Below are 436,278 nucleotides of genomic sequence, written 5' to 3'. Positions count from 1 at the left end.
TTTTTCTGCGCCCCCCCCGCGGGCCCGGGGGGGGGGGGGCCCGGGGGGCACCGTGTTTTTGTGGGGGGGGGGCCGGGGCCCGTTCCCTTACTCCCACCCCCCCCACACCCCGCCCTTTCCTCGCGCGCCGCACCGGAATCACAATTCCCGAAAACACCACCGCACCGCGCCGGGGTGAAACGCCCTTTATCGGGCAGGGATTCAGGAAGCCGGGGCAGCCGTGAAATCCGCAGGGAATCATCTGCACCTCCACACGGCCGCCCCGGCGCCCCGGTGGGACTTCGCGCGCAGCCCGCCGCCTCGCAACAGCCGCCCGAGCGGGCACGGCCGGCGGACTTTCCGAACAGGACGGGCGTGCGGTGTGATTCGACTTCCGGCCTCGGATAACATCGCTGTCCGAGGCCGGAAACGACTCCGGGCGATCATCGTTTCGGTCCCGAAGGGAACTCCGATGCCCACCTCGCGTCACGAGGACCTGCGCGCGGCGATCACGTGCGCCCGCGACGCATTGGCCGCGCATCCCGACGCCGCGACGTCCCCGGCCCTGGCCGCCCTGATCTCGGCCGCCGAACCCTTCGCCAACTTCTCCCCCGCGGTGCCGCCCCCGGCCAAACGCTCGTAATCGCGACGACCGAGCCCGGCGGCGGCGGACGGGGCGGCGGTCCCACAAGGGTTTCTACGGGATCTGCGGCGGCTGAACGGACTGTTCGTGCCGGAAGACGTCGTGCGGGTCCCAGCACTGCTTCACCTGCTGGAGTCGCCGGTATCCGTCCTTGTAGTAGAGCTGGTGCCAGGGCTCGCCCGACGTGTTGAAGTCCGGGTCCGAGATGTCGACGTCCGGGTAGTTGATGTAACAGCCGTCCGTGTTCGCCGTCAGGGTCGCGGGCAGCGCCGGGTCGGGTACCACCGGCACTCCCCCGGTGTCCCGGTAGACCGCCTGATAGAAGTCCCGGATCCAGCGCAGATGCGGCCCGGCGATCTCCGGATCCAACTCCGCGTCCTGGTAGTCGAATACGCCATCCTTGTTGGCGTCGGTGCCCCAGGTCCAATACACCTGGTACTGGAGCTTGAGGATCGAGGAGCGTTGTGGCACCGCCGTCGCCGCAGCGGCCACGTCGTTGATCGCCCCGCCGTAGGAGTCGACCTGCACCAGGGCGTCGGGGTTGTCGTAGTCGGGGTCCGTGAGGTGGAACAGGATCGCGTCGATCTGATCCTCGGTGAACCCCCTCGTCATGTACGCCGACTTGTACTTGCCGCAACGATTGGGGCCGGAGTCGTTCAGGCTCTGGGTGGCGGTCAGCCAGGGAAGCCGCGTCGGGATGAACAGGGCGCTCTGGGCCGGGTGTTCGCCGATCTGGAGGTCGAGTGGGGTTTCCTCCACAAGGTAGCCGTCGGGTGTCTCGAACCCTTCGGTGATCCAGTCCAGGAACGCCTGGAGCCGCTCCGCGGAGTCGTCCCGCGTGCCGTCGAGCTGAATCGTCAAACCGACCTTGCCGCTGCTCATGTGCGTGAGCTTCAGCAGCGTGAACATGTCGCGGTAGGTGTATTCACCGAAGGAATCCGGAAGTCTGCCGGCGGCCTCGTACTCGAAGAACTGCCCGTAACGCCGGACCAGCGACTTGAAGAGTTCGGGGTGCTCGACGAGGTCCGACCACTTCCACGCGAGGGACCGCAGCAGCACACGCGCGGGTGGTTGCGGCAGGCCGCGGAACCAATACCTGGTGATCACCCCGAAGTTGCCCCCGCCGCCACCGGTGTGCGCCCACCACAGGTCGCGCAGCGCCTCGTCCGGCGAATCCTTGCGCGCCACCGTCTTCTCGGGTGTCCTGCCGTCCGCGACGGTGACCACCTCCACCGCGTACAGATAGTCCACCGTCAGGCCGAACATCCGGGAGAGCAGCCCGTATCCGCCGCCGGACACGTGGCCACCGAGGCCGACCGAATAGCAGGAGCCCCCGGGCAGCGCCAGCCCCGTCGCCCGGTAGAGCTGGGTGGTGCTGTGCCAGTTCGTCGCCCCCGCCTCGATGCAGTAGGCGTCCTCGTCGGGGTCGAAATAGACGCGGTTCATTTGGCCGACGTCGATGATGACGCCGACGTCCGGGGAGGAGACGAAGTTTTCGTAGCAGTGACCACCGGAACGCACGGTGATCCGGCCAGGCGCACCGGGCGGATCGGCGAGGTACCCGGTGAGCGCCGCCACCACGTCGTCCGCCGTCGTGGCCACCACCACGTAGTCCGGACTGGCGATCCAGCGCTGGTTGAACCCGCGGCGCAGCGCGTCGTACCGCGGGTCGCCGGAACCCACCTCGATGTCGTGTGTCGACATGACAAACCCCCAAAGCTCACCCGTCTGGCAACCACTCAGTCGAAGTTACGACGAATCCACGTCGGGCTACTCCGCCGTTCGGGTGAGCATGGTGCCGTGCACGTGCGGCCGTGCCGATGCGACGAGTTCGATCGACGGCGTCGCACCGGCTCGGGATCTCACCGGAGCGTCACCGTGGTCGTCAGGTAGCCCTCACCCGGTCCCGGTGGTCGCGTCCACGAGGCGGTGGTGAGGGTGTGCAGGCGTCCGCGGGTGAGGGCGAAGCGCGGCAGTGCGACGCCGAACTCGGCGGTGACCGCCGCGAGTGCTCGACGGTGACCCGACGCTGAGAAGAGTTCGCCGGCGCGGGGCGGGAACAACCGGTCCGGATCCAGCGCCGGCGGTATGTCGCCGCTGCGTCGTACGGTCGCGCCCTGGACCGTGAACACATGGCACTCGGCTCCGCCCTCGGCGACCGACAGGTGGAACAGCCCTCCCGGCGAGCCCGGGCGGTCGGGAGCACACCACACCACGACGGCCCGGCCCGCCTGCGGGGCGGCACCGACCGGGCTGACGAATCGACCCTCGTGGAACGGCCGGGGTCGGGCGTCGAACGCGAAGGCCCAGTCGGGTCCGGCTCGCCCGATCGCGACCAGGGCCTTGTCGTCGTACGAGGACGAAGTACCGGTCCACGCCGCCCGTTCCGCCTCCCGTCGGGTCCTCGGCGGGGACGGTTCGGCCTGCTCGTCCGCGCCGATGAGCGAAGCGAGTTCGGCCGGTTCGGCCCCCTGGACCAGGATGAATCGGTACGCCTGGCAGGTCCCGTTGTGGTCCGGCTCGGCGAGCCACGTCAGGTCGTCGGGGTCGAGTACGGACTCGTCCTCGGGCCCCGGCTCGGCTCCGCGTGCGGCGGCACCGCCCCGTTGCCCGCCGCGCGGGACGGCCGGCAGCAGGCGACCACGTTCCGGGGTGATCAGCGGCCCCAGGACCGGGTCCGCGAACAGCCCCACCGGGGCGATGTGGTCCGTTCCCAGGGATTCCCACAGACCGAATCCCGCCCGCAGCATGCGCCATGCCCGGTCGGTGGCTCCCCAGCGGGCCTGCTCCCGCGCGGCGTCGACGACTCGGCCGAACGCACCCGGCGCCGTATGGCGGAACGTCGACTCACGGACCTGCCACAACACTTCATCCGCCGCCGCCATCGCCTCGTCCGAGGTCCATCCCACCCGGGTGAACCCGAGGGAGTCACCGTGCCCGTTGCGCACCCGCGTATCCGCCAACGCGGGCCGGAACTCCGAGGCGTACACGGGGTCGAACGCGATGATGCCGAACTCGACGAGATAGGTGTACCCCTGGAAGCGGCGCAGTTGGTCCCCCAGCACGCGCGCGCCGGGACGGCCGTATTCCCCGATCCGCGCGAACTCCGCCTCGGCCCGCTCCCAATCCCCGGCCAGGGCCCATTCCCGCGCACGTTCCAGGTCGGCGTCCAGCTCTCGCGTGGTCGCGTTGACGAACGCCCGCTCGTCGTGCCGACCCGCGCTCAGGCAGTGGAACTCGCGGTACATCGCGAGCATGAACTCCCGGAACGAAGCGTACCGTTGCGGTATCTCCCCCGCCCCAGGCCCGATAGCAGTAGAGAGCCCACTCGCCATGCGCGTCGACATCGCCCGGGTCGAGCAGCACGTACGTGGCGTCCGATTCCACCTCCAGTTGCAGCGCACGCGTCCACATCCCCGCCATCGACACCATCTCCGGTGTGGGGTACTCCCTCGCCTCCTCCGCGTACAACTCGGCGAACCCGACGTCGTCCACGAACCATCGGGCCCCGTCGGTGCCACCGAGCAAGGACACGAAGCCCCCCGCGTTCCGCCGGCCGTCGGTGACCGCGAGGAACTCCCGGTACGACGGCGGCATTCGCATCCCCAGCCGCTCCTCCATGGCCTCGATCCGCGCCGGTGACGCGGGTTCGAACCCGAGTCGACGCGTGCGACGCGCCGCTTCCTCACCCGCGCCGAGAACGTCCTCCGGACGGCAGGTGTCCGCCCACTCCTCGCTCCAACGCTCCAGAAAGCAACGCCAGTCGAACGCAGTATCGGTCATGACGCCATCCTCACGGCCGGCACCGACACGAACCCGGACACGAACGTGCGTCCGCCGCCCGCGCCGGGAGGCCCGGGGTGCGCAGACGGCGGATGGTTCGCGGGGTGGACGCGGGTGGCTACCGGGTCACCATCGTGAACACCGGGTAGACCTTCGGCTGCACGTCCGCAAGGCCGAGGCCGCGCAGGATCGGGATGATGATCTCGCCGAACCGCTCGAAGGCTTCCTCGGATTCCCACACGTCGGCGACGAACCAGCCCTCGGGCGTGGCGGCGGCGGTGTGCGAGAGCAGCCCCGGCACCGGCCAGTCGGAGGGGGATTTCACCGCGCCGCGACCGCCGGTCACCTGGTCTGCGCTCGACTCGTACATGGCCTGGGTCATGCCGGGCATTTCGAGAATCACGAGGATCGCCATATCGGCCTCCGATGCGGGGTGGTTTGCCGTGTCGGCTCAGTCGACCAGTGCCGTCACCCCTCGCGCACGCCGGACTACGCCGAATGGACCGCGCCGAGCATCGGCCGGTGCTGGGCGGTCGGCGGTCCGGCGGGGCGTCCGACGCGCGCCCTCATCGATCCGTCGGCGACTCGCCGGACGCCGACGGGCCGCTCGCGTGCTCCAGGAAGCGCAGCAGTTCCACCGGGAAGGGCAGCACGACCGTCGAATTCTTCTCGGCCGCGACCTCGACGATGGTCTGCAACAGCCGCAGTTGCAGCGCCGCGGGGCTGCGCGCCATCACATCCGCCGCGGAGGCGAGCTTGCGCGACGCCTGGAACTCGCCGTCGGCGGTGATGATCCGCGATCGCCGTTCGCGCTCGGCCTCGGCCTGCCTGGACATCGACCGTTTCATCGACTCCGGCAGCGCCACGTCCTTGATCTCCACTCGGTCGATCTCCACGCCCCAGCCCACCGCGGGCGAGTCGATCATCAGCGCCAGGCCCTGGTTGAGCGCCTCCCGGTTCGACAGCAGGTCGTCCAGGTCGCTCTTGCCGATGATCGACCGCAACGACGTCTGGGCGACCTGGGACACCGCGAACTCGTAGTCCTGCACCTCGATCGTCGCCTTGACCGGGTCGTTCACCCGGAAATACACGACGGCGTCGACGCGGACGGTGACGTTGTCCCGGGTGATGCCGTCCTGGGCGGGGACCGGCATCGTCACGATCTGCGTGTTGACCTTGCGCAGGCGGTCCACGATCGGCACGATCCGGGTCAGACCGGCCTCTCGGATCGGTTCCTGCACCCGGCCCAGGCGGAACACCACACCACGCTCGTACTGACGGACCACCCGCAGTCCGACCCCGGCGAGCAGTGCGACCACGGCGGCGACGCCGCCGACGACGAGCAGAACGACGAGCAGCAGGGTCATGACCCACTCCGGTGCCGAGTGACTGCCCCGAGCAGGTGGGCGTCCCCGAGCGCCCCCACATTGCAACTGTAGCTCCGACCGGCCTCGATCGAGGGCGCCCCGAGCCGGTCGGGAGCCGGGACGGCACGGGGCACGAACGGCAGCCGCCCGCTCGCGTCTCAGCCCCCGACCCGCGGCGCGGGCGAGGCCGCCGGTGCACACAGCAGGCCCACTGCGGCCTGCCGCAGATCCGCAGTCAACTCGTCGAACGGCAACGGGAGTTCGCTTGCCTCGTCGAGTCGCCCCTCCACGTCGGCGAGGGTGGCGGTGATCAACAGTTGCATCAGGCGCAGCCGGCTGGCCCGGGTGCCGGCGGGCAGCGCCGGCTCGCCGGCCGCGAGGGCGGCGTCGATGCGCGCGGTGACCTCGCGGATGCCGCCGACGACGTCCTCGCCCAGCGGCGGGGAGAACGGTGCGCCTTCGAGGGTGTAGCGGTGCACGAAGCGCGCGTAGTGGCCGGCGCGGTCGCCGTCGCGCATGGCCTCGGCCAGGGGGCGCAGATAGGCGTCCACCAGTGCGCCGAGGTCGCCGACGCCCTCGGCGTCCAGGGTCGCGAGCAGCTCCAGGCGGCGTGCGTTGAGCGGCGCCAGGCGGTCCTCGTACAGGGCTCTGACCAGCACGTCGCGGGTGCCGAAGTGGTACTGCACGGCCGAGTTGTTGCGCTGGCCGGCCGCGGCGCCGATCTCGCGGAGCGACACCTGTGCGGTGTCGCGCTCGGCGAACAGGCGTTCGGCCGCGTCCAGGATGCGCGCTCGGGTTCGGGTCTTGACATCCATGCGAGCAGTGTAAGACATTCCATCTCACTCGATTAAGTCACGTTGTCTCAATCCTCGTGAGGTCCGCCGTGTTCGACATCCGTCCGCTCACCCCCACCATCGGCGCCGAGGTCCTCGACCTCGACCTGAACCGGGACGACCTCGACGCGTCGGTGTTTGCCGCGCTCACCGACGCGTTGCACGAACGCCAGGTGCTCTTCTTCCGCGACCAGCGCATCACCGCGCATCGCCAGCGCGAGGTGGCGGCCCGCTTCGGGACGTTGCAACACTTCCCGTTCGGCGATCCCGCCGCTCCCGACCTGCCGGAAGTGATGGTGCTGGCCACCGGCGGAGACGGGCCCAAGGTCTCCAACGCGGACATCTGGCACAGCGACGCAACCTTCATGGCCCGTCCGCCGCTGGGCACGATGTTGCGCGCGGTGTCCCTGCCGGCCCTGGGGGGCGACACCGTGTGGGCCGACATGGAAAGCGCGTACAGCGGCCTGTCCGCACCCATCCGCGCGCTGCTCGACGGGCTCACCGCGGAGCACGACTTCGCCAAGTCGCGATCGCACCGCGGCGGCGACCGCGCGGCGCTGCCGCCGGTGGTGCACCCGGTCGTGCGCACCCACCCGGTCACCGGTCGGCGCTGCCTCTACGTCAACCGGATCTTCACCACCCGCATCGTCGAGCTCGACGAACGGGAGAACGAGCTGTTGCTGCCGTTCCTGTTCGACCGGACCGCCCGCCCGGAATTCCAGGTGCGGCTGACCTGGCGCCCCGGGGACATCGCCCTGTGGGACAACCGCAGCACCCAGCACTACGCCGCCTACGACTATCAGGGCCCACGCGTCATGCACCGCATCGTCATCGAGGGCGACGAACCACGCTGATATCGGGAAGGACGACCGGTCGGCCCGCCCCGTCGACACCGTGCGCGGTCGGCGGGGCGGGTCACTGCGGGGCGCCGCCCCGGTCAGGCTCGGCCGACGGCCATGTCCATCAGGCGGGACAACACCGCGTCGCCGGACGCGGCGACGCCGTCGTGTTCCCACTCGTTGGTGACCCAGGTCCGGACCGCGCCGACTTCGCGGGCGGTTCGCAGGGACAGGGGCGCGTCGACGTACATGTCGTCGTGGTAGACGGCCGCGGTCACCGGGACCCGGTTCGCGGCCAACCGCTCCCGGTCGTACAGCCGAGGCCAGTCGGTGCGCTCGGCGAGGATGCGGGCCGCGTCGGCGAACGGCCGCAGTCCGGCGATCTCCTCGAACATCCAGGGGTGCATCGTCTCGCCGGTGAGCAGCAGCGGATCCGCGTCCTCGGCGAACTCGGGGAGGGTGGCCATGGTGCGTTCGGCGGCCCAGTCGGTGGCGCCCTCGCCCTGGGCGTAGATGGATTCGTGCAGGACCGCGAACAGCGGATTGTCCACGAAGCCGGTCAGGTTCATCACCTGGGCCAGGAAGGTGGGCGACAACTCGCCGGACCGCGCGTCGAGCGCCTCGTCGAGCAGCCAGTGCACCCGCTCGAAGCCGTCCCCCATGCCGAACACCAGGCCGAGCGTGCGCAATCGGCGCACCGTGAGCAGGTCCCCGTCGGGCAGCCGCACTCCGCCGCCGGCGACCGTGTCGGCGATCCGGCGCAGCCGGGCGACGTCGTCCGGATAACGATCTCGGTATTCGGCGTTCTTGTCCCGGATCCGCGGGTAGGTCCGCGCGTACACCTCGTCCGCGTCGGTGGACAGGCCGGGCAGGCCGCCGGTGATGTAGCACCGCCGCAACCCCTGCGGGGCCCGGGACAGATAGCTGAGCGTGATGAAGCCGCCGTAGCTCTGGCCGAGCGTCTCCCACGGCTCGTCGCCGCACAGGTTCCGCCGGATCGCCTCGGCGTCCGCGACGATCGCGTCGGCCCGGAAGTGCGCCAGGTGGTCCGCCAGATCCTCGGCCGACCCGAATCGTTCGGCGGCGCGGGTGGTCATCGGCGTGCTGCGCCCGGTGCCCCGCTGGTCCAGCAGCAGCACCCGGTGGGTCTTGGTCGCGTGCCGCAGCCAGCCGGGCGTACTCCCGGTCGGCCGTGGGGACTTGCTCCCAGGGCCGCCCTGGAGGTAGAGCAGCCAGGGCAACCGCTCGTGGGCCCGGGCCGGGTCGGCGACCTCCCGGGCGAAGACGTCGATGCGCGGGCCGCCCGGGTCGTGGTGGTCCAGGGGGAGGTCGAAGACGTGGTCGACGACCGCGTATCGGTAGCTCATGAAGGGCCTTCCTGGGATCGCCGGTGCTGTCGGCGAAGCGGGTCGGTGCGGAATCGGGGCATGCCGAGGGGCCGCGTCGTCCGGGCGCGGCGGTCGGTCCCCCGTCGTGGGTTCGGGAGTGGCACCGGGGCCGGGAGTGGAACCGGGGCCGGGAGCGGCGCGCGGTGCCGTGCCGTGCGGGCGGGGCCGCCGCCGGGGCCGGGGATCGGTGCGCGTTCCCGGCCGCGGCGACGCGGTCTCACTCCGGCGCGGACTCGCGCGCCGGGTCGCTCTCGCCCGTCGGGTCGGACCACAACGAGCGGATGTGGCCGAGGTGTTCGTCCATCGCCCGACGCACCCCCGCCCCGTCGCCGGCGAGCAACAGGTCGAGGATCTCCTCGTGTTCGCGCGCCGAGGCCACCAACGCGCCGCGTTCGGCGAGTCGGGTGAGTCCGTACAGCCGCGAGCGCTTGCGCAGGTCGCCGACCACCTCGACCAGGCGCTGGTTGCCGCCCAGTTCGAGGAGTCCGAGGTGGAACTGCCGGTCGGACTCCAGGTAGCCGATCAGGTCGCGCCGTTCGGCGGCGGCCACGATCGCCGCGGCCACCGGGCGCAGCGCCTGGAGCGCGGCGGGGTCGGCGGTCTCGGCCAGGCGCACGATGACGGGGATCTCGATCATCGATCGAATCTCGGTGTATTCGTCGAGGTCCCGGGCGGACAGCGCGGTCACCCGGAAGCCCTTGTTGCGAACAACCTCGACCAGCCCTTCCTTGACCAGATCCAGCATTGCCTCGCGTACGGGGGTGGCCGAAACGCGGAACTGGGCGGCCAGGCTGGGCGCGGAGTAGATGACGTCGGGACGCAGTTCGCCGGCGATGAGGGCGGCTCGCAGCGCGTGCGTCACCTGATCGCGCAGACTGCGGCGCTCCTGCACGAACGGCAGGTCCAGCGGCCGCTCCGACAGGTTCGTCGCGGCGGCGGTCTCGCCGGTCCGACCGGTCGGCACTTCGGCGTGCGCTCTCATCGGGTGCATCCTCCCTCGGGGCCGGCATGACCTCGAATAGCCATACAATGTGCAATGTTACAGTCTATCGGTCACCGCGCCCCGTCCCTCCCATCGTTTCCGACTCTCCGGTGCCTCGGTGCCTCGACGATCTCACGCGCCGCCGGTCGGATTCGCCGGCAACAGGCTCACCGTGCACGTGGCGGTGTAGAAGTCCGCCGCGGCGCGGCCCTGTTCGCGCGGCCCGTGACTGGATGCCTTGGTACCGCCGAAGGGCAGGTGGAAGTCGACGCCGGTGGTGGGCGCGTTGACCTTCACCAGGCCGGTGTCGATCCGGTCCACGACCGCGAGCGCGGCGTCCAGGTCGCGGGTGTGCACCGAGGTCACCAGGCCGTGCGGGACATCGCGGGCCAGCGCGATGGCGTGCGTCAGGTCGTCCGCGCGTTGCAGCACCGCGACGGGCCCGAACACCTCCTCGCGCAGGGTGGCGTGCCCGGCCGGCACCTGTTCCAGGATGGTCGGCGTGGCGTACCACCCCGCGCCGTCGTACGCCCCGCCCGTGGTGAGCACCCGGCTGCCGGCCGCCGTCGCGGAGTCGAGCGCGGCCCGCACCCGGGCCCGGGCCGCCTCGCCGACCACCGGCCCGCACACGGTCGCGGGATCGGCCGGATCGCCCACCGGCATCGCCCGGGCGGCGGCGTCCAGCGCCTCGCGCAGCGGGTCGGCGTCGCCCACCACGACGATCCGCCGCGTCGCGGTGCACTTCTGACCGGCATAGCCGAACGCGGCGCCGATCAACTGGGCCGCGGTGGCGCGCACGTCGGCGTCCGGCAGGACCAACGCGGCGTTGCAGCCGCCCATCTCGGCCTGGACCGGGATGCCCCGAGCGGTGCCGGCGCGGACCACGTCCAGGCCCACCGCGGTGGAGCCGGTGAACGAGACCACGTCGCTCGCCTCGACCACGGCCGCGCCGGTGGCGGCCTCTCCCGGCAACACGGTGAACAGGTCGACGGGCAGGACCGCGTCGAGGAGTTCGGCCAGCCGCCGCGCGCAGCCGAGCGCCTGCGGCGCGGGCTTGAGCAGGACCGCGTTGCCCGTGGCCAACGCGGGCGCGGCCTTCCACAGCGGAATGGCCAGCGGGAAGTTCCACGGGGTGATCAGCCCGGCCACGCCGTGCGGACGACGGCGGGTCAGCAGCAGGCCGGGGCCCGCGGCGGGCTCGTGCACCGAGCCGATCGGGTCGTACACCTGCTGCGCGTTGTAGCGCAGGATGGCGACCGCGCGGGCGACCTCGCCGCGTGCCTCGGTGATCGGTTTCCCGACCTCGCGCACGATCAGGTCGACGAAGGTGCCGGCGTCGGCGGCGAGCCGGTCGGCCGCGGCGCCGAGCGCGGCGCAGCGGGCCGAGGCCCCGGCCGCCACCCACTCCCGCTGGGCGGTGCGGGCCCGTTCGGCGGCGCGGTGCACGTCGGCGGGCGACACCGCCGGGGCCTCGGCGACGAGTTCGGCGGGGGCGGCGGGGTTGTGGCTGCGCACCAGGGGTGCGGTGGACGTGGTGGTCACGAAAGCAAGCCCTTCGGGAGGGAACACGGGTGGGGCGTATGCACGTCGGCGGCGCGTCGGGCCGCCGGTCGGGTCCCGGTCAGCTCAGCCCGGCCGCCACGGCGCGTTCGGTCGCCAGCCGGATGCTCTGCTGCATCTCGGCGTTCAGCGGCCGGCGCGGCGGTCGGCAGGGGCCGCCGGGCTTGCCGACCACGTCCATCGACAGCTTGATCGCCTGGACGAACTCGCTGCGGGTGTCCCAGCGCAGCAGCGGCTGCAGGATGTCGTACAGCTCCCGCGCCCGGGTCAGGTCGCCGGCGACGGCGGTGCGGTAGAGCTCGACGCAGGCGTTCGGCAGGACGTTGAGGAAGCCGCCGATCCAGCCCTTGGCGCCGGCCACGGCCAGCTCCAGGAGCACATCGTCGGCGCCTGCCAACAGGTCGAGTTCGGGGGCGAGTTCGGCGATCCGATAGGCGCGTCGGGTGTCGCCGCTGAACTCCTTGACGCCGACGACGAGGCCGTCCGCGTGCAGCTTGGCCAGCAGTTCGGGGGTCAGGTCCACCCGGGTGTCGAACGGGTTGTTGTAGGCGACGATCGGCAGGCCGACCGAGGCCACGTCCGCGTAGTGCGCGTGCACCTCGGCGTCGTCGGCGCGGTAGCCGTTCGGCGGCAGCAACATGACCGCCCCGGCGCCGGCCTCGGCGGCCTGCTCGGTCCACCGGCGGGCCTCGGCCGAGCCGTAGGCGGCGACGCCGGGCATCACCCGGTCGCCGCCCACCGCCTCGACCGCGACGCGGACCACGCGGGCCCGTTCCTCGGCGGTCAGGACCTGGTATTCGCCCAGGGAGCCGTTGGGCACCACGCCGTCGCAGCCGGCCTCGACGAGACCGCGCACATGCTCGGCGAAGCCGTCGTAGTCGATGCTCAGGTCCGCGTGCAGCGGCAGCGGGGTGGCGACCATCAGGCCGCGCCAGGGACGAGCGGTGCGGTCGGTGGCGATGGCTTCGGACATGGGGGCTCCTTGGATTTCGGCGTCGCCGTCGAGGGCGCACCGGCTGGGATTAGTACAATGTCACATTGCTCCTGCGTTGCGCCAGACCCGAGGCGAATCACCGTAGACGGTGGGCCCGGAAGCAAAACCGCAGGTGAACGGTAAAGGAATTGCAAATACAATGTCGCACCTTAAATGTGACACCGCTCAAAGCTTGAACATTGACCCGCGGGTGGGCAGAGTTCCCCACCATTACCCACCCCGCCGCCTCCCGAGAGGCCCGCCGTCATGACCACGCTCGCGCCCCCCACGGATCCGCCGGTGGCCGCGGATCCACCCGCCGCCGACACCGCCCCCATGGGGCTGCGCCCCTCGCAACTCGCCTGGCGTCGCTTCCGCCGCGACCGCACCGGGATCGTCGCCGCGTGCGTCGTCGCCGTGTTCGTCGTCGCGGGCCTGGGCGCACCGCTGTTCGCCAAGTGGTACGGGCACGACCCCTACACCACGTACGGCCAGAACCGACCCGGACTGCTCAACGAGTTCGGCTTTCCCGTCGCGCCCAACGGCGGCATGTCCGGCGAGTTCTGGCTCGGCCTCGAACCCGGCCTCGGCCGGGACGTGCTGACCCAACTGCTCTACGGCATCCGCACTTCGCTGCTCATCTCGCTGGCCGTGGTCGCCATCGTCACCGTGCTCGGCGTGCTGGTCGGGGTGACCGCCGGCTATCTCGGCGGCAGCGCCGACTACATCGTGGGCCGATTCATCGATGTGATGCTCAGCTTCCCCTCGACGCTCTTCTTCATCGCCTTCACCCCGGTGGTGACCTCGCTGCTGACCAACCCGGGCGAGCAGATGTCCCCGCTGTTGCGCGGGGCGGTCATCGTCGCGGTGCTCTCCGCGTTCGGCTGGGCCTCGGTGGCCCGCCTGTTGCGCGGGCAGGTGCTCTCGCTGCGCAGCCGCGAATACGTCGAGGCGGCCCGCGTGATCGGCGCCTCGCCGGGCCGGGTGGTGCTGCGCGAACTGCTGCCCAACCTGGTCACCCCGATCCTGGTCAGCGCCTCGATGGCGGTACCGACCTACGTGACCACCGAGGCGGCCCTGTCCTACCTGGGCGTGGGCATGGTCGAGCCCACCCCCGACTGGGGGCGGATGTTGCTCAAGGGCGCCGAGGTCTACCGGACCGACATCACCTACATGTTCGTCCCCGGCCTCTCGATGCTCGTCTTCGTGGTCGCCTTCAACCTCTTCGGCGACTCGGTCCGCGACGCGCTCGACCCCAAGAGCGACCGCTGAGCCGCCACGCCCCTCGCCACACCGCACTCGCACGGCAACCCTCGGAAGGAACCATGAACGCTCGCCGCAGATGCACCCGCCCCACCCGAGTCGCGCTGGCCGCGCTCGCCCTCACCCTCGGCGCGACCGCCTGTTCCGGCGGTGGCGGCGGCTCCGCCGACAAGGGGCCCACCAAGGGCGCCCCCAAGGCCCAGGTCCGCGCCGTGCAGATCGGCGCCGCCGCCGAGTCGAAGGGTCCGGCCAAGGAACTGCCCGGGGCCAAGCCCGGTGGCACCGCCACCGTCCTGGAGCGCGCCGACTTCAACCACCTGGACCCGGCGCGCGTCTACGTCTCGCACGAGCAGACCGCCGAGCTGCTGATCTCCCGCCAGCTCACCACGTACAAGCAGGAGGGCGACCAGACCACCCTGGTCGGCGACCTGGCCACCGACACCGGGACCAGCCCCGACGGCGGCAAGACCTGGACCTTCACCCTCAAGGAGGGGCTCAAGTACGAGGACGGGTCGCCGATCACCGCGCAGGACGTCAAGTACGGCGTCGAGCGCTCGTTCGCCAAGGAGATCACCGGCGGCCCGACCTGGATCCAGGAGTGGCTGGTCGGCAACACCGACTTCCGGTCGGTGTACGACGGCCCCTACGGCGGCCGTGAACTGGACGCGATCAAGACCCCCGACGCGCGCACCATCACCTTCGTACTGCCCGCGCCGCGCGGCGACTTCCCGTTCGCGGTGGCGATGCACACCAGCAGCCCGGTGCCCCGCGCCAAGGACACCAAACTGGAGTTCGACAAGCACCCGTTCTCCAGCGGTCCGTACAAGATCTCCGCCCGCGAGATCGACAAGTCCATGACGATGGTCCGCAACGAGCACTGGGACCCGAACACCGACGCGGTCCGGCACGCCTACCCAGACCAGTGGAAGTTCGAGTTCGGCGCGTCCAACCAGCAGATCAACGAGCGGCTGATCGCGGCCAACGGCGGTGACCGCACGGCGATGACCTTCCGCGTCGCGGTCGGCCGCGAGGTCGCCCAACAGGTGCTCACCACCCCGGACCTGAAGGCCCGCACCGCGGACGCGGCCACCCCGTACACCGAGTACTTCGAGATCAACAACCGGCGCCAGACCAACCCGAAGATACGTCAGGCGCTGATCGCGGCGTTCCCCAAGGAGCAGGTGCGACAGATCCTGGGCGGCCCGGCGTACGGCGAGTTCGCCACCACGCTGATGGGCCCGACGGTGCTCGGCTTCGAGCCGTTCGACCTGGCCGGCGTGCCGAACACCGGTGACGTGAACAAGGCCAAGCAGTTGCTCGCCGAGTCCGGCACACCCAACCCCACCATCACCTACGCCTACAGCCAGACCCCGCTGTGGGAGCAGGTCTCGGTGACCATCGTGCAGGCCCTCCAGCAGGCCGGCTTCAAGGTGGTCCCGCAGCCGATCAACGACAAGAGCTACTACACCGAGATCGGCCGCGTGGACAACAAGTACGACCTGTACTGGTCCGGTTGGGGCGCCGACTGGCCGAGCGCCGCGACCGTGCTGCCGGCCAAGTTCGACGGCCGCAAGATCATCGACGACGGCACCGTCTACAGCCTCTACAACAACCCGGCGATGAGCACCGAGATGGACCGCATCACCGCGATGTCGGACGTCGTCGCCGCCGGCAGGGAGTGGTCCGCGCTGGAGAAGAAGATCATGGCCGACGCCCCGGTGGTGCCGTTCGTCTACCGGCGCCAACTGACCCTGTACGGCCCCGGTCTGGGCGGCGTCCGGGTCGGCTTCATCGGCTCGACCTATCCGATCGACGTCTGGGTCAAGTAGCCCCGGGCGGGGCGGCCCCGGCTGCGGCCGCCGGCGCGGGCGGGAAGGTCTCCCCTTCCCGCCCGCGGCGCCCGCTCGTGCCGAGCCGCCCGCCACCCCCCGGTCCGACCTCCAGTGAGGGCCCCATGTTCCGATTCCTGGTGCAGCGACTGCTCGGCGCGGCGCTGATCCTGTTCGTCGTCTTCACCGTCACCTTCTTCCTGTTCTTCGCGATGCCGGACGATCCGGCCCGCCTGTCCTGCGGCAAGACCTGCACGCCGGAGACGCTCGCCCTGATCCGACACGATCTGGGGCTGAACGAATCGGTGCCGATGCAGTACTGGCACTACCTCGTCGGCGTCTTCGCCGGCCGCGACTTCGGCGCGTCGCATTGTTCCGCGCCGTGCCTGGGCTATTCGTTCGTCAACCACGAGCCGGTCCTGGACACCCTGCTCGACCGTTTCCCCGCCACCCTGTCGCTGGCCCTGGGCGCCTCGGTGATCTTCCTCGGCGTCGGCATCCTGATCGGCATGCTCGCGGCGCTGCGGCGCGGTACCTGGCTGGACAAGTCCACCATGGCGTTCTCGCTGATCGGCGCCTCGGTGACGATCCAGTTCCTCGGCGTGATCGCCCGCTACGTCCTGGTCGACGAACTGCGGTGGTTGCCCAAACCCGAGTACCTCCCGTTCACCGGTGATCCCGGCGGATGGATGGGCGGGTTGTTGTTGCCGTGGTTGACGCTGGCCTGTGTCCAGGCCGCGGTGTACGCGCGCCTGACCCGGGCATCGATGATCGACGCGCTCGGCGAGGACCACATCCGCACCGTGCGCGCCAAGGGATTGACGTCCCGTCAGGTCTACCTCCGACACGCGTGGCGCGGCGCGATCACCCCGGTGGTGACCGTCTACGGCATCGAACTGGGCGTGCTGCTCGGCGGCGCGGTGGTCACCGAGACCACCTTCAACATCCCCGGCATCGGCAAACTCGCGGTCAACGCGGTCGCCAACTCCGACCTGCCGATGATCACCGGCGTGGTGCTGATCGCGGCCACCGCGATGGTGCTCGCCAACGTCGCGGTGGACGCCGTGTACGCCGTCATCGACCCCCGGGTGCGTGTGTGATGACCCCTCCCCTGCTCGCGGTCCGCGACCTGCGGGTCCGCTTCGCCACCGAGGGCGGCGTGGTCAAGGCCGTCGACGGCGTCTCCTTCGACGTCGAACGCGGTCGTACGCTCGGCATCGTCGGCGAGTCCGGTTCCGGCAAGAGCGTCACCAACCTCACCCTGCTCGGTCTGCACAATCCCGCCCGCACCACCATCGAGGGCAGCGCGATCCTGGACGGCACGGAGCTGGTCGGCGCCCCCGAACGCACCCTGCGGGACCTGCGCGGGCAGCGGGTGTCGATGGTGTTCCAGGACCCGCTGACCGCCCTGTCGCCCTACTTCACCATCGGCGCGCAGATCGTCGAGACCTACCGCCGGCACACCGGCGTCGGCCGGCACGAGGCCAAGGCACGCGCGATCGAGATGTTGGACCGGGTCGGCATCCCGCAACCCGCGCGCCGGGCCGACGAGTATCCGCACCAGTTCTCCGGCGGCATGCGCCAGCGGGCGATGATCGCGATGGCCCTGGTGTGCGATCCCGACCTGCTGATCGCCGACGAGCCCACCACCGCGCTGGACGTCACCGTGCAGGCCCAGATCCTGGACCTGCTCGCGGAGTTGCAGGAGCAGTTGGGCACCGCGATCATCCTGGTCACCCACGACCTCGGGGTGGTCGCGGACGTCGCCGACGACGTGCTCGTGATGTACGCGGGCCGCGCGGTCGAGTTCGGCTCGGTCACCGAGGTCCTGGACGCCCCCCGGCACCCGTACACCCGGGGCCTGCTCGCCTCGGTCCCGCGCCTGTCCGATGCCCTGGACCGGCCGCTGCGACCGGTGCCCGGCAGCCCGCCCAGCCTGGTCGCACCGCCGCCCGGCTGCGCCTTCCACCCGCGCTGCGCGGAACTGATCGAAGGCCCCGAAGCGCCGTGCCGCACGGTGCTCCCGCTGTTGACACGAGCACAGGCGGACTCGGCCGGCAGCGCGCACGCCGCCGCCTGCCACCTGGAGGCGGCGCCGGACACCGCGGCGTCGACGGATCTGCAAGGAGCCACCCCGTGAACGCCAAGTCGCCGGACGCGTCCGAGCCGCCGCTGCTTCGGGTGAGCGGACTGACCAAACACTTCCCCACCGGCCGAAGCCTGCTGCGCCGCCGGGCCGGGGCGGTGCGCGCGGTCGACGGGATCGACCTCACCGTCGGGGCCGGACAGAGCATCGGCCTGGTCGGCGAGTCCGGCTGCGGCAAGTCGACGACCGGGCGGCTGATCACCCGACTGCTCGAACCCAGCGCGGGCACCATCGAGTATCGCGGACGCGACATCACGCACGCCTCGCGTCGCGAACTGGCGCCGATCCGCGCCCAGATCCAGATGATCTTCCAGGATCCGTACTCGTCGCTGAACCCGCGGCAGACCATCGGCACCATCCTGCGGGCCCCGCTGGACGTCAACAACATCGACCCGCCCGGCGGACGCGACCGCCGGATCGGCGAACTGCTGGAGACCGTCGGCCTCAACCCCGAGCACCGCAACCGTTTCCCGCACGAGTTCTCCGGCGGGCAGCGGCAGCGCGTCGGCATCGCCCGGGCGCTCGCCGCCGCTCCCGACCTGATCGTCGCCGACGAGCCGGTGTCCGCGCTGGATGTGTCCATCCAGGCCCAGGTGATCAACCTGCTGGAGGAACTGCGTCGCGACCTGGGCATCGCCTTCGTGTTCATCGCGCACGACCTGGCCGTGGTCCGGCACTTCTGCGACCGGGTGGTGGTGATGTACCTCGGGCGCGTGGTGGAGAGCGCGGATCGCCGGTCGTTGTACGAACGGGCCCATCACCCGTACACGCAGGCGCTGTTGTCCGCCGTGCCGGGCGCGACCGGCCCGGACGGCACCCGGCTGGAGCGCATCCGACTCGGCGGGGACGTACCCAGTCCGATCGATCCGCCCTCGGGCTGCCGCTTCCGCACCCGCTGCCACAAGGCACAGGACGTGTGCGCGGTGGCCGAACCCCCGCTCACCGCGCTCGACGGCCGGCCCGGCCACGAAGTGGCCTGCCACTTCCCCGAGCCGCTCGGGACCCGGCCCGCCGAGCACCCGGCGGCGTCCGCGCAGCCGAGCCGGACGGCCTGAGACCCGGTCCGGCACACCCCCGAACCCAACGAAGGAGAGGGCACCCATGACCCGCCAAGACCCCACCGCGGCACCGCACACCGGCACCCACGACCTGCCGGTGTCCCCCGCGCTCGACGCCTTCATGGCCACCGCCTGGGCGCCCGCCCCGCTGCCCGACCTCGGCGCCGAGCCGGTCGCCCCCTGGGCGGCGAAGCGCCGCGAGCGACTGTCCGCGCGCTACCCCGGCGAGCGGCTGGTCGTCCCCGCCGGCACCCTCAAGGTGCGCAGCAACAGCGTCGACTACCGGTTCCGGCCGCACACCGCGTACGCCTACCTGACCGGCGACCACACGCCCGACGGCGTCCTGGTGCTGGAGCCGGTCGGCGACGAGCACGAGGCCGTGCTCTACCTGCGCCCGCGGTCGCCGCGCGACACCGGCGAGTTCTACCGCGACCGGCGCCACGGCGAGTTCTGGACCGGGCGGCGGCCGACTCTGGACGAGTCCAGGACCCTGCTCGGCGTCGAATGCGCGCACCTGGACACCCTGCCCGCCCGGCTCACCGGCCCCGTCGTGCCCACCCGCCTGCTCGCCGGCGTCGACCCGGAGGTGGACCGACTGGCCGCCCCCGCCGACCCCGGCCGAGGCGCCGAACTCGCCGCGTATCTCTCCGAGATGCGGTTGGTCAAGGACCCGTGGGAGGTCGAGCAGTTGCAACTGGCCGTCGACCACACCACCACCGGCTTCGCCGACGTGGTCCGTGCCCTGCCGCAGGCGCTGCGGCACCCGCGCGGCGAGCGCTGGATCGAGGGCGTGTTCGACATGCGGGCCCGGATCGAGGGCAACGGCACCGGCTACGACACGATCGCCGCGGCCGGCGCGCACGCCTGCGTGCTGCACTGGACCCGCAACGACGGTGCGCTGGACCCGAGGCAACTGCTGTTGCTGGACGCCGGTGTCGAAATGGACAGCCTGTACACCGCCGACATCACCCGCACCCTGCCGCTGTCCGGCCGATTCACCCCCGCCCAGCGCGAGGCGTACGAACTCGTGCTGGCCGCGCAGCAGGCCGGCATCGACGCGCTGCGCCCCGGCGCGCGCTTTCGCGACTTCCACAACGCGGCGGTGCGGGTGATCGCCGAGGGCCTGCACGAGTGGGGCGTGTTGCGGATCACCCCCGAGGAGGCACTGCGCCCGGACAGCGGTTTGTACCGGCGCTACACGCTGTGCAGCAGCGGCCACATGCTCGGCATGGACCTGCACGACTGCGCGAAGGCGCGGGCGGAGACCTACCTGGACGGTGTCCTGGAGGCCGGCCACGTGCTCACCGTCGAGCCGGGGCTCTACCTCCAGCCCGACGACGAGACGTTGCCGGTGGAACTGCGCGGCATCGGCATCCGGGTCGAGGACGACCTGGTGATCACCGAGGACGGCGCCCGCCTCATGTCGTCGGCGCTGCCGCGCGGCGCGGACGCCATCGAGGAGTGGATGGCCACGCTGACCGGCTGAGGCCCGCGCCGCTGCCGAGGCGGCGCACGACGCACGCCCTGCGGATCCCGGTTCGGGGCGGGACCCGCAGGGCGCCGCGTCGGCCGCCCGGCTACTCGGTCGTGTCACGGACCGGGTCGAGCAGGGTCCAGCGGTGTTCGCGCCTGGGGTGCAGGTAGGCGTAGTAGTAGAGATAGCCCGCCGCGACCATCGCCACGGCGATGCCGACCGGGCGCCAGTCGGCGTCGATCGACTCGTACAGGACGTACGTCATCACGCCGATCACGCCCAGCGGGACCCACGGCCAGGCGGGCATCCGGTAGGTCGCGTGCGCGGTGGCCCCGGAGATGCGGCCGTACAGCGCGGAGACCGCGACGAAGATGTACAGCACCACCAGGTTCGCTCCGGTGGCCAGGATCAGTGTGTCCAGCGGGACGAGCCAGGCGACCACGATCGAGGCCGCGCCCATGATCAGGGTGGCCTGGACCGGGGTGCGCAGGCGCGGGTGCACGGCGGCCAGCGGCCGGCCGATCACGTCGGGCCAGGCCCGGTCCCGGGCGGAGGAGTACAGCAGTCGGCCGATCTGCAGCATGATCGCGATCACCGCGTTGACGATGGCGATCGCGATGCCGAGGCTGACGACGGTGTTCACCGTGTCGCCGCCGCGTTCGAGCAGGAAGTAGTTCATCGGGGACGGTGCGGCCACAAGTGCGCTCATGCTCGGCGTGCCCAGGAGCACGGCCACCAGCGGGAGGCATTCCGCGACCACGGTGATGCCGAGCGACCACATCACCACCTTGCCGATCGAGGAGACCTGCCGGGTCTCCTCGGCGAAGTACACGGCGGTGCCGTAGCCGTTGTAGGCGAACAGCGCGGTGGCGGCGAACGACGCGACGAGTCCGGCCGAGGCGCCGACCGGCACGTCGCCCTGGCCGAGTTCGTGCGGCGTCCACAACGTGGATATCGGTTGCTCGACGTGGACCAGGCCGAGCCAGGCCAGGACGGCGATCGCCGCGAGTTCGACCGCGAGGAAGATCCCGGTGACCCAGGCGTTGGTGCGAATCCCCAACACCGAGACGAGCGAGGCCGGCGCGATGACGGCCAAGCCGGCCTCCTTGCCGCCCAGCGAACCCCACACCACGCCCAGGTAGTCGCCGGTGCCCAGGGCGATCACCGCCACGGTCAGGACCCCGGCGAGCAGACCGAGCGCGAACAGCGCGAAGCCGGTGGATCGGCCCAGGGTGCGCGCGGCGAAGGCGTACTCGCCGCCGGTGATCGGGAACGCGCTGGACAACTCGGCGTAGCAGAAGGCCATCAGCATGCCCGCGACGGCCGCGAGGGCGAAGGCCAGGGCCGCGGCGCCGCCGAGTCCGCTGATCACCGACGGCATGATGATGAAGACACTCGATGCGGGTGTGACCGAGGACAGCGTGATGAACATGTTCTCGCGCAGGCCCAGCGAGCGGGACAGGTCCTGGGCATAGGCCGTCGGCTGCGGCGGCGGGGTGCCGGCGGGCGTCTGACTGCCATGGGTATCGGCCATGAGGCTCCCTTGTCAGTTCTTTGACGCCGGAGTCAACGATATGGAAGACTCCCACGTCAATAGCCTTTGATAATTTGGCACAGAGGACAGGAAACGAGGCATGGCGCGACCGAGGAATCAGACGGCGAGACGTGAGCAACTGGTCCACGCGGCCACCGCCGCGGTCGGCCGGCACGGTCTGGCCCAGTTGCGGGTGGCCGACATCGCCGAGGCGGCGGGCGTCGCCCGGGGGTCGGTCAGCTATTACTTCAGCGATCTGGGCGACCTGTTGCGGCAGGTCTACCGGCAGGCGGCGGACCGCTTCTACACGTCCCGCACCGACACCGCCTCCGGGCTGCCCGACGCCCGGGACAAGCTGGTGGCCTGCGCGCGGCGCGGTCTGCCCACCGGGCCGCAGGACGAACTCGCGGTGGTGCTCTACGAGTTCAGCGCGGCTGCCCGGGACGAGAGCGAATACGCCACGCTGGCGCAGAGTTTGTACGACCGACAGGTGGCGATGTACGGCTCGATCCTGGAAATCGGGCAGGCCCAGGGCCACTTCCGGTTCACCGAGCCGATCCGGGACGTGGCCGCGAACCTGGTCACCCTGGAGGACGGCTACGGCCTGCACATCGTGAGCCGCAACTCCTCGCTGCCGCCGGAGCGGGCCCTGGCGCTGATCCTGGCGCACGCCCGACAGGCCACCGGCTGCCCGGAGTTGCGCCCGGACCGGGTGATCCCGGACCCGGACGCGCCCGCCCAGGGCAGCGCCGGCCCCGGCACGACCGGCGACGACGTCGCCACACCCGTCAACCCCCGGAAGGGCATCGCGTGAACACCCCCACCGCATCCCCGCTCGCCGTCACGCCGTCGGGTCGGCCCCGCGCTCGGGCCCTGGGCATCCGTCTCGACGGCACGCCCGGGCCCGCCAACGCGCTCACCGACGTCCCCGGGGTGCAGATCGGCTACACCACCCTGGTCGAGGGGTCGTCGGTCCGCACCGGCGTCACCGCCGTGTTGCCGCGCGGTCGGGCCGGGGTGGGCCTGCCGTGCGCCGCGGGTCGCTACTCGCTCAACGGCAACGGCGAGATGACCGGGGGCAGTTGGCTGGACGAGACGGGCAGCCTGGCCGGCCCGGTGATGATCACCAACACGCACGCGGTGGGGCCCGTGCATCGGGGCGTGGTGGACTGGACGGTGGCCAACCGGCCCGAACTGGCGCGGCAGTGGTTGTTGCCGGTGGTGGCCGAGACCTGGGACGGCTACCTCAACGACATCAACGGCCCGCACGTGCGCGCCGAACACGCCGTCGCCGCGATCGACTCGGCCGCTCCGGGCCCGGTCGAGGAGGGTTGCGTGGGCGGCGGGACCGGCATGAACTGCTATGGCTTCAAGGGCGGTTCGGGGACATCCAGCCGGGTCGTCGAGTACGGATCGGCCCGCTACACGGTGGGCGCCTTCGTCCAGGCCAACTTCGGCGAACGACGCGAACTGGTCGTCGCCGGCGTACCCGTCGGGGAGCGGTTGATCCAGGACAACCCGATGGAGGACAGCGACTGGTTCGCCCCCGGCGGGGCCGGCTCGGTCATCGTGCTCGTCGGCACGGACGCCCCGCTGCTGCCCGGCCAGTGCCAGGCACTCGCCCGCCGGGTCCCGATGGGCCTGGCCCGGACCGGCACGACCGGCAGCCACTTCTCCGGCGACATCTTCCTGGCCTTCTCCACCGCCAACGCCGGGGCCCTGACCAGCGTCTTCCCGCAATCACCGGCCACCGACGAGGACTACGACACGCTGCGGCACATCCCGTGGGGCCGGATCGACCCGTTCTACCGGGCCACCGTCCAGGCCGTCGAGGAAGCCGTCCTCAACGCCCTGGTCACCGCCCACGAGACCGGCGGCCGCGACGGCCACCGAACCCCGGCCATCCCCCACGACCGCCTCCGCGCTCTCCTGGCGGGCAAAACCCTCACCCGCGACGCATGAGGTCGAGGCGCGGGAAGGGCCCGGGGGTCAGGCGGCGTCCGGGTCCGTGCCGCTGAGATCGGGGAAGGAGTGGTGTTCGTGCGTGACGATCCAGCGGCCCGCCTCCTTGCGCAGGCCCAGGGTCAACCGCAGCCGAAGACCGGGCCGGGCGTCGAGTTCCGCGGGCGTACCGCAGCGCAGGAGGGCGTGGGCGAAGGCGACGTCCGCGCCCGCCGTGACGTCGAGTTCCTCGATCTCGAAGGACGCCCCCTGGGCCTGCCATTGGAAGAACGGCGGCCACACCTCCCGGTAGGCGGCCAGGCCACGCACCCCTTCATCGGGCGGCGGCACGTCGAACATCACGATGTCGTCGGCATGATCGGCCACCACGGCGTCGAGGTCCCCGCGGTGCACCGCCCGCGCCCACCGCTCGACCAGAGCACGAACCTGCTCGGCGTCACCGGACATCGACGAACCCCAACCCTTCCTGCGCACGCTTGCGAACATATCGGCTGGAACGGACGATCCGTCGACGCCGCGCAGGCCGCGCTTTCTCACCGAAAGCTGTGCGGAAACCGGTGCCGGGCGTGGTCGTGGAGCGTGCGCAGCCAGGGCTCGCGGACGGCGGGGAGGCGGGCGAGGGTACCGAAGAAGATCCGCGCATCGGGCCGAAACGGCGCCGCCGGGTGCAGCGGTGGCGGGTCGTCGCGCAGGACGCCGTCGGGGAGCCCGCCGGTCGCGGGAACAAGCAACCGGTCGCGGGGGAACGCCAGATGCAGCCATACCTCGGCCGACAACGGCACGACGGCCGCGGTACCGGAGGGCGGCTGCCACGCCTTGCCCGTCTGCGGGTGGGTCGGCACCAGGACGATGTCCGCGGCGGGGCCGGGGTCCGGCAGGCCCGGTCCGGCCAAGGCCAACTTCCTCGCCGGCAGTCCGGCCGTCCCCGGTGTCCCCGACGGGAGCAGCATCTCCCACGTGCGGGCGAACGTGTCCGCGACGAGGCCGTCGGGGAACTCCACGGACCACCCCGCCGAAGCCGGGTGCGCCAACGCAGCCCCACCCACCGCCTCCCGCTGTGGTGCCGCAGGTGTCTCCCGCGCGACGGCGATCGCGCCAGGTGCCCGGAAGGATACGGCGTAGATCGGGGCGAACACGCCCCGGTGGTCCGCAACGGCCCCGGTGGATCCCGGAGTTCGGGTCCGCCGGGGCCACCGCGTCCCGGGGGTTCAGTCGGTCAGGGGGTGGTGGTCCAGGTCGTAGCCGAAGTAGCGGGGGCCGGTGAGGGTCAGGCCGGCCGGGGTCAGCCAGCGGGGGTCGCAGGGGGCGGCGAGCACGGTGACGCGTAGGCCGTAGCGCAGGGATTCGGTGGTGACCGGCTCGCCGGTCTCGGTGTCCAGGACGCAGATCAGGTCCGGGGTCGTGGCGACCACCCGGCCGTCGCGGCGGGCGAGCAGGTGTTCGTTCTGGAAGTCGAGTTCGAGGATCGCGCCCTCGCCCTCCAGGCGGGCCCGGCCGCGGGCGAAGCCGCCCTCGGTGCGGCGTTCGACGTCGACCACCTTGCCCGCCGAAAGGTGTACGCCGCCCAGCAGTTCGCGGGCCGCCGCGACCGGGTCGCGGTGTTCGGCGCGGGCCGTGCGGGCCACGCGGCCCAGGTTCTCGGCCAGGGTCAGGGTGGCCGGGACCAGGCCGTCGCGGAGTTGGTCGCCGCGCAGCACCGTGTCCGCGCACGAGATCTGGCAACCACGCTCGACGCACACCGCGCGGGCGATCCGCTCCGCCTCGACGTTGTCCACCGCCTGGACGACGATCGTATTGCCCTTGTCGTCGGCCAGTGCCATCGGCGAGTTGCGCACCCCGATCAGACCGGGCAGCACCATCTGCGCTTCGGGGAAGGCCCGGCCCATCGCGTCGCCGTCCACGATCGGCAACCCGGTGCACGCCGCCGCGGCCAGCGGGATCATCGAGTTCACGCCGCCGATCTCGATCGGCACCAGGTGGGTGGCCCGGCGGCCGAGCACCGCCTCCAGCGCGCGCAGCGCGTTGATCTCCTCCCGCCCGGAGGGGAGTTTCTCCAGCAACACCGTGGGCGCGCCCATGGACGAGATCGGTACCACCGTCGCGTCGGCCGGCACCTCGTCGATGTCGACCACGGTGACCGGGCCGTGTCGCCGGATCGCCTCGCGGGCCAGCAGCATGCCGACGTACGGGTCGCCGCCGCCGCCGGTGCCCAGGATGCCCGCGCCACGCGCGATGTCCGCCAGCTCTTCGATGCCGATCTCACGCATGGGTGGGGATTCCGTTCTTCGCGTCGTACACGGGGGTCGGCGAGCCGAGTCGGTCCAGGTCGAGATCGCCGACGGCCTTGATCCGGATGCGGGTGGCGCCGCCCGGCAGGTAGGCCAGTGGCACCTCCTCGATGTCGACGATGCGGACCGTGCCCACCCGGGCGCCGGCTTCCTCGGCGCGCCGGATCGCCTCGGCACGGGCCGTGTCGAGCACCTGGTCGCGCTTGCCCTCGGGGACCTTGAAGACCCGGTCGACCTCGCCGCCGACCTGCGCGATGGCCGCGCCGACCGCGTTGGCCACGTCGAAGTGGGCCGGCCGGCGCACGTCGGGGAAGCCCGGCAGACCGCCCGGGATCAGCACGCTGCCGCCGCCGACGGCGACCACGGGCAGCGGCGCGGCCGAGGTGCGCATGCGGTCCACCGTCTCGGCCAGTCGTTCGGCGATCCGGGCCAGGGCCCGCTCGGCGAAGGCACGGTCCACGCCGGCCACCGCGCCCGGGTCGCCGATCTCGGCCGCGCCGGCGGCCACGGCCAGGTCGGTGGCGGTCAACGTGTCGCCGCCGAAGACCAGGGCCTGTTCGGTGAGCCGGTAGCCCACGCTGCGCGGCCCGACCTCGCCGTCCGCCGCGACCAGCGAGCCGCCGCCGATGCCGAGGGAGAGCACGTCCGGGATGCGGAAGTTGGTGCGTACGCCGGCCGCCTCCGACTCGCCCGCGGCCTCGCGCGGGAAACCGCCGATCAGGATGCCCACGTCGGCCGTGGTCCCGCCCACGTCCACCACCGCGCAGTCGGTGAGCCCGGACAGGAAGGCCGCGCCGCGCATCGAGTTGGTCGGCCCGGACGCGAACGTGGCGACCGGATAGCGGCGCGCGTGGGCGACGTCCATCAGCGTGCCGTCGTTTTGCGATATGAAGAACGGCGCGCCGATCCCGGCACCGGCCAGCGCCGCGCCGAACGCGTCCACGATGTGCTCGGCCAGGTCCCGCAGCGACGCGTTGACGATGGTGGCGTTCTCGCGCGCCAACAGGCCGACCCGGCCGATCTCGTGCGAGAGCGACACGTGCACGTCGCCCAGTTCGGCGGTCAGGATCTGCGCCGCGCGCACCTCGTCCTCGGCGGCGGCCGGCGAGAACACCGAGCTGATCGCGATCGAACGCAGGCCCCGGGCCGAGATGTCGGCCGCGACCCGGCGCAGTTCCGCGGGATCCAGCGGCGAGATCATCCGACCGTCGAACTCGCGCCCGCCGTGACACAGGTAGGTGCCGCCGCCGACCACCGCGCGCAGCCGCTCGGGCCAGTCGACCATCGGCGGCAGCGCCTCGGTCGCGGGCAGGCCCAGGCGCACCGCCGCGACCCGGGCGAGCCGTTCGCCCTCGATCAGCGCGTTCAGGAAGTGGGTGGTGCCGATCATCACCGCGTCCACGGCGGCCGGGTCGGTGGGCCGGCCGTCGGCGCCGGGTGCCGCGAGCAGCGCGGCGACGGCCGCGGCGACTCCCGACGTGACGTCGGCGGTGGTGGGTGACTTGGTGCCGGCGAGGACACGATTGTCGTCGCCGAGCAGGGCGGCGTCGGTGTTGGTGCCCCCGACGTCGATTCCGATGCGCATGTGGTGGTTCCTCTTGCCGAATGCCGAACGGCGAAGGCCGAAGCGGCAGGGTGGGGTGGGGTGTTCAGGCCGAGCTGCCGGCGGCCTTCGCGGCCTCGGCGATCTCGCGGGCCGCCGCCGGGTGGGCCGGCTGTTCGACCGGCAGTTCGCGGTGCCCGTGTACCAGGTTCAGTCGACCGGCCAGGATGTATCCGAGTCCGGCCAGGAGCAGCGAGTTGAGCGCCGGCACACCGGCCCACTGGTAGTGGTCGCACAACCAGCCGAACACCGAGGCCGCGCTCCACAACACGATCGTGGCGGGCACCCACGAGGGTTCGGTTTCCGGGAGTCGGCCGATCGCGCGGGACGCGTCCAGTTGCGGGCGCCAGCGCTTGGTCACGAAGTACTCGGCGACCATGATTCCGGCGATCGGTGGGGTCACCACGCCGAGCACGGTGAGGAAGTCGGTGAACCGGTCCAGGATGCCGGCGGCGGCGGCCAGGCTGCCGAGCACGCCGATCACGATCGTCACGGCGGTGCGGTTCAGGCGTACGCCGACGGTCGACTCGACGGCGCCGATCAGGCCGAGCGCGGCCGAGTACAGGTTCCAGTTGTTGATCTTCACGGTGGCCGACACCAGGATCAGCACGCCCGCCACGCCGGAGGAGGCGGTGATGATGGCGATCACGTCGGACGACTTGACCGCGTAGGCCAACAACACACCGGCCAGCCCCAGCACGTACTCGCCCAGCGAGATGCCGACCAGGGTCTGCTTGACCACGTCCCCCGTGGAGCGGTTGAACCGGGTCATGTCGGGCGTGGTGACCGCGCCGACGATGTACGAACCGGCCACGATCGTCGCACCGGTCGCGATCGATATGTGCTCGCCGAAGGGCGGCGAGGCGACCAGGTCGCCCATGCTGTGCCGGGAGATCTCCACGGTCATCGCCCAGCCGGCCAGGCCCAGGAACGCGGGCACGGTGACGAAGGCGGTCCAGCCCATCGCCCGAAACCCGCGCAGTACCAGGGCGGTGACGCCCAGGCCGGTGATCAGACACCAGCCCCACAGCGGCACGCTCGGCGTCAACGAGTGCAGGCCGGCGGCGAACACCGCGGTCTGCACGCCGAACCAGCCGAACAGGCTGACCGCGATCACCAGGCCGATCAGGGTGGATCCGTAGCGGCCGAACCCGGTCCAGCGGGCCAACACCGAGGTGGTCAGCCCCTCGCGCATCCCGGCGATGCCGACGAAGATGCACACCACCTCCAGGATCACCGAGCCGAGCGTGAACGCCCAGAACGCGCCCCAGAAGCTCAGTCCGGCGCCCAGGGTCGCGCCGAGCAGGAACTGGGTCAGGTCGGAGAGTTGGCCGAAGCGCTGGATGGCGACGTTGAACCACGAGTAGCGCGCGGACCGCGGCACCCGTTCCAGCGGGTAGTCCTCGTCGACACCCGACGCCCCGGGGACGGAGGACGTGCGTGCCGCCGGGTCCGCGGCCGACTCGGGGGCCGGTGCGCCGGCGGGCGTTCTGCTGTCTGTGGTCATGCGCTTTCCTCGGATTCCTGGGGCCGGCTCGAATTCCGGGACGGAAGGGGACGTCGGGCAGGGCGAAGCACGGTGCGGTCGGGAGGGAGCCGCGGTTCACCGACAGGGGTGGTGCGCCGCGGATACGTTTCGGGGAGCGGTCACAGGGGCGAGGGTGGGCCCACCGCTCGGGCGCGCAGGCTGAACGTGGGACCGGGCAGGTACGGGACGGGCACCCGCTCGACCGGGAGGACCACGACCCGACGCGGATCGGCCCCGGCGCGCACCGCGCTGCGTCGGGCGCCCTCGCGTACCTCCTCCACCGCGTCCGCCTCGGCCGCCTCGCCGGCCCGCACCAGTTGCTCGTGCGCGCCGCCGACCGGGCTGAGGGCGGCACCGAACGCCCCGGCCACCAGGCCGTGTTCGGGCAGCAGCACGTGGGCAGCCGGCGCCGATGTCGCGGCGAGCGCGGCCGAACCGCCGCCGACCACGACCAGCGGCAGCCGGTCCGCGCCGGGCTGCATCCGGTCCACCGCCTCCTCGAACGCGTCCGGGTCGTCGGCCGGGACCCGGATCAGGTCGGGCATCGGGAAGCTCACCGGCACGCCGCCGATGACCAGTCCGGGCCGGCACTCCTGCGGGAAGCCGCCCGCCAGCAGACCCACCCTGATCCGCCGGGCGCCCACGTCGGCCACCACCGCGTCGCTCAGGCCGGTCAGCAGTCCGGCGCCGCGCAGCGTGCCGGCCGGGCCGCTGCCCAGGGCCAGGCCCGGATGCAGCCGCAGGTACTCCAGCGAGGTCAGCGTGCCGTCGCCGCGGGCGACCAGGATCGTCGCACCCGACAGACCCAGTGCGCCGAGCGCGGCGGTCAACGCGTCGGCCAGGGCCCGGGTGTGTCGCGACAGCGCCGCGTCCAGGACGGTGCTGTTCTCCCGTTCGATCAGGCCCAGCCCGCCCGAACCCGCGGACAGGCCCACGAACACGTCGGTGCCCGCCTCGCGGCGGATGATCTCGGCGGCCCGGTGCTCCTGCGTGTCGTCGATCGGTGAGAACACCCCGGTGACGGCGAACGCGTCGCACCGACCGGCCAGGCCGGCCGCGAAGCGGGCCACCGCGTCCCGGTCGAGCGCGGTGGCATCGGCGGGGGTCAGGCCGGCGCCGCCCTCGACCATCGCGCTGCCGGCGTGCACGGCCAGGCGCAGGTCGGCGGGCCAGTGGGCGAGCGGCGGCACCGCGTCCGAGACCGGCCCGCCGATCCGCAACACGCCGACCCGGGTCAGGCCCTCGCGCCGGGTGACCGCGTGCGCGGCGCCGCGCAGCCCGATCGCCACGTGGGCCACCCGCGGGGTGCGCGGTGCGTCGCGCAACAGGGCGGCGACGGCGGTGCGCACGCTGTCCACGGGATGCTCGGCCGAGGGCACCTTTACCGTGGCCGCCGGCAGCTCGCCCACCAGCAGGGCGCCGTCGGTGTTGGTGGGGCCCACGTCCACCCCGATCGTGCGCGCGTCGGTCATCGGCCGACCTCCGCCCGGTCGGGCAGGTCCAGTCCGAAGGCCGCCGGGCCGCCGAGTCGAAGGCCCGCCTCGGTGTGCCAGACCGGCGCGCAGTCCAGCGCGAGGAGCGTCACCCGAAGCCCGTAGCGCAGCACCTCGACCGGCAGGGCCTCGCCGGTCCTGGTCTCCACCAGCGCGATGATGTCCGGCGTCAGCACGACGGGCCGGCCGTGCTCCAGGACGGCCAGATACTCCGACTGCGCCTCCACCCGCAACAGCCGACCGGCGTCTCGGCCCAGGCCCTCGACCAGGATCGCGGTGGTCGGATCGGCGACTCGTTCGATCGCGGCGATCTTGCCGGTGACCACCCGGCGGGCCACCGGCGAGGGGTCCTCGGGCACACCGGCGGCCAGCGCCGAACCCACGGCCAGGGCCCGGCGGACCGACCCGGGCACCGCGTGCCGGGCGACCTGGTCGGCCGTCACCGGGTAGTCCGAGCACGCGGCCTGCCCGCCGAAGGCGTCCAGCGCGGCCCGGACCACCCGCTCCAGCCAGGGCCCGTCGGCGTGGTCGACCACCACGGTGCGACCCCGTTCGTCGGCAAGGACGGCGGGAGTGGCCCGGATGCCGGCGAGTTCGAGCACGTTCTGATCCATCCGGGGGAAGGCCCGGCCCATGCTGTCCGCGTCCAACAGCGGCAGCCCCAGGCGGGCCGCCCAGGTGACCGCGACGCAGCCGTTGGATCCGCCGATCTCGCTGGACAACAGGGCGACCGGCGGTCGGCCCCGGACCTGCTCGACCCGATCCCGCATCCGGCGCGCCTCGGCGACGCCGCCCACCCGCTCGCCCATCACCGGGGAGGAACCGACGGTGCCGACCGTCATCACGGTCGCGTCCGCGGGCAGGTCCCCGGGGTGCAGGACCCGCACCGGCCCGTGTTCGAGGATCGCCTGTCGGGCGCCCGCGAGGGTGACCGACGTGGCGCCGCCGCCGCCCGAACCCAGGACGGCGCAGCCCCGCGCGAAGTCCGGAAGCAGTCCGGTGTCGAGTTCCATGGGTCAAAGGTACGAACACGCGGCGTATCGGACGTGTGCCACGCGCACCCGATCGAGTCCAACATGTGCGGCCGGCACACTTGGCGGCGTGATGGTACTCGCCGAGTTGCTCGGCGGTCCGGGCCTCGACGATCTCGTCGTGGTGGCCGGGCCGACCGACGCCGTGCCGTTGACCGGCGTACGACTGGAGACGCGCGCGGATCGGCTGGCCCACGCGCCGGCCGGGTGTCTGGTGGTGTTGGCCACCCCGCTGAGCGGCTACCGGCTCGACGTGGCGGTGCGCGATCTCGCGGCGGCCGGCGCGGCGGGCCTGGTGCTGACCGCGATCCCGCCGGATGCGCCCGTCCCGGCCACCGTGCTCGAACTGGCCGATCGGGGCCGGGTGGCGATCCTGCACACCGACGGCGACCTGGCCGCGCTGATCCTGGCCGTCGACCGCACGGTCCGCGGCGGCGCCGCCGACGCCCTGGCCCGGGTGGAGGCCGCCGCCCGCGAGGTGCCGCCCGTCGCGGGCGACCCGGAGCGGGTGGCGCTGGCCGCGTCCCGGGCGCTGGGCGTCCCGGTCGAGTTGCGCGCGCCGGAGCCTGGCGAGGCGGGCGCGTCCGCGCGCGGGCCGGACGGCGAGACCTGGCTCAGCGCGCCCGACCGGCCGGGGCCGAGCGGGCGGGCCGTCCGGGCGGTGCTCGCCCTGGGCGCCCTGGCCGCGGCGGCCGGTCCGGCCGACGACGTCCCGGTGCGCTCGCGCGGCCAGTTGTTGGCCGAACTGCTGGCCGTGCCCGAGGCGCAGGCGCTGCGTCTGGGCAGCCGCGGCCGGGCCCTGGGGCTCCCGGTCGACAACTGGCATCTGGTCCTGCGGGTGGAGCCGGTCGCGCTGACCGGCACCGACCGCTACCGCCTGCTGGAGAGCGCCGGACCGCTCGCGCTGCGCCTGCTGCGCTCGGCCGGTGTGGTCGCCTGGAACGCCGCGCGCGTCGACGAGGCACTGATCCTGACCCGCTCGCAACCCACCGACCCGGGTCGCGACGGCATGCGCGCCACGCTGGCCGACGCCGGTCGGCTCCTGGCCGCGCTGCGCGAGCGCGGCCCCGACGCGGACCTGCGCTGCGGCGTCGGCGCGGCCCATCGCGGTGTGCTGGGTCTGCGCACCTCCGCCCGCGAGGCGCACACCGCCCTGTCCCGCTCGGCCGGCGGGTTCGGTCCGGTCGCCGCACACGACGCGGCGGGCCTGGACCGCATGCTCCTGGACTGGTACTCCTCCGACGCGGCCCGCGAGGCGGTGCGCGAACTCCTGGCCCCGGTACTGGCGTTGGGCCCACAGCGCGCGGTTCCGCTGCTGCGCACCCTGCAGGCGTACCTCGATCACCAGGGCTCCCCGGCCCGGGCGGCCGACGAACTGCACCTGCACCGCAACGCGGTCACCAAGCGCGTCCGCAAGGTGGGCGAGCTGATCGGCGCGGACCTGGAGGACCCCCAACAACGCCTCGCGGTACAACTGGCCTGCCGAGCGCACCTGATGTGACCACCGGCCGGTCACGCGCCCGGGAGGTCGGCGGGCTCGGGCAAGTCGCTTGCCCCGCCCGGTGGTTGGCCTGCTTCGATGCCTTGCACGGGCCTCGTGGTCACCGGATACTGACGAGAGGTTGCAGTCCGTGTTCCGTGGGGGCACGTGCTCCCATGCCCGACCGGCGTCGGAGGGGAGAGCACTCGATGGCCAGGGGCGATCTGCGTCGGTTCCACCGCGATCCGTTGGGATTTCTGGAAGACCTGTCCCGCCGTCGATCCACCGACGTCTTCCCCCTCCCGTGGGGCGGTTGGTGCGCGGGCGACACGGATGCGGCGCTGACGGTGTTGCGCGCCCCGGAGTTCAACGCGGGCCTGTCCACCTTCTACGGCAGCCTGCTGCCCTCGCGAGCGGCACAGATCGAGGTCGGTCACGGCGTGCGGAACCTCATCCGGGCACGATTACCCGAGTATCGGGACAACCTCGCCGAAGCGGTGCCCCGACTGCCCGCCGCCGGGCGTTGGCCGGAAACCGGCACCGCGCTGGTGTACGAGTGCACGGCCGACCTGCTGCTGCATCCGGCCGCGGCGCCGGAGCTGCGACGTCTGCTGGCCCGATCCGTGCGCGCCGGCCTGCTGATCCGCTCGCCGCTGATCCGGGAGCGGGCCCGAGCGGAGATCCTGCGCGTCCGGCTCCTGGCCGCGCTGATCCGGCACATCGGGCAGCGCCGCAACGAAGGCGTCGACCCGAGCGGGCCGTACGACCTGCTCGACGCCATCCTCGACGCGTGCCCGCCGGAGACGACCGACGACGCCGTGGCCGAACTGTACGTGCTGCTCTTCCGGTCGATCGTGGGAAACGTCGGCTACGCCGTGGCCTGGACCGTACTGCTGGCCGGTCTGCACCACGCGCCGAGTACACCGGGGGCGCCGTGGCCGTGGCCCACCGACTGGATCGTGCGCGAGGCCGCCCGCCATCGTCCGTTCGTCTGGATGGTCGGCCGCCCCGTTCCGCACCCGATGCAATTCGGCGGGGTGGCACTGCGTCCCGGCGAGATCGTGTCGGTCAGTCCCTACCTCCTGCACCACGACGAACGGCACTGGCGCCGGCCCGATGCCTTCGATCCCGAACGCTGGGCGGATCCGGGCGCACGCGGCCCGTATCTGCCCTTCAGCGCCGGCCCGTTCATCTGCGCCGGCGCGGCCGTCGCGCAGACCATGGCCACCGACGCGGTAGCCGCCCTCGCCGCCGACACCCGGCTGACCGTCCTGGGCGGGCACACCCGTCCGATGGTGACCAACGCCGTCGCCCCGCGGCCGTTCACCCTGAGCCGTACCACCGAGCTCCTCACCCGATCGCACGCACCCGAAAGGAGGTGAACAACATGATGGCCGTCATCCGGCGCATTCTCTCGAACGCCCCGCCCGTGATCTGGAACCCGAAGGATTCCTGGGCGTGATCCGGCCCCGACCCGAACGCCCGCACGGCCGAAGGAGACACGCCGTGCGGGCCGTTCGCCGCTCCGCGCCGGCCGGCACCGCGACGGGCCTGCTCCCCGGCCCGGCGGGACGACGAGGACCCCCCTTCACTCCCCGGAGTTCAATGATTACTCTGGGGTAGCACTTCCCTCGGTTCCCGCCATCGATCACGCAATCCCTCCGGCAGCGGAGTAGTCCGCTGCCGCCACGAGGAGGTACCCGTGAAACGTAAACGCCTGTCCGTCCTGACCGCCGCCTTCACCGTCGCCCTCGCGATGGTCGCGGTCAACCCCGACTCCGCCGTCGGGGAGAAGGCACCGTCCTCCGCGGATGCCACCACGTCGGCCCAATACAGCGTCGTCGGCGTGCGAACGACCCAACAGCGCACCGCCATCGCCGCGACCGGCGCGGCCGTCGACGGTGTCGAGGACGGCCGCCTGTTGATCACCGCGACGCCGGAGGAGGTCCGGCGGATCAGAGCGCTGGGCTTCACCGTGAACGCGGAGGCCCCGCCCACACCGGGGGGCCTGATCAACCGGGACTTCCCGCCGTCGGACTCCGGCTACCACAACTACGCGGAGATGGTCACCGAGATCGACAAGGCCGTCGCCAACCACCCGACGCTGATCAGCAAGCAGGTGATCGGGCGCTCGTACGAGGGCCGGGACCTGTACGTGCTGAAGATCTCGGACAACGTCGCGGTCGACGAGGACGAACCGGAGGTGTTGTTCAGCCACCACCAACACGCCCGCGAGCACCTCACCGTCGAAATGGCTCTCTACCTGGTCAAGTTGCTCGGCGACGGCTACACCACCGATCCCAGGATCAAGGCTTTGGTGGACAGTCGCGAGATCTGGATCATGCCCGATGTCAACCCGGACGGCGGCGAGTTCGACATCGCCACCGGTTCGTATCGAAGCTGGCGCAAGAACCGACAGCCCAACTCCGGTTCGAGCAACGTCGGTACCGACCTGAACCGCAACTGGGACTACAAGTGGGGCTGCTGCGGCGGCTCCTCGGGCAGCACCGGCAGCGAGACGTATCGCGGCCCCAGTGCCGGCTCCGCGCCCGAGGTCAAGGCCGTGACCGACTGGGTGCGCGGCCGGATCGTCGGCGGCAAGCAGCAGTTGACCGCGGCGATCGACTTCCACACCTACAGCGAACTGGTGTTGTGGCCGTTCGGTTGGACGTACAACGACGTCGTGCCCGGCATGACCGCGGACGAGTACAACACGTTCTCCACCATCGGCCGGGCCATGGCGGCGACCAACGGCTATACCCCCGAGCAGTCGTCCGACCTCTACATCACGGACGGCTCGATCGACGACTGGTTGTGGGGCGACCAGCGGATCTACGCCTACACGTTCGAGATGTATCCCGCGTCGGGCAACGGTGGCTTCTATCCGCCCGACGAGGTCATCGATCGGGAAACGTCGCGGAACAAGGCCGCCGTGCTGCACCTGCTCGACTACGCGGACTGTCCCCCGCGTGCGATCGGCAAGACCTGCGGCGGGGATCCGGGCGGCAAGACATTCGAGAACACCAACGATGTCGCCATCCCCGACAACGGCCCGGCCGTCTTCAGCGACATCGCCGTCACCGGCGTACCCGGCAACGCGCCGGCCGCCCTCAAGGTCGGCGTCGACATCAAGCACACCTGGCGCGGCGACGTGACCGTCGACCTCGTGGCCCCGGACAACTCCGTCTACCGACTCAAGAACGCGAGCGGCAACGACTCCGCCGACAACGTCATCACCACCTACACCGTCGACGTCTCCGGCGAAGTCGCCAACGGCACCTGGCGATTGAAGGTGCAGGACGTCGCCGCCGCCGACACCGGGAAGATCGACTCCTGGAAGGTCACCTTCTGAGCGAAGGCCGCGAAGGCCGCGACGGGTACCCGGTTCCCCGGCTCCCGGTCGCGGCACCCGGGCCCGACCCGAGTCCATATCGGGTCGGGCCCGGGCGACGCCGGGTGGGCGTCGAGGCCGTGCCCCGTTTGCCGCGGTCCTCCAAGAGGTGAACCATGGAATGAGGATCGCCGCAACCGCACGGACCGGGAGCCGGACGATGTCTGGTCCTTTTCAGCAGTTTCCGCTCGACGGGGGCGCCACCGCGGATTTGTATCTGCTCCGCTACGACCAGGACGGCGGGCTGCGCAGCCCGCTCGCCGAGCAGGAGATCAAGGACCGGCTCGGCGGAGTCGGTGACGTCTTCCTGTTCTCGCACGGCTGGAACAACATCTTCGCGCAGGCCCTCGATCGGTATCGCAACTTCATCGGCGGGTTCATCGCTCAGCGGCAACAGTTCGCCGTTCCGGTGCCGGCGGACTACAAACCCCTGCTGATCGGCGTCGTCTGGCCCTCGACGAGTTTCGTCATGCCGTGGGAGGCGGGTCCGAAGATCGCCGCCGATCCGGATCCGGACGGGTCACAGGCCCGCCAGGTGGAGGAGATGCTCGGCCTGGTCACCGCGTCGCTGGGGGCAGAGGCGGACGCGGAGTTCGTCGAATTGGTGGACGGCCGCTCGGTGATCGACGCCGACGCGGCGCTGCGTGCGGCGCGGATCGTGCTCGGCGCGCTGCGGACCGGGCCCGACCCGGACGACCATTCGGCGCCGCCCGGCGCCGAGGAATTCCTCACCCTCTGGGCGGCCTTGGACGCCGGCGGGGGCGCGGTCGCACCCGCCGATCCGGACGACTTCGGGGTCGCGGGCGGCCCGTCGCCGGGTCTGGCCGTCGCGGGCGGCGGCGGGTTCGATCCGCGCGACCTGTTGCGCGCGGCCACGGTGTGGAAGATGAAGGCTCGTGCGGGTGAGGTGGGCAGCAAGGGAGTGGGTCCGCTCGTGACGCACATCCTGCGCGAAAGCGGGGTCCGGCTGCATCTGGTCGGCCATTCCTTCGGCGCGAAGGTGGTGTTGTCCGCGCTGGCGTCCGCCGCCCCGAGCCGGCCCGCCCGGTCGATGTTGCTGTTGCAGGCCGCCGTCAACCGCTGGTGCTTCGCGGCGGATGTGGCCGGCACCGGACACCCCGGTGGCTACCACTCCGTGCTCGACCTGCTGGAGCGGCCGTTGCTGACCACGTTCTCCGCGTTCGACGATCCGCTGACCAAGTTCTTCCATCTCGCGATGCGCGGAAGCCAACTGGGCGAACCGGGCATCGCCGCGATCGGCGATCCCGAACTGTACGGTGCGCTGGGCGGGTTCGGCCCCGCCGGGGTGGAGGGCAGCTCCGCCCGTCGACCCGTGGCCGTGCCCGGCAGCGAACGCTACGACCTGGGCGGCGGGTTGCGGGTGATCGCCGTGGACGGCGGCATCGCGATCGACGGCAAGCCGGCCGTCGGCGGACACGGCGACGTGAGCAATCCGGCGACCTGGTGGGCCCTGCAGGCCCTGGTGCGGCCCGACTGAGCCGCGGTCCGCGCACGCTGCCCCCGGTGACGGCGGCCCCGGCGCGCGGCCCGACGGCACGGCCCGAGTGCGAGGAGCAGTGATGGCCGAGGCCCCCATCGAGAGATGGCACCTGGCGGTGCTCCGGGTGCGGCTCGACCCGGCCCGGTCGTCGCCGATCGTGGCGGCCGAACTGGTCGGGTATCCGCCCCGGGGCGCCACGACCCACTGGCGGGGCGAATTCGACGCCGGCGGGTTCGGGCTCGCCGAGGGCACCGAGCCGCCGACCCGCCTCGACGTGCCCGGCGACCTGGTCGAGGCCGTCACACGTTGCCTGGACGCGGACTTCGGGGCGGATACCGCCCTGTGGTTGCGGCTGGTTCCCCCGTACGGCCACCTGGGCGCGGTGCCGTGGGAGCGCGCCCTGGTCCCGGCCACCGGTCGTCCGCTCGTGCGGGTCCCGGATCGGCTGCCGCCGGGCTCCGACCCGGGACGGGTGTGGACCGTGGCCATCGCCGTTTCCGTGGCGCCGAACGCGCCCTGGGTCGCGGGATACCTCTCGTCGTTCGTCTCCGCCCTGCGTACGTGCGTCCCGGGCGAGGTGGATGTGCACGTGTTCATCGATCGCGGCGGCGAACAGGCGTTGCGCACGCTCCTGCACGAGGGGCCGGACGAGGCGCGGGTACATCTGCACGACCCGCGCGACGCCGTGGCGCTCGACCCGTCCGGGTCGCACCGGCCGGATGGCGACGGCGCCCACCCCGCGCCGGGGCGGGTGTTGTGGGGGGATTGGATCGCCGCCGGGCTCGCCGGGCGGGCGGTGCGGGCGCTGCACCTCATCGCGGACGGCGCGTTCGACGGGGACCGCCCGGTGTTGTCGGTGAGCCCCGATCCGGTGACGCCCACCCCGCGATCCGATCGTGCGTTCGTGAGCGCGGACCGGGTGCGGCGCCTGGCCGACCGGGTCGGCGCGTCCGTGTTGTCCTTCGGCTCGTCTCCGGACAATCCGCACGACGCGGCCACCCGGATCATCGCCGACCACGTCGGATTTCGCCGGGCGGGGCCGACGTTCCACAGCGCGTTGCCGCTGGATCCCGCCGGAGTCGCCCTGGCCCGGGCGCACGCGTTCGTCGCCGGTGCCCCGGGAGCGGTACCGATACCGCGCGACCCGTCGCTGTTCGCCTACCTCCAGCCGGAGTTCGTGCGCGCCGCGCTGCGCGACCCGTGGCCCGATCCGGACCGGCCCGGCCAGGTCTGGCTCAGCGGGCGGGCGCCGATCGGGGATTCGAAGACCAGCGACGCGATCCTGCCGATGGCGCTCGGCGTGGCCGGCGGCGACGCGATCACCGCGCGCTACGCGGACGCCGATTCGGTGCCGATGTGGGTGGCCTCGTCCACGCGATACATCGAGAATCAGGTGGCCGCGCTGGTCCGCACGGCGGGTGTGCCGGGCGAGACTCCGGCCGCGAAGCAGGCGTACGACCTCGGGGTCGGGCAGGCCATCGCCGAACTGCGCGCCTTGGTCGACCGGCGCATCCGGGAGTCGTGATGCGCACCGTGCTGGGCTTCGAACCGTTCGGCGGCGACCGCACCGTGCTCAAACTGCGGGAGGCGCCCGACACCATCCCGGGGCTGGGCAACAACGAACTCACCGACGTCACCGACCCCGGCGGCCCGATCGCCGCCCGCGGCGAGGCGCTGTTGGAGCGGTTGTGCCGGCATCCGGTGGTGAGCAGGGGGCTGGACCACGTCCTGGCCCAGTCGCCGGCCGGCGGACCCAAGCCGCTGTACCTGCACCTGATCTCGAACCAGGCCGATCAACTGCCCTGGGAGCAACTCCGCTCCGCCTCACAGGGGTTCATCGCCCTCGACGCGCGCTGGCCGATCGCCCGCATCGCCGCCGTGCGCAGCCCCGTCGATCGCCGCACGTTCGGCCCGCCGTTGACCATCGTCGCCGTGCTGTCCGCGGCGCTGCGCAGTGGCCTGCCCCAACTCCGGGCTTTGCTGGCCGCGATCGCGCTGCCCGACGCCCGGGCACTGGGCACGCACCTGCATGTGATCAGCGCCGAACAGGCCGTCCTGGACGCCGTCGCGGCCGACCCGGCGGCCGACGTCACCGCCGAGCCGATGCCCGCGACGGCCCCGGAACTGGCCAGGCGGATCACCGCGGCCCGACCGCAGATCGTGCATCTGTTGTGCCACGGCGGGGCCGCCGGTGGTGTCCGCACCCTGGCCTTCGCGCACACCGCCGACTTCGACGCCGGCGAGCCGGTCGGCTCGGTGCAGCTCAAGCTGCCGGACCTGGTGGTCGCGCTGTTGCCGTGCGCACCGTGGCTGGTGGTGCTCGGCGCCTGCCAGACGGCACAGACCTCGGACACGCTCTCGCTCGCCCACGAACTGGTCTCGCAGGGCCTGCCCGCCGTCGCCGGCATGCGCAGGCTGATCGACCTCAACGACACGGACCGGTTCTGCGCCGCGCTGTATCCGGAGGTGCTCACCGCCGTCCGCATCGCCGTCAAGGACGCCGGCGAGCACGAACTCGACTGGGCCTCGGCCTTCACCGCGCCGCGCCAGGCGATGGCGCAGGCCGATCCGACGTCGACCGACGCGTGGTCGGATCCCGTGCTCTACGTGCAGGACGATCCGCTGCGGATCCTTTCGAGTTCCGCGCTCGGGGTCTCCGACACGGCGAACCTCCAGGGGCAACTGGACACCTTCGAACGGTTCCGGGCGACGCTCGATCCGAGCACCGCCGATCCGACCCTGGTGCAGCGGGTCGACGCGCTGATCGCCGAGTTGCGGGCCCGATTGGCGGGTGGCCCTCCATGACCCTGCCCGCGGAGATACAGCTCAACGCCTGGACCGGGGACGAGGTGGCGCGGGCCACCACGGACGACGACGCGGCCCGCTGGGGTGCCGGTCGGGGCGGCATGCCGCGTTCCCAGGCCGTGTTGCCGTTCGGTCCGCCGGTCGATCCGCGCGACTGGCGTTCGGCCGACGTCGGTTACGGGATCCTGCTCCCGGACGATCGGGAGGCGAATCTGTCCGATGCCGCGAAGGCGGCCGGCGAGGACGCCCCCGCACCGATCCGCGAACTGCTGGCGGCCCGGCCGGACACCGCGGTGCTGCGCTGGAGCCCGGACCTGCCCGACCACCTGCTGCGCCGATACTTCGCGCAGGGCGCACCCCAGGAACCGGCCATCGGGTTGTCCGAGTTCGGCACCGGCCGCGGCCGGCTGCCGAAGTACGTGGCGATCGTCGGCGGCCCCGAGGTGATCCCGTGGTCCGTGCAGTACACCCTGGGCACCCGGCATCTGGTCGGCCGCATCCCGCTGTCCGGGGAGCCGCTCGCCCACTACGTGCATGCCCTGCTGGCCGATTGGAGCGACGCGCCGGCCCACCCGGACCGGGCGCTGAGCTGGACGGTCGACCACGGACCCACCGACATCACCGCGTTGATGCGCGCGGTGATCGCCGCACCGCTGGCGGCTCGGCTCACCCCGCCTCCACTCGCGCAGTTTCGCGACATCACGGCGGCCGAGGCCACCGGCGCCGCGCTGCCGGCCGCCCTGGCCGAGATCCGCCCCGGACTGCTCGCGACCTCCAGCCACGGTCGGACCGGACCGTCGGCCGACCCCGCCGAGATGCGCGCCACGCTCGGACTTCCGGTCGACGGCACACACGTCACCGTGCCACTGACCACGCTGTGCGACGCCATCCCCGGTGGCTGCGTGTGGTACGCCCAGGCGTGCTGCTCAGCCGGCGCCGCCGGGGAGAGCTTCTACGCCGGGCTGCTACCGGTCGGCAGTTCGGCCCTCGCCACGATCGAGGCCGTCGCCGGTCTGGGGACGATGGTGGCCCCCGCGGCGCTGGCACTGCTCGGTCGGGAGGACCCGGTGCGGGCCGTACTCGGGCACGTCGAACCCACTTTCAGTTGGACCCTGCAGGTCGAGGACACCGGCCAGGGACTCGGCGGGCGCCTGGTCTCGGCCCTGTCCACCCACCTGTTCGCGGGCGAGCCGTTGGGCCTGACCCTGGCCGAATACCGGGCCGACGTGGGCGAGTTGCACACCCGCTGGGCGCGGCTGCGGGAACTGCTGGCGGGCGGCGACACCTCGGTCCGCGAGACGTTGACCAGACTGCGGGTGTCGGCGCTCGACCGACAGAGCCTGGTGCTGCTGGGCGACCCCACCGTGGCCCTGCCCGCGCCGGCGCCCGACCACCCGTGACGGCTCAGCTCGGTGGGGTCGGTGCACTGCGGGTCGGTCGGGCGGGGTTGGCCGTCGGACCGCCGACGGCGTTGAGCACCAACTGGGCCTGGTTGTCCACGAAGCGGGTGAACAACTGTTGCGCGTAGCCGAAGATGACGGCCCAGGCGATGATCTGCGCGGACGAGTCGAGCGCGCTCAGCCCGGGAATGAAGTCGCCGCGCATCAGCAACAGGCCCAGCAGGGCGGTGAGCGCGCCGGTGGGGAGCTTCAGCAGGGCCAGCGCCACCGGCACGTTGTACGGCGTCGAGGTGCCGTGGATCCGGCGCAGCGACGCGGCGGCGGCCACCGCGGCGGCGACCAGTCCGACCAGTTCGACCACCGGGTAGTCCCATTTGGAGGCGACGTCGGCGTACATGCGATCCAGGCTTTGCCCGGCGACCTGTCCGCGGCCCACCTCGGCACCGGCGGTGTCGGTGGCGGTGGCACAGACGATGCCGACGCCGGTCGGGTTGAAGCACAACGGCACCGTCCCGGGCGAGGCGGCGCCGGCGAGCGCGATCAGCGTGGCGATGATCGCGAGCGCGGCGGTGACGCCGAAGACGATCTGCGCGAAACTGCGAACCCTGAGCTTCTCCTTCAGGTGCACCTGGTGGGCCACGGTCGACGCGTCGACCAGGACCTCGCGCTGGTTCTCGGTCAGCGTGTCGCCCGCGCGCACGGACAGCGCGATCTCGTCCACGTGGGCGCGGCGTTCGTCGCCGAGTGGCAGGTGTTCCTTGATGAAGGCCACGATGCCGGGCAGGTGTGCGGTGATGTCCGCCAACGTCAGGAGCCGCAGCAGGATGACGTAGGCGAGGTCCAGTTGCGTCTGGGCGACCGCGATGTGCGCGGCCGGTCGGCCGTGTTCGTGCGCCAGCGCCTCCTTCGCCTCGTCGAGCGAGGCGAGGGCCCGATCCGCCAGGACCCGATCGCTCGGGGCGAGCGGGCCGGGCACGGTCTTGCTCTTGAGGAGTGCCTCCAACTCGATGACGCGCGAACGCAGTCCTTCCCGCAGCTCCCATTGCCCGCGTTCGTGTCGTCGCCGGGCCCGGGCCCGGGTGCGCCCGCTTCGACGGGAACCGCCAAAGGAGGGTTGCGGCGGTGGCTGCTCCGCGGGTGTCGGGTTCGGCTCCATACAGCGACTATGAACGACGGATTGCCCGATTTCGCGCGCGATCGGCGGCTTCGGGTCCGGCATCACCCCGATGGACGTGCCCGGAGCACCGGCCGCGCCGGGTGCGGCCGGCAATCGGGGGCGGATCGCCGCCGCCGGTGTGTCGCGGGCGATTTCGGGGTGTTCGTCCGCCACGATGGTCGGGGCCGCCCGGCGCGGAACCGGGCCCGGCGCAAAGGGGATGCCCATGCCGCTCAGGGACTACGGAGTGCTGGCCGCGCGGGCGGTGGCGCGGGTACGAGAAGGCGCCGCCGGTACGCCGCACTACCAGATCCATCTGGCCGACGACGCGGGCACCGCGTACCGTGCGGCGATCAACGTGCTGTCCAAGGAGGCTCCGTCCGAGCTGCTGTTCGTGGTGGTGGAGGACTTCCGCCACCCGCTGACCGACGCGCTGCCGGCCGCGGGCAGCGGGTGGACCGCGCTCGCCTCGCAGCCCGGCGGCGCCGCGCTCGACTACATCCGCGGCAACCTCTTCGACCCGACCACCGCCCGGCCGCTGCCCCCGGACGTGCCCGGCGCGGACAACGACCTGGCCGATCTGCTCGACCACTACGTGCAGCGCGCGATCGGGGACGCGGGGGCCGCGGTCTACGTGTTCGGCCAGCGCTTCGGCCCCGAACCGACCAAGCCGGACAAGGTGTTCGGCTTCCTGCCGGGCAACGGTGTGCACGACGTGCACATGAATCAGGGCAACAGCGCGGAGTTCCGCGGCGACGACGGGGTCTGGCAGGACGGCGGCCTGCTCGTCCACCTGCCGGACGGCCGCTGGGTGGCGGTCTTCCTGGCCTTCCAGTCCCAGGCGTGGCACACCGACGACAACACCGGCCACGCGCTGGACACCGCGCCGCCCCTGCCCGGTTCCGGCGAGGAGCCGATCCGGATCGTCGGGGCGCTGGTCAACGCGCCCGGGCCGGCACCCGAGGCGGAGAGCGTCACCCTGATCAACGCCTCCCCCGCCGCGATCTCCCTGGACGGGTGGCGGCTGCTGGACCGCAACAAGGTCGCGCTGCCGCTTCCGGCGACGACGCTGGCCCCCGGCGCCGTCCTGACCGTGCCCGGCAACGCGTCCTTCCAACTCGGCAACCGGGGTGGGGCGATCACCCTGCTCGACTCGGCCGGGCTCAAGGTGCACGGCGTCACGTACACCGCGGACCAGGCACGTCGCGAGGGTTGGACGATCGTCTTCTGACCGGGAGGGCGGCGCGACCGTGCAGCTCGGGCATCCCCCGGGCGGGGGAGATGATTCCCCCGTTTCGGGGGTCCGCTCGTATCGGGCCTCCGGCTTTGCTTGAGGCATGACAAAAGCAGCCGGTGATCAGACTCGAAGCAGTCCCCGGGGAGCGCCGTCGATCCGGCGCAACCGTGCAATGCGGCGCGGCGGGCGCAGACTCGCCGTCTACTCCGTGTGCTCGGTCGTGCTCGGGCTCGGGCTCGTCGGTGGCGGCGCGGCGGTCCCGGCCCAGGCGCAGTCGGCGGCCACCGCCCGGGCGGCCGAGGCCGAGGAGACCGACATCCGGGCCCGGATCGAGGCGATACCGGGCATGCGGGTGCTGGACGAGAAGCCGGTCGCGCCGGGCATCCGATACTTCGACCTGACCTACCGTCAACCCACCGACCATGAACACCCCGAACGGGGTTCCTTCGAACAGCGACTCAGCCTTCGGCACGTCTCCACGCAACGGCCGATGGTTTTGTACACCAGTGGTTACGACCTCGGCGCCGGTCCGAGCTTCCGCTCCGAGCCGACCGTCATGCTCGACGGCAACCAGATCTACACCGAGCAGCGCTTCTTCGGCACCTCCCGCCCCGACCCCGCCGACCTGTCCCACCTGAACATCCGTCAGGCGGCGGCCGACCACCACCGGCTGATCCAGGCCCTCAAGCCGATCTACCGGGGTTCGTGGATCTCCACCGGCGGCAGCAAGGGCGGCATGACCACCGTCTACCACCGGCGTTTCTATCCGAACGACGTGGACGGCAGCGTGGTCTACTCCGCGCCCAACAACACCGACGATCGCGACGACACCGCCTACGACGCGTTCCTGGCCGGAGTGGGCACGCCCGAGTGCCGTACGGCGCTGCAGGCGGCGCAGCGCGAAGCGCTGGTGCGACGGGAGGAGATGGTGGCCCGCTACGGGCAATGGGCGCAGGCGAACGGGCAGACCTTCGAGACGCTGGGCAGCGTCGACAAGGCGTTCGAGCTCGCGGTGCTCCGCCTGCCGATGATGTTCTGGATGTACGCGGGCGAGACGAAGTGCGCCGGCGTGCCCACGCCCGCCGCGTCCTCCGACGAGTTGTACCGGTGGATCGACGGGGTCAGCCGGTTCGCGGTCTACACGGACAGCAGCGTCGAGTTCTTCCAGCCCTACTTCTACCAACTGGGCACCCAGCTCGGCTACATGCAGGTCGCGGCTCCGCACCTGACGGGTCTGCTGCGCTACCCGGGCATCCAGGAGGTGCGCAGCTACGTGCCTCGGGACATACCGCTGCGGTTCGAGCCGGGGGCGATGCGCGACATCGACCGCTGGGTGCGGTCGCGGAGCAGCAGGATTCTGTTCGTCTACGGCGAGAACGACCCGGTCCGCGCCGAGCCGTTCCGACTGGGCCCGGGCAGCCGTGACACGCAGATCCAGGTGGTCCCGCATGCGGGCCACGGCGTCACGATAGCCGCCCTCGCCCCGGCGGACGCCGCTCGGGCGAGCGCCGCGCTGCGCAGGTGGGCCGGGGTCTGACCCGGGTCGGGCCGGGCACCGGACCCACCTGACGGGGCCGCGGTGACGTCAGGTCGCGTCGCGGAAGGGGCCCGTCACCTCGAAGGTCACGCCGGCTGCCGGGGAGTTGGAGGTGCCGCGTTGCGAGGAGAAGTACAGTCGCCGCCCGTCGGGGGAGAATGCCGGGCCGGTGATCTCGGAGCCGTCGTGGCCGGTGACCTGGAGGAAGGGCGCGACGGTCTCGTCCGGTGTGATCAGGCAGATCTGCATGTCGCCGCCGTCCTCGGCCACGAACAGGTCGCCGTTGGGCCGTCCGGTGATGTTGTCCACGCCGGTCAGGGGCGCGGACCCGGCGGGCACCAGGTCGTCGTCGTAGGCGATGTCCAGGATGCCCGCCGCCGCGTCGTACACCCATACGCGGTTGTCGCCCTTGGTGGTGAACCACACCCGCCCGTCCCGGTAGTGCGCGCCCTCGCCGCCCTTGAACCGGCGCGCCTCCGCGACCTGGTTGCGCGTACCGGTCAGCCAGTCGCCGGGCCGGGGCACGGTGCGCCACGTCACCGGCCCGGTCACCGGCGCGGCCGGGGCGCACAGCACGTCGAGGCGTCCGCGCGCGAGGTCGCCCCACGTGTCGGGGGTGAATCGGTAGAAGCAGCCGTCGGATTCGTCCTCGGTCAGGTAGATCACCCGCCGGTCCGGGTCGGCCGCGGCGGCCTCGTGCTTGAAGCGCCCCATGGCGTCGCGCTTGACCGCCCCGGTCCGGCCGTACGGATCGGTTTCCCACACCCGCCCGAACGCGATCTCCTCGCACGAGAGCCAGGTGCCCCAGGGCGTGGCCCCGCCCGCGCAGTTCACGTTCGAGCCGCCGAGGATGGAATAGGCGCCGCCGATGCTCCCGTCCGCGGCGAAGCGCAGTGCGGATACCCCGCCGACCAGCGGGAGTTCGGAGTTGGAGACGTAGATCCATCCGTCCCCGTCGCGGAAACACGCACCGCCGTCGGGGGCGCCGTGCCACAGGTGCGTGGTGCCCGTGACCACCCGCCCGCTCTTCGCCACCACGCGCGAGGCGAACCCGGCGGGCAACCGCACCCCGTTGGCGTCCGGCGCCGACAGCGCGCCGTAGGGCCCGGTGCCCGGCTGTGCCGGCCCCGCGTGCGCGGCGGAGGCCCACAGTGAGCCGCCGAGCACCAGTCCGCCCGTGCCGACGGCGCTGCCCCGCAGGAATGTACGCCGATCCATGTCGTACTCCCTTCCCAGCGGCGGCCCGAACCGCCGCAAGCGACCCCCGTGTTACCAATGGGTACGCTAGGACCGAAGCACCGTCGGAGGAATGCGCGCACGAGTGAAATCCCGGTGACGATCGGGCATGCGGGCCGTTCCGCGTCGGATCAGACCGGCTTGCGACAGAGGATCTCGCCGTGCGGGACGGAGAACCACCCGTCCTCCTGCCGCCCCCACTCCCGCCAGGCCAGCGACACCGCGTGCAATTGCTCGGTCGTCGCGTGGCCGCCCTCGGTGGCGCGGTCGGCGTACGACGAGGCGAGCGTGCGATCCGCCCACAGGCCGCTCCACCAGGCGCGTTCCTCCGCGTCGGCGTAGCACCAGGTGCTCGACGACGCGGTGATGTCGGAGCAACCCGCCTGCAGGGCCCAGGACTTGAGCCGCCGCCCGGCATCCGGCGCGCCGCCGTTGGCGCGGGCCACCCGCAGATACAGATCCAGCCAGTCGTCCATCCCGGGCGTCGCCGGGAACCAGGCCATCGTGGGGTAGTCCGAGTCACGGGCGGCGATGATCCCGCCCGGCTTGGTGACCCGGTACATCTCGCGCAGCGCCTGTACCGGGTCGCCCACGTGCTGGAGCACCTGGTGCGCGTGCACGACGCAGAAGCTGTCGTCCGGATAGTCCAGCGCGTGCACGTCCGCGACGGCGAACTCGACGTTTTCCACGCCCCGTTCGGCCGCCGTGGCCCGCGCCTGTACCAGGATCCCCGGCGCGTGGTCGACGCCGGTGACCCGGCCGTCGGGGACCAGCGACGCCAGGTCGGCGGTGATCGTGCCCGGCCCGCAGCCGATGTCCAGGATCTGCATGTGCGGTTTGAGCGAATCGAGCAGATAGGCCGCCGAGTTGGCCGCGGTCCGCCAGGTGTGCGAACGCAGCACGGACTCGTGGTGCCCATGCGTATAGACGGCGCTTTCCTTCGACATGACATCCCCTTCGCGTCCTGGAGCATGGCCCGACACCGCGACACGACGCCGCGAACCGGTACCGACACCGTACGCCCGTATGTCGAATAATGAGACTCCTATCTCATATCATGGACGTCGAGCCTCCTCACCTCGGGTGTTGGCGACGAACAGAGCGACCACCGCCGCGCCGGCCAGCAGGAACGCGCCGACCAGGAGCGCTTTCCGGAAGCCTTCGGTGTAGGCGTCCGCCGCCGCGTCGCCGCCCGCCAGTCGCCGGCCGGTCTCCGACGTCGCGACGGCGGACAGGATCGCCAGGCCGAATGCGCCGCCGAGTTGTTGCGCCGTGTTCATCAGAGCCGCCGCCAGGCCCGCCTGATCGGCGGGGACCCCCGCATTGGCGGCGGTGGCGACGCCGACGAAGACGAAGCCGAGCCCGAAGGACATCACGACCAGGCCGGGCAGCAGGTCGGTGAGGTACGAGCCGTGCACCGGGATCCGGGAGAGCAACCCGATCCCGAGCGACGCGATGAGCGCGCCGACCACGATCAGCGGCCGGGTACCGACCCGGGCGAGCAGCGGCTGCGCCAGTCCGGCGGCGATCCCCACGCCGACGGTGACCGGCAGGAAGGCGGATCCGGCCTTGATCTCGGAGTAGCCCAGCACCTCCTGGGTGTACAGGGTGAGGAAGAAGAACATCCCGATGAAGCCGGACATGGCCACCAGTTGCGTCACGTTCGCCGCCGCGAGGCCCTTCACCCGGAAGATGCCCAACGGCATCAGCGGGTTGCGGCCGACCGCCTCGTTGGCCACGAAGGCCAGCAACAGGCCGCCCGCGACCCCCAGTTCGACGATCGTGCGGGAGGACCCCCAGCCCTGATCGGGCGCCTGCACCAGGCCGTGGACCAGCAACACCAGTCCGCCGGTGGCCAATACGGTGCCGAGGAAGTCGAAGCCGCGCGTCGAGACCCGATGCCGGTCGTCCGGGAGCAGTCGCGGGATGGCGGGCAGGACCAGGGCGCAGACCGGCAGATTGACGAACATGACCCAGCGCCAACCGGGCCCCTCGGTGAGCACCCCGCCCAGGAACACACCGACGGCGGAGGCGAATGCCCCGGTGCCCGCCCAGGCGGCGAGCGCCTTGTTGCGATCCGGGCCTGCGCCGAACGAGGTGGTCAGGATCGACAACGCGGCGGGCAACATCATCGACGCGCCCACGCCCTGGGCGAGCCGGGCACCGATCAACACCGCCGAGCTCTGGGCCAGTCCGCCGATCAGGGAGGCGGCGGCGAACACGACGGTGCCGGCGATCAACACCCGGCGGCGCCCGATCAGGTCGGCGGCGCGCCCGCCGAGGAGCATCAGACCGCCGTAGGTGATCAGGTAGCCGGACGGCACCCATTGCAGACCCTGGTTGCTCAGGCCGAGGTCGCGCTGGATGCTGGGCAGCGCGATGTTGACGATGGACGCGTCGACGAAGTCGAGGAAGGCCACCGCACACAGCAGGACGAGGGTGAGCCTGCCCCGTGGGGTGGCCAGGAACGAGGCATCGGCGGCCGGATGCTCCGGCGAGTCGGTCGGATCGGTCGGATCGGTCGGATCGGTCGGATCGGTCGAGGTGAAGGTGCCGGTGGACATGGTCGCTCCCGAAGAGATGCGGGCGTGCGGGCATGGGGCGGCGCCGGCCGGCGCGGCCCGAGGCGGGGTCGGATGGTGCTGGGTGCGGTCGTCCGCACGTGGGCGTATTCGGTGGGTCAGCCCTCGGTGTCCCCGGGGCGCCCGTGGGTGTCGTCGTCGGCCGACGCGCCGTGCGGGATCCGGGTGAAGTCGGGGTAGTCGACGGAATCGGCGTCGTCCACGACGTCGAGCGCGGCGCCCCGGAGCTTCTCGGGGTCGGCGATCACGTCGATCCGCACGATCCGGCCGCCCGCCACGGTGAAGCCCGCGATGCCGCTGGGCTGCCGGGGATTGCCCACCAGGCGTCCCGGGCCGCCGTTGACCACGACCGGGCGCGAATAGGGCAGGAAGAACGGGGCCGACGCGAGCATGTGCCGCGCCACCTTTTCGGCGCCCACCAGGGCGGACGAGGCGGAGTGCCGGCTCGCGCCCAGGTCGATCCGGAAGGAGACGTCCGGATCCAGGGCGGTCATCAGCGCGTCGAAGTCACCCTGCTGCGCGGCGGCCAGGAACGCGTCCACGATCCGGCGTTGCCGCTTGAGGTCGCCCTCCGGCTGCGGCGCGGACTGCACGCGCCGGCGCGCCCGGCTGGCCAACTGCCGGGCCGCCGCCGGGCTGCGGTCGACGATCGGGCCGACCTCGTCGAAGGGCATGCCGAACACGTCGTGCAGCACGAAGGCCAGGCGCTCGGCCGGGTTGAGCGTCTCCAGCACGATCAGCAGCGCGAGACCGATCGCTTCGGCCTCGATGCTCTTGCCTTCGGGGTCGTCCGCGTGCGCATCGGCCGCGCGCACGATCGGCTCCGGCAACCACGTGCCCGGATACTCCTCGCGGCGCAGCCGTCGGGCGCGCAACATGTCGAGGCAGATCCGCCCGACGACCGTGGTCAGCCAGGCCCGCAGGTCGCGGATGTCCGCGTGCTCGTTGCGCGATACCCGCAACCAGGTCTCCTGGATCGCGTCGTCGGCGTCGGTGCGCGAACCGAGGATGCCGTACGCGACGGACCGCAGGTGCGGGCGCAGCTCCTCGAACTGATCGGCCGGCCACGATACGCGCGGCGTGGGCACCGGCCCGGGTTCGTTGTCCATGCGATGTAGACGAACGCCGACCCGAATGTGTGACGCGGCCGGGGCGATCCGTCGGCGGGAAATCGAAAACCGCACCCACCACACGATCCGACCCACTCGGCAAATGCCCAAGCCGCTAGGTCTTTCCGGGCTCTTCCACCCACTCGCCGCGAGTCCGCGAGTCCGCGCGCTCACGTGCTCACGCGCTCACGCGCCGCCGCCCCCGGACGGTGCGCCGTCACCGGGCCCGGCGGCACGCCGGCGGTCACTGCCTGCTCTCGCCGGCCCGACGGCCGAGGCGATCGACCACTCGGGACGCCCTCGGCTCACCGAGGCCGTCACCGCGTCGATCCTGCCCCACCGCCGGGCCGACGGCTCGTACTCGCCGGCCGGCGCCTGCCCCTACCTCGTCGCGAGCCCCCGGGCAGGCGCGGCCGGCGGTGTCACTTGCGGTTGAGACGCAGGGACATCGGGTCGATGCCGGCGCCGTCGATCGTGAAGCCGGCGTCATGGGTGACGAAGTACGGAGACAGCGAGTCGGCGAACGTCACCACGTCGACGCGCTTGACCAACTCGGCCTCGGCCGCCGTCCATTCGGCACAACCGGCGACATCCGGCTTGGCCATCGCAAGGGCCACCTGGCGCTTGTACTCCGGGTTGTCGATGGAGCCGAAGTTGATCCCGTCGGGTGCCGCCGGACCGCTGAAGAAGGGGACGAGCTGGTCGGGCTGGGTGAGCGTGAGCGGCGTCCAGGAGATGTCCCACTGGCCGGAGGCCAGCACCTCGCCCGTCGTGCCGTTGGTGAGCGGCTTGCGGGTGACCTTCACTCCGAAGGACTTCCACTGTTCGATCGCCAACTCGATGGCGGACAGGAGTTGCGAACCCGCGGTGGTGGGGTGGGGCAGCACGATCGACAGTTGTTTGCCGTCCTTGCTCCAGTGGCCACCCGACTTCTTCCAGCCGGCGGCCCGCAGCGCCTCCGCCGCGCGCGCCGGGTCGTGCGGTGGGGTGTTCGCGCTGACGGCGTCGGCCTGACAGGGCGGCAACATGGTGGTGGCGACCCTGGTCGGCGCCGCTCCCTTGCCGCCGGTGGCCACCGCCCCCAACTGCTTGAGGTCGAGCGCGGCGATCAGTGCCCACCGCACCTGCGGATCGGCGGTGACGTGTCCGGACGCCTCGTTCATCAAGAGCATGCCGAACGGGTCGCGCTGGATCTCGTGCTTGAGGCCGGCCGCCGTCAACCGGATGCGATCGGCACCGTTCACGGGGGCGATGTCGAGTTGCTTGGCCAGGAGCAGATTGGCCCTGGTGGACTCGCTGGCGATGACCTTGAAGACCAGCCGCTCGGGCAGGTCGGTGGAGCGGGAGTTGTCCGGGCCCCAGACGTAGTCGGGTCGTTTGGTGTAGGTGAAATGGTCGCCCGTCGCGGCCTCGGTGAGTCGGTAGGGCCCGGTGCCGTCGGTGGCGTGGGTGAGCGAATCGGGTGTCGCCAGGCCCGAGGGGCAGACCAGCGGCAACCCCGTGGTGCCACGCAGCAGGAACGGGGTGGCCTCGGGGGTGCGCAGCGTCAGGGTGTTGGTGGCATCGTCGGCGGTGGCGACGGTTCCGGGGGCCACCGTCAGGCCGTACTGCGGCGAGGTGTTCTTCGGGTCGACGATGAAGTTGTACTGGGCCGCGACGGCGGACGCGGTGAGCGGTTTGCCGTCGGCGCAGGTCACGTCGCGCCTGAGGGTGAAGGTCGCGGAGAGGGTGTCGGCCGTCCACTTCTCGGCGACGCCGGAGACGATCCTGCCGTCGGGTGCGACGTTCACCAGCGAGTCGTAGGAGAACCGGGACAGCAGCGACGTGATCTTGGAGAGCGAGGTGAGCGGCGACAGGTTGCCGGGATCGTCGGTGATCCCGATGGTGAGCGTGTCGCTTCCGCCCGCACTCGAACTGCCGGTACCGCCGCACCCGGTGGCGAGCAGCCCCAGCGCGACCGCAGCCGCAGCCGCACGCGCGCCGCCGACCCTCGACGTGGTGCGGGGCAGCGTACGGGTGTCCCGACCCGCCGTCCGGACAGCGGACCCGACCGCAGCGGATCGTCCCATGCTGGATACCTCCTCGGAGAACGGCGCAGGTGCCGCAGAGGACGCTCACGGTAGGCAGCGCCCGAACCCCTCGTATCGTCCACCCGCACGAATAACGACCCTCGATTCCGTCCGAACCACCAACCCCAACCCCACCCCCCTCGGGGCACCCTTCTCGACATCCCTCACCACCGCGCATCCACCTGCCGGCACACGCCCCCGTGCGCGGTGTTCGACCCCGCGGCCGGGGCCGCGTCGCGGGACGGCCCTGATCCGCCCAACACGGAGTCTTGCGGTAACCGATGGCTGAGCACACTCGGAGTGTCACACTTTCCTCCGAGGGCACGGAGGCCCGTCATGGGTGAGCACAACAAACCCCCGGCACCGCAACCCGATCCGCCGCAACCCGATCCCAGGCAGAAGCAGGACGGTGTATTGCCGGGCATCGGACAACCGGGGCCGGGCCGGCGCAAGAAGGACAAGCCGTAGTGCGCGACAACGCCGCGATCGTGGGCGTCCTCGATGCCGAGGGCGCCTTCCCCGTCGCGTGGGTGCGCGAGGCCATGCTCGCCGTGCCCCGGGAGGCGTTTGCGCCCGATCTGGTGTGGAGTGCCGACGCGGGGTCGGGGCGGTATGCGCCGGTGGATCGCCAAACGGACCCGACGGGTTGGGCAGCGGTGGTGCGGCGGGCGGGACCGGTGGTGACCCAGGTCGACGACGGCGCGGGCGTGGGGGTTCTGGCGAGCAGCTCGCTGAGCGACTACCGCGCGGTGGCCTCCTTCCTCACCGAGCTCGATGTGCGGCCCGGCGACCGGGTGTTGGAGATCGGCACCGGACCGGGCTGGACCGCCGCGCTGCTCGCCTGGCGGGTGGGCGGCGAGCGGGTCGTCTCGGTCGAGATCGACCCGGCGATGGCCCGAGCCGCGCGCGCCGCCCACGCGCGCATGGGGCTGTCGCCGACGATCCTGACCCGCGACGGCGCCCTGGGCGTACCCGAGGCGGGCACCTTCGACCGGGTGCACGCCACCGCCGCGTTCACCCGCAGGCTGCCCTACCCCTGGATCGCCCAGGCCCGCCCCGGCGCGGTGGTCGTCGCCCCGTGGTCGCCCGGCTTCGGCGCGGGCGCGCTCCTGCGCCTGGTCGTCGACGGCGACGGATGTAGGGCCGGGTGGTGGTTTGCTCAGGCCCGGGCCGGGTCGTTCGGGGGCGTTGCCTCGGCTGCTCGGCGCAGCAGGAGTTCGGTTACCAGGGCCAGTGGGGGCCAGTTGAGGCGGCCGTGCCGGGTGACCGCGTAGGCGCGCAGATCGACCTGGGGAAAGGTGAGCGGGAGCAGCCGCACGCCGGGTAGGACGGCGATGCCCTCGGGCAGCAGACCCACGCCGAGGCCGGCGACGATCATGCCCTGGACCAGGTCGAGGCTGTCCGCCTGGTGCGTGACGTGCGGGGTGAAGCCGACGAGCGAGGCGAGGGTACGGATCACCGTCTCGTCGGCGGTGTTGCGCGAGTTGACGATCCAGTCGTGGGTGGCGAAACGGGCGAACACCTCCGCCGTACGAGCCGCGTTCACCCCCGGCGCGCCCTCGCCGTCGGCGACGTGCGCGGCCACGCCCAGGCCCCATCGCGCGGTCCACAACGGTATGGCGCGCACCGTCGGGTCCTCGGGCGCCGGCGCCAGGTTGAAGTCGTAGGTCAGGGCCAGGTCGGTGCCGTCCTCGGCCAGGAGTTGCAACGCCTCGGCGGGTTCGTGCTCGCGGATCAGCACCCGGATGCGCGGATGGTCGGCGGCGAGGTCGGTGACCACGGGCAGCAGGTGGGCGCGGATGGCGGTGGCGAATCCGGCGATGCGCACGGTGCCGCTGGGCTCCGCGCCGGGCGCGAGGTCGTGATGCGCCTCCTCGACGGCGGCGAGGATGGTCACCGCGTGCTCCGCCAGTCGGCGGCCGGCCGGGGTGAGCCGCACCCGACGCCCGTGCGGCTCGATCAGGGTGGCTCCCATGTCGCGGCCCAGCGCGGCGATCTGCTGCGAGACGGTCGAGGTGCTGGTGCCCAGCACGTCCGCGACCGCGTGCATCGAGCCCAGTCGGGCCAGTTCCACCAGCACCTGTAAACGTCGGGTCTCCATGGTGCGATTGTCCACGATCCACGAACGATATGTTTCGGATCGGCACGTGGACACGAACGATGGCGAGGTCATGTACTGGAACACATGAGCACGCCGTCGGCACCACCCACCAGCCGCGAAATCCCGGGCCCGCGCCTGCCGGCAGCCGGCCTCCCGGACGCCGCGACCGGCGCCCTGATGGCGGTCGCGGCGATGTCCACCGTCCAGCTCGGCCTGGCGCTGTCGGTGCCGCTGATCGACCGACTCGGCGCACTGGGCACGGCCGGCCTGCGACTGGCCTGGGCGGGCCTGATCCTGCTGCTGCTGGTCCGACCGCGCCGCCGCGACTTCACCGGTCGGGACCTGTGGGCGTGCACGCTGTTGGGCGCGGTGAGCGGGGGGCTGATGTTGTTCTTCATGCTCGCCGTGGCACGCCTGCCGCTGGGCACCGCGAGTGCGCTGGAGTTCCTCGGCCCGCTGGCGGTGTCGCTGTACGGATCCGGCTCCGGACGCCGGCGCTGGACGGCCCTGGCCGCCCTCGGCGTCGTCCTGCTGACCGAACCGTGGCATGCCGGCACCGACCCCGTCGGCCTGGCCTTCGCGCTGGCGGCCGCGGTCTGCTGGGCCGCGTACATCCTGCTGACCCAACACGTCGGCGACCGGGTCACCGGCCTGAACGGGCTGGCCGTGTCGATGCCCGTGGCCGGGCTGGTCGCCATGCTCGTCGCCGCTCCCACCGGGCTGGGCGACGTGACCTGGTCGCTGTCGCTGATCATGCTGGGGCTGGCGGTGCTGAGCGCCGTGTTGCCGTTCAGCCTGGAATTCCTCGCGCTGCGCCGACTCAGCGCCTCCGCCTTCGGGACGCTGATGAGCCTGGAACCGGCCATCGCGCTGCTGATGGGCCTGGTGGTGCTCGACCAGGTCCCCGGTCCGATGCCCGCGGCCGGCGTCGTCTTCGTGGTGATCGCCGGCATCGCCGTCACCCGCACCGACACCCGCGCCGCCCCCGCGCCCACCCCGCCGCCGACCGCCGACCCGAACGAACTCGGCCCCGCCCAGGTCCGCTGACCAGGCCACCCGGCCCTGCCGCGGCCCGACCCCGGTCGCGGGGGCCGAGCGCCTGAACGGACCGCGGACGCGGCACGGCGGATCGCGGCGACCGGCGTGGAGTCGTACCCGGAGTCGGCGCTCGTGCCGACCGTCGCCGACCGCCGACTCAGCGGCGGGGGCGCCCTCGGGTCGCCTCGGCGTGGGCCTGTTCGAAGAAGGTCCGGCCGCCGGGGTAGGTCCAGGGAAGGTGGAAGCCCCGGTGGTCGGTCGCCTCGAACCGCGCCGCGAGTTCGGACCAGCGCTGGGACCTGGCCAACGCGTAGCCCAGCGCGCTGTGATCGGACAGGGCGCTGGGGTGTCGCGGCACGGCGTCGACGGGATAGCGGTCCAGGGCGGTGTCCAGGTCCGTCTGCCGGGCGGCGGCCCGCCAGAAGTCGGTGTCGTCGGTTTCCCCGTCCCAGTTCATCCGCAGCGCGTACTCGATGTGCGCCTCGACCAGCAGGATCACCAGCGGCGAGCCGTCCGGCGCGTCGGCCGCGGCCCGGCGCGCGAACGTGTACATGTCGGCGTGCGATCCGCGCCACTTCTCGCACAGATACTGCAACGCCGCGTCGTGACCGGCACGATGCGCCGGGTCGCGTTCGCACAGCGCGTCCCACCGGGCGTCGAACACGGCGCGCGAGACGCCGAGTCCGCGGCATACCCGCAACCACGAGACCCACGGGGTGGGATCGTCCGCGGCGGCCTCGGTCGCGAGCAGGCACGCGCGGTCCGCTTCGACCAACAGCTCGTGGAAATCCGCGAATTCGCGCCCGCTGGTGAGACTCGCCTGCTTCGCGCCGCGGGCGTTCCAGGCCGCGCGCACCGTCGCCGCGGCCATCACCACCAGCGGGTCCGGCGATTCGGGCCGCTCGACGCGCCAGGTCCACAACCACTCCGGGTGCAGCGCCGCGACCTCGCCCAGCGCGGTCACCGCGACCACCCGGCGGGCCCAGTCCCGCCCCACCCGCTCCAACAACGCGGCGGCGGGCGCGAATTCCCCGTCGCGCGGCAGCCCTTGCGCGATCGTGCGGACCTCGTCGTCGTCGAGCGCGGCGTCCCACACGAGCACCGGTGCCGACGCGGCCGAACGCGCCGAGGTGAATCGTCCCCAGAGTGACATGGGCATGGATCCTATGCGCCTTCCTGACCCATCGTCAGGGGGAAAAGCGGAAGCCCCGACCGACCCGCCGGCACGCCCTACCGGCTCTCGGCCTCGGCGCCCGCGGCCGCCCGCCACTCCGGCGACTCGTCCGACTGCGCCGGTCGTCGATCCCGGCCGAGCAGCCGGGCCGCGCAGTAGACCATCGCCGCGAACGCCGCGTCGGACAACAACATCAGGCCGATCGCGTAGGAGCCGGTGCCGCTGTAGACCGAACCCATGATCAGCGGCGGGACGAAGCCGCCCAGACCGCCCGCCGCGCCGACCAGTCCGGTGACCGTGCCGACCTTGTCCTTGGGCGTGAGGTTGGCGACCAGCGCGAACACCGCGCCGCTGCCCGCGCCGAGCATGCCCGCCATCACCAGGAAGGCGATCGTGCCCTGCGGCATCAACTCCGGGGCGAACGCCTGCCACACGGCCGCCACGCCGAGCACCGCGTAGCTCGCGATCAGCACCTTCGCCGGACCGATCCGGTCGGACACCGCGCCGCCGATCGGCCGACACAACACCGCGACCACGGTGAACCCGGCCGCGCGGGTGGACGCCGAGTCCTGGCTCAGCGCGTAGACCTCGCGCAGGTACGTCGGCAGGTACACGCCGAACGCGACGAACCCGCCGAAGGACACCGCGTACAACAGCGCCATCGGCAGCGTCGAGGGCTGCTTGAGCGCGGCGGTGAAGCGTGGCCCGAACAGCCGATCGGGCACGGTGCGCCCGGGCGCGTCGCGCACCACCGCGGCGGCGATCAGGCCGTAGCCGACCAACACGCAGGCGACCAGGTAGAACTGGAAGTTCGGGTCGTCCACCCAGCGCAACAACCGCGGCGTGAAGAACGCGGCGACCGCCGTACCGCCGGTGCCGATGCCGAAGATGCCGATCGCGGTGCCGCGTCGTTCCGGCGGGAACCAGGCGTTGACGTAGGGCACGCCGACCGCGAAGAAGCTGCCGCCGACACCGAGCACGAATCCGACCACCAACAACATCGCGAACGAGTCGAACACGCTCAGCGCCAGCACCGGCAACACGGTCAGGAAGCTGATCGTCGGCACCATCAGCCGCGCGCCGTAGCGGTCGGTCAGCGCGCCGGCCGGGATCCGCCCGAGCGCGCCGACCAGGACCGGCACGGCCACCAGGAACGACTGCTGGAACGAACTCAGCCCGAGGTCCTCCTTGTAGGAGGGACCCAGCGGGCTGATCAGGCCCCAGGCCCAGAAGTTGATCAGGATCCCGAAGGTGGCGACCGCGAGGTTGACCCACGCGGCACGGGGCACCCGGGCACCGGTCGTGCGAGTCGCCGGCCGAGTCTGCTCCACGTGTGATGGTCCCTTCGCGTGTTCTGCGCCCGGGTGGACGGACACGATGAGCTATGCACCCAAATCCCACCATCGAACCTTTACATATAGGACATTGACTCGTATTCAGGACATGGAGTCGTCGCCTCGAAGGGTCACCATGGACACCGGTTCGCCCCTGCCCGCAGACCCGCCGGCCGGCCCACCGCCCGCGGAGCCGGCGGTTGCCGGGCCGCCACCCGTCGATCCGCCGCCGGCTCCCGGTCTGGACGGCCCCGCGAGCGATCTGCTACTGCGCACCGGCCGCTTCTTCCGACGCAACGCGGTGGTCTCGCCGGACCTGCGCAGCCAATACCTCCGGGGCGGCCGACAGGGCGACGTCTTCTACCGCGAGCGCTGGAGCCACGACAAGGTCGTCGACTCCACCCACGGCGTCAACTGCACCGGCTCCTGCCGTTGGAAGGTCTACGTCAAGGACGGCGTGATCACCTGGGAGACCCAGGCCACCGACTACCCCTCGGTCGGACCCGATCGCCCCGAATACGAACCCCGCGGCTGCCCGCGCGGAGCCGCGTTCTCCTGGTACACCTACTCCCCCACCCGGGTGCGCTACCCGTATGTGCGCGGGGTGCTCCTGGAGATGTACCGCGAGGCCAAGGCACGCCTGCACGACCCGGTCCTGGCCTGGGCCGACGTGGTCGACGATCCCGAGCGCCGGCGCCGCTACCAGCGCGCCCGGGGCCGGGGCGGGCTGGTCCGGGCGACCTGGGAGGAGGCGGTCGAACTGGTCGCCGCCGCGCACGTGCACACGATCGGGCGGTACGGACCCGACCGGGTCGCCGGGTTCTCCCCGATCCCGGCCATGTCGATGGTCTCGCACGCCGCCGGCGCCCGGTTCATGAGCCTGATCGGCGCGCCGATGTTGTCCTTCTACGACTGGTACGCCGACCTGCCGGTGGCCTCGCCGCAGGTGTTCGGCGACCAGACCGACGTACCCGAATCGGGCGACTGGTGGGACGCGGCGTACCTGTTCATGTGGGGCTCCAACGTGCCCGTCACCCGCACCCCCGACGCGCACTGGATGGCCGAGGCGCGCTATCGCGGGCAGAAGGTGGTGGTGGTCGCGCCGGACTACGCGGACAACGCGAAGTTCGCCGACGAGTGGCTGCACCCGCACCCGGGTACCGACGCCGCGCTGGCCATGGCGATGGGCCACGTGATCCTCAAGGAGTGTTTCGTCGACCGCACGGTCGAGTTCTTCGACGGCTACGTCAAGCAGTTCACCGACCTGCCGTTCCTGGTCACCCTGACCGAACGCGCCGACGAACCGGGCGCGTACACCCCCGCCAAGTTCCTGCGCGCCGCCGATCTCGCCGAGACCGCGGCGGGGACGGGTGCCGAGGCGGGGACGGCGGGCACGGACCACGACGGCGCCGACTGGAAGACCGTGCTCCTCGACGACGACACCGATCGACCGGTCGTCCCCGGCGGCTCGATCGGCTTCCGCTGGACCGAATCCGGCCGGGGCCGCTGGAACCTGGACCTGGCCGGCGTCCGCCCCCGCCTCACCCTGCACCACGACCCGGCCGCGCACGGCGTCGAGGTGCTCCTGCCCCGCTTCGACACCGACGGGGGCAAGCACGGCCAGGGCCGCGGCGAGGTGCTGCGCCGGGGCGTGCCGGCTCGCCGACTGACCCCGGACGGGCCCCTGGTCACCACCGTGTTCGACCTGCTCCTGGCCCAGTACGGCGTGCCCAGGCCGGGGCTGCCGGGCAGTTGGCCGGCCGACTACCACGACGCGACCCAGCCGGGCACCCCCGCGTGGCAGGAGACACTCACCTCGGTGCCGGCCGCGCGCACCGTCCGGATCGCCCGCGAGTTCGCCGACACCGCCGAGCGCTCCAAGGGCCGCTGCATGATCCTGATGGGCGCGGGCACCAACCACTGGTTCCACTCCGAGACGATCTACCGCACCTTCCTGGCGCTGCTGCAACTCACCGGCTGCCAGGGCCGCAACGGCGGCGGCTGGGCGCACTACGTGGGTCAGGAGAAGTGTCGGCCGTCCACCGGCTGGGCCACGCTGGCGAGCGCCAACGACTGGTCCCGGCCGCCGCGGCAGATGATCGGCACGGCGTACTGGTACCTCAACACCGACCAGTGGCGCTACGACGGCTTCACCACCGACGTGCTGGCCTCGCCGCTGGGCGCGGGCGACCTGTCCGGGATGACCGCCGCGGACTGCCTGGCGACGTCGGCCCGGCTGGGCTGGATGCCCTCGTACCCCACCTTCGACCGCAACCCGCTGGACCTGGTCGACGAGGCCGACCGGGCCGGCGTCGACCCGGTCGAGCACACCGTCGAGGCCCTGCGCAGCGGCGAGTTGGGCTTCGCGTGCGAGGACCCCGACGCACCGCGCAACTGGCCGCGGGTGCTCACCGTGTGGCGCTCCAACCTGCTCGGCTCGTCCGCAAAGGGCGCCGAATACTTCACCAAACACCTGTTGGGCACCGACAGTTCGCTGCGCGCCGAGCAGGCGCCCGCCGGCTCCCGGCCGCGCGGCGTGCGCTGGCGCGAGCAGGCCCCCGAGGGCAAGCTCGACCTGCTGCTCTCGCTGGACTTCCGGATGACGTCCACGACGCTGCTGTCGGACGTGGTGCTGCCGGCCGCGACCTGGTACGAGAAGCACGACCTGTCCTCGACCGACATGCACCCGTTCGTGCACGCGTTCTCACCCGCGATCGACCCGCCCTGGCAGGCCCGTACCGACTTCGAGACGTTCCACGCGATCGCGGCGCGTTTCGGCGAGCTGGCCCGCGAACACCTGGGCACCCGGCGCGATCTGGTGGCCACCGCGCTCCAGCACGACACGCCGGGCGAGATCGCCCAGCCCGGCGGGGTCGCCCTGGACTGGCGGGCCGGCCAGTGTCCGCCGGTGCCGGGCCGGACCATGCCGAACCTGACCGTGGTCGAACGCGACTACCCGGCGGTCGCGGCCAGGATGGCCACGCTCGGGCCGCTCGCCGACACCCTGGGACTGCCGGTCAAGGGCATCACCTTCGACGTCGCCCGCGAGGTCGAGGACCTGGGCCGGCTCAACGGCACCGCCCGAGGTGGCGTCGCCGACGGTCGCCCGCTCCTGGACACCGCGGTGCGGGCCTGCGACGCGATCCTCGCGTTGTCCGGAACGACCAACGGCAGGCTGGCCGTCCAGGGATTTCGCACCCTGGAGAAGCGGACCGGACAGGCGATGGCGCACCTGGCCGCCGAACACGAGGGCAAGCGCATCGGCTACGCGGACACCCAGGCCCGGCCCGAGCCGGTGATCACCTCGCCGGAGTGGTCCGGCAGCGAGGCCGGCGGCCGGCGCTACACCGCGTTCACCCTCAACACCGAGCAGCTCAAGCCCTGGCACACCCTCACCGGCCGCCAACACTTCTTCCTCGACCACGACTGGATGCACGAACTGGGCGAGGCGTTGCCGGTCTACCGGCCGCCGCTGGACATGCACCGGCTGTTCGGCGAACCCCGCCCGGGCCCGGACGGCAACCACGAGGTGACCGTGCGCTACCTCACCCCGCACAACAAGTGGTCGATCCACTCCGAGTACCAGGACAACCTGTTCATGCTCTCGCTGTCCCGCGGCGGCCAGAGCATCTGGCTGAGCACCGCCGACGCGCAGGCGATCGGGGTCCGCGACAACGACTGGATCGAGGCGGTCAACCGCAACGGTGTGGTCACCGCCCGCGCGGTGGTCTCGCACCGGATGCCCACCGGCACCGTCTACATGCACCACGCCCAGGACCGCACCGTGGGTGTACCCAAGGCGCAGAGCACCGGCAGACGCGGCGGCATCCACAACACGCTCACCCGGGTACTGCTCAAACCCACCCATCTGATCGGCGGCTACGCGCAATTGAGCTGGGCCTTCAACTACCTGGGCCCGACCGGCAATCAACGCGACGAGGTCACCGTGATCCGCCGCCGCTCGCAGGACGTGGAGTACTGAGATGCGCGTGATGGCCCAGATCGCGATGGTGATGAACCTCGACAAGTGCATCGGCTGCCATACCTGTTCGGTCACCTGCAAACAGACCTGGACCAACCGCGGCGGCGTCGAGTACGTGTGGTTCAACAACGTCGAGACCCGCCCCGGCCAGGGCTACCCGCGCCGGTGGCAGGACCAGAAGGCGTGGCAGGGCGGCTGGCGGCTCAACCGGCGCGGCCGGCTGCAACTCGTCTCCGGCGGACGGCTGCACCGACTGTCCCGGATCTTCGCCAACCCCAGGCTGCCGACCATCGCGGACTACTACGAGCCGTGGACCTACGACTACCGCAACCTCACCGATGCCCCGCTCGGCGACGACATCCCGGTGGCCCGCCCCCGCTCGCTGCTCAGCGGCAAGCCGATGGAGATCACCTGGAGTTCCAACTGGGACGACAACCTGGGCGGCACCGCCGAACTCGGCCACCTGGACCCGATGGTGGTCAAGACCCGGGAGAAGGTCGCCGACAAGGTGCGCTTCGAGTTCGAGCAGACCTTCATGTTCTATCTGCCCCGGATCTGCGAACACTGCCTCAACCCCTCGTGTGTGTCCGCGTGTCCCTCGGGCGCGATGTACAAACGCGCCGAGGACGGCATCGTGCTGGTCGACCAGGACGACTGCCGCGGCTGGCGCATGTGTGTCACGGCCTGCCCGTACAAGAAGGTCTACTTCAACCACAAGACCGGCAAGGCCGAGAAGTGCACGATGTGTTACCCGCGGATCGAGGTGGGTCTGCCGACGGTGTGCTCGGAGACGTGCGTGGGCCGGTTGCGCTACCTCGGCGTGCTGCTCTACGACGCGGACGCCGTGCTCGCGGCCGCCTCCGTCGCGGACGAAAAGGACCTGTACCGGGCCCAGTTGGGTGTCTTCCTGGACCCCGCGGAGCCGGCCGTGCGGCGGGCGGCCGAGGAGGCCGGCATCAGCCACGAGTGGATCGAGGCGGCCCGCCGCTCGCCGGTGCACGCGCTGATCGCCAAGTATCGGGTCGCGCTGCCCCTGCACCCGGAGTTCCGCACCATGCCGATGGTCTGGTACATCCCACCGCTGTCCCCGGTGGTCGACGCGCTGACCTCGACCGGCTTCGACGGCGAGGAGGCCGGCAACCTGTTCGGTGCGATCGACACCCTGCGGGTCCCGCTCGAATACCTCGCCGAACTGTTCACCGCCGGCGACACCGCACCGGTACGCGCCGCGCTGGAGCGACTCGCGGCCATGCGCTCCTACATGCGGGCGATCAACCTCGACGAGGAACCGGACGAGGCGGTGGCCGCCCTGGCCGGCCTGACCGGGACGCAGATCCGGGAGCTGTACCGGCTGTTGGCGATCGCCAAGTACGACGAGCGGTACGTGATCCCCAGCGCGGCGATCGGCGACGCGCGACGGCTGGAGGAATCCGCGCTGCCCGAGGGGTGCAGCCTGGACTTCGAGGGCGGGCCGGGCATGGGCGGCTCCGGCCCGTTCGGCGAGGCGTCCGGCGCACCGGTGCCGGTGAGCGTGGAGAATTTCCACGCCCTGCGCGACCGGGGCACCGCCGACCGACCCGCCGACACCTCCGGCCGCGGCGGGCGCGTCAACCTGCTCAACTGGGACGGCAACGGGCGGCCGGCGGGGCTGTTTCCCGAACGCGACCGCCCGCACGACGACCCGGGGGGCCGCGAGCCGGGGGACGGCGCGCGATGAGGGCGCTCGGCGACCGCATTCGGACTCGGGGCCAGGCCCGGGTCGAGGCCCGGATTCGGGCCCGAACCGACGACCTGCACACCACGGCGGTGATCCGTCAGGCCGCCGCGTTGTGTCTGCACTATCCCGACGAGGGCTTTCACGCCCGGGTACCGCTGCTGCGGGCCGCGTTGGCCCGGGTTCCGGGTCCGGCGGCCGACCGGCTGACGGCCTTTCTGGACGACGTGTGCGCTCGGCCGCCGGCCGAGTTGGCCGCGCACTACGTGACCGTCTTCGACCTACGCAACCGGCGCAGCCTGTACCTGAGTTGGTGGCGCGAGGGGGACACCCGGCGGCGCGGTGCGGCGCTGGTGAACTTCAAGCAGGTCTATCGCGAGCACGGTCTGGAGTTCATCGGCGCGGAACTTCCGGATTTCCTGCCCGCGGTGCTGGAGTTCGCCGCCACCGGCGGTCCCTCGGCCGCCGCGGCGGGCACCGCGCTGCTGTGCGAACACCGGCCCGGCATCGAGTTGTTGCGCTTCGCCCTGCTCGACGCGGACACGCCGTACGCGGGCGTGCTCGAAGCGGTGTGCGCGACGCTGCCCGGTGCCTCGCCCGGGGACCGCGCCCAGGCCCGCGCCCTGGCCCGGGCCGGACCGCCGCGCGAGGACGTGGGACTGGACAGCTATCGAGCCCCGGGAGTCGGCCGATGAACACCATGTTGTGGGCGGTACTGCCGTATCTGGCCCTGGTGGTCCTGGTCGGCGGGACCGTCTGGCGCCATCGCTACGACAAGTTCGGCTGGACCACCCGCTCGTCCCAGCTCTACGAGTCGCGCCTGCTGCGGATCGGCAGTCCGCTGTTCCACTACGGCCTGCTGTTCGTGGTCGCCGGTCACGTGGTGGGTCTGTTGATCCCGCAGTCGTGGACGAACGCCGTCGGCATCGGCGAACACACCTATCACGTCGCGGCCACCGCGCTGGGCCTGGCCGCCGCCCTGGCGACCATCGCCGGCATCGCGCTGCTGATCCGGCGCCGGCGCAGCACCGGGCCGGTCTTCCTGGCCACCACCCGCAACGACAAGCTGATGTACCTCTTCCTGGCCGGCACCATCCTCGCGGGCACCGCCGCCACCGTGTGGAACACGGTGGGCCCGCACGAACACAACTACCGCGAGACGATCGCCCCGTGGTTCCGCAGCCTGTCCTACCTTCGGCCGAAGACCGAGCTGATGGCCGCGGCACCGACCACCTACCAGGTCCACGTGGTGCTGGCGATGGTGTTGTTCGCGCTCTTCCCGTTCACCCGCCTCGTGCACGCCTTCAGCGCGCCGGTGGGCTACCTCTTCCGCCCCTACGTCGTCTACCGCACCCGCGACCCCCGGCCGGCGGGCACGACCCGCCCGCGCCGCGGCTGGGAGCGGGTGGACCAGTGACGACCGGGCCCCGGCCGGTCGGGGTGGGCCATCGGCGGCGGGATCAGAACGAGCCGCCGGCGTCCCCGCCCCAGCCGCCTCCGGCGTCTCCGCCCCATCCACCGAAGCCGCCGCCGCCGGTGTCGTTGCCGAACCCGCCGAAGCCGCCGTCGCCCATTTCCGACGCGCCCGCGTCGGCGGGGTAGCCCATGTTCATCGATGCGCCGAGCGTGGTCCCCAGCAGCAGGCCCGGCAACAACATGCCGCCGTACCAACCGGCGGCCCACGGACCGTAGGCGGGACCGGCCTCCCAGTAGGGGCGACGACCGCCGGGGCCCGGCACCTCGCGAATCTCCGGATCGAGACCGTCGTCCAGGCGCGCCGCGTCGGCGGCGCAGACCGGTACGTCGCGTTCGGCGCCGTCGGCCGGGGCCCAGCGCACGTCCCGCACCGAGGGCCCGTGCCGCGGGTCGAAGAAGCACGGCGGTCGGCGCTGCGGGAGCGGGGCACCCTCGCGTCGGGCCGCCAGGGTCGCGAGGGCGAATCGTCCGTCGTCCAGGGCCTCGCCGACCGCACGCACGTCCCCCGCTTCGCGGGCCGTCGCCAGCGCCGACTTCGCCCGCTCGTAGGCGTCCAGGGCGCTCGTCCAGTCCGCCCGCATCGCGTCGTCGGAGTCGGCCGCGCCCGGATCGAAGGCGGCCCGCTCCAGGGTCTCGCCGTAGGCGGTGATGTCCTCGTCGACCACGGGCCGCACCTGCTCCAGCTCCCGCCGCGCCCGCTCCGCCCGACGGGCGTTCGCCCGCCTGCGCACCAGCAGGATCGTGCCGGCCCCGGCGGCGATCACCACCGCGACCACCGCGAGGCCCGACCACGCCGAGGCACGCCCCTCGCGTGCGGGCGCCGAGCCCTGCCCCGCTTCGGCCACGGCTGCGTCGACGAAGGCGGTGAACAGACCCGGCCCGTCGCCCTGGTGCGCGGCCTGCGCGTCGCTCTTGAGCGTGGCGAGCCGCGCCCGGGACAGGACCGACGCGTCGGCCGCGGCGTCGAAGGTACGGCCCACGGCGATCGCGTACACACCCGGTCGCCCCACCTGCTCACGCAGACCCGACAACACCGCCGCCCGCGAACCGGCCGCCGCGAGCGGCGAATCGGCCGGCACCGCGACCACGAACACCGGCTTCCCGGAGGCCCGAATCCTGGCCCGCAACGCGTCGGCGGTGTCACCGGGCAGCACCTGCGCGGCCGCCGGAACGGTGTACACGGGGTCACTCCGCAGCGCGTCCGCGATCGCCCCGATCCCGCCGCCCGACGCCGCCTGCGCCGACACCGGCGCCGACAGGACCGTCAGCAGGGCAGCCAGAAGCGTCGCCACGACGCCGCCCGCCGCCCACCCCGACCGGCGCCTGCGACGACATACACCTTTTGCCATGATTCAAGGCTACTGCCGTCGGCCGAGGCACCCGGAAGCCCCGAGGCCGCCCCGTGTCACCCCCGGGCGCGGAGCGTGCCCACGGGAAGGTCCAGGAGGCGCTCGGCCGTGGTGATGGTCATGTCGCGCAGGGCGGGGTGGTCGAACGGCACGTCGTCGTTGGTGTAGGCACCCAGGCCGTCGATGTTGACGAGGATGTGCAGGGCCACGCCGAGTGGGTCCTCGGTGGTCAACTCGCCCCGGCGCACCCCCTCGTCGATCAGGGTGGCGAGGGCGTCGCGGGTGAGTTCCTCCTGGGCCCGGACGGCCGCCCGCAGGCCGGTCTTGAACCGGCTGACGTGGCGTGCGTTGAGCCAGAGGCGGCTGAGGTCGGCGTAGTCGCCGTCGGTCAGGCGGGTGAGGAAGCGGGCGAGTCGGTCGATCGGGGCGAGCCCGGCCTCCTCGCCCGGCAGCAGCGACCCACGCTCCTTGGTCGCGGCGTGCGTGAACGACTCGCTCACCAGGTCGTCGGCGGCCGGGAAGTAGTGGCCGATGAGCCCGGGGCGCACGCCCAGCTCGTCGGCGACGCGGCGCAGGGTGATGCGTTCGAGTCCCTCTTCGAGAGCGATGCGCGCGGCGATCCGCACGATCTCGGCGCGCCGCTCCTCGGGAGGCTTGCGAATCCGCGTCGGCGGGGGGCTTGACGTCATACCGACCACCCTATTGGATGTGTGGCCAATACCCCATTGGCCACGCGACCAATAGCAGTGGCTGCCAGAGGTGTGCCCCCCGAGAGGTCTCGACGTATGAACCACGCACTCCCAGCGCCGCCGCCCGACGCATCCGCCACCGATCAGGTCGGCCGCCCCGAGACCCGAGGCATCGCTCAGGTCCCCGAGGCCGAGCGCCACGGGCGACCGCGCGAACTCTTCGCCGTCTGGGCCGCCCCGAACGTCAGCTACCTGAGCTTCGTCGTCGGCGCGACGCTGATCCTGATGGGGCTCTCGCTGCCCCAGGCCATCGGCGTCACGCTGGTCGCCAACCTGCTGTGGATCTGTACGGGCGTGCTCGCGGTGAGCGGCCCGGCGGCCGGTACCAGCGGATCGGTCGTCTCGCGCGCCGTGTACGGCGTAGTGGGCAACCGCGTCGTCCTGGTCCTCACCGGATGGCTGATCGCCTCCGCGTATCTGGCCCTGAACTGGTCGGCCGCGTCCGTCGCCGGCATCGGCCTCGCCAAGCGAGTCGGCCTCCCCGACAACTCGACCGTCGAGGCGGTGATCGTCTGCACGATCGCCGCCGGCACCCTGCTCATCGCGATCTTCGGCCACGCCACGATCGTGCGCCTGTACGCCGCCCTCAGCGCGTTCCTCACCGTCGTCTTCGTCGTGGTGACCGGCTACGTCCTGGCCCACACCGACTGGTCCTACACCCCCGCCGAACCGCTGCACGGCGTCGCCCTGTTCGGCACCCTCACCGCGGCCTTCACCATCGTGGCCTCCACGCCCCTGTCCTACAGCAACAGCCCGGACCTGGCCCGCTACCTCCCGCGCGATGCCAACCCCGTCGCCATCGCCGGCTGGACCGCCCTGGGCGCATACCTGCCCAGCGTCGTCTTCACGAGCGTCGGCGCCCTCGCCGCCACCGCCCTGGACATGAGCGACCCCCAGCGCGCGCTGGAGAGCATCCTCCCGGGCTGGTTCATCCCCCTGTTCGTCATCGCCGTCGTCGCCAACACCATGGCCAACAACGGGATGACCGCGTACAGCGCCGGCCTGGCCATCCAGTCCGTGGGCGTGCGCCTGGCCCGGATCCCGGCCGTCCTGATCATCGGCGTCCTGGGCACCACCATGACGCTCTTCGCGACCCTGGTCTTCGACTTCCTCACCAGCGTCAACACGATGCTCGAACTCGTGGTGGTGGTCACCGGTCCGGCCATGGCGGTGGCCGTGACCGACCTGCTGCTGCGCCGCAACCGCTACGACGGCGCCGCCCTGCTCGCCGAACGACGCGACGGCCCGTTCTGGTACACCGGCGGCGTGCACCCCGCCGGCGTCCTGGCCATCGTCGGCGGCGGCCTCATCGCCGCGACGAGCGTGACCACGACCTTCTGGACCGGCCCCCTCGCCGCCGCCGCGGGCGATCTCGACCTGGCCATTCCGGGCGGGATGCTCGGCGCCGCGGCCATCTACTGGGGCGTGGCCCGCGCCCAGGGATCGATCCCGCGCGGATGAACCGCACCCCGGGCAACCGGGCCGGCTCCGCAACCGACCGAACCGCGAACACCCCGACCAAGAAAGGGAACCGACCCGTGCACGCCGACGTCATTGTGCTCGCCCGACACGTCGAACACCTCCGCACCGACGCCGATCCGAAGGCGGACGCCGACCCGGACCCGCGCGCGAACGCCGTGGCGATCCGGGCCGGCCGCATCCTCGCCGTCGGCGACACCGGCACCGTCGCCGCACTGCGCGGCCCCGCCACCGTCGTGCACGAGTTCCCGAACGCCACCATCCTGCCCGGCCTGGTCGACGTGCACGCCCACCCCGTGTGGGGATCCATCTCGATCGGCGGCGGTGTCGACCTGTCCGGCGCCCACACCCTCGACCGGGTCTGCGAACTCCTCGCCGCGGCCGTCGCCACGCATCCGCACGACGCGTGGATCACCGGATACGACCTCGACGTCAACGCCTTCCCCGGCGAGCCGAACGGCGCGGTGCTCGGGGAACGCCTCCCCGGCCGCGCCGTCTCGCTGATGACCCGCGACGCGCACGCGCTCGTGGTGAGCCCGCGCGTCGTGGAACTCGTCGGCCTCACCGGCCACGAGACGTTCACCGACGCCTCCTCGATCGAGGTCGGCCCCGACGGCCGCCCCACCGGATACGTGGTCGAACTCCAGGCGATGGACCTGGTGTTCGCGCACTACCCCGACGTGCCCGTGGACACCGCCGCCGAGTACGTCGGCCGCGAACTCGAACGCCTGGCCCGGGGCGGCCTCACCGGCCTGCACGCCCTGGACTTCGCCGACCCCTCGGAAGCCGTCTATCGACACCTGGAAGAACACGGCGACCTGCCGGTACGCATCCGCTGCTCCCCCCTGGTGGCCGCCGACTCCGGCCCGGACGCCTGGCAACATGTGGTCGGGCTGCAGGGCCTGCACGGCCGGCGCTGGCATGTCGAGGGAGTGAAGTTCATGCTCGACGGAACCGCGGACAACGGCACGGCCTGGTTCGAACACCCGGACACCCACGGCGAGAACTGCGAACCGCTGTGGCGCGACGTGGACGCCTACCGGGCCGCGATGCGGTTCTTCGTCGAGCACGGCATCCCCACCGCCACCCACGCGATCGGCGACCGGGCGGTGCGCTTCGCGCTGGACGTCATCGAGGAGATCGGACCGGTCCCCCGAGCCCCGCACCGCATCGAACACGTCGAGTCCATCCCCGACGACCTGCTCGGCCGGTTCGTCGAACTCGACGTGGTGGCAAGCCTGCAACCCGCGCACGGCACCCGACACACCCGCGGCGACGGCACCGACAACTGGTCGCGGCGGATCGGCCCGGACCGCGCCGCGCACGGCTGGCGCACCCGCGACCTGGTGGACCACCGCGCCGTCGTGGCACTGGGCTCCGACTGGCCGATCGGCCCGGGCGACCCGCGGGTGGGCCTGGCCGACTGCCAACTGCGCCGCCCGGTCGAGGAACCGGAGACCAGGCCCGTACAGCCGGAGCAGGCGCTCACCGCTCGTGAGGCGTACACCGGCATGACGCTCGCCGCCGCCCACGCCAGCGGCGCTCGCGATCGACTCGGCCGGATCGCCCCGGGTTACCTCGCCGACCTCACCGTGCTGGCCGCGAACCCGCTCGACCTCACTCCCGAGGCCCAGGCCGACAATCCCGTACTCGCCACCGTCGTCGACGGCGACGTACTCCTGCACACCGACCTCGCCGAGGAGCGCCCGTGACCGTCGCAACCGACCCCCGCCCCGGACCGCGCCCGCATGTCACGGTCGCCGACACCGACCCGCGCAACCGCGGCATCGCCCGCGGGCAGGCCCTGCGCGCGGGCATCCACGGCGCGATCGAGATCTACGACCGGCTGTTCGCCCTCGGCGGCATCGGTGCCACCCGGGTGCGCGACGACGCCGAGCGTGCCCTCGACGCGATCGACGCATTCCGCCCCGGCGTTCGCGCCGAGATCGAGGGCGTCGCGCACGGCGCACACGTGCCGCCGTGGCGCGTCGCGGCCCTGAACGCACGCACCGAGATCCTCGCCCGCAGCACGACGGTGCCCCCGGGCGAATGCACCACGCTGGTGCGCCGGTTGGGCTCCGCCGACTCCCCCGCCGCCCGCACCTTCGGCATCCAGACCTGGGACTGGCACGTCGAACTCGCCGACCACTGGCACACGTTCGCCTCGCGCGGCGGCAGGCACCACGTGGTCGGCCTGACCGAACACGGCATCCTCGCCAAGATCGGCATCAACAGCGCCGGCCTGGCCCTGCACTTCAACATCCTCGGGCACGTCCGCGACGGCGTCGGCGGCATCCCCATGCACGTACTCGCGGCGATCGTCCTCGAAGAGGCCGCCGACGTCGCCGAGGCACGCGAGATCGTCCGCAGCGCGCCGATCGCCTCCTCGGGATCGTTCGCGCTCTTCGACCCGGACCGGGCGGTGCTCCTGGACCTGAGTCCCGCCGGCGTCTTCCCGATCGAACCGGACGACGGCGTGCTGTTGCGCACCAACCACTTCCTCACCCCGATCCCCGCGGCGAACGAGAAGACCTGGCTCTACCAACCCGACTCGATCGAACGCCACGACTTCGTCCGCGCCCGGCTCACCCGGCAGGGCGCGCCGAACACGCCCGACGAACTGGTGGGCCACCTGATCACCGGTGCCGGCGAACCGCCCGTGACCTGCGTCCCCGACCCGGACATGCCGCTCGGCCAACGCTGGGCCACGCTGGCCACCGTCGTCCTCGAACCCGCCGGCCGCACCGCGCGCGTCCTCGACGGCACACCCGCCGACGCCGCTTCCCGGACCTGGCGCACGCTCACGGCGTGACGTCCCCTCGCCCGGGGCGCCCGCGGGCGTCCCGGGTCAGCGGGGGCGCATGCGGGCGGCGAGCATCGCGATGTCGTCCTCGCCCGTCTGGGGAGCCAAGCCGAGCAGGACCGCGTCGAGGAGGTCCTCCAGGGCGCCGGCCGTGGGTGGGCGCAGGGCCGCGAGACCGGCGAGCGAATCGTCGATGTCCCGGTCCCGGCGCTCGACCAGGCCATCGGTGTACAGCAGCAGGGTCTCGTCGGGCAGCAGCGCACGGGTGGCCTGTTCGTAGCCGCCGACACCGGTGCCCAGGGGCGGGCCGGTGGGGATCTCGACGAGTTCGACGGGCCGGCCGGCGGCGATCAGCGCCGGGGGCAGGTGGCCGGCACTGGAGAACGTCCAGCGCCGGCGCCCGGGGTCGGCCAGCGCGAGCAGGCACGTGGCGGGGCGGGCCGACTTCTTCTCGTCGATCAGTGCGTCGAGTCGGCGCAGGATCCGGTGCGGGGGCAGGTCCATCGCCGCGACCTGGCGCAGCGTGGAGCGGTAGTTGCTCATGTCGACGGCGGCCTCGATGCCGTGTCCCATCACGTCGCCCATCACCAGGAGGGTGCGGCCGAAGGACAGCCGTACCACCTCGTACCAGTCGCCGCCGACCACCGAGGTGCTTCCGGACGGCAGATAGCAAAAGGCCACGTCGAGGTTGGGGTGGGGTGCACCGGGTTCGGTCAGGAGTGCCCGCTGCAGCTCCACCGCGATGCCCTGGGCCTGCGTGTAGCGGCGCGCGTTGTCGATGGCGACCGCGGCGCGGGCGGCCAGGTCCTGCACGAGGCGGATCACCTCGTCGGTGAAGTCGTGGGCGGATTCCGGGGCTCGGGCGAGCAGCAGGACGCCGACGATGCGGCCGTGCGCCATCAGCGGGACGGCGAGGGTGGTGTCGATGCCGGCGGCGCGCAGCGCGGTCGCGGTATCGGCAGGGTCGTTCGACGCGGGGCCGGCGGGCCCGGGCGTCGTCACCGGCACGCGGGTGTGCAGGCTTTGTCCGACCGCGGACTCCGCCCCGTGTCGTACGGACGCGCCGGGCGGGGCGAGCGAGGGGAGCCGGGTACGCAGGCCCGGGACGCAGGCCAGGGCGGCTCGACGCAGCCGTGCCCGGCCGGGCGGGAGCACGTCGGCGGGCCCGGCGGCATCGGGCGGGACGAGGTCGACGATGGCCAGGTCGGCCATCGCGGATACCACGAACTCGGCCAGTTCGGCGCAGGTGGTGTCGATGTCCAGGGTGCTGCCGATCCGCGTCGTGGCGGCGTCCAACAGGGCCAGACGGCGGTGGGCCGGGTCGGCTTCGGTCACGACGGCGACGATACCGCCGGCACGGCCTCGGATGTCGACCAGCCATCGACGCAAGCGGACAAAATGGGGCATGCGACCCATCGTATGCCGACCCGTTCCGGCCGATCGGCCACCGCCGATCCAGCGGGCCCGGTCGACACACCCGGCCCGATGAAGGCGGCGGCAGGGCATCGCGACCCCGGCAACGGCAACGGTCGGCTCGGACCGGGAAGATCGTCGCGCGCCGGGGCCGAACCTCTGCGTCGGCAGTGCGGTGACGCTCCCGGTCGGAGCCGAGGCACCGCACCACCGTTGCCTCACGCCCCTTCCCGACGCACCGCGCGAACTACCGCCCGGAGCTGCCGCCTTCCCCGATCGCGAGGGCGAACTCGCACACGCCGAGCGCCCTTTCACTCCCCCGCCGCCCCACGACTCACCCACGGGCGGCGGTGTCGGTGGCCGCGCTCAGGTCGTGGCGCGACGGGCCTGCCGCACCTCGTGGTGGACCGCCCAGGCGTCGCCGAGCGGGCCGAGGTGGCCGAGTTTGTCGGGGTTGCTCACCCCGCGGATGGTCCGGATCCGCCCGTCGACCACCTCGACGACCATCGTCTGCAGGATCCCGCCGTCCCGGTCCCGGATGATCACGCCCGGTTCGCCGTTGAGCTCCGCCGGCTCGAACCGTACGTCGACCCGAAGCAGCCACGGACCGAACAGCCCCAGCAGCCGGGCCACCTTCTCCGCGCCCACCACGATCCTGGCCAGTTGCGGGGCCTTGCCGCCGCCGTCCCCGACCAGTTGCACATCCGCGGCCAGCAGATTCTGCAGCCCGCCCACGTCGCCGTCCTTCAGCGCGTCGAAGAACCGCGTCGCCAGCTCCCGCCGTTCCCCGCGGTCCGCCTCGAACCGCGGCCGCCCGGCCTGCATGTGCCGCCGGGCCCGCACCAACAGTTGCCGACAGGCCGCCTCGGAACGCCCCACCGCCGCGGCGACGTCCTCGAACCCGAAGGCGAAGACCTCCCGCAGGACGAACACCGCCCGCTCCAGCGGACTGAGCCGTTCCAGCAACACCAACGCCGCCATCGACACCGAGTCGGCCAGCTCCAGCGAGCGCGCCGGGTCCTGGTACGGATCGTTCAGCAGCGGCTCGGGAAACCACGGACCGACGTACTCCTCCCGCCGCACCCGCGCGGAGCGCAACACGTCGATCGAGATCCGGGTCACCACCGCCGACAGGAAAGCCTTGGTCGACGTGGGCCGGGTCGCCGAACCGTCGAAGCGCAGCCAGGTCTCCTGCACCGCGTCCTCGGCCTCACCCACGCTGCCCAGGATCCGGTAGGCGATCGAGAACAGCAGCGGACGCAGTTCCTCGAAGTCCTCGACCTTGCTCACGCCGACTCCTCTTCTTCCCCACCGCCGTGCGACCCGTCGTACCTGCCGACGCGGGCGGTTTCCATGATCGACCGCGCCGTCGGCAGGTCACGGTAGCGCCCCCGACCCGGGGCCGAGGCATCGCTCCCGGCCCCGGGACTCGTGCTCCGCCCCGCGCTTTCAGTGCATCTGTCCGGGCTGGTAGTCGCCGGCCGGCTGCCGGGTGATGATGTTCATCCGGTTCGCCAGGTTCATGAACGAGATCAGCAACACCAGCGCGACGAGCTGCTCCTCGTCGTAGTGCTTGGCGGCGCTCGCCCACACGTCGTCGCCGACACCGCCGGCCGCGTCCGCGACCCGGGTCCCCTCTTCGGCCAGCTCCAGTGCGGCCCGCTCGGCCTCGGTGAACACCGTCGCCTCCCGCCACGCCGCCACCAGGTTCAGCCGCAGCGCGGTTTCCCCGGCCGCGGTGGCGTCCTTGGTGTGCATGTCGATGCAGACGGCGCAGCCGTTGATCTGGCTCACCCGCAGCGACACCAACTCCAGTGTCGCGGCCGGCAGCGCCGAGTCCTTCATCGCCTTGCCCGCCGTCATCAGGTGCTTGAAGACCTTGCTGTCGGTCGCCCCGGCGAAGAAGTTCAGTCGCGCGTCCATGGTGTGCTCCCTCGTGGTCGTTCGCTGCCTACACACCCTGAGACGAGGCGACCCGTTCCCCTGTGACACGGCCGAATGTGACCTGCGTCTCCCACCGACGGCGCACCCGAGGTCGGCGTGTTCACCCGTCTCCCCGGTGGGGATGCGGGCGGGGACGGGTCGGGCCATCATGAAGACCGCCCGAGGAGAAGGCGGCATATATCCATGATTGTTGCGGAAAACCTCACCAAGAAATACGGCACGAAGACGGCTGTGGACGACATCAGCTTCGAGGTTCACCCCGGACGGGTCACCGGGTTCCTCGGCCCCAACGGTGCGGGAAAGTCCACCACCATGCGGATGATCCTGGGCCTGGACCGGCCCACCGCCGGCCGGGTGACGGTGGACGGTCGGGCCTACCGGCACCTGGTCGCGCCGATGCTGGAGGTCGGGGCGCTGATCGACGCCAAGGCCCTGCACGGCGGCCGAACCGCCCGGGACCACCTGGTGGTACTGGCCAAGTCGAACGGCATTCCGCTGTCCCGCGTGAACGAGGTGCTGGACACGGTCGGCCTCGCCTCCGTCGCCCGGAAACGCTCCGGCGGCTTTTCCCTGGGCATGGGTCAGCGCCTGGGCATCGCCGGCGCGCTGCTCGGCGACCCCCGGGTGCTGCTCTTCGACGAGCCCGTGAACGGGCTCGACCCCGAGGGGATCCTGTGGATCCGGAACCTGATGAAGCGCCTGGCGAGCGAGGGCCGCACGGTCTTCGTCTCCTCGCACCTGATGAACGAGATGGCCGTCACCGCCGACCATCTCCTGGTCATCGGGCGCGGCCGGATCCTGGCCGACACGGGCGTGGCGCAGTTCATCACGGAGAACTCGATCAGCCACGTGAAGGTGCGCTCGCCGCAGGCGGACCGGCTCGCCGAGCTCGCGAGGGCCGCGGGCTGGGAGGTGACCCGGGACCCGGCGGGTGCGCTGCTGGTCCAGGACGTGAGCACCGACCAGGTCGGTGACCTGGCCGGGCACAACGGGCTGTTCCTGCACGAGTTGGCGAAGGTCGAGGCTTCGCTGGAGGAGGCGTTCATGCGGCTCACCGCCGACAGCGTCGAGTACCACACCGGCGGCGCGCCCCGGGAGGCCGACCCGGCCGTCCCGGGTTGGGGTCCGCCGACCACCGCCGACCGGATCGGATGAGGCTGCCATGACGACGACCGTGCCCACCGCGCCCACCGCGGCCAAGCACCCACCGCGGCTGACCTTCGGCCGGATCCTGGACTCCGAGTGGGCCAAGATCACGACCGTGCGCTCGACCCTGTGGACGCTGCTCGCCCTGTTCGCGGTGAGCGTCCTGATCAGTTGGGGCATCGCCGCCCTGGCGGCGGGCGAGGTGGCCAAGGACGTGGCCGCGGGAAAGAAGAACGACGCCCCCGATCTGCTCACCGTGGGCGTCGCGTTCGGCCAGATCGCCGCGCTGGTGCTCGGGGTGATGTCGATGACGGCCGAGTACTCGACCGGCATGATCCGCACCAGTCTGACCGCGGTGCCCTGGCGTGCCTCGATGCTCGCCGCCAAGGCGTTGGTCCTGGCCCTGGTCCTGTTCGTGGTCGGGGCGGTCACCGGGTTCTGCTGCTACTTCCTGGCCAACCTGATGCTGGAGGCCAAGGACATCGGGGTCGACATCGGCGATCCCGGCGTGGTTCGGGCGCTGATCGGCACGGGTCTGTATCTGGCCGTGCTGGGCCTGTTCGGGATGGCGCTGGGCGTGCTGCTGCGGCATACCGCCGGCGCGATCACCCTGGGCATCGCGCTGATCTTCGTGGTCGGCGGCGTGGTGGGCCTGATCCCCGGCAAGACCGGCGACTGGATCGCCAAGCTGATGCCCGCCAACGCCGGCAGTCAGGTGATGTCGGTCCGGGCCGGGGACAAGATGTTGCAACCGTGGCCGGGCTTCGCGGTCTTCGTGGCCGAGACCCTGCTCCTGCTGCTCCTGGGCACGCTGTTGTTGGAGAAGCGCGACGCGTGATCGCCGCGACCGCGACCGGTCCGCCGACCGCGCGTTCCGCTCAGGACACGTCGGCCAGGAAGCCGGTCACGGTCGCGACGTACTGTTCGGGGTGCGTCGAGTGCGGGACGTGCCCGGCTCCGGTGAGCGTGGCGACCCGCGCGTGGGCGATCGCGTCGGCGAGCCTGTCGATGATCCCGGGAAACCACGGCGGACTCGCGGTGCCGTGACTCAGCAGCACCGGGGCGGTGAGGTCGGAGATCGCGGCGAGGTCGATCGACGCCCAGCGCGGATCGTTCTGCTCGTCCAGGAACGTGGCGGCGTTGCCGATGAAGGTCTCGCGTACCGGATCGGGCAACCGTTCCCACATCCCGGGTCCGAGCGCGACCTCCTCGACGAACCGGTACGCCGCGCCTCGGTCGTCGCCCGCGCGCAGGCTCTCCACCACCGCGTCGATCCGACCCTGCGTCTCGCGGATCAGCGGTGCGAGTTGCGGATCGCCCGCCACGATGTCGAGCAGCGGCGGCTCGTGCGCGACGAGACTGCGGAACAACTCGGGCCGGCGGGCGGCCGACCCCAGCGCCGTGGAGGCGCCGAAGGAGTTCCCGACCACGTGCGCGGGCGCCGGGTCGAGCCACTCCAGCAGCGCCGCCAGGTCGTCCTCGTCCTGGACGCGCGAGCCCGGACCGGCCGGGCCGGTGCTGCGGCCGTGGCCCCGGCGGTCGTAGGTCACCACGCGGTAGGACTCGGCCAGCGCGGGAACGACCGGGCGCCACCCGTTGTGGTCGGTCCAGGAGCCGTGCACCAGCACGAGCGGCACACCGTCGCCCTCGACTTCGTAGTACAGGTCGGCGCCATTCACCCGGGCGTGCGGCATGCCGATTCTCCTCGCTCGATGCACCGATTTCACGTACCACCATCGACGAACCTCCGGCGGGGACACGGCATTCCCGTGCACCGACACCTTCCGCCGGGTTGCCCGCCTCCGTCGACGGGGCCGAGCGGGACCGGTGGTCCGGCCCGGCGCCGGCCGGCTCCGGCGGAGGTGGCGAGCCCGGGAGTCACACCACCCGGGTGGCTCGTAGCAGGCGCCATACCGCTGCCGGCCGGACCCGGTCCTGGAAGGCCAGGTACTCGGGTTCGCTCACGTGTGGGGCCCACTTGAGCTTGAACGCCTCCTGCGTGCGCGCCGGGTAGAGCCCACGCTTGGTCCCCTGTCGGATCGCCCACCCGAGCAGCGCGGACGCACCGGGCACCTCGTGCTCGTCGGCCAGCCCGACGAACGGCGCCAGGCCGAGATGCAGCCAGCCCGCGCCCTCCTCGGTGAAGCGGTTCAACGCCGTGAGGGTGATCAGTTCGTGGGTGCCGACGGGGGCCTGCGGGCGGCGGCGGGACAGGTCGCACAACCACCCGGGGCGACTTCCCCAGGCCGGCGCGTAGGTGATGTAGGCGACGATCTCGTCGCGGTGTCGGGCCAGGAACGTGCGGCGCAGCGGCCCGCCGATGCCGCCGTGTTCGCCGACCATGAAGGACAGTTGCCGTACCAGGCGCCCCTTGTCCCGGAGCCACTCGCGGTCGATCTGCTCCAGGGTGCGTCGATCGGGCAGCGCCTCGGCGCCCACCTCCGTGACGGTGACGCCCTCGCGTCGGGCCCGGGAGACGTTCTGCCGGACCTTGGCGAGGGGTTTGCCGCGCAGTGTGAAACGGGACAGGTCGACGCCGTAGGAGACCCCGAGCTGGTTGACCGCGAAGCCGCGATCGGCGTAGAGCGCGATGTCGTGCGACCGAAGCTGGACCGCCGTCAGTGCCTTGCGTCGGCCGGGGCCGCTGCCGAGCATGTGCAGGTACTCGTCCAGCAGGGCGCCTCGTTGCCCGGGCGCCGCGAAGGGGCCGCCGAACTGGATGTGCTGCCGCCGTCCCGGCAGATGGGCGACCAGGCCCGGGACGCCGCTCCCGTAGTAGTGCCGCGTCCGGGTGTTGACCGCCAGGAAGGCGCTCGGATGGTCGGCGTGGGCGCGCAGCACCTCGATCGGGTTCCGCTCGCTCGACTCCGCCGCGGCGGCCCGCCTCGCCTCCTCCGGGCGACCGTCGGTCCGGGGTCGATGCTCGCCGGTCGCGCCGCCCTGCTCCGGCAGCACACCGCTGCGGCCGTCGCTGTCCGTACCGTTTTCCCGGCGCCGGTCGATCCGGACGGAAGACGGCTCTTCTGTGCCGAAGGTCATGGCTTTCCTAAGCTGAGGCGGTCATTTCGCAAGGACAAACGAGCCGTTCGGACGTGCTGACACGCCCTCGCTCCGAAATCGCCGGGAGTTTCACTCGATTCGGAGTTCGTCGAGGTCGCACCGGTCACGGCGGATCGTGGTGGGTGGCCGAGGACGGGGCGATCGGGCGAACACGCGTCGAGCCCGACGCCGGTGGGCGGGATCCCTGGGGAATCCCGCCCACCGCCGTCGATCGTGCCCGGGTACCGCTACGGGCGATTCTCGACCGTGATCGCGTCGCCGTCCGAGTGCACCACGAGTTGGTGCCGGGTGTCCGGACGGTCGGACAACCAGGCGACCCGGTTCGCCACGTCCACCACGACCCGGGCCGGGTGTTCGCCGTGGGCTCGGGCCACGTGCTCACGCATCGCGACCTCCTCCGCGTGCAGCCGGGCCGGGGCCCCGGCCGGCAGGCCGTAGACGTAGGCCAGCCCGCCGGTCGGCCAGTCGGCCTGTTCCAGGACGGCCCGGTCCAGCCGGCTGGCCTCGCCGACCACCTGGGACAGGCTCATCTTCGGTGCGGCTCGGCGCTCCAGGAGGAACGCCCGCCGATCCGCGCCGGATTGCAGTTCCAGCACGCTCGGCGGCGAGACCATGCTGACGTTGCGGAACGCGGCACACAGCCGGTCCCCCGCCAGGACCTGGAAGTCGACGAACAACAGATCGCCCTCGGCTCCGGCCGGACGCGCCTCCACCCGCAGTTGCCCCTCGGTGGGGAACGGGGCGAAGAGGTCCATCCGGACCAGGCCGTGTGGATAGGGCACCACGTTGGGCCCGACCTGGGGGTAGGGCAGCCAGAACACCCGGTCGGCGATGATGTGCGTCGCCGCGTCGAGCAACCCCGGATGGGTGAAGGTACCGGGCACGGAGCCCCGTCGCGCGTCCAGGATTCCGACCGCACCGGCGCTGCCGTAGCCGACCTCGGTGAGGTAGCGGAAGGCCGGGCCGTGCGGCAGGCGGTTGGTCAGGTACGGCAGTTCGGCCTGCCGGGCGTCCGTGAGCGGCGGCAACGGAGCGGGCGTGTCGGGTCGGTCGAACGTGATCGTCGCCTCGGCGACGAGTTCGAACCGGGACAACGCCTCGTTCCGGGCCGGCCGCCACATCAGCAGGCTGACGTGCACGTCCCGACCACGATCGGGCAACGGCTCGACCCGGGTGAGCAGTTTGGTCGGACTGACCACCGGGATCCAGCGCTGGAGGCGCAACTCCCGCAGGCCGGTGGCCTGTAGACCGGTGTAGGTACTGGCCGCCCGGAACAGGTGGTCCACCGTGCACATCATCGGCAACACCGGCAACGTCCAGGTGGGACAGTGGTCCAGCACCCACGGATCGCCGTCCGGGCTGACCACGAACTCGTGCTCGGCCGGGCCGGGTTGCGGCGTCGGGATCGGCGCGACGACCTCGGTGACCGGTGCGGCCGGTGCGGCCGGTTCGACCGGTGCCGCCGGCAGGATCGGGCCGCCCGGCCCGCCTTGCCCGACCTGCGGGCTCGGCACCGGCGCGGTGTCGGCCGGACCCGCCGGCTCCGCCACGAGTGTGTGCGTCTCGGCCCGCTGCGGCTGTTGGAACAGGCCGGCGACGTCGAGCAACGCCCGGGTCGCCTGCCGCTGCACCTCCAGGAACAGCAGGTGGTTCTCATGCCGGGTGTTCAGGAACTGTAGGTGCGATCTGCCCACGACTCGCTGGTGGGCGCTGAGCGCGGTCGGTACGAGGGTGTCCTCGACCGGTACCGGCACGTCGATCGGGGCCGGCGCCGCCACCGGAGCCGGAGCCGGGACCGGCGCCCGGGTCGCCACCGGCGCGGGCACCGCGATCTCGGCCGCCGGCACCGCGCGGGCCGCGGGCAGCGCCACGAGTTCCCGCGTCGGTCGCGCGTCCTGGAGCCGAAGCACCGTCCGGAGATCGAAGAAGGCGATGCTGGACAACCGCCGCGCGGGCGTCTGTCCGGCGGCCCGGCGGCCCAGGGTCGCCGAGCCCGTCGCGGCCGGAGCCGTATCCCCCGCGGTCAACAGGAGTTCGGCCGCCGACGCCCCGAGCGGGGAGACGGTCACCTTCGCCGTGGCCAACTCCGGCCGCGGCAGTGCCCGGGCGCCCACGACCGGCACGCTGCGGTGGTACAGCGCCACGGTCGCACACGCGACGCCGAGCAGGCCGGCGGCGCAGTGCGGGCGACCGAACAGACCGGCCGGATCCAGTTCGGCCGGCGCGTTCGACGACGACGGTTCGAGGTCGCCGACCACCAGGTCGACGGCGGTCGGCGCCGGGCCGGCGGCCCGGTCCTCGGCCTGCGGGTCGATCAGGGCGAGGATGGGATCGCCGTCCCGGCGGGCGTGGTCGAGGCGCTTCAGCGCCAGCACCACGGCCGCGTTGCCCTCGGCTCCGGGGAGTCCGAGGTCGCGTACCACCGCTCGGTGCACCACGGTGGAGGCGAGGTCGACCGCGCCCACCAGCGCCGCGTCGCTCGCCCCGCTGCCGATCGCGTCGACCGCCAGGTCGAGCGCGCGGATGCCGGAAGCCTCCTCCGCACAGACCGCGACGCTGGCGTCGGTCAGCCGCAGTTGCGCACTGATCCGGTTGGCGGCGATGTTGCCCAGGCCCCCGAGGGACCACGGCGGGCAGTTCAACGGGTCGGCGACGCGGTCCTCGGAGGACGCCTCCGCCGCCGCCGACCGGCGGGCCTCCAGCGTGGTGCGGTTGTGCCAGACGGAGAACTCGGCGTGCACGGTCGCGCTGCCGACGCCGACGAGCACCATGGTGCGCTCGTCGGGCAGTGTCACCGCGCGGGCGGCATCGCGGGCGGCCTCCAGGACCAACAGGTGTTCGCCGGAGGTCTGCAGCATGTCGTTGGGCGGCATCCGCAGGCCGTCCACCCGCAGTTCGACCGTACGCGGTGGCCGCAACCTGGGCTCACCGCCCAGCAGGGCCTCGACGAAGTCGCCGGTGGTGTCGCCGTCGCCGACGCGGGCGCCGAGGCCGACGATCGCCACCTGGTGCCGCCGCCGTCCGGCGGGGCCGGGCACGGCCACACCGGGGAAGGAGGTGGCCGCCCGGTCGGCGGTGTTCCAGGCGTCCACGACCAGGTGGGCGTTGACCCCGCCGAAGCCGAAGCCGCTGACCGCGGCGCGCCGCAGCCCCCGCCACTCCTCCGGCCGGGCCAGCGGCCGCAGCGGTGTGCCGCGCATCGCCTCGTTGGCCTCGTCGGCACCCACCGTCGGCGGCAGCGTGCCGTGTTCCATCGCGCCCAGCACCTTGAGCAGGGCGGCGCCGGACGCGGCGGTGAGCGGATGGCCCAGGTTGCCCTTGACCGAACCGATCGGCAGATCCGTGCGTTCGCCGAAGATCCGGGCCGCGCAGCCCAGTTCCACGGTGTCCCCGACGGCGGTGCCGGTGGCGTGGCATTCCAGCAAGGACACCGTCTTGGGGTCGATCCCCGCGGCCTGGTAGGCCAGGCTCATCGCGCGTTGTTGCTGACCTCCGTCCGGGACGAGCATGCCGCCCCGGCCGCCGTCGTTGGTCGCGCCGATGCCGCGGATCACGCCCAGTACGGGCACGTCCGCGCTCAACGCGTCCTCCAACCGCATCAGCGCGACCATCGCGGTCCCCTCGGCGGGGACCAGGCCGTCGGCCTCCCGGTGGAAGGGCCGCGAGCGGGCGCTGGGGCTCAATGCCCCCAGCCGGCCCATGCCGTGGCTGATGATCTCGGGCGCGCCGCCGTTGAGCGCCCCGGCGACCATCAGGTCCGCCTGCCGGAAATGCAGCTTCCGGCAGGCGAGTTCGATCGCGTACAACACCGAGGCGCAGGCCGCTTCCAGGACCACCGCGCCCGCGCCCAGGGCGAAGGCGCGGGCCACGAGCTGTGCCGGGAGCCCGAAGCAGAACCGGCTCATCGGGATCGGCGCGTGCCGGCCGTGCCGGGGCCAACCGGCCCCGACCTCGGCAGGCTGGGAGCGCAGCCAGACGTCCTCGGCGTAGGCGACCATCGACGTGGTCGGACAGGAGATGTTGCCCAGCACCAGGCCGGTGCGTCGGTGCAGGCCGAGCCGATCGACCTCGGCGAGCGCCTGCCGGGTCGCGTGCACGACCCAGCGCACGGTCGGGTCGAGGCCGTTGAGCTGCTCGGCGTCGATGGCCAGGCCGGACGGGTCGAAGCGCTCCTCGAACCCGGTGACGTGGCCGAATACGGTGCTCGCGGGGTCGGCCCCGCTCCACTGCGGCCCGGCGGTCGGGCGGTCGATGGAGAACGGGGTCAGCCGGACCGCGCCGGAGACCACGGTGTCCCACAGTTCGGCGGGATTGTGTGCCCCGGGCAGGACGCAGCCGCGTCCCACGATGGCGATGGCGGGGAATTCCATGCCCCTCACGCGTCCGTCGAGATCAGCGCGGCGGCTCGGTTGGAGGTGGACAGGTCCGGCCGGTAGACCATCTCGACGCCGCGGAGTACGGCCAGGACCCGCTCCGCGCCGTCCTGTTCGACGGTGAGCCAGATGTCGCACATCGCGTTGTCGGTGCCCTGCACGACGCTGTGCACGGTGCACTTCACCGGCCCCTCCACGGCACCGGTCGACAACACGAGCACCTCACGGATGCCCATCGGCAGCGACTGCACGCTGGCCGAGGACAGCACCCACAGGCAGGCCATCTGGAGCGCGCCGTCCATCACCGCGGGGTCGGTCTGCCAGGTGTCCTGCGGCCAGTCGAGCTTTCGTACTCCGACCAGGTCCGAGGCCGCTCCGGTGGAACTCAGCCCGGTGATCGTGTGGATGGCGTGAAAGCGCGGGCCGTGGAAGAGCATCGCCCCGTCGTAGACGGCGCTGCCCGGGTGTACCTCGAAGCTCTCGTCGGCGGGTTCCGCGGTCGGGGCGGTCGGCACCGCTCCCTCGCCCGGACCCGCGAGGGCCGCGTAGTGCAGGGCGCCGTCGAGGCTCTTGAGTTCCAGGCGCAGCGGCGCGTCGGCGTGGCCGCCGTCGGGGCGCACATGCACCCGGAGGCGGGTCTCCTCCGTCCCGAATCTGTCCAGCGCGATGGTGCGCAGCACGCGCAGGTCGCGCACCAGGACCGAACCGTGGTCGGGCAGCGCGGTCCGGGCCGCTCGGGCGAACCACTCCAGGACCAGTGCCACCGGCACCACGGGGCGTCCGGCGATGGTGTGGTCGACCAGGTAGGGGTGGGTGTCGGCGCCGACGACGATGTCCGTGACGTTCGTGGCGTCGCCCGCGTCGCCGGCGGGGCCGGCCGTGCCGGCGGCGATCGAGACGCAGGCCGGGCCCGGCTGTTCGAGTTCGGTCATGAACGCCTTGACGCCGGCGGTCTCTTCGAGGAGCGGTACGCCGAGTCGGCGGAAGTGTTCGGCGTGGGCGGGGGAAACCATGCCGGCGGCCCAGGGGCCCCAGGCCACGGCCTTGACCATGGATCCGGGACGGTGTGCCGCCTCGGTCGCGGTGATCTGCTCCATCGCCTGGTTGGCCGCCGCGTAGTCGCATTGCCCTGCGGTGCCCAGTCGCGCGCTGACCGAGGAGAAGGCGCACACCAGGCGCACCGGGTCGGCGGCGGTCAGTTCGAGCAGGGTGCGGAATCCGCGCACCTTCGTGTCGTAGACGGCGGTGAACTGGGCCTGGGTCTTGGCCGAGATGTTGCTGTCGGCGATCACCCCGGCGGCGTGGATGATGCCGGTGATCGGGCCCCAGTCGCGGCGTACCTCGGCCAGCGCGTCGAAGACCCGCTCACGGTCGGTCGCGTCGGCGGTGACGTATCGGGTCTCCGCGCCGGCCACGGCCAACTGCTCCAGGGTGCCGCGGATCTCGCGGGAGGCGAGTACTCGGCCGGAGGCGTGCGCGAGTTCGGCCAGGGTCGGGGTCGCGCCGGTGCGCTCGTCGCGACGGCTGCCCAGGATCTGCCGGATGGCGCTCTCGTCCGCGGCGCCGCGCAGCTCGTCGTCCTCGTCCACGGGGCGGGTGCGGCCCAGGAGCAGGAACTTGGGCCGGTGGGTGCGGGCCAGGGCCAGCAGGCAGGACGCGGTGATGCCGCGGGCCCCGCCGGTGACCACGACCACGGGGTCGGCCCCGAGGTCGAGCGCTCGCGGTGCCGCGACCGGTTCGGTGGTGCCGCGCAGGAGTGCGCGCGAGCCGTCCGCCGCGAGCGCGACGTCGGTGGTGTCGTCGCCGTGCAGGAGCTCGGTGGCGATGGCCTGGGCGATGTCCTGCGGGGCGCGCGCGGCCCGGTCGATGTCGATCGTCTTGATCGAGGCGTGCGCCCACTCGTTCGCGGCGGTGCGGGCGAGCGCGGCGATGCCCGCGCAGCCTTCCCGGCCGCGGTTGCCGGAGGTGCCGAACGCGCCGCCGGTGTCCTGGACGACGACCAGGACGCCGCCTCGGCGGTCCATCGCCTCGGCGATGGTGTGCAGGGTCGTGAAGACCTCGCGGGTGGGGGCGTCCGGGTCCTGCTCCGGGTCGATCTCGCGCAGGCCGGCGAGGGCGATCACGGCGGTGGAGTCGGCGGTGACCCGGTCCGCGACGGTGGCCTTGATGCCTTCGCGGCGCAGGGTCTCCGCGAGGCATTCGGCGACGCCGGTGCCGTCGTCGGTGATCAGCAGCGGTTGTTCGCGCAGGCCCTTGAGCGGGGCGCCGGTGGCGGGCTCGACGGGTACCAGGGCGGTGCCGGTGCGCAGCACCGTGAACTGCGGTGCCACGTGCTTGGCCTGCGCGGGGATCTGCTCCTGCGTCCGGACCACCGGCGCGGCGGGGGCGACGGCCGGGGCCGGCGCGGGGGCGCCCTGGGGGGTGCGCATCGAGGTGATCTTGTCCGCGATGGCGGCGATGGTGCGCAACCGGGCCAGATCGGCCGGGTCCACATTGGCCTCACCCGGGAAGTGATCGCGCAGACGGGTCAGGATCTGCACCCGCTTGATCGAGTCGACCCCCAGGTCCACCTCCAGGTCCATCTCCGGCGTGAGCATCTCCACCGGATAACCCGTCAACTCCGCCACGATCGCCAACGCCACCTCGGCGCCGCTCTCCTGAGCCGCAGCGGGAGCCGGAGCCGGGACGAGGGCCTGCGTGGGGGCCGGCACGGCGGCGCCGTCGGGGGTGCGCATCGAGGTGATCTTCTCGGCGATGGCGGCGATGGTGCGCAACCGGGCCAGATCGGCCGGGTCCACATTGGCCTCACCCGGGAAGTGGTCCCGCAGACGGGTCAGGATCTGCACCCGCTTGATCGAGTCGACCCCCAGGTCCACCTCCAGGTCCATCTCCGGCGTGAGCATCTCCACCGGATAACCCGTCAACTCCGCCACGATCGCCAACGCCACCTCGGCGCCGCTCTCCTGAGCCGGAACGGGAGCCGGAGCGGGAGCCGGAACCGGAACGGGAGCCGGCGCGGCGGCGAGGGCGGGGGCCACGGCCGGTGCCGGGATCTGCGCGAGCGTCGGCGACGCCTGGAGGCTGTGCGGCGCCGCGGGCATGGGCGGGCGGGCCTGGGCGACCGGGGTCGCCTGGTACTGCGTGACCGGGGCCGGCTGGTACTCGGTGACCGGGGTCGGCTGATACTGCGTCACCGGGGCCGGTTGGTATTGCGTCACCGCGGGCGGCGCGGGGCTGATCTCCCGGGTGGTTCGCGGCTGGCCCTCCAACACGCGTGGGCTCGGCGCGAGTTGCGCGGTCGGCTCGACGGCGACCGGCATCTCGACGGGAGCGGGCGCGGCCGCGGCTCGGGGCTCGGCTCCGGGCCGCCAGGCCATCAGCGCGTCGAGCGAGGTCTTGGCCAGGTCCAGATAGGACGCGTGGCCGGCCGAGGTGGTGGTCTGGTACGCGTTGTGTGCGTCGCCCGCCTGTCGCTGCACCTCCAGGAAGGCGTGCAACCAGGCGCCGGACGCGGTCACCGGCGTCCAGGTGGACCCGGAGGAGGTGACGTCGTGCGCCGGCGACTGCGCGAGCGGTGCCTCGTGGGTCCGCATCGGCACGGCGGGGGCCGCCTGTACCGGAACGGGCGCCGGCACGGGCGCGGCCATCGGCGCGGGAGCGGGCGCGGGTGCCGGTGCGGGCTGGGCGAACTGTGCCACCGCGGCGGCCGGGGCCGGCGCGGGCGGAGCGGCTTGGACGCGGGCGGGCGGCGCCGCCTGGGTCACGGCGAGCGCCGGTGCCGGCGGGAGCGCCGCGGCGACCGGCGGGGCCGGGGTCGGGGCGGCCGGCACGAACCCGGTGCCCGGCTCGCGCATGGCGGGGGCGGCGGGGGTGCTCTCGCGGTGGCCCACGTCGGGGTTCGGACCGGAGATGGGGATGGTCATACCCGTCCTTGTCGATGATGGCGAAGGAGTGCTCGAGGTGAACGAGGCCCACAGCGGGGCGAAGTCCAGGGGGCGTCCGGCGACGGCCAGCGCGCCCAGGACGCGGTGCAGTGCGGTGAGTCCGGAGCCCCGGGTGTGGTCGGCGCTCAGCGCGACGTGGGGCCGGTCCGCGAGGATCCTGCCGACCAGGCCGGTGAGTACCGTGCCCGGTCCGGCCTCGACGAACGTGCGGACGCCGTCCTGGTACATGGCCAGGATCATTTCGGCGAACCGCACGGAGGAGGTGACGTGATCGTGCAGCACGGTGCGGATCTCGGGCGCCGTGCCGGGGTACGGCTTGGCATCCGCGTTGCCGTACACGGGCAGCTTCGGCGCCGCGAACTCGTGCTGTTCCAGCGTGGGGCGCCATCCGGTGGTCGCGGACTGCAACAGCGGGCTGTGGAAGGCGCAGGAGACGGCGAGCCGTTGCGTGGTGAGCTGTTGCTCGGCCGCGCGCTTCTCCACCTTGACGATCGCGGATTCCGCGCCCGAGACGACGTGTTGCGTCGGGGAGTTGTAGTTGGCGACCCAGGCTCGGCGGATGCCGCGGACCAGGTCGTCGGCTTCCTTGGCGGTGGCGGTGACGGCGAGCATCGCACCGGACACCTTGCTCGCGTCGCGCAGGAGTTCGCCGCGCGCGCGGGCCAGGGCCATCAGGGTGTCGTCGTCGTAGACGCCGGCCGCGTGCAGCGCGGCGAGTTCGCCGAAGCTGTGGCCCGCCACGCAGTCGGGCTCGAAGCCGACCGCTCCCAGGATCGAACCGATCATCAACGCGTGGGCGGCGAGCGCCGGTTGCGCGCACTCGGTGGCCTTGAGCCGTTCGGTCTGCGCGCGTTCCTGCGCCTGGTCCACGACCGGCGGCGGGAAGACGGTGCGGTACAGGGGGTATCCGTCGACCTCGAAGCCGGCCAGCCGGTCCCACGCGGCGAGCGCGTGCGGCTGGTGCAGCACGACGTCCGACCCCATGTCGGGGTATTGGCTGCCCTGTCCCGGGAACAGCAGCGCGATCTTGTCGGCCGCGGCGGGGCCGCAGGCGTAGCGCACGCCGGTGGGCGTGTGGAACGCGGTCTGCGGTTCGGCCGAGATCCGCTCCCGGGCGTCGGCCGCCTGGGTCCGCAGGTCGTCCTCGTCGCGCACGACCAGGCACAACCGGTGGGCCGCCGCCGCGTCGAAGGCGAGTTGGGTCCGGCGCGCCAGGTCGGCCGGCGGCGCGGTGTCGGCGCTCAGCGCGTCCAGTGCGGTGACCAGTGCGGGGCCGGACTCGGCGCTCAACAGCACCAGTTCGCTCGGCGCGCTGCGGGTGTACTCCCGGCCCGCCGCGGCGGGTTCGGCCGTGCGGTGCTCCTCCAGCGTGACGTGGAAGTTGGTACCGCCGAACCCGAAGCTGGATACCGAGGCCCGGCGCGGGTGGTCGGTGTCGCGGATCCAGGGCCGGGTCCGGGTGCTCAGGTAGAAGGGACCCTTTTCCAGTTCCAGGGCGGGGTCGGTCCGGTCCGCCTTGAGGGTGGGCGGCAGGATCTTGTGGTGCAGGGCGAGGGCGGCCTTGGCCAGGCCGACGGCGCCCGCGGCGGTGCGGGTGTGGCCGATCTGCGACTTCACCGAACCGAGCGCGCAGCGGGCGATGTCGGCGGGGTCGCCCGAGCCGAACACCTCTTGCAGGGCCGTCACTTCGGCGGTGTCGCCGGCCTTGGTGCCGGTGCCGTGCGCCTCGATCAGTTCCACCGTGGCGTGGCTGTAGCCCGCGCTGGCGTAGGCCCGGCGCAACGCGCGGACCTGGCCGGCGACGGCGGGGGCGTAGATCGAGGAGCCGCGTCCGTCGGAGGAGGTGCCGACACCGCGAATGACCGCGTAGATGCGGTCGCCGTCCCGCTCGGCGTCGGCCAGGCGCTTGAGCATCACCATGGCCACCGCCTCACCCAGGAGGGTGCCGTCGGCGTCGGCGGAGAAGGGGCGGCACTCGCCCGACGGGGACAGCGCCGGGGTCTTGCTGAAGCAGGTGAAGCCGAACGCGTCGCACAGCGGGTCCACGCCACCGGTGATCATCATGTCGGCGCGGCCGAGCGTGAGTTCGTCGATGGCCGCGCTCATCGCGGACAACGAGCTGGCGCAGGCCGCGTCGGTGGTGTAGTTGCTGCCGTGCAGGTCGAAGTGCCTTGCCACGCGGCCGGCGATGACGTTGGTGAGCATGCCCGGGAAGGAGCTTTCCTTCCACACCGGATACGAGGCGGCGATGGCGTCGCACAGCTCGTCGGCCTTGGGCTCGGCCACTCCGCGCGCGAGCATGACCCGGCGCCAGGTGGGCCGTTGGGACCGGAACGACATGCGAAAGGCCAGCTCGGTGGGGCTGGCTCCCAGGATGATGCCGGTGCGTTCGCGCAGCGTCTCGGACGGGCCCTGGTCGCCGCAGGCGTCCCGGAGCACGTGTTCGGCCGCGATCAGGCTCAGCAGTTGCGCCGTGTCGGTGGCGTCGATGGTGGACGGCGGGGTGCCGAAGGCCAGCGGGTCGAAGGCCACCGGCGACATGAACGCGCCGCGCTTGCCGTAGGTCTTGTCGGGGGCGGTGGGGTCGCTCGAATAGTGATCGCTCACGAGCCAGTGGGTTTCCGGCACGTCTCGGATGAGGTCACGGGCGTTGACCACGTCGCGCCAGAACCCGCCGACGTCCGAGGAACCGGGCAGCAGGGTGCTCAGACCGACGACGGCGATGGGCGGTTGGGAGGGACGGGAGCTCTCGGGCACGGGACTCCTTGCGATGTGCGATTCAGAGCAGTTCGTGGGCGGGGAAGGTGAACGCCTGGGCGGGCAGGTCGACACCGTGGCTGCGCAGTTGTTGGGCGCGGGTCAGGACCGTCGCGCCCTCCATGAGGTTGCGGGCGATCTGCACGACGGACAGGTTCGCCGGATCGGCGAGGAAGCCGTCCCTGCGCCAGTCGTTGAACGCGCCCACCGCGGGGCCGCACCAGATCTGGTAGTCCACACTGCGGTCGGCGGCTCCGGTGGTCGCCCAGGTGCTGGACATGCCCAGGTACCAGCGGAACACCAGCGCCATCCGGTGCTTGCCGTCCACCGCCGCCCGGTCGGCCTGCGCCGGCTCCCTGGTGCGCCAGAACTCCTCGGTCTGTGCCCACACTTGGTCGACCGACTGGCGGAACATCTCGCGTTCCAGTCGGGCGATCTGGGCCGGCGGGATGTCCTCCAGCGACTCGTGGTCGCGGTAGAGCTGGAAGAGCTTGGAGGCCCGGGCGGCGAACATCGTGCCGCGACTGAGGACTTGTACCTTCGAGCCCATCTCGAACATGTCCGCGGACGGCGCCATGGCCACGTCCATGGTGTCCGCGGCCTGGAGCATCGTGCGGGCCCGGTCCGAGGTGTCGGCCTCCAGGCTGAGCTGGTTGACCGATCCGGTCACCACGTACGCGGCGCCCATCGCGAACGCGGCGGCGACCGCGTGCGGGGTGCCCAGGCCGCCGGCCGCACCGATCCTGGTACGCGGTGCGATGCCGTGCCGGTGGGCGACCGCGTCCCGCAGGGCCAGGATCTGCGGGAGGGCGGTGGACAACGGCCTGCCGTCGGTGTGCCCGCCGCTGTCGGACTCCACGGTGAGGTCGTCGACCATCGGCACACCGGCCGCCAGCGCCGCCTCGTCGGCGGTCAGCAGCCCCTCGGCGACCAGTTCGCGCAGCAGCTCGGGGGGTGCAGGTGCGAGGAACTGTTCGGCGACCTCGGGGCGCGAGACCTTGGCCATCATCATCCGCGGGCGGACCACCCGACCGTCCGCGCGCACCTGCAGCCCGGCGGCGCAACAGTGCACGAGCGCGCGGGTGACGTTGCTGAAGGCCGACACCGACACGCAGCGCACGCCGTGGGCGATGGCCAGGGCGGCCACCTCGTTCTCCCAGGCGGGCGAGTGCGGGTTGTGGATGATGTTCACCCCCCACGGGGCGTGTTCGGGCAGTTCGCGGCGCAGTTCCTCGATGGCGCGGCGAACCGCCTCGATCGGCAGTCCGGCCGCGCCGAAGATGCCCAGCAGGTCGGCCCGGGCCATCGCCTTGACCATCGCCACGCCCGCGATTCCCTGCGCCATCTCACCTGCCACGTACGGGAATCGCACGCCGTGGTCGGTGGTGAAGGAACGATCGCCGAGCCATTCGGGATACAACGGAGAGAGGGTGCCGACGACTTCGCAGCCGTCGACGGGCGCGTCACCCAGGACGGCGCCGGTCACGGAGTCGGACAGGCGCCGAACGATCGTGGCCATGCTTCGCGGTTGGCGAAGCACGGCCAGGAGACCGTCGGCGGTGGGATCCGACACGTCACGACGGGGTGCTGCCTGCAGTCCGATGGTCATGAACGGTTTCTCCTGTGGCCTTTCGGAAAGGTTGTCGGACTTCGCCGACCGTCAAAGAATCCTGTGTCGACCCGTCAAAGAATCCCGTGCGTCCCGGCCAGGAGATAGGCCATGTCGACGGTCGTCCGCGAACAGGACCCACCCAGGACACGGCGCGCGTTGCGGTCGTCGAAGACCCTGGTGTGCCGGAAATACGCGGCGAACCCGGCGTAGCTGTGAAAGCGCTGCTCGGCCGGGGAGAGATTCTCGGGCAGTTCGGGCTTGAGCACGATGCGGATGGGTGCAAATTTCTCGAAAAGATCGATGAGCGTCGCGGCGGACACGTCGTCCGGGTGCACGATGTGGTAGGTCTCCGGATCCTTGGACCGGCGTTCCGCGGCGATGCTCACGATGGCCCGCGCGGCGTCCTCGACGGGGAGGCAGTTCAGCCGCGCGTCGGCCCGTCCCTGCATGTGAATGACCGGGCGCAGGCCGCGCGGAATGGAGAGTCCGGCGATCCCTCTTTCGATCGTCGACGCGCGCAACAGGGCGCTGATGGTCTGAAAGGGGTGGGCCGGGAGTCCCGGGGCCGGCGCGCGGTCGGTCAGCAGAATGCTCGGCCTCATGATCAACGCCGGCATTCCGTTTTCCCGGGACCACTGGCGCACCAGGGATTCGGCGTCGCACTTGGACCGCTCGTATTCGTTCTCGAAGCCGTACGTGTCGATCAGGTCGGCCTCGGTGACGGTGCCCGACCGGCGGGCGCCCGCCACGAACGCGGTGCTGACATGGCAGAACGGCGCGCCGTGCGAGCTGCGCGCGGCGATGTCGAGGAAATTTTGCGTTCCGTTGACGTTCACCGGTCGGATCGCCCGGGCGCCCGTATTGAGGTCGATGTTTCCGGCGCTGTGGAGGAACATGTCGGTCCGCCGGACGAGCTTTTCCACCCGGTCGTCCGGGAGGCCGAACAGGGGGCGCTCGATATCGATGTCCACCTCGTCGGCGCGGCGGCGAAATTTCTGAATGAAATCCGGCGTCTCGCCCAGGCGCCCGAGGGCCTGGGAGATTCGGTCGATCGCACTCGTACTGCCGCGGCGCGAGAGCAGCGAGACTGAGCAATTCCGATTCACGAGTTCACGAACGAGCCGCAGACCCAGGAAACCGGTGCCGCCAGTCAATGTAACCTGCACGGTCTCATTCCTCTTCTCCGGGGGAACCGATGGCCGGTATTGCGCGTCGATCCTATCCATGGCGGGACGGTGCAATAGTCCAGGCCACGGCCCGGGAAGTCAGATTCACCGGTATGGCCTAGTTCCGTGCATGCCGACCGGTGGGCATAATTCATCATTGTCCAGACCGGCATAACGGTCAAATATCCACATCCCCATCCCGCCGATCGGACGCGTATATCCGATTCTTATACATACGATTTATTCGTATCGGGCAGCCGGGGCGGGCAATCACGAGTTGCGGTCCGCGCGGGCGGTACCCTCGTTTGCGGCACGAACAATTCCTCCGAATATCCGTGGACCCGGCGGATCATCGGCACCAGGATTCGCCCCTCGCCGGCCGCCCCGATGCGATGGCGGCCGGGGGTTCGCCACGTCCGCACCCGATCCCGGTTCACGGACGTCCTCAGCCCATCGCACAGACGACGTCGTCCTGGGAGGACACGCAATGCTCGACACCATCCCGGCACCACCTCCCGAGCACGAGACACCGGACCCGGCCGGCGACCCGCTGAGCCGCCTCGCCGGGCTGTGCGTGCGACATCGCCGGCTGATCCTGGTCGGCGCGATGATCGTGCTGGTACTGGCCGCCACGGTGGTCGCCGGCGCCCGGGACCGCTGGTCCAACGGCGGATTCACCGCGACCGGGACCCGGGCCGCCGAGGCCGAACGGGTCGCCGCCCGCTACGGGGCGAAAGCCGCGGACCTGGTCTTCTACGTCCGCGCCGGCACGTCCGTGGACGACGTCGAGGTCGCCGAGACGGGCCGCCGGCTCACCGCACTGGTCGGGGGACGACCGGGCGTGACCCGGGCGCAGTCCTACTGGAGCACCGGCTCCCCCCTGTTGCGCTCCCGGGACGGCAAGGGCGCACTGATCCGGGTCGACCTGGCGGGCACCGAACGCGACTCGGCCGTCGCCTCGCGCGCCCTGGTCCCCGCCGTGCGCAAGGCCGCCGGCGGGCTGCGGGTCGATGCCACCGGGCCCGCGTGGCTGAACGCGCAGGCCACCGACGAATCCGAACGCGACCTCAAGCGCGGGGAATTGCTGGCGGCACCGCTGACCATGATCATCCTGCTGCTGGCCTTCGGATCACTGACGGCGGCGGCGATCCCGCTCGCCGTCGGCGCCGTCTCGGTGGCCGGCGCCCTGGCGGTCCTGGCCACCTTGACACTGACCATGCCGATCACCGTGTTCGCGATCAACATCTGCGCGGCACTGGGCTTCGCACTCTCCGTCGACTACGCCCTGTTCATCGTGACCCGCTATCGCGAGGAACTCTCCCAGGGCGTCGCATCGAGCCGGGCCATCGCACGCAGCATGGCCACCGCCGGTCGTGCCGTGCTGTTCTCCGCCGCGACCGTGGCCCTGTGTCTGTCCGCGCTGTTCGTCTTCCCGCTGGAACTGCTGCGCTCGTTGGCGTGGGCGTCGATCCTGGTGGTGATCATCTCGGCGCTGACCTCGCTGCTCGTACTGCCCGCGCTGCTGGCCGTATTGGGGCCACGCCTGGATCGGCTGGACCCGTTCCGCCGCTTTCGCGGCAAGACCGCCCGCGTGGGTGGCGGCAGTCCCCTCTGGCGTCGGATCGCCACCCTGGCCACCGGCCGGGCGGTGCTGTGCGGGGGCGCCGCCGCCGCGCTCCTGCTGCTCCTGGCCGTGCCCTTCCTGCACGCGCGATTCACCACCATCGACGAGAAGATCCTGCCGACCGCCTCCGAACCACACCGCACCGCAAACCTGTTGCGCGACGACTTCGCCGACCCGCCCGAGCGGATCATCCCGGTGATCCTGCCCCGGGCGAACGCGGTGACCGACGCAGCCGAGATCGACGCGTACGCCCGACGATTGTCGGCTTTGCCCCATGTCGCGCACGTGGTCGCCGACACCGGCGACTATCGCGCCGGACTGCCGGTGCCCAGCCCGGAGTTGCCGGACACGACGACGAACGAGCCCACCCCCGACGACAGCACCCGAGTGGCCGTGCGTCCGGTGGTACCACCGGACCCGGCCCGCCCCGCCGTGCCGGGCAGCGTGTTGCGCGTGGTCGGCACCGCCGACAGCCAGGCACCGGAAACGGTCGCACTGGTGCACCGGTTGCGCACCCTGCCCGCTCCCGGGCCACGCCTGGTCGCGGGCAAGGCGGCGGAGCTGACCGACACCAAACACACGCTGCGCGAGGCACTCCCCTACGGCGCGGCGATCATGCTGGTCGGCACCCTGGTGATGCTCTTCCTGTTCACCCGCAGCGTCCTGGTGCCGATCAAGGCGGTCGTGATGGGCCTGCTCAGCATGACCGCGAGCCTGGGGGCCATCGTCTACGTCTTCCAGGACGGTCATCTGCGCCGACTGGTGGGCGACTTCGTCACCGGCGGCTCCTTGGAGACGACGATGCCGCTGCTCACCCTGGCGGTCGCCTTCGGCATCTCGGTGGACTACGAGGTCTTCCTGCTCGCCCGGATCAAGGAGGAGTTCGTGCGCACCGGGGACAACACCCGGTCGATCGTCTTCGGGATCGAGCACACCGGCCGGTTGTTCACCGCCGCGGCCCTGATCGTCGCCGCCTCCATGGTCGCGCTGACCATGTCGCACGTCACGCTGCTCAAGACGGTCGGGGTCGGCCTCGCGGTCGCGGTGGTCGTGGACGCCACCGTCGTACGCGGCGTCCTGGTCCCGGCCCTGATGCAACTCACCGGCCGGGCCAACTGGTGGGCGCCGTCCTGGTCGTTGCCCCGACGGCGCCCCCGCGAAGCCGGCCCGAAACTGCCCGACGCGCGCACCGAGGCCCAGCCCGAACTCGTCGGTCGGGCGGCGGACGCCGGCCACGACACGGCGGACCGACCGCAGTCCTGAGCGGCCGGTCGCATTCTCCGGCACGAATGGCAAATCACCGGATTCGCAAGGCTGTTCCGGTAATTCGACTTCACGCCCGCGGCATTGCCCCGTTCGGGGGATTGTTTCCGACTCGACTCCCACAAGGGCATAGAGTCTGCGCGATCGGCGGGATTTCGCCGAACACGCCAGATCCCCAAGCCTTTTCCCGTACGACGAATCGAGAATCGAGAATCGCCTGTGGAATCCATCTGCCGCCCCCTCGGAACTCGCTCTCCACGTCCGGACCTTGTCACTTTCACCACCCGGCCGCTCGCCCCGATGCGGATGTTCACCATCCCCTATGCGGGCGCGGACGCCATGATGTTCGCGCCGTGGGTCGATTACCTGCCGGATTCGGTCGAACTGACGGCCGTACGACTTCCCGGTCGTGGGGCCCGGACGGGCGAGGTCTCCCTCACCGATCCCGCGCAACTCAGCGCGATGGTGGCGGAACTCGTCCTGGAAGCGGACGACGGCCGCCCCTACGTCTTCTTCGGCCACAGCATCGGCGCGATGATCGCCTTCGACACCGTGCGCGAGCTGCGCCGTTGCGGCCACCCGATGCCGTCGTTGCTGGCCGTGTCCGCCGTTCCGCCGCCGCAGGGAGGCGCGTTCGCGCGGGCCTGCCGACCGATCCTGGTGTCCGACCAGCCCTGGCGGCAATTGGGACTCACCGACCTGCTGCCGCCCGAGGTGTTTCGGGACCAGGGCGCGATGACGGCCTTCGGGCCGCCGATGATGGCCGATCTGCTGTTGGCCCTTCAGCACCGATACGTCCACGAGGCGCCGTTGGATTGTGCGTTGAGTGTCTTCGGTGCCCGCGACGACACCCTGGTCGCCGTGGAATCCCTGTCGAATTGGCAGGAGCAGACCACCCGGCCCATCCGACTGCGCACCTACCCCGGCGGCCACCTGTACGTCCACGAGGCGTTGCCGAGTCTGCTGACGGACCTCTCCACCGATCTGCGCACCACCGTCGGCGCCTTCTCCTGAGTTTCGGGGCCGGGCCCGTCGTTCGAAGTTGTCGAGTGTGTCGAGTGTTTGGAGTGAATCCGTGATTCGAGACTACGCAGGACGCGTGTGCACGGTGACGGGAGCCGCTTCCGGAATCGGCCGGGCACTCGCGTTGGCCCTGGCCGAACACGGCGCGCGGTTGGCCCTGTCCGACGTCGACGCGGAGGGGCTGACCGCGACCGCGGAGCAGGCCCGGCAGGCGGGTGCGGAACAGGTGCACGCCGACGTGGTCGACGTCGCGCAGCGCACCATGGTGCAGGACTGGGCGGACACCACCGCGGCGCGCTTCGGCCAGGTCAACCTGGTGATCAACAACGCCGGAGTGGCGTTGACCGCGAGCGTGGACGAGATGGAGTGGGCCGACTTCGAATGGATCATGGGCGTCAACTTCTGGGGCGTGGCACACGGCACCAAGGCTTTCCTGCCGCACCTGCGCCGGGCCGATCCGGCCCACGGGGCGCACGTCGTCAACGTCTCCTCCTCGTTCGGCCTGTTCGGCATGCCCATGCGCAGCGCCTATTCGGCGACGAAGTACGCCGTCCGGGGCTTCTCCGAGTCGCTGCGCAACGAACTGCGCCGTGAGGGCAGCCCGATCGGGGTGACCACCGCGTATCCCGGCGGGATCAAGACCTCGATCGTGCACAACTCGCGGGCGGCGGAGGGAACCGACCGCGCCGAGGTCGCCGCGGTGCACGACTCGTTGTCCAAGACCACGGCCCAGGACGCGGCGCGGGTGATCCTCACCGGCGTGCGCAAGGGTCGCACCCGCCTGTGCATCGGCCTCGACGCGAAGGTCATGGACCTGGGCACCAGGTTGCTGGGGCCCGCGTTCGAACCGGTCGTGCACGCCTCGATCGAACGCGCGCGGACGAAGGTCGTGCGCGCGGGTGCGGGCGCCGGGCGGTAGCCGATTCGGCCCCGCACACAGACGACCGCGGCCTGCTCGATCCGATCGGATCGAGCAGGCCGCGGTCGTGTCCGTGGTGGTGCGACGCCTACCGGAGGCCGCCCCAACCGCCGCCGCCACCTTCGCCGCCACCACCGCCACCGCCCCACGGGCCCCAGCCGCCGCCCCCGCCGCCGCCGTGGGCGTCACCGCCGCCGTAGCCCCAACCGCCGGCGCCACCACCACCGCCACCGCCCCAGCCACCCGACTTCGGAGCCGACGACTCCGTGGACGGGTCGCCGTCGGCCCCCAGCGAGAACGCCGGCGCGACCGAGGCGGCGCCCGCCATCAACAGCGCCGCGACAACGGTGACCGAGGCGCGCGTGATCCTGCGCATGAAATCCCCTTACCTTCGAACCCGACCACCCCGGGCGGGGTGGTCGGGTTCATCCTGAACACAGATCGGCGGCGGATTTTCCGGGAGCAGGCCGGCAAACGGCCCACCGCTATCGGGATTTCGGGCATCGTCGCTGCTCATCGCCCCGGTCGACGAATTTCCGAACCACCCCTACGGACGCACGCCGCATTGCTGCATTCGGGCGACCGGCCGCGGGTGGGCCGGGCGCTGCGGCGGACTCAACCGGGTGTGTGCTCGGGTACCGGCGTGCGAAGTGCGAGCGACTCGGCCCGCGTTGCCTCGACCCGGGGGCCGGAAGCCGGGTACAGGCGGGACTCGATGGCCTCGATGATCCGCGGACGCAGTTCCTCGGCCCGGATCACCACATCGACGGAGCCGACCTCGACCGCCCGCCGGATGTCGTGCACGCGGTCGAACTCCGCGGCCACCTCGCCGAGTTTCTCCGCCCGGACCGACGCGCGCAGTTCGTCGAGCTCGGCCTTCGCGGTGGACCGCGCCGCGCCGAAGGTGGTCGCGACGCGGGCCTCCTGCTCCCGCACCCTGGGGTCGGCGGCGGTCCGGGCGTGCACGTCGCCGGCGAACACCACCGCGGCGGCGGGGGCGCCGCCCAGGACCGAGGCGTACGAGCCCTCCAACGCGAGTACGGTCATGTTCGGGTTGAGCGCCTTGGAGAAGACCACGAACGCGCCGCCGTGGTAGCGGGAGATGACGCAGAAGACGATCGGGCCGTCGAAGTTGACGACGGCTCGGCCGATTTCGGCGCCGTACTCCAGTTGCAGCTTGCGCATCGACTCGGGCGAGCCGTCGAACCCGGACAGGTTCGCCAGCACCACCAGCGGCCGGTTGCCCGAGGCCGCGTTGATCGCCCGTGCGACCTTCTTCGACGACTGCGGGAACAGGGTGCCGGCGGTGTAGGTGTCCGGGCCGTCGGTGGGCGGGAAGCCGAGGCGCGGCACCGACCGCGACTCGATCCCGATCAGGCACACCGGCACGCCGCCCAGACGCACGTCCTGCACCGCCGCGGTGTCCGCGTCGGCCATCCCCGCCCAGCGCTCCGATACCGGGTGGTCCTGGTCGGACAGCGCCCGCATCACGGTACGGATGTCGAACGGCTTCTTGCGATCCGGGTTGTGCTCCGCCGAGAAGATCTCGCCGACGGCGGCGAAGTCGCTGCCCGCCAGCACGTGCGGGAAGTCGCGGATGTCCCGGTCGATCGGATCGATCGTGCCCGCCCGCCGCGGCATCCGCTCGCCGGGTGCGACGTAGGTGTGGTCGTAGTGCTCCATCAGCACGTCGCGCGCGGCGCTCAGGTTCGGCGCCCAGTACTGCGCCTGGCCGTTGGGCCCCATCACCCGGTCGTAGCCGCCGATACCGAAGTTGTCCTCGGCCGAGACACCCCCGGAGAAGTCCAACGACTGCTTGCCGGTGAGCACCATCGCCGAGTCCGGCGTCATCACCAGGATGCCCTTGGTGTGCATCAGCATGGTCGCCTCGGCGTTCCAGTACGGCTGGGCGCCCACGGTGATCCCGGCGACCACGATGTTGATCTCGCCGCCGTCCTGGGTGAACGTGACGATGCGCTTGAGCGCCGCCGCCACCCAGTCCATGTTCTCGGTGCCCGAGGTCATCGAGATCCGCGCACCCGCCGACAACGCGAACCACTCCACCGGCACCCGCAGGCGCTCGGCCAGGTCGAGCGCGGCGATCACCCGGCGGCACTCCGGCTCGGACAACGCGCCGAGCGACTTGGTCGGGTCGCCGAGCAAGACGACCCTGGTGACGCCCTGGGGATGCAGCGCGGTCGGCGTGTCGACCACACCGACGACGATCGCCGCGGTGTTGTTGCCCCGCGGCCGGTCGACCGGCACCAGCAGGTTCGCGTCGTCCAGGTCGTACTCGACGAACTCGCCCAACAAGCGTGTGAGTTCATACGGATACACGGTCTTGCGAGCGGCCGCGCGCAGCACCTTGCTGCGGTAGTCGTCGACCGGCTCGACCGGCTCGACCGAGCGCTCGCCGACGGTGAGTTCGGTGCCGCCGGAGGCGTCGAAGGCGATCCGCACCGCGATCTTGCCCAGTTCGCCGCTGCTCCGGTCGCGCCGGCGGGCGATGAACACGATCTCCTCCAACCCGGCGCCCTCGATCGTGGGCACCACGCGCTCGGCGATCGTCTCCAGCTCCGCGCGGGTGATCTCGCTCGGCGGCCAGACGTAGATCACGATCCGGTTGGTGTCGGCGTACTTCCCCGCCGGTCGGCGCGACTGGGCGCGGCGGATCGAGTCGAGGCAGGTGGCGACGACGTTCTCGGCCGTCGGCAGCGCGACCAGCCTGCCGTCGTGATCGCGCAGCTCGGTCAGGTCCCGGACCTGGGCGAAGGCGACCAGGCGGTCGTCGCTGGGGTTCGCCCGCGCGACGCACCGGAACAGGTAGACCTCCTCGTCCGAGGACGGCAATCGGGTGAGGTCGAACTCGCTCAGCCGCTCCAACTGCATGCGCCGCGCGATGTACGGGTGCAGACCCCGGATCAGCCGCTCCTCGGCCATCCCGGTGCCGGTCGGGCGGAAGGTGAAGTGGTGGTGCATCACCGCGCCGCCGCGGCCCGCGACGGTGGCGGTGATCCTGCGGACCGGGTTCGACAGCGGGTTCGCGTCCAGCACCTCGCGAAGCGCCGCCGCCATCGCGTCGGGGTCCGCCGGCTGCTTCTCCCAGGCGAGATAGACGTCGGCCTCGACCGCCTCCTCGCCGGCCGCCGTTTCGGCGAGCCCGCGCAGCACGTCGCCCAGTTCGTCGAACCGCACCGCGGCGGAGACCAGGCGCGAGCCCGCGCGCTCGGCGACCACGAACGTGCACCCCGCGGCCCGGCTCGAACGCACGCCGGTGAGGCCCTTGTTGCCGTAGTAGCGCCGGGTCAGCACCTCCAGCATGACGGTGTTGTCCAGGTCGTCGCGGACGAGTCGGCGGCCCAGCAGCCGCACCAGCGGTTCGGTGCTGCGCACCATCGCGGCGATCCGCTCGGCGCGGTCCGGGGTGTCCGGGTGCGCGTCCAAATGCCGCAGGTGCCTGCGGACCGCGGTGTAGACGCGGGCGCGGTTGCGTCGCAGCAGCGGCTGCGCCAACCAGGCGAACACCAGGCCCCGGGCGAGGTCGGCGACCGCGGGGAAACGGACCTGGGTCGCGGCCACCAGCCGCTCCAGGGCGTGCCCGACGGCCTCGCTCAGCGTCGCGTCCGGCGGCCCCTCCCGCAGCCACACCCGCAACAGCGTGGTGACGACGGTGACGTCGGCGGCCGCGCGTTGGCGACCGAGGAAGATCCGGAACACCGCGGCTTCCAACTCGGCCGAGGGCTCCGACTCGGTGACGCCGTAGTGCCCCAGGGCCTTGGCGAGTTTGGCCCGGAACGCCTCGGGCAGTCCGGCCCGTTCGACGTCGAGGCTTTGCAGGTAGGTGTGGAAGTGTTCGCGGGCGCTGTGCACATGGCCCTCGCCGCCGCCGTCCTCGCCCGCCGGGCGGTTGCGGCTCAACTCGGCGAGGTCGGCGAACAGGTCGAGGAGTTCGAGTTCCTGGGCCAGTGGTCGTTCGTGGCCGTCCGCGATGGCCGCCCGGCGCGCGGCGAGGTAGTCGTCCAGGACCCGGCGTTCGTCGTGCGGATCGACGTCGAAGCCCAGCAGCAGGCCGCGCAGGTCCTCCCGGCCGCGCGCGGCGCGCTCCGCCGTCGGGACCGCCTCGGAAGCGACCGGCAGATCCAGTTCCACGGACGCGGTGTCCTCGACCTCGGCGTCGTCGTCGCCGAGCGGCTCCAGGCGCATCAGCGGTGCCCCGGTGTCCACCTGACTGCCCACGGACACGGCGCATTCCTTGAGTCGCGCCCGGAACGGCGCGCGCAGCACCGTCTCCATCTTCATGCTCTCCAGCACGAGCACCGGGGCGCCCGCCTCGACCTCGGCGCCGACCTCCAGCGGCGTCGCGACCACCAGCGCGGGAGCGGGCGAGCGCACCACGCCGCCCTCGTCGCGGCCGACCCGGTGCGTGACGCCGTCGACCTCGACCAGGTGGATCGGCCCGTGGGTGGCGGTGAGCAGGTGGTACGCGGTGCCGTTGACCAGGATCTGCCCGGTGTGGCAATCGAAGCGGTCGAGTTCGACGTCGGCGGTGCGCACCACGTCACCCGCCTGGATACCGACCCGGAACCGATGCGGGCCCACTCGTGCGACCCGCACCCGGTAGCCCACGCCGCGCAGCTTCAGATCCAGCGGTCGGCCGCTCTCGTGCCGCACCTGGGGGCGTCCGCCCGAGGCGGTGGACAACAACCGCTGCCGCTCGACGCGTTCCTCCTCCTCGTACGCCTCGATGGCGGCGGCGGCCAGCGCCACGGCGGAATGCCGATGCGTGACGAGCCGGCCCTCGGCGCGCACCCGGTCGATCCAGCCGGTGTCCGCGCTGCCGTCGATCACCTCGGGCTGGTCGAGCAGGTCGAGCACGAAGCTCTTGTTCGTCGCGCCACCCTCGATGATCACCCTGGTCTGCGACATCGCCCGGCGCAGTCGGCCGAGCGCCTCCTCGCGATCGTGGCCGTAGGCGATGATCTTCGCGATCATCGAGTCGAAGTCGGCGGGGATGGTGTCGCCTTCGCCGACGCCGGTGTCCACCCGGATGCCGGGGCCGGTGGGCGGGTCGAAGCGCACGATGCGGCCCGGTGAGGGCGCGAAGTCGCGGTCGGGGTCCTCCGCGTTCAGCCGGGCCTCGATGGCGTGCCCGCGCTCCGCCGGCGGCGCGCCGTGCAGCCGGCCGCCCGACGCCACCCGCAGTTGTGCCTTGACCAGGTCGAATCCGGTGGTGCACTCGGTGATGGGATGTTCGACCTGGAGGCGGGTGTTGACCTCCAGGAAGGCGAACTGCCGGTCGCCGGGGTGGTAGAGGAACTCCACGGTCGCCGCGCCGCGGTAGTCGACGGCGACGGCCAGTCGTTCGGCCGCCGCCTTGAGTTCGGCGGCCTGTTCGGCGTCCAGGACCGGCGACGCCGACTCCTCGATGATCTTCTGGTTGCGCCGCTGGATCGAGCAGTCGCGGACGCCCAGTGCCCACGCGGTGCCCGCCCCGTCGGCGATCACCTGTACCTCGACGTGCCGGGCGCCGGTGACCAGGCGCTCCAGGAACACTACGCCGCTGCCGAACGCCCGCTCGGCCTCCTGGCTGGTGCGCTCGTAGGCGTCGGTCAGTTCGGCCTCGCCGGTGACCACCCGGATGCCGCGCCCGCCCCCGCCCGCGGTGGCCTTCAGCATCAGCGGGTAGCCGATCCGGGCCGCCGCCGCCAACGCGGCGTCCAGGGTCTCGACCGCGCCCCGGCTCCACGGCGCGACGGGCACGCCGACCTCTTCGGCGATGAGCTTCGCGTAGATCTTGTCCCCGAGGCGGCGCATCGCCTCCGCGCTCGGTCCGACGAAGGTGACGCCGACCCTCTCGCACAGTTCCGCGAACGCGGGATCCTCGGCGACGAAGCCCCAGCCGACCCACGCGGCGTCCGCGCCGGTGGCCCGCAACGCGCGCTCCAGGACCGCGTGATCGAGGTAGGGGCGCGCGGACGCGGGGCCGAGATCGTAGGACAGGTCGGCCTCGCGCACGAAGCCGGCCGCGCGGTCGACGTCGGTGTGCAGGGCGACCGTCTCGATCCGGGTCCCTGTTTCCTGGGCCAACTCCCGCACGGCGTGGATGAGCCGCATCGCGGCCTCACCACGATTGACGATGGCGACACGACTGAACACTCGACGGACCCCTCCTGTGAACCAACGATGTGCGCTCTGCGACACGGCAGTTCCACCGGTGACGACGTTTCGTCGACCGGCCGTGGCGGTGTCGCAGACCGGGCAGGCTACAGGGAGCAGACCGTTGGAAACGACCACGAATCGCCGCATGCCCAAGACCGATCGGGGCGAACCGGAGAGAGCCGAGGCCCGGGTCCCGATGATCGCCTGATCGGTCGTCACCCGTTCGGCGCAGCGCCGCTGGTCGCCTCGTGCGCCGGTCGGGTGTCGCGGCCGTGGGGCCGGTCCGGGCCGGTGCTGAAGTCCTTGGCCAGGCCGGGCATGCCCAGGGTCCGGTACGGGGCGTGCCGCAGCAGGGCCGCCAGCACCTTGTAGCGCAGGCTCGGCACGCACACGACCGGTGGACGGCGCCGGTGGATGGCCCGTACCGCCTGCTTCGCGACGTAGGACGAGGCGAGCGTGAGCGCGGGGGGCGGCGCGCCGATGCCGGCTCGCAGGTGGAACTGCGATCCGGTGTAGCCGAGCACCAGCGCGGTCAGCGCGACGGGCGACGTGCGGATGCGTCGGGAGTAGGCGAACGACTGGGTCATCGCCAACTCGTACGCCTTGGTCGCGCCGTACGCCGTGCCCTGCCAGGCGGGTCCGACGGCGGCCACCGAGGACACGGTCAGGATCCGCCCGCCGCCCCGGCGGAGCATGTCGGGCAGGGCCGCGTGGACGAGCCGGGAGGGGGCGATCACGTTGAGGGCGAGCATGCGTTGCTCGTCCGCCCAGGCCGTGCGGTCGAAGGACGTGCCCAGGGCCGCGCCGGCGTTGTTGATCAGGATGTCGACGTCGCACGCCGCTTCGGCCACCCGTTCGAGATCGGCCTCGACGGTCAGGTCGGCGGGCAACGTGCTTGCCTTGATGTCGTGTTCGGTCGCGAGTTCGACCGCGAGTCGGTCCAGCGGCTCGACACCGCGGGCGACCAGGATCAGATCGTGGCCGCGGCCGGCGAGGGCGCGGGCGAGGTCGGCGCCGAGACCACAACTGGCGCCGGTGACCAGGGCCGTGGACATTATTGCCTCCATCTCGGAACGGGTGTCGGAACGAACCCCGTACGGGCGTCGGAGCGAGCGCGAGCGCACCGCGCGGCGCCCGAGGGACGTCGACGGCTCGGGCCGACGGGGTCCCGGCGCCGGTGGGGCTCGGGTGGGCGACCGCCCGCGGCCCATCTCGCGCACCCGGACGGCTGGTTAACCGCGCGGCCTGGGAAAGGTCACGCCTGCGGCCGCCGTCGTGCGTCCATGGCCCCGATGGTTGCGTACTTGCGGGTGAACATCGCGGCCTGCTCCCGATGCCGTTCCCGACCCATCACCCCAGGTGAAAGGCGGGTTCGGGGGCGTCGGGGCGGCCGCGCGGGAGTTTTGCGCCCGACCTCGCCACCGATACACAAGATGCTCGATCGCATACCCGATCGGGGTTGTTGGTACGGCGACGCGCCGCCGGGTGTGCGCGGTCCGACCGAGCAGGAAGGCATTCCCCGTGTACGCGATGCTGTGTGAGTTGCTGGTCCAGGAGTTCGGCATCGACGCCGCGGATATCGTTCCCGAAGCGACGTTCGACTCGCTGGAGTTGGACTCGCTGTCGCTGGCGGAACTGGCGGTCATCGTCGCGGACCAGACGGACAAGGACTTCGGCGGGCTCGGCAACCTGGACAAGGACACCACGTTGGTCGAGGCCGCCGCGGCGTTCGAGGCGGCGCCGCGGGCCGAGCCGTTCGGCCGGGCGATCCCCGGTCCGGCGACGCCCGCCGATGCGCCCGCCGCCGCCCCGGCCGCGGCTCCGGTCCATGCCTCGTCCTCGGATGGCTGAGTTGGTTGCCGCCGAGGTCGCGGTCACCGGTCTGGGCCTGGTCACCGCCGGCGGGATCGGCGTCGAGGCCACCTGGCGAACCGTGTGCGCGGGCGTTTCCACGGCTCGCCGCGACCCGGTCCTGGCCGGCCTGCCCGTGGACGTCTGCTGCGCGGTCCCGGGCTTCGACGGGGACGCCCTGCTGGGCCGACGGTTGTCCCGCCGGATGGATCGTCCCGCGCAGATGACCGTCGTCGCCGCCCGCGAGGCCATGGCGGACGCCGCCCTGGATCCGCACGCCTGGGACCCCACCCGGGTCGGCGTGATCATCGGCGCGGGCGGTCCGAGCATGGAATCCCTGACCGAGGCGATGGCGCGGCTGAGCGCGGATCGGGTCACCGCGATCTCCCCGGCCGCGCTGCCCCGTTCCCTGCCGAACACGGCCGGCAGCGAGGTCGCCCTGGATCTGGGCGCCCAGGGCACCAACTTCGCCCCCGCCGCCGGCTGCGCGTCCGGGGCCACCGCGCTGGGCGTCGCCCGGGACCTGGTGCGCGCGGGCACCCTGGACATCGTCTTCGCCGGTGGCGCGGACACGATGTGCAACCGCATCACCGCCGCGGCCTTCGCCCAACTGGGCGCCCTGTCCACCCGTTCCGGCGACCCGGACCGGGCCTGTCGGCCGTTCGACGCCGACCGGGACGGATTCGTCCTGGGCGAGGGCATCGGGGTCCTGGTCCTGGAGCGGCTGGAGCACGCGCGTGCTCGTGGGGCTCGGGTGCGGGCCCTGCTGTCCGGCTACGGCTCCGCGAACGACGCCTATCACCTCACCGCGCCGCACCCCGACGGTCGCGGTGCCCGAATCGCCACCCGCGCGGCCCTGGCCGACGCCGGTTGGAGCCCGGGCGACGTCGACCACGTCAACGCGCACGGCACCGGCACGGTCCTCAACGACGCCGCCGAGGCCCGCTTTCTCGCGGCCACCTTCGCACACCGCCCGCCGGTCACCGCCGTCAAGAGCGTCCTGGGCCACTCCGGTGGCGCGGGCGGCGCGATCGAGGCGGCCGTGACCGTCCTGACCCTCGAACACGGGAGCATCCCGCCCACCGCCAATCACCGGTGCACCGACCCCGACATGGATCTGGACGTCGTTGCCAAGGCCCCGCGCCGCCCCGCCCGCCTGCACACCGCGATCTCCACCTCGGTCGCGTTCGGTGGTCAAAACGCCGTCCTCGCCTTCCGCGCAGCAACCTCAGGAGCCCCCGCATGACCGTGACCCGAGCGGATTCAATGACGGCGCAATCCACCGTCCCGGCCCCCGGCCGGCGACTGGAAGAGTTGGACTGGTGGCGTTCGTGCACCGTCCGGGTGATCGACCCGGCCCCGGAACTGTCCGGCACGGTGCGGTCGTTCCTGGACGACCTGGCGGCGGCGTTCGTGCGCGGCGGGCACCGGGTGATCGCGCCGGGAGACAACGGGACCAGGCTCGACGTGGTCCTGGTGGGCGTCTCGGTGCCGGCCGGCACCGCTCCGCTGGCCGACCGGATCATGGAGGAACAGACTCCGCTGATGCTCAGGCTCCGCAAGGAGCAGGGGCGCCAGGGCGCGGTCGGCCGACTGGTCGCGGTCGCGGAAGTGTCCGAGCGGATGAGCGAGTTGGCGCATCCCGAGGTGGTGCGCGCCGCGCGCATCCTGATGGCCAGGGTCGGTGTGTTCACGGTCGTGTTCATCACCCCCGGCGCGCTGCCCGGGGAGGTCGCCGAGGCGACCCTGTGCACGATGGAGGGCGGGCACCCCACCGAGACCGAGCACGTCGCCCAGGGCATCTGCGATCGGCTGGTCGCCGCGGCCTGTGCGCACGAGGTGGCCGGTCGCCACGACGTGGTGCGCGACGCGATCACCGCCGAAGCGTGGGCCGCCGCCCGCGCGCCGCGCAGCCTGGCGGTGGCCGGGACGCGGATGGGGGATCTCGGGTTGTTGCCGGCCCCGCACGCGATGGCCGACTTCGTATCGCCCCGGCTCAGTCGCACGTACGCGATGTACCTCAACCTCCAGGGCTTCAGCGAGGGCATGCTCTTCGCCTTCGACCCCGACCTCGACGCGCTCGTGGTCACCGCGTCCGGACGCTGGGGCGTCGACAAGCGCGACCTCTCCGCCGGCGACCTGGTGGCCGTCGATCATCGGCTGAACCAGGGCCGGTTGCGCGTCCTGGCGCCCGTGGGCACGCAGCCGATGGCACCGTCGGTGGAGGCGTGGGAGGTCTGCGCGCTCTTCGAGGCGGCGCCCACCGTGCGGATCGGCCGGAACGCGGCCGGGCATTGGCAGTGGGACCCGAACGGTACGCACGAGGTGCCGGCCATCCGGGCCGGCCTGCACGCGCATGTCGGTGTCTCGCACGCCGACCCGACGCTGATCGAGAGCATCCCGCCGGACCGGGATCGTTATCCGTACGGTTTCGGCTGTGGCACGGACCTGATGATCGACGTCGCCCGCTCCACCCTGAGCGCCTCCCGCGCGCTGCACGACCCCGCGGACGGCCGGCACTACGTGCGCTGGCCGATGCTCTATCACGGCGAGATGGCCCTGGAACTGTGGGGACCCGACCAGCCCGACGAGCCGCTGAGCGGGCTCCTGGATCTCTTCGATCCGCAGGTGTTGGGAGCCGTGCACTTCCACCCGGACCACATCGACCAGCCCTGCTGAACCCCGCACCGCACGCCTGACCGGCACGACGTCGGCCCCGACCGTTTCGATGGTCGGGGCCGACGTCGCGGTGCTCGCGGCTTCGGTGGCGAGCGAGGAGGGTCAGACCCCCACGCGGTCGAGCAGCGAGCGGTGGCCGCTGTCGTGCTGGTAACCACCGTGCGGGTGGCCCTGCGGGCGGTGGCCCTCGTGCTCGTAGCCCTCGTCCTCGTCCTCGATGTCGTACTCGGTCTCGGCGATGATGCAGGCGTTGCCGAACGCCGGGTTGAGCGCGGCGCCCGCGTTGGCGGTGTTGCCGCATCCCTCGGCCGGCGTGTGGAACGGGGACTGGCCGATGTTCCCGGAAAAGACACCCGAGGACTTCACGGCGGCGGCGTTGGCCTCGGAGCTCGCGCTCGCGGCGCCCGTGCCTCCCATCACGAGGGCGGCGGTACCGGCGGCCAGGACACCGGCCTTCTTCAACGAGTTCACGAAATCTCCCGTATAGCGCAGCGTCCGCGCCGCTCGATTGCGGCGCGCACTCCTCTCAACGAGGCGGTCACGGCTCCGGCAACCACCGTCACCCCGGTTCACCCGAATGGCATGCCCACGCCCCGCACCGTGCCCCGGTCGGCCGCCGGCCGGGTGCGGCTCGGGTCGGGGCGGGCTCACCGCGCCGGCAGGCTCCGGAGCCGGCGGGAGGCGCGGTGGACGGTGAGGACGAGTACGGCGGATGCGGCCACGATCAGGCCGACGAACGCCGGATGGATGTCCTTGGACAGGCTTTGCGCGCCGTCCGGCCGGACCAACCACACGGTGAGCGGGATCGCGAAGGCGACGGCCACGAGCGCGGCCGCCCGGCGGACCGCCCGGTCGCGCACCCGCCGGAGGGCGACGACCAGGGCGATGGTCACCGGCACGACCGCGAGCAGGGCGAACTGGGCGAGGACCATCACGGGCACGGCCCACGCGCTGATGGTCACCGCCCGGGGCATGTGTCGGTCCGTGCCTGCGGGTGGGGCGGTTGCCACGGCTGTCATGAGGTGCTCCCTGTCTGTGGTGGTCGGGCGCATGGAACGGAGGTACCGCGCCGCCGGGAAGACTTAACAGTCTTGCCGTTCGTTATAAGTTGTAACGCCTGCAAGCTGTCATCGTCAAGAACGTTCGTGATACCTTCTAACCAGACCTTGAGCATGTAGCCATCGAGGTCCCCGAGGTCCACCGAGGTCCGGAAAGAGGCAGACCATGACCGAGACCGATGCGGCGACCCCCCGGGAGCGCTATCGCAGCCAGGTGCGTGCGGAGATCAAGGAACACGCCCGGGAACAGATCGCCACCGCCGGCGCCTCGGCGCTCTCGCTCAACGCGATCGCCAAACGCATGGGCCTGAGCGGACCCGCCCTCTACCGCTACTACGCCGGCCGCGACGACCTGATCACCGAGCTCGTCATCGACGCCTACCGCAGCCTCGCCGACGCCCTCCAGGCGGCGTCCGCCCCCGGGCCCGACCCGGCCGCCCTGGCGCACGCCATGCGCAGGTGGGCCCTGGACGACCCACAGCGCTACCTCCTCATCTACGGCACCCCCGTGCCCGGCTACCACGCCCCCGATCACGTCACCCTGATCGCCAACGAGCTGATGACGATGTTGCTCGACGCCTGCTCCGTGACACCGCCCGACCGCCCCACGACCCCGCTCGACGCCCACCTCGAAAACCACCGCGACTGGGCCGCCCACCACCCCGCCCCACCCGCCGTGCTGCACCGCGCCCTGAGCCTGTGGACCCGGCTCCACGGCGTGTTGTCCCTCGAACTCGCGGGCCACTTCGCCGGGATGGCCTTCGACCCCGCCCTCCTGTTCGCCGCCGAACTGGAAGACCTGCTCGCCGACTAGGGGTATCCTCCCGGTGGCCCGTTCCCGTCCGTCCCTCCCGATCGAAGAGACCGAGGCAATGAACTCCGAACCCGACCGGGTCACCACCCCCATCACCGCCGACCTGGTGCGCGGCGCCCTCGATCTGGAGCACACCGACCGCGGCGTACTGCCCCACCGACTGCCCGCCCGCGCCCGGCGGCAGATCCCCGACGGTCAGCTCGCGATGGCCGAATCGCAGCCCTCCGGCGTGCGGTTGGCCCTGCGCACCCGGGCCGGCGCCGTCGAACTGGACGTCGTGGCCACCAAACGGGTCTACCCGGGCGCCCCGCCGCGCCCCGACGGGGTGTACGAACTCGTGGTCGACGGACGGGTCGTGGACCGGGCCGAGGTCACCGACGGCGACACGCTCACCATCGACCTGGCCGCCGGCACCGCACAGACCCGACTCGGGCCGGTGGCGACCGTGCGGTTCACCGGCCTGCCCGTCGACGACAAGGACGTCGAGATCTGGCTGCCGCACGACGAGACCACCCTGCTGGTCGCCCTGCGCACCGACGCCCCCGTGTCCGCGCCACCGCCCGACGGCCGCAAGGTCTGGCTGCACCACGGCAGTTCGATCAGCCACGGCTCCAACGCGGCCACCCCGACCGGGATCTGGCCCGCAGTGGCCGCACGCCTGGGAGGCGCGGAACTGATCAATCTGGGGTTCGGCGGCAGTGCCCTGCTCGACCCGTTCACCGCCCGCACGATGCGCGACACGCCCGCCGACCTGATCAGCGTCAAGATCGGCATCAACCTCGTCAACACCGACCTGATGCGACTGCGTGCCTTCGGCCCGGCCGTGCACGGCTTCCTCGACACCATCCGCGACGGGCACCCCGACACGCCGCTGTTGGTCGTCTCGCCCATCCACTGCCCCATCCACGAGCACACCCCGGGGCCCAGCGCCCTGGACCTCGACGCGATGCGGGAGGGACGCGTGCGGTTCACGGCCGGCGGCGATCCCGCGCAGGTCGCCGCCGGCAAGCTCACACTCGGCGTGATCCGGGACGAGTTGGCCGGCATCGTCCGGCAGCGTGCCGTCGACGATCCCCACCTGCACCACCTCGACGGCCTCGACCTCTACGGTGCGGCGGACCACGCCGAACTGCCGCTGCCCGACGCGCTGCACCCGGACCCCGCCACCCACCGCCGGATCGGCGAACGCTTCGCCCACCTGGTGTTCGGCCCCGGCGGCGCGTTCGCCGACCCGATCGACCCACCGGGATCACCCCGCCGCTGATCCCGCAGACCGTGTCCGGGATCACCTCGGCCGGACGGTCAAACCACTTGGTGGCATTGACAGTTGCACCCCTCCTGCCCACCTTGCCTGCATGCCCGTACGAAGCAGGTTAAGACGGAAGATCGCGACCGTGGTGGGGGTGCTCGCCCTCACCGCCGCGGCGCTGACCGCGGCTCCGGCGGCGCACGCCGACAACACCGCCCCGGTCGAACTCCCCCGACCGGTCACCGGCGACCCGGTCAACCACGCGGGGATGTTGCAGGCCGAGGTCGGCTTCTGGAACGTGGCGCGGATCGGCGCGTACGGTCTCAACTCGGACGGCGCCGACGCGGTCCCGCCGCCCGGCGGCTGGGACGACCTGAGCAAGCCGTGGACCGGCCAGGGCGCGATCTCGCGGACCGCGGGCAAGCTCCTGATGGTGTACCGCAATTCGTTCGACGGTTCGCTCGTGCCCTCCTCGTGTTCGGCGAACGTGATCGCCGGCGCCAACCGGAGCACCATCGTCACCGCGGGCCACTGCTTCAAGGTGACCGCCAACATCCGCGGCGGACTCGGCGACGACGTGGTCACCAACGCGGTGTTCATCCCCGGCTTCAACGGCGCGAACGTGCCCCGCTACACCGGTGGCGACAGCAACAACGCGCCGTTGCCCGGCACCGACATCGCGCCCTACGGCGTCTGGGGCGTCACCCGCGCCTGGATCACCCCGACCTGGGACGCGGACAGCACCTTCCGTTCCGGCGGCGACGTCGCGATGGCCACCGTGGAACGCCCCGGTGACCCCACCCCGATCCAACAACTCACCGGCGGCCAGAACATCGCCTTCGGCGTGTCGGCCAACCCGCTCTCGCTGCACCAGTTCGGCTATCCCACCGACAACACCCGCAACTGGTACTGGACGAAGAACAGCGACGGCACCACCGCGGCTGACTTCGGCGTCGCCCCCTCACTGCGACGCGGTTTCGACGGCCGGTCCCTGATGTACGCGCACGGCAACACGATCAACGATTCGACCGTCAACCTGGCCCACGACATGGCCTCGGCGATGTCGCCCGGCTCCAGTGGCGGACCCTGGTTGCAGAACTTCGACCCGGCCACCGGCACCGGCACCCAGATCGCGGTCACCTCGCGCTTCACCAACTCCGCAGGCAACTCGCCCTGGTGGGACGCGGTTTGGGCGATCGTGCACGGCAGCACCCCGAACTGGGCGTACGGCCCCTATCTGATGTCCAACGGCTTCGGGGACCTGACCCAGGCGATGTACAACGTCGTCGGGAACGCCACCACCTGACCGGCCACACTCCTCCCCGCCCGGAGCGCCCCGCGAGGTGCGCTCCGGGCGGGTGGACGGTCCGGAGCCCAACCGTGAACGCGAGGCTCTCGTTCCCGGCAGGTGGCACCTCGTCCTTGTGCCGGGGCACCCGGATGTAGTGCGATGACCCGCATGACAAAAAAGAGCGTTGCCCTGCTGATCACCGCCCTGGTCGCCGGGTGCCTGGTGACGGGTTCGCCGAGTTCGGCCACCGAGGCCGCCGAGACCGCCGGCGCCGGCGATTCGCCGGCCCGATTGGGCGTCGATCTCGACACGGTCACCATTGCGGAGTTACAGGCGCGGATGGCGCGTGGCTCGTTGACCTCGTCGGCGCTGACCGGCGCCTACCTGTGGCGGATCAAGACCGTCGACCCGCGGATCCACGCGGTGTTGCGCACCGACCCGACGGCGCTGCGCCAGGCGGCCGCCAGCGATGACCGGCGTCGGCGCGGCGAGAGTCGTGGCCCGCTCGACGGCATTCCGATCCTGCTCAAGGACAACGTGGACACCCGCGGTCTGCCGACGACGGCCGGGTCGCTGGCGCTGGCCGGCCACCCGCCGGACGCCGACGCCGCGCTGGTGACCCGGCTGCGCGACGCGGGGGCGGTGATCCTCGGCAAGACGAATCTCTCCGAATGGGCGAACTTCCGTGCGGCCAGGCCCACCTCGGGATGGTCCGCGGTGGGCGGGCAGACCCGGAATCCGTACGTGCTGGACCGCAACCCCTGCGGCTCGTCGGCCGGTTCGGGCGCCGCACTCGCCGCGTCGTTGGCCCAGGTGGCGATCGGCACCGAAACGGACGGTTCGATCGTGTGCCCGGCCGGGGCGAACGGTGTCGTCGGCCACAAACCCAGCCTGGGTCTGGTCGATCAGGCCGGTGTGGTGCCGATCTCCGCCGAGCAGGACACCGCCGGGCCGATGGCACGCAACGTGACCGATGCCGCGCTCACGCTCGCGGTCCTCAGCGGTGGCCGACTGCCGCGCCTCGCCGACTCCTTCGACGTCACCGGCGACTCCACCCGTCCGGGCGGTCTGCACGGCAAGCGCATCGGTCTGTGGCGACTGCCCACGCTCGGGCCGGACGTGGACGCGTTGATGACCCGTACGGCGGACCGCCTGCGCCGGGCGGGCGCCGAAGTGGTCGAGGTGAACCTCCCCTACCAGGAACGACTCGCCGAGTTGGAGTTCCCGGCGCTGCTCAGCGAGTTCCACCGGGACATCGACGCCTACCTGGCCACCCGGCAGGGGCCGCGGAACCTCGCCGAGCTGATCGAGTTCAACCGCAGTCACCCGGCGGAACAGACCTGCTTCGCCGGTCAGGAGTTGTTCGAGCAGGCGTTGGCCGCGCCGCCGACCACCGACCCGCAATACCGGGCAGCGCGCGCCGAGTTGAAGGATCTCTCCCGGCGGTCGATCGACGAGACCATGGCCGCGCATCGCCTGGACGCGATCGCCTCGCCGACGAACCCGCCCGCCTGGACCACCGATTGTGTCCGCGGCGACAACGACGTGATCCCGTCCTCGACCCCTGCGGCCGTGTCCGGCTACCCGTCGTTGTCGGTGCCCGCCGGCTTCGTGGGCGAACTGCCGGTCGGCGTGCTGCTGATGGCCGGTGACCACCGGGACGCCGAACTGCTGTCGCTGGGGGCGGCGGTCGAGCGTCGACTGGACGCCTGGAAGGCGCCGCGCTACCTGCCGACGGTGGGATCCCGCACCTCGGGGTGAATCGCCGGCGACGGGCCCGGTCGGCGACACGCCGCCCGGGCCCGTCGCCGTTGTGGTCTCGGTCCGGATCCCCGCGCACCCGTGGACCGCGCGCGGGCGGCGGATGGGACAAAACAACGGCACCGGACCGGTCCGGAAAGAACCGAGAGGCAACCGTGAGGGAGTCTTTGCCCACCCCGGTGGCCGATAGAAGGCACAGGGCACACATTTCTGCCCTCTCCGAAGGCCGGATTTCGCCGCCCCGACCACGATTCGACCACTCCGGGTAGTCGAACGATTCCGCCGCGTCGATCCGGATCGGCTCGCTTCGTCCGCGCGGCAGGACATCGTGTATTCCGACCCCGGCGGAAGTCGCCACTCCGCCGGCGCGGGACGCGGCCCGCGCGCCGCCCCGACGACCCCGCAGGTGACCGGCTCGATTCCGGTCCGCGCCGACCTTTTCGGGGGGTACCCCCGAGGACCCCCGGGTCGCGCCCGACTCGTCCCGGATTCCGCTCCGACTGCGACGTGCGCCCGGCACCGGCGACCTCGCGTCCGGCGTCACCGGGCAGCGGGCGAACAGTCACCACTCCGTCACCCCGGGTATCCATCGCCCGCACCAACGGGCCAATTCACGTTGGCTCGTATTCGCCTGTTGGTGCCTGCGCGCCCGAATCTATTTTTCATTTCGGCTTCAACCGTGACCGCGAAGAAAGTGCAATCCTCAATCGCGGTCACAAAAGTGGACGGGACCGTGATCCTTCCGGGGACGAATGATCACGGTTTCGAATTCCACCGGAGCCGGGCCGCTGTCGACGCGTGGCGTCGACCTGCGGTGGAAGAGTGGCGCGGGCGATCCGTATCCGATCGTTCGTCGCGGTTTCGCCCCGTGGGCCACGTCATTTCGTGAGCGCGCTTCCCGCGCCTCGGCGGTTCGCCGGAACCTGCCACACGATGCGACGAGCGCCGACCCACGTACGGCCGAACGCCGCGCCCGCGCCGGCCACCACATGGTGCTTCACCTGCGCCGACAGGGCACGCCCGCAGGTTTCCTCGATCGCACGGCGACACGCGGAACGTCCGCGAGCACCGGTTCTGCATGTGGATCAACAATCAAATAAAGCGCGAATCGATTAATTCAACCCGGTTCACATAAATCCATCCGAGGAGCCTTCATGACTGAAGTGAGACCCGCTCCGGGGCGCGCGAAGGCGGCGCTCGACCCCGATATATCACGGCCGACGACCGCTCTCGAAGACTCGCCGATCAGCGCCCTCCCCCATTTCTTCGAACGCTCCTGCGACCGCAATCCCGAGGCCATAGCCGTCGTCTGCGACAACAGCGAGCTAAGTTACGCGGAAGTAGATTCGCGGGCCAATCGCCTGGCGAATCTGCTCAGACTTCGCGGGGTCGCTCCGGGCCATACCGTCGGGATCCTGCTGGAACGATCGATCGACTGCTATGTCGCACTCCTGGGCGTGATCAAGACGGGCGCCGCCTACGTCCCGCTGGATCCCGCCTTCCCGGCCGATCGCATCGCCTTCATCGCCCGGGACGCCGACCTGTGCGATCTGGTCACCACCTCCGGCATGCGCCACCGCACCGCGGAACTGCCCTGTCCGTTCCTCGAACTCGACCGGGCGAGCCGCGAGTTGGCCCAGCAGCGCGACGACCGGCCCGACGTCGACATCGAGCCGGATTCGTGGTCGTACGTGATCTACACGTCCGGCACCACCGGCCGGCCCAAGGGCGTGGCCGTCTCACACGCGAGCATCGCCAACTTCCTGCGCGTGGTCACCCCGATCTACCGGGTCCGGGCCGAGGATCGCGTCTACCAGGGCCTCTCGATCGCCTTCGACTTCTCGGTGGAGGAGATCTGGCCGGCCTGGATCGCCGGCGCGACCCTGGTCGCGGGCCCCGGCGACGATCGGCGGGTCGGCCGCGGCCTGAGCGACTTCCTCGTCGACCACGCGATCACCGTGTTGTGCTGCGTGCCGACCCTGCTGACCACGATCGAGGCCGAACTACCCGGGCTGCGCAGCCTGTTGGTCAGCGGCGAGGCATGCCCGCCGGACCTGGTGCGCCGCTGGGCACGACCCGACCGGCGCATCCTCAACGCGTACGGACCGACCGAGACCACCGTCACCGCCACCTGCGGCGAACTGGCCCCCGACCGGCCGGTCACCATCGGCGTCCCGCTGCCCACGTATCGCGTCTACATCCTGGACGAGCAACTGCGGCCGGTCGAGGACGGCGTCGGCGGCGAGATCTGCGTCGGCGGCCCGGGCGTGGCCGTCGGCTACGTCAACCGCCCGGAACTGACCGCCGAGCGTTTCGTGGCCAACCCGGTCGCGCACGAACGGGCCGAGATCCCCCGCATCTACCGCACCGGCGACCTCGGCAGGTTCACCCCCACCGGGGAGATCGAATACCTGGGCCGTCTGGACACCCAACTCAAGATCCGCGGCTACCGCATCGAAGCGGCCGAGATCGAGCAGTTGTTGCGGGCCGACGCGGCCGTCGAGAACGCGATCGTGACCCCCCGGGAGCAGGACGGCGTCGTCCAGGACCTGGTCGGCTACGTCACGCTCACCGACCGCGCCGACGGCGTCTCCCACGACGTGCTGCGCGAGCGGCTGCGGGTGTCGTTGCAGAGCCGACTCCCGGACTACATGATCCCGTCCTTCGTCGAGGTACTGCCCGAATTCCCGCTCCTGGCCGCCGACAAGGTGGACCGGTCCGCCCTGCCCTCCCCCACCTCCGCGCCGCTGAACCGGCGTTCCACCACCCACGTGGCCCCCGCGACCCCGGTGGAGGAGCAACTGGCCGCGGTCTGGCGGGAGGTCCTGGGCGGTGAGGCGGTCTCCGTCGAGGACGACTTCTTCTGCGACCTGGGCGGCCACTCGATGTCCGCGGCCCGCCTCGTCTCCCGACTGCGCCGCGAACCCGGGCTGCACGGCCTGGCGATGGGGGACCTGTACGCCCATCCCACCATCCGCCGGCTGGCCCTCCTGCCGACGACCCGAGTCGAGACCGAGCCGGAACCCGGCGGTTCGGGAGCGGCGTCGCCACTCGCCGAGCCGCCCGCACCGCTGCGCCACTCCGGCGCCCGGGTGTTCGCCTGCGGCCTCGCCCAGATCGCCTGCCTGTACGGCTGGTTGCTCGTGTTCGGCCTGCCCGGCGTGGTGCTGCTCTACCGGTGGTTCCTGGTCTGGGACCTGCCGGTGCACCGGCCCGCCGACGGCGCTCTCCTGGACCGCCTGACCCGGATGAACCTGCCCGGATTCATCCTCCTGGAGGTCGGCTGGATCCTGGTGGGTCTGCTGATCCCGCTGCTCGGCGGCCGATTGTTGATGCTCGGCGTCCGGCCCGGTCGGTATCCGCTGTGGGGCGCGACCTACCTGCGGTTCTGGCTGTACGGCAAGATCCTGGTGTTCGGCCCGCTCGGCTTCCTGACCGGTTCGCCGCTGCTGGCCCCGTGGTTGCGGCTGCTCGGCGCGCGGATCGGCCGAGGTTGCCATCTGTCGGCCGTGATCGGCCTGCCCGCGTTCGTGGAGATCGGCGAGGGCACCAGCATCGGCTACGGGGCACGGCTGCAACCGTACGTGGTGGAGAACGGCCTGCTGTACCTGGCGCCCATCCGAATCGGCGCCGGCAGTTTCGTGGGCACCAACAGCGTGGTCCTGGCCGGCGCGGTGATCGGCGACCGGGCCTCGATCGGCGAACAGTCGCTGGTTCCGGCCGGCCGGGTGGTGCCGGCGGACGAACACTGGGCCGGTTCGCCGGCCACCCGGCAGGACGGCACGCCCGCCCTGCTCACCGCCCTTGCCGCCGAGGACGACCAACGTCCCTGGCCGAAGCGGGTGTTGCTCGGCTTCGGAGCCGGGGCCGTGCTGCTCGCGCTGGTCCCGCTGCTGGTCGTCGCCGGCGCCGGCGCCCTCGTGGGGTGCGTGGCCTGGAAGTTCGGCTTCGGCTGGGCGATCGTCGCCACCGCCGCGGCCGGTCCCCTGGTCGTGCTGTTCACCTGCACGCTGGTACTGCTCGTCAAGCGGGCCGTGTTGCCCCGGGTGCGGGCCGGCATCCATCCCGAACGCAGCGGCTTCGGGGTGCGCAAGTGGATCGGCGACGGCATGATGACCACCAGCCTGACGCTGACCCACTCGCTCTACTCGACGTTGTACCTGGTGCCGTTCCTGCGCCTGCTCGGTGCCCGCACCGGACGCTGGTCCGAGGTCGCCACCGTCAGCTTCGTCGACCCGGACATGCTGATCATCGGCGAACGCAGCTTCGTGGCCGATGTCAGCGTCGTGGGACCGGCGGTCTTCCATCACGGACGCGTCTCGCTCGCCCCGACCGAGATCGGCGCACGCAGCTTCGTCGGCAACGGGGCGCTGGTGCCCGGCTCGTGCCGACTCGGCGAGAACAGCCTGCTGGGCGTGCACTCGCTGGCCCCGACTCGGCCGATCGACCCCGAGACGACCTGGCTCGGCTCACCCGCCATCTTCCTGCCGCGCCGCGAGGCGAGCCGGGACTTCCCCGCGAAGCTGACCTACCGCCCCACCCGGGGGCTGATCGCGGCGCGCCTGGCCATCGAGTACTTCCGGGTCACGCTGCCCGCGACGATCGCCGCGCTGGCCGCGCTGGGGGCGCTCTACGGTTCCGTCCGGGTCGCCGAGAACTTCCCGCCGTGGGTGCTGTTCCTGCTCGGCCCGGCCTTCTTCCTGGCCGTCGGCGTCGGTTCGACCCTGGCCGTGGTGTTGCTCAAGTGGCTGATCATCGGCCGCTATCGGCCCCGCGTCGAGCCGCTGTGGAGCATCTGGGTGCGCCGTACCGAGGTGATCACCGGGCTGTTCGAGAACCTCGTGGTGCCGAGTCTGCTCAACCTCCTCACCGGCACGCCCCTGATGGGCCCGGTGCTGCGCCTGTTCGGCGCCCGGATCGGCCGGCGGGTCTGGCTCGCGACGACCTACCTCACCGAGTTCGACCTGGTCGAGGTGGGCGACGACGCGGCGGTGGCGGAGGTGACCTCGTTGCAGACCCACCTGTTCGAGGACCGCGTGATGAAAATGTCCAACGTCCGGATCGGGCAGGGCAGTTCGGTCGGCCCCCGGTCGGTGGTGCTCTACGACGCGGAGGTCGGCGCGGGTGCCCGCCTGGACGCCATGTCGCTGGTGATGAAGGGCGAACACCTCCCCGACGGCACCCGCTGGCGCGGCATCCCGGCCCGGCCCGGTTGATCCCCGGTTCCACCCTCGTCCCTTTTCCGTCCCGCCCGTCCCGACCGTCCCGCCACGCCATCGGAGAGCCTGATGACATCGCTCGTACAACACACCATGACCGAACCGCGAGTCGACTGCGACCTTCCCGGCCCCCGCTCCGCCGAACTGCTCGCACGTCAGGAGCGGCGCGAGTCCAACGCCCGCACCTACCCGCGACACCTGCCCATCGCGCCCGCCGAAGCCTTCGGCAGCTTCATCCGCGATGTCGACGGCAACGTCTTCATCGACTTCCTCGCCGGTGCCGGGGTGTTGTCCCTGGGCCACAACCATCCGGAACTGGTGCGATCGGTGATCGCGCAGCTCGGCCTGCTCACCCACGGGCTGGACTTCCCGACCCCGGTCAAGGACGACTTCATCGATGCCCAACTGTCCATGTTGCCGGCGGAGATGCGTGATCGCACCAAGGTGCACTTCTGCGGCCCGACCGGAGCCAACGCGGTCGAGGCGGCGGTCAAGCTGTGCAAGATCGCCACCGGCCGAGGTGACATCGTCACCTTCCAGGGCGGCTTCCACGGCAGCACCCATGCCGCCATGGCCCTGTCCGGACTCGTCGCACCGAAGACGGCGGTGCCCAACGGGGTACCCGGCACCCACTTCTTCCCGTTCTCCTACTGCACCAGGTGCCCACTCGACCTGAGTCCGACCACCTGCAGCACCAACTGCGCGACGTACCTGGAACGTTCGCTCACCGATGGGAACGGCGGCATCCCGCTGCCGGCCGCGGTGATCCTCGAACCGGTGCAGGGCGAGGGCGGCGTCGTCCCGGCCACCGCGGACTTCGTCCGCCGGTTGCGGGCGATCACCCGCGAACTGGGCATCCTGCTGATCGTCGACGAGGTCCAGACCGGATGCGGGCGCACCGGGACCTGGTTCGCCTTCGAGCAGTACGGCATCGAACCGGACGTCATCGTCGCCTCCAAGGCGCTCAGCGGCATCGGTACACCGATCGCGGTGATCCTCTACGACGAAAAACTCGACACCTGGGCGTCCGGCGCGCACATCGGCACCTTCCGCGGCAACCAACTCGCCTTCGCCGCCGGTGCCGAGGCCGTGCGCATCGTGCGGCGGGACGACGTCCTGGGCAACGTGCGCCGACGCGGCGCGCAGATCTCCGCACGCCTGACGCCGCTGATGGCCGACCCGTGGGTGCGCGAGGTGCGCGGCCGGGGGCTGATGTGGGGCGTCGAGTTGGCGGACCCGGACACCGGTCGCCCGGCGGGCGACTTCGCCGAGGCCGTCCAGTCCCGGGCGCTGCGCCGCGGACTGATCGTCGAACGTGGTGGTCGCGAGGACGGCGTGGTCCGGATCCTGCCGCCGCTCAACGTCACCGCCGACGTCGTGGAGACCGCGTGCTCGATCCTCGTCGACGCCATCGAAACCGGCCATCCGTAGGCCCGTGCCGTACCGATCGGCGGCGGGCGGTCCGATCCGGGCCACCCGCCGCCGATCGGCCGCCCATCACCGGCAGTCTCTCGATCGAGGAGACCTCCCGCATGGTTCTCATCGTCCAGAAGTACGGCGGCTCCTCGGTGCACAGCATCGAGCGCATCCGACGAGTCGCCGAACGTGTGGTGGCCACCCACCGGGAAGGCCACGATGTCGTCGTGGTGTTGTCCGCCATGGGTGACACCACCGACGAACTGCTCGACCTGGCCCGGCAGGTCGCCCCCCTCCCCCATCCACGCGAACTCGACATGCTGGTCACGGCGGGCGAGCGCATCTCCAACGCCCTTGCCGCGCTGGCGATCCGCGCCCTGGGTGAGCGGGCCTGCTCGCTCACCGGTGCCCAGGCCGGGGTGTTCACCACCTCGGAGTACGGCAACGCGCGCATCGTCGAGGTGGCGCCGCAGCGCATCCGGCGGGAACTCGACCGGGGCGCCATCGTCCTGGTCGCCGGATTCCAGGGACTGAGTCGGGATACCGACGACGTCACCACGCTGGGACGCGGCGGTTCGGACACCACGGCCATCGCCCTGGCCGCCGCGCTCAAGGCCGACGTCTGCGAGATCCACACCGACGTCGACGGGGTCTACAGCGCGGATCCCCGGATCGTTCCGCACGCCGCACTGCTCGACCACATCGGCTACGAGGCGATGCAGGAGATGGCGGCGGCCGGCAGCAAGGTGCTGGCGCTGCGCTCGGTCGAGTACGCCCGCCGCTGCGGCGTGCCCATCCACGTGCGATCCGCGTACGGCGACCGGCCCGGAACCACGGTGTCCGGCGCACCCGACGACGGCGACACCGGCCGGTCGACGATCACCGGCGTGGCCCACGACACCTCCGGGACCAAGGTCACCGTGACCGGCGTACCGAACCACCCCGGGGCGGTGGGCCGGTTGGTGCGGACCGTCGCCGATGCCGGGGGTGAGATCGACATGCTCGTGCACAACGCGGCGCCGCCGACCGGCGGACCCACCGACCTGACCTTCGTGCTGGCCGCGGAGGGTGCGCTCGCCGCGTTGGCCGCCCTGCGCGCGTGTGCCGAGGAGATCGGCGTCGAGGAGGTGAGCCACGACGAGGACGTCGGCAAGATCTCGCTGATCGGCAGCGGCATGCGGACCTGCCCCGGCGTGACCGCGACGTTCTGCGAGACGCTCGCGGCGGCGGGGGTCAACATCGAGATCATCTCGACCTCGGAGATCCGGATCTCGGTGTTGTGTCGCACGGCCCGGGTCGCCGACGCGGTGCGCGCCCTGCACACCGCGTTCGACCTCGACACGACCGAGGAGGCACCGGTGCACGCGGGCACCGGCCGCTAGACACCGGCCGCCGAACACCGGCCATCGAACATCGAGGACGGTACGGGCCGCCCGGGCGGGCGGGCGGCCCGTACCGCTTGTCAATGTCAAGCATCTCGGTAGGGTGTGCGGGGCAACCGGCGATCGTCTGGAGGGCGAGGCGGGCATGACAACCGACACCACCGACACCGCGGAACTGGACGCGCTGCTCCGGGACTGCGTGGCCCGGGGCACCGCGTCCGTCGTGCGGGCCCGGCACGCGGTCAACCTGCCGATGCTCGACCTGTGGGCCGACGCCCTCGGCGACCCCAACCCGGTCTACCGCGACGCGAGCGCCGCCGCCGCGACCGGACGGGCCGGGATCGTCGCGCCGCCGACCATGATCCAGGCGTGGACCATGCCCTCGCTGCCGGCACTGGCGGCCACGCTGTCGCAGGTCCCCGGGTACGCGCCCTACCTGGACGGGGAAACACCGACCGGCACGGCGTCCGACAACCCGACGGCCGCCGCGCATCGCCTGCTGACCGCACACGGCTACGCCGCCCGCGCGGCGACGCGATGCCGGCAGGAGTACCACCGCGAGGCGCGCATCGGCGACCACCTCACCTGCGAGAGCGCGCTCACCACGGTGTCCGCGCGCAAGCGCACGGCGCTGGGCCCGGGATACTTCGTCACCACGCGGATGACCTTCCGCGACCAGGACGGGGCGAAGGTCGCGACCGTCGACTGGACCGTACTGTGCTTCCGCACCCCCGAGCGGCAACCCCCCGTCGCCGCCGCGCCGGACACCCGCGCGGAACCCCCGCGGCCGACCCCCGCGAGCGGCCGCACCTGCCGCCCGCTCACCGCGGCCCCGCAGGTGGGCGACCGCACCCCGGTCACCACGATCCCGATCACCCCCACCTTCGTGATCGCGACCGCCTTCGCCACCCAGGACTTCTACGCCGCCCACCACGACGCCGACTGGACGCGCACCTCGCTGCACCGCCCCGGCATCTTCACCAACATCCTCGCCACCACGGGCCTCGTCGGCGGCGTGGTCACCGACTGGGCCGGCCCCGCCACCCGCCTCCTGGAAGTCGACCTGCGCCTGCTCGCCCCCAACCACACCGGCGACACCCTCGCCCTCGACGGCGTGGTGACCGCCGTGCGCGGCAACGACCTGGAACTCCGGGTCACCGGCACCAACTCCCTGGGCCCCCACGTGCAAGCCGGCGTCCGCGCCCACCTCCCCGCCTGACCTCCACCCCGGTCACCGATCACCGTCGGCGCACGCGTCGGTGATGGCCTCGTCGAGGATGGTGAGGCCGAGGGTGAGTTCGGCTTCGGTGGCGGTCAGGGGTGGGGCGATGCGGAAGACGCCGCCCATGCCGGGGAGTTGCACGATGTTCATGTGCAGGCCCAGTTCGAGGCAGCGGCGGGTGATGCGTGCGCCCAGTTCGTCCGAGGTTCGCTTCGACTCGTGGTCGACGGTGAGTTCGAGGCCGGCCAGCAGGCCCCGGCCGCGGATGTCGCCGACGACCGGGTGGCGCCCGGCGAGTTCGGTCAGGCCGCGGCGCAGGAAGCCGCCGAGCGAGCGGGCGCGCTCGTCGAGCCCGTCGCGGATCAGCACGTCCAGCACGGTGTTGCCGACCGCGGCCGGCAGCGGATCGGCCACATGCGTGGTGAAGAACAGGAACCCGCGCTCGTGCGCCTCCTGTTCGATCTCGGCGCTGGTGACCACCGCGGCGAGGGGCAGTCCCGCACCGAGTGTCTTGGACAGCGTGAGGATGTCGGGGACGACGCCGTCGCGCTCGAACGCGTACCAGGACCCGGTGCGGCACAGGCCGGTCTGCGCCTCGTCCAGGATCAGCAACATGCCGCGTTCTCGGCACTTGTCGCGCAGGGCCGCGAAGTAGCCGGCCGGCGGCTCGATGACGCCGCCCGAGCTGAGGATCGGTTCGACCAGGCACGCGGCCAGGCTGCCGGTCGACTGGGCGTCGATCAGGTCGAAGGCGAAGTCGAGTTGACGCCGCCAGTCCAGCGAGCCGTCCGCCGCGGTGAAGTCGGGCCGGTACACGTTCGGCACGGGGATGGCGAAGTTGCCCGGCGCGCCGGGCCCGTAGCCCTTGCGGCCGGCACTGTAGGTGGCGGACGCGGCGGCCTGCGTCATGCCGTGCCAGGACCGCGCGAACGAGACGATCTCGTGCCGGCCGGTAACCAGCTTGGCCATCCGGATCGCGGCCTCGTTCGACTCGGCGCCGGTGGTGAGCAGCAGCACCTTCTCCAGCGGCGCGGGCAGCGTCTCGGCCAGCCGCCGGGCCAGGTCGACCACCGGGCGGCTGAGCATGCCGCTGTAGAGGTGGTCGAGGGTGGCCACCTGCCGTCGCACGGTCGCCACGATGTCCGGGTGCGAGTGGCCGAGGATCGCGCTCATCTGCCCGGAGGTGAAGTCGAGGATCTTGCGGCCGGTGGCGGTGAAGACGAAGCTCCCGGCCGCATGGTCGATGATCTCGCGGGTGAACTCGCCGCCGTAGCGCACGAGATGCCGTTCGGCATCGGTCCAGAAGGTTTCCGCGGACGCCGGGGCGGTGTTCGAAGCAGTCATGTTCCCGACGGTAGGTCGCGGTCGAGCAACACGTCCAGCACACGATTCCGGCTGTCCTGTTCGGCAAAACCGCACAACAATCGGGGGATGATGAACCCCTGGCGGCTGCGGCTGCTGAGCCAGTTGGACACCCTGGGCACCATCCGGGCGGTCGCCCAGGCCGCCAACCTGAGCCCCTCCAGCGTGTCCCAACAGCTCGCCGTGCTGGAGGCCGAGACCCATACCCAGCTCCTGGAACGCACCGGACGCCGGGTGAGGCTGACCTCGGCCGGGCTGATCCTGGCCCGGCGGGCGCGGGCGATCCTCGACCACATGGACGGTGTCGAGGAGGAACTGCGCGGGTTCGGCGAGGAACCCGCCGGGCTGGTGCGGTTGGGCGCGTTCCAGAGCGCGATCCACTCGATGGCGGTGCCGGCGGTGACCCGACTGGCGCGCGAACATCCGCACCTGGACGTCGAGTTGCTGGAGCTGGAGCCGCACGAGAGCATGCCCGCGCTGCGGGTCGGCGACGCGGACGTGATCATCACGACCACCGACTTCGACGAGTTGCCGTTGGGGCCCGACCTCGACCTCGTGCCGCTGACCACGGACCCGATCGTGCTGGTGCTCCCGCCCGAGCACCCCGCGGCCGGGCGCGGCGCGGTGGACCTGGCGGCCTGCGCGGGCGAGCCGTGGGCGTTCGACATGCCGCAGTCGTACATGGCCAACCTCGCGCTGCGCCTGTGTCGCCGGGCACGATTCGAGCCGAGGGTGGTGTGCCGGTTCAGCAACTACATGATGACCCTGCAACACGTCGAGGCCGGCCTGTCGATCGCCCTGCTGCCCGGCTTGGCGGTCGACCACCGCTACCGCGTCGTCACCCGCGAACTCGCGACCCCGGTGACCCGCACGATCACAGCCGCGATCCGCCGGGGCTCGCCACCGCGCGCCGCGGTCCGCGCGGTGCTGGACGCGCTACGGCACAACCCGGTCCCGTCGTTGCCGGAACACGAGTGAGGCACCGTGCCGACCGGCTCGTTCGATCACGAAACGATAACGGGTTCGGACCGGAAGTTCGCTCTTTATTCAACCGGCCGACGGCCGTTCGTGGGTGACCGATCCCCGACCCGTTGCATGGTTGGTGGCGCACGCTCTCGCAGGTACCGGCAGCACCATCGGTACCCGCGGCGAAAAGCAGCCGGGCCGACCGCGCGAACGCGATCGGCCCGGCGGGCCTGTGGCGGTTGCCCCCGCCTCGGCCCGACCCCACTCCGGTTCATCCACCGAGGGAGTTATCGAAGTGTACGGATCCACGCGTGCCAAACGCGGTCTCGCCGCCGTCGCGGTCGCCGCGGTCGGCGTTCCGCTCGCCCTGGCCGGCGCCGCGCTCGCCGCCTCGCCCGCCGCGGCCGACACCCTGCCGTCGTTGCCCGGCGGCACCAAGAAGGCCAAGACCCTGGTCATCGGCATCGACGGGCTGCGCTTCGACAAGCTGCAGAGCGGCGACGCACCCAACCTCAAGGCTCTGATGGCCGGCGGCACCACCGCGTCGAGCAACCTGTACGCCCAACCGTTCGCACCCACCGTCTCCGGCCCCGGCTGGTCCACCATCGCCACCGGCGTCTGGCCGGACAAGCACGGCGTGCACGACAACTCGTTCGCCGGGTCGCGGTACGACAAGTACCCCGACTTCGCGACCCGGCTGGAGACCGCCCAACCGGCCGCCTCCACCCTCGTGGTCGGCGCGTGGGCGCCGATCTCGTCCACGATCTTCTCCCCCAGGGTCGACGTGCGGGTGGCCACCGACGAGAACGACGACCTCGCCGCCGCCGACACCGCGCAGTACCTGTCCACCGGCAATCCCGACGTCGCGTTCATGCACCTGGACGAGGTCGACGGGGCCGGACACAACACCGGCGGCACCAGCGCCGACTACGCGAAGGCCGTGCACGAGGCCGACACCCGGGTGGGCAGGGTCCTCGACGCGCTGCGGGCCCGGCCGACCTACGCCCAGGAGGACTGGCTGATCATGGTCACCACCGACCACGGCCACACCGACTCCGGTGGCCACGGCGGCGACACCCCGCAGGAGCGCCAGACCTTCGTCATCGCGAACGGCGGCGGCATGCCGGCCGGCGCCGTGCGCAACGACGTACGCCTCGTCGACATCGCGCCCACCGTGCTCAAGCACGAGGGTGTCCGGATCGACCCGGCGTGGGGCCTGGACGGGCAGCCGATCGACGAGATCAAGCCCGACGCCTTCGACGCGCTGCGCCCGATCCTGTCCGAGCGCGTGGACGAGAGCGGCATCCCCGCCGGCATCAAGGGCTTCACCCACACCGCGCCGCAGGGCTGGTCGATCGACAACTCGGCGATGCCCGCCGGCGGCGTGACCGAGTGGCGCGGCTGGTCGTTCGCCACCGACGAGTTCTTCACCCGCACCGAGGGCGGCGGCCAGGCCCGCGAGGGCAACGTGCGCAGCCGCAACGTGTTCGCCGTCGCCGACTCCGACGAGTGGGACGACAAGGCGCACGCCGCCGGGCAGTTCGACTCGACCCTGGTCTCCCCGGCCTACCCGGTCGAGGGCAGGACCAAGGCGGAGCTGAGCTACGTCAGCGACTACCAGGTCGACGGCCCGCAGACCGGCGACGTGTACGTGTCCTGGGACGGCGGCACACCCAAGCCGATCAAGTCGTACCGCACGAACGTCAACCAGGTCGAGCGCCTGACCCTCGACGTCCCGGCCGGCGCCAAGACCGCGCAGATCCGGTTCCGCTACACCGGCACCAACAGCCGCTTCTGGGCCGTCGACCAGGTCTCGTTCACCGCGGGCGGCAGCACCGACCCGGGCGTCGACCCGCTGTCCGGCAGCCAGGTGATCACCACCACCGTCAAGAACACCGGCGGGCTCACCATGACGGTCGCCGGCCCGACCGTCACCCTGCCCTCGCCCGAACTGACCGCCGCGGGCGACCGGTTGGCCACCTCGGGTGCGCTGAACACGGTCCAGGTCACCGACCTGCGCATCGCCGACCCGGGCTGGAACGTCAGCGGCCAGGTCACCGACTTCACCGCCGAGGGCGGCGCGTCCTTCGACGGCTCGGCGCTCGGCTGGACCCCGAAGGTCGTCAAGGCCGGCGACGGTCAGCAGGTCCGCGCCGGCGGGCCGGTCGCGCCCGCGGCCGACGGCGGCGTCAAGACCGCCCGCACCCTCGGCGGAGCGGTGCCCGGCCACGGTCGCGGCACCGCCGTGCTCGGCGCCGACCTCGCCCTGAACCTGGCGACCACCACGGCGCCCGGCACCTACAGCGCGACCCTGACGGTCACCGCGATCTGACCCACCCCGGCCACAACGGCGGCGGGGGGGGGGGGGGGGGCCCCCCCCCCCCCCCCCCCCCCCCCCCCCCCCACCCCCCCCCCCCCCCCCCCCCCCCCCCCCCCCCCCCCCCCCCCCCCCCCCGCCGCCGCCCCGAGCCTGGCGACGCCGCGCGGGCCCCCCCCCCGCACACCCCGGCGCGGGGGCTTCTGGGCGGCCGGCGCCCCCCGCGCCGCCCCGGCCCGACGTCACCCGCCCCACCCGTCCGCCCGCGAACGGAATCCGTCATGCCCCACCCCCGTCGGCGCATCCGCCGGGTGCTCACCGCGCTCGCCGCGGCCGGCGCCGGCCTCGTGCTCTCCTGCGCCACGCCCGCCGGCGCCGCCGATTCCGCGCCCGCCGCCGCGCCCGCGGCCGGCACGTGGTCCGTCCAGCCGTCCACCGAACACGGCCCGGACGAACGCCCGTTCTTCCGCTACGCCCTCGCCCCGGGGGCCCGCCGGCTCGACTACGTCGCGGTCACCAACTCCGGCGACACGCCCCTGACCGTGGATCTGTACGCCCAGGACGCCTTCACCACCGCCGCCGGCGGCTTCGACCTGCTCGCCGCCGGCCGGCCGCCCGCCGACGTCGGCTCGTGGATCCGCCTCAAGCAGACCCGGGTGACCGTGCCGGCGCGCTCGCGCAGCGACGTACCGTTCGAACTGTCCGTTCCGGACAACGCGTCCCCCGGCGACCACAGCGGCGGCGTGGTCGCCTCGGTGGCCGCCCCCGGCCGGGACGCGGCCGGCAATCAGGTGCTGCTCGACCGACGGGTGGGCACCCGGGTGTATCTGCGCGTCGACGGCCCGTTGCGCCCCGCCCTGGGCACCGGCGGCCTGAGCACCCGAGTACACACCGCGCCGGACCCCTTCGGCGGCGGCCTGACCGTCACCTACACGGTGCGCAACACCGGCAACATCCGCCTCGGCGCCCGCCCCGAGCTGACCGTTCGCGGTCCCTGGGGCCTGACCACCGAGCACCGTCGGCTCGACCCGTTGCCCGAGTTGTTGCCCGGCGCGTCGTTGACCCGCACCGTGCGCGTCGACGGCGTGACCCAGGCATTCCGGCTGGACGTCGACCTCGCGGTGCACCCGATGCCGGTACCCGGCGGACCGACGGAGACCGGCCCGGTCGCGCATGCCCGGACCGCGGTCCGGGCCGTGCCCTGGGTCGCGGTGGGCGCGTCCGCGCTCCTGCTCGCCCTGGTCGTAACGCTCGTCGTGTACCGCCGCCGCCGGCGCCGGCCCACCGACGAGCCCACGCCGCCCGAGCACGAGCGCGCCGAGGAACTCGCGGGTGCCCCGGCCTCGGGCGCGTAGTCACCCATCCGATCCGGCACCGGCACGGAAAGTCGTCGCGGGCCCGTTGTCGATGCGGGCAGCTCCCGTTCGTCGTATGGGCAAAGGCGGGGAAGCGGTCCCCGCCGGCCGGCTCCGTCACCCGAACCGCGTGCGCGGCACGCGACCCTGGTGTCGCCGCCCCGCACCCGGAGGATCCGATGACCCCCCCTTCGACGGTTCCCGTCACCGTGCACACCCTCGACGTGCCCGGCGCGCACCTGCACTACGAAGTCCGCGGCCGGGGCCCGCTCGTGCTGCTGGTCGGCGCCCCGATGGACGCCCGATCGTTCGCGCCGATGGCCGATCTGCTCGCCGCCGAGCACACCGTGCTCACCACCGATCCGCGGGGCGTGCCGCGCAGCTCGGTGCACGACCCCGATCGGGACTCGACGCCGGAGTTGCGTGCCGACGACCTCTCCCGGTTGCTCACCGGCTCGATGCCGGACCGGCGGTGGTCGTCGGCTCCAGCGGCGGCGCCGTCAGTGCGCCGGCCCTGCTCCAGGCGCATCCCGAACAGGTGCACACCCTGGTCGCACACGAACCCCCGGTGGTCGAACTGCTGGAAGATCGCGAGCGGTTGCACGCCGAGACCGCCGACGTCGTCGCCGACCACCTGGCCGGCGACGTGCGCGGCGCCTGGCGCAAATTCCTGGACCAGGCCCACATCACGTTGCCCGAACCGGTATTCGAGACCATGTTCGGCGCCGATCGGGATCCGCAGGTGGTCGCCGACGAGAGCTTCTGGTTCGCGCACGAACTGATCCCGACCACACGCTGGTGCCCCGACCTCGCGGCCCTGCGCGCGACGAACACCCGCATCGTGGTCGGCATCGGCGAGGACTCGACCGGACAGAGTTGCGACCACACGTCCCGGGCCCTGGCCGCCGGACTCGGCATCGAGCCCACGATGTTCCCCGGCGACCACACCGGCTTCGTCGGCGACCCGGCCGCGTTCGTCGCCCGCCTGCGCGCGGTACTGCGCGAGGGCTGAGCCGCCGCCCACCACCGCCCCCGCCCCGCGCCCCGCGGTGTGCGGGGCGGTGACGTCATGGTCGCGGGCGCAGCGACGCGGGTACGCCCCTGCGCGCGGGTCGTCGGCGCGCTCTGGTAGTCAGGACCGGTACGCCCACCGATCCGCCCGCGCCCGCCCTCGGCAGCACCCCTGACCGTGCCTGCGGGACCCGACCTACGCAGGTGACCGACCAGCATGGCCATCTACCACTACCTGGAGAACTTCGGCGGCCTGCCGGTCGCCGACCTGCGACCGCCGGAGTCGGAGGAGGTCTCGGCCGTCCCCGGGAAACAACCCGAGCAGGGCACGCGCGGCGCACCCACCCCGCCGTACGGGAGCGCCCCCGACGACCACCCCGCCGACGCCGTCGCCTGGCGGCTGCGTCGGCGCCACTGGGAGGACGACCCCGAACTCACGGACCTCTACGACCACTTCGTGGCCAACGTGGACACCACCCGGGTCACCGCCCTGATCGTCGGCGCCTGGGATGTGGACCTGTCCCAACCCAATCCGCTGATCGAACGGCTGATCCGGGACGCCGACCGCTTCCCGGCGCTGCGCCGTCTCTTCCTCGGCGACGCGGTCCAGGAGGAAGCGGAGATCTCCTGGATCGGCATCGGCCCGTGGACCGAAGTGCTCGAAGCCTTCCCGTCGCTGGAGGAGTTGGTGATCCGCGGCAGCGAGAACGCCCTCCAGGACCCCACCGCGGCCGCCGCCCCCGTGCCGCCCCCGGTACGACACGAACACCTGCGCCGCCTCCGGTTCGAGAGCGGCGGCCTGTCCGCCCGGATCGTGCGTGCCGTCGGCCTGAGCGACCTTCCGGCGTTGGAATCGCTCGAACTGTGGCTCGGCGTCCGCGACTACGACGGCGACACCACCGTCGACGACCTGGCCGAGTTGCTCTCCGGGACCCGCGTGCCCGGGCTGCGGCATCTGGGCCTGATGAACAGCGAGATCCAGGACGAGATCGCCGCCGCACTCGCGAGCGCCGCCGTGACGGCCCGGCTGGAATCCCTGGACCTGTCGATGGGCACCCTGGGCAACGAGGGCGGCGAGGCCCTCCTGCAGGGCCAACCGCTCGGCCATCTGCGCAAGCTGACGATCGATCACCACTTCCTGGACGACCCGGTCGCCGAACGCCTGCGCGACTCGCTGCGGGCGTCCGGCGTCGCGGTGGAGATCTCCCGCCGCGAATCCGGCCGGGGTATCCGCGGCTACCGCTATGTGGAGGTCGCCGAGTGAGTGCGGGCGCACCCGAGAGCCCGATCACCGTCGTCGGCAACCCCGGCCACCGCCGCCTGGTGGGCTTCGACGCCGCGGTGCGCGCCGCCGGATTGCCCGCGCCGCGGGTGGTCGCCTGGCAGGACGTATTGCGCGGCGCCGAACCCGGCTACGCCGCCGGACCGGTGCGGATCGACTCCCCCGGCGAGGATGCCGCCGTGCACGCACTGCTCGGCGGGCCGGCGGACCCGCATCGGGTGGAGGGCGGCGCGGCACGCCACGCCGCGTTTCGTCGTGGGCTGCGGCGGGTGCGAAGTGCCGTCGCCGCGACCCCCGGCGCGTGGCTCGTCAACGACCCCGACGACATCGCGGTCATGTTCGACAAGCCGCGCGCGCACGAACGGCTGCGCGCCGCGGGCGTCGCGGTGCCCCCCGGGCTCGCCGCCGACGGGCGCGGCGTCGCGGTGCGTTCCTACGCCGAGCTGCGCGAGTTGATGCGGAGCAGCCGCCGCCCGCGCGTCTTCGTCAAGCCCGCCCACGGCTCGTCCGCGTCCGGTGTGCTGGCCCTGGAGACCTCGGGGGCACGCGTACAGGCCACCACCTCCGTCGAACTGGTCCGCACCGGATCCGACCTCGCGCTGTTCAACTCGTTGCGGGTGCGCGCGTATCGCGCCGAGGCGGACGTCGCCGCCCTGGTCGACGCGCTGTGTGCGGACGGCGTGCACGTCGAGACGTGGTTGCCGAAGCTCACCCTGGACGGGCTCGCCGTCGACCTGCGGGTCCTGGTGGTCGCGGGCCGCGCGACACACGTCGTCGCGCGCGGCAGCCGTACCCCGATGACCAATCTGCACCTCGGCAACGCCCGGGTCGACGTCGACGCGGTGCGCCGGGCGGTGGGGTCCGTCGCGTGGGACGAGGCGCTGGCGACGTGTGTTCGCGCGGCCGGATGTTTTCCCCGTACCCTGCACGTCGGCGTCGATCTGCTGTTCGCGGTCGACCGGCGCCGGCACGCGGTCGGCGAGGTCAACGCGTTCGGCGATCTGCTGCCGGGCGTACTGCACCGGGGTCGGGACACGTGGGGGGAACAGGTCCGGGCGCTGATGGCGGGATGGCGCCCACTGGAGACGTCGGCTGCGGCCGGACGGGAAACACCAGACGGGGAACAACTGCCGTGTCCGACCTGACCACACCCACTGCCGCGCACTCCCGCGACGACGGGCGCGACCCCGACATGAACGAGGTCGTCGGCCGGCACGACCTGCTCATGGTCACCCTCGACACGTTGCGCTACGACGTGGCCGCGGAACTCGCGGCGGCCGGTCGGCTGCCCCATCTGGCGCGGGTGTTGCCCGAGGGGCGCTGGGAGGCCCGGCACACCCCGGGCAGCTTCACCTACGCCGCGCACACCGCGTTCCTCGCCGGTTTCCTGCCCACTCCGCGGGCGCCCGGGCCGCATCCGCGGCTGTTCGCGGCGCGCTTCGGCGGCAGCGAGTCCACCGCGCCGCGCACGTGGGTGTTCGACGAGCCCGACCTGCCCACCGGGCTGGCGCGGGCGGGCTATCACACCGCCTGCATCGGCGGCGTGGGCTTCTTCAACAAGCAGGGCGCGCTCGGCTCGGTACTGCCCGGCCTGTTCGCGGAAAGCCACTGGGCCCCCGAACTGGGCGTCACCTCGCCCACGTCGTTCGAGTCCCAGGTCGCCTGCGCGGAGCGGGTGGTCGCCGCCCTGGAACCGGAGCAGCGGCTCTTCCTCCTGGTCAACGTGGCGGCGCTGCATCAGCCGAACTGGTTCCACCGGCCCGGCGCGACGGCCGCCGACGGCGATTCGCGCGAGACGCACGCGGCTGCGCTGGAATACGTGGACCGGCATCTGGGCCGGCTCTTCCGGGCGATGAGCAGCCGTCGCCCGTGCTTCGCGATCGTGACGTCCGACCACGGCACCGCGTACGGCGAGGACGGCTACATCGGGCACCGCATCGGGCACGAGGTGGTGTGGACGGTGCCGTACGCGCAGTTCACGCTGTACCCGGGCGACTGGTGACGGCACGGGCGACTCGCCCGGCGGCACGCGCGGACCTCGGGGACACGCGGCTCGCGCGTCCGGGCCCGGACCGCCTCCGTCTCGGGCGGCGGCGTCGAGGGCGGCGCGCGGGCCGCGCGTTCGCCCCCGGGCACCCGGCCGGCGGCCCTGTCGGTCGGCGTGCATAGGGTCGGGGCATCCGAGTGCCTCGCGCACCACCCAGTCACGTCGTCGGAGGTCATCCGCCCATGGGGTCGCCCGGCACCACCGATCCCTCGTCCGCGCGTTCGTCGTCGGCGGCAGAGCTGCTCGGGTCGCCGTACACGGGATACGTCTACTCGTATCCGCACAAGACCGCGTACCGCCCGCTGGATCCGGAGCCCGCGCTCACCGATGTGTGGCGGGGCCGGGACCTGTCCGCGCTGTTCCTCTACCTGCACATACCGTTCTGTGAGATGCGCTGCGGTTTCTGCAACCTGTTCACCCGCACGGGTGCGCCGGCGGAACTGGTCGGGCGCTACCTGGACGCGCTCGAACGCCAGGCGCGCGCCGTGCGCGAGGCGATACCCGACGCGCGTTTCGCGGTCGCGGCGGTGGGTGGCGGCACCCCCACCCATCTCGACGCGCCCGAGCTGGAGCGGCTGTTCGACATCGCCGCGGACGTGATGGGGGCGGACCTCGACGCGATCCCGCTGTCCGTCGAGACGTCCCCGGCGACGGCGACCCCGGAGCGGCTGAAGGTGCTGGCCGCGCGCGGGACGACCCGGGTCAGCATCGGCGTGCAGTCCTTCGACGACGCCGAGGCCCGCGCGGTGGGGCGCCCGCAGCGTCGGGCCGACGTCGAGGCCGCGCTCGCGGCGATCCGCGACACCGCGGTGCCGATCCTCAACATCGACCTCATCTACGGCATCGACGGCCAGACCCGGGCGGGTTGGCTGGCCTCGATCGACGCGGCACTCGCGTGGCGGCCGGAGGAAGTATACCTCTACCCGTTGTACGTGCGCCCGCTCACCGGCCTCGGCCGCCGCGCCGTCACGCGTGCGGACTGGGACATCGACCGCCTCGCCCTCTACCGCGCGGGCCGCGACCATCTGCGCGAGGCCGGCTACGAGCAGGTCTCGATGCGCATGTTCCGCCGCGCGGACGCGCCGCGCGACGCCGACGTCGGCTCCGAATCCGACTACAGTTGCCAGCGGGACGGCATGATCGGCCTCGGCTGCGGCGCCCGTTCGTACACCGGCGACCTGCACTACTCGTTCGACTACGCGGTCGGCATCGGCGAGGTGCGGGCGATCATCGACGACTACGTGACGCTCGATCGGGACGCCTTCACCCGTGCCCGGGTCGGCTGTCGCCTCGATGCCGGCGAGCGCCGCAGGCGGTTCCTGCTCACCTCGCTGCTCCAGGCCGACGGGCTGGCCGCGGCCGACTACCGGGCGGCCTTCGGGACCGACGCCGCCGCCGACTTCGCGGCCGAGCTGACGCCGGCGGCCGAGGCCGGTCTGTTGACCGTCTCCGCGAGCGGGGTGCGCCTGACCGAGGAGGGCCTGGCCTGGTCCGACGCGATCGGCCCCGCGTTGTTCTCGCCGGAGACCGCCGCCCTGATGCGCGGATACCACCCGCGGTGACCCGGCCTCCCGTCGGCACGGCCCTGAACCTGGTCGAACCCCGCGCGTCCGCCGACCCGTTGACGATCCTGTATCGGGGTCCGCTGGCCTCGTGCGACTACGACTGCGGCTACTGTCCGTTCGCCAAGCGCCGCGACACACCCGAGCAACTGCGGGCCGACCGTGCGGCGTTGGCCCGCTTCGCGGATTGGGTGGCGCACACGCCGGAGCGCGTGTCGCTGCTGTTCACCCCGTGGGGCGAAGGTCTGGTGCGCAGTTGGTATCGCCGTACGCTCGCCGAGTTGAGCCGACTCCCGCACGTCGAGCGCGTGGCCATCCAGACCAACCTGAGCGCGCACCCGCGGTGGACCGAGGCCGCGGACCCGACCCGCCTGGCCCTGTGGGCCACCTACCACCCCGACCAGGTCCCCTACCCGCGGTTCCTGGACCGGTGCCGCGACCTGCACGCACGCGGCGTGCGGCTCAGCGTCGGTGTCGTCGGACTGCCCGAACACCTGCCCGCCGCACGGCGCCTGCGCGACGAACTGCCCGCCGACGTATACCTGTGGGTCAACGCCGCCGAGGGGCACACCTACACCGACTCGGCGGCGGCCCAATGGGCCGCGCTGGACCCGCACTTCGGCTTCAGTCGGCACCCGCACCCGTCCCGGGGCGTACCGTGCCGCACGGGCGACACGGTGGTCTCCGTCGACGGCGAAGGCACGGTACGCCGATGCCACTTCGTACCGGAGGTGCTGGGCAACCTCTACGACGGCTCGTTCCGTACCGCGCTCGCCCCGACACCACCGTGCCCCAAGGCGATCTGCGACTGCCACATCGGCTACGTGCACCTGACGTCGCTACCGCTGTACGACGTCTTCGCCGGCGGCATCCTCGAACGCATCCCGGCGCCGACTCAGTCGCGGTAGGGCGCCAGGGCTTCCTGCGCGTTGCGGAACGCGGTATCGAGGAAGCTCCGGCTGTAGCTCCAGGGATATCGGTAGACGCTGTTGTTGGCGCCGGCGAATTGCACCGCGAGGTCGATCCAACGGTCCGACATCGCCAACGCGTAGGTCAGGATGCTGAGGTCGTGCAACCAGGTGGGATTGCGGCCGGCGCCGTCCTCGGGGTAGGCCGCGAGAGCCGCGTCCAGGTCGGCCTGCCGCTCGGGGTGCAACCAGAACGCGTCGATGTCGAAGTCGGAGTCCCGGTCGTTCTCCCGCAGTTGGTACTCGACGTGCGCCTGCAGCACCAACAGTGCCAGCGGCGATCCGGTCGGCGCCGCGGCCGCTGCCTCCCGGGCGAAGGCGTACATGCGTTCGTGCGAGCCGTACCACTTGGCCGCCAGGTATTGGAGGGCGGAGTTGTGACCGAACCGGCTGTGCGGATCCCGGGCCAGCAGTTCGGTCCAGCGGGCCTCGAACACCTCCTGCGGGGCGCCTCGACCGATGGTCACCCACAGCCGGGTGATCCACGGTGTCGGGTCCTGCGGGGCGGCCTCGCACGCGATCAGGCAGGCCCGCTCCGCGTGTTCGAGGATGCGCTCGAACTCGGCGAACGCCTCGGCACTGGTGTCCCGCGCCCACCCGCTGCCGCGCGCCTCCCAGGCCGCGTCCACCGCGACCTGCGCCTCGACCACGAGCCGGTCGGCCGAGTCCGGTTGTGCCTGCTTCCAGGCCACGAACCACGCGGGATTCGTCAGCACGCTCCCGGCGAGGGTCTGCACGCAGAGCGAGCGTCGATCCCAGTTCGACCCGATCTGTTCGAGCAGTTGTGTCGCGGGCTCGAACCGCCCGGTCCGCACGACGAAGTCGCGGGCGGCGGCCACCTCCAGGTCCAGCATCGCGGTGTCCTCGACAAAGGCCGGACCGGCGGAGGGTTCGTCTCGCCCGGGCCGACGAAACCGCTTGAAGATCGACATGAAAGCGCAGCGTAGGCCATCCCCCGCACCCGAATTCGTCCGCCCCCAGCGGAGAGGTTGGCCACCGGGCGCGGGGCGCGGACACGTGCCCCCGGGGCACGCCCGACGGTTCTCGATCGAGGGCTCGGTGCAGGCGGAACGCTCGTGCGATACCGCGGGGTCGTCCCCTACCGGGCGACCACGGGTTCCTGACAACTCCTTGACATCTCCACGGGATTGTGGGGTTCCGGCTGCTCGCCGGACCATCCCACCTCTTCCCTCAAGGAGAGAGTCCCGCATGGAGATATCCGGTCGGATTCGGCGCACGGCCGCAGCGGTCGGCCTGTGTGTGACCCTGGTCGCCCTGCCCGCCGCGGCGCAGGCCGAGCCGGCGGCGCCGAGGCCACCACAGGTGCCCGTCGTGGGCACGGAGCAGGTCATGCCGCACCTGCGGGCCCTGCAGGCGATCGCGGACCGCAACGGGGGCAACCGGGCCCACGGCACCAAGGGCTTCCGGCAGTCGCTGGCCTATGTGAAGGGGGTGCTGGACCGGGCGGGGTTCCGCACCGACGTGCAGCCGTTCAGGTACGACGGCGTGCTCGGCTACAACCTCGTCGCGGATTGGCCCGGCGGCGACCCCGACCACGTCGTGCTCGTCGGCGCCCATCTCGACAGCGTCCCGACCGGCCCCGGCATGAACGACAACGGCTCCGGCTCGGCCGCCACCCTCGCCTCCGCCGTCGCGCTGTCGCGCTCGGGCGTCGTGCCTCGGCGCCATGTGCGCTTCGCCTGGTGGGGCGCGGAGGAGCCGGGTCTGATCGGCTCCAGGCACTACGTGAGCGAACTGTCGGCCGCCGAACGCAGGAAGATCGACGTCTACCTCAACTTCGACATGACCGGCGGCAAGGACGTCCGGCAGTGGCTCGTCATCCATGACGAACCCCGGGCCACCGAGGCGTTCGAAGCCTTCTTCGCGGCCAGGGGCCTGCCCACCTTCGACATCGGCATCGGCGGCTCGGACCACGTGTCCTTCAACGCGGCCGGGATCCCGGTGTCCGGCTTCGGCAGCGGCATCGGCGACTGCTACCACGAGGCCTGCGATCGCATCGACAACGTGGATCCCGGGACCGAGACCATCAGCGCGAACGCCGTTCTGGGCGTGACCTGGCAACTCGCCACCCGCTGAGCACCGACCGCGGCCACCGCTACCAGGACGGGCAGGAACACGACACATGCGCAGCACGAACAGCACCACGAGAGGGCGCCACCATCCCGCGCTGGTGGGCCTGCTGGCAGGCACCATGCTGCTGACCGCGGCGCCCTCCTCGGCCGCCGGCACCGGAGCCGGCGGATCCGGGGTGGGAGACCCGTACTTTCCCGAGGACGGGAACTCCGGCTACGACGTCGCCGACTACGACGTCCGGGTGGTCTACGACCCGGCTCGCCCCGACCACCTGAGCGGGGACACCACGGTGACCGCCAGGGCCACCGGCCGGCTGGACCGGTTCGATCTGGACCTGGAGGGCTTCGAGGTCGGCTCGGTCACCGTCGACGGCGTCCCCGCGAAGAGCTTCTCCCGCAGCGGCGCCCACGAGTTGGTGATCACCCCGGCCCGCCGGATCGCCAAGGGCGCGAGGTTCGCCGTCCGGGTCCGCTACTCCGGCACACCCGTCGGCAAGAGCTGGCATCGGCTCCCCGGCGGCGCGGCGAACGTGACCGGCGAGCCGCACTCCGCCACCGCGTGGTACCCGGCCAACGACCACCCGTCCGACAAGGCGACCTTCCGGCTCACCGCGACGGTCCCCGACACCTGGACGGTGATCGGCAACGGCCGCCCCGGACCCACCACTTCCGCCGGCCAGGGTTGGAAGTCCTACCGCTGGTACGAGGATCGGCCGCTCGCCACGTATCTGAGCACCATCGCCATCGACAGGTTCACCGTGCGCACCTCGCAACTGGCCGACGGCACCCCGGTGATCAACGCGTACAGCCCCGGCATCGCGATCGATCCCGGCACCGAGGCGCTGTTGCCGGAGATCATCGACTTCCTGGCGAGCAGGTTCGGCCCGTATCCGTTCTCCTCGGCCGGCCTGCTCGCCGTCAACGGCGATCCCGCCGCGCCCGACGGCGGCGCCGCGATCGAGACGCAGAGCCGACCGACCTACGTCGGGGCGGTGTTCGACTCCGGGCTGGTGCACGAGTACACCCATCAGTGGTTCGGCAACAACGTCTCGTTCACCGACTGGCGGGACGGTTGTCTGGCCGAGTGCGTCGCCCAGTACGCCAACCAACTGTGGGACGAGAAGGGCGGTGCCGACCTGGACACCGGCTTCTATCCGGCCATGCTCGAACAGAGCCGGCAGGACCCCGACTTCTGGAGCGTGCGGCTCTACGACCCGGGCCAGGGAAAGGAGTTGCACTCGGCCCTGTACTTCAAGGGGTCGATGATGATGCACGCGCTGCGGCGGACCGTCGGGGACGACGCCTTCTTCGGCACGCTCCGGCAGTGGCAACAGGAGCACCGCTACGGCAACGCCTCCTGGCCGCAGTTCGAGGCACTCGCGAAGAAGGTCTCCGGCCGACCGGACCTCACCGGCTTCTTCGACGCCTGGGCACACGGCACCACCGTCCCGCAGGACGAGTACCTCTACCCCGGAAGCCTCGGCCCGCTCGCCCCGACCCCGGAGCGGAACCCCCGCTGAACCGACACCGACGTGCGGCCCGCGACCTGCGGGTTTCGGGCCGCACGCCGCGAAGACGAGCCCGCTCGCGGACCGGCCGCGACGGGCAATATCGATTGGCGCGCGGCCCGACCCGCGTCCTAGCATCCGCTGCATGTCAAAGGCTCCTGTGCTCACCCCCCGGGCGGACGACTTCCCCCGCTGGTACCAAGACGTGGTCGCCAAGGCCGAACTGGCCGACAACGGTCCGGTGCGCGGCACCATGGTCATCCGACCGTACGGGTACAGCCTGTGGGAGCACATGCAGCAGGAGATGGACGCCCGGATCAAGGCGGCGGGCGCGGCGAACGCGTACTTCCCGCTCCTGATCCCGCAGTCCTACCTGACCAGGGAAGCCGAGCACGTCGAGGGTTTCGCCCCCGAACTCGCCGTGGTCACGCACGGCGGCGGCAAGGGACTGGACGAGCCGGTCGTCATCCGACCCACCTCCGAGACGATCGTCAACGAATACTTCGCCAAGTGGGTGCAGAGCTATCGCGACCTGCCCCTGCTGATCAACCAGTGGGCCAACGTGGTGCGTTGGGAGTTGCGTCCGCGGGTGTTCCTGCGCACCACGGAGTTCCTGTGGCAGGAAGGCCACACCGCACACGCCACCCGCGAGGACGCCCGGGCCTACGCCGCGCGCATCCACCGCGACGTCTACGCCGACTTCATGGAGAACGTCCTGGCGATGGACGTGGTCCCGGGGCGCAAGACGGTCCGGGAACGCTTCGCCGGCGCGATCAACACGCTCACCCTCGAAGGCATGATGGGCGACGGCAAGGCCCTCCAGTTGGGCACCAGTCACGAGCTGGGCCAGAACTTCGCCAGGGCCTTCGAGACGCGCTATCTCGCCAAGGACGGCCGCCAGGAGTACGTCTGGCAGACCTCGTGGGGCTCCACCACCCGGATGATCGGCGCGCTGGTGATGATGCACGGGGACGACGACGGCCTGCGGGTGCCGCCGCGTCTGGCGCCCATCCAGGTGGTGGTCGTCGCGGTGAAGGGCGACGACGCGGTCGTGGCGGAGGTGCGCGCGATCGGCGACCGGCTGACGGCGGCCGGTGTCCGGGTCCACGTCGACGACCGTACGGACACGCCGTTCGGGCGGCGCGCGATCGACTGGGAGCTCAAGGGCGTGCCGATCCGGATCGACGTCGGGCCTCGCGATCTGGCCGCCGGTACCGCCGTGCTGATCCGTCGGATCGCCGGCGGCAAGGAGCCGGTGGCGATCGCGGGACTGGCCGAACTCGTGCCCGCGGCGCTGGTGGAGGACCAGGCCCTGCTGCTGGCCCAGGCCCGCGAGCGCCGCATCGGCCGCGAGGTCGAGGTGCGCACGATCGAGGAGGCTGCGGAGGCGGCGGGCACCGGCTGGGCCCGCATCCCGTGGGCCGACCTCGGCCCGGAGGGCGAGGCGCGGCTCGCCGAGCAGGGCGTGTCCGTCCGGTGCCTGATCGCCGCGGACGGCTCCGTTCCCGACCGCGACGACCAGCCGGGCAACATCGCCGTGGTCGCCCGCGCCTACTGACCCGGATCGCCCCGCGTCGTCGGGGCTCGCCCGGCCATCGCCCCGGGCGGCCGTCAGCGGTAGCCGATCCTCCATCCGTGATCGAGACTCGGCGGTGGAGGTCGGTTGCCCCGCGGCCTCGACATGGTCGCCGCGTGTCGGCGCGCCCGACGGCGGAAGGTGACGGTCGTGAACGCCTCCGAGGACCCGCAGCAGGACCGGGCCGAACCGGACGTGGGTCCCACGCCGAAGGAGCCCCCGCGGTTTCGGCCCTACCGACACCCCGCCGCGGGGTGGGGTGCCGCCAGGAGTGTGACCCGTCTCCTGCTGGGTGAGCGTGCCGTGGTCGACGGATCGCGGGCGATCATGCGGATGAACCACGAGAACGGCGGCTTCGACTGCCCCGGGTGCGCCTGGCCGGACGACACCAAGGGCCTGCACCTGGACATCTGCGAGAACGGCATCAAGCACGTCACGTGGGAGATGACCCGCAAGCGGGTCGGCCGCGAGTTCTTCGCCGCGCACACGGTGACCGAACTGGCGGGCTGGAGCGACTTCGCGCTGGAGAACCAGGGCCGGCTGACCGAGCCGATGGTGTACGACCCCGAGTCGGACCACTACGTCCCGATCGCCTGGAAGGACGCCTTCGAGCTGGTCGGCCGTGCCCTGCGCGAGCTGGACGACCCGAATCGGGCCGCCTTCTACACCTCCGGCCGGCTCGGCAACGAGGCCACCTTCCTCTACCAGTTGATGGCCCGCGAACTCGGTACGAACAACCTGCCCGACTGCTCCAACATGTGCCACGAGGCCAGTGGCCGAGCCCTGAGGGCGGCGCTGGGCACCGGCAAGGGCACCGTGGACCTCAAGGACTGGGAGAGCACGGACGCGCTGTTCATCCTGGGCGTCAACGCCGCCTCCAACGCACCGCGGATGCTCACCGCGCTCGCCGAGGCCCATCGCCGCGGCGCCCGGATCGTACACGTCAACCCGCTCGTCGAGGCCGCCGCCACCCGCACCATCGTGCCCCACGAGTTCGTCGACATGGCCCTGTTCAAGTCGACGAGGACCAGCAGCCTGAACCTGCAACCGCGGATCGGCGGCGACATGGCCCTGCTGCGCGGCATGGCCAAGACCATCCTCGAACAGGCCCCCACCGACCCCAAGGCGCTGGATCGGGAATTCCTCGACCGGCACACGTCGGGGTTCGAGGAGTACCGCGCGTTGTGCGAACGCACGTCGTGGGACGAGATCGAGCGCCAGAGCGGACTCGATCGGGCCCGGATCCGCCGGGCGGCCCGGGTGTACCGCGAGGCCGATCGCAGCATCTTCAGTTGGTGCCTGGGCATCACCCAGCACGAGCACGGCGTCGACACGGTCCGCGAGATCGTCAACCTGCTGCTGTTGCGCGGAAACCTGGGACGCGAGGGCGCCGGGCCCTGCCCGGTGCGCGGCCACAGCAACGTCCAGGGCAATCGCACGTGCGGCATCGACCACCGCCCCACCGACGCCTTCCTGGACCGTCTCGCCGACGCCTGTCGGATCACGCCGCCCCGCGAGCCCGGCCTGGACACGGTGGCCACGATCGAGGCGATGCGGCTCGGCCGGATCGAGGTGTTCGTCGGCATGGGCGGCAACTTCGCCCTCGCCGCCCCCGACACCCCGTACACCCACGCCGGCCTGCGCGCCTGCGCACTCACCGTGCACGTCAGCACCAAACTCAACCGCAGCCACCTCGTGCACGGCCGCCGGGCGCTGATCCTGCCGTGCCTGGGCCGCACCGAGAAGGACGCGCAACGCGGCGGCGTGCAGAGCACCTCGGTCGAGGACTCGATGAGCATGGTCCACCTGTCCGTCGGCATGAAGAAGCCCGCCTCACCCCAGCTGCTCTCCGAGCCCGCCATCATCGCCGGCATCGCCCGCGCCGCGCTGCCCGGCAGCGAGACCCGCTGGGAGTGGTACGTCGAGGACTACGACCGCATCCGCGACACCATGGCCCGAGCCCTGGACGGCTTCGAGGACTTCAACCGCCGGGTGCGCCTGCCGCTCGGGTTCCGGATCAAGCAGCCCGCCCGCGAACTCGTCTTCCTGACCCCGTCCGGCCGTGCGGAGTTCTCCACCGCCGCACTGCCGGACGTCGTCCCCGCCCCCGGCACCCTGGCCCTGGGCACCATGCGTTCGCACGACCAGTGGAACACCACGATCTACTCCGACAACGACCGCTACCGCGGCATCACGAACCTGCGCACCCTGGTCTTCATGCACCGGGACGACATGCACGAGCGCGGCGTCCGCGAGTTCGACCCGGTCGACATCACCAGCACCGCCCGGGACGGCGGCACCCGCACCCTGTACGGCTATCTGGCCGTCCCCTACGACATCCCGCGCGGCTGCGCGGCCGGCTACATGCCCGAGATGAACGTGCTGTGCGCGATCGGCGACTACAGCACCCAGAGCGATCAGCCGATCATGAAACACCTCAAGGTCACCATCACCCGATCCACCGCCTGAACGACGCGCCGGACCCCGGCCGCCTACCCCTCGACCCGGCCCGCGGCCGGCGCCGGATCGCCGGTCTCGCGGGCCGGGTCGCCGCCCGGCCGCGGGCTCATCAGGCGCAGTTGCAGCTGGACGGCGAAACGCGCCGCCGGATCCTGCAGGTCGATCCGGCCGACCTCGGTCATCCGACGCATCCGGTAGCGGAAGGTGTTGGGGTGCACGAACATGCTCGCCGACGCGGAGGTCACGTCGCCGAAGGCGTCCAGCCACGACCGCAGCGTGTCGACCAGGCTGGTGTTGTGTTTGGCGTCGTAGGCGACGAGTCGGGCGAGCGGGCCGACGAGTTCGTCGCCGTTGGCCACGGCGAGGTCGCGTACCTCCAGGAGCAGGGCGTCGATGTAGACGTCGGCTATCGAGGCGACCCGCCGGGGCACGTGTCCGCCGGCGAGCACCCGCAGGGCACGGTCCGCGTTGGTGCGGGAGCGGCGCAGCGCGTCGGGTTCCTTGGCGATCGAGCCGATGCCGATCAGCGCCTTCACCCGATCGCCGGTGCGCTCCAGGAAGTTCGTGGCGATCTGCACGGTGCGCTCGCGGCCGTCGACCGGCTCGCCCGGTGCGGGCAGGACGGCGTAGGCGACGTCGCCCAGGAGGGCGACGGCGGAGCGCGGTTGCACGGCGTTGAGGTGGATCGCCAGGGCGCCGGCCAGCCGCTGCCGTTCGGCGGTCAGTTGCGCGTGGTCCACGCCCGCCCCGGGGGCCAGGCCCAGGGCCAGGACCACCGTGGGCTCGTGGACCAGGCCCAGGCGATCCAGGGCGTCGACCGCCCCGGGGCCGCCGCCCAGCACGGTGGTGACCAGGTCGGCGCGCAGTCGGTGCTCGAAGTCGGCGCCGGCGCGGTGGCGCAGCAGGTGCAGGGCCGCGAGTTCGGCGGCCTCGCGGAACGCCGCGGCGCGTTCGGGGCTGAGCGGCTCGCGCACGGCGGCCCAGATCGAACCGAGGATCTCGTCGCCCGCCCGGATGACGATCGCCACCCGGAAGAGGCCGAGTTCGCCCTCGTCGAGGGTGGCCGGGGCGAAGAACACCGGTTCCCGGCTGCGGTACAGCTCCTTGAAGACGCCGCGGGCGGCCATGATGCGCAGGTATTCCTCGGGCACTCGACGGGCGAGGATGGTGGCCACGCGGGAGGGGTCGGCCTCGTCCTGTCGGCCGGAGAAGGCGAGGACGTGGGAGCGGCGGTCCTCGATGGTGACCGGTGCGTCCAGGAGGGTGGCCACCGCGTTGGCGAGCGCGAACAGGTCTCCCGAGGGGATGCCGCCCAGGGTCTGGGTGCCGGCCTCGCCGATGTCGCCTTCGGTGAGCAACGTGCGCAACAACGCCGCGAGTTGGGCCCAGGACGCACCTCGGGTCAGCGCCAGCAGCGCCACCCCCGCACGTGCGGCGGCGGTGGCGACCTCGGGGTCGGGTTCGACCGGTCCCCGGACGATGAGCGCGGCGACCCGGTGTGTGCCGAGCGTGTCCAGCAGGCCGGTGATCTCGGCGGCGCCGTGCACGGCGGGGCCCAGGACCACGGCGTGCGGAGGGTATTGCGGTTCGTCGTGCGGATCGTGGATGACCACCCCGCCGATCTCCTCCACGGTGTCCGGGTCGCCGTGGATCAGGTCGAGGAGGGTGGGGCCGAAGTCCTCGAGTACGCGGCCCAGGCTCCTGCGGGAGTGCGTCGTCACGTGTGGGTCACCTCTGTGGGACGGAACCGATGCGTTCCTTTTTCGTACGCGGGGACAACAATAGGCACACGCCCGATGGCCCTTCGGGGTGTCTCCGATGGCGATGTCCGCTGTGCGGCGGTTCACCCCGGGGTGGGCGCCGCGGCGCCGCCGTCCACCGTCCGGCCCGTGCGGCGGAACCGGGCCGGCGGGTGCTGCGTCACACCGGCGCCGCGCAGGGAGCGCGGCGTTGGGGAGGTGGACCCGTGTCCGTTCCCGCACCACGACTTGTCCGCACTCTCGTGATCGCGCTGTTCGCCACCGCCGTGGCCGGGTGCGGTGCGGAACGGGACGGCGACGTCTCCGCCGGGCGCCCTCCGGGGCAGACCGGCGACGAATCGGCCGAGGCCGGCGCGCGGGCGCAGCGGGACGCGGAAGCGGCCGCCGACCGCTGGGAGGCCGATCGTGCGGCGGACAAACCGCGCCCGTTGCTGGTCCGCGGCGGCCTGCCCGTCCAGCTCGGCGACTGGGAGCCGAACAACCACGCCTTCAAGGTCTCGCTCGGCGACGGCTGCTTCGCGCCGCCCGCGTCCGGGGTGTTGCCGCCGACTCCGCCGGACGGCGAGGTGCGCTGGGTGGACGGGGTCGTCCAGCGCCGCCCGGCCACGGCTCCGCTCCAGGGCTACGGCAGGTCCCTGCCGGCCGAGCCGAGGTCCCGGTGCGGAACGGCGGAAGCGCCCCGGCTGACCGTCACTTCCGTGTCCGCGACGACCCGAACCGTGCAGACCACCGAGGGCCCCGCAACCGTCCCGGCGTGGGAGCTCGCGTTCGCGGACACCTCGGTCCGGGTGATCGGCCCCGCGGTCACCGACGACCCGTGGCCGACCCCCGGCCACCCGCTCGACAGTCCGGACACCGCGACCGTGGGCGCGGACGGCCGCACGGTGACCGTCGGGTTCGGCGGTGCGCCGGACGGGCCGGGTCCGTGCGGCAGCGACTACCGGGCGGTGGTGGTCCAGCGCGACCGGGTCGTCGCCGTGGCGGTGGTCGCCATTCGCAAACCCGGGCCGACGGTCGACCGCGACGGCCGGCGGGTCGGATGCCCCCTGATGGCGGCCTCGCGCACCGTTGCGATCACCCTCGACGCGCCCTTGGCAGACCGCGCCCTGATCGGCACCGGCGGCCTGCCGCTCCGCCCCCCGCCGACGGGGCCCCTGGACTGAGCGCGCCCCGCCACCGCCCTGCCACTGCCGCGGCCGACCCATGCCCGGTCCCTGTCGTGGTGACCCTCTATGGTCCGGGCATGACCGATCGAGTGACGTACGCTCCACTGATGTTTTTCGAGTCCGACCACACCCCGGGTTCCTACAGTCTGCTGCTGAGCGACCTCGCCGACCCGCGCGTGATGGCGGTCTTCGAGCGCAACGGGCAGTGCTCCCACGGCTACGGCTGGGAGGGGGTGGCCCGCTCGGTGGTGCGCAATCGTGCGCCCGAATTGGCCGACCGGTTCCGGTACGACCCCGAGGGAAGCATGTTCGTCGCCTACGGCACCGACCCCGACGCCCTGCGTGCGCTCGGCGCGATCCTGCGCGACGCCTTCCACGACGACGACCTGTTGGCGGACCTGATCCGGACGGGAGACCCGAACGAGTTCGACTGAGGGGCCGCGTGCCCCGTCACCGGCTCGCTCGGCCGCCCGCCACGATGTCCGAATGTGACAGGAGGGCGTCATTGCGGTCATCGGTGGCGGCGGTGAGGATTGGCTCATGCCCCTTCCCCACCGGGTCGTCATCGCGGTCTTCCCCGATGTCGATCTCCTCGACGTCACCGGCCCGGCCGAGGTCTTCGCGCTGGCCAACCTGGAGACCGAGGGCCGCGCCGAATACCGGGTCCGCCTCGCCGGGCCGGCCGCCGGCGCGGTACGCACGTCGGCGGGGGTGCGGCTGCTGGCCGACCTGGCCTTCGACGAGGTCGGCGACGACGTGGACACGCTGCTGGTCCCGGGCGCGGTGGAGAACACCGACGACGGTCCGGTGGCCCTGGTCGATCCCGATGTCGTGGCCTGGGTCAAGGAGACCGCCGGACACGCCCGGCGGGTGGCGTCGGTCTGTGTCGGCGCGCACGTGCTGGCGGCGGCGGGCCTGCTGGACGGGCGGACGGCGACCACGCACTGGTCGACGTCGGCCCAACTCGCCGCCGAGCATCCGGCCGTCACCGTCGACCCGGACCCGATCTTCCTGCGCACCGACTGCGGCCGGTTGTGGACCGGCGCCGGGATCAGCGCCTGCCTGGATCTCTCGCTCGCGCTGGTGGCGGAGGACCGGGGCGAGGAGGTGGCCCTCGCGGTGGCCCGACAGTTGGTGATGTACCTCAAGCGGCAGGGCGGGCAGAGCCAGTTCTCCGTACCCCTGAGTCGGCCCGCCACCGGCCGCCGGGACATCGACGAGTTGCGGCTGTGGATCGCCGACCACCTGGACCGGGACCTGTCCGCGGAGGTGCTGGCCGCCCGGATGTGCCTGAGCGAACGGCAGTTCGCCCGCGTCTTCAAGCAGGAGACCGGCGTCGGTCCGGCGGCCTACGTCGAAGCCGCCCGGGTCGAGGTGGCCCGACGCCTCCTGGAGACCACCGACGACCCGCTCGACCGGGTCGCCGGCGCCGCCGGGCTCGGCTCGGCGGAGACCCTGCACCGGGCGTTCCGGCGGCAACTGGCGATCACCCCGGCCGCCTACCGCCGACGCTTTCGAACCCGGATCGACTGACCCGGCCGACCCACCGCGATCCGCTGCCGATTTCCGGGCAGGACGGACGACTCCGCCCTGCCCACAACCCCGACGAAAGGCACTCACTCATGAGCACGAACCAGCCCTCCACGACCCTGCGCGATGTCATCGGCCTGGACAACGAGCCGCCCGGGCAGGCCGACTCGGTGCTGATCATGGTCGACTTCCAGAACACCTACCGCACCGGCGTGATGGCCCTGGACGGCGCCGAGCAGGCCCTCGCCGCCGGCGCCCGGCTGTTGGCCCGTGCCCGCGCCGCAGGCACCCCGGTGGTGCACGTGCTCAACGACGGCGGCGCGAACACGCCGTACGACATTCGCGCCCACATCGGCGCCATCAGCGACGAAGTCGCCCCGGTGGAGGGCGAATCGGTCGTGGTCAAGGAGTTCCCCGACTCGTTCCACCGCACCGAGTTGGTGCGCGTCCTGACCGACCTGGGCGCCGCGCCGGGCAGCAACAAGGATCTGATCATCGCCGGCTTCATGACCCACATGTGCGTCAACTACACGGCCCAGGGCGCCTTCAATCTCGGCTACCGCCCCACCGTCGTCGCCGAGGCCACCGCCACTCGCGCGCTCGCCGCCCCCGACGGCACGGTGTTGCCCGCCGCGAGCCTCCAGGCCGCCGCACTGACCACCATCACCGACCTGTTCGGCGTCGTCGTCCCCACCGTCGACGCCCTGCCCGCCTGATCCGATACCGGCCGGCGGTCGCCTCGCTCACAGGCGCACGCTGATCTCCATGCCGTCCTCGATCGGGAAGCTCACGTTGTGATAGCCGTTCTCCGGATCGCGGACGTAGTCCAGGTAGGGCCGAAGACCCTCCAGGACGATGTCGTCGGCCACGACGAGGGTGCCGCGGCAGAGCTGCGGTTCGAGCAGTCGCAGGACCGGCAGGCACAGGTCCTTCCAGCCGTCCAGCAGCACGAAGTCGGCGGGCACGGTCAGCTCGCCGAGGGTCTCCAGGGCGTCTCCCTCCAGCACGGTGATCACATCGTCCAGACCGGTCTCGACGAAGGTGCGGCGCGCCGCGGCGATCTTGTCCTTGCTGAGTTCGGTGGTCACCACCCGGCCGGTGCCGTTGTCGCGGACGGCCGCGGCCAGGTACAGCGTGGAGATGCCGAAGGACATGCCGAATTCGACCACCGTGTTCGGGCGGACGGCGCGGACCAGGTTGTAGAGCAGGGCCCCGCCGTCGGCGGAGATCGGCATGTAGATCTCCGCCGCGGCGTCGGCGTGCTCCCGGGGCGACAACCGCCCGAATCCGCCGGGCACTTCCGCGGCCAGGCGCGCGGCGACCTCGTCGTCCCGTTCGGCCTGCTCGAACATTCGGTCGAGGGTCGCCCGTACTCGGGGGTCGGCAAGCGTGTTGGTGTATGTCATGGATTCTAGAGTAGACGCAACGTTGCGTTGAATCAAGATGCAATACCCTCCCCCGTGGCAGACGAGACGACAGGGGCAGGCGACATGGCATCCGGGACACGAGACGTCGAGGTGGACGGCGCCGGCGGATCCGCACGACAACACCACGGCAACCGGCACGGCCGCAGCGAACAGGCCCGGCTGGCGGTGTTGGAGGCGGCCGACGACCTGCTCGCCGAGAAGGGCTTCGCCGGCGTCACGATGGAGGGCATCGCCGGCCGGGCCGGCGTGGCCAAGCAGACCATCTACCGTTGGTGGAGCACCAAGACCGACGTCCTGCTGGACGCCTTCCTCCAGGACGCCGCCGAGGACCTGACCCCGCCCGACTCCGGGGACCTCGCCCACGATCTGCGGGACTACCTGCGGCGACTGGCGCACTTCCTCGCCGAGTCCGACTCCGGCGCCGTCTTCCGGGCGCTGATCGCCCAGGCCCAGCACGATCCGGCCTTCGCCGTCGACTTCCGCGCCCGCTGGCTCGACCCACAACGTCGCCGCGACCACCTGTCGCTCGAACGCGCGGTGCACAGCGGCCGGTTGCCCGCCGACCTCGACATCGCGACCGAGACCGACCAGCTCGTGGGCCCGCTCTACTACCGCGTCCTGGTGACCGCCGACCCGGTCGACCACGCCTTCACCGACCGCCTCGTCGAGACGTTCCTGCGCCGCCACCCGTCGAGCACGCCCGAGGCTTCCTGACCGACTGCCGCACGTGCGCCCGCGGTGGATCCAGGCGTGCGTCGGCCCCCACGACCGGGTCGTGGGGGCCGATGTCGCACCCGTCCTCGCGTCCGTGCCGGCGCGGCGACCGTGCCGGCGGAACTACCGCGCCTGCGCGGTTACTTGCGCGCGGGCACGATCCACACGACGGCGCCCTTGTCACCCGACAGCGGGTAGACCGGGAACACCGTCACGCCGTACGCCTTGTCCCAGCCGGGGTTTCCGGAACCGAGCACCGAGGAGAAGAACGGCTTGCCGTAGTTCGCGTAGTCCGGCGAACCGTCCGTCTTGGTCACCCGGGTCGAGTACGGGGCCCGCGCCGGGATCACCGTCGAGCCGGTGACGTCCTTGGCGCCGAAGCCGGTCGCGTTGGCCTCCGCACCCGGCGCGTAGCCGAGCGAGTCGGAGAAGAACCGCACCGGCTCCTGCTTGGCGAAGGTCGCGCAGTGGTCGCCCGCCCGACGGCAGGCCCGGAACCCGGCGGTGTCCTTGAAGCTGAACGCCGCGTTCGCCGACTGCACTCGGGGTTCGAGGTTGGCGGCCGAGTTGGACGGCGCGTCCGGGAACCGGTAGGGGTTCGGGTTCGCGTCGACCAGGAGCAACTCGCCCTTGGCGCCCCACGACGGGGACTTGTCGATGTTGTCGAGCACACCGTTGTTCGGGTACGAGGTGTCCCGCAGCCACACCAGCAGACCCGGCGCGTTGTACGCGAGCTTCTCACGCTTGCCGCTCTCGCCGAACGTGTAGGTGTACTTCAGGCCCTGGTCGAAGCCGGACATGTTGCGCCACTCGAGCAGGTAGTACCGCTCGCGGCTGAACGTTCCGTCGGACTTGACCCAGCCGGCACCCTTGGTGCCCGCGCCGACCGAACCGCCCTGCGCGGTCCAGCCGTTGTCGTCGGCCCCCTCGACGTCGTCCGACCACACCGTGGTCGTGCCGTTGGTGAGCGCGAAGTCGTCCGCGACCCAGCCCTTCTCCTGCGTCGCCGCGTCCGTGTCGACGCCGAGCCGCAACTTGATGTTCTGCCCGGCGTACGGCGTCAGGTTCACCTGGTCGTGGCGCCAACCGTTGCTGCTGCCGGTCAACCCGGTGCTCTTGCGGAACCGTCGCAGGTTCCCGTTCGGGTCCGGGTAGTCCGGCGGGGTCGACACGAGCGCGCCGGCCTCGTTGCGAACCTCCAGTTGCGTCCAGGTGGTGCCACCGTCGGTGGACACCTCGACGAAGCCGAAGTCCCAGTCCTCCTCCAGGGCGTAATCGGTCCACCACTGGAACTTCACGTCGGAGCCCGCCGGAACGGCGATGTCGCGGGCCAACTTGACGTCGGCCCAGTCCTGGTCGTTGCTGGAGTACCACGCCTTGGCGCCGCTGTGCGGCGTGCTGAACCTGGTCACCTGGTCCGGCAGGTTCACCCGGACGGCCTGCTTGGTGCCCCTGGGGGTCTTGGCCGCCTGTCCCAGCGTGGCCAGTGCGGGCCGGTCGCCCACCTTCAGGATCTCCGGCGTCAACCAGCCCAGCGTGTACTTGGACCACGCGCTCATGTGCGCGGGCATCGACTGGAACAGCGGACCGGAGTGCGATCCGTTCGCCATCAGGTCCCAGAAGTTGACGTCCGAGGCACCGCCGGGAGTGCTGCTGAAGTTGTCGTACAGGTCCGGCAGACCGAGGTCGTGGCCGTATTCGTGGGCGAACACGCCCACGCCGGAGTCCTCCGGCTGCACGATGTAGTTGGAAACCTTCAGTTGGGTCCCGGGGACCGTGTAGCCGCCCGCCACGGCGCTGGAGTGCGCCCAGATGGCGTACGAGCCCTCGGCGCCGCCGCCGGTGGACTTGTCCTTGCCCGAGTGCACCAGGACCAGGTGGTCCACCACGCCGTCCGGCTCCTGCGTGTTGCCGTCGCCGTCCGCGTCGCCGGTGTCCTCCTTGTCGTAGTCGGCCCACGGGAAGTTGGGCTGACTGCGCGCGAGTTCGTTCACCGCGTCGGTGGCGAGCGTCTCCGCGCCGCCCGGGTTGTTCGGGTGGCCGCCCATGTCCTGCTCACGCTTGCCGCAGCGGCCGGCGCCGTACCACGCCTCGGAGTGCGGCACCTTGATCCACGGGGTGGCGGTGCCGGACACGGTGTACTTGCCGCCCGACATCTCCTCGTACATGTTCTTCATCGTGTAGCCGGAGACGTCGATGCCCGGCTTGCCGTCGGGACCGGTCAGGTCCGGACGCATGCGTTCGGTGATGCCCTGCTTGGTGTAGAGCATCTTGTTGAAGTGTTCCGGGCTGAAGTCCTTGACCCACGGCGTGTTGTTGTCGTTCCCGGTGAGTGCCGGGTCCGGAATCTCGTTGTGCAGTGGGCCGTTCTTGATCGTGCCCGGCGGTTCCACCACGCAGGAGGCGTCGGTGACGCTCGCCCTGCGGTTGAAGCCGGAGAAATCGTCGTTGGCTTTCTCGTTGAACTCGACGAGAACCGTCAACAGTTTGGCATCCTGCTTGGCACCTGGCGCCAAGCCGGCCTTTTCCGCCTTGAGTTGCTCCGGGCTCTTGCCCGTGCGCTGGGCTTCGGCCTCCAGAAGCCGCAGTTGCGATGCGGCGCGAGGGTTGCCCTCGCGTTCCTTGCTGCCGCCGCCCGCCTTGGCCTTGCGGGCCTTGTCGGCGGCGGTCGCTGCCGCATCGACGCGGCCGTCGGGACCGATCTCGGCCTCGACGGGGTTGAAGTATTGATCCTCGGGGCCGGGATTCCATACGGCTTTGGTGGTGTCCACACGCGCGGCGGCTGCGGACGACGTGATGCCCGGTGCCGCGGTCAGTCCCGTGACCGCGAGGAGCGAAACGGACAGTAGCGTCATCGGGCCACGCAATCGCCGGATGGCTCGCGGCGGTGTACCGCCGCGCCCGGGTATCGCTCGACTCAAGATGGTCTCCCCTCCGCCCGGAAGATGGTTCCGGACGCGAAGCGACGCCGATCAGGGTGCTGTGGTGCCGTTTTGCGCCCACGACGTCGAGCAGTTTCGGCAGAAACCCGACGCCTGCTCCCACCAACCGTCGGGTCACGGCGACCGGTGGGAAACGGGCCGGGTGACCGGACCCTAGAGGCGCGAGTGACGGCTGAGGCAGAGGAGACCAAAGGTTCTTTGCGAACTCTTTACCTTGTGCTCAAGTGCCCTACGAACGGCGGGACTTCGGCCTCGTCCGGGCACCGTTCGGATCAAGCCACGGAGTCAACTTTCGTCATTTGCGCAGCCATCTTTCGTAGCTACCGCGCAGGTCCGCCGGCCGTCATTCTGGTGCCGCTCGCGCGCCTGTCCGGGCGACGTGCGGTCGTGGGCGGGACGGTGTGTCGTGCCCCGGGTTCGGCGCGCCGATGCCGGCCCCGCCGACCACACTCGGGGGATGGACATCCTCGAAACGCACGGCACGCTCTCGCTCCCCGGTCGGGGCGAGGTCGAGGTGACGCTCGACCTCTACGACCCGCCGCGCACCGACGACGTGCTCCCTCGCGGGTGGACCGCGGTCGTCACCTCCGGCCCCGACCTCGCCGTCGGCGAGCAGGGCCTGCTCTTCCTGGCCGCCCAGGACGGCCTGATCGCCAATCCGTTCACCGTCCTGGCGAGCGACGACCGCACCGCCCGGATCGCCGCCCACGACCCGTCGTGAACCGGCACCGCCCCGCCGGCCGACCGAGCCCGGAAATCACCGTCGGGCAGCACCGCGGCCCCGCCGTCGGGGTGACGGGGGGCCGCGGTGTCCGGGTCGGCGGTGGGCCGACCCGGACATGGAGCTCAGGAGCGGTCGAACCGGTCCAGGTTCATCACCTTGTCCCACGCGGCGACGAAGTCGTGCACGAACTTCTCCTTCGCGTCGTCGCTCGCGTAGACCTCGGCGAGCGCCCGCAGCTCGGAGTTCGACCCGAAGACGAGGTCGACCCGGCTACCGGTCCAGGCCACCTCGCCGGCGGCGTCGCGACCCTCGAACGTGCTCGCGTCCTCGGAGGTCGGCTGCCACGTGATGCCCAGGTCGAGCAGGTTGACGAAGAAGTCGTTGGTCAGCACGCCGGGGGTGGCCGTGAAGGCGCCCAGCGACGACTGCCCGTGGTTGGCGCCCAGCACCCGCAGGCCGCCGACCAGGACGGTCGTCTCCGGCGCGCTCAGCGTCAGCAGGTTCGCCCGGTCGATCAGCAGGTATTCGGCCGCCAGCCGGTTGCCCTTCCCGAGGTAGTTGCGGAACCCGTCGGCGGCCGGTTCGAGCGCGCTGAACGACTCCACGTCGGTCTGCTCCTGCACCGCGTCCACCCGGCCGGCCGTGAACGGGACCTCGACGTCGAAGCCCGCGTCCTTGGCGGCCCGCTCGACGGCGGCGACACCGCCGAGCACGATCAGGTCGGCGAGCGAGACGCGCTTGCCGTCGGTGCGGTCGGCCTCGAACGTGTCCCGGATCCCCTCCAGGACACCCAGTGCCGCGGCGAGTTCGTCGGTCTCGTTGACCTCCCAGCCGATCTGCGGCTGGAGGCGGATGCGCGCGCCGTTGGCGCCGCCGCGCTTGTCGCTGCCGCGGAAGGACGAGGCGGACGCCCACGCGGTGGACACGAGCCGGGACACCGACAGGCCGGAGTCGAGGATGCGGCTCTTGAGCGCGGCGATGTCCGCGGCGTCGACGAGTTCGTGCGTCCGCGCCGGCAGCGGGTCCTGCCACAGCAGCGTCTCGGTGGGGACCTCCGGACCGAGGTAGCGCGCGACCGGACCCATGTCGCGGTGGGTCAGCTTGAACCACGCGCGGGCGAAGGCGTCCGCGAACTCGGCGGGGTTGTTCAGGAAACGCCGCGAGATCTGCTCGTAGGCCGGGTCGATCCGAAGCGAGAGGTCGGTGGTCAACATCGTCGGCGCGTGGGTCTTCGACGCGTCGTGGGCATCCGGCACCGTGCCCGCGCCGGCGCCGTCCTTCGGCCGCCACTGGTGCGCGCCGGCCGGGCTCTGGAACAGTTCCCACTCGTACCCGAACAGAATCTCGAAGAAGCTGTTGTCCCAGGTCACCGGGGTGGTGGTCCAGATGCCTTCGAGACCGCTGGTGATCGCGTCGCCACCCTTGCCGGTGCCGAAGGAGCTCTTCCAGCCCAGGCCCTGCTGTTCGAGCGGCGCAGCCTCGGGGTCGGGGCCGACGCTGTCCGCCGGGCCCGCGCCGTGGGTCTTGCCGAAGGTGTGGCCGCCGGCGATCAGGGCGACCGTCTCCTCGTCGTTCATCGCCATCCGGCGGAACGTCTCGCGGATGTCGCGGGCCGCGGCCAGCGGGTCCGGATTGCCGTTCGGGCCTTCGGGGTTGACGTAGATCAGGCCCATCTGGACCGCACCGAGCGGGTTCTCCAGATCCCGGTCGCCGCTGTAGCGCTCGTCGCCGAGCCAGGTGGTCTCCGGGCCCCAGTACACGTCCTCGTCGGGCTCCCACACATCCGCCCGACCGCCGCCGAAGCCGAAGGTCTCGAAGCCCATCGTCTCCAGGGCGACATTGCCGGTGAGGACCAGCAGGTCGGCCCAGGACAGGTTGCGGCCGTACTTCTTCTTCACCGGCCACAACAACCGGCGGGCCTTGTCCAGGCTCGCGTTGTCCGGCCAACTGTTGAGCGGGGCGAAGCGCTGCTGGCCGGCGCCGGCGCCGCCGCGGCCGTCGCTGATCCGGTAGGTGCCGGCGCTGTGCCAGGCCATCCGGATCATCAGCGGGCCGTAGTTGCCGAAGTCGGCCGGCCACCAGTCCTGCGAGGTGGTCAGCACCTCGGCGATGTCCTGCTTCACGGCGGCGAGGTCGAGGCTCTCGAACGCCTCGGCGTAGTCGAAGTCCTCACCCAGCGGGTTGGCCACGGCCGGGTTCTTGGCAAGGATCTTCAGGTTGAGCCGCTCCGGCCACCACTGCCGGTTGCCGCCGCCCTGCGTCGGGTGCGGGGCGCGTCCGTGGGCGACCGGGCAGCCGCCCGCGCTCTCGGTCTTCGCGTCTACGACGATTGCGTCATGGTTCTCAGACATGGGAATCCTTCCGGACCAGGCGGATCACAGTGCGTTGGAACTGCGGGTCACGGTGCTGGGGAATTACCGGCGGTGGAGCGATGGGGGCGGCGAAATCCGGTCCGCCCGGTGCAGGTCTCGGGCGCGGCGGCCCGAGGGCGAATGCGATCACGGTCGCCACATACCCGTCGCACGCCCGGGAGGCGATCGCCTCGACGCCGAGGTGGTCACCCTCCGGAACGCTCCGGAGCAGCGCGACGCGGGTGGCCGTCATGGGCAGGCCGGTACCGCGCGGCTTCTCGACGGGGGTGCCGTCACGTCTGGATCTCCTGCCGTAGTGGGGTCTTCTCTGCCCCTTGGCTACCGCCGGAACCGATCCTACGATGGACAGAGTCCAAGTCAAGATGCCCGCCAATCCCGTACTCAACCGGAATCCGGACGTCCACCGGTAAACTTTGGCATCCCACTGAGCCTGAATAGGTGAACCGACATGAGCGACCTGCTGGAGCGGCTGCGCGAGCGCGGTTGGCGGATGACCTCGCAGCGGCGTGTCGTTGCGGAGGTCCTCGACGGCGACCACGTACATCTGACGGCCGACGAGGTACACGCCCGCGCGGCGCAGCGACTGCCCGAGATCTCCCGAGCCACCGTCTACAACGCCCTGGGCGAGCTGGTCTCGCTCGGCGAGGTCAAGGAGGTCTCCACCGACGGTCGGGCCAAGCGCTACGACCCCAACGCCCACCACCCGCACCAGCACCTGGTGTGCTCGTCCTGCGGCACGGTGCGCGACGTGCACCCGACCGGCAATCCGCTCGGCGACCTCCCGTCGGACCAGCGGTTCGGCTTCACCGTTTCCGAGGCCGAGGTCACCTACCGGGGCCTGTGCCCGTCCTGCGCCTAGGACTCGCGCCGGAATTCGCCCGAATCGAGGTGGGGGGTATTCGCGCGACCTTCGACCGTTGCAGTGCGTGATGACGCCGTGCCAATCAAGTTAGCTTCTTGTGAAGGCAGTTGATTGGCGGTTAACTTCGCTGAGCTGACAGCCCGTCAGTTCTTCGAGGGGCGTGGCGTCTCGCTTGCGAGGGATCGGAGTCCGCCGTGAGTCATCGGCTCACCCACCTGAAAGCCCTGGAGTCCGAGGGCATCCACATCATCCGAGAGGTGGCCGCCGAGTTCGAGAACCCCGTCCTGCTGTTCTCCGGCGGCAAGGACTCGATCGTCATGCTGCACCTGGCCATCAGGGCCTTCGCGCCCTGTCCGCCGCCGCTGCCGATCATGCACATCGACACCGGCCACAACTTCCCCGAGGTCGTCGCCTTCCGCGACCATCGTGCCGCCGAGGCCGGCGTGCGGCTGGTCGTCGCCTCCGTGCAGGCGTCCATCGACGCCGGCCGGGTGGTCGAAGAGAGCGGACCGCGCGCGTCCCGCAACCGCCTCCAGACCACCACGCTGCTCGACGCCATCGGCGAACACCGCTTCGACGCCGTCTTCGGCGGCGCGCGGCGCGACGAGGAGAAGGCCCGCGCCAAGGAGCGCGTGTTCAGCTTCCGCGACGAGTTCGGCCAGTGGGACCCGAAGAACCAGCGGCCCGAGTTGTGGAGCCTGTACAACGGCCGGCACCGCCGCGGCGAACACATCCGCGTGTTCCCGCTGTCGAACTGGACCGAGCTGGACATCTGGCAGTACATCGCCGCGCAGGGCATCGAACTGCCGTCGCTGTACTACGCCCACCGCCGCACGGTCGTCGAACGCGACGGCATGTTGCTCGGCGTCACCGACGTCACGCCGCCGCTCGCCGGCGAGAAGCCGTTCGAGGAGACCGTGCGCTTTCGCACCATCGGCGACGCCACCGGCACCGGCGCGGTCCGCTCCACCGCGGCGAACGCGCACGAGGTGGCCGCCGAGATCGCCGCCACCCGGATCACCGAACGCGGCGCCACCCGCGCCGACGACCGCATCTCCGAGGCCGGCATGGAAGACCGCAAACGCGAAGGGTACTTCTAGAGATGAGCACCACCGAACTGCTGCGGATCGCCACCGCGGGCTCCGTCGACGACGGCAAGTCCACCCTGATCGGCCGCCTGCTCTACGACTCCAAGGCCGTCTTCGAGGACCAACTGGCCTCCGTCGAGGACACCTCCCGCCGCCGCGGCAACTCCTCGCCGGATCTGTCGCTGCTCACCGACGGCCTGCGCGCGGAACGCGAACAGGGCATCACCATCGACGTCGCCTACCGCTACTTCGCCACGCCCGGACGCAAGTTCATCGTCGCCGACACCCCGGGCCACATCCAGTACACCCGCAACATGGTCACCGGCGCCTCCACCGCCGACCTCGCGATGGTGCTGGTCGACGCGCGCAAGGGACTGCTCGAACAGTCCCGCCGGCACGCCTTCCTCGCGTCGCTGCTGCGCATCCCGCACCTGGTGTTGTGCGTCAACAAGATGGACCTGGTCGACTACGACCGGGCCGTCTTCGAGGCCATCCGCGCCGAGTTCACCGAGTTCGCCACCCGGTTGGAGATCCCGGACCTCACGTTCGTCCCGATGTCCGCGCTGCACGGCGACAACGTGGTCACCCGCAGCCCGCGGATGCCCTGGTACGAGGGCGCCGCGCTGTTGCACCACCTGGAGGAGGTGCACGTCGCCTCCGACCGCAACCTGGTCGACGTGCGCTTCCCGGTGCAGTACGTACTGCGACCGCGCGACGACGTGCACCGCGACTACCGCGGCTACGCGGGCACCGTGGCCGGCGGCGTGTTGCGCCCCGGAGACGAAGTGGCGGTGCTGCCCTCCGGGTTCACCACCCGCATCGCGGCGATCGACGGGCCCGACGGCCCGGTGGCCGAGGCGTACCCGCCGATGTCGGTGAGCATCCGGCTGACCGACGACCTCGACGTCTCGCGCGGCGACATGATCTGCCGCCCGCACAACCGCCCGAGCGCCGGCCGGGACCTCCAGGCGATGGTGTGCCTGCTCACCGAACACGGCGAACTGCGCCCGGGAGCCGGTTACCTGGTCAAGCACACGACCCGCACCGCGCGAGCCGAGATCACCGCACTGCACTACCGCCTCGACATCAACACCGGACACCGCGACCTCGGCGCGACGGCCCTCGCGCTCAACGAGATCGGTCGGGTCACGCTGCGCACCACCGCCCCGCTGCTGCACGACCCGTACCGGCGCAATCGCACCACCGGCAGCTTCATCCTGATCGACGAGGCCACCGATGAGACCGTCGGTGCCGGCATCCTGCTGGACGACTGATCGCCCCGGCGCGCGGCGGTCACCCCCGGATCGGGCAGGGGCCGCCCTCGTCGGTGTCGGGAAGGGCTTCGAGGATCGTGAAGTCGGCTCGCATTCCCGGTAGTTGCAGGATGTGGCGGACGAACGCGTCGACCCGGTACAGGTGCATCGCGCCGTTCCGGGCGGCGGCCCGGTCGCGTCCGCGGGCGAGGGCGGAGATGGCCCGGGCGCCGAGGAAGCCGACCTCGCCCAGGTCGACGATCACGTGCGCACCCTCGATCCCGGTCAGGGCGTCCAGGGCGCGGGTGAACAACGGGACGGTGGCGACGTCGAGTTCGCCGCGCGGGGTGAGCACGAGATGGCGTCCGTGCGATCGCGTCGACAGTTGCGGACGAGCGGGAGCCGGGTGGGTGCGGGTCACGGCGGATCCACCTTCCTGACGATGGGCGGGCGCGGGATCGACGTGGCGGGCGGCGCCCGGCGAGACCGGGAGCCACCCGCCACGTCGGCGGGAGGGGTGCTGTCGGAGCGGAAACGGGGTGTGGTCCGGTACTGCGCGAAGAGGCGGTCAGGCGGTGTGACCGGCGGCGGCGAGCAGGCGGGGGAAGCAGGCGTTCGGGCGGCAGATCTCGCCCAGGTCGGGGTCGTCCACCTCCTCGATGCCCGGTTCCACCCGGGCGACGTACGCCTGCGGATCGCCGGAGCCCTCGACCTCGGCCGGGGCCGGCGCCGTGGTGGTCGCGTGCAGTCGGCCGGCCCAGTGGTGGGCGTCCGCGGGTTCGCCCTCGACCCGGTGATGCAGCGTCAGCAACCGCATGGCCTCGACGTTGTCGGCGCCGGCCGCATAGCGCCACCAGAACGCGGCGGGCGCGGGCCGGCCGGTGAGGTAGAGCAGACAACCGAACACCAACGCCCCTGCGGGCAGCCGCTTTTGTACGAAGTCGCCCAGTCGCGGGCCGGTGGTCGGGCGGGCGACGACGGCCTGGCAGAAGTGCTCGAGTTCGGCGGCGGCGGCGTTCTGGGCGGCGTGGGCGTCGGCGAACCCGGGCCCGCGCGGCGGGCCGATGGTGGTGGGACGGACCAGGGTGGCCAGGAGTTCCTCCTGGACGATGCGGTCGGCCAGCCGCCGGATGGCGCCGGCCGGGTCGTAGTCGGCGAAGGCCGCGTCCATCGCGCGTCGGCGTTCCTGGAGGGCGTGGTCGAGCGGGGTGAGGTGGTTCATGCGTTCGGTTCCCGGGGGTGCGTTGGGGTCGGTGGGGTGGCCTCGGCCGATGCGTGGTGTTCGGCTCGGCCGAGGGCGTTGGCCAGTTGTTTGCGGGCGGCGTGCACGTGGCTGCGAACGGTGGAGATGGTCACGCCCAGGTAGTCGGCGACGTCCTGGAGCGGCAGTTGCATCACCAGGTGCAGGCGGGCGCAGGTGGCCCGTTTGGCGGGCATCGCGGCGATGGTGCGATCGAGGGTGTCCAGGTGCGGGACCAGGGCGGCCGGATCGCTTGCGGTGGTGGAGGCGACGTCGGGCGCGCCGGGTGCGGTGAAGTCGATCGGCACCTCGGGGCTGCGCCCGCGCCGGCGGCGGATGTCCACGACCCGCCGGCGCAGGATCTCGTAGGCGAGCGCGAGGGGTGGACCCGGGTGCCGGACGATCTCGCTCCAGCGCCTGGACAGCGCGAGCAGGACGTCGGCGACCGCCTCGTCCGCGTCGTGCGGGCAGCCGAGGTGCTTCCAGGCGTGGTCGGTCAGCGCCTGCTGGTGCTCGCGGTAGAACCGGACGAAGTCCGCCGGCGCGTCCAGCACCGGACCGCCGGGGGCCGGGCGCAGCCGATCGAGGCCGTCCCGCACCAGGTCGCGGCGCAGCCGGCGGTCCTCCAGGGCGTCGGTGAGCATCCGGAAGGCCCGCTTGACCGGCGGGGCGGGCTCGCGCAGGACGTCGTCCCAGCACTGGTACAGGGTGAGCAGGACGTCGGCGACCAGGTCCTCGGCCTCGGGGCGGGAGCCGAGGTGGTCGTAGGCGAAGCGGGTCAGGGTGGCCTGGTGGCTGTGGCAGAAGGCCACGAAGTCGTTGGGCAGGAGGTCCACCAGATCCACGTCCACGGCCTGGGCCCGGGCCTGCTCCGGGTGTCGGGGTTCGGTCATCGTCCGCCGCCCTTGCCGCGCGCGAGGCACGTGCGGTGATATCCGGGACCGCAGCGGTGGTTCGGCTCGGGGACCACCGGGCCGCGTATCAGGGCACCGAGCGGCGCGCGCACGACGACGATCAACACGCCTATGACCAGCCACAGTTGTCTGGCCTCGGGGCCGAAGATTTGGTTCAAGGCACGGTTCCTTCCGTGAAGTCCGGCACGGACCCCTCCGGGCACCGAATGGGTGTCCCCGGCGGTCCACGAGGCCCGAGGGCCTCTCACCCGTTAACTCGTCCGCCGGGCCCCTCGTGTCCAAGTCGGGATCGCAAAATCTCGCACATCGCCGCAAACGACTACACGTTCTCGCCCCACCAGGCAGGACGCCGGGCAACCGCGGGGAAATCGATCATGAATCGAGAAGCGCGGGCCACCGGGCCGCCGCTAGCGTGAGGGCACGGACCGCACCCCACCGGGGAGTGCGGTCCGAAACCGATTGCACGGAGCCGGGCGACGCCGGCGGAGGCCGCGAGAGCGGATCCGCCCGAACAGATGGAGTCACGATGAGCAAGGCCAAGAGGACGGACTCGCAGTCGCCTGCGTCGCACGTTGCCGACAGCCACGACCTGATCCGGGTGCACGGCGCGCGGGTGAACAACCTCAAGGACGTCAGCGTCGAGATCCCCAAGCGTCGGCTGACGGTGTTCACCGGCGTCTCCGGCTCGGGCAAGAGCTCCCTGGTGTTCGGCACCATCGCCGCGGAGTCGCAGCGGCTGATCAACGAGACGTACAGCGCCTTCGTCCAGGGCTTCATGCCGACCCTGGCCCGGCCGGAGGTGGACGTCCTCGAAGGGCTGACCACCGCGATCCTGGTCGACCAGCAGCGCCTGGGCGCCGACCCGCGCTCCACCGTCGGCACCGCCACCGACGCCAACGCGATGTTGCGCATCCTGTTCAGCCGACTCGGCGCACCGCACATCGGCCCGCCCAGCGCGTACGCCTTCAACGTGCCCTCGGTCCGCGCGAGCGGTGCCATCACCGTCGAGCGCGGCAACAAGAAGGCGGTGAAGGCGACCTTCAACCGCACCGGCGGCATGTGTCCGCGCTGCGAGGGCCGAGGCACCGTCTCCGACATCGACCTGACCCAGCTCTACGACGACTCCAAGTCGCTCAACGAGGGTGCGCTCACCGTCCCCGGCTACAGCATGGACGGCTGGTACGGCCGGATCTTCGGCGGCTGCGGCTTCTTCGATCCGAACAAGCCGATCCGCAAGTTCACCAAGAAGGAACTGCACGACCTCCTGCACAAGGAGCCGACCAAGATCAAGGTCGACGGGATCAACCTGACGTACGAGGGGTTGATCCCCAAGATCCGCAAGTCGATGCTGGCCAAGGACGTCGACGCGTTGCAGCCGCACATCCGCGCGTTCGTGGAGCGGGCGATGACGTTCACCGTCTGCCCCGAGTGCGAGGGCACCCGGCTGAGCGAGGGGGCCAGGTCCTCCAGGATCGCCGGGATCAGCATCGCCGACGCGTGCCTGATGCAGATCAGCGACCTGGCCGCCTGGATCCGCGAGCTCGACGCGCCGTCGGTGGCGCCGCTGCTGGAGTCGCTGCGGCAGACCCTGGACTCGTTCGTGGAGATCGGGCTCGGCTACCTCTCGCTGGACCGGCCCGCGGGCACGTTGTCCGGCGGCGAGGCGCAGCGGGTCAAGATGATCCGCCACCTCGGCTCGTCGCTGACCGACACCACCTACGTCTTCGACGAACCCACCATCGGGCTGCACCCGCACGACATCCAGCGGATGAACGGCCTGCTGCTGCGGCTGCGGGACAAGGGCAACACGGTGCTCGTGGTGGAGCACAAGCCGGAGACGATCGCGATCGCCGACCACGTGATCGATCTCGGCCCCGGCGCCGGGACGGGGGGCGGCACCATCTGCTTCCAGGGCACCGTCGAGGCGCTGCGCACCGGCGGCACCGTCACCGGCCGGCACTTCGACGACCGGGCCGTGCTCAAGGAGAAGGTCCGCACGCCCACCGGCGCGCTGGAGCTCCGCGGCGCGAGCACGCACAACCTGCGCGACGTGGACGTGGACGTGCCGCTGGGGGTGCTGGTGGTGGTCACCGGCGTCGCCGGGTCCGGCAAGAGTTCGCTGATCAACGGGTCGCTGATCACCGACTCGCAGGCCGCCGGCGTGGGAGTGGTGTCCGTCGACCAGGGGGCGATCCGCGGGTCGCGGCGCAGCAACCCGGCGACGTACACCGGTCTGCTCGACCCGATCCGCAAGGCGTTCGCCAAGGCCAACGGCGTGAAGCCGGCCCTGTTCAGCGCCAATTCCGAGGGCGCCTGCCCGACCTGCAACGGCGTCGGCGTCGTCTTCACCGACCTGGCGATGATGGCCGGCGTCGCGAGCGTGTGCGAGGAGTGCGAGGGCAAGCGGTTCGAGGCGTCGGTGCTGGAGTATCACTTCGGCGGTCGCGACATCAGCGAGGTGCTCGCGATGTCGGTGACCGAGGCCGAGCAGTTCTTCGGCGCCGGGGAGGCGCGCACGCCGGCCGCGCACGCGATCCTGGTGCGGCTCGCCGATGTCGGGCTCGGCTACCTGTCCCTGGGGCAACCGCTCAGCACGCTGTCCGGCGGCGAGCGGCAGCGGCTCAAGCTGGCCACGCACATGGCCGAGAAGGGCGGCGTCTACGTCCTGGACGAGCCGACCACCGGACTGCACCTCGCCGATGTCGAGCAGTTGCTCGGCCTGTTGGACCGGCTGGTCGACTCCGGCAAGTCGGTCGTCGTGATCGAGCACCATCAGGCGGTGATGGCGCACGCCGACTGGATCATCGACCTCGGCCCGGGCGCCGGTCACGACGGCGGCCGGATCGTCTTCGAGGGCACGCCGGCCGACCTCGTCGCCGACCGCACCACCCTCACCGGCGAGCACCTCGCGGCGTACGTGGGCGCCTAGCCCTGACCGCTCACCTCGGCCCGCCGCCGGCGCTGCGCAGTTCCAGCAGACCGCAGCCCAGGCGGCGGGTGACGAGGCCGGCTTCGGCGGCCTCGGCTTCGATCCGCGCGAGCGGGATCGGGTGCATCGTGAAGCACGCCGAGCGCTCGTCCAGCACGTGTCCGGCCCGGGTGGTGCGGTAGGTCATCGTCCAGTCCATCGTGCCCGCGCCGCCCGGCTCGGCGCGCATCCACCCCTCGTACGCCAGGTCGCCCACGGTGCCGGTGTGATAGCGGGTCGGCGGGACGTGGCAGGGCTCGGGCGGCTCCTGCACCTCGACGAACGCGGGTGCCCCGGGGGCCAGTCGCTCGGCCAACACGCGGGTGAGCAGGCGACGTTCGTCGGCGTCGAAGTGATGCAGGACGGCGGTGGCCACGACGGCGGACAGGGCCGGCGGCAGCAGGGGTTCGGCGTCGGCGAGCGTCGCGGCGTGGATCGTCACGCGTGCCCGCAGCGCCGGATCCCGCTGTGTGCGGGTGTGCAGCGCGGCGCACATCGCGGCGGAGGGTTCGAGCGCGAGGATGCGCGCGGCGGGCAGTGCGTCGGCCACGACCGCGGTGGACAGGCCCGTGCCCGCGCCGATGTCCAGGACCGGGCCCGCCGCGGGGTCCACCTCGCGCAGGGCGTCGGTCAGGACCGGGCGCAACTGCCGCCAGTAGGGCTCGGACATCAGGTGGTAGTAGTCGGCGGTCACGGCGTAGGGATCGGTCACGGCTGTCTCTCCGGAGGAAGGCGATCGGTCGGAAGACGATCGATTAATGGAAATGATTATCATGAGCTATAGGGTGTGGTGTCCAGGGGCCGGGCGATCTTCCGCCCGGATCCCCCCGACGAGAGCGAAGGATCCACACATGAGCGAGACGAGCACGGCACCCGAAGCGCGCGAGGAGGCCGACGGGGGCGGGTCGTTCGACGTCGTCGTGGTCGGGGCCGGGCCGGCCGGGCTGAACGCGGCGCTGGTCTCGGGGCGGCAGCGTCGACGCGTGCTGCTGATCGACAGCGGCCGACCCCGCAACGCCCCCTCCCCCGAGGTCCACATGTTGCTCGGTCGGGACGGCGTCTCCCCCACCGCCCTGCGCGCGGCGGCCCGGGCCGACCTGGCCGCGTATGCCACGGTCGAGGTGCGGGCGGGCGAAGTGAGCGACGCCCGTGCGCTGGACGCCGGCTTCGAACTGGTCCTTGCCGACGGGCGGATCGAGCGCACGCGCAAGCTGATCCTGGCCACCGGACAGGTCGATGTCCCGGTCGAAATCCCCGGTCTGGCCGAGCGGTTCGGCCGCGGGGTCTTCCATTGCCCGTTCTGCCACGGCTTCGAGACCCGCGATCGGGCACTCGCCGTCGTCGGTTCGGACCCGGCCTCGGTGATGTTGGCCCTGTACGTGGCCGATCGCTTCAGCCACGACGTGGTCCTGGCCACGCACGGGTCGATGCCCACCGACGAACAGCGGGCGCTGCTCGCCAAGGCCGACGTCGCCCTGCGGGACGAGGAGGTGACCTCGATATCCGGCGAACCCGGCGCCCTGACACTGGAGTTCGCGGCCGGCCCGGCGCTGACTCGGGGGGCGATCTTCCATCGCACCCGGATCCGCCAGCACTCCGCGCTCGCCGCGCGCCTGGGCTGCGTGCATCTCCCGGACGGATGTGTGCGGGTGGACGAGTTCCAACGCACCTCCGCACCAGGCGTCTTCGCCGCGGGCGACATGGCCCGGCTGGAGGCGCTGCCGGATCCGCTGACGTTCGTGGTGACCGCCGCGGCGGACGGTGCGCGCGCCGCGGTGTGGGCCGACCAGGAACTGTTCCGGGCGGACACCGGCCTGTAGCCGGTCGGTCGGCGTCACCCGCACCCGGGCCGGGCGGAACACTTCCGCCCGGCCCGGGTGCGCGTGGGCGTCAGGCCCGGGCCGGCGCATCCCGGCGGATCGCCTCCGCGAGCGCTGCCACGGTCGGCGCGGTCAGGAAGGCGCGGGGCGCCACCCGGCCCACGCCGGTGCGGGCGAGCGTGGCGAGCATGCGTACGGCCAGCAACGAGTCGCCGCCCATGGCGAAGAAGTCCGCCGCCCGGTCGATCGCCTCGTGCTCGGGCAGCCCCAGCACCGTGCGCCAGGCGTGCGTGACGGCCTGTTCGAGGTCGTCGCGTGGGGCGCCGCCCGCCGCCCGCGGCACCACCCGCGCGTGCGCGTGCAGGCGTGGCGCGGCCGGGTCCTCGCCGGGGTCGAGCGGCTGCGGCAGGGTGTGTTCGACCCGCCAGCCCTCGGGCTCGGCGAGCGCCGCGACCAGGCCGGTGAAATGGGCGAAGAGCGCGTCCAACTCGGCGGGGTCGAAGAGTTCCTCGACGGCGGACATCGCGATCACCAGTTCGTCGCGGGCCTCGTACAGGCGGGCCTCCAGCGCGACCTGCGGGGTTCGCAGTTCCTGATGGTGGTCCCCCAGGTCCACCTTGCCCAGCGGACCGGCGTCCTCGGGGACCGCGCTGCCCATCGCGGCGTCGACACCGAGCGTGCTCTGGAACACCACCGGTGCCACCGGGCGGGTGGTGCCGCGCCTGCGGGCCAGTTCGCGGCCGATCTCGACCCCGGACACCAGATTGTGGGCGAGCGCCCGGCCCAGGTGCTCGCCCGTCGACCGGGCGGCCTCGGCGAGCGTGGTGCGCTCGTCGAGTTCGATCGCGAGCGGAACGGTGGTGGAGAAGGCCCCGATCATCCGGTGTACGTCGGGGTGCAGCGGCAGCCGACCCAGTTGCAGGCTGCCCACCAGGAAACGCCGATGGCCGGCCATCCGGGCGAGGGCCACGGTGTAGGCGGCCAGCGTGGCGGACGACGGGGTCACCCCGTGCGCGCGGCACAACTCCTGGAGGGATCGCCAACGGGACGGCGACAGGCGCAACTCGCGGCCGGTCATCACCGGTTCGGCCACCGCGTCCGGTTCCACCACCAGCGGCAGCGCGGGGGGTGCCGGCAACTGCGGCAACCGTGCCCACCACCAGTCGCGGTCGGCGATCCACCTCGGGGTCGTCGGCAGGGCGGCCAGCGCGGTCGCGTAGTCGCCGAAGTCCACGTCCAGCGGCGCCGGTACGGCGTTCCAGTCGGCGGCGAAGGCCAGCAGGTCCCGGTAGAACAGCCCCGAGGACCAGCCGTCGATCAGGAGCAGGCTGGTCGCCGAGTGTATCCGGGCCCGCCCGCCCGGCAGCAGGCTCAACCGCACGTCGATGCCGGGCCCGGTCTGCGGATCGGGTCCGCGGTGGCGCATGCGCTCGCGCAACTCGTCGACCCGCGCGCGGGCTTCGGCCGGGTTCGCGTCGCGCCAGTCGTACACGGTCGGTGCCACGATCGCATCCGGGTCGTCGGGGTCGAGGATGTGTTGTCGGCCGTCGGCGGTGATCCGGGCGCGCAACATGGGTTGATGGCCGGTCAGCCGTTGCAGGGCGTCGCGCAGCGCCTCGGGCGCCTCGTCCGCGTCCACGTCGTGCAGCGCGAAATCGAGGTAGTGGTGGGCGGACGCGTAGGACAACTCCCAGGCGTCCTGCTGGCCGACGAAGTAGCCCTGCTGCAACGGCAGCAGCGGGAAGGCCGCGAGCGGGTCCGGCCGCGGTGTCACCTCCAGGTCCGGGAGGATCGAGGTACCCGAGGGGTGTGCCCGCGCGGCGACGGCGCCGGCGAACTCCGCGAGCGTGTGATCCACCCGCACGTCCGACAGCGCCAGTGCGGCTCCCGCCCGGCGACGCACCAGGGCCGCGGTACGCACGGCGAGGATCGAGTCACCGCCCAGCGACAGGAACGTGTCGTCGGGGCCGATGTCGGCCTCGGGTATGTCCAGGATGTCCGCCCAGATCCGGCGGACCAGGGCCGGCGCGTCGATCGGGGCTTCCCGGTCGGGGGTGGTGGGCACGGGCGGGTGCGTGGCGTCGGGGGTGGTGGGCACGGGTTCCTCCGGGGCGGCGTCATGGGGTGGCCGCGATGGTCGGGGCGAGGGCGTCGACGGCATGTACTTCGATCGGGGCGAGCGCGGCGGGCAGCAGGTCGGCGGCGGCGGCCCGGATCGCGGCCGGATCGGGGCGCGGCCGCGCGGGTTCGCGGCGACGGGCGGTGAACACGTGTTGCCCTGCGGCGGCCAGGGGCTCGGTCGGTCCCGGGGCCACGGCGACGTGGTCGAATCCCGCCGCGTGCAGGGCGCCGACCCATTCCGCGACGGTCGGGAAGACCCGATCCCGCCCGGCCCGGAAGTCGGCGAAGCCGGGAGCGGGATCGTCGCCGCGCGCCGACATCAGAAACTGCATCCCGGTGGACAGCACGGCATGCTCGCGGCACGACTCCAGGAAGACCAAGGTGCCGTCGGGGGGCAGGAGTTCGCGCAGCAGGGCGAGGGTGCGGGTGGCGTGTCGGGCGTTGTGCAGCACATTGGCGGCGAGGATCACCCTGAAGGGTGGTTCGGCCGCGAGCCGGGACGACACCGGTGCGTTGACGTCGACGAGCGCGTAGCGCAGGCCCGGGTGTGTGGCGAAGCGTCGTCGGGCCGCCTCCAGGAAGAAGCTCGATACGTCGGTGAAGAGGTAGTCGACCGGGCCGAGTTCATGCAGGACGCGCTCCGTGGTGGCGCCGACGCCCGCGCCGATCTCCAGGACGCGTGGTCGACCCGCACCGCTCCGTGCGGCGTGCGCGACGGCGGCCGCGGTGACGGCGTTGAGGTGTCGGCTGATCACGTTGTCCCGGTAGTTGCCGGTCGCGGTGTCGGTGGCTCCGCCCTCGAACAGGGCGGACTGTACGGTGCGTTGCTCGTTGACCAGCGCGGGCAGGGCGCGCAGGGTGGTCTGCAGGAAGCGGCCCATCGTCGGCGGGTAGCCCAATGCGCGTCGGGCGCTGTCCAACCCGGCCATGGCGGCGCCGAGTTCGGCTCGCGGAACGGCGCGCAGCGGACCGTATCGATGCGGCTCCGGGGTGTTCGCGAGCAGACCGTGTTCGGTCAGCGCGGCCAGCCAGCGGCGGATGATCCAGCGGTGGCGTTCGGGGGCGCGCAGTCGGTCGCAGATCGCGCTCGCGGTGTGCGTGGCGCCGGACGTGAACAGGCCCGCCCCGTGCAGCGTGTGGGCCATCGCCAGGACCGCGGCCCGGTCCAGTGCGGCAATGGCGGGCGCCACGTCGGGGCCGGTGTAGCGCGGGCTCGGGGGCGGTGTTCCCGGGGTGGTCGGGTCGGGTGGGTGGTGGCCGCGGACCAGTGCGGCGACGGCGGTCGGGCCGTAGGCCGTCCGGAACACCTCGGCGGCGGCGACGTCCGGGAGCCCTTCGAGTACTTCGCGTACGCGGATCAGGTCGGTGTCAGCGCACACGGGCGGCCTCGCGGGCGGTGGGTGGTGCCACGGACAGGCGGGGCAGCGGGCTCCTGGGCGACCTGGTGCGCAGGTGGTCGCGCAGGATTTCCGGCAGGCGCCGGGCGATGAAGGCGTCCAGGGGCTCATGGGCGAGTCCGGTGCCCTCGGCGAGTTCCTCGACGGGCCGAAAGCGGGCGCTGTCCGGGCCGGCGACGACCAGTCGGGTGGGGTCGTCCGGGTCGACCAGTACGACGGCGTCGCGCATGGCGGCCTCGACGTGCAGGCCGTGCGGGGTGCGGGCGTCGGGGTGGTCGATCAACAGGGCGTTGGGAACGGACGGTTCCGGGCGGGTCGGCGGCGGGCCCGGCGCCGCGTCGACGCGCAGCAGGACGTCGTAGCGGTAGCGGGTGAGTTCGGTGTCGGCGGCCATCGTGCGGGCCCGTACCGAGAGTTCGACGCGACGACCGGTCCCGGTCGCGGCCCGGGCGAGCGCACGCGGGTCGAGCAACATCTCCTCCTCGTGTGCGGCGCGTTCGGCGGCCCGACGGCGGATCTCGTCGGGCGCGGCGTCCGGGTCCCCGGCCCGCTCGACCCAGCGGGAGTAGTGATCGAGGAGGCCGGCGTGCCGGATGTCGCCGACCAGTACCGTTCCGCCCGGGGCCGACAGTGCGATCGCGTCGTGCAGCACGGCCCGCAGGTAGGCCAGGCCGGGGAAGCACTGCGTGACCGAGTTGAGCAGTATCAGGTCCGGCCGCGGGTCCGGACCGAACGCCGCCGTCAACACCCGGGTCACCGTCGGGGAACGCATCTCGTGCGCGCCGGCCGGCACGATCGTGGCGTGCGCGAGGTTTTGGGCGCGCAGCCGTTGCACGGCCGTGGCGGATACGTCGGTACCCACGTACGCGGCGACCCGGGCCCCGAGCGCGTGCACGAACATCCCGCTCCCGCATCCGGGTTCCAGGACCCGGGTGGGCCGGCAGGACAGCGCGAGGGCGGTGGTGGTGTCGCGCCAGTCCGCCATGTGCGCGGCGGGCAGCGGCAGTCCGGTGTCCGACGCGAGCCATCCCGACAGGTCGGCGTCGGCGGGGTGTTCGGGGCCGCCGGTCCGGTCGTACACCCAGTCGTAGACGTCGCTCCAGTGCTCCAGGAACTCGCGAAGCAGGCCCCCGGGAGCGGGCCGCACGGCCAGGGCCTCCGGGTGCGGTACGACGATCAGCCCGCCGTCGGGTGCGCGGCGGGCGTCGGCGACCCAGGGGTGTGCAAGCAGTTCGGGCAGGAGGTCGTCTCGGTCGTGGCTCATGTATCTCCTTCGGGTCGGTGGGGACTGTCGGGGCCGGGACGGTCGGGGCCGGGTCGGTCAGGGCCGGGTCGGTCGGGAAGAGCACCGGGCTCGGGTGCCGTCGGTGTGTCCGGCGAGTCGGGTGTGTCCGGCGCATCGCGTGCGTCGATCGGGGCGTGCCGATCCGGGGTGTCCTCGACGAGCGCGCCCCCGGTCAGGCGCAGGACACGGTCGGCGCGGGCCGCGATGTCGGGGTCGTGGGTGGCCATCAGCACCGCGAGTCCGTCCGTACGCAGGCCGTCGACCAGGTCGAGCAGCGCGGCGGCGGTTTCGGCGTCCAGTGCGGAGGTGATCTCGTCGGCGAGCAGGATGTCCGGGCGGGCGGCCAGGGCCCGGGCCAGGGCCACCCGTTGGCGCTGGCCGCCGGAGAGCCGACCGGGTCGGCGGCGGGCCGTTTCGGCATCGAGGCCGACGGCGGCGAGCAGGCGCAGTGCCTCGTTCCGGGCCGGCGTGCGCGCGAACCCGACGAGGCCGCGCAGAGGGCGGGCGACGGCGCCGACCGCGCGGTGGGCGGGGTTGAGTTCGTCGCGCGGATCCTGCCCGACGTATTGCATGCGCCGCAGTTCGGCGCGCGAGCGGGCGGCGGCGGATCCGGCGAGCGGACGCGGGTCCGAACCCAGGTGGAGGCTGCCGGCGCGAGGGGGATGGAGCCCGGCCAGGGCGCGCAGCAGGGTGCTCTTGCCGCTGCCGGAAGGTCCGAGCAGGGCGATGAACTCACCGGCATGCACCCGGAGTCGGGCACGGCTGAGGAGCAGGGCGGCAGCCGAGTCCGAGTGGGTGAGTTCGAGGTCGCGCGCGGCCAGGACCACGGGCGCCGTGGACACCTGGGCGCGGGGTGGCCCGGTGCGGAATGGCCCGGTGCGCCGGGTGGTCGGGCCGGGACGGTCGAACCGCAGGACGGTGTCGGCGAGTTCGGCGATCAGCTCCGGGTCGTGGGTGGCCGTCACGGTCACCCGGGAGCGGTCGCGGTGTCGTGCCCGAATGAGGTCCGTGACGCGATCGGCCGTGGCCCGGTCGAGGCTCGCGGTGGGCTCGTCCAGGAACACCAGGTCCGGATCCGCGATCAACGCCACCGCCAGTGCGGCCCGTTGCGCCTGGCCGCCGGACAGCGCGCGAGGTCGGCGCTCGGTGCACTCGGCATCCAGTCCGAGCCGATCCAACAGTTCGGCGGCCTGCGCGCGGGCGACGCGGCGGGCGACGCCCCGGTCGACGGCGGCCTCGGCGACCTGGTCGAGGATCGCTCGACGGGGGTCGAGTGCGCCGTGCGGATCCTGGCCGAGCAGGCCGACGTGGCGCAGCCGCCAGACCCGGCCCCGATGCGCGGTCGGGCGGGCCGCGCCGCGCCAGGTCACCGTGCCGGCGGTGCTGCGCAGCCCGGCCGGGAGCGGGCCGAGCAGGGCGCGCAGGGCCGTGGTCTTGCCGGAGCCGGACGGGCCGACCAGGGCGAGCACGCCGCCGGCCGGTGCGTGTGCGGTGAACCCGTCCAGGACCGGGCGACCGGCGGCGTCCACGACCCGGAGGCCGGCCGCCCGCAGCCCCTCGCCGATGGCGATCGGGCGTGTCGTGGGTCCCGGGGCGCTCATCGAGGGCCCGATCCGGTGCCTGCCCGCGCGACCGTGTGGGCGGCGCCGGCCACGGCGAGCGCCACGGCGGTCAGCAGCACGGCGGGGGCGGCCAAGGCGGCGGGGTTCAGGGCCGCGCCGGGCAGGTTCTCGCGCAACATCACCGCCCAGTCCCCCGTCGCCGGCACGTCGGCGGCCAACCCCAACACGCCGAGCGCGCAGAAGAGTTGCAGCGCGGTGACGAAGCGCAGCCCGAAGTCGGCCGCGAGCAGCCCGGACATCGACGGCAGCACCTCGCGGACCAGGATCGCCGCCGGCCGCTCGCCCCGCAGCCGAGCCGCTCGCACGTATCCGCAGGCCGACGTGCGGGTCGCGGCATCGGCCACGATCCGGGCGGTGAGCGGTGCCCCGGACACGACGGTCGCGGCGACCACCGCTCCGGTGCCGGGGAGTACGGCCGCCAACAGCAGCGCGGGCAGCAGCGCCGGCACCGCGATCAGCAGATCGGCGACGAGGTCGACGGCGTACCCGACGCCCGGCCGCGCCCCTGCGGCGATCAGTCCGGCCGATGTCCCGACCAGGCACGTGCACGCGGCCGCCAAGGCGGCGACCATGAGCAGTCGGCGCCCGCCGGCCATCAGCCGGGAGAGCACATCGCGGCCCAGCACGTCGGTACCCAGCAGGTGTTCGCCGCCCGCCGGGGTCCACGGCACGCCGACGGGCGCGCCCGGGTCGTAGGGGGTCGCCGCGGGCCCGACGACCACGAACGCGACGAGCAGGCACCCGGCGGCGATCGGCAACAACGCCCACGAGCGCGGCACTTGCCGGGACGCTCGGCGGCCGACGGCCCTCACCGGGCCTCCCGCCGCGCGATCGGGTCGGCGATCAGGTCGGCGATCAGCAGGATGCCCAGGACGACGATCGCCGAGCCGACGGCGAGCGCGTGCACGACGGGGGTGTCCCGGGTGGCGACGGCGGTGACCAGGAGTTCGCCCGCGCCGGCGTAGCCGAAGGTGCTCTCCGCCAGGGCGGTTCCGGCGATCGTGGCCGATACCGCGACGGCGAGCACCCGCAGCGCGGGCACGGCGAGCGCGGGCGCGACGTGTCGGCGCAGGATGCGGCCGGGTGGTACACCGCGCAGGCGCGCATCGACGGCGTGCGGAGTCGACAGGGCGTCGGCGACGGCGCCGGCGAGCAGCGCGGTGCCGAACGCGGCGGTGGGCAGCGCGATGGTGAGTACGGGCAGGATCAGAATGCGGGGCTCCGTCAGGGGGTTGCCGCCGGGTGGCAGCAACGACACGGGTGGCAGCAGGGCGAGGCCGCCGGCGAACAGTGCGGTCAGCCCGGCGGCCACCACGGGTTGGGGGACGGCCGCGAGCGCGGTGGCGACGCCGGACGGGCCGGTGTGCGGGCGGCGCACGGCCCGGCGGCCGGCCAACAGGCAGCCGATCAGGCACATCAGCGCGGCGCCGGCGAGCGCGAGTCCGGCCGACACCAGCGTCGCGGGCAGTCGTTCGCCGATCACGGCGTACACCGGGCGGCCGGTGAGCAGCGAGTGTCCGCCGTCCCGGCCGGCCAGGTCCGCGATCGAGTGCAGCCAGCGCAGCCACAGGGGGTCGGTCAGACCGCGTTGGGCGCGTAGTTCGTCCAGTCCGGCGGAGCCGACCCGCCCGCCGCCCAGCGTGTCCGCGGCATCGCCCGGGAGGGCATCGCAGGCGGCGAACACCGTTGCGGAGACGGCCGAGAGCAGGACGGCCACGCGCAGCACGGCGGCAAGCGGCGCGAGCGGCGACCGTGGCCCCCACCGGCGGGGGCGCCGCTCGGGCGGACCGGCGACCGCCGGCCGCGACGGGCGGGTCACGATCACCGGTTCACCGGTCCAGCCAGACCGTGTCCAGGAGGAACCGACCGAAGCCGGGAGCGGTGGGCATCCCGTGCACGGCTGCGGAGGTGAGGTCGAGCCCGTCCCCCAGACCCCAGACGAGATAGCCGCCCTCCGCCCACAGTTCCTTCTGGAGCGCGCCCAGCCGGGTCTGCCGGACCGCGTCGTCCCGGTTGCCCATCGCCTCGCGGAAGCCGCCGTCCCACCCGGGTCGGCGCCAGGCACTCTCGTTGCCGGGCGAGGTCGACAACAGCGTGACGCGGGCGACGTCGGTGAACGGGATGCCGCCGAAGTAGCCGGTGTAGAAGTCGGCGGTACCCCAGACGGCGGTGAAGTAGGTGTCGGGCGGCTCGTTGCGGACGGTGACCTGCACGCCGATCTCGGCGAGTTGGCGGGCGTACAGGGTCGCGGCGGTATCCATGCCCGGATAGGAGGTGGTGGTACGCAGGGTCACCCGTAGTCCGTCCGGATGTCCGGCCTCGGCGAGCAGTTGCCTGGCTCGGGCCAAGTCCCGGGGCCGCTGGGCCAGATCCTTGGGGTACGAGGGGTCGTACGGGGTCGGCAGGTCGTTGCCGATGCCGCCGAAGCCGAGGAAGACGGTGTCCACCAGGGCCTTGCGGTCGGCGGCGAGCTTGAACGCCTCGCGCACCCGGGGGTCGTCGAAGGGTGCCCGGTCCAGGCGCATGACGAACGGGTAGGCGGTGACACCGGTCCGGCGGACCACCCGGGCACCGGTCCCGGCGGTCTTCGCGGCGGCGGGGCCGACGCTGCCGGCCGCGTCGACCTGTCCGGAGGTGACGGCCGCCGCGCGCGCCTGGGGGTCGGCGACGGCTCGGATCTGTATCCGGTCCGGGTGCGGACTCGGGCCCCACCAGCGGGTGTTGCGGCTCAGCGTCGTGGTCTGCGCGTCGGCCGCATCCAGCCGGAAGGGGCCGGATCCTGGGGCCGGCCGGGCGAAGTCGGTGGTGCCGTCGGGCACCACGAAGGTGACGGATTCGAGCGCCTCGGGGACCAGGGCGTCCGGTGTGCGGCTGACCAGGTTCACCGTGTGTTCGTCGGCGGCGGTGGAGGCTTGCGTGTCGAACTGGGCGAGTCTGCCGTAGTTTTCGGCCGCCTTGCTCTGGATGCGGCGCAGCGAGAACAGCACGTCCGCGGCCCGGACCGGGCGCCCGTCGGTGAACCGCGCGTCGGTGCGCAGGTGCAACGTCCACCGAGTCGCCGACGGGTCGGCGTCCCAGGACGCGGCGAGCCGGGGCGCGGCGCGGCCGTTCGGGCCGGGCACGGTCAGCACGTCGTACATCAACGCGAAGCGTTGTACGTCGGACTCGTTGGCGAGCCCGCCGTGTGGGTCGTTGCTCGCCGTGGCCGGGCTGCCGGCGAGGGCGTAGCGCAGTGTGCCGCCGGCGCGCGGTGCGCCGACGGGATCTGCGGCTTCGGGGGCGGGCGGGTCGGACCGGGTGGAGCAGGCGGCCAGGAGACAGGCCGCGCCGGCGAGGTGGACGAGGGTACGAGCGGCGCGGCGTGGGCCGGCCGCCCGGGAGCGGGCGGTGCGCATGGGGTCCTCTGGTTCGGAACGGGATCGGAAACATGGCTGCGTACGAACGCGGGTGCGTACAAAGGTGCACGCGCGAACCGGAACGGAGCCGGACGAGATCGGGCGGGCGCGGGAAGAGCGCAGCCTCAGTCCTTCGTGCGCTCCCCGGCGGCGCCGGGTTCGACCGCCGTCGGCAGGTCGCGCAGCGCCCGGTCCACGAGCGCGACGATGTGGCCGAGGGCGGGCTCGCGCAGCAGGGCGTAGTGGTGGGCCTCGACGTCGACACAATTCGGTGGTGTGCTCAGGAAGGGCGTCCAGCCGAGGTCGGCACCGCCCGGAACGTCGTCCACGCCCATACCCGTTCCGCTGTTGCGCGGGGATCGTCGCGCGGCGCGCACGATGAGCGTGTCGGTACCGGCGTCCTTCAGCGGGTGGGCGGTGTGGCTGCCCAGCAGGCGCAGGTGGCGGGTGAAGACCTCGATGCGCTCGGCGGCGGTGTCCCGGACCCCGAGCAGGCCGGCCGCGCGCAGTCGGCGGGTGGCCTCGGGAATGCGCTCGGCGGGCGGTAGGGCGGCGAAGTCCGGGGCGGTGTCGAGGCCGAGGTCGAGGTCGAGGAACGCTTCGAGCGAGGAGAGATAGCGCAGGACCGGTTCGGTGTCCCGGGTCTGTTCGGCTTCCTCGGGGAAGGTGTGGATGTGGTCGGGCAGGTTGGAGTCGAGGAGGACGAGCAGTTCGACGCGCTCGCCTGCGTCGTGCAGCCGGCCGGCGATCTCGTGGGCGAGGATGCCGCCCATCGACCAGCCGCCGAGGGCGTAGGGTCCGCGTGGTTGGCGGCACCGGATCGCCCGGAGGTGGCGCTCGACCAGCGCCTCCGGAGCGACGGGCGCCTTGGCGCCGACGAGTTGTGGGTCGGTCAGGCCGATCACCGGGCGGTCGGTGGTCAGCCGTCGGGCCAACTCGCCGTAGCACAACACGTCGCCGCCGGACGGATGGATCAGGAACAGCGGACGCGGATGCGCGCCGGCGCGCAACACCAGCGCCACGTCGTCGTCGCCTTCGACCGCAACGGGTGCCGTTGCCGCGACGGCTGCGACCGGTTCGTCGCCCCACGCCGTCGGATCGTCCGCGAGTCGGCGCACCGCCGCCACGTGGCGGGCGAACGCCGCGTCCACGTCGGCCGGTTCGAGGAGGTCCTCGGCGGCGTCCCATTGCAGCAGCAGGGCGCCGCCCTGCTCGAACGCCTGGTGATCCAGCCACACCTGCGGCGTCTGGCTCACCCCGTGTACCGGGGTGCCGATCCAGTCCAGGTCGTGGCCGCCGTCGAGCACGTCGGCCAGGCCCAACGCGCTGGTGAACACGACGGGGGCGGTGTGCAACCGTCCGGTGCGGGCGGACTGTTCGGCCAGCACGTCCAGGGCGCCGAAGTCGCGGTGGTCCAGGTCCGCGAACAACCGGCGCTGTGTCGCCTCGGCCCGATCGGCGAACGGCGGCGGCGGCGTGGGGTGTCGGCTTTCGTGCAGCATGAGCGTGGTGAAGTCGCCGACCACCCGGTCCACATCGCGGTGGATCGTGGGCCGGTCGAACAGGGTGAGGTTGACGCAGAACCGGTCGCTTCCGGACCAGTGGGCGAGGGTGTCGGTGTAGGCGGCCAGGAGTACGGCGGTGGGTGTGAGTCCTCGGCGGGCCGCCGCGGCGCGCAGTCGGTGCCAGGTCTCGGGGGCCAGCCGGGCGGCGCGGCGCATGAACCGGGGCGGTTGCCCGGTCGTCGTCTCGGTCCGGTGCCCGAGCGCGGGCGGTCCCGGGAGGTCGGCGAGCCGAGCCCGCCAGAATTCGCCGGCGGCGTCGAACGAGGGACCGCTGCGCCGGCTTTCCAGGGCAGCCGCACAGGTGGCGAAGTCGAGTGCCGGTAGCGGTAGTTGCTCGTCCGGATGGTCGTGGAAGTGTTTGATCTCGCGGTCCACCAGCAGGTAGCTCGCGGTGTCGCAGACCAGGACGTCGAATCCGGTGAACAGTCGGATCGCGCCGTCGGGCAGCCGGGCGGCGGTCACGTCGAACAGCGGCCAGCGGTCGGGGCGTGGTGCGCGATGGGAGAGCCGTGCACGCAACTCGCCCAGTTTGCCGTCTCGTTCCGCCTCGTCCAGGTGGGTGAGATCGTGCACGCGGATGCGGTATCGGGGCACCCGGTCCAGGATGCGGTTGCGGCCCTCGGGGGTGATCACGGCGCGCAACATCGGGTGCCGGGCGATCACCCGGTTCAGCGCTTCCTGGTAGCGCCGCACGTCCAGGTCGGGACAGTGGTGTTCGAGGAAGAAGTGGCACGCGGTCCCGCCGTGCCGATATCCCCCGCCGCCGCCGACCCAGTAGGCGTGCTGAACCCGGGTGAGCGGAAAGTCGCGCACCGCGGCCGACGCCCGGGGGCGAGGCGGCGGGAGATCGGCGGGCACGGCAGACGCGTCCGACGGGGGCGACTCGGGAGGCGTCGCGCCACCCGATGGCATCGGGGTGCGGTCGAGGAGGCGGGCCAGGCCGGCGGCGGTCGGGTGATCGAGGAGATCGGCCAGGCGCAGGCGTACGTCGAACGTGTCGTGTACCCGGGCGAGCATGCGGGTGGCGAGCAGCGAGTGTCCGCCGAGCGCGAAGAAGTCCGCGTCCGGGTCCGGGACGGTGAAGCCGAGCAGGTCGGACCAGATCGCCGCGATGGTGTGTGCTCGCGGATCCGCCCGGCGGCCGGACTCGGGCACACCCGGTGACGAATCCGCGGGCGCGGACGCCGGCACGATCGGCGGCGTGGCATCGTGTCGCAGCCGGGCGGCCAGGTCGGCCGGGGAGACGGCGACCACGGCCGGAGCCGTGTCGTCGGCCGCTGCGGCAAGCAGCAGGTCCAGGGCGCGGGTGCCCTCCTCGGCGCCGAGGGAGTGGGTGGCGGCGACGACACGTTCGCGGCCCGCGGGTCCGACCCGCCAGCCGTCCCAGGCGACACCGAGCCAGGTGGTGTGCGCGTCGGTGTGTCGGGCGGCGGTCGCCTCCAGTGCGCGGTTGGCGGCGGCATACGGGCCCAGGCCCAGGCCGCCCACCGCGGCGGTGGCGGAGGACATCACCAGGACGGTCGGCGGGCGCAATGCCTCGGGGAGGTCGCCGATGGCGGTGTGCAGGGCGTCGGCGGCGCCGACCTTGGCCCGTACGTGGGCGGTGATCGTCGCAAGGTCGCTCGCCCGCAGCGGTGCGATTCCGGCGGACGCGACGACACCGGCGGCGTGCACGACGAGTCGGGGCCGACCGTGTCGTCGGCCGACATCGTGCAGGAGCCGGTGAACGGCAGCCGAGTCCGTGGCATCACAGACGACGATCTCGACCTCGTGCCCACGCCCCCGCAGCCGCTCGACCCAGGCCCGACGGTCCCGCACGTTGCCCTCGAACACGGCGCCCGGTCCCGAGTCGGCGTCCGCCGGGTCGGGTATCCCGGTGCGAGAGGTGAGGAACACGCGGGCCCGGTGGGTGTGGGCGAGGTGTTCGGCGAGGGTGAAGCCGACGTCACCCAGGCCGCCGAGGATGACGACGGTGTCGCCGGGGGCGATCGCCGGCGTACGGTCGGTGGGGTGCCAGGGGGCGAACGAGCGGACCCGGCGGGTCCGGCCGCGGACGGCGATCTCGCGCGCGTTGTCGCCGGTGCGCAGGTCGGCGGCCTCGTGGGCGAGCGTGTGCATCGGGTCGTGCGGGCCGAGGTCCAGGGTGCGCCAGCGCAGGCCCGGGGTCTCCTGGGCCAGCACACGCGGTAGCGCGCGGATCGCGGCGGCGGCGGGATCGAGCGGGTCGGTGGTCTCGACCCGTTCGCCGTGTCGGGTGAGCACGATCAGGCGGGTGGGAGCCTGCGCCCGAGCCGCCAGGGCGGCGGCGAAGCGGGCGAAGGCCCCGACGGCGGCCGTCACGGCGGCTGCGCCGTCGTCCGCCACCGATTCGACCTCGTGGACGAAGACCACGCCCGTGCAGGGTCGTTCGTCGACGATCGTGGTCGTTTCGGCGCCGGCTGCCGCAAGGGCACGACGGGCCGCGTCGGCGGCACGGTCGAGCCGGGCCCGACCCTCGGCCGCGGCGGCGCCCGTCGCACCGGCCACGATCCAGCGTTCCCCCTGGAGCGTGGAGGCGGCCGTCGGAGTGCTCTCGTGCCACACGGGGAGCTGGAGGAGTAGGTCGCGCCGCGGCGGTGTGCGGTCGGTGGGTACCGGATCGATCCACAGTCGGCGCGGGCGGCTGGGGTGTCCGGGCAGGGTCACCCGGCGACGTCCCGGACGGTGCAGGGCGCGGGCGTCGAGGTCGATGCCGTGGGTCCACAGGCGCCCGGCGGCGGCCAACAGCGCGGCCCGCTCCGCGCCTTCGTCGGCGCTGCCGAATCCGGCCAGGGCGGCGAGCAGCGTGGACGGTCGTTGTCGGCGTGCGGCCAGGGCGAGTTCGCCACCGGGGCCGACCTGGAGCAGAATGCCCGCCCGGTCGCCGACCGCGGTGCGCAGCGCGCGCGAGAACAATACGGTGGAGCGCAGGTGGCGGACCCAGTGTTCGGGGTCGGCGCGTTCGTCGTCGCGCAGTTCCGCACCGGTGACGGTGGTGATCAGCGGAACGCTGCCCGGTGCCGGGCGCACCCGACGCGCGGCGGCGCGCAGGTCGGGGAGTGCGGGATCGACCAGGCGCGAGTGGGCCGCGGCGTCCAACCGCAGTTGCGTCGCGTCCACCCCGCGGGCACGCAGTTCCTCGTGCAGGGCCAGGATCGCCTCGGCCGGTCCGGCGAGCACGCACGCGTCGTGCGCATTGACCACGGCCAGGTCCAGTTGCGCGTGCCGGCGGGTCAGGTGTCGGGCCTCGGCCTCGGACAACTGCACGGCGAGCATCGCGCCCGCGCCCGCCGCGGCGGCCATGCCCGCGCAGCGCACGGTGACCAGTTCGGCGGCGTCCGGCAGGGTCAGGATGCCGGCGGCGACCGCGGCGGCGTACTCGCCCAGGCTGTGCCCGAGCACCACGTCGGGTTCGATCCCCCACGAGCGCAACAACCGCGCGGTGGCCACCGAGACGGTGAACAGCGCGGGCAGCCCCACCCGCGGATCCCGGGCGGCTGCCTGCGCGGTCGACCGGCGTGCGTCCCCGAGCAGGAGGTCGCGCACGGGGCCGGCGAAGTGGGCGGTGCAGGCGTCCACGGCGGCGGCGAACTCGGGTTCGTCCCGGTAGAGTTCGGCGCCCATTCCGGCGTATTGGGCACCCCCGCCGGGGAAGGCCAGGATCAGTCGCGGGGGCGCGGGTTCGACCTCGTGGGCGGTGGCCGCGCGCAGCGCCGCGGCGGCGCCGGCGGGGTCGGCGCCCACCGCCGCGACCCGGTGGCGCAGGGCGGGACGGCCGGTGTGCAGGGTCGCGGCGATGTCCGGCAGGGCATCCGGATCGGCGGGGTCGGCCAGCACCTCGGCGAGGGCGTCGACCGCCTCCGGAAGGGCGGCGGCGCCGCGGGTGGACAGCAGCACGAGTTGGGGTCGCGGGTCGGGCGTGGGCGCGGTGGGGGTCGGTGCCTGGCCCAGCACGATATGGCAGTTGGTGCCCCCGATCCCGAAGGCGCTCACCCCCGCATGCCGAACTCCCGGCCACGGTCGGGTGGTGGTGGCGAGGGTGAACGGCGAGCCGGCGAGCTCCAGGGCGGGATTGACCGGGTGGCCGTGCAGGGATGCCGGGATCACGCCGTGCCGCACCGCCAGGACGGCCTTGACGAAACCGGCGATCCCCGCGGCGGAATTGGCGTGCCCGATGTTGCCCTTGACCGAGCCGAGCGCGCACCACGCGGGGCCGGTGGCGCCGAACACCCGCCGCAGTGCCGCGACTTCGACCGCGTCGCCGAGCGGCGTGCCGGTGCCGTGGGCCTCGATGCAGCCGATGTCGGTGGGTTCGAGGCCGGCGACGGCGAGGGCTTCGGCCACCACCTGGGCCTGACCGCGAGGGGACGGTGCGGTGAAGCCGGCCCGGTCGGCGCCGTCGTTGTCGACGGCGGATCCGAGCACTACGGCCAGGACGCGGTCACCGGCCGCCACGGCGTCCGCCAGACGGCGCAGCACGACCGCGCCCACGCCCTGGCTGTGCACGATGCCGGTGCCCCGGGCGCTGAACGGGCGTACCTGCCCATCGGCGGAGAACATCGCGTCGGGCACGTGCAGATACCCGCGGCCCTGCGGCACGATCAGCGACACCCCGCCGGCGAGCGCGGTGTCGCATTCGCCGGCGAGCAGGGCCTGGGCGGCGACGTGCACGGCGACCAGAGACGTCGAGCAGGTGGTGTTGACGGCCAGCGCGGGGCCGGTGAGGCCGAGCCGGTGGGCGACGTGCAGCGGGAGGTAGTCGGCGACGCCGGCCATCGCGGCCTGGAGGCTGCCGATCGGGTCGACCCCGACGCCGCCGGGATCGTGCCGGTCGCGCAGGTTGTGCGCGAGGTAGGCGCTGTGCGCGGATCCGGCGTAGACGCCGACGACTCCGGCGTCGGTGCCGGCGCCGTGACCGGCGTCGTCCAGTGCCCGGCGGCAACATTCGAGGAACAGGCGCTGTTGTGGGTCGGCGAGTGCGCCTTCGGCGTCGGTCATGCCGAACAGGTCGGGGTCGAACAGGTCCTGGCCGTCGATGACCGCGCCGACGGGGACATATCCGGGGCGGCGCAGCAGGTCGGCCGGGACACCGCGGTCGGCGAGCTCGTCGGGGGTGAACCGGGTCAGCCCTTCGCGGGCGTCGAGCAGCAGGTCCCAGTAGGCGTCCGCGTCGGGTGCGCCGGGGAATCGGCAGGCCAGGCCGACGACGGCGACGGCCGGCGGGGAGGCGGGGGCGGAATGGCTCATCGGGAGATCTCCTGGGCGCGGGCCCGGGCGGTCAGGCGGGACGGGCGGCCGGACGCGACGGTGTGCGCGGTGGTGGGGGTGGATCGCGCCGGCGCGGCGCGGCCGATCCGGATCGCGAGGGCGTGCGCGGTGGGGTGTTCGAACAGATCGACCACGGCGAGATCGCCGGTGCCCAGGGCCCGGAGCCGGCGATGGGCGCGGACCAGGTCGAGCGAGGACGCGCCCAGCACGAAGAAGGACGTGTGCGGTTCGACGGGTCGATCCAGCAGTTCGGTGAAGACGTCGACGACCGTGTCCAGCATGGCGGGGTCGATCCGGGTCGGCCGGGTGGCGGGCGGGGTGGCGATGGCCGGCTCGGCCGTCGGCACCTCGATGGCGGGCGCGGTGTCCTCGGTGCGAGCCCCGGTCGGATCCGCCGGGATCCGGAAGGCCACCAGGGCTCCGGCGTCGGGGATTTCGGGGGTCACGGTCAGGTCGTGTTCGTCCGCCTGTTGCCGGCGGGCCCGGGCCCAGTCGGCCGCGGCGTGCAGCGCGTCCAGCGGGTCGAGTGTCGCGCCCTGGGCTCGACGCACCGTCAGGGTCGGTTCCAGGCCCAGTCGGTGGGCGTGCGCCACGGCGTCGCGCAGCCACGCGGTGGGATCGGGGTCGGCGGTCGCCTCGGACGCGTCCGGAGGGGCGGCCGCGGGCGGGCCGGCTTCGGCCAGCGCCGCATGGTCGATCTTGCCGTTCGCGGTGACCGGCAGCCGGTCCAGGACGACGTAGCGGGTCGGGATCATGTACGCGGGCAGTCGCTCGCGCAGCGACCCGGTCCAGCCTCGTTCGGTGTCGGCGTCGGGGCGTCGGCCGGGTTCGGGCACGACGTGGGCGATCAGGCGCGGTCGTCCGTCCGCCGTGCGTACGGCGGACGCGACACACTGCCGCACGCCGGGCTCTCGGCTCAGGACCGCCTCGATCTCGCCCAACTCGATCCGGTGGCCGCGGATCTTGACCTGGCGGTCCACCCGACCGAGGAATTCGATCGTCCCGTCCGGGCGCCAGCGGCCCAGGTCGCCGGTGCGGTACAGGCGTTCGCCCAGGTGCGGGTGGAACACGAAGCGCTCGTCGGTCTGTTCCGGGTCGGCGACATAGCAGCGGGCCAATCCCGCGCCGCCGATGTGCAGTTCGCCGTCCTGTCCGAGCGGGACCGGGGTTCCGTCCGCGGCCAGGATGCGAAAGCTCTGTCCACGCAGCGCGCGGCCGTAGGGGATGCTGGTCCAGCTCGGATCGACGTGTTCGACGGGGTGGCTCACCGACCAGATCGATGCCTCGGTGGCCCCGCCGAGACCGACGAATCGGGCCTGGGGTGCGAGCGCGCGCAGGCGGTCCGGCAGGGTGATCGGGATCCAGTCGCCGGAGAGCATCACCAGCCGCAGGGACCGCAGTTGCCGGCGGGTGCGATCGGGTTCGAGTTCGCCGTACTCGACGAGCATCTCCAGCAGCGCGGGGGCGGTGTTCCACACGGTGACGGCGTGCTCGTCGGCGAGGTCGAGCCAGTGTTCGGGATCGCGTGCGCGGTCGGGTTCGGGCAGTACGAGGGTGCCGCCGGCGCCGAGCAGGCCGAACACGTCGAACACCGACAGGTCGAAGCTCAGCGCGGACAGGCCCAGGACCCGGTCCCGGGGCCCGATGCCGAAGCGCTCGACGATGTCGTCCACGGTGGTGCGAGCGGCCCGGTGCTCGATGGCGACGCCCTTGGGCGTGCCGGTGGAGCCGGAGGTGAAGACGGCGTAGGCGAGGTCGTCGGGATTCGGCCGACTGCCCACGGCCTCGGGGAGTTCGCCGGCCTCCGCCGAATCGGGGCCGGTCGCCTGGTTCGGCGCGACGATCACGATGTCCGCCGGCCACGCGGGCGCCGCTTCGGGCTCGGCGACGGCGTGGGTCAGGCCGGTGCGGGCGCAGACGGAGGCGACACGCGCGGCGGGCCAGGTCGGCTCCACGGGTACATACCACGCGCCGAGCGCGCCCACCGCCAGAACGGCGGTGATCCGGTCGTGGCCCTCGTCCAACGCGACGGCCACCGGCGTGCCGGCCACGACCCCGCTCGCGGCCAACCTGACGGCGAAGGCCTGTACCCGCGAGGCGAGTTCCCCGTGGTCGAGCCGGCCGGCGCCGAGCAGTGCGGGGGCGTCGGGGGTACGGCGGGCGGCGGCGATCCACGGGTCGTCCAGGAGTGGGCCGGCGGCCGGGAACGGGTTGGGGGCGGGCGGTTCGTCGGGGAGGAACGCGGGGTCCGCCGCGAGGGTCGGAGCGGTCCAGGCGGCCGGTTCGGTGAGTCGACGCAGCAGTCTGAGCTCGGCTGCGACACACTCGCGGACCCATCCGGGGGGCAGCGCGCCGTCCACCGTGTCCCACGCGATCCGCAGCGCTCCCCCGTCGTCGCGCACGATGTGGTCGAGCAGGACCTGCGGCGTCTGCGAGATCGCGTACACCTCCTCCCCCAGCCATGCGGTCACCGGGCGATCACCGTCGGCGAGGCCGATGCCGCTGGTGAACACGACCGGGTGGGTGGGCGTGCCGCCGACCCGGCCCCCGCGGCGCAGCACCTCCACGCCGGAGACGGCGCGGTGTTCGAGGTCGGACCAGAAGCCCCGGTTCACCTCGCCGGCCCAGTCGGCGAACGTCCACGGTCGGGACAACTCGGGCAGCGGCGGCTCGACCAACACGGTCGTGGTGAAGTCCCCTACCACGCGCAAGAGTTCGGGATCGTCCGGGCGGTCGAACAAGGTGGTGTTGAGACAGAACGGTGCGTCCGCGCCGCGCCGGTTCAGGGTCAGCGCGAACGCGGCCAGCAGTACACCGGTGGGGCTGAGTCCGTGTTCGGCCGCGCGGGATCGCAGCCGGGTCCATTCCGCGGCGCTCAGACCGTCCTCGTGCCGGGAGAAGCGTGGCGGTCCCGGTGCGATCGCCCCCTCGGTCCACGGCAGGGCGGGGCCCGGCGGCAACTCGGCGGCGCGGCCCGCCCAGTACGCACCGGCCCGCTCGCGCCGCCGCAACTCCTCCGGATCGGCCGCTCGTTCGCGCAGCACGGTGCCGAAGTCGGTGGCGCAGGGCGCGGGCAGCGCGCCGGGATCGGCGACGAGCGCCCCCCACTGGCGCATCACGAGCAGCCAACTCGTCATGTCCAGCGCGAGGACGTCCATGCCCACGTACAGCCGCATGCCGCCGTCCGGGAGCAGCGCGGCGTGGATGTCGTACAGCGGCCAGGTGTCGGTGGGAAGGGTGCGATGCGAGTGCTCGGCGCGCAGCCGGGCCAATGCGACGGCCCGTTCGTCGGCGCCCGCGGCGCGCAGGTCGGTCCGCCCGATGCGGTAGGGGCCGGGGTCGGCGAGCACCCGTTGCATGCCGTCGTCGTCGACGATCGCGCGCAGCATGGGATGCCTGCGGACGAGCGTGTTCCAGGCGCCTTCGAGCCGGGTCAGGTAGCCGTCGTGGTCGCCGTCGGACAGGACCCGGTGGAATTCGTGGAAGTAGAAGGTGGCCACCCCGCCGAGCGGAAACGAGGGATCGCGGCCGACCCAGTAGGCCGACTGCACCGGCGTCAGCGGAAAGGCGTCGGGAGGTGGGGCCGGGCGGCCGGTTCGGGCCGGCCCGCCCGGTTCGGCGGTCTCCGCGGGTGGCGTCGATCGGGTCGCCGGGTCCACGACGAACGGGTGTGGCAGGCGTGCGGCCAGCGAGCGGGCCGACGCCTCGCCCAGGAAGTCGGCGATCGGCAGGTCGGCCCCGGTGCGTTCGCGCAGCCGACGCCGCAGTCGTACGGCGGTGAAGGACTCCAGGCCCAGTTCGGTCAGCCGGACGTCGGGGTCCACCCCGGCGCCCGCGTCCGGACCGCCGTCGGGGCCGGCGTCGATCCCGAGCACCTCGGCGACACAACTCGCGACGGCGGATATCGGATCGAGGTGGACGGGCGTGGCGGACCGAGGCATGGGCTCTCCTGAGCGGACGAAACGAGGCGGCGGGGCAGGACGGCGGCGAGCGGGCAGGCGTCACCGCGCCCGGACGGCACGGGCGGAACCGAAATCCCCCGCGGGGTGCGCTCATTTCTATCACTATTGAAAATGATTTCCAATACCGATTAGCGATCCACGCACACCCTCCCCCGCCCGGGCCGGCCGGGCGGGGGATCATGGTCGGATGCCTTCCGTTTCCGTTGCCGACACCGCCGCCTACCTGCTCGGGGAGTGGTCGATCGAACGCACCGTGGTCGACGAGCGCTCCGGCGCGCGGGGCACCTTCGTGGGTACCGCGCTCTTTCGGCGGGTGGGCGGCGAGTTGCTCGAAGTGGAGTCGGGCGACTTCGTCTGGGGCGGGATCGGCAATCCGGCGACCCGCACCCACCGACTGGTTCCGCACGACGACGGCACGGTGGACGTGCTCTTCGCCGACGGCAGGCCCTTCCACCACCTCGACCTGCGCACCGGCCACTGGCACACCCGGCACCCCTGCGCCGCCGATCGCTACGACGGGGAGTTCACCGTCGTCTCGCCGGACGAGTGGCACCTGTGCTGGCGGGTGTGGGGGCCGGCGAAGACGCAGTTGTTGACGTCCGTCTACCGGCGCGGCCGCCGCACGGCCTGAGCGGCCGACCGCGCGGGACGGCGGGCCCGCACGGCCCGCGCCCGGTCGTGGTCCGTCCCGTCCCGGTCGCGACGGACCGCGCGGCTACTCGGCGCGCGCGAAGCGGCGCGTGGCCAGGGTCAACGCCACCAGCGCCGCCACCGCGAGGAAGGCGACCTCCAGCAGGACCGGCGGCGTCCACCCCCACCACTGTGGCCCCGTCGCCACGCCGCCGGGCGTCGCGACATCCCCGGGCAGCGTGCGCCGCAGCGCGTCGACGCCGTAGGTCAGGGGGTTGACCAGGACCGCGCCACCGAGCCAGCCGGGCAGCCCGCGCGCCGGGAACATCGCGCCGGACAGGAACAGCAGCGGCATCATGAACATGCCGACCACCACCTGGAAGGTCTCGATCCGCCGGATGCACACCGCGGCCAGCACACCCAACGCCGTGAAGGCGAACGAGATCAGCGCCAACTCCAACAGCACCAGCAGCAGTTGCGGGGTATAGGGAACCCCGGCCGCGCCCGCGACGGCCAGGACTAGGGCGCCGTGGGCCGCGCCCGTGGCGGCTCCGCCCAGACAGATGCCGGTCAGCAACACGCCGCGGCGCACCGGCGCGACGAGCATCTGCCGCAGGAATCCGGCCTGTCGGTCCCACACGATGGTGACCCCGACGGCGATCGCGGGCGCCTGTACGGCCATGATCAGCACACCCGGGAACAGGTACGCACGGTAGTCGCCGAGGCCGTCGGACGAGTCGCCGACCAGGGAATTGAGCCCGGTCCCCAGAATCAGCAGGAACATCAGCGGCGTGACCAGCCCCATCGCGAGCCGGACCCGGTTGCGGGCGAACCGGATCATCTCGCGCTGCCACAACACCCGCACGGTGCGCAGGTCCCGCGCGAGGGCCGATCCGGCGGCTCGGGCGACCATCGACTGTTCGGGCTCGGGCGGTTCGGGCCCGGGTCCCACGGACTGCGGTCGTACCGGCGCGAACGTCACCGGCTCCGACCGTTCGGGTCCCGTCGTGCCGGCGGTCTCGATCTCGATGTGGGCCATGGGTGCTACCTCCTCGGTCCGAAGCCCTGCGGCACACCCGCAGCCGCGCCCGCGCCGCCGTCGGCCTCGCGGATGGTGCGCCCCGTGTAGTGCAGGAAGACGTCGTCCAGAGAGGGCGGTTTCACGTGCACCGACCGCACCGGCACGCCGATTCCGGCGCACAGGCGCGGCACGAACGCCGCGCCGTCCGCCACCCGCAGCCGCAGACCCCCTTCGTGGGCCTGCGTGACCAGGCCGAACCGCTCCCGCACGGCACGCGCGGCCCGTTCGTCGTCGGCGGTGTGCAGCGTGACCAGGTCGGCGCCCACGATCGCCTTGAGCGCGGCGGGTGTTCCCTGCGCCACCAACTCGCCCGCATCGATGATCGCCATCTGGTCGCAGTGCTCCGCCTCCTCCAGATGATGCGTTGTCAGGAAGACGGTGATGCCCTGCTCGCGGCGCAGTCGGTGCAGGTGCTCCCACACGGCCGCGCGGGTCTGCGGATCCAGTCCGGTGGTGGGCTCGTCCAGGAACAACACCCGCGGCGCGTGCAGGAGCCCCCGGGCGATCTCCAATCGCCGGCGCATGCCGCCGGAAAGCGTGCGCACGGGCGAGTTCGCGCGCTGCGCCAGATCCACCAACTGCAACAGCGCCGGGATCGTCGTCCGCGAACGCCGGCGCGGCACGCCGAACAGGTCGGCCTGGAACCGCATGTTCTCCTCGGCGGTCAGATCCACGTCGAGCGTCGACTCCTGGAAGATCAGCCCGATGCGCCGCCGTACCTCGTCCGGTTGCGTGCCCACGTCGCAGCCCGCGACCTGCGCCCGGCCCAGCGTCGGCCGCACCAGCGTGCACAACATGCCGATCGTGGTGCTCTTGCCCGCGCCGTTGGGACCGAGGAAGCCGAAGATTCGGCCCGCCGGGACCTCCAGGTCCAGACCGACCACGGCCTCGGTATCGCCGTAGAGCTTGCCCAGGCCCTCGGTCCGGATCGCCGTCCCGTCGCCGGCGGCTTTGTGAACGGGCGTCCCGGAGAGCGCATTTCGCCGCGCTGCGGTGACACTCACGACGACCTCCCGACGGGTCGGCGCACGCTCAGCACGGTATGGAACAACGCCATGTCGCCGCTCTCCCCGATCGGCGTGCCCGCCGCCTCGACCCACGCGTGCGCCCGGAACGGCTGGGTGCGCACTCCCGTACACCAGTCCGGCACCGTCCCCCGGATCCGGCACAACAGCACCGTGGCCACCGACCGTTGCAGGCAGCCCTGTCCGGCGCAGCGCGCACTGACCGACACCACGGCGTGCCGCGCCTGGGTCGCCTCGGCGACGCCGGCGGGTCGGGCGCCCAGGCTCACCACCCGCAACACCCGGCGCAGTCGACGCGGCGGGAGCAGTGCCAACGGGCGGGCCACCGCGACCGCCAGGCGCGCCGTGACGTGTCGGTGCCAGACCAGGGGGATCGGCTGTTCCGCGATGACCGGCATCGTCATGACGACACCACCAGACGAGCCTCGCACAGGGCGCGCAGCAGGTCGCGGACGTCCGTGTCCGCCTGGGCCGCGGCGGCCGGGGACTTCTCCGCCAGTCGGGCCGCCACGCCGGCCGCGGAGTGGCCCTCCAGGAGCAGGCACAGCGTGTAGGCGCCGGTCCGGTTCAACTGCCAGTACCGGCCCTTGCGTTGGTCGAGCAGCACGAGCCCGTCCGACACTTCGGTGCTGGTGACGTGCGGAGCCAGGGTGATGGTCATCGGAAGTCCTCCTATCGCGACGCGAGTTGTGGTTCGCACGCTTCGACGGAACGCAGCCAGCTCTCGCAGGCCAGGGTGTTCTCGAACCGGGCCAGTGGCGCGGTGTCGGGACTGGGGGCGAACAGCGCGGCGCGCAGGGCATCGGCGTCGACCAGGCCCAGCCGGGCCAGCCGCAGGTCCGCGCACCATTCGGCGACCCGGTGCCGGTTGTGCTCCACGGCCGCGTGGAACTCGGCGCTGAAGTCGCCCTTGCTGCGCCGCGCCAGGAGTTCGTCCGGGACCACTCCGCGCAGCGCGGTGGTCAGGATCGGCTTGAAGCCGCCGCGCACCATGCGGTCCTCCGGTCGGACCGACAGGACCGCCTCGACGACCCGGTCGTCCAGGTAGGGTGCGGCCAGGTCGATGCCGTGACGGGACAGGATCCACCCCATCTCGCGGATCGCGGCTCCCCCGTGCAGGACCCCCTCGACGAGCTGATGCCGGGAGCGGTCGGGGTCCAGCGGCCGGGGGCCCTGCGCCGCGGCTTCGAGCAGCAGTCGGCGCACGGTCGCGGCGGCGCTCGGGGACACCCAGGCGGGCAACCGCGGTTCGGGGGCCCAGCCCATGAAGACCCGCGCCGGCGGCGGTGCGGGGGCGGTGATCCGCTGCGCTCCGGTGCGCAGGGCGCCGGCGAAGGATTCGTTGTCGATCAGGCCGCGCAGGGTGGGCAGCAGGCCCCAACGGTTGAGCGCGCGACAGCGCAGCAGCGCCGGCACGCCGGTGCGCGGGCGCCGGCGGACCAGGGTGCGCAGGTGGGCGGGCGTGACGGAGAACAGTTCGTCGCCGCCGACGCCCATCAGGTGCACGGTGGCACCGCGGGCGGCGGAGTCGCGGGCGACGTACTCCATCCGGGCCAGGTTGCGACTCCACGGGAGCGGACCCTGCGCGTCGAGGGCGTACTCGGCCCCCGCGTGCGGGTCCCCGCTCTCGTCGAGCCAACCGGGGCCGTCGGTCGGGCCGCCGGTTCGGTGGTGGGCGGTGGGCAGCAGGGCCGCGGCGCGTTCGGCCCACCGGGTGTCGTCGTTGGCGGGGTCGAGGGGCTGCCAATGGTGGGTGAGCAGCGTGCCCTCGCCGGCCGCGGCGACGAAGCACAGGGCGGTGGAGTCCAGTCCGCCGGACAGGTCGGCACTGACCGTGCGCCCGGGCGCGGTTCGTACCGCGACGGCCTCGCGAATCGCGTCGCGCACGCCGGCCGCCGCGTGCCGCAACGGGACTTCGGCGGGCGGCGGCTGCCACCAGCGCACGGTACGGGCGGCGCCGTCGGTGTCGATGTGCAACCAGCAACCCGCGTCGAGTTGCCCGACACCGGTCCAGACCGTGCGGGTGGTCAGTGGCCAGGGCGCGCCGGGGGCCAACAGGCGCAGTGCCAGGGCCTCTTCGTCCAGATGTGCCCCGACCAGGTCGGCCGGCCGCCTGGGTCGGTCCGCGGCCACCGTCACGCCCGCGACGCGGGTGTGGAAGATCTGTCGGGTGCCGGCCAGGGCGCCCTGGGCGCGGATCCGGCCGTCGATCGAGGCGAGCAGGTGGATGCTGCCGGGGAGGGTGCGGGCCAACTCGTCCAGGTCGTGGGGCGACTCGGCCCGGGCCAGCGTGCGGGTGGCCGCGGCGATGTCGAGGCGGGTCCGCCCGAAGAGCACGAGGCGACGGGTGCCGGCGACGACCACGGTGATGTCGTCGTCGCACCAGTGTCCGATCAGCCACGGTCGGCCCGACGCGTGTGCGATGCAGCGCCACGGTGGTGGTCCGGCGTTCGCGACGGCGATCGGGGCCGGCACCGAGGTATCCGGAAGGATCAGGAATTCCATGGCCTACTCCCAGGCGTGGTGATCCGGTGCGGTGTCGGCGAGATGGGTGGCGCCGGGTGGCGCGGAGGCGCACGCGGCGCCTCCGCACCGGTCCCCCGGCGACCCGCCGACCACGAACGTCAGCAGGCGAACGGCGTCAGACCGCCGAAGATGTCCGAGGGGCAACCCCACCAGACGCCGAGGGTGAGTTCGGTGAAGTCGCCGATCTCGACCAGCGCCGGGGGCTCGTAACTGTCGTCGTACGTCATGATCTTCTCCATCCCTTGCCTACTACGGATGCCACGGAGGGACGTTGTCGACGGAATCGACATCCCTCCTCGTCCGGACATCGGTCACGCTAGGCCGCCCCATGTCCCAAGCACCCGGGCCACCGGTCCCATCCAGGTCCCACACGACCGCCCGACCCACCCCGCGGCACGGGCACCGGTGCCAACGTCGTGCACGAGGGCGGGGCGCGGCGGCACGGGGGCGGCACCGGCGACGAAGCCGACGCGACGGCCCACCCGGCAACCACGCCCGGACAGGCCGAAAGACGCGACACCACCCCGAACGCGCCGGCACGGCGCGTTCGGGGTGGTGTCGCGTTCGAGGACGGGGGGGTCAGGGGCGGGTGCGGATGGTGCCGCCTGTGCAGGGGATGATCTGGCCGGTCAGGGAGGGCAGATGGGGGTTGGCGAGGAAGCCGATGGTCTCGGCGATGTGGAGGGGTGTGGGGGTGGTGAAGCCGGGTTCGGGTGGGGCCGAGACGGCGGCGGCGTTGACCGCGATGTGGGCCGGCCCCAGTTCGCGGGCCAGCGACTTGGTGAGCGCGATCGCCGCCGCGCCCACCGTCGCGTCGACGGTGGCCCCGGCCGCACCGGCCAGACCGCGCGCGTCGAGCACGAGCACGATCCGTCCCCCGCCCGCGCCGGTCAGCTCTCGTCCCGCCGCTCGGACCAGGGCGAACAGCGCGGACAACCGGCCCTCGACCTCGGCCCACCAGGTCTGTGGGTCGATGTCCGAGAAGGCGGCGGCCGGCCGCGGCGCGGTCGAGCCGATCACGAAGAGGTCGGGCGCCGGCCGCAGCACACCGTCGGGTTCGACCCGCGACGAGGTCACCCGGGCGCCGCGGGCGCGCAACACCTGTGCGGTGGCCCGGTCGAGGTCGGCCGGCAGGCCCACGAGCACGGCGTGGTTCGAGGAGTGCATCAGATCACCGTTCCCGCGTTGGGTGAGACGACCTGCCCGGTGAGCGCACCGCGGCCGGACAGCAGGAAGGCCGCGGTGAGCGCGATCTCCTCCGGTTGCACCAGCGCCCCGGTGGGGAGCGTGGCCAGGTAGGCCGGGTCGCGCCAGACCGTGCCCGCGGCCAACATCGCGGTGTCGGTGGGACCGGGGGCCACCACGTTCACCCGCACGCCGTCGGGCGCCAGCTCGGCCGCCAGTGCCCGGGTCAGCCCGAGCAGGGCGCCCTTGGCGGTCACGTAGTGCGCGGCGTCCTCGCCCCCGGCGATGGCCAGTTCGGAGGCCACCGCGACGATCGCCCCGCCACCGCCGCGCACCATTCCCGGGAGGGTGGCCCGGGTCAGATGGTGCAGTCCGCCGAGGTGGACCCCGAGCATGCGCCGGAAGGCCGCGCCCGAGATCGCGTCGAGCGGGATCTCCTCGACATAGCCGGCCGCGCTCAACACCCCTACGGGTGGCCCGAGTTCGCGGCCGACCCGGTCGACGAACCGCGCGACGGCGAGCGGGTCCGCGACATCGACCACCGCGTCGAGGTCCGCCGCGTCGCCGACCCGGAGGTCGCAGCCCGCCACCAGCCAGCCCTGCCGCCGCAGTTCTCGCACGCAGGCCAGTCCGATGCCGGCCGCCGCGCCGCTGACCACGGCCACCGGCGCCGGCCCCTGCCGCTCCCGACCCGGCGTGCTCATCGGCCCCGCCCCGCGTGCGGGCCGAACTCGGCCTCCACCACCGCCGCGAGCGCGTCCGTGGTGCTCGTGAACAGCGCCTCGCCCAGCTCGGCCGAGCTGCCGTGCGCGGTGCGCAACACCCCGGAGGGGTCGACCAGGCCCGGCCGCTCCGGCAACACCGTGTACGGGGGCGGGGTGATCGACACGGTCAGCGGACTGATCGCGTCGGCGCGCACCCGAGCCGGGTCCAGGTGCATCATCAGCGACGTCTCGACGACACCGGCGTGCTCGGCCTCCCAGCCGGGGAATTCGCCCGCGAAGATCGAATCCAGCGCGTCCGCGCCGACGACCTCCCACCAGTTCACCACCAACACGGTTGCCTCGGCCCCGCGTTCGAGCGCCAGGTCGACCCCCTCGACGGCCGGTGCGGTGTTCTCGAAGTGGCCGTTGACCAGCACGATCCGCCGGTGTCCGTGCCGGGCGTAGTTGACCACCAGGTCGGCGACGAGCGCGCTGTGCGTGCCGGCGGTGAGCGAGACCGTGCCGGGGAATCGTTCACCGCCGCCGCTGATCGGCCGGGATCGGGAGCCGTAGGTGAATCCGGGTGCGACCAGCCCGCCGGTGCGCGCGCACGTGGCGGCGGCGAATCGCTCCGCGATGTGCGTGTCGGTGTCCACCGGCAGGTGCGGGCCGTGTTGTTCGATCGAGCCGAGCGGCAGGAACAACACCTCGTGCGCCGCCCGTTCGGCGATCTCGGGTCCGGTCAGGTCGCGCAGCCGGGTCCGGTCGGTCATGGGGTCCTCCGCTGGTCGAGGGTGACGGTGTAGGCGTGCCGGGCGATCAGGTCGGCGAAGCGCCCGCGCGGCGCCCAGCCCAGCGCCGCACGCGCGCCGTCGGTACGCACCGCGCCGGCGTGCGGGTCGCGGGCGAAGCGCTCCGAGTCGACGTCGGCGGGCAACTCGCCCACGTCGCGGGCGTACCAGTCGAGTGTGGGGTCGGGGTGCGCGCAGTCGTCGGCGGCGAGCAGATACGGCCCGAAGCCGGGCGCCGGGGTCTCGACGGCGGCCCGGAAGGCACGCGCGAGGTCCTCGGCGGTGATGTAGTCGTGCAGCGTGCGCGGGCCGTCCGCCGACGGGTGCACGAAGGTGTGCAGGTTCTCCGGGAAGACCACCGCGCACGGACGCAGGCACACCACCTCCGGCCCGCTCGCATCGGCGAACCCGCGCGCGATCACCTCGACCAGCGCCTTGCTTATGCCGTACGCGTCCACCGGCCGGATCGGCTCGTCGTCGTCGATCGGCAGCCGGATCGGCGGCCGGTCGGCGCCCGGTTCGTGCAGCCCGGTGGCGGCGATGCTGGAGCACACCACCACCCGGGCGACGCACTGTTCGCGGGCGGCCTGCAACACGTTCCAGCAGCCCACGGTGTTCACCCGCACACAGGTGCCGGCGTCGTCGACCAGGTCGTAGTCGATCCCGGCGAGGTGGACCACCACGTCCGCGCCCGCGAACGCCGGAGCCAGCGTGGCCGGATCGAGGATGTCGATGCGGCGGTACCCGACGTCCGGGCCGCCCGCGAGCGGGGTGAGGTCGGCGTTGAGCACGTCGTGCGCGTCGGCGAGTTCGGCCAGGACGTACCGGCCGACCCGACCGGAACCGCCGGTGACCACGACCCGCAGGCCCTTGGCGTTCATTCGGACACCACCCCGTTCACGGACGCCGGCGACTCGTCGTCGAGCCCGCGCCGGCGCACCAGCAGCAGGAACACGCCGGCGACCATCCACACGACCACCACCGGCAGCGCCCACACGAACGGGCTCTCCGGCAGCGGGTCGAGCGACTCGTAGGCCACCAGGATCAGCGCGGCGCTGCCCAGGAACGGCACCACGGCGTGCTTGACCGGGTGGAACTCGTGCCGGGCCATCGTGCGATACATCCGCCACACCGCGACGCTGCCCATCACGTACACCACGGCGAGCGCGAAGGTGAACATCAGCCCGGTGAACGCGTAGACGTTGTACAGACCGACCGTGGCGATCATCGCCAGTCCGACCACGACGTTGATCACCGTCTGCGCCCCGATCGCCGCGGCCGGCGTCTGATGCCGACTCAGCCGGGCGAGCGGCCCGGGCAGCGCGCCGGATCGGGCCATCCCGTACATGAACCGGGCCGAGGCGTTCATGCAGGCGATGGCGCCGCCGATGATCGAGTTGAGCAGGGCCAGCAGGGCCAGGAACCACAGCGCGCCCCAGTACTTGTGGGCGAGCACGAACACCGGGATCTGCTCGGAGTCCACCAGCCCCTGGATGTCGCGCGTACCCCAGCCGGCCAGTTGCCCCCAGGTGGTCAGCACCACGAACACGCCCAGGATGACGATCGAACCCAGCACCGCCCTGGGGATGTTGCGACGCGGGTCGGAGGTCTCCTCGCCCAGCGAGGCCGCCGCGTCCCAGCCGGTGTAGGTGTAGATGCTGAACACGAAGCCGAGGAAGAAGCCGTTGCCGGTGGGTGCCCCGCTGCCGGTGAGCCAGGACAGGCTGGTACCGCCGTCGCCGGGTTGGCACAGACCCCACACGGAGAGCGCGACCATCACCACGATCTCGAACACGCCCAGTGCCACGGTCACGCCCACGGCCAGTTCGACGCCCTTGTAGGCCAGGGCCGCGATGGCCACCAGGAGCAGCATCATCGGCGCCCACCACGGCACGTCCCAGCCGTATTCGCTCAGCAGCACCCGGTGCAGGGTGGAGCCGAACAACCCGCACAACATCGCGGTGGCGACCGGATAGAACAGCAGGTACGCCCACGCGGCGAGGAATCCCCAACGCGGGCCCAGCAGTCGACTGACGAAACTGTGGTACGTCCCCGCAGAGGTTATGTGCCGGGCCAGTTGGGCCAGCGTGTAGCCGAGCAGGTAGGACACCACGGCGGCGAGCAGCACCACCAGCGGGCTCGCGGTGCCGGCGGTGCCGGCCAGGAAGGGCACGGTGAAGGCCACCGTGATGGCCGGCGACATCGTGGTCACCGACTGCATGATGGCGCCGGGCAGGCCGATGGCGTTCGCCTTCAGGCCGGGGGCGGCCGGCTCCCCCGCCGGGAGTTGTTCTTCGGTTCTCATGGTGGTGCTCCTCGCCTGGCCGGGGCCTGGTCTCGGGTGCGTGGGGTCGGTGCCGATGCCGGGGTGCGTGCTCATCGGCCCTCGCTCCCTCGGGTGTGGGTGGGGGCGAACATCCGAAGCAGGGCCGGGAGTACGACCACCCGGGGGCCGGGTGCGGCCAGTGCCCGGGCCAGGTCGCGGCCCAGTCGGGCGGGGCTGCTGAGGGTGGCCGGGACACCGAAGGCTTCGGCGAGCCGGACGAAGTCGGGACGGGCCAGTTCGGTCCCGGTCGCCGCGCCGAAGGTGTCCGTCATGTACTCGCGCAGGATTCCGTAGCCGCCGTCGTCGACGATCAGCCACGTCACGTTCAGGTTCTCCTGGCGGGCGGTGGCCAGTTCCGCGATCGAGTACATCGCGCCGCCGTCGCCGGAGACCGCCAGCACCGGGCGGGTGGGATCGGCCGCGGCGGCGCCCAGCGCGGCCGGATAGGCGTAGCCGAGCCCGCCCGCGCCCTGGGCCGAGTGCATCGTGCCGGGGCGCCGGGCGTCCCAGGCCGACCAGGCCCAGTAGCCCAGGATGGTCATGTCGAAGAAGGCCGGCGCGTCGTCGGGAAGCGCGGCCCGCGCCGCCGCGAGTACGCCCTGTTCCAGGTCCAGGCCCTGTTCCGCGATCCGCGCGGCGACCCGGTCGCGCAGGGCGCGGGCGATCTTGGCGCCCGGTCCGGGCGAGCGGGGCGACACCGAGTCGCCGAGCACCGCCAGCGCACTCCGGGCGTCGGCGTGGATGCCGAAGGCGGGATGGGCCGCCTCCAACTTGCCCGGGTCGGCCTCGATCTGGATGATCCGGCCGCGTGGGGCGAGCGTGTGGTAGTTGCTGGACAGTTCGCCCAGTCCGGAGCCGACCACGAGCAACACGTCGGCGTCGTCCAGGAGTTCGGTGGTGTGCCGGTCCTCCAACCAGGACTGGAGGGAGAGCGGGTGCTCCCACGGGAAGGCGCCCTTGGCGCCGAACGTGCAGGCCACCGGCGCGTCCAGGAGCCGGGCCAGGCGCAACAGTTCCGCGCTCGCGCCGGCCCGGAGCACGCCGCCGCCGGCCAGGATCACCGGCCGTTCGGCGGCGACCAGCATCGCCGCCGCCTCGGCGAGCAGTTCGGGTCGGGCGCACGGCACCCTCGGGCGCACCCGCAGCCCGGTCACCCGGGGCACCTCGGTCGGGGCGAGCAGCACGTCCTGTGGGATCTCCACCCACACCGGACCGTACGGCGGGGTCAGCGCGGACTCCCAGGCCGCGGCCAGTGCCGAGGGGATCTGCGAGGCCGCGCCCACCAGGTGCACGGACTTGACCACGTCGCGAAAGCTCGCCTGCTGATCGAGGAGTTCGTGCAGGTAGCCGCGCCGCCTTCGGCCCAGGCCGGCCGAGGGGATCTGGCTGGAGACGGCCAGGACCGGCACCGAGGCGGCGGCCGATTCCTGCAGGGCGGGCAGCGCGGTCAGCGCGCCGGGGCCGGTGGACAACAGCAGCGGGGCCACGGTGCCGGCGGCGCGGGCGTAGCCGTCCGCGGCGAAGCCCGCGTTGTTCTCCACGCGCAGTCCGACGTATTCCAGCGCGGAGCGGCGCAGCGCGTCGAACAGTCCGAGCGCGTGCTGGCCGGGCACCCCGAAGACGCGGTCCGCGCCCAGGTTGACCAGGGATTCGACGACCAGGTCGCCGCCGTTGCGTGGGACGTGGGCGGGGTCGAGGGGGCCGCGGGCGGTGGTGGAACTCATGGCGGAGGACCTCGCGAGGACGGCAGGAATCGCCTGCGGAGCGGGAAGGTGCGAAGGATGGGTGCGGCGCGGGTGCGGCTCGGGGCCGGGGCCGCGGGCCGAGGCGGCGCGGTGGGCGATGGTCGTCGGGCCGGGGTCGGCACGTCGGCCGTTCGCCGTATGGGTATGAACCTACGTCCGGGTGCGGACACCGGTGAAGTGGCTCTTTCGTCCATTATCATGATTCAAAATAGATGAATCGTCCGGCCAGGAGGTGTTGCCATGCCGTCGGTCGACTCCTCTTCCGCCGCCCCCGACGTCCCGGACCTCGCGGCCGGTCCCGATGTGCCGAGCGTCCCGCTGAGCGTGTTGCTCGCCGATCCGACGCTCGGGCTGCGCCAGATCGCCGGTCCGCGCGAGGATCGGCCGGTGTCCACGACCGGGGTGACCGAGTTGGAGGATCCGACGCCGTATCTGATCGGCGGCGAACTCCTGCTCACCGCCGGGGTGCCCCTGCCCAAGACCGCCGAGGGCATCGACGCGTACGCCGGGCGGATCGCCCGGGCGGGTGCCAGTGCCCTGGGCTTCGGTCTGGTGCCGGTCTACGACGAGGTGCCCGCCGCGTTGGTCGAGTCCTGCGATCGGCACGGGCTGCCGTTGTTGCGGGTGCCCGACGGCACGCCGTTCGTGGCGGTCAGTCGGGCCGCGCACGCCGCGATGACCGAGTCGCGGTATCGGGACCTGCGCCGGATCAGTCGGGCCCAGGGCGCGCTGGTCACCGCGGCGGTGCGGGCCGACGCGCTGCGGTCGGTGCTCAATCGGCTCGCCGTGCAGTTGGACGCGTGGACCGTGCTGCTGGATCCGGCCGGCAACGAGTTGGTGGCCGCGGGGGCGCGGCCGGGGCCGGCCGCGCCGGAGCGGCTGCGCGCGCTGATGGTGCGCACGATCGCGCAGTCGCGCGTCGGCGGGTCCGGGCGGGGGCGGCTCGCGCCGACCACGGCCGCGGACCACCACGACGGGCTGCATCTGACCGTGCACGCGCTGCCCGGTGCCGAGGGCGGCGCGGCGCCGCCCGCGATCGGGGTCGTCGCGGCCACCGCGCCGACCGCGGTCCAGCACTCGGTGACCGCGGTGGCGGCGGTGTTGTTGTCGCTGCTGACCAGTCCTCGCCATGCGCTCGGCGGCGACAGCGACAGTTCGGCCGCGCTGGTGCGGCTGATGCTCGGCGAGTCGCCGCAGGAAGTGGCCGCGCTGTTGCTGCCGGCCGCGCCGGGCGCCGGCTGGGTGGTGGTGCGCGGTCGGCTGGGCCGACCTCGGTCGGGTCCGGCGGCGGGCGCGGGGGCGGGCCGGGATCCGGTGCAACTGGCCGCGTTGGGAACCGCGTTGGGCACGCCGTATCTGGATCTGCGCGGCCGGGACGTGTACGCCCTGGTGCCCACCACGCCCGGGGCGCCCACGGCGGATCCGGCGGCGGCGCACCGGCTCGGCTGGACGCTCGGTTTCAGCGCCCCGTCCGCGACGGCCGACCTGGCGGTGGCGGCCAATCAGGCCGAACGCGCGCTGCGGCACGCCCTCGCGGCGGGGGTGCCCGCCGGGCGGCACCGGGACCAGGACCTGAGCGTGCACTCGCTGGTGCCCGCCGCCGACGCGACCGCGCTGGCCCGCGCCCGGTTCGCGGCCCTGGCCGGCGCGCCCTCGCCCGGATACCACGTGCTGTTGGAGACCCTGCGCAGCTGGCTCGCCCACCACGGCAGTTGGGATCGCACCGCGACCGCGCTCGACCTGCACCGCAACACCGTCCGCCAGCGCATCGGCCGGATCGCCGAGTTGCTCGACCTGGACCTGCACGACCCGGACGTGCGGATGGAACTGTGGTTCGCGTTGCGCTGGTTGCCGGGCGAACGACCGGCCGGCGAGTCGCCGGGCCCGTCGGCGACGCCGCCGCCACCGGACGTCGAACCGGGGTAGGTCGGCCCGGATCAGCCGGGGCCGGCTCCCCCGGCCGGCTCGGCGGCGGGGTCGGGGTCCGGCGCGGTGAATCCGGACGCCGCCCGGATGATGCGCCTGGTCATCGGGTCCGACCAGGCGTTGGGCGACAACACCTCGATCCAGATCGCGCGGGCGGTCTTGCGGCCGATGTTCTCCCAGGAGATCAGCGTCCGGGACGGGAAGGAGACCGAGTCCCCCTCGGCGACGTCTATCGGTTCGGCGACCCGCGCGTGGTCGCCGAGCCCGCCGCCCACCCGAAAGCGCAGCGTGCCGGACATCAGGAAGGCGAAGGTCTCGCCCGGACGCGAGTAGGGACCACCGCTGGAGCCGTGCGGTGGGATGGACAGCAGGGCCGGTTCGAGATCGTGGCCGGGGCGCAGGAGTTCCTCCCACTGCACGCCGCCTTCGAGGACCACGGTCGCACGCTCGTCGGCGCGCACCACGCTCGCGTCGGTCCGGGTGAACGACGCCAGACTGCTCATCGGGACCCCGAGCGCGTCGGTGATGCGCGCGATCAACTGGGTCGAGGCGCGCTCGACGCTGCGTTCGATCGAGGACAGGTGCGACACCGAGGTGTCCGTCAGCGCCGCGAGTTCCTTGAGGGACAGGCCACTGGCCAATCTGGCGCGGCGCAGCCGACCGCCGTCGGCGGGCTCCTCCGGCGCCGGAACGTCGTCGGGGTCGCTCAACGAGGTGCGGATGGCGGCCGGATTCCAGCCGTGCCGCTGCCGCAGATCGGCGATCCGCCGGGCCCGGCTCACGTGTTCGGGACCGTAACGCCGCTGGCCGCCGGCCGTGCGGTCCGGCACGAGCAGCTCTTGTTTCTCCCACGCCCGGAGCGTCTGAGGGCTGACCCCGACCTCGGCGGCGACATCGCCGATGCTTCGCCAATTCATGCTCGGGAGTCTAGGCCGGACGTCGTCCCGACTCTCGACAAACTTACATCGTTACTGTAACTATGGCGCCCCAAGCGGAGAGGGGAAGCCCAAAATGTCGTCCGTGCAACGGATCGCCTTCGGTACCGGCTCGGGGTCGGCGTTGCTCAGACCCGGCAGCACTCCCGGATCCCCGACGGTGCTCTTCGTACACCCGGCCAACCTGCAGGCCCGCTGCTGGCGGGCGGTCCTGGCGGCGGTGCCGGCCGAGTGGACGTGTCTGGCCGTCGACCTGTCCGGACATGGGTGTTCGGGCCGCCGCGCCGAGTACGACCTGGCCGGCTGGGTGCGCGAGTGCGTCGAACTGCTGGACGCCCGCGAGGTCGGCGGCGTGCACGTGGTGGGCGCCTCGGTCGGCGCGGCCGTGGCGGTGGAACTGGCCGCCGCGTACCCGGACCGGGTGGCGAGCGTCGCCACGGTCGGCGGGGCCTTCCGCCCGGCCGAGCCGGCCGCCTCGCGGGAATTCCTCGCGGCCGTCGCCGCCAGGGGTGCGCGCAACGCCGTGTTGGACATCCTGGCGAGCGAACCCGGCCTGGACGAGGTCCTGGTGGCCGAGGTCGCCGCCGACATCGGCGTCGATTCCGACGCGGAGGCGGCGCGCGTCTGGACGGCGGCCGCGGCGGCCGCCGGACTGGACGCCGCGCCGGGACTGCGCTGCCCGACGCTGGCCATCGTCGGGGACCGCGACCTCGGCTGTCCCGTCGAGGACTCCCGGGCCTTCGCCGAACTCACCGGCGGCCGGCTCGCGGTCATCGTCGAACACGGGCACCTGCCGATGTACACCGCCCCCAACCGGGTCGCGGCCTACCTCGCCTCGCTGATCGACGGCACCCGGGAACACCGCGCCCACGATCGAGACCCCATCACCGGAACAGGAAGCCGATCATGACCGAAACCCCGTTCGCCGAGCGCACCGCGCCGAAGGCGGACATCGCCGAGATCCTCAGGCTGCACAAGCAGTGGTGGGAGTCGAACATCGGCTGGGACATCGACCGCATGGTCGAGGTGTTCCCGTCCCCGGGCGACGAATATCTGATGTTCAACTTCAACGGCCACCCCTACTTCGACATGACCGAGAAGGTCGCGTTGTGGAAGTGGTACCGCGAGATCATCGCCCAGCCGGGCGGCCTGCGGACCGAGATCATGCGCCTGGAGGTCCGCGGCGACACCGCCTGGCTGGCCTGCGAGTTCACCATCGACGCGGAGATGCTCGACGGCGGCGAGTGGACCGCGGACTCGGTCGACGCCACCATCGGCCGGGCCACCGAGATCTACCACCGCGACAACGGAACGGGCGCGCCCGAGTGGCGCATGTGGCACACCCACATCACCGCGCTGCCCGACCCGGACGAGACCCGGCCCGGATTCGCCGACTCCACCAACAGCCGCGGCCTGGGCAAGGTGCCGTGGAACCCGCTCCCGAAGGGCGTCTGACCATGACCGTCACTCCGGGTTCCCCACGCATCTCCCTGGTCCTGGGCAGTTCCCAACACCCGGCCGAGATCGTCGCGGCGGCCGAGGCCGCCGAGCGCGGCGGCTTCGACGAACTGTGGGTCGGCGAAGACTACTTCTACACCGGCGCCATCGCCGCGGCCGGCGCCGTGCTGGCCGCCACGCGACTCCCGGTCGGCATCGGCATCGTGCCCACCACCTCGCGCCATCCCGCGCTCCTGGCCATGGAGTTGGCGACCCTGGCCGGCCTGTACCCGGGTCGGCTCAGGGCGGGCGTGGGCGCGGGTGTCCCCGACTGGCTCGACCAGATGGGGATTCGCTCGAAGACCCCGCTGTCCTCGGTCCGGGACGTCATCGCCGCGCTGCGCACGCTGCTCGCGGGCGACACCCTGACCGTCGAGGCGTCCTCGTATCGGGCCCGCGAGGTGCAACTGGCCCATCCGCCCACCGTCGTGCCGCCGATCCTGGCGGGCGTGGGCGGTCCCAAGGCGCTGGCCATGTCGGGCGCCGCCGCGGACGGCACGGTGCTCTCCGTCCTCGCCGGGACGCGCTACGTCGAGTGGGCGGCCCGCACCGTCGCCGCCGGCGGCGGCGGTCCGGAGCACGACCTGGTGGCGTACGTGCTCTGCTCGATGGACGACGACGCCACGATCGCCCGCGAACGGTTGCGCGAGTTGTTCGGGCTCTACCTGTTGGCCGGGCCGCGCAATCCGATGACCGAGGCGCACGGCATCGCGGACGAGGCCGAGGCACTGGCCGCGCTCGACTTCGACGACGCCGTACGCGCCATTCCGAACGCGTGGCTCGACGAGTTGGCGGTGGTCGGCACACCCGCGGACTGCGCGAAGCGGATCGGCGCACTGGCCGAGGCCGGGGCGGACTGCGTCGCGCTGTGCCTGCTCCCCGGCGAGGACGGCACGGCGCAGGTCGACCGCCTCTCCCGCGACCTGCTCCCGCTGATCCGGGCCCGGTCCGCCGGGTGACACCCGCGGCGGCCGAACCGGGACCCGCCCGAGGTCCCGGTTCGGCCGCCGGGGCGGCCCCGCGACGCCGGGCCGGCCCGGCACACATCACAGATCGGAGATCGCGATGACCTATTCGATAGTGGGTTTCCATCCGCACGACGGCTCCCTCGGGTTCGCCTCCCAGTCGCACTTCTTCGCCGTCGGCTCCGTCGTCGGCGATGCCGAGGCCGGCGTCGGTGTGGTCGTCAGCCAGGCGTTCGCCAACACCGACTGGCCGCACGAGGGGCTGGCCCTGCTCCGGGCCGGCGCCACGCCCGACGACGTGTTGCGGACGCTGGTCGCGGGCGATCCGCTGGCCGACTACCGCCAGGCGATCGTGATGGACGCCACCGGCGCATACGCGTGCTTCACCGGCGGCGGTTGCGCACCGCACACCGGCGTCGCCCGGGGCGAGGGCGTGGCCGCGGTGGGCAACATGCTGGCCTCGGACGACGTGTGCCGGGCCATGGTCGCCGCACACCGCGACGCGGCGTCGGCGTCGGCGCACGCGGATCGACTGGTGGCCGCCCTGGAGGCCGGCGAGCGGGCCGGCGGCGACGCCCGGGGATCGCAGTCGGCGGTGGTCAAGGTGGTCGACGGCGTGCGCGGCGAGCGGCCCTGGCGACACGTGCTCGCCGACATCCGGGTCGACGACCATGCCGATCCGGTACGCGAGTTGCGCCGCCTGTTGCCCGTGCACGAGGGCTTCCGGACGATCGGGGCCGCGTTGTTCGCCCCGCCCCTGGTGATCGGCGACGCGGCGGGCATCACCGCCGCCGAGGCCCGCGAGACGGTCCGGGCGCTCACGGCGGCCGGGGCCGGCCTCGGCGGCAATGCCGAGGCGGACCTGTGGCGGGCGGTGATCCTGCTGCGCTGCGGCGAGGCCGACGCGGGCCGCGCGCTGCTGGCCGAGCTGGTCGCCGACCGGCCGCAACTGGGCGAATTCGCCCGCGGCCTGGCCCGGGTCGGGATCCTGCCGAAGGTCGAGGTGCGACCGTGAGGCCGGCCCGAGCCGGCAACGCGAACGGGTCGCGCCCGCCGGTCGAGGACTTCGTCCGAGCCGACCGGGTGCGCGAGACCGCCGCCGCCCTGGTGCGCATCGACACCCGGAACCCGCCCGGCCGCGAGTCGGCGGCCGTACCGGCGCTGTCGGACCTGCTCGACGCGCTGGGTTGCGACACACACGTGTTCACCTCGCGGTCCGGGCGGCCCTCGGTGCTCGCCACCCACGGCGGCGGCGCGCCGGGCCGGCCGACCCTGCTGATCAACGGCCATGTGGACGTCGTACCGGTCGCCGAGGCGGACTGGACGGTGCCCCCGTTCGACGGGGTCGTGCGCGACGGACGCCTGATCGGGCGCGGCGCGGCGGACATGAAGGGCGGCATCGCCGCGGCGATCGAGGGGCTGCGCGCCTGTCTCGACTCCGGCGTCGAGCTCGGCGCCGACATCGTCTTCCACCTCGTCGCCGACGAGGAGACCGGCGGCACTCACGGTACGGCCGAACTGGTGGCCGCCGGCCTGGTCCGGGCCGACGCGTGCATCGTCCCCGAGCCCACCGAGCTGCGGGTCGCGGTGGCCGAGCGCGGCTCCTGGCAGGCCCGGATCGAGGTGTCCGGCACGGCGGGGCACGGCGGCGACCCGGCTCGCGGACGCTCCGCCGTCGCGGACGCGGCGCGGATCACCACCGCGCTGCATCTGGCCCCCTTCCACCCACGCCCGCACCCGCTGCTGGGCAGCCCGACCTGCAACGTGGCGATGGTGCGCGGCGGGGTCGCCGCCAACGTGATCGCGCCGGGCTGCGCGTTGACCATCGACCGGCGCACGCTGCCCGGGGAGAGCGCCGAGGACGTGCACGCCTCGATCGTGCGGATGATCGACGCGGCCTGCCCGGACGTCGACTACCGGGTGATCCCCACCTTCTTCTGCGAGGGCTCCGAACTGCCGCTCCCGCACCCCTTCCCGGACTTCGTCGACGCCTGTCGGCCCGACGCCGGGCCGAACGAGGGCTTCGTCGGCCTGTATCTCGGCTCCGACGCCCGCTTCCTGCGCAACGACCTGCGCATTCCCACCGTCGTCTACGGGCCGGGCTCGATCCGTCAGGCGCACGGCGCCGACGAGTGGGTGGCCCTCGACGACCTCACCACGGCCGCACGCACCCTGGCCCGCGCCATGGCGGGATTCGCCGACTTCGCGGCGGATCAGGCCGCCGCCGACCGGCACCAGAGCAGACAAACGACCGAAAAAATGTAGATTCTGCCCCAGATGAAGGAGGGCACATGGTTGACCACGCAGGTGCGGTGACCGGCAGGCAGGCAACAGGGGCCGAGAACGCCCGCGGTCCGGTGCTGGAAACCCGCTCCATCGACTACGTCCCCCAGTCCGAGCGGCACGGCCGCGCCTGGCATCAGGCGCCGTTCTGGTTCACCGGACAGTTCGTCCCCACCACGATGGTCGTCGGCTTCGCGGGCCCGGTGCTGGGCCTGTCGATCGGCTGGTCGATCGTGGCCACCGTGCTGGGCATCCTGTTCGGCACCTGTTTCATGGCCTTCCACGCGAATCAGGGGCCCACCATGGGCCTGCCGCAGATGATCCAGTCCCGCGCCCAGTTCGGCACCCGCGGCGCACTCGTCCCGATGCTCGCGGTGATCTGCGTCTACATCGGCTTCAGCGCGTTCGGCGTGCTCCTGGCCTCCCAGGTGCTCGAATCGGTACTGCCCGGCTCCTCGACGGTGTGGGCCGTCGTGATCGTGCTGCTCGCGACCGGCGTGGCGATCGTCGGCTACGACCTGCTGCACACCGTCCTGCGCCTGCTGCCGTACCTGGTCGTGCCGATGTTCGCGATCCTCACCGTGCTGGCGCTGATCCACCTGGAGCCGCACCCGGTCGAGCACTCCGCCGCCTTCACCCCCGCGGCGGCACTGGCCCAGTTCGTCGCGGCGGCCGGCTACCAGCTCGGCTACGCGGTGTACGTCTCGGACTACTCCAGATATCTGCCCGCGGACACCTCCGAACGCGGCGTCATCGGTTGGACGTATGCCGGGGCCGCGCTGTCGGCGATCTGGCTGATGGTGCTCGGCAACTTCATCGCCGGTTCGGTACCGGTGCCCGACGCGCTGGTCAACCTCCAGGACATCGGCGACACCCTGTTCGACGGCTTCGGCAAGACCGCCGTGGTCGCCGTCCTGGTCCCGAGCGCGATCGCGGTGATGGGCGTCAACCTCTACGGCGCGATGCTCTCCGGCCTGAGCATCGTCCAGGCGTTCCGTCCGATCACCCTGACCCTACGCACCCGCGTCACCGGCATCGTGGCCGGCGCGGCGGTCGCCCTGGCCGTGGCCGAGGGCCTGCCGTCGAGATACCTGGGCAGCTTCAACGACTTCATCACGCTGATCCTCTACGTGCTGGCGCCGTGGACGGCGGTCAATCTGATCGACTACTACTTCGTCCGCCGGGGCCACTACGCCATCACCGAGATCTTCAGCCCGAACAGCATCTACGGGCGCTGGGGATGGCGCGGCCTGCTCTCCTACGCGCTGGGCGTCGCGGCCCTGGTGCCGTTCATGGTCACCGGCTTCTACACCGGGCCGATGGTCGACACCCTCGACGGCGCCGACATCGCCTTCGTCGTCGGGCTCGTGGTCTCCGGCGCGGCCTACTGGCTGACCACCCGGGGACTCGACCTCACCGCCGAGCAACAGGCCGTCGAACGCAGCAAGTTGCTCCTGGACGGCACCGACGCGGTGGCCCGCTCCCGCCCCCGCGCCGGCGGCTGGTCCCGCCCCGATCGCCGCGGTGCGGGCGGTCGGTGGTGAGCGGCGCATCCGCCCGCAACCACCCCCGCCCGCACCGCGGCGCCGTCCCGCCCGTCGACGGCTCACGGCTCGCCGCCGCCCGACGCCGCAGGGGGCGTCCGGTCAGCCCTCGGCCGGGAGTTGGTAGACGTTGTCCGGGGTCACGATCGAGGTGATCGCCTCGGCGAACAGCGTGCTCGGCTCGTTGCCCTCGTGCAGGATGTCGGTGTTGAGCAGGATCACCATCGTGGCGTCCTGTTCGGGCAGGTACATCGTCACGCTCTCATAACCCGGCAACGACCCGTTGTGCCCGACCCAACCGTGGGTGCGGAACAGACCCAGGCCGTACCCGGCGCCGTCGAAGCCGGGGACCGGCACGAACTTCTCCCGTTCCGCCTGGGTGGCCGGCGAGAGCAGGGTGCCGGTGGCGACCACCTTGGCCCAGCGGCGCAGGTCGTGCAGGTCGGAGATCATCGCGCCGGCCGCCCAGCCCCAGCTCGGGTTCCAGTCGGTCGCGTCGGCGACGTCGCCGCTCAACGTCTGGTCCGTGTACCCGTGCGCGTGCGGCTCGGGGAACTCGGCGCCCCTGGGGAACAGCGTGTGGTGCAGGCGGGCCGGCCCGGTGACGCGCTTGTGGACGAAGTCGGCGAGCGGCATGCGGCCGAGCTTCTCCACGACCAGACCGAGCAGCACGGTGTTGGTGTTGGAGTACTGGAACCGCGCACCCGGGGCGAAGACGTTCGGGTGCCGAAAGCCGTAGGCCAACAGTTCCTCGGGGGTGAACGGGCGGGTCGGGTCGGACAGCAGCGCGTTCACGAAGTCCGGGTCGGCGGTGTACGAGAACAGACCGCTGCGCATCTCCGCCAGTTGCCGGATGGTGATGTGCTCGCCGTCGGGAACACCGTCGAGGTAGGCGGAGATCGGGTCGTCCAGCCCGATCAGGCCGTCGTCGACCAGTTCCAGCAGGGCGGTGACGGTGAAGGTCTTGGTCTCGCTGCCGATCCGCATGTTGAGATCGGGCGTCATCGGCGCGCCGGTCGCCTTGTCGGCCACCCCGGTCGATCGCACGTAACTGCCCCGACCGGGCAGCCACAGGCCGACGGTCACCCCGGGAACGCCGGCCACCTGGCGGGTCTTCTCGATCGCCTCGTCGAGGCGGGCCACCAGCGCGGGGTCCAGACCGTCGGGTGGGCAGTCGTCGGGCGGATCGGCGGTGATCACGGCGGTGGTCGGCGGGCCGGCCTGGGCCGAGGGCACGGTCAGGGTGAACGGGACCAGGGCGGAGAGGGCGAACAGGACGGTGGCGAGGCGACACGCAGGGGCACGACGCATGGCGGGATGTCTCTTCCGAGAGTGGGGGATCCGGTCCGACCAAGATCACCCGTCGCCCCGGTCCCGGCCGCACACCGCACGAACACCGCCCGGCAGGTCCACCCGTATGGCCCCGACGCCGGCCACGATCGGCGGCCGAACGTCGGCGAGTCCACGGGTCTGCGAGTCGGCGCGCCGTCGTCGGGCGCGGCGTCAGGTGTCGGTGTCGGCCGCGTGCAGCAGCGAGCGCACCCGGCCGTCCGGGCCGAACCGGTATTGCAGGGCCCACTCGCAGAACTCGCGGGTCACCTCGTCCGGGTGGTCGCGCATGGCCTCCAGGAGTTCCTCGGACTCGTCCGTTCGCCCGGCCCGGCGGTCCTGGGCGGTGAAGGTCAGCAGATAGGCCAGTGCGCGCGACACCGGGTAGTACCGCTCGTCGCCCCTGGTCAGGTCGCCGATGGCAAGTCCGCGCAGGATCACGGCCGTTCCGGTGCGGACGGTTTTGAGGTTGCCGCGGTCCCGGGCGCCGAAGCCGGCGCCGAAACAGTCGCCGATGGCGAACAGCACGGCGTGCAGCTCGGTGATCCGGGCGTCCGTCGGTCCGGCCGCCAGTGCGGCGTACGCCTCCTTGCCCGCCTGGACCAGGATCCGCGCCACGGTGTTGTCCCGGCGCTGGAGGAAGCCGATGGCGAACAGCGCCCGTACCCGCAACCAGGACTGTTCCTTCTCGTGTTCGAGCACGTGTTCCAGCGCGTGCACGATCGCGCCGGTCCACCCGCCCGACAGCAGCGTGTCGACGGCCCGCCGCCGTTGCACCACGGCGTTTTGCAGGAGCAGGTGCAGGAACAGGGCCTTGGTGGGTTGCCGAATGCGCTCGGGGATCTCCTGCGAGTCCAGCGAATCGGCGGCGGCCCGCACGACGGCGAACCAGGATTCGTCCTCGGGGTCGGGGGTCGGCCACGTGTTGCAGACCGGCGTGCCGGCGTCGAGGACGGCTTCGAGGGTGGCCGCCGTCCAGCGCAGGCCCCCCGCCGTTCGCGCACCCGCCGCCTGCGCCCGGAACCACCGCACCAACTCCCGCAGTTCGCTCTCGACCGCACCCACACAACGCGCCTGCGCGTCGTCGCTGCGGTGTAACGGGTTCTGCACGAGCGTGCGTTGCCACAGTCCCAGTGCGGCGGTTCCGCGTTCCCTGATCGTCGACCCCGGGTCGGTCGCGCGCGCGATCAGCAGCTCGCGCACCCAGTCGTCCTCGGGCGGTGACCACGATCGGGGAATCACCACGGCCAGTTCCAGGTCCAGCGAACGTCCCGGGCACACGCTCCGGCGCCGCAGTTCCTCGGCGTCGGTCAGCAACCGGATCACCCACCCCTTGAGATGCGAGCTGGAGCTGAGGTTGTCCTCGCACAGGTGGACCAGTTGGGTGAGCACCCGCCAGTGTCGAAAGCCCAGCGGCGAGGTGCGCAGGGCGTCGCCGATCAGGTCGCCGAGATCGGCGTCGTAGGCGTACTTGGTGAGGCTGCCCAGCAATACCAGTGCGTCGATGTTGCGTGGTGTGGGCGGGGCGCCGCCGATCAACGCGAGTCGTTCGGCGATCGCATGGATCTTCTTCTTGTACTTCTGCCGCAACTCCGAGGACGAACGTCTGGCGTGCTCGACCGGCATGAACAGGGACAGCAGGGCCGACGCCTGGACCAGCACGGCGAATTCGGTGTCCGCGTCGTCCTGCAGGATCTCCCACGTCCACCCGGCCGGCAGGTGTGCCGGCAGGTTGTCGTTGCGGGCGAGTCCGCGCAGCCGGATGCCGAGCGAGTTCAGGCCGCCCAGGGATTCGGTGTCGGGGGCCAGTGCGACCAGGGTCCGGTCCAGGTTGCGCAGCCAATCGCCGGTCAGCGCCACCGGTTCGCGACTCGTCGCCCGGTTCGGGGACAACGCGCTCGTGGTCGGGCCGCGCAGGCTGCCGGTGATCTTCGCCGGCGCGCTGCCCGTTCCACGCGCCACGGCGTTCTGTGAAATCCCGTACCGCTCCAGGCGGGCCAACTGGGCGGCGAGCGCGTAGCGCATCAACTGCCCCACGTCGTCGATGTCGTCGACGCGGTGCCGAATACGTTCGTCGCCGGGCCTGAGGGCGTCACGGTCGACACCCTCGACGGCGGTGCGCTCTCCGGGGTTCATTCCGAAACGCTAACAGCGCTGTTCGCGCTGCGCACCGCACCTGTCGGTATGCGTGCCCAGCCTGTTACCGGTTCGCATCGGACCCGTCCTGACCTGCATGAACGACTTCGCCCGGGCAGCGGGACGACCTTGTCGGGCGAGCGCGAGGCCGCCCACGATGGGGATCGCAAGCCAATCCTCGGCACGACCCGACGCCCCCTTGGAGCGACATGCCCGAGATTTCCCCCGCCGCCGACCCGAGGGTCCCGCAGGTGGCGCACGCCCCCGGCGGGCAGCCGCAACCGGTCGACGAGCAGCCGCCGTTGGCCGCCCGCGGATCGCAATGGTCGGGCGCCCTCTACGCGTTCGGCTACATCGGCCTGGCCCGGTTGGCGCAGGCCGAGTTCGACCTCGACGGGGTCGTCGCCGCTCTCCCCCTGTACGCGGTGTCCGTGGCCGCCGCCGGGTCGACCGACGCGCTCGCCCGTCGCCTCACCGACCGACTCGCCCGGCGCGGTGGCGCGTTCCCGCGCGCGTGCCGCGGGATCGTCGCGGTGCTCGCCGCGTGCGTCCCGCCCCCGACGGCGCTCCCGTGGCTCGCCCCGCAAACCCTGGTCGACGTCCCGACGTCGGTGGCGGGTCCGGGTCCGGGTCGTGGCCCGGTCGGCGAACCCCTCGGCGGCCGGCCTCCGGTCCCCGAACGGCACCCGGACGTCGTCCCGAGCCGCAGACACCACCTGCGGCGCCGCCGGTCCGCCCCGTCCGACGCACGCTGATCCGCACACGCGAATCCGCCCACAGCGGATCTGCCCACAGCGGATCCGCTCTGGGCAGATCCGCCGGGTGTCGTCGGGCCCGGCGGCGCAAGGTTGCACCATGAGCGATGACACGAAACCCCCGCTGTTCCAGGAACACATGCGACGCGAGCTGTACGGGCAGCGCGTTCTGCTCCTCGACGGTCCGTTGGACGACGACAACGGCACGATGCTCACCACCCAACTGCTCGCCCTGGCGACCGAGGACCCCGCCGCGGACATCGCGTTGTGGATCCACTCGCCCGGCGGTTCGGTGCCCGCGATGCTCGCGATCCGCGACGTCATGCGGCTCGTCCCGTGCGACGTGTCCACCCTCGTCTTCGGCATCGCCTACAGCGCGGGCCAGTTCCTGCTCTCCTCGGGCGCACCGGGAAAGCGCCGGGCGCTGCCGCACTCGCGAGTGCTCATGCACCAGGGCTCGGCCGGCATCGGCGGGACCGCCGTCGACATCGAGTTGCAGGCCAACGACCTTCGGCACACCCGGGACACGGTGCTCGGTCTGATCGCGGAGGACACCGGCCAACCCATCGAACGCATCTTCGAGGACTCCCTGCACGACCGCTGGTACACCGCGCAGGAGGCCCTCGACTACGGCTTCATCGATGCGATCGTCCAGGAGTTCGACGAGATCGCCCCGCGCGGTGCTCGCCGAACCGCCAAGAGTGCCGGATTCCGGGGAGCCCTGTGATGAGTACCTACGCCATTCCGAACGTCATCACCCGCGACTCCCGCGGCGAACGCATCATGGACGTGTATTCGCACCTGCTCGCGGAGCGCGTCGTCTACCTGGGCACGGCCATCGACGCGGGTGTCGCCAACGCGCTCGTGACCCAGTTGTTGTTCCTGGAGGCGGACAACCACGAGCAGGAGATCCAGTTCTACATCAACTGCGAGGGCGGCGACCCCAGCGCCATGCTGGCGGTGTACGACACGATGCGCTACGTGCGTTCGGAGATCGCCACCACGTGTGTCGGGCAGGCCGTCGCGGTGGGGGCCGTGCTGCTCGCCGCGGGCGCCCCCGGCAAGCGCGCCGCGCTGCCCCACGCCCGGGTCGTGCTGCACCAGCCCGCCGCGCAGGGACGCGGCACCATCCCGGACCTGATCCTGCAGGCGGACGAGGTGGTGCGGGTGCGCTCGGACATCGAACGGATCCTCTCCCGGCACACCGGCCAGAGCACGACCACCCTGCGGGCGGACACCGATCACGACCGGGTCTTCACCGCGACGGGGGCGCAGGAGTACGGACTCGTCGACGTCGTGCTCGAAGAGCGGTGACGCGCCCGGATCGGCGCGCCACCACCGCCTGCGATCGGGCGGTCAGGCCGCCAGGGCGAACACGGTGCGGCCGACCGCGGTCGAACGAGCCTCCGGGCGGCGACTCTTCAGGTTCTCGCTGACCGCGAGGGTCAGATCGACCAGGGTGACGCCGAGGGCGCCGGCCATCGCCGCGATCATCTCGCTCGACGGTTCCTTGATACCGCGCTCCACCTCGGAGAGGTATTGCGGCGAAACGCCGGCGCGGCCCGCCGTCTCGACGAGCGTCTCGCCGCGGGCGTGGCGAAGCGAGCGCAGGCTCTCGCCGAGCAGATCCCGCCACAACGGCTCGCGACTCGGTGCGGTCGATCGACTCGGCGCGGTCGACCGGCGCGATCCGGGCGCGAGCGCGGGATCGCGGGTCGGTACGGGGGTCGGCGCCACTGCGGGCGCGGGCGCCGGGGCCGGTGCGGACGCGGAGGTCGGCGCGGCGTGCCGGTCGTCGTCGGTACGGGGCGAAAGCGGTGGGGCGGTCTCGGCCATGCCTCATGGTAGGCCGCCCTCCTCCCGCTTTCCCCCTTGTCCGCCCGCAGCGGAATCCGGTGCGGCGTCGAACCGGCGGGCACAGATGACGGATAGGGAGATTGTTGGTCTAGACCTTTGTGCCCCCATGCCGCACGCTGGATGCCACGTGCCCGTCCCGACCCCGCGTCGACGGAAGGCTCTCCCATGCGCATCCGCACCCTGTCACTCGCCCTGGTGACCACCGTGGCCGCCGCGCTCGCCTGCGCCCCGTCCGCCCGAGCCGAGGCAGGCCCCTCACCCGCGTCCGCGTCGGTCGTGCTCGTCTCCACGTCGGCGCAACTCAAGGCCGCACTGGGCGCGGCCGTCCCCGGCGACACCATTCGCCTCGCCGACGGCACCTACACGGGCAACTTCCAAACGACACGGGCCGGTCGCGCCGATGCCCGGATCACCCTGACCGGCTCGGCGAACGCGGTGCTGCGCACCAACACCGGCGGCGGCAACGCGCTGTACCTCAACGGCGCCTCCTACTGGACCGTGCGCGGCATCACCCTCACCCACGCCCAGAAGGGCATCATGATCGACGCCGCCCGCGGGGTGCTGGTCGACTCCGTCACGGTGCACGAACTCACCATGGAGGGCGTGCACTTCCGCAACTCCAGCAGCGACGGCGCGATCGTCGACTCGCGCATCCTGGACACCGGCCGGGACAACCGCGGGATGGGCGAGGGGGTGTACGTCGGCACCGCCAACAATCTTTCCGACCACAGCGACCGGGTACAGATCCTGCGCAACGTGATCGGCCCCGGGGTGCGCGGCGAGGGGGTGGACCTGAAGGAGGGCACCACCGGCGGCCGGGTCGCCGACAACACGTTCGACGGCACCGGCCTGACCGGCAACAACTACGACGACTCGTGGGTCGACGTGAAGGGCAACGGCTACCTGATCGAGCACAACACCGGCCGAAACACCACCAACAACGGCTTCGAGGTGCACACTCAGGCCCCGGGCTGGGGTTGTGGCACCGTCTTCCACGCGAACCACGCCGATCTGACCGGTGCGACCGGCCTCGACCGGCTCGCGATCCACGCCCCGGCGTACGGCGCCGGTTGCCCGATCACGGTCACCGCCGACAACACGGTCACGGGAGGCAACGGCCTGGTCGATCCGGGCGTGCCGGTCACCCCGTGAGGGCGCCGGCCTCGCCGATCGGCCGGGGACCGCGCCCGACTTCCGAAGGCGGGGCACGGTCCCGGCTTCCGGGTGCGGCCGCTCAGGTGCCGGCCAACGCCTGCGTCGGGGTCAGTCGGGACGCGCGGATCGAGGGGTGCACACCGGCGACCATGCCCACCAGGATCGCGCCGCCGAAGCCCGCGACGACGGAGGCCGGCGAGACCACCGCGGGCCAGTGTCGAAACCAGGCGTAGCCGAGGGTCGCGGCCACGCCCAGGGCGGTGCCGGCCAGGCCGCCGAGGGTGGACAGGGCGATGGACTCGGTGAGGAACTGGCTGCGGATCTGGCCACGATTGGCGCCCAGGGCGCGGCGCAGGCCGATCTCCTTTCGGCGTTCCAGGACCGAGATGAACATCGTGTTGGCCACCCCGATGCCACCGACCAGCAGGGCGACGCCGGCCAGCCCCAGGAACAGCGCGGAGAAGGTGTCCTCGGTCGCGCGCTTGGCGGCCAGCACGTCGGACGGGCGGCTGACCTGGACCAGACCGGGCAGCGCGGGGTGGACGGTCTGCGCCAGCACCGCGCGGACCGACTCGACGGCCGATTCGGCGGTGCGTACGTAGACGACGGTGGGATGGCCGTCGAAGCCCAGGTTCGTGCGCGCGGATTCCCAGCCGACCAGGACCGCACGATCGATGTCGGGGGCCAGCGGGGCGGGTGCGAGCACGCCGACGACGGTGAACCAGCGGTTGCCGATGATCACCTGGGGTGGCGCCTGACCCGGCGTCAACGTGTCGAAGCCGAGCCGGAGACCGGCCTCGTGGCCGAGTACGACGGTCGGGAAACGTTCGGTGACCGCGTCGAGGAAGCGCCCGGACCGCACCTTGCCGTGGATGGCGTCCAGGAGATTGGGTCGGCTCGCCAACACCGCGAGACCCGAGCTGTCGTTCGGGTCGACCCGGTCCGAACGGCGCACCACCGCATGGGTGTTCGCGACCGCGCTGGTGAGGGTGACCGGGCCGATCCGGGCGGCCATCGCGTCGGCGGCCTCGGGCAGCAGCACCGGGGGCTTCTGGTCCGGTTGCGGTTCGGCGCGCAGGGTGTCCGTGCCCAGCGCGGCGAGTTCGTTCATCAACGCCTTCTGGCTCGACGCCGGGATCCCGATCACGATGATCATCGTCGCGATGCCGATCGAGATGCCCAGGGCGGACAGCGCCGCGCGCATCCTGCGTGTGCGGATGCCGAGCAGGCCGAGCCACAGGATGTCGGCCGGAGCCAGTCGCACGGGTCGGGTCGGGTCGCTCGCGTCGGCGGCCCGCGCCGAGCGGGCCCGGCGGCTCACGGGCAACCGCCGAGACCCGCGACCGGCACGGGTGTCGTGGCGGCCGCGTAGTCGGCCCCCTCGTACGCCGCGAATCCCGCGGACGTCCCCCGCTCCTGCGGCACTTCGGTCGCCGGGCGCCCGGTGTCGGCGACCAGGCGGCCGTCGCGGATCTCCACTCGGCGCGGCAGCCCCGCGGCGATGTCCCGGTCGTGGGTGATGATCGCGATGGTGGCTCCCTCGTCGTTCAATCGATGCAACAACTCCAGCACCGCCTGCCCGTTGGCCGTGTCCAGGGCGCCGGTCGGCTCGTCGGCCAGGACCAGGGCGGGTGCGTTGACCAACGCCCGTGCGATCGCGACGCGTTGGCGCTCGCCGCCGGAGAGTTCGTGGGGCCGATGTCCGGCCCGGCCGGCCAGTCCGACCCGGCCGAGTGCCTCCATCGCGAGCGGCAGCCGACGGCGACGCGGAACTCCCGCGTACAGCAGCCCGGTTGCCACGTTCTCCGCAGCGGTAAGCCCGTCGGTGAGGTGGAACTGTTGGAACACGAAGCCGAGCAGGCGTCCGCGCAGTGCGGAGAGCCGGCGATCCGACAGCGCGCCGACGTCGTGACCCAGGATCGACACCGTGCCCCCGGTCGGGGTGTCCAACGTGCCCATCAGGTTGAGCAGGGTGGACTTGCCCGAGCCGGACGGGCCGACGATGCCCACGAGTTCGCCGGCGGCGATGGCGAGCGATACGTCGTCCAGGGCCTTGACGCCGCCCGGATACGCCTTGCTCGCGTGCACGACCTCCAGGACGGGGCTCACGACGTGGTCACCACCCGCGTGCCGGGCTCCAGGCCGCTGCCCTCGACCTCGACCATGCCCTTGACGAACAGGCCGGTCCTGACCGCGATCAGCCGGCCGGCGGGCAGTTGTACGGCGTACCCGCCCTCGCGCAGGGCGAGCAACGCGCCGATCGGCACCGTCAGGACACCCTTGCGGGTCTCGGAGACGAAGCGCACCCGGACGGCGGCGGCGTCGAGGTTCTTCACCGCGGCGGAATCGTCGAGGGTGACGGTCACCATCATCTTCGCCCCGCCGACATCCGTCGCGCCCTCGACGGCGTCCTTGCGCTCGGTGCTGCGGCCGATCGCGGACACGGTGCCGGCGGCCTCGGTGTTGTCCGGGAGTACGACCGTCACCGAGGTGTCCACCGCGATCGAGCCGATGTCGGTGGCGGCAACGGGCACACCGACCGCCTTGGCGGTCGGCGTTACGGTCATCACCGGCGCGCCGGACGGGTCGTCACCGAGCCCGGCGGACAGCGCGCCCACCCGGATCTCGCCGGACAACACGGTGACATCGCCGACCTCCAGGACCCCGGTCTGCGCGGCCCCGAGTGCCTTCTGCCACTTCTTGACCGCCGCGGACAGCGCGGGCGTCCAGGTCGCCTCGCCCGCCGGCAGGCCGGCGGGTTGGCTGCCGACGTCGTAGCCGAGAGCCTTGAGGTTGTCCGCGACCATCCGCACGTCGCGGCCCTGCGGGGGCTTGGCGACGTCCTTCTTGCCGGTGTCCGTCCTGCCGGTGTCCTGCTTGGCGCCGCCCTGTCCGGAGGCGGACTGCTTGGGATCGGACTGCTTGGGGTCCGTCTGCCCGGTATCGGCCTTCCCCGCATCCGACTTGCCGTCCGTGCCGCCACTCGCCGTGTCCCCGGCCGCCCTGCCCAGCACGCGGAACATTGGGGTCGCCCCGTAGAAGAGTGAGACCGGTCGATCGTCGAGGCGATACAGCGCCTTGCCCCGGGTGATCGTTTCCCCGCTCTTGGGCAGCCACGTCACGATGCCCTTGCGGCCGGCCTTGAGCGGCTGTTCGGTCCCGAAGCCCAGCGTGCCCGGCAGATCGCGGGCATCCGACAGGTCGGTCCTGGTCACCGCGGCCGTCGCGACGCCCGCCGACTGCTTCGCGGCATCCGACGATCCGCCGCCGCGAGCGGTGACGGCGAACGCGGCGCCCGCGCCCAGGACCAGCACCACGACGACGACCGGGACGATCCGCCGCCCCCGCCCCCGCGCGCGCCGCGGCTCGCGGAATTCGACGGTGCCGGCGCCGTCCCGGTCAGCGCTTGCCACCGAACGCCTCCATCTTGCAGTCCCGTTCGACCTTGCGCTGCTGCTCGAAGCTCAATGTGGAATCGCCCGTGTAGGTCCATCCGTCGGAGACGACCTTGACCTTCAGACCCCTCGCGTTCATGCACTTGACCCACTCGCGCATGTCGTCGTCGTACTTCGGGTTCTGCTTGGGGTCCATCTCCGGGACCATCTCCGGCAACTTGATCTCGCACTCCTTGAACTCACGCGCGAACCTCTTGGTGCGCGCGATCTCGCCCTCCACCGAGCCGGTCTGCCGGATGTCCACGCCCTTGTCGACCAGACACGCCTCGTAGGTGTCCCACATGCGCTTCTCCTCCTCCTCCGACATGTCCAGCCGGCGCTTCGGTCGGCCGGCGGTCGACGGCTGGGACGCGTCGGCTTTCGTGGCGGGCGGCGCGGCGGCCCGGCCGCCGGGCGTACCGGGCGCGGCCGGCCGGTCCTTGGCCACCGCGTCGGCCGTGGGCAGCGAGGCGACCTGGGACGAGGACTTCCCGGAATCGTCGGCACCACATGCCGTCAGTACCAGCAGAGCGGCCAGCGCGACGCCGGACAGGCCGGCCGAACGGCTGCGGCGGGCGGACGGGAGGAACGGATGCATTCGAGGCATGGCCGTGATGTTGCCGCCCGGATGTCAGGAACCTGTCAGGTCGCGGTCAGGACCGCATCGGAACCGGGACGACCTGGGCCCGATGGCGATCCGACCAGGTCGGGGCACCCATGCACGCCCTAGCATCGGCGTCATGTGTGCGCACGTGTTGGTGGCCGAGGACGACGAGAAGCAGGCCGGACTGATCCGCCTCTACCTGGAGCGTGAGGGGCACCTGGTCACCGTCGTGCACGACGGACGGGACGCGCTGGACGCGGCCCGCACGAAGCGGCCCGACCTGCTGATCCTGGACGTGATGATGCCGCGCGTCGACGGTCTGGACGTCACGCGCATCCTGCGCCGGGAGAGCGAGCTGCCGATCCTGATGCTCACCGCGCGCTCGACCGAGGACGACCTGCTGCTCGGTCTGGACCTGGGGGCGGACGACTACCTGACCAAGCCGTACAGCCCGCGCGAGCTGATGGCCCGGGTGCGCACGCTGCTGCGCCGCAGCGGGCGCCCGACCGGTCCGCCCGACCCGGTCCTGCGGGTCGGCGCGCTCTCGGTGGACCCGGTGCGCCACGAGGTGACCGTGGACGGGCGCCGGGTGGACTGCACGCCCGGCGAGTTCCGGATCCTGGAGGCGCTGGCCACCGAGCCCGGTCGGGTGTACAGCCGGCAACAGTTGCTCGAACAGGCGCACGGGTTCGACCGGTACGTGACCACCCGCACGGTCGACGTGCACGTCATGAACCTGCGCCGGAAGATCGAGACCGACCCGCGACGCCCGGTGTATCTGGTGACGGTGTTCGGCGTCGGCTACAAGATCGGCGAGCCGAGCGTGCCCGCCCGCGGGGAGCACGACGGTGGCGCGTAGGGTCCCGCTGCACCGGAGTCTGCTCGTCCGACTGCTCGCCTCCTCGATCCTGGTCGCGGCGTGCGCGGTGGCGGCCACCGCGTGGCTGGCCGCGCAGACCACCGAGGGGGCCATCCGCGAGGGCCAGAGCCGGGTCCTGGCCGACGACACCCGGATCTACCGCACGTTGTCGACCTACGCGGCGACCCACGCGCAGTGGACCGGTATCGACCCGATCCTGCGCGAGTTGTCCCGGGACACCGGCCGCCGGATCGCGCTGACCACCCGCGAGGGCGCGCCGATCGCCGACTCGGACGCGGGACGGGGGTCGCCGCCGGCGTTCCGCCGCCCGTCGGCCGTCGTGGACCCGCTCGCGGTCGACGCGACCCTGGTGCCCACCACCGGATCCGACCGGATCGACCCGGAGGCGGTGGGGCCCTTCCGGCTCACCGACGCCGAACGGGCGCAGTCGCGCCGGGAGGCCGACACGGCGCTGCGGTGCCTGCGTACGGCGGGCCGCTCCGGCGACCTCACCCAGCGGCCGAACGGGCGCTCGGTCGTCACGATCGTGGGCGAGCCCGACACGGCCGGCGACGCCACCGGCCCCGGCGTGCTCCCGACGGAGCCGGGTCCGCTCCCCATGCCCGCGAGCGCGGCGGGCTCGGCCGGCCCGCAGTCCCCGAGCGTGACGTCCGATGCCGCCGGCGATCGTCCGGGCGGCGCCGGCCGGGCCTCGAACAACGCCGTCGCCCAGTCGTGCGGCCTCGACCGACCGACCGTGCCGACCGCGACCGAGCACAAGGCGCTGGACGAACTCAACGGCCTGTTCGCGGCCTGCCTGACCCGCAAGCGCATCGCGCCGCTCACCCTCGGCATCGACCTGACCTGGGACAAGGACGCCTCGCCCGTGGTCGCCCGGGACGTCGCCGCGTGCGTGGACACCGCCCGCCGCGAGCAGCTCACCCCCTACGTGGTGCCCGCGACGCTGCTGTTCGTGGGCGACCACGACGGCTCCACCGCCCCGGTGTTCGACCTGAGCCGAGCCGACACCGTACGCATCGCCGGCGTCGCCGCGTTGATCCTGCTGCTCACCGCGGCGGTCACCGGCGTGGTCGCCGCCCGGCTGATCCGGCCGTTGACCGCACTCACCGACGCGGCCCTGCGGATGCGCGACGGTGACGACGCGACGCGGGTGGATCTGCCCGCGAACCACGAGATCGGCCGGCTCGCGGAGGCGTTCAACGACATGTCCGAGCATCGGCTCCGGCTGGAGGAGCAGCGCAAGGAGATGGTCGGCGACGTGGCGCACGAGTTGCGCACGCCGCTGAGCAACATCCGCGGCTGGCTGGAGGCGGTCGAGGACGGGGTCGCGGTGCCGGACCGGGCGTTGACCTCCTCGCTGTTGGAGGAGGCGTTGTTGCTGCAACACGTGATCGACGATCTCCAGGACCTCGCCGAGGCCGACGCGGGTCGGCTCGGTCTGCGGCCGGAGTCGGTGTCGCCGCACGAGGTCGCCGAGCAGGTGGTGGCGGCGCATCTGGCCCGGGCCGGCGCGCAGGGCGTGGAACTGGTCCTGCGCGCCGACGCCGACCTGCGGATGTCGGCCGATCCGGTCCGGCTGCGCCAGATGGTGGGCAACCTGGTGTCCAACGCGGTGCGGCACACCTCGGACGGCGGGACGGTGACCGTGCACGCCTACCGGGACGGGTCGGAGATCGTGTTCGAGGTGACCGACACCGGCACCGGCATCGCGGCGGCGGACCTGCCGCACGTCTTCGACCGGTTCTGGCGGGCGGACAAGTCGCGCAACCGGCGCACCGGCGGCAGCGGGCTCGGCCTGGCGATCGTGCATCGGCTGGCGCGGGCGCACGGCGGTTCGGTCACGGTGCGCAGCACGCCCGGTGTGGGTTCGGTGTTCGCCATCCGCCTGCCGCGTTGAGCGGGCCGGATCCTGGTCGCGACGGCCTCGTCAGGACACGTCGCGGCGCAGGGCTCGACCGGCCAGGGCGCCGGTGGGCCGGCCGTCGCGCAGCGCGGGGGTGCCGTTGACCAGGACGTGCCGCATGCCGACGGCGTAGCTCGCCGGGTTCGCGTAGGTGGCCGTGTCCACGAAGTCGTCGGGCGCGAAGATCGCCACGTCGGCGTGCGCGCCGACCTGCAACACACCTCGATCGCGCAGCCGCAGCGTGGTCGCCGGCAGGCCGGTCATCCGGCGTACCGCCTCCTCCAGGGAGACGATCCCCTCGGCGCGCGCATAGCGGCCCAGCACCCGGGCGAAGGTGCCGTAGGCCCGAGGGTGCACGGGGTGGTCGGCGAAGCGCTCGTCGACCGCCGGCGCGTCCGAGTCCGAGCCCACCGACACCCACTCCCGGGCGAAGGCGAGTCGGATGTTGTCCTCGTTGCCGATGAAGTACGCGGCGTCGGCGTGCGGCTCCGCGAGCACGATGTCGAGCATCGTGGTGATCGGGTCGGCGTCGCCCCGGGCCTTGGCGACGTCCGCGATCGTCGAGCCGGTGGGAACGCCGATGTCCGGGTGATTCGACAGGATCACGATGCCCTCGGCGCCGCCGCTCATCCGCCACAGGCTCTCCCAGTCACCGCCCTCGCGCACCGCGTCCACGATCCGCGCCCGGCTCTCGGGGTCGCCGAGGCGCTGCCGGAGCGCCTTCGGGCCGCCGAGGTGGAAGGGCGGCGGGATCGCGGCCGACAGCAGGGTGCTACCGGCGATATAGGGGTAGATGTCGGCGGTCACCTCGACGCCGGCGGCCCGGGCGGCCTCGATCCGGTCCAGGACCGCGGGCATCTTGTGCCAGTTTTCCCGGCCGGCGGTCTTGAGGTGGTAGATCTCGGCGCGCGCGCCGGTGGCCCGGGCGATGTCGAGCAGTTCCTCGACGCCCTCCAGGAGGCGGTCGCCCTCGTTCCGCAGGTGCGAGATGTACAGCGCGTCGTGGCGGGCCAACACGTGGGCGTAGGCGATGAGTTCGTCCGTATCGGCGTAGCTGCCGGGCGGGTAGATCAGGGCCGAGCCCACGCCCAGGGCACCGTCCGCCAGTTCCTGTTCGAGCAGGGCACAGGCACCGGCCAGGTCGTCGGCGTCCAGCCGGCGGTCGTCGAGTCCGGCGACCGACATCCGGAGGTTGTCCGCCCCCACGAAGCTGGCCACGTTCTGACCGACGCCGCGGGCTTCGAGCTGCTCCAGGAACGCGCGCAGTCGCGGCCAGGAACGGTGGGTGCCCTCGGCCGACGGGCCGAGTTCGATCATGCCCTCGGTCATCGCGCCGGTCACCGGGCCGAGCGAGACGCCTTCACCGAAGATCTGCGTGGTGACCCCCTGATGGAGATCGGACAGGCCGCGGGGATCGTGCTGGAGGGAGAAGTAGGCGTGGCTCAGCACGTTGACGAAGCCCGGACAGACCACGCAGCCCCGCGCGTCGATCTCGTCCCGGCCCCGGGCGTCGCCGACGTCCCCGACCGCGACCACCCGTCCGGCGTCGACGGCGAGATCGCCGTCGAACGCGGGCGATCCGCTCCCGTCGACGAGGGAACCTGCGCGGACAACGAGATCGACCTGCATACGGAGCCTCTTTGGGTAACGAGTGAGCCGGCTTCCCGGGCGCCCCTCAGTATTGCCGCGACCGCACGGCCGGATCATGGCCGCCGGCACGAGCGACACCTCGAAGATGTGTGCATCCGCACGAAGACCGTCGCCCGCAACGCCGGCTGCCGACGGCGCATATGCGCTTGAGCGCGGAGCGGACTGCTCATACCGTACGGGCGTGTGAGCAACGCGTTGCGAGAGATCACGGAGGCCAACGCGCGCATCGTCGCGGCGGGCGAGTATTCGACACCCGAGGGCACGGTCGTGGTGGGACCCGCGCTGCGGGCGGCGATCTCGGGCACCGTGAGCCATCCGCCGGACGGGCCGATCGAATCGCATCCTGCGGGCGTCGGGCATGCGACGTCCTTCGAGGTCACCGTCGAGAACAGCCTCCAGGCCGCGCGGCGCCCGTTCTCGGCGGGAGGCGGACCGGTCGCGGTGTTGAACTTCGCGTCCGCGCGCAACCCGAGCGGCGGCTACCTGCGCGGAGCCCGGGCGGAGGAGGACCTCTGCCGCAACGCCCTGTTGTATCCCTGCCTCCTCGCGGCCCCCGACTTCCACGCCGCCCACCGCGCCGCCGACCCGTTCTACAGCGACCGAGTCCTGTGGTCCCCCGACGTCCCCGTGCATCGCGACGAGTGGGGTCGGTTGCTCGGCGAGCCGGCTCGGGTGTCCTTCCTCACCTGCGCCGCGCCCAACGCGGGCGAGGTCCTGCGCCGCGACCCGGGCGCGCGGCGGCGCATCCGGGAGACGTTGGGTCGGCGCGCGGGGCGGGTGCTGAGCGTGGCCCGCCTGCATGGCGCGCGGCAGTTGGTACCGGGGGCCTGGGGATGTGGGGTGTTCCGCAACGACCCACGCGACGTCGCGGCGGCGTTCCACGAGCGGCTCGGTACGGGCGGCGCGTTGGCCGGCGCGTTGGAGAGAGTGGTCTTCGCGGTCCCGGATCGTGCACCCGACGCGATCGACCGGGTGGCGTTCGGCGAACGATTCGGGGTCTGAACCGTCGGGTGTACCGGCCGTGTCGCCGAGTGCATACGCTGCCGGTGCGTGGTTGTCCGATGGTCCGTGGTCGCCGATTCCGGAGGCGGATGTGGTGCGTGACGGTGGGAGATTCGACGTCGTCGTGGTCGGGGGCGGCCACAACGGCCTGGTCGCGGCCGCGTATCTGGCCCGGGCGGGCCGGTCGGTGCTGGTATTGGAACGGCTGGACGAAGTGGGCGGCGCGGCGGTGTCCTGCCGGCCGTTCCCCGGGGTCGACGTGCGGTTGTCCCGGTATTCGTACCTGGTCAGCCTGTTGCCGCGGAAGATCGTGAACGACCTGGGGTTGCCCCTGGAACTGCGCCGGCGCCGGGTCGGCTCGTACACCCCGGTAGGCACCGGCGGCTTCCTGGTCGACGCCGCCGACCCCGAACGCACCCGCGCCGAACTGACCCGCTTCGCGGGCTCCCGCGAGGCCGACGCGTGGGAGCGACTCGGCGCGGACACGGCGCGACTGGCCGGCCGGGTGTTTCCCACCCTGACCGAACCGCTGCGTTCCGCAGCCGAGTTCCGCCGACTGGTGGACGACGACCGGGTGTGGGACGCGGTGTTCGCGCAGCCCCTGTCCGGCCTGATCGAGGCGGAGTTCGCCGACGACACGGTGCGCGGCGTGGTCGCGACGGACGCGCTGATCGGCACCTTCGCGCCGATGGACGACCCCGCGCTGCGGCAGAACCGCTGTTTCCTCTACCACGTCGTCGGCGGCGGAACGGGCGACTGGGACGTACCGGTGGGTGGCATGGGCGCCGTCACCTCGGCCCTTGCCGACGCGGCCCGCGCGGCGGGTGCGCACCTGCGCACCGGGGCGGCGGTCGGCTCGGTGGATCCCGACGGCGAGGTGCGGTACACGATCGGCGGCCGGGAGTACCGGGCGACGGGCGGGCACGTGCTCGCCGCCGTCGCGCCCGACACCCTGGACCGGCTCCTGGGCGCAACTCCCGACGGGCCCGCGCCGGAGGGGTCCCAGCTCAAGGTCAACATGGTCCTGGCCCGACTGCCGCGCCTGCGCGATCCGCTCGCGGAGCTGCGGCGGGCCTTCGCGGGCACGTTCCATGTCAACGAGGGCTATGCGCAGCTCGCGGCGGCGTACCGGCGGGCCGCGAACCGGGAGTTGCCGGCACTGCCACCGGGCGAGATGTACTGCCATACGCTGACCGACCCCTCCATCCTCGGTCCGCAGGCCCGGGCGGCGGGGGTGCACACGTTGACGTTGTTCGGACTGTACATGCCGGCGCGGTTGTTCGCCCAGGACAACGACGGCGTCCGGGCGAAGGCGTTGCGCGCGATGCTCGACTCCGTCGACAGCGTGCTCGCCGAGCCGATCGAGGACTGCCTGTTGCGCGACGGCGACGGCAACCCGTGTCTGGAGGTGCACACGCCGGCGGACCTGGAGCACGAACTCGGACTGCCCGCCGGGCACATCTTCCACCGCGACCTGTCCTGGCCGTACGCACGGGATACCGAGCCGCCCGGCGCGTGGGGTGTCGAGACGGCCCACGAGCGAATCCTGCTCTGCGGAGCCGGCGCGCGCCGCGGCGGCGGGGTGAGCGGCATCCCCGGCCACAACGCGGCCATGTCCCTCCTCCACCGCCGATCCCCCTGAGCCCACCCACGACGGGGCCACGGCAGTCGGCGGCACCCGGCAAGCGGGAGGCGCAGGGGCGCGGCCGGGCCGCGGCCCGGCGAGGGCGCGGCCCGGGCGGGAGGGCGTGGCCCGATGGCGGGCAGCCGGTGGGCGGGCGATGCGGTCGGCGGGATTCGCGCCCGGCGGGTTCGTGGGCCCGATCGCCGATGCCCGTCAGGTGCCCGAGGCCGACGTGGGCTCGGGGGTGGGCTCGCGGCCCGGCGCCGACGGGTGCCCTGCGGGCGGGGGCTCACTCGTGGTCGGTCCGGGCAGCACGCCCGTGGTGGGCCCGGGGCCGGGGAGTGCGGAGCGGCGGACGACCGTGACCGCAACGAGGGCGGCGACCGCCGCCGCCGTGCAGGTGAGGCCGAAGGCCGCCGTGTACCCGTACCCGCCCGCGAGTTGCCCTGCGGCCACGGCTGCCGCGCCCTGGCCGATGATCAGTCCGTTGCCGAGCAGCGTCATCGCCTCGGCCATCCGCTCGATCGGCGCGACGCGTTCGGCGAGACCGAAGATCGCGATCAGGTGCGGGGCGATGGCCAGGCCGAGCACGGCCACGGTGCCCGCGGTCCCCCACAGGCCGCCGCCCAGGAGCAGCGGCAGCACGAACAGCGCCTGCGCGGCGATGGCCACGCGCAACGTCCGGACCAGGTCCGTGCCCGCCGAGCGGCCGACGATCACCAGGCCCGCCGCCGTGCTGGTCACCGCCATGCCACCCCAGATCAGGCCCGCGAGCCCGGTGTTGCCCTCGGCCGCGGCGAGTGCGTTCGGCCCGGCGTTGGCCGAGCCCAGGATCAGCCCCTGGAAGGTCGCCATCGCGAACAGCGCGAGCAGTGCGGGTGAGACCAGCGTGGGCCCACCCCCGGAGCGCGCCGTGGGCACGCCGCGCGGCGCCGTCGGATGCAGCGCGAAGAGTACGCCGAACACCGCGATCAACACCGCCGCCAGGAGCAGGCCCGCGACCGGATGCACGGTGACGACGAGGAGGCCGGCCGGCGCCGGGCCGACCATGAAGCTCACCTCGTCCACCGTGGTGTCGAACGAGAGTGCACGACCGACCAATTCCGCGTCGCCGGGCCGATGCCGGCCCAACGAGATCCAACGGGTCCGGGACAGCGGCCCGATCTGAGGCACCGTCAGTCCGGCGAGGCCGGCGATCGCCACCTGCACCGGCAGCGGCGTCTCGGCGAGTACCGCCGCGACGAGCAGCGCGAGCAACACGGCGTTGCCGAGCGCGGCGACCGGCAGCACCGGGCGATGCCCGAGGCGATCGGCGAGCCGACCGATGCCCGGCCCGCCCACGGCCTCACCGGGCCCACAACATCCCGGCCACGAGCCCGGCGTCGCCGATCCCACTCAGCGAGGTGACCATGAGCAGCGTGCCGGTCGGACACAGCGCGGCCGGCAACCGGGCCAGAAACGACACGACCGCCGGCCTCGGCGGAACGAGGGTGAACACCGCACGGAAACCCACAACACCGGACATGGGACGCCTCCATCCGCACGCCGACCCACCCGTATCCCCGGCGCGCACCGATGCCCGTGCCCGGGACCGTATCCCAACCGCCCAACCCTTGAACAGAGTGTTGAAGCCAAGACACGCGCCTCGGGTCGTGGAACGGCACACCGTCGACCGAGGCGGGCAGTACGCGCCCTTTCGGGCGGAAGTACGTGCGCGCCCGACCGTCGGCCGCTCGCTCGGGGGCGAGAGGGAGACGATCGGGCGCAGTCGGTGCGGTCGGGATTGGTTCGGACCGGGTGGTGCATGGTGCGTGGGGTCAGACGCCCGCGATCGATTGGATCCAGGAGCGGTAGGCGGTCACGTTCGTGTACGCGGTGGTGGTCTGACGGTCGCTGGTGGAGGCGACGCCGACCTGGACACCGTTCGCCAGCATCGGACCGCCCGAGTCGCCGCCGGCGGTGATCCCGTTACCGCGCTGGGCACAGATCGCGGAACCGTTGTACGCGTCGCGGCAACCGCCGGTCACGGTCACGTTCGCGACCTTGAGGAACTGCGACTGGCAGTTGATCTCCTGGCCGCACCGCGACGTCGCGCCCCATCCGTAGACCTGGACGCTCTGCCCCACCGTCACCGAACCGGGCTGGCCCAACCGGGAGTAGGTGGCCGAGACCGAACGATCCAGCCGGACCAGGGCGAGGTCCGACGACGGACTGGTGTAGGTCTGGGCGCCGTTGGCGACGGTGCCGCCCGAGGTCTGGTCGAGGCTGCCGATGCGGAACGTCAACTGCCCGCCGCTGACGCAGTGTTTCGCGGTGAGGATCCAGGTGGGCGCGATGATGGTCGAGGTACAGGTCTGCCGGCCGGCGGAGAACAGGCGGGCCGCCCAGGGGGCGTTCTGCGCGTAACCGCCGCCGATGATCGGCTGGGGACCCACGGCCGCCGGACTCCCGTCCGAGACCGCGGCGTTCGCGGGGGCGGCGGTGGCGGAGGCCGTGGCACCGAGGGTGAGCACCATGAGCAATGCGGCCAAGACAGCGGGGACGATCCTGGTTGTTCGCAATGTTCCTCGTTTCCGAAGACACGCGGTATCTCGCGTGTGGTGTCCAGGAGGTACCAGGATCCCCAAGGCCGCCGGCCGCGGGTAATAGCAATCTTCCATCCCCCCGGCGCTATGCCCACACCCGAAACCGGTCCCGGCCGAGCTCACGAACGAAAGGCCCACCCGGCCGTCTACCGCACGCCGACGCCGACGAACGGGACCCTTTCGACCGCCACTCGGTACCGATCCACGCTCGACTGCCGGCTGAACTCACCTGCCGGCGCGCGGAGTTCGGGTCATCTTCACGCGTGTGACGCCGAGCAGGCCGGCCAGGGGCACGTTGGCCGTGGTCTGCTGCGGGCTCACCGTGAGGCCCTGGGCGCGGATGCGTTCGAGGAGGTGTTCGGCCAGCGGCATGATCAGGTGTCGGCCGCGGCAACGGTCCGAGGCATGGCCGAAGGGGAAGTATCCCGGGTGCTCGTCGGCGTCCGCGTCGACCCAGCGTTCCGGGCGGAAATCGTCCGGGTCGACCCACAGTTCGGGGTCGCGGTGGCTGAGCAGCGGGAGCAGCAGCACATCGTCGTCCGGGCCGATCCGGGAGTCCAGGGCGGGGAACTCCGGGGACGCCACCCGCAGGATGTTCCACGACGGGGGCAACAGGCGCAGGGACTCCAGCACGATGTGCCGGTTCGACGCGTCGGCGTCGAACGGCGAGCCGAGCCAGAGCGCGTTGGCGACCAGCGCGGACACGCCCAGGCACACCGGGGCCGCGACCCGTCGATACAGGCCCAACGCGTAGTGCCGCTGCTCCGGATCGGCGGCCGCCGCGGCGGTCAGCGCCGCGAGTTGCGACATCGGCGCGTCCGGGTCGGGCGCGCCGGGCAGTGCGGCGCTCGTTCGGACCGCCGCGCGAGCCAGTACGGGCACCGCCTCCAGTCGGCGATCCGTGAGCACGCGCAGCCGCCACGGATCGGGACGGAAAAGTAGATCACGAAGATAGGCGTGGCCCGCGTGCGGCCAGTTTCCGGAAAGATCCACGGAATCCACAACCGGCCCCTGCAAAGCGTCCCGGACGTCCCGCGAGAGCGCCTGCATCACCTCGGCCGCCTCCGCGCGGGCAATTGATCTTCCCTGCAGCGGTTTGAAAGTCGGCCGCTCGAATTCATGCGCCGATCTGCTCCCGAGCAGTTTCTCGATCAAGTCCGGGTCGGCGACTCCGACGGTGTCGGCGTCCACCCGAAAGAACTTCACACCGCGATGTTCCCGGAGGACTTCCTCGATCTTCGGCGAAAAGATCGTGACCCGGGCGCGCCCGGCCGTATCGGAGGGTCCGGAACGACTCGCACGACTCATCGCTGCTCCACGGGGGCGAGAGTCCCGCGCCCGGTGCCGCCGACGAACGGCGGCACCGGACGCGGGCCCGGACGGCGAACCGACGCATCGTCGGGTCGAGGTGGCGCTACCGCAGGAGTTCCGATCGTGCGGCGGGAGCGGGCACGACCCGCGTCGGTTCGATGATCGGCCGGTTCTCCGCCGGTATCGATCAGCTATACCAGATGTACCAGGTGGCGGACTTGATGGACTTCTCGGTCCTGAACCTCTTGGAGAAAGAGTTGACGATCTTGGTCACGACAACCTCCAGGTGACTGTGAACCGGCCGAGCCCTGCGTGACTCGGGCGGTCGGTGCGATAAAACATCGCTACAGAATCCGACTTTCCGATTCTCGTCGCCTGGAAAGTGAATCGCCGCACCCAAAGGCGCGTCAATGTGACGTGGATCACAGATCAAAAACGCCTATAACAAGCCGCTCATATCCGGCCGACGCTTATCCAAGCAAACTCTCACGAGATTCACACAAACAACGGAAAACATTTGTTTGTCGATCTTGCCCGGCACCCCGCGCCCGCCTCGACCTCGGGTCGGGGGTCGTGAACCTTTCCGGGGCGCGTGCCGACTTACCCGGCACATACGGTGCGACGGAGGGGGGCGGTGGTCGGGGACGGAAGCGAACTGTTGGTGGTGCGCTGCCAACTCGGGGAGCGGGAGGCGTTCACCGAATCGGTGGAGGCATGGCACGGGCCGCTGTGGCGGTATCTGCGCGGCACGGTCGACTCGGCGGCGATCACCGACGACCTCGCCCAGGAGACCTCGGTTCGGCCGTCGACCCCAACACCCCGTTCGTCGTGCGCCGGCGGGCGGGGTTCCCGGCGCGGTGGGCCGGGTTCCGGACGGTGGTCGCCTCGATCAGGGCCTCCAGTTCGGCGTCGGCCCACGGGCGGTGGTCGACCAGTGCGGCCCGGTGTCGCCCGGTGGCGATGTCCCGGAGGATGTCCTCGGCGGTCACGCCGGGGCCGAGCAGACGCGTGGTCGCGGGCGCGTGCCCGGTCCAGGCCCAGCGCAGCGACGCGCCCATGCTGTAGACCTCGGCGGCTTCGGTGAGGGGGACGGCGGCGTCGGGCTTTCCGTCCAGGAGTGCGCGGGCGATCTCGGGCGCGGTCGACTGGTCCATGCCGCCTCGATAGGGGTGCGGCAGCGGCAGGTCGCGATGGTGGGCGAGGTCGTGGTCGATGAACTCGACCGCGTTGCCCGGGGTGATCAGGATGTTGGCGGGTTGGATGTCGCCGTGCCGCCAACCGGCCGCGTGCAGTGCGGCGAGTCGGGTGAAGGCCCGATGGGCGATCCGGCGCAGGCTCGCCCGGGTGCCGGGGGTGCCGGTACGGCGGGCCGCGACGCACCAGTCCCACAGCGTGGTGCCCGGTCGCCAGCCGATCGCGATCCACGCACCGTCGCCGACCCGTGCGCTCGCGGCCCCCGCCGGATGCAGGCCCAGTTCGTGCAGCAGCGCGACGACGCGGGCCTCGTGCAGCAGCGCCGCGACGCCGGCGGGGTCGGCCGCGGTTCTGATCTTCCAGTGCCGGGTGCGCCAGGCGGCGGTGTGGTCCAAGGTCAGCGGGCGGGGGGCCTCGGCGATGCCCAGGCCGTCCAGGGCTGCGGCGAGCAGCGGATCCATCGTCACCTCCTCGTGGTCCGCGCGGACCGGCGGCGGGGCCGTCGGACGGCGCGGAACGCCGCCGGGCGGTGGTGCGGTTGCGCCCGGCGGCGGCCCATGCGACGTGCGGACGTCAGTCGTCCTTCTTCCACCGACCGGCTTCCTGGGTCCCGGTGTACTCGCCGATCGCGTCGTGGCCGTCCGCGTGGATCAGCGGTGTGCCGTCGGCCGTGACGTTGAGGCCGAGGGCGGCGTCGAAGTGGTGCTCGGGCAGCGGGGAGTGGGCTGCTCGGGCCGGGTCGGGAGAGGGGGCCCTGCGGGTGAGGATCAACGGTCGGACCATGGGATTCCTCCTGTCCGTTCGATGCGGGCGCCGCGGCGGGGACATGCCGTACCTCCGAGTGAACCCCGCGTCGCCGCGCCTGAACAGCCCCTACCGACGCCCGAATCGCGAAAACCTCCACCGCCGCGCCGGCCCGGTCGCCGGCCCGGCGAACCGGCCGTGGGGTTGCGCGATACGGAGGGGACGGGTGGGATCGACCGGTGGTCGCGTGCGCCGGCGGCGGACCCGGGCGGGGTCGGTACGCTGCCGTCATGTCGTCCCCGCCGGAGCCGGTCCTGCCGCCGTGGATCGAAGGGGATGTGTGCGGCTACTGCCCGTCGCTCCGGTTCGGTCCGGGCGAGTTCGACGTGGCCGCGCGGCCGGACCGGGCCTGGCCGTGGAAACCGGGCGAAGGGCGCCGAGTCGACGCGGAGTCCGGCGTCGGGGTGTGCGTGCATCCGGACAAGGTCCGGTTGCCGATCGGCCGCTGGGGCTCCGAAGGCCGACTCCCCGACCTGACCGCGTGGCGGGCCCCCGAACCCGCCCCGCCGGCCGCACCCGATCCGACCGCCCTCGCCCCGGCCGAGCCGTCGCAGGGCGCGCGGGTACGGCGCCTGCTCCACGACTCACGCCCCAGGATGCCGAAGTCGCGCCTCGCCGAGCGGCGTCCGCCGGCACGGCCCGCCGCAGCGATATCGGACCTGGTGTTGCCGGACGTCCCATCCGACCCCAGCCGGCTCGCGCACTGGGCACGGGACGTGCTGGACGCGGCGGAACCGGACCGGTTCGCCGACGTCCTGGCGGCGGTCGAACACGCGGCCACCGAGGTACACCCACCCGAAACGGTGATCGTCGCCCTGCGCGACGCGATGTCGTAGCCCGCCGCGAGGTGTGCCGCAGGCGAGCGGGCCGGGGCGCCTCGCCTGGCCTCAACCCCCCGTCGCCGTCGGCCGGTTCAGCCGACTCGGCGCAGGGCTCGGCCCATGTGCAGGAATTCGGCCTGCTTGCCCGCGCCGAGGAAGACGTACGACGGGTGTCGGCCGCCCTGGGGTTCGGCGGCGATCAGGGTCCGCGCGTCCAGCGGCACGACACGGCTGGTGACCGCCTCGTCGCCGACCAGTTCGGCGATCGGCCCGATGCAGCGCGTGGTGAAGGTCAGACCGTCCTCGGTGTCGGCGACGTCGATCTGCGCGGACGCCGACGCATAGCGGCCGACCACGTAGTCGGCGTCGATCGCCACCGGTTCGGCGGGCGGCGTGGGCAGTTCCCGGACCTCGACGCCGCCGAGGGTGGTGAGCAGTTCGCGGACCAGGTCGAAGACGCCGTACAGGGCACCGCCGTTGGTCAGCACCGCGACCGAGAACTCGCGCGAGGGCACCACGCGCAACATCGCGCCGTGACCGATCGTGCCGCCGTCGTGGCCGATGACGGGCTCGCCGGGCCAGTCGTACAGGTTCCAGCCCAGGCCCCACGACCTGCCGAGCCGGCCGTCCCCGATGATCTCGACCTGCGGTTCGCACATCGCTCGCGCGGACTCCTCCGACAACAGGCGCGTGCCGTTCGGCAGCAGCCCCCGGCGGATGTGTGCGTCGGCGAACACCAGCAGTTCCCGCGCGCTCGTCGCCAACATGCCCCCCGAGGGGCCGCCGGCGCGGGACATGTGGTGGACGGGCGCCTTGACCGGCGTGCCGTCCGGTCCGCCCAGGTGGCCGATGGCCGTGCGGTGCAGGATCGACTCGCTCGCGTCGTTGGCCACCTCGGTGATGCCGAGCGGCGTGAACACCCGTTCGCGCAGGGCCGCTTCCCAGGTGCGCCCGGTCAACACCTCGACCAGGCGGCCGAGCAGATCGAATCCGCTGTTGCAGTAGGAGAACGTCTCGCCCGGTGCGAAGAGGTGCGTGCCGGCGGTCGCCAGGCTCGCCTCCAGGCGCGCCAACGCGTCGTGCCCGGGCCCGTGGTCGTCGTACAGCTCGCCCTCGAAGCCTCCGGTGTGACACAGCAGGTGACGTACCGTCACCCGAGCGGCCGCGTCCTCGTCGACGAGCCGGAAGTCGGGGAGGTAGGTGCGGATCGGCACATCCAGGTCGATCAGGCCCTCGTCCACGAGCTGCATCACCAGGGTCGTGGTCCACACCTTGGTGATCGAGCCGACCTGGAACAGCGAGTCGGTCGTCGCGGGGTAGCCGGTCTCGACGTCGAGCACGCCCACCGCCGCGGCCACGGTGCGATCGCCCACCCGAACCGCGATGCTCGCGCCGGGTATGCCCGCCTTCTCGGCCAGCTCGGCCAGCCGGGCCCCGAGGTATTCGGGCGTCGGCAGGGACGCGGTCGTCCGCGACAGATCCGGGCGACCGGACGACGGTGTGGCGGCCGGGGGCGTGGCGGATCGTGCCATGGGCGAGCACCTCCTGGATGGGCGGCGGGAGCGCCGCGGTGAGCGCTCACGGTAGGCAGCGCGCGCAAACCCCGGCTCGTCGCCGACGACGAAGAACCGACAGCGAACCTGTGCGAATCGCCAACGCCGAAACGGGGTGATCCGGGTGATGCTCGGCGGGGCGTCCCGCGCCCCCGCGAACCGGCCGAGCAGGGCAACGAACGGGAGAACCCGATGGACGTATACATCTCGATCGACATGGAAGGCATCGCGGGCATCGCCACCATCGACCAGATCGTGCGCGGGGGCGGCGGCTATCGCAACGCACAGGAGATGATGACCGGCGAGGCGAACGCGGCCATCGAGGGAGCGTTCGCGGCGGGTGCGGAGCATGTCCTGATCAACGACAGTCACGGCACGATGGACAACCTGCTCGCGCGCGACCTGGACCCGCGGGCCCGGGTGATCCAGGGCAGCCCCAAGGCCCAGTGCATGGCGAGCGGCCTCGGCACGAACCACGGGGTGGCGCTGTTCATCGGCTACCACGCGGCGGCCGGCGCACCGGGCGTGCTCGCGCACACCTTCTCGTCCGACTTCGGCGCGGTGCGACTGAACAACCGACCCGTGACCGAGGCCGAGGTCAACGGCCTGCTCGCGGCCCAGCACGGCGTGCCGATCGGCCTGGTGACCGGCGACAACGAGGTCTGTGCGGCAACGGCCGCAGCGTTCCCGGGCGTGCTCACCGTCCCGGTCAAGACCGCCGAGGGCGTGCACGCGGCGAACAGCGTGCATCCGTCCACCGCCCAGGACCTGATCCGGGCCGGCGCGGCGGCGGCCGTGGAGAAGGCGGCGACCGTGGAGCCGTTGGAGCTGCCGGAGAAGTTCGTCTTCGAGGTCGGCTTCCAGATCCCGCTGGCCGCCGAGCTCGCCGCGGCCACGCCGGGCGCCGAGCGGGTGGACCAGCTCACCGTCCGCTGCGAGGCGCCCGACCCGAACGGCGTGATCGACCTGGTCACCATCTGGGCCACCATCGCCGCCCACTCCGCCCGCTCCCGACTGCCGATGCTGGCCGTCCGCTAGGCCCTGTCCGGCCCCGGGGAGCTCATCCCACGGGTGTCCGGGTACCCGGGACGCCGAGCAGCGCGAGTCGTTCGGCGTCCCGGGTGCGGGGTCGGCTGTGTAGACCGGAATGCGCAGGTCGCGGTCCGGCGTCGGTTCGCCCATCTGCGGATGGTCGACGGTCTTGCGCGCTGCCTCCGGCCGGGCCACTGCCCGCGGAGTCCCACAGCTCGGCGAACCGGACACTGTTCGCGCACAGTTCGGTGACCAGCCGACGGTCGGCCGGGTACCGATTCGCCGCAGCCCGCAACCGGGCGACCCGGGTGCGCTCCAAGTCGCGCTCGGCCTGTGCGGTTTGCCGGAAGCGACTGCCGGAGCCGAGTAATCGCCGCCACGTCGCGGGGCAGGCGCGGGTGGTCAGTCCGTGCGCGGGTGCCCGCGTCCGGGAAGTCGGGAGGTGCCCGTGACGGACATGACCAGCGAGTACAGCGTGGTGTTGGCGGCGAGGAACATGCGGTTGAGCTTGGGGCCGCCGAAGGTGATGTTGGCGACCGGTTCGGGGGTGCGGATGCGGCCGATGAGGGTGCCGTCGGGGTCGTAGCAGTGCACGCCGTCGGCCATCGCGGCGACCCACAGGCGGCCCCCGTCGTCGAAGCGGATGTTGTCGAACCGGCCTTCGCCCGGCCGACATTCGACGAAGACGGCGCCCTCGGACAGGGTCCCGTCCGCGCGCACGTCGAAGACCCGGACGTGGTTGGCCCGGGTGTCCGAGACGTAGAGCCGCTGCTCGTCCGGGGACAACACCAGCCCGTTCGGCCCGGCGAACCCGTCGGCCACCAGGCGCACTTCGGCGCTCTCCGGGTCGATGCGATAGACGTTGGTCGCTCCGATCTCGCTCTTCGCGCGGTACCCCTCGTAGTCGCTGGTGATGCCGAAGTCGGGGTCGGAGAAGTAGATCGAGCCGTCCGAGTGCACGACGGCGTCGTTGGGACTGTTCAGCCGCTTGCCACCGAAGCGATCGGCCAACACCGTTACGGAGCCGTCGTGTTCGGTGCGGGTGACCCGGCGGTTGCCCTGTTCGCAGGTGACCAGGCGGCCCTGCCCGTCGAGGGTGTTGCCGTTGGGATGCCCGGCCGGCGAGCGGAAGACGCCGACGACGCCGGTGCTCTCGTCCCAGCGCAACATGCGGTCGTTGGGGATGTCGCTCCAGATCAGGAAGCGGCCCGCCGGGAAGTAGAGCGGTCCCTCCGACCAACGACCGCCGGCGTGCAGGGTCTCCAGCCGATCGTCGCCGAAGACGCAGCGCTGCGTCCGGAAACGTTCGTCGATCACGTCGTAGATCGGGATGCGGGTGTCGGACATCGTCTCGCAACTCCTTGCAGTCACCGAACAGCATCTTGGTTCTCTGCATGAATACAGAATATGATTCGGTGACGTCAAGGCCCGATGCAACTCGCGCAAGGTGGCTCGCTACCATCGAGCCGCCGCGATCGGCACGCTCGGCGCGACTACGGAGGAGCAGGGCACACCCCATGGACGACATCGATCGGGACCTGCTCGCCCTGCTCCAGCACGACGCCGGGCGCACCTACGCCGAACTCGGCCGGGAGGTGGGACTGTCCGCCGGCGCCGCACACGAACGGGTGCGCAAGCTGCGGGCGAGCGGCGTCATCCGCCGTACCGCCGTCGACGTGGACCCGGCGGCGGTGGGCCTGGACGTACTGGCCTTCGTCACCGTCGACTCGGTGGCCTGGATGGGCGACTCCGGGCCGGCCTTCGCCGCCGTCGCCGAGATCCAGGAGGCGCATGTGATCGCCGGAACGGCCTCGGTGCTGCTCAAGGTCCGCACCGCCTCGACCGAGGCGATGCAGGACGTGCTGCGCCGCATCCACGCGATCGACGGGGTGAGCAGCACCCAGGCGACCATCGTGCTGGAAACCTTCTTCGAACGCACCGTCCCCACCGGCGGCACGACCGACTGAACCGGCCGCCGGCGACCGGCCGCGGCGGCCCGGCGCCGGTGTGTCGTCGCCGTTCGCGACGATGCCGTGCCCCACCGCGTACGCCCGGCGCACAGTGCGGTCACCGACGAAATCCCGGACCCGGCACGGTCCTTCCCGGAGACCGCTCCGAGCACGCCCGGCAGCGACACGTTTGGTCGAGCGTCCGGTCCGGGCGCCCTCCTCGCCCCCGCGCCTCGGTCGCACATCCGTGCGCTCTGCCGGGTCCGGACACACGCCAGAAGCATGAGCGGACACTCCCGCAGGCGACCTCGCCCGCACCGCCAGGAGGCACCGCGATGACCACGAAAGCCACCGGAGGAGACCCCTCCTCGCCCCGGTCGAAACCCGACTCCGCCGGCATCCCCCACCAGGTCGGCAGCGATCGACCGACCGGTCCGACCGCCGCCGAACAGCGCGCGACCGACCCGACCGCCGCCGAACCCGCGGACCAGGAACCGCGGTTCGCGCCACCCGGACGCGACACCGAGGAGGCGCTGACCAGGATCACCACCCGGGCGATGGCGGCCCGCCTGCCCCGACTGATCAGGCGCGCGATGCGCCTGGCCTGGCGGGCCGATCCGGGCGCGCTGGTCGCGCTGCTGGTGTGCCAGGTCCTCGCCGGACTCCTGGAGGCCGGCGGCCTGCTCGCGACGACGGGCACGATCACCGCCCTGATCTCCGCCGGCGACGTGGCCGACCGCCTGCGCGAGGCGCTGCCCTCGATCGTCCTGCTCGCCTCGGCGGTCGGCCTGCGTGCCGTACTGGGCATCGCCGTCGTCGGCCTGTCCGCGCGGGTCACCCCTCGCCTGGCCCGCGAATCCGAATGGCTGCTCCTCCAGGCCGCCTCCCGCGCCGAGTTGGCCGCCTACAACCATCCCGGCTACCAGGACCGGTGGGACGCGGCGGATCGCGGTCTACAGTCGATGCGCGGCCTGATGCCGCAGTCCCAGGACGTGCTCGCCGCCTGCGCGTCCCTGATCGCCGCCGCGTCCGTGCTCACCATCCTGCATCCGGTACTGCTCCCGTTGCTCCTGCTCGGCGCGCTCCCGCGCGGAGTCGCCGCGGTACGCGGGGCCAGGGTCGAGTACCTGACCACCCTGCGCACCCAGGACGAGCGCCGGCTGCTCAACATGCTGCGCTGGCACATCTCCGACCAACGCTGGGCCGACCAGGTGCGCGCCTGCACGATGGCGCCGTACCTGCTGAACCGATACTCGATCGCCGCCGAGCGCGTGCAACGCGTCACCCAGGCCGGTGCCTGGACCACCGCGAAGATCGGTCTGGTCGGCGCCGCCATGGGCGGCCTGGCCGCGAGCCTGGTCTGGGCCACCCTGGCCTACCTGCTCTCCAGCGGCCGGATGTCGGTGGCCGCCGCCGGCACCGCCGTCATCGCGCTGCGCACCGTCGGCACCGCACTGGGCGGCCTGGTGATCTCGGGCAGCCGGCTGTACAGCGTCGGCCTCTACCTCGACGACTGGGCCCGCTTCCTCGACGAAGCCGGCGGCCACGGCATGAAGCGGGGCACCCTCGCCCCAAAGTCGCCGGTCGTCGTACGCGCGGAGAACGTCACCTACCACTATCCGGGCAAGGCGACCGCCGCCGTGGCCGGCGTCGACCTGGAGGTGCGCAGGGGCCGGATCCTGGCCCTGGTCGGCGAGAACGGCTCCGGCAAGTCCACCCTCTCCCGGCTCCTGTGCGGCCTCTACCTGTCGCACGAGGGCCGGGTGAGCTGGGACGGGACCGACGTCGCGGAGCTGGACCCGCACGCCGCCTGGGCCCATCTCGGCTACGTGCCCCAGGAGATCGCCCGTTGGCCGCTGTCCGCCCGGCTGAACATCAACCTCGGGCAACCTCGCGCCGACGACGCCGACGCGCTCGATCGGGCGGCGGCGGCCTCCGGGGCGGACGACGTCATCGCCGGCCTCCCGCGCGGCCTCGCCACGTTGCTGGCCCGGGAGTGGTGGGGCGGCATCGACCCGTCCGTGGGGCAGTGGCAGCGCTTCGGCATCGCCCGCGCCCTGTACGCGGAACCGGGCCTGATCTGTCTGGACGAACCCACTTCCGCCCTCGACCCCCGAGCCGAACATCGCATCTTCGCCGGGCTGCGCGACATCGCCCGGGGCAGCGCCGTGGTCCTGGTCACCCACCGCCTGGCCAACGTGGCGGTGGCCGACGAGATCGTGGTGATGGAGTCGGGCCGGGTGGTGCAGCGCGGCACGTTCGAGGAACTCCTCGCCGATGCCGACGGGTTGTTCGCCGAGCTGTGGCGCCTGCAACAGGACCGCGGCACCGATGTGGACCCGCAACCGTGAACGAACCAGGCCACCCGTCGCCGCCCACCCCCTCCACCCCTCCACCCGCTCCGCAGGCGGACCGGCACCGGGGCGGGGGCCGGGGCCGGGGCCGGGGCCGGGGCCGGCAACACGCAACCCCTGCCCGACGACGACGAGGAAGGCCCGTTGTGGAGATCGGAACGAAGGTCGAGGCGGTCCGGGACCTCGGCGGGACGCTCGCCCAGTCGATTCCCGCGGGTGCCCGGGGTGTGGTCGTCGGCCGTCGGTTCGACGGACGCCTCGACGTGGCCTTCACTCTTCCGGGCCTGCTGGGCGGTACCCGCTCGGTCGAGGTATCGGTGACCGACTCCGACGTGGCCACCCTCTGAACCCACCCGTCGATCGCCGGTCGGCACCGCGCCCCGCCCCGTGAGCGGCGCCGACCGGCCGAGCCGGGTCAGTGCGATTCGGCCAGGTCCTCCGCCGATCGCCGCACGGCCGCCGCCTCGTCGACGCGGCCGGCCTCCTCGTAGCGGTCGGCCAGTGCCTTCGCCACCTCGATCAGCGTGTCCGGTTCGACGTGGCCCAGTTCCAGGGCGGTCCCCAGGGCGCGGACCGTCGACTCCAATACGTCCACCAGCGCCGCCGGATCCCGACCGCCGGCCACCGCCGACGTGTAGGCCGCGTAGCCGAGAACGCCGAATCGCACGTGCGCGGCCCCGTTCCCGGGCTCGTCCACGCATAGCCGTCTCAGCACCTCGACGGCGGCACTCAGGCAGCGGAAGGCCATCGTGTGCCTGCCGAACGCGGTGAAGGCCGCGGCGCAGTCCTCGAAGGCGGTCGCGGTGGCGAACGCGTCCAGGACCGGCCAGTCGTCGCTGAGCAACTCGCATGCGGTGGACGCGCGGACCAGGGCGCGGCGCTCCTTGCCCTCGGCGGCCAGTTCGCGGGCCCGGCGGGCGAGGGCGCGGCCTCCGTTCCTGGGGCCGAGGTCGGCCGATCGTCGACCAAAGAGCATGGACATCCTCCGGTTCGTGCAGTGCGCGGGTCGACTCCGCACGGAGCCCACGAGGTTCCGACGCGCCGAACCCGCCGCCCGTTCCCCACCCGGCCGACCCGCCCCCGTCGGCCGCGCCCCGCCCGACCGGGCGAACCCGCCTGTCGGATCGCCGAGTTCACGGCGGACACCCACGCGTGTACGGGCCTCGGCGGGCCCGCGTCACCAAGAATTCATGCCGTGCGGGGTCCCGGAGGACCCGGCGGCTCGGGCACGCTGGGCGCGCCGATCCGCGTCCGGGTCCGGGCCGGATGCCGCCACCACCCTCGGGAGGCCCCGTCATGACCACCGCGACCGCACTGCGCCGTGCCGCAACCACCATATGCATAGCCGGACTTGCCCTCGCCGCGAGCGCCGCCGCGACCATCCCCGCGCAGGCCGCGCTGCCCACGCCGATATCCGCGGCGACCGCCCGCTCCCACCTGGCCGGCATGACCGCGACCGCCGAGACGCACGGCGACAGCTACGACCGCGACCTGTTCCCGACCTGGATCACCATCTCCGGGACCTGCGACACCCGCGAATGGATCCTCAAGCGCGACGGTAGCGGCGTGACCACCAACAGCGCGTGTACCGCGACCTCCGGTACCTGGACCAGCGCCTACGACAACGTGGTCACCACCAACCCGTCGACGTTCGACATCGACCACGTGGTACCGCTGTCCGAAGCCTGGGCGTCCGGCGCGTGGGCCTGGACCACGACCCGACGGCGCGCCTTCGCCAACGACGTGACCGCCCCGCAACTCATCGCCGTCTCGGCCTCGTCCAACCGCTCGAAGGGCGACAAGGACCCCGCCGAGTGGCTCCCGCAGACGTCCTACCGCTGCACCTACGCCCGAGCCTGGGTCCAGGTCAAGCACGACTACGCGCTCACCGTCGACGCCGGCGAGAAGAGCGCCCTCACCACCATCCTGAATGCCTGCTGACCCGACCCACCACGGGCCGTCACCCCGGCCGACGGCCCACCCGGCACGCCTTTGCCCCGGTCAGAAGCCGTACACCGTCCGGGCCGTGCCGCCGAAGACGCGGTCACGCTCGGCCGTCGACAGGTCGGCGCAGGTGCGTGCGGCGAGCGAGAACACCTCGTCGTAGGACGCGGCGAGGGTGCAGACCGGCCAGTCCGAGCCGAACATCGTGCGTTGCGGACCGAAGGTCTCCAACGCGTGGCGCGCGTACGGAAGAACCTCGGCGACCGTCCATTCCCGCCAGTCGGCTTCGGTGACGACACCGGACAGTTTGACCGTGACATTGGGCAGCGCGGCGATGTCGCGGATCGCCGCGGCCCACGGCTCCCGGTCGCCGGTGCCGATCTCGGGCTTGCCGATGTGGTCGAGCACGAAGGACAGTTCCGGATGCGCCCGGGCCACCCGGACCGCGGCGGCCAGTTGCGGCGGCTTGACCAGGAGGTCGTACACCAGGCCCGCGCGGGTCAGCTCGGCCAGCGCGCGGGCCACGTCCGGGCGCAGCAGCCAGTCCGGGTCGGGCTCGTCCTGTACCAGGTGCCGGATCCCGACCAGGTGCTCCCCGCCCGGACCGGCACGCAGCGCGGCGATCGAATCGGCGGCGTCCCGGGCGGTCAGGTCCACCCAGCCGACCACCGCCGCGACCGGTGTGCCCGGATCGGCCGCGATCGCCAGCAGCTCGGCGCTCTCCGCGGTGTCGGCCACCGCCTGGACGGCGATGGTGGCCACCTGCCCGCGGTGCCCGACCGCCGCCGCGAGTTCGCCCGGCCCGAACCGACCGCGCAGCGGGTCCGCCCAGGCGCCGTCCATCCACCCGTACTCGCGCTCCGCCGTGTCCCACAGGTGATGATGCGCGTCCACAAGCGCCGAAACGGTCACGCCTGGATCTCCTGTACCTGAGAGATAGTCATCGGATCATTGGGTTGCCTAGAGTGCGAGTCGCCGAAGAAACGGCAACAACCCTCAAGAATTGACCCGATCACTGAAGCGCGGTGGCCGACCCACTGTCAAGGCTCGGCACCACCCCCATCACCCATCACCCATCCAGGAGTTCATCCCATGCGCGTAGCCCTGCACACCCGACTCGCCCCAGGCCGCGAGGAAGAGTACGAACAGGCTCACCGCGAGGTGCCGGCCGAATTGACCGCCGCCATCCGAGCGGCCGGTGTGCACGAGTGGAACATCTGGCGCAGCGGCCTGGACCTGTTCCACGTGCTCGACTGCGACGACTACGGCGCCCTGCTCGACTCCCTCGCCGACCTGCCGGTCAACATCCGATGGCAGGCCCGCATGGGCGAGTTGACCCAGGTATCGCACGACTACTCGGCCGACGGCAAGGAGGCGACCCTGCCGCTGATCTGGAGTCTGTGATCTCCGTACGGACGGCAACGCACCGGAGACAAAGAGCCGATGTATGCGTTGCCGTCCGTACTGAAACAACAACTCGCCCCACGGCCCCAAATCACCTATTTCGCCACCAATACCGCACCAAGGAGCCGCATCGGAGCCGAGATTGCTCGCGAAACGGGACCCGAGGTATCGAGTCGGCCGCAGCACTCCGTAACCCTTGTGCGGCCAGAGATCGGATGTATAAGCTCCAGCTCGGCACGGGATCGCCTGGAGGGTGACCCAAACCCTCACATCCCTCCACGGCCGCCCCGAAAGGTGCCCCCGCGCGGCTCGATCACGGGGTCGATCCGAGCCGCGAGTCGACCGACAACTTACGGAGAACCATGAAGAGCTCAGGGATACGACGGCTCGCCGGCACGGTGGCGGGTGTCGCGGCGTTCGCGTTGGTGGCCTCGGCTTGCGGCAACGACGGTGCGTCCTCCTCGACCGACGGCAAGGTCACCCTCAAGTACTCGACGTGGTTCCCGACCGACGCGACGCTCCGCAAGACGATCGCCGCGTTCGAGACCGCGAACCCGAACATCAAGGTCGACCTCCAGCTCAGCACCAACTCCGACTACCAGAAGAAGCTTCCGCTGGCCCTGAACAGCGGTCAGAAGCTCGACCTGGTCGGCGTGCAGACCTCGGCGATGGCCGAGCAGTTGCACGCCAAGCTGACCCCGATCGCCGACCTGGGCATCGGCGACGACGTGCTGAATCGACTCGCGCCCAAGGCCCTCGACCAGAGCCGCAAGCTGGTCAAGGACGGCAAGCTCTACTTCATCCCGATGGGCCGACTCGGCTCGGCCGCCATGTTCTACAACAAGGACCTGCTCGACCGGGCCGGCGTGACCACCGTGCCCAAGACGATGGCCGAGCTCAAGGACGCGGTCACCAAGGTCAAGGCGACCGCGCCGGACAGCATCCCGGTCGTGATGGCCGGCGACTCGTGGTTCCAGGACGAGGTCGCGCTCACCGTGGCCGGGCAGACCACACCCACGCTGTTCAACGACATCCGCTACGGCAAGGGTCGCTGGGACAACGAGGCGTACGTCGGTGCCCTGCGCGACTACGCGGGCCTGTACAAGGACGGCACGCTCAGCAAGGACACCCTGGACCTGACCGGCACGCGCGCCACCGAGCTGTTCGCGTCCGGCAAGTCGGCCTTCTACCTGGGCGGTACCTGGGATGCGGGCATGCTCTCCCCGGGCTACCGCAGCGCCAACAAGATCGACATCAAGGACGTCGGCGCCGCCGCCCTGCCCGTGGTGAACCCGACCGCGACCCCCTCCCTGCGCGGCTTCATCGAGACCGGCCTGGCCGTCCCGAAGAACTCCAAGCACCCCAAGGAGGCGGCCGAGTTGCTCAAGTTCCTGACCGTCGGCGACGGCGTCTCCGTGTGGGGCGCGGACCTGGGGCTGTTCCCGAGCAAGAAGGACTTCGCCCTCGCTCCGGACATCCTGTCCACCGAGACCGCGAAGGCCGGGTACACCGCGCTGCAACAACTCGTGGACTCCTCCGTCGGCGAGCGCAACAACATGAGCGACTTCACCGTGGTCGCCGGCGACACCGTCAAAAAGGTCATCCAGGGCTCCGACCCCTCCTCCGAGGCGAAGAAGCTCCAGGAGGAGTTCACCAGCGGTCGCTACAGCAAGTAGGCGCCGACCGGCACGGCCGCCCGCATGCCCGCGGGTGGCCTCGACCCCACCTTCGGCAGGCAAGCTGCCCGCACCGCCCCCGATCGGCAAGGACGCCCATCATGACCACCACCGCCCCGGGCCCGGCCGGCACCGCGTCAGCCGGGGCCGGGCCGGCGGCCCCCCGCCGCCTGCCCGGCCTGCGCCGCGCAGGCAAAGCCGGTCGCGCACGCAAAGCCAAGAGGATCGACGGCCCGCAGCAGCGGGGCATGATGCGCACGGCGCTGCTGTTCCTGCTCCCGCTCCTCGCCTTCTATCTGGTGTTCTACGTCTTCGGCTTCGTGTTCCTGGCCCGCACCAGCCTCCAGCGCACCGATCTGTCCTTCATGGACCCGGAGTCGGTCGGCCTGGAGAACTACCGGCTGCTGTTCACCGACGACCGCTTCATCCGGGCGCTGCTGAACAACGTCGTGTTCGCCGCCGCCGCCGTCGCCGGCGCCCTGACCCTCGGCTTCTTCCTGGCCGTCGTGCTGAGCACCGGCATCCGCGGGCGCAAGGTCTTCTACGCGGTCTTCCTGGTGCCCTCGCTGATGCCCGTGGCGCTGATCGCCTCGGTGTTCGGCGGCATGATGGAAAGCCGCTACGGCACCCTCAACGAGACGTTGCGCAGCGCCCACCTGGACTTCCTGGCCGGCCACTGGCTGACCGAACCCGGCCTGGCCTACGCCGTGGTCATCGGCATCTTCGTCTACCTGGTCGGCCTGCCGATCATGTACTACACCGCCGACCTGAGCGCGCTGAACACCTCGCTCCTGGAGGCGGCCGTCCTGGACGGCGCGTCGTTCCCGCAGTTGTTGCGCACGATGTTGTTCCCGCTGATGCGCACCACCCACAAGACGGTGGTGATCTCGATCCTGCTGATGTCCTTCCGCGCCTTCGAGATCGTCTTCTTCTCGACCAAGGGCGGACCGGCCGGCGGCACCGAGATCTCCGGCACGTACGTGTACAACTACGCGACCTCGCCCGGTCCCCGAGTCGGCTACGCGTCGGCCGCCGCCGTGGTCGTCCTGCTGCTCGCGCTCCTGCTGTCCGCGATCCAGCTCCGTTTCAGCAAGAAGTCCGAGGAGTAGACCGTGGCCGAGACCAGCGACGCCATGCGCGTACTCACCGGTCGCAAGCGCGACCGCCGGATCCTCCAGGGCATGCTGCTGCTGATGGGCGCGATCTGGCTCTTCCCGATCTACGCGGCGATCAAGCGGTCGCTCGAGGGCGGCGGCACGGGCAACTACACCGCGCTGTTCACCGATCCGGTCGGCGACGTCACGATCTACGACACCTACCTGAACTCCTTCATCATCGCCGCGTTGCACGCCGCCATCGTGGTCGGCGTCGGCGCGCTCGCCGGATACGCCTTCTCCAAACTGCACTTCCGCGGCAAGGAGGCGCTGTACTACGGCATCGTGTTGTGCCTGGCCGTCCCGGGCACCGCGATCCTGGTGCCGCTGTACTACACGATCCGCGAGGCGGGTCTGTTCGACAACTACCTCGGCGTGGCGCTGCCCGAGGCCGCGCTGACCCTGCCGTTCGCGGTGCTGCTGCTGCGCAACTTCGGCGACAACATCCCCGATTCGCTGATCGAGGCGGCCCGGATGGACCGGGCCGGGCACTGGCAGGTGTTCCGTACGGTGTATCTGCCGCTGTGCCGGCCCGCGCTGGTCAACCTCTCCATCCTGTGCGTGATGTGGTCGCTCCAGGACTTCCTGTTCCCGAGCCTGCTGTTCACCGACGAGAAGTACACGACCGCCGCGAAGGCGGTGCAGTCCTTCCAGCAGTACCTGGCCACCAGCCCGTCGGACATCGGCAAGTACAACGCCTCGCTGGTGCTGCTCGCCGTGCCCGCGCTGCTGCTCGTCGTCTTCGGTCTGCGCTTCATCACCGCGGGCCTGACCAGCGGCGGGGTCAAGGAATGACCGCGCCCGCCTCGACCGCCCACCACCCCTTCTGCACGTTGGAGCACTCATGGCCCAGGTGATGTTGGACCAGGTGTCCAAGACCTACCCGAACGGGCACGTCGCGGTGCACGGCATGGATCTGGACATCGCCGACGGCGAGTTCCTGGTCCTGGTCGGCCCCTCGGGCTGCGGCAAGTCCACCCTGCTGCGGATGATCGCGGGCCTGGAATCGATCACCGGCGGCGAGTTGCGGATCGGCGAGCGGGTCGTCAACGACGTGCACCCGGGCGACCGCGACATCGCGATGGTGTTCCAGAACTACGCGCTCTACCCGCACTACACGGTGGCCCGCAACATCGCCTACCCGCTGCGCCTGGCCAAGCGGCCCAAGGACGAGATCGACCGGCGGGTGCGCGAGGTCGCGGCGATGCTGGAACTGACCGACTACCTCGACCGCAAGCCCGGCCAACTCTCCGGCGGCCAGCGCCAGCGGGTCGCGATGGGCCGGGCGATCATCCGCGACGCCGCACTGTTCCTGATGGACGAGCCGCTGTCGAACCTGGACGCCAAACTGCGCGTGCAGATGCGCGGCGAGATCGCCCGCCTACAGCGCCGGGTCGGCACCACGATGGTCTACGTGACGCACGATCAGGTCGAGGCGATGACCATGGGCCACCGGGTCGCGGTGCTCAGGGAGGGCCGACTCCAGCAGATCGGCACGCCCGACGAGATCTACCGCGCCCCCGCGAACACCTTCGTCGCGTCGTTCATGGGCACGCCGCCGATGAACCTGGTCGACGCGCACCTGCGCGGTACACGGACCGGCGCGAAGGCCGGTGCCGGGACCGGCGCCGAGGTGGCCCTCGGCGGCGTGGGCGTGCCGCTGCCCGAGAGCGTCCGGGGCCACGCCGATGGACCGGTCACCGTGGGCGTGCGGCCCGAGCACCTGCTCGACGCGTCGATCCTCGGCGACACCGCGACCCACGTGCGGATCCCGGCGATCGTCGAGTACGTCGAGGCCCTGGGCGCCGAGAAGAACGTCTATGTGACGCTCGGTTCGGCGCGCGGCGACGCGGCCTCGGCCGGTCCGCCGATCGCCTGCCGCTTCCCGGCGGAGAGCACCGTGTCGGCCGACGCGAAGGTCGAACTGGCCCTGGACCCCGCACGGATCCACCTGTTCGACGCCGCGTCCGGGGTTGCCCTGCGCTGACCGCGCCGCCCCACCCCGAACCCGCGACTGCCCGGCCGTACACCCGTACCGCCGGGCAGTCGTGTACGGCGCCGCCGCCTGGCCGCGGCGGCGCCGATCCATCAGCACCCTCCCGGCGACAAGCAAGGAGTCTTGACCGATGTTGAGACGATGGTGCACCATCCTGGCGACCACCGCGGCCATGTGCGCGCCGCTGGTGGTCGTCGCGCCCACCGCCCAGGCGGCGAGCGCCCCACGACCGGCCGAATCGGCGCCGGCCGCCGCACCGGGCGCCGTTCCGCAGGCGGGACAGGTCCCGCTGCCGGTCGACCAGAAGGCGGTCAAGGACAACGTCACGACCCTGATGGGCACGGCCGCCGAGCGCACACCCTCGATGTCCGTGTTCGCCCCCGACACCAGGAAGAACTTCTGGGTCGAGAACTTCAAGACCTCCGATGACTACCTCGCGTGGACGGTCACCGTGCCCAAGGGTGACGTGTACCGGATCACCGGGATGCTCAACGCGGCCCCGGGGCAGACGTTCCGGGTCGGCGTGCGGGGTTCGGCCGCGGCGACCGGCTTCGTGCAGCCGGGCGGCGGCTGGGCGCGCGTGGACGCGGGCAAGCTCACCCTGCCGTCCGGCACGTCCACGATCGTGCTCGACCGCACCGGGACGCTCGCCGGCGACGCGCAGGTCAAGTCGCTCGAACTGGTCCGGGAGAAGGACCGCCCGGCGCGCGAGGCGCGGATCGCCGCCGCGCGGGCGAACACCTCCGACTTCGCGTCGGCGGGCTACGGCCTGATGTTCCAGTACGGCTCGTGGGGCTTCCCGGAGAACGGCGGGCCGGCCAAGTCGCTCGACCGCCAGGCCGCCGACTTCGACGTGCCGGCCTTCGTCAAGATGGTCAAGGGCACCGGCGCGGCCTACGTGATCTGGTCGTACAGCTGGTGGGGTTACCACGTCGACGGCCCCAACGCGGCGATCGACAAGATCGTCGGCAACGGCGACCTGACCGCCCGGCGCGACCTGATCGGCGAGATCGCCGACGCACTGCACGCCGAGGGCCTGGGCTTCACGCTCTACTACCACCTGGGCACCGAGGACGCCGCCTGGTGGCCCACGCAGAAGTTCCCGGACACCTTCTACACCACCGGCACCGGCGACCGCAGCACGCTGCTGACCAATTGGAAGCAGGTCGTCGCGGACATCGGCAACCGCTACGGCACCAGGCTCGACGGCTTCTTCTTCGACGACGGCCTGATCTACTACCCGGCCCCCTTCGAGGAGTTGGAGAAGATCGCGCGCACCGGCAACCCCCGGCGCATGGTCTCCTGGAACTCGTGGATCCTGCCGCGTTACACCGACTTCCAGGACACCTACTTCGCCGAAGAGGTGCACGGCGAAGCGGTCGACGGCAGCGCACCGGTCGGCGGCAACGGCATCTTCCGGTCCGGACCGCAAAAGGGCCTGCTCCAGCACGCGATGTTCCGGATGGAGGACGACTGGGGCATCCACCTGCGCGGCCAGAAGATCGGTGGCCCGAACTTCTCCGCCAAGCAGGCCGTGGACTGGGCGCTCGACGCCGCCTCGCGCAAGGTCCCGCTCAGCTTCAACCTGATGATGTACGAGGACGGCAAGGTCTCCGAGCAGTCGTTGTCGATCCTCAACGAGGTGCGCCAGGCCCTGCGCGGCAACGCCGAACGCATCGACCCCGAGCCGGTGAACCAGGACGACGCCGGCTTCGCGTGGGACGGCGCGTGGCAACACACGAGCAACACGTGGAGCGGTGATCTCGGCGACGACGTGCAGGCGTCGACCGCGAACGGCAGTTCGGTCACCTACACGTTCACCGGCACGGCCGCCGACGTGCTGGGCCCGCGCAACCTGCTGGGCGGCAAGTACGACGTCTACCTCGACGGCGCGCTCGTCCAGCGGCTGGACGGCTTCTCGTGGTGGCCCAAGCCGCAGTCCGTGTTGTACGCGGCGCGCCACCTCGCACCGGGCACGCACACGATCAAGCTGGTCAAGGTGTCCGGCGTGCGGCTCACCATCGACGGCGCCCGGATGGTCGAGGGCCCGGCGGCGCTCAACGACACCGATTCGGCCGTCGCCTACCAGGGCGCCTGGACCCACTCCGGCAATCGCGGCGCCGGCGACCACGGCGACGACGTCACCTGGAGCTCGACGAACGGCGACTCGGTCACGATCACCTTCACCGGCAGCGCCGTCGACGTACTGGCCCCGATGGGCGACGGCTACGCAACCGCCGACGTCACCCTGGACGGCGTCGCGGTCGGCACCACCACCACCGACAACGGCGGCTCCTACGCGGCCCGCCAGAAGGTCTATTCGGCCCGATTCCCCACCTCGGGCCCGCACACCGTGACCCTCACCAAGACCGGCGGCAGCTACCTCCAGTTCGACGCGGCCTACGTCACCAAGTAGCCCCACACGCGAGACGACGACACAACAGCCGTACGGCACACCGAAAAGGGCCCGTTTCCCCGGTGGGGAAACGGGCCCGTCGGCTCGCCCTGCCCCAGTGCGGGGCGAGTCGGTTCTCAGCCGGCGGCGGCGAGTTCGGCCCACAGGGCCGCCGGGACGTGCCACTCGCCCATCTCGGCCGCGTCGGTTGCCTCGGCCGGGGTGCGGGCGCCGACCAGGACGGTGGCGACCGCGGGGTGGGCGGCGGCGAAGCCGATCGCGGCGGCCCGGAGCGGGACGTCGTATCCGGCGCAGATCTCCTTCAGCCGCAGGGCCCGCGCGAGCAGGTCGGCATCGGCCGGTGCGTAGTCGAAGTGCGCGCCCGGGCGTGGGTCGGCGAGCAACCCGCTGTTGTACACGCCGCCCGCCAGCACCGAGACGCCGCGCTCGGCGCAGTGGTCGAGCAACGCCGCGCCGCCGCGATCGAGCAGGGTGTATCGGCCGGCGAGCAGCACGCAGTCCACATCGGTTTCGGCGACGAAACGATCGAGCATCGCGGACTGGTTCATCCCGACCCCGATCGCACCCACGACGCCCTGCTCGCGCAGTGCCACCAGCGCGGGTACCGCCTCGTGCGCGGCCTGTTCCCAGTGTTCGTCGGGGTCGTGCACAAGCGCGATGTCGATCCGGTCCAACCCCAGGCGTTCCAGGCTGGCTTCGAGGCTGCGCCGCACACCGTCCGTGGAGTAGTCGCGCACGCGTCGCCGGCGCGGCGTGTCGACGAACCCGTCCGCGGCGGTGGGCGCGCCCGGGTCGTCGACGAGCAGCCGGCCGACCTTGGTCGAGATCGTGTAGGCGTCGCGCGGACGCCCGCGCAGCGCGGCCCCGAGCCGGGTCTCGGCCAGGCCCACCCCGTAGTGCGGCGCGACGTCGAAGCAGCGGATCCCGGCGGCCCACGCCGCCTCGACGGTCGCGTGCGCCAGGGCGTCGCTCGTCGCGGTGTACAGGTTGCCGAACGCCGCCGCCCCGAGCCCGATCGAGCCGGCGACCACGTGCGTTGTGCCGATGCGGTTGGTGTCCACGAACGATGCTCCCTTTGCCTGTGCTGAAGAACGACCGAGGAGTCGAGGGCGCGCACGATGCGTGCACCGCCCTCGACTCCAGGATTCCGGTCCCGATCGGGTTATTCCGGCCGCAGCCGCAGACCCTGCATGCCGCCGTCGACGGCGAGCGAGGCGCCGGTGGTGGAGGCGGCCAGCGGGCTCGCCAGCGAGCAGATCGCGAAGGCGACCTCGTCGGCGGCGACGAGCCGTCCCATCGGCTGGCGGGCGTCCAGGGCCGCCCGCTCGCGCGCGGGGTCGTCGGCGGCATCCAACAGCCGGCCGACCCACGGGGTGTCGGCGGTACCGGGGTTGACGCAGTTCACCCGGATGCCCTCGCGGACGTGGTCGGCCGCCATCGCCAGGGTCAGCGCGAGCACCGCGCCCTTGGAGGCGGAGTAGAGCGCGCGTTGCGGCAGGCCCGCGGTCGCGGCTATCGAGCAGGTGTTGACGATCGCCGCGTGCGCCGACGCGCGCAGGTGCGGCAGCGCGGCGCGGGTGACGCGGACCAGGCCGACCACGTTGACGTCCAACACCCGATGCCACTCGGCGTCCGCGTTGTCGGCCACCGTGCCGGCCGCGCCTATCCCGGCGTTGTTGACCAGGATGTCCAGGCCGCCGAGCCGCGCGACCGCGTCGCGCACGGCCGCGCCGACCGAGGCGTCGTCGGTGACGTCCGCGGTGAACGAGATCAGTTCGGGGTCGCCGGCCAGGGCGGCCGGGTCGCGGTCGAGCACGGCCACGGTCGCGCCCCGGGCGGTCAACATCCGGGCGGTGGCCAGCCCGATGCCGGACGCACCGCCGGTGACCAGGGCACGAAGGCCGGCGAAGTCTCCCGCGGCCGGCGTGCGGGTTGCGGACGGGATGCTCATGCGGAGACCTCCACGACGGGCGCCTGTGCGGCGCGATCGGCCACCCAGAACTCGCCGTCCGGGTAGCGGAATCGGGCGATCGAGGCGGGATGCATGGTGGACGAGAAGCCGGGCGCGGACGGCGCCCGGTAGTTCCCGTCGGTGATCACGACCGGGTCGAGGAAGTGCTCGTGCAGGTGGTCGACGTACTCGATCACCCGGTCCTCGATCCGGCCGCTGACCGCGACGTAGTCGAACATGGACAGGTGCTGGACCAGTTCGCACAGGCCCACACCGCCGGCGTGCGGGCACACCGGGACACCGAACTTGGCGGCCAGCAGCAGGATCGCGATGTTCTCGTTGACGCCGCCGACCCGGCACGCGTCGATCTGGACGAAGTCGATCGCCTCGGCCTGGAGCAACTGCTTGAAGACGATCCGGTTCTGCACGTGCTCGCCGGTGGCGACCTTGATCGGGCTGATCCCCCGGCGGATCGCCGCGTGCCCCAACACCTCGTCCGGGCTGGTGGGTTCCTCGATCCAGTGCGGGTCGAACGGGGCCAGCGAGCGCATCCATCCGATCGCCTCGGGCACGTCCCAGCGCTGGTTGGCGTCCACCGCGATCCGGATGTCGGGGCCGACGCTCTCCCGGGCGATCCGACAGCGCCGGACGTCGTCGGCCCGGTCGGCGCCGACCTTGAGCTTGATCTGGGTGAAGCCCTCGGCGACCGCCTCGCGGCACAACCGGGCGAGCTTTTCGTCGTCGTAGCCCAGCCACCCGGGCGAGGTCGTGTACGCGGGATACCCGCCGTCGCACAGCGTCTCGGCCCGCTCGGCCCGCCCCGACTCGGCGCGGCGCAGAATCGCCAGCGCGTCCTCGCGGGTGAGCGCGTCGCCGAGGTAGCGGAAGTCGACCAGGTCGACGATCTCCTCCGGCGTCAGCTCGGCGAGCAGTCGCCACAGCGGCTTGCCGGCGCGTTTGGCCCGCAGATCCCACGCGGCGTTGACCACCGCGGCGATGGCCATGTGCATGATGCCCTTCTCCGGGCCCAGCCAGCGGAACTGGCTGTCGCCGACCAGGGATCGGGAGAACGCGCCCAGGTCGTCCAGCAGTTCGTCCAGCGGCCGGCCGACCACGTGGGCGCGCAGCGCGTCGATCGCGGCGACCTGCACATCGTTGCCGCGCCCGATGGTGAACGCGAAGCCGTGTCCCTCGTGCCCGTCGGCGTCGTCGGTGCGCAGCACGACGTAGGCGGCCGAGTAGTCCGGGTCCGGGTTCATCGCGTCGGAGCCGTCGAGTTCCCGGGAGGTCGGGAAACGGATGTCCGTGGTCACCAGTTCGGTGACGACGGCGGCCGGGGTCGTGGGCCGTTCGGGTCGGGCGGGCCGGCTCACGCCGTTCGGATGCTGCGGGGTCACGTGTGGCTCCTCGGTTGTCGGCCGTGCGGCCCGGCCGCCGCGAACGGGGTGGGTTCCCGGTGGCGGGATGTCCGGGATGGGCGGGGCCCTGGCACCCCAGACATCCGATGTATACCGTGACCGCCCCGCATACGTCCAGCATTCGTCGGACCAATATCCCAGTCAGCGCTCGAAGTCAGCACAATCGACTTGTTTCGGCCCTCCACTATGGCCTATACATCGGATGACTGATTCGATGTACGCAAGACCCGATCACCCGAGGAGACCGTTGTGAAGCTGGTCCGTATAGGCGAGCCCGGTCGGGAACGCCCGGCCGTCCTGGATGCCGACGGGATCCCGCGCGACCTGTCCGGCGTGGTCGAGGACATCGACGCCGCGCTGCTCGCGGACCTGTCCGTGCTGCCCGACCCGGCGACCCTGCCACTCCTGGACGCGACCGGGCTGCGCTACGGCCCGCCGCTGGCCCGACCCGGGAAGATCGTGTGCGTGGGGCTGAACTACCACGACCACGCGCGCGAGACCGACGCCGCGATACCCGCCGAGCCGATCGTGTTCATGAAGGCCCCGGACACCGTGGTCGGCCCCGACGACACGGTCCTGGTGCCGCGCGCGTCGCTGGCCACCGACTGGGAGGTCGAACTCGCGATCGTGATCGGCCGCACCGCCGCATATCTGACCGCCGATCAGAACCCGTTGGATCACGTGGCCGGGTACACGATCAGCCACGACGTCTCCGAGCGCGACTTCCAGTTGCACCGAGGCGGCCAGTGGGACAAGGGCAAGAACTGCGCGACCTTCAACCCGCTCGGCCCGTGGCTGGTCACCGCCGACGAGGTGCCCGACCCGCAGGCGCTCGCGCTGACCCTCAGCGTCAACGGCACGCTCCGCCAGGACGGCAACACGGCCGAGATGATCTTCCCGGTGGCGTTCCTGGTCTCGTACCTGTCGCAGTTCATGACGCTGTATCCGGGCGACGTGATCAACACCGGCACCCCCGCCGGCGTCGCCCTCGGGCAGCCCGATCCCAAGCCGTACCTGCGCGCCGGCGACACCGTGGAGCTGGCCATCACCGGGCTCGGCGTCCAGCGACAGACCTTCGCCGACGCCTGACCCGTCCGGCGGTCCGGCCGGCGCACCCGGGTCGAGGTCCGACGCACGGGAGGGCCGGCTCGACCGACGGCGGGTCAGGCCACCTTGCGCAGCCACTGCTCGACACCCGCGATGTGCGCCGTCGACCACGACCGCGCGGCCTCCGCGTCGCCGCTCTCCAGCGCGTCCACGATCGCCTGGTGCTCGCGCACCGTGCGCTCCCACGAGTCGCTCTGGGTCAGACCGCGCCAGACCCGGGCGCGCATCGTGGGACTGGAGAGCGAGTCCAGCAGCGAACACAGCACGAGATTGCCGCTGAAGCCCGCGATCGCCTGATGGAAGCGCAGATCCTGCTCGATGAGCTGCTCGGGCGTCGGTTGCGGCTCGTCGACCTGCGCGAGGCCGCGCAGCTCGGCGATCCCGGCCGCGTCGATCCGGGCCGCGGCCAGCGCGGTGGCGGCCGGCTCCAGGATGCGTCGCACCTGGAGGAAGTCGAGCACGCTCTTGTCGTGGTGGAAGTCCACGACGAAGGCGATCGCGCCCATCAGCAGACCCGGCTCCAGACTCGTCACGTAGGTGCCGTCGCCCTGCCGGACGTCCAGGATCTGGATCAGCGACAACGCCTTGACCGCCTCGCGCAGCGAATTGCGCGAAAGTCCCAGCTTGGTGGCCAGATCCGCCTCTTTGGGAAGCTTGTCGCCGGGCCGAAGCTCCCCGGAGACGATCATCTCCTTGATCCTGTCGATGGCCTCGTCCGTCACAGCCATGCCGATGATCCTTCCAGAGGTCCGATGACTTCCAGTATGACGGGCCGGCCAACAAGAAGACAGGCCGGTCGGGTCGCCGCCCGCCGGCCGGTCCGCTCGTCCGTTCCGACCGCAGTCACCGCGGGTCGGGCGCCGGGCTGATCCGGAGCACCGTCGGCTCCGGCACGCCGGGCCGAACGGGCGGCACCGGCAAGCCTGCCAGGCCCGTCACGGTGCCCACGGTGCCGTCCCCACCGAGCCACACACACTCGGCGTGCGCGGCGCCGGCAAGCCGCGGGGGCGCCGAGACACCGGCACTCGGGCGGTCCAGGAAGGTCGCGTACAGGTCGCCGTCCCGCTCGGTGTAGCGCACCCGCAGACCCTCAGCCGTCCGATCTTCCGCCACCCGCCAGGAGCGGCTCCCGTACACCGCGTCACCGTTGACCGCGAGCCAGGCCCCCAACTCGCGCAGCGCCGCGTCCTGTTCCGGCGAGATTCGACCGGTCGCGTCCGGACCGATGCCCAGGAGCAGGTTTCCGCCCTTGCTCACCACGTCCATCAACAGTTCGACCAGGTCCGGCCCCGAGGTGGTCCACGACGCGTCCTCCTGGCGGTTGTAGCCGAAGGACAGTCCGACGCCGCGCACGGTCTCCCACTTGCTGCCGCCCGACGTGGCGCGGGTCGCGTACTCGGGCGTCAGGAAGTCGGGGGTGCCCGCGTAGAAGCGCTCGTTGACCACGCCGTCCGGAACGGCCTCGCGGTAGTGCGCGAAGAGTTTCTCCGGCTCGGCGGCCGACGGATAGCCGATGTCGTTCCACAACACGGCCGGCCGGTAGCGCTCGATCAGTTCGCGCCAGTGCGCGTCGGCGTAGCCGGCGTACTCCGGCGAGTCCGGTACGGCGCGGGCCACGTCGTCGGCGCGCAGGATCGGCAGGTTGGCGAAGGTCCAGTCGATGCCGCCGGAGTAGTAGATCCCGAAGCGCATCCCGCGGGCCTCGGCGGCGTCCCGGAACTCGCCGAGCACGTCCCGCTCCAGGGCCCAGTCGGGTCGGTGCGGGTTGGGGGTGTGGCTGGGCCACATCAGGAAACCGTCGTGGTGCTTGGCGAGCGGGACGACGTATCGGGCGCCGGCCGCCGCACACAACTGCGCCCACGGCTCGGGCGACCACTGCTCGACGGCCGCGGCGAAGTCGTCGCGGAAGTCGGCGTAGGTCCGGTCGCCGTAGGTCTCCCGGTGGTGGTGCCAGGTGGGACTGCCCGGCACGGACACCGAGTTCTGGTACCACTCGCTGTAGCTCGTGGTCACGATCGGATCGAACCCGTCCGCGTCCGCCTCGGCGTGGTAGGAGCGATCCCGGTCCGCCCCCTCGCCGTGCTCGGCGAGCAACCGGACCAGCCGATCGTCCAGCGGCGCCCACGCCGGCACCGAGTACAACCCCCACGTGATCATCACGCCGAGCTTGGCATCGTCGAACCAACCGGGGAGCGGGCGAACGGGATCGTCGTGACCGGGGGTCGATGCAGACATGCGAATCCTTGGGCAGGGACGGAGCAGCCGGGAAAGGTAGGATCAATATTCCTGGTTATGGCGCCCGTGACAAGGGTGTCCTTCGGGAAATGCGCTGATAGCGACCATACCGCCGGAAGATAGATCGGCTCTCTCGGCATGGATCGCCGCCGCAGTCCCGTCTCACCGACACCCGAGGGCGGGACCGGGGGCGCGGTCGGGGGCGGAGCACCGGCGCCGGAAGGCACGGAGTGTGACCCGGGTCACACAATCCGTGTCATACCGAAGGTCGTCACCGAACGTGTACGGGATGTCCGCTTTTCGCACACCGAAGGGACTCCATCATGCGCCTCCGCAACTTCGTCCTCGGTCTTGCCACCGGCAGCGCCGTCCTGGCCGGCACCGTGCTGGGCGCGGCGCCCGCCCAGGCGGCTCCGGCGACGGTCGCCTGCACGCATCCGTGCCACCCGCCGGCCAGCCCGGGCTACACCTACATCACCGACTACTACTGGGCCAGTGCCTGCAACGACACCGGCAACCAGGGCATCAACGCCCACCGCTGGTCCGCCTACCAGTGCACGGGCGGCGGCCAGTTCGAGAACTACGAACTGTGGGTGAAGTAGCCGGCCGGACCGGGCGGCCGGCCATGGCCCCCGGCCGTGGCGCCGCCCTCGGTGTCGTTCCCGCCGACAACTTGTCGGCGGGAACGACACACCCCACCCCGCGTGCGCCCGGCGGCGCGCGATCCGCCGGCTGCGCTCGGGAGCGCGCACGCAGTGGGTCGCGGCGGGGTTGTCCGGACCGGGCGGATGCCCGCAACGCGGCCGGGCGGTGGGCCTGTTGCCCCGGCTCGCATCCGAGGCCACCGCCCACCCGTCCCCGACCGCGCCGACGGGTGCGGACGTCCCCGGGGCTTAGGCCGAATGCCGCCGCGCGCTTACGCACATGCGGTATGGGCCGAAACACTGGACGGGTCCACTCCCAGACATCGTCAGGAGCAGCTCGTGAGGGTGACCATCGGCACGTGGAATCTGGAGAACCTCTTTCGCCCCGGCGAGCCGGGCGGACCCAAGGACGATCCCGCCTACCGGGTGAAGTTGGCCGCGTTGGCCGCGACGATCACCGAACTGGAACCCGATCTGCTCGGCGTCCAGGAGGTCGGCAATCCCGACGCCCTCGCCGACCTGGTGGCGTTGCTCGACGGCCAGTGGCACACCGCGCTGTCCGCCCACCCGGACGTGCGCGGCATCCGGGTCGGCTTCCTCGCGCGCAAGCCGCTCACCACCATCGCCGACGTCACCGCGTTCCCGGCCCAGTTCGAACCCCTCCAGAGCCAGGACACCGGCGTGCCGATCAGCGTCATGGGGCGCGGCGGCCTCGCCGTCACCCTCGAACCGGTACCCGGCCACACCCTCACCGCCGCCGTCTGCCACCTGAAGTCCAAGCTGCTCACCTATCCCGGCGAACGGCATGCGCCGCGCAACGAGGGAGAGCGCGCCCGTTACGCCGCCTACGCGTTGTGGCGTCGCGGCGCCGAGGCCGTCACGATGCGCGCCCTCGCCGATCGACTGCTCGCCGACGACGGCCGCACGCACGACGTCGTCCTGATGGGTGACCTCAACGACCAACCGCAGGCCGCCACCACCCAGATCCTCCTCGGCCCGCCCGGATCGCAGATCGGCACCGGCGGCTTCGACCACCCGGACCAAGGCGACGCATCCCGACTGTGGAACCTGGCCCCGCTGATCCCCGAAGACCAGCGCTTCTCCCGCGTCTTCGAGGGCCAGGGCGAGCTCATCGACCACCTCCTGGTCAGCCACGCGCTCCTGGCGCGCGTCGACAGCGTCGGCACCGGAACCGGCCGACCGCTGCCCTCCGTCACCGACCACCCCGGCGAACGCCGGGACAAGCCCGGCTCCGACCACGCACCCGTGGTCGCCCACCTCACCTACTGAAATCGGCACGGCCGCGCCCGACGTCGCCGAACTCGACCCGATTGGCACAGCGCGACCGATCCGGGTCGGCCGGGACGCCGCCGCCGACCGCGAACCCGCAGGTGCCGGCCCTGAGCGGCCTCCATCGCCGAGCCCCCGCGCAGCGGTTCACCCCCTGCGGGTCCGGCGAAACCCGAGGTGGGCGGCGCCCGGGCGACACCGCCGTTCGAGTGATCGGCGGTCGGCCGGCCGACTCGCCGCCCGCGCCCGTGATACCTCTGGAACGGCCTTTCCGGTCGGAGAAGGAGGATTCATGTCCGACACCATCCGTCCCGATGTCGATGCCCCGCCGGCGACCCGGGATTCCCGACTGACCGTGACCGTGTACCGGGTCGACCCGCACGGCACCCGGCTGATCCGGGGCTCCCGGGTCCACCACGGGACTCCCCCGTCGATGCTCGCCTTCCCCGAAGAACCCCGCTGCCGCTGTTCCGCGACCTGTCACTACCCGCACCCCGACGACGCGGCGCCACCCGACCCGCCCGACCCGTCCGAGCCGTAGCGCCGAACCATCGCCGGGACGGCTGTGTGGCCACTCCCCGACGGTTGTGGCAATCAGCCTTGCGGACACCGCCGTCCCGTCGACGCGCCCGGCTCGCGACCACCCTCCGGGCCGATCGCGCTCGATCTCGCGTTCCGCCGACGTGCCGACGGGGAACCGGAGATCCCCGCCGCTGCCGCGCTCATGCTCCACCGCGGCGAGTTCGCGCCGCTCCCGACCGTCCGAGCCGGCTCGCGGTGCCCGATCGTGTCGCGTGTGGCGGGTGGTGCGAGGATGCACAGCACATGTTTCTGTGAGAATCGTGTGACGCGACGGGATGAGAGTGACATGGACGCGAACCGGCCCACGCCTGCGCCGATCGAGCCGAGCGAATCAACCGGCCCGGGCGGGTCGAAGGGGTCCGGCGAACCGGAGTTCGTGATCGACACGACCACGCCGCACTCGGCGCGGATGTGGAACTTCTGGCTCGGCGGCAAGGACAACTACCCGATCGACCGGGCCCTGGGTGGGCAGTTACAGGAATCGTTCCCGCAGATCGTCGACATCGCCCGCGCCTCCCGGCGCTTCCAGGCGCGCGCCGTGCGCCATCTGGCGGGGACCGCCGGAATCCGGCAATTCCTGGACCTGGGCACGGGGTTGCCCACCGCGGACGCCACCCACGAGGTGGCCCAGCAGGTCGCTCCGCAGGCACGCATCGTCTACGTGGACAACGACCCGATCGTGCTCGCCCACGCCCGCGCGCTGTTGGGCGGTCGACCCGAGGGGGCCACCGCGTACGTGCCGGCCGACCTCACCGACACCGAGACCGTGTTGCGCGAGGCCGCCCGGACGCTCGACCTGGATCGACCGGTCGCGCTGATGCTGCTCTCCACCCTGGGCCACGTCACCGACGACGCCCGGGCCGCCGCCCTGTTGCGCGGCTATCTGGACGCGTTCCCCGCGGGCAGCCACCTGGTCCTGTGCGACACCATCGAAACGCCGCTGACCCGCGCCGCGTCGGACGAGTACGCCGAGGGCGGCGCCCTCCCGTACGTCTCGCGTCCCGCCGAGGTGCTGCGCTCCTTCGCCGACGGCCTGGAACTGCTCGAACCGGGCTTCGGTTCGATCAGCCTGTGGCGCCCCGACGAGCCGCTCACCACCGAGCCGGTCGATCAGTGGGGTTTCGTCGCGGTCAAACGCTGATCCTCCGCGTTATCCGCCGTCCGGGTGACCGGGTCGGCCGCGCCGCCGCACGGCGACGTGCACGTTGCGGTATTCGGGCTCGGCCTTCCCCGGCGGACAACTCGGCCCGGGAAGGCCGACGGCGTCGACGCGAATCCTCATCGGGCCGTGATCGCCCGGTCCGGTCATCCCCGCGGCGGCCCGCCACGCCGGGCGGAGCGTCGACCCGCGAACGGCAAGTCCGGTGCCACGCCCGAGAGTTCGCCGATCGCGTGGGTGCAGCGTTCGGTCACGCCCATGCATCGTGGGCAGAACATCTCACGCCGCCGTCGGCCTTCGCCGATGTCGTCGAGTCCGTGGTCCGGCTCGGCACCGTGCCGCACCGGCCGTCTGCGGCCCGGGGCCGGCCCGCCGGCACTCGGCGTGTTCGCGGCCGTTGTCGTCCTGCGCATGTTCGCTCCATCCGAAATGATCCGTCGCCTTCACCAGGAAAACCGCCGGCAACACTTCGCGCATGCCCGGGAACCGGCCCGGCGCGCCGCCACGCCCACCCGGGAGCCGAAGAACCCGGCCCCGACCATGGGGCCGCGCGGGTGAACCCGCGTCGCCGGCCCGGCCGCACCCGGGCCGATCGCGCACCGGGCACGCGTCAGCGGACGGGGGACCTCGTCCGGCCGCGCCCCCGCCCGGTGCCGACCGGCTCGGTCGCCTCCAACGTGCGGCCGTCCCGGTGTACCGCGAGGCGACGCAGCACCCGTTCGTCAGCGGTCGGGCGTTCCGGCACAAGTACCCGGACCGGGCGCCGGCGTACGTCGCCGACCACCCGGGGGTGGCTCGCGACGAGCGACGAGATCGCCGAGTGCCATGCCCGCATCACCGCGCGGAAGGCGGCATGGCCCCGGGCCGGTCCCCCCGGGCTCCCCGCCGGTACCCGCCGGCGGGGAGGGCGCCGGGTGATCGTAATCTTGCGCCCATGCCCGAAGAGCGTCCCCACTCCCCGGAACCATCGGCGGCGGCGGACTCTCCGCTGATCCGCAGTCTGCGCACGGCCGTCGAGGCGGCGCCGCACGAACTGCCGCTGCGCCTGCACCTCGCGCAGTTGTTGATCGAGGCCGGCAACCCGGACGCCGCCGTCGCGGAAGTGGCCGCCGTCCTCGGGCGGGCGCCGGGCGATCCGCAGGCGCGGGCACTGATGGCTCGGGCGATGGCCGCCCCCGCGTCGCCGCCGGTCGCCGAACCGGGCCCCCGGGCGGGCGGGTTCGACTGGGCCGCGGCCGAGCACGAGGTGGAGGGGGTGCTGCCACCCCGGTTCGTCGCACGATCGGACGAGGGCCGCGACGGGCCCGAAGCGCCCGTGGCGGCCGACGGCGGCGATCCGGGCGCGGCGGGCGCGTGGGACGTGCAGACGCCGGGGTCGCTGCGCCTTGCCGACGTCGGCGGGATGCAGGAGGTCAAGGATCGGCTGGAGGCCGCGTTCCTGGCCCCGATGCTCAATCCCGAGTTGCGCAGGCTGTACGGGAAGAGCCTGCGCGGGGGGCTGCTGCTGTACGGGCCGCCCGGCTGCGGGAAGACCTTCATCGCCCGCGCCGTGGCCGGCGAACTCGGCGCCGACTTCGTCTCGGTGTCCGTCAACGACGTGCTGGACATGTGGCTGGGCAACTCCGAGCGCAACATGCACGAGGTGTTCGCCACCGCCCGCCGCCGGGCGCCGTGCGTGGTCTTCCTCGACGAATTGGACGCACTCGGCGCCAAGCGCAGCCGTACCGCGCACGGCGGGATGCGTACCACCGTCAATCAACTGCTCACCGAGTTGGACGGGGTCGGCGACGACAACGAGGGCGTGTTCGTGCTCGCCGCGACCAACGTGCCCTGGGACGTGGATCTGGCGCTGCGCCGCCCGGGCCGACTGGACCGCACCCTGCTCGTGTTGCCGCCGGACCGTCCGGCCCGCGAGGCGATCCTGCGCTACCACCTGCGCGAGCGGCCCATCGCCTCGATCGACCTGGGCAAACTGGTCCGGATCACCGACGGGTTCTCCGGCGCGGATCTGGCGCACGTGTGCGAAAGCGCCGCCGAGGCCGCGCTGTTGGACTCCGTGCGCACCGGTTCGGTCCGGATGATCGACACTCGTGATCTGCTGGCGGCGGCGAAGGCGATCCGCCCCTCCACCGAGGCGTGGTTCGCGACCGCGCGCAACGTCGCGATGTTCGCCAACGAGGGCGGCACATACGACGACCTGCTCACCTACCTGAGGAAGACCGGAAAGTTGTGAGCGAACATCCGTTGTCCGCGCGGGCGCACGCGCTGATGCAGTTGGATCGGCACGAGGAGGCGGGCGAACTCCTCGCCCGCCGTGTCGCCGAGGACCCCGCCGACGCCCGGGCCTGGGTCCGACTCGCCTACGTACACCTCAATCTCGGGCACGACGAGGAGGTCGTGGCCGCGAGCGACGCCGCGTTGGCGGTCGCGCCGGACGACTACGAGGCGCTCCTGGTGCGCGTGTACGGTCTGCGCAAGTTGTGCCGCGGCGAGGAGGCGGAGGCCGCGGCGCGGGCCGCGATCGCCATCGCGCCCGACCTGTGGCAGGCGTACGCGGCGCTGTCCGAGGCGCTGAACTCGTGGCAGCCGCGCTGGCCCGAGGCGTTCGAGGCGGCCGGTACCGCGGTGCGGCTGGGGCCGGAGGCGGTCGGGGCGCATCGGGCGCTGTGGAAGGCGTCCCTGCTGGTCGGTCGAAACGACGTACGCGCGCAGGCGGTTCGCGAGGTTCTGCGGATCGACCCGCACAACGCCTGGGCCCTGAACGAACTCGCCGACCAGGCCGCGTATGCCGCCGCCCAACCGTCCCTGCTCGGCGCCGGGGCCAAACTGCCGGCCGCCGCCGATGCCGCCGCGACCGCGCTCGCCGCCGATCCCACCTCCGAACGGCTGCGCGCGGACGTGGACGCGGCCGTCTTCCGGATGTTGCGCGGCACCCGCTGGATCGCCTTGTCGTGCCTGGTGATCGCGGCTCTGGCCGGCCGGGTCTTCCCGACCGGGGACGACCCCACCGCACTGCCCGCTCCGCTCGGCATCCGGCTCTGGGCGTTGACCCTGATGGGCATCGCGTGGGGCCTGGGTGCGTGGCGCCGCTACCGGCGGTTGCGCACCGGGGTCAGGCTGAGCATGTGGTCGCTGATCCGGCGGGTCGGCTGGGCGCGTCTGGTCCTGGGCCAGACCGCGTGGTGCACCCTGATCGCGGTACTGATCGTGACGATCCCGTGGACCGGCCGACTCGTGCCCCAAGTCCTCTTCTGGGCAACCCTGGTCCCGATCCTGCTCACCATCCGCCTGGAACGCGCCGCCACCCGCTGAGCGTCGCCGGTCGTTTCCGGTTTCGTGCCGAGAAGCCGACCGGCGGCCGGTCCCCGTCGGGACCGGCCGCCGGTCGGCGGGGGCAGTCGGCCTCACACCCCCGTCAGCCGCCGTGCCGAGGGGCGCAGGTACACCGCCCAGGTCACCAGCAGGCACAGCCCGTAGAAGGCGAGGAAGGTCAGGTAGGCCGCGTCGCCCCGGCCGGAGTTCAGGAACGACTCGCGGAAGGCGATGTTGACCAGGACCCCGCCCAGCGCGCCGACCGCACCCGCGACGCCCATCAGCGCACCGGACTTGCGCCGCGCGGCCGGGCCCGGGCCGAGCTTGGCCGCGAAGATCGCCGGGATCATCTTGTACGCCGAGCCGTTGCCCAGTCCGCTGAACACGAACAGCAGCACGAAGCCGGTCAGGAACAGCCCGAGCGACTCCTGCCGCGAGGCCAGGTAGACCACGAACGCGGCGCCGGCCATCGCGACGAAGTTCCAGAACGTGACCCGCGCACCGCCCCATCGATCCGCGAACCAACCGCCGACCGGGCGCACCAGCGAGCCCAACAGCGGTCCCAGGAAGGTCAGGTAGGCCGCCTTGACCGGGGTGGCGAACTCGTCGTGGAACTGCACCTGGAGCACCTGCCCGAAAGCGAACCCGAAGCCGATGAACGACCCGAACGTGCCGATGTACAGCAGCGCCATCACCCAGGTGTGCGGCTCCCGGGCGACCTCGCGCATCGCGCCCTTGTCGTTGCGCAACGCGGGCAGGTTGTCCATGTAGCGCGCGGACGCCAACGCGGCGAGCACGATCAGCGGGATGTAGACCACGAGCAGCAGCCGAGGGTGCCCGGCCCCCGCCGTCGCGAGCACCGCGAGGCCGACCAACTGCACCGCCGGCACCCCGAGGTTGCCGCCGCCGGCGTTGATCCCGAGCGCCCACCCCTTGAGCCGCTGCGGGTAGAACGCGTTGATGTTCGCCATCGAGGAGGCGAAGTTGCCGCCGCCGACCCCGGCCAGCGCCGCGACCACCAGCAACGTGCGGTAGGAGACGCCCGGTTCCAACACGATCGCGATCGCCGCGGTGGGCAGCAGCAGCAACAGCGCGCTGACCACGGTCCAGTTGCGGCCGCCGAAGCGGGCGACCGCGAACGTGTACGGGATCCGCATCGCGCCGCCGACCAGGGTCGGCACCGCGGTCAGGGTGAACTTCTGCGCGGGGTCGAACCCGTACTCCGGGCCGAGGAAGAGCACGATGACCGACCACAGGCTCCAGACGGAGAAGCCGATGTGCTCGGACAGGACCGAGAAGATCAGGTTGCGCCGGGCGATCCGGGCCCCGGCCTGGGCCCAGAACACCTCGTCCTCGGGCCGCCAATCGTCGAGCGGGCCGGGCTCGGTTGCCGCAACGGGCTTGGACGTACTGGTGGTTGACGTGCTCGTCGTCACTGGGACCTGCCTGTCCGAGGAGGAAATTCCGGCTGACGGTCCCTCACGCTAGGAAGCACAGATTTCGGCGCACTACGTGCTGTCGGTCGCCGGCGCTACAACTCGCTCAGGATCGGCGTCGCGCCGGTGTGAGAATTCCGGGCGTACCCGGGCGCCGCTCAGCGCGCCCGAATCGCCCACGTGCGCAACGCGGCCGGCTCCCCGTCGGGGCCCTCGTCCTCGTCCAGGCAGGCACCCGTACGAAGGTCGAACACCTGCTTGTACATCGGCGACGCGACCGTGGGCACCGCGCCCCGCCGCCCGACGATGCCGCGCGAGATGACGTACGCGCCGCTGAACGGATCGCGGTTGGCCAACGCGTAGAGCTGCCCGGTCCGGTCCCGAAACACCGCGACCTGATGTCCCTCGATCAGCACCGCGACACCCCGGCCGGGCACCAGGTCGGCGTACGAACACACCGGCTGCCAACCGGTTTCGCCGGCGATCTCGACGGTGAGCGTGGTCGTCGACTCGATACTCGTGGTCATCGTCCGCGTACCTCCAACTTCTCGAACAACACGGGCTTGATCTGGTCCCGCTCGGCGGTGAACCGGACGGTGGGGTCGGGGGTGCCCGGCGCGTTGACGAAGGACACGAACCGGCGGACCCGATCGGGGTCCGCCAGCGTCTGGGCCCACTCGTCCCGGTAGGTGCCGACGTGCCGGGTCATCAAATCGTCCAGGTCGGCGCAGATCCCGAGCGAATCGTCGATGATCACCGCGCGCAGGTGGTCGAGGCCACCCTCCATCCGGGCCACCCAGGGCGCGGTGCGCTCCAGCCGGTCGGCGGTGCGGATGTAGAACATCAGGAAGCGGTCGATCGTGCGGATCAGCGTGTCGTGGTCCAGGTCGCTCGCCAGCAGGTCGGCGTGGCGCGGGGTCATCCCGCCGTTGCCGCCGACGTACAGATTCCAACCTTCGGTGGTGGCGATCACCCCGAAGTCCTTGCTCTGCGCCTCGGCGCACTCGCGGGCGCACCCGCTCACCGCGGACTTGAGCTTGTGCGGCGAACGCAGGCCCCGGTACCGCAGTTCGAGCTCGATCGCCAGGCCCACCGAGTCCTGTACGCCGTAGCGGCACCAGGTCTCGCCGACACACGACTTCACGGTCCGCAGCGCCTTGCCGTACGCGTGCCCCGACTCGAAGCCGGCGGCGACCAACCGGCTCCAGACCTGCGGGAGTTGGTCGACCGTCGCACCGAACAGGTCGATCCGCTGGCCGCCGGTGATCTTCGTGTACAGGCCGAAGTCGCGGGCGATCTCACCGATGGTGATCAGGCCCTCGGGGGTGATCTCACCGCCGGGGATGCGCGGGACGACCGAATACGAGCCGTTGCGCTGGATGTTGGCCAGGAAGTGGTCGTTGGTGTCCTGGAGCGCGGCCTGTTCGCCGTCGAGGATGTGCCCCTGGGCCAGACTCGCCAGGATCGAACCGACGGTGGGTTTGCAGATGTCGCACCCGTCACCGCCCGTCGTGCCGGCGCTGCCGTGCTCGTCGAGCAACCGGGTGAAGGAGGTGATGCCCTTGACCCGAACGATCTCGTACAACTCGGCGCGGGTGAGCTCGGCGAAGTGCTCGCACAACCCGCGCATGCTCTCGATCCCGGCGGCGGCCAGCTCCTCGGTCACGATCGTGCCGATCAGCTTGACGCAACTCCCGCATCCGGTACCGGCCTTGGTGCACTTCTTGACGGCGGGAAGATCGTGGCACCCCTGGGCGGTGACCGCGTTTCGGATCACCGCCTTGGTCACCGCGTGACACGAGCAGACCACGGCCTCGTCCGGCAGTTCGAACCGCACCGGCGCGCCCATCGACGCGGGCAACACGAGTTGCTCGGCCGGCACCGGCAGGGCCCCGCCGGTCAACGGCCGCAACGTGCCGTACGCCTCCGCGTCGCCGACCAGCACCCCACCGAGCAGCCGCCCGTCCGCGCCGATGACCAGCTTCTTGTACACGCCGGCCCGGGTGTTGGAGTAGAGCACCTCCACACATCCCTCGGCCGTGCCGTGTGCGTCGCCGAAGCTCGCCACCTCGACGCCGAGCAGCTTGAGCTTGGTCGACAGATCCGCGCCGGTGAATCCGTCCGTCCCGGCACCGGCGATCTCGGCCGCGGCCACCTCGGCCATCGCGTATCCCGGTGCGACCAACCCGTACACCCGCCCGTCGGCGGCCAGCGCACACTCGCCGATGGCCAGGATGTGCGCGTCCGCGGTCCGGCAGCGCTCGTCCACCACGATGCCGCCGCGCTCGCCCACCGCGAGGCCCGCGGCGCGGGCGAGTTGATCCCGTGGCCGCACTCCGGCCGAGAACACCACCAGATCGGCGGCCAGTTCGCTGCCGTCCGACAACGTCATGCCGGACACCCGCCCGTCGGCGCCGGTGGTGACGGCCTGCGTGCCCGCGCCGGTGTGCACGGTCACCCCCAATTCCTCGACCTTGCGCCGCAACACCTCCCCGCCGCCGTCGTCGACCTGGATCGCCATCAGCCTCGGTGCGAACTCGACCACGTGGGTGTCCAGCCCCATCGCGGTCAGCGCCCCGGCGGCCTCCAGTCCGAGCAGCCCGCCGCCGACCACCGCGCCGACCCGGGCACCGCGCGCGGCGGCCTCGATCGCCTCGACGTCCTCGATCGTGCGATACACGAAGCACCCGTCCGCGTCGTGCCCCGGCACCGGCGGCACGAACGGATACGACCCGGTCGCCAGCACGAGCACGTCGTACGGCACACTGCGGCCGGCCCGGGTGGTCACCGTACGGCCGACCCGATCGATCGCCTCGACCGGATCCCCGAGCCGAATGTCGATCTGATGTTGCCGTGCGAACTCGGCGCTGCACAAAGACAGTTCCTCCGCCGTCGCGCCCGAGAACCAGGACGTCAGATGCACCCGGTCATAGGCCCGCCGAGGCTCCTCGGCCAACACGGTGACGGCGACCCGCCCACCCGCCTGCTCGACGAGCGCCTCGACGAACCGCTGCCCCACCATGCCGTGGCCGACCACGACCACATTCGTCTTCCCGACATCACTCACGCCCGACTCCTCCACCGACACCAGAAAACCCCGAACCCGACACCGACACCCGCACCCGCCCGCACACACCTCCCGATCCCGCCGTCAACCACGCTCCCGACCCCGACCGGCGCCGAGCCGTCGGCGCGACGCGGTCATCGGTACGCCCCCGGCACCGCCAACAGGTGCAGCGGATCGGCCGGCAGCGGATCGTCGCGCTCGAAGGCCCGGGTCAGGGCACCGGCGGTGGACAGATCGCCGATCAGGATCCCGGCGACGAGGCGGTCGCCGCGCATGACGAGCTTCTTGTAGGCGTTGCGGGTCGGATCGGCGACGCGCACGACGTCGTCGCCCGCCCGCGCGCCCGTCGCGCCGAACGCGGCGACCGCCAACGGCCCGGCCGTCAGCCGCATCATCGGCCGCGACCCGGCGTAGCGCTGCCCGCCGCCGGTGAGGTGCGCGGCCAGTACGTCCGCCTGATCCCACGCCGCCGCCGCGAGCCCGTGTACGTCCCCGGCGAACTCGGCGCAGTCCCCGATGGCGTGGATGCCGTCCGCCGAGGTGCCCAGCCGGTCGTCCACCACGATGCCGGTGTCGACCCGCAGCCCCGCGTCCCGGGCGAGCGCGACCCGGGGACGCACCCCGCAGGCGAGCACGATCAGGTCCGCGTCGAGCACGTGTCCGTTGGCCAGTTCCACGCCGGTCACCCGGTCCGTGCCGGTCAGGGCCCGAGCCCGGTTGTCGAGGTAGACCGCGACACCGAGTTCGGCAAGGCCGGCGAGCAACGCGGCGGCGGCCGGCGCATCGAGGTGACGCTCCATCAGATGTGGTCCCTGGTGCACGATTTCGACCGCGACCCCGAGGGCCGCCAGAGCGCGTGCGGCGCTCACCCCGAGCACACCGCCACCGATCACCACGGCCCGCTCGGCCCCGGGTGCCGCGGCGGCCAGCGCGGCACAGTCGGCCAACGAGCGGAACGCGTGCACCCCCGCGAGCAGATCCAGACTCGGCTCACCACCGCGCCCGGCCGACCCGCTCGCCGTGCTCGCGACCCGCAGGTTCCGCATCGGCGGCAACACCGGCCCGGCGCCGGTCGCCAGCACGATCGCGTCGAACGTGTGCACCTCGCCGTCCGCCAACCGAAGCGCGCGCCGCCGCGCGTCGAGCGCGGCGACCCGCACCCCGACCCGCACCACCGCCGTCGGCCCGACCGGCAGCCCGATCGCCTCGGCTCCGAAGCGCGTGCTGAGCACGTCCGCGAGCAGTGCCCTGTTGTACGGCGGATGTGCCTCGTCCCCGAACATCGTCACCGAGATCCCGGGGTCGCGGGCCGCCACCTGCTGCGCGAACCGCGCCGCGGCCATCCCCGCGCCCACCACTCCGACCCGCACCACGCTCACCTCCCACCACCGGGGGCGCCGCTCGCCCGCGCGAGCACCGCCCCACCGAGACCATCGCTCGACGCGCCGGCACTGCCGCTCAGGGCCGCGCCCCCGCGTTCCCCCGCCGCCGACCCGGTCGACCCGGCTTCCCCGACCTTCCCGACCGGATCCAGGCGGACCGCGCACACCTTGAACTCCGGCATCCCCGACACCGGGTCCAGGGCCGCGTTCGTCACCGTGTTCGCCCGTCCCTCCCCCGCCCAGTGGAACGGCATGAACACCGTGTCCGGCCGGATCTCCCGGGACAGCCTGGCCGGCGCGACCGCGCGTCCTCGACGACTGGTGACCGAGACCGGGTCGCCCTCGCCCACCCCCATCCGCTCCGCCAGGTCCGGATGCAGTTCCACGAACGGCCCGGGCGCCGCCCGGTTCAGGGCCGGCACCCGGCGCGTCTGCGCCCCGCTCTGGTACTGGCTCAGCACCCGACCCGTGGTCAGATACAGCGGATACTCGGTATCCGGCTCCTCGGCCGAGGCCCGGTGCGTCGGCGCCGCGAAGCGCGCGCGCCCGTCCGGCGTGCCGAAGCGGTCCAGGAACAGCCGGGGCGTGCCCGGGTGGCCCACCTCCGGGCACGGCCAGAACACCCCGTCCTCGGCCCGGATGCGGTCGTACGTGATGCCCGCGTAGTCCGCCGCGCCGCCCGCCGACGCTCGACGCAGTTCGTCGAACACCTCCTCGGCGTCCGTCGCGAAGCCACGCTCGACACCCAGTCGCCGGGCGAGCGCGTTCAACGTGACCAGGTCCGTGCGCACGCCGTCCGGTACCGGCAGCGCCGCCCGACGCAGGATCACCCGGCCCTCCAGGTTCGTCGTGGTCCCGCTCTCCTCGGCCCACTGGGCGCCGGGCAACACGACGTCGGCCAGTGCCGCCGTCTCGGACAACACCACATCCGTCACCACCAGGAAGTCGAGCGCCGCGAGGCGGGCCGTCACGTGCGCCGCGTTCGGCGCGGACACCACCGGGTTCGAGCCCATCACGAACAGCGCGCGGATCTCCTCACCGCAGGAGTCCAACAGCTCGTACGCGGAACGCCCGGGCCCCGGCAGCGAATCCGGGTCCACTCCCCAGACCCCCGCCACGTGTGCCCGCGCGGCCGGGTCGGTGATCATCCGGTAGCCCGGCAACTGGTCGGCCTTCTGGCCGTGTTCGCGTCCGCCCTGCCCGTTGCCCTGGCCGGTCAGGCAGCCGTACCCGGACAGGGGTCGACCGGCCTTCCCGGCGGCCAGGCACAGATCGATCCAGGCCCCGACCGTGTCCACGCCCTTGCTCTGCTGCTCCGGGCCGCGGGCCGTCAGCACCATGGCCGCCGGCGCCGACGCGAACATCGCGACCGCGTCCCGCATCGCCTGCACCGGTACGCCGGTGATCCGCTCGACCCGCTCCGGCCAGTGCGCCATCGCCGCCGCCCGCGCCGCGTCGAAGCCGACCGTGCGCGCCGCCACGAACTCCTCGTCCACGTGTCCCTCGGCGATCAGCAGGTGCAGCAGACCCAGCGCGAGCGCCAGATCCGTGCCCGGCACCGGCTGAAGGTGCAGGTCGGCCTCGGCCGCCGTCCGGGTCCGCCGCGGGTCCACGACCACCAGTCGCCCGCCCGCCGCGCGCATGTCGGTGAAGTAGCGCAGCGCCGGCGGCATGGTGTCCGCCGGGTTGGCCCCGACCAGGATCACGCAGCCGGTCCGCGCGATGTCCTCCAGCGGAAACGGCAGCCCCCGATCGATCCCGAAGGCCGCCTTGCCCGCGGCCGCCGCCGAGGACATACAGAACCGGCCGTTGTAGTCGATGTTCGCCGTCCGCAGCACCACCCGGGCGAACTTCCCCAACAGGTACGCCTTCTCGTTGGTCAGGCCGCCCCCGCCGAACACCCCGACGGCATCGCGCCCGTGCGCCCGGCCGACCGCCGCCAATCCGGCCGCGACCCGGTCCGACGCGTCGTCCCATTCGGCCTCGCGCAGCACCCCGTCGCCGTCGCGCACCAGCGGCGCGGTCAGCCGTACCCCGCGCCGCAACACCTCGGCCGCACTCTGCCCCTTGCCGCACAGCGCACCGCGATTGACCGGAAACCCGGGCCGCTCGACCACCTCGACGAACACGTCCGGGGCAGCCGAAGCAGGCCATTCGCCCGACCCACCCGACTCGGGCGCGGCGGTCCGCAGGCCCATCCCGCACTGGAGTGAGCAGTACGGGCAATGGGTGTCCGTCGTCGTGGTCCCGGCGTGCGTCGTCATGTCGGTAGCGTCGCGACCTACGGTTACGCCGCCTGGTCTGTGATGTTGCGCCGACGGTACGGCTGCCTCACCGGCCCGGGTGTCGATCGTGAGAACCGCGACACCGAAGAGCCGCACGAGAAGTCGAGACCTAACCCCGGGGTGATCATGCCGCAACACCCCCGTAACGCCGGCCCGCCACTCTCCTTGCATGGTTACTCGGACAAACGCCGCCGCCGAACCCCTGGTCGGGCTCACCGTCGGTGTCACGGCCGCCCGGCGCCGCGACGAACTGGTCGCGCTGCTCGAACGTCGTGGCGCGAAGGTCGTGGGCACCGCGACGCTCAGCATCATTCCGCTGCGCGAGGACCACGTACTGCGGCTCGCCACCGAGCGCTGTCTGGTCGAACCGCTCGACTACGTGGTCGCGACGACCGGCGTGGGCTGGCGCGGTTGGATGAACGCGGCCGAGGGTTGGGGACGATCGGCCGAACTGCGCCGGGCCTGCGAGGCCGCGACGGTGATCAGTCGTGGTCCCAAGGCCACCGGGGCGGTGCGGGCGTCCGGGTTGCGCGAGACCTACTCGCCGGGTTCGGAGGCCAACGACGAGCTCCTGCACTGGTTGCTCGCCCGGGATCTGCGCGGCCGTCGGATAGCCCTCCAGGAACACGGCGCGCCACTAGGGGAGTTCGCCTCGATCCTGCGCGAGCGCGGCGCCGAGGTGATCGAGCTGCCGGTGTATCGGTGGGGGCCGCCGGAGGATCCGATCGCGGTACGCCGCCTGGTCGAGCAGGTGATCAGGAACGAGCTGCACGCGCTCACCTTCACCAGTGCGCCCGCGATCGGCGCGTTCCTCCAGGCGGCCGACGAACTGGGGCGACACGAGGAGGTGTTGACCGCGTTGCGGACGAGCGTGCTGCCCGTGTGCATAGGCGGGATCTGCGCCAAGCCGCTCACCGACGAGGGCGTGCAGGCGGTCTGGCCGGAGCGCGGGCGACTGGGTTCACTGGTACGCACGGTCACCGAGACGCTGCCCGGCCGGGTTCGACGGGAGCTGGACACCGGTACGGATCGCCTGATCCTCCAGGGCAGCGCGGTCCTGGTCGAGGGTGGCGTGATCTCGTTGTCGCCGGTGTCGGCGGCGGTCCTGCGCGCACTGGCCGAACGGCCGGGCTGGGTGCTCAGCCGCGCCGAACTCCTGCGCCGGGTCTGGCGGGACACCTCCGCCGACGAACACGCGGTCGAGGCGGCCGTGGCCCGATTGCGCACCTCGCTCGGACCGCACAAGGGCCTGATCAAGACCGTCACCAAGCGTGGCTACCGGCTGGCCGTCGCCGGCTGATCGGGGCCGACGGCCGTCCGGTGGGTTCCGGACCCGATCGCCGTGGCGATCGGGTCCGGAATCCGGCGGTGCTCAGCCCTTGGCGGCGTCGACGACGCCCGACGCGGCGACCACGATCTTGCCCTTGGTGGCGCCGGAGCGCGAACCGAGCTTCTCGATCTGGTCGACCAGCTCCTTGCCCTCGACGACCTCGCCGAAGACGACGTGCTTGCCGTCGAGCCAGGAGGTGACGGCGGTGGTGATGAAGAACTGCGAGCCGTTGGTGTTGCGGCCCGCGTTCGCCATCGACAGCAGGTACGGGCGGTCGTGCCTGAGGGTGAAGTTCTCGTCGGCGAACTTCTCCCCGAATATGCTCTTGCCACCGGTGCCGTCGCCGCGGGTGAAGTCGCCACCCTGGAGCATGAATTCCGGGATCACCCGGTGGAACGGCGAACCGGCGTAGCCGAAGCCGTGCTGTCCCGTCGCCAATTCACGGAAGTTGCGCGCGGTCTCCGGGACGACCTCGTCGAAGAGGGCGAAGACGATGCGGCCCTGGGGGGCGTCGTTGATGCTGATGTCGAAGTAGACGTTGCTCATGACGCCCATCCTGCCCTACTCGCGCGGCCCGACCCGTCGGGGGCTCCTCGGCCCACTGCTCCCCGACCGACGCCGACCCCCCTTCCTCCCCTCACCCGGCTCGACGGTTCAGGTGTTGCGCTCCGGTCGGCCGGGGCGCCAGATGCGCGGCCCGATGTCCAGCGCGAGGGCGGGCACGAGCAGGCTGCGGACCAGGAAAGTGTCCAGGAGCACGCCGATGGACACCAGAAGACCCTGCTGTAGGGACGTGACCGTCGGGATGACGGTGAGCACCGCGAAAGTGGCGGCGAGCACGATCCCCGCCGAGGTGATCACCCCGCCCGTGACGGTCAGCGCGGTCAGCATGCCCTCGCGGTGGCCGCGCCGGCGGACCTCCTCCCGGGCCCGGGTCATCAGGAACACGGTGTAGTCGATGCCGAGCGCGACCAGGAAGAGGAAGCCGAAGAGCAGCAGCCCCCGGTCGATGCGCGGATGACCCAGGGCACGGAAGACCAGGACGGCGGCACCCACCGCAGCGGCATAGGAGAGCACCACCGACAGCAGCAGCACGATCGGTGCCACCAGCGCCCGCAGCAGCACCACGAGCATGATCAGCACGATGCCGAGCACCAGCGGGATGAGCAGTTTCTCCTCGCTGCCCTGGGCGTCGGAGGTGTCGAGGGCAACCGCGCTCTGGCCGCCGACCACGGCGTCGGACGCGGCTCCGGGCGCGTGGTCGAGGGTGCTGCGCATCAGTTGCACGGTATGCCGGGCCGCCCGGGTGTCGGGGGCGTCGGCGAGGACCACGTCCAGGTGGGTCCACCCACCCGCGGACCGGTCGACGTTCGCCGATCGCACGCCCGGCACGCCGTCGAGTACGGCCAGCGCGGTCGTGGTTGCGCCCGTGGGCACGTAGACGTCGGCCGGCGCGGCGGATCCGGCGGGGAAGTGCGCGGCCAGGAGTCGTTGGCCGCCGACCGAGTCGACCTCCTTGGTGAACTGCTCCGCCTGGGTCTGGCCGGTGCTCGTGGCGACGGCGCCGAGTGCGAGTGCACCCAGGACCAGTGCGGTGCCGATCCACAACAACCTCGGCGAGCGGCCCACCAGGTAGGCGACCATGGCCCACAACCCGCGACCGGCCCGGGCGGAGGATATGGCGGCGGCGTCCGGCGCGTAGCGCGGCACGAACGGCCAGAACGTCCAGCGGCCCAGGATCACCAGCAGCGCCGGCAGCAGCGAGGTCATCGCCAACGACACCACCGCGACCCCGATGGCCACCACCGGGCCGAGCCCCCGGGTGGAGTTCATGCTGCCGAACACCAGGCACAGCGTCGCCGCGATCACGGTGAGCGCGGACGCGGTGATCGCCGGCAGGCACCTGATCAGCGCCTGCGTCATCGCCTCGTGCCGGTCCTGATGCCGGCGCAGTTCCTCGCGGTAGCGGGCGACCAACAGCAGCGCGTAGTCGGTGCCGACCCCCAGGACCAGGACGGTCAGTACGTACGCGCTCTGCCCGTTGACCAACAATCCGGCGTGCTTGGCGAGCAGGTACACCACCCCGTTCGCGATCTGCGCGCCCAGGGCCACGGACACCAGTGGGATCAGCCACAGGACCGGACTGCGGTAGGTGATCAGCAGGAGCAGCGCGACCAGGCCGAGGGTCGCGCCGAGCAGGGCGACGTCCATCCCGGAGTAGATGTCGATGAAGTCGGCGACGTTGCCCGCCTGGCCGGTGATCCTGACGTCGAGCCCGCCCGGCGCGTTCGCCCGGGCGAGGTCGCGCAGGTCGTGGACGCCGTCGCCGAGCACCTCGCCGTCGTTCTTGGCGGTGCGCAGCGGAACGCTCAGGAACACCGCCTTGCGGTCCTCGGCGACGACCGGCGCGGGCACCGTTCCGGCCGCGGCGTCCTTCGTGGTGAGCGTGGTGCGGTCACCCTCGACCTTGGCCAGGTCGGCGTCGGTGAGGCCGCCGGCGCGGGCGTAGACGACGACGGCGGTGCTGACGTTCTTGTCGGCGAAGTGCTTCTCGCCGACGTCCATGGCCTTGGTCGACTGGGCGTTCGCGGGCAGCCAGGTCTGCGGGTCGTTGTCCTGGACCGAACCGATCTTCGCGGCGAGCGATCCGCCGACGGCGGTCAGCACGACCCAGATCGCCAGGACGGCCCACTTGGAGCGGCGGCCCGCGACCAGGCGGGCGTAGCGCTCCCAGCCGCGTGCGGGCGGTCTCGGTGGAGCGGAGGGCGGGGTCGCCGTCCGGGTTGTCGACATGGTCTTTCCTCTTGGCTCGGCGGCCCGGTCGGGGCCGGGCGGTGTCGGGACGAGGCGGTGCCGGCACGAAGGTGTCCCGGCACGAAGGCGTGCCGGTACAAGGGAGCGCCGGTACGAGGGAGTGCCGGTACGAGGGAGTGCCGCGACGAGCCGCGGTCAGTACGACAGCGAGACGCGGCGCCGGAAGACGGCGTGGTCGTCGAGGTGGCCCAGGACGAAGTCCGCGAGGTCGGCGCGGGAGATCTGCGTCGGCCGGTCCAGGGGGTCGTCCCCGTCGTGGGTGAATCGGTAGCTGCCGGTGTGTGGTCCGTTGCTGAGCATGGGGGCCCGGATGACGGTCCAGTCGACCGTGTCGTCGGCGGCCAGGTCGTCCTCCATGCGCCGCATGTCGGCGTAGGCGTGGCGGTGCAGCGGCCGGATGATCAGCCGGGTGACCAGGCGTTGGGCCGCCGGGGTACCGGCTCCCGAGTCCAGGGCACCGGAGGAGAGGCAGATCAGCCGCCGCACGCCCGCGCCGGCCATCGATCGACGCAGGTTGGCCGTGCCCTGCGAGTAGATCGTGGTGCGGGCCCGGGTGGTGGCGCCCAGGGCGCTGAGCACGGCGGCGTGGCCGGGCAGTACGACGTCGATCGAGGAGCGGTCCAGTGCGTCGCCGGCCACGACGCGCAGCCGTTCGTGGCGCGTGGTGATGCGTTCGGGGTGTCGGGCCAGGGCGGTGACGTGGTGGCCGGCGATCAGGGCCTGCCCGACCAGGCGGGCGCCCGTACCGCCGGCCGCGCCGACGACGAGCAGGTTCACGTCGTGGTCCGGTTCGCTCGCGGGCCGGCGGCGGGCCGACGGAAGGGCGGCGAGCCGGCGAGTTTGCCGCCGTCGATCGGCAGTGTGGCGCCGGTGATGAAGGACGACTCGTCCGAGCACAACCACACCACCGCCGCCGCGACCTCCTCCGGGAGGCCGATCCGCCGCATCGGCATGGCCTGGGCGGCGGCCTGCCGGGCCTGGTCGCCGGCGGCCTCCAGTTGTTCGGTGTGGATCGGTCCGGGCGCGAGCGCGTTGACCCGCAGGCCCGAGTCGGCGTAGTCGAGCGCGGCGGTGCGGGTGAGCCCGATCAGGCCGAACTTGGCCGCGACGTAGCCGCTCAGTCCGCCGACCGCCTGGAGTCCGGCGGTGGAGGACATGTTGACGATGGTGCCCGCGCCCCAGTCGAGCATCGCGGGGATCTCGTACTTCATGGCCAGGAAGACCCCGCGCAGGTTGACCGACAGCGCGCTGTCGAAGTCGGCGACGTCCACGTCGGCGAGCGGGGTGGGCGGGTGGCCGCCGCCGGCCGCGTTGTTGACCGCCGCGTCCAGGTGCCCGAATCGCTCCACGGTCGCGTCGACCAGGCGTTCGACGGAGGCGGCGTCGGTGACGTCGGTGGGCACGGCGAGTGCGCGACCGCCGGCCGTTTCGATCTCGGCGGCCAGCGCGGCCAGCGCGTCGGCGTTGCGGGCGGCGAGTACGACCGCCGCGCCGGCGCGGTGCAGGGCGCGTGCGGTGGCGGCGCCGATGCCGCGACTGGCGCCGGTCACGATCGCGACGCGGCCGTCGAGCGGTTGTGGGGTGGTCATGGTGCACTCCTGTATCGAGGATGGTCGAGAGTGGCGGGGTCGGCGGTCGCGTGTCGGAGTCGGAGATGGGAGACGAGCGATCGCGGCCGGCCCGAAAACGCTTCCGGGCAGGCCGGGGTAGGCGCGATCCGGTGGGTCGCGTAGGATTCAATGGACAGACAGTAAATCCAAAATGATGGAAGGGGCAAGCCGCATGAGTCCGCGTGTGTACAAGTCCGACAAGCGCCAATCCGCCGCAGAGGAGACCCGGCAGCGGATTCTGGCCGCCGCCCGCGCGCTGCTGGCGGCCCCGAAACCCACCCAGATCTCGGTGGACGCGATCGCCAAGGCGGCGGACGTGTCCCGGCAGACGATCTACAACGCCTTCGGCGGCAAGTCCGGCCTGCTGGAGGCCCTGTTCGACTCGCTCGCCACCCGGGCGGAGATCGACCTGCCGGCGGCCTTCGCCGCCGCCGATCCCGACACGGCGCTGCGCCGGTTCGCCGAGAGCTTCTGCCGCTTCTGGGCCTCGGATCCGGTCGTGATCCGCCGGCTGCGCGGCATGGCCGTCATGGACTCGGAACTGGACCGGTTGCTCCGCGAGCGCGACGACATGCGCCGCACCGCGCTGACCACGCTGCTGGACGCCCGGGAGCAGACGGCCGCCGACGAAACGATCGATGTCATCTGGCAGCTCACCGGTTTCGAGACCTACGACGGCCTGGCCCGCCGCGATCCCGCCCGGGACCCGGCGGCGGTGACCGCCCTGGTGGCGACCGCCGTGACAGCCGTGTACGCGGCGGCGGGCGACTGAGGCCGGTTCGCCGCACCCCGGTTCACCGGCCGCACGCTCGCTCGGATCGGCCTCGGTGTCGGTGCGGACGGATACATTCGCCGGAGCCGCCGGAGACTTGCCCCCCAACCAGGTCCGGCGGTGCGCCGAACGGTCCGCCGTCCCCCACGGGCGGCGGACCGTTCACCCGCTCAGCGCGATCGACCGGCGGCGTCGGCCTCGGCCCGCTGCACCAACTGTGCGATCAACGCGGCGAATCGGGACCACAGTTCGCGGGGAAGGCTGTGGCCCATGCCCTCGACCAGGACCGACTCGGCACCGGGGACGGCGGCGGCCGTCGCTGCTACCGCAGCGATCGTGGTCGGCGAGTCCGCGACGCCGACACGGTCGAGGAGCGGGCGTGCGGGATCACCATCGGGGTGTGCGTGAGCGGGTCGGGGGCGATGTCGCAGGCCAGGCCGAAGACCTCGTGTACCCGGGCGGCGGTGAGCACGTCGGCGGGCGGACCCTCGGCGACGACCCGGCCGGCCTTCATCACCACCAGGTTCGAGGCGAACCGGGCGGCCTGGTTGAGGTCGTGCAGCACCGCCACGATGGTGCGGCCCTCGGTGTTCAACTCGGCGCACAGTTCCAACAGGTCGTACTGGTGCGCGATGTCCAGGAAGGTGGTCGGCTCGTCCAGCAGCACGATCGGCGTCTGTTGGGCCAACACCATCGCGATCCAGGCCCGTTGGCGCTGACCGCCGGACAGGTCGCCCGCCGGGGTGCCGGCCAGGTCGGTCAGGCCGGTGCGGTCCAGCGCGAACGCGATCGCCCGGTCGTCGTCCGGCGACCACTGGCGCAGCAGGGTGTGGTGCGGGTGTCGCCCGCGCCGGACCAGGCCGCGCACGCTGATCCCCTCGGGCGCGATCGGGCTCTGCGGGAGCAGCGCGACCTTGCGGGCGAACTCGCGCCCCCGGTGGGTGTGTACGTCCCTGCCGTCGAGGGTGATCGTGCCGCGTACCGGCTCCAGCACCCGGGCGAAGGACTTGAGCAGGGTGGATTTGCCGCACCCGTTGGGACCGACGATGACGGTGAGGCCGCCGGGCGGGATGTCCAGGTCGACGCCTTCGACGACCGGGGCGCGGCCGTAGGTCAGGGTCAGCTCGCGGGCGCTCAGCCCGGCCGGGGCGGGCGCCGGTTTGCCGTTCACAGTCGTCCACTCCTCCATTCGCGGGTCAGCAGGTATCCGAGGTAGCCCCCGCCGAAGGCGAGCGTGTAGATGCCGACGGGCAGGGGTTCCACGTACGGCAGTTGTTGCGCGGCCAGGTCGGCGACGGTCAGCAGCAGCGCGCCCACCAGTGCGGACAACACCAGGTGTGGGCCGGTGCCGCGGGTCAGTCGGCGGGCGATCTGCGGCGCGGTCAGCGCGATGAAGGCGACCGGGCCGGCCACGGTGACCGCGCCGGCGGACAGCACGATGGCCAGTACGACGGCCGACGTGCGGGCTCGGCCCGGGTTGCCGCCGAGGGCGCGCGCCGTCTCGTCGCCCAGTTCGCCCAGGTCCAGGTGCCGGGACAGGGCGACGGCCGGGCCGATCACCACGAGCAGGACCAGCCCGATGGTGGTCGCGTCGTCCCAGGAGCGGGCCGCGACGCTGCCGTTGACGTAGGCGCTGAGCGCGCTCGCCTTGTCGCGTTCGACGACGTAGACGACGTACTGCGTGACGGCCGTGCCGATCGCGGCGACACCGATGCCGGCGACGACCAGGCGTCCCGGGTCGCGAAAGCCGCTGCCGGTGGCCAGATGCACGATGCCCATCGCACCGGTCGCGCCCAGGAGCGCGCCGATCCACACGGGGGTGTCGCCGGGCAGGGTGAGGGCGAAGATCGCCGCTCCGGCGCCCGCGCCGCTGCTGAGGCCGATCACGTCCGGGCTGGCCAGCGGGTTGCGGGTGGCGGTCTGGAACAGCGCGCCGGACAGCCCGAAGGCCGCGCCCGCCCCCAGGCACACCACCAGCCGCGGCCCGCGCAGCCGGTTGAGCACGAACTTCTCCTTGCCCTCCGCGCCGCCGAACACCGCGGGCAGCAGGTCGCCCGGGGCGATGCCCAGCCGACCCAGGGTCAGTGTGGCGACCGCGGCGGCGACGGTCAGCGCCAGTACGACGATCGCGGCGAGCACGCCGGCGCCGCGCACCGGAAGGGCGATCACCGACCCGATCCGCAGGTAGCCGCGTGGGCGCACGGTCTCCTTCGACGCGCTCATCCGCTCTCCCGCATCCGGCGTACGGCGATCAGCAGCGCGGGCGCGCCGACGAACGCGGTGACCACGCCCACCATCAGTTCCTGGGGACGCAGCAGGACTCGGCCGACGACGTCCGCGAGCAGCAGCAGGGCCGGCCCGAGCAGTGCGGCGAAGCCGACCTGGAGTCGGAAGTCGGTGCCCACCAGGGCGCGCACGATGTGCGGGACACCCAGGCCGACGAAGGCGATCGGGCCGACGGCCGCGGTGGCGGCGGCGCTGATCACGGTGGCCGCCGCGAGGCCGCCCGCACGCAGCATCGCCGGGTCGGCGCCGAGCGCGGTGGCCGATTCGTCGCCCAGGGCCAGCGCGTTCAGGCCGGGGCCGAGCAACAGCGCGACGCACAGGCCGAGTACGGCGAACGGCAGCACCGACCAGAAGACGTCCCAGTCGCGTCCGCCCAGTGCGCCGACGACCCAGTAGCGGTAGCTGTCGAAGACCTTGGGCTTGCTGAGCGCGACCGCCTGGATGTACGCGCCGAGCACCGCGGACGACACCGCGCCGGCCAGCACCAGTCGCACCGGACTGCCGCCCGGCCCGCCCGCGCCCAGGACGTGCACGAAGCAGCCGGCGAGCAGGGCGCCGGGCAGGGCCCACCACAGGGCCGCCCAGCTTCCGGTGGCGCCGGCGAACGCGGTGCCGGTGACGATGCCGGCCGCCGCGCCGGCGTTGATGCCCAGCAGTCCCGGGTCGGCGAGCGGGTTTCGGGTGACGCCCTGCATCAGGGTGCCGGCGACGGCCAGACAGGCGCCGGCGAGCACGCCGAGCGCGGTGCGCGGGTAGCGGCTCTCCACCACGGTGGTCAGGTACGGGTCGCCGCGGCCGGTCAGCACGGCCACGACGTCGCCGAACGAGGTCGTCTTGCTGCCGAACATCACGCTCGCCAGGAGCGCCACGGCAAGGAGCGCGAGGCTCGCGGTCAAAAGCGCGACGGTACGACCGGCGCCGGTGCGCGAGGCACCGACGCCGGTCGTACGCAGGCGCGAATCGGCACTCATCCGCGTCGGGTCTCGGCCTCGACTACTTGCCGGCCTTGGCGACCGCGGCGTCGATCAGCGGCAGGTAGCGCTCGATGCTCCACGGCACGGTCAGCGGGTTGATCATCGAGGACGCGGTGACGAACGGATTGTCGTTGCTCGCCACCACGGCGCCGCGCTTGACCGCCGGTATCGCCGCGTACAGGGGCTGGGCCTCGATCTCCTGGCGGGTCTTGGCATCGGTGTAGAAGGTGAAGACGACGTCGCTCGCGGCGAGCTTGTCGGCGTTCTCCAGGCCGATGATCGCCGAGTCGGTGCCGTCGGTCTCCGGGAAGGTGTTCACGATCGGGTCGAGCTTGAGCCCGAGCGAGGAGACCACCGAGACCCGCTGTTCCTCGGGCTTGAACACGCCCAGGGTGCCGGGACCGGTGGTGTAGATGTAGGAGAACGTGACGTTCTTGTAGTTCGGCCGGGTTGCGGCGGCATCCGCGAGTTGCTGCTTGATCTTGGCGGTCAGGTCCCGGGCCTTGTCCGGCTGCCCCAGTGCCTTGCCGACGATGTCGATCTGCTGGTCCCAGTCGGTGCTCCACGCCTTCTCCGGATACGCGACCGTGGGCGCGATGTCCTTGAGCAGGTCGTACTGCTTCCGGGTGAGGCCGGACCAGGGGGCGAGGATGACGTCCGGGTCGAGCGCGGCGATGGCCTCGATGTCGAGTTCCTCGCCGCCCTTGATCTGCTCGGGCAGTTTGCCGCCGGTCCTGGTGACCGCCTCGTGCACCCAGGGCAGGTAGCCGGACTTGTCGCTGCCCCACTCGTAGCTCTCGATGCCCACCGGGACCTGCCCCAGCGCGATCGCGGTCTCGGTCGATCCCTGGCCCAGCGTCACGATCCGCTCGGGCTTCCTGGTGATCCTCGCATCGCCCAGCGCGCTCTTGATGGTGACCGGGAACGCCGCCTGCGTGGCGGCGGGCGCGGACCCGGCGGGCGCGACGGGCGCACCGGCCTTGTCGCTCTCGGCGTCCTTGTCGTCGGAACCACAGGCGCCCAGCGTGAGGGCGAGTGCGGCGACGGCGGCCGGGACCGCGAGGCGGCGACGGAGCAGACCGATGGGGAGCGGGGACATCGATGACCTCTTTCTGTCCGACCGGGCGGTTTTTGCCAACCGAACAGTCGGTAATGGTTCCACTACGGTGCGTCGCCGAGCAGGGGCGGCGTCGTACGACCCGAATGCGCCGCACTTGTTAGGCAAGCCTAAGCTAAGCGTCCGGTGTGTCTCAATGCGCCCCTCGGTTCCGCGGCCCTCCCGGATCTATCGCCGGCCGGCGCCGAGCGGGTCGGGCCGGTCGGCCGCCGGGCGGGCCGCCGACTCCTGGCGGTAGTGGCTGGGACGTCCGTCACGGTGCACCAGCACCCCCAGGCGGGCCGCGTCGGCGCGGTGGAGCAGGTGCGGGCGACCGTCCGGGCGATGCAGGACGGTGGCGTGCCAGGGGGTGGCCCACACGTCCGGGGCGTCCAGGAGTCGGATGCCGAACTTCTCCGAGCCGCGTCGTTGCGGATGGATGGACAGGCGCAGCGCGTCCGGGTGCCGCTCGGCGATCAGGTCGCCCCAGGCGCGACTGCGCTGGATGACGCCGTACGCGCGGGTGCGGCACTCGCGTTGCAGCGCCGAGCGGGTGCCGGGGAAGTCCACCGCGTCCTCGAAGAGGAACCGGGTGATGCCGCGATACAGGCGCAGCGTGTCCTCGTCGGAGCGCACCTGGGCCCGCAACTGCGCGACGCCGGGCGCGTGTCGCGCGTGCAGCCAGGCACGTTTGTGCTCGTGGGTCTCCTCGCCGCGCACGTCGCGCAGGTCGAAGACGCCCAGGTGGCGCAGGTCGTCCCGGGCGATGATCGCGCGCAGTTCGTCGGCGTAGGCGTCGATGTGCGGGTCCGGGACCCCGATCAGGTCGGCGAAGACGTGGCCGTCCGAGCAGATCAGCATCCGGGCGCCGGGTGGGTGGACGCGGGCGATCGCGGCGCACAGTCGGTCCAGGAAGGCCAGGCTCAGGCGTTCGCCCTCGTCGGGGAGCCGGCCCAGGACCTTGTTCGGATTGGGTGACTTGCAGGGGAAGGCCGGGAGGGTCAACACGACGGGTTCGTCGCGGTCGACGAAGCGGGCCAGGCGGTCGAGTTGGTGTGGGAAGTCGGTGATCGATTCGGGCTCGGCGGCGGCGTCGCGGCCGGGCCGGCGCTCCTGCTCCGCCGCGCGCCGGTGGGGCAGCAGGAGGTTCAGGATCGCGGCGCCGACCGCGAGGGGGTGTGCGGGGTCGCGGGGTCGGGCGTCGTGCATGGGTCGGCTGCTCCGCGTGCTCAGTCGCGTGCGCGGTAGGTGACCGGCAGCGCGTCGACGCCGCGCGCGAGCACGGCCGGGATCCAGTCGATGTCCTCGACCGGTACCGCCGGAGCCAGGTCGGGCAGCCGCGCGAGCAGGGTGCCCAGGGCGACCTGGAGTTCGACCCGGGCCAGGGTTGCGGCGGGGCAGAAGTGGATGCCGTGTCCGAACGCGAGGTGCGGGTTGGGGCTGCGGTCGAAGTCGAGGGTGTCCGCGTCGGGGAAACGTTTCGGGTCCCGATTGGCCGCGCACAGCGAGACGATGACCGAGTCGCCGGCGGGCACGACGGTGCCGTGCAGGTCGTCGTCCGCGCCGAGGAAACGCCACGTGGTGAGTTCGAACGCGCTGTCGTAGCGCAGGAGTTCCTCGACTGCGCCGGGCAACAGGGAGGGGTCCGCGCGGAGTCGGGCCAGGTGCTCGGGATGGCGCAGCAGGGTCGTCAGCGCGGTGCTGATCTGGTTGGTGACCGGTTCCTGTCCGGCGACCAGGAGTTGGAAGACCATCGAGTCCAGTTCCTGGTCGGTGAGGTCGCCGGCACCGTGCGCGGCGACCAGTCGGCCGAGCAGGCCCTCGTCCGGGTGGGCGCGCCGGTCGGCGACGACGTCGGCGATGTAGCCCTGGAGTGCGCGCAACCGCCCCTCGTAGTCGGCACGTCCGGGATCGCGCGGCCCGACCGGCTGGACCACCTTGCACCACTCGCGCCGGAATCGGGCCGCCGACTCGGGCGGGAGGCCGATGACTTCGGCCAGCACCAGGAACGGGAAACGAGCGGCGAAACACGCGACGAGATCGGCGCCGCCGGTCACGGGCATGGCGTCGATCAGCGTGTCCGCGAGGTGTCGGATGCGCGGTCGCAGCGCGTCGATCCGACGTGGGGCGAACGCGTCGGTCACCAGGCGCCGCATCGCGGTGTGCTTGGGCGGGTCCTGATGCAGCAGATGCACCTGCAGTTGCGCGTGTTGCGGCTCGGGCATGATCGAGGCGAGGGCCCGCCAGCGATCGTTCCCCAGGTCGTGATTCTTCCCCAACCGCGGATCGTTGAGCGTGTCGAGCGCGGCCTCGTACCCGGTGACCAGCCAGGCCCCGAGCCCACTGGGAAAGCGCACCCGATGCACCGGCCCACGCTCTCGCAACTCGGCGTAGAGCGGGTAGGGATCACGTTTGTGCGCCCGCCCGTACAACTCGACGACTTCGGCGCGATCACGTTCCGGCTCAACGCGGTTCGGGCTGGACGTCGCCGTATTCGGGCCCGGTGCGGGGGCGTTCGGGTCCGGTGCGGACGTGCGGGTGCCGGGCTCGACCCCAGTCACGGGGGGTGGGTCTTCCTGGTGCGGGTTCCGCGCGGGGGCATACATATTCGAGTAGTCGCACGCACCCCGACTCCGGTTCCGACCAAGGGAAACCCGTCTCCCGGGGCCACCTCACCGCCCGTGCCGCGCCCACGGCGCGGCACGGGCAGGTCGGCGGCGGGAGCCGGTGGGGTCAGGGGCGTCGGGCCGCCCAGGCCGTCCGGTTGTTGCGCAGTGTCAGGTCGCGGCGGTTCGCCAGGGCGTCGGGGTGGTCGTCCGCCAACAGGTGGTCGAGTGTGTCGAGGTCGTCGGCGGCCAACCGGTCGTCGAACGCGTCGCGGAAGCGGCGCAGCAGACCGTCCGCGTAGCGTCGCGCACCCGGCGGCGCCGGACTCGCCTCGATCGTGAAGGTGTGCTGCGCGATCATCGTGAAACCGGCCCGCTCCAGGTACGGCCGCCAATCGGGGTGCGCGTTCGCCCCCGCCCGTGCCGCCACCTCGTGACAGCGCGCCTCCAGCCCGGGTCGGCCGATGCCGAGATCGTCGGGCAGGAAACGCGGCTGCGCGTCCATCTCGACGATCACCACCAGGCCGCCGGGGTTCAGCGCCGCGTACAGGTCGCGGAGCAGGCGGTCCGGATCGGCGAAGTGGTGCAGCGACGACACCGCCCACGCGATGTCCACGGCCTCGACGGACGGCCAGGCGACATCCAGGTCGGCCTGCACGATCCGGAGCCGATCCGCCGCGAGCCCGGCCCCCGGCGCCGCCGCGCACAGCCGGTCGAGCAGCGCCGCCGATCGATCGATCGCCACGATTTCGGCCGCCTCGAATCGCCGCGCCAGCGCCAGGCTCCCGGTGCCGGTGCCCGCGCCCACGTCGGCGATCCGGCGCGGCGCCTCGGGGGCGTGCCGGCGGACCCAGTCGGTCAATTCGTCCAGGTACGGCCCGAACACCTCGGCGTCCAGGTCCAGCATGTCGGCCCACCCGGATTCGTCGTGGCCGCCCCCCGGCGCGTCCGCGCCCGCATCCGGGAGCCGGTCCGCGTGTGTGTGGTGCGGGTGTGCGTGGTGGGGGTGCCGGTGCTGCTCGGGGTGCGGATGAGAGTGCGTGCTCATGGCTCAACGGTAGACGCATCCCTGCGCCCAACACATACACTATTGCCTATGACGCAAGAACTGGGTCTGGACAACATCGTCCGGCACCGTATCCGCGGGTTGCGCCTCGCGCGCGGCTGGTCGCTGGACGCCCTCGCCTCCCGCTGTCACCTGAGTCCGTCCAACCTGAGCCGGATCGAGACCGGGCACCGCCGGATCGCCCTCGACCAACTGGTCGCCATCGCCCGGGCCCTGGACACCACGCTCGACCAGCTCGTCGAGTCCGTCGACGACGAGGACGTGGTGATCCGGCCGCAGGAGTGTCACACCGAAGGCATGACCAGTTGGCTCCTGTCCGGCGAGCGCTCGCTGCACGGCGTCACCGTGGCGAAGCTGCGGATCACCCGCGACCGGCCGACCGGCACCGAACACCTGAAGGTGCATCCCGGCCGCGAATGGTTCACCGTGTTGTCCGGCACCGCCCGGCTGCAACTGGGTGAGCGGGTGATCCTGATCCAAGCCGGCCACGCGGCCGAGTTCTCCACGATGACCCCGCACTCCTTCGGGGCTCAGGACGAGCCGGTGGAACTCCTGATCATCCTCGACCACAACGGGGAACGCTCACACTTCCCATCCGGCACGACACCCCACCCGTAGCCCCGGTCACTCCGCCACTCGGCCTACCGCCGGGGCCGCCGGCACCGGGACAGCGACCTGTCGAGGTGTCGCTCGTTCACCGGGCATGAGCAATCACGTCCCGCCGACCGGCGACGCCCGCACCGTCGCCGACACCCGCCTCTCCCCCGAACAGCGTGCGGCCCTGGAACGGCTGACCTCGGCCGGCGACCGCGCCTGCGCCTGGCTCTGCGCACACGGCCGGCCGGGCGGGCCGGCCTGGGCCCTCGCGGGCGCGATCGAGCACGTTCTGCGCAGCCTGCAGGTCGCCGACCCCGCCGCCGACCCCGGTCCCGACCGTCGCGCCCGTCCCGGCGTCGACGCCGATCTGCTCCTCTACCTGGACCCGTACGCGAGCCCGGCCGGCCCGGTCCTCGGTGCCGTCCCGCTGACCGCCCCCGAAACCGTCGCCGTGCTCACCGCGGCCGGCTGTGCCCGAATCGCCCCGCAGGCGATGTCCCGCGCCGACTGGGCGGACCACCTGCGAGTCCTGGCCGACGCGATCGACGACGCCCTGGACCACGCCACCCACCCGTCCCGGTCCGCCGCCCCGAGCCCACGCCACTCGGCCTGAGCACCAGGACCGACCCACGACCGATCGAGCGAACGAACGCCGACACCGCCCGCCTGCTCACCCCCCGACCCGTCCGAGCCCCCGAACTTCCCTGGCCTGCGGGCAGTCCCCGGCAGCCACCCGTCCACGGCACCATGCCGACCCGGATCACGGGCCCCGACCCCCGCGGCGCTGCTCACGGTGAAGTCCCGGGTGGGCGGCGCCGGTTCGCGGCGCCGCCCACCCGGGACCGGTCACGCGTCGACGAACAACGCGGCCAGCGCCGCAGCCGCGGCCGGGTGGCGTTCGACCAGCGCGGCCCCCGGCGCGCCGACCTCCGCCGACGCCCACGGCTCGGTGCAACCCAGCAGCCCCGCCACCGCATCGCACGCGACCGGATGGGCCGCGAGCAGGGCGAGGCCGGGACCCCCGGCGCCCGAACGGCCGTCGGCCGGGCGGACCGCCGGCCCGGCGGGCGCCCGCCACGGCGGCACCCACGCGTCCAACGCCGCGAGCCGGCCCGGGAAGATCCGCCCGGCCTCGCGGATCAGCAGCGGCGCGAGTTCGGCGCCGCCGGAGCGCAACGTGCCGATCAGGGTCGGCAACCACGGCAGCAACACCGGGTCCGGCAGCCGGGCGAACGCGTTGGACACCGCCTCCACCACGAAGTCGGTCAACCCCGGCACCGGCTCCAGCGCGTGCACGAATCCGCTGAGGTATTGCGGATAGGCGGGCAACACCAGCGGATTGCCCAACAATTCGTCGCAGCGCCGGCGCAGTTCCGCCCGGGACAGCCCGCCGAGCTGTACTCGGGCCGCCCACGACAGGGCGACCTTCGCGGGCTCCTCGGGATGCGACTGCGCGACCGCCAACTCCAGTTGGGTCCTGTCACACCCCAGGGACAGGGCCAGGCTCTCCATCCCGAACAGGAAGCCCAGCATGGCCGCGACCTCACGCACACCGGCGTCCTCGTCGGTGAACGCGGTCGGCAGCAGCGTGCAGTAGTGCGCGTATCCGGTCTTGACGAACGACTCGATCCAGGTCGGCAGCACCGGCTCGCTGGTTCGGTAGTAGGCCAGCAACCGCCGTACCCTGCGCAACACTTCCGGCGCACCGTCGACGCTGCGCTCGGTCGCCAGCACGTCCAGTGCCCGACCGCCCAGTTCCTCGGCGAGTCGGCCGCCGCGCAGGTACAGCGTCGCGTCCTCGACGGCCGCCAGCACACTCGCCGCAGTGGCGTGCGGGCCGTAGGCGGCGCGGCGCAGTCGTTGTTCCAGCACCTGTTCGATACTGACGCCCTCGTAACCGAGTTCGATCAGCGCGCGCTGTTGGGTACCCAGCGCCAGGTCCCACGATTCCTGGATCGCCGGTTCGCCCAGCCGCCGCTCGCCCATGATCGGCCGGGCCGTGCCCGGCGGCATCAGATAGCGCAACATCCACAACACGTCGGAACAGCGCGCCAACTCCGGCCGGGCCGCGATATCCAACAACGCCCTGCGCACGCCCCGCTGTTCCAGGTTCAGCCCGAGCGGGGCGAGCCGGTCGTGCACGTCCCGCGCCAGCGGCGGCAGGGCGTCGTAGCCCACCTTGCCGATCCGGTCGCCGCCCATCATGATCTCGACCAGGCGGCGCACGTCGCGCCGACCCGGCACGACGTCCTTCTCGATGCAGGTGACCGCCGCGTCCTGGAAGTCGTACGGCGTGGGCTTGGCCCGGTCACGCATTTCGGCGAGCAGGATCGATGTCTCGAACACCGCGATGGCGTCCGCGGTGGAGGCGAGATAGCCGTTGCGGCGCGCGGCCCGCACGACCTCCACGGACCAGCCGAGCAGTTCGTCCTCGTCCAGTCGATCCAGCACCGGCGGCCGACCCAGGAAACCGGACAAGCGGTCGCCGGCCGGGGCGTCCGGCACGGCCGGCGCCGACGGTGCGGCCTTCGCGCTCTTCTTCGGCTTCGCGGCCTTCTTGGCGCCCGCCTGACCGACGAGCCGGAACGGTTGTGCGCCGGTACGTCGGAGGTTCTTCGCCCACACCGTCGCGGCGATCGACACCGACCCGGCCGCGAGGCCGAACTGCGCCTCGATCGCGGCGTGGCTGGAGGGGATCAGCCCGTATTGCCACGTGGTCGCGGTACGCGGGCCGATCTCGTAGGTGTCGGTGCCCTCGATGCCGAACTCGGCGACCCGGGCCGCCGCGTGGAAGGCGCCGCAGACGTAGAGGCAGTCCGCGGGATCGGTGCCGGTGGCGGCGAGGTGTTCGCGCATCCGGGTCCACATGTAGCGCTCGCGGTCCTCGTCCACCCGCACGCGCCGCGAGTCGCCGGGGGCCAGCCGCCGGAACAGGCTGCCGATCAACACCATGACCTGTCGGTAGGTGTCGTGGTCACAGTCGCCGAGTGGCAGTTCGACGTATTGGTGCCACCATTCCGACCAGTGCCGCACCCGTCCGTGCCGCAGCAGGTGCTCCTCCAGTTCGGCGAAGCGCGGACGCAGATCGCCGATCTCCAGGCCGATCGCGTCGCCGTGCAGCGCGCTTTCCTCCTCGGCCGGCGGCGCGTCCTGATCGGCCTGCTCGCCGCCGTCGCGGTCGCGTGGTTCCCACTGGTAGACGTGGTCCGAGGAACGGTCGACCAGGACCAGTTCGACCCCGGGGGTGTCCAACGCATAGGCGATCGCCTGGTATTCGGCGGATGCCTCGGTGATCGGCGCGACCACCGACAGCGGCGCCCACTCGATCGGGAAACCGTCGATCTCGGAGGCGAACGCCTGGACGGCCACCGGGAGCGTGCAGTTGCGCAGCTCGGACAGCAGCGGCGCCATGTCCTCGCAGAGTTCGAGATAGACCACCTTCGGCTGCTTGGCGCGCAGCCGTCGGGCCATCGCGATCGCCGAGGCGGGCGAGTGGTGGCAGACCGGGAAGATCTCCAGGGGTTCGCGGGCCGCCCGGTCGACGTCGTCGACGATGCCGAGCAGGATGTCCGCCAATGCGTCCGGCCCGTCGGCGAACGTCGCCGCCGCATCCCGGAGTTGACCGCGCAGCGCGTCGAACGCGCCCTCGTCCGGGGCGGTCACGACAGGGCGGCGATCGCCGTGCGACCACCCTCCAGGAACTCCGGCCAGTGCCCGCCCTCCTCCTTGCCGCGCGGCTCGATCACGCCGTGCAGGTACTTGTTGATGATGGCCAGATCCTCCGGTTCGCGTCGGGCCAGCGAGCCGACCAGGGAGGCGGCGAGGGTGTGTGCGGTCAACGCGCGGTCACCGAAGAAGTTGCCGTGCAGGATGGCGTCCTCCAGCACGCCGATCTGTTCGGCGGTGGACAACGACGACTCCAACCGCTCGTCGTCGCTGCCGGCCGCCGCCGAGGCGGCGCGCAGGTCGGCGAAGCTCTGCAACAGCACGTCCAGCAGCGTCGGCGGCACCTCCAGCTCGATCCGGTGCCGGCGCAGCAGTTCCTCGGTGCGGAAGCGGACGATCTCCGCCTCGCTCTTCTTGTTGGTCACCACCGGGATGCGGACGAAGTTGAAGCGGCGCTTGAGGGCGGAGGACAGGTCGTTGACGCCTCGGTCGCGGCTGTTGGCGGTGGCGATCACGGAGAAGCCCGGCTTGGCGAACACGATGGCGTCGTCGTCCAGTTCCGGCACCGAGACGTACTTCTCGGACAGGATGGAGATCAGCGCGTCCTGCACGTCGCTGGTGGATCGGGTGAGTTCCTCGAACCGGCCGATCGCGCCGGACTCCATCGCGGTCATGATCGGCGAGGGGATCATCGACTCCCGCGACTGGCCCTTGGCGATCACCATCGACACGTTCCACGAATACTTGATGTGGTCCTCGGTGGTGCCGGCGGTGCCCTGCACGACCAGGGTGGAGTTGCGGCAGATCGCGGCGGCCAACAGTTCGGCCAGCCAGCTCTTGCCGGTGCCCGGGTCGCCGATCAGCAGCAGGCCGCGGTCCGAGGCCAGTGTGACGATGGCGCGTTCGACGATGCTGCGGTCGCCGAACCACTTCTGGGCGATCTCCCGGTCGAGGCCGTCGGAGCGCTCGGAGCCCAGCACGAACAGGCGGATCATCTTCGGCGACAACCGCCAGGTGAAGGGCTTGGGGCCGTCGTCGACGGACTCCAGCCAGTCGAGTTCCTCGGCGTACTTGAGTTCGACGGGCGCGCGCAACAGGTCGGACATGTGAGGGAGCCTTTCTAGGCGAGGAACGTCTTGAGTTCGTGCACGAGCTTGCGGATGTGCCCGGAGATCACCGGTGTGCCCAGGTCCTTGAAGCGTTCGCGGAACCAGGGGTTGACACTGCCGCGACCGGAACTGGTCACCGAGCCGACCGGGATGAACTTGGCTCCCGAGCGGTGCACGGCCGCCATGTCGGCGAACAGCCGTTCGGTGTGCCATTCGTAGAAGTCGGAGATCCACACCACGACGGTGTTGCGCGGTTCGGCGATCTTGGGTCGGGCCAGGGCCATCGCGACCGTGCCGTCGGTGCCGCCGCCGAGTTGGGTGCGCAGCAGGGTCTCGAACGGGTCGTGCACCCACGGGGTGAGGTCGATGGCCTGGGTGTCGTAGGCGATCAGGTGTACGTCCACCTTCGGCAGTCCGGCGAAGATCGACGCCAGGATGGTGCAGTTGACCATCGAGTCGACCATCGAGCCGGACTGGTCCACGACCACGATCAGCCGCGAGGGAGTGGTCTTGCGGACGGTGTGCCGGTAGAAGAGGCGGTCGACGTACAACCGCTCCTCCTCGGGATCCCAGTTGGTGAGGTTCTTCCAGATCGTGCGGTCGATGTCGAGGTTGCGGAACACCCGCTTGGGCGGGATCGACCGATCCAGCGTGCCGACACTGGCCTTGGCCAGTTGGGTGCGCAGCACCTCGGCGACCTCGTCGACGAAGCGGCGGATCAGATCCTTGGCATTGGCCAACGCGACGCCGGACAGATTGTTCTTGTCCCGCAGCAGTTCCTCGATCAGCGACATGCTCGGGGTCAGTTGCGCCGCGAGCCGGGAGTCGGCGAGCACCTCGCGCAGCTTCATGCGTTTGACCAGGTCCGCCTCGATGGCGGCCAGTTCCGGGCCGATCGCCGGGATCAGCGTGCCGAGATCGGGTGTTCCGCCGCCGACGCCGGTGCCGGTCCGGCCGGCTGCTCGACCCGCGGCCCCGGGCCGACCGCCGCGCAGATCGCCGGGCTTGCAGCCGATCGCACGCTCCAGCCAGCCGGCGTCCGACTGCCAGCGGGACAACTGTTCGGCGCTGACGGTGCCCGATCCGGTGCCCAGTACATTGAGCAGCAACTTGCCCACCATCGCGGCGCGGCGCACCTCGGCGGCCCGGTCGCGGCCGTCCGGGTCCGGCTCGGGCACCATCAGGTCCTCGAACTCGGCGGCCAGTTCGGGGTGTCGCTGCACGATCGCGTCGACGGACGCCTGTGGGTCCAGCAGCGCGGGCGGCAGGCCGAGGTCCTCGACCACGGCCAGGCTCGCCGATTCGAGGCTTGCCTGCTCCTCCGGGTCGAACAGGCGGGCCAGAAGCCGCCAGTAGAGGACCTGCCGACGATTCTCGTCGGCGACCGGCTCGGTGACCGGCTCGGCTGCGGATGCGCCGGCAAGGTCGACGGAGGCGGACGCGGCGAGGTCGAGCGCGGCTTTCGGGACGGGTACAGTGCTCGGCTCGCTCATGTGCGCAACAACTTCCCGGCGCGTTCGCGCAACACCCGCACGGCTTCGCCGGCGGCCTGTTCGGCCTTGACGCCCACCTTGTCCGCGGTGCCGCCGGCCCAGGCGCCGGCGTGGATCGTGACGGTCTTCTTCTTGACCGCGGTCTCGACGGCGAGCGGCTGGATCCGGAAGTCGCCGGCGTCCCACCGCAGCAGGCCGATGCACGCGCTGGAGGTCGCGACGGCGTCGGGAGTGAGCGGTCCGGCCGAGGGGATGCGGTCCGCGTCGACGGCGATCCGGTGGCCCGCGAGCGTGAACGCGAGCCCGCCGTCCGCCCGGTCCACCCCGTAGTCCTCCAGGAACACCGGTATCGCGATGCCCGCCGGATGCCGGTCCAGGGGTGCGATCGCCCCGGCGCCGGCGCAGGGCAGCGCGACCCGGGCGGTGGCGAAAGCGTCGGCGGGCTTGCCGACCCGCGCGTGTGCGTCGCTCCAGATCAGGTCGCCCTCGGCGGTGATCGGCATGTCCGTCAGGTCCATCGAGCGCCCGTCGCCGGCCGCGGCCGACAACGACAGGTGCGGGCGCAGCAGTTGCCACCCGCCCACGCCGACCACGGTGTCCGGTTTGGGCGCCGAGACGCTCGCCCGGACCAGGCGGGCCGGGCCGCCGCCGGCGGGCTCGAACACCGCGTGCACCTGGGCCTGTACGGCGGTGGGGTGCTCGTGCAGGTCGATGCCGAGCGGCAACAGCCGGCCGGTCACGGTGTCGGTGCCGGGCGGTGCGACGGCGCCGGGATGGGTCAGCAACATCGCCCGCGACCACAGGTCGGCCCAGCGGCGCACCGGGATGCGATCCAGGGCCGCGCCGGGGCAGGACGCCGCGAGTTCGGCGGCGAAGCCGTCCAACAGCGTGGCCGAGCGGCGCAGCGTCGGGTCCGGGAGCATCGCGAAGACGACCTGCCCCGCTCCGGAGACCAGGTCGTGGTCGATGCCCTGCCAGCCGGCGCGGGCCAAGTCGGCGAGCCAGGCGCGGGCCGCGGCGAGCAGGTTCACCGCCGCGAACGTGCCGGACTCGACGGCCGGTTGCTCGGCGCGGGCTCGGCCGGTGGCCTCGTCGATCCGGGCCACCAGCGCGTCGTGGATCGCGCCGAGCAGCGCGGTGCGGGCGGCGGCCAGGACGAGCAGGTGCTCCTCGCTCGCGGCGCCGACCGACACCTTCTCGACCGCTTCGGCAACCGCGCCGGCCAGCGGGGTACCCCCGACGGCGGCGGCCAGTTCGGCCAACGCGGCGGCCTGCGCGGGCTGCGGTCGAAGCAGGCCGCCGATCAGGGTCCGGTCGAACGCCTCGACGACCGCGAGGGCCTCGTCGAGTCCGGCGATGGGTTCGGCGAGCAGGTCGGCGCGCATCAGGCCACCGCCCGGGTCGACGGGAACCACTGCATCTCCGGCAACGGCGCGGTGGTCGCGGCGAGTTCGAGATAGCCGAGGTGGCGCAGAAAGCGGCTGAAGACGGGAGCCGCGGCCGAACGATCGGCCTGCGCCGGGCGGGTGGCGGTCATCGCCTCGGTGATGGCCCGCGCGTCGGCCGCCGCGTCGACCCGCAGATAGCGCGCGACCCGGTCGGCGCCGTATTGGAGCACCGCCTCGGTGATCATCGCGCCGATGTGCTTGCAGAACGAGCCGTGCGCGCCGCCGCAGGGCCGGTTGTTGTTGGTGCTGCACGCGAAGGCGTAGCTGCGCGTCGCGATCGACGAGACGTAGACCCGCCCGATGTCCGAGCCGCTCGACACCACGCCCTGGAGGCGTCCGTCGGCCAGTTCGACGAACGGGACCTTGGCGAGCTTGCGCGGCCGGGCGGGTGGGATCACCCGCGCCGCGCTCGATGCCTCCCACACTTCCCCATCCGGGAACACACCATCTCCTTTACGCCCAGGGGATTCGGCCCGCCGGATCGACGGGACGCACCGAACGTACTGGTGATCACCGACAGCGCAGCCACCCGTCCAGGGCGGCGATGGTGGTGTCCGTGCAGGTGTGCACGATCGTGTGCCAGCCTCGCGCCAGGGCCGCGGCGCAGTTCGCGGGCACGTCGTCGATCAGCACACATCGATCCGCTCGCACGCCGGCCGTCGCCTCGGCGTGCGCGTAGATCCGCGGGTCGGGCTTGCTCAGGCCGCACACGTGCGAGGCGATCACGGTGTCGAACAGGCCCGGGTACAGGTGCGGTGCGGCGGCGTGCAGCAGCGCCTGTCGGTGTGGTTCCCATTCGAGCACGCTGTTGGTGAGCAGGCCGATCCGCACGCCGGGTCGTTCGACCGTGCGCAGGTGGGCGAGCAACCGGGTGTCGATCCGGCGGCCGTCGTACCAGTGGTCGCCGAAGCGGGTCAGGTCGATGCGTGGGATTCGCGGGGCGAGCGCGGCGGTGACCCGGCGGCCCCACTCGGCCTGGCTGATCCGGCCGCGTTCGAGTGCCTCCAGGTCGCCGGTGCATCCGGTGCCCGGGGCGAGGTCGTCGGCGACCCGGCGGACCGCTTCGCGGAACGCGTCCGCGGGCAGGTCGGCGGCGGTGAGCACGCGGTCGAGGGCCTCGTCGAGCGGTGAGGTCAGCACGCCGCCGAAGTCGCTCCACACCACGATGTCGGCGGTGGCTCGCGCGGCCGTCATGCCCGCACCTGGTCAGCCGCGCCGAGCCGCTGCCCGGCCACACGCTCGGCCTCGGCTCCGGCGTCGGCTCGGTCTCGCGCCCGGAGGTCGGGCCCGTCCGACTCCGGGTGCTCCACCCTCCGCCCGTCCGGTCCGAACAGGTGCAGCCGTTCGGCCGCGACCCGGACCCGGACCCGCTCCCCCGCCGCCCGGAACGGGCCCTCGGCGGGCACGGTGACCGCCCAGGACGAGCCACCCTCGACCGTGCTCCGGCAGGTCACCACCCGGCCGTCGCCGGTGTACTCGACGATGTCGACGATCCCGTCCACGACCAGCCCCGCACCGGTGAGCCCGCCCGCCGCCGACCCGAATCCGCCCGCGGGCGCCGCCTCCGGCACGCCGTCGGCCGGACGCCAACCCAACGACACCGGCCCCGCCGGCAACGGCTCGGCCGGGCCCGCGAGTCGCGCCTGCAACCCGGGGGCGCGCAGACCGACCCCGGCCGTTGTCGCCGACTCCTCGGCGATCGTTTCCACCGGTTGCAGGTTCATCGCCGGACTGCCGAGGAAGCCGGCCACGAACGTGTTCGCCGGTCGGCTGTACACCTCCTGCGGAGACCCGGCCTGGGAGAGTCGGCCACCGTCGAGCACCACCAGGTGGGTGGCCATCGACAGCGCCTCCAGTTGATCGTGCGTGACCAGCACCGCGGTGCAACCGAACTCGCGGTGCAGTCGCACCAGTTCGGCGCGCGCGTGATGGCGCAACTGGGCGTCGAGCGCGGACAGCGGCTCGTCCAGGAGCAGTACCGACGGACCCCGTACCAGGGCCCGGGCCAGCGCCACCCGTTGCCGTTCGCCGCCGGAGAGTTGGCTCGGCCGCCGGTGCTCCTTGCCGTCGAGCCGCACCAGGGCGCAGGCCCGCCGCACACTCTCCGCGATCTCGGCCCGGGACGCGGCGGCCGGCGCGTCGGCGCGCCCGGTCCGGGTGATCCGGGCGGTCAGCCCGCGACGGCGGTCGTGCCGGGCCTGGATGCGCAGGCCGAAGCCCACGTTCTCGGCGACGGTCATATGCGGGTAGAGCGCGAAGTCCTGGAAGACCATGGACAGATCGCGGCGGCCGGGCGGCAGGTCGGTGACGTCGGCGCCGTCGATGGCGATGTGTCCCGCGTCGGGTGTCTCCAGGCCCGCGATCAGCCGCAGGGCGGTGGACTTGCCGCATCCCGACGGGCCGACCACGACGGTGAACGAGCCCGGTGGGATGGTCAGTTCCGGCAGGTCCAGGGCCGGGCGGTCTGCGTCGGCGTAGGACTTGACGAGATCGCGCAGCACGATCCCGCCGAGGGCGGCTCGGTCGGTCATGTCGGGGGTCACCGCAATCCGGAGTGGAGGAACGCGTCGGCGACGCGACGCGAGGCGAACAGGTACACGGCGACCACGGGCAGCGTGGCGAGCATGGCCGCGGCCAGCAGCGGCCCGGGGTTGGGCCCTTCCTGGTTCTGGAACAGTTGCAGGCCCACCTGGATGGTGGTGTGTTCCCGGCTCGGCGCGGCCAACAGCGGCCACAGGTATTCGTTCCAGGTGCTGATGAACACCAGTACGGCGACCGCGCCCAGGGCCGGGCGCAGCAGCGGGAGCACGACGAAACGCAGGGTCTCCCACGGCGTCGCGCCCTCCAGCGCGGCGGCTCCGAGCAGGCCCGCCGGGATGGCCTTGACGTGCTCGTGCAGGAGCAACACGGCCAGTGCGCAGCCGGAGAGTTGCGGCAGCACCAGGCCGGGGTAGCTGTCCCGCCACCCGAGTTCGGCGAGCATCAGGAAGTGCGGCACGATCAGCGACTGGGTCGGCACGACCAGGGCCACCGCGAGCGCGCCCATCATCCAGCCGCGCAGCGGGACGTGGAAACGCACCAGGGCGTAGCCGGCGAGCACGCCGACCGTCAGTTGCGCGAGCGTGACACCGGCGGCCATCACGAAGGTGTTGACCAGCAGCCGGACGATCGGGAAGTCGTCCAGGGCACTGCGATAGTGCTCCAGGCTCGCCGGCCACGGCACCGGATCGGTGCCGTAGATGTCGTTGGCGGGTTTGAACGAGGTGATCAGCGCCCACAGGACCGGGAAGAGCATCGCGCCGGCGACGGCGAGCAGCACCGCGTGCCGGGCCCCCGCGCGCAGGACGCGGCCGACTCGCGGGGCACGCGGATACCCGGCGGCCCGCCGGTGGAGGGTGCGCGGTGCCGGGGTGGGCGGGTCAGCGTGGGCGGGCACGGGCGAACCTCCGGGTGACGCGTGCGGCCAGGACGCGCAGCGCGAACAGGGCGGTGAGCGCGAAGACGATGACGACAGCGGCGGCCGAGGCGGCGCCGATGTCGAAGAAGGTGAAGCCGTAGGTGTAGAGCCGGTGGTAGACGTTGTCGGTGCTGCCGTCGGGGCCGCCCTGGGTCAGCACGGCCACGTTGGTGAACACCCATTGGCCGGCCAGCACGACGCACACGAAGCCGAGCAGCACGGTGGTCCGGCGCAGTTGTGGCCAGACCACGAAGCGGGTGATCTCCCATTCGGTGGCGCCCTCGACGCGGGCGGCCTCGATACCGCGCCGGTCGATGCCGGCCAGGGCGGCGCCGAACAGCAGCATGTTCAGCGCGACGATCTTCGCCGCGGTGACCGCCACCACGACCGGCAGGGCGGTGTCGGGATCGCCGAGCCAGTTGCGGTCGGACCCCAGGCCCAGGCCGCCGAGCGTCGCGTTGGCGACCCCCTGGAGCGGGTTCAACACGAACTGCCAGGAAACGGCGGTGGCGACGGGGGCCAGCACCACCGGCAGGAAGAGCAGTGCCCGATAGATCTCCGAGCCGCGTCCCGGCCGCTTCCAGAGCATGATCGCCAGTCCCAGCGGCACGAACGTGGCGAAGGGGACCATCAGTACCACGTAGAGCAGCGTGCGCTGGATCGCCTGCGGGAACTCCGGTTCACCGAACAGGCGTTCGTAGTTGTCCAGGCCGACGAACGGTCGCCGGTCGGAGGTCAGATCCCAGTCCAGGAAGCTGAGCACGCCGGTGAACACGAGCGGCCCGTAGACCCACACGACCAGCGACGCCAACATCGGCGTGAGATAGAGCCAGGGCCCCACCCGCCCGGTGCGCCGGCCGCGCGCGGCTCGGGCGACGGTGCCCGCGCCCGGCTCCCCCGCCGGTGCGTCCGGCGCGCGCCGGCCGGGTGCGGTCCGCACCGCGGTCGTGCTCACGAGCGCGAGGCCAGCGAACGGATCTTGCTCGCGGCCTCGTTCAGCGTCCGGGCCGGATCGGCCTTGCGCAGCACGATCGGCTCCACCGCCTCGTCCTGGAGGGCCAACACCGCCTGATTGGCGCTGCGCCCGGGGAAGAACGTGTACGGGGTGACCGCGTCGAGTTGGTCGAGCGCGGGCAACAGGCGTTTGTTCTGCGCGAAGTAGTCGGCCAGGTGGGCGGGGTCGGTGACCAGTGCCGGGCGCAGCGGCAGATAGCCCATGTCCCGGGTGATCACGGTGAAGCCCTGCGCCCCGGTGAGGAAGGCGACGAACCGCCAGGCGGCGCGCTGTCGGGCCTTGTCCTTGGTGAGCACGGCCAGGCCCGCACCGGAGTAGGTCGGTCGGGCGGGTGCGTCGGTGAAGCGTGGGAAGCCGGCCGTGCGCAGGTCGAATTTGCCGTTCGCGGCCTTCTCGAAGTTGGTCAGCGCGGCGGTGCTGAGCACGATCATGGCCAGTTTGCCGCCCGCGAACGCCGCGACGGCGTCGTTCGCGGACACCGCGGGCGCGGCGCCGGAGACGGTGAGGTCCTGCAGCACGGTCAGCGCGCCGACGGCGGCCGGGTCGGCCACCGCGGGACTGCCGTCGGGGCGCAGCAGCGTGCCGCCGTTGCTCGCGATCACCGATTGGGTGAGGTAGTCGGACTTGCCGGCGTCGGCGACCGCGAAGTAGACGCCCTGTGCGCCGGTGCGGGTGACGGCCAGCGCCGCGTCCTTGATCTCGGCGACGGTGCGCGGCGCGCGGTCGGGGTCGAGCCCGGCCTTGCGGAAGAGGTCGGCGTTGTAGAACAACACCGGGATGGACATCGTGTACGGCATCGCCTTGACCTTGCCGTCGTGCCTGACCGCGTCGAGCACGCCCCGGGACATGCCGGCCACGTGGGCCTGCCAGTCGGCCGGGGAGACGAGGTCCTGGACCGGTACCAGGGGCAGGTTCGCGTACGCCTCGGCCATCTTGCTCCAGCCGATCTGCGCCACGTCGGGCGGATTGCCGGCGGCGGTGTCGGTGCGCAGCTTGGTGAGCACGTCCTTGACCGCGACGCCCTGCGGTCGGATCCGGATGTCGGGGTTGGCCGCGTGGAAGGCGTCGATGAGCTTTTGGGTGCCCTGTCCGCCGAGGTCGGGGGTGCCGTAATTGTAGGAGAGGAAGTCGAGCGTGACGGTCTTGCCACCACCCCCGCCGCTCCCGCCGCCGTCGGCGCCGCACGCGGTCAGCGCCGCCAGTCCGAACAGGCCCAGGACGGATCGGCGGGCCAGGACCGCGCCACCCCCACCGGCCCCGCCGGCCCGGCTCCGGGCCCGCACCGTCGGGACCGCCGGTATCCGAGCCGCCACTGTCCCTGTCGCCACTGTCCGTGTCGCCTGCATCACGAGCCTTTCCGAACGTCGAATCGAGCCCCGGGGTGGGCCAATCGCACGGGTCCGTCGTAGACCGCCTCCGCCTCGGCCCGGCGCGCCCGCAGCCAGGCCGGGTCGGCGGTGACGAAATGGGTGAGCACGAGCTGCCCGACACCGGCGGCGGCCGCGGCCCGACCGGCGTCGGCGGCGCTCAGGTGCCCGTGCGCACCGTTGTCGGTCTGCTCCAGCGTGGCTTCGGCGAGCAACAGATCCACGTCCCGGGCCAGTTCCGGCAGCGCGTCGGTCACCCCGGTGTCGCCGGTGTAGACCAACGTGCCGTCGGGGCTCTCGACACGCACGCCGCAATTGGGCGAGGAGTGCCGCAGTTCGTGCATCCGCACCCGACAGTCGGCGACGGCGAACGTGTCGCCGGAGGCGTACTCGCGCACCTCGAAAGCCAATTCGAAGGCTTGATCCAGCAGCGGCATGGTGCGCACCGGGAACAGCGCCGCCAGGCGGTCCAGCACGTCGCGGGCGCCGGCCGGGACGTAGAGCGGCAGCCGCCCCCGATCGGCGCGCGGCGGCGGCAGCGCGGCCCGCTTGAACGACTCGGGCAGATCGCCCGGGTAGGGCACCGTCGCGGCCAACAACCGCTTGCCGAGCGGGAGCAGGTCGTAGCAGTGGTCGAGGTGCATGTGGCTGATCACGACGGCGTCGAGCCGATCCGGCCGGGTGACCGACCCCAGGCCCGTCATCACGCCCGGACCGCAGTCGAGCAGGATGTGTCCGCCGGCCGAGGTGACGAGATAGCCCGAACTGGCCTGCCCGTCGGCCGGCATGCCCGAACGGCAGCCGAGCACGGTGAGTTGCATTTCCGAATCCGATCCACGAGTCGATGCGAAAGGCCGTGCCTTCGCACCGAAATCGTGATTCACCGGCCATGGACCGGCAATGAGCAATCGACGAACGCACCATTGCCTCGGACAATCGCCGCGGTCGGGCCGGGGCCGAGCACGCCGAAACGCGCCGAAAGCCGCGACCGTCGTTCCGCGCCGCCGTGCCTATGCCACCTCGATCGTCTCGACGCTGTCCAGGAACGCCGTCACGAGCGGGTCGTGATCGTCGGCGCGCCAGACCACGTCCAGGCTCAACATCGGTACGGGATCCACCAACGGCACCACGCTCAGACCACGCGTCGCCGGTTGGCCGGCCCGTACCGCGTCCGAGGCGAAGCCCACGACCGGTCTCGTGGAGACCACCACGCCGGTGGCACCGGTGTCGTCCACCTCGTCGGCGATGGTCAGGCTGATTCCGCTGTCCTGGGCGGCGCGCACGATGGTGTCGTACATCGCCGGGCTCTGCTCGCGTTGGAACAGTACGCAGGGCTGGTGCGCGAGTTCGCGAAAGGCCACCCGCTCGCGCCGCGCCCACGGATGCCCGTCGCCGACCACCGCGACCAGCGGCAGCGACAACAGCCGACGGGACCGCAACCGCGCGCTCAGTGGCCGGCCGAAGATCAACGCGACGTCCAGCTCACCCGCGAGCAGACCGGACAATTGCGGCCCGCTGCGCTTCTCCCACAACGACGTCAGCACCCCCGGATGCTCCTCGGCCAGCCGCTGCAACGTCGGCGGCAACACCCGCTGCCCGGCCGGGAAGTTGAACCCGACCCGCACCGTGCCCACCCGCCCGGCCGCCGCCTCCCGGGCCAGATCGGCGGCCTTGGCCAACCGTTCGACGATGCCCTGCGCCTCGGCCCGAAATACCTGCCCGGCCGGGGTCAGTCGTACCTCGTGCGAGGTGCGGGCGACCAATACGACGCCCAATTCTTTTTCGAGACGTTGGAGTTGCTGACTCAACGAGGGTTGCGCGAGATGCAGCCGTTCGGCCGCCCGGCCGAAATGCAGTTCGTCGGCAATCGCGAGAAAAGACTCCAGGTAACGGAATTCCATGTGCCACCTTTCCCGGAGCGCGTGCCTGCGCCAACCTAGCCGCGTCCGCACAACACCCGATGACCACCGGGTGCCCACCCGACGAACTTCAGCCGCGCCGCCGGCGCGCCGGGCCCGAAGGTCACGTTTCGGTGGCTACCGGTATGCGGCCGAGCACGGTAGGTTCCCGCCGTACCGATTTCGAGGGGGATCGGCCCGATGCCGGGAGGGCCCATGGTCGAGTCGGCGCCGAGCGAGGTTGACGCACGACCGATTCCCAGCGACGCCGACGTCATACGGCGCGGGGTGCTGATCGGACTGGGCGTGCTGACGGTGATCCAGTGGCGACTGGCGGCCTGGAATCCGTGGAACCTGGAGATCTTCCGACACCAGGCCCTGACGAGCGGGTCCCTGGCGACCTCGGTCGTGTTGGCGTCCGTGTGCATCGAGGGCTGGTGGACCTTCCGAGGGTGTTTCCCCCGACTGTTGCTCGGCCTGGCGGGGATCCCGCTCGCCTTCTTGGCGTTGATCGCACTGTGCAGCACGTTCGTCTGGAAACAGACGGTGCACGGCGTCGAGGCGGTCTCGCCCGACGGCCGGGTGCAGGCCGTACGGATAAGCACCGCCGGGCTGTTGCGATCCTCGGGCGGACTCGTGCTGCGCATCACCGACGGTCTGGATCGGCGTTCGGACGTGCTGTACGAGTGCGACGAGGAACAGCAACTCGCCGGCGCACGTTTCCTCGACGATCGCACCCTGGAGATCACCGACCGGAACGGCCCGAAGACCGTCCTGGTGCGCTTCGACAAGAACCTGAACCCGCGCGGCGCGACGCCGTGCCCCTGACTCGAACCCCGGGTCGGACCGGGTCCGGGCGCCCGGCCGGGGCGGACAACGCGCGCGCCGGCGCGGGTGGTCCCGGGGGGCGGCTGCGCCTATGGCATCGTGACGGGTTCGGTGGGCGGCGGCGCCCCGACCAACGTGAGAGGTCTTGACGTGCCCGAAGACGTATTCGCCCTGCCCGTCCTCCGGCGGCTCGACGACCACCTCTCGCTGCGCCGGCTGGGCGAGCTGGAGGTGGTCGTGGTGGACCACCCGCGAGTACGTGCCGCGCTCGCCCTCCAGGGCGCGCACCTGTTCGCCTGGCAGCCGCAGGGCGCGGAGCCGGTGTTGTGGCTGAGCGACGACGGGGTCTTCGAGGAGGGTCGGGCGGTCCGCGGCGGCGTACCGATCTGCTGGCCGTGGTTCGGACCGGCGGGTCGCCCGAACCACGGGTTCGCCCGCATCCTGCCGTGGACACTGCTCGACTCCGGCGCGGCCGACGACGCGCTGCACCTGAGCCTGGTCCTGCGCGACGACGAGCGGTCGCGGGCGTACTGGCCGTTCGCGTTCGAGGTGGAGGCCCGCTTCACGCTGGGCCCGCGAGAGTGCCGGATCGAGCTGACGGCGCGCGGCGACTTCGAGAGCACCGCCGCGCTGCACACCTACCTGCGGGTGGGCGACCTGGCCGGCGTCCGGATCACCGGTCTGGACGGGCCCTACCTCGACAAGGTCCTCGACGTCGAGGCGGACACGGACAAGGACCCGGACACCGGCGAGGACGGGCTGTCCTTCCCGGACCGGATCGACCGCATCTACACCCGCCCGGACGACGTCACCCGGGTGCACGACCGGACCGGGGGGCGCGTCGTCGAGGTGCGGCACGCCGGACACAGCGACGTGGTGGTGTGGAACCCGGGCGCGGAACTCACCCGCACGATGGCCGATGTGCCCGACGACGGCTGGCGGGAGTTCGTCTGTGTGGAGACCGCCCGCGTGTGCAAACCGCTGGCCGCCGACCCGCACGCACCCACCCGCCTGACCGCGACGCTCCGGATCGCGACCGACGCGTAGGCCCCGGCGACGGGACGACCCCGGCCCGACGCACGAGCCGGCCCGCCCCGGCACGAAAAAACGGCGCCGCCCGCATTGCGGGCGGCGCCGTCGACGTCGAGGCCGGTGAGGGTGGCCGCCTCACGGCGGAAGGCACACCGTGGCTCCAGCCGAGCGGTATTCCACGGAGGCAATGGTTGGGCCCGGGGGCACACCCTCACCGACACCTCCATAACCTACCCCCTTGCCGGATCATTCCCGGGCCGGCGCACCCGGTTCCGCCGATCCGGTTGCCGGCGGCGCGGCGGGCTCGGCGGGTCGCCGCATCCATCGGCCGCGCAACAACTCGCCGACGACGAAGGCCACCACGGAGGCGATGATCAGCAGCGGCAGCTCCGCCGCGGCGTCCTTGCCCAGCAGCATCGCCGCCAGGACCGTCGCGGAGACCGGCAACCGCAGCGTGGCCGACCCGGCCGCGGCCAGGCCCACCGCCAACCCGGACAGCGTGGCGAGGCCGGGCAGGCTCGCGCAGAGCACTCCGGCCGCACCACCGAGCAGCAGCACCGGGAACACCGGCCCACCGCGCAGGGTGGCCATCGAGAGGGACCAGGCCGCCCCCTTGAAGACCAGGAGCAGTGCCAGCGCCGACACCGGCCACGCGTTCGGGTCGGCGGCCAGCACGGCCAGCGTCGACTGGCCGGAGAGGGCCGCCTCCGCCGGCGAGCGGTCGGTGCAGAGGGCGTACGCGGCGATCAGCACGCCCACCCCGATCCCGCCGCCCACCGACCACCACGCCGCGCGGCCGGCCGCCCGGTCGGCGACGCGGCGTGCGAACGTCATCGCCAACACCACACCGCACGCGATCGCCGCCGCGAGCGGGACGCCCCACAACACGTCGCCCACCCGCAACGACCGGCTCGGCGGCAGCGTCGACAGGGACAGGGACCCGATGGACAGGCCGCTCCACGAGCCGAAGCCGGTGAACACCACGCCGCCCACGCCGCTCGCGAGCAGGCACGGGAGGATCAGGGCGAACAACCGGGGGCCGCCCATTCCCGCCGCCTCGATCACCAGTACGGCGGCCACCAGCGGATTCCCGAAGACCGTCGCGATCGCCGCCGTCGAACCGACCGCCGCGAGCACGGCCACCAACCGGGGAGCCGCAGCGCGGCGGGCCGAGCGAACGGCCACGAGCGCGAGCCCGCTCCCGAGTGCCATCAACGGCGATTCCGGACCCAGGACCGCGCCCAGCGGCAGGCTCGCCAGCGCCGCGAGCAACACGCCCGGGAGCGCCGACGGCGCCGTCGGGCGCCCGCCGAGACCCTCCACCGGCAGATGCCCGCCCTTCCCCGGCAGGTAGCTGCTCACCGCGGCCACGATCGAGCCGGCCAGGGTGAGCAGCGGAAGCGGCCACCACCACGGCGGGTCGGCGTAGCCGAGTTCGTGCGGGAGGTGCTCCCACAGCCCGTTCTGCGCCGCGTGCTCGGCGGCGAGGAACCCGAACGCGGCCAGCGAGATCGGAATGCCCACCAGCGCGGACAACAGCAACAACCGGAGATAGCCGGGGCTGCTCAGCACGTCGTGCAGTTCACGCGTCTCGGCCGCTTCCCTGGCCCGCTCCACCGGCACGTCCCCTCCGTCGCGAGGCCGGCCGACTCCGTCCTCCCGATCAGGCTCCGGTACCGGCCCGGGTCCGGCATTTCGAGAGGCGTCGCCTCTCGGCCGAATGGCGTCCCCGCACCCGCCCCGCCCGACGGTGCGACCGGGCCGGCAACCGAACGGCAGCCGAACGGTTTCCGGCCCGCCGGGCAACTTTCCGTCCGGTCGCCGTCGGCGTTTTATGGATCGCAATGAACGCGGCGGGACGCGACCAAAGTCGCCGAATTCCCGGAAAGGCGGCGCCGACACGCCGGCCCGGCGAATAACCTCCGGAGCGGCCGAGTTCGACACGGCCAATGCCCCGGCCGAAGTTCCCGCGCCCGGGTGGTCGGCGGTTTCCCCACGTGCGGATCGGCGCACGCGCGCCGGCGGGCGGCCCCGAGATCGGCAACGACCCCGCAGGCGGAGTGCCTGCGGGGTCGTGGTGGAATCCGGGTCGTGGTCGTATCCCGGCGATGCCGGGCCTCGCCCGTGCGGAAGTCCCGCCGCGGACGGTCGACCGAACGCCGGACGACGCGCGAGATACCGGCCGTCAGTGGGCGGCCTGGTACCTCTCGATGAGATCCGCCGGAACCCGTCCGCGTGCATTGACCTCGATGCCTTGCGACCGCGCCCATTCGCGGACCTTCACCGGGTCCGGGCCCTGACCGGTGGAACGCGCTCCCTTGCGGCCGCGCCGGGCGGCGGTACCCGTCTTGCGGGCGGCACCGAAGTAGGGCGCCAACTTGTCCAACAACTGCTGGTAGGTGTCCTCGCCGAGGTCGATCTCGTAGGTGACGCCATCCAACGCAAAAGTATGGGTTGCGATGTCTTCACCGGTCTCGCCGGTGACATCATCGGTGTAGAGCGTGACTACGCGCTGAGCCATTGTGGAGAATCCCCTTCCTGGGAGCGGGGAGATCGTACACCCAGACCGGAAGACCGACCCCCTCGAAATCGACGACGGATAGCGACTCCGGATCTCATCGGCACGGAACGCCCACTGCGGCGTTGCGATCAATGGCCGCACGAGTTCCTGTGGTAGACCGAGACGGTTATGCCTTCGCCGCCGACCGGCGAAAGGTCGGCCGCCGGGAAGATCCCGAAGCCGGGCATTTGCCGGCCATCCCGGGCGGCCATTGGTAATCGTCGCGATTCCCGCCCCGATCCGCCGGGCGATCGACATAGGGTGTGCGGAAGCCGCCGTGCGGGCACCCCGTGGGGGCCGGCGGGCCGGCCGGCTTCCGCTCCCCCGGCACCCGGAGTTGGCGTTGTTGTTTCGACACGAGGTACTGACCAGGATCGCGTCCGGCGAGGTCGACCTGGCGTTCCGACGCTGGCGCACACCCGCCGTCCGTCCCGGGACCGGACTGCGCACCGAGGTCGGTGTACTGGAGGTCGGCACGGTCGAGGCGGTGTCGCCCGACGACGTCGGCGACCGGGACGCGCAACGCGCGGGCTACCCCGGCCGAGCGGAGTTGCTGGCCGACCAACGCCCGGGCGAAGACCGGCAGTTGTACCGGATCACGCTACGCCTGGCGGGCGCGGACCCACGGGTGGGACTGCGTGCGGACACCGACCTGTCGACGGCGGACCTCGACGAGATCGTCGCGGGCCTGCGCCGTCTGGACGCGCGCAGCGGACGCGGTCCGTGGACCACCGCGATGCTGGCACTGATCGACGCCAACCCCGCCGTACGAGCCCCCGATCTGGCCGCCGGCGTCGGCCGGGAGACCGCCCGTTTCAAGGCGGACGTACGCAAACTCAAGGAACGCGGCCTGACCGAGAGCCTGGCCGTCGGCTACCGGATCTCACCGCGCGGCAAACTGGTCCTCGATCACCTGGTCCGCACCGCGCCGGACTGAGCACCGCGGGCCGCGGGGGCGCCGGCGAGTCGCGAGGGGGGCAGCGTGACGGGCACCGGGCGCACCGCGCGGCCGTGTTCGTCCAGCAGCCGACCCATGCGCTTGGGGCTGTGCAGGGCGACGGCACGGTCGCGGATTTCCAGGTCCGGGAAACGTTCGGACAGGCCGGCCTCGAAGCCGGCCATGCCGTCCAGTCCGTGCAGCCACACGATGATCAGCAGGTTGTGCGGGCCGCTGACGGACACGCACGAACGCACCTGTTCCATCCGGGCGACCGCGTTGCCGGTGAACCGGAGATTTCCGTGCGCGACGTTCGCCAGATAGACCACCATGGCCCGGAACCCGGCCGACGGGTGGGCGATGTCGCACCGGAACGAGATGTCCTGGTCGCGGATCATCCGCTGGACCCGGCGGCGCGCGGTGTGTTCGCTCATGCCGGTCGCGGCGCCCAACTCGGTGTAGCCGAGCCGACCGTCCCCGCCCAGGGCCCGCAGCAGGCTCCAGTCCTCCGCCGAGCGTTCCTGGGACCGGGTGCTGTAGACGATCGGCCGGAGCGGGCTCGCGGGCGGGAGCCGGGCGCGCGCGGCGGGTTCCATCGCCCGCATCCGCCAGTCGCCGCCCGCACTGAAGAGCGTGACGCCCAGCCGGGTGCGGGTGGAGAGCACGCCCGGTAGTGCGCCGATGTCGCGGTGCACGACGTGCCCGAGGGTGGGCAGGTCGGGGGCGGCCAGGGACAGGAACAGGTCGAAGTCGCCGGTCATCTCGTCCACGCTGAAGACCCAGGGCCGTTCGGCCGTCGCGGCGATGATCCGGTCGAGTGCGCGGGGTCGGCACCTGACCTCGACGTAGGCAACCGCGGCCGATTTCGCCGAGGTGTGTGCGGTGACCCAGGCCAGGCCCTGCGCCCGCATCCGGTCCCAGCGCCGGGCCACCGTGGTCGCGTCCACGCCGAGCGCCGAACCGACGCGGGACCAGGGAGCGCGGGGCGCGGCCTGGAGCGCCTCCACGATCGCGAGATCGAGTTCGGAGAATCGCCCGCCGGAATCCTGCGCATCGCTCATCGACAGGATGCTATCCGGCAATTCCCGCCCGACGGCGCGACGAACCCGGATCCTGGCCGTACGCCAGGCCCCTGCCAAGGAGACCCGTTGTCTCTCGCTCCCTCGCGCGCCAAGCCGGCCGCGGACCGGTCGTCTCGGGTCCGACACCCTTGGCTGCGCTACCTGTTGGGTCGGCTCGCGGGTGTCGTCCTGGTGCCGGCCGTCCTGGTCGTGGGCACGTTCGCGATCGTGCAACTGCTGCCGGGGGATCCGGCCGCGGTCGCGGCGGGGCGAAACGCGGACCCGGCACAGACCGAACGGGTGCGGCACGAATTGGGGTTGGACAGGTCGTGGGTCGCGCGATTCGGCGACTACGTGTCCGGGTTGGCGACCGGCGATCTGGGCACGTCCTACCGCAGCGGCGAGCCCGTCACCGACGTGTTGGCACAACGACTGCCCTACGCCATTGAGTTGGTGCTGGCGGCGATCCTGGTGGGGTCGGTGGTCGCGGCCTCGTCGACCTCGACGCCCGGGACGGGTGGGCCGTTGTCGGCCGGGCTGCTCGGCGGCACGGTGGTCGCGGCGAGCGTGTTCGCCTGGCCGGGGTTGGGGGCGCGGGTGGTCGAGGCGATTCTCAACCGGGACTACCCGGTGGTCCAGGGCGCGGTGTTGGCGCTGGGCGTGCCGGCGTGCCTGGTCGGCCTCGCGGTGGATCTGCTGCTCGCGCTGCCGAACCGGAACACGCTCACCGGAAACCCGCAGGCATGACGGCCCGCGGGGACGACCCCGACCGCCGAACGGGTCGGGTCGGCCGTCGGGTTCGCCGCCGTGCGGATCAGCCGTGTTCGAGCGCGACCTTCCGCAGGGCGCGATCCAGCGGCTCGGGAAGCCACCAGGCCCGAGGCACGACCGCGCGGCAGCCGCACGGGAATTCGCGAAACGCTACCCGTGATCGGCAGCATGGTGGGTGCCCCGAGCGGCGCCGCCCGGCGCGATCAGCCCTGTCTCGTAGGCCAGGACCACCGCCTGCACCCGGTCGCGCAGGTTGAGTTTCGACAGGATGCGGCCGATGTGCGTCTTGACCGTGGTCGGGCTCAGCGACAGGCGCTCGGCCAGTTCGGCGTTGCTCAGGCCGGTGGCCAGCAGCCGGAGCACCTCCAACTCGCGCGGAGTCAACTCGGACAGGTCGCGCGGCGGTGTCCCGCGTGGCTCGTCGTGGTGCGCGAAGCGCTCGATCAGTCGGCGGGTGATGGTCGGCGCGAGCAGTGCGTCGCCGGCCTGGACCAGGCACACCGCGGCGACCAGTTGCTCCGGCGTGACGTCCTTGAGCAGGAAACCGCTGGCTCCGGCGGTGAGCGCGGCGTAGACGTAGTGGTCCAGGTCGTACGTGGTCAGGATGATCACCCGGGTGCCGGTCGAGCCGCCATCGGCCAGGATGCGCCGGGTCGCCTCGATGCCGTCCATCTGCGGCATCCGGATGTCCATCAGCACCACGTCGGGCCGGGTGCGCCGGACGGCGGCGATCGCCTCGGCGCCGTTGGCCGCCTCGGCCGCCACCTCGATGCCGTCGGAGGCCAGGATCATCCCGAAGCCGGTCCGCACCAGCGCCTGGTCGTCGGCGATGACCACCCGCAGGGCCGGCCGGTTCACGCCGTCCGCCACGGAATGCGGGCCCGGATGCGATATCCGCCCGTGAGGGTCGGGCCGACGGTCAACTCTCCGTCGTAGACCGCCAGTCGCTCGCGCAAGCCGATCAACCCGCGCCCATTGCCGTCCAGCGCCCGGCCGCCGGGCCCGCCACCGGTGTCGGTGACCTCGATCTCCAGGCAGTCGTCGGCATATCCGAGGACGACGCTCGCCGCCGCGCCGGGCGCGTGCTTGATCGTGTTGGTCAGCGCCTCCTGGACCACCCGGTAGGCCGCCAGGTCCACCCCGGGCGGCAGCGGGTCCGCCGGCAGCGACATCGCGACGCGTACCGGGGTGCCGGCCGCGCGTACCCGTTCGATCAGCTCGTCCAACCGGTCGAGTCCGGGTTGGGGTTCGAGGTCGTCGGGACGCTCGTGGTCGGCCGCGGCGAGCAGCCCCATCACATGGCGCAGTTCGGCCATCGCCGCCCGCCCGCCGGCCTCGACCGCGAGCAGCGCCTCCTTGGAACGTTCCGGCGCCGCGTCCATCACCTTGCGCGCCGCACCCGCCTGGATAACCATCACGCTGACATTGTGCGTCACGACGTCGTGCAATTCGGCGGCGATCCTGGACCGTTCCTCCTCGACGGCCCGGCGGGTGGCCTGTTCCTGGGCCTGTTGCAGCCGGGTGTACCGATCCCGGCTCGCCGCCAACTCCCGTCGCCAGAACAGCACCAGCCCGGCGAGTGCCCCCGCCACCAGCAGCACCACACCCGGGCTCGACCAGCCCGGCAGGATCGGCGCCGAGTCCCGGAAGGCGACACCGGCCAAAACCGCGGCGCCCACCAACACGCAGACCGCACGCACCCGGTAGCGGCTGTAGACGACGGCGCTGTACGCGCCGATCACGCAGGTCAGCACGGTGATCCAGGACGCGCCGTCCTCGCCGATGGCCACCCCCGCGCACAACACCGCGGTGAACGCGGCCAGCGGGTATCGACGTCGGACGGCCAACGGAAGCGCGGAGAGCACCACGAACGGCCAGGGCACGGACGAGGGCACGTATTCCGGCCCCCAGACTTCCGGCGGCCGCGGCGGCTCGGGGGGCCGGGACGGATCGGAGGGCTCGGGCGGCTCGAACGGAACGACGCGTTGCATGTCCTGGACCGGGCCACTGTCGGGATACCGCACCGCCACGACCAGGGCGAGCAGGGTCAGCACGATCGCCAGCACCGCGTCGACCCGCACCGCCCGTCGCGACAACGGGACCTGTCCCGGCTCCGGGCGCAGCACGATCGCCAGCCGCGCCCGCCACCCACGCCGGACCGCCGGCTCGTCTTCGCCTTCCACCGGTTCATTGTGCGACCCACCCCCGCCGGGCCGCATCCGCCTGCCCGACCACGGCCCGCTCCCCAGGGCGTACTTCGCAGGGATGACCCCGCGCCCGAGTCCGCCGCAGGGAGGGCCGAATGTCGGTTGGCAGGCCGACGCGCCCGGTGCGGGTCCGCCCCTACGTTCGCTGGGCCGGCAAGGACACGGCGCACTCGCGATCGTTAGGACGGACGATTCCCATGACCAACGTGATCGAACTGGCGGGCGTGGCCAAGCGCTACGACAGCGCCGGCGCGCCCGCGCTCGGACCGCTCGACCTCGGCGTCGCCCGGGGTGAGGCGCTCGCGATCACCGGGCCCTCCGGCAGCGGCAAGTCCACGCTGCTCAACCTGGTCGCCGGCCTGGACCGGCCGACCGAGGGCACGGTGACGGTGGCCGGGCGGCGCATCGACGCGCTGAGCGAGCACGCGCTGGCCCACTTCCGCCGCGAACACATCGGCATGGTCTTCCAGTTCTTCAATCTGCTGGACGACCTCACGGTGGCGGACAACATCCGACTGCCCGCCCAGTTGACCGGGACCTCCCGACGCAAGGCGGCGGCCCGGGCCGGCGAACTGATGGAGGTGCTGGGCATCGAGCGGCATGCCGACGCCTACCCGGGTCGGTTGTCCGGTGGCGAACGGCAACGGGTCGCGGTGGCCCGGGCGTTGGTGAATCGGCCCGCGCTGCTGCTCGCCGACGAGCCGACCGGCGCGCTGGACACCGCGTCGGGGCACGACGTACGGGAGTTGCTGGTGAACCTGCACCGGGACGGGCAGACCATCGTGCTGGTCACCCACGACCTGGCGTTGGCCCGAGCGTGCGCGAGTCGCACGATCCACCTGGTCGACGGACACCTGGCGCTCGACCCGAGTGCGGAGCCGGTGCGATGAGCGGCTTCGGTACCGGCGCACTGGGTCGGGTGGTGCGCTCCGGGGTGGGCCGGCGACGGGTGCAGACGCTGGTGGTGGCGCTGGCCACGATGATGGCCGTGGCCTCGGCGGTGGTCGCCGGATCGCTCATGGTCGCCGCGAACGCGCCCTTCGACCACGCCTTCGGGCACCAGCACGGCGCGCACCTGAGCGTGCAGTTCGACCCGGCGGCGGTGGATTCGGCGCAGGTGCGGGCCACCGGGCGGGCCGGTGGGGTCACCGCGACGGCGGGACCGTTCCCGGTGACGACGATCCGCCCGGTGGACAGCCACGGCGGGCGTCCGCCGACGCTGACCCTGGTCGGGCGGTCCAAGCCGGACGCCGACGTGGACGACCTGGACCTGAGGTCGGGCCGATGGGCGGCCGGTCCGGGCGAGATCGTCATGTCCGCGTCCTTCGCCGGCCCCGACATCAGGCTCGGCGCCACGCTGCGTGCCGGGGATGCCGCCGACGCGCCGACTCTGACCATCGTGGGCATCGCCATGTCGGCGAGCAAGACCGCCGACGCGTGGGCCACGCCCGAACAGGTCACCACGTTGGGCCCGGCGGCCGGCCCGCTCACCACGCAGATGCTCTACCGCTTCGCCGCGGCCGGCACCGGCGACGACATCGCCGCCGCCCGGGCCCGGCTCGCCGCGGCGGTGCCCGCCGGTGCGCTGCTGGGCAGTCAGTCGTACCTGGACACCAAGCGCGCCGCCGACCGCAACGCCGCGCCGACCATCCCGTTCCTGCTGGCGTTCGGCGCGCTCGGCATCGCGATGTCGGTGATCATCGTCGGCAGCGTGGTCAGCGGCGCGGTCGGCACCGGGCTGCGCCGGATCGGCATCCTCAAGGCGATCGGCTTCACCCCGCGCGAGGTGGTCCGCGCCTATGTGGCCCAGGCGTTGATCCCGGCCGGCGTCGGCATCGCGCTGGGGGTGCTGCTGGGCAACGTGATGGCGCTGCCGCTGCTGGCGGACACCGAGGAGGTGTACGGGGACACCTCGTTGTCGGTGGCGTGGTGGGTGGATGTCGTGGTGCCCGCCGCCGCGTTGCTCATCGTCACGGTCGCGGCGCTGGTGCCGGCGCTGCGCGCCGGTCGGCTGCGCACGGTCGAGGCGATCGCGATCGGCCGGGCTCCGCGCACCGGGCGGGGTCGGTGGGCGCATCGCGCGGCGGACCGACTGCCGCTGCCGCGGGCGGTGACCTACGGTCTGGCGAGCCCGTTCGCACATCCGGTCCGGATGATCGCGATGTTGCTCGCGGTGGCCTTCGGCACGGTCGCGGCGACCTTCGCGGTGGGGCTGACCTCGTCCCTGAACGCGGTCGGCCGGGCGCAGGACCCGGAGAACCGGGCGGCGATCACCGTGCTCGGCGGCGTTGGGCCCGCCGGCCACTCCGGACCCGGTGAGCCGGCCGGGCCGGGCCCCGGGAAGGGCGGAGCTGGCGGGCAGGCCGATCCCGCGCCGGTGCGCGCCGCGATCGAGGCCCAGCCGGGCACCGGCTCCTACTACGGCCTGACCCGGACCGAGGTCACCGTGGCCGGCATCGCCGGCGCGGTCCAGGCCGCCCTGTACGAGGGGGATTCGCGCAGCGGCGCCTACGAGATGATCGCGGGCCGTTGGCTCGGCGGCCCCGGGGAGGCCGTGGTGCCCACCCGCTTCCTGGACCGCACCGGCACCGGGATCGGCGACACGGTCCGGGTGACCCTCGGGGGCGACACCCGGACGTTGCGGATCGTCGGCGAGGTCTTCGACACCTCGGACGACGGCATGCGGGTGCACGCCGGCCTCGTCGACTTCGCCGCCGCCCGTCCCGACGTGTTCCTGGTGGAGCCGAAGCCGGGTGTGTCGACCGCCGGGTATGCCGAGCAACTGGGCTCGGTGTTGCGTCCGTTGGGCGGCGAGGTGTTGATCAACTCGCCTTCGCGGGCCGACGGTCTGCTGCTGATCCTGGACGCGATGGCCGTCCTGCTCACCCTCATGCTGGTCTCGGTGGCGGCGCTGGGCGTACTCAACTCGGTCGTCCTCGACACCCGTGAGCGGGTCCACGACATCGGCGTGTGCAAGGCCCTGGGCATGACGCCGAGGCAGACCGTGGGCCTGGTTCTCGCCTCGGTGGGCGGCATCGGTCTGCTCGGCGGCCTGATCGGGGTGCCGGCCGGGTTCGCCCTGCACGGCTACGTGCTGCCGGTGATGGGACGCGCGGCCGGCACCGACCTGCCGCCGAGCATCCTCGACGTGTACGGCACGCCGGAGCTGATCCTGCTCGGCCTGGCGGGCGTGCTGATCGCGGTCCTGGGCGCGGCCGTGCCGGCGAGCTGGGCGGCCCGCACGCGCACGGCGACGGCGCTGCGCACCGAGTAAGCCCGCGGCGCGGGTCCGGGCGGCCGACCGGCGGCCCGGACCCGGTGTCGGGTGCGGCTCAGGGCTGGGACCGGACCTCCCACAGGTCCGGGAAGACCGGGGAGAACAGGGTCGCGCGCAGATACGCGGCGCCGGCCGAGCCGCCCGTGCCGATCTGGGCGCCGATGGTGCGCTCGACCATCTTCATGTGCCGGTAGCGCCATTCCTGGAGGCCCTCGTCGATGTCGACGAGGGCCTCGCAGATCTGCGCGCCGGGCCCGGTGTCGTCGAGGTAGACGGCCCGGAGGGTCTCCTGTACCTCCGGGTCCGGTCGCCATGCGGTGCTCGTGTCGCGCTCCAGGACCCGCTCGGGAACCGGGTAGCCCAGCCCCGCGAGGTGCCGCAGCAGCGAGTCGAACACCGACGGGCGGTGGGCGGCGGCCTTGAGCCCCTCGTCCGCACCGACGTCGTAGCCGCCGAACTCGCGTCGCCCCAGCACCGCTTCCAACTCGCGGAACTGCGCGGACTGGAACCCGCTGGAGGTGCCGAGCGCGTCGCGGAAGGACGCGAACTGCCGGGGCGTCATGGTCTCCAGGATGTCCAACTGGCCGACGACGGTCTTCAGGATCTTGGCGACCCGCCGCGCCGTGTGCAGGGCGCCCACGCCGTTGCCGCCCGCCAGTTGTCGCTGGAGCAGGGCCACCTCGTGCAGGATCTGCTTGAACCACAACTCGTAGACCTGGTGGATGACGACGAACAACATCTCGTCGTGCGCGTCCGTCCTGGGCTCCTGGCACGACAGCAGCGTGTCCAGGCGCAGATAGCTTCCGTACGTGACGGCCGGGGCGTCGCTCATCGTCGCTTGTTCTCCTTGCGGGCTTGGATACCGTTCCGACGGGCCGGAAACGACGGGCACCATCCTGTGCCGGTCGAGGACTTTCCGGAATGGCCGACGCACGGAAGGAAGCCGGGTGGATGTCATGATCGCCACGCGTTCGGCCCGGTCGGGTTTACGTATGTGAACCGCCCGGCCGGCGGTTGGGCTAGCCGCCCGGACCGGGCGGGTCCGGGAGGTCCGCGTCGGGGCCCGCTCCGGTCGACCGTCGGCGCAGGCCGACCTGCACGGCACCCAGGACGACCCGCCCGATCACGCCCAGCGCGACCAGGTTCACCAACATCTGGATCATGGCCACCACACGCGCGACCTCGGACGTCGGCGCGATGTCGCCGAAGCCGACGGTGGTGAACACGGTGACGGTGAAGTAGAGCGCGTCGGTTCGGGTCAGCGGTTCGGTGAAGGCGTCCGCGCGGTCCGATCCGATCATGAAATAGAACGCGGCGAAGAGCACCAGGAGGAAGGGCAGCAGGATGGACAGCGCCTCGACGGCCCGCAGTCGTGGTCGGTCGGCGCGGGTGATCGCGTCGATCTGCCAGAGCACCAGGGCGGCGAACACGAGCAGCCCGACGCCGAGGCCGATTCCGGCGGCGACGTCCAGGGGGCGGTCCAACGGAAGCACGTAGTACAGGACCAGCAGCAGGACGGCGGTGACCAGGCCACGCAGCAGCCCGAGCAGCACCATCCGTCGGCCGACCGGATCCTTGGTGGCGAACAACGTTCCTCGCAACGTCGACGTCGGATCTCCGGGCGACTGGTCCGAGGTGAAGATCCGCCTCCTCGGGGGCCACCTTAGCCCGCATTTGCGACAAATTCGGGTGAACGGGTCGGCGTGGCGTGTGGTCGGGGACCGGGTTTCGCCGGCGTGTCCGCCGTGCGCTCGGCCCTCCCCGCGACCGCCGAGCCCGACCCGGTGGTTGCCTCGGCGCCGCGGCGGCACTAACGTCGAAGGGTGACTGCCGGGTCGGCCATGGGCCATTCACGAGTAGGGCACCCGGCCTCGGCGTGATGCCCAGGCGGGCCAGAGCCCCGCCCTTCTCCTCTCCGTCTCCTCGCTTCCGGCGCCCGCACGCGGCGCCCGTTCGTACGGATTTCCAGACCGGAGAGGGTCCCACCGATGACGCACGACCAGCAGCAGACCCCGCAACTTCCGATATCCACCGTGCAGTTGAACCACACCGCGATCTACGCCGCGGACCGGCGGGCGGCGGCCGAATTCCTCGCCACGGTCCTGGGCCTGGAGGTCGGCGCCCCGTTCGGGCCGTTCCTGCCCATCGACCTCGGCAACGGCGTGACGCTCGACTATTACGAGAAGCGCGACGAGCCGATCCAGTCCCAGCACTACGCGTTCCTGGTCCCGGAGGGGCGGTTCGACGGCATGATCGCCCGCCTGGAGGCGCTCGGCGTCACCTACTACGCCGACCCGCACCACACCCGCCCCGGCGAGATCAACGACCTCTTCGGCGGCCGCGGCGCCTACTTCGAGGACCCGAACCGCCACAACATGGAAATCCTGACCCGCCCGTACGTGCGCCCCTAGGGCATGTCCTCGATGCCCGGGGGCGGACACCTGCCCGCCCCCGGGCGGCACGGCGGGATGGGACAAGGACGGAACGGGACGGCCGGACGATCACGCGGTGACCATTTCCGAACCGGGTCGCGGATCCGTCCGGAAGCGGTAACAGCGGGACGCGCGGGCCGCGGTGGCGGCTAGGTTCCTGGGACGACGGGTCGCCGCAGGGCGTTTCGCACGTGGATCGGTCCGGGGGGACGTGGTCCGCGACCCGTCTTCGTACTACACCGAATCCGGGGGGAACACGGTGCGAAGCTCCGTCAAGTCCACGCGCGTAGTCCGTCGATCCGTACGGCGCGCCGCGCTGCCGCTCACCGCGCTCGTCCTGATCGCGGGGCTGAGCGCCTGCGAATCCGCCGGCGGCGACGGCGACAAGGCGAATCCGAAGGCCGTTTCGACGCAACCGGGCAAGTTTGGGGAGGCGCCCGGCACCAGGCCGCCCGCGGACAAGCCCGGCGAGAAGCCGGCCGACAAACCCGCGGACACGTCCGCGGACCCGAAGGCACCGCAGAACAAGGCGCCCGCGACCAAGGCCCAATTGACCGCCGCACTGCTGAACGCGCAGGAACTCCCCGCGGGACTGACCGTCAAGGGGACCGTCGACCCGAACCGGAGCGATTCGCCGACCGTCTCCGATCCGCGCTGCCAACCGATGCTCGGTCAGGGCCGAACCAGCTCCGCCACCATCGAACGCAACCTCGTGGGCGGCACCGATCCGCAGGGCGTCGTCCAGCCCGACACCGACATCGTACTGAGCAGTTACGCACTCGACCGGCTCGACCGGCAGTGGTCCACCTACCTGGTTGCGGCGAAGACCTGTAAGCGGTTCACCTTCCAAGTCGACGGCGGAACGGTCGAATTCCAAGTGCTCGACGTGCGCCTCGACGCCTACGGTCCGGGCAGCATCGAGATCTCCTCGATGTTGCGGGTCGGCGGCGCCACCGCGCCGTTCACCCAGGCCATCGCCCGAGTCGGCACGACCGTGGTGCAGTTGCAGGCAAGCGGCGAGGACGGCACCACGACCGCGCCGACCTTCCCGGACCACCTCGTGCAGGGTCAGATCGACAAGGTCCGGTCCGAGATCGGCGGCTGACGGCGTCAACGGGCCCCGGCGACCGGGCCGTTCGGGTGATCCACGACCGAACGGACCGGTCGCCCGCCGGACCCTCGATTCGCCGAGGGGGCCACCCTCCGCGACGGGTGGGCGACCGGTCCCGGCGCCGATCCGCGCCCCGCCATTGACGTCGCCCCGTCGCGGCACGACGATGATTCGCGGCCCGCCCCACACGCGCGATTCGAGAGAACCGCCTTCGGCACGGTGAGGACCGCTGGTGGCGCACACCGATCCCACGCGGCACGACCTGCTGCTCCTGGCCCGGCGTCGGCTCGCCGCCGGGGGCGTCGTCCTGTACGGGCCGAGCGGGATCGGCAAGACCTTCCTGCTGCGCTCGCTGATCGACACGGCCGATCCCAAGGCGCTCGTACTGGTCACCGAACCGGGCCCCGACGACCGGGAGTTGCCCTTCTCCTCGCTGGCCGACCTGTTCGGCCCGGTCGACGACGAAGTGCTCCGTACCCTGCCCCCACCACAACGCTCCGCACTGCGCGTCGTGCTGTGTCGCGAAGCGCCGGGCCCGGGCGGCCCGGACCCGCTCGCCCTGCGCCTGGGCGTGCTCGCACTGTTGCGCGCGTTGTCCGCGCGCGGCCCGATACTCCTCGGCATCGACGGCGCGCAATGGGTGGACGCGGCCGGCGCCGAGGTGCTGGCCTTCGCCGCCCGGCGGCTGGACCCGGCCGCGATCCGGGTCGTCGTCGCGGAGACCTCGGATCCGCCGGCCGGCCCGGTGACCGGCGGCAGGTTCTGCCCCGGCACCCCCTTCGAACTCGAACTGCCCGCCCTGGGCCTGCCGGAGACCCGCGATCTCCTCGACCGCCACCGGGTCGACCACGTGCCCGGCCACGACCCCGTTGCCGGCGACCACCGGCCGCTGCCGCACTGGCTGAGCAGGCAGGTGTACGAGGCGAGCGCGGGCAACCCGATGTACGCGCTCGAACTCGACCGCGCGCTGCGCCGGTTGCCCCGTCTCCCAGCCCGCGACCAGCCGTTGCCGGTGCCCGATCGGCTGCGCCGACTGCTCACCGCGCGCCTGGAGGGGCTGCCGGCCGAGGCCCGCCGGCTGCTCCTGCTGGTCGGCGCCGGCAGCCGGCCCACCATCGGCCTGCTGCGCGCCGCGAGCGAACTGGGCCGGCGCGTGCCCGCCCAGGCGATTGCCGCGCCGACCGCCGGGTCGGACGGACCGGGCGGCGAAGGGGTCCGGCCCACCGTGGCCGGTGCCGTCGCCGCCGGCATCCTCGACGTGTGCGAGGACGGGGACCGATTGCGGTTCACCCACCCGCTGTTCGCCGCCGCGCTGTACGCCGACGGCTCGCCGGAGGAGCGCCGGGCCGCGCACGCCGCGCTCGCCGAGGTGTCGGGCGATCCGGTCGACCGGGCCCGGCACCTGGCGTTGGCCGCGCCGTGGCCGGACGAACGGGTCGCGGCGACGGTGATCGCCGCCGCCGCGCAGGCCCGGCGCCGGGGCCTGCCGGACGAGGCCGCGGCCCTGGCCCGACTCGCGGTGGCCCGAACGCCCGACGAACACGCCGACCGCCGCTGCGAACGTTGCCTGGAGGGCGCCGGGCACGCGTATGCCGCGGCCGACTACGAACTCTCGCGTGAACTGGCGCACCGCGTCTTCACGTACGGGTCCACGCCCGGGCAACGCGTCCGGGCCTGCATCCAGATCATCAACGCGGCCAACCAGGCACTGCACGACCTGGACGAGGTGTTCGCCGAGGCATTCGCCCAGGTCGGCGACGACCTGTGCGGTCGCGCCCGACTGCACTACCTGCGCGCCTGCAAGGCACACATCAGCGACGGCAACTCCGCCGTTGCGTGGGCCGAGGCCGCCCGGGCCGCGGCACTCGCCCGGCAGGCCGAGGATCTGACCACCGAGCAGGTGGCGCTCGCCCTCCAGGCGTTCGTGGGCACCCTGCAGGGCCGTCCGGACGCACGCGATCCGCTCACCCGGGCATTGGCCCGCCCGCAGGACGCGGGGCCCACCGGGCGGCACGCCGGACCTCGGGCGGTCAAGGCCCGGTTGGACTTCTTCGCCGACCGCCTCGTCGACGCGGGCGCCGAACTCGATCGTATGTTGCGTCGGGCCGAGGAGTCCGACGACGCGGAGGAGCGGGTGTTCGTGCTCTGTGCCAGGATCGACGTCGACGTGCGGGCCGGGCGCTGCGACCGGGCGATGGCCGGCGCTCACGAGGTGTTGCGGCTGGCCCGGGACATGGGCGCCTACCTCGGCCAGGTGTACTACGCGGTGGCGGTCGCGGAGGCCGCGGGCGGGGACCTGGAACGCGGTGCGGAGTCGGCCCGCGAGGGGGTGCGCGCCGCACGGGCCGACCAGGAACAGGTGTACCTGCCGCTCGCGCTGTGCGTACTGGGCCAGATCCAACGGCGATTGGGCGATCCGGTCGGCGCCGTGGGCTGCCTGGGCCGGGCCCGCGCCATCGCCGCCCGGCGCGGCATCGTCGACCCGGCGGCGATTCCGTGGTCGGTGGACCTGGCCGAGGCGCTGCTGGCGCTGGGCGACCACGCCCAGGCCCGCGCGATCGTCGACGAGGTCCGGGGCACCGCGGTCCGGTTGGGCCGGGACGGGGTGGTGGCGTCGCTGACCCGGGCGGACGCGATGGTGCGCGGCGAGTCCGGCGACCTGGTGGGCGCGGCCTCGTGCCTGCGCGAGACCGCCGCGCGCCACCACGAACTCGGGCTTCCCATCGAGCACGGTCGCGACCTGTTGGCGCTGGGCGCGGTGGAGTTGCGGCGCCGGCACCCGGCCGCCGCGCTGACCTCGTGGCGGGCCGCGGAGACGGCCTTCGCACAGGCGGACGCGCGTCCCTGGCTCGACCGCACCCGGACCGAACTCGCCCGCCTGACCCGCGTGGCCGACCCCGAACCGGGCGAGCGGCCCGGCGAGGCCCGCAGTCGCGCGCTGACGCCCGCCGAACACCGGGTGGCCGAACTGGTCGGCGACGGCGCGACCAATCGCGAGATCGCCACCCGCCTGTTCCTGTCCGCCAAGACGGTCGAGTCCACCCTGACCCGGGTCTACCGCAAACTCGGCATCCGCTCGCGCGCCGACCTGATCAGGCTCTCCCTGGACCCGTCCGGCGAACCGGACCCGCCGGGCTGACCCGCGGCGCCGCACACCGCATCCGGACACGCCGCCCGCCGGGCGGCTCGCAGGGGGCCACCGGGAAACCCCCTGCTTTGCGCTCGGGGGGTTCCCGGTCGGCAGCCGGTGGATGAGCGTTGCACGTGTTCCCCTCCGCCGGCCGGCGAGGGGCTTCCTCCCCCGACCCGGACGCCGTGTCGTGCCTGCCATGTCACCCATGTCGTCCGGGTCGTCCGACACCGCGTGCTCCGTCCCGTCCGCGGTGTGCCCTCGCCGGTCGCGTCCCCCTCGATCTCCGCCCGGCGTGCCAAGCGCCGGGCGAGAAGGAGACACGATGATTCTGCGGAATCGCGGTACGGCCCGGTCCGCCGCAGCCGATTCGGCCCCCACGCCCCGGCATTGGCGGACCCTCTGCGCCGGCCTGACCGCCGCGGTCTTCCTGGCCACGCCGCCGGCCGGCACCGCGACGGCGGCACCCGCCACGAAGCCGTCCGTCGCCGCGCCGCTCAAGATCGCCCCGACGGCGCCGGCCGGCTACCGCTCGGCGCAACTGAACTTCACCGAACTGACGCAGACCCAGAACCAGTGGTGCTGGGCCGGGACCGGACTGTCCGTGGCCCGATACCTCGGTCGCGGGTTGAGCACCAACCAGAACACCTTCTGCGACTACGCCCGAGGGTTGCCCGCCGGCTACCCGTGCCCCAACCAGCCCGGCGAACTCAGCGACGTGCAACGAGCCTGGACCCGCCTGGGCCTGACGCCCGGTCGCATCACCGGGACGTTGGACTTCGGCACGGTCGCCTCCTCGATCGACGCCAACTCGCCGATCGAGGTCGGCATCTACTGGACCGCGGGTGGTGGCCACGCGAACGTGCTGTACGGCTACGACTCGGCCAACGGCACGGTGATGTACGCGGACCCGTGGCCCGCCAGCCCGCGCTACGGCGAGATGGATTACGACTCGTACGTCAGCAACTACGAGTTCCAGTGGGCCGAGTCCCTGTACGGAGAGGCGTGAGCGTGATGACCGACAACCACCCTTCCCCCGAGGCCGTTTCGCACCCCTCGCAGCCCCGTCCGGTACGCTCGCGAGCCCTGCGGCGCCGGGGCGGAGCACTCGCCGCCGTCGGCATCGGCGCGCTGTTGTTCCTGGCCCCCGCGGCGTCCGCCGCGGCCGGCTCCGGGTCCGACAACGCGGCCCTGGCAGGCGGCGACGCGCCCACCGCCGCCGACCGCGGCGCGGCCCTCCGGACGCTGGCCACCCCCGCGACCACCAGCCGACTGGCCGCGTTCTTCGTACACCTGGAGCAGCGCGCGGCGGCCCAGGCCGGTGCCGTCGTGCGGTCCGAGGTCGCCCCGGAGGCGGCCGCCGCGCAGGCCCCGCAGCTCGTCGGCGCCTCGGTTCCGATCTACTCGCTCAACGCGGACTTCGTCCGGGGCAAGACGTCCGCGCCGGTGGCCGACTTCGCCTATCTGGCCACCGAGGCCCGTTCGGCGGCGGGCGTCGAGGCGACGGTGTGGACGGTTCGCGACCGGACCACCCGGGCCTGGCGCGTCACCAATGTGCTCTCCGGAAGCGACGAGGTCGGCTTCGCCCGGCAGGCGGCCGGCGACCTGGTGTTCACCGAGCCGCAGATCGCCGCGTGGTACCACGTGCGCGACGGCCGGGTATTGCCGCTGAACCCCGCCGCCCGGGAGTCGGTCGGCGCGAACGGCACGACCGTGGCGTCGTATCGGCAACTCGTGCACGGCCGATACGGCGACAAGCTCCCCGGCTCGGACTACCAACGATCCGGCAAGGTCGGCGGCTTCGCCACGAACGGGGCCCCCGTCGCGAACGTGCACGACGACGGGTTCGCCCCGTCCGACCTGATCCTGCCGGGAAGTGCGGCGGGCGCGGCCGTCCTGGGCATCGGCACGTTGGTGATCCGCCGCCGACGCCCGACAACGGCCTGATTCCGTCCCTCCCCCTCTGCCCCGCCGTCCCACGAGCCGAGGTCGTGGGGCGGCGGCCCCGGCATCCCCCGGATCCGACCCCGCCGGCGACGCGCGGCACCGGTTGGCCGAATCCGGCGACTTCGGATCGGCCCGCGACCCGATCACCGCGTTCCCGGATGTGCCGTCCGGGCGGGCCCGCTCGACCGGCGCGGCCCGCGCCGCCGTTCACCGCACGGGCCGAGCCCACCCGCCACGCGCCCCGCGAACGCGCTCTCGAACCTTGCTGCGGCGGCCCGAACTCGGTTGCTCCGGCGCCCTGTTGTCGTCGTCGACGACCGCATACCCGCCGGGCGCACCCCGGAACGTCCGGGTCCGGTTCGCCCGACCCGGCCCTGTCCCTCCCGTCCCGGATCGCCCGACGAGCGGTCGGGGCCGGATCGGGAATGGCCGGCAATCGCCGTCGAGGCCCCGAGGGCCCTCGATCCCGCCCTCGACCCGGTCCTCGACCTCGATCGATTCCATGCAATCGCAACACGGCGCGGGTACAGTCGCATCCCACACGTCAGCCGGCCGAACCGCTCATAGAGTGGCACCGGACGGGCTACGGGCGGCGGGTCGCATGCAACGATCCGGTGCCGACGGAAAGAGGTGCGGGTGAGCGGGAGAGTGGATGGCGGTCACGGCCGGAGACATGTGCGTCGACGCGGTGCGGCGGCCCTGGGCCCGAGCCCCAGCACCCGTACCACCCGTGCCACCCGCGATCAGCTCAACCTGCTCAACGAGGCGAGCATACTGATCGGTACCACCCTCGATCTGAAGACCACCGCGCAGGAACTGGCCGACTTCATCGTGCCGCGCCTGGCCGATGCCGCCGCCGTCGATCTGCTGGAGTCGGTGATCAGGGGCGAGGAGGGCCAACGCCCGAGCGGCCGGGGCAGACCGGAGCGGCGGGCGATGGCCGTGTCGGCCATCGAGCGACTCACCGACCTGGAGCCCGACGAGGTGGGCGAGCTGTCCACGTCGGCGCCGGACCGGGATTCGCGCTTCACTCGGGCCCTGGCCGACGGCCGGCCACTGCTGATCAGCCGCTTCGGGCCGGACGACTACGAAGAGCTGGCGCCCACCCCCAGCGCCGCCGACAAGCTTCGCCAGGCGGGCGTGCACACCTATCTGATGGTGCCGCTGATCGCCCGCGGTGTGCTGCTGGGCCATGCCGACTTCATCCGCGCGAGCGGCCGGCCCGGCTTCACCGAGGCCGACCTCGCCCTGGCCGTCCAGCTCGCCGCCAAGGCCGCGGTGGACGTGGACAACGCCCGGCTCTACGGGCGCGAACGCGAACACGTGGCCCGGCTCCAGCGGAACCTGCTCCCGCGCGTGACCCCGCGCACCCCGGGTCTGGCGGTGGCCTCCCGCTACATCCCGACCGCCGATCCGCTGGGCGTGGGCGGCGACTGGTTCGACGTGGCGCCGCTGCCGGGCGGGCGGACCGCCCTCGTGGTGGGGGACGTGATGAGCCACGGCATGGCCGCGGCCGCCGTCACCGGCGTATTGCGTGCCGTCGCGCGCACCCTGATGGCCCTGGACCTGACCCCCGAACGTATGCTCGCCCGCCTGGACCTGGCCGCCCGCGACCTCGAGGACGATCAGATCGCCACGTGTCTGTGCGCGGTCTACGACCCGGCCGAGGCCAGTTACACCCTGGTCAGCGCCGGACATCCGCCGCCGTTGTTGGTCACCCCGGACGGCAAGGCGTCGTTCGTGGACGTGCCGGTCGGCGCGCCGATCGGCACCGGCGTCATCCCCTACGATCCGCTGCGGCTGACCATCCCGCCGGGCAGCCGACTGGTGCTCTACACCGACGGGCTGGTCAAGTCGCGCACCGAGGACATCGACGTACAACTGGCCCGACTGCGCACGCGGGCCGCCGGGTTGGGGCCGGTCGGGTTGGACTCCGGGGCACTCGGCGACCTCGCGCCGGGCGGCGGGGCCCGCTTCGACGAGGCCGTGGTGCTGGTGGCCGCCGCCGAAGAGCCGTTGCTGGGAACGGACTTGTACACCTGGGACCTGCCCCCGGGCGGCGCGGCGGCGGGGGTGGCGCGCAAGCTGGTCCGGGAGCAGCTCGACGTCTGGCAGCTCGGCGACCTCTCGGACGTGACCGAACTGGTGGTCAGCGAACTGGTCGGCAACGCGCTGCGGTACGGCGTCGCGCCGGGCCAACTGCGGCTGTTGCGGCACGATCGGCTGGTCGTGGAGGTCTCCGACACCGGCCCGGATCTGCCCCAGATCCAACACTCCTCACTGAGCGACGAGGGCGGCCGGGGCCTGCAATTGATCAACATGCTCTGCCGAGGCTGGGGTTCGTGCCGCACCCCGACCGGCAAGATCGTCTGGGCCGAACAGGACATCCCGTAGCGGTGGTGCACCGGACCGCCGCCCGGTTCGGGGCGGCGGTCGGGCGAGCGGGTCCGGCGCCGATGTGCGGGCCGGCCACGCCTTGCGGTCTCAGGGGCAGATCGGGTCGGCGGCCGTGGGCGGGACGCGAACCGCGTCCCAGGCGGTCTTGGTCTTGCGGAAGACGTCGCAGGTGGGGTCCAGGGCCTTGGCCGCCCACAGGGTCAGCCGACGCTCCGAGCGGAAGTCCGTATTGCCGCTGCGCAACAACAGGGCCTGGTAGACGATCCTGGCGGCCGTCCGAACGCCCACGCCGGTGACGGGGATGGGGACACAGGTCGGGCTGTCGGGCTTGCCCGCGCCGGGATGCGCGCCCTCCGCGAGCAGGTAGAACCAGTGGTTGAACACGCCCGCCGCACGGTACGGGTCCATGGTCGGGACGGCCGAGCTGTAGCAGTTCGCGTCGCCGCGCAACGACGGGTCGTACATGAAGCGCAACGGTCCGGTCCCGGCCACGTTGATCGTCTCGCCGATCACGTAGTCCGGGGTGTCGAAGGGGGCCGGTTCGTTGGCGTACGCCTCGGTCACGGTGCCCATGATGTCCGCGAAGCCCTCGGCCAGACCCGGCTCCACGAACGTGCCGGGGCTCGTCGCGTCGACGCCGTGCGCGTACTCGTGGCCGACCAGGTCCATCGAGGTCAGCCACTGGTTGCCGGTGCTGTGGCCGATCACGATCTTGCTGCCGTCCCAATAGAGTTGCACGGCGTTCAGGCCGACCTGGATCGGCCAGGCGCCGCCGGTGCCGTTCTGTCCGTTGCGGCCGAGCCAGTTGCGGAACATGTCGAACTGCTTCTGCGCGGCCCACATGGCGTCCACGCAGCCGGTCTCGATGTTGGTGGGGTTTCCGTTGCCCCAGTCGTCGACGGGCTTGGTGACCACACCGCCGACGCCGTATTTCGCACAGCTCAGGTTCGCCCGGATCGGGTCGCGCAACGAGTACGAGGAGCCGGAGTTCTGCGTGTCGATGGTGATCGGGTTGGGGCCGTTCCAGGCGCTGTGGCCGACTCCGGCCCGCACCTCGTCGACGGAGTCGAGTACCGCGCCGGTCGACGCGTCGACGAAGACGTGCAGCCTGCTGGGCGCGGTCTCGGTGCGCCCGATCAGGACACTCTCCCAGGCCAGTCGCGCGGCACTCGCGTCGAGCCGCACCACCAGGCGATGGCTGTCGACCCGATCGACCACGGGCAGCCGCGTCCGCGCGGTGCGCTCGGCCGCCGGTCCACTCACGGCCGGCCGGGTCGGCACGTCGATGCGCACGTCGCCGGCCGTTTGTACGGTGTGCACCCGGCCGCTCCCGTCGGCCAACACCGCTGCGTCGCCGCCGACGACGGGTAGGTCGCGGTAGCTGCGCCCGTACGAGATCGAGTACATGTCGCCGATCCAGGCCAGCACGGTCTGCCGGCGGTAGCGCTCACCGGGCGAGACGGGGGCCTTTGGGCCGACCATCGCCCGGTCGGCCGCGGCGACGGCGGCGGCGCGGGAGTCGGCCGCGAGCAGCGGTCGTGGTCGGGCGGCGTCCGAACGGGCGGTGGTGCCGATCAACAAACCGAGCAGGACGGCCAGGACGGTCCCGAACGTCAGCGTTCTGCGATGCATCGAGGCTCCTCGGATGGAAGACGGACCCCGACCACGAATCCGACCGCCGCCGCTCCCACGTCCGGAACGAACAGCCCACCACATAAGCCGTTTTCGTCGCCCGAGCGCTCGAAACGCTCACACCGTCCCGCTCCCACGTCAAGCACCCGCACCCCCACCGTCACATTCCGGCAAACCCCCGGGCGCGGGGCGCACGGGCGGCGCGGGGCGCGGGAGGGGACGGGGCGGTTTGGTGCGGTGCACGAGGCGGGGTGCGGGGGCTCGGCGGGCGAGGCGAGGCCAGGAGGCGGAGGCGCTCGGGGCGGGGCTTGGGGGGCTCGGCGCGCGAGGCGGGACGGGGCCGCGTGGGGCGAAGCGGGACACCGAGGGGCTCGGGCGGTGCGGTGCACGGGGCGGGGTGCCGGGGCTCCGCGCGAGGCCGGACGGGGCGGCGCGAGGCGAGGCAGGAGGCGGAGGCACTCGGGGCGATGCGGTGCGGGACACCGAGGGGCTCGGGGCGATGCGGTGCGGTGCACGGGGCGGGGTGCCGGGGCTCCGCGCGAGGCGGGGCACGAGGCGGAGAAGCTCGGGGCGGGGCGACGTGGCAGGGAGTGGGACGGGGGTGGCCTGGCGCGGCGCGGTGTCGGGTCGGAGGGCGGAGCAAGTCCGGCGGGTGGTGCGGCGGTTCGGAGGCGGCGGCGCGCCGTGGTTGGCATCGGGCGCGACTCGGCGCGGTGTCGGGCGGCGGAAGCAAGCCCGGTGGCGCGGCCGAGGCCGGGACCACGCGAAATCGCGCGGCGCGGGGGTCGGGCGAGGCTGCGGGGCAAGTCCGGCGGATGGTGGGGCGGTTTCCGGGTGGGGGTGTGGTTTTCCGCAGGGGGGTTGGGCGTTGGGCCTCATGGTGTGCGAGGTCGTGGTCTCGCAGGCTGGTCTTGCCGGTGGTTCGGGGTCCGTTCGGATGGGGCGGGCTCGCATCGGGTGAGCGAGGAGGTCGGCGGATGCCGAGGAACAGGGTGCGGGTGGCGGCGGTCGCCCAGGGGGCGCGGGGCACGTCTTCGGTGGTCGCGCGGGCCAGGGGGCTGGTCAAGGAGTACGGTTCCGGACCGACCCGGGTCGCGGCGTTGGCGGGCGTGGACGTGGACATCGTGCGCGGCACCTTCACCGCGATCATGGGGCCGTCCGGCTCCGGCAAGTCGACGCTGATGCAGTGTCTGGCCGGCCTGGACACCGCGACCCGGGGCAGCGTGGCGATCGGCGATACCGAGTTGGCCGGTCTCGACGATGCCGCCTTGACCGAACTGCGGCGCGACCGGCTCGGGTTCGTCTTCCAGGCGTTCAACCTGCTGCCCACGCTGTCCGCCCTGGAGAACATCACGCTGCCGGTGGAGATCGCCGGACGCCGGGTCGACCGGGCCCGCCTGGATCGCATCGTCGCGGCCACCGGGTTGGCCGGGCGATTGGCCCATCGACCCGCCGAGTTGTCCGGTGGCCAACAACAACGCGTCGCCGTCGCTCGGGCGTTGGTGTCCCGACCGGAGATCGTCTTCGCCGACGAACCGACCGGGAACCTGGACTCGCGAGCCGGCACCGAGGTGCTCGAACTGCTCCGGCGCGGCGTACACGAGTGGGGCCAGAGCGTGCTGATGGTCACCCACGACCCGAACGCGGCGGCCTACGCGGACCGGGTGCTGTTCCTGGCCGACGGCCGGATCGTGGACGACCTGCCCCGCCCCACGGCGGAGGCCGTGTTCGAGCGCATGGGACGCCTCGACGGCCCCGGCCGAAACATCGCCTCCGCGGCTCCCGCAGCCGCGTTCGGCCACGACGCGAGCGAGGTGCGCGCGTGACGCTCGCTCGGATCGCGCTGCGCGGGGTCGTGGCGCACAAGTCCCGCATGCTCCTGGCTCTGGCGGCGATCGCCCTGGGCACCGCGTTCGTGGCCGGCACGCTGGTGTTCCGCGACTCGGTCACGGCGTCCGCCCGTTCGTCGTTCGCCGAATCGACGGCGGACGTGACGGTGACGCCCCGTGGGAACGGCGGCGACCGCCAGGACGGTACCGGCCTGCCCGCGACCCTGCCCGGTCGGGTGCTGGACGCGGCGACTCGCGCCGACGGCGTGCGCGCCGCGTACGGGCGGGTGCACGTGCCGGACACGGTCGTGCTGGACGGCCGTGGCAGGCCGCTGAGTTCACGGGGGGACCTCGTCGCCGACTGGCCGGCCGATGCCGGGTCCGCGCCACGGCTGACCGCAGGACGCGCGCCGATCGCCCCGGCGGAGCTGGTCGTGTCGGCGAACGCCGCTGCGAAGCACGGGATTCGACTCGGCGATCGACTGCGGATCATGGCCGTCCCCGGTACCTTCGAGGCCACCGTGGTGGGCTTGGCCCGAGACCGCGCGGACCGGGCGCACGACGCCGACCTCTTCCTGGACGCCGCCACCGCGCAGCGTCGACTCCTGGGCGGACCGGACCGGTTCACCTCCATCGCCGTCACCGCCGAGCCCGGGGTGCCGGATGCGCGGTTGCGCGATCGGGTTCTGGCCGCGCTGCCCGATCCCGCCGGCCACACCGTCCGGACCCGCGACGCGGAGGCCGCCGCGCGCGGCGACGCCGCCGGCGCCTCGTTGCGCGTGGTCACCTACCTCATGCTCGGATTCGCCGGGATCTCCGTGCTCGTCGGCGTGTTCCTGATCGGCAACACCTTCTCCATGCTGGTCGCCGCGCGGACCCGACAGAGCGGACTGCTGCGCGCCGTCGGGGCCGGGCGCGGCCAGGTGAACCGCCTGATCCTGGGCGAGGCGGGGCTGCTGGGCATCGCCGGGTCCACCCTGGGCCTGGCGCTGGGCGTGGCACTCGCGGCCGGACTGATCCGCATCGTCGGACGGGTCGGCGCCGGCCCGGCGGCGAGCCTGCCCACGGTGCATTGGTCGACCCCGGCGGTCGCGTACCTGGTGGGCGTGTCGATCACCCTGGTGGCGGCCTATCTGCCGGCTCGGCGGGCCGGCCGGGTGTCCCCGATGGCGGCGTTGCTGCGCGAAGCCGGGCCCGGGACCCGACGCCCGCTGCGCACCCGCAATCTCGTGGCCGGCACGAGCGGTGTGCTGGGCACCGGTGCGCTGTTGCTCGCGGTACGTGCGGACGATCTCGCGGCGGCCGGGCCGTTGCTCGCGGCCGGTGTCCTGCTCACCCTCCTGGCCACCGTGGCCGGCGCGCCGCTGCTGAGCGTATGGGCGGTGCGCGGCCTGGATCGGCTGCTCGCGTCCCGTTCCGGGCCGATCGGCCGGCTCGCCCGCGGCAACGCGATTCGCGACCCTCGGCGCACCGGCGCCACCGCCTCGGCCCTGATGGTCGGCATCGCGCTGGTGAGCTTCCTGTCCCTGGTCGCCGCGTCGTTGGTCACCTCCGTCGACGGCCAACTCGAACGCACCGTGAACGCGGACTACTTCGTGCTCTCCTCCCGACCGATGACCGAGCAGGTGGCGCGCGTGGTCCGGGAGACGCCGGGCCTGGACCACGTCACCGCCCAACAGACCGTACGGGCCGACCTGATCACCGCACACGGCACCGACCGCGATCACGATCTCACCGCGACCACCGAGCGCTTCACCGACGACTTCCGGCTCGCCTTCTCCGCCGGCGACACGCGCTCGACGCTGGCCCCGGGCGGCGACGGGATCACCGTGCCGCAGGCGTTCGCCGACGAGCACCGGCTCGCGGTCGGCGATCCGGTCCAGGTGCGCTTCCACGGCGGCGGTACCGCCCGGCTCCGGGTCGGCGGCATCGTGCGCGACGGGGACGTGTTCGCCTCCGGCGCGACCTACATCGGCACCCACGTGGTCCGCGCACACCTGCCCGCCGAGCAAATGCCGCTGGACGACGTGTACTTCGCCACCGCCGCGGCGGGCGCGGACCGGGCCGAGGTGTACGCGGCCCTGGCGAAGCGCCTGGACGCCTTCCCGCAGACCAAGGTCCGCGACCGGGACAGCTACCGCAAGGCGTTGCACGACACGGTCGCCCTGGCCCTGGACCTGGTGTACGCGCTGCTCGCGCTGGCGATCCTGGTGGCCGTCCTGGGCGTGGTCAACACCCTCGCCCTGTCCGTGGTCGAACGCACCCGGGAGATGGCCCTGTTGCGGGCGCTGGGGCTGACCCGGCGGCGGATTCGCCGGATGATCCGCGCGGAGGCGGTCCTGATCGCCGTGGTCGGCGCGGTCCTGGGTCTGCTGCCCGGTCTGGCCTGGGGCGCGGCCACCCAGCGCGTACTGGCGACCAAGGGCCTGGACACCCTGACCGTCCCGTGGCCGACCTGCGCGGCCGTCCTGGTCGGCGCGGTCGCCGCCGGCACCCTCGCCGCGTGGCTCCCCTCCCGCCGGGCGGCCCGGGTCCACCTGCGCGAGGCGATGGCCGGCGCGGGATGAGCCGTCGAACCAGGGGCGGCGGCGACGTCCTCGCCGCCTCGGGCCCGGCCCGGGTGACCCGCCCGGTCGGACCGACCGGGTCGGATGAGAGGCTCGACGCACCGAGACGACGTGGGCGAACGAAGTGGGGAAGGGTGTCGCAGGATTCGGGTCGGGGGACGGCCACGGGACGAGTCCGCGGATTCGCGGCACCGGTGCGCGCCGGCGCGCGAAGCGTCGCGGACGCGGTCGGGGTGCTCTTCAAGGGCACGCTGACCGTCGTGCCGACCGCCCTGTTCCTGGTGGTGGCCGGCCTGCTGCGCGCGGGCCTCCTCGGGTCCGGCTCGCGCGGGCACGTGCCCGGCCCGGTCGGCCGCGCCGCACGCAGGCTGACCGAACTGGAACGCAGCCGGCTGGCCGGGCCCGCCGATCCCGACCCGACCCGACCGACCCACCCCGATCCGGGCCCGATCCACCCGATCCCGAGCGATCCGCGGCGGCTGATCCGCTATCTCGCGGCGCGGATGCCGATCGCCCTGCTCGGCGGTGCCCTGCTCGTGCTCACCGGCGGCGGGGTCGGGTTCGCCGCGGTGATGGTGGGCGCGTGGCTCGCGGGCAGTCCGAACACCACCACGACCGACGTACTGATCCTGATCCCCTCCGGACTGGCCCTGTTCGCCCTGGCGTCGTACGGCCTGGTCGGCCTCGCGAAGAGCGATCGGGCCCTGGCCCGGCGGCTGCTCGAACCGGACCGGAACGAGGTACTGCGCCGTCGCGTCGACGAGTTGGCCGCCAGCCGGGCGGGCGTGGTCGAGGCCGTGCACGAGGAACGACGGCGGATCGAACGCGATCTGCACGACGGTGTACAACAACGCCTGGTCGCGCTGGGCATGTTGCTCGGCCGGGCCCGGCGCGGCGGCGATCCGGCGCGGACCGACGAGTTGTTGCGGCAGGCACACGAGCAGGCCCAGCAGGCGCTGATCGACCTGCGGGACGTGGCGTGGCGGATCCATCCGACCGGGCTGGACGACGGCGGGCTGCGCGCGGTGCTGGAGACGATCGCCGAACGTTCCCCGGTGCGGGTCGGGTTGACCTACCACGTCGCCGCGGAGCCGGCGCCGATCGTGGCCACCGCCGTCTACTTCGTGGTCGCGGAGGCGATCACCAATACCGTCAAGCACGCGCACGCCGACGCCGTCACGGTGTCCGTCGCCGGCACCGAGGGCAACGCGGTGCGGGTACGCATCGTCGACGACGGCGTCGGCGGCGCGGATGCCGCCGGCGGCGGCCTGTCCGGGCTGGCCCGCCGGGTCGCCGCCCTGGACGGAACCCTGCGGGTGGACAGTCCGCCCGGAGGCCCCACCACGATCACCGCGGAGGTGCCGTGCGCATAGTCCTGGCCGACGATTCGGCGCTGCTGCGGGAGGGGTTGGCCCGGCTGCTCGCCGACGAGGGACACGAGGTGGTCGCCAGTGTCGGCGACGGCGACGCCATGGTCGAGGCGGTCGACCGGCACGTCCCGGACGTGGTGGTGGCCGACGTACGGATGCCGCCCACGCACACGGACGAGGGCCTGCGGGCCGCCCTGGAGGTGCGCCGCCGCCGGCCCGGGGTGGGCGTACTGGTGCTCTCCCAGTACATCGAAAAGCGGTACGCCGTCGAGTTGTTGACCGACGACGGCGCGGCCGTGGGCTACCTGCTCAAGGATCGGGTCGCGCACGTGGACGACTTCCTCGACGCACTGGCCCGAGTCGCCGCCGGCGGCGCCGCGTTCGACCCCGAGGTGGTGCGCCAACTCCTCGCCCGGACCAGCCACGTCGACCCGCTGGACCGGCTCACCCCGCGCGAACGCGAGGTATTGGCACACATGGCGGAGGGCCGCACGAACGCCGCCATCGCCCAGGCCCTGCACGTGTCGCAGAGCGCGGTGGAAAAGCACGTCAACGCGATCTTCGACCGACTCGACGTGGCCCACCCGTCCGGATCGGGATACAGCCGCCGGGTCCTGGCCATCCTGCGCTACCTGGGCTCCTGACACCGGCGGAGCCGCCTTCGCCCCGGCTCCAGAGCGGCGTTCACGCCTTGGCCCGACCCGGCCCGCGGGCCGTACCGTCGATCCCGGATCGCACTCGACGGCGCGGCGGCCCGCTGCCGGCGGTTGCCGGGCGGGGACCGATCCCCGTTCGGTCCCCGCCCGGGTCGGGTCCGGGCCCGACGACGCCCTGCACGGCCGCGGCCTCCGCCCCGTGTCGGATCCTCGGCCCTCGGCAAGCGCACCACCCGGGTCACCCCCGTCACCGGCAAGCCTGACGGACCGGACGGTGTCTGAAAACGCCTTTCAGCCTGAGCCGAAACCTGCTGGTCCGGGGACGTTCGAGGACGCACACTGTCGTCGTCCTCCCCTGCTCCGCGCCGGCCGGGAGGCGCCACGGGGGCATCGCGAACACGACGAACACGACGAACACGGGCATGGGGGTACATCGGTGCTGCGCATCCACTTCACCGCGGAGGACCTGGTCCGGACCCGGCTCGCCACGACCCTCGGTGCGGCGGCCGAGACGTATCACAGCCTGGAACTGTTACACGGGCGGCGCAGACCACTGCCCTTCCGGGCCTGGCGCACCGCGGTGGCCGGCCGGCCGGAGGCGGCGACGGGTCCGCTCACCGCGCTGATGACGGTACGCGGCCCCGGGATCGACCTGCGCACGCTGGTGGGGGACTCGTTCTCGCTCGACGAGGGCATCGAGAACCTGCTCGCGGTGCCCACCCGGCGGCTGCGCAAGGAAATGGCGAACCTGACCTTCGACCCCGCCCACACGACCTGGGTCCGCGACTTCCTGGACGGCGGCCGGGAACCGCGCCGCGAGTTCGCCGAAGCCCTGCGCGCGTGGCACGACGTGACACTCGCGCCGTTCGGCCCCCGGATCCGGTCCCATCTGGAGTCCGTGCGCGCCGGGTATGCGCGCACCCTGCTCGAAGGTGGTGTCGAGCGCCTGCTGGCCGAGTTGTGTGTGCCGCTCGTCCGGTGGAAGCCGCCGATCCTGGAGGTGGACTACCCCAGGGACGACGACATCCGGCTGGGCGGTCGAGGTCTGCTGATCGCACCGACCGTGTTCCTGTGGCGGCAGGCGATGTTGGTCCACGACGTCGAGGACGACACCGCGCCGTTTTTGCTCGCCGTGCCCACGGTGCGCGAGCTCCGGGACGGCGTCGCGCTGTGGGAACCCGACCCGGGCGGCGACCGGGCACTGGGCGCGCTGCTGGGGCAGACCCGGGCCGCCGCACTGACGGTGATCAACGAGGGGTGCAGCACCACGGAGTTGGCCCGTCGGCTGAACATGTCGCCGGCCTCCGCGAGCCAACACGCGACCGTACTGCGCAACGCCCGGCTGATCACCACCACCCGGCAGGGCGGTGCGGTCCTGCACGCCCTGACCCCACTGGGCCTCGAACTCCTCGGCGCCGGCCCCTTCCACCCCACCCCCGCCTGAGCTCGGGCTCGCCCGCGCCCGTCCCGCTCAATCCGTCGTCGGCAGCGCCGCGATCAGGGCGTTCGCCGCGGAGCAGCACAGGAACAGGCCGAGGTCGCCGACCGTGGACGTCGCCGCGGCGGCCTGCGTCGGCGGCGCCGGCACCGAGGTCGCCGGCGCCTGGAGCAGTTCGCGGTGGCGCAGCAGGGCTTGCAGGACGGCGAGCAACCCCCAGGCGCCCCAGGCCGGTTCGGTACGCGCGGCCCGACCCGTGGCGGCGCCGAGCGCGATCGAGCGAATCGTTTCGGCGTGACTCGCGCCGAGCCGGTTCGTGGCCTCCACACCGATCCGGGCCGCGAGGTGGTCGTGTACGAGGAATCGGCTCGTCATCAGGGCCGCGCTGAGCTTCAACGCCCCGGGCCCGGTCCGGGACAGCGCACCGGGGTCCTTGGCGCGGCGCAACAGGGCCCGGCGCCGCCGTAGTTCGAACGCGACCGGCGGCAGCAGATTCGGGTGGAACGCCGCTTCGGCGACCTGTCGATCGTCGAGTCCGGGCACCATGTCCCGTACCAACCCGGGTGCGGCGGACCCGATCACCGTCCCGGTCGCCCGCAACCAGCGGTGCGCGCCGCCGAGTTCGAGCCGAGGCAGATCACGCAGCGCGAGGTCGGTGACCAGGCCGCGCAGTATCGAGGAAAGCTCGGCCGCCCGCTCGGGCGGCAGTCCCAGCGCTTCGAGCCCCGCGGCGGGATCGGCCGCGGCGTCGTCCACGGGTTCGTCCGGTGCACCCCGTCGATTCCACAACCCCATGTCGACCTCCCATCCGGTTCGTTCGATCCGGTCGCCTCGCCGTCATCGTCACATGCCGAAGCCCCCACGCGCGGAAGGGATCGCGTGGGGGCTTCGGGGTATCGGGTCCGGCGCCGGCCGTGGATACGGCGCGGCCTGAGGCGGATTACGAGAGGCTGGTGGAGTCGGCCGTCTTCGGCCGGCGGCGCGCGGATCCCAACAGCGGGACGAGATTGAGCAGGAGACCGACGATCGCGACGCCGGTGACCAGGTTCGCACCGGGCCGGTAGGCGCCGAAGTCGGTGTCCCCGGCGGTGGCGCCGGTGGTGACGGCGGTGACCACGGCCAGTACGAGCGCCGCGCCGACCTGGCCGGAGGTCTGCACCAGGCCGGAGGCGAGGCCCTGTTCGGAGTCCTCGATGCCCTCGGTGGCCTGGGACATGATCGAGCTGAAGCCGAAGGCGAAGCCGCCGCCGAGGAGCAACATCGTGGGCAGCACGGTGAAGGCGTAGTTCGGCGTGCCGCCGGCGGTGGCCAGGAACCACAGGTAGCCCAGGCTCATCGAGGCCATCGACGCGATCAGCAGCGGCGCGGTGCCGTAGCGGTTGATCAGGCGTCCGGTGAACGGCGAGCCGAAGGCCACCACGAGGCCGGCGGGCAGCAGGGCCAGGGCCATCCGCAGCGCGGACCAGCCCAGACCGTCCTGGAGGTAGAGCGTCATCATGAACTGGAAGCTCATGTAGGAGCCCATCAGCGCGACGATGCTCAGGTTGGCCCGCACCACCGTGCCGATCCGCAGGATGCCGAAGCGCACGAGCGGGTGGGCGATGCGCTTCTCGACGAACACGAACGTGGTGAGCAGTGCGGCGGCCAGGACGACCGAGCCGAGCGTGATGGGCGCGGTCCAGCCGCGTTCGGGCGCCGAGACGACGGTGTAGACGGCGAGCAACATGCCGCCGCTGAGGGTGACCGCGCCGACCAGGTCGTGGCCGCCGGAGTCGGCGGGACGGTCGCGCGGGATCAGGATGTAGCCGGCGATCAGGGCCAGGATGGCCAGCGGTACCGGGGTCAGGAAGGTCCAGCGCCAGCCGAATTCGGTGAGCAGACCACCCAGGATCAGGCCGGAGGAGTAGCCGCTGGCACCGAAGACGGAGAACACCGAGAGCGCTCGGTTGCGGGCCGGGCCCTCCGGGAACGTCGTGGTCAGGATGGACAGTGCGGTCGGCGCGGTGAAGGCCGCGGCCAGACCCTTGACAAAGCGGCTGGCGATCAGCAGGCCGCCGCTGTCCACCAGGCCGCCGAGCAGCGAGGCGGCGGCGAACACCGCGAGTGCGATCAGGAAGACCCGGCGCCGGCCGAGCAGGTCGGCGGTGCGACCGCCGAGCATCATCAGGCCGCCGTATCCGAGCACGTACCCGTTGACGATCCACTGGAGCGAGGTCGCGGACATGCCCAGTTCGTGGCCGATCGACGGCAGCGCGACGCCGACCATCGAGACGTCGAGGCCGTCCAGGAACAGGACGAGGCACAACACGGCCAAAACGCCCCAGAGTCTGGGGGTCCAGTGTGGAGCGGACGGGCTCGGGTCGGACGGGAGGACGGAGGGCTCGCGGGAGGACGGTCCCGCGTAGGTCTCGACTGTTGGGGCCATGACGACGAACATATATGCGCGCGCATTGAATGTCTACGCATTAAATGTGAGAGCAATAAATGTGTGGGCAATAAATTCACTTGCATATTCTGCTGCGAGGCGCTACCGTGACGCGATGAAGACCGAGGAGCCGCTGATCGAGAGCTGGCGCAACCTGTTGTCGCAGTACAGCCGGGTGGCCCACGAACTCGACCGTGCCCTCCAGGCGGAGCACTGCCTGACGATGAGCGACTTCGAGGTGCTGGACCGCCTGATCGCCGCCGACGGCTGCAAGGCCCGCATCCACGACCTGGTCGGCGATCTGCACCTGAGCCAGAGCGCCTCCTCGCGGGCCGTCGCCCGCCTGGAGAAGTGCGGCCTCGTGGAGCGCGCGATGTGCGACACCGACCGCCGAGGCGTCTTCGTCACCGCGACGGATCGCGGCCGAGACCTGCACGATGCGGCGCGACAGACGCAACTCGCGGTATTGCAGAAGCACTTGGCCTGATCGCAGCGGACCCACCCCGGCCGCGACCGGCTCGTCCCGTTCATCCGTTCGTCCCGCTCCGGAGGAATCTGGTGAAGTGGGTTCCTGGTTCGGCTCGGCGCATCGGCGACAAGGCGTTGCTGCCGGTGCTGCTCGTGGTGGCGCTCGCGGTGGCGGGGGTTTGGGTGGTGTTCAACGCCGCGCTCACAGCCGCCGTCGCGCGGGATCTCGTGGTCGACGGCCCGAACGGGCGTTGGATCGACATCCCGCTCGGAAGCTGCGGGACGGTGTTCTTCGCCGCGATGGCGGGCGTGCCGGTCGGGGCTGCGGCGGGCTTGGCCGGGGCGTTCCACGAACGGGTGGGGCGGATCTGCTTCGTCGTGGGACTGGTGCTCGGGGGCGTCGGGGTGCCTTGGTTGCTTTGGCATTCGGGCGTGGTTCCCCCGTTGGGCGACTTCTCGCCGTCGGGGGGCGGGGACGGGGGCTGACACCGGTCGGGGCCGTGAGCACGGTGCGCGGGACCGGTTCCGGGTGCACGGCCGGTTGCCGGCGCGTTCCGACCGAATCGCGGACCCGGTGGTCGATGCCGCCGATCGCCACCGGCGGATCCGCCGTGGTGCACCCGGCCGACCGCGGCGCGCCAAGTCCCGCTCCACGCCGCACAGATGGATGGCCGGATGGGGCCGCGGCGGCGTGCGGTCGGGGTGGGATAGCGTCGCGCGTATGTCCGAAGCCCCGAGGATTCGTCCCTGCCTTCCCGCCGACGCGGACGCCGCCGTCGACGTCTGGTCCCGGGCGAGCCGCATCGCGCATCCGTTCATCCCGGACGAGGGCGCGGGTGAGCGCGAGCGGGAGATGCGCGAGACCTACCTCGTGCACGCCGACAATTGGGTCGCCGAGGCCGACGGTCGGGTGGTCGGGCTGCTCGGGCTCATCCTCGGCGAGATCGACGGCGTGGTCTGTGGTGAGATCGGTGGCCTGTTCGTGGCGCCCGAGGCCCAGGGCACCGGCGTGGGCCGGCTGCTCGTCGAGCACGCGGCGACGCTGCACGGCGCGTTGACGCTGGACGTGTACGAGAAGAACAGCCGGGCGCGCCGCTTCTACGCCCGCGTCGGTTTCACCGAACACAGCCGTCGCACCGACGCGGCCCACGACGAGATCCTGCTCAAACTCGTTCGCCCGACGCCACCCGGCTGAGCGGGGCTCGCCGGACGACGGGCGCCGGTGTGCCGGCCCGACTCCCGCGCTACGGGCCGTAGTCCCGGCCGACGACGAGGGGTTGCCCGGCCGAATCGGCGACGGCCAGGTCCCGTCCGGCTTCGATCCGGCCGTGCACCGTGTACTGGTAGCAGGGAAACCGGATGCAGACGACCGGGTGGCCGACGCCGTACAACACCGGAAACCCGGTGCGATTGGCGATCGAGAGCGCCGGGCCGGTGACGGTGTATCCGGCGTCGCCGCGCTCCTCGATGTCCCGCGCGGGCACCACGGTTCGCGTCCCGGTGAGGTCGTGGCCACTGTGGACACACAGACTGGCCGCCGGGCACGACTCCGGGTCGACGGCGTCCGCGCAGGCGGTCGGGGCGAGGGCCAACACGCCCACGAGCAAGCCGGCTGCCGCCGCGGCACCGGTGCCCGATGTGCACATCACGCGAGTGTCCTCACTCTCGATGACCCGGCGGACGAAATGCCGGACAAGGCATGGTCCTTGCGCCCGTGACGCCGAGGCCGACCATGGTCGGGCCGTCGCCTCGGGCGAGCCCTTGCGGGGAGTCGGCGAACCGGGTGCGGGCGCCGGCCCCGACCGGCCCCGCACGCTGTCGCGAGCCACCGCGCAGAGGTTGAACACCGGGCCCGCCGGCGGCATTTGGGCCGTCGCCTACCCTTGCTCGCGGTCGAGCAGCAGGTCCGTGGACACCATCCGGCCGGAGAACACGGTGATCGGGCAACCTCGCCATCGTTTTCCGCCCGCTGCTCAGTCGGCGGTCAGGCGCAGGACCAGGTTGGCCCGATCGATGGCCTCCAGGACGGGGGCGGGGGCGACCTCGGCCGCGCGAGCCGCCTCGGCGAGCGCGTCGGGATCGGACCGGGCCAGGTCGGCCACCGTGCGGTCGCCGAGCAGGTCGGCCAGCCGCGCGGTCCGGGAGACGCCGAGCAGGTGGCGCGCGGGCATGCCCCGGACCTCCGCAGGCCCGCCGGCGGCCAGGATCTCCCGGGTGTGGGTCGAGGCGAAGGCGTGCGCGAGGGCCTGGCGGGTGACCTCGGTCCAACCCACGGCCTCCCGGCCGTCACCGGGTTGCCCGCAGTAGAACCCGAACCCGCCGAACGAGGCGGTGAATCGACGGTTGCGCAGTTGGTCCACGCTCGGCGTCCCGTCGGCGGCGACGGTGAAGTCGGCCAGCACCACCCAGGGTTGACTCGGACACGGCGGACACGGGCGGGTGCCGGTCTCGTTGATCCGGGACGAACAACCGGTGGTCTCGCCACGCGGGTCGTCCTCGCCGTGCACGTATACCTCGGGCAGCGTGTCCAGCACGCCGAGCCGAAAGCCCTCGCGGACCCGGCTGTACTCGCACGCGGTGTCCTCGCAGCCGCAGCCGGCCGCCGCCACCGGCACCGTCAGGCATTCGTCGTAGCGCACCGCGAGGTAGTACGTCCGGCCGGGGTCGCGCCGCTCGCGCACCGGCGCACACCACGGGTCGGCCGGCGGCGGGCACCCGTCGGTGCCGCCCGGCAGCGCGTCGCGCACGTCCACCCTGACCCGGTGGTCGACCACGATCTCGTCCCCGTACGGGCCCAGCACATAGCCGGGCGAGACGTCCAGCAGCCAGGGCAACCGGCCGCCGTCGCCGAAGCCGACCGCGCGCACACCCACCCCGCACACCACGCCCCACCCGTGCAGCACCCGGTTGTGCCGGCGCATCCGGTCCAGCAGCCAGACGCCGGTCTGGGCCAGATCCTCGGGGCCGACGAGTTGACCGCCGAACCAGCGCGGGCGCAGCCGCCCGCCGGCACTCCCGGCCAGGCAGTCGCCGCACCCGCAGGACGCGGAGCCGCCTCCCCCGCCGCCGCCCCCGTCACAGCCGCATCCGCAGCCGCCCTGCCCGGCCACCGCAATGGGCCGGATCGTCTTCTCGTGCCCGCTCAACGTCCCTCAACTCCTCGATGTGCGTCGTCTCGATGGCGCCGCGCGCCCGAACTCCCGGGCCGCCGGGCCGCTCCGGGCGCTCCCGGGCGCGGGCGCCGTGCGGCGCCCGGGTCGGCGGTCACTGCGGTGCCACCTCGAACGCGAGGTGCACGAACCCGCCGGGGTCGCCGTCGAACAGGTCGACCGCGACGCTCGACCGGGCGCCGAGCGCGGCGATCCGCGGCGCCGGCGACAGGCTCTGCTGCCCGGACCAGATCGAGAAGAGCGTGTGGTTGTCCAGCCCGGTCCCCACGAAGACCGCGTCCAGCGGCAGGGTCGGCTCGTCCGCGCCCACCGGCGGCACCGCGCTCGCCGTCGACGAGCGCACCTGGAGCAGGAACACCGCGGCCGGTTCGCCGGCGGAGGGCAGCCGCGCCCCCTCCGCCTCGAACGTGTACGTCACCGACTCCGCCTCCGGATCCGCGTCGGCCCCCCGCCGCGCCCCGGATCCCAGCTCCAGGCGGCGGAAGCCGGCGAGCCGATCCCCATCGCGCAGCGCCTGGAACAGGCGCACCCAGCCGTCCGGTTCGGCCGTCGCGGCGTCGGCGAGCGCCCGATCCACCGTGAGTTCGACGTGCGGGGCGCGGGCGAACCGGGTCAGGTCCCGGCGCAGCGGCCCGGCGGCGTCCAGGCGCGATCCGCCCTGCGGCCACACCCGCAGCAGGCGCGGGCCGGCCGCGACCCTCGCGGTCGGCGGGGGCGGCGGCGCGAACACGTGCAACTCGCCGCCCTGCGTGCCGTTCCCGGTCGGGAACGGCGGCACCGCGGCGAGCGGCGCCCGATCGATCAGCGCGGCCAGACCGGTGTCCTTGGCGTTGCCGGGGGCCATCGCCCACAGCGTGTTGCGGTCCTCGGCGGTGAGCCCGGTGCCCACCAGATCGGGGTCCACGGCCAGGCCGTCCGGATCCTGTGCCTTCGGCGGCCCGGAGACCGCCACCCGGGAGCCGACCACGAACACGGTCTGGGTGAGCAGCCCGTTGCCGTCGAGTTCGACGGTGTAGGCCGCGCCCTCGCCGCCGGGCGGCACGGTGACCCGGGTGAGGGCGCCGGCGGCCCGGGTCAACTTCAGCCGGCGCGCCCCGGTGTGGTCGAGCTGCCACAGGCCCAGCCACGGATTCGGCGCGTCGAACGCCGCGTCGACCAGTTGGCGATCGAAGGCGATCTCCAACCGCTTGTCGGCTACGAACGCCCGCCACGTGGCGGGCGTCGCGCCGGCGCCGACCTGCGGCCACAGCGCGGTGATCCGAGGCGGGAGGGTGCGGCCGGCGCAACACGCGTCCACCCGCCCGGCCAGGCACATCAGCAGGTCGAACAACACCCGGTTGGAGTACACGACCGGCCGCGCGGTCACCGCGTCCAGATCCGGCGCGCCCTCCGGGGAGTAGGTCACCGTGGCCAGGACCAGGCAGTCGTCGTCGCACCCGCACTCGTGCTCGACCGTGTCCGCGACCTGCTCGCGCCGATCGAAGTGCGCGCCGGGCCGGGCGGGGAAGATCGCCGCGCACTGCTCCTCGCTCAGCCCGACCTCGTCCGGCTCGCCCGCGGTGATCCGGATCAGGAAGCGCTCCAGGGTGAGCGAGGGCACGCACTCCTCGCGCACCTCGCAGTCCACCACCGGCGTGCGGACGAACTCGCTCCCGCACTCGTGCCGACACAGCCGCACCGCGACGGTGCCGTCCCGAACCGGTTGGCCGTGCGGTGCGCCGGCGCAGTCGGTGGGTTGGTACGGCTCCTCGATCCGCACCGGGCGATCCACCACGATCAGCCGGCCGTGCCCGTCCACCGCCGCGCCGGGGAAGACGGTCACCGTGCCGTCCTCCTGCAACTCCGCGTCCAGGCCGCACAACACGCCGGGGCCCAGGCCCAGCCGGGCCAGCGTGGCGGCGGTCTGTCGGTGGTAGTCCTGTTCGAGGTTCCAGTGCCGGACGTCCATCAGCTTGCCCGGGTAGAACCGGTTGCGTACCGGCGGCGCGGGAGCCCCGTCCGCACCTGCGTCGCAGCCGCATCCCGTGTCCGCCGCGTGGTCCTGACGGTGCTGACTCACTTGTGCTCAACCCCTTGGAGATGGTCGGGTGGTCGACCCGCGACCGCCTGGTGTGGGAAGCGTCGTGTCGAGCCGTGTCTCGACGGGACCGCCGACGTGCGCCGGGGCCGGTCCGGGCAACCGGATCGCGGTGCCGAGCGCGGGGCCGGCACCCGCGGCCCAGTCCGGCGGCGGGCCGGCCACGTGGGTGTCGATGCCGACCCGTCCCGGGATCGCGCCGTACCGTTCGACCCGCACCCGGGCGAACACGTGTGCCGGGCGCTCCCGTTCCACCACGCGGGCGATCTCGGGCAACGCGTCGGCGTGGGTCGGCGGGACGTGCACGCACACCCGGTGCGCGAACGCGGTGTACAGCGGCAGTCCTCGGTCCTGCGCGGGGACCAGGTGGGCGCCGTCGAGCACGGCCGTGGCGTCGAGCACCGGGGGTCCCGGATCCGCGACGTGCACCGCGGTGTCCCGGCCGAGGCCGCCGCTGCCCAACCGCCAGACGCCGGCCGCCGACAGCGGTTCGGACAACCGCACGGTGACGCCGGTCTCCCGGGCGACCGCCTCGATCAGCCCGGCGGGCGTGCCGCGGCGACCGTGCGCGGCGTACGCGCCGGCGATGTCCGCGCGGCGGGCGGCCGGGTCGGCGGGGCGCGACGGCGCGGCGTCCACCCAGCGGGCCAGCCGGTCCAGCCACGGGTCGTCCGGGCGGTCCGGGGCGGAGCCGGGGTCGAGCGAGGCGGGCAGTTCCTCCAACTCGCGCACCGACGCGTCGTGCGCGCCTGCGAGCAGGCCCAGCAGTCGGCCCAGCGTGCCCGAGCCGTCGTCGTCGCCGGTGTACGCGGCGGGCAGCGCGTCCAGCAGGCCCCGGCCCACGTGTTCGACCCGCACGTCGTCCACGCGCGGGGTGCCGCGTCCGTCGCCGAGCAGTTCGACCGCGATCCACAACCGGGCCCCGGGCGGGGCGGGGCCGACCAGTACGCGTACGTCCAGGCCCGGCAACGGGCCGGCCCGCCAACGGCCCGGGGCGGTCGGCACCGGCGCGTCGTCGGGATCCGCGCTCGCCGGATCGGGCGGATCGGGCGGGGCGCCGGCGGGCGCGAGCATGGTCCACAGCCGTACGTGCGTGCCGGGCGGCGCGGGTTCGGCGAGCAACACCCGGACGCGGTCCCAGTGTTCGATGCCGGGCGGCTCGATCGGCGCGGGCAGCACGACGACGCCGCGGGTACCGGTACGCCGCGGGCCCAGTCGGGCGATCCCGCCGGGGCCGGCCACGAACACCCGCCCGCATCGGTCGACGGCGATCCCGGCGAGGTCGCCGGCGGCCACCAGCCGGGCCGGCGCGCCGTCGTCCGGGACCAGCACGACCCCCGGTCCGGGTCGCTGCCGGGCGCCGCCGGCCACGAGCACCCCCTCGGGCACCCGGACCGCGGCCAGACCGCCGACCCGCTCCCGGGCCGCGCGCAGCACCGGATCCTCGGCGGGCGGCGGGTCGGTCCACGGGGCGAGGTACTCGCCGGTGTCGGCGCGCACGACCACACCCCGCGCCCGGTCCGGCTCGTCCCCCACCACCAACAGCCGCCCGCCGTCCAGCAGCCACAACCCGCGCGGCCGACGCGGCGCCGCCGGATCGCCGGTCGCCACGTCCAAACAGCCCAGCACGCACACCACGTGGTCGCAGCCGTCCACCCGCAACACCCGCCCGTGCCCCGGATCGGCGACCACGATCGTGCCGTCGGCCGCGACCACCAGCCCCAACGGCCCACCCGCCGGATCGAGATCGGCGCTCGCGATCGGTTCCAGGGCCGCCGTACCCGGGCTCAGCACCACCCGCTCGCCGTCCGCGTACACCCCCTCGAAGCGGGCTCCGGGCCAGCGCCCCAGCGCGTTGACCCAGCGGTAGCCGGCCACGCCGCTCACGCCCCCTCCACCCCCATCCACGCGATGTGCCAACCCAGTTCGCTCCGCACCAGGTTCGGCGTCTCCAGGTCCGCGAGTACCGCGGCCGGATTGAGCGGCAACGTCGTGGTGCCCCCGACGACACCGCCGATCCGCCCGGCGGGCAGCGGCACCAGCACGGTCAGCCGGCCCGGCTCCGCGTCGGCCACATACGGCGTGCCGTCGAGCACGCACGCCAGACCACCGGGAGCGGCGGACGCGCTCAACTCCCGGTCGCCGTCCAGCCGGACCGTGTACGCGGGCGTGTCCCCGAACCCCGCCGCACCGGTGTCCACCACCGTGCGCAGCCCGATCACCACCCCCGAGGCCGGGTCCCGGACGGCCGTCCACACGGTGCCGAACGCGCTCGTCGCACCGGTGGCCACGTACGGCGTCGGCAGCACCGCCAGCACCCGGCGCCCGGCCGGATCGGGCGGCGCGGTCAGCGCGCAGCCGCGCACCGTCACCGTCGCGAGCAACACGTCCAGCCCTTCGCGCAGTTCGGCCGGCGTCCGCCACGCGGCCGTCGGGCCGTCGGCGAACCGCACCGCCCCGACCACCCCACAGGCGCCGGCCCGGGTGCGCACGTCCGCCTCGTCGTCCTCGGTCCAGCGCAACGTCAGGCAGAACACCACGTCGCCGCCGTCCGGCCCGGCGGCCACCGCCGGCACGTCCAACTCGGCGCCGTCGGACAGGATCAGGTCCCGGCCGAACGCGTCCAGCGCGTAGCCCGCACCGATCGCGACCCGCTTGGCGCCCCGGGCACCGGTGGCCTCCAGACCAAGCGCCACGCCCCACCCGTGCAGCACCCGGTTGTGCAACCAGCGCCGCGAACGCTCCACCGCGACCGCGTCGTTCAGGTCGGCGGCGGCGAGCACCCCGCCGCCGAAGAAGTTCGGGCGATGGGTCGGCGGCAGCGCCGCGCCATTCGTGGTCGGGCCGGTCATGCGGACGTTCCCCTCGCTCGTGGACCCGGCCGGACGCCGGGTGGATCACCGGCACGGCCCTCGGCCGCCGCCGGACCGCGGAGTCCGCGCGGCACGTGGACCACCGGCCGGGTACACGGCACCGGGCACGGCGGGTCGGCCGGCCCGGACAGTGCCGGGACCGGTCGCGCGCCGAGCACGGCCGTCCAGGCGAACGCCATCGGCACGGCCGAGACCTTCGGCTGCTCGTCGACGTCGCCGGACTCGGGCAGCGCGTGCCGCACGACGACGCGGAAACCGGTCCGGTCGACCTCCGCGACCTGCACGGTGCTGCCGCCGGTCCCGGCCGGCGACGGCCCCTCGGCGGTGACGAAGACCTGTGGCACGTCGGCGAACGCCCGCGCGAAGTCGACCCGCGCCGACCACTGCACGCGCGAGCCCTCGGCCGCGATCGCACCCCGGGCCGCCCGCCCCGCGAGCACCACGGTCGGACCGGGTCGGTGCGCGTTGCGCCGGGCCCCGTCGCCGACCTGCAACCGGCCGGTGTCGGTGCGGTACACCGCGAGCGGCACGTCCCCCGGCCCGGCCACACCACCGGGCTCCACCAGGCACGCCCGCCCCCGCGGCCCACCCCGCTCGGGACGCAACACCACCGACACCGGCCCGGACCCCGCGACCGACACCGAGACCACGTCATCGGCACCGAGCACCACCAACTCCCCGGCACGCGTGAGCGCCACGCCGGGTTCGACCAGCACCCGCCCGTCACCGATCGCCCACACTTCGAGCCCCACCGCGACACCCCACGTGCGATGCGCGGCGCGGGTGTGCCGAGCCAGGACCGTCGCCTCGTTCGCGGTGAGATCACGCACATCGGCGGCCCCCAACCGCACCCCGGACTCCTCGACCACCCGATCCGCGACCCCGGTCATCGACCCACCTCCGCGCGGGCGGTACGCACCGTGTGGGTGCCGGGGACCACGAGCGCGGTCGGTGGCACGCACAGGCCGGCGCAGCCCGGGGGGCCGTCGTCGGCGCGCAGTGCGAGGGCGGTGACGTGGTCCACGCCGGGGGCCTCGTCCAGCACGCGCAGCACCTCGCTGCGGTGTACGTCGCGGCCGAACGGCCAACCGGTGCCGTGTGGTCCGCCGGTGATCGGGTGCAGGAACGTGTCCAGCGCGGCCCGGACCGCTGCGGTCGTCGCGCCCGGATCGGCGCCCGGGAGCAGCGCCACGCTCACCTCCGCGCTCACCACGACATAGCGCGGCCCGGTGACGAACAGGCGGGTGCCGGTGGTGCGCAGCCCGGCCAGGTGTCGGCGCACCACGCGCAGCAGGCCGGCGGTGGGTTCGGGGCGGCCTCGCGGGAGGGTGGGCAGCACGACCACGCTCACGCAGCCCGCCGCGACCAGGCCGGGCAGCCGCGGGTCGGTCTCGGCGAACGCGCGGACCCGGGCGATCCGGGTGCCGGGGGTGTCCAGGGCGCAGCGCTCGACGCCGGCCAGGGTCACCGCGCGTTCGGGCGGGGCGAGCCGAAGCACTGCGGCGCGGGGCAGCTCGTCCAGGGAGTGGGCGTCGGTCGCGGCGAGCGCGTCCACGAGGCGTTCGTGCGCCCACAGCGCCCGTTCGGCGCGGGCCGCGGCGGCGGCGGTGTCCTCGGCGTCGGCGCCGCCCACCGCCGGGCCGACCAGGGTGACGGTGAGCGCGCCGGGGGCGGGCGGCACGCCCAGGAGTACGCGGGTGCGGGCGTCGGGCGCGAGGACCACGGGCGCGGGCGGGGCCAGGGCCGCGCCGCGCGCTCCGGAGGTGGTGCGGTAGGCGGCGAGCACGGTGCGGCCGAGTTCGGGCACTCGGCCCGCGCGGCCGTCGCCGAAGGTGAGCGTGCCGGTCGCGGCGTCGAGCACGGCGTGCAGGTCGGTGCGACCGGCCGCGTCCAGATCGGGGACCAGCCGGACCGGTTCGACGCCGCCCGCCGGATCGGCCAACCACACCCGGTACGGCCCCGGCGTCGCCCCGTCCGGCGCGATCGCGCCGCCGGGCAGGACGAACGTCTGCTCGGGTGCGCCGTCGCCGACGCCCGCCGCGACGAGTTCGGCCACCAGTCGCCCGGGGGCCGCCGACGTCGGCGCGATCCAGCGCAGGATCCGCACCATCGGCGCGGCCGGGTCGTCGGTCCGCACGGTACGTACCAGGCGCGCCGCGTCCACGGTGATCGCCAGCGGCACCAGGGCGCCTTCGACCAGGGCCGCCGCGCCGACGAGCACGGCCGTCGGGGCGACGTCGTAGCCGCCGACGGCCGCCGTGGCCAGGACCGCCTCGACCGCGTCGGCGACCACCCGGCGCACCCGCGGCGGCGCGTCGGGCCGGCCCCGGTCGAGCCGGCAGCGCAACCAGGCCCGGCTCCCGGCCGCGCCGAGCGGCTCGACCGGCAGCCCGGCCGACCCGATCCGCAGCCGCACGGCACCGGATCGGCTCAACGCCGCGGTGCGATCCACCACATCCCCGAGCGGTTGCCAGACCCCGCCCACCCACGCCTCCCAGACGGTGCGCGCGTCGTGGTGCGGCGCGGTGCCGACAGCCCCGACCGGACCCACGAACCCCCCACCGCCCTGCGGCAGGTCACCCGCGGCATCCACCGAATCCGAGCCGGCCTCCGCGGACCGCGCCGCCGAGGCACCGACGCCCCCGACCCGACCCGGGTCCGGATACCGCCCGAATCCCCCGCCCCACCCCGCCCGAGCACCCGCACCCGCACCCCCGTCGCCGTCGGAATCCGGGTCGGCGTCCAGGTACAGCGCGAGTGTCGTGCCCGCCGGCAACGCTCGGTCCAGGCCCAGGACGAGCGCGGCGCCCGGGCGCGGGTCGGGGCCGAGGGCGTCCACCGCGGTGCCGCCGAGCAGCGTGGGGGTGTGGTCGGTCCAGCCGAGGGTGTGGTCCCATCGCCCGGCCGTGCCGTCGTCGGTGCCCGCCGCGACCACCGCCGCGCCGGTCAACGGCAGCGCCTCCACCGTCTCCAGGCCGGTCGCGGCCTCGGCCCCGTGTGCGACGAAGCCGAGCCGGGCGGGCAGTACGGCCGGCGCGCCCGGTCCGGACCGGACCGAGAGCACCACCCGCGCCGCGCTCGGCCCGGCCGGATACACCCCGAGCAGGGCCAGCAGTTTGCGCCGGTGCCGGTCGGTGACCCGCGAGGCCCGATAGACGTCGGTGTCCACGAGCCACGCGAGCATTTCGAGCACCGCGATGCCGGGATCGGAGTGGTTGTGGTCGGTCCACTGCGGACTCTCCAACGGCAACAACGCCCGGACCTCGGCGACCAGATCCGGCCAACGTCGGGTGTCCGAACTCGGCGGAAACAGCGGCATGGTTCAGCGCTCCCTTCCGGGCGATCGCAAGGACCGCGAACACGGCGACGCCGAAGGCGCCGTCGTACCGCCCGCGCACGACGACCCCGAAGGCGCCGAAGACCCCGGCGACCCCTGTGTCGCCCCGGCAAGCCGCACCACCAGTGCGCCGGCGCACACCACCGCGTCCGCGGCCGGCCGCACCGCGTCGCCGGCCGGCACCCCGTCCACCGTCAGGTCGAGCGCGGTCACCACGTCCACCCCGGGCACCGCCTCCAGCCGCCGGGCCAGATCGGACAGGTACACGCCGCGGCCGAACGGCCATCCGGTCCCGTCCGGACCGCCGTCGAGCGGATGCAGGAAGCGGGCCAGATCGGCGAGCACCGCGCCGCGCACCGGCCCGGCGTCCCCGGCCCGGGTCGGCCGCACCGTGGCGGCGACCCCGACCGGAAAGTAGCGCGCGCCCTCGACCACCAGCCGGGCCGCCGCCGGCATCCGGGCCCGGACCGCGTCGCGCACCCGACGCAACAATTCGCCGGTGGGCTCCGGCCGGTCGCTGCCGTCCCGAGGCACCACGACCAGCCGGACCACGCCCGGCGACACCCGCCCGTGTCGGTCGCGCGCACCCAACGCGCGGGCCGCCGCGATCGCCGGGACGGTCTCCCGGGCCAGCGCGGCCACATCGGTCTCGGTCAGCGCGAGCCGGCGGTGCCGCAGCAGCGCGGGGCCGCGCCGCAACACGTCGGGAAAACCTTCGGCGTCGGTGCCACCGCTCGCTCCGCGCGGATTGCTCACCCCGCCCACGGCCACCGCGCCGACCGCCTGGGTGATCGCGCCGGCGGGCACGTTGCCGGCCGCGCCGCCGCCGGAGCGATACACCCGCAACCGCACGTTGTCCGGCCCCACGGGAGGCACTCGTCCGTGCCCGTTCCCGCCGAACAACACCCGTCCGGTCGCGTGGTCGCACACGTACACCCGGTCGCCCGGCCCGGCCAGGCCCAGCGAGGGCACCTCGTCCCAGCGCACCCACACCGCGCCCACCCGGCCGGTGCGCGGATCGGCCACGGTGCGCAGCGCCGCGCCCGCCCGCTCGGCCAACTCCCGTTGCAGCAGCGGCAGGTCGACCGCGGCCCGGTCGCCGTCGAGTTCGCGCACCTCCAGCACGGCGCCGTCCAGCACCGGCGTGCGCAGCGTGCGGAAGACCTGCCCGGCGCTGCCGTCGGCCGAGCCGAGCAGTTCGTCGGTGATCGTCTGTACCTGCCGCACCTGCGCCGCGTTGGGCACCAGCGCGTTCAGGGTCGGCTGCGGGGGCTCGGCCTCGGCCGGGAAGCGGGCCCGGATCCAGGTGCGGGGCGTGCCGAACCGGGCCGGCGGCGCGTCGCGAAGTTCGCCGCCGGCGTAGGCGCGGGTGAGCCGGTCCCGTACGGTGAGCGTCGCCCCGTCGGCGGCGGCCACCACGACCGGCTCGCCGCCGCGCAGGTCGGTGAGCAACAGCCGGTCGCCGGGCGCGAATCGGGCGGCGGCGCCGCGCCCGAGCAGGGTGATCGTGTGGTCGGCCGCGCCCGTGACCGGTGCCCCGGGTGGGCCGCCGGTGCCGGGCCAGATCAGGCCGACCACGCCCGCCCGGGTGAAGCCCTCGGTGCCGTCGTCGGTGGCCAACGCGACCCAGCCGGTGCCGTCGTAGCCCTCCCAGGTGGGCCGTACCGGCACCGCGTCGGGGTCCTCGCCGGCGGGCTCGACGTACAGGCCCAGGCGGTCGGCGGGCAGTTCGCCGTCGAAGCCCAGATACAACGTCGGGGCGGTCTCGACCATCGGCCGAAACGGGGTCGCGCCGGAGCCGGGGAAGGCGAGGGCGGCGGTCAGGTCCGCCCACGCGTGGTCGTCGAGCGCGAGCGTGTGCCGCGGGTCGGCCGGCCCGGCGACATGTCGGTAGAACACTTCGAAGCGGTCCAGCACCGGCGGCCGGGGTTCCACCACGGGCAGGAAGTTGAGCACGCCGGACTTGTCGGTCCAACTCACCTGACGCAGGAACGAGAAGCTGCCGCGTTCCAGCCGGGCCCGCAACCAGCGGCGTTCGTCGCCGGTCACCGAGGCCGGCGCCCAGTCGTCCGGCACCGTGAAATGCAGGGCGCCCGAGCGTTGCAGGGCCAGCACGGCGGGGGCGCCCGCCGCGCCGATCGCCCGCCAGCGGGTGCCGTCGAAGTACTCCCAGGTCACCTCCGGCGCGGTGAGCTGGTTCGGGGTCTGGGCCCCGGCGACCGCCTTGAGCAGGTCCTCCGGTGCCAGGTTCTCCAGCGCGGCGGCGATGGTACGGGCCGTCGTCACCTGGGTGTCCACGGCGGCCTTGGCGGCGTCGATGCGCGCGGTCACGTCGGTGACGAACACCTGCGGGTCGGAGCTGAGGAAGGACGGCAGCGGGGTGTCCGCCAGGTAGGGGGTGGGCGTGGCCAGCACGGTGCCCAGCGCCGACCCGAGCGCGCCGTGTGCGGCGACCACCTGCGCGTCCGTGCCGTTCGCGAGCGCCTGGGCCAGCGCGGCCCGAGGCGCGGTCAACGTGCTCGCGCCGGCGGACAGTTGCGCGGTGGCGTCGGCGGTGGCCAGGAGCAGCGCGGCGCTCGCGCGCGGGGCGCCGCCGAGCGCGGCCAGCGCGGCGGCCAGGTCGGCGGCCGGATCGGCGGCGGTCTGCGCGGCCTTGACCCGGTCGCGGGCGGAGCCGACGTTGGCGAACAGGCCCGGTTCGGCCTGCGCGGCGCCGCGCAACGAGGTCAGCGCGTCCCGCAGGTGCGCCTTGACCTGGGTGTACCACGTGGTCGGGTCCTCGCCGGACAGCGGCGAGACCACCGCTCGTCCCAGGTCGCCGCTGACCGCCGTCAGCGCGGCCAACCTGGTCGCCACGGCGCGGATGTCGGCCACCGTCTTGTCGCGGAACTCCTTGGCGTTCTGTACCCCGCCGGTCAGTTCGCCGGTGCGCTGGTCGGCCTCCTCGGCCGCGGTGCGGGGGCGGCCCACCACCACGGTCACCCGGGCGCCCGGCTTGGCGAACGCGGCGTCGCAGGCCACGTGGAACGCGCTGCCGCGCACCGGTGCCGGGCCCAGCGGGGTGAACGCCCGGGTCAGGTCCACCGCCTGCGCGTCGGCGACCGCCTTGTCCGGAACCAGGCCGGTTCGCAGGGTCAGGTCCAGGTGGGCGGGGGCGTCCAGGGCCAGCGGCGCGGTGAGGTCGTCGGGGTCGTCCAACGGGAAATAGTCCACGCCCGGCTTCGGCACGGCCGTGCCCGCGGTGAACGTGTCGGCGGCGGTCGGCGGCACGGTGACGCCGAACCGTACGGTGTGGCCCTGGTGTTCGGCCGCGACGACGACCGGGGTGTCGGGCTTCGCGGCGAGGTTCTCCTTGCCGCCCGCCGTGGTGTCCACGACGTGCAGGGTCGCCGCGTCCGGCGCCGCGGTGCCGTGCGCGGCGTGGATGGTCACCGTCGTGTCGGCACCGGTCGGCGGACCCGCGAACAGCGCCAGGCGGGCGTGCGAACCGACCGTCGCGAGCCGCAGGTGCGCCAACTCCGGTGCCACGAAGCCCGGCCGCCCGCTCAGTTGCGAATCCAACCGGGCCCGGAGCCAATACGACTCGGTGCCCGAGACGGTGGTGGCCACCGCCGTCGCACACGGCGCGACCAGACGCACCGTGCCGGAGCGGGTCAGGCCCAGAGTCCCGTCCCGGGACGCGTCGTCGCCGGCGCCCCAGGGCGCGAACGGCCGCCAGGCCGTGCCGTCCCACCACGTCCAGGTGATCCGCAGCGCGGTCGAGGCCGGCCGGCGCAACGCGATGGTGATCTCCACCGTCGCCCGCCCGGCGAACGCCAATAGCGTCTCGTGCGCGAGGTACAACTCCCGTACGGCGGGCCGCAGTCCGGTGAACAGCGTGACCGGGCGGCGGGCCGGCACGTCGGCCGAGTGGTCGGCGGCGGCGTCCGCGCCCGGGTCCAGGCTCCACACCTCGACCAGCGGCGCGCCCGCCAGCGCCACCGTCTCGCGGGTCTCGAAGATCAGCGGCGCGTCCTGTCCGGGCACGGTGGCACCCAGCCGCGACCCGGCGCTCACCCGGGCCCCGCTCACCCCGGGCAACGCCTGCAACAACACGGTGCCGGCGGCGCCCTGCGCGGGCAGCAGCGACACCCCCACCAGGTCGAGCAGCGCGGCCAGTTGCCGATCCGGCAGCGCGGCCAGCCGCTCCTCCAACGCGGCCAGCAGCGCGCCGAGCCCGTGCGCCACGCCCATCGACGGTCCGCCCGGGGTGGGATGCCAGTCGGGCACCCACCCGGTACGCGCGGCCAACAACGCGGCGACCACCTCGGCCCTGCTGCGCGGCGCGCTCACGTGGCCGCCCCCTCGTGCAGATGGAACGGATAGACCAGGTTGTAGAAGGTGTTGGTGGCCCGGATCCGGTAGTCGATGCGCACGTCGAGCCGACCGGCCGCACGATCGGCCACCGACACGTCCACGCCCAGCACGTCGATCCGCGGCTCCCACGCGGTCAAACCCTGTTCCACCCGCAGTCGCACCAGTGCGGCGGTGGCCGCGGTGACCGGCTCGAACAACATGTCCTCCAGTCCGGCCCCGAAGTCGGGCCGCATCACCCGCTCGCCGCGCCGGGTGCCCAGGATGAGCAGCACCGACTGCCGGACCTTCTCCGGCCCCGCCGCCTGGGCCGCCTCACCCAGCGGGTCCAGCCGGGCCGGCGCGGCCCAGCCCCGCCCCAGCACGGCGGCATCGTCGGGCGTACGCCCCACCGGGTCGGGGGTCGCCGGAGCGGTCGGTTCGGCCACCGTCAACCTCCGATCAACACGGTCGGCACACCCGCCACCACCGGCGCGCCGCAGCCCGCCAGATCGCCCTGGCGCAGCGCGCCGCGCCCCCCGACGAGCACCGTCGCGGAGCCCTTGGTGAACGGCGACGGCGGGTGCACGGCGGGTGGTGGGAACGCGCACGCGTGCATGTCGCCCTGCACGGCGGCGGGCAGTCCGCCGATCAGCACGGTGGGCACGCCGGGTCCCGTGACCAGGCCGGGGTGACCGGTGGGGTCGGTGACACGCGCTGCTGCGGGCACGGGCGGCCTCCTTCAGGGTGATCGGACAGGGGCAACGGCGAACGGGAACAGGTCAGTTGATCTTCACGATGGCGCCCTGGATGCTGCACGTCGCGGCGGCCTGGATGTCCGCGCGGGTCGCGTTCGCGGACAGACCGTTGCCCGCCTTGACGCTCACGTCCAGGCCGCTCACCTCCACCGAGCGGGTGCCCGAGACGGTCACCGCGCCGGACGTGCTCAGCGAGATCTTCGCGGCGCCGCCGGCCACGGCCAGGGTGATCCCGTCGACGGCGAGCTCGATCGAGTGCCCCAGCGCGTGGGTCAACGTGATCGACTGCACGAGGTCGTCGATGACCACCTCGTGGCCCACCGGCGTGCGGATGGCCCGCTTGGTGACCGAGTCGGTGGGCAGGTCCACCGGGGGACGCGAGGTCATCGTCCACAACCCCCCGAGCACGTACGGCTCGCGCACGTCGCCGCCGCGGAACGCGACCAACACCTCGTCGTCCGGTTGCGGCATGAACCACACCCCCGAGCCGGAGCCGGCCACCGTGGCGCACACCCGCGCCCAGGGCTCGACGCCCGGCAACCACGCGTACTTGACCTGCACCCGGCCGGCCCCGGTCAGGTCCAGGTTGTCCACCACCGTGGCGGGCGCCACGCCGGTCACCAGCGGGCTGTCGGACTCGTGGATGTCGTCGAGGGCGTCGAAGAGCGGTTCGAACATGCGGTCCTCCCAGGAATCGAGCGATACACGGCAACGGGTCGAGGCGGGCGGGCGGTTGTTCACGAATTGGGCGCCGGCAGCGACAACAACCCGCCCTGGACCCGCACCGCGCCCTGGGACGCGGGCGGGATGCCGCCGAACCAGATCTCCTTGCGCAGGTCGAACGAGGTGCGATAGCCGCCGCCGTCGAGGGTGTGCTGCGCCGAAACCACCCGCCACAGGCCGCCGAACGTCTCCCCGACGCCCTCGATCCGCAACACCCGTCCGGCGGTGATCCGCGGATCGCCGACGCACGTCCCACTCGCGGTGACGCGCCGGTTCAACCTCGGCAGCAGCTTGGACACGATCAGCCGCGGCGCGGTGGCGATGGTCACCGGCTCGTCGACCAGGAGCACCTCGCGGGCGGGCCGTGCGTCCGCCGCCCCCGGAGCGTCGCCGGGCGGCTGCGCGAATCCCGGTGTCACCGCGATCGCGAGCGCCTGACGATCCCAGTCGTAGCCGACCGAGACGGTCAGTTCGAGCCCGATCTCCGGTCGCCACACCCGCACCGACACCTTCGCGACCTGGCCCACCGTACTGATCCGCGGGGTGAACTCCATCAGCGAACGCCCGTAGCGCAAGGTCACGTCGGAGGAGAGGTTCCCTGCGGGCGACATCAACCGAAGCACGAAGCCTGCCGGTTCCGCGTCGTGGTCGACAATCAACTCCCACGCGTTCTCCACCGCGATCTTCTTCAGGAAGTCGAGCGTGGTCTCGGAGTGTTGGCGGCGCACCACCCGTTGGCGCATGCTCGGGTCCTCGACGGTGGCCACCACGTCCACCACACCCAGCGCCGCGGACAGGAACGCGCCCAGCGGGTCGAGCAGCGGCACCATGCCGTGTTCGACCGCGAGCAGCGGCGCGACCACCAGGTCCGGCAGCGGAATCACCCCGAGCTTGGGCACCGGTACGCCGAACCAGCGTGCCGGCGAGGCGGCGGCGAGTCGGGTCCGCCGGTCCTGCGCGACCACCCGCAACATCGGCATGCCGTCGGAGGGGAAACTCGCCTCGGTGCCCACGACTTCGCCCACGAACAGCCGGCTCGGCTCGTCCGGCGCGTAGCCGAGCGCGATGCTCACCTCGGTGTCCAGCCGGAACAGCGGGTCGTCCAGCCAACGCAACCCCTCGTTGGCGAGCGACACCTCCAGCCGATCGGCGTCGCCCATGCCGGTCTGGCAGACCACGCCGGTGACCGAGCCGCGCAACGCCGCCGACGCCGGCCGGCCGGCGAAGCGCAGCCGCATCTCCGGGGCGTACTGCGGGAACGCGCTCATGCGGGCACCTCCCTGGGCGGCGCGTCGAAGACCTCGTTCGTGGCCGGGTCCCGATACGGCAGGCGGGGCAACTGAAGTGTCGCGCCGACCGGCAACACCCGGGGATCGTCCAGGCCGTTGTGCAGCGCGATCGGCCGCCACGCGGACGCCGAGCCGTACTCGCGCCAGGCGATCGACTGCACACTCTCCCCGGCGACCACGGTGTGTGCCTTGGTGTAGTCCGAGGTCTGCCGCTTGACCTCCTTGGCCTCCATGTCCACATTGCGGAACTCGCTGAAGGAGACCGTCAGTCGGGCCCGCACCGGGGTGCCGTCCGGCTTGAACATGACGAACTTCTGCACGACCCGGGTCAGCACGCACGTGAAGGTCAGGCCGGCCCACGCGAACACCAGCGGCGGCGGCGCGTGCAACGTGGGATCGATGTCCATCAGATCCACGATCCGCCGGACCAGGATCCGGACGTCGCTGCCCGCGCCCGCCTGGTCGTTCGCCTCCAGCGAGTCGAGGAACAGCTCCATCTCCAGCGTCTGCGCGTTGCCGTGCACGAACTGCACGATCGGCGCGGACAGCCCCGGCACCGGGAGTTGGGCGTAGGTGGTGTCCCGGTTGATCGTGTAGTCCTCCGGGTTGAACAACACCCGGGTACGGGCCCCGGTGACGCTGTTGGTGATCGTCGCGCGTTCCATCACGGTCATCGGCTCCACCCCCGACGTTCCCGGCGGGCCAGCACCCGACGGTCGATCTCCCGGACCACCCCGTCCACCAGGCGCGGCAGATCGGCCGAGGTGAGCGCGGGCGCCGGCGCGCCGGGGCCGTACGCCTGATCGCCCCGCGCGCGCACCGACGGGTCCGCCGGCGCGGGCTGCCGCTCGGCCGGGGTCGGGGTCGGCGCCGGGCGGCCGGGCAGCGCCAACGTCAAGCCAACGCGCGGGCCGCGGCTCCGGCCGGGCGGGGTGGCCGGCCCACCCGCACGCGGGGTCGCGCCGGGCCGGCCCGGTTCCTCGATCCGCCGACCGTGGTCGACGCCGTGCTCGTACAACTCCCGCGTCACCCGCGCCCGTTCGGCCACCGCACGACCGGGCCCCGCGAACGCGGTCCGCAACACCGGCGCGGGCAACCGACCCGATCCGGCGGCCGGCGCGCCGAACGACCCGCCCGGCTGCGGGCCGCCGAGCGCGACCATGCGTGGCACGCTCACCCGCACGTCCAGTCGCACGTGTGCGCAGCGCCGGATGTCCGGAGCGGCCCCGGGCGTCGGGCGCGGTGCGCGCCCGAGGGCCGGACGCGGCGGCAGGTGCAACACCAGGCCGACCCCGGGCGACCAGGGCTCCACCCGGCCGGCGGCCCGATGACCGGCGATGCCCTCGGCCCGGGACCGGACGCCGGCGAGCATCGCCGCCGAGGCGGATCGGACCGGCCATCCGGCCGACGGTGCGGGTGCTGCCGTGACGATCACGGTCTTCTCCTTTCGCGGTAGGTATCTCGCGGTGCGGGTCTCGCGGTGCGCGGTTGTCGGGTGTGCGGTACTCGGCTCGGTGCTCGGTGTGCGGTCCTCGGTGTGCGGTCCTCGCCTCGAAGTCGGCGGTCGGTGCCCGGTATTCGCCCCGGCGACCGATGTGCCGTCCTCGGGAATCGCCACGCCCGGTGCGCCCGGCGCTAGTTCGCCTCGTTGAGGCGTTGGTTGATGGCCGACACCCGCTCCACCCACCGACGGCGCTCGCCGTGGTCGAGGCTCATCAGCTCGGCATGCGACCAGTGCAGGTGGTAGGCGACGAAGGCGATCTCCTCCCTCAGCCGATCGACCGGATATCCACGGATCCCCCCAGGCGCTCGTGGCCCGGACGGACCTCCTCACCGCAGTTCGGGCAGGACCCGGGTGCCGAACGGACCGGCTCGTCCACGGTGTTGATCCGGTTGTAGAGCTCCTGGAGATGCGCCAGGTCGGCGGCGAACAGGGTCTCGATGGTGCGCGGCGTCACCGTCTCCACGCCACCCACCCGGGTGACCACCCGGCTGAGCAGAATCACCGACAGGTAGGCCGGATTGCGCTGCACGCGCGGGTCGGCCAACGGCAGGATCTCGTCGGCGGCGGTGGCCAATCGCATCGTGCCGTCACGATGCAGCGCGCCGTCCTCGCCGAGCAGCCCGATCGGCAGGGTGAAATCGTGTTCGATCTGCAGCATCGTCACTGGACTCGCACCAGACCCTCGTGGACCAGTTCGAGGGCCTCGATCGCGATGTCGTCGGACTCGGCGGTCAGCGGCGGCGCGGTGTACTTGGTCGGCCAGGCCCGGACGAAGTTCCACCGCGCGGTCACCACCCCGCGCCGATCCAACAACAACACCGCGCCGTTGCGCCGCAGGATGTCGCCCTCGACGATCTGCTGATGCCACTCGTACAACTCGGTGTCGGTGGTCATGCCCCACTTGAGCATGATGTTCGCGTACTTCGCCTGACCGGGGAACTTGTACGGGGTGATGTTCCACCCGCCCTCGCGGTGCTCGATCACGTCCACCGTCGCGTCGAGGCCGGTCACCTCGTGGAACCCGACCCGGATGATGCCGTCGAGTTCGACCTTGAAGTTGAAGTTGACAAAGGGATCCTGGATATCGCCCGTGCTCACGGCGTCCTCCGCTGCCTGTCCGTTGCCGATCCTGGGTGCCCGCGAACGGGCCCGCCCGCGGTCTGGGTGCGCGCCGCCGCGCGCGGCCGGCCCGCTACTGTTCGCTCACCTCCGCGCCGCCGTCCCAGATGCCGATCCGGACCACGATGAACTCCGCCGGATAGACCGGCTGTACGCCGACCTCGATGTAGAGCAACCCGAGTTTGCGGGTGCCGGGCGGATTCAACGCCTCGTCGATGCGGACGAAGAAGGCGTCCTTGGCCTTGGCGCCGAACAGCGCGCCGTCCCGCCAGACCCGGGTGAGGAATTCGGTGAGGGTGTGCCGGAGCCGGCCCCACAACTCCAGGTCGTTCGGCTCGAACACGGCGCCGCGCAGCCCGAGTTGGATCGACTCCTCCAGGAACAGGAACAACCGCCGCACGTTGATGTACTGCCAGTTGCGGTCGCCCGTCGTGGTCCGTGCGCCCCACACCACCGGCGACCCGCGTCCGGGCAGGATCCGCAGCGCGTTCACGCCGTCCGGGTTGAGCAGGCCCTGATCCGCGTCGCCGAGCCGGCGTTCCAACCCGAGCGCACCCGCGATGCCGACATTGGCCGGGGCCTTGTGCACCCCGCGGGTCGCGTCGGTGTGCGCGTAGATCCCGGCGATGTGCCCGGACGGCGGCTGGAGCACCACCGCCGCCTTCGACGGGTCGCGGAGCTGGATCCACGGGTAGTACAACGCCGCGAAGCCCTTGTCCAACGCGCCGGTGAGCTGCGCGCGTTGCGCCTTGACGGTGACCACGTCGACGCCGGGCGCACTGTCCAGGATCGCGAAGCGGTCGTGGAGCGACTCGCAGTGCTCGACGATCGCCCGCTGCGCGCCAATGTCGGTACAACCCGGGGCCAGGACCAGCGAGATCTCGTCGATCGGCCGCAACAGCCGCAGATGCTCGTCGATCCGCCCGGCGACATCCGCCCAGGACGTCGCCGGGGCGTCGGCGACCGCACCCGCCAACACGTACGTCCCGGCCTTGGGCCGCGGATCGCCCGCCGGCGTCGGGGCGTTCGCCGGAATCACGATCCGCAGGTAGTTCGCGGGCACCGCCGGGCCGCCCCACCAGCGCGGATGCGAGGCCGTCGTGGACAGGTTCGGGTAGGTGGCCACGCTGCCGTCGCGGTCGGTGACGGTGAGGTCGAACTCGGCCGTGGCCACCCGGGTGGGCCCGGTCAGCTTGTAGGTCTTGGTGAGCGGCCTGCGCAGGGTGATCGCGTCGTTGGTGACCGCGGCGACGATCCCCCACTCGGTGCTGGTGCCGTCGCCGATCCGCACCGACGAGCCGACCGGTACCAGCGGGCGCAGCGCGACACCGGCCGGCACGGTGAACCGCAACACCGTGTCGCCGGGGACCGGATCAGCCGAGGTCACCGTGCCGCCGACGAAGTCGATCGTGCCGGACAGACCCTCGTCGAGCACGATCGTGTCCGGCGCCTGCACCGACTTCACCCGCAGCGTCCGGGTCTCCGCGCCCTTGGCCACCAACACCCGTTCACCGGCGGCCAGACCGTCGACCGCGTTCACCGTGAGCACCCGCCGGGTGGCGTCCACGGCGGTGATGTTCGCCGTCCCGCGCACCACCGGCAGATCCGTCCCGGCGCCCGCCGCGGTCAACGCGGCGGCCAACGCGCTCGAATCCACGATCCGCACCGAACCACCCGCGCCGTCCGGGCCGTCCACCAGCGCCACCGCGCGGGCCACCGCCGGTGCGCCCGTCGCGCGACCCGGCAGATCGACACCTGCGGGTGTGGCCGTGCCCACCCGCAGCACGAAGCACTGGGTGCCGCCGTTGCGGAAGAACCCGTCCACCGCGAGCGGCAGATAGTAGGGCACGTCGCCGCCGTCCACCGGCGGCCCGAACAGCGCGGTGAACGCGTCCGGGCTGGTCACCAGGGTGGGTTCGGCGATCGGCCCCTGTGCGCTGATGCCGATGAACGCCGCGACACTGGTCGACACGCCCTGGATGGGCGCGGCGGGCTCGGTCTCTTCGATGTAGACGCCGGGGTACGAGACCTGCACGGCCATGGCGGGTGTCCTCTCAGGTGAAGCGCAGTTCGATCAACGCGTCGGGTGAACCGGGGACCTGGACGTCGGCGGGTGCGGGCGGCGGCAGTCCGGTGGCGGTGACCCGCGCCAGGTAGGCGCCCGGCCGCAGGCCGACGAGCACGAAGCGCCCGTCGTCGCCGCTGCGCACCCGTGCCACCTCGCGGCCCGCCGGGTCCGCCAACACGACGTCCGCGTCCGGCACCGGGATCGGCGGCACCGCCGGGCCGCCGGTGGCGTCGAGCACCAGGCCGCCCACGTCGGCGAGTTGCTCGCCGGCACCGGTTTCCCCCGGGACGGCGTCGTAGGAGGTCAGCACCGTGTGCACGACGCCGTCGAGCCGCCGATCCGGTTCCGGGACCGGCATGGTGACGATCAGATACACGGCCGGCCGCCACGAGGTGGCCCGGCCGACGGTGCCCCAGAACTCGGCGAGCTTGCCGAAGCCGTCCGGCGGCACCACCTCCACCGGCAGCTCCGCATCACGCAACGTCGGGTGCAGCTTGGCCAGTTGCTCGGGCGTCAGGATCGCCGAGGCGACCATCGGGTCCGCGTCGAGCAGCAACGTCAGGACCGCACCGAGCACCGTGTGCTCCTGCTCGGTGGCGGGCATCTGGGCACTGTCCTTGGCCGCGTTCCACGCGGTGATCAGGTAGTGGCAGCGGATCCACGCCGGCTCCCGGCGGTCCACGATCCCGGCGGCGGTGCCGACCCGCCGCCGGATGTTCATCCGCCGATGCCGATCCTCGCGCAGGTCCACCAGCGCACAGTTGACCCACACCCCGGTACTCGCGCCGACCCGCTGTCGCCAGTCGTCGTCGGGCGGCTGAAACCCGATCCGCGCACTCGTCAGCCCGGGCACCCCGGCGACCAGCGTCTCCCGAATGATCAGGTCGAGGATGTCGATCACGGCTTTCTGCCCTTCGGGGAGGCCGGTTCGAAGACGAGGGCCTCGTTGTCGGGCGCACCCTGCCACCAGTAGGTGATCCGGCCTCCGGTGCGGTTCGCGGCTTGCTGCATCGCCCGCACACAGGGGCCGCAGGGGTCGTACTGGCCGATGATGTGCATCGTCTGCCCGGGCTTCAGCGGGATCTCGTGCACCGCCTTGAACTCGGTGTGGCTCTCGTCGTTGGCCTGCCGCATCCCCACCTCCGCCCGCCGCGCCTTGCCGACACCACCGCTGTGAATCGTCGTCCCGTCCCGCACCAGGAGGCCGGTCTCGTCGTCGACGACCACCACGTGCGCCTGGTGCGGAGGCCGATATTCGCTCGCCCTTTCGCGCTCCACGTCGGGTCCCGAACGTCGCAGGTACCGCTCGGTCAGGACCTTCCCGGCCAGGGAATCGCCGCTCTTCTCCAGAGCCGCGAGCACGCGGTCCGACTGGCCCTCGTAATAGGTCTTCAGCCGGTTGTAGGTGTCCTCGTCCGAGAAGATGCCGGCGCGCGACTCCTTGGCCCGGGCCTTGGCCTCCTTGAGCTGCTGCCGATGAGCCTGCTCGGTCGTCTTCGGTGCGGCTTTCGCCGATGCGGCCCTGTCCGCAGCCGCCTTGCGGTCGGCGGCCTTCTTCGCCGCGGCCTCCTTCCGAGCCGCGGTCGCCGCCTTCTTGTCGGCGGCCTTCTTCGCGGCGTCTTCCTTGCGGGCCGCAGTCGCCGCCTTGCGGTCGGCAACCTTCTTCGCCGCGGCCTCCTTCCGAGCCGCCGCAGCCTCTTTCCGGGCCCCGGTCGCCGCCTTGCGGTCGACTACCTTCTTCGCGGCGGCCTCCTTCCGAGCCGCCGCAGCCGCCTTTCCGTCCGACGCCTTCTGCGCCGCAGCCGCCTTGGCCTTCGGGACCGGAGCCTTCGCCGGGGCCGGCGCAGCCGTCCCCGCGCCGTGTTGCGCCTCTCCGACGTCGGCCGATCCGGAGGCGGCCTTGGCCGGAGGCACCGAGGGTGCCTTCACCGGTGCCTTCACCGGCGCGGCCTCGGGCACCGGAACCTGCTCGACCGAACCCGCCGAACCCGCCCGCCCCGGCTCGGCCTTCGCCGAACTCGCGCTCGTCGCGCCGGCCTGCTCCGCCGTACCGGCCGCCGGGACCGGCGTCACGGCCTGCGACGTGTGCCCGGTGCGCTTGGCCGCGGCCTTCCCCGGAACGTTCGTGACAGTGGGCTTCGTACCGCCGGCCTTCGGCGCGGCAGCCGGCACCGCGGGTGTCGGCGGCACGACGGCGGGCGCGGTCACCGGTGGCGCCGGCGTGTCCAACGGAGTGTGCGGCTCGCCGCCCGAGCGTGGCTGCGTCGGTGCCGTCGATTCCTCCTTGCCCGCCTTCGGCGAGCCGGCCGCCGGTGCCCCCTCACCACGAGCCTTCGCAGTCCGGCTCAGCGCGGCCTGCAGAAGAATCTGGTGCAGCAGAGCCAGGACGGCCTTCGCCAAGTCCTTCGCGTCCTGCTTGAGCGCGGCGTCCCGGTCCGCTCCGGGCGCCCGCGCCCGGTCCTGCGCCATCCGCACCACCAACGGCTTGAGCGTCACCCCCGCCAACGCCAGGTCGATCAGCAGCCGGGCGATCTTCTTGTTGGCACCGCCCGCGCGCATGCCGGCCACGGTGAGCACCGCGGCGACCACGGCCGTCCAGAATTCCTCGGTGGGCGACCCACCGTGCGGAATCCTGTTGAAGGCGTCGATGATCGGCTTGATGGCACCCACGATGTTCACCGCGGCAAGCGCGGTCTTGACCACCTCGACGTCGAGCGCCGTGAGCACGACCTTCGCGCCCAGTTGCCCGAAGATCTCGTACAACTCCCGATCGGTGAACAGGTCGTCGTTCTGCGGCCTCGTGGTCCCGAAGGTCTGGTCGTACTTCTTCTCGACCCAGTCACCGCCTGCGGTGACCAGTGGGGCGATGGTGGGTGCATGGGTCGTCGGATCGACCAGATCGACCGTCTTGGCCCAGTCGCGCACCGCGTCCAGCACCGGCGCGCCGGCCAACGCATCGGATGTGGCCCGCACCCGTGCCTTGTTCTCGGCGCTCAGGTCCAGGTCCGACGTCACCCTGTCGACGGCCTGCCGCCGCAACTCCTGCACGCTGTACAGGAACCCGACCAGGGTGTCCGGGATCCCGGCCAGTTCCAGCAGGACTCCCTCCGCCATGCCCAGGTTCTGCATGTTGAGGGCACGCGCCTCCGCCTTGGCCGCGGCCTGGTCCGGGTCCTCCCCGCCCTTGGGCGCACGCGACACCCCGGCCGCCGTACCGCCCGCAACGGGCGCGGACAGTCCCGCGGCGGCCCGCGCGCCCGCGCCGTGCGCGGCGCCCTCGGCGGCGGTGCCCGACGGGTGCACCCCGTCCGGCCCGGGCGCCGGGCCACCGCGCCGCTGCTGGAGCACGTGCGCGAGTTCGTGACCGATCAGCGCCCGCCCGGCCGGCGAGTGCGGGTCGTAGCGGCCCGGCCCGAACACGACGTGCCGACCCACCGCGTACGCCTTCGCGTCCAGGCGATCGGCGGACGCCGCCGCCTCGGCGTCGGTGTGCACCACCACGTCACCCAGCGACGCACCGAACGAGCGCTCCATCGGAGCCCGTACCGACGCGTCCAGCGGCCGGGCGTGCTCGGTCCGCGACTCCAGCGCGGCGGGCAGGTGCGCCCCGGCGCCGCCGCCCGCCTTCGGGCCCGACGCCATCAGAGCACCCCGAGCGCGACGGGTGCCGGTGGCAGGGGCCCGATCTTGTCGTACTCGCGTGCCATCGCGCGCAGCACCGCGGCCCGGTCCAGGACCCGCCCGTCGGCTGCCGCCAAGTGCGCCGCCGCGACCGCGACGTTGTGGATGTGGCCGCCGGAAAGCGGGTAGTTCTCCGCCAGTTCGGCCAGGTCCACGTCGACGTCGCGCGGCAGCGCGGGCGGCCAGACGCCCTGCCAGATCCGCCGCCGCTCGGCGACCTCGGGAAACGGGAAGTGCACGCAGTAGGTCAGCCGCCGGATGAACGCGTCGTCCATGTGGTGCAGCAGGTTCGTGGCCAGCACCGCGAGCCCGTCGTGATCCTCCAACCGCTGGAGCAGGTAGGCCACTTCCAGGTTGGCGTAGCGATCCCGCGCGTCGTGCACCTCGCTGCGTTTGCCGAACAGCGCGTCGCACTCGTCGAACAGGAGCACCGCGTCGGTGCGCGCGGCGGCGGTGAACACCGCATCCAGGTTCTGTTCGGTCTCGCCGATGTACTTGGACACCACCGACGCCAGGTCCACCCGATAGAGCGGCAGTCCGAGCCGGCCCGCGACCAGCCGCGCGGCGAACGTTTTGCCGGTGCCGCTGGGCCCGGCGAACAACACCGACACGCCGCGTCCCTGGCCCGGCCGCGCGGCGAATCCGTGTTCGTCGAGCACCGTGCGATGGGCGCCCAGATGCGCGCACACGTCGTGCAGCCGCTCGCCGACGTCGGTCGGCACGACCAGCGCCGACCAGTCCTGCGACGTGCTCAACCGGGTGGCGAGCCGACCCAGTTCGCCGCCGGTGACCCGCGCGGCCACCTCGGCCGCCTCGGTCGCGGCGATCCGCGGTTCGCCGCCCCCCTCGACCCGTCCCCGGGCCCTGGCGGCCACCGCGTCCAGGGTCTGCCGCAGTTCGGGGCCGGCAAGGTGGGTCCACCCGGCCAGTGGATCCGCCCCGACACCGCCGGTGACCCGCACACCCCACTCGGCCAGCGCTGCGGTGAGGCCGCCCGGGCCGCCCGTCGCCGGCGCGCGCCGCACGGGCAACGAGACCACCCGCTCGGCCGGCACCTCCGGCCCGGTCGGCGCGAGCGAGTCGGGGCCGCCGATCACGACGGCGTGCGGGAACCGCTCCCATACCGACGCGGCCGGCGTCAGCGTGTGCGCGTCCACCACGAGCACGGCCTCTCGCAGGATCGCCTCGGCGGCCAGTCCGCGCACCAGGGCCGGGTCGGTCAGCGCCTCCGGTCGTACGGTCAACGCCCGACGACCGGCCCGGGACACACTCCACCAGGCCAGATCCAGACCCTGCGCCGGCGCCGCGCCGTAGAGGTGGGTCAGCGTCGGGTCGTCCCCCGCGAGCCGGCCGACCAACACCTCGGCGGTCTCCGGATCGGCCACGCCGGCGGGCACGTAGGTGTCCAGGGTCGCGAACGGCACCAGTTCGTCGGCCAGTCGGGCCACCGCGAAGATCCGCCGCAACAGCACGGCCGAGGGCCGCACGGCGCTCGCGTACGAGGGCCCGGAGCCGGTGCCGAGCGGCTCGACCATCCCGCAGCGCACCAGTGGCCCCGCCGACGAGAGCCGCACCGCGATCGTCGCCCGGTCCGCACCGTTCGCACAGCACAACCGGGCGAGCAGGTCGAGCGTCGGGTACGGCTGCCCGGGATCCCGCTGCAGCCACCCGATCACCCGACCGAACGCGGGGTCCAGGTCGGGTGCGAGCGCCAACGCCACGACGGCCAGATCGAACGCGTCGAAGCCGTGGCGGGTCAGCGGCGTGGCGATGTGCGCGGGCAACGGTGGGCCCGTTATTACTGCGGGCTCCGGGCGCGGTTCGTCCGCCAGCGCGGCGAGCACCTCGCCGTACGACGGATAGAGCCGCTCCAACGAACTCTCCTCGGGCTGCCGGTCGATCGCCGCCACGGCCCGGGACAACACGTCCGCGATCCACCGCTCCAGGCCGGAGAGGTCGGGAATCGCGGATGCGCTCGCGGCGATCGAGGCGGTGGCGGCCATGTCGCGATCCTTGATCATCGGCCGGAAGCACGTCATCCACCCGAAAGGACGATCTTTGCCGGCCCGGGAGTAGATCCGCGGTGGACCGCAGACGTCGCCACCTCCACCCGAGGTGGAGATCGAGGTCCACCCCATCGAAACCGGGCCCGACTTCCGAACGGACCGCGGCCGGTTGCGGATGCCCGTCCGCCGGGCGTCCACAACCGGCCGCGGAGCGCGCGCACATCGCCGGCAGGCGCGCGCACGGCGTGCGCGCGCCCTGGGTGTATCCACCGGGGAACTTCAGGACACGCCCTACGGCGCATCCACTTCAGGAGCGCTTCTGCCCACCGTCGACCGGCAGTTCGTGATCCGGCGCACGCCGGGTGCGCACCGAGCGCAGCAACATCGCCGCGGCCTCGCGATGCGGCACTCCCAACTTGCGCAGTACCGCGTGCACATGGGTCTTGACGGTGGAGAGGCCGATGGACAACTGCCGGGCGATCTCGTGATTGCTCATCCCCTCGGCCATCAGGAAGAGGATCTCCCGTTCGCGCGCGGTGAGCGTCTCCGGCAACGCGGGCACCCCGCGCTGCGCACCGATGGCGGGCGACTGCACCCGTTGCAACAGCAGCGCGGCGATCCGCGGACTGCACGAAGCCTCGCCACGCACCACGCCGACGATGGCCGCGGCGGTCTCCAACACGGAGTACTCCAGCCCGATGAAGCCCGCCACCCCGGCCTCCGCGGCGGTGATCACGTCGTCGCGCGCCTCGTCCACCCCGAGCGCGATCAGTCGGGTCTCCGGCGAGCCGTGCCGAATCGCGCGGATCGCCGCGATGCTGTCGGGCGTCGCGAGATCGAGCAGGAGTACCGAGGGGCGCAGACGGCGGGCGCCGGCCACCGCCTCGGAGGCGGAGCCTCCGGAGCCGACCAGGCGCAACGCCGGTTCGTCGGCGAGTGCGCGCATGGTGGCTTCGCGATAGATCCGGACCGGGGTGATCACGACTACCTCGATCGCCGCACTCATCGGCTTCTCACTGCCCCCCGCCGTCGCACGCACACCGGGCGATCGCGCGCCACCCTCCCGCGCTTCCCTCGCACGGGGTGCCGCATCCGGTGACTGTGACCATCGACCGACCACACACGGTAATCGACTGGTCGCGCTAAGAGTACCGCCGCCGTCGACACCTCGCCACAAGCCCCACAACTCCGGGGCGGTGGCGCAAAATCCGCCGACGCGCGGCACGTCGACACCCGCACGATCGAACCCCCGCCGACCGCGCCGCCGCCGATCGCGCCGCCGCCGGGCCGACCACCCGGATCCGCGAATCAGGAGAGCGACTGCACCGGCCGCCGAGTCGTCGTCTCGATCTCACCCGCCGCCTTGTCCAGCAACTGCCGGGTCAGATCGGTCAACGCCCGGGCCGCCGCGATCTCCTCGCCGACCTGCGGCTGATCCGGGTCCTCCGGGAAGCGGCTCGCATGGGCATGCGAGCGCATCTCCGTTCCGTCCCGCAGCCGAAGGAGTGCGGCGGCCTCGGTGCGCTTGCCGTCCTCCTTGAACTCCATCTCGATGTGCCATCCGACGATCTGCATGAGTGTCGCCTCCAAGCCCCCGATCCGATCGGTGCCGGTCGTCCCCTCCGCACCGACATGGTGCGACCCGCGCACCACGATGCTCCGCTCCCTTCCGTCATCCCGATCCGGGTTCCGCGTCTCCGGGTTCCGCGTCGTCCGCGACCCGGCCGGCCGACGCCGGATCCTCGCCCGCCCGCCCGTCGCCCGCCGGCGATCCGGTCACGGTGACCCGGGCCGGACGCAACAACCGATCACCCACCCGGTATCCGGGGGTGTGCACCACCGAACAGATCGGCGGATCCGTCCCGGGCTCGCCCCGAAACGCCAACGCGTCGTGGATGTACGGGTCGAACTCGTCTCCGACCGCGCCGAACCCGGACAATCCCAGCGCCGCCAGCGTGTGCTCCAGCGCCTCGACCGCCCCGGCCACCCCCGGGGTCACCGCGCCGGCGGCACCGGCCCGGTCGAAGTCGTCGACCACCGGCAACAGCGGCGTGAGCACATTGGCCAGCGCGACCTCGCGCATCGCGAGCCGATCCCGCCGCACATGCGCCCGATAGGTGTCGTAGTCGGCCTGGAGCCGCCGCAGTTCGTCCGCTCGCTCGCCCAACTGCCCGCGCAGCGCCGCGATCTCGGCCAACAGAGCGGCCAGGATCGGCGATTGCGGACGTTCGACGGGAACCGGCAACAGCCCCGGGCCGGTGGAGGTCCGGTTCATCCGGTACCACCTCCCCGCTTGTCGTCGTCGACGATCTCGGCATCGACCACGTCGTCGTCGGCGTCGGTGCCGGGTCCGGCTCCGGCGCCCGCTCCGGCCGCGCTCTCGGCGCCGGGCTGCGCGTTCGCGTACATCGCACTGCCCATGCGTTGGCTGATCGTGCCGACCTTCTCCGCGGCGTCGCGGATGGCGGCCAGGTCCTCGCCCTTGAGCGCGTCCTTGAGCTCGGTCAGCGACGTCTCGACCTCGGTCTTGACGTCGGCCGGCACCTTGTCGCTGTTGTCCTTGATGAACTTCTCGGTGGTGTACACCAGTTGCTCGGCCTGGTTGCGGGTCTCCGCGGCCTCGCGACGCTGGTGGTCCTCCTCCGCGTGCGCCTCCGCCTCGCGCATCATCCGGTCGATGTCGTCCTTGGGCAGGCCCGAGCCGCCGGTGATGGTCATCGACTGCTCCTTGCCCGTGCCCAGGTCCTTCGCGGACACGTGCACGATGCCGTTGGCGTCGATGTCGAAGGTGACCTCGACCTGCGGCAGCCCGCGCGGGGCCGGCGGCAGACCGGTCAGCTCGAACATGCCGAGCTTCTTGTTGTACGCGGCGATCTCGCGCTCGCCCTGGAACACCTGGATCTGCACCGACGGCTGATTGTCGTCCGCCGTGGTGAAGATCTCCGAACGCTTGGTCGGGATCGTGGTGTTGCGCTCGATCAGCTTGGTCATGATGCCGCCCTTGGTCTCGATACCGAGAGACAGCGGCGTCACGTCCAGCAGCAGGACGTCCTTGACCTCACCCTTGAGCACACCGGCCTGGAGCGCGGCGCCGACCGCGACGACCTCGTCCGGGTTCACACCCTTGTTCGGCTCCTTGCCGTCGGTGAGTTCGCGGACCAGGTCGGCGACGGCCGGCATCCGGGTCGAGCCGCCCACCAGCACCACCTGGTCGACGTCGGTGACCGCGATGCCCGCGTCCTTGATCGCGGCGTGGAACGGCCCGCGGCAGCGCTCCAGCAGATCGACCGTGAGCTGCTGGAACTGGGCGCGGGTGAGCTTCTCGTCCAGGTGCAGCGGGCCCTCGGCCGAGGCCGTGATGTAGGGCAGGTTGATCGAGGTCTCGGTCGCGCTCGACAACTCGACCTTGGCCTTCTCCGCCGCCTCGCGCAGACGTTGCAGCGCCATCTTGTCCTTGGACAGGTCCACGCCGTGCGCGTTCTTGAACTGCTTGACCAGGTGGTCCATCACCCGCTGATCCCAGTCGTCGCCGCCCAGATGGGTGTCGCCGTGCGTGGCCTTGACCTCCACCACGCCCTCGCCGATCTCCAACAGGGACACGTCGAAGGTGCCACCGCCCAGGTCGAACACCAGGATCGTCTGATCACGCACCTTGTCCAGGCCGTAGGCCAGCGCCGCCGCGGTGGGCTCGTTGACGATGCGCAGCACGTTGAGCCCGGCGATCTCGCCGGCCTCCTTGGTGGCCTGGCGCTGGGCGTCGTCGAAGTACGCCGGCACCGTGACCACCGCGTCGGTGACCTTCTCGCCCAGGTACGCCTCGGCGTCGCGCTTGAGTTTCTGCAACACCCGTGCGGCGATCTCCTGCGCGGTGTAGCGCTTGCCGTCGATGTCGCCGACGTCGGGGAAGTGCCACGAGTTGTCGCCCATGTGCCGCTTCACCGAGCGGGCGGTGCGCTCCACGTTGGTCACCGCCTGGCGCTTGGCCACCTCGCCGACCAGCACCTCACCGTTCTTCGCGAACGCCACCACCGACGGCGTGGTCCGTGCCCCTTCCGCATTCGTGATGACGGTGGGTTCACCGGCTTCGAGAACCGCGACCACCGAATTGGTCGTGCCGAGGTCGATACCGACCGGACGTGCCATGAGGAAGCTCCTCGTCGAACGTCGAGTGCTCCGGTGGCCGATTCCGCGTCCGCGCCCCGGCGCCACCGGCACCGCGAGCACCCCCGAGCCACGGACCCGCCACCGGACTCTCGTACCTAGCGGCCGTGCGGGTACTACCTCCGGAATATGACCCACATGCCCCCATGTCAACCGCAACCACGCCGATCACCGCACTCCCTCCACCAACGGTGACCGCACCCACACGTCGGGTGGCCGGCGACCTGGGGCGGTCGGGCCGCGCGCATCCGCCGGGTGACCCCGCCGTCACCCTTCGGACGTGCCGTCGTCCGCCGTCGGCGCGGGCCGGTGGTCCGCCGGTCGGGCGCGGGTCGTGGATCGTTCATCGAATTCGGCTTGGCAGCGGGCCGGCGAAGCGATGTGCTGGTGGCGTTCGTGTTCGATCGGTTGTCTGTCCACGATCCGCAACTCCCGTGACCACGACGGCGGATGCCCGCGTGGTCGCGCCCGGGCCGGAGGTTGAATCCTGATGCGTCGACGTTCCCCGCGCCGAGCCGTCACCGCCACCATCAGCGCCGTGTGCGGCGCCGTACTGACCGTCGCCCTGACCACCTCGCCCGCCCTGGCGGCCGACGAGTGGCGACAGACGTCCAGCAGGACCTTCCTGCTCCTGGATGCCCTGCAGCGTTCCCAGGGCGTCGCCACCGACGGGCAGAGCTGGTTCTTCTCCTGGCAGAACGGGCTCCAGCGCACCACCCTGGACGGTTCCAGGATCGTCGACAAGCCGTTCGCGATCCCCAAGCGGATCGCCGACCTCGGCGGCAACCACATCGGCGACATCGACTATCACGACGGAAGGATCTACGCCCCCATCGAGGACGGCAGCGGGTATCGGCACCCCTTCATCGCGCTGTTCGACGCCCGGACCCTGGAGTTCACCGGCACCGCGTACGAACTCCCGCAGCCCCTGCACACCCAGGGCGTGCCGTGGGTGGCCGTCGACGCGGCCCGCGGCTACGTCTATACCGCCGAGTGGAACAACACCACCGCGCTCAACGTGTTCGCCCTGGCCGACCTGTCGTTCGTCAAGCAGGTGCCGCTGAGCACGACGGTCGGCCGGATCCAGGGCGCCAAGATGTATCAGGGCAGGCTCTACGCGTCCGCCGACAACGACCGCAAGTCGATCTACCGGATCGATCCGGACACCGGCGTCGTCGCCGACGTGCTCGACCGCGACCTGCCCGCCGGCACCGAGGCGGAGGGGCTGGCCTTCCTGCCCACCGCGGACGGCGCGGTGCTGCACACCCTGGACGTGGCGCCCTCGCGGCTGTGGGTGAACTTCCGCAACTACCGACCCGTCGGCACGAGCTGACCGCCGCCGATCCGGTGCTCGGGGCCCGCCGCCAACCTGGTGGTGGACGGCGGCGGCCCTCGACATAATGCAGGGGCAATCTATTGCACGACGGCGATCCGATGCCGGGACGGCTTTCGCGTGGGGCGAGGGCTGCGGGCCGATCGCGCGGGCCGAACCCGCCTGCGATCGATGGGCATCGGGCTCATCGACCGTCGTAGGCAAGGAGCGACGACGTGGTCTTTCCCCTTCCCCGTACCCTCGCGGCCCTGCGCGTGGCCCGCGAGGCCGCCCAGACCATTCGCCGGGCCGGGCGCCCCCGGCGGATCCGACTCAAGTCCTCCGCCGCGGACCTGGTCACCGCGACCGACCTGCGGGTGGAGAAACTGGTCCGGGCCTGGCTGAGCAGCCACTACCCGCAGGACGCGGTGGTCGGCGAAGAGGGCGGCGGGTTGGCCGAGTTGGATCTGCGTCGGCCGACCTGGTTCGTGGATCCGCTGGACGGCACCACCAACTTCGCCCACGGCCTGCCGCATTACGCGTGCGCGATCGCGTTCTGGGACGGTGAGCAACTCGCGCTCGGCGTGGTCGCCGACGCGACCCGGCGCCGGACCTACTGGGCCGAGGCCGGGCGCGGCGCCTACGAGGGGCGCAAGCGCCTGCAGGTTTCGGACACCCGCACGTTGGGCCGCAGTGTGATCGCCACCGGCTTCCCGCCGTCCCGGGCCACCGATCCGGACAACAATCTGGCCGAGTTCCTGTCCGTGGTCAACGACACCCGCGACGTGCGCCGGCTGGGCTGCGCCGGCATCGATCTGTCCTGGGTGGCGGCCGGTCGCCTGGACGCCTACTGGGAGCAGCGCTGCGGCCCGTGGGACTGGGCGCCCGGCGCGATCCTGGTGCGCGAGGCCGGTGGTCGGGCCAGCACGTTCGACGGGACCGACTGGAAGCCCGGCGACGGCGAACTGGTGGCCTCCAACGGCGCGATCCACGACCGCCTGCTGCGCTCGTTCGCACAGGCCCGGGCCGGCGCCGGGCTGCCCGCCCGGCCGATCGCGGCCTGACCGGGCACACCCGCCGGCACCGGCGCCGGGACCGCGAGCGGTGCTCGCGGTCCCGGCGCCGGTCAGCCTCGGGCCGCCCGCTCGGCCCGGGCCAGGTCCATGCGCTCGCGGGCCGCGGTCACCTGCGGCCGCGCCGAGACCTCGGGCACCCCCACGTCCCACCAAGCGCCGGCGTCGGTCCACCGGTCGGGGCGGGTACGCACGACCACCACGGACGGCCGCCGGGCCGAGCGCGCCGCCGTGTACGCCTGGGCCAACTCCTCGACGGTGTCCGCGGTGAACACCTCGGCGCCCAACGCCGCGGCGTGCGCGGCGAAGTCGACCCGGTGGTCGGCGGCGGCGCCCGGCCCCCGGCAGTCGGTGATCATGTTGTTGAACGGCGCCGCGCCCTGGCCCTCCTGGAGTCGGGCGATCACCGCGTAGCCGCCGTTGTCGCAGACCACCGCGACGAACCGGTGTCCGGACAGGACCGCCGAGTACAACTCGGAGTTGAGCATCAGGTAGGAGCCGTCGCCGAGCAGGGTGGTGACCACGCCAGTCGGCCGCGCCATCGCGGCGCCCCACGCGCCGGCGATCTCGTAGCCCATGCAGGAGAAGCCGTACTCGACGTCCATCGTCGCCGCGCCGACCGGCCCGTCGGCCCGCCAGCCGCCGACCAGTTCGCCGGGCAGCCCGCCGGCCGCGGTCAGCACGTAGTCGTCGGGTCCGGAGATGGTGTTGACCACGCCCACGACCTGCGCGTACGTCGGCGGCCCGGCGGGCTCGCCCGGCGCGCGCAGCCGATCGACCAGGCCGTCCCAGGCCCGCCGCTCGTGCTCGGCCCGGGCGGTCCAGGCCGGGTCCGCCCGCCATTCGCCCAGCAGCGGCCCGAGTTCGCGCAGCGCCTCGCGGGCGTCCGCGGTCACCGGTGCGGCGCCGCGCTTGACCGCGTCGAACCGGGCCGCGTTGATCGACACCAGGCGCGCGTCGGCGGCGAACACGGTGCCCGACGCGGTGGTGAAGTCCTGCAGGCGGGTGCCCACGGCCAGGATCAGGTCGGCGTCGGCGGCGAGCGCGTTGGCCGAGGCGGAGCCGGTCACCCCGAGCGGTCCGGCGTGCAGCGGGTGGTCGTGCGGGAGCAGGGTGCGCCCGGCGACCGTCTCGGCGAACGGGACACCGTGCGCCCGGGCCAGCCGCAACACCTCGTCCGCCGCGCCCGAGTAGCGCACCCCGCCGCCGACCACCAGCAGCGGACGCCGGGCGGCCCGCAACAGCGCTGCCGCCTCCGCGAGTTCGCCCAGGTCGGCGCGCGGTCGCGGCGGCCGGTGCAGGCGCGGCGCGAACAGGCCCGGCGGGAAGTCGAATGCCTCGGCCTGGACATCCTGCGGCAGCGCGAGCGTGACCGGCCCGCAGTCGGCCGGATCGGTCAGCACCCGGGCCACCTGCGGGAGGGTGGCGATCAGTTGTTCCGGGCGGGTGATCCGGTCCCAGTAGCGACTGACCGCGCGGAAGGCGTCGTTGACGGTGGTGCTCGGGTCGTGGAAGTGCTCGACCTGTTGCAACACCGGGTCGGGGGCGCGGCCGGCGAAGGTGTCGCCGACCAGCAGCAGCAGCGGCAGCCGGTTGGCGTGCGCGACACCCGCGGCGGTGACCATGTTCAGCGCGCCGGGCCCGATCGAGGAGGTGGCCGTGAGCACTTGGCGACGTTGGGTGGCCCGGGCGTAGCCGACCGCGGCCAGGGCCATGCCCTGTTCGTTCTGGCCGCGCCAGACCGGCATCGCCGCGCCGGCCTCGTGCAGCGCGTCGCCCAGGCCGAGCACGTTGCCGTGGCCGAAGATGGCGAACACGCCGGGGAACAGCCGGACCCGGCGGCCGTCCGGGAGTTCGCTCTCCTGCGCCACCAGCCAGCGGACCAGGGCCTGCGCGGTGGTCAGCCGCACGGTCGCACCGGGCGTCGCGTCGGCGGAGGTGGTCCGCGTGCTCATCGCTCTCCTCCTTCCGGCGCCGGCGACGTCATCGGGCACCTGGGGTCGGGCGTCTGTTCGGCCCAGCTCTCCCGGACCCAGTGGTGGGCGGGGTCGTCGCAGGCGAGCATCGCCCGCTCGTCGCCGGGGCCGGCCATCACGTTGAGGTAGTAGAGGTGGTGTCCGGGGGTGGCGACGCAGGGGCCGTGGTAGCCGCGCGGGACGAGGAAGACGTCGCCGTCGCGCACCGTCACCGTCTCGTCGATCGTGCCGTCGGTGGTGTAGGTGCGGTGCAAACCGAAGCCGATCCGGTCGGGGGTGCGGCCGTCCCGGCCGGCCACCCGGAAGAAGTAGATCTCCTCGTTGACGCTCTCGTGGGCGCTCGCCGTGTCGTGCTTGTGCGGCGGGTGGGAGGACCAGTTGCCGTCGGGGGTGAGGATCTCGCAGACGATCAGCTTGTCCGCCTCGAACACGTCGGGGGTCAGCAGGTTGTTGGCCTGTCGGGTCGCGCGTCCGGCGCCGCGCACCTCGACCGGCACGCCGGCCGCCGGGCCGTACGCCGGGTCCAGTCGCCGGCCGGCCCGGGCCGAGGCGAGCGCGAGTTGGCAGCCGTGCTCGGTGGACAGCCGCAGTTCGGCGTCGCGCGGCACGTAGGCGAAGTCCGACACGGCGGTGAACACGGTGTCGCGTCCGGCCAGTTCGAATCGGCGTCCCTCGGTCTGCACGGTGGCCGAACCGGCCAGCGGGATCACCGCGAACTCGTGTTCCCCGGTGGCAAGTTCCCGCCGGCCGCCCGGAGGCAGGTGCAGCACTCGCAGGCCGCTGTAGGTCCAGCCGGCGAGTTCGGGGGTGATCAGCAGCGGGTCCTCGGCGCCGGTGGCGGTGCCCCAGGGGTGGAACAGGGTCGGGTCGTTCACGCGATCACCTCGATCGGCCGCGGGTTCGCGGCGCGCAACACCCGGGCGGCGGCGGCCACCGCGCCGCGCACGTCGCCGTCCGCCGGGTAGAGCAGCGCGCGGCCCACCACCAGGCCGCGCACGGCCGGTTGGGCCAGGGCGCGCCCCCACGAGGACAGGTCGGCCTGCGGGTCGGCCGAGGGCACGCCGCCCAGCACGACGGTCGGCAGGGTGGTCGCGCCGGCCACCCGGTCCGGCTCCTCGGTGGCGGGCAGCTTGAGCCACGTGTAGGCGGAGGTGGTGCCCAGGGCCGAGGCGACGGTCACCGCGCGTACGTTGGCGGCGGTGCCGCGATCGAGGACGAGCCGGGTGCCTTCGCGCCGGTAGGGCAGTGGTTCGATCATCGCCCGGATGCCGTGCCCGGCCAGTTCGCTGACCGCGCGGGCGCAGCCCTCCAGGGTGGGGACGGTGCCCGGGTCCTCGTCGACGATGCGCAGCAACATCTTGCCGCCGTCGAGCCGGTATCGGCGGATCGCGTCCGCGTCGTAGCCGGTGAAGCGGTCGTCTATCTCCCAGGACGCGCCGGCCAGGCCGCCCCGGTTCATCGAACCGATCACCACCTTGTCCTCCAGCGCACCCAGGAGCAGCAGTTCCTCGATCACGTCGGGGGTGCCCAGGACCCCGTCCACGTCCGGGTGTTCGAGGGCGGCGACCAGTCGGCCGAGCAGGTCGCGTCGGTCGGCCATGGCGAGCGGGTCGGCGCCCACCCCGAGCGAGCCGCGCCCGGGGTGGTCGGCGGCGACCAGGAAGAGGGTGCCGTGCGCGGAGAGCAGGCTCGGGCGGCGCCGGCGCTCGGCGTAGGCGGCGCGTACCGCGTGCGGCCGGTTCGCCCGGGTCGCCAGCAGGTCGGTCCAGTCGCGGTCGCTGATCACGTTCGGTTCTCCCGCGTCGGGTGGTTCATGAATTTCTCGATCTCCGCGTCGGTGGGCATCGCGTCGGCGCACGCGAGTCGGGCGGCGACCAGCGCCCCGGCGGCGTTGGCGTATTCGGCGATGCGGATCGGGTCCCAGCCGGCCAGCAGGCCGTGCACGAGGGCCCCGCCGAAGGCGTCGCCGGCGCCGAGCCCGCAGACCGCCTCGACCCGGCGCGGGGCGACCGTGGCACTGCCTTCGGGGGTGGCCACCAGGACTCCTTGGCCGCCCTTCTTGACCAGGACCAGGCGCACGCCGCGGTCGAGCAGTCGGCGGGCCGCCTCGTCCGGGTCCGCCGTGCCGACCGCGATCTCCACTTCGGTCCGGTTGCCCACCACGACCGTGGCCTCGTCGAGGAGTTCGCCGATGTGGCGGCGGGCGGTGCCCGGGTCGGGCCAGAACATCGGACGGTAGTCGAGGTCGAGCACGGTGTGCGCGCGACGGCCGCGCACCGCGAGCATCCGCCGATGGGTGCCGCGCGAGGGCTCGATGCTCGCCCCGGTGCCGGTCACCCACAACACCGGTACCTCGCGCACCAGTTGCCAGGGCACGTCCTGGTCGGTGAGGGTGAGGTCGGGGGCCACCGGGAGCCGATAGAACAGCAGCGGCGGGTCTTCGGGCGGGTCCAGGGCGCAGAAGACCACCGGGGTGAGCAGCCGTTCGTGGCCGGCCACCCAGGTCGGGTCGACGCCGAAGTCGGCCAGCGCGGTGCGCACATAGGTGCCGAACGGGTCGGCGCCGACCTTGGTCAGTACGGCGGAGCGGCGGCCCAGCCGGGCGGCGGCGACCGCCACGTTGGTGGCGGTGCCGCCGAGCGACCTGGCGAAGGTCTCGACCCGCTCCAGCGGCACGCCGCTCTGTTGCGGGTAGAGGTCGACGCCGACGCGGCCGACGGTGAGCACGTCCGGGATCGGGCCCGGGGCCGGGCCGCGGTCGGGTCGGGCGGCGTCGGCCGGCTCCGGCGCGGACTCGGTCATGTCTTGGCCTCGGCATCCAACTCGTGGGCGAGTGCCTCCAGTTCGGCGCCGCCGGCCATCTGCCGGGTGAGTTCGGCGAGGGTGATGTCGGATTTGCCGAAGCAGCCCTGGCTGCGGCCCCGGTTGAGCAGCAGGAAGCGGTCGCCCACCGGGTAGGCGTGGTGCGGGTTGTGGGTGATGAACACCACGCCCAGGCCCCGGTCTCGGGCCCGCGCGATGTAGCGCAGTACGACGCCGGCCTGCTTGACGCCGAGCGCGGCGGTGGGCTCGTCCAGGATCAGCACCCTGGCGCCGAAGTGCACGGCCCGGGCGATCGCCACGCACTGGCGCTCGCCGCCGGAGAGCGTGCCCACCGGCTGCTCGACGTCGCGCAGGTCGATGCCCATGTCGGACAGGGCCCGGCGGGTGGTGGCGCGGGCGGTGGCGATGTCCAGCCGGGAGAACGGGCCGCGGCCCTTGCGCGGTTCGGAGCCGAGGAAGAAGTTGCGCCACACGCTCATCAGCGGCACCACCGCCAGGTCCTGGTAGACCGTGGCGATGCCCCGGTCGAGCGCGTGTCGGGGCGAGGCGAACCGCACCGGTGCGCCCTCCACGAGGTAGCTGCCGCTGTCGTTGGCGTGCACGCCCGCCAGGATCTTGATGAAGGTCGACTTGCCCGCGCCGTTGTCGCCCAGGACGCACGTCACCTCGCCGGCGTCGACCGTCACCGAGACGTCGTCGAGGGCGATCACGCTGCCGAACCGCTTGCCGACGCCGCGCAGTTCGAGCAGGTGCGCGCCGGTGCCGGGACCGCTCGGCGGAGCCTTGGAAGCACCGGCGGCGCTCTCGCCGCCGCCCGCTTGCCCGGCCGGCGGCCGAGTGGGTGGATTCGTCATCGACGGGACCTCTCCGCGCGGCGCCGGAAGGAGTTGTTGACCAGGACGGCCGCGAGCAACATCACGCCGAGGAAGAGCTGGAACCAGTCGCTGTTCCACTTCGCGTAGACGATGCCCTGGCGCGCCATGCCGAAGATCAGCGCGCCCACGGCGGCGCCGATCGCCGAGCCGTAGCCGCCGGTGAGCAGGCAACCGCCGATCACCGCGGCGATGATGTACTGGAATTCCAGGCCGATGCCCTGATTGGCCTGGACCGAGGTGTAGCGCAGGATGTTGATCGAGCCGACCAGCCAGCCGGCGCCGGCGGTGGTCATGAACAACACGATCTTGGTCCGGTCCACCGGGACGCCGACGTTGCGCGCGCTGATCGGCGCGCCGCCGACCGCGTAGATCCAGTTGCCGAACCGGGTCCGGGCGAGCAGCCAGGTCGCCAACGCGGCCAGCACCAGCCACCACAAAACCGAGACCTGGATCTCGGTGCCGGCGATCGCCATCGTCGAGGCGAAGAACCGGCCGGCCGACTCGTATCCGTCGGTCGAGCGCATCCCGCTGACCTGGACGCTGTTCGTCACGTGCCGGGTGACCCCGAGGTTGAGGCCCTGCAACGCCAGGAAGGTGCCCAACGTGATGATGAAGCTGGGCAGTCCGGTGCGCACCACGAGCCAACCGTTGAGCGCGCCGACGGCGAGGGCGAACAGCAGCGACACGGCGAGCGCGGGCCACACCGACCAGCCGGCCCTGGTCGCCAGCATCGCGGTGATGAGCGCGGTCGAGGCGGTCATCACGCCGGCGGACAGGTCGAACTCGCCGCCGATCATCAGCAGCGCCACGGCCACCGCCATGATGCCCAGGGTGGCCGAGTCGTCCAGCCAGGTCGCCGCCCCGGCGGCGGTGAAGAAGCCGTCCGCGACGAACCCGAAGAAGCCCATCACCAGCACCGCGCCGATCAGCGAGCCCAGTTCCGGTCGGATCAGCAGTCGGTGCACGAGCCGGGCGGGAGCGACCCGTTCGTCCGGCCCGGGCTCGCCGGTGCCGGACGGGGCCGGAACCGCGCGGCCGGCCGCCTCCTCGGTGGGCGCCGAGGGCGTCGTGCCACTCGTGCTCATCTGGTCCCCCGCTGCGCGTATTCGGCCACCGCGCCGACGTTGTTCCGGTCGACGAAGCCGGGTCCGGTCAGTACCGGCTTGCCGCCGCCGACCGTGTTGGCGTTGTCCCGGTAGAGCTTGATCATCACGACCGGCAGGTAGCCCTGGAGATATTGCTGTTGGTCCACCGCGAAGACGATTTTGCCGTCCTTGATCCCGGTGACCACGTCCGGGTTGAGGTCGAAGGTGGCGATCTGTGCCTTGGACTTCGCGTCGCCCACCGCGCCCACCGCGACCGCGGCGACCTGCGGGTTGAGCGCGAGCACCGCGTCGATCGAGGAGTCCGACTGGAGCGCGCCGCGAATGCGGGCCTGGATGTCGGTGGGGTTGCCGATGTCCACCTGGAGCGTCTGGGTCGCGCCGCCGAAGCCGGCCTTGGCGCCGTCGCAGCGCTGGTTCAGGCCGATGTTGCCCGCCTCGTGGATGACGCACAACATCTTGGTCCGGCCGGCCTGCTTGAGCTTGGCGCCGGCCGCCTCGCCGGCGATCGACTCGTCCTGGCCGACGTGCGCGAGCGCGCCGAACTCGGTGGATCTGCTCTGCCCGGAGTTGATGGTGATCACCGGAATGCCCTTCGCGGTGGCCGCCTTGATCGAGTTCGCCAGCGCGTCCGGGTTGGCCATCGAGACCACGATGCCGCCCACCCCCTGGGTGACCGCGTTGTCGATCAGCCGGGCCTGTCCGGCCGGGTCGCCGTCGCCCTGGTACCGGACGTCCACGCCCAGCTTCCTCCCCGCGTCCTGCGCGCCGTTCTGGACGACGTTCCAAAAGGCGTCCCCCGCCGATCCGTGGGTGATCACGGACACGGTGTTGTTGCCCTTGGCGGCGGCGGGCGGCGCGCTCCTGGGGGTCTTCTCGGCATCCGGGTCGCTGCCGGACGGGCTGCTGCAGGCGGCGAGGACGAGCGCGGATACGCCTAGCGCGGCGGCGAATCCGAGGGAACGTCGGGGCATCGAATACTCCTCGTCAGGACGGTCGGAACGGTCGGGACGAACGGGTCGGGTCGGGCGGCGGTCCGAATCCGGTGCGCGGGCGCGTCGACGGGTGGGCGGGTACGGCGGCACGGGCGCGCGGCCCGATACCGATGTCGTACCCGGCCGGGCGACCGGCAAGGGGGGCGCCGACCCACCGGGCGCCGGCGTCAGTTGCCGCGCAGGTGCGCCAGACTGCGCGCGGTGTCGCGGCGCGGCAGGTCCGCGTCGGCCGGGTCGTCGGTCAGCCGGGTGTCCTGTTCGAGCACGTACCAGCCGCGGTAGCCGGCCGCGTGCAGCGTCGCCACGATCTCGGCGACCGGGACGTCGCCTCGGCCGAGCGGGCGGTAGATGCCGCGCTGGACGGCCTCGGCGTAGGTCAGCGAGCCGGCCCGCACCAGGGCGGCGAGGGGGGCGTGCACGTCCTTGAGGTGCACGTGGCCGATCCGGTCGGGGTGCCGGCGGACCAGGTCCAGCGGGTCGGTGCCACCGATCAGCAGGTGGCCGGTGTCCAGGCACAGCGGCAAAGTGCTGTCGGCGAGGAAACGTTCCACCTCCGCCGAGGTCTCCACATGTGTGCCCACGTGCGGGTGCACGGTGGTGCGCAGGCCGTGTGCCCCGGCGATGCGGGCGATCCGGTCGGCCGTGTCGATCAGGCATCGCCATTGCTCGTCGGACGGTTCGGACCGGGTGTCGTAGCCGTCCTGGCCGGTGGCGGCGGCCAGCACGAGCACCTCGCCCCCGGCCGCGGCGATCAACGCGGCCGTGCGTTCCGCCGCCGCGGTCGACCGGGCGACCAGGTCCCGCTCGTGCAGCACGAGCGCGGCGAACGAGCCGACCAGGGTCAGGCCGTGCGCCGCCAACACGCCCTTGAGCAGCGTGGGATCCTCCGGCAGGTAGCCGGGCGGCCCCGACTCGGTGGCGGTCAGGCCGAGCTCGGCCATCTCGCCGAGCACGGTGTCCACCGGCAACATCGGGCCCCAACCGGGCACTTCGCACACGCCCCAGGAGATCGGCGCACCGGCCGGCCGCAGGTCCGGCCCGGCCGGGCGGCCCGAAGCGGATTCGGTCGAGGGCGGCGACGGGTTCATCGGGCCACCTCCGTGACCGACGCCGCCGCGCCCGCCGCGGCGAGTACGGCCGCCGGCTCGATCGGCCGGCCCTCGCGACGCGACCGCTCGCACGCCTGCGCCAGCACCAGACCGGCCAGCGAGTCGCGCACCGGGGACGGATTGGCCATCCGCCCGGCGACCACCTCGACGAACACCCGCATCTCGTTGTCGTAGGCACGGGCGAATCGTTCCGGGAAGCCCGCGTAGGCGTCCGGGCCGGCCTGCGGACCGTCCGCCTCCAGCGAGGTCAACGGCGTCCGGGGATCCAGGCCCACCGCGAGCGACTGGGCCGAGCCCAGCACCTCGATCCGGTGGTCGTAGCCCGCCGGGTCGTGTCGGCCGCCGGTGAGCACCGCGTGTGCCCCGCTCACGAAACGCAGCAGCACGACCGCGTTGTCCACGTCGTCCGCCTGCGCGAACGCCTCGTCCACCAGCACCGAGCCGCTCGCGAACACCTCGACGACCGGTTCGCCGAGCAACCACGGCACCGCGTCCAGGTCGTGGATGAGCAGGTCGCGGAAGATCCCGCCGGACGCGGGCAGATAGCCCGGGTCCGGCGGCACGGCGTCCTGGCCGACCGCGCGCACCAGGTACGGCGTACCCATCTCGCCCGCGTCCAGGCGGCGCTTCAACTCCAGCACGGCCGGATCGAAGCGGCGCTGGAAACCGACCAGGACCGGCACGCCGCTCGCCTCCACGTCCGCGATCAGCGCGATCATCGCGGCGATGTCCGACGCGATCGGCTTCTCGCACAGCGTCGGCACACCGGCGGCCACCGTCCGGCGCAACATCTGCGGGTGGGTGTCGGTGGGGGTGGCCACCACGACGCCGTCGACCGTGTCGAGCAGGGTCTTCGGGTCGTCGACCGCCTCGACGCCGAGTTCCTTCGCCAGGGCCGGCGCCCGGCCCGGTTGCGGGTCGAACAGGACCAGTTCGTCGACCGTCTCCAGGCTCGTGAGGTTCCGCGCGTGCATCGCGCCGATTCGCCCCACACCTGCGACTCCGATACGCATCAGGTTCTTTTCTCCAGTGGGCCGGCGGACAACGGACTTCGACGGTCGCCTGTTCGACCGCCGGGGGACGAAGCAGCCCCGGATCGCCGCGCTCCATTTTTGGAGCGCTCCAATCCGGGAACGCCACAAGACTGATACTCGCCGTCCGAGCGTGTCAAGGGTCACTCGTCACCTTCGCCGCGTGTTGCCGACACACCCGAGCCGGTGGGTAATACCGCCATTCGACGGACCGTTCGAGGCGTCCGCGCCGGGATCGCTTGGAGCGCTCCATTCGTTGGAGCGCTCCAACCGTGTAATCTTCGTGCCGCGGCCGTGGGCCGTCCGAGCGCCGGGTTCGTCGGCGTCGCCGGAGCGCCGATCGTGCGGGGGCGGCGCCACGGCATCGGGTGGGTGGGGTCGCGGTGGTGCGGGTCGCGGGCCCATCGGAGGGTCGACCGCGTCGAGTCGGCGCACGTCCATCCCCGGACACCCGACGACGCGGCCGCGGCTGCGCACGGGGAGATCATCGGAGGAAAGGTGAGCATCAGTGTCCGGTCCCACTCTCGAGGACGTCGCCGCCCGCGCCGGGGTGTCCCGCTCGCTCGTGTCGCTGGTGATGCGCGACTCGCCCAAGGTCGGCGAGGTGCGCCGCCAGGCCGTGCTGGCCGCGGCCCGCGAGTTGGGCTACCGCCCCAACCTCAACGCCCGCACCCTGGCCACCGGCAGCAGCAGCACGCTGGGCGTGATGATCTCCGACCTGCACAACCCGTACTTCGCCGAGGTGGTCGACGGCGTCGAGGCCGCCGCGCACGCGTGCGGCATGGACATCATCCTGGGCACCGGCGGACGCCGTCCGGCGCACGAACGCCGCAGCCTGGAACGCCTGCTCCAGTTCCGACCCGCGGGCCTGATCCTGCTCGGCCCGGTCCTGGAGACCGCCGCGATCGAGGAGGCCGCCGCCCAGGTGCCCACCGTGCTGGTGGCCCGCAGCGTGCGAGCCGCCCGGGTGGACACCGTCAACGACGACGGCGCCACCGGATCGGCGCTGGCCGTCGAGCACCTGGCCGCCCTGGGCCACCGCGACATCGTGCACGTGGACGGCGGCGCCGGCTCGCAGGCCGCGGTCCGCCGCCGCGGCTACGAACAGGCGATGACGCGCCTGGCGTTGGGCCGCCACCTGTCCGTCGTGCCGAGCGAGTACACCGACACCGGCGGCGCCCGGGCCGCGCGAGCCCTGCTGGAGCGCGACACCCTCCCGACGGCCATCGTCGCGGCCAACGACTTCAACGCGGTCGGCATCATCGGCGAACTGTCCGCGTCCGGCGTGCGGGTGCCCCTGGACGTCTCCGTGGTCGGCTACGACAACACCCACCTGGCCGGCCTGCGACACATCGGCCTGACCACGATCAATCAGCCGCGCGAGGAAATGGGCCGGCTGGCCACCGAAACCCTCCTGCAACGCCTGCGCGGCGAACGCACCAAGGCGGCCCGCCACCTCCTGCACCCGAAACTGGTGACCCGCACCAGCACCGCACCCCCGAGGCGGGCGGACCGACCGGATTAATTACTATTATCTGCGCTTCGCCGATACGAGGCCGGCTTATGCCAATGCCTTCGAATCACCGGTCGCGCGCGCAGGGTACCGGCTGTGCGAAACACCGCCCGGAAGGGCTCGGCCGCCACGATGGCCGAATCTTCGCCGCACCCTTCGAGGTTTATCGCGGCGCTCCGCATTGTTTCGACGCGAGGCAAAGTCCTTTCGGCCGAAATCCCGGCTCCGGGGCCGGGCCGGCCGACCCGAAGCCCGGTCACCGGTCGTGCCCGACTCCCCTTTGATCCTTCGAAACCACCCGTATGGTCGCCGACCGAACGGTGCCGGGACAGGGAATTCGCCGGCCTGCGGGAAAGTCCGCCACCGACCGCGACACTCGCGGGAAATGCCGCCGTGGCCTGCGAAAACGCAATCGGTCGTTGATATCGACGACGCGGGTTGTCTACCGTCTGCGCCAAGTGCAGACCGCACCCCCGTTATTCGCCGTGCAGTCACGGCCGAACTCGCGACCCGGTCGCGAGGTGGAGGCAACGAAGCGCTCGTCACCAGCATCCGGGCGATTCGGATGGCCGGAACGGATTCCTCGCGGATCGCCGCCGGCCGTACCCCACAGGGGGAATTCCGAAGGGAATCCATGCTTTCTCACAGCACGTCGCACCGGGACGAATCGCGCCCGGCCGGCGGCCGGCGCCGCCTCCGCGACACGGCGGTCGTCGGTGTCGTGGCGACCTCGATCCTGGGCTTCACGGCAATGACCCAGGCCCGGGCGGCGGACGACGCCACCTGGGACCGGGTCGCACACTGCGAGAGCGGCGGCAACTGGTCCACCGAAACCGGCAACGGCTACCACGGCGGGCTCCAGTTCAACGAGCGCACCTGGAGGGCCAACGGCGGCAAGGGCCGGGCGCAGGACGCGCCCAAGGCGGAGCAGATCCGCGTCGCCGAGAACGTCCTGCGATCACAGGGGGCGGGTGCCTGGCCCGTCTGCGGACGCAAAGCCGGTCTCGCCGGCGCCGGCCCCGCCCGTCGCACCGAACGCAGCGCGGCCGAACGCCCCGGGCGCGCCAAGAAGTCCGCCACATCCACTCGGCCGGCCTCCGGCCCTCAAGAGCAATCGGCCGCCGCTCCCGAAGAGTCGCGCCGGCCCGCGGACGCCGCCGAGGTCGTCGTCCGGCCCGGCGACACCCTCTCCGGCATCGCCGACGAGCAACAATTCCCGGGCGGCTGGCCCGCCCTGTACGCCAGGAACCGGGAGGCGGTGGGCCCCGACCCCGACCTGATCCAGCCGGGTCAACGCCTGTCGCTGCGCTGACGCGTCACACCGCGCGCGGGAGGTCGGGGCCGGCCCCGACCTCCCGGCACGGGCTACATCGGGGTGACGTACGCACCCGCGATGCCGCCGTCGACCAGGAACTCGGCGGCGTTGACGAAGGACGAGTCGTCACTGGCCAGGAACGCGACCGCGGCCGCGATTTCCTCCGGCTCGGCGAATCGGCCGACCGGGATGTGCACCAGCCGACGGGCCGCCCGCTCCGGGTCCTTGGCGAACAGCTCCTTGAGCAGCGGGGTGTTCACCGGCCCCGGGCACAGCGCGTTGACCCGGATGCCCTCCCGGGCGAACTGCACGCCCAGTTCCCGCGACATCGCGAGCACACCGCCCTTGGACGCGGTGTAGGAGATCTGCGAGGTCGCCGCGCCCATCACCGCCACGAAGGACGCGGTGTTGATGATCGAGCCCCGGCCCTGTTCCCGCATGTACGGCAACGCGGCCTTGCAACACAGGAACACCGAGGTCAGGTTGACCTCCTGGACCCGGCGCCACGCGTCCAGGCCGGTGGTCAGGATCGAGTCGTCGTCGGGCGGCGAGATGCCCGCGTTGTTGAACGCGACGTCGACCGAACCGTAGGTGTCGAACGCGGTCTTGAACAGGGCCTCGACCTGCTCGGCGTCGGTGACGTCGACCCGCACGAAGAGCCCGCCGACCTCGTCGGCGGCGGCCTTGCCGGATGCCTCGTCGATGTCGGCGCACACCACGTTCGCGCCTTCGGAGGCCAGTCGCCGGGCGGAGGCCAGGCCGATACCGCTGCCCGCTCCGGTGACGACGGCGGTGCGGCCGACCAGGCGGCGGCACACGGGGGTCTGCTCGGTCACTCAACTCTCCTCGGTGCTGGTGGACGCGGTGCCGGTGGATCCGGTACCGCAGGACTCGCTGCTGATGAACACGTTCTTGATCTCGGTGAAGGCCGCCAACGCGTCCGGACCCAGCTCACGGCCCAGCCCGGACTGCCCGAACCCGCCGAACGGGGTCGAATAGCGCACGCTGCTGTGCGAGTTGACGGACAGGTTCCCGGCCCGCACCGCCCGCGAGACGCGCAGCGCGCGACCGACGTCCCGGGTCCACAACGACCCGGACAGGCCGTACGCGGTGGCGTTGGCCAGCCGGATCGCGTCGGCCTCGTCGTCGAACGGCAGGACCACCGCGACCGGGCCGAAGATCTCCTCCACGGCCGTGCGATCCTCGGCGGACTCGGGCGTGAGCACCGTCGCCGGATACCAGAAGCCCTTGCCGGTGGGCGCCTCGCCGCGGATCGCCGCCGGCGCGTCCTGCGGTACGTAGGAGCGCACCCGCTCGCGATGCGCGGCGGAGATCAGCGGGCCCATCTGCGTGTCCGGGTCCCCGGGGTCGCCGACCCGGAAGGCCCGCACCGCCGGTTCGAGCAGGTCCATGAAGCGGTGGTAGACGTCGCGCTGCACCAGGATGCGGGTACGCGCGCAGCAGTCCTGTCCGGTGTTGTCCAGGAACGCGCCCGGCGCGGCGGCCGCGGCGGCCTCGATGTCCGCGTCGGCGAAGACGATGTTCGCGCTCTTGCCGCCCAGTTCGAGGGTGACCCGCTTGACCCCGGCGGCACACCTGGCCATGATGTCCCGGCCCACGGCGGTGGATCCGGTGAAGACCACCTTGGCCACACCGGGGTGTTCCACCAGCGCCCGGCCGGCAACCGGGCCGGCTCCCGGCAACACCTGGAACAGGCCCTCGGGCAGCCCGGCGACCAGGCCCAGTTCGGCCAGCCGCAGGGCGCTCAGCGGGGTGGTCTCGGCGGGCTTGAGCACCACCGCGTTGCCGGCCGCGAGCGCGGGGGCCAGACCCCACGCGGCGATCGGCATCGGGAAGTTCCAGGGCGCGATCACCGCGACCACGCCGAGCGGCTCGTGGAAGGTGATGTCCAGGCCGCCGGCGACCGGGATCTGCCGGCCGGTCAGGCGTTCGACGCCGCCGGCCGCGTAGTCCAGCAGGTCGCGTACGTTGCCCGCCTCCCAGCGGGCGTTCCCGATCGGGTGGCCGGCCTCGCGTACCTCCAGTCGGGCGAGTTCCTCGACGTGCTCGTCCACGACGACGGCGAAGCGGCGCAACACGCGGGCCCGCTCGCCGGGCGCGAACGCCGCCCACTTCACGGCGGCGCGGCCCGCCCGGGCCACCGCCGCGTCGACGTCGTGCGCCGAACTCGCCCGGACGGTCGCGATGACCTCTTCGGTGGTGGGATCGAGGATGTCGTGCTGGTGCGGCCCGTCGGGGTCCGGTCGGTCGTGGCGTTCGTGCTGCTGGGACACCGCTTTGATCCTCACATGCGCTCGAAGGAGCGGAATCGCTCCCGGTCGGTCACTGCCGTGTCGTACGCGTCCTGTTCGACCTGCGCCGTGTGCAGGTGGTGGGCCACCACCTCGGCGCCGAAGGCGTGTTCGGCGATGGTCGAGGAGCCCCACGGCTCGGCGGCCCCGCCCGGCGTGCCGGGCACGTGCGGCGCGTCACCGGTGTAGGCGTCGCCGGGTTCGAGTTCGTGCTCGATCCCGTGCAGGCCGACCGCGATCATCGCGGCGACCGCGAGGTGGGGGCTGACGTCGCCGCCGGGAAGGCGGTTCTCGAAGCGGTGCGCGTGGCCCGCAGCGCACACGTGCGGTCGTCCGGCCCCCGGGCGACCTTCGACCCGCCCGGTGCCCAACACCGAGTGCTCGACGTTGTATCGGTCGGCCGGCGTCAGGCCGCGGTAGGCACGGTCCCAGCCGGCCGCGTAGTTGTCCCTGAACAGGATGAACTCGAGTTCGGTGGCCGCGTGCGCGGGCCGGCCGTGCTCGGCGAGCCGGTCGAGTCGGCGCCGCAGGATCTGCCGGGGCGAGGCCGCGACCGGGGAACCGTCGTGCCACAACAGGTCCGCATCGAGCTGCGCGGTGCCGGGATGCCACGGGGTGCGGCGCAGGGTGGCCGGGTCGGGGCACATCACGAAGTCACCGTATCCGCGTTCCCGGGACGACATCGCGTAACCGGCCACCGTGTTCATGTCGGAAGTCCACGGCGAGCAGGTGGTCGCAGCCCTCGGCACCGTGGGCGAGCGCGTCGTCCAGGCTCGGTGAACGCCGGGACTACCGTGTCGATTTCGCCGGTGTCGACGAGCGCGCAGTTCGTCGACGGACGGCGGGGGCGTTCGGTCTGCCAAGGGAGTGCTTCCTGTCGGTCCAACCGGAAGCCATAAGGTATGGCGGAGAACCATTGATTGGGAAGAGCTGGAGGGAGGGATCGTGGACGAGCAATCCGGGCCGGGCCCGAGCGACGGTCTGGCGCCGCTGTTGCGGCCGGTGCGGGTGGGCAACGGCTTCGAGGAGGCGCTGGAGCAGATCCTCCAGGTGATCCGATTGGGCCTGGTGTCCGAGGGCGACCGGCTGCCCTCCGAACGCGATCTGGCCGATCGGCTCGGGGTCAGCCGGGTGACCCTGCGCGAGGTGCTCAAGGTGTTGGCCGATCAGGGCATCGTGGAGAGCCGCCGGGGTCGCTACGGCGGCACGTTCGTGCACGAGCGCCCGGGGCCGGTCGGCGACGGGTCGGCCGCCGAGTTGCGCCGCCGGATCACGACCGTGGACGTGGAGGACACGCTGCGCTTTCGCGAGGTGCTGGAGGTGGGCGCGGCCGGGCTGTGTGCGGCGCAGGGGCTGGACCGGGCCCAGGCCGTGCGGTTGCGGGAGGCGCTGGCGCAGACCCGGGACGCGCCGCTGGCCGAGTACCGACGGCGGGACACGCTGCTGCATCTGACCGTGGCCCGGTTGTCCGGCTCGCCGTCCCTGGCCGGGCAGTACGCGGCGGTACGGGCCACGGTGAACGACCTGCTTGACTGCATACCGCTGCTCGTACGTAATCTGGAACACTCGCAGCACCAGCACACCGCACTGGTCGAGGCGATCCTGGACGGCGATCCGGACGCGGCGGCCGAGGTGATGCGCGAGCACTGCGCCGGAACCGCAGCCCTGCTGCGCGGCTTCCTCGCCTGATCCGGGCGCCCCGGCCGCCGGCCGCACCCGCCGGCGCGAAGGACGTCCTCCACAGGCTTGCGCCGCGACGGCCTGTCGAGTAAAGGTGTGGTATCGAACCAATGATTGACCGCCGCAATCCCGAGGAACCGAGCGACCCTGTATGACCAAACCACTGATCGGTATCAGCACCTACCACGAGGAAACCGCCCGCTGGGGGGTGTGGCGGCTACCGGCGATGTTGCTCCCTGTCGACTATCCGACGCACTTCCAACGTGCGGGCGGCCTGGCGGTGCTGTTGCCGCCGGACGCCCCGGAGGCGGCGGCCGAGGCGGTGGCCCGGGTGGACGCCGTGGTGATCGCGGGTGGTCCGGACGTACGGCCCGCCCGTTACGGCGCCGAGCCGCATGCCCGAACCGGTGTCCCTGACGAGGCCCGGGACGCGTGGGAGAGCGCGTTGATCGAGGCGGCGCTGGCCTCGAACACACCGCTGCTGGGGATCTGCCGCGGCATGCAACTGCTCAACGTGGTGCTGGGCGGCACGCTGATCCAGCACGTGCCGGACGTGGTCGGCCACAGTGGGCACACCGGCCCGCCCGGCCGCATGGTGGCGCACGTCGTCACGCCGGTTCCCGGCACGCTGTTCGCTTCGCTGGGCACCGAGGCGTACGAGGTGCCGACCTACCACCACCAGGCGGTGGACCGGCTCGGCCGGGGCCTGGTGCCCGGTGCGCGGGCCTTGGACGGCCTCGTCGAGGCGGTGGAGCTGCCGGGCGAGACGTTCACGATGGGGGTCCAGTGGCATCCCGAGGCCGGGACGGACGCGCGGCTGGCCGACGCGCTGATCGCCGCCGCCCGCCGGCTGCGGCCGATGCCGGTGCCGGAGCCGATGTCGGAGCTGATTCCGGTGCCGGAGCCGATGTCGGAGGTACCGTCGGAGCCGATTCCGGTCTCGGAGCCGCTGTCGGAGCCGGCGGCCTGAGGCGCGCACCCGACGGTCGCATTCGCCCCCTCCTGGGGCCGGCGCACCGGCGATCCCGCGGCATCGCTCACCGCCGCGCCCGCCGCCGCCCCGGGCTCATCCGACGGGCGGTGGCGGAGCGGTCGGCCGATCGTGGGTGAGCAGGCCGTCCGCGAGCGGCGCGAGCCGGGCCGGCGCCTCGGCGTCGTCGGTCACGATCGGCTCGCCGGGCGCATCGCCACCGGCGAGCGCGAGCAGCCGCGGCCCGGGCCGATCGTCGACCAGTCCCAGCAGCAGATGGTGCACCGGCGTGTACGGCAACATGAAGCCCAGGTCGGGACGCCCCGGGGCGATCGCCTCCGGCAGCGCCGACTCGTCGGTCCGGCGGAGCCGCAGCGGCACGATCGGCCGGGTCGCGCCGGTGAGCGACTCGCGTTCGAGGCCCCCGATCACGGCATGCGGCTCGATCTCGCCGAGCGAACGGGCCAGCACCGCGAACGGTTCGTCCGCCCGCCCGGTGCGCTCGCGCAGCCGCGCCACCGCCTCCTCGTCGGCCGCGGCGCAGAGCAGGTGATAGCCGCCGATGCCCTTGACCGCCAGGATCTCCCCGTCGGCGAGCATCCGGCGCGCCTCGTCCACGGTGCCGAAGCCGATCGGGGCACCCTCCGCGTCGATCAGGGACAGCCGTGGCCCGCAGGCGTGGCACGAGACGGAGGGTGTGCGAAAACGCCGGTCGCCGGGGTCGGCGTACTCCCGGGCGCAGTCCGCGCACATCGGGAAGTCCGCCATCGTGGTGTGCGCACGCTCGTAGGGCAGTGCGGTGGCGATGCCGATCCGGGGACCGCAGTCGGCGCACGTGATGAACGGATGCAGGTGGCGACGATCGGTGGGGTCGGCCAACTCGGCCAGACAGCGCGCGCACGTGGCGGCGTCCGGCGGGATCCCGGCACGGCGCGCGGCACCCGGCTCCACCGACCCGGACGCCGCGGTCGTGCACGCGGTGTCGCCGCCGATCGCGGGTTCCTCGTCGGTGATCGCCGCGACCGCGACGGGCGCGGGCGGGTCGCTTTCGAGCCGGCGGCCGCCCGAGCCGTCGCCGGCCGCATGATCGTGCCCGTGCCCGGGTTCGTCGAATTCCACCGTCTCGTGCATCGGCTCTCCTGGTTCGCCGGTCCGGCACCTCGGCCCACCGGCTCGACGTGCCCGAGCCCGGGGCTCCATTACAGGCACCGTCGGTGATCCGTCCCGGCACCCACGCCGTGACCGCCTCCCGGCGTACACCATTCGCCGCAACCCGCGACTGGCCCGGTCCGGCGGATCCCGGTGGATCGGGCCGCGTCGTCCGGTGTCGGGCGGCGCGGCCCCACCGGGATCCGGCCTACGTCGTCACCGGGCTCACCACCGCCCGGTCCGCCGGGTCCAGGGACATCGTCGCCTCCAGGAGCGCCTCCAGCGCGGGGTCCGACCACGGGCGCACGGCGGCCAGTGGTGGACGATGCCGCCCGGTGGCGATGTCCTCCAGAATGTCGGCGGCGCCGATCCGCCCGCCGATCACCCGGTCGGTGGCCGGCGCCCGGCCCGTCCACGCCGCCCGGAACGAGGCGCCCAGGCTGTACAGCTCGGCGGCGTCGGTGAGGCGCACGTGGTGTCCGGGGCCGGTGTCCAGGAGTTGCCGGGCGATCTCGGGGGCCGTGGTCAGGTCCATCCCGCCCCGGTAGGGGACCGGCAACGGGAGCAGATCCGGGTGGTGGGTCAGATCGTGGTCGATGAACTCGATCCCGGCCCCCGGGGTGACCAGGATGTTCATCGGCTGGATGTCCCCGTGGTGCCAGCCCATCACATGCAGCCGCGCCAGCGCCGCGAACGCCTGCCGGGCCAGCACGAACAATCGATCCGGGAGGCCGGGGCCGGTGCGCCGGGCCGACTCGCACCAACGCCACAGGGTCACCCCGGGGCGCCACTCGACCGCCGTCCACACGCCGTCGTCGACGTGCCCGTGCGCGCCGCCGACCGGATACAGGCCCTGCCCGCGCAGGATGGTCAACACGCGCGCCTCGTGGTGCAGCGACGCGGCGTCGGCCGACCCCCTGGCCGTCTTGATCCGCCACCCTCCGGCCCGCCAGGCATGCGTGTGATGCGAGGTCAGCGGGCGTGGCCGGTCGGCGATGCCGAGGGTCTCCAACGCGGCGGCGAGCAGCGGATCCATGGTCACAGTCTGGCGGACGCGCAGGTTCCGATGGTGCCGCGCCGGGCCGGGCCCACGCACAGGGTGCGGGCGATCTGTGCCGAGATGGGCAGGCCGGTGGCACTCTCGATCCAGCCGAACTCGCCCACGCAGTTGGTCTCCAGGTAGGTCCAGCCGGCCGAGGTGACCACGAAGTCCAGCGCGGCGTACGCCAATCCCAGGTCGCGCACGTGCTCGACGCAGGCCCTGGCGATCTCCGCCGGCGGATCGATCGCCCGGTATCGGGCCGCCTCCAGCGGGACGGCCCGCCAGTCGAGCGCGCCGTCCGTCGTGATCGCCGCGGCGAACACCCGGTCGTCCACGACGGTCACCCGCGCGTCGAACAGTCGATCCTCGACCAGGGCTTGCAGGTAGTGCAGGGTGCCGGCGATGCCGGTCAGATCATCGGAGAGGTGGATCCGGGTGGTCGGGATGAAGGTGGTGTGCCGTTGGGTGAGCGCCTTGACCACGACCTTGTCCCGGTGCGCCGCGATGAACGCGCGAGCCGCCTGCGGATCGCTGGTGAACAGCGTGTCCGGCACGGTGAATCCGTTGCGCGCTGCGGTCGCCAGTTGGGTGGGCTTGTGCAGCGAGGCCGCCACGACGATGGGATCGTCGATCCACACCTTCAGCGGGTGGGCTCGCAACAGGCCCAGCAGTGCGGTGGTGTTCTCGTCCGCGCGCCAGCGTTCCTCGGCGCGGGCCAGTGCGTCCGGCCGGGTGGGTTTGCGCCAGTAGACCGCACAGCGCTCGTCCAGGGTCACCGACACCCGCCCCGAGGTCAGCACGGTGTGCCAACGGCCGGCGGCGAACCGGCCGGTGACCAACGGGCGTTCGCGCATGCGGCCCGGATCCAGGCGGAGCAGGGCCACGGGGCCGCCGAGGAGGTGCGCGGCCACCATGTCGGCGGTCAGATCCTCCTCGGTGGCCACGATCACGACGCTCGCGTCGCGATCAGTCATCCTTCTTGTATCCCCTGGGCTCCTGGGTTCCGGTGTAGGTGCCCGAGTCGACCGCGTGGATCAACAGCGTGCCGCCCGGGGTGACGTTGACGCACAGGTCGGGATCGTAGTGATGCCGGGGCAGTGCGGGCGCGGCTCGGGTGGGGACGGGGGCCCTGCGGCCGAGAATCAAGGGACCGGGCATGACCTCTCCTGACTGTGGGTGTCCGACGAACCCGAACGGTGCGTCATCTTCATCAACGCCCGGATGGGGCACATCAGTTGCACCTGCATGGCAAAAAGAGACGACCGACCCGGAGCAATCCCGGCCGAAGCCGTGCCGAACGGACGGGCGATCAACGGATCTGCGCGCAGGTGATCTCGACGACCAGGTCGAGATGTCGGCCGGCCATGCCGCGCGAGGCGGTCACCCCGAACGCGGTGCGATCGACGCGGGCGGTCGCCCGGACCGAGAACGCCCGGGGCAGCACGTCGATCGCCACTATCGACACCGGCACGGCTCGCGCGACGCCCCGCACGGTGAGTGTGCCGGTCGGCATGTCACGGCCCAAGCGATCGGCGGCGAAGGTGATCGTGGGATGTCGGTCGGCGTCCAGGAAGCGGGCCGAACGCACCACCTTGTCCCGCGCCGCACTGGGCGCGGTGAAACTCGCCGCGTCGATCTCCACCCGCGCCCGGGAGGCGGCCGGTGGCTCCACGACGTCGATCGTCCCGGCCGAGATCGCGAAGCTCCCCCGGACCGGCAGCAGCCCGAAGACGTGCCTGGTCCGAAAGGTGATGGTGGAGCCGGCCGGGTCGATCTCGTAGTGGCCCGGCCGGGGAGTGTCGGTCGCGTACTCTCGTCGGGTTTCCATGGATCCATTGCAGCGGGCGGCTCAGGCCGGCCGGTAGAGCCGATCGTCGTCGGCGCAAGCGACGAAGTACGGGTCCTCGGCGAGGACATACGACTTTCGTAGGTTTCCGCTCGGCCGAAAGGCCGGCGGAGCACCCATCCCGATGGAGGTGACCTACCGTATGGCCGTGACCGACTGTCGATGGGACCAACGGCACCCGGTCGCCGTCGACGTCGGTTGGCGCTCTTCTTCGCGCCGCTCGACACCGCGGCGACCCTGTGGGGCCTGGTCTGGTGGCCGGCCCACCCCGGTCCGCTCGCCTGGACGATGCGGGCGGCCGAGGTACTCGCGGGCCTGGGCGAGGGCCGGTCCAACGCACAGATCGCGTCCCGCCTGTTCCTGTCGGAGGCCACCGTGAAGGGCTACGTCTCCCGACCGCTCGACAAACTCGGCTGCGCCAACCGCACCCAGGCGGGCCTGATCGCCCACGACGCGGGCACCTGACGCCCGGGTCGACCTGACAGGATGGCCGCATGCCCCTGGTGGAAGCGTCGGTCGAGGTCCCGGTCGATCCCGCGACGGCGTTCGCGATCTCCCAGACCACCGGCGCGGTGCGCCGACGGTGGGATCCGTTCATCCGCAGCCAACGCTTCCTGGACGGCGCGACCGAGCCGGGCAAGGGCGTCCGCACCCTCACCGTCCACCGGGCCGGCTTTCGGATGATCAGCGAATACGTCTCGTACCAACCGCCGACGAACGTGGGCATGCGGATGGTCGAGGGATCGTGGTTCTTCGCCAGGATGGGCGGCGGCCGGCGCTTCACCGCGATCCCGAACGACCCGAACCGCGCCCGAGCCGTCTGGCGCTACAACTTCACCTGCCACCCCCGCTGGTTGGCACCGATCGCCGAGCGCATCGGGACACTCGTGTTTCGACGCGAGATCGAGCACCGGATCGCCCGCTTCGCGCGCGCCTGTTCGGACCCGGTCGTGCCGGCGGCGATCCGCGACGACCGGGTGCCTCCGGCGGGACGTGATCGAGCGGCGCCCGACTGAGCGACGAGGTGCCCCCGGCGCGGGCGGCGCGGCCGATCAGGTGCCGCCGCCCGCGGCGGATGCGCCGCCGGCCAGGCGTTCCTCCAGGCGCTTGCCCTCGATGTCGGGGTCGGGGACGTATTTGGCGAACCACTGCGGGTGGTACCAGAGCTTGGCGCGGACGATCGCCATCGTCGCCGGGACCAGGGTCAGCCGGACCACGAAGGCGTCCAGGAAGACACCGACCGCGAAGCTGAAGCCGATCGCCTTGATGGTCGGATCGTCGGTGAACATGAAGGCGACGAAAATCGCGAACATGATCAGCGCGGCGGCCGTCACCACCCGCGCGGACAGTGCGGTGCCGCGCGCGACCGCACCGCGCGCATCGCCCGTGGTGGTGAAGTCCTCCTTGATCCGGGAGACGACGAACACCTCGTAGTCGCTGGACAATCCGAAGATGATCGCGAGCATCAGGATCGGCAGGAAGCTGATCGTCTCGGTCGGGGTGATGCCGAAGATGTGCTCGCCCCAGCCCCATTGGAACATCGCAACCTGGGCGCCGAAGGCCGCCCCGACCGACAGCAGGAAGCCGATGATCGACGTGATCGGCACCAGGATGGTCCGAAACGCGAGGGTGAGCAGCACGAACGCCAGCCCGATCACCACGATCAGGAACACCGGCAGCGCGGCGGAGAGCTTGGCGGACACGTCGATGTTGGACGCGGTACTGCCGCCGACCAGGATCGGGGCGCCGACGCCGGCCTCGATCGCCGCACGGTTGTCCCGAATGCGGTGCACCAGGTCGGCGGTGGCGCCGGAGTTGGGCCCGGTCGTGGGGATCACCCGGACCACGGCGACCTGGTCGTTCGTGGCGAGCGGGCCTGCCGCCGCCACATCCGGCTGCTGTTTGAGCGCGGTCACCAGGTTCTGCATACCGGTCTGATTCACCGGCCCGTCGGCGACCACCAGGAGGGGCCCGTTGAACCCGGGTCCGAAGCTCGCCGCGGTCAGGTCGTAGGCCTTGCGTTGGGTGGAGGACTTCGGTTGCGAGGCGCCGCTGGGCAGCCCCAGTTCCATGCTCGTCGCCGGGATCGCCAGCACGAGCAACAGGCCGATACCGACGACCAGCGTCGGGATCCGAAAGCGCACCACGAAACGTGCCCAGGACGCGCCGAAGGTCCGGGCCGGTTCGGTCGCGGTGATCCGCGCAACCTCCTCGTGGTGCCCGGGCCGCAGGCGCGTGTCGATGAACGAGACGACCTTGGGCCCGGCGAAGCCCAGGATCGCGGGCAGCAGGGTGAGCGCGATCAGCAACGCGACCGCCACCGCCGCGGCGGCGCACAAGCCCATCACGGTCAGGAACGGGATGCCCACGACGGCCAGCCCGCACAGGGCGATGACGACGGTGAGGCCGGCGAAGACCACCGAGCTGCCGGCGGTGCCCAGGGCCAGGGCCCCGGACTCCTCGACGGCCATCCCGCCGATCAGATTGTTGCGGTGTCTGAACAGGATGAAGAGTCCGTAGTCGATGCCGCAGGACAACCCGAGCATCAGCGCCACCGTGGTGGACGCGGACGCGATGGTCACCACCGACGCGACGGCGGTCACGCCCATCAGGACGACCACCACACCGATGATCGCGGTGACGATCGGCACGCCGGCGGCCACCACCGCGCCGAACGTGATCAGCAGGATGACCAGCGCGATCGCCAGACCGATGACCTCCGGCAGTTCGGAGGGGGTGATCCGCCAGCCCGGGTACACACTGCCCGAGTACTCGACCTCGACCCCGGCCTGCCGAGCCGGTGCCACCGCGTCCTTCAGCGCGTCCAGGGTGGAGTCCTCGACGTCGGCCGGCTGCACGGAGTACTGCACCCAGCCGAGCGCGACCTGCTGGTCCGGTGCCACCCCCTGATCGGTGAACGGGTCGGACACGGACACCACTTGCGGCACCGTCCGCAACTGCGCGACGGCCGCCTCGATGCCGGCCTGCGGACCCTGGTCGGTGACCTTGGCCGTGCCCTTCGCGGCGAACACCACCTGGGTCTGGGCGCCGCCGAGCGCAGGCAGCTTCTCGTTCAGCAGGTCGGTCGTACGCTGCGACTCGGTCCCGGGGATCGTGAACGTGTCGTCGGTCTTGCCCCCGCTCACCGTCGCGAGCACGACGGCGGCCACCGCAACGGCCAGCCACACCGCCAACACGAGGCGCCGATGCCGAAACGCCCATTGCCCCAGCCGGAACAGATAGGTGGACAAGCCGCTTCCCTCCGCACCGACCGACAGGCCGCAACCCCTGCACGGACCGCCACACGACGCCCCGCACCCGCATTCATGATTCGCCCATATTTTCCCTGTTTCGCCCCATCGATCCGCGTCGACGCGCCGACGAACCCGAGGCCGGCGCCGAACCGAACGGCGCGTCGGAGGGCCGGACGAGCCCGCGCCCACGTCGGGGCCGGAACACCGCGGGGGTGGTCTTCGTGGTTGTATCGAGCGGACGTCCGACTCCCGATGGGAAGACCATTGCCCCTGCCCGGCCCGGATTCGACCCGGCGAGCCCTCGGTGCGGTCCGGAACTGGCTGGTTTCGGCTCCCGGTACCTATCTCTGGCTGCTGATCCTCCATGTGACGACGGCCGATCTGTATGTGCGGCTGACCGCCGACGAGCGCATCACCTTCCTACGGCACCGGAGCACGAACCTGCACAACCTCGACGTCGCGCCGCTGCGGGTGTTGGTGGCCAGCGCCGTGTGGGACCAGGGGATGCATCTGCTCAAGTTCACCGTGATGTTCACCGTGTTGTGCGCGGTCGCCGAGCGGTGGATCGGGACTCGGCGATGGCTGGCCGTGGTCGCCCTCGGGCACGTGGGCGCCACCTTCGTCAGCCAGGCGATCGTGCTGGCGCAGATCCACGCCGGCACCCTGCCGCAAAGTACGCGGTTCCAACCGGACGTCGGCCCCAGCTACGGATACATGGCCGTCGCGGGGCTGCTCTGCTACCGGATCGTCGGACCATGGCGCCTGCCCTACTTCGCGGGCCTGGCCCTGTACGTCGTCCTACCGCTGCTCGTCCACCGCGACTTCACCGCGATCGGACACCTCAGCGCGGTATTGATCGGGCTGTGCTGCCGCCGGCTCACGCGCGGACGACCGAAGTGGGACTCGGGGGCGTGGTGGCGCGCGACACGTCCGCGCCTCGACCCGCGCCTCGTGCTCGCGAAGCGGTGACGAGACACGACGTCGCACCATGCCGTTAATGGGATTTTTGTCCGAAATGAACGGCTAATCTCCCTGCATGCACGCATGGAATGGCAGGTCCCAGCCCCTCGGCGCCACCTTCGACGGCTCGGGCACCAACTTCGCGGTGTTCTCCGAGGTCGCCGAGCGCGTCGAGCTCGCGCTGATCGACGACGACGGCACCGAACGGCGGGTGCCGCTGCCCGAGGTGGACGGCTTCGTGTGGCACGGGTACCTGCCCGGCGTCGGTCCGGGCACACGCTACGGGTATCGCGTCCACGGACCGCACGATCCCGACCGCGGGCATCGTTGCAACCCCGCGAAGATCCTGATCGACCCCTACGCCAGGGCGATCGACGGCACCACCGACGGCGACCCGTCGCTGCTCGACTACCGCCCCGAGGCCCGGGATCAACAGAACACGTCGGACAACCTGGGTCACACCATGTTGTCGGTGGTGACCGATTCGACCTTCGACTGGGGCGACGACCGCAGCCCGAACCGGCCGTACCACGAGACGGTGATCTACGAGGCGCACGTCAAGGGCATGACCCGCACCCATCCCGACGTCCCGGAACACCGACGCGGCACCTACGCCGGCCTCGCCCACCCCGCCGTGATCGAGCACCTGACCACCCTCGGCGTCACCGCGATCGAGTTGATGCCGGTACACCAGTTCGTCCAGGACGGCTCGCTGCTCGACCGAGGGTTGTCGAACTACTGGGGCTACAACACCATCGGCTTCCTCGCCCCGCACAACGCCTACTCGTCCTCCGGGACCCGAGGCGAACAGGTCACCGAGTTCAAGGCGATGGTCAAGGCCCTGCACGCCGCCGGGATCGAGGTCATCCTCGACGTCGTCTACAACCACACCGCCGAGGGCAACGAACTGGGCCCGACCCTGTCCTTCCGCGGCATCGACAACGCCTCGTACTACCGTCTGGTGGACGACGATCCGGCGCACTACTACGACACCACCGGCACCGGGAACAGCCTGCTGATGCGCCACCCCAACGTGCTCCAGTTGATCATGGACTCGCTGCGCCACTGGGTCACCGAGATGCACGTCGACGGCTTCCGTTTCGATCTGGCGGCCACCCTGGCCCGGCAGTTCCACGAGGTGGACCGGCTCTCCGCGTTCTTCGACCTGGTCCAGCAGGATCCGGTGGTCAGCCGGGTCAAGTTGATCGCCGAGCCGTGGGATCTGGGCGAAGGCGGCTACCAGGTGGGCAACTTCCCACCGCTGTGGAGCGAGTGGAACGGCAAGTACCGGGACTGTGTACGCGACTTCTGGCGCGGTACGGACGGCGTGTTGCCCGAGTTCGCGGCCCGGCTGACCGGTTCCTCCGACCTGTACACGAGCGAGCATCGCAGGCCGCTCGCGGGCGTCAACTTCGTCACCGCACACGACGGCTTCACCCTGCGCGACCTGGTGTCGTACAACGGCAAGCACAACCGGGCCAACGGCGAACAGGGCCGCGACGGCGCCGACGACAACCGCTCGTGGAACTCCGGCGCCGAGGGCGACACCGACGACCCGAGCGTGTGCGCGCTGCGCGAGCGCCGCCAACGCAACCTGCTCACCACGCTGTTCGTCGCGCAGGGTGTGCCGATGCTCGCACACGGCGACGAACTCGGCCGCAGCCAGCAGGGCAACAACAACGTGTACTGCCAGGACAACGAGATCGCGTGGATGGACTGGGCCCGGGCCGCCGCCGACCCGGCCCGCCGAAACCTGCTGGAGTTCACCCGCGGCCTGGTCCGACTCCGCGCCGCGCACCCGGTGTTGCGCCGCCGGCGCTTCTTCCGCGGCGACGGCGCCGACGGCCCGGCCGACCTGCTGTGGTTCCGCCCGGACGGCGCGGAGATGACCGGGGCGGACTGGGACCGCCCCGACGCCCGCTCGGTGGTGGTCTTCCTCAACGGGGACGCCATCTCCGAACGCGACGCACGAGGCGGGCCGATCGTCGACGACTCGTTCCTGTTCGTGCTCAACGCCCACTACGAGGGCATCGAGGTCCGCATCCCGGTCCTGCGCGACGGGGGCGACGTGTGGCACGTCGCGGTCGACACCGCCGACCCGGACGGCGCGGACGAGGTGGAGGTCAAGGCGGGCGGCGTCCGGGCCGTGCGGGCGCACAGCGCCCTCGTCCTGATCCGGCGCCGCCACCCCGAATGAGCGCGGCCCGCGTCGCCTCGCCGCCGGGCTTCCGCACGGCGGGGCGACGCGGACCGGCCGCCGATCAGTCCCGGTTCGACGGGTGGAGCGTACCGGCGTAACGGCGGGTGAACCCGTCCGCCGCCGCGACCGTGACGTCGTAGCGGCCGTGCGCGTCGGTCGGCCACGTCACGGTGTCCCGGTCCCGGGCGCCGACCCACTGATCCCGGGCCGTGCCGCCGAAGTCGTTCGGCGTGATGGTGAACCGCAGGTCGGTGTCCCCCTCGTTGCCCAGCCGCAGTTCCACCCGGCCCGCGTCGGGCCGCCGACCGTGCAGCGTGGCCCGGACCGAGGGCACGGCGATGTCGCGCTGCGGGTCGCGGACCACGGTGCCGGCGAAGCGCCGGACGAAGCCGTCCGCACCGTGCACGCTGAAGTCGTAGACGCCGTCGGTGCCGGCCGCGTCCCACACGTAGGTCGCGCTCTTGCCCGGTGCGACGGTGAACGGGGTGCCCGCGAACGGGAGCACGATGTTGGGGAACACGGTGAAGTGATAGGTCACCGTGCCCTCGTTGGCCAGCGTGCACTGCACCCGGCCGGTCTTGCGGTCGACGGTGACATCCGCCCAGGGACGGTACGGCAGCGGCCGATGCGGGCGGTAACCGGGTTCCTGGGTGGGCACCTGCTGGGCGCCCGCCGCCGGCAGTTTGACGCCGGGCAGCGCCTTGGCCGCGTCCGCCTTGGCGATCAAGGGGTTGGTGTCCGGCAGCGCCGGAATCGTGTAGTCGGGGCGGGTGAAGTCGAAGCACGAGGTGAGGTCGCCGCAGACCGCGCGGCGCCAGGCGGAGATGTTGGGTTCGTTCACCCCGGTCACCGTCTCCAGGAAGCGCAGCACCGAAGTGTGGTCGGCCACCTGGGAGTTGACCTGACCGCCGCGGCTCCAGGGCGAGGCGATCCACAGCGGTACGCGCGAGCCCAGGCCGATCGGCCGGCCGCCGACGAACTCCTCGGGGGTGCCCGGCTCGGGCATCGGCGGCACCACGTGGTCGAAGTAGCCGTCGTTCTCGTCGTACATCAGCAGGAACACGGTGTGCTTCCACACCTCGGGGTTGGCGAACATCGACTGCATCGCGGTGTTCACCCAGTGCGCGCCGTAGTTGGGCCCGGCGTCCGGGTGTTCGCTGAACAGGTAGGGCGCGACCAACCAGGAGACGGTGGGCAGCGTGCCGTCCTTGCAGTGCGCGTCGAACGCGGTCAGGTCCCACTTGGTCATCGCGTTGATGTAACGCGGGTCGTCCTTGGGGAAGTTGTGGAACTGCTTGAAGTAGGACAGGCCGTTGTCGTCGTAGTCGCCGTAGCGCTCGTCCTTGCTCGGGTTGTGGTAGACGCGCCAGCTCACCCCGGCTGCGGACAACCGCTCGGCGTAGGTGGTCCAGTCGGCGACCGGGTTGTCGGTGACGGGGGTGTTGTCGGTCCACGGGCCGGTGGTGCCGTCCCGGCCGGGTCCGGCGGTGCCCGACCACAGGTAGAGCCGGTTCGGGTCGGTGGGGCCGTTGAGCGAGGTGAAGTAGGCGTCGCAGACCGTGAACGCGTCGGCGAGGGCGTACTGGTACGGGATGTCCTCGCGGGTGAAGTAGCCCATCGAGCGTTCGCCCTTGGCCGCGACCCAGCGGTTCTGCGCACCGTTGTTGACCGCGGTGTGGCCGGTGCTCCAGTCGTGCGGGAGGCCGCCGGCGTTCTGCGCGTTGTACTTGGTGGAGTCCATCCGATACGGCAACAGGTAGCCGCCGTCGGTGCGGCCGGGGTGCGGCTGGCGGAACACGTCGTCGCCGTTCGGCAACACCAGGCCCTGGCGGTCGGCGAAGCCGCGCACGCCGGCGAGGGCGCCGAGGTAGTGGTCGAAGCTGCGGTTCTCCTGCATCAGGATCACCACGTGCCGAACGTCCTTGATACTGCCGGGCTTCGGCCGACGGGCGGCGTCCGCGGCGGGATCGGGTGTCGGGTCGGCGTACGCGGGGGTCGCGGTGAAGCCCACCGCGCCGGCCGCGCCGACGGCGGCGGAGGCGCCCACGAAGGAGCGGCGGCTGAACTCGGTCATGACGAAACGGTCCTTTTCGGAAGGGGAGGGGACGCGGGTCAGGCGCGCAACGTGAAGGTGGCGACGGCGGCGGCATGGTCGCTGGGCCAGCCGTTGCCGGCGGTGCCCGGGATCGGCTTGGGCCAGCCGGTGACCAGGCTGTGCGCCTCCTCGGCGGACAGCGGTCCGGCGGTGTGCAGCGCGTCGATCCGGTCCTGCGGTTGGGTCGGGTCCACCGGCGACCAGGTGTTGCCGGGCTCGCGCGCCGGGTCATGGTGTCGGTCACGGAACACGTCGGCCAGTCGGGCCTGTTCGAGCAGTTGGGTGACCGGCCAGCGCACCGGCCCGGACGTCCCGTGCGCGCCGGCGGTGCGGGCGGTCCAGTCCAGGTGCGAGGGCGAGGACAGGGCGCCCGCGAGCAGTACCGGGGTGTCCCGGGCGGCACGCAGGTCGGGCGCCATCGCCGCGACCAGGGCTCCGGCCTGGCGGTAGCGCAGGCTCGCCCGTTCGGCCGCCTCGGCCTGCGCGGGGGTGCGGCCGCGCCGAATCCCGATCGGCCCGTAGTCCCCCTCGTCCAGGCGCGTGGTCCACACCCGGACGGCACGCACCCCGGGCGCCCGCACGGTCGCCGCCACCGCCGGCAGCTCGGCGCTCGCCGGGCGCGGGTCGGTGAGCGGGTGCCGGCTGATCAGCGCGAGTCCGGCCGCGTCCTCGTGGACCGCCCAACCCAGCGCCTGGGCCACCGCCTTGCCCAGCACGCCACCGGTGTCCTGCAACGCCAGGACGTCCAGCTCCTGGGTCAGCGCGAGCCGCAACACCTTGGTCACCGCGCCGTCCACGTGCTTGCCCGCGTCCCACGCGTCGAGGCCGGCGACCTTGAGCGTGACGGCGCGCGCGTTGCGCCGGACCGGTATCTGCACGGTGAGCTGCGAGGTGGCGCCGGTCGCGCCGTCGCGGCCTTCGACCACGAGGACGCCCGGCCGGCGCGCGCCGGTGCGCGGGCCCTCGGCGGTGACCACGCCGTCGGCACCGACGCCGAGCCACCCGTCGCCGCCGCGGGCCCGGAAGGTGACGCCCTGGCCGGACTGTTGCCCGTTCGAGGCGGTCCACAGCCCGGCCAGGCGCACGGTCGCGGTCTCCCCCGGGGCGATCGCCGCACCGGTGACGGTGTCCACCGCGAACCGGGGCCGGGGCGGCACCGGCCGCACCGCGAAACCGAACGGCGTGGTCTGCGCCAGGATGCCGTAGCCGTCCTTGGCCAACAGGTAGGCGGTGTAGGGGCCGTCCGTAAGGCCCTGCGTGTCGATGGTCACCTCGCCCTCGGCGGTGGTGACGTACTTCCAGGCCAACGACCCCCCGCTGCCCGGCTGCCGAGCCCCGTCGTAGACCCCGACCCAGTTCTTCGCGTGCGGCGCGTCGGTGGCGAACCGAAAGGTCAGCGCATCACCCTCCTTCGGCACGGTGGGACGCAGAAGAGTGAGCAAACTCCCTGACATATCGTCAATTCCTTTCCACAACAGAGGCGGCGACGTCGAGACGGAGAACGGCACCCGAGCACCCGAGCCGAGAACCGGGGCCGGCGGAGCCGACGACTACGGGGTGAACCGGCGTGCGCGCGGTGCAACTGCGCCCGCTCGTGGGCGAACTCGGGACCTGGGAGTCGTGTCCGGGGCAGGGCCGACGGTGATCGAGATGTTGCGGCCACGGAAGGTGGGCACGGAAATGCTCCAGGCGGAAGTCGAGTTGTCTGTACAACTCGGCTCAGTAGGCCGGCACCCGATGGCCGGGGCGTGAACACATCCGCACCGCCGGGCAAGCTTCACGGGAAGAGCCGGCGCTCCCGGACCGGGCCACGAGGGCGAGTGCCGCCCCGCGCGATCGGCGGCACGGCGGACGGAGCAACAACCGGGCACCCACCGGCTTCGGCCGCCGGGTGGGCCGAGCAACGATACGCAGGGCGATGGGTCGGACCCGAAAGGTCACGACGCACACGGGCGGAGAGGCCCACGCTCCCGCGCCGGGCCGAGTCTCCGCTTGTCAAGTCTCCTACGGAGAGTTATAAGGTGGAGTGCACCTTCTGTACCCAGGCCCCCTCCGTGGCCCGAGAAAAATGGCGCGCGGCAGCACGGCGCGCGGCGCCGGACCACGACGGGTCCTCCCCGGCGCAGAGGTCGGTGCGGACCGCCGCACCGGCGTCCCGAGGCCGCCCGTCCCGGTCGCCGGCCGGCCCGCCCGCCCCGATCGCCTCGACGGCTGACGGAAGACGGAAGAAGGGCCGATACGATGCCGATGCGATGGGAATCCTTCCTCGCGGCAGTCCAGGAGCGGGGCGAATACTCCTCCCCCGAGGAGGCGGAACGAGCCGTCCGGGTCGTCCTCGCCCTCCTGGGCGCACACCTCGTCGGCGGCGAAAGTGCCGAGCTGGCCGCCCGGCTCCCCGAGACCTGCGCCGTGGTGCTGCTCAACCCGCTCCCCGCACACGAGCCACTCAGTGCCGACCGCTTCGTCCGGGCCACCGGCGCGTGGATCGAGGGCGCGACCGACGAAACCGCGAAATGGGACGTCGGAGCGGTACTCAGCGTCGTGGCCGACGCCACCGACGAAAATCTGATGAGCCGCCTGCTCCTGCAACTGCCGCCGGGCTACGACATGCTCTTCGGCCGCCCCCGACGCTGACTCGTCGGGTCGCGCCGCGGTGGCTCAGGCCGGTTCGACGCGCAGGAACCGGGTGAGCAACAGCCGCAACATCGGCGCCTGCTCCAGTGGGGCGAAGCCCGGATCGGTCGCCAGCCGTGCGAAGACCCCGTCGATCTGAGCCGCGATCCAGGTCGCCGCGTCGTCGGCGTTCAGCCCGGCGTCGATCCGCCCGGCCGCGGCGGCACGACGCAACAAATCGGCGATGCCGGACCGGAGTTGGCGGTCGTTGCGGGCCACCAGCGCGGCGATGCCCTCGTCTCGCTGGGCCTCCGCCGCGGTGTCCAGCGCGAGACCCGCGAACTCGGGGTCGGCGGCCAGCTCGACGACCGTGTCGATCAGCGTGAACAGCGCCGCGAGCGCGTCCTCCTCGGCGACCAGCCGTTCCAGGAACTCTGCGGTCTGCACGCCCTCGCTCTCGATCAGCGCCACGATGATCGCGTGCTTGCTCGGGAAGTAGTGGAAGAGATTCCCCGGACTCATCCCCGCGCGTTTGCAGATGTCCGCGGTCCGGGTGCCGTGGAAGCCCATCTGCGCGAAGCAGGACGCGGCGGCCTCCAGAATCTGGCGTCGCTTGGCTGCGTGCTTGACGGGATCGACGGTGCGCATGGGGCACTCACTCTACCGCGCACCCGCCGCCCCGCGTCGCCGGCCGGCCGGCGACGCGCAGACGCACGATGAGCCGGAACCGGATCGACGGATCACCGGCGAGGCTCCGACAAGATCGACCCACGGCCGCCGAACACCGTCGCGCGACCGCCCCGATCGCGCATCCGGCCCGCACCCCCGAACCCGACCGACGTCGGCCGCGTCCGCCGCCGGGCCTCCGCCCGGGCCGCACTCCCCCGGCCCCTCGTCACCCCAAAGGTTCCGCCGCGTGCTCCGCCCCCGGTTTGCGCGCCAGGAAGACCGCGTGCCGCCGCTTCACCCCGTCGCCGGGCTCGCATTCCAGCCGCGCGGTGACCACCAGCCCGGCCCGCCCCAACAGGCCCACGATCTGCTCGGCCGGCAGGAAGTACGACGCGTAGGAGACCGGATGTCCCCCGTACGCCCGAGTCGGCCGCACCTGCTCGCCGTCCCCGATGTAGTCGCCCAACATGAGCCACCCACCGGGCGCGAGGGTACGGGCGAATTCGGCGAAGACCATCGGCAGGCACTCCGGTGGCGTGTGATGAATGACGAAATAGCAGAGAATCCCGCCGAGTTCGTCATTCGCGATGTCCAGCGCGGTCATCGATCCCGGCACGAACCGCAGTTCCGGATGGGCCCGTCGAGCCGACTCGATCATCCTCGGCGACAGGTCGACGCCGAAGGCGGCCAACCCCAGCGAGGCCAGATACGCGGTCACCTGCCCCGGCCCGCAGCCCAGATCGGCGACCGGCCCACGATCCGCGACCCGCACGAGTTCGGCGAACGCGCCCAACATCGAGCGCGACAACGGATCCAACTCCGCCGGCGCCTTCACCACCCGGGCGTATTCATCGCAAACAGTGTCGTACGACCGCCGAATCGCCGCCAAATAGGACGGCTCGACCATCCGATCAACCCCTTCCACCAACGCGAATCCACCGCAACAACCGGCCCGGGCCCGCCGATTCGTCGCACGCCGGCCCGAACTGCCGTTCGTCACAGTAGTCTCGGCACAACCGTGCCGGTGGTTGTCCGAAGGGTGAACCCGTGACGTCGATATCGCACAACGACGAGGACGCCTGGCGGCTGCCGCGTCTGGACGAGGTCGAGGCGGAAACCGTCCCGGCCGGGATCGATACGAGCATCCCGCACACCGCGCGGATCTACGACTATCTCTTGGGCGGCAAGAACAACTTCGCCGTGGACCGCGCGGCGGCCGAGCACATCCTGGCCGCGATGCCGGATCTGCCCACCACGCTCCGGCTCAATCGGCTCTTCCTCCAGCGCAGCGTGCGCTACGCCGCGCGGCGCGGCATCCGGCAGTTCCTGGACATCGGCACCGGCATCCCCACCGGCGGCAACACCCACGAGGCGGCACACCAGGTCGCGCCGGACGCCCGGGTGGCGTACGTGGACAACGACCCGATCGTGCTCGTGCACGGTCGGGCGCTGATGACCGACGCCGGCCCCGGACGCACCACCTTCACCCGGGCCGACCTGCGCGACCCGAAGGCGATCCTGACCGCACCCGAGGTGCTGGAGGTGATCGACTTCGCCGAGCCGGTCGCGCTGATGCTGGTCGCCATCCTGCACTTCGTCAGGGACGAGGAGAACCCGGAGCAGATCGTCGCCAAACTGCGCGACGCCCTCGCCCCGGGCAGCATGCTCATCCTGTCGCACGCGTCCTGGGACGCCGACCCCGCTCGTGGCCGGGCCGGTGCGGCCGGCTGGAAGAACGCCTCCGCCGAGATGACCATGCGCGACCACGATCGGGTCCTGGCCTTCTTCGACGGCTTCGAGCTGGTCGAACCACCCGGCATCCGCCCGCACTGGAACCCGGACGGCGAACCCGAGGATGCCTTGGACTCCCTCGAAAACGTATGGGGCTACGGCGGCGTCGGCCACCTGCGCTGAACCGCGGCACGGGTCGACGGACCCGAAGGCCCGTCGTCCCGACATCGGCCGCCGTACTCAGCCCCCGGCCGGCCCGGTCGGCCACGGCGCCTGCCCCGGCCACGGCGCGGCCTCTTCCAACTGCGCCGACAGTCGCAGCAGTTCCGCCTCGGCCCCGAGCCGACCGGTGAGCTGGATCGCCACCGGCAGGCCCGCCTCGTCGAAGCCCGCCGGCACGCTCGCCGCGGGCAGCCCCGAGACGTTGAACACCGAGGTGAACCAGGTCATCTTCGCCGCGTGCGCGTACATGCTCGCCGGGTTGCTCGTGTCCAACACCCCGAGTTCGGGTACCGGAACACCCAACGTCGGGCTCAGCCACACGTCGTGGGTTTCGAAGAACGGCGCCACCTCGCGACCGATCCGAACCACCGTCTGCAGCGCGCGGACCAGATCCTGGCCGCGCATGCCGACCGTGTTCTCGCGGATCACTCGGGTGAACGGTTCGAGGTCGTCCTCGCGCAATTCGCGGCCCAGTTCGGCGAGTCGGTCGTCGATCTGGGTGTTCGTGGCCGCCGCCATCACCTGGCCGAGGGCCCGGCCGGTCGCCGGACCGTCCCACACCGGCGCGCCCTCCTCGACCCGATGGCCCAACTCGGCGAGCAGCGCCGCCGTGCGCTCGACCGCCCGAACGGCCGCCGGGTGGGCCGGCGTTCCGTCCACACTCGCCGTCGCGAAGCCGATCCGCAGCCGCCCCGGCGCGGTGTCCAACGCGGCCAGGAAGGATCCGGCGGCCGGCATCGGCAGCGTGGCGTACGGCTCGCCGGCGACGGGGCCGGCGGCGACGTCGAGCAGCGCCGCGGAGTCGCGGACCGTACGGGTGACCGCGTGCGCCATCGCCAACGGGTAGGCCAGCGCGGACAGACCGTGGTCGTCCGGAACCCGGCCGCGCGAGGGCTTGAGCCCGAACAGGCCGCAGCACGCCGCCGGAATCCGAATCGAGCCGCCGCCGTCGTTGGCGTGCGCGGCGGGCAACATCCCGCCCGCTACGGCCGCCGCCGAGCCGCCGGAGGAACCGCCCGTCGAATGGGTGGTCCGCCACGGGTTGCGCGACGGGCCGTGCAGAAGCGGTTCGGTACTGGCGTTCTTGCCGAATTCGGGAGTGTTGGTCTTGCCCACGATCACCAGTCCGGCGCGGCGGTAGCGGGTGGCCAACTCGCCGTCCCGCTCGGCGACCGCGTCGGCGAACAACCGCGAACCGTGCGTACTCACCATGCCGGCGACATCACAGGCGAGGTCCTTCACCGCGAACGGCACACCCCGCAGCGGCCCGTCGGGCAGGACCCCCTCGGCCTCGGCCCGAGCCGCCTCGAACCGGGTGGCCACGAACGCGTGCAGCGCCGGGTCGCGCTCCTGGATCCGAGCGATCACCGCGTCGAGAATCTCGATCGGCTTGACCGTGCCCTGCCGCACGAGATCGGCCAACCCCACCGCGTCGTTGTCGTCCAGCAGTTCACCGGTGTCCATGGTGGTGCCTCGTTTCGATCGCCTCGATCGATCGCCTCGATCGATCAAATGCATGATGCAGTCAAGCAATCGAGATGACAAGGACGACAATCGACCGACCGTCGGCATGACCCCCGTCCCGACGGGAATCGCGATTCGGGGAACGTGTCACCCCCGCTGGCGGTTGAAGACCCGAGGGAGACACGATCCGGGGGCGACGCGCCGCGAGCACGGGGCGCCCCAGGACGACACGACCCGAGGCCGACACAGGGAGAGTGGACGATGGCACGTAACGTAGCGGCTCGGCGACTGGTCGCGGGCGGGCTGGCGCTGGCCGCCGCCGGGTGGGCCCTGCGGGACGTCCCGGCGGAATTCGGTGGGCGGGCCGAAGGAGAGCGGCTCGCCCGCTTTCTGCGCTCGCCGCAGTTCCACGAGGGCGCGTTCCGCAACCCGGTGCCCGCCGACCTGGTCGCGGCCGGCAGCGCACCGCAGCTCATCGGCCAGATGCTCCGCAATCGCGACGAGCGCCGCCCCGCCGCCCCCGTGCCGCTGGTCACCTCGCCGAGCACACCGCCGGCCCAGGACGGGCTGAGCGCCGTCTGGTACGGCCACGCGACCACCCTGGTCGAGATCGAGGGCCGCCGGGTGTTGTTCGACCCGGTCTGGAGCGAGCGGGTGTCCCCCACCCAACTCGTCGGCCCGCGCCGGCTGCACCCGCTCCCGATCCCCTCGGCCGCGCTGCCGACCCTGGACGCGGTGGTCATCTCGCACGATCACTACGACCACCTCGACCGGGCGACGGTACGCACCCTCACCGCCACCCAGACCGCGCCGTTCCTGGTACCCCTGGGCATCGGCGCCCACCTGGAGCGCTGGAACGTACCCGCCTCCCGCATCATCGAACTCGACTGGGAGGAGGACGCCGTCGTCGCCGGCCTGCGCTTCACCGCGACCGCGGCCCGCCACTTCTCCGGTCGCACCCTGCGCCGCAACGACACGCTCTGGGGCTCCTGGGTCGTCGCCGGCACCCGACACCGGGTCTTCTACGCCGGCGACTCCGGCTACTTCGACGGCTACGCCCGCATCGGCGCGGCGCACGGCCCGTTCGACCTGACCCTGATGCCGATCGGCGCCTACAGCCCGAGTTGGCCCGACATCCACATGAACCCGGAGGAGGCGATCACCGCCCACCTCGACCTCGGCGGCCGGGTGTTGCTGCCGGTGCACTGGGCCACCTTCAACCTGGCGCTGCACCCGTGGGCCGAACCGGTCGACCGCCTGTGGCGCGAGGCCAAGGCCAAGGACGTACAACTCGCCGTCCCCCGCCCCGGCGACCGCATCGACACCGCCACGCCGTCCCAGCCGACCCCCTGGTGGAACCTGCTCACCAACACCGCCTGACCACGCTTCGCGCCCCGTACCGGCGCGCGACCCGGAGGCGAAAGGCGGAGGAGGGCGGGGGCGGAATACGGAATACGGGGGAAAAGCCTCGGTGGAGACCTCCCGGACCGCAGTAGCATCGGCCGCCTGTGATCTCAGCGAGGGGAGCATCGCGTGCGGGCGATCGTGGGCGTGACCGTATCGGCCGTCATCCTGTTGGCGGCCTGCGACGACACCGACTCCGCGAAGGACCGAACCGCGCCCCCGCCCTCGACGACCGCACCCGGCGCGGTCGTTCCGCCGCCGGCGACATCCGCACCGCCGGCATCGACCGCCTCCGGCGCACCGAGCCCGGCGGCCCCGTCCCAGACCCGGGCGGCACCGCAGGGCCGGTCGACCGAGGCGGCGATCCAGCGCTACGAGCAGTACCTGCACGCCGTGGGCCGCGAGGACCTCACCACGGTCTGCGAAATCGCCGGCCCGGCGGCCAAGCAGGCCGAGCGGGAGGGCGCCGGCCCGTGCACCGCGTCCTTCCCGATCACCTTCCAAATGATCTCCCCCGCGCAGAAGAAGGCCCTGCAAACCGCCACGGTCGACCCCAAGCTGGTCTCGGTGCGTCCGCCCGACAAGGTGCACGTCCCGGTCGGAGCGGTCCGCGCCACCGTCCGGTTCTCCGAGAGCGGCCTCGGCGACATCACCCTCCAGTACCTCGACAACGCGTGGTACATCGTCGCCTGACCGGGGCGGGCCGACCCACTACCGCGCGCCTCGGGCCACCCGACGCGCGGACACCCGGCCGCCGACCGCGATGCCCCACGCGAGCACGAGCAACAGCGCGGCGACCACGAACGTGGCCCGCATCCCGTCGGCGACCGCCCCGCCCCGCGCCGTGGTGACGTCGTCGGTGCCCGACGCGAACGCGAACACCGCGCCCATGACCGACGTTCCGGTGATCAGCCCGAGATTGCGCGACAGGTTGAGCATCCCGGACACGACACCCCGTCGGTCCGGTGGGACATCGGCCAGCACGGCGGTGTTGTTCGCGGTCTGGAACACCGCATAGCCGGCCGTGACGACCACGATCGGCACGAGGTAGCCGGCCACGCCGAACGACGCCGGTGACATCGACAACCCGAACGCGCCGACGGCCATCGCACCGAGCCCGACCACGGTCATCCGAGTCGCGCCGAACCGGTCCGCCAGGCGACCGGCCGACACCCCGATCAGCGCGGCGACCACCGGACCGACCGACAACACGAGCCCGACCAGGGTGTCCCGCAGCCCGAGCGTGCGGGCGAGGTAGAACGGCCCGACCACGAGCGTGGCCATCATCACCGTCGACACCAGCACACTCATCGCCAGGCTCCCGCCCAGCATCGGTTCGCGGAACATCGCCGGCCGGATCAGCGGTGCGTCCGCCCTCCCCTGGGCCCGAACGAACAGCACGACCCCGAAGACGGCGGCGAGCAGCAGCGCCACGTTGAGTCGGCCGAAACGGCCGTGCCCGAGCGTCATGGCGAGCGCGTACGCCGCGAGCGTCAGCGCGAGCAGCAGCGTGCCCAGGTAATCGAAGCCGGCCCGCGCCGTCCCGGCCTCGCGTCGGTCGATCGGCAGATGGCGGTACACCAGGACCAGCGTCACCAGGCCCAGCGCCGCGTTGACGAGGAAGATCATCCGCCAGCCGGGTCCGGCCAGCAACGCACCGCCCACGGACGGGCCGAGCGCGGTACCGATCGCGGACATCGTGCCGAGCAGGCCCATCGCGCGCCCGGTCCGCGCCTTGGGCACCGTCTCGCCCACGAACGCCATGGTCAGCGCCATCATCGCGGCCGCGCCAAGGCCCTGCGCCGCCCGCGCGGCGATCAGCAGCCACAACGAGGGCGCCAGGGCGCACAGGACCGAGGCCACCGTGAACAGCAGGATCCCGGCCGACAACAACCGGCGCCGACCGAACAGATCGCCGAGCCGCCCGACGCCGACGATCACGGTCGTGATGGCGAGGAGGTAGGCCAGGACGACCCACTGCACCGCCTGGAAGGAGGCGTCGAACGTGCCGGCCAGGGTCGGCAGCGCGACATTGGCGACGCTGGTGCCGAGCGACGCAGCCAACATGGACGAGGACAGCCCGGCCAACGCCCAGCGCACCGCCGCTGCCTGCTTCGCACCGCCGGTCACCGCCTCGGTTGCCGGCGCGTCGGTCGTTCTTCGGATTGCACCGTGTGGGCTCATGCCGAGGAGGGTGTTCCGCACCGCACTCTCCCGGCAATTCTTGTTGCCATTTTCGGGACACCGGAGTGGAATGCCCCCATGGACAACGCACCGGCCCATCAAGCGGTCCTGGACGAGGTCGCGCCACGACTGCGGCGCCTGCGCGCCCACCACGGCCTCACCCTGGCCGCGCTCTCCGCGGCGACCGGCATCTCCAAGAGCACCCTGTCCCGGCTGGAGTCCGGCCAACGCCGGCCCAGCCTGGAACTGTTGTTGCCACTGGCCGGCGTCTACCACGTACCGCTGGACGACCTGGTCGGCGCGCCCGAGGTCGGCGACCCCCGCGTACGGCTGACCCCGCGCCCGCTGCCGAGCGGCGGCACGTCGGTGTCGCTGACCCGAACCCCCGGCCCGCTCCAAGCGTTCAAGATGATCATCGCCGACCGGGGCACCGAGCCGAATCTGCGCACCCACGAGGGCTACGAGTGGCTGTACGTGCTCACCGGCAGACTGCGCCTGGTACTGGCCGACCACGACCTGGTCCTCGGCCCGGGCGAGGCCGCCGAGTGGGACACCCGGCTGCCGCACTGGTTCGGCAGCGCGGACGGCCGCCCGGTCGAGATCCTCAGCCTCTTCGGCAGACAGGGCGAGCGCATGCACGTCCGCGCCAAACCGCACTCCTGACCACCGGCGGCGGCGCGTGCCGGGCACCCCGGCCACGACGCGCTCGGGGCGGTTGCGGTGCCGACGGGATTCGAACCCGCGGAAGGGGACGGGCAGGCCCGCCCGTTACCCCCTCGATCGACGCGACGGGAACCTCCGCCGCGTCGATTGCAATGGGCCGCTCTGCCACGGCACCCCAACCTGCGGAACCGCGCAATCCCGCTGGGGGTGAGCGTAGTTGCGCGGCACGCGCGGGCCACCCGATTTTTCGCCGCGGCGCACCGGGTCGGGGCCGCCCCGGAGGATCCCGGCGCGGCCCCGAGAGGCACTCAGTGGCTCGGCAACACGCACACCGAGTCGAGCCCGAGCACGTGGTTGAGCCGACCGAAGGCCAGCCAGGACCCGATCGCCATGCTCAGCTCGACGATCTCGGCCTGGGTGTAGTGCGCGGTCATCCGGGCCCAGAACTCGTCGTCCAGGTTGTGGTGGTCCACCGCGTACCGCTCGGCGTATTCGGCGGCCAACCGGGTGCGGTCGTCGAAGACCTCGGTGGTGCGCCACTCGGTGACCGCGACGTCGAAGCCGTCCTCGACCTTGTCCCCGTCGCGTTCGGTGCGCCAGTCGAGGCAGAAGATGCACCCGTTGATCTGGGCGATCCGCAGCCGCGCGGCCTCGAATTCGCGCAGGCCCAGCTTCGAGGCGTCGTAGACCTTCATCGAGAACGTGGAGGCCGCGATGCCGATCTCGGGCACCATCTCCGCCCACACGTAGGCGAGCGGGTCCTTGTCCTCGGGAATGTCGATCTGCATGGTTACTTCCTTCCGAGCTTGCCGACTGCGGGACGGAGCGGAATGTCGAGCGCGTCGTAGAGCCCGGGTTCGGCGGCGACCAGCCAGTCGATGGCGCCGACGAGTCGGCCGACCGCGGTGGCGTTCCCGCCCGCCGACCGGTTCGTGCCCTCGTCGGTGGCCTCGACCGTCACCTCGATCCGCGGGCGTCCCTCGATGACCACCCGGTGGGCCCCGTCGCCGTTGGGCGGTGTGGGCCAGTCCGGCGCGCAGGAGGGGTGGATCCGGGTCACGTGCTCGATCACGATCCGGGGCTCGCCGTCGACGATGCCCTGCACCTCGAACCGCACCGCGCCCTGCGTGCCCGCCTCGAACTCGCCCATCGTCGTGGTGCGTACCGTGCTCTCCAGCGGCCGGCGGTCCATCGTCTCCCGGATCTCGTCCAGTTCGACGCCCAACGCCCGTGCCATCAACCGGATTTGCCCGCCCCACACCATGGTCGGCATGTCCGGCCACAACATCGGCGCCCCGTAGTCCATCGGCTGCCCCATGCCGACCAGATTCCGGACCGAGTCCTCCTGGTCGTAGGTGGAGTAGTCGAAGATCTCCTGGCAGCGGATCGCGTCCACGGTGGTGCCCAACCCGCTGATCAGCAGCGGCAGTACGTCGTTGCCCCAGCCCGGGTCCACGCCGGAGACGAACAGCGACCCGCCGCCCGCCGCGATGGCGGCAAGTACCGGCTCGCGCAACTCCGTTGGGGCGTTGCGCTGGTCGTAGAGCGCGTACAGGGCGGGGGTGACCACCACGGCACCGGCCCGGATCGCCCGGACGATGTCGTCGAGCGCCTCGTCGGGACGGATGTCGCCGGACGCGGCGTACACCACCGCGCCCGGCCCGGCGGCCAGCACCGCGTCGATGTCGTTCTCGGCCGCGACACCCAACTCGTGGTCCAACCCCGCCAGTTCACCCGCATCGCGGCCGACCTTGTCGGGATTGTGCACCAACACCGCCGCGAGCTTCAGCGCCGGATGCGCCTCGACGGCGCGGATGGCCGCACGGCCGACGTTCCCGGTACCCCAGACAACCGTGGAAATCATGCGCTGGAGGGTAGCGAGGGCCCTCGACGGTTCATAGGGCCACGACCGGAAAAGATGACCGGTTGGCCGAACCCGCGTCCGACGCGGGCTCGGTCGCCGTGCCCGGACGGCTCACTGTTCGCCCAGGACCATCCACGTGTCGGTGGCGCCGAGCGGTACGAAGCCCACCTGCGCGTAGACCGCGTGCGCGTCCGCCGTGGCCAGCATCAGGCGCCGTATGCCGGCGGGCGCGAGGTGGTCCCGCACGTGCGCGGCCAACGCGGTGCCCAGGCCCTTGCCCCGGACGTCGGGCGCGATGTACACGTCGCAGAGCCAGCCGAAGGTGGCCCCGTCGGTGATCACCCGGGCATAGCCGACCTGGGCCCCGGAGGCCGTGTCGTAGACCCCGAAGTTGAGCGACCCGGCGATCGCCGTGTCCAGCTTCTCCCGCGTGCGCCCCAACGCCCAATACGCGTCGAGCGACAACCAGCGGTGGATCAGCGCGGCGTCGAGCCGGGTCGGGTCGGTCGAGATTTCGTAGCCGTCGGGCAGGTGAAAGTCCATCCCCGGATCCAACCAGCCGGCCCCTGCGGACGACCACCCGTTAATCGGCCGCCCGTTGTCCGGGCCGCGTTCAAAGTGTGGGCACCAGGGCCTCCGCGCGCGCCCGCAGGCCGGGCACCCCGTCCCGCCCGGGGGTGATCAGGCGCAGCCGGAGCAGGTGGCCTCGGCCGGGGCCGGGGGTGTCGCGTTGCAGGGTGCCGGTGACGCAGTCGAAGGTGGCCGCGTCCGTGTGCCGGACGAAGAAGGCCGGGCCGGCGATCCCGGCGAGCAGTTCGATCGCGTCGGCCAACAGGCGGGGGCTGCGCGGTCTGGCGTGCTCGACGTCGACGGCGTAGACGCCGTCCGGCAATACGGTGGCGCCGCGCAGCCGCCAGGGCGACCCGGGGAGATCACAGGCGACGCGCAGTCTGGGCAGCAGATCCGTTGCGGGATCCGCCGCCGGCCAGCCCGGCCGGGTCGTCTGCTCGGCCAACTCGTGCAAGGCGTCCCCGGGCGCCTCTTCACCCGACACGCCGAAGAAATCGTCCATGACAGTCACTGTAAGTCGAAGAGTCGTAACCGGCTTCCCCGCAGCGCCCGGGTCGACCCGCGTCGGGGCTCAGAACAGCCGGGCGGCCCTGGTGCTCTCGGATTCCTCCAGTTCGAGCAGCCGTCGCTTGCGTTCGAGTCCGCCGGCGAAGCCGGTCAGCTTCCCGTCGCTGCCGACGACGCGATGACAGGCCACGATGATCGAGATCGGGTTGTGCCCGACCGCCTGGCCCACCGACTGGGCCAGCGCCTTGTTCCCCAACCGCTCGGCGAGTGCCCCGTAGGTGGTGGTCTCGCCGAACGGGATCTCCCGGAGCATCGCCCACACCTGCTCCTGGAACGCATCGCCGTGCGTGGCGATGGGCAGGTCGAACGCGGTCCGGTCGCCGTCGAGGTATTCGGCCAATTGGGTCGCCGCCGCCGCGAGCAACGGGTCCCGGCGATGGTCGACCCGCCGGCCGAGGCTCTCCTCGGGAGGCAGGTACCAGTGTTGCGGGAAGTAGAGGCCCACGATGGCATCCTGCGCCGCCACCACGGTGAGCCCGCCCAGCGAGGTGTCGACGATCGAGTGCCGTGTGTCCATGGTGCCGATCTCCCCTGTCGCGATGTGTGTGCCCATCCTTCACCCCCGCGTCCGCCGGCCGCGCGGAGCCCGCGGGATGTGCGATCCGGCGCGGTTTGCCGAAGCGGCAAAGAAGTTTGTGACGGTGGAAAAGTCGCCACATGATCGGGGTCCGCACCCAGACCCGGGAGTTTTCATGACACGGCCTGCCCACACCGCGGCCCCCGTCCATCGGCTGATCCCCTCCCCCGCCGGCCGCATCCATCTGGTGGAGCAGGGCACCGGCCCGCTGGTCCTGCTCGTGCACGGGTTCCCCGATTCCTGGTACGGCTGGCGCCGGCAACTGGCCAACCTGGCGGCGGCCGGCCATCGGGCGGTCGCCATCGACGTCCGGGGCTACGGCCGCTCGTCCAAGCCTTCGGACGTCGCCGCGTATCGAATGCTGGAGTTGATCGAGGACAACGTCGCCGTCGTCGAGGCGCTGGGCGAGCGTTCGGCGGTGATCGTCGGGCACGACTGGGGCTCGACCATCGCCGCCGGGTCCGCGCTCGTGCGGCCGGACGTCTTTCGCGCGGTCGGGTTGCTGAGTGTGCCGTACACCCCGCCGGGCGGGCCGAAGCCCGGTGACGTGTTCGCGGCGATGGGCGGCGAGGAGGAGTTCTACGTCCGGTACTTCCAGGAGCCCGGCCGCGCCGAGGCGGAGATCGAGCCGGACGTGCGGGGGTGGCTGGCCGGGTTCTACGCCGCGCTGTCCGCCGACACGATGCCGGCCGCCGACGCGCCGGACCCGCACTTCGTCGGCCGCGGCGGCCGGTTGCGCGACCGTTTCCCCGAAGGTCGCCTGCCGGGGTGGCTCGACGAGGCCGATCTCGACGTCTACGCCGGTGAGTTCGAGCGGACCGGGATGACCGGCGCGCTCAACCGCTACCGGAACATGGACCGGGACTGGGCCGACCTCGCGGCCTACGCCGGCGCGCCGATCACCCAGCCCTCGCTGTTCCTGGGCGGCGCCCTGGACGCCTCCACCATGTGGCTGTCCGACGCGATCGAGGCATTCCCCACCACGCTGCCCGGCCTGGTCCACTCGCGGATCCTGGACGGTTGCGGCCACTGGCTCCACCACGAGCGCCCCACCGAGGTCGACCGGCTTCTGGTCGACTGGCTGGCCGGCCTACCGAGCTGACAAGTCCCTTGCCCGGAAGACGGGTTGCCGGCACGCGCCGACTCCGGCACGGGCTCGGGCGGTGAACAGACGTTCGGTGTCGACCGCGACATCCGGTGGGTCGGGCCCGGCCGAAGTCGCGGTCAGAGCACCGGGACCACCGCCACCGGGCAGTGGGCGTGGTGCAGGACGGCGTGCGTGGTCGGGCCCAACCTCATCGGCAGGGGGCCGTGTCGTCGGTGCGAGGCGACGACCACGAGGGCGCCGCCGGTGGACACGCAGACCAGGTCGCGCCCGGCCGACCCGTTCATCACCACGGTGTCCACCGGCAGTTCGGGATACTCGAACCGGATCGGATCGAGCACCGTGTCGACCATCCGGCCGCGCTCGGCGGCGATCTCGTCGACGTCGTACATCGACGGCAACATCAGGCTGGGCGCCAGGCCCGTCACCGGGAGCGCCCACGAGTGCACACCACGCAGCCCGCCCAGCCGGAGCGCCCGGTCCGCCGCGAACTCGGCGGCCGGTCCGTCCTCGGGGCCGGCGATGCCCACCACCACACCGCTCGCGTCCTCGGCCGCGTCGGCGTGCACCACCACGACCGGGCACGACGAGTGCGCACACACCCGCAGCGACACCGATCCCAGCAGCAGGCCGGTGAAGCCGCCGTGACCGCGACTGCCCATCACCATGGTGTCCGCGCGGGCGCTCGCCGCGAGCAGCGATTCGGCGGCGTCGCCCTCACGGACCGAGCCCTCCACGACCGCTCCGGCGAAGTGCGCGCGCACCCGGGCGCAGGCGGCGTCGACCAGCGCGTGTGCCCGCTCGCGCAGCTCGACCCGATGTCGGTGGCCGAGCCCGCCGACCGGCACGGCGGTGACCACGTACAGCGGTACCCGCCGGGCGACGGCGTCCTGCGCGGCCCAATCCAGGGCCCGGTCGGCGGCGGGCGAACCGTCGTGACCGACCAGGACCCCGAGAGCGACTTCGCTGTGTGTGGACGACATGACATTCACCTCGACGGGGCGCTCGGCACACGCACGGCCCGGCACGCGCATTGCCCGACACGCGCACGGCCGCGTCGCGTGGATTCTCCCGCTAGCGCGCCGCGTAGACGTTCTCGGCGAAGGCGGCGATCTGTTCCTCCGAGAGGTGTCGTGCCACGTCCGCCTCGCTGATCATGCCGACCAGGCGCTTACGCGCGATCACCGGCAGTCGACGGATCTGGTGCACCTGCATCTCGCTCAGCACCTCGGCGATGTCCGCGTCCGCGTCGATCCAGCGGGGCGTGCCCTCGCACAGCTCGCCGGCCGTGACGCGCGCCGGGTCGTGGCTGGCGGCAAGGCACTTGATGACGATGTCGCGGTCGGTGATGATCCCGCACAGCCGCTCGTTCGCGTCGCTGACCGGGAGCGAACCCACGTCGAGTCGGCGCATCAGTTGCGCGGCCCGATCCAGCGTCTCGGTCTGCGGAATCCACTGCGCGCCCTCGTGCATGATGTCCTTGGCCATGGTCATGATGGTGCCTCTCGTCAGGCCCGCCGACGGCAGCACACCGACCGCGGGCTCGGGACCACGCCGCGAGCGCCGTGACGCGGTCCTTCCATCGTCTCCGCCCCACTCCCGGTCGGCCACCCGGGTGAATGACGGCCCGACCGGAACACCCTCGATGGCGCCCGACGTGGGGTCGGGGGCGGCGGCAGGTGGGCCGGGCGGCGGACGAAGGTGCTCGGCAGACCGCGACATCGCCGCCTGTGCGGGCACCACGCCGGCGACCGTGTACCGCTATGTCGGGTCCAAGGACCGGCTGTTGCACGATGTGGTGATCGAATGGGCCGAGTGAACCGCCGCCCACCCGGGCGAGGTGACCTACCGGGGCGGCGCGGCCTTCCGGGACATCGTGCGTCGGGTGGCCCGCGATCCGGCCCTCGTCGAGGCGGGCATCGTCTCCTTCCGCGCCGGACGACCCGGGCCGGCCGGACGACGAGGGCAAGGCGCCGGCCCCGGGACACGTCCTGGTCGCCTGCCTGCTCGACATCACCTCCGGCCGCACCCACCCGGAGCAGACCTGCGCCCACATCGACACGGCGGCACACCCGATCTTCCGATGACCCGCCGCGCCGCACCCCGAACCTCCGGGCGGGTTCAGCCGATTGCGCCGGTCGACGAGCCGGTGGCGGGTCGGCGTTCGACGAGGCGGGCGAGCAGGCCGTGCCGTGGGGACAGGAGCAGGGAGAGCACGAAGACGGCGCCGGCCACCAGCGCGATGGTCGCTCCGGCGGCGACGTCGTAGTGCCGGGAGATCTCCAGCCCGGCCGACGCGCTGCCGATGCCCAGTGCGCCGGCCAGCACGGTGGTGCGGGCGAGCGAGTCGGTCCACAGTCGGGCGGTGGCGGCCGGCGCCACCAGCAACGCCATCGTGAGCATGATGCCCACCGCCGGGGTGAGCACCACGATCACGGCCTGGACGATCAGCAGGAGCAACAGGTCCAGCGCGGTCACCGGATGCCCGGCGGCACGCATGCCCTCGTGGTCGAACGCGGCGAAGGTGAGTTCCTTGGCGCACAGGCCGAGCACGAGCAGGATCACCGCCGCGGTGCCGGCCGTGACCACGAGGTCGTGGGTGTCGACGGTGACGATGGAACCGACCAGGAACGCGGAGAGTTTGCGGTCTCCGGCGGGACCGGCGGCAACCAGGGCGGCGCCCAGGGCGAAGCCGGCCGCCAGGATCACCCCGGTCGCACCGGACGCGGTCCGGCCCGGTCGTCGGGTCAGGCCGACGACGGCCAGCGACAACACCACGCCCACCGCGGCACCGCCGAGGTAGATGTCCAGGCCCAGGATCGAGGCGAGCACGACGCCGGGGAAGGTGGCATGGGTCATCGCCATGGCGTGGAAGGCCAGCTTGCGCAGCACCACCTGCACGCCGACGACGCCGGCGAGCAGACCGACCAGACCGGCCTCGGCGTAGGCGCGGTGGGTGTACGTGTCGAACCAGGTCATCGGGGGCTCCCGGTCGGCCGGGGAAGACCCGACGGGGCGGGCATTCCTGCGGCCGGTGCGTGGGCGGACGCGCGCAGGCCGCGCCGGCGGACGAGGCCGGCCGCGACCAGGGCGAGCAGGTAGGCCGCGACCAGGGTCAGGACGACGGTCGGCCCGGTGGGCAGCGCGACGTCGTGGTCGATCGAAGCGGTGTAGCTGATGATCAGGCCGAAGTATCCGCACAGCACGGCCGAGCCGACGCCGATCGTGACGATCGTGCCCAGTCGGCCGCCCAGGGTGCGGCCGATGGCCGCCGGGACCACCAGCAGCGCCAGCACCAGCGCGGTGCCGATGGTGCGGACCGCGGCGACCACGGTCAGCGCGATCACCAGGTTCAACGCCAGGTCCAGCGCGCCGACCCGGTGGCCGGCGGCGCGGGCGGCCTCGACGTCGAAGCTGCGCAGGAACAGTTCTCGGCCGAGCGCCGCGAGCACGGCCAGACACAGCACGGCGACCACCGCGGTCTCGACGATCTGCGTGCGGGAGGTGTAGAGGATCTGGCCGAACAGGAAGGTCTGCAGGTCGGCGGCATAGGAGTGGCTGCGCGAGACCACGATCACCCCGATCGAGAACATCGCGGTCAGGACGATGGCCAGCGCGGCGTCGTCGCTGGTGCGCCGGTTGCGGGTGAGCAGGGTCAGTACGCACGCGGTGATGCCCGCCGCGATCAGCGCGCCCTCGAAGACGCCGTCGGCGCCCTGGAGGGCGAAGCCGATCGCGACGCCCGGGAATACCGTGTGGGTGAGCGCGTCGGCGACGAACTCCAGTCGGCGCAGCGCGACGAACGCGCCGACGGTGCCGCACAGGACGCCCAGGATGGTGAGTTCGATCAGGGCCCGGGTCAGGTAGGGGACCCGGAAGGGCTCCAGGAGCAGGGTGGTGTCCACGGCGGCCTCAGCCCGGGGTGACGACGAGGCGCCCGGCGTCGAGTTCGAGGACCTGTCCGCCGTAGCAGGCGCACAGCAGTTCCGACGTGAGCGCGGACTCGGTTCGGGTGAAGGCGAATTGCCTGCGGTTGACCAGACAGGTCTGCTCGCACAGCCGTTGTGCCACGGCGAGGTCGTGCGTGCTGACCAGGACCGCGGTGCCGGCTGCCTTGGCCTGGGCGAGGGCGTCGATCAGGGCCTCCTGGCTCACCGCGTCGACGCCGTTGAACGGCTCGTCCAGGACCAGGATCGGCGGTTGCGCGGAGAGCGCGCGGGCCAGCAGGACGCGCTGGCGTTGGCCCCCGGACAGGGCGCCGAAGCGGGTGTTCGCGCGGTCGGCGAGGCCGACCAGGGCCAGCGCCTCGTCGGCGGCGGCCCGATCTCGGCGGCCGGGTCGCCGCAGTCGGCCGATCAGCCGGTAGCGGCCCATGAGCACCACCTGGCGTGCGGTGACCGGGAATTCCGGGTCGAGATCGGCCGCCTGCGGTACGTAGCCGACCAGCGCGCGGGCCGCGGCCGGGCGGCGCCCCGCCACGGTGACCGCGCCGGCGACCACCGGAACCAGGCCCAGGACGGCCTTGATCAGCGTGGACTTGCCGCCGCCGTTGGGACCGACCAGGGCCACCGCCTGGCCGGCCGGGACGCGTCCGTCGACCCGACTCAGGGCCGGGGTGCGGTCGTAGGCCATGGTCGCCTCGGTGAAGCGCACGGGATCCGGTGTGGTCTCGATGGGCTCGCTCACCTCAGCCCCGCAGTGCGGCGACGATGGTGTCGGTGTTGTGCGCCTCGGCCGTGAGGTAGGTGGCCCCGGCGGAGCCGGGCGCGCCGAGCGAGTCGGCGTAGAGCGAGTCGTCGCCGTCGACGACCTTGACGCCCGCCTCCCGGGCGATGGTCGCGGCGGTCTTGGGCGGCAGCGCGCTTTCGGCGAACACCGCCTTGGCGCCGGTGGCCTTGATCCTGGCCACGACGTCCTCGATCCGGCTGCCGGAGAGTTCGGCCTGGTCGTCGAAGCTCGGGATGATCGAGCCGACGAACTCCAGCCGGTAACGGTCGACGTAGTAGCCCAGCGCGTCGTGGTTGGTGACCAGTTTGCGGTTGGCCGCCGGAATGGTGTCCAGCTTGGCCCGGTTGTCGGCGTCCAGGGCGTCGAGTTTGGCGCCGTAGCCGGCGAGGTTGTTCTCGTACACCTTGGCGTTGGCCCCGTCGGCGGTGCTCAACGCCTTGGCGATGTTGGTCACCATCACCTTGGCGGCCTGCGGGTCGTGCCAGATGTGCGGATCGTACTCGCCGTGTTCCTCGTGCTTCTCGGGCTCCGCGGACTTCCCGTGTTCCTCGTGTTCCTCGTGCTCGCCCTTGCGCAACTGCACCCCGACGGAGGTGTCCACGACCGGGCCCTCGAAGCCCGCGGCCCGAACCGCCTTGGGCAACCACGCCTTCTCCATGTCGACGCCGTTTTGTACGACCAGCTTGGCCGCGCGCAGCGCGTTCAGGTCGGCCGGCGTCGCCTCGTACTCGTGGGCGCTCGCGTTGGCCTTGATCAACTGGGTCACCTCGACCCGGTCGCCGCCGATGTTGCGCACGAAGTCGGCGACCTGCGTCGTGGTCGCGACGACCTTGATCCGGGGCCCGGTACCGGCGCCGGCCGCCGGTCCGGCGGACTCGATCCGGTTCCCGCCCTTGCCGTCGTCGGTGTCCTTGTCGTCGGAGCCGCACGCGGTGAGGGTTGCGGCGGTCAGGGCGGTGGCGGCGACGGCGAACATCGCGCGGGTGGATATGCGCATGAGAACTCTCCAGGCAGGGGTGTATCGACGCATCGATCGGCGGATGTCGCCTCGATCGTCCGATAATGAAAACCATAATCATCTGAGAAACCCGTGTCCAGGCCGGGGTCGAGCGCGGCCGGGGACCGGGGAGAGCCCGGCCGGGGTCGAGCGCGGGTCGGCATCAGGCGCTCGGGTCGAGGAATTCCTCGAACGGTCGGTCACGGCGCACCGATGGCCCGGATGGGATGTGCACGGGCGACGACACCAAAAACGCCGGTGTCCCCCGGCACGGGTGGGCCGGGGGACACCGAGGTGGGGCGGGCGGGTGCTACGGCCTCGACGCCGCAGCCGGTGGTTGTGGATCGGCCCGCCGTTCGGCCGCGGCGCCGGCGGCGCCGGTCGGATCGCCCTCCGGGGTCGTTGCTTCGGCCGCGGTCCGGCCCGAAGCGGCCGTCGGCACCGGGGTGTCCGAGGTCGCGGCGGTGCCGGCGCCGGCGGCGGAACGGACGGCTTCGGCGCGCACGAGGGCGCTCATGAGCAGATATGCGTCAAGGGGCATGGCGGAATCTCCCGGGTTCGCGGGGCTGAGGAATCGAACGCGGACACGCCGGTCCGGCCACGCGCCCCGGGGGTGTCCGGCGGACGGGACCCGGACGGCGGTGGCTCGGCGGCGGTGATCGCTCAGCAGCGCAGGACGACGGTCCGGACCGGGGTCGGTCCGGGCAGGCCCGTGGCGGTACGGGCGCGCAGTTCGCCGGCCAGGGCCGGATCGGCCGGCCGGGATCCGACGGTGCCCACCGGGGCGGCGGCCGACGCGGTGGTGGAATGGTGCCGCGGCCGGGCGGTGGCCGACGTGCACGCGGGGCCGACGGCGGGGCCGTGCCGGCCACCGGTCTCGCCGGCGGGCGTGGCGCTGCGCACCGAGTGGTCGCCGGGCGGCCCGTCGCCGGGCACGTCGCCGGTGACGGACGAGGCGGCGCGGCCGACCGTGCCCACCGCACAGCGGTCCGGATCCGGCGCGACGCGGTGTGCCACGCCGGGCACGTGGGTCGCGTGCAACAGGGCCATCAGGGCGATCAGCACGATCACCCCGAACACGCCGTGCCGGGCGGAAACGCCACCGGCCGCGACCTGCCCCATCCTGACCTCCCTCGGTACCGCTCTCCGAGAGAACCTCCGATTTCCGCCGTCGGCACGGCAACGAGGCCGAACCGACCCGGATTTCACCCGATCCGGCGAATCCACCCCACCGGGGACCGCCGTATCGACGCCGATCGACCGCCGGCCGCCACCATCGGCCGCATGGACCATCCGTCCGCTTGGCCGATAGCGTCGGCCGCATGGACGACACGGCCGCACCCCACAGACCCACGCTGCGCAAGGATGCCGCGCGCAATCGGCGCCGGATCCTGGACGCCGCGCGCGAGCTGGTGCGCCGGGGCAGGCCGCCGCAGCTCAACGCGGTCGCACTGGCCGCCGACGTCGGCGTCGGCACCGTCTATCGGCACTTCCCCACCCCCGAGGCGCTGCTCGAGGCACTCGCCGCCGACCGGTTCGCGGAGTTGATCCAGCACGCCCGCCGGGCCGCCGAACTGCCGGATCCGCGGCAGGCGCTACGGGGCTTCCTGGCCGCCGCGCTGACCGCCTACGCCCAGGACGAGGCGTTCACCGCGGCCGCCTTCGGCCCCGACGCCGCCACCACCGAAACCGTGGAGCTGCGCGACCATCTGCTGCGCGCGACCGGCGAGCTGCTGGCTCGTACGGCCGGCGCCGAGGCGCTGCGCCCGCCCCTGGGCCCCACCGACCTCCAGCTCATGCTCTGCGGCCTGGGCTTCGCCATCCGGCACTCCCCGCACCGGAACGACCCCGAGTCGGCGACGCGCTACCTGGACGCGCTCCTGGACGGCGCCCTGGTCGCGGCGGCGGGAGATGCGACCGACTGACGCCGGGAGGGGCTGTGGCAGGGTCGGGGCATGCCCTTCGATCACAACGACCACTATCATCCGCTGCTGTTGCGCCAGGTGCCGAGGAACAGTCGCACGGCGTTGGACGTGGGCTGCGGCACCGGGCGGTTCGCGCGCCGGCTCGCCGCCTCGGGCATCGCGGTCGACGCGATCGATCCGGCCGAGGAGGCAATCGCCGAGGCCCGTCGTCCGACCCGGGCCACGCCGAGTGCGCCGCGTCCACGCTTCCGGTGCGCCGACGTCACCGAAATCGAACTGCCGGCCGGGCACTACGACTTCATCTCGTGCCTGGCGAGCATCCACCACGTCCCGTTCGACACCGTCGCCGGCCTGCGCGACGCGCTCGCGCCGGGTGGGGTCCTGGTGATCCTGGGTTGCCACCCCGAGCACACCCCGCTCGACTGGGCGTACAGCCTGGCCGCCGTCCCGATCAACGCCGCCGCGCGGCTCGTCGTGGCGGCGAAGGAGCGACGCGGCGGGCGCGCCGGCGCACCCGAGCCGGCCACCACCGCGCCGGTGCGTCCGCCGACGATGCCGTTGCCGCTGATCCGGCGGGAGGCCGCGGCGCTGTTGCCCGGCTGCACGGTGCGCCGCTTGCTCTTCTGGCGCTATCTGCTCGTGTACCGCGCCCGGGGCTGACCAGCGCCGTCCGCGGGAATCCTGATCCGACACGGTCGGGCCGGGGCGGCGTATTATAGCTCTGGAACGGAAAACCGCCGGCGCCCCGGGATCCGAGCCCCCACGACACCTCGTCTGGCTCGTGTGCCAGGCGGCCCAGCGGGTCGGTCACCGGCGCCTTCGGCGCGACCGGCCGCCGGGCCACACAATCGACAGTGCCGGGTGGTGGTCTGGAGGAGTCATGCGCCGCACTGGCGATTCGACATTGTTGATGGAACCCGACGCCCTGCAGTGTGCGCTGTTCGGCGTGCAATTCCCGGCCCGGCCGGCAGCCCTGACGGCGGCGGCCGCGACGAACGGCGCCGCGGCCTGGGTCACCCGGGCGTTGGCGATGTTGCCGGAACGCCCCTACGAGGGGCCGAACCAGGTCTGCATGGCCCTGTGCGGCCGACACGCGGCCATGGACCCGGGCCTGTGACACCGCCCGGGGCGGACGAGGCGGCGGCCGGGTCCCCGGGTGTCGCCGTCCGGCGTCGTGCCGTCGCTCACCGTCGCACGGTCGCGGGGGCCTCGACCTCCAGGTGACGCCGCCCGGCGCGACCCCGGTACTCCAGCACCACCCAACCGAGCCCGCCCAGCACCCGCGCGCACTCGCGCAGCGCCGTCTCCGCCTCGTGGCGTGCACCGCTCCCCCTCGGGCCCGGCCACTCCACCCGGACCACCGCGGGATGCTCGGTCGCGGTGACGCAGTAGCCGGTCGCGGTGCGTTCGCCCCGCTCGTCGACCGCCGACGGCGGCACCCCGGCCGCCTCCAACGACAGGCCGATCGCCCGCACCATCCGCACCCGCTCCCACTCGGCGGGCACCGAACCCGGATCGGCAACCGCCGTGTTCACCACCGCGCGAATGCGCAGCAACGCGTCGAACGCGTCCCGCACCGCCGCCGCCCGCTCCGCCGTCCCCGCGCCGGGCGCCGCCGCCGGCCGCACCTCGGCACCGGTCGCCGGCTCGAAGCCGCCCGCCGCTTCCGAAGAGACCATGCCCCCAGCGTAGGTGCGCGCCCGGACCCGCGACCCCGGCACCGGCCGGGGTCGCGGGTCCGGCTCGGGGTCGGCCGGTGCGGTCGCGGCAGGACTGGGCGGGTTGCCGGTGGTCGGCCGCGATCCGGTAGGCGGCGACCAGGAGCGGCAGCGAGTCGCTCGCGGCCTGGTTGATCGTGCCGGTGAGGGACAGTCGGCGGGCCGGGGCGTAGAGCTGGAAGGCGCCGAAGAAGCCCTGGTGCACCCAGACTTCCTCACCGTCCAGGACGAACCGCCGGATTCCCATGGCCAGTTGTCCGTCCGGCCCGGGTGTGAGCATGGCTCGCAGGGTGCGCGGGTCGCGGAACAGGCGTCCCTCGAACAGGCCCCGGACGAACCGGGTGAGGTCCGCCGACGTGCTCACCAGCCCGCCTCCGCCGAAGGTGTCGAACGTGGGGTTGCAGTCGCGCGTGTCGACGTCGCCGATGTAGGCATGCGAGAGCGGCGCGGCGCGCGGGCGTTCCCAGTGTTCGAGACAGGTGTCGCGCATGCCCAGCGGATCCAGCACCAGGTCACGGTAGACCCGGTGCAGCGGTCGTCCGGTCACCCGCTCGATCACGAAGCCGGCGAGCACGTAACCGGTGTCCTGGTAGTGCGAGCCGGCCCCGGGCGGGAAGTACGGACTGCCGTGCGTGATCGCGTATTCGACTGCCGGACTGAAGACATGCCGCTCGATCCGCCGTTCGATCCGCCGACCTTCGCCAAAATGTGCCGATACGTCGACCTTCGTTGACCGGATGCCGATCCCGGTGTGAGGGTTCCCTCGCTCGGGCGACGAACCCGGCGCAGTGGTGGTCGGATTCGTGGTCGGGGCGTCCTTCAACCCGAGGAGCCTCGATGAATCGCAGAAAGCTGACGATCGGGTCGGTCCTGACCCTGCTCGCCGGCCTGGTGATCGGCACCACCACCCCATCGAACGCGACAGCACCACCGACCCCCTTTTCCGCCGCCGCTCGCACGGCGGCGATCGACGCGGCCGACCGGGCCGTCGCCGCCGGCCCGAACGCACTGGCCAAGGTGCCCGGAGAAAGCTATCTGCGGAGCCTGGTGACGCCGTGGGTGGACAACCTCTATTCGATCGCCTACACCCGCACCTACCGCGGCCTGCCCGTCGTCGGCGGCGACGCCGCCGTGTTGGCCGACGGCACCGGCACGGTCCACGTCGTGGAGCCGGGCAGCGCGGTGCCCGCCGACGTCCCGACCGAGCCGACCGTCCCCGCCGCCGTCGCCGAGAGCACCGCCCGGACCCGCCTGGCCGCCGTCGACCGGGTCGACGCACGTCGCCTGGTGGTGCGGGTCGGTCCGGACGCCACTCGACTGGCCTGGGAAACCGTGCTGATCGGCCGCACCGACTCGGCGCCCGGCAAACTGCACGTGTTCGTCGACGCCCGCACCGGCGCGGTGCTCGACTCCTACGACGACGTGCGCGCCGGCACCGGCCACAGCAAGTGGAACGGCCCCGACCCGATCACCATCACCACGGCCGGCTCCGGCGGCAGCTACTTCATGCAGGATCTGACCCGCCCCGGCCTGAGTTGCGCGAGGTTCAACGCCGGCGTGCTCACCAAGCCCGTCGACGACTGGGGCACCGGCAATCCCACCAGCATCGAGACCGGCTGCGTCGACTCCATGTGGGCCGCGCAGAAGGAATGGGACATGCTGCGCACCTGGCTCGGCCGCAACGGGCACAACGGCACCGGCGGCACGTGGCCGGTGGTCGTCGGATTGAACCAGGTCAACGCCTACTTCGACGACACCAAGGTGGTCATCGGCCACGACAACAGGGGCCAGTGGTTGGGCGCGATGGACGTCGTGGGCCACGAGTACGCGCACGGCATCGACAAGACCAGCCCCGGCTACCCGTTCGCGGCCCCGGGCTTGTTCGAGGGCACCGGCGACATCTTCGGCGCACTCACGGAGGCATACGCCAACGAACCCCCGCCGTTCGACGTCCCGGACTACACCGTCGGCGAGATGGTCGACCTGGGCTCCAACCCGCTCCGCTACATGTACAACCCCTCCCTCGCCGGTGACCCGAACTGCTACGCGAGCACCATGCCGCCGGAGCCGCACCGGGCGGCCGGTCCGCTGAACCACTGGTTCTACCTGCTCGCCGAGGGCAGCAATCCCGGCGGCGGCAAGCCCGTCAGCCCGACCTGCAACAACACCACCCTCACCGGGGTCGGTATCCAACCGGCCGGCAAGGTCTTCTACGGCGGCCTGCTGCTCAGGACGAGCGGCACGAACTACCCGAAGGTACGGCGGCAGACCCTGTACGCGGCCAAGGCACTCGACCCCACGTGCGCCCTGTTCAAGAAGACCAGGGACGCCTGGAACGCGGTCGGCGTGCCGGCGACGGCCGGCGACCCCACCTGCCCCTGACCCGTGATCCCGCGCCTCCCGCGCCGTCGAGGCGGCGCGGGAGGCGCGGGAGGCGGGTGACCGCGCGACCGGAACGCCGGGGTCCACGATTTCGCCAGTATTTGCTGGCCTCGCCGGATCCCTTCGCTCGGGACACGTGGCCGTGTGAGTGTTTCGCTCGCTCGGGCACGAACCCCGGCGTGCACGGTCGGCCGCAACGCCCATAAGGCGCGCGGCACAAAGCCGGATTCGTGGTCGAGGTTTGCCTTCCACTCAAGGAGCCTCGATGAATCGCAGAACGACCACGGCCGGGACCGTCCTGGCCATGCTCGCCGGTTTGGCGATCGGCACGGTTGCTCAGCCGGCCGCCGCCGACCCGCCTCCCCCTCCCGGCTCGCAGTCCCTGGCGGTCTCCGCCGCCGACCGGGCCGCGGCCAGCGGTCTGGACACCCTCGCGAAGGGTCCCGACGAGGAGTACCAGCGGCAGTCGGTGACCCCGTGGGTCAACGACCTGTACTCCGTCTCCTACCAGCGCACCTACCGCGGCATCCCGGTGGTCGGCGGCGACGCCGTCGTGCTCACGGACGGCCGGGGCCGGGTCCGGGCGACCCAGTCCTCGACCGACGCCCGAATAAACGTCCAGGTGCAACCCGTGGTGGCGGCCGGCGCGGCCGAGGCCACCTCCAAAACCAGGCTCGCGGTCGTGGACAAGGTCGAGTCGCACCGCCTGGTCGTCCGGGTCAAGGACGACAAGAGTGCGCTGGCCTGGGAAACCGTGCTGGTCGGTCGTACCGCGACCGCGCCCAGCAGGCTGCACGTGTTCGTCGACGCGAGCACGGGCACGGTGCTCGACACCGTCGACGACGTCAAGGCCGGCACCGGCAACAGCCAGTGGAACGGCCCGAATCCGCTCACCATCGACACCACCAACTCCGGTGGTTCGTATTCCCTGCGCGACCCGAACCGTCCCGGCCTGACCTGCTCCGACTACAGCAGCGGCCAGGTCTTCACGAAGTCCAGCGACTCGTGGGGCAACGGTCAGGCGTCCAGCAAGGAGACCGGCTGCGTCGACGTCATGTGGGCGGCGCAGAAGGAATGGAACATGCTCCGCGACTGGCTCGGTCGCAACGGGCACAACGGCAACGGCGGGAGCTGGCCGGTCAAGGTCGGCCTCAACGACGTCAACGCCTACTGGGACGGCTCGTCCATTTCCATCGGCCACAACCAGTCGAACCAGTGGATCGGCTCGATGGACGTCGTCGGCCACGAGTTCGGCCACGGCATCGACCAGAACACCCCCGGCGGCACCAGCGGCGAAGCCGGACTCGGTGAAGGCACCGGCGACATCATGGGTGCGCTGACCGAGGCGTACACCAACGAGCCCTCGCCGTACGACGTCCCCGACTACACCGTCGGCGAGACCGTCAACCTGGTCGGCCAGGGCCCGATCCGCTACATGTACAAGCCCTCCACCAACGGCGACCCGGACTGCTACAGCTCCTCGATCCCGAGCACCGAGGAGCACGCGGCGGCCGGCCCGCTGAACCACTGGTTCTACCTGCTGGCCGAGGGCACCAACCCCGGCGGCGGCAAGCCCACCAGCCCCACCTGCAACAGCAGCACCCTGACCGGCGTCGGCATCCAGCAGGCCGGCAAGGTCTTCTACGGCGGCATGCTGCTCAAGACCAGCGGCATGACCTACAAGAGGTACCGGACCGCGACGCTCAACGCGGCCAAGACCCTCGACTCCACCTGCGCGCTGTTCAACAAGACCAAGGCGGCCTGGGACGCGGTCAGCGTGCCGGCCCAGACCGGTGACCCGACCTGCACCGGCAACCCGGGTCCGGACTTCTCGATCAACGTCAACCCGACCTCGGGCACCGTGGTACCCAACGCGTCCGTCTCGATCAACGTGGGCACCACCACCACCCAGGGCACGGCGCAGAACGTCGCGCTGACCGCCTCCGGTCTGCCCAACGGCGTGACCGCGCAGTTCAACCCGAGCACCGTGCAGTCCGGCGGCAGCTCGACCCTGACCCTGTCCGCCGGTGCGAACCCGACGGCCGGCACCTTCACGGTGACGGTGACCGGTACCGGCGCAGTCACCCACACCGCCCAGTACACCTTGACGGTGACCGGTCCGGGCAACCCGACCGATCCGCCGAACATCAGTGTGACCAACGTCCAGGCGCACCTGACCCAGCTCAACCAGATCGCGTCGCAGAACGGCGGCAACCGCCGCGCGGGCAGCGCGGGTTACACGGCCTCCGTCGCCTACGTCAAGGGCAAGCTCCAGGCCGCGGGCTTCACCGTCAGCGAGCAGACCTGCACCTCGTGCACCTACCGCTCCAACAACCTGATCGCCGACTGGCCCGGCGGCCCCGCCGACTCGGTCGTCATGTTCGGCGCCCACCTCGACAGCGTCTCCGC

The 436,278-nt window shown here is 72.3% G+C and carries 347 protein-coding genes, 1 tRNA gene and 4 pseudogenes; 150 read left to right on the top strand and 202 right to left on the bottom strand.

Features of this window, described 5'->3' with window-relative positions:
• Positions 1-451: 451 nt before the first annotated feature.
• Positions 452-622 (top strand): hypothetical protein, encoded by a 171-nt coding sequence (locus tag ACH4U8_RS08655; protein ID WP_360316677.1) that lies wholly within the window; start codon positions 452-454, stop codon positions 620-622.
• 54 nt (positions 623-676) lie between these two features.
• Here ACH4U8_RS08655 and ACH4U8_RS08650 read toward each other — a convergent pair whose 3' ends face one another.
• The 6 genes and pseudogenes from ACH4U8_RS08650 to ACH4U8_RS08625 all read right to left on the bottom strand — a co-directional run bounded on the left by ACH4U8_RS08650 (position 677) and on the right by ACH4U8_RS08625 (position 6,587).
• Entirely contained in the window at positions 677-2,326 is a 1,650-nt protein-coding gene (locus ACH4U8_RS08650; protein WP_360316675.1) for an FAD-binding protein, read from the bottom strand.
• Between the two features lie 158 nt (positions 2,327-2,484).
• Positions 2,485-3,879, bottom strand: coding sequence for an SMI1/KNR4 family protein (locus ACH4U8_RS08645; RefSeq protein ID WP_395777021.1), 1,395 nt, complete (start codon positions 3,877-3,879; stop codon positions 2,485-2,487).
• A 259-nt stretch (positions 3,880-4,138) separates the two neighbouring features.
• Positions 4,139-4,219 (bottom strand): annotated as a pseudogene (locus tag ACH4U8_RS08640) (hypothetical protein); the annotation flags it as partial.
• Positions 4,220-4,523: 304 nt separating this feature from the next.
• The gene (locus ACH4U8_RS08635) at positions 4,524-4,820 is read right to left on the bottom strand and encodes a hypothetical protein (RefSeq protein ID WP_360316670.1); all 297 of its coding nucleotides are present in this window, start codon (positions 4,818-4,820) and stop codon (positions 4,524-4,526) included.
• A gap of 151 nt (positions 4,821-4,971) precedes the next feature.
• Complete coding sequence (locus tag ACH4U8_RS08630) at positions 4,972-5,772, bottom strand: slipin family protein (RefSeq protein ID WP_360316668.1); 801 nt, start codon at positions 5,770-5,772, stop codon at positions 4,972-4,974.
• Positions 5,773-5,930: 158 nt separating this feature from the next.
• Positions 5,931-6,587, bottom strand: coding sequence for a TetR/AcrR family transcriptional regulator (locus ACH4U8_RS08625; protein WP_395776309.1), 657 nt, complete (start codon positions 6,585-6,587; stop codon positions 5,931-5,933).
• Positions 6,588-6,655: 68 nt separating this feature from the next.
• Here ACH4U8_RS08625 and ACH4U8_RS08620 point away from each other — a divergent pair, with 68 nt between their 5' ends.
• Positions 6,656-7,459 (top strand): TauD/TfdA dioxygenase family protein, encoded by an 804-nt coding sequence (locus tag ACH4U8_RS08620; RefSeq protein WP_395776307.1) that lies wholly within the window; start codon positions 6,656-6,658, stop codon positions 7,457-7,459.
• Between the two features lie 83 nt (positions 7,460-7,542).
• On the opposite strand, the gene ACH4U8_RS08615 is transcribed toward ACH4U8_RS08620, so the two are convergent.
• From ACH4U8_RS08615 to ACH4U8_RS08600, 4 genes are all read right to left on the bottom strand, one after another.
• Entirely contained in the window at positions 7,543-8,811 is a 1,269-nt protein-coding gene (locus ACH4U8_RS08615; protein ID WP_395776305.1) for an alpha/beta fold hydrolase, read from the bottom strand.
• A 238-nt stretch (positions 8,812-9,049) separates the two neighbouring features.
• Positions 9,050-9,823, bottom strand: a complete 774-nt coding sequence (locus ACH4U8_RS08610; protein WP_360316660.1) for a GntR family transcriptional regulator — start codon at positions 9,821-9,823, stop codon at positions 9,050-9,052.
• Positions 9,824-9,946: 123 nt separating this feature from the next.
• On the bottom strand, positions 9,947-11,356 hold the full coding sequence (locus ACH4U8_RS08605; protein WP_395776303.1) for an aldehyde dehydrogenase family protein: 1,410 nt from the start codon (positions 11,354-11,356) through the stop codon (positions 9,947-9,949).
• A gap of 79 nt (positions 11,357-11,435) precedes the next feature.
• Positions 11,436-12,347 (bottom strand): dihydrodipicolinate synthase family protein, encoded by a 912-nt coding sequence (locus ACH4U8_RS08600; protein ID WP_395776301.1) that lies wholly within the window; start codon positions 12,345-12,347, stop codon positions 11,436-11,438.
• 267 nt (positions 12,348-12,614) lie between these two features.
• Between ACH4U8_RS08600 and ACH4U8_RS08595 the strand changes: the two genes are divergently transcribed.
• The 6 genes from ACH4U8_RS08595 to ACH4U8_RS08570 all read left to right on the top strand — a co-directional run bounded on the left by ACH4U8_RS08595 (position 12,615) and on the right by ACH4U8_RS08570 (position 20,129).
• Positions 12,615-13,619: an ABC transporter permease gene (locus tag ACH4U8_RS08595; RefSeq protein ID WP_360316653.1), complete on the top strand. Its 1,005-nt coding sequence runs from the start codon at positions 12,615-12,617 to the stop codon at positions 13,617-13,619.
• 53 nt (positions 13,620-13,672) lie between these two features.
• Positions 13,673-15,439 carry an ABC transporter substrate-binding protein gene (locus tag ACH4U8_RS08590; protein WP_360316651.1) on the top strand — a complete coding sequence of 589 codons (1,767 nt, stop codon included), beginning with the start codon at positions 13,673-13,675 and terminating at the stop codon, positions 15,437-15,439.
• A gap of 125 nt (positions 15,440-15,564) precedes the next feature.
• A complete protein-coding gene (locus tag ACH4U8_RS08585; RefSeq protein WP_360316648.1) occupies positions 15,565-16,539 on the top strand; it encodes an ABC transporter permease in 975 nt (324 codons plus the stop codon).
• On the top strand, positions 16,539-17,579 hold the full coding sequence (locus tag ACH4U8_RS08580) for an ABC transporter ATP-binding protein (protein ID WP_395776299.1): 1,041 nt from the start codon (positions 16,539-16,541) through the stop codon (positions 17,577-17,579). Before ACH4U8_RS08585 ends, ACH4U8_RS08580 begins: the two co-directional genes overlap by 1 nt.
• Positions 17,576-18,640, top strand: a complete 1,065-nt coding sequence (locus ACH4U8_RS08575) for an ABC transporter ATP-binding protein (RefSeq protein WP_395776297.1) — start codon at positions 17,576-17,578, stop codon at positions 18,638-18,640. Before ACH4U8_RS08580 ends, ACH4U8_RS08575 begins: the two co-directional genes overlap by 4 nt.
• Before the next feature lie 46 nt (positions 18,641-18,686).
• On the top strand, positions 18,687-20,129 hold the full coding sequence (locus ACH4U8_RS08570) for an aminopeptidase P family protein (RefSeq protein WP_395776295.1): 1,443 nt from the start codon (positions 18,687-18,689) through the stop codon (positions 20,127-20,129).
• 91 nt (positions 20,130-20,220) lie between these two features.
• On the opposite strand, the gene ACH4U8_RS08565 is transcribed toward ACH4U8_RS08570, so the two are convergent.
• Positions 20,221-21,651 (bottom strand): APC family permease, encoded by a 1,431-nt coding sequence (locus ACH4U8_RS08565; RefSeq protein WP_395776293.1) that lies wholly within the window; start codon positions 21,649-21,651, stop codon positions 20,221-20,223.
• 100 nt (positions 21,652-21,751) lie between these two features.
• Here ACH4U8_RS08565 and ACH4U8_RS08560 point away from each other — a divergent pair, with 100 nt between their 5' ends.
• Together ACH4U8_RS08560 and ACH4U8_RS08555 are read left to right on the top strand one after the other, a co-directional pair.
• The gene (locus ACH4U8_RS08560) at positions 21,752-22,465 is read left to right on the top strand and encodes a TetR/AcrR family transcriptional regulator (protein WP_395776291.1); all 714 of its coding nucleotides are present in this window, start codon (positions 21,752-21,754) and stop codon (positions 22,463-22,465) included.
• Entirely contained in the window at positions 22,462-23,613 is a 1,152-nt protein-coding gene (locus ACH4U8_RS08555; protein WP_395776289.1) for a P1 family peptidase, read from the top strand. Before ACH4U8_RS08560 ends, ACH4U8_RS08555 begins: the two co-directional genes overlap by 4 nt.
• A 27-nt stretch (positions 23,614-23,640) precedes the next feature.
• Here ACH4U8_RS08555 and ACH4U8_RS08550 read toward each other — a convergent pair whose 3' ends face one another.
• The 7 genes from ACH4U8_RS08550 to ACH4U8_RS08520 form a co-directional block, all read right to left on the bottom strand.
• On the bottom strand, positions 23,641-24,060 hold the full coding sequence (locus ACH4U8_RS08550) for an SgcJ/EcaC family oxidoreductase (protein WP_360316687.1): 420 nt from the start codon (positions 24,058-24,060) through the stop codon (positions 23,641-23,643).
• Positions 24,061-24,146: 86 nt separating this feature from the next.
• A complete protein-coding gene (locus tag ACH4U8_RS08545) occupies positions 24,147-24,614 on the bottom strand; it encodes a hypothetical protein (protein WP_395776287.1) in 468 nt (155 codons plus the stop codon).
• 207 nt (positions 24,615-24,821) lie between these two features.
• Positions 24,822-25,880 (bottom strand): DUF917 domain-containing protein, encoded by a 1,059-nt coding sequence (locus ACH4U8_RS08540; protein WP_395776285.1) that lies wholly within the window; start codon positions 25,878-25,880, stop codon positions 24,822-24,824.
• Positions 25,873-27,486, bottom strand: coding sequence for a hydantoinase/oxoprolinase family protein (locus ACH4U8_RS08535; RefSeq protein ID WP_360316620.1), 1,614 nt, complete (start codon positions 27,484-27,486; stop codon positions 25,873-25,875). Before ACH4U8_RS08535 ends, ACH4U8_RS08540 begins: the two co-directional genes overlap by 8 nt.
• Positions 27,487-27,550: 64 nt before the next feature.
• On the bottom strand, positions 27,551-29,011 hold the full coding sequence (locus ACH4U8_RS08530; RefSeq protein WP_395776283.1) for a purine-cytosine permease family protein: 1,461 nt from the start codon (positions 29,009-29,011) through the stop codon (positions 27,551-27,553).
• Between the two features lie 140 nt (positions 29,012-29,151).
• Positions 29,152-30,504, bottom strand: a complete 1,353-nt coding sequence (locus tag ACH4U8_RS08525) for a hydantoinase/oxoprolinase N-terminal domain-containing protein (protein ID WP_395776281.1) — start codon at positions 30,502-30,504, stop codon at positions 29,152-29,154.
• Positions 30,501-31,538, bottom strand: a complete 1,038-nt coding sequence (locus ACH4U8_RS08520; protein ID WP_360316614.1) for a DUF917 domain-containing protein — start codon at positions 31,536-31,538, stop codon at positions 30,501-30,503. Before ACH4U8_RS08520 ends, ACH4U8_RS08525 begins: the two co-directional genes overlap by 4 nt.
• 91 nt (positions 31,539-31,629) lie before the next feature.
• On the opposite strand from ACH4U8_RS08520, the gene ACH4U8_RS08515 reads away from it, so the two are divergent.
• From ACH4U8_RS08515 to ACH4U8_RS08485, 7 genes are all read left to right on the top strand, one after another.
• On the top strand, positions 31,630-33,057 hold the full coding sequence (locus tag ACH4U8_RS08515; protein WP_360316685.1) for a helix-turn-helix domain-containing protein: 1,428 nt from the start codon (positions 31,630-31,632) through the stop codon (positions 33,055-33,057).
• Between the two features lie 188 nt (positions 33,058-33,245).
• Complete coding sequence (locus ACH4U8_RS08510) at positions 33,246-34,418, top strand: cytochrome P450 (protein WP_395776279.1); 1,173 nt, start codon at positions 33,246-33,248, stop codon at positions 34,416-34,418.
• 320 nt (positions 34,419-34,738) lie between these two features.
• A complete protein-coding gene (locus ACH4U8_RS08505) occupies positions 34,739-36,388 on the top strand; it encodes a M14 family metallopeptidase (RefSeq protein ID WP_395776277.1) in 1,650 nt (549 codons plus the stop codon).
• 199 nt (positions 36,389-36,587) lie between these two features.
• Entirely contained in the window at positions 36,588-37,925 is a 1,338-nt protein-coding gene (locus ACH4U8_RS08500) for a hypothetical protein (protein WP_395776275.1), read from the top strand.
• An 82-nt stretch (positions 37,926-38,007) separates the two neighbouring features.
• Positions 38,008-39,453, top strand: coding sequence for a hypothetical protein (locus ACH4U8_RS08495; RefSeq protein ID WP_395776273.1), 1,446 nt, complete (start codon positions 38,008-38,010; stop codon positions 39,451-39,453).
• Positions 39,453-40,733 carry a CHAT domain-containing protein gene (locus tag ACH4U8_RS08490; RefSeq protein WP_395776271.1) on the top strand — a complete coding sequence of 427 codons (1,281 nt, stop codon included), beginning with the start codon at positions 39,453-39,455 and terminating at the stop codon, positions 40,731-40,733. Before ACH4U8_RS08495 ends, ACH4U8_RS08490 begins: the two co-directional genes overlap by 1 nt.
• Entirely contained in the window at positions 40,730-42,133 is a 1,404-nt protein-coding gene (locus ACH4U8_RS08485; protein WP_395776269.1) for a hypothetical protein, read from the top strand. Before ACH4U8_RS08490 ends, ACH4U8_RS08485 begins: the two co-directional genes overlap by 4 nt.
• 4 nt (positions 42,134-42,137) lie before the next feature.
• Here ACH4U8_RS08485 and ACH4U8_RS08480 read toward each other — a convergent pair whose 3' ends face one another.
• Positions 42,138-43,517, bottom strand: coding sequence for a hypothetical protein (locus tag ACH4U8_RS08480; RefSeq protein WP_395776267.1), 1,380 nt, complete (start codon positions 43,515-43,517; stop codon positions 42,138-42,140).
• Here ACH4U8_RS08480 and ACH4U8_RS08475 point away from each other — a divergent pair.
• Together ACH4U8_RS08475 and ACH4U8_RS08470 are read left to right on the top strand one after the other, a co-directional pair.
• Positions 43,516-44,520, top strand: a complete 1,005-nt coding sequence (locus tag ACH4U8_RS08475; protein ID WP_395776265.1) for a DUF2278 family protein — start codon at positions 43,516-43,518, stop codon at positions 44,518-44,520. The genes ACH4U8_RS08480 and ACH4U8_RS08475 overlap by 2 nt on opposite strands.
• Positions 44,521-44,698: 178 nt before the next feature.
• Positions 44,699-46,063 (top strand): S28 family serine protease, encoded by a 1,365-nt coding sequence (locus ACH4U8_RS08470; protein ID WP_395776263.1) that lies wholly within the window; start codon positions 44,699-44,701, stop codon positions 46,061-46,063.
• Positions 46,064-46,111: 48 nt separating this feature from the next.
• On the opposite strand, the gene ACH4U8_RS08465 is transcribed toward ACH4U8_RS08470, so the two are convergent.
• From ACH4U8_RS08465 to ACH4U8_RS08445, 5 genes are all read right to left on the bottom strand, one after another.
• Positions 46,112-47,281, bottom strand: coding sequence for an alkaline phosphatase PhoX (locus tag ACH4U8_RS08465; RefSeq protein ID WP_395776261.1), 1,170 nt, complete (start codon positions 47,279-47,281; stop codon positions 46,112-46,114).
• A 149-nt stretch (positions 47,282-47,430) separates the two neighbouring features.
• Positions 47,431-48,246: a class I SAM-dependent methyltransferase gene (locus ACH4U8_RS08460; protein WP_395776259.1), complete on the bottom strand. Its 816-nt coding sequence runs from the start codon at positions 48,244-48,246 to the stop codon at positions 47,431-47,433.
• Between the two features lie 108 nt (positions 48,247-48,354).
• Complete coding sequence (locus ACH4U8_RS08455; protein ID WP_395776257.1) at positions 48,355-49,863, bottom strand: MFS transporter; 1,509 nt, start codon at positions 49,861-49,863, stop codon at positions 48,355-48,357.
• A gap of 116 nt (positions 49,864-49,979) precedes the next feature.
• Complete coding sequence (gene sigJ / locus ACH4U8_RS08450) at positions 49,980-50,990, bottom strand: RNA polymerase sigma factor SigJ (RefSeq protein WP_360316587.1); 1,011 nt, start codon at positions 50,988-50,990, stop codon at positions 49,980-49,982.
• Positions 50,991-51,412: 422 nt separating this feature from the next.
• Positions 51,413-53,059 carry an ABC transporter substrate-binding protein gene (locus tag ACH4U8_RS08445; RefSeq protein WP_395776255.1) on the bottom strand — a complete coding sequence of 549 codons (1,647 nt, stop codon included), beginning with the start codon at positions 53,057-53,059 and terminating at the stop codon, positions 51,413-51,415.
• Positions 53,060-53,395: 336 nt separating this feature from the next.
• On the opposite strand from ACH4U8_RS08445, the gene ACH4U8_RS08440 reads away from it, so the two are divergent.
• A complete protein-coding gene (locus ACH4U8_RS08440; protein WP_395776253.1) occupies positions 53,396-53,527 on the top strand; it encodes a hypothetical protein in 132 nt (43 codons plus the stop codon).
• A complete protein-coding gene (locus tag ACH4U8_RS08435) occupies positions 53,527-54,333 on the top strand; it encodes a protein-L-isoaspartate O-methyltransferase (protein ID WP_395776251.1) in 807 nt (268 codons plus the stop codon). The genes ACH4U8_RS08440 and ACH4U8_RS08435 overlap by 1 nt, the downstream gene beginning before the upstream one ends.
• Here the strand turns inward: ACH4U8_RS08435 and ACH4U8_RS08430 are convergent.
• Positions 54,219-55,160: a LysR family transcriptional regulator gene (locus tag ACH4U8_RS08430; protein WP_395776249.1), complete on the bottom strand. Its 942-nt coding sequence runs from the start codon at positions 55,158-55,160 to the stop codon at positions 54,219-54,221. The genes ACH4U8_RS08435 and ACH4U8_RS08430 overlap by 115 nt on opposite strands.
• A gap of 84 nt (positions 55,161-55,244) precedes the next feature.
• On the opposite strand from ACH4U8_RS08430, the gene ACH4U8_RS08425 reads away from it, so the two are divergent.
• Positions 55,245-56,207, top strand: coding sequence for an EamA family transporter (locus ACH4U8_RS08425; RefSeq protein WP_395776247.1), 963 nt, complete (start codon positions 55,245-55,247; stop codon positions 56,205-56,207).
• A gap of 148 nt (positions 56,208-56,355) precedes the next feature.
• Here ACH4U8_RS08425 and ACH4U8_RS08420 read toward each other — a convergent pair whose 3' ends face one another.
• Positions 56,356-57,357, bottom strand: coding sequence for a hypothetical protein (locus ACH4U8_RS08420; RefSeq protein ID WP_395776245.1), 1,002 nt, complete (start codon positions 57,355-57,357; stop codon positions 56,356-56,358).
• 71 nt (positions 57,358-57,428) lie between these two features.
• Positions 57,429-58,703 (bottom strand): MFS transporter, encoded by a 1,275-nt coding sequence (locus tag ACH4U8_RS08415; protein ID WP_360316573.1) that lies wholly within the window; start codon positions 58,701-58,703, stop codon positions 57,429-57,431.
• A 139-nt stretch (positions 58,704-58,842) separates the two neighbouring features.
• Between ACH4U8_RS08415 and ACH4U8_RS08410 the strand changes: the two genes are divergently transcribed.
• From ACH4U8_RS08410 to narI, 4 genes are read left to right on the top strand one after another with little or no spacing between them, the layout of a single operon-like run.
• Positions 58,843-62,688 carry a nitrate reductase subunit alpha gene (locus ACH4U8_RS08410; protein ID WP_395776244.1) on the top strand — a complete coding sequence of 1,282 codons (3,846 nt, stop codon included), beginning with the start codon at positions 58,843-58,845 and terminating at the stop codon, positions 62,686-62,688.
• A gap of 1 nt (position 62,689) precedes the next feature.
• Positions 62,690-64,405: a nitrate reductase subunit beta gene (gene narH, locus ACH4U8_RS08405; protein WP_395776242.1), complete on the top strand. Its 1,716-nt coding sequence runs from the start codon at positions 62,690-62,692 to the stop codon at positions 64,403-64,405.
• Complete coding sequence (gene narJ, locus ACH4U8_RS08400) at positions 64,402-65,097, top strand: nitrate reductase molybdenum cofactor assembly chaperone (protein WP_395776240.1); 696 nt, start codon at positions 64,402-64,404, stop codon at positions 65,095-65,097. Before narH ends, narJ begins: the two co-directional genes overlap by 4 nt.
• Positions 65,094-65,819 (top strand): respiratory nitrate reductase subunit gamma, encoded by a 726-nt coding sequence (gene narI / locus ACH4U8_RS08395; protein ID WP_395776238.1) that lies wholly within the window; start codon positions 65,094-65,096, stop codon positions 65,817-65,819. Before narJ ends, narI begins: the two co-directional genes overlap by 4 nt.
• A 43-nt stretch (positions 65,820-65,862) precedes the next feature.
• Here narI and ACH4U8_RS08390 read toward each other — a convergent pair whose 3' ends face one another.
• Complete coding sequence (locus ACH4U8_RS08390; RefSeq protein WP_395776236.1) at positions 65,863-67,170, bottom strand: hypothetical protein; 1,308 nt, start codon at positions 67,168-67,170, stop codon at positions 65,863-65,865.
• A gap of 113 nt (positions 67,171-67,283) precedes the next feature.
• On the bottom strand, positions 67,284-67,916 hold the full coding sequence (locus tag ACH4U8_RS08385; protein ID WP_395776235.1) for a TetR/AcrR family transcriptional regulator: 633 nt from the start codon (positions 67,914-67,916) through the stop codon (positions 67,284-67,286).
• 96 nt (positions 67,917-68,012) lie between these two features.
• Between ACH4U8_RS08385 and ACH4U8_RS08380 the strand changes: the two genes are divergently transcribed.
• The 3 genes from ACH4U8_RS08380 (at position 68,013) to ACH4U8_RS08370 (ending at position 72,267) form a co-directional block, all read left to right on the top strand.
• Entirely contained in the window at positions 68,013-69,437 is a 1,425-nt protein-coding gene (locus tag ACH4U8_RS08380; protein WP_395776233.1) for a purine-cytosine permease family protein, read from the top strand.
• A gap of 77 nt (positions 69,438-69,514) precedes the next feature.
• Positions 69,515-71,167 (top strand): amidohydrolase, encoded by a 1,653-nt coding sequence (locus tag ACH4U8_RS08375; RefSeq protein WP_395776231.1) that lies wholly within the window; start codon positions 69,515-69,517, stop codon positions 71,165-71,167.
• Complete coding sequence (locus ACH4U8_RS08370; RefSeq protein WP_395776229.1) at positions 71,164-72,267, top strand: C45 family autoproteolytic acyltransferase/hydolase; 1,104 nt, start codon at positions 71,164-71,166, stop codon at positions 72,265-72,267. The genes ACH4U8_RS08375 and ACH4U8_RS08370 overlap by 4 nt, the downstream gene beginning before the upstream one ends.
• A gap of 36 nt (positions 72,268-72,303) precedes the next feature.
• Here ACH4U8_RS08370 and ACH4U8_RS08365 read toward each other — a convergent pair whose 3' ends face one another.
• From ACH4U8_RS08365 to ACH4U8_RS08355, 3 genes are all read right to left on the bottom strand, one after another.
• Positions 72,304-73,593, bottom strand: coding sequence for a PP2C family protein-serine/threonine phosphatase (locus ACH4U8_RS08365; RefSeq protein WP_395776227.1), 1,290 nt, complete (start codon positions 73,591-73,593; stop codon positions 72,304-72,306).
• A 444-nt stretch (positions 73,594-74,037) separates the two neighbouring features.
• On the bottom strand, positions 74,038-74,961 hold the full coding sequence (locus ACH4U8_RS08360) for an RNA polymerase sigma-70 factor (RefSeq protein ID WP_360316551.1): 924 nt from the start codon (positions 74,959-74,961) through the stop codon (positions 74,038-74,040).
• A 159-nt stretch (positions 74,962-75,120) separates the two neighbouring features.
• On the bottom strand, positions 75,121-75,594 hold the full coding sequence (locus ACH4U8_RS08355) for a carboxymuconolactone decarboxylase family protein (RefSeq protein WP_395776225.1): 474 nt from the start codon (positions 75,592-75,594) through the stop codon (positions 75,121-75,123).
• Positions 75,595-75,798: 204 nt separating this feature from the next.
• On the opposite strand from ACH4U8_RS08355, the gene ACH4U8_RS08350 reads away from it, so the two are divergent.
• Both ACH4U8_RS08350 and ACH4U8_RS08345 read left to right on the top strand, forming a co-directional pair.
• The gene (locus ACH4U8_RS08350; protein ID WP_360316546.1) at positions 75,799-76,770 is read left to right on the top strand and encodes an ATP-binding cassette domain-containing protein; all 972 of its coding nucleotides are present in this window, start codon (positions 75,799-75,801) and stop codon (positions 76,768-76,770) included.
• Between the two features lie 7 nt (positions 76,771-76,777).
• Entirely contained in the window at positions 76,778-77,599 is an 822-nt protein-coding gene (locus tag ACH4U8_RS08345) for an ABC transporter permease subunit (RefSeq protein ID WP_379989378.1), read from the top strand.
• Between the two features lie 40 nt (positions 77,600-77,639).
• Here the strand turns inward: ACH4U8_RS08345 and ACH4U8_RS08340 are convergent, their stop codons facing one another.
• The 6 genes from ACH4U8_RS08340 to ACH4U8_RS08315 all read right to left on the bottom strand — a co-directional run bounded on the left by ACH4U8_RS08340 (position 77,640) and on the right by ACH4U8_RS08315 (position 93,733).
• Positions 77,640-78,455 (bottom strand): alpha/beta fold hydrolase, encoded by an 816-nt coding sequence (locus tag ACH4U8_RS08340; RefSeq protein WP_395776223.1) that lies wholly within the window; start codon positions 78,453-78,455, stop codon positions 77,640-77,642.
• A gap of 184 nt (positions 78,456-78,639) precedes the next feature.
• Positions 78,640-79,800, bottom strand: coding sequence for a phosphatidylglycerol lysyltransferase domain-containing protein (locus tag ACH4U8_RS08335; RefSeq protein WP_395776221.1), 1,161 nt, complete (start codon positions 79,798-79,800; stop codon positions 78,640-78,642).
• Positions 79,801-80,048: 248 nt separating this feature from the next.
• Positions 80,049-84,191, bottom strand: a complete 4,143-nt coding sequence (locus ACH4U8_RS08330) for a beta-ketoacyl synthase N-terminal-like domain-containing protein (RefSeq protein ID WP_395776219.1) — start codon at positions 84,189-84,191, stop codon at positions 80,049-80,051.
• A gap of 5 nt (positions 84,192-84,196) precedes the next feature.
• Entirely contained in the window at positions 84,197-90,895 is a 6,699-nt protein-coding gene (locus ACH4U8_RS08325) for an SDR family NAD(P)-dependent oxidoreductase (RefSeq protein WP_395776217.1), read from the bottom strand.
• Between the two features lie 22 nt (positions 90,896-90,917).
• Entirely contained in the window at positions 90,918-92,504 is a 1,587-nt protein-coding gene (locus tag ACH4U8_RS08320; protein WP_379990778.1) for a PfaD family polyunsaturated fatty acid/polyketide biosynthesis protein, read from the bottom strand.
• A 74-nt stretch (positions 92,505-92,578) separates the two neighbouring features.
• Complete coding sequence (locus ACH4U8_RS08315) at positions 92,579-93,733, bottom strand: SDR family oxidoreductase (RefSeq protein ID WP_395776215.1); 1,155 nt, start codon at positions 93,731-93,733, stop codon at positions 92,579-92,581.
• 427 nt (positions 93,734-94,160) lie between these two features.
• Between ACH4U8_RS08315 and ACH4U8_RS08310 the strand changes: the two genes are divergently transcribed.
• The 3 genes from ACH4U8_RS08310 (at position 94,161) to ACH4U8_RS08300 (ending at position 98,502) form a co-directional block, all read left to right on the top strand.
• A complete protein-coding gene (locus tag ACH4U8_RS08310; RefSeq protein ID WP_395776213.1) occupies positions 94,161-96,560 on the top strand; it encodes an MMPL family transporter in 2,400 nt (799 codons plus the stop codon).
• A gap of 300 nt (positions 96,561-96,860) precedes the next feature.
• Positions 96,861-97,574: an alpha/beta fold hydrolase gene (locus ACH4U8_RS08305; RefSeq protein WP_360316518.1), complete on the top strand. Its 714-nt coding sequence runs from the start codon at positions 96,861-96,863 to the stop codon at positions 97,572-97,574.
• 61 nt (positions 97,575-97,635) lie between these two features.
• Positions 97,636-98,502 (top strand): SDR family NAD(P)-dependent oxidoreductase, encoded by an 867-nt coding sequence (locus tag ACH4U8_RS08300; protein WP_360316516.1) that lies wholly within the window; start codon positions 97,636-97,638, stop codon positions 98,500-98,502.
• 88 nt (positions 98,503-98,590) lie between these two features.
• On the opposite strand, the gene ACH4U8_RS08295 is transcribed toward ACH4U8_RS08300, so the two are convergent.
• From ACH4U8_RS08295 to ACH4U8_RS08285, 3 genes are all read right to left on the bottom strand, one after another.
• A complete protein-coding gene (locus ACH4U8_RS08295) occupies positions 98,591-98,878 on the bottom strand; it encodes a hypothetical protein (protein WP_395776211.1) in 288 nt (95 codons plus the stop codon).
• A 239-nt stretch (positions 98,879-99,117) separates the two neighbouring features.
• Positions 99,118-104,658, bottom strand: a complete 5,541-nt coding sequence (locus tag ACH4U8_RS08290) for a carboxyl transferase domain-containing protein (protein WP_395776209.1) — start codon at positions 104,656-104,658, stop codon at positions 99,118-99,120.
• 218 nt (positions 104,659-104,876) lie between these two features.
• On the bottom strand, positions 104,877-105,716 hold the full coding sequence (locus ACH4U8_RS08285; protein WP_360311360.1) for an SDR family NAD(P)-dependent oxidoreductase: 840 nt from the start codon (positions 105,714-105,716) through the stop codon (positions 104,877-104,879).
• A 475-nt stretch (positions 105,717-106,191) separates the two neighbouring features.
• Between ACH4U8_RS08285 and ACH4U8_RS08280 the strand changes: the two genes are divergently transcribed.
• Genes ACH4U8_RS08280 through ACH4U8_RS08270 form a run of 3 tightly spaced genes read left to right on the top strand, consistent with a single transcriptional unit; the run spans position 106,192 to position 109,191 of the window.
• Positions 106,192-106,512, top strand: coding sequence for an acyl carrier protein (locus tag ACH4U8_RS08280; RefSeq protein ID WP_360311598.1), 321 nt, complete (start codon positions 106,192-106,194; stop codon positions 106,510-106,512).
• Positions 106,505-107,758: a beta-ketoacyl-[acyl-carrier-protein] synthase family protein gene (locus ACH4U8_RS08275; RefSeq protein WP_395776207.1), complete on the top strand. Its 1,254-nt coding sequence runs from the start codon at positions 106,505-106,507 to the stop codon at positions 107,756-107,758. Before ACH4U8_RS08280 ends, ACH4U8_RS08275 begins: the two co-directional genes overlap by 8 nt.
• Positions 107,759-107,778: 20 nt before the next feature.
• Positions 107,779-109,191, top strand: coding sequence for a hypothetical protein (locus tag ACH4U8_RS08270; protein ID WP_395776205.1), 1,413 nt, complete (start codon positions 107,779-107,781; stop codon positions 109,189-109,191).
• 102 nt (positions 109,192-109,293) lie between these two features.
• On the opposite strand, the gene ACH4U8_RS08265 is transcribed toward ACH4U8_RS08270, so the two are convergent.
• Complete coding sequence (locus ACH4U8_RS08265; RefSeq protein ID WP_360311366.1) at positions 109,294-109,662, bottom strand: chaplin; 369 nt, start codon at positions 109,660-109,662, stop codon at positions 109,294-109,296.
• A 176-nt stretch (positions 109,663-109,838) separates the two neighbouring features.
• A complete protein-coding gene (locus tag ACH4U8_RS08260) occupies positions 109,839-110,210 on the bottom strand; it encodes a hypothetical protein (RefSeq protein WP_395776203.1) in 372 nt (123 codons plus the stop codon).
• 205 nt (positions 110,211-110,415) lie between these two features.
• On the opposite strand from ACH4U8_RS08260, the gene ACH4U8_RS08255 reads away from it, so the two are divergent.
• The 8 genes from ACH4U8_RS08255 (at position 110,416) to ACH4U8_RS08220 (ending at position 124,600) form a co-directional block, all read left to right on the top strand.
• Complete coding sequence (locus ACH4U8_RS08255; protein ID WP_360311370.1) at positions 110,416-111,063, top strand: TetR/AcrR family transcriptional regulator; 648 nt, start codon at positions 110,416-110,418, stop codon at positions 111,061-111,063.
• Positions 111,064-111,121: 58 nt separating this feature from the next.
• On the top strand, positions 111,122-112,327 hold the full coding sequence (locus ACH4U8_RS08250) for an SGNH/GDSL hydrolase family protein (RefSeq protein ID WP_379992493.1): 1,206 nt from the start codon (positions 111,122-111,124) through the stop codon (positions 112,325-112,327).
• A gap of 130 nt (positions 112,328-112,457) precedes the next feature.
• Positions 112,458-113,618, top strand: coding sequence for a trypsin-like serine peptidase (locus tag ACH4U8_RS08245; RefSeq protein WP_395776201.1), 1,161 nt, complete (start codon positions 112,458-112,460; stop codon positions 113,616-113,618).
• Between the two features lie 153 nt (positions 113,619-113,771).
• Positions 113,772-115,364: an amidase gene (locus tag ACH4U8_RS08240; RefSeq protein ID WP_395776199.1), complete on the top strand. Its 1,593-nt coding sequence runs from the start codon at positions 113,772-113,774 to the stop codon at positions 115,362-115,364.
• A gap of 1,154 nt (positions 115,365-116,518) precedes the next feature.
• The gene (locus tag ACH4U8_RS08235; RefSeq protein WP_395776197.1) at positions 116,519-120,580 is read left to right on the top strand and encodes a Pls/PosA family non-ribosomal peptide synthetase; all 4,062 of its coding nucleotides are present in this window, start codon (positions 116,519-116,521) and stop codon (positions 120,578-120,580) included.
• 72 nt (positions 120,581-120,652) lie between these two features.
• Positions 120,653-122,014, top strand: a complete 1,362-nt coding sequence (locus ACH4U8_RS08230) for an aspartate aminotransferase family protein (RefSeq protein WP_395776195.1) — start codon at positions 120,653-120,655, stop codon at positions 122,012-122,014.
• Between the two features lie 101 nt (positions 122,015-122,115).
• Positions 122,116-123,381 carry an aspartate kinase gene (locus tag ACH4U8_RS08225; protein WP_395776193.1) on the top strand — a complete coding sequence of 422 codons (1,266 nt, stop codon included), beginning with the start codon at positions 122,116-122,118 and terminating at the stop codon, positions 123,379-123,381.
• 145 nt (positions 123,382-123,526) lie between these two features.
• Positions 123,527-124,600, top strand: coding sequence for a MaoC family dehydratase N-terminal domain-containing protein (locus tag ACH4U8_RS08220; protein WP_395776191.1), 1,074 nt, complete (start codon positions 123,527-123,529; stop codon positions 124,598-124,600).
• Between the two features lie 12 nt (positions 124,601-124,612).
• On the opposite strand, the gene ACH4U8_RS08215 is transcribed toward ACH4U8_RS08220, so the two are convergent.
• Positions 124,613-125,947, bottom strand: a complete 1,335-nt coding sequence (locus ACH4U8_RS08215; protein WP_360311386.1) for an aspartate aminotransferase family protein — start codon at positions 125,945-125,947, stop codon at positions 124,613-124,615.
• Positions 125,948-126,034: 87 nt separating this feature from the next.
• On the opposite strand from ACH4U8_RS08215, the gene ACH4U8_RS08210 reads away from it, so the two are divergent.
• The 9 genes from ACH4U8_RS08210 (at position 126,035) to ACH4U8_RS08170 (ending at position 137,413) form a co-directional block, all read left to right on the top strand.
• On the top strand, positions 126,035-126,943 hold the full coding sequence (locus tag ACH4U8_RS08210) for a LysR substrate-binding domain-containing protein (RefSeq protein ID WP_360311388.1): 909 nt from the start codon (positions 126,035-126,037) through the stop codon (positions 126,941-126,943).
• 283 nt (positions 126,944-127,226) lie between these two features.
• Positions 127,227-129,263 (top strand): alkaline phosphatase family protein, encoded by a 2,037-nt coding sequence (locus ACH4U8_RS08205; RefSeq protein ID WP_395776189.1) that lies wholly within the window; start codon positions 127,227-127,229, stop codon positions 129,261-129,263.
• Positions 129,264-129,529: 266 nt separating this feature from the next.
• A complete protein-coding gene (locus tag ACH4U8_RS08200; RefSeq protein WP_395776187.1) occupies positions 129,530-130,603 on the top strand; it encodes a WxL protein peptidoglycan domain-containing protein in 1,074 nt (357 codons plus the stop codon).
• A gap of 472 nt (positions 130,604-131,075) precedes the next feature.
• A complete protein-coding gene (locus tag ACH4U8_RS08195; RefSeq protein WP_395776185.1) occupies positions 131,076-131,615 on the top strand; it encodes an alpha/beta fold hydrolase in 540 nt (179 codons plus the stop codon).
• A gap of 216 nt (positions 131,616-131,831) precedes the next feature.
• Positions 131,832-132,878, top strand: coding sequence for an STM4015 family protein (locus ACH4U8_RS08190; RefSeq protein WP_395776183.1), 1,047 nt, complete (start codon positions 131,832-131,834; stop codon positions 132,876-132,878).
• Positions 132,875-134,041 (top strand): STM4014 family protein, encoded by a 1,167-nt coding sequence (locus ACH4U8_RS08185; protein WP_395776181.1) that lies wholly within the window; start codon positions 132,875-132,877, stop codon positions 134,039-134,041. Before ACH4U8_RS08190 ends, ACH4U8_RS08185 begins: the two co-directional genes overlap by 4 nt.
• A 47-nt stretch (positions 134,042-134,088) precedes the next feature.
• Positions 134,089-134,898, top strand: a complete 810-nt coding sequence (locus ACH4U8_RS08180) for an STM4013/SEN3800 family hydrolase (protein ID WP_360311600.1) — start codon at positions 134,089-134,091, stop codon at positions 134,896-134,898.
• Positions 134,899-135,125: 227 nt separating this feature from the next.
• Positions 135,126-136,505 (top strand): STM4012 family radical SAM protein, encoded by a 1,380-nt coding sequence (locus ACH4U8_RS08175; RefSeq protein WP_395776179.1) that lies wholly within the window; start codon positions 135,126-135,128, stop codon positions 136,503-136,505.
• 29 nt (positions 136,506-136,534) lie between these two features.
• Positions 136,535-137,413, top strand: coding sequence for an STM4011 family radical SAM protein (locus ACH4U8_RS08170; RefSeq protein ID WP_395776983.1), 879 nt, complete (start codon positions 136,535-136,537; stop codon positions 137,411-137,413).
• Here ACH4U8_RS08170 and ACH4U8_RS08165 read toward each other — a convergent pair.
• Positions 137,401-138,405 (bottom strand): DUF4034 domain-containing protein, encoded by a 1,005-nt coding sequence (locus ACH4U8_RS08165; protein ID WP_379988801.1) that lies wholly within the window; start codon positions 138,403-138,405, stop codon positions 137,401-137,403. The genes ACH4U8_RS08170 and ACH4U8_RS08165 overlap by 13 nt on opposite strands.
• Positions 138,406-138,682: 277 nt before the next feature.
• Between ACH4U8_RS08165 and ACH4U8_RS08160 the strand changes: the two genes are divergently transcribed.
• The 4 genes from ACH4U8_RS08160 (at position 138,683) to ACH4U8_RS08145 (ending at position 145,119) form a co-directional block, all read left to right on the top strand.
• Positions 138,683-139,570, top strand: coding sequence for a M20/M25/M40 family metallo-hydrolase (locus ACH4U8_RS08160; RefSeq protein ID WP_395776177.1), 888 nt, complete (start codon positions 138,683-138,685; stop codon positions 139,568-139,570).
• Between the two features lie 46 nt (positions 139,571-139,616).
• Positions 139,617-141,086 carry a M1 family metallopeptidase gene (locus ACH4U8_RS08155; RefSeq protein WP_395776175.1) on the top strand — a complete coding sequence of 490 codons (1,470 nt, stop codon included), beginning with the start codon at positions 139,617-139,619 and terminating at the stop codon, positions 141,084-141,086.
• A gap of 133 nt (positions 141,087-141,219) precedes the next feature.
• The gene (gene proS, locus ACH4U8_RS08150; protein ID WP_395776173.1) at positions 141,220-142,632 is read left to right on the top strand and encodes a proline--tRNA ligase; all 1,413 of its coding nucleotides are present in this window, start codon (positions 141,220-141,222) and stop codon (positions 142,630-142,632) included.
• Positions 142,633-142,800: 168 nt separating this feature from the next.
• The gene (locus ACH4U8_RS08145; protein WP_395776171.1) at positions 142,801-145,119 is read left to right on the top strand and encodes an FdhF/YdeP family oxidoreductase; all 2,319 of its coding nucleotides are present in this window, start codon (positions 142,801-142,803) and stop codon (positions 145,117-145,119) included.
• A 23-nt stretch (positions 145,120-145,142) separates the two neighbouring features.
• Here the strand turns inward: ACH4U8_RS08145 and ACH4U8_RS08140 are convergent, their stop codons facing one another.
• Positions 145,143-146,831, bottom strand: a complete 1,689-nt coding sequence (locus ACH4U8_RS08140; RefSeq protein WP_360311412.1) for a helix-turn-helix domain-containing protein — start codon at positions 146,829-146,831, stop codon at positions 145,143-145,145.
• 245 nt (positions 146,832-147,076) lie between these two features.
• Between ACH4U8_RS08140 and ACH4U8_RS08135 the strand changes: the two genes are divergently transcribed.
• The 4 genes from ACH4U8_RS08135 (at position 147,077) to ACH4U8_RS08120 (ending at position 150,282) form a co-directional block, all read left to right on the top strand.
• Positions 147,077-148,033: a hypothetical protein gene (locus ACH4U8_RS08135; protein ID WP_395776169.1), complete on the top strand. Its 957-nt coding sequence runs from the start codon at positions 147,077-147,079 to the stop codon at positions 148,031-148,033.
• 110 nt (positions 148,034-148,143) lie between these two features.
• The gene (locus ACH4U8_RS08130; RefSeq protein ID WP_379988806.1) at positions 148,144-148,470 is read left to right on the top strand and encodes an immunity 51 family protein; all 327 of its coding nucleotides are present in this window, start codon (positions 148,144-148,146) and stop codon (positions 148,468-148,470) included.
• A gap of 106 nt (positions 148,471-148,576) precedes the next feature.
• Positions 148,577-149,569, top strand: a complete 993-nt coding sequence (locus tag ACH4U8_RS08125) for a GlxA family transcriptional regulator (RefSeq protein WP_360311418.1) — start codon at positions 148,577-148,579, stop codon at positions 149,567-149,569.
• 89 nt (positions 149,570-149,658) lie between these two features.
• Positions 149,659-150,282, top strand: a complete 624-nt coding sequence (locus ACH4U8_RS08120) for an isochorismatase family protein (RefSeq protein WP_395776167.1) — start codon at positions 149,659-149,661, stop codon at positions 150,280-150,282.
• Between the two features lie 27 nt (positions 150,283-150,309).
• Here the strand turns inward: ACH4U8_RS08120 and ACH4U8_RS08115 are convergent, their stop codons facing one another.
• Entirely contained in the window at positions 150,310-150,972 is a 663-nt protein-coding gene (locus ACH4U8_RS08115; protein ID WP_360311422.1) for a class I SAM-dependent methyltransferase, read from the bottom strand.
• A gap of 84 nt (positions 150,973-151,056) precedes the next feature.
• Here ACH4U8_RS08115 and ACH4U8_RS08110 point away from each other — a divergent pair, with 84 nt between their 5' ends.
• Positions 151,057-151,707 (top strand): TetR/AcrR family transcriptional regulator, encoded by a 651-nt coding sequence (locus tag ACH4U8_RS08110; protein WP_395776164.1) that lies wholly within the window; start codon positions 151,057-151,059, stop codon positions 151,705-151,707.
• A 140-nt stretch (positions 151,708-151,847) separates the two neighbouring features.
• On the opposite strand, the gene ACH4U8_RS08105 is transcribed toward ACH4U8_RS08110, so the two are convergent.
• Positions 151,848-154,562, bottom strand: a complete 2,715-nt coding sequence (locus ACH4U8_RS08105) for an immune inhibitor A domain-containing protein (RefSeq protein WP_395776163.1) — start codon at positions 154,560-154,562, stop codon at positions 151,848-151,850.
• Positions 154,563-155,106: 544 nt separating this feature from the next.
• Between ACH4U8_RS08105 and ACH4U8_RS08100 the strand changes: the two genes are divergently transcribed.
• Entirely contained in the window at positions 155,107-155,370 is a 264-nt protein-coding gene (locus ACH4U8_RS08100; protein ID WP_360311428.1) for a hypothetical protein, read from the top strand.
• Between the two features lie 125 nt (positions 155,371-155,495).
• Here the strand turns inward: ACH4U8_RS08100 and katG are convergent, their stop codons facing one another.
• Entirely contained in the window at positions 155,496-157,724 is a 2,229-nt protein-coding gene (gene katG, locus ACH4U8_RS08095; RefSeq protein ID WP_379988815.1) for a catalase/peroxidase HPI, read from the bottom strand.
• 469 nt (positions 157,725-158,193) lie between these two features.
• On the opposite strand from katG, the gene ACH4U8_RS08090 reads away from it, so the two are divergent.
• The 3 genes from ACH4U8_RS08090 to ACH4U8_RS08080 all read left to right on the top strand — a co-directional run bounded on the left by ACH4U8_RS08090 (position 158,194) and on the right by ACH4U8_RS08080 (position 160,969).
• Positions 158,194-158,604, top strand: coding sequence for a Fur family transcriptional regulator (locus ACH4U8_RS08090; protein ID WP_395776162.1), 411 nt, complete (start codon positions 158,194-158,196; stop codon positions 158,602-158,604).
• Between the two features lie 197 nt (positions 158,605-158,801).
• Positions 158,802-159,707 carry a sulfate adenylyltransferase subunit CysD gene (gene cysD, locus ACH4U8_RS08085; protein ID WP_395776161.1) on the top strand — a complete coding sequence of 302 codons (906 nt, stop codon included), beginning with the start codon at positions 158,802-158,804 and terminating at the stop codon, positions 159,705-159,707.
• A gap of 2 nt (positions 159,708-159,709) precedes the next feature.
• A complete protein-coding gene (locus tag ACH4U8_RS08080) occupies positions 159,710-160,969 on the top strand; it encodes a sulfate adenylyltransferase subunit 1 (protein ID WP_395776160.1) in 1,260 nt (419 codons plus the stop codon).
• A gap of 19 nt (positions 160,970-160,988) precedes the next feature.
• Here the strand turns inward: ACH4U8_RS08080 and ACH4U8_RS08075 are convergent, their stop codons facing one another.
• The 4 genes from ACH4U8_RS08075 to ACH4U8_RS08060 form a co-directional block, all read right to left on the bottom strand.
• Entirely contained in the window at positions 160,989-161,369 is a 381-nt protein-coding gene (locus ACH4U8_RS08075) for an STAS domain-containing protein (protein WP_360311438.1), read from the bottom strand.
• 147 nt (positions 161,370-161,516) lie between these two features.
• Positions 161,517-162,170: a hypothetical protein gene (locus ACH4U8_RS08070; protein ID WP_395776159.1), complete on the bottom strand. Its 654-nt coding sequence runs from the start codon at positions 162,168-162,170 to the stop codon at positions 161,517-161,519.
• A complete protein-coding gene (locus ACH4U8_RS08065; RefSeq protein ID WP_395776158.1) occupies positions 162,167-163,081 on the bottom strand; it encodes a sigma-70 family RNA polymerase sigma factor in 915 nt (304 codons plus the stop codon). The genes ACH4U8_RS08070 and ACH4U8_RS08065 overlap by 4 nt, the downstream gene beginning before the upstream one ends.
• Complete coding sequence (locus ACH4U8_RS08060) at positions 163,078-163,260, bottom strand: hypothetical protein (protein ID WP_379992437.1); 183 nt, start codon at positions 163,258-163,260, stop codon at positions 163,078-163,080. Before ACH4U8_RS08060 ends, ACH4U8_RS08065 begins: the two co-directional genes overlap by 4 nt.
• Before the next feature lie 368 nt (positions 163,261-163,628).
• Here ACH4U8_RS08060 and ACH4U8_RS08055 point away from each other — a divergent pair, with 368 nt between their 5' ends.
• Positions 163,629-166,031, top strand: a complete 2,403-nt coding sequence (locus ACH4U8_RS08055; RefSeq protein WP_395776157.1) for an ATP-binding cassette domain-containing protein — start codon at positions 163,629-163,631, stop codon at positions 166,029-166,031.
• Positions 166,032-166,041: 10 nt separating this feature from the next.
• Here the strand turns inward: ACH4U8_RS08055 and ACH4U8_RS08050 are convergent, their stop codons facing one another.
• Positions 166,042-166,782, bottom strand: coding sequence for a class I SAM-dependent methyltransferase (locus ACH4U8_RS08050; RefSeq protein ID WP_395776156.1), 741 nt, complete (start codon positions 166,780-166,782; stop codon positions 166,042-166,044).
• Positions 166,783-166,921: 139 nt separating this feature from the next.
• On the opposite strand from ACH4U8_RS08050, the gene ACH4U8_RS08045 reads away from it, so the two are divergent.
• Entirely contained in the window at positions 166,922-167,890 is a 969-nt protein-coding gene (locus ACH4U8_RS08045) for an NAD(P)/FAD-dependent oxidoreductase (RefSeq protein WP_395776155.1), read from the top strand.
• Between the two features lie 70 nt (positions 167,891-167,960).
• Here ACH4U8_RS08045 and ACH4U8_RS08040 read toward each other — a convergent pair whose 3' ends face one another.
• From ACH4U8_RS08040 to ACH4U8_RS08000, 9 genes are all read right to left on the bottom strand, one after another.
• Positions 167,961-169,988 carry a condensation domain-containing protein gene (locus tag ACH4U8_RS08040; protein ID WP_395776154.1) on the bottom strand — a complete coding sequence of 676 codons (2,028 nt, stop codon included), beginning with the start codon at positions 169,986-169,988 and terminating at the stop codon, positions 167,961-167,963.
• 19 nt (positions 169,989-170,007) lie between these two features.
• Complete coding sequence (locus ACH4U8_RS08035) at positions 170,008-171,390, bottom strand: class I SAM-dependent methyltransferase (protein WP_395776153.1); 1,383 nt, start codon at positions 171,388-171,390, stop codon at positions 170,008-170,010.
• The gene (locus ACH4U8_RS08030) at positions 171,380-172,672 is read right to left on the bottom strand and encodes a class I SAM-dependent methyltransferase (protein ID WP_395776152.1); all 1,293 of its coding nucleotides are present in this window, start codon (positions 172,670-172,672) and stop codon (positions 171,380-171,382) included. Before ACH4U8_RS08030 ends, ACH4U8_RS08035 begins: the two co-directional genes overlap by 11 nt.
• Positions 172,669-174,294 (bottom strand): ABC transporter ATP-binding protein, encoded by a 1,626-nt coding sequence (locus ACH4U8_RS08025; RefSeq protein WP_395776151.1) that lies wholly within the window; start codon positions 174,292-174,294, stop codon positions 172,669-172,671. Before ACH4U8_RS08025 ends, ACH4U8_RS08030 begins: the two co-directional genes overlap by 4 nt.
• Positions 174,291-175,127, bottom strand: coding sequence for an ABC transporter permease subunit (locus ACH4U8_RS08020; RefSeq protein ID WP_395776150.1), 837 nt, complete (start codon positions 175,125-175,127; stop codon positions 174,291-174,293). Before ACH4U8_RS08020 ends, ACH4U8_RS08025 begins: the two co-directional genes overlap by 4 nt.
• Entirely contained in the window at positions 175,124-176,041 is a 918-nt protein-coding gene (locus ACH4U8_RS08015) for an ABC transporter permease (RefSeq protein ID WP_395776149.1), read from the bottom strand. Before ACH4U8_RS08015 ends, ACH4U8_RS08020 begins: the two co-directional genes overlap by 4 nt.
• Positions 176,042-176,144: 103 nt before the next feature.
• Positions 176,145-177,710, bottom strand: a complete 1,566-nt coding sequence (locus tag ACH4U8_RS08010; RefSeq protein WP_395776148.1) for an ABC transporter substrate-binding protein — start codon at positions 177,708-177,710, stop codon at positions 176,145-176,147.
• A gap of 125 nt (positions 177,711-177,835) precedes the next feature.
• Entirely contained in the window at positions 177,836-184,540 is a 6,705-nt protein-coding gene (locus ACH4U8_RS08005; RefSeq protein WP_395776147.1) for a beta-ketoacyl synthase N-terminal-like domain-containing protein, read from the bottom strand.
• On the bottom strand, positions 184,537-188,502 hold the full coding sequence (locus tag ACH4U8_RS08000; RefSeq protein ID WP_395776146.1) for an amino acid adenylation domain-containing protein: 3,966 nt from the start codon (positions 188,500-188,502) through the stop codon (positions 184,537-184,539). Before ACH4U8_RS08000 ends, ACH4U8_RS08005 begins: the two co-directional genes overlap by 4 nt.
• A gap of 208 nt (positions 188,503-188,710) precedes the next feature.
• On the opposite strand from ACH4U8_RS08000, the gene ACH4U8_RS07995 reads away from it, so the two are divergent.
• Positions 188,711-189,154: a DUF6314 family protein gene (locus ACH4U8_RS07995; RefSeq protein ID WP_395776145.1), complete on the top strand. Its 444-nt coding sequence runs from the start codon at positions 188,711-188,713 to the stop codon at positions 189,152-189,154.
• Between the two features lie 84 nt (positions 189,155-189,238).
• On the opposite strand, the gene ACH4U8_RS07990 is transcribed toward ACH4U8_RS07995, so the two are convergent.
• From ACH4U8_RS07990 to ACH4U8_RS07935, 12 genes are all read right to left on the bottom strand, one after another.
• A complete protein-coding gene (locus tag ACH4U8_RS07990; protein WP_395776144.1) occupies positions 189,239-190,192 on the bottom strand; it encodes an ABC transporter permease in 954 nt (317 codons plus the stop codon).
• Positions 190,193-190,197: 5 nt separating this feature from the next.
• A complete protein-coding gene (locus ACH4U8_RS07985; protein WP_379991340.1) occupies positions 190,198-191,238 on the bottom strand; it encodes an ATP-binding cassette domain-containing protein in 1,041 nt (346 codons plus the stop codon).
• Entirely contained in the window at positions 191,235-191,663 is a 429-nt protein-coding gene (locus tag ACH4U8_RS07980) for a lasso peptide biosynthesis B2 protein (protein ID WP_395776143.1), read from the bottom strand. Before ACH4U8_RS07980 ends, ACH4U8_RS07985 begins: the two co-directional genes overlap by 4 nt.
• The gene (locus ACH4U8_RS07975; RefSeq protein WP_360311476.1) at positions 191,660-191,920 is read right to left on the bottom strand and encodes a lasso peptide biosynthesis PqqD family chaperone; all 261 of its coding nucleotides are present in this window, start codon (positions 191,918-191,920) and stop codon (positions 191,660-191,662) included. Before ACH4U8_RS07975 ends, ACH4U8_RS07980 begins: the two co-directional genes overlap by 4 nt.
• Positions 191,921-191,931: 11 nt before the next feature.
• Positions 191,932-193,764, bottom strand: coding sequence for an asparagine synthase-related protein (locus ACH4U8_RS07970; protein WP_395776142.1), 1,833 nt, complete (start codon positions 193,762-193,764; stop codon positions 191,932-191,934).
• Between the two features lie 119 nt (positions 193,765-193,883).
• The gene (locus ACH4U8_RS07965) at positions 193,884-194,012 is read right to left on the bottom strand and encodes a lasso RiPP family leader peptide-containing protein (RefSeq protein ID WP_360311480.1); all 129 of its coding nucleotides are present in this window, start codon (positions 194,010-194,012) and stop codon (positions 193,884-193,886) included.
• A 352-nt stretch (positions 194,013-194,364) separates the two neighbouring features.
• Positions 194,365-194,952 (bottom strand): SDR family oxidoreductase, encoded by a 588-nt coding sequence (locus tag ACH4U8_RS07960; RefSeq protein ID WP_360311482.1) that lies wholly within the window; start codon positions 194,950-194,952, stop codon positions 194,365-194,367.
• Positions 194,952-195,674 (bottom strand): SDR family oxidoreductase, encoded by a 723-nt coding sequence (locus tag ACH4U8_RS07955; RefSeq protein ID WP_360311484.1) that lies wholly within the window; start codon positions 195,672-195,674, stop codon positions 194,952-194,954. The genes ACH4U8_RS07960 and ACH4U8_RS07955 overlap by 1 nt, the downstream gene beginning before the upstream one ends.
• Positions 195,671-196,447 (bottom strand): creatininase, encoded by a 777-nt coding sequence (locus ACH4U8_RS07950; RefSeq protein WP_360311486.1) that lies wholly within the window; start codon positions 196,445-196,447, stop codon positions 195,671-195,673. Before ACH4U8_RS07950 ends, ACH4U8_RS07955 begins: the two co-directional genes overlap by 4 nt.
• Positions 196,444-197,346, bottom strand: coding sequence for an NAD-dependent epimerase/dehydratase family protein (locus ACH4U8_RS07945; RefSeq protein WP_395776141.1), 903 nt, complete (start codon positions 197,344-197,346; stop codon positions 196,444-196,446). The genes ACH4U8_RS07950 and ACH4U8_RS07945 overlap by 4 nt, the downstream gene beginning before the upstream one ends.
• On the bottom strand, positions 197,343-198,770 hold the full coding sequence (locus tag ACH4U8_RS07940; protein WP_395776140.1) for an APC family permease: 1,428 nt from the start codon (positions 198,768-198,770) through the stop codon (positions 197,343-197,345). Before ACH4U8_RS07940 ends, ACH4U8_RS07945 begins: the two co-directional genes overlap by 4 nt.
• A gap of 71 nt (positions 198,771-198,841) precedes the next feature.
• On the bottom strand, positions 198,842-200,515 hold the full coding sequence (locus ACH4U8_RS07935; protein WP_395776139.1) for a thiamine pyrophosphate-binding protein: 1,674 nt from the start codon (positions 200,513-200,515) through the stop codon (positions 198,842-198,844).
• Positions 200,516-200,776: 261 nt separating this feature from the next.
• On the opposite strand from ACH4U8_RS07935, the gene ACH4U8_RS07930 reads away from it, so the two are divergent.
• Positions 200,777-202,462: a helix-turn-helix domain-containing protein gene (locus tag ACH4U8_RS07930; protein WP_395776138.1), complete on the top strand. Its 1,686-nt coding sequence runs from the start codon at positions 200,777-200,779 to the stop codon at positions 202,460-202,462.
• Between the two features lie 11 nt (positions 202,463-202,473).
• On the opposite strand, the gene ACH4U8_RS07925 is transcribed toward ACH4U8_RS07930, so the two are convergent.
• Positions 202,474-203,379, bottom strand: coding sequence for a MerR family transcriptional regulator (locus tag ACH4U8_RS07925; RefSeq protein WP_395776137.1), 906 nt, complete (start codon positions 203,377-203,379; stop codon positions 202,474-202,476).
• 103 nt (positions 203,380-203,482) lie between these two features.
• Here ACH4U8_RS07925 and ACH4U8_RS07920 point away from each other — a divergent pair, with 103 nt between their 5' ends.
• The 6 genes from ACH4U8_RS07920 to ACH4U8_RS07895 all read left to right on the top strand — a co-directional run bounded on the left by ACH4U8_RS07920 (position 203,483) and on the right by ACH4U8_RS07895 (position 209,686).
• On the top strand, positions 203,483-204,307 hold the full coding sequence (locus tag ACH4U8_RS07920) for an alpha/beta hydrolase (RefSeq protein ID WP_360311498.1): 825 nt from the start codon (positions 203,483-203,485) through the stop codon (positions 204,305-204,307).
• Positions 204,304-204,852, top strand: coding sequence for a nuclear transport factor 2 family protein (locus tag ACH4U8_RS07915; RefSeq protein ID WP_360311500.1), 549 nt, complete (start codon positions 204,304-204,306; stop codon positions 204,850-204,852). The genes ACH4U8_RS07920 and ACH4U8_RS07915 overlap by 4 nt, the downstream gene beginning before the upstream one ends.
• Positions 204,853-204,854: 2 nt before the next feature.
• Complete coding sequence (locus ACH4U8_RS07910; RefSeq protein ID WP_360311502.1) at positions 204,855-205,853, top strand: LLM class flavin-dependent oxidoreductase; 999 nt, start codon at positions 204,855-204,857, stop codon at positions 205,851-205,853.
• Positions 205,854-205,959: 106 nt separating this feature from the next.
• Positions 205,960-206,874: a DUF1028 domain-containing protein gene (locus tag ACH4U8_RS07905; RefSeq protein WP_395776136.1), complete on the top strand. Its 915-nt coding sequence runs from the start codon at positions 205,960-205,962 to the stop codon at positions 206,872-206,874.
• Complete coding sequence (locus tag ACH4U8_RS07900) at positions 206,871-208,124, top strand: M20 family metallopeptidase (protein WP_379992712.1); 1,254 nt, start codon at positions 206,871-206,873, stop codon at positions 208,122-208,124. Before ACH4U8_RS07905 ends, ACH4U8_RS07900 begins: the two co-directional genes overlap by 4 nt.
• A 26-nt stretch (positions 208,125-208,150) precedes the next feature.
• A complete protein-coding gene (locus ACH4U8_RS07895; RefSeq protein ID WP_395776135.1) occupies positions 208,151-209,686 on the top strand; it encodes a purine-cytosine permease family protein in 1,536 nt (511 codons plus the stop codon).
• A 102-nt stretch (positions 209,687-209,788) separates the two neighbouring features.
• Here ACH4U8_RS07895 and ACH4U8_RS07890 read toward each other — a convergent pair whose 3' ends face one another.
• Entirely contained in the window at positions 209,789-210,997 is a 1,209-nt protein-coding gene (locus ACH4U8_RS07890; RefSeq protein ID WP_395776134.1) for a serine hydrolase domain-containing protein, read from the bottom strand.
• A 192-nt stretch (positions 210,998-211,189) separates the two neighbouring features.
• Positions 211,190-213,151 carry a hypothetical protein gene (locus ACH4U8_RS07885; protein ID WP_395776133.1) on the bottom strand — a complete coding sequence of 654 codons (1,962 nt, stop codon included), beginning with the start codon at positions 213,149-213,151 and terminating at the stop codon, positions 211,190-211,192.
• Between the two features lie 209 nt (positions 213,152-213,360).
• Here ACH4U8_RS07885 and ACH4U8_RS07880 point away from each other — a divergent pair, with 209 nt between their 5' ends.
• The 3 genes from ACH4U8_RS07880 to ACH4U8_RS07870 all read left to right on the top strand — a co-directional run bounded on the left by ACH4U8_RS07880 (position 213,361) and on the right by ACH4U8_RS07870 (position 215,220).
• Positions 213,361-213,906 carry a hypothetical protein gene (locus ACH4U8_RS07880; protein ID WP_395776132.1) on the top strand — a complete coding sequence of 182 codons (546 nt, stop codon included), beginning with the start codon at positions 213,361-213,363 and terminating at the stop codon, positions 213,904-213,906.
• Positions 213,907-214,006: 100 nt separating this feature from the next.
• Positions 214,007-214,633, top strand: coding sequence for an ATP-dependent Clp protease proteolytic subunit (locus ACH4U8_RS07875; RefSeq protein WP_360311516.1), 627 nt, complete (start codon positions 214,007-214,009; stop codon positions 214,631-214,633).
• Positions 214,633-215,220 (top strand): ClpP family protease, encoded by a 588-nt coding sequence (locus tag ACH4U8_RS07870; RefSeq protein ID WP_395776131.1) that lies wholly within the window; start codon positions 214,633-214,635, stop codon positions 215,218-215,220. The genes ACH4U8_RS07875 and ACH4U8_RS07870 overlap by 1 nt, the downstream gene beginning before the upstream one ends.
• A gap of 42 nt (positions 215,221-215,262) precedes the next feature.
• Here ACH4U8_RS07870 and ACH4U8_RS07865 read toward each other — a convergent pair whose 3' ends face one another.
• Positions 215,263-215,742 (bottom strand): helix-turn-helix domain-containing protein, encoded by a 480-nt coding sequence (locus ACH4U8_RS07865; RefSeq protein ID WP_395776130.1) that lies wholly within the window; start codon positions 215,740-215,742, stop codon positions 215,263-215,265.
• A gap of 186 nt (positions 215,743-215,928) precedes the next feature.
• Between ACH4U8_RS07865 and ACH4U8_RS07860 the strand changes: the two genes are divergently transcribed.
• Positions 215,929-216,915 carry a right-handed parallel beta-helix repeat-containing protein gene (locus ACH4U8_RS07860; protein ID WP_395776129.1) on the top strand — a complete coding sequence of 329 codons (987 nt, stop codon included), beginning with the start codon at positions 215,929-215,931 and terminating at the stop codon, positions 216,913-216,915.
• Between the two features lie 82 nt (positions 216,916-216,997).
• On the opposite strand, the gene ACH4U8_RS07855 is transcribed toward ACH4U8_RS07860, so the two are convergent.
• From ACH4U8_RS07855 to ACH4U8_RS07840, 4 genes are read right to left on the bottom strand one after another with little or no spacing between them, the layout of a single operon-like run.
• Positions 216,998-218,239, bottom strand: a complete 1,242-nt coding sequence (locus tag ACH4U8_RS07855) for an ABC transporter permease (RefSeq protein WP_395776128.1) — start codon at positions 218,237-218,239, stop codon at positions 216,998-217,000.
• Complete coding sequence (locus ACH4U8_RS07850) at positions 218,236-219,027, bottom strand: ABC transporter ATP-binding protein (protein ID WP_395776127.1); 792 nt, start codon at positions 219,025-219,027, stop codon at positions 218,236-218,238. Before ACH4U8_RS07850 ends, ACH4U8_RS07855 begins: the two co-directional genes overlap by 4 nt.
• Positions 219,024-220,331: a hypothetical protein gene (locus ACH4U8_RS07845; RefSeq protein WP_395776126.1), complete on the bottom strand. Its 1,308-nt coding sequence runs from the start codon at positions 220,329-220,331 to the stop codon at positions 219,024-219,026. Before ACH4U8_RS07845 ends, ACH4U8_RS07850 begins: the two co-directional genes overlap by 4 nt.
• On the bottom strand, positions 220,318-220,959 hold the full coding sequence (locus tag ACH4U8_RS07840) for a hypothetical protein (RefSeq protein WP_395776125.1): 642 nt from the start codon (positions 220,957-220,959) through the stop codon (positions 220,318-220,320). Before ACH4U8_RS07840 ends, ACH4U8_RS07845 begins: the two co-directional genes overlap by 14 nt.
• A gap of 133 nt (positions 220,960-221,092) precedes the next feature.
• On the opposite strand from ACH4U8_RS07840, the gene ACH4U8_RS07835 reads away from it, so the two are divergent.
• Complete coding sequence (locus tag ACH4U8_RS07835; RefSeq protein WP_395776124.1) at positions 221,093-221,815, top strand: response regulator transcription factor; 723 nt, start codon at positions 221,093-221,095, stop codon at positions 221,813-221,815.
• Positions 221,805-223,733, top strand: coding sequence for an ATP-binding protein (locus ACH4U8_RS07830; RefSeq protein ID WP_395776123.1), 1,929 nt, complete (start codon positions 221,805-221,807; stop codon positions 223,731-223,733). Before ACH4U8_RS07835 ends, ACH4U8_RS07830 begins: the two co-directional genes overlap by 11 nt.
• Before the next feature lie 30 nt (positions 223,734-223,763).
• Here ACH4U8_RS07830 and ACH4U8_RS07825 read toward each other — a convergent pair whose 3' ends face one another.
• Positions 223,764-225,368 carry an amidohydrolase family protein gene (locus tag ACH4U8_RS07825; protein ID WP_395776122.1) on the bottom strand — a complete coding sequence of 535 codons (1,605 nt, stop codon included), beginning with the start codon at positions 225,366-225,368 and terminating at the stop codon, positions 223,764-223,766.
• Positions 225,369-225,572: 204 nt separating this feature from the next.
• Here ACH4U8_RS07825 and ACH4U8_RS07820 point away from each other — a divergent pair, with 204 nt between their 5' ends.
• Positions 225,573-226,391, top strand: coding sequence for a TIGR02452 family protein (locus tag ACH4U8_RS07820; RefSeq protein WP_395776121.1), 819 nt, complete (start codon positions 225,573-225,575; stop codon positions 226,389-226,391).
• A gap of 94 nt (positions 226,392-226,485) precedes the next feature.
• Positions 226,486-228,033, top strand: a complete 1,548-nt coding sequence (locus tag ACH4U8_RS07815) for a phytoene desaturase family protein (protein ID WP_395776120.1) — start codon at positions 226,486-226,488, stop codon at positions 228,031-228,033.
• A gap of 195 nt (positions 228,034-228,228) precedes the next feature.
• Here the strand turns inward: ACH4U8_RS07815 and ACH4U8_RS07810 are convergent, their stop codons facing one another.
• From ACH4U8_RS07810 to ACH4U8_RS07785, 6 genes are all read right to left on the bottom strand, one after another.
• The gene (locus tag ACH4U8_RS07810) at positions 228,229-229,356 is read right to left on the bottom strand and encodes an MFS transporter (RefSeq protein ID WP_395776119.1); all 1,128 of its coding nucleotides are present in this window, start codon (positions 229,354-229,356) and stop codon (positions 228,229-228,231) included.
• A 4-nt stretch (positions 229,357-229,360) separates the two neighbouring features.
• On the bottom strand, positions 229,361-229,540 hold the full coding sequence (locus ACH4U8_RS07805) for a hypothetical protein (protein WP_395776118.1): 180 nt from the start codon (positions 229,538-229,540) through the stop codon (positions 229,361-229,363).
• A 292-nt stretch (positions 229,541-229,832) separates the two neighbouring features.
• Positions 229,833-230,576: a trypsin-like serine protease gene (locus tag ACH4U8_RS07800; RefSeq protein WP_360311538.1), complete on the bottom strand. Its 744-nt coding sequence runs from the start codon at positions 230,574-230,576 to the stop codon at positions 229,833-229,835.
• 249 nt (positions 230,577-230,825) lie between these two features.
• A complete protein-coding gene (locus ACH4U8_RS07795; protein WP_395776117.1) occupies positions 230,826-231,908 on the bottom strand; it encodes a cytochrome P450 in 1,083 nt (360 codons plus the stop codon).
• Between the two features lie 770 nt (positions 231,909-232,678).
• The gene (locus ACH4U8_RS07790) at positions 232,679-233,566 is read right to left on the bottom strand and encodes a hypothetical protein (protein WP_395776116.1); all 888 of its coding nucleotides are present in this window, start codon (positions 233,564-233,566) and stop codon (positions 232,679-232,681) included.
• Positions 233,567-233,678: 112 nt separating this feature from the next.
• The gene (locus tag ACH4U8_RS07785; protein ID WP_360311544.1) at positions 233,679-233,888 is read right to left on the bottom strand and encodes a hypothetical protein; all 210 of its coding nucleotides are present in this window, start codon (positions 233,886-233,888) and stop codon (positions 233,679-233,681) included.
• Between the two features lie 251 nt (positions 233,889-234,139).
• On the opposite strand from ACH4U8_RS07785, the gene ACH4U8_RS07780 reads away from it, so the two are divergent.
• Entirely contained in the window at positions 234,140-234,745 is a 606-nt protein-coding gene (locus ACH4U8_RS07780) for a hypothetical protein (protein ID WP_395776115.1), read from the top strand.
• A 77-nt stretch (positions 234,746-234,822) separates the two neighbouring features.
• On the opposite strand, the gene ACH4U8_RS07775 is transcribed toward ACH4U8_RS07780, so the two are convergent.
• Positions 234,823-236,262: a serine hydrolase domain-containing protein gene (locus tag ACH4U8_RS07775; protein WP_360311548.1), complete on the bottom strand. Its 1,440-nt coding sequence runs from the start codon at positions 236,260-236,262 to the stop codon at positions 234,823-234,825.
• Positions 236,263-236,475: 213 nt separating this feature from the next.
• Between ACH4U8_RS07775 and ACH4U8_RS07770 the strand changes: the two genes are divergently transcribed.
• On the top strand, positions 236,476-237,321 hold the full coding sequence (locus ACH4U8_RS07770) for a M55 family metallopeptidase (protein ID WP_360311550.1): 846 nt from the start codon (positions 236,476-236,478) through the stop codon (positions 237,319-237,321).
• Between the two features lie 396 nt (positions 237,322-237,717).
• On the opposite strand, the gene ACH4U8_RS07765 is transcribed toward ACH4U8_RS07770, so the two are convergent.
• The gene (locus ACH4U8_RS07765) at positions 237,718-238,662 is read right to left on the bottom strand and encodes an SMP-30/gluconolactonase/LRE family protein (RefSeq protein ID WP_395776114.1); all 945 of its coding nucleotides are present in this window, start codon (positions 238,660-238,662) and stop codon (positions 237,718-237,720) included.
• 170 nt (positions 238,663-238,832) lie between these two features.
• Between ACH4U8_RS07765 and ACH4U8_RS07760 the strand changes: the two genes are divergently transcribed.
• The 3 genes from ACH4U8_RS07760 to ACH4U8_RS07750 all read left to right on the top strand — a co-directional run bounded on the left by ACH4U8_RS07760 (position 238,833) and on the right by ACH4U8_RS07750 (position 241,965).
• Positions 238,833-239,282 (top strand): Lrp/AsnC family transcriptional regulator, encoded by a 450-nt coding sequence (locus tag ACH4U8_RS07760; protein ID WP_360311554.1) that lies wholly within the window; start codon positions 238,833-238,835, stop codon positions 239,280-239,282.
• Between the two features lie 317 nt (positions 239,283-239,599).
• Positions 239,600-241,615, top strand: a complete 2,016-nt coding sequence (locus ACH4U8_RS07755) for an ATP-binding cassette domain-containing protein (protein ID WP_379989805.1) — start codon at positions 239,600-239,602, stop codon at positions 241,613-241,615.
• A gap of 149 nt (positions 241,616-241,764) precedes the next feature.
• Entirely contained in the window at positions 241,765-241,965 is a 201-nt protein-coding gene (locus ACH4U8_RS07750; protein ID WP_395776113.1) for a hypothetical protein, read from the top strand.
• A 68-nt stretch (positions 241,966-242,033) separates the two neighbouring features.
• Here ACH4U8_RS07750 and ACH4U8_RS07745 read toward each other — a convergent pair whose 3' ends face one another.
• The gene (locus ACH4U8_RS07745; protein ID WP_395776112.1) at positions 242,034-242,594 is read right to left on the bottom strand and encodes a hypothetical protein; all 561 of its coding nucleotides are present in this window, start codon (positions 242,592-242,594) and stop codon (positions 242,034-242,036) included.
• A gap of 320 nt (positions 242,595-242,914) precedes the next feature.
• Here ACH4U8_RS07745 and ACH4U8_RS07740 point away from each other — a divergent pair, with 320 nt between their 5' ends.
• Complete coding sequence (locus ACH4U8_RS07740; protein ID WP_379989807.1) at positions 242,915-243,559, top strand: HNH endonuclease family protein; 645 nt, start codon at positions 242,915-242,917, stop codon at positions 243,557-243,559.
• Positions 243,560-243,619: 60 nt separating this feature from the next.
• On the opposite strand, the gene ACH4U8_RS07735 is transcribed toward ACH4U8_RS07740, so the two are convergent.
• A complete protein-coding gene (locus ACH4U8_RS07735) occupies positions 243,620-244,474 on the bottom strand; it encodes an amidohydrolase family protein (RefSeq protein ID WP_360311562.1) in 855 nt (284 codons plus the stop codon).
• Positions 244,475-244,654: 180 nt separating this feature from the next.
• Between ACH4U8_RS07735 and ACH4U8_RS07730 the strand changes: the two genes are divergently transcribed.
• The 6 genes from ACH4U8_RS07730 to ACH4U8_RS07705 all read left to right on the top strand — a co-directional run bounded on the left by ACH4U8_RS07730 (position 244,655) and on the right by ACH4U8_RS07705 (position 252,208).
• The gene (locus ACH4U8_RS07730; RefSeq protein ID WP_360311564.1) at positions 244,655-244,966 is read left to right on the top strand and encodes an L-rhamnose mutarotase; all 312 of its coding nucleotides are present in this window, start codon (positions 244,655-244,657) and stop codon (positions 244,964-244,966) included.
• Positions 244,967-245,328: 362 nt separating this feature from the next.
• Entirely contained in the window at positions 245,329-246,642 is a 1,314-nt protein-coding gene (locus ACH4U8_RS07725; RefSeq protein WP_395776111.1) for an ABC transporter substrate-binding protein, read from the top strand.
• Between the two features lie 101 nt (positions 246,643-246,743).
• Positions 246,744-247,751: a sugar ABC transporter permease gene (locus ACH4U8_RS07720; RefSeq protein WP_360311568.1), complete on the top strand. Its 1,008-nt coding sequence runs from the start codon at positions 246,744-246,746 to the stop codon at positions 247,749-247,751.
• A 3-nt stretch (positions 247,752-247,754) separates the two neighbouring features.
• Complete coding sequence (locus ACH4U8_RS07715; protein WP_360311570.1) at positions 247,755-248,591, top strand: carbohydrate ABC transporter permease; 837 nt, start codon at positions 247,755-247,757, stop codon at positions 248,589-248,591.
• Between the two features lie 49 nt (positions 248,592-248,640).
• Positions 248,641-249,783, top strand: a complete 1,143-nt coding sequence (locus ACH4U8_RS07710) for a sn-glycerol-3-phosphate ABC transporter ATP-binding protein UgpC (protein ID WP_360311572.1) — start codon at positions 248,641-248,643, stop codon at positions 249,781-249,783.
• A 139-nt stretch (positions 249,784-249,922) separates the two neighbouring features.
• The gene (locus ACH4U8_RS07705) at positions 249,923-252,208 is read left to right on the top strand and encodes an alpha-L-fucosidase (protein WP_395776110.1); all 2,286 of its coding nucleotides are present in this window, start codon (positions 249,923-249,925) and stop codon (positions 252,206-252,208) included.
• A gap of 116 nt (positions 252,209-252,324) precedes the next feature.
• Here ACH4U8_RS07705 and ACH4U8_RS07700 read toward each other — a convergent pair whose 3' ends face one another.
• From ACH4U8_RS07700 to ACH4U8_RS07690, 3 genes are all read right to left on the bottom strand, one after another.
• Positions 252,325-253,269 carry an aldo/keto reductase gene (locus ACH4U8_RS07700; protein ID WP_395776109.1) on the bottom strand — a complete coding sequence of 315 codons (945 nt, stop codon included), beginning with the start codon at positions 253,267-253,269 and terminating at the stop codon, positions 252,325-252,327.
• 101 nt (positions 253,270-253,370) lie between these two features.
• Positions 253,371-254,159: an SDR family NAD(P)-dependent oxidoreductase gene (locus tag ACH4U8_RS07695; protein WP_380020984.1), complete on the bottom strand. Its 789-nt coding sequence runs from the start codon at positions 254,157-254,159 to the stop codon at positions 253,371-253,373.
• On the bottom strand, positions 254,156-255,532 hold the full coding sequence (locus ACH4U8_RS07690) for an L-fuconate dehydratase (protein WP_395776981.1): 1,377 nt from the start codon (positions 255,530-255,532) through the stop codon (positions 254,156-254,158). The genes ACH4U8_RS07695 and ACH4U8_RS07690 overlap by 4 nt, the downstream gene beginning before the upstream one ends.
• Positions 255,533-255,826: 294 nt before the next feature.
• Here ACH4U8_RS07690 and ACH4U8_RS07685 point away from each other — a divergent pair, with 294 nt between their 5' ends.
• On the top strand, positions 255,827-256,666 hold the full coding sequence (locus ACH4U8_RS07685) for a fumarylacetoacetate hydrolase family protein (RefSeq protein ID WP_360311582.1): 840 nt from the start codon (positions 255,827-255,829) through the stop codon (positions 256,664-256,666).
• 74 nt (positions 256,667-256,740) lie between these two features.
• Here the strand turns inward: ACH4U8_RS07685 and ACH4U8_RS07680 are convergent, their stop codons facing one another.
• Together ACH4U8_RS07680 and ACH4U8_RS07675 are read right to left on the bottom strand one after the other, a co-directional pair.
• The gene (locus ACH4U8_RS07680; protein ID WP_360311584.1) at positions 256,741-257,412 is read right to left on the bottom strand and encodes an FCD domain-containing protein; all 672 of its coding nucleotides are present in this window, start codon (positions 257,410-257,412) and stop codon (positions 256,741-256,743) included.
• A 115-nt stretch (positions 257,413-257,527) separates the two neighbouring features.
• On the bottom strand, positions 257,528-258,919 hold the full coding sequence (locus tag ACH4U8_RS07675) for an alpha-L-fucosidase (RefSeq protein WP_395776108.1): 1,392 nt from the start codon (positions 258,917-258,919) through the stop codon (positions 257,528-257,530).
• 323 nt (positions 258,920-259,242) lie between these two features.
• On the opposite strand from ACH4U8_RS07675, the gene ACH4U8_RS07670 reads away from it, so the two are divergent.
• The 6 genes from ACH4U8_RS07670 (at position 259,243) to ACH4U8_RS07645 (ending at position 265,906) form a co-directional block, all read left to right on the top strand.
• On the top strand, positions 259,243-259,521 hold the full coding sequence (locus tag ACH4U8_RS07670; protein ID WP_360311588.1) for a hypothetical protein: 279 nt from the start codon (positions 259,243-259,245) through the stop codon (positions 259,519-259,521).
• A 387-nt stretch (positions 259,522-259,908) separates the two neighbouring features.
• The gene (locus tag ACH4U8_RS07665; protein WP_379992457.1) at positions 259,909-260,853 is read left to right on the top strand and encodes an endonuclease/exonuclease/phosphatase family protein; all 945 of its coding nucleotides are present in this window, start codon (positions 259,909-259,911) and stop codon (positions 260,851-260,853) included.
• Positions 260,854-261,145: 292 nt separating this feature from the next.
• Positions 261,146-261,394 carry a hypothetical protein gene (locus ACH4U8_RS07660; RefSeq protein ID WP_360311590.1) on the top strand — a complete coding sequence of 83 codons (249 nt, stop codon included), beginning with the start codon at positions 261,146-261,148 and terminating at the stop codon, positions 261,392-261,394.
• A gap of 417 nt (positions 261,395-261,811) precedes the next feature.
• Positions 261,812-262,576: an SAM-dependent methyltransferase gene (locus tag ACH4U8_RS07655; protein WP_395776107.1), complete on the top strand. Its 765-nt coding sequence runs from the start codon at positions 261,812-261,814 to the stop codon at positions 262,574-262,576.
• 952 nt (positions 262,577-263,528) lie between these two features.
• Positions 263,529-264,827 carry an ATP-binding protein gene (locus tag ACH4U8_RS07650; protein ID WP_395776106.1) on the top strand — a complete coding sequence of 433 codons (1,299 nt, stop codon included), beginning with the start codon at positions 263,529-263,531 and terminating at the stop codon, positions 264,825-264,827.
• Positions 264,824-265,906, top strand: coding sequence for a translation initiation factor IF-2 (locus ACH4U8_RS07645; protein WP_360311596.1), 1,083 nt, complete (start codon positions 264,824-264,826; stop codon positions 265,904-265,906). Before ACH4U8_RS07650 ends, ACH4U8_RS07645 begins: the two co-directional genes overlap by 4 nt.
• Positions 265,907-265,998: 92 nt before the next feature.
• On the opposite strand, the gene ACH4U8_RS07640 is transcribed toward ACH4U8_RS07645, so the two are convergent.
• The 5 genes from ACH4U8_RS07640 to ACH4U8_RS07620 all read right to left on the bottom strand — a co-directional run bounded on the left by ACH4U8_RS07640 (position 265,999) and on the right by ACH4U8_RS07620 (position 274,055).
• The gene (locus ACH4U8_RS07640; RefSeq protein ID WP_360324011.1) at positions 265,999-267,342 is read right to left on the bottom strand and encodes a nitrate/nitrite transporter; all 1,344 of its coding nucleotides are present in this window, start codon (positions 267,340-267,342) and stop codon (positions 265,999-266,001) included.
• Between the two features lie 158 nt (positions 267,343-267,500).
• Complete coding sequence (gene nirD, locus ACH4U8_RS07635; protein ID WP_360324013.1) at positions 267,501-267,869, bottom strand: nitrite reductase small subunit NirD; 369 nt, start codon at positions 267,867-267,869, stop codon at positions 267,501-267,503.
• The gene (gene nirB, locus ACH4U8_RS07630; RefSeq protein ID WP_395776105.1) at positions 267,866-270,409 is read right to left on the bottom strand and encodes a nitrite reductase large subunit NirB; all 2,544 of its coding nucleotides are present in this window, start codon (positions 270,407-270,409) and stop codon (positions 267,866-267,868) included. Before nirB ends, nirD begins: the two co-directional genes overlap by 4 nt.
• Before the next feature lie 134 nt (positions 270,410-270,543).
• Positions 270,544-271,788 carry an NAD(P)/FAD-dependent oxidoreductase gene (locus ACH4U8_RS07625; protein ID WP_395776104.1) on the bottom strand — a complete coding sequence of 415 codons (1,245 nt, stop codon included), beginning with the start codon at positions 271,786-271,788 and terminating at the stop codon, positions 270,544-270,546.
• Complete coding sequence (locus ACH4U8_RS07620) at positions 271,785-274,055, bottom strand: molybdopterin oxidoreductase family protein (RefSeq protein WP_395776103.1); 2,271 nt, start codon at positions 274,053-274,055, stop codon at positions 271,785-271,787. Before ACH4U8_RS07620 ends, ACH4U8_RS07625 begins: the two co-directional genes overlap by 4 nt.
• Positions 274,056-274,245: 190 nt before the next feature.
• On the opposite strand from ACH4U8_RS07620, the gene ACH4U8_RS07615 reads away from it, so the two are divergent.
• The gene (locus tag ACH4U8_RS07615) at positions 274,246-275,376 is read left to right on the top strand and encodes a uroporphyrinogen-III synthase (RefSeq protein WP_360324021.1); all 1,131 of its coding nucleotides are present in this window, start codon (positions 274,246-274,248) and stop codon (positions 275,374-275,376) included.
• 72 nt (positions 275,377-275,448) lie between these two features.
• Here the strand turns inward: ACH4U8_RS07615 and ACH4U8_RS07610 are convergent, their stop codons facing one another.
• The 4 genes from ACH4U8_RS07610 to ACH4U8_RS07595 all read right to left on the bottom strand — a co-directional run bounded on the left by ACH4U8_RS07610 (position 275,449) and on the right by ACH4U8_RS07595 (position 279,809).
• Complete coding sequence (locus ACH4U8_RS07610; protein ID WP_379992199.1) at positions 275,449-275,952, bottom strand: peptidylprolyl isomerase; 504 nt, start codon at positions 275,950-275,952, stop codon at positions 275,449-275,451.
• A gap of 108 nt (positions 275,953-276,060) precedes the next feature.
• Complete coding sequence (locus ACH4U8_RS07605; protein ID WP_395776102.1) at positions 276,061-278,199, bottom strand: MMPL family transporter; 2,139 nt, start codon at positions 278,197-278,199, stop codon at positions 276,061-276,063.
• Positions 278,200-278,355: 156 nt separating this feature from the next.
• A complete protein-coding gene (locus ACH4U8_RS07600; RefSeq protein ID WP_379992197.1) occupies positions 278,356-278,997 on the bottom strand; it encodes an NAD(P)-dependent oxidoreductase in 642 nt (213 codons plus the stop codon).
• On the bottom strand, positions 278,994-279,809 hold the full coding sequence (locus ACH4U8_RS07595; RefSeq protein ID WP_360324029.1) for a glucose 1-dehydrogenase: 816 nt from the start codon (positions 279,807-279,809) through the stop codon (positions 278,994-278,996). Before ACH4U8_RS07595 ends, ACH4U8_RS07600 begins: the two co-directional genes overlap by 4 nt.
• A gap of 193 nt (positions 279,810-280,002) precedes the next feature.
• On the opposite strand from ACH4U8_RS07595, the gene ACH4U8_RS07590 reads away from it, so the two are divergent.
• The gene (locus tag ACH4U8_RS07590; protein WP_395776101.1) at positions 280,003-280,602 is read left to right on the top strand and encodes a TetR/AcrR family transcriptional regulator; all 600 of its coding nucleotides are present in this window, start codon (positions 280,003-280,005) and stop codon (positions 280,600-280,602) included.
• Positions 280,603-280,924: 322 nt separating this feature from the next.
• Here ACH4U8_RS07590 and ACH4U8_RS07585 read toward each other — a convergent pair whose 3' ends face one another.
• From ACH4U8_RS07585 to ACH4U8_RS07555, 7 genes are all read right to left on the bottom strand, one after another.
• Positions 280,925-281,791, bottom strand: coding sequence for an ABC transporter ATP-binding protein (locus tag ACH4U8_RS07585; RefSeq protein WP_379992191.1), 867 nt, complete (start codon positions 281,789-281,791; stop codon positions 280,925-280,927).
• A complete protein-coding gene (locus ACH4U8_RS07580) occupies positions 281,770-282,825 on the bottom strand; it encodes a FecCD family ABC transporter permease (RefSeq protein ID WP_395776100.1) in 1,056 nt (351 codons plus the stop codon). Before ACH4U8_RS07580 ends, ACH4U8_RS07585 begins: the two co-directional genes overlap by 22 nt.
• Positions 282,822-283,859 carry a FecCD family ABC transporter permease gene (locus ACH4U8_RS07575; protein ID WP_395776099.1) on the bottom strand — a complete coding sequence of 346 codons (1,038 nt, stop codon included), beginning with the start codon at positions 283,857-283,859 and terminating at the stop codon, positions 282,822-282,824. The genes ACH4U8_RS07580 and ACH4U8_RS07575 overlap by 4 nt, the downstream gene beginning before the upstream one ends.
• A gap of 22 nt (positions 283,860-283,881) precedes the next feature.
• A complete protein-coding gene (locus tag ACH4U8_RS07570) occupies positions 283,882-284,961 on the bottom strand; it encodes an iron-siderophore ABC transporter substrate-binding protein (RefSeq protein ID WP_395776098.1) in 1,080 nt (359 codons plus the stop codon).
• A 186-nt stretch (positions 284,962-285,147) separates the two neighbouring features.
• On the bottom strand, positions 285,148-286,167 hold the full coding sequence (locus tag ACH4U8_RS07565) for an L-tyrosine/L-tryptophan isonitrile synthase family protein (protein ID WP_395776097.1): 1,020 nt from the start codon (positions 286,165-286,167) through the stop codon (positions 285,148-285,150).
• 20 nt (positions 286,168-286,187) lie between these two features.
• Positions 286,188-287,390 (bottom strand): cytochrome P450, encoded by a 1,203-nt coding sequence (locus ACH4U8_RS07560; protein ID WP_395776979.1) that lies wholly within the window; start codon positions 287,388-287,390, stop codon positions 286,188-286,190.
• A 301-nt stretch (positions 287,391-287,691) separates the two neighbouring features.
• The gene (locus ACH4U8_RS07555; protein WP_395776096.1) at positions 287,692-288,612 is read right to left on the bottom strand and encodes a class I SAM-dependent methyltransferase; all 921 of its coding nucleotides are present in this window, start codon (positions 288,610-288,612) and stop codon (positions 287,692-287,694) included.
• Positions 288,613-288,660: 48 nt separating this feature from the next.
• On the opposite strand from ACH4U8_RS07555, the gene ACH4U8_RS07550 reads away from it, so the two are divergent.
• Positions 288,661-289,248, top strand: coding sequence for a helix-turn-helix transcriptional regulator (locus ACH4U8_RS07550; RefSeq protein ID WP_360324045.1), 588 nt, complete (start codon positions 288,661-288,663; stop codon positions 289,246-289,248).
• An 85-nt stretch (positions 289,249-289,333) separates the two neighbouring features.
• A complete protein-coding gene (locus ACH4U8_RS07545) occupies positions 289,334-289,840 on the top strand; it encodes a hypothetical protein (RefSeq protein WP_395776095.1) in 507 nt (168 codons plus the stop codon).
• A gap of 233 nt (positions 289,841-290,073) precedes the next feature.
• Here ACH4U8_RS07545 and ACH4U8_RS07540 read toward each other — a convergent pair whose 3' ends face one another.
• From ACH4U8_RS07540 to ACH4U8_RS07485, 12 genes are all read right to left on the bottom strand, one after another.
• On the bottom strand, positions 290,074-292,890 hold the full coding sequence (locus ACH4U8_RS07540; protein ID WP_395776094.1) for a DUF5682 family protein: 2,817 nt from the start codon (positions 292,888-292,890) through the stop codon (positions 290,074-290,076).
• Complete coding sequence (locus ACH4U8_RS07535) at positions 292,887-293,999, bottom strand: AAA family ATPase (protein ID WP_360317999.1); 1,113 nt, start codon at positions 293,997-293,999, stop codon at positions 292,887-292,889. The genes ACH4U8_RS07540 and ACH4U8_RS07535 overlap by 4 nt, the downstream gene beginning before the upstream one ends.
• Before the next feature lie 14 nt (positions 294,000-294,013).
• Positions 294,014-295,495, bottom strand: coding sequence for a VWA domain-containing protein (locus ACH4U8_RS07530; RefSeq protein ID WP_395776093.1), 1,482 nt, complete (start codon positions 295,493-295,495; stop codon positions 294,014-294,016).
• Entirely contained in the window at positions 295,492-296,910 is a 1,419-nt protein-coding gene (locus ACH4U8_RS07525) for a hypothetical protein (protein WP_395776092.1), read from the bottom strand. Before ACH4U8_RS07525 ends, ACH4U8_RS07530 begins: the two co-directional genes overlap by 4 nt.
• A complete protein-coding gene (locus tag ACH4U8_RS07520; RefSeq protein WP_395776091.1) occupies positions 296,880-297,386 on the bottom strand; it encodes a hypothetical protein in 507 nt (168 codons plus the stop codon). The genes ACH4U8_RS07525 and ACH4U8_RS07520 overlap by 31 nt, the downstream gene beginning before the upstream one ends.
• Positions 297,387-297,453: 67 nt before the next feature.
• A complete protein-coding gene (locus ACH4U8_RS07515) occupies positions 297,454-298,137 on the bottom strand; it encodes an HAD-IA family hydrolase (protein ID WP_395776090.1) in 684 nt (227 codons plus the stop codon).
• A complete protein-coding gene (locus tag ACH4U8_RS07510; RefSeq protein ID WP_395776089.1) occupies positions 298,134-299,474 on the bottom strand; it encodes an ABC transporter ATP-binding protein in 1,341 nt (446 codons plus the stop codon). Before ACH4U8_RS07510 ends, ACH4U8_RS07515 begins: the two co-directional genes overlap by 4 nt.
• Before the next feature lie 8 nt (positions 299,475-299,482).
• The gene (locus ACH4U8_RS07505) at positions 299,483-300,379 is read right to left on the bottom strand and encodes a carbohydrate ABC transporter permease (RefSeq protein WP_360318014.1); all 897 of its coding nucleotides are present in this window, start codon (positions 300,377-300,379) and stop codon (positions 299,483-299,485) included.
• Positions 300,363-301,355, bottom strand: a complete 993-nt coding sequence (locus ACH4U8_RS07500; protein WP_395776088.1) for a carbohydrate ABC transporter permease — start codon at positions 301,353-301,355, stop codon at positions 300,363-300,365. The genes ACH4U8_RS07505 and ACH4U8_RS07500 overlap by 17 nt, the downstream gene beginning before the upstream one ends.
• Entirely contained in the window at positions 301,352-302,698 is a 1,347-nt protein-coding gene (locus ACH4U8_RS07495) for an ABC transporter substrate-binding protein (protein WP_395776087.1), read from the bottom strand. The genes ACH4U8_RS07500 and ACH4U8_RS07495 overlap by 4 nt, the downstream gene beginning before the upstream one ends.
• A 62-nt stretch (positions 302,699-302,760) precedes the next feature.
• On the bottom strand, positions 302,761-303,603 hold the full coding sequence (locus ACH4U8_RS07490) for an MBL fold metallo-hydrolase (RefSeq protein WP_360318022.1): 843 nt from the start codon (positions 303,601-303,603) through the stop codon (positions 302,761-302,763).
• A gap of 189 nt (positions 303,604-303,792) precedes the next feature.
• The gene (locus ACH4U8_RS07485; protein WP_360318024.1) at positions 303,793-304,683 is read right to left on the bottom strand and encodes a LysR family transcriptional regulator; all 891 of its coding nucleotides are present in this window, start codon (positions 304,681-304,683) and stop codon (positions 303,793-303,795) included.
• Positions 304,684-304,896: 213 nt separating this feature from the next.
• Between ACH4U8_RS07485 and ACH4U8_RS07480 the strand changes: the two genes are divergently transcribed.
• Entirely contained in the window at positions 304,897-305,508 is a 612-nt protein-coding gene (locus ACH4U8_RS07480) for a hypothetical protein (RefSeq protein ID WP_395776086.1), read from the top strand.
• Positions 305,509-305,658: 150 nt separating this feature from the next.
• Complete coding sequence (locus ACH4U8_RS07475) at positions 305,659-306,555, top strand: D-hexose-6-phosphate mutarotase (protein ID WP_395776085.1); 897 nt, start codon at positions 305,659-305,661, stop codon at positions 306,553-306,555.
• Positions 306,556-306,786: 231 nt separating this feature from the next.
• On the opposite strand, the gene ACH4U8_RS07470 is transcribed toward ACH4U8_RS07475, so the two are convergent.
• Positions 306,787-308,163 carry a chloride channel protein gene (locus ACH4U8_RS07470; RefSeq protein ID WP_395776084.1) on the bottom strand — a complete coding sequence of 459 codons (1,377 nt, stop codon included), beginning with the start codon at positions 308,161-308,163 and terminating at the stop codon, positions 306,787-306,789.
• Between the two features lie 562 nt (positions 308,164-308,725).
• The gene (locus ACH4U8_RS07465) at positions 308,726-309,061 is read right to left on the bottom strand and encodes an Lsr2 family protein (protein ID WP_360318032.1); all 336 of its coding nucleotides are present in this window, start codon (positions 309,059-309,061) and stop codon (positions 308,726-308,728) included.
• A 382-nt stretch (positions 309,062-309,443) separates the two neighbouring features.
• Between ACH4U8_RS07465 and ACH4U8_RS07460 the strand changes: the two genes are divergently transcribed.
• Positions 309,444-310,037 (top strand): hypothetical protein, encoded by a 594-nt coding sequence (locus tag ACH4U8_RS07460; protein ID WP_395776083.1) that lies wholly within the window; start codon positions 309,444-309,446, stop codon positions 310,035-310,037.
• Here ACH4U8_RS07460 and ACH4U8_RS07455 read toward each other — a convergent pair.
• On the bottom strand, positions 310,010-311,098 hold the full coding sequence (locus tag ACH4U8_RS07455) for an Lrp/AsnC family transcriptional regulator (RefSeq protein ID WP_395776082.1): 1,089 nt from the start codon (positions 311,096-311,098) through the stop codon (positions 310,010-310,012). The genes ACH4U8_RS07460 and ACH4U8_RS07455 overlap by 28 nt on opposite strands.
• 87 nt (positions 311,099-311,185) lie before the next feature.
• Here ACH4U8_RS07455 and ACH4U8_RS07450 point away from each other — a divergent pair, with 87 nt between their 5' ends.
• Entirely contained in the window at positions 311,186-311,845 is a 660-nt protein-coding gene (locus tag ACH4U8_RS07450; RefSeq protein ID WP_395776081.1) for an ABC transporter permease, read from the top strand.
• A gap of 174 nt (positions 311,846-312,019) precedes the next feature.
• Here the strand turns inward: ACH4U8_RS07450 and ACH4U8_RS07445 are convergent, their stop codons facing one another.
• Together ACH4U8_RS07445 and ACH4U8_RS07440 are read right to left on the bottom strand one after the other, a co-directional pair.
• Positions 312,020-312,739, bottom strand: coding sequence for a response regulator (locus ACH4U8_RS07445; protein WP_395776080.1), 720 nt, complete (start codon positions 312,737-312,739; stop codon positions 312,020-312,022).
• Positions 312,724-314,088, bottom strand: coding sequence for a sensor histidine kinase (locus tag ACH4U8_RS07440; RefSeq protein WP_395776079.1), 1,365 nt, complete (start codon positions 314,086-314,088; stop codon positions 312,724-312,726). Before ACH4U8_RS07440 ends, ACH4U8_RS07445 begins: the two co-directional genes overlap by 16 nt.
• 185 nt (positions 314,089-314,273) lie before the next feature.
• Here ACH4U8_RS07440 and ACH4U8_RS07435 point away from each other — a divergent pair, with 185 nt between their 5' ends.
• Both ACH4U8_RS07435 and ACH4U8_RS07430 read left to right on the top strand, forming a co-directional pair.
• Complete coding sequence (locus ACH4U8_RS07435) at positions 314,274-314,966, top strand: ABC transporter ATP-binding protein (protein WP_395776078.1); 693 nt, start codon at positions 314,274-314,276, stop codon at positions 314,964-314,966.
• Positions 314,963-317,350: an ABC transporter permease gene (locus tag ACH4U8_RS07430; RefSeq protein ID WP_395776077.1), complete on the top strand. Its 2,388-nt coding sequence runs from the start codon at positions 314,963-314,965 to the stop codon at positions 317,348-317,350. The genes ACH4U8_RS07435 and ACH4U8_RS07430 overlap by 4 nt, the downstream gene beginning before the upstream one ends.
• A 58-nt stretch (positions 317,351-317,408) precedes the next feature.
• On the opposite strand, the gene ACH4U8_RS07425 is transcribed toward ACH4U8_RS07430, so the two are convergent.
• Positions 317,409-318,185, bottom strand: a complete 777-nt coding sequence (locus tag ACH4U8_RS07425) for a tryptophan 2,3-dioxygenase (RefSeq protein ID WP_379991660.1) — start codon at positions 318,183-318,185, stop codon at positions 317,409-317,411.
• A 187-nt stretch (positions 318,186-318,372) separates the two neighbouring features.
• Entirely contained in the window at positions 318,373-318,942 is a 570-nt protein-coding gene (locus ACH4U8_RS07420; RefSeq protein WP_395776076.1) for a potassium channel family protein, read from the bottom strand.
• Positions 318,943-319,341: 399 nt separating this feature from the next.
• On the opposite strand from ACH4U8_RS07420, the gene ACH4U8_RS07415 reads away from it, so the two are divergent.
• The 6 genes from ACH4U8_RS07415 (at position 319,342) to ACH4U8_RS07390 (ending at position 328,367) form a co-directional block, all read left to right on the top strand.
• Positions 319,342-319,764, top strand: a complete 423-nt coding sequence (locus ACH4U8_RS07415; protein ID WP_395776075.1) for a VOC family protein — start codon at positions 319,342-319,344, stop codon at positions 319,762-319,764.
• 280 nt (positions 319,765-320,044) lie between these two features.
• Positions 320,045-320,890, top strand: a complete 846-nt coding sequence (locus tag ACH4U8_RS07410; protein WP_395776074.1) for a hypothetical protein — start codon at positions 320,045-320,047, stop codon at positions 320,888-320,890.
• Between the two features lie 238 nt (positions 320,891-321,128).
• On the top strand, positions 321,129-324,035 hold the full coding sequence (locus tag ACH4U8_RS07405; protein WP_395776073.1) for an AAA family ATPase: 2,907 nt from the start codon (positions 321,129-321,131) through the stop codon (positions 324,033-324,035).
• Between the two features lie 316 nt (positions 324,036-324,351).
• Positions 324,352-325,035 (top strand): papain-like cysteine protease family protein, encoded by a 684-nt coding sequence (locus tag ACH4U8_RS07400; protein ID WP_360318059.1) that lies wholly within the window; start codon positions 324,352-324,354, stop codon positions 325,033-325,035.
• 5 nt (positions 325,036-325,040) lie between these two features.
• On the top strand, positions 325,041-325,973 hold the full coding sequence (locus ACH4U8_RS07395; protein WP_395776977.1) for a hypothetical protein: 933 nt from the start codon (positions 325,041-325,043) through the stop codon (positions 325,971-325,973).
• 675 nt (positions 325,974-326,648) lie between these two features.
• Positions 326,649-328,367, top strand: coding sequence for a SpoIIE family protein phosphatase (locus ACH4U8_RS07390; protein WP_395776072.1), 1,719 nt, complete (start codon positions 326,649-326,651; stop codon positions 328,365-328,367).
• 90 nt (positions 328,368-328,457) lie between these two features.
• On the opposite strand, the gene ACH4U8_RS07385 is transcribed toward ACH4U8_RS07390, so the two are convergent.
• Positions 328,458-330,002 (bottom strand): M4 family metallopeptidase, encoded by a 1,545-nt coding sequence (locus tag ACH4U8_RS07385; protein WP_395776071.1) that lies wholly within the window; start codon positions 330,000-330,002, stop codon positions 328,458-328,460.
• 977 nt (positions 330,003-330,979) lie between these two features.
• On the opposite strand from ACH4U8_RS07385, the gene ACH4U8_RS07380 reads away from it, so the two are divergent.
• The 5 genes from ACH4U8_RS07380 (at position 330,980) to ACH4U8_RS07360 (ending at position 337,868) form a co-directional block, all read left to right on the top strand.
• Positions 330,980-331,828, top strand: a complete 849-nt coding sequence (locus ACH4U8_RS07380) for an ABC transporter ATP-binding protein (protein WP_395776070.1) — start codon at positions 330,980-330,982, stop codon at positions 331,826-331,828.
• A complete protein-coding gene (locus ACH4U8_RS07375; protein ID WP_395776069.1) occupies positions 331,825-334,398 on the top strand; it encodes an ABC transporter permease in 2,574 nt (857 codons plus the stop codon). Before ACH4U8_RS07380 ends, ACH4U8_RS07375 begins: the two co-directional genes overlap by 4 nt.
• A gap of 194 nt (positions 334,399-334,592) precedes the next feature.
• Entirely contained in the window at positions 334,593-335,771 is a 1,179-nt protein-coding gene (locus ACH4U8_RS07370) for a sensor histidine kinase (protein WP_395776068.1), read from the top strand.
• Positions 335,762-336,412, top strand: coding sequence for a response regulator transcription factor (locus ACH4U8_RS07365; RefSeq protein WP_360318073.1), 651 nt, complete (start codon positions 335,762-335,764; stop codon positions 336,410-336,412). The genes ACH4U8_RS07370 and ACH4U8_RS07365 overlap by 10 nt, the downstream gene beginning before the upstream one ends.
• 448 nt (positions 336,413-336,860) lie before the next feature.
• Entirely contained in the window at positions 336,861-337,868 is a 1,008-nt protein-coding gene (locus ACH4U8_RS07360; protein WP_395776067.1) for an ArsR/SmtB family transcription factor, read from the top strand.
• 27 nt (positions 337,869-337,895) lie between these two features.
• Here the strand turns inward: ACH4U8_RS07360 and ACH4U8_RS07355 are convergent, their stop codons facing one another.
• Positions 337,896-338,618 carry a hypothetical protein gene (locus tag ACH4U8_RS07355; RefSeq protein WP_395776066.1) on the bottom strand — a complete coding sequence of 241 codons (723 nt, stop codon included), beginning with the start codon at positions 338,616-338,618 and terminating at the stop codon, positions 337,896-337,898.
• A 184-nt stretch (positions 338,619-338,802) separates the two neighbouring features.
• Entirely contained in the window at positions 338,803-340,287 is a 1,485-nt protein-coding gene (locus ACH4U8_RS07350) for an MFS transporter (RefSeq protein ID WP_360318080.1), read from the bottom strand.
• A 115-nt stretch (positions 340,288-340,402) separates the two neighbouring features.
• Between ACH4U8_RS07350 and ACH4U8_RS07345 the strand changes: the two genes are divergently transcribed.
• From ACH4U8_RS07345 to ACH4U8_RS07335, 3 genes are all read left to right on the top strand, one after another.
• On the top strand, positions 340,403-340,774 hold the full coding sequence (locus tag ACH4U8_RS07345; RefSeq protein WP_360318083.1) for a MarR family transcriptional regulator: 372 nt from the start codon (positions 340,403-340,405) through the stop codon (positions 340,772-340,774).
• 71 nt (positions 340,775-340,845) lie between these two features.
• Positions 340,846-341,241, top strand: coding sequence for a hypothetical protein (locus tag ACH4U8_RS07340; protein ID WP_395776065.1), 396 nt, complete (start codon positions 340,846-340,848; stop codon positions 341,239-341,241).
• 235 nt (positions 341,242-341,476) lie between these two features.
• Positions 341,477-341,950, top strand: a complete 474-nt coding sequence (locus ACH4U8_RS07335; protein WP_395776064.1) for a GNAT family N-acetyltransferase — start codon at positions 341,477-341,479, stop codon at positions 341,948-341,950.
• A gap of 49 nt (positions 341,951-341,999) precedes the next feature.
• On the opposite strand, the gene ACH4U8_RS07330 is transcribed toward ACH4U8_RS07335, so the two are convergent.
• From ACH4U8_RS07330 to dnaK, 25 genes are all read right to left on the bottom strand, one after another.
• Positions 342,000-342,401, bottom strand: a complete 402-nt coding sequence (locus tag ACH4U8_RS07330) for a peptidase inhibitor family I36 protein (RefSeq protein ID WP_395776063.1) — start codon at positions 342,399-342,401, stop codon at positions 342,000-342,002.
• 327 nt (positions 342,402-342,728) lie between these two features.
• Positions 342,729-343,901 carry a hypothetical protein gene (locus ACH4U8_RS07325; RefSeq protein WP_360318092.1) on the bottom strand — a complete coding sequence of 391 codons (1,173 nt, stop codon included), beginning with the start codon at positions 343,899-343,901 and terminating at the stop codon, positions 342,729-342,731.
• 118 nt (positions 343,902-344,019) lie between these two features.
• Positions 344,020-345,984, bottom strand: coding sequence for a hypothetical protein (locus ACH4U8_RS07320; protein ID WP_395776062.1), 1,965 nt, complete (start codon positions 345,982-345,984; stop codon positions 344,020-344,022).
• 6 nt (positions 345,985-345,990) lie between these two features.
• Positions 345,991-347,889, bottom strand: coding sequence for a phage tail protein (locus ACH4U8_RS07315; protein WP_395776061.1), 1,899 nt, complete (start codon positions 347,887-347,889; stop codon positions 345,991-345,993).
• Entirely contained in the window at positions 347,886-348,854 is a 969-nt protein-coding gene (locus ACH4U8_RS07310; RefSeq protein ID WP_395776060.1) for a hypothetical protein, read from the bottom strand. Before ACH4U8_RS07310 ends, ACH4U8_RS07315 begins: the two co-directional genes overlap by 4 nt.
• Positions 348,851-349,765: a hypothetical protein gene (locus ACH4U8_RS07305; RefSeq protein WP_395776059.1), complete on the bottom strand. Its 915-nt coding sequence runs from the start codon at positions 349,763-349,765 to the stop codon at positions 348,851-348,853. Before ACH4U8_RS07305 ends, ACH4U8_RS07310 begins: the two co-directional genes overlap by 4 nt.
• Positions 349,762-352,194, bottom strand: a complete 2,433-nt coding sequence (locus ACH4U8_RS07300; protein WP_395776058.1) for a hypothetical protein — start codon at positions 352,192-352,194, stop codon at positions 349,762-349,764. Before ACH4U8_RS07300 ends, ACH4U8_RS07305 begins: the two co-directional genes overlap by 4 nt.
• A gap of 3 nt (positions 352,195-352,197) precedes the next feature.
• Complete coding sequence (locus ACH4U8_RS07295; protein ID WP_395776057.1) at positions 352,198-356,544, bottom strand: hypothetical protein; 4,347 nt, start codon at positions 356,542-356,544, stop codon at positions 352,198-352,200.
• On the bottom strand, positions 356,541-356,993 hold the full coding sequence (locus ACH4U8_RS07290; RefSeq protein WP_360318109.1) for a GPW/gp25 family protein: 453 nt from the start codon (positions 356,991-356,993) through the stop codon (positions 356,541-356,543). The genes ACH4U8_RS07295 and ACH4U8_RS07290 overlap by 4 nt, the downstream gene beginning before the upstream one ends.
• A gap of 2 nt (positions 356,994-356,995) precedes the next feature.
• Complete coding sequence (locus tag ACH4U8_RS07285) at positions 356,996-357,274, bottom strand: PAAR domain-containing protein (RefSeq protein ID WP_360318111.1); 279 nt, start codon at positions 357,272-357,274, stop codon at positions 356,996-356,998.
• A gap of 52 nt (positions 357,275-357,326) precedes the next feature.
• Entirely contained in the window at positions 357,327-357,980 is a 654-nt protein-coding gene (locus ACH4U8_RS07280; RefSeq protein WP_395776056.1) for a phage baseplate assembly protein V, read from the bottom strand.
• Positions 357,981-358,039: 59 nt separating this feature from the next.
• Positions 358,040-359,293 carry a phage late control D family protein gene (locus tag ACH4U8_RS07275; protein WP_395776055.1) on the bottom strand — a complete coding sequence of 418 codons (1,254 nt, stop codon included), beginning with the start codon at positions 359,291-359,293 and terminating at the stop codon, positions 358,040-358,042.
• Positions 359,290-359,988 (bottom strand): peptigoglycan-binding protein LysM, encoded by a 699-nt coding sequence (locus ACH4U8_RS07270; RefSeq protein WP_360318120.1) that lies wholly within the window; start codon positions 359,986-359,988, stop codon positions 359,290-359,292. The genes ACH4U8_RS07275 and ACH4U8_RS07270 overlap by 4 nt, the downstream gene beginning before the upstream one ends.
• On the bottom strand, positions 359,985-360,749 hold the full coding sequence (locus tag ACH4U8_RS07265) for a hypothetical protein (RefSeq protein WP_395776054.1): 765 nt from the start codon (positions 360,747-360,749) through the stop codon (positions 359,985-359,987). The genes ACH4U8_RS07270 and ACH4U8_RS07265 overlap by 4 nt, the downstream gene beginning before the upstream one ends.
• Positions 360,750-360,949: 200 nt before the next feature.
• Positions 360,950-361,033 (bottom strand): DUF6760 family protein, encoded by an 84-nt coding sequence (locus tag ACH4U8_RS07260; RefSeq protein WP_395776975.1) that lies wholly within the window; start codon positions 361,031-361,033, stop codon positions 360,950-360,952.
• A 50-nt stretch (positions 361,034-361,083) separates the two neighbouring features.
• Positions 361,084-361,476 (bottom strand): hypothetical protein, encoded by a 393-nt coding sequence (locus ACH4U8_RS07255; RefSeq protein WP_395776053.1) that lies wholly within the window; start codon positions 361,474-361,476, stop codon positions 361,084-361,086.
• 2 nt (positions 361,477-361,478) lie between these two features.
• Positions 361,479-361,916 carry a phage tail protein gene (locus ACH4U8_RS07250; RefSeq protein WP_360318128.1) on the bottom strand — a complete coding sequence of 146 codons (438 nt, stop codon included), beginning with the start codon at positions 361,914-361,916 and terminating at the stop codon, positions 361,479-361,481.
• Between the two features lie 94 nt (positions 361,917-362,010).
• Positions 362,011-363,978, bottom strand: coding sequence for a phage tail sheath family protein (locus ACH4U8_RS07245; RefSeq protein ID WP_395776052.1), 1,968 nt, complete (start codon positions 363,976-363,978; stop codon positions 362,011-362,013).
• Between the two features lie 13 nt (positions 363,979-363,991).
• Positions 363,992-364,906: a Pvc16 family protein gene (locus tag ACH4U8_RS07240; protein WP_395776051.1), complete on the bottom strand. Its 915-nt coding sequence runs from the start codon at positions 364,904-364,906 to the stop codon at positions 363,992-363,994.
• Positions 364,903-367,647 (bottom strand): DUF4157 domain-containing protein, encoded by a 2,745-nt coding sequence (locus tag ACH4U8_RS07235; RefSeq protein WP_395776050.1) that lies wholly within the window; start codon positions 367,645-367,647, stop codon positions 364,903-364,905. Before ACH4U8_RS07235 ends, ACH4U8_RS07240 begins: the two co-directional genes overlap by 4 nt.
• Positions 367,647-369,689: an AAA family ATPase gene (locus tag ACH4U8_RS07230; RefSeq protein ID WP_395776049.1), complete on the bottom strand. Its 2,043-nt coding sequence runs from the start codon at positions 369,687-369,689 to the stop codon at positions 367,647-367,649. The genes ACH4U8_RS07235 and ACH4U8_RS07230 overlap by 1 nt, the downstream gene beginning before the upstream one ends.
• A 310-nt stretch (positions 369,690-369,999) precedes the next feature.
• Positions 370,000-370,698 carry a response regulator transcription factor gene (locus ACH4U8_RS07225; protein ID WP_360318141.1) on the bottom strand — a complete coding sequence of 233 codons (699 nt, stop codon included), beginning with the start codon at positions 370,696-370,698 and terminating at the stop codon, positions 370,000-370,002.
• Positions 370,699-371,000: 302 nt separating this feature from the next.
• Positions 371,001-371,267 carry a DUF1876 domain-containing protein gene (locus tag ACH4U8_RS07220; protein WP_360318144.1) on the bottom strand — a complete coding sequence of 89 codons (267 nt, stop codon included), beginning with the start codon at positions 371,265-371,267 and terminating at the stop codon, positions 371,001-371,003.
• 97 nt (positions 371,268-371,364) lie between these two features.
• On the bottom strand, positions 371,365-371,967 hold the full coding sequence (gene grpE / locus ACH4U8_RS07215; protein WP_395776048.1) for a nucleotide exchange factor GrpE: 603 nt from the start codon (positions 371,965-371,967) through the stop codon (positions 371,365-371,367).
• Positions 371,964-373,835: a molecular chaperone DnaK gene (dnaK, locus tag ACH4U8_RS07210; protein ID WP_395776047.1), complete on the bottom strand. Its 1,872-nt coding sequence runs from the start codon at positions 373,833-373,835 to the stop codon at positions 371,964-371,966. Before dnaK ends, grpE begins: the two co-directional genes overlap by 4 nt.
• A gap of 508 nt (positions 373,836-374,343) precedes the next feature.
• On the opposite strand from dnaK, the gene ACH4U8_RS07205 reads away from it, so the two are divergent.
• Both ACH4U8_RS07205 and ACH4U8_RS07200 read left to right on the top strand, forming a co-directional pair.
• Entirely contained in the window at positions 374,344-375,186 is an 843-nt protein-coding gene (locus ACH4U8_RS07205) for a DUF6923 family protein (protein ID WP_395776046.1), read from the top strand.
• 215 nt (positions 375,187-375,401) lie between these two features.
• Entirely contained in the window at positions 375,402-376,229 is an 828-nt protein-coding gene (locus ACH4U8_RS07200; RefSeq protein ID WP_360325146.1) for an inositol monophosphatase family protein, read from the top strand.
• Between the two features lie 62 nt (positions 376,230-376,291).
• On the opposite strand, the gene iolD is transcribed toward ACH4U8_RS07200, so the two are convergent.
• The 9 genes from iolD to ACH4U8_RS07155 all read right to left on the bottom strand — a co-directional run bounded on the left by iolD (position 376,292) and on the right by ACH4U8_RS07155 (position 386,132).
• On the bottom strand, positions 376,292-378,193 hold the full coding sequence (gene iolD, locus ACH4U8_RS07195) for a 3D-(3,5/4)-trihydroxycyclohexane-1,2-dione acylhydrolase (decyclizing) (protein WP_395776045.1): 1,902 nt from the start codon (positions 378,191-378,193) through the stop codon (positions 376,292-376,294).
• Entirely contained in the window at positions 378,190-379,089 is a 900-nt protein-coding gene (iolB, locus tag ACH4U8_RS07190) for a 5-deoxy-glucuronate isomerase (protein WP_360320915.1), read from the bottom strand. The genes iolD and iolB overlap by 4 nt, the downstream gene beginning before the upstream one ends.
• Positions 379,086-380,000 carry an aldolase gene (locus ACH4U8_RS07185; protein ID WP_360320912.1) on the bottom strand — a complete coding sequence of 305 codons (915 nt, stop codon included), beginning with the start codon at positions 379,998-380,000 and terminating at the stop codon, positions 379,086-379,088. Before ACH4U8_RS07185 ends, iolB begins: the two co-directional genes overlap by 4 nt.
• On the bottom strand, positions 379,997-381,016 hold the full coding sequence (gene iolC / locus ACH4U8_RS07180; protein ID WP_395776044.1) for a 5-dehydro-2-deoxygluconokinase: 1,020 nt from the start codon (positions 381,014-381,016) through the stop codon (positions 379,997-379,999). The genes ACH4U8_RS07185 and iolC overlap by 4 nt, the downstream gene beginning before the upstream one ends.
• Positions 381,013-381,891 (bottom strand): ATP-binding cassette domain-containing protein, encoded by an 879-nt coding sequence (locus tag ACH4U8_RS07175; RefSeq protein WP_395776043.1) that lies wholly within the window; start codon positions 381,889-381,891, stop codon positions 381,013-381,015. The genes iolC and ACH4U8_RS07175 overlap by 4 nt, the downstream gene beginning before the upstream one ends.
• Positions 381,888-382,997 carry an ABC transporter permease gene (locus tag ACH4U8_RS07170; protein ID WP_395776042.1) on the bottom strand — a complete coding sequence of 370 codons (1,110 nt, stop codon included), beginning with the start codon at positions 382,995-382,997 and terminating at the stop codon, positions 381,888-381,890. The genes ACH4U8_RS07175 and ACH4U8_RS07170 overlap by 4 nt, the downstream gene beginning before the upstream one ends.
• Positions 382,994-383,989: a sugar ABC transporter substrate-binding protein gene (locus ACH4U8_RS07165; protein ID WP_395776041.1), complete on the bottom strand. Its 996-nt coding sequence runs from the start codon at positions 383,987-383,989 to the stop codon at positions 382,994-382,996. Before ACH4U8_RS07165 ends, ACH4U8_RS07170 begins: the two co-directional genes overlap by 4 nt.
• Positions 383,990-384,177: 188 nt before the next feature.
• Positions 384,178-385,098, bottom strand: coding sequence for a TIM barrel protein (locus ACH4U8_RS07160; protein ID WP_395776040.1), 921 nt, complete (start codon positions 385,096-385,098; stop codon positions 384,178-384,180).
• Positions 385,095-386,132 carry a Gfo/Idh/MocA family oxidoreductase gene (locus ACH4U8_RS07155; RefSeq protein WP_395776039.1) on the bottom strand — a complete coding sequence of 346 codons (1,038 nt, stop codon included), beginning with the start codon at positions 386,130-386,132 and terminating at the stop codon, positions 385,095-385,097. The genes ACH4U8_RS07160 and ACH4U8_RS07155 overlap by 4 nt, the downstream gene beginning before the upstream one ends.
• A 526-nt stretch (positions 386,133-386,658) precedes the next feature.
• On the opposite strand from ACH4U8_RS07155, the gene ACH4U8_RS07150 reads away from it, so the two are divergent.
• Entirely contained in the window at positions 386,659-387,675 is a 1,017-nt protein-coding gene (locus tag ACH4U8_RS07150) for a LacI family DNA-binding transcriptional regulator (RefSeq protein WP_395776038.1), read from the top strand.
• A 622-nt stretch (positions 387,676-388,297) separates the two neighbouring features.
• A complete protein-coding gene (locus tag ACH4U8_RS07145) occupies positions 388,298-388,975 on the top strand; it encodes a transglycosylase family protein (protein WP_360320888.1) in 678 nt (225 codons plus the stop codon).
• 53 nt (positions 388,976-389,028) lie between these two features.
• Here the strand turns inward: ACH4U8_RS07145 and ACH4U8_RS07140 are convergent, their stop codons facing one another.
• The 3 genes and pseudogenes from ACH4U8_RS07140 to ACH4U8_RS07130 form a co-directional block, all read right to left on the bottom strand.
• On the bottom strand, positions 389,029-389,814 hold the full coding sequence (locus ACH4U8_RS07140) for a 3-oxoacyl-ACP reductase (protein ID WP_360320885.1): 786 nt from the start codon (positions 389,812-389,814) through the stop codon (positions 389,029-389,031).
• Positions 389,815-391,272 carry an aldehyde dehydrogenase family protein gene (locus ACH4U8_RS07135; protein WP_395776037.1) on the bottom strand — a complete coding sequence of 486 codons (1,458 nt, stop codon included), beginning with the start codon at positions 391,270-391,272 and terminating at the stop codon, positions 389,815-389,817.
• A gap of 11 nt (positions 391,273-391,283) precedes the next feature.
• A pseudogene (locus ACH4U8_RS07130) lies at positions 391,284-392,153 on the bottom strand (hypothetical protein).
• A gap of 82 nt (positions 392,154-392,235) precedes the next feature.
• On the opposite strand from ACH4U8_RS07130, the gene ACH4U8_RS07125 reads away from it, so the two are divergent.
• The gene (locus ACH4U8_RS07125; RefSeq protein WP_395776036.1) at positions 392,236-392,979 is read left to right on the top strand and encodes a FadR/GntR family transcriptional regulator; all 744 of its coding nucleotides are present in this window, start codon (positions 392,236-392,238) and stop codon (positions 392,977-392,979) included.
• A gap of 142 nt (positions 392,980-393,121) precedes the next feature.
• Entirely contained in the window at positions 393,122-393,940 is an 819-nt protein-coding gene (locus ACH4U8_RS07120; protein ID WP_395776035.1) for a gamma-glutamyl-gamma-aminobutyrate hydrolase family protein, read from the top strand.
• Between the two features lie 96 nt (positions 393,941-394,036).
• On the opposite strand, the gene ACH4U8_RS07115 is transcribed toward ACH4U8_RS07120, so the two are convergent.
• The 5 genes from ACH4U8_RS07115 to ACH4U8_RS07095 all read right to left on the bottom strand — a co-directional run bounded on the left by ACH4U8_RS07115 (position 394,037) and on the right by ACH4U8_RS07095 (position 397,959).
• Positions 394,037-395,071: a Sua5/YciO/YrdC/YwlC family protein gene (locus tag ACH4U8_RS07115; RefSeq protein ID WP_395776034.1), complete on the bottom strand. Its 1,035-nt coding sequence runs from the start codon at positions 395,069-395,071 to the stop codon at positions 394,037-394,039.
• 226 nt (positions 395,072-395,297) lie between these two features.
• Complete coding sequence (locus tag ACH4U8_RS07110) at positions 395,298-396,125, bottom strand: phosphotransferase (protein WP_395776033.1); 828 nt, start codon at positions 396,123-396,125, stop codon at positions 395,298-395,300.
• Positions 396,126-396,127: 2 nt separating this feature from the next.
• Positions 396,128-397,105 (bottom strand): hypothetical protein, encoded by a 978-nt coding sequence (locus ACH4U8_RS07105; protein ID WP_395776032.1) that lies wholly within the window; start codon positions 397,103-397,105, stop codon positions 396,128-396,130.
• Positions 397,098-397,289 (bottom strand): hypothetical protein, encoded by a 192-nt coding sequence (locus ACH4U8_RS07100; RefSeq protein WP_360320867.1) that lies wholly within the window; start codon positions 397,287-397,289, stop codon positions 397,098-397,100. The genes ACH4U8_RS07105 and ACH4U8_RS07100 overlap by 8 nt, the downstream gene beginning before the upstream one ends.
• A gap of 151 nt (positions 397,290-397,440) precedes the next feature.
• Positions 397,441-397,959, bottom strand: a complete 519-nt coding sequence (locus ACH4U8_RS07095; protein WP_395776031.1) for a YceI family protein — start codon at positions 397,957-397,959, stop codon at positions 397,441-397,443.
• Between the two features lie 303 nt (positions 397,960-398,262).
• Between ACH4U8_RS07095 and ACH4U8_RS07090 the strand changes: the two are divergent.
• Positions 398,263-398,442: pseudogene (locus ACH4U8_RS07090) on the top strand (response regulator transcription factor); the annotation flags it as partial.
• 29 nt (positions 398,443-398,471) lie between these two features.
• Positions 398,472-398,993 (top strand): SRPBCC family protein, encoded by a 522-nt coding sequence (locus ACH4U8_RS07085; RefSeq protein WP_395776030.1) that lies wholly within the window; start codon positions 398,472-398,474, stop codon positions 398,991-398,993.
• Between the two features lie 36 nt (positions 398,994-399,029).
• Here the strand turns inward: ACH4U8_RS07085 and ACH4U8_RS07080 are convergent, their stop codons facing one another.
• Positions 399,030-401,228: an MMPL family transporter gene (locus ACH4U8_RS07080; RefSeq protein WP_395776029.1), complete on the bottom strand. Its 2,199-nt coding sequence runs from the start codon at positions 401,226-401,228 to the stop codon at positions 399,030-399,032.
• Positions 401,229-401,483: 255 nt separating this feature from the next.
• Between ACH4U8_RS07080 and ACH4U8_RS07075 the strand changes: the two genes are divergently transcribed.
• A complete protein-coding gene (locus ACH4U8_RS07075; RefSeq protein ID WP_395776028.1) occupies positions 401,484-402,200 on the top strand; it encodes a rhomboid-like protein in 717 nt (238 codons plus the stop codon).
• Positions 402,201-402,267: 67 nt separating this feature from the next.
• Positions 402,268-404,388: a glycogen debranching protein GlgX gene (gene glgX, locus ACH4U8_RS07070; protein WP_395776027.1), complete on the top strand. Its 2,121-nt coding sequence runs from the start codon at positions 402,268-402,270 to the stop codon at positions 404,386-404,388.
• Positions 404,389-404,452: 64 nt separating this feature from the next.
• Here glgX and ACH4U8_RS07065 read toward each other — a convergent pair whose 3' ends face one another.
• Positions 404,453-406,465 (bottom strand): phosphocholine-specific phospholipase C, encoded by a 2,013-nt coding sequence (locus ACH4U8_RS07065; RefSeq protein WP_360320849.1) that lies wholly within the window; start codon positions 406,463-406,465, stop codon positions 404,453-404,455.
• Positions 406,466-406,503: 38 nt separating this feature from the next.
• Positions 406,504-407,940 (bottom strand): hypothetical protein, encoded by a 1,437-nt coding sequence (locus ACH4U8_RS07060; protein ID WP_395776026.1) that lies wholly within the window; start codon positions 407,938-407,940, stop codon positions 406,504-406,506.
• Positions 407,941-408,727: 787 nt separating this feature from the next.
• Between ACH4U8_RS07060 and ACH4U8_RS07055 the strand changes: the two genes are divergently transcribed.
• A complete protein-coding gene (locus ACH4U8_RS07055; protein ID WP_360320845.1) occupies positions 408,728-409,120 on the top strand; it encodes a DUF2267 domain-containing protein in 393 nt (130 codons plus the stop codon).
• 24 nt (positions 409,121-409,144) lie between these two features.
• Here ACH4U8_RS07055 and ACH4U8_RS07050 read toward each other — a convergent pair whose 3' ends face one another.
• Both ACH4U8_RS07050 and ACH4U8_RS07045 read right to left on the bottom strand, forming a co-directional pair.
• A complete protein-coding gene (locus ACH4U8_RS07050) occupies positions 409,145-409,747 on the bottom strand; it encodes a TetR/AcrR family transcriptional regulator (RefSeq protein ID WP_360320843.1) in 603 nt (200 codons plus the stop codon).
• Between the two features lie 247 nt (positions 409,748-409,994).
• A complete protein-coding gene (locus tag ACH4U8_RS07045; RefSeq protein WP_379990768.1) occupies positions 409,995-410,675 on the bottom strand; it encodes a class I SAM-dependent methyltransferase in 681 nt (226 codons plus the stop codon).
• A gap of 140 nt (positions 410,676-410,815) precedes the next feature.
• Between ACH4U8_RS07045 and ACH4U8_RS07040 the strand changes: the two genes are divergently transcribed.
• Complete coding sequence (locus ACH4U8_RS07040) at positions 410,816-411,682, top strand: SAM-dependent methyltransferase (protein WP_395776025.1); 867 nt, start codon at positions 410,816-410,818, stop codon at positions 411,680-411,682.
• 57 nt (positions 411,683-411,739) lie between these two features.
• Here ACH4U8_RS07040 and ACH4U8_RS07035 read toward each other — a convergent pair whose 3' ends face one another.
• A complete protein-coding gene (locus ACH4U8_RS07035) occupies positions 411,740-413,185 on the bottom strand; it encodes an amidase (protein ID WP_395776024.1) in 1,446 nt (481 codons plus the stop codon).
• A 261-nt stretch (positions 413,186-413,446) separates the two neighbouring features.
• Between ACH4U8_RS07035 and ACH4U8_RS07030 the strand changes: the two genes are divergently transcribed.
• On the top strand, positions 413,447-414,565 hold the full coding sequence (locus ACH4U8_RS07030; RefSeq protein WP_395776023.1) for an MBL fold metallo-hydrolase: 1,119 nt from the start codon (positions 413,447-413,449) through the stop codon (positions 414,563-414,565).
• Between the two features lie 153 nt (positions 414,566-414,718).
• Entirely contained in the window at positions 414,719-415,282 is a 564-nt protein-coding gene (locus ACH4U8_RS07025) for a hypothetical protein (protein ID WP_360320828.1), read from the top strand.
• 18 nt (positions 415,283-415,300) lie between these two features.
• Here ACH4U8_RS07025 and ACH4U8_RS07020 read toward each other — a convergent pair whose 3' ends face one another.
• Positions 415,301-416,773, bottom strand: a complete 1,473-nt coding sequence (locus tag ACH4U8_RS07020) for an MFS transporter (RefSeq protein ID WP_395776022.1) — start codon at positions 416,771-416,773, stop codon at positions 415,301-415,303.
• 78 nt (positions 416,774-416,851) lie between these two features.
• Here ACH4U8_RS07020 and ACH4U8_RS07015 point away from each other — a divergent pair, with 78 nt between their 5' ends.
• A complete protein-coding gene (locus tag ACH4U8_RS07015; RefSeq protein WP_395776021.1) occupies positions 416,852-417,436 on the top strand; it encodes a helix-turn-helix domain-containing protein in 585 nt (194 codons plus the stop codon).
• A 55-nt stretch (positions 417,437-417,491) separates the two neighbouring features.
• Here the strand turns inward: ACH4U8_RS07015 and ACH4U8_RS07010 are convergent.
• The 6 genes from ACH4U8_RS07010 to ACH4U8_RS06985 form a co-directional block, all read right to left on the bottom strand.
• A tRNA-OTHER gene (locus ACH4U8_RS07010) sits at positions 417,492-417,611 on the bottom strand.
• Positions 417,612-417,744: 133 nt separating this feature from the next.
• Entirely contained in the window at positions 417,745-418,224 is a 480-nt protein-coding gene (locus ACH4U8_RS07005) for a carboxymuconolactone decarboxylase family protein (protein ID WP_360320819.1), read from the bottom strand.
• 2 nt (positions 418,225-418,226) lie between these two features.
• Positions 418,227-419,300 (bottom strand): dihydrodipicolinate reductase, encoded by a 1,074-nt coding sequence (locus ACH4U8_RS07000; protein ID WP_360320816.1) that lies wholly within the window; start codon positions 419,298-419,300, stop codon positions 418,227-418,229.
• Positions 419,301-419,411: 111 nt separating this feature from the next.
• Entirely contained in the window at positions 419,412-419,843 is a 432-nt protein-coding gene (locus ACH4U8_RS06995; RefSeq protein WP_360320813.1) for a GNAT family N-acetyltransferase, read from the bottom strand.
• A gap of 70 nt (positions 419,844-419,913) precedes the next feature.
• Positions 419,914-420,372 (bottom strand): hypothetical protein, encoded by a 459-nt coding sequence (locus ACH4U8_RS06990; RefSeq protein WP_395776020.1) that lies wholly within the window; start codon positions 420,370-420,372, stop codon positions 419,914-419,916.
• Between the two features lie 69 nt (positions 420,373-420,441).
• Positions 420,442-420,954 (bottom strand): methylated-DNA--[protein]-cysteine S-methyltransferase, encoded by a 513-nt coding sequence (locus tag ACH4U8_RS06985; protein WP_360320807.1) that lies wholly within the window; start codon positions 420,952-420,954, stop codon positions 420,442-420,444.
• Positions 420,955-421,129: 175 nt separating this feature from the next.
• Between ACH4U8_RS06985 and ACH4U8_RS06980 the strand changes: the two genes are divergently transcribed.
• Complete coding sequence (locus ACH4U8_RS06980; RefSeq protein WP_395776019.1) at positions 421,130-422,116, top strand: alpha/beta fold hydrolase; 987 nt, start codon at positions 421,130-421,132, stop codon at positions 422,114-422,116.
• Between the two features lie 122 nt (positions 422,117-422,238).
• Here the strand turns inward: ACH4U8_RS06980 and ACH4U8_RS06975 are convergent, their stop codons facing one another.
• Together ACH4U8_RS06975 and ACH4U8_RS06970 are read right to left on the bottom strand one after the other, a co-directional pair.
• Positions 422,239-423,102 carry a universal stress protein gene (locus tag ACH4U8_RS06975; protein WP_395776018.1) on the bottom strand — a complete coding sequence of 288 codons (864 nt, stop codon included), beginning with the start codon at positions 423,100-423,102 and terminating at the stop codon, positions 422,239-422,241.
• 91 nt (positions 423,103-423,193) lie between these two features.
• Entirely contained in the window at positions 423,194-423,613 is a 420-nt protein-coding gene (locus ACH4U8_RS06970) for a CBS domain-containing protein (protein WP_395776017.1), read from the bottom strand.
• 151 nt (positions 423,614-423,764) lie between these two features.
• Between ACH4U8_RS06970 and ACH4U8_RS06965 the strand changes: the two genes are divergently transcribed.
• Positions 423,765-423,938: a TetR family transcriptional regulator gene (locus ACH4U8_RS06965; protein WP_395776016.1), complete on the top strand. Its 174-nt coding sequence runs from the start codon at positions 423,765-423,767 to the stop codon at positions 423,936-423,938.
• Positions 423,939-424,240: 302 nt separating this feature from the next.
• Here the strand turns inward: ACH4U8_RS06965 and ACH4U8_RS06960 are convergent, their stop codons facing one another.
• The 6 genes from ACH4U8_RS06960 to ACH4U8_RS06935 all read right to left on the bottom strand — a co-directional run bounded on the left by ACH4U8_RS06960 (position 424,241) and on the right by ACH4U8_RS06935 (position 428,966).
• A complete protein-coding gene (locus ACH4U8_RS06960; RefSeq protein WP_395776015.1) occupies positions 424,241-425,098 on the bottom strand; it encodes a metal ABC transporter permease in 858 nt (285 codons plus the stop codon).
• A complete protein-coding gene (locus tag ACH4U8_RS06955) occupies positions 425,095-426,024 on the bottom strand; it encodes a metal ABC transporter permease (RefSeq protein WP_360320789.1) in 930 nt (309 codons plus the stop codon). Before ACH4U8_RS06955 ends, ACH4U8_RS06960 begins: the two co-directional genes overlap by 4 nt.
• A 7-nt stretch (positions 426,025-426,031) precedes the next feature.
• Positions 426,032-426,805, bottom strand: coding sequence for a metal ABC transporter ATP-binding protein (locus tag ACH4U8_RS06950; protein WP_395776014.1), 774 nt, complete (start codon positions 426,803-426,805; stop codon positions 426,032-426,034).
• A gap of 1 nt (position 426,806) precedes the next feature.
• Positions 426,807-427,844, bottom strand: a complete 1,038-nt coding sequence (locus ACH4U8_RS06945; protein WP_395776013.1) for a metal ABC transporter substrate-binding protein — start codon at positions 427,842-427,844, stop codon at positions 426,807-426,809.
• A 310-nt stretch (positions 427,845-428,154) separates the two neighbouring features.
• Positions 428,155-428,385, bottom strand: a complete 231-nt coding sequence (locus ACH4U8_RS06940) for a hypothetical protein (RefSeq protein WP_360320780.1) — start codon at positions 428,383-428,385, stop codon at positions 428,155-428,157.
• 122 nt (positions 428,386-428,507) lie between these two features.
• Positions 428,508-428,966 carry a hypothetical protein gene (locus ACH4U8_RS06935; protein ID WP_395776012.1) on the bottom strand — a complete coding sequence of 153 codons (459 nt, stop codon included), beginning with the start codon at positions 428,964-428,966 and terminating at the stop codon, positions 428,508-428,510.
• Between the two features lie 200 nt (positions 428,967-429,166).
• Between ACH4U8_RS06935 and ACH4U8_RS06930 the strand changes: the two genes are divergently transcribed.
• The 3 genes from ACH4U8_RS06930 to ACH4U8_RS06920 all read left to right on the top strand — a co-directional run bounded on the left by ACH4U8_RS06930 (position 429,167) and on the right by ACH4U8_RS06920 (position 430,886).
• On the top strand, positions 429,167-429,769 hold the full coding sequence (locus tag ACH4U8_RS06930; protein WP_395776011.1) for a TetR/AcrR family transcriptional regulator: 603 nt from the start codon (positions 429,167-429,169) through the stop codon (positions 429,767-429,769).
• A gap of 30 nt (positions 429,770-429,799) precedes the next feature.
• The gene (locus ACH4U8_RS06925; protein WP_395776010.1) at positions 429,800-430,429 is read left to right on the top strand and encodes a class I SAM-dependent methyltransferase; all 630 of its coding nucleotides are present in this window, start codon (positions 429,800-429,802) and stop codon (positions 430,427-430,429) included.
• 220 nt (positions 430,430-430,649) lie between these two features.
• Entirely contained in the window at positions 430,650-430,886 is a 237-nt protein-coding gene (locus tag ACH4U8_RS06920) for a DUF2795 domain-containing protein (protein WP_360320768.1), read from the top strand.
• 67 nt (positions 430,887-430,953) lie between these two features.
• On the opposite strand, the gene ACH4U8_RS06915 is transcribed toward ACH4U8_RS06920, so the two are convergent.
• Entirely contained in the window at positions 430,954-431,448 is a 495-nt protein-coding gene (locus ACH4U8_RS06915; RefSeq protein WP_395776009.1) for a hypothetical protein, read from the bottom strand.
• Positions 431,449-431,665: 217 nt separating this feature from the next.
• Positions 431,666-432,400, bottom strand: a pseudogene (locus ACH4U8_RS06910) (serine hydrolase domain-containing protein); the annotation flags it as partial.
• On the opposite strand from ACH4U8_RS06910, the gene ACH4U8_RS06905 reads away from it, so the two are divergent.
• A complete protein-coding gene (locus ACH4U8_RS06905; protein WP_395776008.1) occupies positions 432,325-433,869 on the top strand; it encodes a M4 family metallopeptidase in 1,545 nt (514 codons plus the stop codon). The pseudogene ACH4U8_RS06910 and the gene ACH4U8_RS06905 sit on opposite strands and share 76 nt — an antisense overlap.
• A gap of 265 nt (positions 433,870-434,134) precedes the next feature.
• Positions 434,135-436,278 (top strand): M4 family metallopeptidase (locus tag ACH4U8_RS06900; RefSeq protein WP_395776007.1); only part of this gene is annotated, 2,144 nt, incomplete at its 3' end.

This window comes from Embleya sp. NPDC020886 (assembly GCF_044333915.1).
Classification (GTDB): Bacteria; Actinomycetota; Actinomycetes; order Streptomycetales; family Streptomycetaceae; genus Embleya.
The sequence above is the reverse complement of the archived record's forward strand: the minus strand, read 5'-3'. Positions and strand labels throughout refer to the sequence as shown.

Bases quoted from the DNA above. Each gene is read 5' to 3' on its own strand.
- ACH4U8_RS08655 (WP_360316677.1), top strand. From the start codon at position 452: ATGCCCACCTCGCGTCACGAGGACCTGCGCGCGGCGATCACGTGCGCC.
- ACH4U8_RS08650 (WP_360316675.1), bottom strand. From the start codon at position 2,326: ATGTCGACACACGACATCGAGGTGGGTTCCGGCGACCCGCGGTACGAC.
- ACH4U8_RS08645 (WP_395777021.1), bottom strand. From the start codon at position 3,879: ATGCTCGCGATGTACCGCGAGTTCCACTGCCTGAGCGCGGGTCGGCAC.
- ACH4U8_RS08635 (WP_360316670.1), bottom strand. From the start codon at position 4,820: ATGGCGATCCTCGTGATTCTCGAAATGCCCGGCATGACCCAGGCCATG.
- ACH4U8_RS08630 (WP_360316668.1), bottom strand. From the start codon at position 5,772: ATGACCCTGCTGCTCGTCGTTCTGCTCGTCGTCGGCGGCGTCGCCGCC.
- ACH4U8_RS08625 (WP_395776309.1), bottom strand. From the start codon at position 6,587: ATGGATGTCAAGACCCGAACCCGAGCGCGCATCCTGGACGCGGCCGAA.
- ACH4U8_RS08615 (WP_395776305.1), bottom strand. From the start codon at position 8,811: ATGAGCTACCGATACGCGGTCGTCGACCACGTCTTCGACCTCCCCCTG.
- ACH4U8_RS08610 (WP_360316660.1), bottom strand. From the start codon at position 9,823: ATGCACCCGATGAGAGCGCACGCCGAAGTGCCGACCGGTCGGACCGGC.
- ACH4U8_RS08600 (WP_395776301.1), bottom strand. From the start codon at position 12,347: ATGTCCGAAGCCATCGCCACCGACCGCACCGCTCGTCCCTGGCGCGGC.
- ACH4U8_RS08595 (WP_360316653.1), top strand. From the start codon at position 12,615: ATGACCACGCTCGCGCCCCCCACGGATCCGCCGGTGGCCGCGGATCCA.
- ACH4U8_RS08590 (WP_360316651.1), top strand. From the start codon at position 13,673: ATGAACGCTCGCCGCAGATGCACCCGCCCCACCCGAGTCGCGCTGGCC.
- ACH4U8_RS08585 (WP_360316648.1), top strand. From the start codon at position 15,565: ATGTTCCGATTCCTGGTGCAGCGACTGCTCGGCGCGGCGCTGATCCTG.
- ACH4U8_RS08580 (WP_395776299.1), top strand. From the start codon at position 16,539: ATGACCCCTCCCCTGCTCGCGGTCCGCGACCTGCGGGTCCGCTTCGCC.
- ACH4U8_RS08570 (WP_395776295.1), top strand. From the start codon at position 18,687: ATGACCCGCCAAGACCCCACCGCGGCACCGCACACCGGCACCCACGAC.
- ACH4U8_RS08565 (WP_395776293.1), bottom strand. From the start codon at position 21,651: ATGGCCGATACCCATGGCAGTCAGACGCCCGCCGGCACCCCGCCGCCG.
- ACH4U8_RS08560 (WP_395776291.1), top strand. From the start codon at position 21,752: ATGGCGCGACCGAGGAATCAGACGGCGAGACGTGAGCAACTGGTCCAC.
- ACH4U8_RS08550 (WP_360316687.1), bottom strand. From the start codon at position 24,060: ATGTCCGGTGACGCCGAGCAGGTTCGTGCTCTGGTCGAGCGGTGGGCG.
- ACH4U8_RS08540 (WP_395776285.1), bottom strand. From the start codon at position 25,880: ATGCGTGAGATCGGCATCGAAGAGCTGGCGGACATCGCGCGTGGCGCG.
- ACH4U8_RS08535 (WP_360316620.1), bottom strand. From the start codon at position 27,486: ATGCGCATCGGAATCGACGTCGGGGGCACCAACACCGACGCCGCCCTG.
- ACH4U8_RS08530 (WP_395776283.1), bottom strand. From the start codon at position 29,011: ATGACCACAGACAGCAGAACGCCCGCCGGCGCACCGGCCCCCGAGTCG.
- ACH4U8_RS08525 (WP_395776281.1), bottom strand. From the start codon at position 30,504: ATGACCGACGCGCGCACGATCGGGGTGGACGTGGGCCCCACCAACACC.
- ACH4U8_RS08520 (WP_360316614.1), bottom strand. From the start codon at position 31,538: ATGGAACTCGACACCGGACTGCTTCCGGACTTCGCGCGGGGCTGCGCC.
- ACH4U8_RS08515 (WP_360316685.1), top strand. From the start codon at position 31,630: ATGGTACTCGCCGAGTTGCTCGGCGGTCCGGGCCTCGACGATCTCGTC.
- ACH4U8_RS08510 (WP_395776279.1), top strand. From the start codon at position 33,246: ATGGCCAGGGGCGATCTGCGTCGGTTCCACCGCGATCCGTTGGGATTT.
- ACH4U8_RS08500 (WP_395776275.1), top strand. From the start codon at position 36,588: ATGTCTGGTCCTTTTCAGCAGTTTCCGCTCGACGGGGGCGCCACCGCG.
- ACH4U8_RS08495 (WP_395776273.1), top strand. From the start codon at position 38,008: ATGGCCGAGGCCCCCATCGAGAGATGGCACCTGGCGGTGCTCCGGGTG.
- ACH4U8_RS08490 (WP_395776271.1), top strand. From the start codon at position 39,453: ATGCGCACCGTGCTGGGCTTCGAACCGTTCGGCGGCGACCGCACCGTG.
- ACH4U8_RS08485 (WP_395776269.1), top strand. From the start codon at position 40,730: ATGACCCTGCCCGCGGAGATACAGCTCAACGCCTGGACCGGGGACGAG.
- ACH4U8_RS08475 (WP_395776265.1), top strand. From the start codon at position 43,516: ATGCCGCTCAGGGACTACGGAGTGCTGGCCGCGCGGGCGGTGGCGCGG.
- ACH4U8_RS08480 (WP_395776267.1), bottom strand. From the start codon at position 43,517: ATGGGCATCCCCTTTGCGCCGGGCCCGGTTCCGCGCCGGGCGGCCCCG.
- ACH4U8_RS08470 (WP_395776263.1), top strand. From the start codon at position 44,699: ATGCGGCGCGGCGGGCGCAGACTCGCCGTCTACTCCGTGTGCTCGGTC.
- ACH4U8_RS08465 (WP_395776261.1), bottom strand. From the start codon at position 47,281: ATGGATCGGCGTACATTCCTGCGGGGCAGCGCCGTCGGCACGGGCGGA.
- ACH4U8_RS08460 (WP_395776259.1), bottom strand. From the start codon at position 48,246: ATGTCGAAGGAAAGCGCCGTCTATACGCATGGGCACCACGAGTCCGTG.
- ACH4U8_RS08455 (WP_395776257.1), bottom strand. From the start codon at position 49,863: ATGTCCACCGGCACCTTCACCTCGACCGATCCGACCGATCCGACCGAT.
- sigJ (WP_360316587.1), bottom strand. From the start codon at position 50,990: ATGGACAACGAACCCGGGCCGGTGCCCACGCCGCGCGTATCGTGGCCG.
- ACH4U8_RS08445 (WP_395776255.1), bottom strand. From the start codon at position 53,059: ATGGGACGATCCGCTGCGGTCGGGTCCGCTGTCCGGACGGCGGGTCGG.
- ACH4U8_RS08440 (WP_395776253.1), top strand. From the start codon at position 53,396: ATGGGTGAGCACAACAAACCCCCGGCACCGCAACCCGATCCGCCGCAA.
- ACH4U8_RS08430 (WP_395776249.1), bottom strand. From the start codon at position 55,160: ATGGAGACCCGACGTTTACAGGTGCTGGTGGAACTGGCCCGACTGGGC.
- ACH4U8_RS08425 (WP_395776247.1), top strand. From the start codon at position 55,245: ATGAGCACGCCGTCGGCACCACCCACCAGCCGCGAAATCCCGGGCCCG.
- ACH4U8_RS08420 (WP_395776245.1), bottom strand. From the start codon at position 57,357: ATGCCCATGTCACTCTGGGGACGATTCACCTCGGCGCGTTCGGCCGCG.
- ACH4U8_RS08410 (WP_395776244.1), top strand. From the start codon at position 58,843: ATGGACACCGGTTCGCCCCTGCCCGCAGACCCGCCGGCCGGCCCACCG.
- narH (WP_395776242.1), top strand. From the start codon at position 62,690: ATGCGCGTGATGGCCCAGATCGCGATGGTGATGAACCTCGACAAGTGC.
- narJ (WP_395776240.1), top strand. From the start codon at position 64,402: ATGAGGGCGCTCGGCGACCGCATTCGGACTCGGGGCCAGGCCCGGGTC.
- narI (WP_395776238.1), top strand. From the start codon at position 65,094: ATGAACACCATGTTGTGGGCGGTACTGCCGTATCTGGCCCTGGTGGTC.
- ACH4U8_RS08385 (WP_395776235.1), bottom strand. From the start codon at position 67,916: ATGACGTCAAGCCCCCCGCCGACGCGGATTCGCAAGCCTCCCGAGGAG.
- ACH4U8_RS08380 (WP_395776233.1), top strand. From the start codon at position 68,013: ATGAACCACGCACTCCCAGCGCCGCCGCCCGACGCATCCGCCACCGAT.
- ACH4U8_RS08355 (WP_395776225.1), bottom strand. From the start codon at position 75,594: ATGGACGCGCGACTGAACTTCTTCGCCGGGGCGACCGACAGCAAGGTC.
- ACH4U8_RS08350 (WP_360316546.1), top strand. From the start codon at position 75,799: ATGATTGTTGCGGAAAACCTCACCAAGAAATACGGCACGAAGACGGCT.
- ACH4U8_RS08345 (WP_379989378.1), top strand. From the start codon at position 76,778: ATGACGACGACCGTGCCCACCGCGCCCACCGCGGCCAAGCACCCACCG.
- ACH4U8_RS08340 (WP_395776223.1), bottom strand. From the start codon at position 78,455: ATGCCGCACGCCCGGGTGAATGGCGCCGACCTGTACTACGAAGTCGAG.
- ACH4U8_RS08335 (WP_395776221.1), bottom strand. From the start codon at position 79,800: ATGACCTTCGGCACAGAAGAGCCGTCTTCCGTCCGGATCGACCGGCGC.
- ACH4U8_RS08330 (WP_395776219.1), bottom strand. From the start codon at position 84,191: ATGGAATTCCCCGCCATCGCCATCGTGGGACGCGGCTGCGTCCTGCCC.
- ACH4U8_RS08320 (WP_379990778.1), bottom strand. From the start codon at position 92,504: ATGACCATCGGACTGCAGGCAGCACCCCGTCGTGACGTGTCGGATCCC.
- ACH4U8_RS08315 (WP_395776215.1), bottom strand. From the start codon at position 93,733: ATGGATAGGATCGACGCGCAATACCGGCCATCGGTTCCCCCGGAGAAG.
- ACH4U8_RS08310 (WP_395776213.1), top strand. From the start codon at position 94,161: ATGCTCGACACCATCCCGGCACCACCTCCCGAGCACGAGACACCGGAC.
- ACH4U8_RS08305 (WP_360316518.1), top strand. From the start codon at position 96,861: ATGCGGATGTTCACCATCCCCTATGCGGGCGCGGACGCCATGATGTTC.
- ACH4U8_RS08295 (WP_395776211.1), bottom strand. From the start codon at position 98,878: ATGCGCAGGATCACGCGCGCCTCGGTCACCGTTGTCGCGGCGCTGTTG.
- ACH4U8_RS08285 (WP_360311360.1), bottom strand. From the start codon at position 105,716: ATGTCCACGGCCCTGGTCACCGGCGCCAGTTGTGGTCTCGGCGCCGAC.
- ACH4U8_RS08280 (WP_360311598.1), top strand. From the start codon at position 106,192: ATGCTGTGTGAGTTGCTGGTCCAGGAGTTCGGCATCGACGCCGCGGAT.
- ACH4U8_RS08275 (WP_395776207.1), top strand. From the start codon at position 106,505: ATGGCTGAGTTGGTTGCCGCCGAGGTCGCGGTCACCGGTCTGGGCCTG.
- ACH4U8_RS08270 (WP_395776205.1), top strand. From the start codon at position 107,779: ATGACGGCGCAATCCACCGTCCCGGCCCCCGGCCGGCGACTGGAAGAG.
- ACH4U8_RS08260 (WP_395776203.1), bottom strand. From the start codon at position 110,210: ATGACAGCCGTGGCAACCGCCCCACCCGCAGGCACGGACCGACACATG.
- ACH4U8_RS08255 (WP_360311370.1), top strand. From the start codon at position 110,416: ATGACCGAGACCGATGCGGCGACCCCCCGGGAGCGCTATCGCAGCCAG.
- ACH4U8_RS08250 (WP_379992493.1), top strand. From the start codon at position 111,122: ATGAACTCCGAACCCGACCGGGTCACCACCCCCATCACCGCCGACCTG.
- ACH4U8_RS08240 (WP_395776199.1), top strand. From the start codon at position 113,772: ATGACAAAAAAGAGCGTTGCCCTGCTGATCACCGCCCTGGTCGCCGGG.
- ACH4U8_RS08235 (WP_395776197.1), top strand. From the start codon at position 116,519: ATGACTGAAGTGAGACCCGCTCCGGGGCGCGCGAAGGCGGCGCTCGAC.
- ACH4U8_RS08230 (WP_395776195.1), top strand. From the start codon at position 120,653: ATGACATCGCTCGTACAACACACCATGACCGAACCGCGAGTCGACTGC.
- ACH4U8_RS08225 (WP_395776193.1), top strand. From the start codon at position 122,116: ATGGTTCTCATCGTCCAGAAGTACGGCGGCTCCTCGGTGCACAGCATC.
- ACH4U8_RS08220 (WP_395776191.1), top strand. From the start codon at position 123,527: ATGACAACCGACACCACCGACACCGCGGAACTGGACGCGCTGCTCCGG.
- ACH4U8_RS08215 (WP_360311386.1), bottom strand. From the start codon at position 125,947: ATGACTGCTTCGAACACCGCCCCGGCGTCCGCGGAAACCTTCTGGACC.
- ACH4U8_RS08210 (WP_360311388.1), top strand. From the start codon at position 126,035: ATGATGAACCCCTGGCGGCTGCGGCTGCTGAGCCAGTTGGACACCCTG.
- ACH4U8_RS08200 (WP_395776187.1), top strand. From the start codon at position 129,530: ATGCCCCACCCCCGTCGGCGCATCCGCCGGGTGCTCACCGCGCTCGCC.
- ACH4U8_RS08190 (WP_395776183.1), top strand. From the start codon at position 131,832: ATGGCCATCTACCACTACCTGGAGAACTTCGGCGGCCTGCCGGTCGCC.
- ACH4U8_RS08180 (WP_360311600.1), top strand. From the start codon at position 134,089: ATGAACGAGGTCGTCGGCCGGCACGACCTGCTCATGGTCACCCTCGAC.
- ACH4U8_RS08175 (WP_395776179.1), top strand. From the start codon at position 135,126: ATGGGGTCGCCCGGCACCACCGATCCCTCGTCCGCGCGTTCGTCGTCG.
- ACH4U8_RS08165 (WP_379988801.1), bottom strand. From the start codon at position 138,405: ATGTCGATCTTCAAGCGGTTTCGTCGGCCCGGGCGAGACGAACCCTCC.
- ACH4U8_RS08160 (WP_395776177.1), top strand. From the start codon at position 138,683: ATGGAGATATCCGGTCGGATTCGGCGCACGGCCGCAGCGGTCGGCCTG.
- ACH4U8_RS08155 (WP_395776175.1), top strand. From the start codon at position 139,617: ATGCGCAGCACGAACAGCACCACGAGAGGGCGCCACCATCCCGCGCTG.
- proS (WP_395776173.1), top strand. From the start codon at position 141,220: ATGTCAAAGGCTCCTGTGCTCACCCCCCGGGCGGACGACTTCCCCCGC.
- ACH4U8_RS08130 (WP_379988806.1), top strand. From the start codon at position 148,144: ATGTTTTTCGAGTCCGACCACACCCCGGGTTCCTACAGTCTGCTGCTG.
- ACH4U8_RS08125 (WP_360311418.1), top strand. From the start codon at position 148,577: ATGCCCCTTCCCCACCGGGTCGTCATCGCGGTCTTCCCCGATGTCGAT.
- ACH4U8_RS08120 (WP_395776167.1), top strand. From the start codon at position 149,659: ATGAGCACGAACCAGCCCTCCACGACCCTGCGCGATGTCATCGGCCTG.
- ACH4U8_RS08115 (WP_360311422.1), bottom strand. From the start codon at position 150,972: ATGACATACACCAACACGCTTGCCGACCCCCGAGTACGGGCGACCCTC.
- ACH4U8_RS08110 (WP_395776164.1), top strand. From the start codon at position 151,057: ATGGCATCCGGGACACGAGACGTCGAGGTGGACGGCGCCGGCGGATCC.
- ACH4U8_RS08105 (WP_395776163.1), bottom strand. From the start codon at position 154,562: ATGACGCTACTGTCCGTTTCGCTCCTCGCGGTCACGGGACTGACCGCG.
- ACH4U8_RS08100 (WP_360311428.1), top strand. From the start codon at position 155,107: ATGGACATCCTCGAAACGCACGGCACGCTCTCGCTCCCCGGTCGGGGC.
- katG (WP_379988815.1), bottom strand. From the start codon at position 157,724: ATGTCTGAGAACCATGACGCAATCGTCGTAGACGCGAAGACCGAGAGC.
- ACH4U8_RS08090 (WP_395776162.1), top strand. From the start codon at position 158,194: ATGAGCGACCTGCTGGAGCGGCTGCGCGAGCGCGGTTGGCGGATGACC.
- ACH4U8_RS08080 (WP_395776160.1), top strand. From the start codon at position 159,710: ATGAGCACCACCGAACTGCTGCGGATCGCCACCGCGGGCTCCGTCGAC.
- ACH4U8_RS08070 (WP_395776159.1), bottom strand. From the start codon at position 162,170: ATGAACCACCTCACCCCGCTCGACCACGCCCTCCAGGAACGCCGACGC.
- ACH4U8_RS08065 (WP_395776158.1), bottom strand. From the start codon at position 163,081: ATGACCGAACCCCGACACCCGGAGCAGGCCCGGGCCCAGGCCGTGGAC.
- ACH4U8_RS08055 (WP_395776157.1), top strand. From the start codon at position 163,629: ATGAGCAAGGCCAAGAGGACGGACTCGCAGTCGCCTGCGTCGCACGTT.
- ACH4U8_RS08045 (WP_395776155.1), top strand. From the start codon at position 166,922: ATGAGCGAGACGAGCACGGCACCCGAAGCGCGCGAGGAGGCCGACGGG.
- ACH4U8_RS08030 (WP_395776152.1), bottom strand. From the start codon at position 172,672: ATGAGCCACGACCGAGACGACCTCCTGCCCGAACTGCTTGCACACCCC.
- ACH4U8_RS08025 (WP_395776151.1), bottom strand. From the start codon at position 174,294: ATGAGCGCCCCGGGACCCACGACACGCCCGATCGCCATCGGCGAGGGG.
- ACH4U8_RS08010 (WP_395776148.1), bottom strand. From the start codon at position 177,710: ATGCGCACCGCCCGCTCCCGGGCGGCCGGCCCACGCCGCGCCGCTCGT.
- ACH4U8_RS08005 (WP_395776147.1), bottom strand. From the start codon at position 184,540: ATGAGCCATTCCGCCCCCGCCTCCCCGCCGGCCGTCGCCGTCGTCGGC.
- ACH4U8_RS08000 (WP_395776146.1), bottom strand. From the start codon at position 188,502: ATGCCTCGGTCCGCCACGCCCGTCCACCTCGATCCGATATCCGCCGTC.
- ACH4U8_RS07995 (WP_395776145.1), top strand. From the start codon at position 188,711: ATGCCTTCCGTTTCCGTTGCCGACACCGCCGCCTACCTGCTCGGGGAG.
- ACH4U8_RS07990 (WP_395776144.1), bottom strand. From the start codon at position 190,192: ATGGCCCACATCGAGATCGAGACCGCCGGCACGACGGGACCCGAACGG.
- ACH4U8_RS07980 (WP_395776143.1), bottom strand. From the start codon at position 191,663: ATGACGATGCCGGTCATCGCGGAACAGCCGATCCCCCTGGTCTGGCAC.
- ACH4U8_RS07975 (WP_360311476.1), bottom strand. From the start codon at position 191,920: ATGACCATCACCCTGGCTCCGCACGTCACCAGCACCGAAGTGTCGGAC.
- ACH4U8_RS07970 (WP_395776142.1), bottom strand. From the start codon at position 193,764: ATGGAATTCCTGATCCTTCCGGATACCTCGGTGCCGGCCCCGATCGCC.
- ACH4U8_RS07965 (WP_360311480.1), bottom strand. From the start codon at position 194,012: ATGACGTACGACGACAGTTACGAGCCCCCGGCGCTGGTCGAGATCGGC.
- ACH4U8_RS07960 (WP_360311482.1), bottom strand. From the start codon at position 194,952: ATGCACTCCTCGAACCACGCCGTGCTCGTGGGCCTGCCGGCCGACCTC.
- ACH4U8_RS07955 (WP_360311484.1), bottom strand. From the start codon at position 195,674: ATGAGCACGCCGGGTCGGGAGCGGCAGGGGCCGGCGCCGGTGGCCGTG.
- ACH4U8_RS07950 (WP_360311486.1), bottom strand. From the start codon at position 196,447: ATGACCGACCGGACCCGGCTGCGCGACCTGACCGGACCCGAGATCGCC.
- ACH4U8_RS07945 (WP_395776141.1), bottom strand. From the start codon at position 197,346: ATGAACGCCAAGGGCCTGCGGGTCGTGGTCACCGGCGGTTCCGGTCGG.
- ACH4U8_RS07940 (WP_395776140.1), bottom strand. From the start codon at position 198,770: ATGAGAACCGAAGAACAACTCCCGGCGGGGGAGCCGGCCGCCCCCGGC.
- ACH4U8_RS07935 (WP_395776139.1), bottom strand. From the start codon at position 200,515: ATGAGTTCCACCACCGCCCGCGGCCCCCTCGACCCCGCCCACGTCCCA.
- ACH4U8_RS07930 (WP_395776138.1), top strand. From the start codon at position 200,777: ATGCCGTCGGTCGACTCCTCTTCCGCCGCCCCCGACGTCCCGGACCTC.
- ACH4U8_RS07925 (WP_395776137.1), bottom strand. From the start codon at position 203,379: ATGAATTGGCGAAGCATCGGCGATGTCGCCGCCGAGGTCGGGGTCAGC.
- ACH4U8_RS07915 (WP_360311500.1), top strand. From the start codon at position 204,304: ATGACCGAAACCCCGTTCGCCGAGCGCACCGCGCCGAAGGCGGACATC.
- ACH4U8_RS07910 (WP_360311502.1), top strand. From the start codon at position 204,855: ATGACCGTCACTCCGGGTTCCCCACGCATCTCCCTGGTCCTGGGCAGT.
- ACH4U8_RS07905 (WP_395776136.1), top strand. From the start codon at position 205,960: ATGACCTATTCGATAGTGGGTTTCCATCCGCACGACGGCTCCCTCGGG.
- ACH4U8_RS07895 (WP_395776135.1), top strand. From the start codon at position 208,151: ATGGTTGACCACGCAGGTGCGGTGACCGGCAGGCAGGCAACAGGGGCC.
- ACH4U8_RS07890 (WP_395776134.1), bottom strand. From the start codon at position 210,997: ATGCGTCGTGCCCCTGCGTGTCGCCTCGCCACCGTCCTGTTCGCCCTC.
- ACH4U8_RS07885 (WP_395776133.1), bottom strand. From the start codon at position 213,151: ATGAACCCCGGAGAGCGCACCGCCGTCGAGGGTGTCGACCGTGACGCC.
- ACH4U8_RS07880 (WP_395776132.1), top strand. From the start codon at position 213,361: ATGCCCGAGATTTCCCCCGCCGCCGACCCGAGGGTCCCGCAGGTGGCG.
- ACH4U8_RS07875 (WP_360311516.1), top strand. From the start codon at position 214,007: ATGAGCGATGACACGAAACCCCCGCTGTTCCAGGAACACATGCGACGC.
- ACH4U8_RS07870 (WP_395776131.1), top strand. From the start codon at position 214,633: ATGAGTACCTACGCCATTCCGAACGTCATCACCCGCGACTCCCGCGGC.
- ACH4U8_RS07865 (WP_395776130.1), bottom strand. From the start codon at position 215,742: ATGGCCGAGACCGCCCCACCGCTTTCGCCCCGTACCGACGACGACCGG.
- ACH4U8_RS07860 (WP_395776129.1), top strand. From the start codon at position 215,929: ATGCGCATCCGCACCCTGTCACTCGCCCTGGTGACCACCGTGGCCGCC.
- ACH4U8_RS07840 (WP_395776125.1), bottom strand. From the start codon at position 220,959: ATGCCTCGAATGCATCCGTTCCTCCCGTCCGCCCGCCGCAGCCGTTCG.
- ACH4U8_RS07835 (WP_395776124.1), top strand. From the start codon at position 221,093: ATGTGTGCGCACGTGTTGGTGGCCGAGGACGACGAGAAGCAGGCCGGA.
- ACH4U8_RS07825 (WP_395776122.1), bottom strand. From the start codon at position 225,368: ATGCAGGTCGATCTCGTTGTCCGCGCAGGTTCCCTCGTCGACGGGAGC.
- ACH4U8_RS07805 (WP_395776118.1), bottom strand. From the start codon at position 229,540: ATGTCCGGTGTTGTGGGTTTCCGTGCGGTGTTCACCCTCGTTCCGCCG.
- ACH4U8_RS07795 (WP_395776117.1), bottom strand. From the start codon at position 231,908: ATGAGTCGTGCGAGTCGTTCCGGACCCTCCGATACGGCCGGGCGCGCC.
- ACH4U8_RS07790 (WP_395776116.1), bottom strand. From the start codon at position 233,566: ATGGATCCGCTGCTCGCCGCAGCCCTGGACGGCCTGGGCATCGCCGAG.
- ACH4U8_RS07785 (WP_360311544.1), bottom strand. From the start codon at position 233,888: ATGGTCCGACCGTTGATCCTCACCCGCAGGGCCCCCTCTCCCGACCCG.
- ACH4U8_RS07780 (WP_395776115.1), top strand. From the start codon at position 234,140: ATGTCGTCCCCGCCGGAGCCGGTCCTGCCGCCGTGGATCGAAGGGGAT.
- ACH4U8_RS07775 (WP_360311548.1), bottom strand. From the start codon at position 236,262: ATGGCACGATCCGCCACGCCCCCGGCCGCCACACCGTCGTCCGGTCGC.
- ACH4U8_RS07770 (WP_360311550.1), top strand. From the start codon at position 236,476: ATGGACGTATACATCTCGATCGACATGGAAGGCATCGCGGGCATCGCC.
- ACH4U8_RS07765 (WP_395776114.1), bottom strand. From the start codon at position 238,662: ATGTCCGACACCCGCATCCCGATCTACGACGTGATCGACGAACGTTTC.
- ACH4U8_RS07760 (WP_360311554.1), top strand. From the start codon at position 238,833: ATGGACGACATCGATCGGGACCTGCTCGCCCTGCTCCAGCACGACGCC.
- ACH4U8_RS07755 (WP_379989805.1), top strand. From the start codon at position 239,600: ATGACCACGAAAGCCACCGGAGGAGACCCCTCCTCGCCCCGGTCGAAA.
- ACH4U8_RS07745 (WP_395776112.1), bottom strand. From the start codon at position 242,594: ATGCTCTTTGGTCGACGATCGGCCGACCTCGGCCCCAGGAACGGAGGC.
- ACH4U8_RS07740 (WP_379989807.1), top strand. From the start codon at position 242,915: ATGACCACCGCGACCGCACTGCGCCGTGCCGCAACCACCATATGCATA.
- ACH4U8_RS07730 (WP_360311564.1), top strand. From the start codon at position 244,655: ATGCGCGTAGCCCTGCACACCCGACTCGCCCCAGGCCGCGAGGAAGAG.
- ACH4U8_RS07725 (WP_395776111.1), top strand. From the start codon at position 245,329: ATGAAGAGCTCAGGGATACGACGGCTCGCCGGCACGGTGGCGGGTGTC.
- ACH4U8_RS07720 (WP_360311568.1), top strand. From the start codon at position 246,744: ATGACCACCACCGCCCCGGGCCCGGCCGGCACCGCGTCAGCCGGGGCC.
- ACH4U8_RS07710 (WP_360311572.1), top strand. From the start codon at position 248,641: ATGGCCCAGGTGATGTTGGACCAGGTGTCCAAGACCTACCCGAACGGG.
- ACH4U8_RS07705 (WP_395776110.1), top strand. From the start codon at position 249,923: ATGTTGAGACGATGGTGCACCATCCTGGCGACCACCGCGGCCATGTGC.
- ACH4U8_RS07695 (WP_380020984.1), bottom strand. From the start codon at position 254,159: ATGAGCATCCCGTCCGCAACCCGCACGCCGGCCGCGGGAGACTTCGCC.
- ACH4U8_RS07680 (WP_360311584.1), bottom strand. From the start codon at position 257,412: ATGGCTGTGACGGACGAGGCCATCGACAGGATCAAGGAGATGATCGTC.
- ACH4U8_RS07675 (WP_395776108.1), bottom strand. From the start codon at position 258,919: ATGTCTGCATCGACCCCCGGTCACGACGATCCCGTTCGCCCGCTCCCC.
- ACH4U8_RS07670 (WP_360311588.1), top strand. From the start codon at position 259,243: ATGCGCCTCCGCAACTTCGTCCTCGGTCTTGCCACCGGCAGCGCCGTC.
- ACH4U8_RS07660 (WP_360311590.1), top strand. From the start codon at position 261,146: ATGTCCGACACCATCCGTCCCGATGTCGATGCCCCGCCGGCGACCCGG.
- ACH4U8_RS07650 (WP_395776106.1), top strand. From the start codon at position 263,529: ATGCCCGAAGAGCGTCCCCACTCCCCGGAACCATCGGCGGCGGCGGAC.
- nirD (WP_360324013.1), bottom strand. From the start codon at position 267,869: ATGACCACGAGTATCGAGTCGACGACCACGCTCACCGTCGAGATCGCC.
- ACH4U8_RS07620 (WP_395776103.1), bottom strand. From the start codon at position 274,055: ATGACGACGCACGCCGGGACCACGACGACGGACACCCATTGCCCGTAC.
- ACH4U8_RS07615 (WP_360324021.1), top strand. From the start codon at position 274,246: ATGGTTACTCGGACAAACGCCGCCGCCGAACCCCTGGTCGGGCTCACC.
- ACH4U8_RS07610 (WP_379992199.1), bottom strand. From the start codon at position 275,952: ATGAGCAACGTCTACTTCGACATCAGCATCAACGACGCCCCCCAGGGC.
- ACH4U8_RS07605 (WP_395776102.1), bottom strand. From the start codon at position 278,199: ATGTCGACAACCCGGACGGCGACCCCGCCCTCCGCTCCACCGAGACCG.
- ACH4U8_RS07595 (WP_360324029.1), bottom strand. From the start codon at position 279,809: ATGACCACCCCACAACCGCTCGACGGCCGCGTCGCGATCGTGACCGGC.
- ACH4U8_RS07590 (WP_395776101.1), top strand. From the start codon at position 280,003: ATGAGTCCGCGTGTGTACAAGTCCGACAAGCGCCAATCCGCCGCAGAG.
- ACH4U8_RS07585 (WP_379992191.1), bottom strand. From the start codon at position 281,791: ATGGAGGAGTGGACGACTGTGAACGGCAAACCGGCGCCCGCCCCGGCC.
- ACH4U8_RS07580 (WP_395776100.1), bottom strand. From the start codon at position 282,825: ATGAGCGCGTCGAAGGAGACCGTGCGCCCACGCGGCTACCTGCGGATC.
- ACH4U8_RS07575 (WP_395776099.1), bottom strand. From the start codon at position 283,859: ATGAGTGCCGATTCGCGCCTGCGTACGACCGGCGTCGGTGCCTCGCGC.
- ACH4U8_RS07570 (WP_395776098.1), bottom strand. From the start codon at position 284,961: ATGTCCCCGCTCCCCATCGGTCTGCTCCGTCGCCGCCTCGCGGTCCCG.
- ACH4U8_RS07565 (WP_395776097.1), bottom strand. From the start codon at position 286,167: ATGCACGACGCCCGACCCCGCGACCCCGCACACCCCCTCGCGGTCGGC.
- ACH4U8_RS07555 (WP_395776096.1), bottom strand. From the start codon at position 288,612: ATGAGCACGCACTCTCATCCGCACCCCGAGCAGCACCGGCACCCCCAC.
- ACH4U8_RS07550 (WP_360324045.1), top strand. From the start codon at position 288,661: ATGACGCAAGAACTGGGTCTGGACAACATCGTCCGGCACCGTATCCGC.
- ACH4U8_RS07545 (WP_395776095.1), top strand. From the start codon at position 289,334: ATGAGCAATCACGTCCCGCCGACCGGCGACGCCCGCACCGTCGCCGAC.
- ACH4U8_RS07535 (WP_360317999.1), bottom strand. From the start codon at position 293,999: ATGTCCGACCTGTTGCGCGCGCCCGTCGAACTCAAGTACGCCGAGGAA.
- ACH4U8_RS07530 (WP_395776093.1), bottom strand. From the start codon at position 295,495: ATGAGCGAGCCGAGCACTGTACCCGTCCCGAAAGCCGCGCTCGACCTC.
- ACH4U8_RS07515 (WP_395776090.1), bottom strand. From the start codon at position 298,137: ATGACGGCCGCGCGAGCCACCGCCGACATCGTGGTGTGGAGCGACTTC.
- ACH4U8_RS07510 (WP_395776089.1), bottom strand. From the start codon at position 299,474: ATGACCGACCGAGCCGCCCTCGGCGGGATCGTGCTGCGCGATCTCGTC.
- ACH4U8_RS07490 (WP_360318022.1), bottom strand. From the start codon at position 303,603: ATGCAACTCACCGTGCTCGGCTGCCGTTCGGGCATGCCGGCCGACGGG.
- ACH4U8_RS07485 (WP_360318024.1), bottom strand. From the start codon at position 304,683: ATGGAATTCCGTTACCTGGAGTCTTTTCTCGCGATTGCCGACGAACTG.
- ACH4U8_RS07480 (WP_395776086.1), top strand. From the start codon at position 304,897: ATGGTCGAGTCGGCGCCGAGCGAGGTTGACGCACGACCGATTCCCAGC.
- ACH4U8_RS07465 (WP_360318032.1), bottom strand. From the start codon at position 309,061: ATGGCTCAGCGCGTAGTCACGCTCTACACCGATGATGTCACCGGCGAG.
- ACH4U8_RS07455 (WP_395776082.1), bottom strand. From the start codon at position 311,098: ATGAGCGATGCGCAGGATTCCGGCGGGCGATTCTCCGAACTCGATCTC.
- ACH4U8_RS07440 (WP_395776079.1), bottom strand. From the start codon at position 314,088: ATGCGGCCCGGCGGGGGTGGGTCGCACAATGAACCGGTGGAAGGCGAA.
- ACH4U8_RS07435 (WP_395776078.1), top strand. From the start codon at position 314,274: ATGACCAACGTGATCGAACTGGCGGGCGTGGCCAAGCGCTACGACAGC.
- ACH4U8_RS07430 (WP_395776077.1), top strand. From the start codon at position 314,963: ATGAGCGGCTTCGGTACCGGCGCACTGGGTCGGGTGGTGCGCTCCGGG.
- ACH4U8_RS07425 (WP_379991660.1), bottom strand. From the start codon at position 318,185: ATGAGCGACGCCCCGGCCGTCACGTACGGAAGCTATCTGCGCCTGGAC.
- ACH4U8_RS07415 (WP_395776075.1), top strand. From the start codon at position 319,342: ATGACGCACGACCAGCAGCAGACCCCGCAACTTCCGATATCCACCGTG.
- ACH4U8_RS07400 (WP_360318059.1), top strand. From the start codon at position 324,352: ATGATTCTGCGGAATCGCGGTACGGCCCGGTCCGCCGCAGCCGATTCG.
- ACH4U8_RS07395 (WP_395776977.1), top strand. From the start codon at position 325,041: ATGACCGACAACCACCCTTCCCCCGAGGCCGTTTCGCACCCCTCGCAG.
- ACH4U8_RS07385 (WP_395776071.1), bottom strand. From the start codon at position 330,002: ATGCATCGCAGAACGCTGACGTTCGGGACCGTCCTGGCCGTCCTGCTC.
- ACH4U8_RS07380 (WP_395776070.1), top strand. From the start codon at position 330,980: ATGCCGAGGAACAGGGTGCGGGTGGCGGCGGTCGCCCAGGGGGCGCGG.
- ACH4U8_RS07350 (WP_360318080.1), bottom strand. From the start codon at position 340,287: ATGGCCCCAACAGTCGAGACCTACGCGGGACCGTCCTCCCGCGAGCCC.
- ACH4U8_RS07345 (WP_360318083.1), top strand. From the start codon at position 340,403: ATGAAGACCGAGGAGCCGCTGATCGAGAGCTGGCGCAACCTGTTGTCG.
- ACH4U8_RS07335 (WP_395776064.1), top strand. From the start codon at position 341,477: ATGTCCGAAGCCCCGAGGATTCGTCCCTGCCTTCCCGCCGACGCGGAC.
- ACH4U8_RS07330 (WP_395776063.1), bottom strand. From the start codon at position 342,401: ATGTGCACATCGGGCACCGGTGCCGCGGCGGCAGCCGGCTTGCTCGTG.
- ACH4U8_RS07310 (WP_395776060.1), bottom strand. From the start codon at position 348,854: ATGACCGGCCCGACCACGAATGGCGCGGCGCTGCCGCCGACCCATCGC.
- ACH4U8_RS07305 (WP_395776059.1), bottom strand. From the start codon at position 349,765: ATGACCGGGGTCGCGGATCGGGTGGTCGAGGAGTCCGGGGTGCGGTTG.
- ACH4U8_RS07300 (WP_395776058.1), bottom strand. From the start codon at position 352,194: ATGCCGCTGTTTCCGCCGAGTTCGGACACCCGACGTTGGCCGGATCTG.
- ACH4U8_RS07280 (WP_395776056.1), bottom strand. From the start codon at position 357,980: ATGTTCGAACCGCTCTTCGACGCCCTCGACGACATCCACGAGTCCGAC.
- ACH4U8_RS07275 (WP_395776055.1), bottom strand. From the start codon at position 359,293: ATGAGCGCGTTCCCGCAGTACGCCCCGGAGATGCGGCTGCGCTTCGCC.
- ACH4U8_RS07270 (WP_360318120.1), bottom strand. From the start codon at position 359,988: ATGACCGTGATGGAACGCGCGACGATCACCAACAGCGTCACCGGGGCC.
- ACH4U8_RS07255 (WP_395776053.1), bottom strand. From the start codon at position 361,476: ATGCTGCAGATCGAACACGATTTCACCCTGCCGATCGGGCTGCTCGGC.
- ACH4U8_RS07245 (WP_395776052.1), bottom strand. From the start codon at position 363,978: ATGGCCGTGCAGGTCTCGTACCCCGGCGTCTACATCGAAGAGACCGAG.
- ACH4U8_RS07235 (WP_395776050.1), bottom strand. From the start codon at position 367,647: ATGGCGTCGGGCCCGAAGGCGGGCGGCGGCGCCGGGGCGCACCTGCCC.
- ACH4U8_RS07230 (WP_395776049.1), bottom strand. From the start codon at position 369,689: ATGGCCGCCACCGCCTCGATCGCCGCGAGCGCATCCGCGATTCCCGAC.
- ACH4U8_RS07225 (WP_360318141.1), bottom strand. From the start codon at position 370,698: ATGAGTGCGGCGATCGAGGTAGTCGTGATCACCCCGGTCCGGATCTAT.
- ACH4U8_RS07220 (WP_360318144.1), bottom strand. From the start codon at position 371,267: ATGCAGATCGTCGGATGGCACATCGAGATGGAGTTCAAGGAGGACGGC.
- grpE (WP_395776048.1), bottom strand. From the start codon at position 371,967: ATGAACCGGACCTCCACCGGCCCGGGGCTGTTGCCGGTTCCCGTCGAA.
- dnaK (WP_395776047.1), bottom strand. From the start codon at position 373,835: ATGGCACGTCCGGTCGGTATCGACCTCGGCACGACCAATTCGGTGGTC.
- ACH4U8_RS07205 (WP_395776046.1), top strand. From the start codon at position 374,344: ATGCGTCGACGTTCCCCGCGCCGAGCCGTCACCGCCACCATCAGCGCC.
- iolD (WP_395776045.1), bottom strand. From the start codon at position 378,193: ATGAGCACGCGGACCACCTCCGCCGACGCGACGCCCGGTGCGACCGTG.
- iolC (WP_395776044.1), bottom strand. From the start codon at position 381,016: ATGACCGAGTCCGCGCCGGAGCCGGCCGACGCCGCCCGACCCGACCGC.
- ACH4U8_RS07175 (WP_395776043.1), bottom strand. From the start codon at position 381,891: ATGACGAATCCACCCACTCGGCCGCCGGCCGGGCAAGCGGGCGGCGGC.
- ACH4U8_RS07170 (WP_395776042.1), bottom strand. From the start codon at position 382,997: ATGAGCACGAGTGGCACGACGCCCTCGGCGCCCACCGAGGAGGCGGCC.
- ACH4U8_RS07165 (WP_395776041.1), bottom strand. From the start codon at position 383,989: ATGCCCCGACGTTCCCTCGGATTCGCCGCCGCGCTAGGCGTATCCGCG.
- ACH4U8_RS07160 (WP_395776040.1), bottom strand. From the start codon at position 385,098: ATGAACCCGTCGCCGCCCTCGACCGAATCCGCTTCGGGCCGCCCGGCC.
- ACH4U8_RS07155 (WP_395776039.1), bottom strand. From the start codon at position 386,132: ATGCGTATCGGAGTCGCAGGTGTGGGGCGAATCGGCGCGATGCACGCG.
- ACH4U8_RS07145 (WP_360320888.1), top strand. From the start codon at position 388,298: ATGCTTTCTCACAGCACGTCGCACCGGGACGAATCGCGCCCGGCCGGC.
- ACH4U8_RS07120 (WP_395776035.1), top strand. From the start codon at position 393,122: ATGACCAAACCACTGATCGGTATCAGCACCTACCACGAGGAAACCGCC.
- ACH4U8_RS07115 (WP_395776034.1), bottom strand. From the start codon at position 395,071: ATGCACGAGACGGTGGAATTCGACGAACCCGGGCACGGGCACGATCAT.
- ACH4U8_RS07110 (WP_395776033.1), bottom strand. From the start codon at position 396,125: ATGGATCCGCTGCTCGCCGCCGCGTTGGAGACCCTCGGCATCGCCGAC.
- ACH4U8_RS07105 (WP_395776032.1), bottom strand. From the start codon at position 397,105: ATGACTGATCGCGACGCGAGCGTCGTGATCGTGGCCACCGAGGAGGAT.
- ACH4U8_RS07100 (WP_360320867.1), bottom strand. From the start codon at position 397,289: ATGCCCGGTCCCTTGATTCTCGGCCGCAGGGCCCCCGTCCCCACCCGA.
- ACH4U8_RS07095 (WP_395776031.1), bottom strand. From the start codon at position 397,959: ATGGAAACCCGACGAGAGTACGCGACCGACACTCCCCGGCCGGGCCAC.
- ACH4U8_RS07085 (WP_395776030.1), top strand. From the start codon at position 398,472: ATGCCCCTGGTGGAAGCGTCGGTCGAGGTCCCGGTCGATCCCGCGACG.
- ACH4U8_RS07075 (WP_395776028.1), top strand. From the start codon at position 401,484: ATGGGAAGACCATTGCCCCTGCCCGGCCCGGATTCGACCCGGCGAGCC.
- glgX (WP_395776027.1), top strand. From the start codon at position 402,268: ATGCACGCATGGAATGGCAGGTCCCAGCCCCTCGGCGCCACCTTCGAC.
- ACH4U8_RS07065 (WP_360320849.1), bottom strand. From the start codon at position 406,465: ATGACCGAGTTCAGCCGCCGCTCCTTCGTGGGCGCCTCCGCCGCCGTC.
- ACH4U8_RS07060 (WP_395776026.1), bottom strand. From the start codon at position 407,940: ATGTCAGGGAGTTTGCTCACTCTTCTGCGTCCCACCGTGCCGAAGGAG.
- ACH4U8_RS07055 (WP_360320845.1), top strand. From the start codon at position 408,728: ATGCCGATGCGATGGGAATCCTTCCTCGCGGCAGTCCAGGAGCGGGGC.
- ACH4U8_RS07050 (WP_360320843.1), bottom strand. From the start codon at position 409,747: ATGCGCACCGTCGATCCCGTCAAGCACGCAGCCAAGCGACGCCAGATT.
- ACH4U8_RS07045 (WP_379990768.1), bottom strand. From the start codon at position 410,675: ATGGTCGAGCCGTCCTATTTGGCGGCGATTCGGCGGTCGTACGACACT.
- ACH4U8_RS07035 (WP_395776024.1), bottom strand. From the start codon at position 413,185: ATGGACACCGGTGAACTGCTGGACGACAACGACGCGGTGGGGTTGGCC.
- ACH4U8_RS07030 (WP_395776023.1), top strand. From the start codon at position 413,447: ATGGCACGTAACGTAGCGGCTCGGCGACTGGTCGCGGGCGGGCTGGCG.
- ACH4U8_RS07020 (WP_395776022.1), bottom strand. From the start codon at position 416,773: ATGAGCCCACACGGTGCAATCCGAAGAACGACCGACGCGCCGGCAACC.
- ACH4U8_RS07015 (WP_395776021.1), top strand. From the start codon at position 416,852: ATGGACAACGCACCGGCCCATCAAGCGGTCCTGGACGAGGTCGCGCCA.
- ACH4U8_RS07005 (WP_360320819.1), bottom strand. From the start codon at position 418,224: ATGCAGATCGACATTCCCGAGGACAAGGACCCGCTCGCCTACGTGTGG.
- ACH4U8_RS07000 (WP_360320816.1), bottom strand. From the start codon at position 419,300: ATGATTTCCACGGTTGTCTGGGGTACCGGGAACGTCGGCCGTGCGGCC.
- ACH4U8_RS06995 (WP_360320813.1), bottom strand. From the start codon at position 419,843: ATGGACTTTCACCTGCCCGACGGCTACGAAATCTCGACCGACCCGACC.
- ACH4U8_RS06990 (WP_395776020.1), bottom strand. From the start codon at position 420,372: ATGGACGATTTCTTCGGCGTGTCGGGTGAAGAGGCGCCCGGGGACGCC.
- ACH4U8_RS06985 (WP_360320807.1), bottom strand. From the start codon at position 420,954: ATGGACACACGGCACTCGATCGTCGACACCTCGCTGGGCGGGCTCACC.
- ACH4U8_RS06980 (WP_395776019.1), top strand. From the start codon at position 421,130: ATGACACGGCCTGCCCACACCGCGGCCCCCGTCCATCGGCTGATCCCC.
- ACH4U8_RS06975 (WP_395776018.1), bottom strand. From the start codon at position 423,102: ATGTCGTCCACACACAGCGAAGTCGCTCTCGGGGTCCTGGTCGGTCAC.
- ACH4U8_RS06970 (WP_395776017.1), bottom strand. From the start codon at position 423,613: ATGACCATGGCCAAGGACATCATGCACGAGGGCGCGCAGTGGATTCCG.
- ACH4U8_RS06965 (WP_395776016.1), top strand. From the start codon at position 423,765: ATGGCGCCCGACGTGGGGTCGGGGGCGGCGGCAGGTGGGCCGGGCGGC.
- ACH4U8_RS06960 (WP_395776015.1), bottom strand. From the start codon at position 425,098: ATGACCTGGTTCGACACGTACACCCACCGCGCCTACGCCGAGGCCGGT.
- ACH4U8_RS06945 (WP_395776013.1), bottom strand. From the start codon at position 427,844: ATGCGCATATCCACCCGCGCGATGTTCGCCGTCGCCGCCACCGCCCTG.
- ACH4U8_RS06940 (WP_360320780.1), bottom strand. From the start codon at position 428,385: ATGCCCCTTGACGCATATCTGCTCATGAGCGCCCTCGTGCGCGCCGAA.
- ACH4U8_RS06935 (WP_395776012.1), bottom strand. From the start codon at position 428,966: ATGGGGCAGGTCGCGGCCGGTGGCGTTTCCGCCCGGCACGGCGTGTTC.
- ACH4U8_RS06930 (WP_395776011.1), top strand. From the start codon at position 429,167: ATGGACGACACGGCCGCACCCCACAGACCCACGCTGCGCAAGGATGCC.
- ACH4U8_RS06925 (WP_395776010.1), top strand. From the start codon at position 429,800: ATGCCCTTCGATCACAACGACCACTATCATCCGCTGCTGTTGCGCCAG.
- ACH4U8_RS06920 (WP_360320768.1), top strand. From the start codon at position 430,650: ATGCGCCGCACTGGCGATTCGACATTGTTGATGGAACCCGACGCCCTG.
- ACH4U8_RS06915 (WP_395776009.1), bottom strand. From the start codon at position 431,448: ATGGTCTCTTCGGAAGCGGCGGGCGGCTTCGAGCCGGCGACCGGTGCC.
- ACH4U8_RS06905 (WP_395776008.1), top strand. From the start codon at position 432,325: ATGAATCGCAGAAAGCTGACGATCGGGTCGGTCCTGACCCTGCTCGCC.